This is a genomic window from Mucilaginibacter sp. AK015 (assembly GCF_014200785.1).
Classification (GTDB): domain Bacteria; phylum Bacteroidota; class Bacteroidia; order Sphingobacteriales; family Sphingobacteriaceae; genus Mucilaginibacter.
In genome coordinates this window covers 1,036,843-1,498,215 of the sequence record NZ_JACHCV010000001.1, presented here as the reverse complement: position 1 = coordinate 1,498,215, position 461,373 = coordinate 1,036,843, and the positions used below count along the sequence as shown (strand labels likewise).

The 461,373-nt window shown below is 46.5% G+C and carries 431 protein-coding genes, 2 tRNA genes and 1 pseudogene (2 of these 434 cut by a window edge); 208 read left to right on the top strand and 226 right to left on the bottom strand.

Going from position 1 to position 461,373, the window contains the following annotated elements:
- The 3 genes from HDC91_RS06600 to HDC91_RS06590 form a co-directional block, all read right to left on the bottom strand.
- Positions 1 to 487: the 5' portion of a DUF6624 domain-containing protein gene (locus HDC91_RS06600; RefSeq protein ID WP_183549576.1), read on the bottom strand. Its footprint begins 179 nt before the window's first position; 487 of the gene's 666 nt are visible here — the first part of the coding sequence; the start codon lies at positions 485 to 487; its stop codon lies off the left edge, out of view.
- A 92-nt stretch (positions 488 to 579) separates the two neighbouring features.
- The gene (gene aroB, locus HDC91_RS06595; RefSeq protein ID WP_183549573.1) at positions 580 to 1,638 is read right to left on the bottom strand and encodes a 3-dehydroquinate synthase; all 1,059 of its coding nucleotides are present in this window, start codon (positions 1,636 to 1,638) and stop codon (positions 580 to 582) included.
- Position 1,639: 1 nt separating this feature from the next.
- Positions 1,640 to 1,846, bottom strand: a complete 207-nt coding sequence (locus HDC91_RS06590) for an RNA-binding S4 domain-containing protein (RefSeq protein WP_183550968.1) — start codon at positions 1,844 to 1,846, stop codon at positions 1,640 to 1,642.
- 146 nt (positions 1,847 to 1,992) lie between these two features.
- Here HDC91_RS06590 and HDC91_RS06585 point away from each other — a divergent pair, with 146 nt between their 5' ends.
- Positions 1,993 to 3,171 carry a proline dehydrogenase family protein gene (locus HDC91_RS06585; RefSeq protein ID WP_183549570.1) on the top strand — a complete coding sequence of 393 codons (1,179 nt, stop codon included), beginning with the start codon at positions 1,993 to 1,995 and terminating at the stop codon, positions 3,169 to 3,171.
- Here HDC91_RS06585 and HDC91_RS06580 read toward each other — a convergent pair whose 3' ends face one another.
- Positions 3,172 to 3,648, bottom strand: a complete 477-nt coding sequence (locus tag HDC91_RS06580) for a DinB family protein (RefSeq protein WP_183549567.1) — start codon at positions 3,646 to 3,648, stop codon at positions 3,172 to 3,174.
- Positions 3,649 to 3,667: 19 nt separating this feature from the next.
- Positions 3,668 to 4,300, bottom strand: coding sequence for an HAD family phosphatase (locus tag HDC91_RS06575; protein WP_183549565.1), 633 nt, complete (start codon positions 4,298 to 4,300; stop codon positions 3,668 to 3,670).
- A 131-nt stretch (positions 4,301 to 4,431) separates the two neighbouring features.
- Between HDC91_RS06575 and HDC91_RS06570 the strand changes: the two genes are divergently transcribed.
- The 17 genes from HDC91_RS06570 to HDC91_RS06490 all read left to right on the top strand — a co-directional run bounded on the left by HDC91_RS06570 (position 4,432) and on the right by HDC91_RS06490 (position 31,761).
- Positions 4,432 to 6,987, top strand: a complete 2,556-nt coding sequence (locus HDC91_RS06570) for an LPXTG cell wall anchor domain-containing protein (protein WP_183549562.1) — start codon at positions 4,432 to 4,434, stop codon at positions 6,985 to 6,987.
- Between the two features lie 217 nt (positions 6,988 to 7,204).
- Positions 7,205 to 10,351, top strand: coding sequence for a TonB-dependent receptor (locus tag HDC91_RS06565; protein WP_183549559.1), 3,147 nt, complete (start codon positions 7,205 to 7,207; stop codon positions 10,349 to 10,351).
- A gap of 11 nt (positions 10,352 to 10,362) precedes the next feature.
- Positions 10,363 to 12,276: a RagB/SusD family nutrient uptake outer membrane protein gene (locus HDC91_RS06560; RefSeq protein WP_183549556.1), complete on the top strand. Its 1,914-nt coding sequence runs from the start codon at positions 10,363 to 10,365 to the stop codon at positions 12,274 to 12,276.
- A gap of 11 nt (positions 12,277 to 12,287) precedes the next feature.
- Positions 12,288 to 13,046, top strand: coding sequence for a DUF3823 domain-containing protein (locus tag HDC91_RS06555; RefSeq protein ID WP_183549553.1), 759 nt, complete (start codon positions 12,288 to 12,290; stop codon positions 13,044 to 13,046).
- Positions 13,047 to 13,103: 57 nt separating this feature from the next.
- Positions 13,104 to 15,284 (top strand): DUF4350 domain-containing protein, encoded by a 2,181-nt coding sequence (locus HDC91_RS06550; protein WP_183549550.1) that lies wholly within the window; start codon positions 13,104 to 13,106, stop codon positions 15,282 to 15,284.
- 108 nt (positions 15,285 to 15,392) lie between these two features.
- Complete coding sequence (locus tag HDC91_RS06545; RefSeq protein WP_183549547.1) at positions 15,393 to 17,669, top strand: GH92 family glycosyl hydrolase; 2,277 nt, start codon at positions 15,393 to 15,395, stop codon at positions 17,667 to 17,669.
- A gap of 13 nt (positions 17,670 to 17,682) precedes the next feature.
- Positions 17,683 to 18,810: a glycoside hydrolase family 76 protein gene (locus HDC91_RS06540; protein ID WP_183549544.1), complete on the top strand. Its 1,128-nt coding sequence runs from the start codon at positions 17,683 to 17,685 to the stop codon at positions 18,808 to 18,810.
- A 167-nt stretch (positions 18,811 to 18,977) separates the two neighbouring features.
- On the top strand, positions 18,978 to 19,442 hold the full coding sequence (locus HDC91_RS06535) for a hypothetical protein (RefSeq protein ID WP_183549541.1): 465 nt from the start codon (positions 18,978 to 18,980) through the stop codon (positions 19,440 to 19,442).
- A 118-nt stretch (positions 19,443 to 19,560) separates the two neighbouring features.
- Positions 19,561 to 22,506, top strand: coding sequence for a two-component regulator propeller domain-containing protein (locus HDC91_RS06530; protein ID WP_183549539.1), 2,946 nt, complete (start codon positions 19,561 to 19,563; stop codon positions 22,504 to 22,506).
- A 2-nt stretch (positions 22,507 to 22,508) separates the two neighbouring features.
- Positions 22,509 to 23,135, top strand: a complete 627-nt coding sequence (locus tag HDC91_RS06525) for a response regulator transcription factor (protein WP_162431647.1) — start codon at positions 22,509 to 22,511, stop codon at positions 23,133 to 23,135.
- A 170-nt stretch (positions 23,136 to 23,305) separates the two neighbouring features.
- Entirely contained in the window at positions 23,306 to 23,674 is a 369-nt protein-coding gene (locus HDC91_RS06520) for a VOC family protein (RefSeq protein ID WP_183549536.1), read from the top strand.
- Position 23,675: 1 nt separating this feature from the next.
- On the top strand, positions 23,676 to 24,536 hold the full coding sequence (locus HDC91_RS06515; RefSeq protein WP_183549533.1) for a helix-turn-helix transcriptional regulator: 861 nt from the start codon (positions 23,676 to 23,678) through the stop codon (positions 24,534 to 24,536).
- Positions 24,537 to 24,703: 167 nt separating this feature from the next.
- Positions 24,704 to 27,889: a SusC/RagA family TonB-linked outer membrane protein gene (locus HDC91_RS06510; RefSeq protein ID WP_183549530.1), complete on the top strand. Its 3,186-nt coding sequence runs from the start codon at positions 24,704 to 24,706 to the stop codon at positions 27,887 to 27,889.
- A gap of 11 nt (positions 27,890 to 27,900) precedes the next feature.
- Positions 27,901 to 29,391, top strand: coding sequence for a SusD/RagB family nutrient-binding outer membrane lipoprotein (locus tag HDC91_RS06505; RefSeq protein WP_183549527.1), 1,491 nt, complete (start codon positions 27,901 to 27,903; stop codon positions 29,389 to 29,391).
- Between the two features lie 21 nt (positions 29,392 to 29,412).
- The gene (locus tag HDC91_RS06500) at positions 29,413 to 30,075 is read left to right on the top strand and encodes a DUF5011 domain-containing protein (protein ID WP_183549524.1); all 663 of its coding nucleotides are present in this window, start codon (positions 29,413 to 29,415) and stop codon (positions 30,073 to 30,075) included.
- Between the two features lie 10 nt (positions 30,076 to 30,085).
- Positions 30,086 to 30,613 carry a lipid-binding protein gene (locus HDC91_RS06495; RefSeq protein ID WP_183549522.1) on the top strand — a complete coding sequence of 176 codons (528 nt, stop codon included), beginning with the start codon at positions 30,086 to 30,088 and terminating at the stop codon, positions 30,611 to 30,613.
- 302 nt (positions 30,614 to 30,915) lie between these two features.
- Complete coding sequence (locus HDC91_RS06490; protein WP_221262119.1) at positions 30,916 to 31,761, top strand: Crp/Fnr family transcriptional regulator; 846 nt, start codon at positions 30,916 to 30,918, stop codon at positions 31,759 to 31,761.
- Positions 31,762 to 31,773: 12 nt separating this feature from the next.
- Here the strand turns inward: HDC91_RS06490 and HDC91_RS06485 are convergent, their stop codons facing one another.
- The 9 genes from HDC91_RS06485 to HDC91_RS06445 all read right to left on the bottom strand — a co-directional run bounded on the left by HDC91_RS06485 (position 31,774) and on the right by HDC91_RS06445 (position 40,027).
- Positions 31,774 to 32,235, bottom strand: coding sequence for a heme-binding domain-containing protein (locus HDC91_RS06485; RefSeq protein WP_183549519.1), 462 nt, complete (start codon positions 32,233 to 32,235; stop codon positions 31,774 to 31,776).
- A 10-nt stretch (positions 32,236 to 32,245) separates the two neighbouring features.
- A complete protein-coding gene (locus HDC91_RS06480; RefSeq protein ID WP_183549516.1) occupies positions 32,246 to 32,947 on the bottom strand; it encodes a VIT family protein in 702 nt (233 codons plus the stop codon).
- A gap of 53 nt (positions 32,948 to 33,000) precedes the next feature.
- A complete protein-coding gene (locus tag HDC91_RS06475; RefSeq protein ID WP_183549512.1) occupies positions 33,001 to 33,414 on the bottom strand; it encodes a DUF6691 family protein in 414 nt (137 codons plus the stop codon).
- A 2-nt stretch (positions 33,415 to 33,416) separates the two neighbouring features.
- Entirely contained in the window at positions 33,417 to 33,971 is a 555-nt protein-coding gene (locus tag HDC91_RS06470) for a YeeE/YedE family protein (RefSeq protein ID WP_183549508.1), read from the bottom strand.
- Between the two features lie 18 nt (positions 33,972 to 33,989).
- Positions 33,990 to 35,408 carry a rhodanese-like domain-containing protein gene (locus HDC91_RS06465; protein ID WP_183549505.1) on the bottom strand — a complete coding sequence of 473 codons (1,419 nt, stop codon included), beginning with the start codon at positions 35,406 to 35,408 and terminating at the stop codon, positions 33,990 to 33,992.
- A gap of 65 nt (positions 35,409 to 35,473) precedes the next feature.
- On the bottom strand, positions 35,474 to 36,271 hold the full coding sequence (locus HDC91_RS06460) for a sulfite exporter TauE/SafE family protein (RefSeq protein WP_370576809.1): 798 nt from the start codon (positions 36,269 to 36,271) through the stop codon (positions 35,474 to 35,476).
- 230 nt (positions 36,272 to 36,501) lie between these two features.
- Positions 36,502 to 37,332, bottom strand: a complete 831-nt coding sequence (locus HDC91_RS06455) for an NAD(P)-dependent oxidoreductase (RefSeq protein WP_183549499.1) — start codon at positions 37,330 to 37,332, stop codon at positions 36,502 to 36,504.
- A 63-nt stretch (positions 37,333 to 37,395) separates the two neighbouring features.
- On the bottom strand, positions 37,396 to 38,238 hold the full coding sequence (locus HDC91_RS06450; RefSeq protein ID WP_183549496.1) for an AraC family transcriptional regulator: 843 nt from the start codon (positions 38,236 to 38,238) through the stop codon (positions 37,396 to 37,398).
- A gap of 43 nt (positions 38,239 to 38,281) precedes the next feature.
- The gene (locus HDC91_RS06445; RefSeq protein ID WP_183549493.1) at positions 38,282 to 40,027 is read right to left on the bottom strand and encodes an APC family permease; all 1,746 of its coding nucleotides are present in this window, start codon (positions 40,025 to 40,027) and stop codon (positions 38,282 to 38,284) included.
- 483 nt (positions 40,028 to 40,510) lie between these two features.
- Here HDC91_RS06445 and HDC91_RS06440 point away from each other — a divergent pair, with 483 nt between their 5' ends.
- The 3 genes from HDC91_RS06440 (at position 40,511) to HDC91_RS06430 (ending at position 43,783) form a co-directional block, all read left to right on the top strand.
- A complete protein-coding gene (locus tag HDC91_RS06440) occupies positions 40,511 to 41,293 on the top strand; it encodes a hypothetical protein (protein WP_183549490.1) in 783 nt (260 codons plus the stop codon).
- Positions 41,294 to 41,670: 377 nt separating this feature from the next.
- A complete protein-coding gene (locus HDC91_RS06435) occupies positions 41,671 to 43,254 on the top strand; it encodes an AAA family ATPase (RefSeq protein WP_183549488.1) in 1,584 nt (527 codons plus the stop codon).
- Positions 43,255 to 43,261: 7 nt separating this feature from the next.
- A complete protein-coding gene (locus tag HDC91_RS06430; protein ID WP_183549485.1) occupies positions 43,262 to 43,783 on the top strand; it encodes a hypothetical protein in 522 nt (173 codons plus the stop codon).
- A 341-nt stretch (positions 43,784 to 44,124) separates the two neighbouring features.
- Here the strand turns inward: HDC91_RS06430 and HDC91_RS06425 are convergent.
- Together HDC91_RS06425 and HDC91_RS06420 are read right to left on the bottom strand one after the other, a co-directional pair.
- Positions 44,125 to 44,195 (bottom strand) — tRNA-Gln (locus HDC91_RS06425).
- Between the two features lie 74 nt (positions 44,196 to 44,269).
- A complete protein-coding gene (locus HDC91_RS06420; RefSeq protein ID WP_183550963.1) occupies positions 44,270 to 44,446 on the bottom strand; it encodes a helix-turn-helix domain-containing protein in 177 nt (58 codons plus the stop codon).
- A gap of 145 nt (positions 44,447 to 44,591) precedes the next feature.
- On the opposite strand from HDC91_RS06420, the gene HDC91_RS06415 reads away from it, so the two are divergent.
- From HDC91_RS06415 to HDC91_RS06395, 5 genes are all read left to right on the top strand, one after another.
- Entirely contained in the window at positions 44,592 to 45,842 is a 1,251-nt protein-coding gene (locus HDC91_RS06415) for a YdcF family protein (RefSeq protein ID WP_183549482.1), read from the top strand.
- Positions 45,843 to 45,847: 5 nt separating this feature from the next.
- On the top strand, positions 45,848 to 46,723 hold the full coding sequence (locus tag HDC91_RS06410) for a hypothetical protein (protein WP_183549479.1): 876 nt from the start codon (positions 45,848 to 45,850) through the stop codon (positions 46,721 to 46,723).
- A gap of 296 nt (positions 46,724 to 47,019) precedes the next feature.
- A complete protein-coding gene (locus HDC91_RS06405; RefSeq protein ID WP_183549476.1) occupies positions 47,020 to 50,295 on the top strand; it encodes a TonB-dependent receptor in 3,276 nt (1,091 codons plus the stop codon).
- Positions 50,296 to 50,314: 19 nt separating this feature from the next.
- Positions 50,315 to 51,853, top strand: coding sequence for a RagB/SusD family nutrient uptake outer membrane protein (locus tag HDC91_RS06400; RefSeq protein WP_162431684.1), 1,539 nt, complete (start codon positions 50,315 to 50,317; stop codon positions 51,851 to 51,853).
- 53 nt (positions 51,854 to 51,906) lie between these two features.
- Positions 51,907 to 52,773, top strand: a complete 867-nt coding sequence (locus tag HDC91_RS06395) for a glycerophosphodiester phosphodiesterase family protein (RefSeq protein WP_183549473.1) — start codon at positions 51,907 to 51,909, stop codon at positions 52,771 to 52,773.
- A gap of 273 nt (positions 52,774 to 53,046) precedes the next feature.
- Here HDC91_RS06395 and HDC91_RS06390 read toward each other — a convergent pair whose 3' ends face one another.
- The 5 genes from HDC91_RS06390 to HDC91_RS06375 form a co-directional block, all read right to left on the bottom strand.
- Positions 53,047 to 53,967 (bottom strand): aldehyde dehydrogenase family protein, encoded by a 921-nt coding sequence (locus tag HDC91_RS06390; RefSeq protein ID WP_370576791.1) that lies wholly within the window; start codon positions 53,965 to 53,967, stop codon positions 53,047 to 53,049.
- Positions 53,948 to 54,463 (bottom strand): aldehyde dehydrogenase family protein, encoded by a 516-nt coding sequence (locus HDC91_RS19845; RefSeq protein ID WP_221262118.1) that lies wholly within the window; start codon positions 54,461 to 54,463, stop codon positions 53,948 to 53,950. The genes HDC91_RS06390 and HDC91_RS19845 overlap by 20 nt, the downstream gene beginning before the upstream one ends.
- 35 nt (positions 54,464 to 54,498) lie before the next feature.
- Positions 54,499 to 55,293, bottom strand: coding sequence for an alpha/beta fold hydrolase (locus HDC91_RS06385; protein WP_183549470.1), 795 nt, complete (start codon positions 55,291 to 55,293; stop codon positions 54,499 to 54,501).
- A 31-nt stretch (positions 55,294 to 55,324) separates the two neighbouring features.
- The gene (locus HDC91_RS06380) at positions 55,325 to 56,110 is read right to left on the bottom strand and encodes a thioredoxin family protein (RefSeq protein ID WP_183549469.1); all 786 of its coding nucleotides are present in this window, start codon (positions 56,108 to 56,110) and stop codon (positions 55,325 to 55,327) included.
- Between the two features lie 121 nt (positions 56,111 to 56,231).
- The gene (locus HDC91_RS06375; protein ID WP_183549466.1) at positions 56,232 to 56,972 is read right to left on the bottom strand and encodes an SDR family oxidoreductase; all 741 of its coding nucleotides are present in this window, start codon (positions 56,970 to 56,972) and stop codon (positions 56,232 to 56,234) included.
- Between the two features lie 73 nt (positions 56,973 to 57,045).
- Here HDC91_RS06375 and HDC91_RS06370 point away from each other — a divergent pair, with 73 nt between their 5' ends.
- The 4 genes from HDC91_RS06370 to HDC91_RS06355 all read left to right on the top strand — a co-directional run bounded on the left by HDC91_RS06370 (position 57,046) and on the right by HDC91_RS06355 (position 59,563).
- Positions 57,046 to 57,423 (top strand): helix-turn-helix domain-containing protein, encoded by a 378-nt coding sequence (locus HDC91_RS06370; RefSeq protein WP_183549462.1) that lies wholly within the window; start codon positions 57,046 to 57,048, stop codon positions 57,421 to 57,423.
- Positions 57,424 to 57,548: 125 nt separating this feature from the next.
- A complete protein-coding gene (locus HDC91_RS06365; protein WP_183549459.1) occupies positions 57,549 to 57,971 on the top strand; it encodes a DoxX family protein in 423 nt (140 codons plus the stop codon).
- Between the two features lie 41 nt (positions 57,972 to 58,012).
- Positions 58,013 to 59,065, top strand: coding sequence for an alpha/beta fold hydrolase (locus HDC91_RS06360; RefSeq protein WP_183549455.1), 1,053 nt, complete (start codon positions 58,013 to 58,015; stop codon positions 59,063 to 59,065).
- A gap of 39 nt (positions 59,066 to 59,104) precedes the next feature.
- Entirely contained in the window at positions 59,105 to 59,563 is a 459-nt protein-coding gene (locus HDC91_RS06355) for an organic hydroperoxide resistance protein (RefSeq protein WP_183549453.1), read from the top strand.
- A 54-nt stretch (positions 59,564 to 59,617) separates the two neighbouring features.
- Here the strand turns inward: HDC91_RS06355 and HDC91_RS06350 are convergent, their stop codons facing one another.
- Both HDC91_RS06350 and HDC91_RS06345 read right to left on the bottom strand, forming a co-directional pair.
- Positions 59,618 to 60,205: a TetR/AcrR family transcriptional regulator gene (locus tag HDC91_RS06350; RefSeq protein ID WP_183549450.1), complete on the bottom strand. Its 588-nt coding sequence runs from the start codon at positions 60,203 to 60,205 to the stop codon at positions 59,618 to 59,620.
- 6 nt (positions 60,206 to 60,211) lie between these two features.
- A complete protein-coding gene (locus HDC91_RS06345) occupies positions 60,212 to 61,810 on the bottom strand; it encodes an ABC-F family ATP-binding cassette domain-containing protein (protein WP_183549447.1) in 1,599 nt (532 codons plus the stop codon).
- A gap of 210 nt (positions 61,811 to 62,020) precedes the next feature.
- Here HDC91_RS06345 and HDC91_RS06340 point away from each other — a divergent pair, with 210 nt between their 5' ends.
- The 23 genes from HDC91_RS06340 to HDC91_RS06230 all read left to right on the top strand — a co-directional run bounded on the left by HDC91_RS06340 (position 62,021) and on the right by HDC91_RS06230 (position 96,010).
- Positions 62,021 to 63,040: a sensor histidine kinase gene (locus HDC91_RS06340; protein WP_183549444.1), complete on the top strand. Its 1,020-nt coding sequence runs from the start codon at positions 62,021 to 62,023 to the stop codon at positions 63,038 to 63,040.
- Positions 63,021 to 63,785, top strand: a complete 765-nt coding sequence (locus HDC91_RS06335) for a LytTR family DNA-binding domain-containing protein (protein ID WP_183549441.1) — start codon at positions 63,021 to 63,023, stop codon at positions 63,783 to 63,785. The genes HDC91_RS06340 and HDC91_RS06335 overlap by 20 nt, the downstream gene beginning before the upstream one ends.
- 352 nt (positions 63,786 to 64,137) lie before the next feature.
- Entirely contained in the window at positions 64,138 to 64,995 is an 858-nt protein-coding gene (locus HDC91_RS06330) for a hypothetical protein (RefSeq protein ID WP_183549439.1), read from the top strand.
- Positions 64,996 to 65,190: 195 nt separating this feature from the next.
- A complete protein-coding gene (locus HDC91_RS06325; RefSeq protein ID WP_183549436.1) occupies positions 65,191 to 65,760 on the top strand; it encodes a DUF4255 domain-containing protein in 570 nt (189 codons plus the stop codon).
- Positions 65,757 to 66,584 (top strand): hypothetical protein, encoded by an 828-nt coding sequence (locus HDC91_RS06320; protein WP_183549433.1) that lies wholly within the window; start codon positions 65,757 to 65,759, stop codon positions 66,582 to 66,584. Before HDC91_RS06325 ends, HDC91_RS06320 begins: the two co-directional genes overlap by 4 nt.
- A 24-nt stretch (positions 66,585 to 66,608) precedes the next feature.
- On the top strand, positions 66,609 to 68,186 hold the full coding sequence (locus HDC91_RS06315) for a phage tail sheath C-terminal domain-containing protein (protein WP_183549430.1): 1,578 nt from the start codon (positions 66,609 to 66,611) through the stop codon (positions 68,184 to 68,186).
- Between the two features lie 32 nt (positions 68,187 to 68,218).
- Positions 68,219 to 68,692 carry a phage tail protein gene (locus tag HDC91_RS06310; protein WP_162431702.1) on the top strand — a complete coding sequence of 158 codons (474 nt, stop codon included), beginning with the start codon at positions 68,219 to 68,221 and terminating at the stop codon, positions 68,690 to 68,692.
- Positions 68,655 to 69,161, top strand: a complete 507-nt coding sequence (locus HDC91_RS06305; RefSeq protein ID WP_162431703.1) for a phage tail protein — start codon at positions 68,655 to 68,657, stop codon at positions 69,159 to 69,161. Before HDC91_RS06310 ends, HDC91_RS06305 begins: the two co-directional genes overlap by 38 nt.
- Positions 69,161 to 69,328, top strand: a complete 168-nt coding sequence (locus tag HDC91_RS06300; RefSeq protein WP_183549427.1) for a DUF5908 family protein — start codon at positions 69,161 to 69,163, stop codon at positions 69,326 to 69,328. The genes HDC91_RS06305 and HDC91_RS06300 overlap by 1 nt, the downstream gene beginning before the upstream one ends.
- Positions 69,329 to 69,339: 11 nt before the next feature.
- Positions 69,340 to 70,023 (top strand): hypothetical protein, encoded by a 684-nt coding sequence (locus HDC91_RS06295; protein WP_183549424.1) that lies wholly within the window; start codon positions 69,340 to 69,342, stop codon positions 70,021 to 70,023.
- Entirely contained in the window at positions 70,007 to 71,806 is a 1,800-nt protein-coding gene (gene vgrG / locus HDC91_RS06290) for a type VI secretion system tip protein VgrG (RefSeq protein WP_183549421.1), read from the top strand. Before HDC91_RS06295 ends, vgrG begins: the two co-directional genes overlap by 17 nt.
- A gap of 5 nt (positions 71,807 to 71,811) precedes the next feature.
- Complete coding sequence (locus HDC91_RS06285) at positions 71,812 to 72,114, top strand: PAAR domain-containing protein (protein WP_162431707.1); 303 nt, start codon at positions 71,812 to 71,814, stop codon at positions 72,112 to 72,114.
- Positions 72,107 to 72,535, top strand: coding sequence for a GPW/gp25 family protein (locus HDC91_RS06280; protein WP_183549418.1), 429 nt, complete (start codon positions 72,107 to 72,109; stop codon positions 72,533 to 72,535). Before HDC91_RS06285 ends, HDC91_RS06280 begins: the two co-directional genes overlap by 8 nt.
- 1 nt (position 72,536) lies before the next feature.
- Positions 72,537 to 76,202: a hypothetical protein gene (locus tag HDC91_RS06275; RefSeq protein ID WP_183549415.1), complete on the top strand. Its 3,666-nt coding sequence runs from the start codon at positions 72,537 to 72,539 to the stop codon at positions 76,200 to 76,202.
- A complete protein-coding gene (locus HDC91_RS06270; protein WP_183549412.1) occupies positions 76,199 to 78,793 on the top strand; it encodes a hypothetical protein in 2,595 nt (864 codons plus the stop codon). The genes HDC91_RS06275 and HDC91_RS06270 overlap by 4 nt, the downstream gene beginning before the upstream one ends.
- Positions 78,780 to 82,994, top strand: a complete 4,215-nt coding sequence (locus tag HDC91_RS06265) for a contractile injection system tape measure protein (RefSeq protein WP_183549410.1) — start codon at positions 78,780 to 78,782, stop codon at positions 82,992 to 82,994. Before HDC91_RS06270 ends, HDC91_RS06265 begins: the two co-directional genes overlap by 14 nt.
- A gap of 104 nt (positions 82,995 to 83,098) precedes the next feature.
- Positions 83,099 to 85,051, top strand: a complete 1,953-nt coding sequence (locus HDC91_RS06260) for a hypothetical protein (RefSeq protein WP_183549407.1) — start codon at positions 83,099 to 83,101, stop codon at positions 85,049 to 85,051.
- The gene (locus HDC91_RS06255; RefSeq protein WP_183549404.1) at positions 85,048 to 85,863 is read left to right on the top strand and encodes a hypothetical protein; all 816 of its coding nucleotides are present in this window, start codon (positions 85,048 to 85,050) and stop codon (positions 85,861 to 85,863) included. The genes HDC91_RS06260 and HDC91_RS06255 overlap by 4 nt, the downstream gene beginning before the upstream one ends.
- Positions 85,864 to 85,918: 55 nt before the next feature.
- Positions 85,919 to 86,836 (top strand): hypothetical protein, encoded by a 918-nt coding sequence (locus tag HDC91_RS06250; protein ID WP_183549402.1) that lies wholly within the window; start codon positions 85,919 to 85,921, stop codon positions 86,834 to 86,836.
- Positions 86,826 to 88,184 (top strand): ATP-binding protein, encoded by a 1,359-nt coding sequence (locus tag HDC91_RS06245; protein ID WP_183549400.1) that lies wholly within the window; start codon positions 86,826 to 86,828, stop codon positions 88,182 to 88,184. The genes HDC91_RS06250 and HDC91_RS06245 overlap by 11 nt, the downstream gene beginning before the upstream one ends.
- A gap of 12 nt (positions 88,185 to 88,196) precedes the next feature.
- Positions 88,197 to 88,730, top strand: coding sequence for a hypothetical protein (locus tag HDC91_RS06240; RefSeq protein WP_183549399.1), 534 nt, complete (start codon positions 88,197 to 88,199; stop codon positions 88,728 to 88,730).
- An 18-nt stretch (positions 88,731 to 88,748) separates the two neighbouring features.
- Positions 88,749 to 92,633, top strand: coding sequence for a DUF4157 domain-containing protein (locus HDC91_RS06235; protein ID WP_183549397.1), 3,885 nt, complete (start codon positions 88,749 to 88,751; stop codon positions 92,631 to 92,633).
- Between the two features lie 53 nt (positions 92,634 to 92,686).
- A complete protein-coding gene (locus HDC91_RS06230) occupies positions 92,687 to 96,010 on the top strand; it encodes a hypothetical protein (RefSeq protein ID WP_183549395.1) in 3,324 nt (1,107 codons plus the stop codon).
- A 396-nt stretch (positions 96,011 to 96,406) separates the two neighbouring features.
- Here HDC91_RS06230 and HDC91_RS06225 read toward each other — a convergent pair whose 3' ends face one another.
- Positions 96,407 to 97,117 carry an SDR family NAD(P)-dependent oxidoreductase gene (locus HDC91_RS06225; RefSeq protein ID WP_183549393.1) on the bottom strand — a complete coding sequence of 237 codons (711 nt, stop codon included), beginning with the start codon at positions 97,115 to 97,117 and terminating at the stop codon, positions 96,407 to 96,409.
- 36 nt (positions 97,118 to 97,153) lie between these two features.
- On the opposite strand from HDC91_RS06225, the gene HDC91_RS06220 reads away from it, so the two are divergent.
- From HDC91_RS06220 to HDC91_RS06210, 3 genes are all read left to right on the top strand, one after another.
- Positions 97,154 to 97,528 (top strand): hypothetical protein, encoded by a 375-nt coding sequence (locus tag HDC91_RS06220; protein WP_183549391.1) that lies wholly within the window; start codon positions 97,154 to 97,156, stop codon positions 97,526 to 97,528.
- Between the two features lie 171 nt (positions 97,529 to 97,699).
- Entirely contained in the window at positions 97,700 to 98,560 is an 861-nt protein-coding gene (locus HDC91_RS06215; RefSeq protein WP_183549389.1) for an RNA polymerase sigma factor RpoD/SigA, read from the top strand.
- Positions 98,561 to 98,569: 9 nt separating this feature from the next.
- A complete protein-coding gene (locus HDC91_RS06210) occupies positions 98,570 to 99,400 on the top strand; it encodes an SDR family oxidoreductase (RefSeq protein WP_255476666.1) in 831 nt (276 codons plus the stop codon).
- A 30-nt stretch (positions 99,401 to 99,430) separates the two neighbouring features.
- Here the strand turns inward: HDC91_RS06210 and HDC91_RS06205 are convergent, their stop codons facing one another.
- Positions 99,431 to 100,009 carry a Crp/Fnr family transcriptional regulator gene (locus HDC91_RS06205; RefSeq protein WP_183549386.1) on the bottom strand — a complete coding sequence of 193 codons (579 nt, stop codon included), beginning with the start codon at positions 100,007 to 100,009 and terminating at the stop codon, positions 99,431 to 99,433.
- Positions 100,010 to 100,099: 90 nt separating this feature from the next.
- Between HDC91_RS06205 and HDC91_RS06200 the strand changes: the two genes are divergently transcribed.
- The 3 genes from HDC91_RS06200 (at position 100,100) to HDC91_RS06190 (ending at position 102,010) form a co-directional block, all read left to right on the top strand.
- Positions 100,100 to 100,504 (top strand): nuclear transport factor 2 family protein, encoded by a 405-nt coding sequence (locus HDC91_RS06200; RefSeq protein WP_183549383.1) that lies wholly within the window; start codon positions 100,100 to 100,102, stop codon positions 100,502 to 100,504.
- Positions 100,505 to 100,768: 264 nt separating this feature from the next.
- Complete coding sequence (locus tag HDC91_RS06195; RefSeq protein ID WP_183549380.1) at positions 100,769 to 101,545, top strand: AraC family transcriptional regulator; 777 nt, start codon at positions 100,769 to 100,771, stop codon at positions 101,543 to 101,545.
- Positions 101,546 to 101,611: 66 nt separating this feature from the next.
- Positions 101,612 to 102,010, top strand: coding sequence for a DUF1398 domain-containing protein (locus HDC91_RS06190; RefSeq protein WP_183549377.1), 399 nt, complete (start codon positions 101,612 to 101,614; stop codon positions 102,008 to 102,010).
- Between the two features lie 250 nt (positions 102,011 to 102,260).
- Here HDC91_RS06190 and HDC91_RS06185 read toward each other — a convergent pair whose 3' ends face one another.
- Positions 102,261 to 103,493 carry an IS110 family transposase gene (locus HDC91_RS06185; RefSeq protein WP_183549375.1) on the bottom strand — a complete coding sequence of 411 codons (1,233 nt, stop codon included), beginning with the start codon at positions 103,491 to 103,493 and terminating at the stop codon, positions 102,261 to 102,263.
- A 239-nt stretch (positions 103,494 to 103,732) separates the two neighbouring features.
- Here HDC91_RS06185 and HDC91_RS06180 point away from each other — a divergent pair, with 239 nt between their 5' ends.
- Positions 103,733 to 105,121, top strand: coding sequence for a PAS domain S-box protein (locus HDC91_RS06180; RefSeq protein WP_183549372.1), 1,389 nt, complete (start codon positions 103,733 to 103,735; stop codon positions 105,119 to 105,121).
- A gap of 140 nt (positions 105,122 to 105,261) precedes the next feature.
- Here HDC91_RS06180 and HDC91_RS06175 read toward each other — a convergent pair whose 3' ends face one another.
- From HDC91_RS06175 to HDC91_RS06155, 5 genes are all read right to left on the bottom strand, one after another.
- A complete protein-coding gene (locus tag HDC91_RS06175; protein WP_183549371.1) occupies positions 105,262 to 106,389 on the bottom strand; it encodes a serine hydrolase in 1,128 nt (375 codons plus the stop codon).
- 2 nt (positions 106,390 to 106,391) lie between these two features.
- The gene (locus HDC91_RS06170) at positions 106,392 to 107,426 is read right to left on the bottom strand and encodes a right-handed parallel beta-helix repeat-containing protein (protein ID WP_183549369.1); all 1,035 of its coding nucleotides are present in this window, start codon (positions 107,424 to 107,426) and stop codon (positions 106,392 to 106,394) included.
- A gap of 147 nt (positions 107,427 to 107,573) precedes the next feature.
- Positions 107,574 to 108,386 carry a CPBP family intramembrane glutamic endopeptidase gene (locus HDC91_RS06165; RefSeq protein ID WP_183549367.1) on the bottom strand — a complete coding sequence of 271 codons (813 nt, stop codon included), beginning with the start codon at positions 108,384 to 108,386 and terminating at the stop codon, positions 107,574 to 107,576.
- Positions 108,367 to 109,170, bottom strand: coding sequence for a CPBP family intramembrane glutamic endopeptidase (locus tag HDC91_RS06160; protein ID WP_183549366.1), 804 nt, complete (start codon positions 109,168 to 109,170; stop codon positions 108,367 to 108,369). The genes HDC91_RS06165 and HDC91_RS06160 overlap by 20 nt, the downstream gene beginning before the upstream one ends.
- Positions 109,152 to 109,385: a hypothetical protein gene (locus HDC91_RS06155; protein WP_183549365.1), complete on the bottom strand. Its 234-nt coding sequence runs from the start codon at positions 109,383 to 109,385 to the stop codon at positions 109,152 to 109,154. The genes HDC91_RS06160 and HDC91_RS06155 overlap by 19 nt, the downstream gene beginning before the upstream one ends.
- A 7-nt stretch (positions 109,386 to 109,392) precedes the next feature.
- Here HDC91_RS06155 and HDC91_RS06150 point away from each other — a divergent pair, with 7 nt between their 5' ends.
- The 3 genes from HDC91_RS06150 to HDC91_RS06140 are packed head-to-tail and all read left to right on the top strand — an operon-like array spanning position 109,393 to position 111,677.
- Positions 109,393 to 110,223 carry an ATP-binding cassette domain-containing protein gene (locus HDC91_RS06150; RefSeq protein WP_183549362.1) on the top strand — a complete coding sequence of 277 codons (831 nt, stop codon included), beginning with the start codon at positions 109,393 to 109,395 and terminating at the stop codon, positions 110,221 to 110,223.
- Positions 110,224 to 110,230: 7 nt separating this feature from the next.
- Positions 110,231 to 110,995: a hypothetical protein gene (locus tag HDC91_RS06145; RefSeq protein WP_183549360.1), complete on the top strand. Its 765-nt coding sequence runs from the start codon at positions 110,231 to 110,233 to the stop codon at positions 110,993 to 110,995.
- 4 nt (positions 110,996 to 110,999) lie between these two features.
- A complete protein-coding gene (locus HDC91_RS06140) occupies positions 111,000 to 111,677 on the top strand; it encodes a DUF2807 domain-containing protein (protein WP_183549358.1) in 678 nt (225 codons plus the stop codon).
- Positions 111,678 to 111,690: 13 nt separating this feature from the next.
- Here the strand turns inward: HDC91_RS06140 and HDC91_RS06135 are convergent, their stop codons facing one another.
- The 22 genes from HDC91_RS06135 to HDC91_RS06030 form a co-directional block, all read right to left on the bottom strand.
- Positions 111,691 to 112,395, bottom strand: a complete 705-nt coding sequence (locus tag HDC91_RS06135; RefSeq protein ID WP_183549356.1) for a LytTR family DNA-binding domain-containing protein — start codon at positions 112,393 to 112,395, stop codon at positions 111,691 to 111,693.
- On the bottom strand, positions 112,392 to 113,501 hold the full coding sequence (locus tag HDC91_RS06130) for a sensor histidine kinase (RefSeq protein ID WP_183549353.1): 1,110 nt from the start codon (positions 113,499 to 113,501) through the stop codon (positions 112,392 to 112,394). The genes HDC91_RS06135 and HDC91_RS06130 overlap by 4 nt, the downstream gene beginning before the upstream one ends.
- Before the next feature lie 394 nt (positions 113,502 to 113,895).
- Positions 113,896 to 115,818 (bottom strand): conjugal transfer protein MobC, encoded by a 1,923-nt coding sequence (mobC, locus tag HDC91_RS06125; RefSeq protein WP_183549351.1) that lies wholly within the window; start codon positions 115,816 to 115,818, stop codon positions 113,896 to 113,898.
- 2 nt (positions 115,819 to 115,820) lie between these two features.
- A complete protein-coding gene (locus HDC91_RS06120; RefSeq protein WP_183549349.1) occupies positions 115,821 to 117,029 on the bottom strand; it encodes a relaxase/mobilization nuclease domain-containing protein in 1,209 nt (402 codons plus the stop codon).
- The gene (locus tag HDC91_RS06115) at positions 116,996 to 117,406 is read right to left on the bottom strand and encodes a hypothetical protein (RefSeq protein ID WP_183549335.1); all 411 of its coding nucleotides are present in this window, start codon (positions 117,404 to 117,406) and stop codon (positions 116,996 to 116,998) included. Before HDC91_RS06115 ends, HDC91_RS06120 begins: the two co-directional genes overlap by 34 nt.
- Before the next feature lie 145 nt (positions 117,407 to 117,551).
- Complete coding sequence (locus tag HDC91_RS06110; protein WP_183549332.1) at positions 117,552 to 117,821, bottom strand: hypothetical protein; 270 nt, start codon at positions 117,819 to 117,821, stop codon at positions 117,552 to 117,554.
- A gap of 125 nt (positions 117,822 to 117,946) precedes the next feature.
- Positions 117,947 to 118,564: a ParA family protein gene (locus tag HDC91_RS06105; RefSeq protein ID WP_183549329.1), complete on the bottom strand. Its 618-nt coding sequence runs from the start codon at positions 118,562 to 118,564 to the stop codon at positions 117,947 to 117,949.
- Positions 118,565 to 118,575: 11 nt separating this feature from the next.
- Complete coding sequence (locus HDC91_RS06100) at positions 118,576 to 118,884, bottom strand: hypothetical protein (protein ID WP_183549326.1); 309 nt, start codon at positions 118,882 to 118,884, stop codon at positions 118,576 to 118,578.
- A gap of 53 nt (positions 118,885 to 118,937) precedes the next feature.
- Positions 118,938 to 119,219 carry a helix-turn-helix domain-containing protein gene (locus HDC91_RS06095; RefSeq protein ID WP_183549323.1) on the bottom strand — a complete coding sequence of 94 codons (282 nt, stop codon included), beginning with the start codon at positions 119,217 to 119,219 and terminating at the stop codon, positions 118,938 to 118,940.
- A 259-nt stretch (positions 119,220 to 119,478) separates the two neighbouring features.
- Positions 119,479 to 119,853 carry a type II toxin-antitoxin system HigA family antitoxin gene (locus HDC91_RS06090; protein WP_183549321.1) on the bottom strand — a complete coding sequence of 125 codons (375 nt, stop codon included), beginning with the start codon at positions 119,851 to 119,853 and terminating at the stop codon, positions 119,479 to 119,481.
- Between the two features lie 200 nt (positions 119,854 to 120,053).
- The gene (locus HDC91_RS06085; RefSeq protein WP_183549319.1) at positions 120,054 to 120,218 is read right to left on the bottom strand and encodes a hypothetical protein; all 165 of its coding nucleotides are present in this window, start codon (positions 120,216 to 120,218) and stop codon (positions 120,054 to 120,056) included.
- Positions 120,219 to 120,251: 33 nt separating this feature from the next.
- The gene (locus HDC91_RS06080) at positions 120,252 to 120,692 is read right to left on the bottom strand and encodes a hypothetical protein (RefSeq protein ID WP_183549317.1); all 441 of its coding nucleotides are present in this window, start codon (positions 120,690 to 120,692) and stop codon (positions 120,252 to 120,254) included.
- A complete protein-coding gene (locus HDC91_RS06075; RefSeq protein WP_183549314.1) occupies positions 120,673 to 121,062 on the bottom strand; it encodes an ORF6N domain-containing protein in 390 nt (129 codons plus the stop codon). Before HDC91_RS06075 ends, HDC91_RS06080 begins: the two co-directional genes overlap by 20 nt.
- Before the next feature lie 78 nt (positions 121,063 to 121,140).
- The gene (locus HDC91_RS06070) at positions 121,141 to 122,418 is read right to left on the bottom strand and encodes a site-specific integrase (RefSeq protein WP_183549310.1); all 1,278 of its coding nucleotides are present in this window, start codon (positions 122,416 to 122,418) and stop codon (positions 121,141 to 121,143) included.
- A 656-nt stretch (positions 122,419 to 123,074) separates the two neighbouring features.
- Positions 123,075 to 123,797: an SDR family oxidoreductase gene (locus tag HDC91_RS06065; RefSeq protein WP_183549306.1), complete on the bottom strand. Its 723-nt coding sequence runs from the start codon at positions 123,795 to 123,797 to the stop codon at positions 123,075 to 123,077.
- Between the two features lie 25 nt (positions 123,798 to 123,822).
- Positions 123,823 to 124,512, bottom strand: coding sequence for a hypothetical protein (locus HDC91_RS06060; RefSeq protein ID WP_183549303.1), 690 nt, complete (start codon positions 124,510 to 124,512; stop codon positions 123,823 to 123,825).
- Positions 124,513 to 124,572: 60 nt separating this feature from the next.
- Positions 124,573 to 125,427: an AraC family transcriptional regulator gene (locus HDC91_RS06055; protein ID WP_183549300.1), complete on the bottom strand. Its 855-nt coding sequence runs from the start codon at positions 125,425 to 125,427 to the stop codon at positions 124,573 to 124,575.
- A gap of 4 nt (positions 125,428 to 125,431) precedes the next feature.
- Positions 125,432 to 126,346, bottom strand: a complete 915-nt coding sequence (locus HDC91_RS06050) for an AraC family transcriptional regulator (RefSeq protein WP_183549297.1) — start codon at positions 126,344 to 126,346, stop codon at positions 125,432 to 125,434.
- On the bottom strand, positions 126,343 to 127,254 hold the full coding sequence (locus HDC91_RS06045) for an NAD(P)H-binding protein (protein WP_183549294.1): 912 nt from the start codon (positions 127,252 to 127,254) through the stop codon (positions 126,343 to 126,345). Before HDC91_RS06045 ends, HDC91_RS06050 begins: the two co-directional genes overlap by 4 nt.
- Positions 127,255 to 127,625: 371 nt before the next feature.
- Complete coding sequence (locus HDC91_RS06040) at positions 127,626 to 127,814, bottom strand: hypothetical protein (RefSeq protein WP_183549291.1); 189 nt, start codon at positions 127,812 to 127,814, stop codon at positions 127,626 to 127,628.
- 1 nt (position 127,815) lies between these two features.
- On the bottom strand, positions 127,816 to 128,067 hold the full coding sequence (locus HDC91_RS06035) for a hypothetical protein (protein WP_183549288.1): 252 nt from the start codon (positions 128,065 to 128,067) through the stop codon (positions 127,816 to 127,818).
- Position 128,068: 1 nt separating this feature from the next.
- Entirely contained in the window at positions 128,069 to 128,431 is a 363-nt protein-coding gene (locus tag HDC91_RS06030) for a hypothetical protein (protein ID WP_183549285.1), read from the bottom strand.
- Between HDC91_RS06030 and traM the strand changes: the two genes are divergently transcribed.
- The 3 genes from traM to HDC91_RS06015 all read left to right on the top strand — a co-directional run bounded on the left by traM (position 128,405) and on the right by HDC91_RS06015 (position 130,888).
- Positions 128,405 to 129,232, top strand: a complete 828-nt coding sequence (traM, locus tag HDC91_RS06025; RefSeq protein WP_183549282.1) for a conjugative transposon protein TraM — start codon at positions 128,405 to 128,407, stop codon at positions 129,230 to 129,232. The two genes, HDC91_RS06030 and traM, sit on opposite strands and share 27 nt — an antisense overlap.
- 15 nt (positions 129,233 to 129,247) lie before the next feature.
- Positions 129,248 to 129,988 carry a hypothetical protein gene (locus HDC91_RS06020; RefSeq protein WP_183549280.1) on the top strand — a complete coding sequence of 247 codons (741 nt, stop codon included), beginning with the start codon at positions 129,248 to 129,250 and terminating at the stop codon, positions 129,986 to 129,988.
- Positions 129,989 to 130,096: 108 nt separating this feature from the next.
- Positions 130,097 to 130,888, top strand: coding sequence for a hypothetical protein (locus tag HDC91_RS06015; RefSeq protein ID WP_221262117.1), 792 nt, complete (start codon positions 130,097 to 130,099; stop codon positions 130,886 to 130,888).
- Here the strand turns inward: HDC91_RS06015 and HDC91_RS06010 are convergent.
- Both HDC91_RS06010 and HDC91_RS06005 read right to left on the bottom strand, forming a co-directional pair.
- Positions 130,872 to 131,108 carry a hypothetical protein gene (locus HDC91_RS06010; RefSeq protein WP_183549278.1) on the bottom strand — a complete coding sequence of 79 codons (237 nt, stop codon included), beginning with the start codon at positions 131,106 to 131,108 and terminating at the stop codon, positions 130,872 to 130,874. The two genes, HDC91_RS06015 and HDC91_RS06010, sit on opposite strands and share 17 nt — an antisense overlap.
- On the bottom strand, positions 131,105 to 132,178 hold the full coding sequence (locus HDC91_RS06005) for a S1/P1 nuclease (protein ID WP_183549276.1): 1,074 nt from the start codon (positions 132,176 to 132,178) through the stop codon (positions 131,105 to 131,107). Before HDC91_RS06005 ends, HDC91_RS06010 begins: the two co-directional genes overlap by 4 nt.
- Positions 132,179 to 132,216: 38 nt before the next feature.
- On the opposite strand from HDC91_RS06005, the gene HDC91_RS06000 reads away from it, so the two are divergent.
- The 4 genes from HDC91_RS06000 to HDC91_RS19965 all read left to right on the top strand — a co-directional run bounded on the left by HDC91_RS06000 (position 132,217) and on the right by HDC91_RS19965 (position 133,717).
- Positions 132,217 to 132,471, top strand: coding sequence for a hypothetical protein (locus tag HDC91_RS06000; protein WP_183549274.1), 255 nt, complete (start codon positions 132,217 to 132,219; stop codon positions 132,469 to 132,471).
- A 37-nt stretch (positions 132,472 to 132,508) separates the two neighbouring features.
- Positions 132,509 to 132,931, top strand: a complete 423-nt coding sequence (locus HDC91_RS05995; protein ID WP_183549272.1) for a DUF1810 domain-containing protein — start codon at positions 132,509 to 132,511, stop codon at positions 132,929 to 132,931.
- Positions 132,918 to 133,298, top strand: coding sequence for a YidH family protein (locus HDC91_RS05990; RefSeq protein WP_183549271.1), 381 nt, complete (start codon positions 132,918 to 132,920; stop codon positions 133,296 to 133,298). Before HDC91_RS05995 ends, HDC91_RS05990 begins: the two co-directional genes overlap by 14 nt.
- 227 nt (positions 133,299 to 133,525) lie before the next feature.
- The gene (locus HDC91_RS19965; RefSeq protein WP_255476687.1) at positions 133,526 to 133,717 is read left to right on the top strand and encodes a DUF305 domain-containing protein; all 192 of its coding nucleotides are present in this window, start codon (positions 133,526 to 133,528) and stop codon (positions 133,715 to 133,717) included.
- A 131-nt stretch (positions 133,718 to 133,848) separates the two neighbouring features.
- Here the strand turns inward: HDC91_RS19965 and HDC91_RS05980 are convergent, their stop codons facing one another.
- The 12 genes from HDC91_RS05980 to HDC91_RS05925 all read right to left on the bottom strand — a co-directional run bounded on the left by HDC91_RS05980 (position 133,849) and on the right by HDC91_RS05925 (position 144,843).
- Positions 133,849 to 135,360 (bottom strand): TlpA disulfide reductase family protein, encoded by a 1,512-nt coding sequence (locus HDC91_RS05980; RefSeq protein ID WP_183549270.1) that lies wholly within the window; start codon positions 135,358 to 135,360, stop codon positions 133,849 to 133,851.
- Positions 135,357 to 135,683, bottom strand: coding sequence for a hypothetical protein (locus HDC91_RS05975; protein ID WP_183549269.1), 327 nt, complete (start codon positions 135,681 to 135,683; stop codon positions 135,357 to 135,359). Before HDC91_RS05975 ends, HDC91_RS05980 begins: the two co-directional genes overlap by 4 nt.
- Entirely contained in the window at positions 135,676 to 136,215 is a 540-nt protein-coding gene (locus HDC91_RS05970; RefSeq protein ID WP_183549267.1) for an RNA polymerase sigma factor, read from the bottom strand. The genes HDC91_RS05975 and HDC91_RS05970 overlap by 8 nt, the downstream gene beginning before the upstream one ends.
- An 8-nt stretch (positions 136,216 to 136,223) precedes the next feature.
- Positions 136,224 to 136,565: a DUF6249 domain-containing protein gene (locus HDC91_RS05965; RefSeq protein WP_183549265.1), complete on the bottom strand. Its 342-nt coding sequence runs from the start codon at positions 136,563 to 136,565 to the stop codon at positions 136,224 to 136,226.
- Between the two features lie 155 nt (positions 136,566 to 136,720).
- Entirely contained in the window at positions 136,721 to 138,181 is a 1,461-nt protein-coding gene (locus tag HDC91_RS05960; RefSeq protein ID WP_183549263.1) for an alpha/beta fold hydrolase, read from the bottom strand.
- Positions 138,182 to 138,242: 61 nt separating this feature from the next.
- The gene (locus HDC91_RS05955) at positions 138,243 to 139,046 is read right to left on the bottom strand and encodes an AraC family transcriptional regulator (protein ID WP_183549261.1); all 804 of its coding nucleotides are present in this window, start codon (positions 139,044 to 139,046) and stop codon (positions 138,243 to 138,245) included.
- Positions 139,047 to 139,161: 115 nt separating this feature from the next.
- On the bottom strand, positions 139,162 to 139,719 hold the full coding sequence (locus HDC91_RS05950) for a DUF1572 family protein (protein WP_183549259.1): 558 nt from the start codon (positions 139,717 to 139,719) through the stop codon (positions 139,162 to 139,164).
- Positions 139,716 to 141,164, bottom strand: coding sequence for an amino acid permease (locus HDC91_RS05945; protein ID WP_183549257.1), 1,449 nt, complete (start codon positions 141,162 to 141,164; stop codon positions 139,716 to 139,718). Before HDC91_RS05945 ends, HDC91_RS05950 begins: the two co-directional genes overlap by 4 nt.
- Positions 141,164 to 142,027: a ketopantoate reductase family protein gene (locus tag HDC91_RS05940; RefSeq protein ID WP_183549255.1), complete on the bottom strand. Its 864-nt coding sequence runs from the start codon at positions 142,025 to 142,027 to the stop codon at positions 141,164 to 141,166. The genes HDC91_RS05945 and HDC91_RS05940 overlap by 1 nt, the downstream gene beginning before the upstream one ends.
- Positions 142,024 to 142,545 carry a YbhB/YbcL family Raf kinase inhibitor-like protein gene (locus HDC91_RS05935; RefSeq protein WP_183549253.1) on the bottom strand — a complete coding sequence of 174 codons (522 nt, stop codon included), beginning with the start codon at positions 142,543 to 142,545 and terminating at the stop codon, positions 142,024 to 142,026. Before HDC91_RS05935 ends, HDC91_RS05940 begins: the two co-directional genes overlap by 4 nt.
- 47 nt (positions 142,546 to 142,592) lie before the next feature.
- Positions 142,593 to 143,429 (bottom strand): AraC family transcriptional regulator, encoded by an 837-nt coding sequence (locus HDC91_RS05930; RefSeq protein ID WP_183549251.1) that lies wholly within the window; start codon positions 143,427 to 143,429, stop codon positions 142,593 to 142,595.
- 1 nt (position 143,430) lies between these two features.
- Positions 143,431 to 144,843, bottom strand: a complete 1,413-nt coding sequence (locus HDC91_RS05925) for a PLP-dependent aminotransferase family protein (protein WP_183549249.1) — start codon at positions 144,841 to 144,843, stop codon at positions 143,431 to 143,433.
- Between the two features lie 66 nt (positions 144,844 to 144,909).
- Between HDC91_RS05925 and HDC91_RS05920 the strand changes: the two genes are divergently transcribed.
- Genes HDC91_RS05920 through HDC91_RS05905 form a run of 4 tightly spaced genes read left to right on the top strand, consistent with a single transcriptional unit; the run spans position 144,910 to position 148,163 of the window.
- On the top strand, positions 144,910 to 145,893 hold the full coding sequence (locus tag HDC91_RS05920; protein WP_183549247.1) for a GNAT family N-acetyltransferase: 984 nt from the start codon (positions 144,910 to 144,912) through the stop codon (positions 145,891 to 145,893).
- Between the two features lie 5 nt (positions 145,894 to 145,898).
- Positions 145,899 to 146,978: a branched-chain amino acid aminotransferase gene (locus tag HDC91_RS05915; protein WP_183549245.1), complete on the top strand. Its 1,080-nt coding sequence runs from the start codon at positions 145,899 to 145,901 to the stop codon at positions 146,976 to 146,978.
- Positions 146,975 to 147,706 carry an SDR family oxidoreductase gene (locus tag HDC91_RS05910; RefSeq protein WP_183549243.1) on the top strand — a complete coding sequence of 244 codons (732 nt, stop codon included), beginning with the start codon at positions 146,975 to 146,977 and terminating at the stop codon, positions 147,704 to 147,706. Before HDC91_RS05915 ends, HDC91_RS05910 begins: the two co-directional genes overlap by 4 nt.
- Before the next feature lie 10 nt (positions 147,707 to 147,716).
- Positions 147,717 to 148,163: a DinB family protein gene (locus HDC91_RS05905; protein WP_183549241.1), complete on the top strand. Its 447-nt coding sequence runs from the start codon at positions 147,717 to 147,719 to the stop codon at positions 148,161 to 148,163.
- 12 nt (positions 148,164 to 148,175) lie between these two features.
- On the opposite strand, the gene mobC (HDC91_RS05900) is transcribed toward HDC91_RS05905, so the two are convergent.
- The 12 genes from mobC (HDC91_RS05900) to HDC91_RS05845 form a co-directional block, all read right to left on the bottom strand.
- Positions 148,176 to 150,083 (bottom strand): conjugal transfer protein MobC, encoded by a 1,908-nt coding sequence (gene mobC / locus HDC91_RS05900; RefSeq protein WP_183549239.1) that lies wholly within the window; start codon positions 150,081 to 150,083, stop codon positions 148,176 to 148,178.
- 2 nt (positions 150,084 to 150,085) lie between these two features.
- Positions 150,086 to 151,291: a relaxase/mobilization nuclease domain-containing protein gene (locus HDC91_RS05895; RefSeq protein WP_183549237.1), complete on the bottom strand. Its 1,206-nt coding sequence runs from the start codon at positions 151,289 to 151,291 to the stop codon at positions 150,086 to 150,088.
- Entirely contained in the window at positions 151,258 to 151,668 is a 411-nt protein-coding gene (locus HDC91_RS05890) for a hypothetical protein (protein ID WP_183549234.1), read from the bottom strand. Before HDC91_RS05890 ends, HDC91_RS05895 begins: the two co-directional genes overlap by 34 nt.
- A 147-nt stretch (positions 151,669 to 151,815) precedes the next feature.
- On the bottom strand, positions 151,816 to 152,055 hold the full coding sequence (locus HDC91_RS05885) for a hypothetical protein (protein WP_183549233.1): 240 nt from the start codon (positions 152,053 to 152,055) through the stop codon (positions 151,816 to 151,818).
- 110 nt (positions 152,056 to 152,165) lie between these two features.
- Positions 152,166 to 152,756: a ParA family protein gene (locus HDC91_RS05880; RefSeq protein WP_183549232.1), complete on the bottom strand. Its 591-nt coding sequence runs from the start codon at positions 152,754 to 152,756 to the stop codon at positions 152,166 to 152,168.
- Positions 152,757 to 152,773: 17 nt separating this feature from the next.
- The gene (locus HDC91_RS05875) at positions 152,774 to 153,079 is read right to left on the bottom strand and encodes a hypothetical protein (RefSeq protein WP_183549230.1); all 306 of its coding nucleotides are present in this window, start codon (positions 153,077 to 153,079) and stop codon (positions 152,774 to 152,776) included.
- A 45-nt stretch (positions 153,080 to 153,124) separates the two neighbouring features.
- Positions 153,125 to 153,445, bottom strand: a complete 321-nt coding sequence (locus HDC91_RS05870) for a helix-turn-helix domain-containing protein (protein ID WP_183549228.1) — start codon at positions 153,443 to 153,445, stop codon at positions 153,125 to 153,127.
- A gap of 312 nt (positions 153,446 to 153,757) precedes the next feature.
- Entirely contained in the window at positions 153,758 to 154,144 is a 387-nt protein-coding gene (locus tag HDC91_RS05865; protein WP_183549226.1) for a type II toxin-antitoxin system HigA family antitoxin, read from the bottom strand.
- A gap of 61 nt (positions 154,145 to 154,205) precedes the next feature.
- Positions 154,206 to 154,511, bottom strand: coding sequence for a helix-turn-helix domain-containing protein (locus HDC91_RS05860; RefSeq protein ID WP_183549224.1), 306 nt, complete (start codon positions 154,509 to 154,511; stop codon positions 154,206 to 154,208).
- Positions 154,495 to 154,833, bottom strand: coding sequence for a type II toxin-antitoxin system RelE/ParE family toxin (locus HDC91_RS05855; RefSeq protein WP_183549222.1), 339 nt, complete (start codon positions 154,831 to 154,833; stop codon positions 154,495 to 154,497). The genes HDC91_RS05860 and HDC91_RS05855 overlap by 17 nt, the downstream gene beginning before the upstream one ends.
- Positions 154,834 to 154,866: 33 nt before the next feature.
- Positions 154,867 to 155,235 (bottom strand): ORF6N domain-containing protein, encoded by a 369-nt coding sequence (locus HDC91_RS05850; RefSeq protein WP_183549220.1) that lies wholly within the window; start codon positions 155,233 to 155,235, stop codon positions 154,867 to 154,869.
- A 67-nt stretch (positions 155,236 to 155,302) separates the two neighbouring features.
- The gene (locus HDC91_RS05845; RefSeq protein ID WP_183549218.1) at positions 155,303 to 156,595 is read right to left on the bottom strand and encodes a site-specific integrase; all 1,293 of its coding nucleotides are present in this window, start codon (positions 156,593 to 156,595) and stop codon (positions 155,303 to 155,305) included.
- Positions 156,596 to 157,171: 576 nt separating this feature from the next.
- On the opposite strand from HDC91_RS05845, the gene HDC91_RS05840 reads away from it, so the two are divergent.
- The gene (locus HDC91_RS05840) at positions 157,172 to 157,321 is read left to right on the top strand and encodes a hypothetical protein (protein WP_183549216.1); all 150 of its coding nucleotides are present in this window, start codon (positions 157,172 to 157,174) and stop codon (positions 157,319 to 157,321) included.
- A 124-nt stretch (positions 157,322 to 157,445) separates the two neighbouring features.
- Here the strand turns inward: HDC91_RS05840 and HDC91_RS05835 are convergent, their stop codons facing one another.
- From HDC91_RS05835 to HDC91_RS05785, 11 genes are all read right to left on the bottom strand, one after another.
- On the bottom strand, positions 157,446 to 157,595 hold the full coding sequence (locus tag HDC91_RS05835; protein WP_183549214.1) for a hypothetical protein: 150 nt from the start codon (positions 157,593 to 157,595) through the stop codon (positions 157,446 to 157,448).
- Entirely contained in the window at positions 157,592 to 157,780 is a 189-nt protein-coding gene (locus HDC91_RS05830; RefSeq protein ID WP_183549212.1) for a hypothetical protein, read from the bottom strand. Before HDC91_RS05830 ends, HDC91_RS05835 begins: the two co-directional genes overlap by 4 nt.
- Positions 157,777 to 158,586, bottom strand: coding sequence for a PRTRC system ThiF family protein (locus tag HDC91_RS05825; RefSeq protein WP_183549210.1), 810 nt, complete (start codon positions 158,584 to 158,586; stop codon positions 157,777 to 157,779). The genes HDC91_RS05830 and HDC91_RS05825 overlap by 4 nt, the downstream gene beginning before the upstream one ends.
- A 36-nt stretch (positions 158,587 to 158,622) precedes the next feature.
- Positions 158,623 to 159,402: a hypothetical protein gene (locus tag HDC91_RS05820; RefSeq protein WP_183549208.1), complete on the bottom strand. Its 780-nt coding sequence runs from the start codon at positions 159,400 to 159,402 to the stop codon at positions 158,623 to 158,625.
- A 200-nt stretch (positions 159,403 to 159,602) separates the two neighbouring features.
- A complete protein-coding gene (locus HDC91_RS05815) occupies positions 159,603 to 159,779 on the bottom strand; it encodes a hypothetical protein (RefSeq protein ID WP_183549206.1) in 177 nt (58 codons plus the stop codon).
- Between the two features lie 3 nt (positions 159,780 to 159,782).
- Positions 159,783 to 159,998: a PRTRC system protein C gene (locus HDC91_RS05810; RefSeq protein ID WP_183549204.1), complete on the bottom strand. Its 216-nt coding sequence runs from the start codon at positions 159,996 to 159,998 to the stop codon at positions 159,783 to 159,785.
- Positions 159,999 to 160,009: 11 nt separating this feature from the next.
- Positions 160,010 to 160,600, bottom strand: a complete 591-nt coding sequence (locus HDC91_RS05805; protein ID WP_183549202.1) for a PRTRC system protein E — start codon at positions 160,598 to 160,600, stop codon at positions 160,010 to 160,012.
- 4 nt (positions 160,601 to 160,604) lie between these two features.
- Positions 160,605 to 160,856: a hypothetical protein gene (locus HDC91_RS05800; protein WP_183549200.1), complete on the bottom strand. Its 252-nt coding sequence runs from the start codon at positions 160,854 to 160,856 to the stop codon at positions 160,605 to 160,607.
- Position 160,857: 1 nt separating this feature from the next.
- Positions 160,858 to 161,232, bottom strand: a complete 375-nt coding sequence (locus HDC91_RS05795) for a hypothetical protein (protein WP_183549198.1) — start codon at positions 161,230 to 161,232, stop codon at positions 160,858 to 160,860.
- Between the two features lie 4 nt (positions 161,233 to 161,236).
- Positions 161,237 to 162,310 carry a DUF932 domain-containing protein gene (locus HDC91_RS05790; RefSeq protein WP_183549196.1) on the bottom strand — a complete coding sequence of 358 codons (1,074 nt, stop codon included), beginning with the start codon at positions 162,308 to 162,310 and terminating at the stop codon, positions 161,237 to 161,239.
- 83 nt (positions 162,311 to 162,393) lie between these two features.
- On the bottom strand, positions 162,394 to 162,774 hold the full coding sequence (locus HDC91_RS05785) for a single-stranded DNA-binding protein (protein ID WP_183549194.1): 381 nt from the start codon (positions 162,772 to 162,774) through the stop codon (positions 162,394 to 162,396).
- Between the two features lie 494 nt (positions 162,775 to 163,268).
- Here HDC91_RS05785 and HDC91_RS05780 point away from each other — a divergent pair, with 494 nt between their 5' ends.
- Both HDC91_RS05780 and HDC91_RS05775 read left to right on the top strand, forming a co-directional pair.
- Positions 163,269 to 163,604, top strand: a complete 336-nt coding sequence (locus HDC91_RS05780) for a single-stranded DNA-binding protein (RefSeq protein WP_183549192.1) — start codon at positions 163,269 to 163,271, stop codon at positions 163,602 to 163,604.
- Positions 163,601 to 165,100 (top strand): YifB family Mg chelatase-like AAA ATPase, encoded by a 1,500-nt coding sequence (locus HDC91_RS05775; protein WP_183549190.1) that lies wholly within the window; start codon positions 163,601 to 163,603, stop codon positions 165,098 to 165,100. Before HDC91_RS05780 ends, HDC91_RS05775 begins: the two co-directional genes overlap by 4 nt.
- Here the strand turns inward: HDC91_RS05775 and HDC91_RS05770 are convergent.
- Positions 165,053 to 165,502 carry a DUF2116 family Zn-ribbon domain-containing protein gene (locus HDC91_RS05770; RefSeq protein ID WP_183549188.1) on the bottom strand — a complete coding sequence of 150 codons (450 nt, stop codon included), beginning with the start codon at positions 165,500 to 165,502 and terminating at the stop codon, positions 165,053 to 165,055. The two genes, HDC91_RS05775 and HDC91_RS05770, sit on opposite strands and share 48 nt — an antisense overlap.
- Before the next feature lie 75 nt (positions 165,503 to 165,577).
- On the opposite strand from HDC91_RS05770, the gene HDC91_RS05765 reads away from it, so the two are divergent.
- From HDC91_RS05765 to HDC91_RS05750, 4 genes are read left to right on the top strand one after another with little or no spacing between them, the layout of a single operon-like run.
- Entirely contained in the window at positions 165,578 to 165,829 is a 252-nt protein-coding gene (locus HDC91_RS05765; protein WP_183549187.1) for a hypothetical protein, read from the top strand.
- Positions 165,829 to 166,452, top strand: a complete 624-nt coding sequence (locus HDC91_RS05760; RefSeq protein WP_183549185.1) for a UPF0758 domain-containing protein — start codon at positions 165,829 to 165,831, stop codon at positions 166,450 to 166,452. Before HDC91_RS05765 ends, HDC91_RS05760 begins: the two co-directional genes overlap by 1 nt.
- Before the next feature lies 1 nt (position 166,453).
- Positions 166,454 to 166,915, top strand: coding sequence for a GIY-YIG nuclease family protein (locus tag HDC91_RS05755; RefSeq protein WP_183549183.1), 462 nt, complete (start codon positions 166,454 to 166,456; stop codon positions 166,913 to 166,915).
- A 33-nt stretch (positions 166,916 to 166,948) separates the two neighbouring features.
- Complete coding sequence (locus HDC91_RS05750) at positions 166,949 to 167,389, top strand: VOC family protein (RefSeq protein WP_183549181.1); 441 nt, start codon at positions 166,949 to 166,951, stop codon at positions 167,387 to 167,389.
- Positions 167,390 to 167,393: 4 nt separating this feature from the next.
- Here the strand turns inward: HDC91_RS05750 and HDC91_RS19840 are convergent, their stop codons facing one another.
- From HDC91_RS19840 to HDC91_RS05715, 8 genes are all read right to left on the bottom strand, one after another.
- A complete protein-coding gene (locus HDC91_RS19840; protein ID WP_221262116.1) occupies positions 167,394 to 167,768 on the bottom strand; it encodes a hypothetical protein in 375 nt (124 codons plus the stop codon).
- A gap of 213 nt (positions 167,769 to 167,981) precedes the next feature.
- Complete coding sequence (locus HDC91_RS19835; protein WP_221262115.1) at positions 167,982 to 168,173, bottom strand: ATP-binding protein; 192 nt, start codon at positions 168,171 to 168,173, stop codon at positions 167,982 to 167,984.
- Between the two features lie 310 nt (positions 168,174 to 168,483).
- Entirely contained in the window at positions 168,484 to 170,028 is a 1,545-nt protein-coding gene (locus HDC91_RS05740; protein ID WP_183549179.1) for an IS630 family transposase, read from the bottom strand.
- Positions 170,025 to 170,243 carry a hypothetical protein gene (locus HDC91_RS05735; protein WP_183549177.1) on the bottom strand — a complete coding sequence of 73 codons (219 nt, stop codon included), beginning with the start codon at positions 170,241 to 170,243 and terminating at the stop codon, positions 170,025 to 170,027. The genes HDC91_RS05740 and HDC91_RS05735 overlap by 4 nt, the downstream gene beginning before the upstream one ends.
- On the bottom strand, positions 170,240 to 170,827 hold the full coding sequence (locus tag HDC91_RS05730) for a hypothetical protein (RefSeq protein ID WP_183549175.1): 588 nt from the start codon (positions 170,825 to 170,827) through the stop codon (positions 170,240 to 170,242). Before HDC91_RS05730 ends, HDC91_RS05735 begins: the two co-directional genes overlap by 4 nt.
- 398 nt (positions 170,828 to 171,225) lie before the next feature.
- Positions 171,226 to 172,770 carry a RagB/SusD family nutrient uptake outer membrane protein gene (locus tag HDC91_RS05725; RefSeq protein WP_162431738.1) on the bottom strand — a complete coding sequence of 515 codons (1,545 nt, stop codon included), beginning with the start codon at positions 172,768 to 172,770 and terminating at the stop codon, positions 171,226 to 171,228.
- 23 nt (positions 172,771 to 172,793) lie between these two features.
- Positions 172,794 to 175,877: a TonB-dependent receptor gene (locus tag HDC91_RS05720; RefSeq protein WP_221262114.1), complete on the bottom strand. Its 3,084-nt coding sequence runs from the start codon at positions 175,875 to 175,877 to the stop codon at positions 172,794 to 172,796.
- A 431-nt stretch (positions 175,878 to 176,308) separates the two neighbouring features.
- Positions 176,309 to 177,196: an AraC family transcriptional regulator gene (locus HDC91_RS05715; RefSeq protein WP_183549173.1), complete on the bottom strand. Its 888-nt coding sequence runs from the start codon at positions 177,194 to 177,196 to the stop codon at positions 176,309 to 176,311.
- Between the two features lie 309 nt (positions 177,197 to 177,505).
- On the opposite strand from HDC91_RS05715, the gene HDC91_RS05710 reads away from it, so the two are divergent.
- Both HDC91_RS05710 and HDC91_RS05705 read left to right on the top strand, forming a co-directional pair.
- Positions 177,506 to 178,324: a phytanoyl-CoA dioxygenase family protein gene (locus tag HDC91_RS05710; protein ID WP_183549171.1), complete on the top strand. Its 819-nt coding sequence runs from the start codon at positions 177,506 to 177,508 to the stop codon at positions 178,322 to 178,324.
- Between the two features lie 127 nt (positions 178,325 to 178,451).
- On the top strand, positions 178,452 to 179,162 hold the full coding sequence (locus tag HDC91_RS05705) for a sugar phosphate isomerase/epimerase (RefSeq protein WP_183549169.1): 711 nt from the start codon (positions 178,452 to 178,454) through the stop codon (positions 179,160 to 179,162).
- On the opposite strand, the gene HDC91_RS05700 is transcribed toward HDC91_RS05705, so the two are convergent.
- Entirely contained in the window at positions 179,124 to 181,685 is a 2,562-nt protein-coding gene (locus HDC91_RS05700; protein WP_221262113.1) for a hypothetical protein, read from the bottom strand. The two genes, HDC91_RS05705 and HDC91_RS05700, sit on opposite strands and share 39 nt — an antisense overlap.
- Positions 181,686 to 182,093: 408 nt before the next feature.
- Here HDC91_RS05700 and HDC91_RS05690 point away from each other — a divergent pair, with 408 nt between their 5' ends.
- The 3 genes from HDC91_RS05690 (at position 182,094) to HDC91_RS05680 (ending at position 186,041) form a co-directional block, all read left to right on the top strand.
- Complete coding sequence (locus HDC91_RS05690; RefSeq protein ID WP_255476664.1) at positions 182,094 to 183,497, top strand: family 43 glycosylhydrolase; 1,404 nt, start codon at positions 182,094 to 182,096, stop codon at positions 183,495 to 183,497.
- Positions 183,498 to 183,572: 75 nt separating this feature from the next.
- Positions 183,573 to 184,472 carry an AraC family transcriptional regulator gene (locus HDC91_RS05685; protein ID WP_183549161.1) on the top strand — a complete coding sequence of 300 codons (900 nt, stop codon included), beginning with the start codon at positions 183,573 to 183,575 and terminating at the stop codon, positions 184,470 to 184,472.
- A 126-nt stretch (positions 184,473 to 184,598) separates the two neighbouring features.
- Positions 184,599 to 186,041, top strand: coding sequence for an arabinose isomerase (locus tag HDC91_RS05680; RefSeq protein WP_183549159.1), 1,443 nt, complete (start codon positions 184,599 to 184,601; stop codon positions 186,039 to 186,041).
- Between the two features lie 454 nt (positions 186,042 to 186,495).
- Here HDC91_RS05680 and HDC91_RS05675 read toward each other — a convergent pair whose 3' ends face one another.
- The gene (locus tag HDC91_RS05675; RefSeq protein WP_183549157.1) at positions 186,496 to 187,284 is read right to left on the bottom strand and encodes an FkbM family methyltransferase; all 789 of its coding nucleotides are present in this window, start codon (positions 187,282 to 187,284) and stop codon (positions 186,496 to 186,498) included.
- A 379-nt stretch (positions 187,285 to 187,663) separates the two neighbouring features.
- Here HDC91_RS05675 and HDC91_RS05670 point away from each other — a divergent pair, with 379 nt between their 5' ends.
- From HDC91_RS05670 to HDC91_RS05660, 3 genes are all read left to right on the top strand, one after another.
- Positions 187,664 to 191,671, top strand: a complete 4,008-nt coding sequence (locus tag HDC91_RS05670; protein ID WP_183549155.1) for a DUF5977 domain-containing protein — start codon at positions 187,664 to 187,666, stop codon at positions 191,669 to 191,671.
- Positions 191,672 to 191,777: 106 nt separating this feature from the next.
- The gene (locus HDC91_RS05665; protein WP_183549153.1) at positions 191,778 to 195,296 is read left to right on the top strand and encodes a DUF6443 domain-containing protein; all 3,519 of its coding nucleotides are present in this window, start codon (positions 191,778 to 191,780) and stop codon (positions 195,294 to 195,296) included.
- Positions 195,262 to 195,675 (top strand): hypothetical protein, encoded by a 414-nt coding sequence (locus HDC91_RS05660; RefSeq protein WP_183549151.1) that lies wholly within the window; start codon positions 195,262 to 195,264, stop codon positions 195,673 to 195,675. The genes HDC91_RS05665 and HDC91_RS05660 overlap by 35 nt, the downstream gene beginning before the upstream one ends.
- A gap of 77 nt (positions 195,676 to 195,752) precedes the next feature.
- Here HDC91_RS05660 and HDC91_RS05655 read toward each other — a convergent pair whose 3' ends face one another.
- A complete protein-coding gene (locus tag HDC91_RS05655; RefSeq protein WP_183549149.1) occupies positions 195,753 to 196,106 on the bottom strand; it encodes a helix-turn-helix domain-containing protein in 354 nt (117 codons plus the stop codon).
- Positions 196,107 to 196,299: 193 nt separating this feature from the next.
- On the opposite strand from HDC91_RS05655, the gene HDC91_RS05650 reads away from it, so the two are divergent.
- The 13 genes from HDC91_RS05650 to HDC91_RS05590 all read left to right on the top strand — a co-directional run bounded on the left by HDC91_RS05650 (position 196,300) and on the right by HDC91_RS05590 (position 207,689).
- Positions 196,300 to 197,001: a hypothetical protein gene (locus HDC91_RS05650; protein WP_183549147.1), complete on the top strand. Its 702-nt coding sequence runs from the start codon at positions 196,300 to 196,302 to the stop codon at positions 196,999 to 197,001.
- 155 nt (positions 197,002 to 197,156) lie between these two features.
- Positions 197,157 to 197,870: a hypothetical protein gene (locus HDC91_RS05645; RefSeq protein WP_183549145.1), complete on the top strand. Its 714-nt coding sequence runs from the start codon at positions 197,157 to 197,159 to the stop codon at positions 197,868 to 197,870.
- A gap of 3 nt (positions 197,871 to 197,873) precedes the next feature.
- The gene (locus HDC91_RS05640) at positions 197,874 to 198,770 is read left to right on the top strand and encodes a tyrosine-type recombinase/integrase (protein WP_183549143.1); all 897 of its coding nucleotides are present in this window, start codon (positions 197,874 to 197,876) and stop codon (positions 198,768 to 198,770) included.
- Complete coding sequence (locus HDC91_RS05635) at positions 198,712 to 199,716, top strand: tyrosine-type recombinase/integrase (RefSeq protein ID WP_183549135.1); 1,005 nt, start codon at positions 198,712 to 198,714, stop codon at positions 199,714 to 199,716. Before HDC91_RS05640 ends, HDC91_RS05635 begins: the two co-directional genes overlap by 59 nt.
- A 162-nt stretch (positions 199,717 to 199,878) precedes the next feature.
- Positions 199,879 to 200,715, top strand: a complete 837-nt coding sequence (locus tag HDC91_RS05630; protein ID WP_370576808.1) for an RHS repeat-associated core domain-containing protein — start codon at positions 199,879 to 199,881, stop codon at positions 200,713 to 200,715.
- A gap of 814 nt (positions 200,716 to 201,529) precedes the next feature.
- Positions 201,530 to 202,189 carry a hypothetical protein gene (locus tag HDC91_RS05625; RefSeq protein ID WP_183549127.1) on the top strand — a complete coding sequence of 220 codons (660 nt, stop codon included), beginning with the start codon at positions 201,530 to 201,532 and terminating at the stop codon, positions 202,187 to 202,189.
- A 211-nt stretch (positions 202,190 to 202,400) separates the two neighbouring features.
- The gene (locus tag HDC91_RS05620; protein ID WP_183549126.1) at positions 202,401 to 203,360 is read left to right on the top strand and encodes a hypothetical protein; all 960 of its coding nucleotides are present in this window, start codon (positions 202,401 to 202,403) and stop codon (positions 203,358 to 203,360) included.
- 2 nt (positions 203,361 to 203,362) lie between these two features.
- Positions 203,363 to 203,848 (top strand): hypothetical protein, encoded by a 486-nt coding sequence (locus tag HDC91_RS05615; protein WP_183549125.1) that lies wholly within the window; start codon positions 203,363 to 203,365, stop codon positions 203,846 to 203,848.
- On the top strand, positions 203,845 to 204,462 hold the full coding sequence (locus HDC91_RS05610) for a toxin-antitoxin system YwqK family antitoxin (protein ID WP_183549124.1): 618 nt from the start codon (positions 203,845 to 203,847) through the stop codon (positions 204,460 to 204,462). The genes HDC91_RS05615 and HDC91_RS05610 overlap by 4 nt, the downstream gene beginning before the upstream one ends.
- Entirely contained in the window at positions 204,425 to 205,720 is a 1,296-nt protein-coding gene (locus HDC91_RS05605) for a hypothetical protein (protein WP_183549123.1), read from the top strand. Before HDC91_RS05610 ends, HDC91_RS05605 begins: the two co-directional genes overlap by 38 nt.
- Positions 205,708 to 206,067, top strand: a complete 360-nt coding sequence (locus HDC91_RS05600; protein WP_183549122.1) for a hypothetical protein — start codon at positions 205,708 to 205,710, stop codon at positions 206,065 to 206,067. The genes HDC91_RS05605 and HDC91_RS05600 overlap by 13 nt, the downstream gene beginning before the upstream one ends.
- Positions 206,057 to 206,560 (top strand): type II secretion system protein J, encoded by a 504-nt coding sequence (locus HDC91_RS05595; RefSeq protein WP_183549106.1) that lies wholly within the window; start codon positions 206,057 to 206,059, stop codon positions 206,558 to 206,560. The genes HDC91_RS05600 and HDC91_RS05595 overlap by 11 nt, the downstream gene beginning before the upstream one ends.
- Positions 206,538 to 207,689 carry a type II secretion system F family protein gene (locus HDC91_RS05590; RefSeq protein ID WP_183549104.1) on the top strand — a complete coding sequence of 384 codons (1,152 nt, stop codon included), beginning with the start codon at positions 206,538 to 206,540 and terminating at the stop codon, positions 207,687 to 207,689. Before HDC91_RS05595 ends, HDC91_RS05590 begins: the two co-directional genes overlap by 23 nt.
- A 5-nt stretch (positions 207,690 to 207,694) precedes the next feature.
- Here HDC91_RS05590 and HDC91_RS05585 read toward each other — a convergent pair whose 3' ends face one another.
- The 7 genes from HDC91_RS05585 to HDC91_RS05555 form a co-directional block, all read right to left on the bottom strand.
- Positions 207,695 to 208,216, bottom strand: coding sequence for a hypothetical protein (locus tag HDC91_RS05585; RefSeq protein WP_183549103.1), 522 nt, complete (start codon positions 208,214 to 208,216; stop codon positions 207,695 to 207,697).
- Between the two features lies 1 nt (position 208,217).
- Positions 208,218 to 209,426, bottom strand: coding sequence for a hypothetical protein (locus HDC91_RS05580; protein WP_183549101.1), 1,209 nt, complete (start codon positions 209,424 to 209,426; stop codon positions 208,218 to 208,220).
- 3 nt (positions 209,427 to 209,429) lie between these two features.
- Positions 209,430 to 211,361, bottom strand: coding sequence for a type II secretion system protein GspD (locus tag HDC91_RS05575; RefSeq protein WP_183549099.1), 1,932 nt, complete (start codon positions 211,359 to 211,361; stop codon positions 209,430 to 209,432).
- 5 nt (positions 211,362 to 211,366) lie between these two features.
- On the bottom strand, positions 211,367 to 212,782 hold the full coding sequence (locus tag HDC91_RS05570) for a GspE/PulE family protein (RefSeq protein ID WP_183549097.1): 1,416 nt from the start codon (positions 212,780 to 212,782) through the stop codon (positions 211,367 to 211,369).
- Between the two features lies 1 nt (position 212,783).
- Entirely contained in the window at positions 212,784 to 213,137 is a 354-nt protein-coding gene (locus HDC91_RS05565; RefSeq protein WP_221262112.1) for a hypothetical protein, read from the bottom strand.
- A gap of 172 nt (positions 213,138 to 213,309) precedes the next feature.
- Positions 213,310 to 213,738 carry a type IV pilin protein gene (locus HDC91_RS05560; protein WP_183549093.1) on the bottom strand — a complete coding sequence of 143 codons (429 nt, stop codon included), beginning with the start codon at positions 213,736 to 213,738 and terminating at the stop codon, positions 213,310 to 213,312.
- A 263-nt stretch (positions 213,739 to 214,001) separates the two neighbouring features.
- Positions 214,002 to 214,271: a hypothetical protein gene (locus HDC91_RS05555; RefSeq protein ID WP_183549091.1), complete on the bottom strand. Its 270-nt coding sequence runs from the start codon at positions 214,269 to 214,271 to the stop codon at positions 214,002 to 214,004.
- An 8-nt stretch (positions 214,272 to 214,279) separates the two neighbouring features.
- Here HDC91_RS05555 and HDC91_RS20160 point away from each other — a divergent pair, with 8 nt between their 5' ends.
- Both HDC91_RS20160 and HDC91_RS20155 read left to right on the top strand, forming a co-directional pair.
- Positions 214,280 to 214,495 (top strand): helix-turn-helix transcriptional regulator, encoded by a 216-nt coding sequence (locus HDC91_RS20160; protein WP_221262111.1) that lies wholly within the window; start codon positions 214,280 to 214,282, stop codon positions 214,493 to 214,495.
- Between the two features lie 87 nt (positions 214,496 to 214,582).
- Positions 214,583 to 214,687 (top strand): annotated as a pseudogene (locus HDC91_RS20155) (helix-turn-helix domain-containing protein); the annotation flags it as partial.
- A 107-nt stretch (positions 214,688 to 214,794) separates the two neighbouring features.
- Here the strand turns inward: HDC91_RS20155 and HDC91_RS05540 are convergent.
- The 4 genes from HDC91_RS05540 to HDC91_RS05525 are packed head-to-tail and all read right to left on the bottom strand — an operon-like array spanning position 214,795 to position 222,665.
- Positions 214,795 to 215,244, bottom strand: a complete 450-nt coding sequence (locus HDC91_RS05540) for a hypothetical protein (protein ID WP_183549087.1) — start codon at positions 215,242 to 215,244, stop codon at positions 214,795 to 214,797.
- 5 nt (positions 215,245 to 215,249) lie between these two features.
- Complete coding sequence (locus tag HDC91_RS05535; protein ID WP_183549085.1) at positions 215,250 to 218,870, bottom strand: DUF6443 domain-containing protein; 3,621 nt, start codon at positions 218,868 to 218,870, stop codon at positions 215,250 to 215,252.
- Positions 218,870 to 221,863: a DUF5977 domain-containing protein gene (locus HDC91_RS05530; protein WP_183549083.1), complete on the bottom strand. Its 2,994-nt coding sequence runs from the start codon at positions 221,861 to 221,863 to the stop codon at positions 218,870 to 218,872. The genes HDC91_RS05535 and HDC91_RS05530 overlap by 1 nt, the downstream gene beginning before the upstream one ends.
- Before the next feature lie 22 nt (positions 221,864 to 221,885).
- A complete protein-coding gene (locus HDC91_RS05525; RefSeq protein ID WP_183549081.1) occupies positions 221,886 to 222,665 on the bottom strand; it encodes a hypothetical protein in 780 nt (259 codons plus the stop codon).
- 612 nt (positions 222,666 to 223,277) lie between these two features.
- On the opposite strand from HDC91_RS05525, the gene HDC91_RS05520 reads away from it, so the two are divergent.
- From HDC91_RS05520 to HDC91_RS05510, 3 genes are read left to right on the top strand one after another with little or no spacing between them, the layout of a single operon-like run.
- On the top strand, positions 223,278 to 227,051 hold the full coding sequence (locus HDC91_RS05520; RefSeq protein WP_183549079.1) for a DUF5977 domain-containing protein: 3,774 nt from the start codon (positions 223,278 to 223,280) through the stop codon (positions 227,049 to 227,051).
- Positions 227,052 to 227,064: 13 nt separating this feature from the next.
- Positions 227,065 to 230,742, top strand: coding sequence for a DUF6443 domain-containing protein (locus HDC91_RS05515; RefSeq protein ID WP_183549077.1), 3,678 nt, complete (start codon positions 227,065 to 227,067; stop codon positions 230,740 to 230,742).
- A gap of 1 nt (position 230,743) precedes the next feature.
- On the top strand, positions 230,744 to 231,049 hold the full coding sequence (locus tag HDC91_RS05510; RefSeq protein WP_183549075.1) for a hypothetical protein: 306 nt from the start codon (positions 230,744 to 230,746) through the stop codon (positions 231,047 to 231,049).
- A 228-nt stretch (positions 231,050 to 231,277) separates the two neighbouring features.
- Here the strand turns inward: HDC91_RS05510 and HDC91_RS05505 are convergent, their stop codons facing one another.
- Both HDC91_RS05505 and HDC91_RS05500 read right to left on the bottom strand, forming a co-directional pair.
- Entirely contained in the window at positions 231,278 to 232,033 is a 756-nt protein-coding gene (locus HDC91_RS05505; protein WP_183549073.1) for a hypothetical protein, read from the bottom strand.
- Complete coding sequence (locus tag HDC91_RS05500) at positions 232,030 to 233,298, bottom strand: hypothetical protein (RefSeq protein ID WP_183549071.1); 1,269 nt, start codon at positions 233,296 to 233,298, stop codon at positions 232,030 to 232,032. Before HDC91_RS05500 ends, HDC91_RS05505 begins: the two co-directional genes overlap by 4 nt.
- A gap of 615 nt (positions 233,299 to 233,913) precedes the next feature.
- Here HDC91_RS05500 and HDC91_RS05495 point away from each other — a divergent pair.
- The 21 genes from HDC91_RS05495 (at position 233,914) to HDC91_RS05395 (ending at position 257,743) form a co-directional block, all read left to right on the top strand.
- Positions 233,914 to 235,560: a tetratricopeptide repeat-containing sensor histidine kinase gene (locus HDC91_RS05495; RefSeq protein WP_183549069.1), complete on the top strand. Its 1,647-nt coding sequence runs from the start codon at positions 233,914 to 233,916 to the stop codon at positions 235,558 to 235,560.
- The gene (locus HDC91_RS05490; RefSeq protein ID WP_255476663.1) at positions 235,514 to 236,221 is read left to right on the top strand and encodes a response regulator; all 708 of its coding nucleotides are present in this window, start codon (positions 235,514 to 235,516) and stop codon (positions 236,219 to 236,221) included. The genes HDC91_RS05495 and HDC91_RS05490 overlap by 47 nt, the downstream gene beginning before the upstream one ends.
- A 144-nt stretch (positions 236,222 to 236,365) precedes the next feature.
- The gene (locus HDC91_RS05485) at positions 236,366 to 236,599 is read left to right on the top strand and encodes a hypothetical protein (RefSeq protein WP_183549067.1); all 234 of its coding nucleotides are present in this window, start codon (positions 236,366 to 236,368) and stop codon (positions 236,597 to 236,599) included.
- A gap of 2 nt (positions 236,600 to 236,601) precedes the next feature.
- Positions 236,602 to 236,883, top strand: a complete 282-nt coding sequence (yidD, locus tag HDC91_RS05480) for a membrane protein insertion efficiency factor YidD (protein WP_183549065.1) — start codon at positions 236,602 to 236,604, stop codon at positions 236,881 to 236,883.
- Between the two features lie 21 nt (positions 236,884 to 236,904).
- Complete coding sequence (locus HDC91_RS05475; protein WP_183549063.1) at positions 236,905 to 237,129, top strand: hypothetical protein; 225 nt, start codon at positions 236,905 to 236,907, stop codon at positions 237,127 to 237,129.
- 24 nt (positions 237,130 to 237,153) lie between these two features.
- A complete protein-coding gene (locus HDC91_RS05470; RefSeq protein ID WP_183549061.1) occupies positions 237,154 to 237,963 on the top strand; it encodes a DUF475 domain-containing protein in 810 nt (269 codons plus the stop codon).
- A 24-nt stretch (positions 237,964 to 237,987) separates the two neighbouring features.
- Positions 237,988 to 239,502 carry a hypothetical protein gene (locus tag HDC91_RS05465; RefSeq protein WP_183549058.1) on the top strand — a complete coding sequence of 505 codons (1,515 nt, stop codon included), beginning with the start codon at positions 237,988 to 237,990 and terminating at the stop codon, positions 239,500 to 239,502.
- Between the two features lie 13 nt (positions 239,503 to 239,515).
- Positions 239,516 to 239,854 (top strand): hypothetical protein, encoded by a 339-nt coding sequence (locus HDC91_RS05460; protein WP_183549056.1) that lies wholly within the window; start codon positions 239,516 to 239,518, stop codon positions 239,852 to 239,854.
- An 11-nt stretch (positions 239,855 to 239,865) separates the two neighbouring features.
- Positions 239,866 to 241,506, top strand: coding sequence for a hypothetical protein (locus HDC91_RS05455; protein WP_221262110.1), 1,641 nt, complete (start codon positions 239,866 to 239,868; stop codon positions 241,504 to 241,506).
- Between the two features lie 13 nt (positions 241,507 to 241,519).
- Positions 241,520 to 245,377, top strand: coding sequence for a hypothetical protein (locus HDC91_RS05450; protein WP_183549052.1), 3,858 nt, complete (start codon positions 241,520 to 241,522; stop codon positions 245,375 to 245,377).
- Complete coding sequence (locus HDC91_RS05445) at positions 245,378 to 246,670, top strand: hypothetical protein (RefSeq protein WP_183549050.1); 1,293 nt, start codon at positions 245,378 to 245,380, stop codon at positions 246,668 to 246,670.
- Positions 246,671 to 246,674: 4 nt separating this feature from the next.
- The gene (locus HDC91_RS05440) at positions 246,675 to 247,241 is read left to right on the top strand and encodes a TerD family protein (protein ID WP_183549048.1); all 567 of its coding nucleotides are present in this window, start codon (positions 246,675 to 246,677) and stop codon (positions 247,239 to 247,241) included.
- A gap of 45 nt (positions 247,242 to 247,286) precedes the next feature.
- On the top strand, positions 247,287 to 247,940 hold the full coding sequence (locus HDC91_RS05435; protein WP_183549046.1) for a TerD family protein: 654 nt from the start codon (positions 247,287 to 247,289) through the stop codon (positions 247,938 to 247,940).
- 11 nt (positions 247,941 to 247,951) lie between these two features.
- Complete coding sequence (locus HDC91_RS05430) at positions 247,952 to 248,584, top strand: OmpA family protein (protein WP_183549044.1); 633 nt, start codon at positions 247,952 to 247,954, stop codon at positions 248,582 to 248,584.
- Between the two features lies 1 nt (position 248,585).
- Positions 248,586 to 249,242 (top strand): potassium channel family protein, encoded by a 657-nt coding sequence (locus HDC91_RS05425; protein ID WP_183549042.1) that lies wholly within the window; start codon positions 248,586 to 248,588, stop codon positions 249,240 to 249,242.
- Between the two features lie 619 nt (positions 249,243 to 249,861).
- A complete protein-coding gene (locus HDC91_RS05420) occupies positions 249,862 to 252,189 on the top strand; it encodes a hypothetical protein (RefSeq protein WP_183549039.1) in 2,328 nt (775 codons plus the stop codon).
- Positions 252,190 to 252,201: 12 nt separating this feature from the next.
- On the top strand, positions 252,202 to 253,521 hold the full coding sequence (locus tag HDC91_RS05415) for a hypothetical protein (protein WP_183549037.1): 1,320 nt from the start codon (positions 252,202 to 252,204) through the stop codon (positions 253,519 to 253,521).
- A 1-nt stretch (position 253,522) separates the two neighbouring features.
- Positions 253,523 to 254,368 carry a hypothetical protein gene (locus HDC91_RS05410; protein WP_183549036.1) on the top strand — a complete coding sequence of 282 codons (846 nt, stop codon included), beginning with the start codon at positions 253,523 to 253,525 and terminating at the stop codon, positions 254,366 to 254,368.
- A gap of 512 nt (positions 254,369 to 254,880) precedes the next feature.
- Positions 254,881 to 255,222, top strand: coding sequence for a hypothetical protein (locus HDC91_RS05405; protein ID WP_183549034.1), 342 nt, complete (start codon positions 254,881 to 254,883; stop codon positions 255,220 to 255,222).
- Positions 255,223 to 255,654: 432 nt separating this feature from the next.
- A complete protein-coding gene (locus tag HDC91_RS05400) occupies positions 255,655 to 256,674 on the top strand; it encodes a PD-(D/E)XK nuclease family protein (protein ID WP_183549032.1) in 1,020 nt (339 codons plus the stop codon).
- Between the two features lie 4 nt (positions 256,675 to 256,678).
- The gene (locus tag HDC91_RS05395; RefSeq protein WP_183549030.1) at positions 256,679 to 257,743 is read left to right on the top strand and encodes a type I restriction endonuclease; all 1,065 of its coding nucleotides are present in this window, start codon (positions 256,679 to 256,681) and stop codon (positions 257,741 to 257,743) included.
- Positions 257,744 to 257,766: 23 nt separating this feature from the next.
- Here the strand turns inward: HDC91_RS05395 and HDC91_RS05390 are convergent, their stop codons facing one another.
- Both HDC91_RS05390 and HDC91_RS05385 read right to left on the bottom strand, forming a co-directional pair.
- The gene (locus HDC91_RS05390) at positions 257,767 to 260,250 is read right to left on the bottom strand and encodes a UvrD-helicase domain-containing protein (protein ID WP_183549028.1); all 2,484 of its coding nucleotides are present in this window, start codon (positions 260,248 to 260,250) and stop codon (positions 257,767 to 257,769) included.
- Positions 260,251 to 260,277: 27 nt separating this feature from the next.
- Entirely contained in the window at positions 260,278 to 261,387 is a 1,110-nt protein-coding gene (locus tag HDC91_RS05385; protein WP_183549026.1) for a hypothetical protein, read from the bottom strand.
- Positions 261,388 to 261,656: 269 nt separating this feature from the next.
- On the opposite strand from HDC91_RS05385, the gene HDC91_RS05380 reads away from it, so the two are divergent.
- Positions 261,657 to 262,070 (top strand): hypothetical protein, encoded by a 414-nt coding sequence (locus tag HDC91_RS05380; protein ID WP_183549025.1) that lies wholly within the window; start codon positions 261,657 to 261,659, stop codon positions 262,068 to 262,070.
- Between the two features lie 176 nt (positions 262,071 to 262,246).
- Here the strand turns inward: HDC91_RS05380 and HDC91_RS05375 are convergent, their stop codons facing one another.
- Positions 262,247 to 265,564, bottom strand: a complete 3,318-nt coding sequence (locus HDC91_RS05375; RefSeq protein WP_183549023.1) for an ABC transporter permease — start codon at positions 265,562 to 265,564, stop codon at positions 262,247 to 262,249.
- A gap of 503 nt (positions 265,565 to 266,067) precedes the next feature.
- Here HDC91_RS05375 and HDC91_RS19830 point away from each other — a divergent pair.
- Both HDC91_RS19830 and HDC91_RS05365 read left to right on the top strand, forming a co-directional pair.
- Complete coding sequence (locus tag HDC91_RS19830) at positions 266,068 to 266,307, top strand: hypothetical protein (RefSeq protein WP_221262109.1); 240 nt, start codon at positions 266,068 to 266,070, stop codon at positions 266,305 to 266,307.
- Between the two features lie 533 nt (positions 266,308 to 266,840).
- On the top strand, positions 266,841 to 270,041 hold the full coding sequence (locus HDC91_RS05365; RefSeq protein WP_255476662.1) for a glycoside hydrolase family 2 TIM barrel-domain containing protein: 3,201 nt from the start codon (positions 266,841 to 266,843) through the stop codon (positions 270,039 to 270,041).
- 375 nt (positions 270,042 to 270,416) lie between these two features.
- Here the strand turns inward: HDC91_RS05365 and HDC91_RS05360 are convergent, their stop codons facing one another.
- The 6 genes from HDC91_RS05360 to HDC91_RS05335 all read right to left on the bottom strand — a co-directional run bounded on the left by HDC91_RS05360 (position 270,417) and on the right by HDC91_RS05335 (position 278,048).
- Positions 270,417 to 270,644, bottom strand: coding sequence for a hypothetical protein (locus HDC91_RS05360; RefSeq protein ID WP_183549021.1), 228 nt, complete (start codon positions 270,642 to 270,644; stop codon positions 270,417 to 270,419).
- 639 nt (positions 270,645 to 271,283) lie between these two features.
- Positions 271,284 to 272,198 (bottom strand): glycerophosphodiester phosphodiesterase family protein, encoded by a 915-nt coding sequence (locus tag HDC91_RS05355; protein ID WP_183549019.1) that lies wholly within the window; start codon positions 272,196 to 272,198, stop codon positions 271,284 to 271,286.
- A complete protein-coding gene (locus tag HDC91_RS05350; RefSeq protein ID WP_183549017.1) occupies positions 272,188 to 273,594 on the bottom strand; it encodes a calcineurin-like phosphoesterase family protein in 1,407 nt (468 codons plus the stop codon). The genes HDC91_RS05355 and HDC91_RS05350 overlap by 11 nt, the downstream gene beginning before the upstream one ends.
- A gap of 46 nt (positions 273,595 to 273,640) precedes the next feature.
- A complete protein-coding gene (locus HDC91_RS05345; protein WP_183549015.1) occupies positions 273,641 to 275,140 on the bottom strand; it encodes a DUF5689 domain-containing protein in 1,500 nt (499 codons plus the stop codon).
- A 32-nt stretch (positions 275,141 to 275,172) separates the two neighbouring features.
- Complete coding sequence (locus HDC91_RS05340) at positions 275,173 to 276,660, bottom strand: SusD/RagB family nutrient-binding outer membrane lipoprotein (RefSeq protein ID WP_183549013.1); 1,488 nt, start codon at positions 276,658 to 276,660, stop codon at positions 275,173 to 275,175.
- An 11-nt stretch (positions 276,661 to 276,671) separates the two neighbouring features.
- Positions 276,672 to 278,048 carry a hypothetical protein gene (locus HDC91_RS05335; protein WP_370576788.1) on the bottom strand — a complete coding sequence of 459 codons (1,377 nt, stop codon included), beginning with the start codon at positions 278,046 to 278,048 and terminating at the stop codon, positions 276,672 to 276,674.
- A gap of 443 nt (positions 278,049 to 278,491) precedes the next feature.
- Between HDC91_RS05335 and HDC91_RS20090 the strand changes: the two genes are divergently transcribed.
- Positions 278,492 to 278,707: a GDCCVxC domain-containing (seleno)protein gene (locus tag HDC91_RS20090; RefSeq protein ID WP_166584882.1), complete on the top strand. Its 216-nt coding sequence runs from the start codon at positions 278,492 to 278,494 to the stop codon at positions 278,705 to 278,707.
- A gap of 1 nt (position 278,708) precedes the next feature.
- On the opposite strand, the gene HDC91_RS05330 is transcribed toward HDC91_RS20090, so the two are convergent.
- Together HDC91_RS05330 and HDC91_RS05325 are read right to left on the bottom strand one after the other, a co-directional pair.
- Complete coding sequence (locus HDC91_RS05330) at positions 278,709 to 279,122, bottom strand: VOC family protein (protein ID WP_157526367.1); 414 nt, start codon at positions 279,120 to 279,122, stop codon at positions 278,709 to 278,711.
- A 3-nt stretch (positions 279,123 to 279,125) separates the two neighbouring features.
- Positions 279,126 to 279,749 (bottom strand): ankyrin repeat domain-containing protein, encoded by a 624-nt coding sequence (locus HDC91_RS05325; RefSeq protein ID WP_157526369.1) that lies wholly within the window; start codon positions 279,747 to 279,749, stop codon positions 279,126 to 279,128.
- A gap of 85 nt (positions 279,750 to 279,834) precedes the next feature.
- On the opposite strand from HDC91_RS05325, the gene HDC91_RS05320 reads away from it, so the two are divergent.
- From HDC91_RS05320 to HDC91_RS05285, 8 genes are all read left to right on the top strand, one after another.
- Entirely contained in the window at positions 279,835 to 280,164 is a 330-nt protein-coding gene (locus HDC91_RS05320; RefSeq protein WP_157526371.1) for a helix-turn-helix transcriptional regulator, read from the top strand.
- Between the two features lie 53 nt (positions 280,165 to 280,217).
- On the top strand, positions 280,218 to 280,790 hold the full coding sequence (locus tag HDC91_RS05315; RefSeq protein WP_157526373.1) for a DUF6428 family protein: 573 nt from the start codon (positions 280,218 to 280,220) through the stop codon (positions 280,788 to 280,790).
- 10 nt (positions 280,791 to 280,800) lie between these two features.
- Positions 280,801 to 281,226, top strand: a complete 426-nt coding sequence (gene arsN2, locus HDC91_RS05310) for an arsenic resistance N-acetyltransferase ArsN2 (RefSeq protein WP_157526375.1) — start codon at positions 280,801 to 280,803, stop codon at positions 281,224 to 281,226.
- Entirely contained in the window at positions 281,223 to 281,645 is a 423-nt protein-coding gene (locus tag HDC91_RS05305; protein WP_157526377.1) for an arsenate reductase ArsC, read from the top strand. The genes arsN2 and HDC91_RS05305 overlap by 4 nt, the downstream gene beginning before the upstream one ends.
- Before the next feature lie 63 nt (positions 281,646 to 281,708).
- Positions 281,709 to 282,335: a hypothetical protein gene (locus HDC91_RS05300; protein ID WP_157526379.1), complete on the top strand. Its 627-nt coding sequence runs from the start codon at positions 281,709 to 281,711 to the stop codon at positions 282,333 to 282,335.
- Between the two features lie 43 nt (positions 282,336 to 282,378).
- Complete coding sequence (arsB, locus tag HDC91_RS05295; RefSeq protein ID WP_157526381.1) at positions 282,379 to 283,461, top strand: ACR3 family arsenite efflux transporter; 1,083 nt, start codon at positions 282,379 to 282,381, stop codon at positions 283,459 to 283,461.
- Positions 283,458 to 284,216 (top strand): metallophosphoesterase, encoded by a 759-nt coding sequence (locus tag HDC91_RS05290; protein WP_157526383.1) that lies wholly within the window; start codon positions 283,458 to 283,460, stop codon positions 284,214 to 284,216. Before arsB ends, HDC91_RS05290 begins: the two co-directional genes overlap by 4 nt.
- 1 nt (position 284,217) lies before the next feature.
- Positions 284,218 to 284,862, top strand: coding sequence for a metallophosphoesterase (locus tag HDC91_RS05285; protein ID WP_157526385.1), 645 nt, complete (start codon positions 284,218 to 284,220; stop codon positions 284,860 to 284,862).
- Between the two features lie 8 nt (positions 284,863 to 284,870).
- Here HDC91_RS05285 and HDC91_RS05280 read toward each other — a convergent pair whose 3' ends face one another.
- The 24 genes from HDC91_RS05280 to HDC91_RS05165 all read right to left on the bottom strand — a co-directional run bounded on the left by HDC91_RS05280 (position 284,871) and on the right by HDC91_RS05165 (position 310,396).
- Positions 284,871 to 286,079, bottom strand: a complete 1,209-nt coding sequence (locus HDC91_RS05280) for an efflux RND transporter periplasmic adaptor subunit (protein WP_157526387.1) — start codon at positions 286,077 to 286,079, stop codon at positions 284,871 to 284,873.
- A complete protein-coding gene (locus tag HDC91_RS05275; protein ID WP_183549011.1) occupies positions 286,072 to 287,319 on the bottom strand; it encodes an HlyD family efflux transporter periplasmic adaptor subunit in 1,248 nt (415 codons plus the stop codon). The genes HDC91_RS05280 and HDC91_RS05275 overlap by 8 nt, the downstream gene beginning before the upstream one ends.
- Positions 287,306 to 288,529 (bottom strand): TolC family protein, encoded by a 1,224-nt coding sequence (locus tag HDC91_RS05270; RefSeq protein ID WP_157526391.1) that lies wholly within the window; start codon positions 288,527 to 288,529, stop codon positions 287,306 to 287,308. Before HDC91_RS05270 ends, HDC91_RS05275 begins: the two co-directional genes overlap by 14 nt.
- Positions 288,529 to 290,421 carry an efflux RND transporter permease subunit gene (locus HDC91_RS05265; protein ID WP_157526393.1) on the bottom strand — a complete coding sequence of 631 codons (1,893 nt, stop codon included), beginning with the start codon at positions 290,419 to 290,421 and terminating at the stop codon, positions 288,529 to 288,531. The genes HDC91_RS05270 and HDC91_RS05265 overlap by 1 nt, the downstream gene beginning before the upstream one ends.
- A complete protein-coding gene (locus HDC91_RS05260) occupies positions 290,418 to 291,692 on the bottom strand; it encodes an efflux RND transporter permease subunit (protein WP_157526395.1) in 1,275 nt (424 codons plus the stop codon). The genes HDC91_RS05265 and HDC91_RS05260 overlap by 4 nt, the downstream gene beginning before the upstream one ends.
- Before the next feature lie 49 nt (positions 291,693 to 291,741).
- A complete protein-coding gene (locus tag HDC91_RS05255) occupies positions 291,742 to 291,990 on the bottom strand; it encodes a heavy metal-binding domain-containing protein (protein ID WP_157526397.1) in 249 nt (82 codons plus the stop codon).
- Between the two features lie 121 nt (positions 291,991 to 292,111).
- Positions 292,112 to 292,375 (bottom strand): hypothetical protein, encoded by a 264-nt coding sequence (locus HDC91_RS05250; RefSeq protein ID WP_166584880.1) that lies wholly within the window; start codon positions 292,373 to 292,375, stop codon positions 292,112 to 292,114.
- 445 nt (positions 292,376 to 292,820) lie between these two features.
- Positions 292,821 to 293,156, bottom strand: a complete 336-nt coding sequence (locus HDC91_RS05245; RefSeq protein WP_157526401.1) for a hypothetical protein — start codon at positions 293,154 to 293,156, stop codon at positions 292,821 to 292,823.
- A 123-nt stretch (positions 293,157 to 293,279) separates the two neighbouring features.
- A complete protein-coding gene (locus HDC91_RS05240) occupies positions 293,280 to 295,379 on the bottom strand; it encodes a heavy metal translocating P-type ATPase (RefSeq protein WP_243749165.1) in 2,100 nt (699 codons plus the stop codon).
- 12 nt (positions 295,380 to 295,391) lie between these two features.
- On the bottom strand, positions 295,392 to 298,145 hold the full coding sequence (locus tag HDC91_RS05235; protein ID WP_166584879.1) for a multicopper oxidase domain-containing protein: 2,754 nt from the start codon (positions 298,143 to 298,145) through the stop codon (positions 295,392 to 295,394).
- Between the two features lie 10 nt (positions 298,146 to 298,155).
- Positions 298,156 to 298,611: a heme-binding domain-containing protein gene (locus tag HDC91_RS05230; RefSeq protein ID WP_166584878.1), complete on the bottom strand. Its 456-nt coding sequence runs from the start codon at positions 298,609 to 298,611 to the stop codon at positions 298,156 to 298,158.
- A 6-nt stretch (positions 298,612 to 298,617) separates the two neighbouring features.
- Positions 298,618 to 299,199 carry a DUF3347 domain-containing protein gene (locus tag HDC91_RS05225; RefSeq protein WP_157526407.1) on the bottom strand — a complete coding sequence of 194 codons (582 nt, stop codon included), beginning with the start codon at positions 299,197 to 299,199 and terminating at the stop codon, positions 298,618 to 298,620.
- A gap of 72 nt (positions 299,200 to 299,271) precedes the next feature.
- Positions 299,272 to 299,772 (bottom strand): DUF3347 domain-containing protein, encoded by a 501-nt coding sequence (locus tag HDC91_RS05220; RefSeq protein WP_157526409.1) that lies wholly within the window; start codon positions 299,770 to 299,772, stop codon positions 299,272 to 299,274.
- A gap of 72 nt (positions 299,773 to 299,844) precedes the next feature.
- Complete coding sequence (locus tag HDC91_RS05215; protein WP_183549009.1) at positions 299,845 to 300,222, bottom strand: hypothetical protein; 378 nt, start codon at positions 300,220 to 300,222, stop codon at positions 299,845 to 299,847.
- A 108-nt stretch (positions 300,223 to 300,330) separates the two neighbouring features.
- The gene (locus tag HDC91_RS05210; protein WP_157526412.1) at positions 300,331 to 301,581 is read right to left on the bottom strand and encodes a hypothetical protein; all 1,251 of its coding nucleotides are present in this window, start codon (positions 301,579 to 301,581) and stop codon (positions 300,331 to 300,333) included.
- Positions 301,582 to 301,720: 139 nt separating this feature from the next.
- Positions 301,721 to 302,173 (bottom strand): DUF305 domain-containing protein, encoded by a 453-nt coding sequence (locus tag HDC91_RS05205; protein ID WP_157526414.1) that lies wholly within the window; start codon positions 302,171 to 302,173, stop codon positions 301,721 to 301,723.
- A 71-nt stretch (positions 302,174 to 302,244) separates the two neighbouring features.
- Positions 302,245 to 302,412 carry a four-helix bundle copper-binding protein gene (locus HDC91_RS19960; RefSeq protein WP_243749164.1) on the bottom strand — a complete coding sequence of 56 codons (168 nt, stop codon included), beginning with the start codon at positions 302,410 to 302,412 and terminating at the stop codon, positions 302,245 to 302,247.
- A gap of 206 nt (positions 302,413 to 302,618) precedes the next feature.
- A complete protein-coding gene (locus tag HDC91_RS05195; protein ID WP_157526418.1) occupies positions 302,619 to 303,236 on the bottom strand; it encodes a DUF305 domain-containing protein in 618 nt (205 codons plus the stop codon).
- 27 nt (positions 303,237 to 303,263) lie between these two features.
- Positions 303,264 to 303,929, bottom strand: a complete 666-nt coding sequence (locus HDC91_RS05190; RefSeq protein WP_157526420.1) for a DUF305 domain-containing protein — start codon at positions 303,927 to 303,929, stop codon at positions 303,264 to 303,266.
- Between the two features lie 36 nt (positions 303,930 to 303,965).
- On the bottom strand, positions 303,966 to 306,713 hold the full coding sequence (locus tag HDC91_RS05185; RefSeq protein ID WP_157526422.1) for a multicopper oxidase domain-containing protein: 2,748 nt from the start codon (positions 306,711 to 306,713) through the stop codon (positions 303,966 to 303,968).
- 10 nt (positions 306,714 to 306,723) lie between these two features.
- Positions 306,724 to 307,287 carry an AraC family transcriptional regulator gene (locus tag HDC91_RS05180; protein ID WP_157526424.1) on the bottom strand — a complete coding sequence of 188 codons (564 nt, stop codon included), beginning with the start codon at positions 307,285 to 307,287 and terminating at the stop codon, positions 306,724 to 306,726.
- A 69-nt stretch (positions 307,288 to 307,356) separates the two neighbouring features.
- Positions 307,357 to 307,830, bottom strand: a complete 474-nt coding sequence (locus tag HDC91_RS05175; RefSeq protein ID WP_157526426.1) for a hypothetical protein — start codon at positions 307,828 to 307,830, stop codon at positions 307,357 to 307,359.
- Positions 307,831 to 307,935: 105 nt separating this feature from the next.
- A complete protein-coding gene (locus HDC91_RS05170) occupies positions 307,936 to 308,151 on the bottom strand; it encodes a heavy-metal-associated domain-containing protein (protein ID WP_157526428.1) in 216 nt (71 codons plus the stop codon).
- A gap of 10 nt (positions 308,152 to 308,161) precedes the next feature.
- The gene (locus HDC91_RS05165) at positions 308,162 to 310,396 is read right to left on the bottom strand and encodes a cation-translocating P-type ATPase (RefSeq protein ID WP_157526430.1); all 2,235 of its coding nucleotides are present in this window, start codon (positions 310,394 to 310,396) and stop codon (positions 308,162 to 308,164) included.
- Between the two features lie 174 nt (positions 310,397 to 310,570).
- Between HDC91_RS05165 and HDC91_RS05160 the strand changes: the two genes are divergently transcribed.
- Positions 310,571 to 311,290, top strand: coding sequence for a class I SAM-dependent methyltransferase (locus tag HDC91_RS05160; RefSeq protein WP_157526432.1), 720 nt, complete (start codon positions 310,571 to 310,573; stop codon positions 311,288 to 311,290).
- A 59-nt stretch (positions 311,291 to 311,349) separates the two neighbouring features.
- On the opposite strand, the gene HDC91_RS05155 is transcribed toward HDC91_RS05160, so the two are convergent.
- From HDC91_RS05155 to HDC91_RS20150, 5 genes are all read right to left on the bottom strand, one after another.
- A complete protein-coding gene (locus HDC91_RS05155) occupies positions 311,350 to 313,386 on the bottom strand; it encodes a heavy metal translocating P-type ATPase (RefSeq protein WP_183549007.1) in 2,037 nt (678 codons plus the stop codon).
- Between the two features lie 10 nt (positions 313,387 to 313,396).
- A complete protein-coding gene (locus HDC91_RS05150; protein WP_183549005.1) occupies positions 313,397 to 313,798 on the bottom strand; it encodes an RNA polymerase sigma factor in 402 nt (133 codons plus the stop codon).
- An 81-nt stretch (positions 313,799 to 313,879) separates the two neighbouring features.
- Entirely contained in the window at positions 313,880 to 315,130 is a 1,251-nt protein-coding gene (locus HDC91_RS05145; protein WP_157526436.1) for an efflux RND transporter periplasmic adaptor subunit, read from the bottom strand.
- A complete protein-coding gene (locus tag HDC91_RS05140; RefSeq protein WP_317168547.1) occupies positions 315,127 to 319,557 on the bottom strand; it encodes a CusA/CzcA family heavy metal efflux RND transporter in 4,431 nt (1,476 codons plus the stop codon). Before HDC91_RS05140 ends, HDC91_RS05145 begins: the two co-directional genes overlap by 4 nt.
- 44 nt (positions 319,558 to 319,601) lie before the next feature.
- Positions 319,602 to 319,922: a DUF6660 family protein gene (locus HDC91_RS20150; protein WP_157526440.1), complete on the bottom strand. Its 321-nt coding sequence runs from the start codon at positions 319,920 to 319,922 to the stop codon at positions 319,602 to 319,604.
- A 396-nt stretch (positions 319,923 to 320,318) separates the two neighbouring features.
- On the opposite strand from HDC91_RS20150, the gene HDC91_RS05135 reads away from it, so the two are divergent.
- Positions 320,319 to 320,462, top strand: coding sequence for a hypothetical protein (locus HDC91_RS05135; protein ID WP_157526442.1), 144 nt, complete (start codon positions 320,319 to 320,321; stop codon positions 320,460 to 320,462).
- 11 nt (positions 320,463 to 320,473) lie between these two features.
- Positions 320,474 to 321,028 (top strand): hypothetical protein, encoded by a 555-nt coding sequence (locus HDC91_RS05130; RefSeq protein WP_157526444.1) that lies wholly within the window; start codon positions 320,474 to 320,476, stop codon positions 321,026 to 321,028.
- A 302-nt stretch (positions 321,029 to 321,330) separates the two neighbouring features.
- Here the strand turns inward: HDC91_RS05130 and HDC91_RS05125 are convergent, their stop codons facing one another.
- From HDC91_RS05125 to HDC91_RS05115, 3 genes are all read right to left on the bottom strand, one after another.
- Positions 321,331 to 322,398: a DUF932 domain-containing protein gene (locus HDC91_RS05125; RefSeq protein ID WP_157526446.1), complete on the bottom strand. Its 1,068-nt coding sequence runs from the start codon at positions 322,396 to 322,398 to the stop codon at positions 321,331 to 321,333.
- A 4-nt stretch (positions 322,399 to 322,402) separates the two neighbouring features.
- Positions 322,403 to 322,570, bottom strand: coding sequence for a hypothetical protein (locus HDC91_RS05120; protein WP_166583813.1), 168 nt, complete (start codon positions 322,568 to 322,570; stop codon positions 322,403 to 322,405).
- Between the two features lie 760 nt (positions 322,571 to 323,330).
- Positions 323,331 to 323,404: transfer RNA gene (locus tag HDC91_RS05115), tRNA-Ile, on the bottom strand.
- 254 nt (positions 323,405 to 323,658) lie between these two features.
- On the opposite strand from HDC91_RS05115, the gene HDC91_RS05110 reads away from it, so the two are divergent.
- Complete coding sequence (locus tag HDC91_RS05110) at positions 323,659 to 323,814, top strand: hypothetical protein (RefSeq protein WP_183549003.1); 156 nt, start codon at positions 323,659 to 323,661, stop codon at positions 323,812 to 323,814.
- Positions 323,801 to 325,027: a glycosyltransferase family 1 protein gene (locus tag HDC91_RS05105; protein ID WP_183549000.1), complete on the top strand. Its 1,227-nt coding sequence runs from the start codon at positions 323,801 to 323,803 to the stop codon at positions 325,025 to 325,027. Before HDC91_RS05110 ends, HDC91_RS05105 begins: the two co-directional genes overlap by 14 nt.
- A 114-nt stretch (positions 325,028 to 325,141) precedes the next feature.
- On the opposite strand, the gene HDC91_RS05100 is transcribed toward HDC91_RS05105, so the two are convergent.
- The 5 genes from HDC91_RS05100 to HDC91_RS05080 all read right to left on the bottom strand — a co-directional run bounded on the left by HDC91_RS05100 (position 325,142) and on the right by HDC91_RS05080 (position 329,590).
- Complete coding sequence (locus tag HDC91_RS05100; RefSeq protein WP_183548998.1) at positions 325,142 to 326,176, bottom strand: cytochrome d ubiquinol oxidase subunit II; 1,035 nt, start codon at positions 326,174 to 326,176, stop codon at positions 325,142 to 325,144.
- Positions 326,173 to 327,504, bottom strand: a complete 1,332-nt coding sequence (locus tag HDC91_RS05095; protein ID WP_183548996.1) for a cytochrome ubiquinol oxidase subunit I — start codon at positions 327,502 to 327,504, stop codon at positions 326,173 to 326,175. Before HDC91_RS05095 ends, HDC91_RS05100 begins: the two co-directional genes overlap by 4 nt.
- Before the next feature lie 304 nt (positions 327,505 to 327,808).
- Positions 327,809 to 328,117: a phosphoribosylpyrophosphate synthetase gene (locus HDC91_RS05090; protein ID WP_183548994.1), complete on the bottom strand. Its 309-nt coding sequence runs from the start codon at positions 328,115 to 328,117 to the stop codon at positions 327,809 to 327,811.
- A gap of 252 nt (positions 328,118 to 328,369) precedes the next feature.
- Positions 328,370 to 329,074, bottom strand: coding sequence for a Crp/Fnr family transcriptional regulator (locus HDC91_RS05085; RefSeq protein ID WP_183548992.1), 705 nt, complete (start codon positions 329,072 to 329,074; stop codon positions 328,370 to 328,372).
- 60 nt (positions 329,075 to 329,134) lie between these two features.
- Positions 329,135 to 329,590 (bottom strand): DoxX family protein, encoded by a 456-nt coding sequence (locus HDC91_RS05080; RefSeq protein ID WP_183548991.1) that lies wholly within the window; start codon positions 329,588 to 329,590, stop codon positions 329,135 to 329,137.
- 221 nt (positions 329,591 to 329,811) lie between these two features.
- Here HDC91_RS05080 and HDC91_RS05075 point away from each other — a divergent pair, with 221 nt between their 5' ends.
- The gene (locus tag HDC91_RS05075; protein ID WP_183548990.1) at positions 329,812 to 331,701 is read left to right on the top strand and encodes a chloride channel protein; all 1,890 of its coding nucleotides are present in this window, start codon (positions 329,812 to 329,814) and stop codon (positions 331,699 to 331,701) included.
- Between the two features lie 215 nt (positions 331,702 to 331,916).
- Here HDC91_RS05075 and HDC91_RS05070 read toward each other — a convergent pair whose 3' ends face one another.
- From HDC91_RS05070 to HDC91_RS05020, 11 genes are all read right to left on the bottom strand, one after another.
- A complete protein-coding gene (locus tag HDC91_RS05070) occupies positions 331,917 to 333,332 on the bottom strand; it encodes a TolC family protein (protein WP_183548989.1) in 1,416 nt (471 codons plus the stop codon).
- 168 nt (positions 333,333 to 333,500) lie between these two features.
- A complete protein-coding gene (locus HDC91_RS05065; RefSeq protein WP_183548988.1) occupies positions 333,501 to 336,701 on the bottom strand; it encodes an efflux RND transporter permease subunit in 3,201 nt (1,066 codons plus the stop codon).
- Between the two features lie 102 nt (positions 336,702 to 336,803).
- Positions 336,804 to 337,964, bottom strand: coding sequence for an efflux RND transporter periplasmic adaptor subunit (locus tag HDC91_RS05060; protein ID WP_183548987.1), 1,161 nt, complete (start codon positions 337,962 to 337,964; stop codon positions 336,804 to 336,806).
- A 320-nt stretch (positions 337,965 to 338,284) separates the two neighbouring features.
- Positions 338,285 to 338,887, bottom strand: a complete 603-nt coding sequence (locus HDC91_RS05055) for a TetR/AcrR family transcriptional regulator (RefSeq protein WP_162431894.1) — start codon at positions 338,885 to 338,887, stop codon at positions 338,285 to 338,287.
- 110 nt (positions 338,888 to 338,997) lie between these two features.
- A complete protein-coding gene (locus tag HDC91_RS05050; protein WP_162431895.1) occupies positions 338,998 to 339,474 on the bottom strand; it encodes a MarR family winged helix-turn-helix transcriptional regulator in 477 nt (158 codons plus the stop codon).
- 50 nt (positions 339,475 to 339,524) lie between these two features.
- On the bottom strand, positions 339,525 to 342,098 hold the full coding sequence (locus HDC91_RS05045) for a DUF5686 and carboxypeptidase-like regulatory domain-containing protein (protein ID WP_183548986.1): 2,574 nt from the start codon (positions 342,096 to 342,098) through the stop codon (positions 339,525 to 339,527).
- Positions 342,099 to 342,112: 14 nt separating this feature from the next.
- Positions 342,113 to 342,424 (bottom strand): hypothetical protein, encoded by a 312-nt coding sequence (locus tag HDC91_RS05040; RefSeq protein WP_183548985.1) that lies wholly within the window; start codon positions 342,422 to 342,424, stop codon positions 342,113 to 342,115.
- Positions 342,425 to 342,646: 222 nt separating this feature from the next.
- On the bottom strand, positions 342,647 to 345,214 hold the full coding sequence (locus HDC91_RS05035; protein WP_183548984.1) for a BamA/TamA family outer membrane protein: 2,568 nt from the start codon (positions 345,212 to 345,214) through the stop codon (positions 342,647 to 342,649).
- Between the two features lie 164 nt (positions 345,215 to 345,378).
- Positions 345,379 to 346,278 carry an SdiA-regulated domain-containing protein gene (locus HDC91_RS05030; RefSeq protein ID WP_255476661.1) on the bottom strand — a complete coding sequence of 300 codons (900 nt, stop codon included), beginning with the start codon at positions 346,276 to 346,278 and terminating at the stop codon, positions 345,379 to 345,381.
- The gene (gene ppk1 / locus HDC91_RS05025) at positions 346,275 to 348,320 is read right to left on the bottom strand and encodes a polyphosphate kinase 1 (protein WP_183548982.1); all 2,046 of its coding nucleotides are present in this window, start codon (positions 348,318 to 348,320) and stop codon (positions 346,275 to 346,277) included. Before ppk1 ends, HDC91_RS05030 begins: the two co-directional genes overlap by 4 nt.
- A gap of 2 nt (positions 348,321 to 348,322) precedes the next feature.
- A complete protein-coding gene (locus HDC91_RS05020; RefSeq protein WP_183548980.1) occupies positions 348,323 to 349,558 on the bottom strand; it encodes a Pycsar system effector family protein in 1,236 nt (411 codons plus the stop codon).
- A gap of 121 nt (positions 349,559 to 349,679) precedes the next feature.
- Here HDC91_RS05020 and HDC91_RS05015 point away from each other — a divergent pair, with 121 nt between their 5' ends.
- The 4 genes from HDC91_RS05015 (at position 349,680) to HDC91_RS05000 (ending at position 355,356) form a co-directional block, all read left to right on the top strand.
- Complete coding sequence (locus HDC91_RS05015; RefSeq protein WP_183548978.1) at positions 349,680 to 350,297, top strand: phosphatase PAP2 family protein; 618 nt, start codon at positions 349,680 to 349,682, stop codon at positions 350,295 to 350,297.
- Positions 350,298 to 350,436: 139 nt separating this feature from the next.
- Positions 350,437 to 352,800 (top strand): GAF domain-containing protein, encoded by a 2,364-nt coding sequence (locus HDC91_RS05010; RefSeq protein ID WP_183548976.1) that lies wholly within the window; start codon positions 350,437 to 350,439, stop codon positions 352,798 to 352,800.
- Between the two features lie 14 nt (positions 352,801 to 352,814).
- On the top strand, positions 352,815 to 353,120 hold the full coding sequence (locus HDC91_RS05005; RefSeq protein WP_183548974.1) for a hypothetical protein: 306 nt from the start codon (positions 352,815 to 352,817) through the stop codon (positions 353,118 to 353,120).
- A 61-nt stretch (positions 353,121 to 353,181) separates the two neighbouring features.
- Positions 353,182 to 355,356, top strand: a complete 2,175-nt coding sequence (locus HDC91_RS05000; protein WP_183548972.1) for a TonB-dependent receptor domain-containing protein — start codon at positions 353,182 to 353,184, stop codon at positions 355,354 to 355,356.
- 18 nt (positions 355,357 to 355,374) lie between these two features.
- Here HDC91_RS05000 and HDC91_RS04995 read toward each other — a convergent pair whose 3' ends face one another.
- On the bottom strand, positions 355,375 to 356,256 hold the full coding sequence (locus HDC91_RS04995; protein WP_183548970.1) for an alpha/beta fold hydrolase: 882 nt from the start codon (positions 356,254 to 356,256) through the stop codon (positions 355,375 to 355,377).
- A gap of 84 nt (positions 356,257 to 356,340) precedes the next feature.
- Positions 356,341 to 356,565: a hypothetical protein gene (locus HDC91_RS04990; RefSeq protein WP_183548968.1), complete on the bottom strand. Its 225-nt coding sequence runs from the start codon at positions 356,563 to 356,565 to the stop codon at positions 356,341 to 356,343.
- Positions 356,566 to 356,801: 236 nt separating this feature from the next.
- On the opposite strand from HDC91_RS04990, the gene HDC91_RS04985 reads away from it, so the two are divergent.
- From HDC91_RS04985 to HDC91_RS04975, 3 genes are all read left to right on the top strand, one after another.
- Positions 356,802 to 357,275 (top strand): DUF4920 domain-containing protein, encoded by a 474-nt coding sequence (locus tag HDC91_RS04985; protein WP_183548966.1) that lies wholly within the window; start codon positions 356,802 to 356,804, stop codon positions 357,273 to 357,275.
- A gap of 120 nt (positions 357,276 to 357,395) precedes the next feature.
- Positions 357,396 to 358,055, top strand: coding sequence for a bifunctional 4-hydroxy-2-oxoglutarate aldolase/2-dehydro-3-deoxy-phosphogluconate aldolase (locus HDC91_RS04980; protein WP_183548964.1), 660 nt, complete (start codon positions 357,396 to 357,398; stop codon positions 358,053 to 358,055).
- A gap of 22 nt (positions 358,056 to 358,077) precedes the next feature.
- Positions 358,078 to 358,302, top strand: coding sequence for a VF530 family DNA-binding protein (locus tag HDC91_RS04975; RefSeq protein WP_183548962.1), 225 nt, complete (start codon positions 358,078 to 358,080; stop codon positions 358,300 to 358,302).
- A gap of 141 nt (positions 358,303 to 358,443) precedes the next feature.
- Here HDC91_RS04975 and HDC91_RS04970 read toward each other — a convergent pair whose 3' ends face one another.
- Complete coding sequence (locus HDC91_RS04970; protein WP_221262108.1) at positions 358,444 to 359,763, bottom strand: DEAD/DEAH box helicase; 1,320 nt, start codon at positions 359,761 to 359,763, stop codon at positions 358,444 to 358,446.
- Between the two features lie 339 nt (positions 359,764 to 360,102).
- Here HDC91_RS04970 and HDC91_RS04965 point away from each other — a divergent pair, with 339 nt between their 5' ends.
- The 7 genes from HDC91_RS04965 to HDC91_RS04935 are packed head-to-tail and all read left to right on the top strand — an operon-like array spanning position 360,103 to position 367,889.
- Positions 360,103 to 362,091 (top strand): glycoside hydrolase family 97 protein, encoded by a 1,989-nt coding sequence (locus HDC91_RS04965; protein WP_183548960.1) that lies wholly within the window; start codon positions 360,103 to 360,105, stop codon positions 362,089 to 362,091.
- A gap of 47 nt (positions 362,092 to 362,138) precedes the next feature.
- Complete coding sequence (locus HDC91_RS04960; protein WP_183548958.1) at positions 362,139 to 363,302, top strand: glycoside hydrolase family 172 protein; 1,164 nt, start codon at positions 362,139 to 362,141, stop codon at positions 363,300 to 363,302.
- A 5-nt stretch (positions 363,303 to 363,307) separates the two neighbouring features.
- Positions 363,308 to 364,165: a fumarylacetoacetate hydrolase family protein gene (locus HDC91_RS04955; protein WP_183548956.1), complete on the top strand. Its 858-nt coding sequence runs from the start codon at positions 363,308 to 363,310 to the stop codon at positions 364,163 to 364,165.
- A gap of 4 nt (positions 364,166 to 364,169) precedes the next feature.
- On the top strand, positions 364,170 to 365,405 hold the full coding sequence (locus HDC91_RS04950; RefSeq protein ID WP_183548954.1) for a DUF6786 family protein: 1,236 nt from the start codon (positions 364,170 to 364,172) through the stop codon (positions 365,403 to 365,405).
- A 44-nt stretch (positions 365,406 to 365,449) separates the two neighbouring features.
- Positions 365,450 to 366,727 (top strand): L-fucose:H+ symporter permease, encoded by a 1,278-nt coding sequence (gene fucP / locus HDC91_RS04945; protein ID WP_183548952.1) that lies wholly within the window; start codon positions 365,450 to 365,452, stop codon positions 366,725 to 366,727.
- A gap of 25 nt (positions 366,728 to 366,752) precedes the next feature.
- The gene (locus HDC91_RS04940; protein WP_183548950.1) at positions 366,753 to 367,541 is read left to right on the top strand and encodes an SDR family oxidoreductase; all 789 of its coding nucleotides are present in this window, start codon (positions 366,753 to 366,755) and stop codon (positions 367,539 to 367,541) included.
- A gap of 48 nt (positions 367,542 to 367,589) precedes the next feature.
- On the top strand, positions 367,590 to 367,889 hold the full coding sequence (locus HDC91_RS04935) for a hypothetical protein (protein WP_183548948.1): 300 nt from the start codon (positions 367,590 to 367,592) through the stop codon (positions 367,887 to 367,889).
- A 227-nt stretch (positions 367,890 to 368,116) separates the two neighbouring features.
- On the opposite strand, the gene HDC91_RS04930 is transcribed toward HDC91_RS04935, so the two are convergent.
- Genes HDC91_RS04930 through HDC91_RS04920 form a run of 3 tightly spaced genes read right to left on the bottom strand, consistent with a single transcriptional unit; the run spans position 368,117 to position 372,050 of the window.
- Positions 368,117 to 368,794: an arylesterase gene (locus tag HDC91_RS04930; RefSeq protein ID WP_183548946.1), complete on the bottom strand. Its 678-nt coding sequence runs from the start codon at positions 368,792 to 368,794 to the stop codon at positions 368,117 to 368,119.
- Between the two features lie 6 nt (positions 368,795 to 368,800).
- Entirely contained in the window at positions 368,801 to 371,353 is a 2,553-nt protein-coding gene (locus HDC91_RS04925) for an ABC transporter permease (protein ID WP_221262107.1), read from the bottom strand.
- Positions 371,354 to 371,360: 7 nt separating this feature from the next.
- Positions 371,361 to 372,050, bottom strand: a complete 690-nt coding sequence (locus tag HDC91_RS04920) for an ABC transporter ATP-binding protein (protein WP_183548944.1) — start codon at positions 372,048 to 372,050, stop codon at positions 371,361 to 371,363.
- Positions 372,051 to 372,199: 149 nt separating this feature from the next.
- Here HDC91_RS04920 and HDC91_RS04915 point away from each other — a divergent pair, with 149 nt between their 5' ends.
- The 3 genes from HDC91_RS04915 to HDC91_RS04905 all read left to right on the top strand — a co-directional run bounded on the left by HDC91_RS04915 (position 372,200) and on the right by HDC91_RS04905 (position 376,724).
- Positions 372,200 to 372,904, top strand: a complete 705-nt coding sequence (locus HDC91_RS04915; RefSeq protein WP_183548942.1) for an NUDIX domain-containing protein — start codon at positions 372,200 to 372,202, stop codon at positions 372,902 to 372,904.
- A gap of 100 nt (positions 372,905 to 373,004) precedes the next feature.
- A complete protein-coding gene (locus tag HDC91_RS04910; protein WP_183548940.1) occupies positions 373,005 to 375,710 on the top strand; it encodes a gliding motility-associated C-terminal domain-containing protein in 2,706 nt (901 codons plus the stop codon).
- Complete coding sequence (locus HDC91_RS04905) at positions 375,711 to 376,724, top strand: type IX secretion system membrane protein PorP/SprF (RefSeq protein WP_183548938.1); 1,014 nt, start codon at positions 375,711 to 375,713, stop codon at positions 376,722 to 376,724. It begins immediately after the preceding gene.
- Positions 376,725 to 376,881: 157 nt separating this feature from the next.
- On the opposite strand, the gene rpoN is transcribed toward HDC91_RS04905, so the two are convergent.
- Positions 376,882 to 378,357 (bottom strand): RNA polymerase factor sigma-54, encoded by a 1,476-nt coding sequence (gene rpoN, locus HDC91_RS04900; RefSeq protein ID WP_162431920.1) that lies wholly within the window; start codon positions 378,355 to 378,357, stop codon positions 376,882 to 376,884.
- 151 nt (positions 378,358 to 378,508) lie between these two features.
- On the opposite strand from rpoN, the gene mscL reads away from it, so the two are divergent.
- Both mscL and HDC91_RS04890 read left to right on the top strand, forming a co-directional pair.
- Positions 378,509 to 378,898, top strand: a complete 390-nt coding sequence (mscL, locus tag HDC91_RS04895) for a large-conductance mechanosensitive channel protein MscL (protein ID WP_183548936.1) — start codon at positions 378,509 to 378,511, stop codon at positions 378,896 to 378,898.
- Complete coding sequence (locus HDC91_RS04890; RefSeq protein ID WP_183548934.1) at positions 378,898 to 379,239, top strand: MmcQ/YjbR family DNA-binding protein; 342 nt, start codon at positions 378,898 to 378,900, stop codon at positions 379,237 to 379,239. Before mscL ends, HDC91_RS04890 begins: the two co-directional genes overlap by 1 nt.
- Positions 379,240 to 379,304: 65 nt before the next feature.
- Here the strand turns inward: HDC91_RS04890 and HDC91_RS04885 are convergent, their stop codons facing one another.
- Complete coding sequence (locus HDC91_RS04885) at positions 379,305 to 380,183, bottom strand: ChaN family lipoprotein (RefSeq protein WP_183548932.1); 879 nt, start codon at positions 380,181 to 380,183, stop codon at positions 379,305 to 379,307.
- A gap of 138 nt (positions 380,184 to 380,321) precedes the next feature.
- Here HDC91_RS04885 and rpmH point away from each other — a divergent pair, with 138 nt between their 5' ends.
- From rpmH to tsaB, 4 genes are all read left to right on the top strand, one after another.
- Positions 380,322 to 380,480, top strand: coding sequence for a 50S ribosomal protein L34 (gene rpmH / locus HDC91_RS04880; RefSeq protein ID WP_162431924.1), 159 nt, complete (start codon positions 380,322 to 380,324; stop codon positions 380,478 to 380,480).
- Between the two features lie 74 nt (positions 380,481 to 380,554).
- Entirely contained in the window at positions 380,555 to 380,938 is a 384-nt protein-coding gene (locus tag HDC91_RS04875; protein ID WP_162431925.1) for a ribonuclease P protein component, read from the top strand.
- On the top strand, positions 380,935 to 381,180 hold the full coding sequence (yidD, locus tag HDC91_RS04870) for a membrane protein insertion efficiency factor YidD (protein WP_183548930.1): 246 nt from the start codon (positions 380,935 to 380,937) through the stop codon (positions 381,178 to 381,180). Before HDC91_RS04875 ends, yidD (HDC91_RS04870) begins: the two co-directional genes overlap by 4 nt.
- Positions 381,181 to 381,270: 90 nt before the next feature.
- Positions 381,271 to 381,954 carry a tRNA (adenosine(37)-N6)-threonylcarbamoyltransferase complex dimerization subunit type 1 TsaB gene (tsaB, locus tag HDC91_RS04865; RefSeq protein ID WP_183548928.1) on the top strand — a complete coding sequence of 228 codons (684 nt, stop codon included), beginning with the start codon at positions 381,271 to 381,273 and terminating at the stop codon, positions 381,952 to 381,954.
- On the opposite strand, the gene HDC91_RS04860 is transcribed toward tsaB, so the two are convergent.
- Entirely contained in the window at positions 381,955 to 383,445 is a 1,491-nt protein-coding gene (locus HDC91_RS04860) for a DUF5723 family protein (RefSeq protein ID WP_183548926.1), read from the bottom strand.
- Positions 383,446 to 383,498: 53 nt separating this feature from the next.
- Positions 383,499 to 385,097, bottom strand: a complete 1,599-nt coding sequence (locus HDC91_RS04855) for a hypothetical protein (protein WP_183548924.1) — start codon at positions 385,095 to 385,097, stop codon at positions 383,499 to 383,501.
- A gap of 99 nt (positions 385,098 to 385,196) precedes the next feature.
- Here HDC91_RS04855 and HDC91_RS04850 point away from each other — a divergent pair, with 99 nt between their 5' ends.
- The 8 genes from HDC91_RS04850 (at position 385,197) to HDC91_RS04815 (ending at position 393,784) form a co-directional block, all read left to right on the top strand.
- The gene (locus tag HDC91_RS04850; protein WP_183548922.1) at positions 385,197 to 385,583 is read left to right on the top strand and encodes a DUF423 domain-containing protein; all 387 of its coding nucleotides are present in this window, start codon (positions 385,197 to 385,199) and stop codon (positions 385,581 to 385,583) included.
- A gap of 4 nt (positions 385,584 to 385,587) precedes the next feature.
- The gene (gene priA / locus HDC91_RS04845; RefSeq protein WP_183548920.1) at positions 385,588 to 388,077 is read left to right on the top strand and encodes a primosomal protein N'; all 2,490 of its coding nucleotides are present in this window, start codon (positions 385,588 to 385,590) and stop codon (positions 388,075 to 388,077) included.
- 615 nt (positions 388,078 to 388,692) lie between these two features.
- Positions 388,693 to 390,045 carry a hypothetical protein gene (locus HDC91_RS04840; protein ID WP_183548918.1) on the top strand — a complete coding sequence of 451 codons (1,353 nt, stop codon included), beginning with the start codon at positions 388,693 to 388,695 and terminating at the stop codon, positions 390,043 to 390,045.
- A 19-nt stretch (positions 390,046 to 390,064) separates the two neighbouring features.
- A complete protein-coding gene (locus HDC91_RS04835) occupies positions 390,065 to 390,583 on the top strand; it encodes a hypothetical protein (protein ID WP_221262106.1) in 519 nt (172 codons plus the stop codon).
- Positions 390,584 to 390,594: 11 nt separating this feature from the next.
- On the top strand, positions 390,595 to 391,077 hold the full coding sequence (locus HDC91_RS04830; protein WP_183548914.1) for a hypothetical protein: 483 nt from the start codon (positions 390,595 to 390,597) through the stop codon (positions 391,075 to 391,077).
- A gap of 16 nt (positions 391,078 to 391,093) precedes the next feature.
- Complete coding sequence (locus HDC91_RS04825) at positions 391,094 to 392,053, top strand: DUF6175 family protein (protein ID WP_183548912.1); 960 nt, start codon at positions 391,094 to 391,096, stop codon at positions 392,051 to 392,053.
- Positions 392,054 to 392,065: 12 nt separating this feature from the next.
- Positions 392,066 to 393,016, top strand: coding sequence for a hypothetical protein (locus HDC91_RS04820; protein WP_183548910.1), 951 nt, complete (start codon positions 392,066 to 392,068; stop codon positions 393,014 to 393,016).
- 111 nt (positions 393,017 to 393,127) lie between these two features.
- Positions 393,128 to 393,784: a protein-L-isoaspartate(D-aspartate) O-methyltransferase gene (locus HDC91_RS04815; protein WP_183548908.1), complete on the top strand. Its 657-nt coding sequence runs from the start codon at positions 393,128 to 393,130 to the stop codon at positions 393,782 to 393,784.
- A gap of 78 nt (positions 393,785 to 393,862) precedes the next feature.
- Here the strand turns inward: HDC91_RS04815 and smpB are convergent, their stop codons facing one another.
- Genes smpB through HDC91_RS04800 form a run of 3 tightly spaced genes read right to left on the bottom strand, consistent with a single transcriptional unit; the run spans position 393,863 to position 396,873 of the window.
- On the bottom strand, positions 393,863 to 394,312 hold the full coding sequence (gene smpB / locus HDC91_RS04810) for an SsrA-binding protein SmpB (protein WP_183548906.1): 450 nt from the start codon (positions 394,310 to 394,312) through the stop codon (positions 393,863 to 393,865).
- An 18-nt stretch (positions 394,313 to 394,330) separates the two neighbouring features.
- On the bottom strand, positions 394,331 to 396,226 hold the full coding sequence (locus tag HDC91_RS04805; RefSeq protein WP_183548904.1) for an Nramp family divalent metal transporter: 1,896 nt from the start codon (positions 396,224 to 396,226) through the stop codon (positions 394,331 to 394,333).
- Positions 396,223 to 396,873 (bottom strand): metal-dependent transcriptional regulator, encoded by a 651-nt coding sequence (locus HDC91_RS04800; RefSeq protein ID WP_183548901.1) that lies wholly within the window; start codon positions 396,871 to 396,873, stop codon positions 396,223 to 396,225. The genes HDC91_RS04805 and HDC91_RS04800 overlap by 4 nt, the downstream gene beginning before the upstream one ends.
- A gap of 129 nt (positions 396,874 to 397,002) precedes the next feature.
- Between HDC91_RS04800 and HDC91_RS04795 the strand changes: the two genes are divergently transcribed.
- Entirely contained in the window at positions 397,003 to 397,473 is a 471-nt protein-coding gene (locus tag HDC91_RS04795) for an Lrp/AsnC family transcriptional regulator (protein WP_162431940.1), read from the top strand.
- Positions 397,474 to 397,595: 122 nt separating this feature from the next.
- Here the strand turns inward: HDC91_RS04795 and ung are convergent, their stop codons facing one another.
- On the bottom strand, positions 397,596 to 398,276 hold the full coding sequence (ung, locus tag HDC91_RS04790; RefSeq protein ID WP_183548899.1) for a uracil-DNA glycosylase: 681 nt from the start codon (positions 398,274 to 398,276) through the stop codon (positions 397,596 to 397,598).
- Between the two features lie 74 nt (positions 398,277 to 398,350).
- Between ung and HDC91_RS04785 the strand changes: the two genes are divergently transcribed.
- Positions 398,351 to 398,905 (top strand): DUF2892 domain-containing protein, encoded by a 555-nt coding sequence (locus HDC91_RS04785; protein ID WP_183548897.1) that lies wholly within the window; start codon positions 398,351 to 398,353, stop codon positions 398,903 to 398,905.
- A 4-nt stretch (positions 398,906 to 398,909) separates the two neighbouring features.
- Here HDC91_RS04785 and HDC91_RS04780 read toward each other — a convergent pair whose 3' ends face one another.
- Both HDC91_RS04780 and lysS read right to left on the bottom strand, forming a co-directional pair.
- Positions 398,910 to 399,140: a hypothetical protein gene (locus HDC91_RS04780; protein WP_183548895.1), complete on the bottom strand. Its 231-nt coding sequence runs from the start codon at positions 399,138 to 399,140 to the stop codon at positions 398,910 to 398,912.
- A gap of 315 nt (positions 399,141 to 399,455) precedes the next feature.
- Positions 399,456 to 401,177, bottom strand: coding sequence for a lysine--tRNA ligase (gene lysS, locus HDC91_RS04775; protein ID WP_183548893.1), 1,722 nt, complete (start codon positions 401,175 to 401,177; stop codon positions 399,456 to 399,458).
- A gap of 164 nt (positions 401,178 to 401,341) precedes the next feature.
- Here lysS and HDC91_RS04770 point away from each other — a divergent pair, with 164 nt between their 5' ends.
- The 3 genes from HDC91_RS04770 (at position 401,342) to HDC91_RS04760 (ending at position 403,821) form a co-directional block, all read left to right on the top strand.
- Complete coding sequence (locus tag HDC91_RS04770; RefSeq protein WP_183548890.1) at positions 401,342 to 402,025, top strand: HAD family hydrolase; 684 nt, start codon at positions 401,342 to 401,344, stop codon at positions 402,023 to 402,025.
- A 1-nt stretch (position 402,026) separates the two neighbouring features.
- Positions 402,027 to 402,665 carry a chloramphenicol acetyltransferase gene (locus tag HDC91_RS04765; RefSeq protein ID WP_183548888.1) on the top strand — a complete coding sequence of 213 codons (639 nt, stop codon included), beginning with the start codon at positions 402,027 to 402,029 and terminating at the stop codon, positions 402,663 to 402,665.
- Positions 402,666 to 402,807: 142 nt separating this feature from the next.
- Complete coding sequence (locus HDC91_RS04760) at positions 402,808 to 403,821, top strand: hypothetical protein (protein WP_221262105.1); 1,014 nt, start codon at positions 402,808 to 402,810, stop codon at positions 403,819 to 403,821.
- 1 nt (position 403,822) lies between these two features.
- On the opposite strand, the gene HDC91_RS04755 is transcribed toward HDC91_RS04760, so the two are convergent.
- From HDC91_RS04755 to HDC91_RS04735, 5 genes are all read right to left on the bottom strand, one after another.
- A complete protein-coding gene (locus HDC91_RS04755; protein WP_183548884.1) occupies positions 403,823 to 404,545 on the bottom strand; it encodes a type II CAAX prenyl endopeptidase Rce1 family protein in 723 nt (240 codons plus the stop codon).
- A gap of 18 nt (positions 404,546 to 404,563) precedes the next feature.
- Positions 404,564 to 406,477 (bottom strand): long-chain fatty acid--CoA ligase, encoded by a 1,914-nt coding sequence (locus HDC91_RS04750; protein ID WP_183548882.1) that lies wholly within the window; start codon positions 406,475 to 406,477, stop codon positions 404,564 to 404,566.
- Between the two features lie 578 nt (positions 406,478 to 407,055).
- Positions 407,056 to 407,382, bottom strand: coding sequence for an iron-sulfur cluster assembly accessory protein (locus HDC91_RS04745; protein WP_162431951.1), 327 nt, complete (start codon positions 407,380 to 407,382; stop codon positions 407,056 to 407,058).
- 124 nt (positions 407,383 to 407,506) lie between these two features.
- Positions 407,507 to 407,920 (bottom strand): Fe-S cluster assembly scaffold IscU, encoded by a 414-nt coding sequence (gene iscU, locus HDC91_RS04740; RefSeq protein ID WP_067059246.1) that lies wholly within the window; start codon positions 407,918 to 407,920, stop codon positions 407,507 to 407,509.
- Between the two features lie 118 nt (positions 407,921 to 408,038).
- Complete coding sequence (locus HDC91_RS04735) at positions 408,039 to 409,250, bottom strand: IscS subfamily cysteine desulfurase (protein ID WP_162431952.1); 1,212 nt, start codon at positions 409,248 to 409,250, stop codon at positions 408,039 to 408,041.
- 100 nt (positions 409,251 to 409,350) lie between these two features.
- Here HDC91_RS04735 and mce point away from each other — a divergent pair, with 100 nt between their 5' ends.
- From mce to prmA, 6 genes are all read left to right on the top strand, one after another.
- Entirely contained in the window at positions 409,351 to 409,782 is a 432-nt protein-coding gene (gene mce, locus HDC91_RS04730) for a methylmalonyl-CoA epimerase (protein ID WP_183548880.1), read from the top strand.
- A 200-nt stretch (positions 409,783 to 409,982) separates the two neighbouring features.
- Complete coding sequence (locus HDC91_RS04725) at positions 409,983 to 411,362, top strand: right-handed parallel beta-helix repeat-containing protein (RefSeq protein WP_183548878.1); 1,380 nt, start codon at positions 409,983 to 409,985, stop codon at positions 411,360 to 411,362.
- A 163-nt stretch (positions 411,363 to 411,525) separates the two neighbouring features.
- Positions 411,526 to 411,774, top strand: a complete 249-nt coding sequence (locus HDC91_RS04720) for a type B 50S ribosomal protein L31 (protein ID WP_096351682.1) — start codon at positions 411,526 to 411,528, stop codon at positions 411,772 to 411,774.
- A 64-nt stretch (positions 411,775 to 411,838) separates the two neighbouring features.
- Complete coding sequence (locus HDC91_RS04715) at positions 411,839 to 413,020, top strand: GlmU family protein (protein ID WP_183548876.1); 1,182 nt, start codon at positions 411,839 to 411,841, stop codon at positions 413,018 to 413,020.
- Between the two features lie 100 nt (positions 413,021 to 413,120).
- A complete protein-coding gene (tpiA, locus tag HDC91_RS04710) occupies positions 413,121 to 413,885 on the top strand; it encodes a triose-phosphate isomerase (protein ID WP_183548874.1) in 765 nt (254 codons plus the stop codon).
- A 94-nt stretch (positions 413,886 to 413,979) separates the two neighbouring features.
- Positions 413,980 to 414,816, top strand: coding sequence for a 50S ribosomal protein L11 methyltransferase (gene prmA / locus HDC91_RS04705; protein WP_183548872.1), 837 nt, complete (start codon positions 413,980 to 413,982; stop codon positions 414,814 to 414,816).
- Positions 414,817 to 414,895: 79 nt separating this feature from the next.
- On the opposite strand, the gene HDC91_RS04700 is transcribed toward prmA, so the two are convergent.
- Together HDC91_RS04700 and HDC91_RS04695 are read right to left on the bottom strand one after the other, a co-directional pair.
- A complete protein-coding gene (locus tag HDC91_RS04700) occupies positions 414,896 to 415,534 on the bottom strand; it encodes an NAD(P)-dependent oxidoreductase (protein ID WP_183548870.1) in 639 nt (212 codons plus the stop codon).
- A gap of 51 nt (positions 415,535 to 415,585) precedes the next feature.
- Entirely contained in the window at positions 415,586 to 415,990 is a 405-nt protein-coding gene (locus tag HDC91_RS04695) for an Rrf2 family transcriptional regulator (protein ID WP_183548868.1), read from the bottom strand.
- Between the two features lie 163 nt (positions 415,991 to 416,153).
- Here HDC91_RS04695 and HDC91_RS04690 point away from each other — a divergent pair, with 163 nt between their 5' ends.
- The 3 genes from HDC91_RS04690 (at position 416,154) to HDC91_RS04680 (ending at position 418,869) form a co-directional block, all read left to right on the top strand.
- Positions 416,154 to 417,002, top strand: coding sequence for a universal stress protein (locus tag HDC91_RS04690; RefSeq protein ID WP_183548866.1), 849 nt, complete (start codon positions 416,154 to 416,156; stop codon positions 417,000 to 417,002).
- An 84-nt stretch (positions 417,003 to 417,086) separates the two neighbouring features.
- Complete coding sequence (murC, locus tag HDC91_RS04685) at positions 417,087 to 418,442, top strand: UDP-N-acetylmuramate--L-alanine ligase (protein ID WP_183548864.1); 1,356 nt, start codon at positions 417,087 to 417,089, stop codon at positions 418,440 to 418,442.
- A gap of 82 nt (positions 418,443 to 418,524) precedes the next feature.
- The gene (locus tag HDC91_RS04680) at positions 418,525 to 418,869 is read left to right on the top strand and encodes a helix-turn-helix domain-containing protein (RefSeq protein WP_162431961.1); all 345 of its coding nucleotides are present in this window, start codon (positions 418,525 to 418,527) and stop codon (positions 418,867 to 418,869) included.
- A 13-nt stretch (positions 418,870 to 418,882) separates the two neighbouring features.
- Here the strand turns inward: HDC91_RS04680 and HDC91_RS04675 are convergent, their stop codons facing one another.
- From HDC91_RS04675 to HDC91_RS04655, 5 genes are all read right to left on the bottom strand, one after another.
- Positions 418,883 to 420,013 (bottom strand): GNAT family N-acetyltransferase, encoded by a 1,131-nt coding sequence (locus HDC91_RS04675; protein WP_183548862.1) that lies wholly within the window; start codon positions 420,011 to 420,013, stop codon positions 418,883 to 418,885.
- An 84-nt stretch (positions 420,014 to 420,097) separates the two neighbouring features.
- The gene (locus HDC91_RS04670; protein WP_183548861.1) at positions 420,098 to 420,301 is read right to left on the bottom strand and encodes a hypothetical protein; all 204 of its coding nucleotides are present in this window, start codon (positions 420,299 to 420,301) and stop codon (positions 420,098 to 420,100) included.
- A 131-nt stretch (positions 420,302 to 420,432) separates the two neighbouring features.
- Complete coding sequence (gene scpB, locus HDC91_RS04665) at positions 420,433 to 420,993, bottom strand: SMC-Scp complex subunit ScpB (RefSeq protein ID WP_183548859.1); 561 nt, start codon at positions 420,991 to 420,993, stop codon at positions 420,433 to 420,435.
- Positions 420,994 to 421,182: 189 nt separating this feature from the next.
- Positions 421,183 to 422,307, bottom strand: a complete 1,125-nt coding sequence (gene mqnC / locus HDC91_RS04660) for a cyclic dehypoxanthinyl futalosine synthase (protein WP_183548857.1) — start codon at positions 422,305 to 422,307, stop codon at positions 421,183 to 421,185.
- An 87-nt stretch (positions 422,308 to 422,394) separates the two neighbouring features.
- Complete coding sequence (locus tag HDC91_RS04655; protein ID WP_183548855.1) at positions 422,395 to 423,903, bottom strand: ATP-binding cassette domain-containing protein; 1,509 nt, start codon at positions 423,901 to 423,903, stop codon at positions 422,395 to 422,397.
- A 421-nt stretch (positions 423,904 to 424,324) separates the two neighbouring features.
- On the opposite strand from HDC91_RS04655, the gene HDC91_RS04650 reads away from it, so the two are divergent.
- The gene (locus tag HDC91_RS04650; protein ID WP_162431967.1) at positions 424,325 to 424,492 is read left to right on the top strand and encodes a phosphatidate cytidylyltransferase; all 168 of its coding nucleotides are present in this window, start codon (positions 424,325 to 424,327) and stop codon (positions 424,490 to 424,492) included.
- Positions 424,493 to 424,693: 201 nt separating this feature from the next.
- Here HDC91_RS04650 and HDC91_RS04645 read toward each other — a convergent pair whose 3' ends face one another.
- The 5 genes from HDC91_RS04645 to HDC91_RS04625 all read right to left on the bottom strand — a co-directional run bounded on the left by HDC91_RS04645 (position 424,694) and on the right by HDC91_RS04625 (position 426,483).
- A complete protein-coding gene (locus tag HDC91_RS04645) occupies positions 424,694 to 425,131 on the bottom strand; it encodes a hypothetical protein (protein ID WP_162431968.1) in 438 nt (145 codons plus the stop codon).
- A gap of 111 nt (positions 425,132 to 425,242) precedes the next feature.
- Entirely contained in the window at positions 425,243 to 425,452 is a 210-nt protein-coding gene (locus HDC91_RS04640) for a hypothetical protein (RefSeq protein WP_183548854.1), read from the bottom strand.
- Between the two features lie 164 nt (positions 425,453 to 425,616).
- Positions 425,617 to 425,826, bottom strand: a complete 210-nt coding sequence (locus tag HDC91_RS04635; RefSeq protein ID WP_162431970.1) for a hypothetical protein — start codon at positions 425,824 to 425,826, stop codon at positions 425,617 to 425,619.
- 86 nt (positions 425,827 to 425,912) lie between these two features.
- Positions 425,913 to 426,110: a hypothetical protein gene (locus HDC91_RS04630; protein WP_183548852.1), complete on the bottom strand. Its 198-nt coding sequence runs from the start codon at positions 426,108 to 426,110 to the stop codon at positions 425,913 to 425,915.
- A 118-nt stretch (positions 426,111 to 426,228) separates the two neighbouring features.
- Positions 426,229 to 426,483 (bottom strand): hypothetical protein, encoded by a 255-nt coding sequence (locus tag HDC91_RS04625; protein ID WP_183548850.1) that lies wholly within the window; start codon positions 426,481 to 426,483, stop codon positions 426,229 to 426,231.
- Between the two features lie 168 nt (positions 426,484 to 426,651).
- On the opposite strand from HDC91_RS04625, the gene HDC91_RS04620 reads away from it, so the two are divergent.
- The gene (locus tag HDC91_RS04620) at positions 426,652 to 427,218 is read left to right on the top strand and encodes a sigma-70 family RNA polymerase sigma factor (protein ID WP_183548848.1); all 567 of its coding nucleotides are present in this window, start codon (positions 426,652 to 426,654) and stop codon (positions 427,216 to 427,218) included.
- A gap of 20 nt (positions 427,219 to 427,238) precedes the next feature.
- A complete protein-coding gene (locus HDC91_RS04615) occupies positions 427,239 to 428,339 on the top strand; it encodes a S1C family serine protease (protein ID WP_183548846.1) in 1,101 nt (366 codons plus the stop codon).
- Positions 428,340 to 428,580: 241 nt separating this feature from the next.
- On the opposite strand, the gene HDC91_RS04610 is transcribed toward HDC91_RS04615, so the two are convergent.
- From HDC91_RS04610 to pdxH, 3 genes are all read right to left on the bottom strand, one after another.
- Positions 428,581 to 429,780 carry an NADH-quinone oxidoreductase subunit D gene (locus HDC91_RS04610; RefSeq protein ID WP_370576807.1) on the bottom strand — a complete coding sequence of 400 codons (1,200 nt, stop codon included), beginning with the start codon at positions 429,778 to 429,780 and terminating at the stop codon, positions 428,581 to 428,583.
- Between the two features lie 141 nt (positions 429,781 to 429,921).
- Positions 429,922 to 430,419 (bottom strand): NADH-quinone oxidoreductase subunit C, encoded by a 498-nt coding sequence (locus HDC91_RS04605; protein WP_183548843.1) that lies wholly within the window; start codon positions 430,417 to 430,419, stop codon positions 429,922 to 429,924.
- The gene (pdxH, locus tag HDC91_RS04600; RefSeq protein WP_183548841.1) at positions 430,416 to 431,063 is read right to left on the bottom strand and encodes a pyridoxamine 5'-phosphate oxidase; all 648 of its coding nucleotides are present in this window, start codon (positions 431,061 to 431,063) and stop codon (positions 430,416 to 430,418) included. The genes HDC91_RS04605 and pdxH overlap by 4 nt, the downstream gene beginning before the upstream one ends.
- A 110-nt stretch (positions 431,064 to 431,173) precedes the next feature.
- Here pdxH and HDC91_RS04595 point away from each other — a divergent pair, with 110 nt between their 5' ends.
- Positions 431,174 to 431,737 (top strand): YqgE/AlgH family protein, encoded by a 564-nt coding sequence (locus HDC91_RS04595; protein WP_183548839.1) that lies wholly within the window; start codon positions 431,174 to 431,176, stop codon positions 431,735 to 431,737.
- A 195-nt stretch (positions 431,738 to 431,932) separates the two neighbouring features.
- Here HDC91_RS04595 and purE read toward each other — a convergent pair whose 3' ends face one another.
- Positions 431,933 to 432,424, bottom strand: a complete 492-nt coding sequence (gene purE, locus HDC91_RS04590; RefSeq protein ID WP_183548837.1) for a 5-(carboxyamino)imidazole ribonucleotide mutase — start codon at positions 432,422 to 432,424, stop codon at positions 431,933 to 431,935.
- Between the two features lie 139 nt (positions 432,425 to 432,563).
- Positions 432,564 to 433,703 carry a 5-(carboxyamino)imidazole ribonucleotide synthase gene (locus HDC91_RS04585; RefSeq protein ID WP_183548835.1) on the bottom strand — a complete coding sequence of 380 codons (1,140 nt, stop codon included), beginning with the start codon at positions 433,701 to 433,703 and terminating at the stop codon, positions 432,564 to 432,566.
- A 194-nt stretch (positions 433,704 to 433,897) separates the two neighbouring features.
- On the opposite strand from HDC91_RS04585, the gene HDC91_RS04580 reads away from it, so the two are divergent.
- The gene (locus tag HDC91_RS04580) at positions 433,898 to 435,355 is read left to right on the top strand and encodes an NADP-dependent isocitrate dehydrogenase (protein ID WP_183548833.1); all 1,458 of its coding nucleotides are present in this window, start codon (positions 433,898 to 433,900) and stop codon (positions 435,353 to 435,355) included.
- A 139-nt stretch (positions 435,356 to 435,494) separates the two neighbouring features.
- On the opposite strand, the gene HDC91_RS04575 is transcribed toward HDC91_RS04580, so the two are convergent.
- The 5 genes from HDC91_RS04575 to HDC91_RS04555 all read right to left on the bottom strand — a co-directional run bounded on the left by HDC91_RS04575 (position 435,495) and on the right by HDC91_RS04555 (position 438,673).
- Positions 435,495 to 436,583, bottom strand: a complete 1,089-nt coding sequence (locus HDC91_RS04575) for an AI-2E family transporter (protein WP_183548832.1) — start codon at positions 436,581 to 436,583, stop codon at positions 435,495 to 435,497.
- 57 nt (positions 436,584 to 436,640) lie between these two features.
- On the bottom strand, positions 436,641 to 437,273 hold the full coding sequence (locus HDC91_RS04570; RefSeq protein WP_183548831.1) for a hypothetical protein: 633 nt from the start codon (positions 437,271 to 437,273) through the stop codon (positions 436,641 to 436,643).
- Between the two features lie 76 nt (positions 437,274 to 437,349).
- Positions 437,350 to 438,000, bottom strand: coding sequence for a hypothetical protein (locus tag HDC91_RS04565; protein ID WP_183548830.1), 651 nt, complete (start codon positions 437,998 to 438,000; stop codon positions 437,350 to 437,352).
- A 3-nt stretch (positions 438,001 to 438,003) separates the two neighbouring features.
- Positions 438,004 to 438,321 carry a hypothetical protein gene (locus HDC91_RS04560; protein WP_183548829.1) on the bottom strand — a complete coding sequence of 106 codons (318 nt, stop codon included), beginning with the start codon at positions 438,319 to 438,321 and terminating at the stop codon, positions 438,004 to 438,006.
- Between the two features lie 130 nt (positions 438,322 to 438,451).
- Positions 438,452 to 438,673, bottom strand: a complete 222-nt coding sequence (locus HDC91_RS04555; protein WP_183548828.1) for a hypothetical protein — start codon at positions 438,671 to 438,673, stop codon at positions 438,452 to 438,454.
- A 42-nt stretch (positions 438,674 to 438,715) separates the two neighbouring features.
- On the opposite strand from HDC91_RS04555, the gene HDC91_RS04550 reads away from it, so the two are divergent.
- Both HDC91_RS04550 and HDC91_RS04545 read left to right on the top strand, forming a co-directional pair.
- On the top strand, positions 438,716 to 439,729 hold the full coding sequence (locus HDC91_RS04550; protein ID WP_183548827.1) for a low specificity L-threonine aldolase: 1,014 nt from the start codon (positions 438,716 to 438,718) through the stop codon (positions 439,727 to 439,729).
- A gap of 91 nt (positions 439,730 to 439,820) precedes the next feature.
- The gene (locus tag HDC91_RS04545; protein ID WP_183548825.1) at positions 439,821 to 440,906 is read left to right on the top strand and encodes a DNA topoisomerase IB; all 1,086 of its coding nucleotides are present in this window, start codon (positions 439,821 to 439,823) and stop codon (positions 440,904 to 440,906) included.
- 195 nt (positions 440,907 to 441,101) lie between these two features.
- On the opposite strand, the gene HDC91_RS04540 is transcribed toward HDC91_RS04545, so the two are convergent.
- Together HDC91_RS04540 and HDC91_RS04535 are read right to left on the bottom strand one after the other, a co-directional pair.
- Positions 441,102 to 442,988 (bottom strand): M56 family metallopeptidase, encoded by a 1,887-nt coding sequence (locus HDC91_RS04540; RefSeq protein WP_183548823.1) that lies wholly within the window; start codon positions 442,986 to 442,988, stop codon positions 441,102 to 441,104.
- A 4-nt stretch (positions 442,989 to 442,992) separates the two neighbouring features.
- Positions 442,993 to 443,355: a BlaI/MecI/CopY family transcriptional regulator gene (locus HDC91_RS04535; RefSeq protein WP_183548821.1), complete on the bottom strand. Its 363-nt coding sequence runs from the start codon at positions 443,353 to 443,355 to the stop codon at positions 442,993 to 442,995.
- A 208-nt stretch (positions 443,356 to 443,563) separates the two neighbouring features.
- On the opposite strand from HDC91_RS04535, the gene HDC91_RS04530 reads away from it, so the two are divergent.
- Positions 443,564 to 444,409 carry an SDR family oxidoreductase gene (locus HDC91_RS04530; RefSeq protein ID WP_183548819.1) on the top strand — a complete coding sequence of 282 codons (846 nt, stop codon included), beginning with the start codon at positions 443,564 to 443,566 and terminating at the stop codon, positions 444,407 to 444,409.
- A gap of 92 nt (positions 444,410 to 444,501) precedes the next feature.
- Positions 444,502 to 445,002, top strand: a complete 501-nt coding sequence (locus HDC91_RS04525; RefSeq protein ID WP_183548817.1) for a c-type cytochrome — start codon at positions 444,502 to 444,504, stop codon at positions 445,000 to 445,002.
- A gap of 300 nt (positions 445,003 to 445,302) precedes the next feature.
- Here the strand turns inward: HDC91_RS04525 and HDC91_RS04520 are convergent, their stop codons facing one another.
- The gene (locus HDC91_RS04520; protein WP_183548815.1) at positions 445,303 to 446,517 is read right to left on the bottom strand and encodes an NAD(P)/FAD-dependent oxidoreductase; all 1,215 of its coding nucleotides are present in this window, start codon (positions 446,515 to 446,517) and stop codon (positions 445,303 to 445,305) included.
- Between HDC91_RS04520 and HDC91_RS04515 the strand changes: the two genes are divergently transcribed.
- From HDC91_RS04515 to accC, 3 genes are all read left to right on the top strand, one after another.
- Positions 446,516 to 447,136 (top strand): NADH-quinone oxidoreductase subunit A, encoded by a 621-nt coding sequence (locus HDC91_RS04515; protein ID WP_183548813.1) that lies wholly within the window; start codon positions 446,516 to 446,518, stop codon positions 447,134 to 447,136. The two genes, HDC91_RS04520 and HDC91_RS04515, sit on opposite strands and share 2 nt — an antisense overlap.
- On the top strand, positions 447,126 to 447,617 hold the full coding sequence (locus tag HDC91_RS04510) for an NADH-quinone oxidoreductase subunit B (protein WP_183548811.1): 492 nt from the start codon (positions 447,126 to 447,128) through the stop codon (positions 447,615 to 447,617). Before HDC91_RS04515 ends, HDC91_RS04510 begins: the two co-directional genes overlap by 11 nt.
- A gap of 213 nt (positions 447,618 to 447,830) precedes the next feature.
- A complete protein-coding gene (gene accC, locus HDC91_RS04505) occupies positions 447,831 to 449,306 on the top strand; it encodes an acetyl-CoA carboxylase biotin carboxylase subunit (RefSeq protein ID WP_183548809.1) in 1,476 nt (491 codons plus the stop codon).
- A gap of 381 nt (positions 449,307 to 449,687) precedes the next feature.
- Here accC and HDC91_RS04500 read toward each other — a convergent pair whose 3' ends face one another.
- A complete protein-coding gene (locus tag HDC91_RS04500) occupies positions 449,688 to 450,143 on the bottom strand; it encodes an NUDIX domain-containing protein (RefSeq protein WP_183548807.1) in 456 nt (151 codons plus the stop codon).
- A gap of 81 nt (positions 450,144 to 450,224) precedes the next feature.
- Between HDC91_RS04500 and HDC91_RS04495 the strand changes: the two genes are divergently transcribed.
- From HDC91_RS04495 to HDC91_RS04485, 3 genes are all read left to right on the top strand, one after another.
- Positions 450,225 to 450,722 (top strand): SRPBCC domain-containing protein, encoded by a 498-nt coding sequence (locus HDC91_RS04495; protein ID WP_183548805.1) that lies wholly within the window; start codon positions 450,225 to 450,227, stop codon positions 450,720 to 450,722.
- 422 nt (positions 450,723 to 451,144) lie between these two features.
- A complete protein-coding gene (locus HDC91_RS04490; protein ID WP_183548803.1) occupies positions 451,145 to 451,888 on the top strand; it encodes a hypothetical protein in 744 nt (247 codons plus the stop codon).
- Between the two features lie 103 nt (positions 451,889 to 451,991).
- The gene (locus HDC91_RS04485; protein WP_183548801.1) at positions 451,992 to 452,576 is read left to right on the top strand and encodes a riboflavin synthase; all 585 of its coding nucleotides are present in this window, start codon (positions 451,992 to 451,994) and stop codon (positions 452,574 to 452,576) included.
- 151 nt (positions 452,577 to 452,727) lie between these two features.
- Here HDC91_RS04485 and HDC91_RS04480 read toward each other — a convergent pair whose 3' ends face one another.
- Positions 452,728 to 453,870: a lipopolysaccharide assembly protein LapB gene (locus HDC91_RS04480; RefSeq protein ID WP_183548799.1), complete on the bottom strand. Its 1,143-nt coding sequence runs from the start codon at positions 453,868 to 453,870 to the stop codon at positions 452,728 to 452,730.
- A gap of 88 nt (positions 453,871 to 453,958) precedes the next feature.
- On the opposite strand from HDC91_RS04480, the gene HDC91_RS04475 reads away from it, so the two are divergent.
- Positions 453,959 to 454,249 (top strand): hypothetical protein, encoded by a 291-nt coding sequence (locus HDC91_RS04475; RefSeq protein WP_162431999.1) that lies wholly within the window; start codon positions 453,959 to 453,961, stop codon positions 454,247 to 454,249.
- Between the two features lie 158 nt (positions 454,250 to 454,407).
- Here HDC91_RS04475 and HDC91_RS04470 read toward each other — a convergent pair whose 3' ends face one another.
- The 3 genes from HDC91_RS04470 to hscA form a co-directional block, all read right to left on the bottom strand.
- Positions 454,408 to 455,427: an alpha/beta fold hydrolase gene (locus tag HDC91_RS04470; RefSeq protein WP_183548797.1), complete on the bottom strand. Its 1,020-nt coding sequence runs from the start codon at positions 455,425 to 455,427 to the stop codon at positions 454,408 to 454,410.
- 65 nt (positions 455,428 to 455,492) lie between these two features.
- Positions 455,493 to 456,074: a Crp/Fnr family transcriptional regulator gene (locus HDC91_RS04465; protein WP_183548795.1), complete on the bottom strand. Its 582-nt coding sequence runs from the start codon at positions 456,072 to 456,074 to the stop codon at positions 455,493 to 455,495.
- 124 nt (positions 456,075 to 456,198) lie between these two features.
- Positions 456,199 to 458,055, bottom strand: a complete 1,857-nt coding sequence (gene hscA / locus HDC91_RS04460) for a Fe-S protein assembly chaperone HscA (RefSeq protein WP_183548793.1) — start codon at positions 458,053 to 458,055, stop codon at positions 456,199 to 456,201.
- A 118-nt stretch (positions 458,056 to 458,173) separates the two neighbouring features.
- Here hscA and HDC91_RS04455 point away from each other — a divergent pair, with 118 nt between their 5' ends.
- Entirely contained in the window at positions 458,174 to 460,984 is a 2,811-nt protein-coding gene (locus tag HDC91_RS04455; RefSeq protein ID WP_183548791.1) for a hypothetical protein, read from the top strand.
- A 120-nt stretch (positions 460,985 to 461,104) separates the two neighbouring features.
- Here the strand turns inward: HDC91_RS04455 and HDC91_RS04450 are convergent, their stop codons facing one another.
- Positions 461,105 to 461,373: the end of a copper homeostasis protein CutC gene (locus tag HDC91_RS04450; RefSeq protein WP_183548789.1), read on the bottom strand. 496 nt of this gene lie beyond the right edge of the window; only the last 269 of its 765 coding nucleotides appear in the window; its start codon lies off the right edge, out of view — the gene reads right to left on this strand; it ends in the stop codon at positions 461,105 to 461,107.

The following is a 461,373-nucleotide window of genomic DNA, read 5'->3' as shown; positions in this document are numbered from 1 at the left end:
GCGGTATTGCCTGGCATAACTTGGTATTATAGGTCATTTGTGTGCCGTAAACCTGCTTTTTGCCTGTGTTCAGGTTCACCCTGTCTGTTAAATAAGCGAAATTTTTGGCGTCAGCATTCTTTTTAAGCACCTCGGGCTTCATAGCCTCCAGCACCTGTTGTTGAAAAGCAGGCCATTTATCGCAGTGCTGTACCATGAGCCAAAAGTTGTTCGATCCTGTTTTTCCCACCTGATCAAAGCCTGGGTACCCATACTTTTTAAAAATAGTTTCTAATAGTTGCTGGTGACTGGCAAATACGCTGTCTTTAAACTTGTCCCATTTTTCGCGTGGCCATTCTTTGTAAACACCTTCGGGTACTTTGGCTGCAATTTGGTCTACCACTACCCATTTGGCAAGGCTATCAGCCAGCGGTTGGTTAAATTGTTTTTGCTGGGCAAAGCTTGCCAGCGTAATGCACATCAGTAATAAGGTTAATTTACTTTTCATGTATAGGCAAGATAAGAATAATATCCTGGTTTAATAAAACGCAGACAAACTTCGCTGTGTTGTATAATACTGCCTTCTAAAACAGTGGTATTTTAAACCGTGGCGTAATACCTTAAACTTTCGTAAAGCTCATCTGCTGTGCAAACGTTATCAATGCTGTACCGGCCAATATGCTTTAGCAGGGTGCAATTGATCTGGCCGTTTTGGTTCTTCTTATCCTTTAGCATGTGTTCCAACAGGGTAGGGAAAATGCTTTCGTCAATTTTGTATTTTGGATACAGACTGTTCAGTACTTGTGTTATTTCGGTCAGTTCATTATCGGGTAAGCCGATCTTTTTATTTGATAACCAGGCCTCGCAGATCATGCCTATGGCAATAGCTTCGCCGTGAGATAGCGGGTCTTCATCGTTCATCAGCGACCAGGTTTCAACTGCGTGGCCAACGGTATGGCCAAAATTCAGCGCCTTGCGGATGCCTTTCTCATGCGGGTCTTCAATTACCACCTCGTTTTTGATCTCGACGGAGCGGTGAACCAGTTGCGCCGATGGCTGGCTGAGGTCGCTGGTTTTTAGTTGATCCCAATATGCCGCATCTACAATAAGTCCATGCTTCAGCATTTCGGCAAGGCCCGATAATATCTGGCGGGCAGGAAGGGTTTTCAGGAAATCCGCATGCATAAACACCGCCTTAGGCTGCGTAAATGTGCCGATGATATTTTTTACGCCATCCAGATCAACCCCGGTTTTGCCTCCAACCGAGGCATCAACCTGCGATAGCAGGGTAGTGGGTACCTGCACAAAATCTATCCCCCTTTTATAAGTAGATGCAACAAAACCGCCCATATCGGTAATAACGCCGCCACCCAGGTTTATCATGAGGGCTTTGCGGTCGGCCCCAAAGTCGATCAGCATTTTCCAAATGCCCACGCAAAAATCAATGTTCTTGCTTTCTTCGCCGGCATTTACTTCAATAATATCAAAGTTATCAAACGCATCAAGCTGTTGCTTTACGATGGGGAGGCAATGTTCGCCGGTATTTTCATCGGTAAGGATAAACACACGCGAATAATTACCCTCCGTTACAAAATTTACTAATTGGGTTATGCTGTTATCAAAAAATATACGGTAACTGTCGCTTTGGATGGTTTGCATGTTATATAGCCTTTATCTTTTGGCCTCTGAATTCAACAATATCGCCTTGTTTTACTTTAAGGCGTTTGCGGTAATCAACCTCGCCATTATATATCACCTCGCCGTGCTCTACAACTATCTGTGCTTCGCCGCCGGTTTGCACAAGGCCGGCTGCCTTAAGCAGCTGTATCATTGGGATATAGTCGCCTTCTACCTTAAATTCTGTCATGTGTGGCAAAAATAAACTATTCATGGAATAATGAGTTATCATTTTATAATTTTGCACAATACTTTAAGGGGTTGATAGTTATTAGTTCATGGTTCATAGCAACACATGATGGCTACTATGAACTGTGATCCATGAACTGAAAACAAATGAGTCCAAACGATAAATTATCCTTCGAAAATACCGAGATCGCTTTCCGTCATTCATCAAACACCGACCTTAACCGTGCCTACTGGCTGTTCAAGGTCATCAATGTTAATTTTTTGGTTAAGATAGGCCCGCCGATAACCAATTTTGCCGTAAAGATAGGGCTGCCCATTAAAGGGCTGATAAAGGCCACTATATTTAAGCACTTTTGCGGCGGTGAAACCATTGAAGAATGCGCTAAAACCACGCAAAACCTGGCCGATGGCGGCGTGGGGACCATATTGGACTACTCGGTTGAGGGTGAGGACGACGAGAAGGTGTTTGATGCCACCCGCGACGAGATCATTCGCACCATTATCACCGCGTCAAAAAGTAAAAATATACCACTTACTGTTTTCAAGGTTACGGGTGTAGGCCGCTTTGGGTTGCTGGAAAAGCTGGACGAAGGTTTAAAGCTAAGTGTTGACGAACAATTAGAATGGCAAACCGTACAGGATAGGGTGCTGGCGATATGCGAAATGGCACACTCCGAAGGTGTGCCGGTAATGATAGATGCCGAAGAAAGCTGGATACAAAAAACCATTGATAACCTGGCGTTGAATATGATGCGTTTTTTTAATAAGGAGAAGGGCATTGTGTATAATACTTACCAGTTGTACCGCCACGATAAGCTGGCATCGCTGGTGGGCGACCACACCGTAGCCGAAAGCGAGGGCTTTATTTTAGGCGCCAAGATAGTGCGCGGCGCTTACATGGAAAAAGAGCGCAAACGTGCCGAAGAAAGGGGTTATCCATCACCTATACAACCTGATAAGGCCGCTACCGACCGCGATTACAACGACGCGCTGATCTATTGCGTGGATAACGTTGCCAATGTTGCGTTTGTGGCCGGTACCCATAACGAAGACAGCTGCCGCCTGCTGGCCGACATGTTGAACGAGAAAAAGATAGACCATAAGAACCCGCATGTGTATTTTTCGCAGCTGCTTGGTATGAGCGATAACCTGAGTTTCAACCTGGCCAATGCCAATTATAATGTGGCTAAATATGTGCCTTATGGACCTATCAAAGCGGTGTTGCCTTATCTTTTCCGTCGCGCGCAGGAAAACACTGCCATTGCCGGTCAGATGAGCAGGGAACTAAGCCTGATTGTAAAAGAGAAGAAGAGAAGGAACGCTTGATCATTCTCTTATAATGTCGGTATCTACAGGTGTATAACCAAGTTGCCGGCTCATGTTTATCACCTGTCCTTTATGGTGAAATTCGTGCGTAATAACGTGCGTAAATACTTCAAAAGGCGAACGGGTAAGGGTGTTCCCGTCCGGGCGGGTAATAAGCATCTGCTGCTCCGGCGAGTCTTTAAAAGCTTGCAAAAAATCGTTCGTTATCAGGTCTACCTGTTGGTAAGCGTTACGTACCGCCCTTAGGTCACGGTGTTCCTCTTCACCAAAATAAGGCCGCTGTTGCTTCATTACACTTTTAGCCAGCCAAAACAGGTAACAATCGGCCACATGCGTCAGTTGCGAGACCATGCTCTCATTATTAAATGATGGAAGTGGCGTTAGCAGATGCGCCGGTTTAATGGTTTCGCAATAATCAAATAACGCCCCTCGGGCCGATATAACTAACTGGTATTGACGAAGCAGCGTTATGTACATACTCTATTTCACACATTAATTAAACCAAACGCTCGCGCTCGGCAAACGCGGCCAGCGTATCAGGCGCGGTCATTAAAAAAGTTTGTATGCCCAGGGTTTTGGCGGCCTCTAAATGCTGCGGGCTATCGTCAATAAATAGCGTTTCTTTTGCGTTTAAGTTGTTTTCGGCAAGTACCTGCTCAAAAAAATCTATTTGAGGTTTACGCTTGCCCACCAGGTGCGAATAATATGTTTTTTCGAACAGGTGCTCATTATCCTCAAAACCAAAATCCGTTTTAAGGTAATTCATGATATAAGTATAATGGATATCGTTAATGTTGCTTAGCAAAAAGGTGCGGTATTTTTCTTTGAACTTCAGCAGCAGGTCGTGATTGCCGGGAGCTATACCCAGTAAAAGACTGTTCCACGCGTCGGTAATTTGCTGATCGGTTACAGCGGGGTTGCCCGTTTTAGTTTTAATATAAGCACGAAACTCATCTGCCGATACCTCGCCGCGGTCAAACCGGTCAAATATCTCGTCCTGCTGGCGGTGACCAAAAAACGCCTCGGCATCGCTGATTCCCAACGCCTTAAAAGCCTGCTGCGCCCGCCTGAAATCAATGCTGAATATTACATTCCCGTAATCAAATATGATGTTTTTGATGTTATCCATTTGCTAATTTAAAGCCTAAATATAGGCTTAGCATATAAGTAAGCAGTATAATTTTTGCAAAACCCCTTTTTAATGGCGAAAAACATAATTTTGTCGCATTGTTTTTACTACCTACATTCACCCATTTTATAATGAAAGTATATAACAGGATTTTATTGCTGCCGCAAACGGTGTATAAAATTATATGTACCTTAATTATTTTACTTAGCACACTGCAAGGCAATGCGCAGGGTTTGCAGTTTAACTCTAACGACAGCCTGCTAAGCCGGCGCACATCCTATATGGTGTTTGCAGGCGATAAGCCCACCTTTCATGATAAGTTATCTATAAAGTTTGATCTTTCGTTATGGGATAACGATCACCTGGGCTATGTATTTAACATTACCGATACCAAAAGCAACTCCTATAGCCTTACTTACATTTATAATCACAACGGGTCGCCTACGCTGAATTTCAATATTGATAGCAAAAGCAATAAAATAGAGATACCGCTCAACCTGGCACAACTTAAAAAGCGTAACTGGATAAAGGTTAGGGCCGACATTAACCTGAAAGCCAATACCGTAAGCTTTTTGGTTAACGGCAAATGGTACAAAGCTACGGGCTTTGGTTTTGATGGCGAAATGACACCCGAGATAACCTTCGGTAAAAATAAGCATTACTCTGATGTTCCTAATATGGCTGTTAAAGACCTTGCCATTTCTGACGGTAGCGAAGATTATTATTTCCCGCTCAACGAATGGAAGGGCAACAGCGTGCATACGGATAGGGGTGATGCCCTCGGGTACGTTGATCACCCCGCCTGGCTGATCAACGAATCATATTTCTGGACACCTAAGTTCAGGCGGACCTTTAACGAGGTAGCAGGCCTGAATTTTGACGCGGACAGGCAGCAGCTGTTCATGTTTAAAAAGGATTCGCTGATATCCTTCAACGTTCAGGAGGATAATATAACAAGCCGGCCCTACCAAAATAAGCTTCCGCTTACCCTTTTACTCGGTAAAAGCGTAATTAATACAAGGGAGGGTAAGTGCTATGTGTACGAAGTGCAGCCCCCCGATTCGTTACACAGCATAGCCGCGCTTGACCTGAATACGCTGAAGTGGGAGGCAACAGGCAAGGCTTTAATAAAAGAACAGCGCCACCATCACAACGTATTTTTTGATAAGGATCAGAATAACTTTTACCTTTTTGGCGGCTATGGCTCTTTTTCGTACCATAAAGATTTTTTCAAATACCTTCCAGATAAAGATGCATGGGAGAAGGTTACGTTTAAGGGCGACACTATTTCGCCGCGCTTTTTTTCGGGAAGCAGCCAGGCCGACGAGAATAACAATGTTTATATATTCGGGGGATATGGCAACCAGTCGGGCAATCAAATAGTTGGGGGCAAACATTTTTATGACCTGTATAGGGTAAATTTAACTACCCGTACCATTAAAAAATGCTGGGAAATAAGCCCGGAAGAGGAGCCGTTTGTATCGGCCAATAACCTCATTATCTCTAAAGACAAAAAGTATTTCTACGCCTTGTGTTACCCGCACGAAAAACCAAAGACCAACCTGCGGCTTTATAAATTTTCTATCAGGGACGGGTCGTACGAAATTGTAAGCGGTATCATACCCGTTACTTCCGAGCGGATAGAAAGCGACTTTAACTTGTTTTTCAACCCCCAACAAGGCGAGTTTTATTGCACCGCCCAGGAGTTTGTATCCCCGGCACAGTCAACCGTACGCATCTATTCCCTCACCGCGCCACCGGTGAGTCAGCAGGCTTACTTAAACTCGCAGCGGCCGGCCACAAATAAGTTCAACAGCTTATACATTTACCTTACCGGCCTTATAATAATAGGCGGCGCTGCATGGTATTTTATACGTAAACGCAGAAAATCGCAGGGCGGGATATATACCGGCGAAGAAATAACCCCTGAATTTTACACCCGCAAAAAAGAGGCCGATAAAAAACCAAATGCCGTTTATCTGTTGGGCGAATTTGTGGTGTTTAACAAGCACAGCAGGGACATTACCTATATGTTCAGCCCCAAAATAAAACAATTATTCATTCTTATTTTACTGAACAGCAAGGACGGACAAGGGGTTGTTTCAAAAAAAATATCAGCTACTTTATGGCCCGACAAAGACATCACCCGTACAAAAAACATCAAAGGGGTAACAATTAATCACCTGCGTAATATCATAGCCGATCTGGAAGGTATAGAACTTACTTTCCTGAATGATACTTACAGCTTTCAATTAAGCGAAAATTTTTTCTGCGATTATTTTGTCATCATTGATGCGCTGCACCAGATACAAGAGCACAATTTATCGGCAAGCCGGTTTGTAACTGATAACTGTGAGCTTTTTGCACGCGGCGGCTTGCTGCAATACCTGCCCGAGACCTGGCTGGACGATATAAAACTGAGCTTTGAAGAGTCGCTTATGCTGGTGATACTGCCTGAGGTGAAAAAGATCTATGAAAGCGGCGATCATAAAAAAGCGTTCGAAATATCCCGCGTAGTGCTCAACATTGATCCGTTTAACGATATCGCTTTAAAATACAAACTTAAATCAGTCCGCAGAATAAAGGGCATCGATCATGCCAAACGTTTATACGACGAGTTTATCAACGAATATCAAAAATCACTGGGTAGCGAATACCCTGTTCACTTCGATAAGATCTGCAAATAAAATCGATTCCTGGTTCAAAATACTTCACCGATAGTCAGGGATATTTCTTAAAAAAGGGGTTAATAATTCGCGGTTAACAAAATTTTAACTCTATTAACCCCTTTTTTAACCCTGCTTTTAATACATCCCCCTTTATACTTGTGTGCCGGCTGTACTGGGTTTACCCCTGCAACAGCGTTACCGGCGCAGTTATAAACCAGTTAAAACCAATTTACCTATGGATGAAATTTTTACCAATTATGGTGAATGCCGTGGCATTCATTATGGTGTAAAGATCAAAAGGACGGTACGCCATTGTATCACGTTTCTTTTGTTTTTACTGATGGGCAGCGCGGCGTTCGCGCAAAGCAGAACTATTACCGGTGTAGTATCTGATAATGCAGGGCCTTTACCAGGTGTATCGGTAACCATTAAAGGCACCACAGCCGGCACGGTTACAGATGTTAACGGCAGATACTCCCTTAACGTATCCCCGGGCCAAACGCTCTTGTTTTCTTTTTTAGGGTATGCACCGCAGGAGGTTGCGGTTAATACGCAATCAACAGTAAGCATTACGCTGGCGCAAAACTCATCTACCTTAAACGAGGTGGTGGTAGTAGGTTACGGCACGCAAAAGAAAGCTACGGTAACAGGCTCGGTCGCCAGCGTTTCGGGCAGCGAAATCACCACTACAAAAAACGAGAACGTTATTAACTCGTTAACCGGTAAGGTGGCGGGTTTGCGGGTAACGCAAAATTCTGCCGAGCCCGGAACGTTCAACAGTTCGTTCAGCATTCGCGGCTTTGGAGACCCGCTCGTGATCATTGACGGTGTGCCGCGGGATAACATAACCCGCCTCGACCCGAACGATATCGAGAGCGTATCGGTCTTAAAAGACGCATCGGCAGCCATATACGGTGTACGTGCCGCAAACGGCGTTATTTTGGTGACTACCAAAAAGGGTAAAAAGGGGTCGCTTGAATTAAATTACTCTGGCAGCTACGGTGTGCAGGTGCCCTCGGGATTACCAAAGGCGGTTGGCGCTATAGATTTTATGACGCTGGTTAACGAGCAATTACTGCATAACGTTAACGGCGGCCAGGTTAAATATTCGGAATCCGATTTTGACGCCTTCCGTACTGGTACCCGTACAAGTACAGACTGGTACACGCCTGTTATTAAAAACAGCGTGCCGCAGCAGCAGCACAATTTAAACGCCATGGGCGGTAACGATAACACCACCTATTTTGTGAGTATGGGCATCACCCAGCAGGATGGCTTTTTGCGGAGCGATGACCTAAATTACAAACGCTACAACCTGCGTTCGAACCTGAGTACCCACATCACCAAAAATTTAACGGTTGATGTAAACATAAACGGTACGTTAGATCAAAAGGACCAGCCTTACCAGGATGCCTGGTGGATCATCCGGTCGTTTTGGAGGCAGGTACCAACCCAACCTATTTATGCCAATAACAACCCCGCGTACTTTAACATTGGCGAAGTTGATGGCACCAACCCGCTTGCATTGGCCGATGCTGATGTAAACGGTTACAGAAAATACACAAACCGCTGGCTGCAATCGCAGGTGTCGGCAACCTGGCAGCTGCCATTTGTACCCGGGTTAAGCGCTAAAGGCTTGTATGCATATGATTATTATCATTCAAATAATAAGATCTACCAAAAATCATACAACCAATACAACTACGACGCAAACAGCGATACTTACAGGCCAACAGCTTATCAATCGCCTGCTACTATCCGCAACGAATCGTTTGAGCGGCCGGGCAGCTTAATGCAGCTTTCGCTAAACTACGACCACAATTTTGGCGACCATAGTTTCACAGGCCTGTTATTGTATGAAGAAAACCACCGCCAGCAGGATAACTTTTACGCGCAGCGCGAACTTTCTTTACCGGTAGACCAGATATTTGCCGGTAACGCGCAAAATCAGATCGGATCGGCCAACGTGGGCGACATTTACGACTATGTGAACAAATCAGTTGTAGGGCGTATCAATTACAACTATAAATCCAAATACCTTGCCGAGTTTAGTTTCAGGGAAGATGGTTCGTCAAGGTTCCCTAACTCAAAAAAATGGGGCTTCTTCCCCGCAGGGTCGGTAGGATGGCGCGTATCACAGGAGGGTTTCTGGAAAGATTCTCATGCCCTGTCGTTCATCAACGATTTTAAATTGAGGGCATCGTACGGCAGGGTTGGAGCCGACAATTCGCTTTTCTACCAATTCCTTACCGGTTATGATTACCCCGCCGGCGGGTCAAACAACCAGCTGCCGGGTGGCTCAGTATTCGACGGTACATTTGTAAACGCCATTGCCAGCCGTGGTATTGCTAACGCCAACCTTACGTGGTATAATGCCGAAACCTATAACCTTGGGTTTGATGCAGAAGCATGGAACGGTTTGCTTGGAGCCACCTTTAACGTGTTCAGGCGCGATGGCAGTGGCCTGCTGGCGACCAGGGCGCAAAGCTTGCCCAGTGTTTTGGGAGCGAGACAACCACAGGAAAACTTAAACAGCGACCGGACACAGGGTTTCGAGGTGGAGCTAACGCACCGCAGCCACATAGGCGCATTCAATTATAACATAAAGGGTAATGTAGCCTTTGCACGCACCAAAAACAGGTATGTAGAGCACTCACCTTATGGAAACTCGCAATTAAACTGGCACAATAACCAAAACGACCGCTGGAACAACATTTACTGGGGATATGGAGCCGACGGGCAGTTTACCAGTTACCAGGATATACTGAACAGCCAGCAGTTTGTATCGCGTAACGCCGTGGTAGGCGATTATCAGTACCAGGACTGGAACGGCGATGGCCAGATAACCGGCGACGATGTGCACCCCATTGCATACAACAGCGCGCCGTTAACCAACTTTGGTTTAACACTGGGCGGCTCATACAAAGGCTTTGATTTTAATATGTTATGGCAGGGCGCCACAAATGTTACCGTATCATACATCGAGCAGCTGAACATACCGCTTTGGGGTGGCGGCAGCGCGCTGGAGATGTTTATGGACAGGTATCACCCGGCCGACCCCAACGCCGATCCGTACAACCCCAACACCGTTTGGATTCCTGGTAAGTATGCTTTAACAGGCACTACTGCCGATGTAAACTCTATGTTCAACATCCAGGATGCTTCTTACGTAAGGCTAAAATCGGCAGAGTTAGGCTACAGCCTTTCGCCCAACGCGGCTAAAAAGATAGGTATAAAGGGTGCACGGATATTTGTTACCGGTTATAACATATTAACTTTTACCGGTGTAAAATATCTCGACCCCGAGCACCCTTCGGCCACGTACGGTTACCTGTACCCGCTTAATAAAACATTCTCATTAGGCGTAAATGTTAAGCTTTAAACATTAAGATCATGAAAAAAACGATATATATATTGATATGCTTTTTTGTGTGCTGGACATCGGCCTGCAGAAAGATGGATATACCACCTATAAATATTATCCAGGATAAGGATGCGTTAAGCAACGCTGGTGGCGTACAGGCCTACATGGCCCGTTTATACTCGCAGTTACCCATCGAAGATTTTAGGTACTCGCCGCAGCGCGGTCTTAATTTCTTTTGGATCATCAGTCCGTTCCCCGCCGTTACCGGCGAGGCATTAAGCCGCGACCAGCGCGGCGCTATGCAGGAAAACGTAGACGAATCGCCCTGGGCCGAGTGTTACTCGCTGATAAGGGATGCCAACTATTTTATAGAGAATCTGCCGAAATATTCAAGCAGTTTTACCGAGGCGCAGGTAAACTCCTGGCTGGGCGAGGCCCGGTTTGTTAGGGCGGCAACTTATTTTGCTTTGGTAAAACGTTACGGCGGCGTGCCTTTGATAGACAAGGTTTTAGAATATCCCACACCTGATCTGGAAAGTTTAAACATCCCCCGTTCGTCAGAGGAGGCTATCTATGATTTCATCGCCACAGACCTTGATTACGCTTACCAGAACATCAGCGAAAACAACCAGGTGGGCCGGGCCAACAAATATGTTGCAGCGGGTTTTAAATCGCGGGCAATGTTATATGCAGGTTCAATAGCCAAATACAATAACATTACTTTGGTTGATGCAGCGGGTAACCGGGTTTGTGGTATACCATCCGCAAAAGCAGTTACTTATTTCAAGGCGTCGTATGATGCCGCCGTATTGTTAGAAAACAAGTACAGCCTTTACAAAAAAGCATGGGCCGCCGGCGATAAGACAGCGCAGTATCAAAACTTTGTGAATATGTTTTTCGACGCTACCAGCCCCGAAAATGTATTTGTGCGGCAGTACCATTACCCCGAATCTGTCCATGGTTATGATGCCTACAATGTGCCCCGCCAGTTAATGGGTGCAAACGGTTACTCGGCCGAGGTTAACCCTACGCTCGACTATGTGGAACTGTTTGACGGCCTGCCCAAGAACGCTGATGGTACGATCAAAACCATGACAGCCGGAAAATATGATCTGTACAATACCACCATGGACCTTTTTGCCAACGCCGAACCCAGACTAAGGGCAACCGTTATACTTCCCGGCGATGAGTTTAAAGGACAAAGTATCGAAATTCGCCGTGGTATCTACACCGGCAGTTCGGCCGGGGGCATTAGTCCGCTGCTGCCTGCAGGCTCAACCGCAAATTATCCTACCACTAATATTGTACAATCATCAAACGCCTCGCAAACACCGTATACCCTGCCTGATGGCAGCACCATGAATCCTGCGGGTTTAAGCGGTATTTTCACCGGTGATGGTACCTGCGCTATATCAGGCTTTTCGGTTCGTAAGTGGCTGGTGCCCGATAAACCTACCTCAGAAGTGTTGGAAAACCGGTCTGACCAAACCTGGATAGAGATGCGTTACGCCGAAGTTTTACTGAACCGTGCCGAGGCCGCTTATGAGCTTAATACGCTTGGGCAAAACGACAAGAACTACCTGCAGGATGCCTTTACGATCATCAATCAGATACGTGAGCGCGCCGGTGCCGATCTTTTGGCCAGTGCCGCCAACCTGAACGATATAGATATCATCCGCAACGAGCGCAGGAAGGAACTCGGTTTCGAAAATAAGATATGGTGGGATATGAGGAGATGGAGAACTGCTGATAAAGAGCAAAACTCAACTATTTACCGCGTATTGATGCCTTTTTATTCGGCTAACGATAAAAAGTACTTCTTTGATGCCCGTACCGACGAGCGCAATATACGCTACACCTTTGATGTGCGCTGGTATTACGAACAGATACCAAACGGCGAGATTCAAAAGAGCCAGAAATTAATACAAAACCCAGGTTATTAATTATTACAGAAATGAAAAAGATATTATATATGATAGCTGTATGCGCGATAGCCTTAGCAGGCAGCTCGTGCAGCAAATTAGACGATTACGACGCACCGGCTGAAACCTTAAACGGCAGTGTGACAGACGCCGGCACGGGTAAAACCCTGCAAACAGAAATTGGCGGCGGCGGTACGCGTATAAAGCTGCTTGAAATAAGCTGGAGCGATAACCCTACGCCTTTCTACATCAGTTCGATGCAGGACGGTACCTTTAATTACACCAAACTGTTCCCCGGTAAAAATAAAATAAGCGCCGAAGGGGCCTTCGTTCCGCTGGTGCAAACAGATGCCACCGGGGCAACTACGGTAGATAAAAGCCAGACGGTTGATATCAAGGGTACAACAACCGTAAACTTTTCGGTCGATCCGTTTTTAAGGATAGAGTGGCAGGGCGAACCGGTGCTAAACGCCGACGGTACTATCTCTGTAACGTTTAAGATCACCCGCGGTACCAATGATACCAACTTTCAGCAAGATATAACCGATGTGAGGTTGTTTGTTAACTCCAACAAGTTTACAGGCAACAACAATTTCGACGACCGCTATTCTACTCAGATAAACTACAACGGGTCTGATGCTAACGCGCAGTTAGGGCAGTCGATAACCATCACTACCAAGGGCGGCCCGCTGCCTACCGGCAGAGATTATTTTTTAAGGATTGGTGCGCGCACTAATTACGGCTTAAAGTATTACAACTATACAGATGTTAAAACTGTAAGTGTTCCATAATTGCTATTCTACCCTGCTTAAGAATGTTAAATTCTTAAGCAGGTTTATACAAAATCTATGAAAAAACTTCTATTTTTTTGCTGCCTGTCTGCGCTGTCTGCCCGCGTAAACGCGCAGGCAACCAAACCGTCTCCGTTAAAAGAAAAAACCGCGTTTCAAACCAGCAGCCCCTGGATGCCCGAGATCGATGTGCGGTCTGACATCGCCATTGTTTACGGGGTTAACGACCGCAAAGATATGACCTTTGAGCAGCGCGTACAATCATGGCGCGACCATGGCTATCAAACCAACTTTATGACCGGCATAGCCTGGGGCGATTACAAAGATTACTTTTTAGGCAAGTGGGATGGCATAAACCACCTTGGGGTAGGCCAGGTAACCGCAAAGGGCGATACCATATTTCATGGTAAGGATATGCCTTACGTGGTGCCGGTAAAATCGTTTATCGAGTATATGAAAACAGCCGTGATCAAAAGGGTGATCGACGTTGGCATAACCAACATTTTTTTAGAAGAGCCCGAGTTTTGGGCAAGGGCAGGTTACAGCGCGCCGTTTAAGGACGAGTGGCAAAAATATTACGGCTTCCCCTGGAAACCTCAGCACGAATCGGCAGAGAATACTTATCTGTCGAACAAGCTGAAATACCACCTCTACTACGAAGCCATAAAAGAGGTATCGAGCTATGCCAAAGCTTACGGTAAAAGTAAGGGTAAAAGCATAAAAGTGTTTATCGCTACACACTCGCTGGTTAACTATTCATCGTGGCAAATTGTTAGTCCCGAGGCCAGCCTGGCATCCTTGCCGGGGATAGATGGCTATATAGCACAGGTATGGACAGGTACTTCTCGGGAACCTACTTATTTCGATGGGCAGAAAAAGGAAAGGGTGTTCGAGAATGCGTTCCTGGAATATGGCTCAATGGTATCGATGACGGCGCCAACCGGCCGCAAAATGTTTTTCCTGACAGACCCCATTGAGGATTGGCCGCGCGACTGGGCTGATTATAAAAAGAATTACCAGGCAACTTTTACGGCCAAGCTTTTATACCCCATGGTAGCCGACTACGAGGTAATGCCATGGCCCGAGCGTATCTACACACGCCCGTATAAGGTAGCCAACAGCAACGAGAAGGTGCTGATACCGCAATACTATTCAACCCAGATGCAGGTGATGGTAAACGCGCTGAACAGCATGCCCCGGTCTGCCAATAAGGTAACAGGAGTGAACAGCATAGGCGTGCTAATGAGCAACTCGCTGATGTTTCAGCGGTTCCCAACGCATAATGGGTTTGAAGATCCGCAGTTCTCCAATTTTTACGGCCAAACACTGCCTTTGTTAAAGCGTGGTGTGCCGGTGCAAACCGTGCATATGGAGAACCTGAGCTACGCCGCCACTTTAAAAAATATCAAAGTTTTGGTGGTCAGCTATTCAAATATGAAGCCGGTATCGGCCCAAATACACACGGCATTAGCTGCCTGGGTTAAACAGGGCGGGGTATTGATATACGCCGGCCGCGATGACGACCCGTACCAAACCGTAATGGATTGGTGGGATACAAAAGGCATGAACTTTAAAGCGCCATCACAACACTTGTTTAAGCTGCTGGGCATTACCCCCTCTGCCGAAAAAGAGAAATACACCGTAGGCAAAGGCGCAGTTTATATCATCAGGCAAAACCCTAAAGAGTTTGTTTTAGAAACTGATGCCGATACCAAATTTATAAGCCTGGTTAAGCAGGGCTTTGAAACCGATGCGAAGGCAGGCAAGCTTGTATTCAAAAACAGCCTGTACCTGCAGCGGGGCCCGTATGATGTGATATCGGTTATGGACGAAAACCCCGATACCAAGCCCTATACCATCAAGGGCCCGGTTATCGACCTGTTCGACCCGCAACTGCCGGTATTAGCCCAAAAGGTAGTTAACCCCGGCGAGCAGGCTTTGCTATACAATTTAAACAGGGCGGTCAATAAAAACAGGCCGCAGGTTTTAGCCGCCGCCGCGCGCGCCTACCAGGAAAAGGTTGCAGGCAAAAATTATTCATTTGTTGTTAAAAGCCCTATAAAAACGCTTAACAGCATGCGGGTATTACTGCCGGCAAAACCCAGGGTAACTAAAGTTACCAATAGCAAAGGGCAGCAAATTACAGATGTGAAGACCTCCTGGGATGCATCGTCAAACACCGTGTACCTGGGTTTCGCGAACGACCCTGCCGGGATAAAAGTGGATTTAAGTTGGTAAACATGGGGTTGGTTTAAGAACAGTTACTACTACCATACATGGGCTTGTACCGTGTATGTGTAGTGTGGCTGGATTGCCGCGTCCGGTTTATCATATCAAAATATTAAAATGAAAAAATTATTCTTAGTTGCCCTTTCCTTTTTACCGCTGATGGCTTTGGCGCAGGTTGATAAGGCAAACCTTGCCGACCTTGTAAACCCGCTGATGGGCACCGACTCCAAGCCGTCGCTCTCAAACGGTAACACCTATCCCGCGATAGCGGTGCCATGGGGCATGAACTTCTGGACACCGCAGACCGGCAAAATGGGCAGCGGCTGGCAATACACCTACAATTCAGATAAATTGGTTGGCTTTAAGCAAACGCACCAGCCATCGCCCTGGATGAACGATTACGGCCAGTTTTCCATCTTCCCGGAAACAGGGAAGATAAAGGTTGACGAAACAGAGCGCGCCAGCTGGTTCTCGCACAAGGCCGAAATAGCCAAACCCTATTATTACAGCGTTTACCTGGCCGATTACGACGTGACAACCGAAATAGCGCCAACCGAACGCGCGGCAAGTTTTAAATTTACCTTCCCCAGGAGCGACAGCGCGCACATTGTGATAGATGCTTTCGACAAAGGGTCGTACGTGAAGATCATCCCCGGTCAAAACAAGATAATTGGCTATAGTACGCGCAACAGCGGCGCAGTGCCTGCCAACTTTAAAAACTACTTTGTTATTTATGTAGATAAGCCGTTTAAAAACGCATCTGCCTGGCATGGTAAAGATATTGACGATGGTAAGCTGGAATACACCGGCGACCATGCCGGCGCGGTGATCAGCTTTAACACTACAAAAGGTGAGGTAGTGAACCTGCGTGTAGCATCGTCTTTCATCAGCATTGAACAGGCCGAACTTAACCTGCAAAGGGAAGTGGGTAAAGATGATTTCGAACTCACCAAGCAAAAGGCAAAAACCACCTGGAATACTACCTTAAGCAAACTGGTTGCTGAAGGCGGCTCGGTCGATCAAACACGTACCTTTTACTCTTGCCTGTACCGCATGCTGTTCTTCCCAAACAAGTTGTACGAGCTGGATGCCAATAAAAATATCGTGCATTACAGTCCGTATACCGGCAAGGTACTGACGGGCTATATGTTTGCCGGTACAGGCTTTTGGGATACCTTCAGGGCGTTATATCCGTTCCTGAACCTGGTTTACCCTTCTATCAACAAAGAGATGCAGCAGGGCCTGATAAACGATTACAAGGAAGGCGGCTGGCTGCCCGAGTGGAGCAGCCCCGGCTATGCTGATGTAATGGTAGGCAACAACTCGGCGTCGGTGGTATCCGAAGCTTATTTAAAAGGCGGCCGCGGTTATGATATCAATACGCTGTACAAGGCACTGCTGCACGGCGCCAATAACGAAGGCCCAAACGCCACAGGCAGGCGTGGAGTAGATTTTTATAACGCCTTAGGTTATGTGCCATATGATGTGAAGATAAACGAGAATGCCGCCCGCACCTTGGAATATGCCTATGACGATTTTGCCATATACAAGCTGGGCAAGGCCTTGGGCCGCCCGGCATCCGAAACGGAGATATACCGCAAGCGCAGCATGAATTACAAAAACCTTTTTGACCCGCAAACGGGTTTAATGCGCGGTAAGAACAAGGATGGCAAGTTTCAAAGTCCGTTCAACCCCTTTAAATGGGGCGATGCCTTTACTGAGGGTAATAGCTGGCACTATACCTGGAGCGTTTTTCATGATGTGCAGGGATTGATAAACCTGATGGGTGGCAACCAGAAGTTTGTGAACAAGCTGGATTCAGTGTTTATCCTTCCGCCGGTTTTTGACGATAGCTATTACCACAGCGTTATCCACGAGATCCGCGAAATGCAGATAGCCGGCATGGGCCAGTACGCGCATGGTAACCAGCCCATCCAGCACATGACCTACCTGTACAACTACGCGGGCCAGCCCTGGAAAACCCAGCTGCACGTGCGCGACGTAATGAACAAAATGTATAAGCCCACCCCGGATGGCTACTGCGGCGACGAGGATAACGGCCAAACATCGGCCTGGTATGTGTTTTCGGCAATGGGCTTTTACCCGGTAACCCCTGCCAGCGACCAATACGCCTTAGGCGCCCCGCTGTTCAAAAAAATAACAGTGAAGCTACAGAATGGAAAAACCATTACTATCAATGCCGCAAACAATGGCCCGGCAAACCGTTATGTGAACAGTTTAACCATTAACGGTAAACCATATACCCATAACTGGCTTAGTCACTCGGCTTTGCTGAAAGGCGCTGTACTGAACTTTAACATGTCGCCGCGGCCTAATAAGCAAAAGGGTACCCGGGCGGCGGATGCACCCTATTCATTATCTACCGAAAAATAATTACCATCTACCTATGAAAAAACTAATTTATGTACTGCTGGCAAGCTTGTTTATTACGGCCATAAGCTGCAGCAAAGGCACAGAGAGCAAGCCGCCGGTTGTAAAGCCTGATGACGGCCAGCCGGCCGACCCTGAATTTACCGCGGCAGATGCCACCGCCGCATACACGGCATTTAACAAATACTATTACAATCCATCAAAAAAGCTTTATTACAGCACCACCAGTCAGGACGGCCTCGCCGCCATATGGACCCAGGCTATTTACTGGGATATGGCGATGAACGTTTATGAGCGCACCAAAGGCCCTGCGCAGCTTGCCATGGTTAACGATATGTACCAAGGTGGCTTTAACCAGTACGACGGCTACAACTGGGACAATACCACCACCTGGTTTATTTACGATGACATGATGTGGTGGGTTATGGCGCTTGCCCGCGCTAACCAGTTAACAGGCAAGCCCGAATACCTGCAAAAGGCCATAGCGGGTTTCAACCGCGTGTGGAACAGATCGTACGATAGCGTAAAGGGCGGCATGTTCTGGGATTTTCAGCACAGCGGCAAAAATGCCTGTATCAATTATCCTACGGTCATTGCAGCCATGCGCCTGTATAAGATCACCGGCGACGCAAGCTACCTGGATAAGGCAAAGTCGATTTACGGATGGGCTAAGGCCAATTTATTTGATGTTAACAGCGGCCGAGTTGCCGATCATAAAATAGGTGATAACCCGCCCGGATATGAGGATTATACTTACAATCAGGGGACAGCGATAGGGGCCGCCGTAGCGCTTTATAATGAAACAAAAGATAACGCCTACCTGGACGATGCCAAACTGGCCGCCGATTACACCAAAACCAAAATGGGTGCGAATGGTATTTTACCCGCCGAAGGCGATTTTAACGAGCAGGGTGTATTAAAGGCCATATTTGCCCAGTACATTACCCAGCTGATAACCGACGGTAAACAAACCCAATACCTTGATTGGGTTAAGACCAACATTAACACCGGTTGGAAAAACCGCGATAAGGCGCGCGACCTTACCTGGCGAAATTACGCCCTGCCTGCACCGAGAGGGGTAATGCAATCATACGAGAGCAGCAGCATAGTAACCTTTATGCAGCTGTACCTTACAGCCAAATAGTCCAGATTATATCAGCAATTAAATTAAGCCCCGCCTAAAAGCGGGGTTTTTTGTTTTATATCAATAGGTTATGGCTTTTGCGTTTGGTGTGTTTAGCATATCGTTTGGTGTATTTAGCATATCCGGTGGTTTTTCTTTGACCGACTTTTATTAAAAAAACAGAAGTCATGAAAAGGAAGATATTAATAGCCTGTTTAGCATGGGTATTAGGGGCCGCGGTGGTGTATGCTACCCCACCAAGAGAGGCCCGGTTATATGATAAGGTGATACAAACCTTTATTGAAAGCCACATGACATCGGCTTACCAGAAACTTAATTCGATTTTGGCCGACGACGCCGTTTTTAAGCTTTCGCGGGGCGAACAGGTGCTGGTTCAAAATAAGGGTGCGTTAGTCGACCAGATGAAGCAGCAAAAGGCCGTAACCCAAAATTGCGATTATGCATATAATATTTTGGCCGAAAGCGATGCCATTGTTATTGCCAAAGTGAGCTTTTTTTATCCCGACGGTGTACAGGAGAATTATCTGATGCTTGAACGTGATGCACAAAAGCAATGGAAAATAGCCAATGTATATAAAATGTTCCCAGTTAGCGGGAACCTAACCCCCACGCCGGCGCTGGTAAGTAAATAACCGTAACCTAAATTATAAACCACCTTTAAAATGCAATATCACCCTTTTAGGGGGATATTGCATTTTGCTGTTAACAAAGTTTGATGTTTTGCATCTTATAGTATATAAGCTTAAATTGATGAATTGGGAAAAGGGTAAAATTTTTAAAAGAATTTTAATTGCAATATTATTTCCCCCGTTATTTTCTTTTGGTCAAAAATTCACTTTTTCACATCTCGATATCGAGGATGGACTCATCCAGTCGCAGGTAACACATTTTGCTCAGGATAGTAAACACCGTTTATGGATCGCCACCTTTGGTGGTGCATGCCGGTTTGATGGTAAGGACTATCTTAAGATATCCAAATCAAAGGGGTTAAGCAGCAATTTTGTTTACACCGTTTTTGTTGATAAGCACGACAGGTTATGGATAGGTACAGATGATGGCTTGCTTTGCACCGCCAATGGTAAAAACCTGCGCTTTGCGGTGTCGCCGGGCCATAAAAACAATACTACTACGGCCATTGCCGCCGGTAAGGATGGTACCATATATTGCCTGGTTAACAACAAGCTTTACCGGGTACGCGATAAAAGCCTGGTGGCCATGCAAATAACCGGTAGCGATGAGTTGCTTACCTGTTTTAACATCAGCGACGCCGGGGTAATCTATGCCGCTGTGTATAATAAAGGGGTGTACAGTTTTGATCATAACAAATGGACGTTGCAGGCATCGTCAGCTTTTAAAGGCCAAACGGCGGTTATCGGAAAAATCCTTTTCGATAAATTTAAAAAAGGGAATATTTTACTTTGTTCCACTAACAACGTATTTCAGCTTGCGGGAGGCGAGCTAAAACCTTATGCCGATAATTTACTGGCCGGCGCTGCAAAGCCCTTTAGCTGCATTGAACAGGATGCCGATGGCAATTTATGGATAGGCAGCGTTAAAGGGGCATATTGCATCAAATCAAACAAGATCATTGGGTTTAACTCGCAAAACGGCTTTACCGACAACCCGGTGATTGATATTTATAACGATGTTGACAACAATTTGTGGCTGGGCACATCGGGCAGCGGCGCTTATAAGTACGAGGGCGACGGTTATTTAACGGCAAACCCAAAAGTACAAACCAATAACAGCCAGATCATTATCGGCCTTGCCAAAACAAAAAACGGCGAGGTGCTGGCCAATGTGAGCGGTACCGGCATCATGAAATACGAGCAGGGCGTTTTGTCGCCCTACTTGTTGCCAACCAATAACCTGAACACATCGCTGGTAAGCTGCCTTTTTACCGACAGGCAGCAAAATATATGGATAGGTACCAATTTTGGCGGATTGTGGCGATCTGATGGTGCCGGGCTTAAAATGTTCCCCTGGACCACCAGCAGCATCATCAATGTCATCAGCCAGGCTGCTGACGGCGCAATTTGGTTTGGTACATCGTTAGGATGTTACCGTATAGCCAAAAATGGTGTACAAGCCATTACCCGTGCCCCCACTTTTGTTTCTACGTTGTTACCCCTCGGGGCCGATTCGGTGCTTATAGGTACGCATAACGGGGTGCAGTTGGCTGTAGGTAATAAAATAGTGCTCGAGCCCGCTTTGTCGTTCTTAGATCGGTCATCAGTTTACAGTATGCTGCGTGTTGGTAACGCTATTTTATTTGGTACCGATGATAAAGGCGTATTTGTATGGCAGGTAAACACCAACAAGTATGTAAACATTGATGTTGCCGAAGGGCTTAAGTCAAGCAGCATATATTGTATGGCTGCGGATAATAACGGGCAAATATGGGTTGGTACGGGCAAGGGTGTTAATCGCTTAAAAAAATCGTCGGGCCGGCTGATGTTTAAGGTTTTAAACAACAGCTATCCAAAAAGCGAGATAGCCGAAGCCAACCAGGGCTCGTTGTTGCTTAGCGGCGATGAAATGCTGTTAGGTACCACCAAAGGCTTAAAAATATATAAAACTGCGCAGGTAAACCCGCGCGCAACCCCACCGCAAACCGTGTTGAACGAGGTGAGGATATATGGTAAGAATGGGAAATACCGCTCGCTGATGGACGATTCGGCTGCCGCCCCGTTAAAGCTCAGTCACGATCAGAACCATATAGCCATATCGTTTTTGGGTATTCATTTAAAAGATCCCGAGAGCGTTACTTACCAGTACCGTTTAACCGGCTTGAATGATAAATTTAGCCAGCCCGTTAAGAATCCTTTCGTTGAGTATTTTTCGCTGCCTCCCGGCAAATATTGCTTCGAAATAATATCTATCGACGGAAATGGGAGGCAGTCGGGCAACTCGGTACTGGCCCGGTTCGAGATCGTGCCCGCGTTTTACCAGGGTACCATATTCAAAATAATTGTGCTGCTTGCTTTTTTAATATGCGGCATTATTATACAAACCTTATGGCATCAAAAGAAAAAGCGGCGCAAAATGCTTTTAGAATCGATAAAAAAAGAAGAGGTGGTGAAGATACGCCAGCAAACCGCCGAAGATTTTCACGATGACCTGGGCAACAAATTAACACGCATATCTATCCTGTCAGAAATATTGCAGTCGCGTATGGGCGAGGGTAAAGAGGAAGAAAGAAAGCTGGTAGAGCAGATAAAATCGAACACGCTGTCGCTTTATAACGGTACCAAAGATATCCTTTGGGCGCTCAACCCCAGGAACGATAATTTATACGAGATACTTAGGCATATCAAAGAAATTGGCATTGAGCAGTTTGCAGACACGGCGATAAGTTTTGAGATGACCGGCTTACACACCGACCTGAAGCAATACCGGTTAAATATGGAACATAGCCGCAATTTGCTGATGATATTTAAAGAGCTGATCAATAACGTGCTTAAACATGCCCATGCAACAAGTGTGCGCATAATTGCCAGCCGGCAGGACAACGAAAAGCTGTTATTAGCCATCAGGGACGATGGGGTAGGCTTTGAGCCTGACATGCTTGCCACCGGCTATGGCATGAATAATATAAAGGCCCGCGCAAAACGCATTAACGCCCAGCTGAGTGTTGAAAGCAGCAAGGGCGCCGGAACCATAACCAAACTTATCATAAACCTGAAACAGGTATAACCATGGGTGCACCAACAAAAATAGTGATCATAGAGGATGATGATACCATCAGGAACGGCTACGAATTTCTGATAAACGCAAATAACGGCTATAAGGTTGTAAACACCTATCCTTCATTTGATATTGCTCAACATACTATTGGTACTGACCGGCCCGATGTTATTTTGCTTGATATACAGCTGCCGGGCACCGGCGGTATTGCCGCGCTGCCAAAACTAAAAAAGATGCTGCCCAACGTTTTGATACTTATCATTACGGTTTACGAATCGGAGCAGGTAATATTCGACGCGCTGATGAACGGCGCGTCGGGGTACCTTACCAAAAGCACCCCCTCGGTAAAGATCATCGAGGCTATACGCGAAGTATGCGAGGGCGGAGGGCCCATGAGTGTAAATATTGCACGCATGGTTATCTCGTCTTTCAGGCGTAACCAGGACTCGCCACTCTCAAAACGCGAAACTCAAATATTAGAAATGATAGCCAGCGGTAAAAGCCGGAGCATGGTTGCCAAAGAACTTTTCATCGACCTGGAAACCGTTAGGAGCCATATCAAAAAAATTTACATCAAGCTTGATGTAAACTCGCGCTCAGAGGCAATAACGGCCGCGAAAAAGAACAAATTTATTTGAATTTACCGGCAAAAAACTCAGGAAAATTCTAAAAATCACCCCGACTGGGGGATACGCCGCGCTAAACCACAGCTTAAATTTGATTAACAATTAAAAAGGCAGCTTTTGTTATTGGTAACCACTGTGTTCCAAATAATTAAGCTTCTGTTTTAATATTAACAACTACGGCTATGGAGATAAAATATGTCACACTATTTGCAGCTGATATAAACGAGCAGACGGCATTTTGCCAGGATAAACTGGGGTGCAAAATTAAAAAGGAAACCAGCTTTTTTGACGGGCAGCCCTGCACCATTTTAAATGGCCAGCAATTTAATATAAACCTGGTGGTAATCAAGAGCAATGATGGGGCGAAGCATAGCAGTACAGTTATCCTTAACTCAAAGGATTTCCTGAAAGATCATTACGAATTAAAGCAAAAAGGAATCCAGTTTCAGTCCGCGCCCGAGTACACTGCCGGTGGCCTGGCCGCCGCTTTTACCGACCCCGCCGCTAACCGCTGGCTGCTTTTAGAAGAACGGGAATATAACGAAGAATAAGATGGACTACCTAAAGGTATTAAAGAATAATAACAAGATAATCAGTAAAACAACCTACTGTAAAGAGGACGTTCAAACCGCTGCCGACCTTACCCTGCGCTGTGTTTTTTCGGGTAACGAACGGTGCAGCATTGGTCGCCGGGAGCTTTTGATATATGCCGATTCGTTTATTATGCTGAATAAGGGTACACAATACAATACCTGTATCAGTTCTGAAACGCCCGTGCAATCTTTCGCTGTTACCTTTGATAAAGATTTTGTAAACGATTTTTATAGCAGCTATACGTTATCGAACTGTAAGTTATTAAACGGCATAACAGATACCGCCGAAAACAAGCTTAACGAAACTTTATACCCCTTTAACGGCGACATCAAATTTAATTTATCGCACCTTAAGGCCAATTTAGACAGCGGCCTGAACGACGAATTATTGATAAACGAGTACCTGCATCACTGCCTGATAACCTACAATTCGGTTTATAACAAAGAAATATTTGAAAAAGCCCGTTTGCTATCTATACAAAATGCAGGTACGCGCCTGGAAATATTGCGCAGGCTAAACCTTGCCAAAGAGTACCTATACAGCAATTACGATAAAAATATAAACCTGAATGAACTCGCCGCTTACGCTTGCCTGTCGGTAAATCATTTGCTGCGCACATTTAAGCAGGCCTTTGGCCGCTCGCCACACCAGTTTTTGACTGATATTCGCTTAAAAAGGGCGCAGCAACTGTTGCGCAAAAGCAATTATTCGGTTAACGAGGTGGTAACCCTTATCGGTTTTGAGTGCCCCAGCTCGTTCATACGTCTTTTCAAACAGCGGTTCGAAACAACACCGCTTATCTACCGCCAGTCGGCGTAGTGCACATTGTTCCTGACGTGTTACACCTGCCTCAAAACAGGTGCATCCCGTTACGAATGGTGATTCTCGCACATCCTTACTGTTCCGCATCGGCTATTATTGCTTACATAAATGCATACCTGTGCACAGGGGTGTTTTAACTGATTTCATATACTAAAAACAACTAAATGAAAAAAATTTTACTGATCTGCATGTGTTTTTTACTGCTCTTCAAAACACAACTGTTTGCGCAGGAGCGCACCGTTAGCGGTACGGTTACTGCAAAAGAAGATGGGCAGCCCATCCCCGGGGTAACCGTGAAAATTAAGGGAACAACAATTGGTATGCAAACCGGCACCGATGGTAAATATGCTATAAAAGCGGCTAATGGCGCTGTTTTAACGTTTTCGTTTCTGGGCTATAACGAACAGCAGTTAACGGTAAACAAGGATATTATCAATGTTGTGCTTACGGTTAACAGCCGCCAGCTTGGCGAGGTGGTAGTAACCGGCCTGGGTATAAACAAGGCCAAAAAAACACTTGGCTACGCGCAAACTTCGGTTAAAAATGAAGAGATAAACAAGTCGGCGCCTATCAACCTGCTGGGTGGCCTGCAGGGTAAAATATCCGGCGTAAATATCTCTAACGTATCAGGTGCGGCGGGTGGTTCTACCAAGGTAATATTAAGGGGTTATACTTCCATAGGGGGTACCAATCAGCCCTTATATGTGGTAGATGGTGTTCCATTGAACAATTCCAGGAGCGGGTCTGACGATAATTTCGACTTTGGTAACAACGCAAACGATATCGACCCTAACCTGATTGATAACATCAGCTTTTTGAAAGGTTCGGCGGCCAGTGCTATCTACGGCTCGCGCGGATCAAACGGGGTAATTGTTATTACCACCAAAAAGGGTAAGACCGGTAAGCCCACTGTCGATTTTTCTTCGGCGGCAACGCTTACCAATGTAGCCTACGTTTACAAACCGCAGGAAATTTTTGGCCAGGGCTGGGACGGGCATTTTGTACCCGGCGAAAACGGTAACTGGGGCCCTAAATACGATGGTCAGCTTAGGCCATGGGGCGCTGTGGTAAACAACACGCAACTTATAAAGCCATTTTCGTTCATTAAAAATAACATAAGAGATACCTACGATAACGGCCTTGATTTTAACAACAACATTACCATAAGCGGTGGTACCGACGCCTCTAACTACTTATTATCTTACAATAATATTCACAGCGATGGGGTGTTACCAGGCAATGTTGATGGCTTTTCGAGAAATAACTTTACATTAAAGGGTGGTACCAATTACAAAAACTTTTCGGCCGACGCTACGCTGAACTATGTGGCCAAGAACGGAAGCTTTGTGGCCACCGGTCAGGGCCCAACGGGGGTAGCCAACACGTTTTACGAAAGTGTTTTGCAAATACCTGGCGATATCCCTATTAAAGACCTGAGGGATTACAAAAATCTGTATTTCAATACGGATAACTACTATACTCCGTTTGCCGAAAACCCGTATTATACCTTATACGAAAACGGCAGCCGAACTAAAACCGACAGGCTTTACGGTAATATTAACCTGAACTACAAACTGGCACCATGGGTTACCCTGCAATTACAGCAAGGGGCTGACGTAAGCAACGCAGGTACAAAAATTTGGTACAACAGCAATTCGCCTACACCGGGCAGCTGGGTTGGCGGCGGCAATACCGAAGGCCAGTCAAGGGCGCCGGATGATGGCGGTGTTGAAGAAGATAACTACCAGAATTACGAGTACGATACCAAATTGCAGGCTTTGTTTGTTAACAAGATTGGAGCTGATTTTGATATAAACGCAGTAGCCGGTGTAAACTATAACGACAGGGGCAGCCGCAGCGTGGCAACATCCATCCAGGGCTTAGCTATCCCGGGGTTCTTCAACCTGTCTAATAGCGTAAACAAACCGTCAAGCGCCGAATCTGAAAGCCATCGCCGCCTGGTAGGTTTTTACGGGCAGGCTACCGTGGGTTATAAAAACTATTTATACCTAACCGTTACCGGCCGTAACGATATAACCTCAACGCTGGCAACGGGTAACAATAGCTATTTTTACCCTGCCGCAAACGCGTCTTACATACTGTCGCAAGCGCTTGATCTGAAAAGTTCGGTGGTTAGTTATATAAAATTGAGAGGCAGCTACGGTGAAACCGGTAGCGATACCGACCCTTACAATATCAACAACGTGCTGTCGTCTACCAGCGTTGGGCTTGGGTTTGGCAGCATCAGGTTCCCGTTACAAGGAGTGCCGGGCTTTACCATCAACAACACGCTGCTTAATACTAACTTAAGGCCCGAGCGTGTAAAAGAATACGAATTTGGCGGCGAGTTCAGGTTTTTGAACGACCGGTTAGGGATAGACCTTACCTACTACCAACGGACCCGCCAGGACCAGATCTTAGCTGTACCGATCGCTCCAAGCGGTGGTTACTCGTTCGAGCTGGTGAACTTTGGCGCGGTACGCAACCGTGGTATCGAACTGGCGTTTAGCGCAACTCCGGTAAAAACATCGCTGGTTAACTGGGATATCAACTACACTTTCTCGAAGAGCAGGAGTGTTGTTACCGCGCTGCCCGACGGCTTAGATAAAGTAATACTACAGCAAGACGGTTACGGCGGCGAGTTTGTAGCCATAAAAGATCAGCCCCTTGGTATTTTACAGGCACCTGTGCCTGCTTACGACCCGCAAGGCCACATTGTTGTAGATAGCCAGGGTTTCCCGATAGCCGCATCGGCTAACGGCAGCTATGGTAACTTCCAGCACGATTTTGTAATGGGCTTTAACAGCAATATAAGGGTACAGAACTTTACACTGGGCTTTACTGCCGAGTGGGATAAAGGCGGTAAGTTCTACTCGGGCACGGCTGACCTGTTTAACTTTGTTGGTGCCGATCCCCGCACCACTTATAACGATCGCAACCCATTTATTGTGCCTAACTCGGTACAGCAGGTTAAAGATGCAAACGGCAATGTTACAGGCTATATTGAAAACACTACCCCGATAAGCGAAAGCGATAACGACGATTATTATTATACCACATCTAACAAAGCGCTGGCATGGTCAAGAGATATCCTTGACAGGAGCTTTGTTAAGCTTCGCGAGGTTATTGTTAATTACAATCTGCCCAAAAGCTTAACCAATAAATTGGGTGTATCCAAGGCATCGATAGGGGTGTATGGCCGTAACTTGTATACCTGGCTTCCGGCAGGTAATAAGGTAGTTGACCCCGAAGTATCAAACTACGGAACAGACCTGGCCAGCGAATACGGCGAATTCCGTACAGCGCCGCCATTGCGTTATTTCGGCGCCGCACTAAAAGTTACATTTTAACATTCTGATTCATGAAAAGTAGAAACAACCATATAAAAATTCTTTTTACTGCCGCCGTTGCATGCTTAACGCTGGGCTGCAGTAAGATCAATGAAATTAACGTAAGCCCCAACAACCCCTCGATAGATAAGGCTACCCCGCAGGTGCTGTTCCCGTCGGGGGTAATATCTACCGCGGCAATGACAGGCGGCGAGCTAAATATTATTGGCGGCATCTGGTCGCAGTACTGGACTCAGTCGCCGGCGGCTAATCAGTTCAAAACCATCGACTCGTATAACTTGCAAAGGCAGGACTTTAACCGTGGTTATAACGAACTATTCTCGGGCGCGCTGGCCGACTACCAGCTGGCTATTGACAAGGCGAAAGCGAATAACCAAAACCAGTTTTTACTGATGTGTACGGTAATGAAAGCTTATACCTATGAGGTACTTGTAGACTTATACGATAAAGTGCCTTACACCGAAGCTTTTCAGGGTGCCAAAAACCTTCAGCCAAAGTTTGATGATGGTTATGATGTTTACAAGGCATTAATTGCCGAGATAGACGCTGCCCTGGCTACTGACTATGATGTAGACCTTTCGGCAGCCGATTCAAAGGTGGACCTGTTGTTTGGCGGCGACGGCACTGCAACCCCTGCCGATCAAATGGCTAACTGGCGTAAATTTGCCAACACGCTTAAACTGAAAATGTACCTGCGCATGGTAAATACACATGCGGCCGAAGCGGAAGCGGGTGTACGCGCCCTTTATGCTGCAAACGCCGAGTTTTTAGACAGAAGCGCGGTAGTAGATGTGTTTAAAGACGAAACAGATCAGCGGAACCCCATATATGAGTATACGGTGAAGAACCTGGGTGCTAACGATCTGCGCGCAAGTAAAACATTTACCAGCTGGCTGGTTGCTAACGATGATGCACGCATTAAAGAATACTTTGGCACCGCTGCCCCAACACCTATCGATCAGGGTAACTTTAATGCCCCGCAAACGGCACAGCCGGGCTATTATATTGCAACAGCGCCTGCTTTTGGCCCAAGCGACCCTGTTTATTTTTTAACCGAGGCCGAATCGTATTTTTTACAGGCCGAGGCTGCGGCGCGCTATAATGTGGGCAACGCTTCGTCGCTTTATACCGATGGCGTAAACGCGGCTTTTGCGCAGTACGACCTGCCGGCACCTACAACCGGGGTGTACGCTTACCCTAACAGTGGTAATTTCCAAACCAATTTGCGGGCTATCATTTATCAAAAATGGGCGTCGTACCCAAATTCGCACGCGCTTGAAGGATTTTTTGACCAGGAACGTACCGGCTACCCCGAGATCAGCCCGGTATACTCGCTGGATCCTGCTTACAAGCCGGGCGAATGGGTGTACTCTAAAAACGGAGTTACCGGCGGTAAGTTCCCTAAAAGGCTGGTATATCCGGATGTGGAAAGAAGCCGTAACAGCAATACACCACCCGAAGTGCCTATTACTACCCCTGTATGGTGGGGATTGCCAAATTAATTAACAGCAAAAAAAGATATTATGAAAAGATATATAAGTTACATCGCCCTAATGTTAACAGGGGTAATACTTGTTTCGTGCCACAAGGATAATTTTAATTACAAGCCAGGTTATGTGGGCCGCTCTAAAATAACCATATACCCCATTATCACGGTTAAGGGGGATGATTATGTGCTGGTTAAAAAAGGGGATACCTATAACGACCCGGGTGCTACAGCCAAAGCCGGTACCGAGGATGTTGAAATAACCAGCACCGCTATAAACACAAATGCCTCGGGCGTGTATACCCAAACATATACCGCCACCAACGCAGATGGTTTTTCGGCGACGGCTACACGCCACGTGGTAGTTTACGATACCGATGCAAGTGCCGCCTCAAACGATTTTTCGGGTAATTATGCCCGGAGTACAAACGGCTCTGTGGCCGAAGTAACAAAGCTCGCGCCGGGCGTTTACTCGGTTTTTAACCCCGGCGGCGCACCCGGGACCAACCTTACCGTAATAGCGTTTAATGATACCGGCAATGATTTTTACATCCCGCAGCAAAATGCCAGCGATGGGTCGCCCACCAGTTCGTCGCAAGAGTCATCGGTAAGCGCACCCGGCGGCAAACTCGCGGGTTTTAAATGGGCAATTGTAAACCCAACTTACGGGCCGGCGGTAAGGATATTCAATAAAATATAATTAAGCAACCATGAAAAAAATAATCAATATAAAAAATTTATTGCTAACCGCGCTGGTTGCGGCTACATTTACCTCGTGCCAAAAGGATGAAGTTATTGGCGGTACTGCCGTACAGAACCTGTCAGGCGAGTTTTGGGTGAAGCTTGACAATGGCGCCGACCCGACGGGTACTTTTGACGATAGCTATTACACCCTATCAACCTACAACACCGCATCAAACAAGGCAGACAGCTTGTGGATAGACGATGACTACGACAGCCCCGCAGGAAAGCCCTTCTGGGCCATTAAGGGCAAAATTGGCGCCGATGTTAAAAACCTTGCATTTTCGGGCAAAGATGCAGCCAACCAGATATACGAGAGCAAGTTTACCATAAGCAACGGTAAAATATTAAGAGGGGCAGCCACAGCGCCGGGCACCAAACTAAAAACAGATTCGATATACTTCGAGGTGCAGTTTGATGACGATCCTGTTCCGGGCACGGTTCACAAAGTGAGCGGCTATGCCCGCACCCGCTTTGATGCTGACGATCATTATTAATTAACTAATCGACCATAACGGGTAGCCGGGGCTTAAAAACCCCGGCTTTTTTAGAATAGTGATTTTCACCTATTGGTAATTTTAAACATTATCTAAGTTTGAAATACTGACCGTGATGTTAATAATATGGTCGGTTAATAGTTATTGAAAAGTCAGTCACGCGAGGTGGGTGACTTTTTTTATTATACAAGGCGCTAAACGCTGTTCGTTTCGCCCGCGGCACAAAAAAATATTGAATTGGGAGTGGTTACAGAGGCCGCATTACCAAAAGTTTATGTGGATATAGAAAAAACTGCGGGGTAATGGTGAACTTTCTTTCTAACACTTTGCGTTACAGCCCGGAAAAATCAAGGATCATTATTTACACCCGGGCGCAGGGTGATGAAGTTATCTTTTCGGTAAAAGACCAAGGGAATGGGATAGACTATATCAAACGGTTGCAGTCACCTGCAGTTGCAATAAGTTTAGGTATATTTGTTAACCGCTTTAACAGTAATATCCATATGGCCTACTACTCACAACCAACCGTGGCGCTCGACAGCTTGTTCCCGCAATTTGAGCCTGCATTGAAAGCATTTCTTCAGGAAAATGCGCATTTGGTACGGGTTGCTGCCGGAGAGCAGATCATGCGTACGGGACAATACATCCGCGCAACGGTTATGGTACTCGAGGGTCGCGTAAAACTGTATCGGGAGGGGGAGGAGGGCGGCGAATTTTTTATGTACTATCTGGAACCGGGCGATGCCTGCGCGCTCTCGATGATCTGCGCAACCAAACAGCAAACCAGCCAGGTAACGGCCAAAGCCGTTGAAGATACACTATTGCTTAGCATACCGATAATGTTAATGGACGAAATGATGAAGCAGTTTAAAACATGGTATTATTTTGTATTGGAAACTTATCGCGCGCGTTACGAAGAGTTGTTGGTGGTTATTGACCATATCGCGTTCAAAAGCATGGATGAACGCCTGTATTTCTACCTGTCCGGTCAGTATAAAAAGCTGGCTAAACGCGAATTGCGCATAACCCATCAAGAAATAGCGGCCGACCTGAATTCCTCGCGCGAGGTGATCTCCCGTTTACTCAAGAAAATGGAACAACGCGGCGACCTGCGGCTGCATCGAAGCGCTATAGAATGGCTTAAATAGCCGGCACCCCCGTTAACGTACGCTGAAGGAACGGCTAAGGCTATCCGCCCAGCCAATCAACCTTTGCTTTTCTGCTGCTGAAAGCACCGCATCGCGATGGATCATCGTATAGATGCCCAATGGCATTTCGTCTTCCTTGATCTCGTCTACCAGGTCGCTCAATTTGTGCTGTTTCCTGTTGGTGCTGTATGTATTAAATTCATCAAAGTTGAGGTGCTCCTTACCCTCGTTTACATCGTGTGCCAGCAGCCACGCCACGGGTTGTATGGTATTATACCACGGATAGTACGTATTATTGGAATGGCAGTCATAACAGCTGCGTTTTAGCACGGTACGCACATCCGCCGGAACGTTGTAAAATTTTTCAATTCCGTTTACGGATGGCCCGGACGATATGTTTTTTGAAGGCCTTATCAGTTGTATAGCTATAAACAGCGCCAACACGCCCAAAAGTATTTTCTTTAAAATTGTCATCGATAGCAGCTTAAATTTTTATTCCAAATAAATAACCAACCAGCGCGGATAAGCCCATGGCAAGCGTTCCCCAGATGGTGATCCGGATGATCGCTTTTTTAACGTCGGAGCCTCCGGCACGTGCCGCGATGGCGCCCAGAATGCTCAGGAACAAGATGGTGAAAGCATACAGGTAATATTCCATTTGCCTGACGGGCGCGAACAAGATAACCATAAGCGGCAGCACCCCGCCCGTGGTGAAAGATGCACCCGATGCCAGCGCCGCCTGTATTGGATTTGCCTGGCTGATCTCGTTAATGCCCAACTCGTCGCGCACATGCGCGCCTAAGGCATCTGCCGCCATCAGTTCAGTAGCTACCTGCCTGGCCGTTTCTTTTTTTAGTCCACGCCGCTCATATATTTCTGCCAATATATTTAGCTCCGCCTCGGGCATATCCTTTAATTCTTGCGCTTCCCGGGTGATATCGGCTTGCTCCGTATCGGTTTGCGAGCTAACCGACACATATTCGCCCGCCGCCATCGATAATGCGCCCGCCACCAGCCCGGCAACCGTTGCCAAAACAATCGGCTCCCTGGTATTGCTTGCTGCGGCTACGCCGATGGCGAGGCTTGAAATGGATATGATACCGTCATTAGCCCCCAGAACGGCTGCCCTGAGCCAGTTGCTGCGTTTGATGTAATGACTGTCCAGATAATTATCTATAGTTAGCATAGTAAAACCTGATTAAGCGGCAAGTTAATAAAAGCGACCGTATTTTGATAGTGTCAATGAGGCAGCTGTTCTTTGACGCGGCCGTACAGAAATGTTCCCGCAAGCGCGCCTAAAACAACAATGGTCATGGCCAGATAACCATAGCCAATGTTCACAAACATTGGCCCGGGGCAGGCGCCTGTAAGCGCCCAGCCCAAACCGAATATCAGGCCGCCCGCGGCATACTTTACCCATTGTTTATCTTTTGCAGCAAGCCTGATCTGAACGCCTTGCGCATCGCGCAGTTTAAACTTTTTGATCAGGAAAACCGAGATCATTCCAAAAAATACCGCCGTGCCAATGATGCCATACATATGGAAGGATTGAAAACGGAACATTTCCTGAATCCGATACCAGCTTACCGCTTCTGATTTCACCATTACGATGCCGAAAACGATGCCGGCTAAAATAAACTTAAGTCCTTTCATGATTAAAATATCAGCGGAAATAATAAGTGGGTCATGATCAGACCGCCCGCAAAAAAGCCGATCACAGCTACTAACGACGGCAACTGCAGGTTAGACAGGCCACTGATGGCATGCCCCGACGTACAGCCTCCCGCATAGCGCGAGCCAAAGCCGATCAGCAGGCCGCCTGCAAGCATCAGACCGATATTCTGTAACGACAATGCCTGCAGCCCGAATAGCTGTTCGGGTTCTAATTGTCCGTCAAAATGTATACCCAGCGCACTCAGGTCGGTAATAGTTGCTGCAGATAATTGCAGGGGCTGTTGGCTTTGCAACCAGGTACGGGCAATTAAACCACCCAGAACAGAACCCAGCAGGAACAGCAGGTTCCATTTTTGAGTTTTCCAGTCGAAATCAAAAAAAGACGTTTTTTTGCCCGCGCCGGCCAGGGTGCAAAGCGTTCGCAGATTAGAGGAAAAACCAAAGGATTTGCCAAAAAACAATAAAGTTACCATGATAGCCGCAATAACGGCCCCCGAGGTGTACCAGGGCCAGGGTTGCTTAAGTAATTCGATCATATTCAAAAATAATACTATTTATACAACGGAGGTTGGGCAAACATAATCTGTTATTTTAAACCGGCCTGATGCTTTCATCGCGTTAAAACCCCCTTTAATATCAATAAGGTTATCATATCCCCGCGCGCGCAGCATCGAATTAAAGATCATGGAACGGTACCCGCCGGCACAATGCACAAAGTACTTTTCGTTTTTGGCAAGTTTAGCTATCTCTTCATTGATCGTATCTAAGGGAAGTGTTTCTGCACCTTTAACATGCTCTGACAGGTATTCCGGATATTTTCTGACGTCCAGCAGCCTTACCCGTTCGCCCGATGCCTCCAGGTCGGCAACTTCCTCCGGCGTCAGCGAAACGATATGGTCGGTTTCTTTTCCTGCAATTGTCCACGCGGGCATGCCGCCTTTCAGGTATCCAATAGCATGATCAAAGCCCACCCGCGCTAAACGGGTCACTACCTCCTCCTCACGGCCCGCTTCGGTAATCAGCAGTATCGGCTGCTCAATATCGGGTATCAGGGCGCCAACCCATGGGGCAAAGTTACCATCGATTCCGATGTTCACCGCATTCGGGATGAATTGCCGGGCAAAATCCTGTGCGTCGCGGGTATCCAGGATCAGGGCGCCCGTTTCATTAGCTGTGGCTTCAAATTCTTCTGCCGAAAGTGGCTTCGTGCCATGACTGATCACCTCATCGATATTTTCGTAACCCTCCTTATTCATTTTTACATTTTTTGGAAAATATGCAGGCGGCGCGGTAAGGCCCCGGGTCACTTCTGTGATAAATTCCTGCCGTGTCATGTTAGCGCGCAGCGCGTAGTTGTATTTTTTTTGGTTCCCCAACGTATCGGTAGTTTCCTGGCTCATGTTTTTGCCGCAGGCGGAGCCGGCCCCGTGAGCAGGGTAAACAATAATGTTGTTTGCCAAAGGCATGATCTTGTTTCGCAACGAGTCGTAAAGCGTTCCGGCTAACTGTTCCATGGTCATACCGGCTGCTTTTTGCGCCAGGTCCGGACGGCCCACATCGCCGATAAATAGCGTGTCACCTGAAAATAGTGCCGTTTCTTTACCGTTTTCATCGGTCAGCAAATAACAGGTGGACTCCAGGGTATGGCCGGGTGTGTGTATCACACGCAGTTTTACTTTGCCCAGCGCCAGTTCGTCGCCGTCTTTAGCTACATGGGCAGCAAAAGCAGGGGCCGCTGTAGGGCCGTATACAATTTCCGCTCCGGTTTTATTAGCCAGGTCGATATGCCCGGATACGAAATCAGCGTGAAAGTGGGTTTCTAACACGTACTTCACCGTTGCGCCGCCACGTTTGGCCCGTTCAATATACGGTGAAACTTCGCGTAACGGATCGATGATCGCGGCTTCGTTTTCTGATTGGATGTAGTAGGCGCCCTGCGCCAGGCATCCGGTGTAGATCTGTTCAATGATCATAGCTAAATAATTTAAATTCAAATTTCTGTAAATGATTTATTGATTTCGGTGACCATGGTCACACTTCATGAGCTCAGCACAAGTTCTTTAATAACGATGTAGCTACCCATGGCCAGCACAAACCAGCCGAAGCCCTTTTTGAGCTTGCTGCCATCTATTTTTTTGTTAAGCATGCCGCCAAAAAAAATTCCGGCAACGGCGATGGCCGTAATTTTCAATAGAAAAAACCAGTTAATGGTGAAATGACCCAGGTCGCCGGTAAACCCGATCAGCGAATTAAGGGCGATGATCAACAATGACGTGCCTACAGCTTCTTTGATATGTAAGCCTACCAACAGCACCAGGGCAGGTATCAGCAGGAAGCCGCCGCCGGCACCAAGGATGCCCGTTGCCAGGCCGATAGCTATCCCGTAACCAAAAAGCTTAGGCAGGTTTAATGACCTTGAACCTGCTGTAAGTTCACGATCATTTGCATTGCCGGTACGGATCATGGCGCTTGCGGCCAGGACCATCAGTATCGCGAAAAGGATCATAGTTAGCCGGTTTGCTGTTATTTCAAATGAGCCGACCTGGCCGATATGTTTTGGAATAGCCGGAATAAGGAACCTTCTGGTAAGAAAAACGGTGGTGATTGAGCTAAACCCAAACAGCAGCGCAGCTTTAATATTGACCAGGTTTTGCCGGTAACTGTTGATGGCGCCTACCAGACTGGTAGACCCGACGATGAACAAAGAGTACGATGTGGCAAGCAGTGGGTTGATGCCGAACAGGTAAACCAGAACAGGCACGGTTATGATGGACCCCCCACCGCCGATCAAACCAAGCGAAATACCAATAAAAGCAGCTGCAAAATAAGCGATCATCTCCATGACCGCAAAAATCTGCATATCCAAACTTAAGTACGGTGACTCTGGTCACATTTGATCTTGTAACGCCAAAAAAGACCAGCCTCCTTTTTGCTATAATAATCAAAGTGCCCGGATCTTCGGTAGCACAGCAGTTCTATCAAGCGGAAGGTCTGGTCTTTGTTAGCTTGTGGATGTAACACTATGGGTGTAAAATGAGTGGCTGGTTTACCGGAGTATACTACCCATCATAAAATATCCAGGTCTCGCGCTACGTAATAGCTGGGTACCAGCGGCCGGTAGCCGATCTTTCTGAGTTTGGAGATGTCCATGATACCTTCGAAGGGGTCAGTTAAGGGGCCTTGTTCGGCGTCAAAGGTCTCCGTTGCTTTTCCGAAGGCATCTGCAAGTTCGTAAAGGCTGATGGGAGCATCGTCGGCAATGTTATAGATCTGGCCATTGAGGCCGTCTGTTTGCAGCAGTATTTGTATGCCCTGGGCCACATCTAAATGATGTACCATTTGCATGCGCCAGCCGGAATGACGGTTCCATTTTTTTAACAGCGGCAAGATCTCTTCGATGTGTGGGTCTTTGTCGCCATAGACAAAGGCTAAGCGGAGGATGCGGACATCCAGTTCCTTGTTCAGGAGCTCTTCTTCGGCGGCGATCTTACTGGAAGAATAAGCCCTGGGGTCATTGCTGTTCAATACCTCGTCTTCTTTGGCCGGGTGGCCATAACCCGAACTATAAACATTGCTGGTGCTGGTAAATACAAATCTTTTTACGCCTGCAGCTATAGCGGCATCGGCCAGCGCGATGGCACCGTCGTGGTTGGTTTTGACAATGCTGTCATTATCAGTGGTACGGAACAGGGCGGCGAGGTGCACCACTGCGTCTATGCCCGATACTGCGGGAACCAGGGTAGCTGCATCGAACAAGTCACCAACGATGACTTCGGTGTTTGCCGGGGCTTTAGCGGCATCACGCACCAATACACGGACAGTATAGCCTTTAGCTATTAAACGGGGAACTAATCTGCTGCCAACCTTACCGGTGGCACCGGTTACTAATATTTTCATAACCCAAAGGTCGGTCGATACGGAAAGGTCCGCAAACAAAAATCAAACCAATAAGTATGATAATCAAACCTGCCGGAACGACTTTGGCGTAGTCCCCGTTATTCTTTTAAAGTAATTATTAAAGTAAGTCGGGTATTCAAAACCCAGGGCATAGGCAATATCTGCAACGCTCCAATCGGTATGCTTCAACAAGGCTTTCGCTTCGGCAGCTATGCGTTCAGTAATATGTACCGAAGTGGGTTTGCCCGTCGCTTCTTTAACGGCGCGGTTAAGATAATTGACGTGTATTGCGAGTTTGGCTGCAAAATCCTGCGGCGTTCGCAGTTTCAACGGCGCTGCGGTATGTTCGATGGGAAATTGCCTTTCCAGCAAATCTATAAACGAGTGTGTGATGCGGGCGGCACCGTTTTGCAGGCTGCGGGCCGGCGGCTGTATGGCCAGTGCCTCATGAACGATCAGTTCAATGCAATTCTTGATCACATCACGCTTATAGCTATAATCGCTGTGATGAACAGCCAGCATCTTTTGAAAGATACCCGTCATAAAAGCGGCCTGTTCTATGTTCAGGGGTATCATTGGGTTTTCGCTGGCGTTCCAAAGCGGCGACTTTTTGACGATCGCCGGCATGAATGCTTCGGTAAAGATACAGGCGTAGCCGGTCGTATTCACCGAGCGCCGGACGACAGAACGCGACACCCTGGGGTTAACAAAGAACAGCACCGTCCCACTCAGCTCCAGCACCTCGCCGCCATATCCAACGGTCATTTCACCCGTCACCAGGCCCATCTTATAAAAATCGCGCCGCCCGTGCACTGCCGGTACCTCGACTATAGCAGGCAACTCATGGATCTTAAAACCTTGCAGCTTTAGTTCCAACATGTTTACGCCCGGTATCTCATTCACCATAGCGCAAAATTAATAAAATCAAACCTGATTATAGGGTTGGTAATTACATTATCAATCTTACCCCGCCAAGTTCTGAAACATGATAAGGAAATTTGTTACCGGGTGAACCGATGAACATGAAATTTTTTGGAATGTTCCATTCCTTCGATAGCTGGTCTATCATTTCCGGGCCGAACCGTCCCTCGATCTCTACAAAATCAATGTCAATATCCGGATACGCCCGGTCAAGCACCTCGATATCTTTTTTTAAATGGTCGTTGTTACTGTCCTCGTTGGCGATATGAACGATCTTCAGACGTTTCGTGGCTTCGTTCTCTTCTACGTAGATCATTACCCGGTTCAAAACGGCGACATTGTCACCACGGGTAAAAAAAACCAGTTCCTGCGAATTAAGCTTGATCAAAGCACGGTAGGGCCGTATCGTTCTTTTCACCAGCCGCTGTAAAGGTTGGCCTGCGTAACTAACCGCATAGATGAGCCATCTGGTGACCCGTGCGCGGTTCAGCATTACCAGGATGAACAATACAGTTGGGATGAGATATTGAATAAAAACGTAGAACGATGGCAGGTTAAGCCGCATGTTGCCCAAGAAGGCCGCAACGATGAAGCCGATGGCTACGATGACGGAAATTACCGTGGCGCGTTCAGGGCGGGGCAGCTTTTCACGCTTCGCCTTCAAGAGCAGATTTCCTACCCCGAACAGGGCCATCACCAACAGGAAAGAAAAAGTATACACACCCGCCAGGCTGGGCAGGTCAGCCTTGGTCACTAACAATATAGACACGCATAAAAGGAAGAAGCCGATAACGATCCTGTAGTTTACGCCCCTGCGGTTTTGGGCCAGAAAGAAGTTTGGCAATATCCTGTCCAGCGTGATCCGCTCGGCAAGGCCCGTTACGCCAACATAGGAGGTTAAAACAGCGCCGCTCAATACCAGCACCGCGTCGATTACAATGAAATGGCTGAGCCAGCTGCCACCGGCCTTTTCTCCCATGAACGAAAGCAGCGATTCCTGGTGACCGCCGATGTCTGCCATGGGCAGGACGGCCAGCGCAAGCAGCGCAATAACGGGGTTAAAGAAACTTACCACGCCCCACATGTTGCGCAGCGTTTTCGGAAATACCCCCGGTTTTTGTTCTTCAACAAAGTTGGCCGAGCTCTCGAATCCGGAGATGCCGAGCATAGCTGCCGAAAAACCCAGGAATAACGCAGTGAAGACGCCGCCCGAAGTGACCGGGAGATGCCAGTTAGACAAGAAAATGCCTGTTCCATGCTGAATGACAAACCAGCAGGCCGCCAGCACGAGCAATACGAGCGAAACGATATGGGTGATAAAGATGATGACGGCTATAAATGCGGACTCGCCGATACCAATGATCGTGAGCATCATGAAGATAACCAGGACCATGATCGTTGCGGGGATCAACGGAAGATCGTGAACGATGTCATGAAAATAGAACATGGCCTCGTAAGCCGAGATCACCGCGGTAGCCATGTAAGATAAAATGGTGAGGCAGGCGGCAAATGAAGCAGTACGCTTGGAGGCGGTATTCAGTAAAACGTTGTAGGCGCCACCATTCAATGGCAGGGCCCCGACCACTTCCCCATAGATCTTCCGGAACAGGAAAAGCACCAAGGCCACTACCAGCAGTGATATCCAGGCATACTGCCCTGCATAGGCAATGGTCAATGCAGAAACATACAAACAGGAAGAACTGATATCGTTACCCGAGATGGCAGTTGCCTGCAGTTCGTTAAGTTTATGCAGTGTAATGTTTTTTGTACTCATAGACGGGCGTTAAATCCTGCGTTATCAATAGAATACGCATTTTGAAGCGTTTTTGTTTGGATGGCGATAGGGCAGAGAGCCGCGCGCAATTTGGATTCATAGTTTAATTTTCAGTGTATCAGGACTACCTCAGAAGGGAATTGCATCATGCACTTATTGAAGTGGCCGATGCAAGGGAGAAGCCGGAGGATTGAGGGCGGGGGTTAAGGTAATTACATCAACCACCGTATCAAAAGATGGTTAACATGGTTAACATAATTAGCGCTTAATTTAAGTTAAACTATTGATTATCAATATTTTAATTTTAAATCGTGTTAACCATGATTTACCTGCTTTTCCTCGTTTCGTTTTTGGCCTGTATTACAATTGGGTTAGCGTGAGGTGGGGAGTGTACCTTTCGCCGGTTTAAGCGTGGACGCTTTGATGGGCCGGGGGATATCCACTTGAGTATATTAACAATTTAAAGAACGATTAAGAATAAATATGGCACCATCGCCCCAGGTACAGGATTTTCCATTATTGCCCGAAGTATTTCGGGAAGGGCTTACGCTTGGCTTAATTTCGAGGGAGGAGGTTGTTTTGTGGGCCGATCGCATTATTGCGGAAACCGATGAACCCGACTATTTTTTTATCGAGGTATCGCTTAGCCACGATGTAAACGGCCTTATTGAAGTATTAAACAAGTATGTTAAGCCGACTTACAACCCGATATGCGACAGGGTGCTTTTGGGGCTTGTATACCACCGGCAGCCGATAGATGACGTGGAAGAAGTGGAGAAGGTAGCAACCATGATAGGTTTCATGTCATCATGGGATAGGTTAACCTCTTTTGAGGATAACACAATCTACGAATTTGGAGATTATTACTTATTCTATTATCCTGATTTAAAACTATTACAGGCAGAACTGCGTAATTTTCTGGCTATTTACAAAGCATTCACCCTTGAAAATTACACACAGTGGGTTGATATCAACTTACAGGTATTGCAGTTGCTGAAGGAAGAAGAGATACGGGTTAATGCAGTTAACGCATCGTTTAGGAAGGCATGTGCGAAAAAGGAAAAGAAGCGGAAACTAAAACTTTACCTCAAAAAGGCAGGTGTCCTCGTGCTTTTGCTTGCTTTTTTTATTCTAATGATCGCTTTGTTTGATGATGGTGCTACGAAGCATTTTACGTGGTACTTCATCTTAGGATATTTTTGTGTCAGAGCGGGATATGAGTGGTGGAAGCGAAGAAAGAAAATAATGAAGTACGTGCGTTGGTAAGCCAAGCATAGCGAGTATGGTGGATGCGAGCAGAAGCCGGAGATTGATCTTTAGAAAAGGAAAGTCAGAGGTGCTGTATCAGGGTATCCCAGCTTTGCCTCCAAGCCGCTGCTAGGAGCGGGAAATTGTATGTAATCAATTTTAGGTGTGACACTAATTAAAAATATATTTTCCTGATTGTTATCAACTAAGCAAAAACAATATTATCTTTAGTTGACCAACCTAGACACTATGCAACTTTCTAAACCCTCCATTAGGCTCCCCAGCATTTATCATCAAGAGAATTTCAATATTTACCTTTTTATTGATGTAACTTTTCTCAAACGGCTACGGAAAATCTATGCATTCTGATTTAATAAATTAATTAAAATTATATCATGCTTTCGAAATTGACAGTAGGACATTATAAAGCATTTGAAAATGCATCAATTAATTTACGCCCAATAACAATATTATTGGGCGCGAATAGTGTTGGAAAAAGTTCGATAATTCAACTGTTCCTAATGCTTCAGCAAACGGGAAGAGCTGGGTTTAAATCATATAAGTCAGCACTAAAACTATATGGTGGTTACGTAAATCTTGGAGATCCCCAAAATTTATTTCGGCGGAGAGATACAAGCAAAACGATTGATTTCACATTCGAAGTTCAAAGCGCAGTCATAAAAGAATTTTTAAAAAACGATTATTTCGAATCATTCAGAAGATCATATGTTGATTTACCTTTGTATATTCCTATTAAGGGCTTGGCAGAAATCAGGAAAAAACCTATCGATAACCGTGAAGATTTTTCAAAGTTTTTAGATACAATATCATCAGTACTTAATAAATCAACTATACAAGAAACATTCAGAAGGGATATACATTGGTTTTTACGCCAAAGGTATTCTCATTCATTGCCTAATTTCAGTAAGGAGGGTAAGAAGGAACTTCTGTTAATGTATGATTTTCTGAATGAACTTGCAAAAGGTATTAAATCTGACTTGTTTTTGATGGTGTATAAACTTAAAATTAATGAGGTGAATACTCTTGAAATAGCCCATTTTGAAATCAAAAACGCCGATGCAACAATACTTTCTATATCAAATTCCGATACTTTTTCTGTGGCATCTAATTTTATTAATATAAACCAGGATATTATTGAGCAAATAAAAAAGTTTTTTCAGCCAAGTAATACGATATTTACTTCATTTGAAAATGTTGTCAACGAAGACGGATACGCAGATACTTTGCCCTTGGCAAGTTGCATTCTCTATTTTTTTTCTTATTTTCAAAATGAACTTCAAAAAGAATTTGCAGAAAATAATATAAATTATGTCAGTCCTTTACGAGCGCATCCAAAACGCTATTACATGCTGGATAAAGCCAAGCTTAATTTAACACTGGACACTCTTGATGGTGATGCAATAACCGAAGTATTAAAAGACAATATACAGGTAACGAAAAATGTTAACATGTGGCTTAAAAATTTTGGCGTGCAGGTTGACGTGCAAGGCTTCAAAGAAGTTATTCACCATTTAGTTGTAAAGCAGAATAATATTGATTTAGACATTACAGATGTTGGTTTTGGTATATCTCAAATTTTACCGGTAATAATCCAGGGTTTTTTATCTGGGAAAAACTCCACTACAATTATAGAGCAGCCTGAAATACATCTACATCCCAAGATGCAAGCGGATTTAGCAGATCTTTTTATCGATATTGTTAAAGCCACTAACGGTAAAAAGCTCATTATAGAAACACATAGTGAATATTTATTAAAACGATTAAGACGGCGAATCTCTGAAGGGACAATTTCTGCCGACGACGTTTCAATATGTTTTTTTACACCTCAGTCGAAAGATAATGGCGCAGTGATTGAAAACCTTAAAATTGAAAACAAAGGATTTTTTGAATGGCCACTCGATTTTTATGGCGGTGAAATTTTGAAGGATACAACTGAATATTTAAAAAATCAAGATTAGAGTTTAAATGGGAATATTTACTATTTCACCAGATTTATTAAGAAGTATCGCGAAGGACGAAGGGATTTATTTTACGGAAATATTATTTGTGTTTGCTCAAAGGGGCAACACAAATAAAGTTTCAAAAGATAAAAAAGGGGACATAATCAGACATTATTCAAGTATAGATTCTAATTTAGAAATTATAAAAATGTGGTTAGATCTTATGTCATTTAAACCTTCGCCTTTTGAAGTAATTGATGTCGATTTAGAAAACATTAACTGTGAGGAAACGAAATTTTTAACATTATGCAAAGCATCGATTGATCCTAAAAAAATGATTGTATATTCTAAAGCTAATTTAAAAAAACATCAATGTTATAACGGGTGGGTAGGCTTTGAAAATGAAACGCTGAAAATTTTAGATCGAGATGAAGCAATTATTGAACTGGCGGTACAACAAGCAAATTCTGGAGATACCTATATAAACTCGCAAATTGCAAAAAATTCCTCTACGATAAATAAATCAAATAACAATGGAAATAAATAAAATTACTAACTCTCAAGTCGCGGATAGACAAAGTTCGATATCTGGCTCACAGAACGCAAATCAAATTTCAATGAAAAGGGTTCGTTCTGAAGCAGCTATTATCAGTTTAGTGGTCGGGATATTATCATCCGTAATTGCAACGTATATATATGAACATTTTTTAAAGTAAGATAATTACACCACCCGCTCACACTAGCTGACTTTCTACCTTAAACACATTGGGTTTTATTAATGCAATCCTATTTACAGATTTTTCTGTAAATAAATCATACCTTCCCTTACCCGCTTGTGTGCAGAACCATTCACTCAATCCCATGGCGATCACTCCTTAAAAATCCATGTTTTCCTGAATGGATTCGAACCACTACTACCCGGACCAAAACCAGGCGTGCTGCCATTGCACCACAGCAAAATACATTGTAGAACGTAAAGGACTTGAACCTTTAGCCATCACCGTATCTGTATTTAATTTTTTGGGTAGCGATGTTACCTCGCAAAAGAACGCCTGAAATCCAAAGGCGACACAGTGGTTTTGAGCTTGAAAAATTTGCTAAAAGACTGGGGATGTTCGAAACCTAATTGATAGGCAATTTCGCTTATCGAGGCCGGGCTGACTGATAACTGTTCCTTTGCTTTTTCGACCGGGTGGTTATGAATGTGCATGGCACGAGGGCGACCCGAACTGGGCGGATGCGGCACGTATGTTTAGGGAAGGTAAGTATGGTGCGTCGTAATCATAACATTTTTGTAATCCCAATATAATGTGTACTTAACAAGTGTTCGGCTAATTTGCGTCTTCAAATACCGCATGAAAAAGATCTTAGTATTTTCCATATTCTTCTTATTTTCTTTTGGTGTATCTGCACAATATTCAGGCGCATTGCCCGGGTACAAAATTGTATCGGGTAATAACTGGGTTAAAGCAAAGAACTATTACCTGCTTACCTTACTTGAGCAGGACAAACAGGTACAATCCCTTTTAAAAGCCGACGCCCAGTTAAGTAAACTTTCGCAAGAAAAGTATAATGCCTTGCAAGCCGCGATAAAAAATTGCAAGGATGGGCTTTGCTTGCCGGCAGCTTTGAAGTTTACCTCTGCGGATATTGAGCTGGTAAGTAACCGCTTAGCGGCTTTATACAAGCCCGGTAACGCGTTAGACAAGTTGGTTAAAACACAGCTCATTCCGTCTGGATGTTATATTTTGTATAAAGATGAAACGCCCGCTAACCTTTTAATAAAAGCCTGGCAACAGGATGCCGCGGCGGTAAATTTTGCCATCGGTGTTTATGGCGAAGGCCGAAAGCCCAACTATCCTGTTATTGATTCTATCAGCTTTGATGTTCACAAGAAAAACTACCTTATATTAATGTATGATTGTGCAGCCGGTGTTGCCGATGTAACCAGATCAAACAGCCTTTTCTTTGCCATACCTCTCCAATCAGCGCTTACTTTTCTTGAAATAAATGAACGCAATAATGCGGGCGACTTTGAACCGATGGCAGCAACCGAAAATAAGCTCGCCGTAACCAAAATAAAAACCATTAATTGGGCGGGGTATCCATACAGCCATATACTGGTGCCGGGAGCAGGTCCGGATAATCTGACCACACCATTAAGCGGAGAGGGAATGTTGCGCTGCCGCACCGCGGCAAGGGCATACTTTGCAGGTAAAGCGCCGTTTGTAGTGGTATCTGGCGGGGCGGTGCATCCTTACAAAACCCGGAATAACGAGGCGATTGAAATGCGAAAGTATATGATCAAGACCCTGCATGTACCCGGTTACGCGGTAATAATTGACCCGCATGCCCGCCACACTACAACTAACATCCGTAATGATGTCAGGATAGTTTTTAGGTATGGTATGCCGTTTGCCAAACCCGGACTTATCGTTACGGATAAATACCAGAATGATTTTATAGAAAATATGGAGAAGCGATGCCTTAACGAATTAAAGTATGTACCGTACAAGCTGGGCAAGCGATTATCTGAAACCGAACTTGAATTTTATCCGGTTATTACCTCGCTGCAGATAGATGCTGATGAGCCAATGGATCCATAAAAACAATGAAAACTACACTGTCTGTCATCTCGTTATTATTAGCCGCCTGGCTTACCCCATTTGTTCAAAAGAACATCGATACCACCATTGTGCGCGAAACCACTGTAGATTCGCTTGGTGCCTGCCAGGGAGCATCTTACCAGAAAGGCCGCATATTTTTATACGGCGATAGGGAGGTGGGCATGATACGCGAGTACAAGTGGCAAAAGGATAGCCTGGTTTACATCAACAAAGAATATAAACTTACCCAAAACGGACAAGACGTGATAGGCCACCCAACCGGCATTGCCTACAATGGCGGCGACAAGGTGTTCATCGGTAATTCCATCCGTCTAAATAAAGAGGGTACGCAGTGGAAGGCGGTTATATACCAAATTAACTGGCCGGGATTGCAAAATACAGGCACGCTTGATGGCAACATCATCAGTACTATTGACGATGAGGCCTGCATACAGGGCACCCGACCCGAATATGTAAAGTATAACAACAAATGGTACCTTGCCACTGCCGATTATGGCAACAAAGGAAACGAAGTGAGGTTGTACGACCCGGAAAAGCTGGCGCATTGCAAAAAAACGTCGGAACCGGGAGTGCTTTACAAAAAGTTTACCTGTACACCTTGGGTGCAAAACCTGCATTGGGTATCTGATAAGGGCATCCTTATCCTGATACAAAATCAGATTGAAGGCCGTAAATGGCGTTTAACTTATGTAGACCTGAAGAAGTCTGTAGATGCCGGCGGTATGCAGGTGATCAAGCAGGTTGATATAGACAGCCGACAGGATGAACTGGAAGGCTTTACCTTCATTAACGGGCATACGGGCATAGCCGTTACCTCCTCACGTAAAAACAACGTTAACTATACCAGCACTACCTGGTAAAATATTTTTTCCACTTAACAGAATGTTAACCTTTATACGCTGTTTTGTTAAGACATCTGTGATAGCTTTGTTGCCATTATAGTAAAGTACCCAACTGTAATTTACTTTTAATTTAATAAAGTAATTAACTTATTTAAAAATCGTTAAAATTTCCGCCTATGTAGCACCATTTCCTATCTGACAGAAAACAGGCATAAAACACAAAAACCGGAGCTGCGCTAACATCTTCCGGTTTAAGTGATCGCTTGTTTATAAACTCATACCAATAAGTCTTTCAACAATTAACTTTTAAATGTATGCAAAAAAAGATTACCGCCAATCTTTTAAAGCAAGCATGTAACAGTATTACTTTTGTTTTACTGTTAATGTTTGCTACCACGGCTTTTGCCGCCAAACCCGCTGCAAGTGCAGCAACTTTCGACAACATTACAGGTACCGTAATAGACGAGACCGACCAGCCACTGCCCGGTGTAACCGTAAGCGTAAAAAATACATCTGTTGCAGTTAGTACCGATGCCAGGGGCCACTTTTCTATTAATGCCGATAGGGGTGCTACCCTGGTGTTTAGTTTTATTGGCTACATGAGCCAGGAAATTACTTACACTGGCAGCCCGATAAATATAAAACTTAAACCGCAGGCCAACATGCTTAACGAAGTGGTGGCTATTGGCTATCAAACCATGCGTAAAAGCGATGTAACCGGCGCCATTTCAAGTGTTAAAGCAAGCGAGCTTAACCTGGCCGCGCCAACCCTTGGGCAGGCTTTAGCCGGTAAAATTGCCGGTGTGCAGGTGTCGCAAACCAGTGGCGCACCTTACCAGAGCACCAAAATACGCGTAAGGGGTGTCGGTTCGTTCAACGCCAGTTCCGATCCGCTTTATGTTATTGATGGTTACCCTGCTAATAACGACGTGTATATTAACCCTGAAGATGTAGAATCTATAGACATTTTAAAAGATGCTGCATCTGCTGCTATATATGGTTCAAGGGCATCAGGTGGTGTGGTTTTGATCACAACCAAGCGCGGTAAAGAGGGTAAAGGCAAATTTGAATACGATGTTCAGATAGGTAGCGACCAACTGGCCCATAAAGTAAAGCTGCTTAACTCTGATGACTTTGCTCAGTTAGTTATTGATGGCCGTAACAACGCCTACCATGACCTTTGGGTGAACACCGGCCACACATGGAATGATGCCATGTACGGCGACCCAAATGCAACCCGGGTTACCAACGTAGGTAACGCAGGTAGTGTGCAGATCCCCGATTACCTGTATGACTTTTCGACTCAATCGTTGAAACACCAAACGGTAAACACCGACTGGCAGGACGAGCTCTACCGCAAAACGTTGTACCAAAAGCATACCCTTTCGTTTTCGGGCGGTTCAAACGGCACGCGTTATTATTTCAGCGGCGCTTACCAGAACCAGCCGGGTATCATTGTATCATCAGGCCAGGAGCGTTATAACTTTCGTTCGAACGTAGAGTCCGACATCAGCAAAAAACTACACGTGGGCGCTAATGTCTCTTATACCCAAAACTACAACCGCGAGACGCAGGAGGGCAGGTTTGATCACGGCCCTATTTTGGGTGCATTAATTTATATGCCATTCTTCCCGGCCTATAATGCAGATGGTTCCCTGGCTACCAATACAGCGGCTGCGCAGTCATCGGCCTACGGTTTCCAAAGCATTGAAAACCCTGTTGCGCTGGCAACCCGTACAAAAATTAGCAGGAAAGGTTACCGTACCAACGTTAATGCCGTGGCCAGCTATAAAATAATTGATCCGTTAACCTTTAAAGTCAACGTTGGTACTAATACATATAATGAGAAGTATGATTACTATTTGCCAACTACTTTAAGTAGCGGTGCTAACCCTCCGGGGTCGGCACAGTCAATTGCCGCCGCAAATGCCGTAGCCCAAACCAATACCGTTAATGATCAATTAGCCGAGTTTACACTTAATTACAACAAGCAATTCGGTAAACATCGTATCGACGCGTTGGGCGGTTATACCATTCAGCGTACAACCGGCGACCTTTTGTCGGTTACGGCAAAGGGTTTCCAGAATGATAACGTTACCGAAGTAACAGGTAAGGGTGCCGATGCAGCCTTTTTTACACTAAACAACAATACAGGTAAATCAACTACTACGCTACTATCTTATTTTAGTCGGGTTGCCTATAACTACGCTGGCAAATACTACCTAACGGGTTCATTCCGTGCAGATGGTTCTTCTCGTTTTGGCCCTAAAAACAAGTACGGTTATTTTCCATCGGTAGCTGCCGGCTGGACATTATCTGAAGAGCCTTTTTACAACAGCCTGCTTGGCGAACAATCAACCGTTAAATTGCGGGCAAGCTGGGGCTTAAGTGGTAATTACAACATTCCTAATTACGGCTATCTGCAAACACTCTCTAACCCAACCGGTGTGGTATTTGGTAACGGCCAGGTTGCCTCTGCAACCTATCCTAACGGTTTAAAAGACCCTAATCTTAGCTGGGAATCTACCTCTCAGTATAACTTTGGTGCCGAGTTTGGTTTACTTAAAGACCGTTTATCGTTAATTGCCAATTACTACATAAGTAAATCTTATAATTTGCTGTACAACCAGCCTATATCGGCCATTTCGGGTGCTACAACAATCCTTACCAATCTGCGTAACTCCGAGATCCGCAACACCGGTTTTGATTTCCAACTGGATGGCCGTGCAGTTCAAAGTAAAGATTTTAATCTTAGTATAAGCGGTAACATCTCTATCAACCGCAATAAGGTTACCAAACTTAGCGGGAACAATACCATTATTATTAACGGTGCCGAGCGTTCTTACTTAACTAACATTACCGAACAGGGGCAACCTGTAGGTATGTTCTACGGCTTCAAAGTAGCGGGCATGGTAACTGAAGAGAACATTGGCAAAGTTGCACCGTCATCGGCACAATCAAACCCATTACATGTTGGCGATCTTTATTTCGAGGACACTAACCGTGATGGCATCGTGAATGATGCTGACAAAACCGTTATCGGTAACCCATACCCCGATTTCACTTATGGCTTTGCTATGAACCTTAACTATAAAAAGGTCGACTTCAGCGCATCTTTTAACGGCTCGCAAGGCAATGAAGTGTTAGACGGGCAGGATTATTACCTGTACAATATGGAAGGATCGGGCAACCAGTATGCAAACGTGGCCGACCGCTATCGTAACGCTGCAAACCCGGGAAATGGCACCGTTTATCGTGCATCACGCGCAGGTACACAAAGCAACAGTACCCGCTTATCAACTTTCTATCTGCAAGATGGTTCGTTTCTGCGGTGTAATAACATCACCCTGGGTTACACTTTGCCAAAATCGGCTGTTACAGCAATTGGCATGAGTAACCTGCGTATTTACGCCTCGGTGGTAAACGCGTTTACCATTACCAAATACAAAGGGTACAATCCCGAGGTTGACTATAACTTCAGCAGCGGTGCTTCAAACAACACCCAACCGTCTAACCTTGCCCCCGGAATCGACTATGGTGTGTATCCTTTGGTGCGCTCCTTTAACTTAGGCTTACGTGCTACATTCTAAACATTAAATGATAAAAGAGATGAAGAAGAATATTATTATAACCGTGAGTGCAGCCGCTTTGCTCGCAGTATCAATGCCCTCATGTAAAAAAGATTTTCTGGATCAGAAAAATCCTAACGCAATTGACTTAAGCGAAAGTTTTCGTACACCGTCAGACGTTTTAACAGCCGTGAATGGTATTTACCAATCGTTACGCAGCAGCAACAATATTGGCGAAAACAGCGGTTTATGGACGGATGAGCGGTCTGACGATACGGGCCGCAATGACAATCAGTCTAACGCCGGCGAGCCGTTTCAGTTCGGCAATTTTTCTATACTGCCAAGCAACACTTATTTAAAAAGCCATTGGGTATCATTGTATGGTACTATCTCTCGTGCTAATGTGGTGTTATCAAACATTGATAAAGTAACCTTTAGCGATCCTGCCCAAAAGCAGCAATATATTGCCGAAGCCGAATTTTTACGTGCGGTAATGTATTTCCAGTTGGTACGCACCTGGGGCGACGTACCCCTGGTAACTAAACAACTTACTTATGGTGAACTGACCGACGCTACTGCCCGCGAAAAACAGGCCGTTGTTTACGCGCAAATAGTAGCTGACCTTAAAGATGCGTTAAACAGTAACCTTCCCGATCTGCAAAGCGGCGCAAACCTGGGCCGTACATCAAAAGCAGCCATAAATGCTACATTGGGCCAGGTTTATTTAACCATGGCAACCACGCAAGACCAGGCCGCCCGTACAGAGAATCTCAACAACGCCAAAACTTACCTGCTTGCCGCGTACAATATGCGTAAATTTGGTAGCTTAAGCAGTATCCCGTATGCTGATGTTTTCGACGTAGCTAAGAAAGCTTCCAACCAGGAGGTCATCTGGCAGATCGTAAACAAACAGGGCGACCCTACCTACAGCTCTTCTATAGCTGCCAATAACCAGGCAAAAGGCGAAAACATCAATTCACTCGCGCCACAGTCTGGTGTGGGCGGTAACGTAACGCCCGATCTAATCAAGGAATATGAAGCAGGCGACCCGCGCATGGCGTTCTCGGTAAAATTTGCTAACGACCCTATTGTTAAGGATTACTTTATCACTAAATTCAGGGACACCAGCCCTACGGCGTCAAACCTGGGTTATGGCGGTAACGACTGGATACTGATCCGCTACGCCGATGTTATATTGATGCTGGCCGAAGTAAGCAATTACCTTGGCGATAAAGGCGGCGCAATTACCTACCTGGATATGGTACGTACAAGGGCAGGTATGCCAACCTACGCGGCATCGTTAACCAACCCGGCTTATGCCGACAAATACACCGACCTGCGTATGGCTATCCTGCACGAACGCCGTGTTGAGCTGGCGTTTGAGCACCACCGCTGGTTCGATCTGTTGCGCACTTTTAATGCCGAGGACCTTGTTATTTATTTTAGAGCTAAAAGTCAGGCGGATTTTGGTATACCTAAACTTAGTAACTTCACCACAAAAGACATATACTTCCCGATCCCGTTTGATGAGTACAAACTGAATCCGGAGAAAATGTACCAAAACCCGGGCTATAATTAATAATGATAATAATAATAAAAGGGGAGTAACATCCCCTTTTTAATTTGCTTAAGATGAGAACAAAACTGATCGTAACTGTACTGCTGTTAGCCGCCGGCATCCTAAAAGCCCAGAATAAAGTATTGGTAGCCGCGCACCGTGGAGACTGGCGGAATGCGCCGGAGAATTCGTTACGTGCTTTTGAGTATGCCGCCGCTATGGGTGTAGATATTGTCGAGCTGGACTTAAACAAAACTAAAGATGGCGTGCTTATTATTATGCACGACCAAACTATCGACCGAACCACCAATGGCAAAGGTAAACCGTCTGATTACACGCTGGAAGAGATCCGCAAGTTTGGTTTGAAGAATGGGTTAGGCCGCGTAACCCGCAACCCTATTCCAACCTTTAAAGAGGTGATGCAGGCACTTAAAGGAAAACCCGTTATGGTAAACCTGGACAAGAGCTACCCATATTACCGCGAAGCCTATCAGGCGCTTAATGAAACCGGCACATTGAAACAAGCCATATTTAAGGCGGACGTAACTTACCCGGCACTGGAAAAACGCTATGGAAGCCTGATAGACAGCATAACCTACATGCCTGTTGTTAATTTGGATAAGCCGGACGCGCGGTTGATAATTAACGAGTACCTGCAACACATGAAGCCCTGGGCTTTTGAGCTGAACTTTAAAACGGATACCTCATCTATTCTTACCGATAATAAATTTATTACCCGGACTGGTGCTAAAGTTTGGTTCAACTCACTTTGGGCATCCCTCAACGCTGGGCACGACGACGACCTTGCTGTAGAAGAAGGCAACAAAAAAGATAGCTGGGACTGGCTGCTGGCTCATGGTGCGATGGTTTTACAAACAGACAGGCCAAGAGAACTGCTGGCGTATTTAAGATTCAGATACCTTCGCAGCCAAAAGGACTAAAAAAAGAGAAGTAGCTATGTCTCAATAGTTTTTTTTATTCAGAAAAGTATTAAATTCATATCTTACTGATCACGAAATGTACACACAGGCTATATCATCTTTTACCTTGTCCGTTTTTACGGTGAAGCGTACACCAAATGACTGTGATGTTCTCATCTTTTAACAGTTTTAAATGAGTAAAACGATTAATAAATCCCCCGAACCTTCGATTTCGGGGTTTTTTAAGATGAAAAAAGGTGCGGATTTCTGATCTTTCACGGTATTTTTGAGTCCTTATTTGATTATGGTTTTTGGTTCCAGATATTCTTCCAGACCTGTTATTCCGTTTTCCCGGCCGATCCCTGAACTTTTGAAACCTCCGAAAGGTGCCATGGGATCATGTTTTAAGGTATTGATCAATACCCGGCCTGCTTTAAGTTGATCAGCAACGTTTTGAGCGCGCTCTTCTTCGCCCGAGCTTACGTAGGCCATTAAACCGTACTCAGAATCGTTAGCTATTTTAATTGCTTCATCTTCGGTGCGATAGGAAAGAACAGACAACACCGGACCAAAGATCTCTTCTCTGGCGATCCTCATGTCATTCCGCACCCCAATAAAAATGGTTGGCTTTACGTAAAAGCCTTTTTCCAACCCTTCCGGCTTTCCTACGCCGCCGACAAGCAGTTCGGCACCTTCGTTAATTCCGCTTTGAATATACTGCTGGATACGTTCATACTGTTTGTGGCTGGCCAGCGGGCCGATCTTAACATCGGCGACAGACGGATCGCCCACTACGAATTGAGCGGCTTCCCGGGTCAATAGCCGTTTCACCTCGTCGATTTTAGCTTCGGGTACTAATAATCGGGTACCCGCGATACATGCCTGCCCATTGTTCATAAAAGCTGCTTGCAGTGCCATGGGTATAGCTTGGTTTAAATCAGCGTCATCGAGTATTATGTTGGCTGATTTCCCGCCTAATTCCAGCGTTACCCGCTTCATTGTATCGACCGCTTGTCTGGCCAGTAGTTTGCCTATTACGGTGGAACCGGTAAATGATATTTTGGTTACCTGATCATTTTTCATGATTGGCTTGGTGATCACTGCACCGTCTCCGTTAACCATGTTGACCACACCCGCAGGCAGGCCGGCTGCGGCAATACACTCCATGATAATTTGTGCCTGCCATGCGCCGAATTCACTTGGCTTGAGTATCACGGTACAGCCCGCGGCTATGGCAGCAGCAACTTTGATAGCTATTGATCCGGGCTACCGCGTTCCAGGGGGTAAATAAAGCGGCAATGCCGATAGGTTCCATTACTACGGTAGATTCATTCACCTGCTTTGTAAAAGCATAATCTTCCAATAATTTTGCCTGATTGGCAAAAGTGGTAGCGGCAATCAGGTTGGCCCATTGCGCCCGCTCATTGGGAGCGCCGTATTCCAAAATTGTGGCGTTGATCAAATCATCTATGCGTGATTCAATTTCGACACTTATTCTGTTTAAATAAGCAATCCGTTCGGCTTTTGTACTGGCGGCAAATGCCGGCAAAGCAGCTTCAGCCGCTTCAATAGCCAATAAGGTATCTTGCTCATCCGCATAGGTTATCTGTGCTATTTCTTCTCCATCTAAAGGAGACATTATTTTTACCACTTGTGTGCCATGTGGTTTTCTGAACTGTCCGTTCACAAAAACGCTTTCTATTGTTTTCATATCAAAATATTTCAAAGGATTAATGATGATGTCTTTTATTGCAATTCATTTGCGGCTTTAATAATTACTTCTGCTACGGCCTCGGCCTGAGAAATGAATATTACATGGCTGCCATTAATTACTGTGATCTTAGCTTTTGCGCGTTCGTACATCGCACGTTCGGTCGAAGGGTTCAAAGCTTTATCGAGCGTTGCGATGATACCATAGCTTGGCTTGCTTTTCCATGCTATATTATGCGCGGGTTCTTCAAAGCAAGTGCCCATAATTGGCACTTGCGACGCATTCATAAAGTCGCTTTGTGCCGTGCTTAAATCACCGGCAAAGCCGCCATGAAATTTAGCCGGATCGAAGTAAACATAACCAAACTGGTCCGGCGCAGTGAAGCCAGCTTCGGGCGAAGCAGGTGCCGCAGCAACCCATTTTCCTGTAGTTTCGCCTTTATCCGGCATAAAAGCTGCAACGTACACCAATGCGGCCACTTTTTCATTAACACCAGCCTCGGTGATAACAGTCCCTCCCCACGAGTGGCCTACTAAAATCACCTTTCCGTCCTGCCGGTTAATCACACTGTTGGTGGCATCAACATCCGCTTTCAGCGATGTTAAAGGATTTTGTACGATACTGACGTGATATCCTTTTTTTACCAGTATATCGTAAACCGGCTTCCAACCAGAGCCGTCGGCAAAAGCGCCGTGAACTAATACAATGTTTTTTACTCCCTTGGGTTGAGCATGAGCTACATCCGTTCCTAAGTTAATAAGTGCTGCTATAAACAGGATAGTAAAAATTAAAAAGTGAAGGTTATCTGAAGATTTGAATGATGTTTTCATGATTCTATATGGATTAATGTTTAATGAAAGCTTAAAGATTTGATGAAACAGTGGTCTTTCCGGCGGCTGATATTTCGCCGGTCCCGGTGTTTTGTACAAAGCCGATCATCTCCCAATTTTCTGAATCAAATCCCGCCGGTAACGCTATCGTTTGGCTGCCTTGGCCATCCGTTGCCAGGGGGAACGTACTGAACTGCCGCACGATCTGCGCATGCTGGAGGATTCGGCCTTCGTTCTCACCGGCTTTTACCTGGCTTACGCCGTGCTTTTGTACTAAAGCGATTACCAGTTGACCTTGTAAAGGCTGACCTGTTAATTTATAGTGCACTGTAATGCTGTTCGTCTTTTGCAGACCCTGTAAGGCTAATGTAGCTGTCGCTTTTTCATTCAGGGCAGATGTCAAATTTTTTCTGATCGCTCCCTCATCTGAGCCCACAAACTCCGTTTTACCATTAACGATAAGTTGTGGCGTATATACTTCGCTCGTAAACTTGCTATTATACCAGTACTGCCTTTTAGAAAATTCAGGGCTGCTAAATACATCTTTCCAACCCAGGCGGTTCCAATAATCTACATGGTAAGCTAATATATAAACAGGTTTGTCTCCCGCTTCTTTTTGAATGCGTTCCAGTAGCGCTTCGGCAGGCGGGCAGCTCGAGCAGCCCTCAGAAGTGAATAACTCTAATACGGCGAAACCGTTACCTGAATCGAAATTCATAGGTTTGCGTTTATTTAAATGCTGACGGTCGACATACGCAGCCGATGTTGATAAGAGTACAACGGCAGCGCAAATGGCGGATAATTTTAACATTTTCATAGTTCTGATCTTTTGATTTGATTCAAAACTATTGGTAGAACTGCACAGCCTGGAATAAAAAAGGGCTGAAGCGGACACAACTGCCCGTCAACCCTGAAGTTTTAACGATGAAACTGCGGTATTATAAACTCATGCCGCCGTCCATAATGATCTCTGCTCCGGTAATAAAGCTGGCAGCATCTCCGCAGAAATAGGCTACCATCTTAGCCACATCGTCAGCTGTACCGATCTTCTTTAATGGGATCTGCCCGATCATCCAGTCGTCCAATCCTTTCCGTGCGGTCTGATCCAGCCCAAGCTTGTTTAGTATCTCCGTTTGCGTTGGGCCCGGACTGACTGCATTTACCCGGATCTTGCGCGGAGCGAGTTCCAAAGCAGCGATGCGCATAACGGCATTTAGTGCAGCTTTAGTTGACGAGTATATCGACGAATTCGTACCGTTCATACTGGCGGTGTTAGAGGACAGAAAAACAACTGAGGCGCCGTCAGGTAAAAGGGGAAGGAAACGACTTAATGTAAAATAAGCGCCCTTATAGTTGATATTCACGACCTGATCGAACGTTTCTTCAGTGGCCTTTTCTATGGAAGCTCCGCCCACGATGCCTGCATTGATAAACAGGATATCCACTTGACCGAATTTTTCTTTCACGGTTTCTGCCAATTGCTCGATGTCTGATACGCTGCCCTGGTCGGCCAGCAGTCCGGTTATACCTAATTCGTCGGCTGCCGCGTCTATCGCTTCTTTTCTTCTGCCGGTAATAATCACTTCAGCACCTTGCGCTTTTAATTCTTTGGCAGTCGCATAGCCTATTCCGCTGTTGCCACCGGTTACTAATGCTATTTTTCCTTTTAAATTTTCCATTTGAATAAATTTTAGGCAAACCTATGCCATTATTGGTATAACTTTGTTACCAGTATCATGGAGTATACCAATAATGAATCAAAAAGAGCGAAATAAACTGGCTGAAGAAGTGCTTTCCAATCCGCGAAATCAGCGGGAAGAAGTACAAGCCCTGCAGGACACCATTTATGTTATAGGCGGCAAGTGGAAATTGCCTATTATCAACTCTATCTGCAATGGCAACCGGCGGTTCCGGGAAATAGAACGTAGTATTCCCGGTATTACGGCCCGCATGCTTTCGCGTGAGCTGAAAGATATGGAAGCGAACAAGTTGTTAAAACGGACCGTCATCCCTACAAGCCCTGTAACGGTAGAGTACTCGCCAACAGATTACTGTTATTCTTTCGGTGATATCATCCTGCACATGATCAAGTGGGGAAAAGAGCATCGCGAAAAGCTTAAAAAAAGCTGAACTGGAATTATCCAGCACGGTTAATGTCTAACTCGTGCCCAGATCTGTCCGCCTGAGCCATTATCTGCTCATTCCGGGGTTTGTTTTAGCACAACTTTGTGTCAACAATCAAAACAAACAACGTCATGAACTTAAAAACATCAAAAACAATTTACTGGTCAGGTGCCATCTTTATCTCACTTTGGTTTGGCGCAAGCGGTTTCTTCGAACTTACTAAAAACCCTGTGGTTTGGGACATTACCGTAAAACTGGGTTACCCACCGCACTTTATTTACATTCTCGGCGTAGCTAAACTTTTAGGCGTAGCCGTATTGTTAACTCCCAATCGCTTTCTTCGACTAAAAGAATGGGTATTTGCGGGCATCTTTTTCGATATCACTTTTGCTTTCTTCTCTAAACTAGCCGTGCTTGGTTTTGCCCCGACTGTTGATGCCATTATTGCTTTCATCGCAATTTCAATTACCTACATCATGTTCAGAAAACTGTACCCGGCCACTTACACCAAAGCCGGTGCAGAACAAGTAGTCAATAACTTCGAAAGAGTATAATCCACAAATCGTCAATCGCAACACTATAAATATCAATTGCTATGAAAGAAATTACAACTGCCGGCCGTCGCATCTTAATAATTGCAGCCGCCGTAACGATAGTTATCATATTGCTAAGCAGTTCAGATCTGTTACGAGCACAGCCAGTGCTTAATCAAAGTACCGCTCAGCAAACAAGTCCTTCCGACACCGCTTTCACAAAAATTAAGCAAACCAAAGCTGGTGTGCTCAACGTAGGTTATGCCGAAGTTGGGCCGGTAAACGGTAAACCGGTTATCCTACTGCATGGCTGGCCATATGACATCAACAGCTATGCGCAGGTTGCACCAATACTGGCAGCACAGGGATATCTCGTTATAATACCCTACCTCAGGGGGTATGGCAGCACCACTTTCCTTTCCGCGAAAACAATGCGAAACGGACAGCAGGCAGCGCTGGCGGTAGACGTAATTGCCTTGATGGATGCCCTTCATATTCCAAAAGCAACCCTGGGCGGCTTTGACTGGGGTGCCCGTACGGCCGATATCGTTGCCGCGTTATGGCCCGAGCGCGTAAAAGCTTTGGTATCAGTAAGCGGTTACCTGATCGGTAGCCAGGCAGCTAATAAAGCTCCACTGCCTCCAAAGGCAGAGCAAGCATGGTGGTACCAGTACTACTTCGCTACCGAGCGTGGCCGGTTAGGTTACGAGACCAACAGAAAGGATTTCGATAAACTGATATGGCAAACTGCCTCTCCTGAGTGGAAGTTCAGCGATGCGGATTACAACCGCTCAGCTTCGGCCTTTAATAACCCCGATCATGTGGCCATCGTCATACACAATTACCGCTGGAGGTTAGGCCTTGCCACAGGTGAACCACAATATGATGAGTTGGAAAAGAAACTGGCAACCGGTCCTGCAATAACTGTACCTACGGTAACCTTAGAGGGAGATGCTAACGGAGCACCACATCCGGCCCCTGCCCAGTACGCAGCGAAATTCAAAGGCAAGTACGTGCATCACACCTTAACAGGCGGTATTGGCCATAATTTACCGCAAGAAGCGCCGCAAGCATTTGCCAACGCTATTAAAGAGGCTGACGCGCTTGCACAATAATTGAATAGTTAAATATTAGTAAACGATAACCTTGATCAAATGGAAAATCAAAATGTGATCAGCAGCGCCAATACGGCAAATGCTGAAATAAGCAAAGTATTATACACCGGCAAAGTTCATATCACCGGCGGCCGTGAAGGTAAGGCAACCAGCAGCGATGGCCGTTTAAATATCAGCCTTTCTACACCCGGCGGCCCCGGTACCGGCACTAACCCCGAGCAATTGTTTGCTGCCGGCTGGTCCGCCTGCTTTATCGGCGCGATGAAGCATAATGCTTCCGGCTTAAAAATAGCCTTACCTGCAAATCTGGCTGTCGACGCCGAAGTCGCCTTAGGTAACGGCGACGGCGGTTTTCAATTACAGGCCCGCCTTAAAATCAGCCTGCCCGGACTGACTGCAGAACAAGCCAAAACAGTAGTAGAGGCCGCGCACCAAACTTGTCCTTACTCAAAAGCAACACGTGGCAATATTAACGTGGAGATCAATGTAGCAGTTTAACGGCTATTGTGTTTGATTGAAGCGGAAGCGGGCTTGAAAACTGCTTCCGCTTTTTTATTTAAACATCATCCGGTAGATCAGTTCCCTGCGCTCAGCAATTAGTTGATCAAATTCCTGATGGTTCATCTTAAAGAACTGGCGGTAAATTGGCGACATGATAACCGGATAAGAAAGCAAAGAGAAAAGGTTGATCAGAAAATGCTTAGGATTCATCTTTCCAATCGTTCCCAACTGCATTTCCTTTTCAATTTCAGTTAGAAAAAAAGATACGGGGCCCTCATCAATTTTAGTCACCAGGCCATGACCGACAGTATTCATCTCCGTGACCAGGAAGACTTCCTGATAAGGGTATTCTCTCATTTCCGTCGCAAACGCATCGATCAACATCTCTATTTTTTTTCTGAAAGGCATCTTAGCCGACATGATGTTTCCTAAGCGCAGGCTTAAGGCCTGCATGGATTCTTTAAAAACTTCGGCAACAAGCTGATCTCTGGTTCTGAAATAATAGTGCAGTGCGGCGCGGTTTACGCCGGCGGCAGTAGCAATGTCCTGCGTAGTGGCATGTAGTTTTCCCTCCGCAAAGAAAATGCGTTTGGCCGTGGCTTTGATTAATTGTTCGGTTCCGTTGTCTTTGGCTGGCATATGTTTTTAAAGAATTCTTTTTATCTCAATAGTTTGGTCAAGACCTATCTCTTCCGTAAAGTAGCGGTCATGGGATATCACCAGCAACGTTCCATTAAAATCCTTAATCGTTGAAGTAAGTACTTCCAGGCTTTTCACATCCAGGTTGTTGGTCGGTTCATCCAAAATCAGTATATCCGGCGTGTGATTACTTACCGATAGGCAGCATAGCGAAAGTTTCATTTTTTCACCGCCGCTTAACACCCCGCAATTTTTGTCCCAGGCCTGGCGTTCAAACTGTGCATAGATCAATAGCGATTTGAGCTCGTGTTCCTGCAAGTTTCGGCTATTGTAATGCTGCAGCTGCTCATAAACCGTCCTATCAGGATTAATAATCCTGTACTCTTGATCGAGGTACAGGTAAGTGAAGTCTGCCCGTCTGATGCTTCCGAGACTCGCTGTCAGCATTCCGGTAATTAATTTAAGTAAAGTAGTTTTACCCGCGCCGTTATTGCCTTTGATATGTACCCTGCCTCCTGATCGAATCTGAAAGATAAGCGGTTGCCACAGCGGACCGTTACCAAAATCGTAAGTCAGATCAGTCGCATCCACCAGCACTTTGCCCTGGTGAAGATCAGACGGTCCAATGTCAATTTTAAGTACCTGGTATTGCTGTATCTGCCCACGGATATTCCTGATATTGTCACTGATGGCCGAAAGCTTTTCATCCTGGACATCCAATGCTTTAGCCGTACTGCCTTCGGCTTTACTTTTTAAACCACCTGCAATAATCCTTGGCAAAGACCCTGATTTCCCTTTAGCTTGTCCGCGCGATTCTATCTTTTGCCGTTTTTCTGTCACATCGCGTGCTTTTTGCCGGGTTTGCTTTAACGTTTTTGATTGCTCGTGCAGGTCGTTTTCTAAAGCATTCAGTTTGCCTTCTTTTTGTTCCCGGTAGAAATCAAAATTGCCACCGTATACTTCAATACCGAATGGGCTTAGTTCAAATGTTTCGGCAAGCAGGTTAAGCAAAGTACGGTCATGACTTACCGCCAGTAGTGTTGCCTTGATATTACTAATCAATTCATATAGTTGCTCGCGGCTACGAACATCGAGGTGGTTGGAAGGTTCATCAAGCAGAATTATTTCAGGGGCATGAATATCAATCCCTGCAAGGAATACTTTTGTCTTTTCACCCCCGCTAAGGTCTGCCATTTGTTGTTTAGGCAATAGATGACCAAGTTGCCATTTGCTTAAAGCTTCACGTACCTTATCTTCAATTTCCCAATCATCTTCCAGGTTGTTAAAGTGTTGCTCGTCAATGCTACCTTCTGTAATTGCTTTTATAGCTGCTAACTTATGATCAACCTTTAGGGCTGCTGCAATTGTTAAGCTATTATATTGACCTAAGTGCTGTGGTACATACCAGGGTGCCGATGATGTGAAAATATTACCTGTCGATGGCTGCGATATTCCTGCTATGAGTTGCAACAATGTAGATTTTCCGGCTCCATTATTACCTACCAACGCAGCTTTCTCGCCCTTATTTATCGTAAAACTAATTTGTTCAAATAACCGCTCCTTATTAGGGTGACGGTAAGATAAGGTACTTATCGTTATACTCATTCCGGTTCAAAAATAGTATTTAATCTTTTTTGTTTAACAAAAATGTTAAAATCTATGTATTAAGTCCTTACTTTTAAGGGCGTATGTTGTCCATTTGGGGAAAGGAAATGTCTGCTTCACGCTCATAAGCTGGGTTAAAGGAACATCTAACGCGTACTTTTACGAAATTGATAGCTTTGTTAAACAATGTTATCTTCAAGGGTTGTATAAATGAAAAACTCCAGGCTTAAAATATCACACGCCACTATTTGGATCAGTTCTGTCATACTGGGCTTGTTGTCATCAGTACCGCAACTAGCTTCGCACCAATTCAATCCGCTTGAAGCGGCGGTAAATGCGGGGCTAACCGGCTCTTTTGCCGTATTGATGTGGTATTTCAACATTTATATGTTATCGCGCAAGCCAGGTAACAGGCGCCGGCAAAGTATCTCGTATAGCAAATTGTTCAGCTCTTTATTATTCGGCCTAATCGTGATGTTTGCTTTGGCCTGGGTGCAGCAACTGATTCTTTCTCACATCAATTTCGGCCCTACCATGCTGATGGTCGAAGTGCGCGGTATACTCATTAACCTGGTCTTTTACATGTTCTTAAATCTGCTGCAACAGAACTATGAAAACCAGCACGTGAGCATGGAACTGGAACGCATCAAAAGCGACAACCTGGCAGCGCAGTACGAATTGCTGAAGCAGCAGATCAATCCGCATTTTTTGTTCAATAGCCTAAACACCTTAAAGGCGATGGTAGAATCCGGCGACGAGGAATCAGTGAATTTTATTCTCAAACTGTCCAACTTCTACCGCTTTACTTTAGAGAGCCGAAAACTGGACCTGATCTGTTTAAGCGAGGAAATGGAGATTGTGAACGCCTATCTTTTTCTGCAACGGGCGCGTTTCGATGGTGGATTTACATTCACCAGTAAGCTAACCGATCGGACGTTAAAAACCCTGGTTCCTCCTTTTACACTGCAATTACTAATTGAAAATTGCATTAAGCATAACGTCGTATCGTTACAGCGCCCGTTGCATATTAGTATTTACGAAGATAGCGAGTACATAGTAGTAGAAAATAAACTGCAGGTAAAAAAAGGCGAGGTGAGATCCACAGGTGTGGGCTTGAAAAATATTGGGTTACGTTACAGCCATCTGCTGGAAAAGGATATTGAAATTATTAATGACGACAAAACTTTTAAGGTAAAACTTCCGCTTATATATGAACATTCTCATTATTGAAGACGAACGACGGACGGCTAAGTCGCTCGAAACCATTATTAAAGATCTCAAACCCAACGCACGGATAACCGGACAATACCAAAGTGTAGAAGAATCGGTAGCAGCATTGAGCAATGCAGCAGCACAACCGGATCTGATCTTTATGGATATTCAGTTGGCTGATGGCTTATCGTTTGAAATATTCAAATCTGTAAAAATCACCTGTCCGGTTGTATTCTGTACCGCTTTTGATGAGTACTCGCTGGAGGCATTTAAAAGCAATGGTGTTGATTATGTACTAAAGCCGTTCTCTAAAGACGACATCAAAGAAGCATTACGAAAGGTGGATGAGCTAAAAAACTTTTTTCAACAAAAAACTTCGCCCGATTTAGAAAGCCTGCTCTTAAGGCTTAACCCCTCTAGCGGGAAAACCAGTTTTCTGGTTTTTAAAAATCAGAAATATACGACCGTGCAAACAGATCATATTGCGTTCTTCTACATCAGAAATGATTCCACCTCGATAATGTGTTTCGACGGGCAGGAGTATGCGCTTAACCAATCACTTGATACTATTGCTGCTTCTGTTTCGGCTAGACAATTCTTCAGGATTAACCGGCAGTATCTGGTCAACTTCAGGGCGATTAAGGAGGTAGAGCACTATTTTCTGCGGAAGTTATATGTTAAACTGATTATCGAAACACCGGAAAAACTGCTGATCAATAAAGAGAAATCGCACAGCTTTCTGAACTGGATGGAAGAGCGGTAAAATTCTTGCTCAAGTGATTAGTCTGATTTTTTCATTTCCTGGTTAGCTCAATCTTCCATACACAGGTAACACCTGTGCGTTTAACCCTTTGCAGGCCTTCCGGTAGATCGGTTGGGCGGCGCGCCACGTTAAATGCCCAAGTTTCAAAAGTAAAAAAAGCTGATTTTGCCCTTTGTTATTTTAAAAACCTGTCTTATCTTTAATTTCTGCTTGCTTAATGGTTAAAATTAGCAAGATAGTTAATACCTAAACCCGTCCTGATGAAAGCCCCTTACATTATAACCTTTTCCCGGGTGCATGTAACGTATAATATCCGCGGGATTGCTGTACCTGACCTGCATACTGAAAAAGGATGATGGCAGAGAAATCAATAGTAATAGGTTGTGATGATACCGACCGGCTGACCTTATTGTTGAGTGCTTTTAAAGAAACCTGCATGTTTAAATTCCGGATAACATCCGTTACCCGGGGTGTCGATCTGTTCAAGATCACCAAGGCGGTTGAACCGGATATTATCGTACTGAGCTTTTGGAACAACCAATTGGTTATCGATACCTGTTTCCAGGTTTCAGCAAATAAAACGCCCATGTTGTGTGTGACCAGGGGCATCGAGATAGAGCGGCTGTGCTGGTCAGCACAGCACATTATGTTTACTTACTCCATCGAGCACATTAAAATAAAAAATCACCTGTGCTCGTGTATAAATTCTATCTTTCTTCTGCAGCACGAATCACCCGCCGCGGTGCCGCTTGCGGCAGTTGGAATGCCGGGGGTCGATCCGGCCGCGGTCGCCAGCCTTAGCCGCTATATTATGGAGCTCGACCAAAAGTCAGTGCTCTTAACTAAAGTGAAAAACCGGATCGCCGACATTCACGAAAAAGCGGATAATTCATTAAGAAGCGAACTAAGTTCCATTGTTAACGCAATTAAAATTGCGCAAAACGATAAACACTTATGGATAGACTTTAAACTGCATTTTGAGCAGGCAAACCCTAACTTTTTTGGGTTTTTAGCGGCCAGGTACCCCTATCTCACTCCAATCGACCTTAAGTACTGCTGCTACCTCAAAATGGACATGTCTTACGACGACATCAGGAACCTTTTAGGCATAAACCAGGAGAGTGTGCGCACGCATACCTACCGCCTAAAAAAGAAACTTTCCCTTACCCGGAGCGAAGACCTCAGAAAGTTCCTACGGTCAGCGTGCTGATCATCAGCCTTTATTCTTCCGCGATATACAAACCAGGCGGCGCTTTACCGTCGCCGTTTTTTGGTGTCTATGTTTTGTCTATCCGGATATTATTTTGCTTCGCGATGTTCATGATTGGTATACGCCGGGTTTTAGTGCAACTGTTTTGAAGGTCGTAATTTTACTTTATCCGTTAGGGTAACATAAACAGCTACTATGATAAACGAGGCACTACAGTTTATAGTTCAGGCTTTGAACCAGGCGCTTAAAAACAATTTTCTGTCGGATGAAGACCTTGTTGTTATGAACAACGTAATTCAGGCGGATGGCACGATACCCTTTATCAATCAAAATAAGGTGGTGCTCTCGCTTATTAATATCGAAAAGGAGACCAATAAGCCGTTTAATACCTATAAGCGGCCGTTAGAAGATAATAATTATGCTGCGGGCAGTCCTTCCGAATATTATAACCTTGATATTCTTTTCAGTTCGAATTTTGATGACTATAGCGAATCGTTAAAAATGCTGAGCGCAGTTATTGCCTATTTCCAGAGCCACACTTCGCTTACCCCTGCCGATTCATCTGCAATACCCGCCGGTATAAAAAAGCTTGATGTTGATGTAGAAAGGCTGGCTTTTCATCAAATGCATAGTTTATGGACAGCCATGGGTGCAAAATATCAACCCTCTATCCTCTATAAGGTAAGGTTACTAAATATACAATCGGGCCAGGTGAAGGGAACGGTTGCGGCTGTTACAAAAACAGAAAAAATGGTTACGCAATGAAAGTTAACTGCAACATATTTTTTGAACTGATGACCAGGCACGCATACTACGAATCGGGTTGGTGCGAGTGTTTTAGTTTTATTGCAGACGAAGGTACAGCACGTTTATTTAAGCGCTACCAAATAGGTATTGCAGCAGTCGCAGGAGGCTTTAAACTTTACACGTTTGGCAGGGGCTTAACAAACCTGGTAGATAGTTTGAATGCAGCAGGCCCCGGGTTTTTCCAGATAAATATCAATTGCAGCGACCCCACGTTTTATAACTTCACCGAACTGCCTACTAATTGGATAGGGAGTATGGAATATAACACGGCATATACATCTGCAGCAACCGCAAATGCTGCAAAGCTTTATGCGAAGCTGCTGCCTGATGCGCAGCCCGGCTACGCTGGTAAAATCATCATAAATTTTAATGATCTTACATCATTGAACGGGCGGCCGTCATTTTACATTGAATTTTCGCCGCGGGCTACGCAATGGCAGTATTATGTTATTAACCAAAGTGCGGTATACCTTTCGTCGCCGGTTATAGAAGATAAGCAGCACCAAACCAGCTTTGAGGGGCCGCAACAGGTAACAACGGTGATGGGGCAGCCGGCACTGTTCTTCTCATCTGGCCAGCGCCTGCTGCCGCTGAGCAACTGGCCTAAATATAAATTTAACCTTTTAGACCGCCTGCCGCCCAAAAGCCAGGGCACGGCTGCCGCTGCAACCACGGCCAAAATGGTATTTAAGGGTTTGCCGAACCCCGATCCGGGATATGTTAGCCCGGTTTTGGTTAATAACCGGCAGCAGCTTTCGTCACCGATGTACGTATACTTATAGTTAGCAATTTTTAAAACATACTTTATGAACCTTTCAACAATCGCGTCTCCCGGAGTTTACATCAACGAACAGAATGCATTCTCTAACTCGGTGGTCCCTGTGGCTACCGCCGTACCCGCCTTTATAGGCTATACGCCCCAGGCCGTATATGAGGGTAAATCTTATACCAATGTTGCGTTTAAGATAACGTCATTTGCAGATTTTCAAGCAATTTATTGCTATCCGTCGCCGCCGGCACCGGCTCCCGCCGCCAAGCAGTACAACCCGCAGTATTACCTGGTAGCGCAAAAAAGCCAGCCGGCAACAGGTAATTACATGCTTATTAACGGTACCTATTACTCGTATGTACCAGATCCGAACTCTATATACTACCTTTATAACAGTATCATGATGTTTTACCAGAACGGTGGTGCCGATGCCTACATCGTTTCGGTAGGCTCTTACGGTGCAACCTCGGGTAAGCCTGCAAACCCGGGCGACCAGATCGTAAACTCGAATGTGCAGTTAAATGACCTGCTCGGCGGCCTAAGCATCCTGCAGAACGAGGACGAACCAACCATGTACATCTGCCCCGAAGCCACCCTGCTATCGCTGGCGGATAATGGCAACCTGATGCAGGAAATGCTTTTGCAAAGCTCAACAATGGGTACAACAATAAGTGTATTTGACATTATAGGGGGTAAAGCACCCGACCCGATACTTTACACCAACGACATTACGAATTTCAGAAGCAGCACCGGCTCTAACGGGCTTAGTTACGGTACTGCTTACTACCCGTTTATCGGCACCAGTATCATGCAGCCCGGAGATATAGATTATACCAACCTGTTTGGTGGCGATACCAAACAGCTTGCACCCATAATCAATCCCGCCTCGGCGCCCGATCCTACAACGGCATCAATTTTAAGCACCATACAGTCGGGTACTTCTACCATGACGGTTCAACAGTTAAATAACGCGCTTATAATAGCCAATCCTGTGTATAAAACTATCATTAACAGCATCCTGCTCGACTTGAACATACTGCCGCCAAGCGGAGGTATGGCCGGTGTAATGACCACTATTGACCAGGCAGCCGGTGTTTGGGAAGCGCCCGCGAATACATCAATAGTAGGTGTATCATCGCTTCCTATCAAGCTTTCCGAAACGCAGCAGGCCAACCTGAACGTTGATGCATTATCGGGTAAATCTGTTAACGCCATACGCTCATTCAATGGTATAGGCATATTGGTTTGGGGTGCGCGCACGCTGGATGGTAACAGCAACGACTGGCGCTACCTGCCGGTCAGGCGTACCATGATCATGCTTGAACAATCTTGTAAGCTGGCGGCACAGGCCTATGTATTTCAGCCAAACGTTAAAAACACCTGGGAGGCTGTAAAATCCATGATCGGCAGCTTCTTAAACTCTATATGGAAACAGGGCGGGCTAATGGGCGCCAGCGCGTCTGATGCATACAGTGTTGATTGCGGATTGGGATCGACAATGACCGCCGACGATATACTTGCGGGCTTTATGAACGTAACCGTAAAAGTATCGCTAGTACATCCTGCGGAATTTATCGTGATCACCTTCCAACAGGAGATGGCAGTATCAAGCTAACCAATTGTATTACAACTTAAAAATATAAGATAATGGCAACAGACAACGGAAGTGCAGAAGGCTCAACATGGCCGATGCCGAAATTCAGATTTGAGGTAGACCTTGGATCGACCATGCAGAAGATAGCCTTTCAGGAAGTATCGGGCATGGATGTAGAACACCAGATAATTGAATACAGAAACAGCAACAGCCCGCTTTTTTCAACCGAAAAAATGCCCGGTATAGTTAAATATGGCAATGTGACCATGAAACGCGGCGTGTTTGTGAACGACAACACGTTTTGGAACTGGCGCTCGCAAATTGCTATGAACACCGTTGCCAGGCAAACGGTGGTAATAAAACTGCTTGACGAAAACGGCGATATAACCATGCAATGGCAGTTGTTGAACGCATGGCCAACCAAAATTACCAGTACAGACCTTAAATCCGACGGAAACGAAGTAGCGGTAGACACCATAGAAATTGCACATGAGCAACTCATCATTACCAACGGTAAGTCCTCATAATGATTACCCGGTAAACTTTTACTTCCAGGTAGGGTACAATAACGAGAACATCGCGTTCCGGGAAGTATCGGGCATATCGCAGGAAATGGCTATTGAAGAAGTAGCCTGTGGCGGGGAAAACCGGTTTAAGTACCGGTTACCCGTTATTGCAAGTACCAAAAACCTGGTGTTGAAAAGCGCGGTTTTGCCGCAATCGTCAACCTTTAACACCTGGTGTTTAAATACGTTATCGGGCGGGTTTAGCCAGTCTATAACTACTTGCAATTTACTGGTTGATCTGTTGAACCCTGCCGGGCAGGTTTGTTTGGCCTGGACGTTTAACGCTGCCTACCCGGTAAAATATTCGGTGTCAGATCTTAACTCGCAGGATGGCAGCATCATTATTCAATCGGTAGAGCTGGCTTATACGTTCTTCCAGGTGACTACTAATAGCATTGTTTACCCAACACCATCATCAAATAACTCATAATGGCTATAGAGATCAGAGAACTGGTAATAAAAACACAAATAGTGTCGGGGCAATCGCGGCAACAGGCAATAAGCGACCGCGAAATACAGGCGCTGAAGCGAAGCGTGATAGAAACCTGCCGTGAAATGATCAGGGAGAGTAAAAACAGGTACCGCAACAATCGTTAAACATCACAAAAATGCCATTAGAACCTTTGCAGATATCCGGTTTCTCTGATGAGAACTATCAGAGCTCAGTAGGCGACCCATACGAGGTGATGATAAACCCCGAATCGGTAAAGCTGCAACGAAGCATCGACTATAACGAGCAGCAGCCACCCGATTCAAGTTCATCTGCGCAAAAGTATAAACACACCGCAAGCGATAAGCTGAGCTTTGATATTGTTATTGATTGCACAGGTATTGTAGACAGCACCCGCGTTAATATGGCGCAGGAAATAAGCACCCTGGAGAACATTGTATTTATTTACCAGGGAAAAATTCACCGGCCAAACTACGTGCAGATAATATGGGGGAAGAATACCATGTTTCAGGGGGTGCTTAACACAATGGATATATCGTATACGCTCTTCCGGCCGGACGGGAGCCCGCTGCGGGCAAAGGTATCCCTTACCTTTAGCCAGTACCTTTCGCCGGTCGTGATCAGCAAGCAAGACGCAGACGAGTCGCCCGATCTTACGCATTTAGTTACCGTAACAGATGGGCTTACCCTGCCGCAAATGTGCAACCGGGTATGGAACAACGAAAACTATTACATACAGGTAGCCAAATTCAACGGCCTTAATAAGTTCAGGGACCTAAGGGGAATAGGAACCCTGGCGTTTCCACCAATAATCCCATCGCAACATGTCGCAGGCAACTAATATAACAAGCGGCGGGCTGGTATCTTTCAGCGTTACGGCGGGGGGGGCACCCGTGCCCGATACGGTACGTATACTATCCGTCAGGGTAGAAAAACGCGTGAACAGGGTGGCATCTGCACGCATCATCATTCTTGATGGTGAGGCGGATACCGGTACGTTTGATGTAAGCTCGTCGGCCACGTTCGTCCCTGGGGCGGTTATAGCAGTACAGGCCGGATATGATAACGCCGAGCAGGTGATTTTCCAGGGTATAGTCACCGGGCAGCGCATAGTTATAAACGACTTAGTTGGTTCGACCCTGGAGATAGAATGCCGCGATCAGGCCATAAAAATGACCGCGGGGCGCAAGTGCCTTACCTTTTCTCAGCGAGCTGACAGTGATATTATTACAACAATAATAGGCACGTACGATGGCCTGAGCGCTGACGTCACATCAACGAGCACGCAATGGCCCGAACAGATACAATACTACACAACCGACTGGGATTTTATGCTTGCAAGGGCGGAGGCAAATGGCTTGATAGTTACTACCATAAACAATAAGGTAACCGTGGCACAGCCAGATGCCGGTACAAGCCCGGTACTAACCATTGCCTATGGCAATAACCTGCTTGAATTTGATGCCGACCTAAACGCCTTAACGCAGCTGCCCGGCGTAAACGCTACCAGCTGGGATTATAAAAACCAGGCGGTAGGCACTTCATCTGCCCAAAACCAGATACCGGGGCCCGGCAACCTGAGCTCATCAGAGCTGGCAGGCATGGTCGGGATAAACCAATACCAGCTGCAAACAACCGCGCCTTTGGAAACCACCGACCTCACCGGCTGGTGCAACGCGCAGGTAATTAAAGGCGAATATGCCAAAATACAGGGGCGCGTACTGTACCAGGGTTCGGCATTGGCAGATATTGCCACCTATATCACCTTGCAAGGTGTAGGGGACCGTTTTACGGGCAACCATTTCGTATCGGGCATAACACATGACCTCTCCGACGGAAACTGGACAACCGAAGCGTCACTAGGCCTTTCCCCAGCATGGTTTACAGAGGAGCCCGACGTAATGGCGCCTCCGGCATCTGGCCTGCTGCCCGGCGCGCGCGGTTTGCTCAACGGAACCGTAAAACAAATAAACGACGACCCCGACAACCAATACCGTATACTGGTGAACATACCCTTGTTTGACCAGAACGGCGCAGGTATATGGGCGCGGTTATCCAACTTTTACTCCACCTCAAACGCGGGCGCCTTTTTTTTACCCGAAGTAGGCGACGAAGTGGTGCTGGGTTTTCTTAACGAGGACCCGCGTTACCCGGTTATACTGGGCAGTATGTACAGCAGCGCCTCGCTCAAACCATACAATACGCTGCAGCCAAATCAAAATAATACCCTTAAATCTATTGTGTCAAAATCGGGGCTGTATGTGCAGTTTGATGATGAGAACGTTGTGCTGACGATAAACACCCCCGATAAAAACACGATGATATTCAGCGATAAGGATAAGCAGATAACCATCCAGGACGAGAACAACAACAGCATCGTAATGTCGGCCGACGGTATCACTATAAAAAGCGAAAAGAACATAAATATCCAGGCCGATCAAAAGGTTAACATTACCGGCAGCCAGGGAATAACCCTAACCGCAGATGGGGGCGACGTAGAGATAAGCGGGGTTAACATAAAAGAAACAGCCGATAGCCAGTACTCGGCAATGGGCAGCGAAACCGCACAGATAAACAGCGGCATGGAGCTAACCCTGAAGAGTGCAATGATCATGATAAACTAAAGCATATGCCACCAGCAGCCAGATTAACCGATTTTCATGAGTGCCCGATGGAAACACCGGCGGTACCGGCGCCTATACCGCATGTCGGCGGCCCGGTTGTTGGGCCAGGCGAGCCAACGGTACTTATTGGTGGCCTGCCGGCGGCCCGGGTAGGCGATATGTTAACCTGCGTTGGCCCGCCCGATTCTATCGTAAAGGGGTCGGCAACGGTTTTAATAGGAAATATGCCGGCGGCAAGGATAGGCGATACAACGGCTCATGGCGGGTCGATATTATTAGGTGATTTTACAGTTGAAATAGGTGGATAGTCATAAGATCGTAAAGGAAAAGAATTTTTTGGGATCGGGGTGGTCGTTCCCAGTAAGTTTCTCTGCCGAAACGTGCCAGGTAAGCATCACGGCATACGAGGAAAACATCAGCGAGTCGATAAGATTGATCCTGTTCACCGCTACCGGCGAAAGGAATATGGAGCCGCAATTTGGCTCTGGGCTGCAGAAATATTTTTTTAAGAAACCGAGCGAAACACTAAAAGGCGAGCTGATTAATACAATTAAAATGTCGTTACTCATCAACGAACCCAGAATAAATGTAACCGGTGTTGATGTGGAGTTTACCGACATCTTAAACGGGATGCTGGAAATAACGATAAATTACATATACATACAAACCAATACAAGGCATAATCACACCTTTCCATTTTCATTAATGGAGGGTACCAATTTAAAGTGAGATGATAAGCGGGACAGATCAAAACAGTGCATACAGTTCGTTAAAGGACTCCCTTATCCCTTCTGCTAATTTAATAGATGGCAGGAGCGAGGAAGATATGCTTTGTTTCCTTTCCAAATTCGCTTCTGTTATTAATTTTTATAACCAGGATAATCTCGTGCAGGGAAATTGGGCCCCACTTATCTTAAAAGATCCTGTTTTCCTGACCGCCATGATCAGCAGGATACAAAGCAAGGAATTATACGCCCGGTTTGGCCATAACTGCCATACCCTTAAAACATTGCTTAATGCCGATGGTACAAATAGCGATAACAGTGCTTTTATCTCCTTTACATTTAACACATTATTTGATCAGATAGCAGAGGTATACGGTTATTTCAGAGACTGGATATACTACATGGAACGATCGCATACCCGCTACGAATTTAAAAGGTTTGTTACCACCAATATCCGCGATATTTACAGCCAATACTTTTGGGCGCTGATTGCCCTGAAAGAAGCAATGCATAAAACCCGCATTGTACGCGCTATAACCGCCCCCCCTAACCTTGCAGACGAAAGCTACAGCTATACCGAGCAAATTATATGGCAAACCGGGATGGGCAAGGCACCGTACTGGGAAGTGCTTGATATGGGGCATCGCATTACATTTAAAACGCAGCCCCAAACCTTGCTGGATGTTTTGCAAAAAACAGGCGAAATAGTTTTTGATTTTCTGGACAAGTGCGTTAGCTATGCCGCTACGGAGTACACCTATCTGAAACAAAAGAAAAGCAGTTACCCCGATACCCTGTTGCTGCGCGGATTTGTCGACCTTCTAAAAATTCACCAAAGCCAGCTTAACGATATTTCAAAAAAACACCTTGATTTTTATTACCGGGATATTTTGTTGCAAAGGCCGTTACCCGGCGCTACGGATAGTGCTTACTTGTGCACAACGCTTAGTAAGCCCGGGATGCTGTTTACATTGCCTGCCAATACCTTATTTAGTGCCGGCACAGATAGCTGGAAAAAACCGGTATTGTTCTCAAACCCGCAACCTGTAACGCTCAATTCCGGCGTGGTTACCGATCTTAAAACGCTTTCAATTTCGCCGCTAAACGGCGGGCAGGGTATATATTTGAACACGGTGTCCGCTCCGGGCACGGTAAAAACCGATCAGCAAGGCAGCATCATAGGGTTCGATACCTTCGGTAATACGAACAATCAGGGTACGCAGGCAACCGGCGGAATAGCCTTTGCATCGCCCATGTTCTTACTGAAGGAAGGCATCCGCACCATTACCATGACCATGACCTGCACTAATGAAGTTGATAGCTCGATATTTGACAGCGCCGAATTTTACTTTAGTACGGCTGCCAGTTGGCTGGCTGTAAATGCCGTGCCGCTGCCGACACCGCCCGGGCCTGCAAAAGTAGTGGTTCTGCGGGTTCAATTGGATGCAACGCAACCACCTGTCGAGCCGTTCAGGAAAAATCCGGATCTATTAGATACACAATGGCCGCTTTTTAAAATACAGTTTCAGCAGGTTCCCGATCTGGCTAACCCGCCGGTGATCAAAAAAATAGAAATTGATGTTTTAGTGAACGGCATTAAAAGCCTGCAGCTTTATAACGACTACGGAACGCTGAGTACAAAAGCACCCTTTCAGTTTATGGGCCCGGCACCCATGCCCGGCAGCAATTTTATTGTTGGCAGCAGCGAAATATTCAGCAAGCCGGTAAAAAGCTTTTCACTTGAAATAGACTGGAACGGCCTCCCGGCAGACTTTAAAACTTATTACCTGCAATACAACCAATACCTGGAAGGGGATATGAACCTGCCGCCTGCACCAAAGCCATGCTGGTTAATAAAGTTGAAAGACAGCATTACCGGGAAAAAGCCGGAAATAACAGACCAAAAACAGCCGAACGCGGTTTTTGATAACTGCTGTTTTACGGTGGCGTTTCAGCTGCTGCAAAACCGGGTATGGACAGATTTAGACCTGCGTAACAGCGGCGCCTGCATTATCGATGCCGGCGCAAGCGACATTAATGTACCCCCGGCACCAACAACCCTGTTCGCTACAACAAATAACGTATTGGATACAACGTCCACCTTTTGTTATATTGCCACAGGGGATGCAATAGTACCTGATGCCACCCTGCAGGGCGCATCTTTAAAGTATACAGGGCAAAACGCATCCGGTTTTTTGAAGATGACACTTAACGGCCCCGGTCATGGCTTCGGCTCGTTGTTGTACCCGGCTATTGTTTTCCAAATAACGTTGGATAACGCCCAGCAGATAGCTGATAAAAAGGCGGCCACTTTTACCGCCCTGACGCCAAAGCCTTTTATCCCAAAGGTGACGGCGGTGTCGGCCACCTACAGCGCAAATACTACCGTAAATTTTTCGACGCCGGATAGCACTAACCCGTTGCAATGTTTTATTTACACGCCTTTTCAAAATTACAAGGTATTTGATGCTGCATCAGGCGTTACGCAGTACAACTATACGTATAGCGATGATAATAAAGTTGATGACACCGGTATACCTATGTTCGCACCGCTAAGCAGCGCCGGTTATCTTTTTACAGGGCTCGATAAGCTTGTTGCGCCCGGTCCGATCAACCTTTACTTTGAACTGGCCCGTGTATACGCCATAACCGGAGGGGTTACCGCTATTTCTTATTCTTACCTGAGCACCACGGGGTGGAAAAAGTTGGAGATACTCGCCGACGGTACAAATAACTTTAGTTGTTCGGGCATTATTAAAGCCGATATACCGCCGGATATTGATTATAACGGCCTGCCGGACAACCAGGGCAAGTGCTGGTTAGCCATATCGGTATCTGCCCAGCCGCAAGCATACGCGCAAACCGTTTTTTGCGCTACAAATGGTTTTATCGCGCGCCGTACCCAACTGCAACAGGGTGCAGCCGTAACGCATATCCCGGCGGCCACCATCTCCAAAACCTCAACTGCCGTTCCGCAGTTGGGCGTTATTCAGCAACCGTTTGCATCTTTTGGCGGCAAGGTTAAGGAAACAGATGTGCTGATGAACCTGCGTGTTAGCAATCGCATTAAAACCAAGGACAGGGCAGCCGCTGCCGACGATTTTTTCCGGATCATCGTGCAGTCTTTTCCTGATATTTTTTACGCCAAAACTGTTTTCAACAAGAGCACCAATGTCAACCAGGTATACCTGGTTAGAGCTTTCGCAGGGCCCGAAATTACGGGCGCCTTTACGCCCCTTGTTACCGCCTGCGCCGAAAAGCAGATACGGGAATTGCTGGTCGCAAAGTCGTCATGCTTTGTGAGCATAGGTGTAGCTAACTTTAATTTTCAATTTGTAAAAGTAACAGTCGACCTGGTTGCAAAACCGGCGAACGGTACTAACGAAATAGCGGCGCAGGTAGGGCAGCAGCTCGATTTGTTCCTGTCGCCATGGATCTCCTCAACAGGCCAGCAGGTTACTATAGATGCAGCCATAACTACGGCACAGGTAGCCGCCTTTGTTGCCGGCCTGCGCGGTGTTCAAAAAGTAAACAACGTGCGTTTGCAAACCTGGACAAACCCCGCAACTGAAATCGCAACGGTAGCTTTTACAAGCAGTGTTAAGCCCTTTGATCCGTCAATGCTGCTGGTATCCAATCTCGGTCATAATATTAATTGCAAAATATCATGAAACAGCAGTTATTTATAATCGATAAGCCGCTACCGGAAACGCAGGATTTTCAGGCGCTAAAATCGGCAGGGCTTGCGTTTCTTAAGGAACACAGCGGCGGCGAGTGGACAAATTTTAACGCCAGCGACCCGGGCGTGACCATATTGGATCAGGTGTGTTTCGCGCTGACCGAACTGGGGTATTGCAACGATTTTCCGATAGAAGATATCTTGACAGATGCTAACGGCCGTATCGTTACCAACGATCAGTTCTATTTACCGCAAGCCATCCTTACAACCAGTCCGTTTACTACCGATGATTACCGCAGGTATTTGATAGACAGCAATAAAGCCATTAAAAACGCTATAATCATTGTATATCCGTCAATACCGCCTTTTATGAGGTATATATATCAATCCTACCTTTTGCTTGATGAGCGCCTGACCGAGACCGAAAAGAACGATGTTTGTACCGAAGCGTATTACTATCTTAATAAAAGCCGCAATGCGGGAGAGCTGTTTTTTACTCCCCGGCCGTTTCAAAACTTGCTGTTCAGCATAAGCGGTAATATTGAAATAAACAGTACCGCCCGTGTTAATCAAATACTTACCGAGATAAACAGCGCCATACAGCAATATATTTTCCCGGCCGCTGTACAGCACGGATTTGAACAATTACGGCAGCAGGGATACAATACCCAGGACATATTAGACGGGCCCGTGCTTAATAATGGCTGGTTTACCAACCAAACCCTGGGTACACCAAAGGCAAAGCTTAACACGATGGAACTGATGGAAGTTATCAGTAAAGTAAAGGGCGTCAGTGAAGTAGGGCAGCTGAGTATATATGTGTGCGGCCAGATGATGGAACAGATAATATTATCGCCCAGCCAACTGCCTGTGTTAGACGGTTCGGCGTCGCTCTCAAGCGGCCTGCGTATTACTTATAAGGGCGCTGTTATCCCCGCCGACTACAAATTTACAGGACCTGTAAAGCCCCGCGGTATAAGTACAGGTAACGTTTACCTTGATATGGGCAACGAAAACAGCCAGGTAAAACCGGGTGTATACCGCGATATTGAAAGTTATTACTCTATCCAGAATACATTTCCCGCCATATTTTCTATTGGCGGCGATGTAGCCGACGGCAATACCACAAAATACTCGGCAGCACAGTCGCGGCAGTTAAAAGCATACCTCACCCTGTTCGACCAGGTGCTTGCAAATCAATTTGCGCAGCTGGCCGGTACCGGCCGCTTGTTTTCGTTTCGCAACTCGCTTACCGCCGATACGTTGGATGAGGTATCCTACTACAGTACCTTAAACGCCGAGCAGCGCCTGTTCTCCGAATATCCGGCTCCTTATGTTTGCTTTTCACCAACGTATTATTACCGCTCGCTTTACGACGTGCCAAACATAAGGCCGCTGTTAAAAGATAATGATGTAAAGCGCTTTTACACCGGTCAGCAAACGCAAAAAGAACTCGATTACGATAGCTGGGAAGCTTTTAAACACGATCCGTATAACGCTTACATCCATGGCTTATCAGCGTTTATGGAAGATGAGAATACCGGCATTACCCGCCGCAACGCAATGCTCGATCATTTGCTGGCCAGGCATGGCGAATCGCCCTTAACCATCAACGAAATGCTCAAAGGATCGGTATACAGCGGTAACGGCGCTAAAGACCTGGTTATATTTAAAAGCCTGTATCTTCAAAACCTGGGCCTTTTATCTTATTTCAGGTACAAAGGGTATAATATGCTGGCCGCAAAAAAAATAGCCGGGCTACCCAAGGCAGTTCCGACGGATTTTGAACACCGGATATTAAACGGCAACGACCGCGACTTTATTTTTGATGCCACCAAAATAGACGAGCTTGAAAAACTTACCGTAACCGATTTTGATAACTACTCGGCAATAGAGTTAAAAATGTGCCTGTTTTTTGGCCTGCGGATGCTTTACCTCAACTTTATACTCTGTAATTTCGATAAGGGTGCAGAAGGTACCGACCTGCGGCATGCCCTATGGATGATAACCGAGCGTAAAGGCTTAATATTTATCGAAAACTGCCTGCTGCAAAGGAGTATATCTTATCAGATTGTGATTACCAGGGAGGCGGCTTACGGACCATATCTGCAGGTGGCCGGGGAACTGGATTATAACCAGGCATGGGAGGTAGTGCAGGCGCTTACCGATAATAAACAACATCTTGATGATTATGAGTATAACGGACTGGATGTAAATGGGATACACTACAGGTTTTTAACCGCATCAGGCGAACAGCAACGAAATAAATACTTTAAGCAAATCCCGCACTCTGCTTATTACTTCACGGTAAAAATAGACGGTAAAAAGGAGATCGAAAAATTTGATGAGTTCCCGGTTTTTAAAAGCGACGTCGAATTTATATTCCCTGATTTTATTCTACCAACCGATAAGCCCGCCTTTGAAAAACGGATACAATACTTTTTACAACAAAGCCTGCCTGTGCACCTAACGTACGATGTTCACTTTTTAGGCACCGAACAGCTTGACGCTTTTATACCGGCCTTTGTTTACTGGCATAACCAATTGATTTTTAAACCAAAGCATTATCATGAGGCAGCGTGAAGGGCATATCGTATCAACGTTGAGCTGGGACACCACGTTTGACAACAGGGCGCTGGGTTTCGACCTCCAGAACCGCTTGAGCCAGTGGAGCAGGTTTGTTATGCCCGGTGAACTCGATTACGTTTTTAAGGCGGTTTGCCCGGAGGGGATGTCCCTATCTATTCATTCGCTGGAAATAGATTTAGGAGAGATTGAAGTTAACGAACTTGAAGCACAGCTTAAGAGAAGACTGGAAGCAACCCTCAGAGAGAAACTCGCCGACATGCTGAGTTATCCGGTGCCGGGACAAAACCTTAAGCTTGTTAAGCAGACCCTTGCATCGATAGAAAGCCTGCGACACTTTCTGATTAACGGCACGATGCCCTGGAACTATAGCGGGGGTGATATTAACGCGCTTGTAGGCGTCCTATTTAAGGAGCAGCCACACCAAACAATTGAGTTACTGCGCGAAACCGGCACGGTGTACACGGCCACCAGAAAACGCATGGCCTGGCAGTTTAACGAAGCTAATTACAACGCCACGATTCGCGGCTTTGAGCCCGTGAGTTACGACCAGATCAACTGTCTGTCGGCTGAAATGGTGCGCTTGCAGCATAAAGAGCAGTTTGTGCGCAGCAGCGTTGCCGATTTAGAAAAGGAAATAAGGCTATGGATACTGAATTACCTGCTGAGCGACAGGGGGACGATATTTAACAACCTTGCGTTCATGAAAGATATTCTTGTGCAAATGGCCCATCGCCATAACATTGCCTATTGCGATCTGCTGCTGCTGATAGAAAACGCCATTGTAAAACCAAACCTCGCGTTTAATGTAAAGGGCGATTTCATGACGGTGATCAATATGTTGTCGGAGCAGCAACGACATACCGCGGTTAGCCTGCCTGATAACAATTTAAACTTGCCCGATAGCACTGCTGCCCGCCGGAAGCAAGTGCGCGCCGGAAACCCGTCCCCGGCACAATTTGCCGCATATATTGTAAACGCCGGGTATCCTGACAGCCATTCATCGTTGCAGGCTTTACCGGTCGATGTTAAATACTGGCTTAAGAACGCAACAGGCCTGGATGATCATTTTATGGCTGTATTTTTTAATGCCTGCCAATACACCTTACCCTGCGCCGTGGTGAAGCTGGTGCAGCTGTTTACGAAACTTCCCGGCGGAATACCGCCACTTGCAGGCCGGTATAAAACGAGGGCAATATGCGTAGCATACCTGCTAAAGTACAGGCAACAGATAACTATAAAAACATTTTTGAGCTATTTGCTGCAACAGTGTGCCAACATTTCCGGCACTACTACTACCCAAGTATATAATACGCTGTGCCGGGTAATAATGGCCTCGCGCTTTCAGGGGCTATCTATGGCCGACTTTGCCCATCTGGCAGCTGTACCGGCTGGGATGAACTATATAAAAAACGATAAGGCGCCATTTGCGGCTATTGTTTATAACCTTAATACTTATACCCTGCAAAATGCAGGCGACCGTACCGGTCGCGATTTTTTAAGGTTGCTTCGCGCCGATCTGAAAGCGCTTATCCGGCTGGACGAGCACAGGGTGCTGCAGTTACTAAGGGCATATAAAAACAAGGCGTTTTTGTTCGGCCCGTTACGCCTGCTAACTGACAACTGGTCGATTGACAGGCTACTCCGGGCGGGTAAAGGCGCAAATTTTGGGGTGGTAACGCAATTTATCAAGATCACAGGCAGCGATAGCGTTTTGGCGGGCAGCAAAGATGTTGCGTGGCTGCAAAGAAATGTGCTGACACTGGCTTTAAAGTCGCTGATACTGCAACCCGGGCTTTCCGCAAAATTGCTTGCTATGCAGCTGGCAGAACTGGCGGAACGATCTGGCCGGTTTACACCGGAATTTGTTACATGGCTGAGGGACCAACTAAGCCTCGAACCATTACCGGCAGAACGCCGCCGGCAGCGCCGGCCAACCGCAGCACGAAGCGGGAGTAACACCGAAACGATTGAATTGGTAAATACCCTTCTGCTGGATGAGAATACGGCTCCTGATGCTGTTCAGGAAATACTGCAGCAATATCATTTTAACCACCCGGTTATACAGGCCATCAAACAAAACACCCATTTGTACCGGTTACTATTGAACAGGCTTTTTAGCAATGGTACACAACAGGTAACCCGTTTAGTCAGCACCGTCCTTGCCCGTATTTGCAGGACAACACCGAATGTGAATAAAGTATCGGTGCAAAGGACGTTAACTGATCTGTTTTGGCAGTGCATTTTAGCGACTGGCTGGTACAGGCTTGGGTTTAGGGGTTTTAAAAAGAACTTTGAAGCGGCTGTACGCTATCATTACCCGGGTATCGTAACAGGTTCCGATTGGGTACGAGTCCGTGGTCAAATTTACGGTGCCCGGCATAATTTTGCAGGTTTGGCAAATATAAGCCATGCAGCACTGGCAAAATCCCTTAAAACAGCCATTGCTGCCGGTGCCGACACACTCGCAGGTGGCCATCAAAGCATAACTTTTACAGATGTATTGTTCCAAATAATGACCGGCGAGGGCGATCCCCTGAAATTTTCCGCAGGTCTTGCTTTGTCAGATCAGGAGATCCTCCGATTTATGCAAAAAGTCGACCTGGAGCAGGTCCTATACCGTTTAAACATCAGCAAACCGTCTTTATCTCAACGCATAGGCGATCTCGCCTTTATCATCCTGCTGCTTGATGCATCCGGAGGGGGCGTTGATAATGAGGCTGCCATGATGAATGTTTATAGACAGGCATTATTGTTCAGCAGCGGGCAGGGAAGCTGGCAGCCCGCGCTGGATAAACTGCTCAAGCAAACCGTCGCGCTGTTAAAAACAAACGCTGCTTTGAGCAACAAAACCGCCGTAAAATTTAACGCCGCAGGGTTTGGCATATCATCAAATATGCGACGGAGCTTTATTTCACGCGCATCTGCATCACAGCAAAAGTTCATTGCCAAGTTAAATGAAGCCGGCTTAAAAGTGCTAAAAGCATCAGGCACTGAACTGCCGTTAACTACCGCCGGTAACCTGTCGCCGCAGGCTGTAAAAACATTAAGCAAAGATGTACTTCGCGCGCACCAAACTAACGTTACGGAACAGCTGCTATACATGGTTGTTACCGGGCAGGATGTCCCCACCTGGTTTGCCCCGCGGCCACTATATAGCGCCGCAATGCTTGCTGAAGAAATTGTGGCGCGACATCCCCTTACGTTGCTTAATATCTTAAAAAGCGAACGCTTAACAGGGCAAGAATATGAGCAGTTAGCCGCTGTACTGCCCTTTCAACAGCTTCAGTATGTGTTGTTGGTTACTAATTGCGGCAGGTCAGTTATATATGAGTTGGAACGCGTGTACAACGCACTGGGAGAAATGGCTTTTGGCGCTGTAACAGGCCGGCATATACAAATGCTGCTGTACCGCAAACTATTGCTCGTGATCAAATCGGGCAACCGGTCATTAATATCGGCCGGTCGCATATGGCAGGAGCTTATCTGGGATATGCAGGTTAACTTCAACATACCGAAAAGTGATTTTATAAGACTGGCGGCAAAAAAAGCGAACCTGCTTCCCCCGGGTTACCGGGCAGCACTGGGGTTAATTATCGCAGCCGGCGAAGCAAAAGCTTTAAAGGACAAATTTATTAACACCAAACCCCTCACCGAAATGCCAATTATCCAAAAGCCCGCCGGCGTCACAACAGAGCCGGTTCCCGTAAAAAATGCCGGCATGGTGTTACTTAGCGAATACATCCCCGCGCTATTCAGGCATATGAGGATGTTAAATGGGCAAGTGTTTGTTAATTCGGAGGCCAGGTTAGCGGCTGCGCATGTGCTTCAATATGCCGTTACGGGCCTAACGCATACGTCAGAACAATATCTTCCGCTTAACAAGGTGTTTTGCGGGCTGCCGCTGGCTGAGCCCGTGCCGGAGGGTATAACGCTTACTGCCGGGCAAAAAGAGCTTATTTCAGGTATGATACGTAATATGGTAAGCCAGTGGCCGGTAATTGGCAAAACAAGCGTAGAGGGTTTCAGGGGTAACTGGCTGGTACGCGACGGGCTGCTACGTGAAACGGAAGAAAGGTGGGAACTGGCTGTAGAACCAAGGCCCTACGATATATTGATCAATCAGTTCCCTTTCTCTTTTTCAATTATAAAATATCAGTGGATGGATAAGCCCCTTCACGTAAAATGGAAAATATAAAAACGAAATTTATGAAACCTGATAGCTTAAAAATGGACAGCAGCTAACCCATGTAACTGCAAAGCGTAACTAACAAAATTAAATGATCACAAAACAATAAAATTATGAACTCTTACAACGACAACTTGCATTCCAGTGTGGTTAATACGCTGCAAACGCTTGAGCTGGCCGAAAAAAGTCTCAAGTCGAACCTGGATGCTTCTATTTTCAGCCTCTATTATGCGGAAGGCGCAATTATTACCGCAAGTGAAAACCTAAATTTGGCAAATCTTAAATACAAAAGCCAGCAGAATATAAGTTCACAGGCGGTTAAAAACGCGAATATTGCCACTAACCTGGCGGCCGCTGCAACGCAGCAAAAAAATTATACGGCACAATCTGTTACCAATACCGCGGTTAGTGCGTCGAACATCCAGATAGCCTCAAACGCGGTAGTTAGGTTGGCCAGTGATATGGGCAGTATCTTCAGCATACTTAAAGCTGCCGATGCCGAAGGTGAGCTTTACCTCCAGGGCGAAACGGCTTACGGCTTAATAAATGCGACGGCTTACGATGCGGAAAAGTTGTCGCAAACCGCTATGGAGGCCTCTACCTATACCGCCGAAGTATCATCTAGCACGGTGGCTGATGAAGCGGCTGTTACAAATACCGCTATTGCCAACCTGCTGGCCGTTACCAACGCGGATTTCAGCGCTACTGCAGCAACTGTAACTGCGGACCATGCCGCATTGGCTGCCGCGGGCGCCACCGAAAAAGTGGCGGAAGGTACCCTTGAATCAAGCAACGCCGAATATTTTTCGGTAAGGTCCGCTTATCGTCTCAATAATCGGGAGCTTAATCTTAACCTTACAGTGGCCAACAAAACCAGCATATCTTACGACGTGTACTTTAATTATTATAATGCGCCGTTCAAGCCGGACAAAAACCATTCGGCATCTGAAAAAAACGAAACAACTGTTGACAGCTACCCCGTGCAGCATTACTATATCATGCTGGTAAAGGATAGCAAGAAGCAGGTGTTTACGATATCAAATGCGGAGAATTTGGTATTGAACCATAAACAAAGGAAATTAGTTACGTTGCCAGCAACACCTGCCAAACGACTGATTCAAACGACCATTTCTATAGATGATTTATTAGATTCTGACGGACAGCCGATGCAGCTTGGTGCTAAATACGCGGTTTTTGTATTTGCCCAGCTCAAAGAAGATTATAAAAAACTCATCAATAATTTTGATGATTATCTGTCGGCACCTTCAGAGTCCTTCGCGTTAACGGTCGACCTGGTGAGTCCCGGGCCTAAAGCCATAGGCTACAAGGATGGAGAAGTTACGTTTACGGTAGTTGAACCAAGCGGTGTACCTGTGCAACACCGGGTAATATATTTACCCGATAACAAAGGGCTTATTAACGGATTGCTATCGGTAGAAGGGCTGCGAAGTATTGAGAAGGAAGTATTAAAGCTGGAAATGATAGCCGATAAATACGATCCGCTTATATCAAACCTCGAAGCACAATTACTAACGCTTCAGGCGGATATGAGCGCCACATCTGAACGGCTTGACGCCACAAACGAAGGGACAGCGGCGCCAACTGCTGATAAGGCGGGTGCCAAACCCGGCTCGTCCGACCAAAAGGCGTTAAGCAATACCAAAGCGGAATATACCCGCCTTAGGCATGAACTGACAAAAGCCCGTAAAGAAAGGGATAACGAGATGAAAGCCATTACGCCTGCCAAACAGGAACACCCGGGCTTTTTCTTCAATACCAAAATAGCCGAACAGGTATCATTTGCAAATTATACCGTAGTTCATCCTTCCAAAGACAAGGAAGAAGTGAAAAACGGCGTTTTTCATGTGAAGATCGATTCGACGGTTACCGATAATTTTGGCGATCCGCTTATACCGGGATATCATTACATACCGGTGGTGCTAACGGTGCCCAACGTGCCTGAAGAGGATATGGTGCAGTACAAGAACGCGCTGTCGGAATACGCCAAAACAAAACCTTTTAAATATGAAATAAGTTCATCAAACCCTAAATCTGAAACCATATGAGCACTTTATTAATGCCCCCTGCTAAAAGGTACGGGGTCACCGAAAAGAAAAAATCTGAGCTTGATGCTTTGACCCTACAGGTAACCGACGCGCAGTATAGTGTGCAGCAGTTGCAGGCTATTGTAGATTCGCTTACCGTTAAGGCGGCAAATTTCCAGGCGTATCTTGTTACGAACGATAATAACAGGGTGCAGGCGCTCAATAATAAAAACCTGGTAACGCAAATAGTTCAATCGGCCACAACCTTGCAGCAAAATTCAGAAACGGCATTCAACGCCATCGTAATTGCCGACGCGAAAACCCGGGACGTAGCCGTTGGGGTGAAAGCACTGATAGATAAGTTGATCTACGCAGCGGAGGTGATCAATAAGCTGTCGAATCTTATTATCAGGAAAAAAGCGCTCAACCCTTTGATCAATGATGACCTGGTCACCCGTGTCAGCACTGCGGGTGCCGATGCCAATAATGCGGTCGCCTTAACACTGGTGGCGTTGCAGTCGGCTTATGCTGCGCAGGCATCAAACTTGCAGTCGGAAGCGGCATCGGCGCTGCAATATACGCAGGCCATGAAGCTGTTTGACGTTTTAACGGTTAACGGTGCAGATTCGAAGGATACATCGAAATCTATCGCTACGCTGCTGGACGAGACTTACGAGAATGCCAAAAAAGCTTACGATCAGTCGCTTAAAGCGTCAAATGCTACTAACCAGCAACTGAGCGAGGCAACGGCAAATCTTGTTCAGGCACAAATCAAGCTTCGGTCGTACCAGCTTGGCCTTGCTGCTGCCAACGCAGCCGCTTTAGCTTCTTAAGTACCGTCATCATTCGCTCCCCGCACCGGGGAGCGAATTTTAACACATCCAGTATATGAACGATCTTTTCCATAAATTCTATAGGAGCTTTTATTTGAAAACCGGTGGATATGTCCCCGCCAAGCCTTTGAGCCAGCCACTTTACCCCGGCGATTTTTTTCAGATACGGAATGGTGAAATGGTAGTGCTTGGGAATATTTTTTTTAGCCATATCATCGGGCCGGAGGATGTAAACATCAGCTACGACGAGCACCTGAACGGCGCCGAGTGGAAGTTTGAAGACGGTGTAAGCCGGCCGTACTCGGGCAGGAGCAGCGGGCATGGAGCTGGCCCCGGCGAATTCGAGTTTAGCAAGCAGGTACTTGCCTTCGCCGGTTATGGCAGCTTTGTATTCTCATCCGCTGACCGTAAACTGGTGAGGATCGCCAACTGGAGCGACCTGCAGGATCAACTGATCATCAAGCTTACGCAGGTTTACTATTCCTTCAGGGAGGTATTTGTTATAACAGAAAGCGCAAGCACGGCGCATTGGAGCCTGGCCGTTGGCGGCAGCCAGGATGCGGAACTTGAAATAGCGACCGCCACGGAAAATTTTGGCCTTGTGGATATTTTTGGTCACCCCGATGTGCGCACTATCCAGTCTAAAAACGTGGAGTATTACCACATGGAAAAGCAACGACGGCCGGCATTTTTCCGCGCTAAAAAACTGGTGGTACAGGACGAAAAGATCGGCGTGTTTATCAACGAGTTAATACTCTACCGCCGAAAGCACCAGGAGTGGGCGCTGGGATTTTATGAACAGTTCGACACGGATTCGGTGTATATACACGCCCTAAGCGGTAATCCCGGATACAGTTTGCTCGATTCGCTGCGCGCTAATGAGCTGAACGCCAATACCGCGCTGCTGTATTTTAAATGGGCCGATATGAACCTTGATGACGTGGAGGCATTATTCCCCAGGTATGGAAACTGAACCTTTTTTAAAAGATATACAAACCGAACTTGCATGGCTGCAGGAAGTTATTCAGCAGGCCATAGGGTTTTACCTCTTACACGAGGGTTATGATAAGAACTGGACCGCGTTACCCGTGCCGGACCTTGCCGGTTCGGGATCGCCGTATGCAGATACCGTAAACGGATGGAACCTTACCGCATGTCAAAGAATTGCCCTGGCCCTGGCCATGGCGCCACATATACGCCCGGAGATACTGGACGTATTTTATGGTCGTAACCAGTTAACCGACAGGCCCTTTACCGAGTTTGGCGGGTGCCCGGAAAAAGGCCACCCGGGTTTTATTCCTTCGGGGCAAACGCTTAGCTTTTTATTAACCGCCAACGATGTGCTAAAATCAGCCGAGTTGAGCAGGGTGCTGTCGGACGAAAGCGTACTGATAAAAGAGAAAGTTATAAGCCTGGCCGAGCCGGACGAAGGGCTGCCCGCGCTTGACGGGCACCTTATCATGAGTAAAGAGTGGGTGCGATATTTTATTACCGGCGAAAAGACGGCCCCGTCGTACGACCCGGCATTCCCGGCGCAAAAAATATCAACCCCGATGGAATGGAGTGATGTGGTGCTTGACCACGTCACGCTAGCCCAGGTAAATGAAATAACCACCTGGCTAACGCACGGTGAAATACTGATGAAGGACTGGGGGCTTATCAATAAGATAAAACCCGGCTACCGCGTGCTTTTTTACGGTCCGCCCGGCACGGGTAAAACGCTTACCGCCACACTTATCGGCAAGCAAACCGGGCGCGATGTTTACCGGATAGATGTTTCGCTGGTGGTTGACAAGTACATCGGCGAGACGGAAAAAAACCTTTCGCGGATATTTGATATAGCAACGGATAAGGATTGGATACTGTTTTTTGATGAGGCTGATGCGCTTTTTGGCAAACGTACCGCCGCAAGTTCATCAAACGACCGGCATGCCAACCAGCAAACTGCATACCTGCTTCAACGGGTAGAAGATTATCCCGGCGTTGTGATACTGGCTACCAACCTTAAGGCCAACATGGATGATGCCTTTACGCGCAGGTTCCAGGGGATGATACACTTTGCCATGCCTGATGTGGATGAGCGCTACACATTATGGCAAAATGCTTTTTCGGGAAAATGCCGGTTGCGTCCCGATATTGATGTATACCGCATAGCCGAAGAGTTTGAACTATCAGGCGGAGCAATTATAAACGTTTTAAGGTATTGCGCTATGTCGGCCGTATCCCGGAACGATCATCTGGTAACACAGTCAGAATTACTGGCGGGGATACGCCGGGAATATAAAAAGGACAACAAAACATTTACGGTGAATATTTTGTGATCATAACGCCTTATGGCAAAACGGGCCTCTATACAACAAGTAAATAAAGCTGCGGACGGACCGCGCGGTGCAGGCAGTATTACGTTAAAATTTACCCTTATTTATCCCGTTTACAGCAGGCGCGACGTGGAATATAAGGTGCTTATTGCGGGGATGCTGAACGAATTGGTGCATAAGGGGCAGCTGGTAATTTACGGCTACCTTATAACGGCAACTGAGCTATATCTGGTGCCGGCTTGCGAAAAAAAAGATATCGGTGCCATACAAAAATTGGTTGCAGACGCTCTGCGAAAAATAATACGGCGTGATAAGGGTGCAGGCACGGCCATAACGAAGGTGATCGACTTATATCCGGCAGACCTGCGTGCCACCATGATGGAAGACGCCCAGGTAACGTCCCTTTTAACCGGCGGAAAGCTTAAATCTCCTTATAACAATTACTACTATGTTAAACTGCAGAAACAGGTGCAAACCGAGGAGTTTTCATCGGCGATTGAGTATATCGGCGGTGTTGGCCCGGTTGTAACGATATGTAAACCCAATTAAAAACCGCAGCCGCTCGTTATGGAAAGAAAAGCACCCCCTCAGCACCAAAACAGTAATAAGGATACCGTAGTTGTGCCGCACAATAAAGCCGGGCATACAGGCGCGAGCCATTTTTACTTGCAGGACCATCGCCTCAACCAGGTATTGCAAAAAAAGCAAAGCGGCGATCCTGCCGCTTCCCGGCCTGTATCGGGTAACTTCGGAAACGCTAAGGGTGCGGGGCTTCCCGGTCAATTGAAAGCAGGTATTGAGGGGCTTTCGGGTTTATCAATGGATGATGTAAAAGTGCATTATAACTCTGATAAGCCGGCAAAGCTAAATGCGCTGGCTTATGCTCAGGGTACAGTTATACATCTTGCCCCGGGACACGAAAAACACCTTCCCCACGAAGCCTGGCATGTGGCCCAACAAAAACAAGGGAGGGTAAAGCCAACCCTGCAAATGAAGGGTATACCAAACGTTAATGACGATAAAGGTTTAGAGCGGGAAGCAGATGTAATGGGTGCAAAGGCACTTCAGCGCATCGCTGGTTCACCTGCAGGTAACGCTTCATTAAGCGATCTTTCGCATTCAAATGTCACCCCCGGTATTATCCAGTATGTAATTGGGCCCGGCGGCATGCTTCATGCGGGCCGCCGGGTTAAAGGGCCGGGCAATGTTATCTATCGCATAATAGGGCCCGAGCAGTTTTTGGGTAAACTGAATTACCGGTTAAAGGACGATGATGGTAACGAAATCATAAGGCCGTTTGACGACGCCGCATTTAATTTAGTGCCTTTTGGCGGACCGATTAGCCTCCCACCATCATCCGATAAGCGTGATAAAGCATTGCACAGTGAAGATGAAGGTGGTTACGACAGTAGTGACGAAGAGAGCAGCAGTGAGTCATCCACAGGCGGTTATTCCTCTGATGAGGAAGAGGAAGAGGCTGGATCTCATGATGATGAGGAGGAAGTATTTGATGATGACGAGGAACAATTGCCTGACGTTGTGTCTGATGAGGAAATAGAGGTTGAAGAACCATATACGCCCAAGTCCTGGACGCTTGAGGAAATTTACAAAAGGCTGGCCGAAAGTACCATAGATAAGCCCTTGCACCGGGCGGAAATAGAAGATATAGAAAAGGCGGTGGAAGATAAAACGCACACGAGCCGCGATAAAAAACTAAGCCGCGACGACACCAGGAAATTAGGCGTAGCCATAGGCAAAGCCAAAAAGGACCTGCAGGATCACGCGGAGATGGATTATGTGCCTGATGTAAACAAAAAGAAACGCACAAGGACAAAAAAAAGCGATAAGATACCACCGTCGACTTTTAGCAACGAAGTCGACTCGGAGTCGAGCGATGAAGAATATGATCCGGATGTCCGCTTACGAAATTATGCGCTCTCCATGACTGCGGTTTCTAACCGGTCGCATGTACCTGGTTTAGACGAGATCGACCGACCGTTCAGAAACTTGGTTACCGGCTTGCCCCACGCCGACACCTATTTGGGATTATTTAAAGGCGGGCAGCTTGTGCCACGTAATGTTAACGGCGTGAGTAATGCCACCGGCATGAGAAAAAGAATGCGGGATGTTGAAGCTAAAATTAAACCCGAACTGAAAGAGAGGGACAAATTAATGCTTGAACTGGATGCATTAGGTAAGGGCAAAAAGCGTAAAGCAAAGAAAACCCGCAAAGAGCAAGAGAAAATTGATGAAATAAGGGCCTACCTGGCCGAAAAGATAAGGCCCCATGTAGAAGGCATATTATTTGGAAGCAGCATTAGGCCGGTGGAGGAAGATTATGCCGAAGCACGTAAACTGGTCAATCCCAGAAAAAAAATCAAAAAGGACCTCAGGCTTGAGGTTAATCCTTCTGCCGCGTCGCAAGTGCTAACCCGACGTCCGCCAACCAAACTCTCATCCGGAAAGGATTCACACACGCATGCCGAACAGGCATTGATCAGCACCCGCACCTGGATCAGTTTATTTAACAAACTGGTAAAGCAAATAGGTAGTAATAAAGATCAGCCCGAAAAGCTGATTAAGCTGTCGTTCAACACGCTGCAGTTGGTTTTAAACCGCTCTACCTGCGTTGGCTGCGCCCGCGAGTTAACCGTAGAGCTTATACGCTTTTGGCAAACCATAGCGCAGCTTACAGCTAAAAATACAGATTGGCGTGCAGCGAAGCAGCGGTACGAAGGTTACGTGAATTTTTTACTTGATTTTCCGGCTATCTACGAAATTGACGATGAGGAGGGTAGCGATTACGTAAACTTACAACGCATCATACTGGGCCTGCGGGATGCGGGCTGGACAGTCAGGATAACTACGGGGATAAAAGGCGGCAAAAAGAGCAATAAGAAAAATGCCCGGATTCGGGAGTTTGCGGAAAGTGTCTCCACAACCCCGATGTTTCACGCACAGGGCTGGAACCCCACAATAGTTTGTTTTGTACCTCCGAAGAATTTAAAAGGGCTTAAAGTTGTGCTGGTTAACGGCATCGCATATACGCTTACAAAAGACGGCAAATATTTAGCTGTTAACGGCGAGGCTGCTAAGCCATCAAATGTTGATGGCTATAAATTTGTGCCAACGGGCCTGCCTAATGTTTTAAAGAGCAAAAAACGGATCGGCGGCGGCGGGCCGCCGGGCGATCCCTCAGACGCATCATCATCTTCCGATCATTCATCATCCGAACATTCTTCTGATGACGAAGAAGAATCATCTTCGGGTAGCAGCAGCGAATTTGAGGAAGAGGAAGAGGAGTATTCTTCTGACCCCGAAAGTGATAGGTTTGATACCGGCCGGATAATGCACGAACAGAACACGTGCTACCTATCTGCATTGATACACCTGTTTGCCAGCCACGCGCGGCTGTCAGATCTGTTCAGGCCAACGCGTGTGATACCGCTCGAAGCCGGCCCTGATGCCAACTTGCTGATACGGCAGGCCGATCGCGAAAAAGGGGAGGCTATACAAATGGCAAGCCGGGTAGGCGAAGCGATACTTACACTGCGTGATCCGCGCGGCGTGGTCACCAAAAAAACCATGGCCGATATTATGACATTCCTAGGCCTTATCGGGGGCATAATTGATGCAAGCGCGCCGGTTGTTAAAACCAAAACGCCACAACCGAAAGAACTTGCCGGTAAAGCGACCGTGATGTCTGAAGAGATGATGGAAAAAGACAAAAAGGCCAGGACAGAAAAATCTATAGAAATTGCCAGGAGCCTCAGGCGGGACAAGATGACGTTTACAAAAAGATCCCGCCCCGCATCATGGGGCGTTCAACAGGATGCCGCCGAAGTCCTGGTCAAGATGTTATCGTACCTGCAACCCGGCAACGATCTGAAGTTACATTTGCAAAGCAGGCTCGGCCCTAATGCTGATGCCGGTTTTGCAGGAGGCACCACTAACATACAAGAATCTACACTTCAATTGCCTATAGGACGCGATACCAAGACCATACAGGATGCCTTAACTAAATTCTCGGCTGTTGAGCAGGTCAACGACTTTAAGCATGGGGGAGGCGACATCACGGTTGCCAAGCAAGTTAAGTTTACAAGCATGCCAACGATACTAACCATTGTTTTAAAACGGTTTAGTTTTAATGCTTATGGGGTAGGCCAAAAAATAACAAAGCGGGTAAAGGCGCCAACATTATTAACTATACCAGCCGTTTGTTTAGCAGGCGATCTGGAGGGGCAAGTTATACGGTACAGGCTGGTTCACTTTGTAGAGCATTCGGGCGGCTACGGGGGCGGGCATTACCTTTCGCACGTTAAAAACATGAGTGATGAATGGCACAAACATGATGATATGGGAGGTAAGAGGACCATGCATACTCAGGAAACATATAAGCAGGCCAAAAATCAATCATATATATACGTCTACGAAAAAGTGAACCGCTTTTGAAGCTAACTACGACGTTACACAACTACACAGTAGTTGAATAGATATTGCAAACTATGTATAAACAACCAACCAACAAGCCCGATCGTAAACCTCGTACTGTTCCCGGCGGGCAGCAAGGTACCGGCCGCGGCGTACTGCTGGTTGATAAACGTGACACTGTTGTTGACGCGTCGAAGCGAACTGTGCTCATACCCAAGACAACGGTTGGGTCGGGTAAAGGACCGGGTACTGTTGTTGATAACCGCCCCAAAACTGTCGTTGAGCAAACATTACAGCGAGGTACGGCAAGAGCTTTACCGTTAAAAGGCGTATCGAAAACGTTAACAAAACCCGTCATACCAGTACAAACCGGGGTGGTAAAGCCATCGGAGAAAAGTGAATCGGCAAAGGAACCGGAACGCTTGTTTGAAGGCGAATCAAAACCCGTTACAGCCGATAAAAGCGAGGTGGTTACAAAAAAACATGGTCCCGCAACCGAAGATCCCGGGTTGGTAAACTTTGTACACGAACTGCATGCTTATTTAGAATCCATGGGGCCGTTTACAGAAGATGACCGCGCGGGCATAGAAGCCCTGCTGGGCAGGATATTGGAAGGTTACCCTACGCTCTCGAAAATAAAACCCACCCTGACGGCTAATATACTTGGCGGAATAATATTTTACGGCGCGGATGATATTGCCGATCCACCCTCGCAGGAAGAACAGCTTGCCCAAAAGCACCTGCAGCCTATGAATACGCTTGGCGATGGTAACTGCTCTATACATGCCCTTTTAGGGGAGGACAAGGACGGCACGCTGATATGCGATGCCGCGCAGCAAACCAGGGAAACGCTTGCAGACCACTATCAGGCAGGTACGCTCCACCCTCATGCTATGGCTAAAATGGACCTGGCCCGCCAAATTACCATCAGGAAGTTTGCCAATAACTTGCTGACAGATCATACAGAGGGTATGCCCAGCATCGCCGCTACAGAGGACGATCCAAAAGAAGAAGAAGGTTCAAACGAGAAAAAAATAAGTGATAAACAGCTTAAAGAAAACTTGCTCAAAGCTATACATCAGGTAAACGCAGGGCATTATGCGCAATCGGTTACAAAAAAAGTGCAGGATACAACTTTTAATGATATGATCAACGGGGTGACGGGCGATGAAGTATTAGGTATTTTAAAGGCCGGCGGGATACTTAGTGAAGATGATACGGTAGCGGCACCTGACTTAAGCCCCCAAAGTGTTGAGGCAATACTGCCCGCCAACATGAAACACAAAGCCGAATCGATATATTGGCTGCTTAAGCCTTATATAAAAGGAAAAATAAACAGCAACGCGTTTGTTGAGCGCGCCCTGCAAAACGATGCCGTTAAACAAGCCTACATAGCGCTGCTCAGGAGCCAGCACCATTGGCTGAATGCCGAGCAATTACAGGCGCTTGCCATACAGCATGGAAAAAGCATCCAGCTATTTGAGAACGACCTGATGGGCGGCCTGCAGGAAACCGATCCTTTTAATGTAGCCGACGACAGGCCGCTTATAAAAATATATTCCAGCGGCAGCCATTTCGAAAGGTTGGGCCCGCTGCAAGCAGATGCTGTACCTGCAAGGGAGAGAGAAACCACAGATGATGAGGCGTCGGCAGCGCCTGCAGAAGCCGACCCGTTCCAGAATGAAATGTATAACCGTGCCCGCACGCAATACCATAAGGAGTTTAGAGGACAAAAGAGAATCACAACCGAAAATTACCGTGCGCGGAAAGATCATGGTTTAGGGCACGGCATACGCGTGGCCGCCAGTGTATTGAGGCTCGTAAATGTCATCTCGCAAAAACATAAATTTAAATTTCCGCTTGATACGCAGCACCTGAAAGCGCTCTCGATGGCAGCACTATGGCATGACGCTGCAAATAATTCTGAAGATGATAAGCTTGCCGAGAACAAGCAGGGGGATTTATTTGTGGAGCAGCTACAAAAAGATGGTAAAGGTAAACTTCATAATAAACCGGTACCGCCTGCTTACCAGTGGGCGGCGGATTGCCTGAAATTAAAGGGGAAGATATCGGTAAGTAAAAAGCCCTGGGACCAGCTTACTGCGGAAGAGCAGGGAGCAGCGATTATAGCGGGAGCGGATTCGTATGAATATATACGCACCTATCAGGAGATGAAGAAAAAATACAGCTCTGGCAGAAACGTATTGGTAAATACCAACGCCATGGGCAAAGAGGAAGACGAAGCTCATTTAGAAGCGGTAATAGGTTTAATACAGGGTACCGGCGGTAATACAAGGGGAGGTGCCCCCAAGGGTACAAATCCCGAAGACCTGGCTGTTCCGTTTGAGTATCACGGAATACAATCGCTAATGGATCCGGAGAACCCTATAACTAAGGCTTTTGCACGTTTTGCGGGTAAAGGCCCTAAAGGACCGGCAAATATCCTGGGGCTCCTGCATAGCTTTAGCGCCGATATGCCGCTTAAAAGGCCTTCCACGCCTGTTGTAAAGCAGCCTGTAAAAACCGGTACCGTTAACCCCGATGAAACTGCTGATAAAAAGGTTGAAGTGGAGGTTGTTCGCAAAACAAGCAGCCCAGCTTTAAAGCCCGTTATCAATTTTACCCCTCGCGATGACAAGCGCACGCGCATACCGGCCTCCCAAAACAGCGATGGCTCTTATAACCAGGGCATAGCCCCGCTATTTAAAGCCGGGCGCGGAACAGCCCCGGCTCCTGTTGATGTTGGTAAAACACTTGCCCTAGTGCACGGTATAAGCACTCAACATATACCCGGCGCGTTCAAAAACGGGTTTCTGTCAAGCGCCTACACCCGCGAAGGCCCTCATGGTAATTACAGCCGCGATGCAGACAAAAACGGCGGGGGCGGCTTAGCTGTTTACACCAGGGCTGTAGGCACAAAGCATACTTCATGGCCTGCGTTTGGCCAGGGCGTTGGCAGCAGCATCAGTAAGGCGCAAATAGTTTTACGCCCCAAAATACTTATCGACATCCCGGCGTGGCGGCATAGTTCTACCGACCTGAAAGGTAAAGCCCCAGGGGTCACAGATAAAATGATAGGCGACAAAACACTCGATTCTTTTGATCTGTGGGAACAGCAGTCTGAAAGCGGAAGGAATAGTGCTTTCAATAGTACTGTGAATAACCCAGGCGGATTGGCAAATAACGAGCAGATCTTTTGGCACCAGATACCGTTGGCAGGTAATGTGATAGCTATTATCTGTAAGACTGAACAACATAAAAAGGATATCATTGAAAGCATCGGCGGTAGCCTCGAGGAGGGGTGCATCTTCCACAAGGGCGAAAAAATTCCGGTGGTTGTAGCCAGTGACGGAGCAACATTGGCGAAAACGCTGCCTAAAAAGACGGGTGCTAAATGAGGAGTACCGCCAGGCCGCTGTTTGTCCGGTTGACCGGTATGGTAGCTGCGGCTTCTACTTTGCATCGGTCAGGCGGGTAGCAGCTCCGGTCTTTGAGCTGACCTGGTATGCTCGTGAATGTCACAACTTCTTAAACTTCCACAACAGGCGGAGGGAAACAGGAGGGCGGATTGAACGAAGGAGATTTACGCGTTGTAAGCACAGCATATAAAACTGACAAACAGTTAAAGAAACCCCGGTATCATATAACGAACAGGATGCAATAGTACATTGGTAGTAACGAATTGACAATATTAGTTGGATTAAGCCTGAAACATTCGCCAGCGGCACCCTTACCAAGCAATTTACCGTTTATGGGATGGTATCTTAAGCGAGGTGAATAATTTGATCAGCTCTTTAAATTGAAATACCGGTCAGCCGGGCATATTCCGCCAGCAGGCGGTCCTGAGCAGCCAAACTATCCGCCGCCGGATTATAACGAGCAGTCTTTTTGTGGTGAAAGTATTGCCCGCTAACTAACGCGCCCGCATCATTGCTAACGGCCAGCCAAACCTGCGTTTGGTAACCTCGTTCCAGATCATCCGGCGCGCCCGCGCCGCCCATTTTGGTGGGTACCCAGCCCGGATCGACCGCGTTGGCATACACCTCCGGCCATTTTCTCGCCAGCGCTTTAGCTAACATCAGGATATGCAGTTTGGTATCGGAATAAGTTGGCCATTCCGTCCATTCCGCCCTGCCTGATAAATGCATTCCGGAACTCAGATAGATCAGCCGTTCAGGCTTGTGCATTAAAGCAGTTAATATATATGGCGCCAGTGTATTGACATGCAGCAATTGCTGTGCACTTGTTTGATAAACGCCGGCGTTATGGATTACCGCATCAAATGTACCTAACGCATTAGCCTTAGATGCCAACGACTTGGTGGCTTCCATATCGGCTAAGTCTGCAATGAGCACATCCTTCGCGCCGGGTACTTGTCTCAACGCATCTTTGCCACGTACTTCGTTACGGGCATGCAGCACCACTTCATGTCCCCGTTTGACTAATTCCTTAGCCGCCAGCTGGCCTAAGCCATCCACGGAACCGGTGATAAATATCTTTGCCATAGTATTTTATAACAACGCTAATTTATCTTTGTTGTAATGAAAAAGCCCATGCCTTTTGATTTTCTGCTGGATTACCTGCCTGCTAACGTGGTGATTAAGCCCGCTATCGGGATGTATTATATTTATTTTGAAGGCAAGATCGTCTTGATATCTAGATCGGTCCAGAAAAACCCGCAGCACAATGGCATCTGGATTGCCACCCAGCGGAACGACCATGCCAGCCTGAAAGCGGCAATTCCCGCGCTTAATGATTTTGAATTTGAAGACCACCTGACAGAAACCAATTGGCTTTTACTGCAAGCCGGACACGAAGATTTTGAGGAAGCCGCTATAGCTGTTTGCGAACTGGTAAGTAACCGGGATAAAAGGATCGGCAAGACCACCCCAAAAGCGGTCCAGCTTACTTCCTGACATCCAGATAACACTGTTTTTTATATTCGTGCTTATCTTTGTATGTTAAAGATCTAAAGCACCTTTATCCCGCAAGCACCAGTATTCACTGCGATCTCTCTGAGAACCTTTCTGCTCATCGCGTATGTTAAGGCATCGAATCTTTAACATTCACATTTAATATTCATATACATGAGGCAAATAAAAATAAGTGAGTCGATCACCAATCGGGAAAGCGCATCGTTGAATCAATATTTGTCTGATATCGCAAAGATTCCGATGGTAACTCCGCAGGAGGAGGTGATCTTAACGCAAAAGATCCGTGAAGGCGACCAGGCCGCATTAGAGCGGCTGACCACGGCAAACCTGAGGTTCGTGGTTTCGGTAGCCAAGCAATATCAAAGTTCGGGATTAACGTTGGGCGATCTGATCAATGAGGGCAATGTGGGGCTGGTTAAAGCCGCTAAGCGCTTTGACGAAACCAAAGGTTTTAAATTTATATCCTACGCCGTATGGTGGATCCGCCAATCCATCCTGTCGGCCATTAATGAGCAATCACGTATGATCCGCTTGCCATTAAACAAAGTTGGCGACCTGTCCAAAATTGCCAAAGCCGCATCCGCTTTGGAACAGCAATTTGAACGGCAGCCAACTCCCGAAGAGCTGGCAGAAAGCCTGGAGGTCACCGCTGAAAAAGTAAGCGATGTATTGGGGCATTCCGGCCGGCATATTTCCTATGATACGCCATTTTCGAGTGAAGATGATAATACTTTACTGGATGTGCTGCAAAGCCCCGAGCCTGGAACCGATAAAGCGCTGATGGCCGAATCCTTGTCTACCGAGGTGGGGGAAAGCATGCGCATACTGGCTGACAAAGAAAGGGATGTGCTTACCTTATTTTTTGGTTTAGGCGACGGGCAACCGCGTAGTTTGGAAGAGATCGGGGATAAATATGACCTCACCCGCGAACGTGTCCGGCAGATCAAAGACAAAGCGCTGGCCAGACTTCGGGCCAGTTCCCGCAGCTGGGTATTGAAAGGGTACCTGGATTAAGGGAAATACTTGATATTTATCAATGCCATTTCTTATTCGACATCAATGGTCAGCCCGGCGCAATGGTGCAATTTTGTGATATCAAAAAAAGAAATCATGAAATTAACAAATAGAACAATCCTGGTTACTGGTGGTAACTCAGGTATCGGTTATGAAACAGCCAAACTTTTGATCAAACAAGGTAACAAGGTGATCATCACCGGCCGCGATGTAGCTAAACTGGAAAAAGCCGGTGCCGCATTGGGTGCCGACATCATCCCGGTGGATGTGACCAAAGCAGAAGACGTGGCAAGCCTGGTCGCTATAATCGAGGCATCTTATAGTGAGCTAAGCGTACTAATCAATAATGCCGGTGGCGGCAAGGTTTACCGCTTAGGGGAGGTGGACCAGACACTGAAGATCGCCAGAGAAGAATTCGATACCAACTATTTCGGTACCATCCGTTTGACCGAAAGCCTGTTGCCGTTATTGAAAAAACAGCCCGAAGCCGCCATCGTTAACTTAGGTTCCAATGTCGCTTTCCATCCCCTGGTCGTATTGCCGACCTATTCGGATTCTAAAGCCGCATTGCATTCATATACTATCGCGCTGAGACTAACTTTGGCCAATACCAGCAACATCAAATTATTTGAGGTATTCCCATCACTGATCGATACTGAAGGCACCAGGGCATTGGGACTGAATGACGGACTGCCCGCAAGTGTCGCTGCGGAGAATATTGCGGAAGGGATTGAGCAAGATCATTACGAAATATTTGTGGGGGAAGCTGGCAAACAACGCACAGCCTTCCTGGCCGACCCTGAAGCCGCTATCCTAAGCTTTAATAAAGGCTTGATCTAAAACGCAAAGCCGTTCCTTCGGGGGGCGGCTTTACTTTTTAACCAGCTGTTTCCTGATCCGGCTTAGGGTTTCCGCCGTGATACCCAGATAAGAAGCGATCATGTTTTGCGGTACGCGCATCACCAGGTGCGGGAATTTCTCCAGGAAGCTTAGGTATTTTTCTTCGGCGCTGGCACTGATAAAAGTATGAATGCGGCTCTGGGCCACGCGGAAACTTTTTTCCAGGATCGCACTGACCATGTTGTGGAACGCCGGTATTTCCCGGTATAACTGGTCGTACTTTTCCCGGCTGATCAGCGCCACTTCTGAATCTTCCAGTGCGTCAATATTGTATTCCGATGGCTTACCGGTCTGCAAACTTTCCCGGTCTCCCGTCCACCAGTTTTCCACCGCGAAGCTCAGAATGTGTTCGATACCTTTCAAATCAACCGAATAAGTGCGTAAACAACCTTTGGTCACGAAGGCATTATATTTCCAGACGTCGCCCTCCTGTAACAGGTACTGCCTTTTACGCACTTTTTTAATCGCGGCGGCAGCGGTAATGGTATCGAGTTCGGTTTCTGTAAAATTTCCTTTTTCCTGTAAATAGTTTCTAAAGACGGCTATCACGCTTTAAAGATAAAAATTCTTGATCTATGTCAAATGCTTTCTTATCCTATATCAATGTACCGGCCGTAAACGACGGCGGATATTTGTTCTATGAAAACAGCCAAAGAATTATTATTAGCCTATTTAGAAAACATCGGCAACCCTGATCTTCAGATCGAACTGTTCGCTGACGATGCCGTATTCGAACTGCCTTACCTGGCCAGCCTGGGCATACCGGCCCGCTGGGAAGGACGGGAAGTGTTATATGACTTCCTGAGCAACCTGCCCAAAACTTTCCCGGGATTTAAATTCAAAAACATCCGGATCCACATCGATACTCCTGACCAGGCTTTCGGCGAATATGAGGCCACCGCTACGATCGCTTCCAACGGCAAGGCTTACGCGCAACACTATATGGGCCGGGTGGTGGCCGAGAACGGCAAGGTCAAACTCATCCGCGAAGCGCTGAATATGGTGCCGGTGATACGGGATATCAAGGATATTGCGATAACCTAAAGGCGGTGGCGGAGAAACTGGCGAAGCTTCGGAATTAGAAAAGAGCAAAAGAAAGATCATATCAACCGCAGCCAGCAGACGCAGGGCTAAATTGAGCGTACGATTTGTAAATTTGCGATACTAATGACTGGCGATCCTGCCGGTCAATTGTGATAAGGTTCCTCTAAAAATAGATCGTTGCAAGGCCAAATTGCTTTGCAACGATAGCTTCTCGAAATATCGCCAACTCGACATCTAAAGTAAGAATCTGTATATTTAACAGACATGAGCTATCAGATTTGGCAACCCGTCGAGACCCTTAGGCCGTATGTGCGACATTTGGCAATTTCACGTGCGGAAAGCCCGGATACTTATACCGTATTGCCGGATACTTCGTTAGTCGTTGGGTTTCAGTTCAGTGGCCGGATCAGTCATCTTGCAGAAAATATCGAACGATCACTTGATGTAAGTGGCATCACGGGTCTGTTGGACCAGTACCGCATTTTTAAAAATACAGGTGGTACGAGTAGCATTTTGATCGTTTTTACTGAGACGGGTGCTGCTGCCTTTCTGGCAACACCGTTGCATGAACTCTTTGGGCAAAGTCTCTCCCTGGAGCATTTTTTTACCCGTGCTGATATAAACGAAACCCGCGAGAAGCTGGAAGCTGCCCGAACCGACAATGAGCGCCTCAGGATCGTGGAAGCTTTCTTGCTGCGGCAACTAAAAGAGCTGAAAGCAGACCAGATGGTCGCGGTAGCGCTTCATTATATTTATCAGTCAAAAGGCACCATCCGTATAACAAAATTGGCTGAATTGCTGCATTCCAGCCAAAGTCCCTTAGAAAAGCGCTTTCGTGCGCTGGTAGGTGCCTCACCTAAGAAGTTTGCCGGAATAGTACGGGCGCGATACGTGCTGGATGCGCTAAACAAAAACGACCAGGACACTGCGGAATACCTCTCGGCTTTTTATGATCAGGCGCACTTTATCAAAGACTTCAAAAAATTCAGTTCAATGACACCAGAACAGTACCTCAGAATGCTCCGTCAAGGGAAGAAATAAACGATTTTTTACAATACCCGCCGCCTTACTCCAGCTAATTTTGATTAATTAAAAAAGGAGAATATTATGTTTACATTACAGCAAATGAAGGCAGCTCATGCCAAAGTAAAAACGGGCGCTGACTTCCCGTGCTATGTTCAAGAGATCAAAGCACTGGGATTAAAACGATACACTTATAGCGTCACTGACGGCACAACCACCTACTACGGTGAAAACGGGTACCAGGTACCTGGGCCAGCTATTTATGAGCCTAAAGTCATAAATCCAGTTGCTTCTCCGGAAAAGTTACGTTATTTTATTGAGATACACCAGCAAGGCCAAACAGATTTTCTTACACTCTGCGGGCAAGTGGCTACAGCAGGTGTAAGACAGTGGGTGGTTGATACCGAACGTATGCTTTGTCTATATGAAGATGCTGATGGTAGAGAAATGGTAGTGGAACCTATACCGGACACTGGTTACTGATCGAAGCGACTTTAAAGGCTCAATTTCAGCTTCACATACAGCCGCGACAATGCATCACACTTCAATGTGCCATGACGTTGCGGCTGTTCTTTACCAAAAGTTTAGGCCCACTAATGCCTGAATATTATAAAATAAGTTTCCTCTGCGTTCTCATGGAACAAGCCTGGATGCTATCTATATAGTTGGGCAACTTAGGTTACAGACTATTATTTCTAAAACCTTATCCGTCCTTTTAATATCAGATGAATCATCATTCAGTCGATGGCCATTGCTGCTTCATTCGGTGATACATTGCTGCTTTTGCCTGTAAGTCCATAAAATGGGCAATTCCTTTTTCTTGATAGTGCGTTAACGTATCCAGTGTTTTGTAAACGACTTTGAGCATTCTCCTTGCTATAGCTACAATGGCCTTCTGTACCCTCATCCGTTTGCGCAAGCGTTCAAACAATGCACGCCAATAAGAATCCTTTACTCGAACTGCTGCCCAGGCCGCAGTAATAATGGCGGTTTTCAAATAGGGATTACCTTTCTTTACAGACGTTTCGCGGCGTTTGCCTGCACTTTCGTGATTCCCCGGTGCCAACCCGCACCATGCCGTCAGGTGATCTGCGGTGTTGAACCGGCTCATGTCGCTGCCAGCTTCGCTTAAAATGATCTGTGCTGATTTGCCTGCGATACCAGTTATGCTGTCTAAGCATTCATATGCGACTGAGTAATGTGCCTGTGTCATTTCAACGATCATTGTTTCTAACGTTTCCAACTGTTTTGCCACATGATCCAAATCCTGCAAAAGCATTTGCAACTGTACAAGATGGTGCGGTGCCAGGGTTCCATCGAGCGCTTTGCTCAATCCTTCTTTTTTTAGTTTTACACGTCCGAGAGCGCAGGCAATTAACTGTTGTTTGTCAGTCACTCCGGTAGCTAACAATCGTATCATGCTCATGGCCGACTTTGTTTTGATACTACTGATGACAGAGCGCAACTTGATATTGTTGCTCTCTAATATCTTGAGTAAACGGTTCTGCGTTTTGTTCTGTTGCCGCATATAAAACAAACGGCTGCGACAATGATCACGCAATATCCTTTGCTCTGCTGTTGGCATAAAACTGGGCCGTACTAATCCATTTAACAACAATGTGCAAAGCCATTTGGCATCCTTGCGGTCAGTCTTACGCTTAGGCACCTGTTTAATATGTGTAGGATTAGCCACGGTAACGCTAATTCCTGCTTCGGTAAGTATGGCATACAAACTCATCCAATAAATACCAGTGCTTTCCATTAGGCAATGTTCGACATGATGGCCTTGCAACCATGCTTTAATCTCTTTCAGTTCACAGGTGAACGTGCCAAACTCTTTGAGTTCCTGCCCACTGCCGTCCTTGCAGGAAATAAAGCCAATGATCTTGTCTTTGTGCATATCCAAGCCACATGCTTTATCCAGTTGCGGAATGATGTTTACATCTGCGCCGTTCTGTTCTTTCATAAAATGTCCTCCTTCTTTTATAGAGAAGACATTTTTATAAGCCTGGGTGTTTCTTGAATCATATCACTTAGGTTGAAAGTCCCCGGCAGCGAGTGTTTGGGGACTTTTATTCTCGATACAATGCCCGTTCACAAGATATCTTTTAAACGACAAGGGTCTAAATTTATAACTTGCGGGAATGCCAAGGAAAAATTCTAACTTGCATCATGTTCCCAGGATAAACCGCTAATCTTACCGCTATGGAGATCGCTGTTATTGCGTTGGCTTTGATAATCATCGTTGGTCTGGTGCTTTATATCCGGTTAAGGAAACAGCGGCAAAACCAGGAAGACAGTGCAGATGACTACAAACGCCTGTTTGATGGGATCCCTACCCCGATGTATATCTACGACGCTGAAACTTTTCGTTTCCTGGCGGTAAACGATGCCGCTATTGAACAATACGGCTACACGCGGGAAGAGTTTCTTAACCTGAAGCTCACCGATATCCGTCCTCCGGAAGAAATCCCGGCTTTGCTCAAATTCCATGAAAGCCTGCCGGAAGGCCACGTGAACGCGGGTCGGATGCTGCATTGGAACAAGGCCAGGCAACGTTTCTATGTCAGCGTTTATACCCATGCCACCATTTTTGAAGGTAAAGGTGCACGTCAGGTGCTGATCGTTAATATTGACGAAAAGATGCGGGCCGAGCAGATCCTGCTAGAGAAATCCGCAGAAATAGAAAATATGCTCGACAGTATTACGGACGGCTTCTATGCGCTGAATAAGAACTGGGAAGTGACTTTTATGAATAAAGCCGCCGAACAGGCGCTAAGCTGTACCAGGGAGGAAGTAATGGGCAAAAACCTCTGGGACTTTTTCCCGCGGTCCCGGGAAGGGCGCTTCTATGAAGAATACGAGCGCGCCATGAACGAACGGGTCAGCGTACATTTTGAAGAACTTTACGCTCCGTTGGGCGTTTGGGGGGCTTTGAATGTTTACCCGACCAAAGACGGTATCGCCGTCTATTTTGTGGATATCACCGAACAAAAGAAAATCCAGGAAAAGATCTATATAGACGGGCAGAACCTCCGCGCAATCATTAACAATACCCGCGACCTGATCTGGTCGGTAGATCGTCAATCTAATATTATTACCGGCAACCAGGCGTTTTGGGACCGCGTAAAGCAGTTGACCGGGAAAAACGAAGGTGAAGTGACCAATGCCGACTTTGTTCAGGAAAGGGTGAAGGTTTTTTTCGATAGCTACGAACGGGCTTTCGCGGGCGAAGCCTTTAGTATCGTGCGGCAGCGGGAGTTCAACGGGCAGCAGGTTTATGAAGAACTGAGCTTTAATCCGATCCGTGACCTGCACGATCAGGTCATCGGTGTGAATTGCTTTTTGCGGGACATCACCGTAGCACAAGAACACCTGCATAAAATTGAAGACCAGAATAAACGCCTGCGGGAGATCGCCTGGATACAGTCGCACCGCGTCCGGGCGCCGCTAGCCAGCATCCTGGGACTTATCCAGCTTTGCGACCTGAATGATTCTCCCAATGCCGAGATTATCCCATTGTTGAAAAAATCAGCCCAGGACCTGGACCATGTAATTATGGACATCACCAAGTTAACGGATGACCTGATCTGACCGGTATTTTTCATAGCGGATCGTTTATTTTTAACTTTCAAATTCTTCACGATGGCTGCCGTAGACTTTATTAGCAGTTGTGAAAGAAAAAAAAGCTTTTACAAAAAGGGCGCCCAGGAAGAAGGTCGATTGCGGACTGGTTATTCCGCCAGTACGGCAATTAATGCCTTTTCCAGGTCATTCCGGTTAGCCAGGCTGTTGGTCAGGATCACCAAACCGGAGTTCAACTGCGGGAAACAATCCAATGAACTGCGGGAACCGCCTGTACCGCCGCCGTGTTCCAATATACGATATCCTTTAGGGCTGCTGTGAATGAACCAATTCAGGGCCATACCCTCCTGGTCAGTACCGAAAGTTCGCTGATGGGAAAGCTTAATGGCCGGGTCGGTCTCGGCATTGTTGGCCTTGATATAATTGACAAGATCAGCGGTTGTGGATCTTAAAGCGCCCATTGCCGGTACTTCTCCCAGATCCCATAGCGGCACCGGTTGTCTTTGCGCATTGTGCGGCCACGCGACCCGGCTTGGCTGAAGTGATGTGATGTCGATACGTGTATCCCTCATCTGGTAAGGCTTCAGGATATTTTTTGATACCAGCGAAAAGTAATTCTGCCCGTAAGCGTCTTCCAGTATGGTACCCAGTAAAGCAACCGCCATATTTGAGTAGGAGTAAATTTTGCCGGGAAGTGTATCCATCTTCATTTGATGAAGACCTTCGTACAGAAGCGCCCGGGTATAATCATGTAGCGGATTAAGCGAATCGTAGGTAGGCCTTTCCCACATATTCGGAAATATCCGTGTAATTCTTGAGGTGTGATTAGCCAAGTCTTTAATGCGTATAGGCGTACCCTTATAACTTAAGTTGGGAAAAGATCCCTTCAGATATTTCCGGATATCATCTTCCAGATTGATCTTCTTATCCAATACCGCCCGGGCCAGAATGATCCCGGTAAAGGATTTGGTCATCGACCCGATCTCATAAATGGTCCTGTTATCGGGACGCTGCCCGTTGCCGGCCTTGGTCTCCCCGTAATTGTAAAAATGCGGCTTGCCGTTCTGTACCAGGGCTATGGAAAGCCCGACCGCTCTTTTATCCTGAAAATATCGCTGAACCTGCTTGTCGACCAGCGAATCCAGGCGCGAACGAAGCGGGTTATCTGATGATACCGGCCGGTTCTGCCCGGAACAAATCAGACTGATCAGGCAAAAGGCCGGAACCAAGAATATAAAACTGAAATGTTTACTGATACGCAGTGTTGGTGTTCTCATCGTTACATGGCTTTTTTATTAATGAATATTCCCGCATCGATCTGCCTGCCCGCAGAGGTGCCCGAAAGATTTAAATAATCATGCGGAACGCCCTCTGCTGTGATCTCTCTTAAGACCACCTTTCCCGATTTATCGATATTTTTTTCAGTTGGTTTATTGACCTGGTCGTGCACAATGGTATCACCGTTGATGCCTAAATAGTTCGCGTTTCCGGAAATAACCGAATTCCTGAACAGGTAATTTTTATGAATTCCTTTGGCACCTACCCAGAAGTAATTGCAATTGGCGACAATGTTATCACGAAAGGTGAACGGCAGGTCTGCGTCTGGTCCGTAGCCTAGCCATATGGCTGCTTCGTAAGCGCCGTATATAATAGAATGCGTAATGGAAAAATCCTTTACATTGATGAATGACAACACTGCATTCTTGCAGTTATAAAATATACAGTGATCGATATGGATACCTTCGCCCTGGGCAAAGATTCCCCCTTGTATGGGCGCCGAATTTTTTTCACCGATAAAATAGCACTGTGAAATTACAAGATCTTTCAAAGCACTGTTCCTTCGCTCTATGGCGTAAAAATAAACCGATGAAGGGTTAGGGTTCCCTAAAAATTTCAATCCTTTTAAGGCCACATTGTTCCGTTCGGCCTGGAAGGCGATACTTGCATGGGAAAGCTTACCTACCCGGTTGGAATCTGTCGTTACCTGGATAACCGGCATTTTCGCTGGTGTCCAGTCAACATCATCAGGCATTACCATCGCCTCAATAGTGAATTTTCCTGAAACAGCCTGCGAATTGGATTCAATTTTTAACGATTGCCTGATCAGATATAAACCTGGGGCAAGCTTGATATTGATGTTATCATTTCCAGCGAAATCTTTTGCAAGGTTTACCGCTTTATCCAGGCTGGCCAGTGGCTCCGCTAATGTGCCTTTTGCCTGATCATTCCCTTTTACCGGGTCTACGTACAGGGATTGTGCCTTCGAGGAGCAGATCGAAAAAATGAATAGTACCGCAATGAAATAATTATGCACTATTTTCTTGTAATGTGTTTAAAGTAAGCTATATACATGGGATAACTTTGTTAGGGGAATATCGGGTTATTTTTTGCATGTTTTTCTCTTGAATGTATTTGAACGCATGATTGGCCCGAAATCCGTATGGAAATCTGTGTCATGTTTTTAGTTTTTTAGTGATGTTCTTAAAGGATACAGATAAAAAGCTGCTATTGCCAGCCCAACAACGATCAGGTAGCAAATCATAGTTAGTTGTTGGTTCTTTTCTTCAAACCCTTCAACGGGCAAAACGTGCCAGATCCCAGGCATATTTTTAAACCCGAAACTCCATTGTCCGAAATTCCAGGCGGCATGAAGTCCGACGGGCAGCGCTATGCCTTTGGTGCGCAGCGCTGCTATGCCAAAAAGTACGGCACCTACACCGGAACCCAAAAAGGCCTGCTGCCAGGTGAAACCTCCGGCCATGTGTTCCAGCGCGAAAATGAAAGCAATAATGAGCTGCGCTTTCCAGTGGCCGACCTTATAGGACAGGCTGCGAAGCGCATAACCGCGAAATGCGATTTCCTCCCTGGCTGCCAAAGTCAAATAGAGGAGGAAATAAAACATGACCAGGTGAAATGAAGGGTTTGCACTGGTCACACTGATATGCCCAAAAATCAGCACTAAAGAAAAATGGAGACCAGCGATAAGAAGCCCGATCAAAAAACCTGTGCCTACTTTGCTAAAGGTCGCCTTGCCCGGAACGATGCCAAGTTGCCCAAGTGATAACTTCTCCCATTTCGCAAACGGAATGGAGAGAAGAAATGATGCCACAGTAGCAAAGGCGCCGAGTGAAAGGTCTGCCAGGGGACTTTGCCAGCTTTTAAGTACGGCAGAACCCACAACCAATAGGAGTGCACATAACATGCAAAAAAGCATGACCCGCCATAAAGTATTTATTTTGCCGGCGGCGATCCTGTTATAGCCTGTTTGTTTCATGAAGTATATTCGACCGCCAGATAAAAAACAGCATAATTGCAGTAACGCCTATGTAGGGCAGCAGCACATGTAAAGGGTAATAATGTCCGCCATCCTGCACAAGGGTAAAAAGCATGGTCTTGCTTTCCTCAGGTGAGCGCGGAACAAGCGCCTGGGCCAGGTTCCAACCCATATGCAGGCCGATGGACAACACCAGTTTCCCGGTTTTCAGGTAACAAAGCCCATACAGCAAAGAACCCAGTCCCGTGGTGAGCCAGGTCATGAAGAATTGTTGCCAGGTTAAGCCGGCGTTTAGTTTCAAATGCATGACGGCAAATGGCAGGGTGACCGCCAGCTGAGCGATCCAGGGCCCATATGATTGCAACAGACGTTGAAAGGGATAGCCTCTGTAGGTAAATTCCTGAACAAAAGACGACCAGAGATGGATAAAAACGAGTATTAGTAAGAATACCGGATCAGCATGACCGGTAAATACCAGCCGGCCGCCGTTCAACCAGATCGTAAGCCCCGCACTTGTCAATAAGGCGATTATGCCCCAGGCCAACCCGCGGAAGAAGTTTTTCCAATCGACAGCGCTGGCAGGTACAAAGCCCAGGCTGGTTAGTGGTTTACCTTCTGCTTTAAGGAACAAAAAGCTTAATAGCAGCGCGATACCGAAATAAAAGAAGATGCTGTCGAGCACCGGGACGACTCCGGCGATATAAGCGGCTACGATAATAACTATAAAATAAATGCTTACCCTTAGCCAAACGGGCGGCAGGTTAATCAATTTTTTCTTTTCCATTTTTTATCCTGATTGCTCACAAAAGGACAATATTCAGTTGAAGCCGGAAAATAAAATCGACGAACCCATCGAAAATGGCAACCAAACTGCCCGGACTGCCGATACGTTGCTGCCGGGCGCTCCGGCAACGTTCGGTTGTTTGCTGATCGCTGCCTGTTGGAAATATAGCCAGGTTCGTCGAATAAAGTTGACCAGATGGTAGATTGTTCTTCCATTTGTAGCATGATTGTTATCAAAGATTTGACTTATAGCTATCATTCCCGGAACACCCTGTTCCAGGAATTGAACCTGACGCTGCTGCCGGGGAAGGTTTATGGTTTACTGGGTAAGAACGGCGCCGGGAAATCCAGCCTGATCAAAAACATGGCCGGGCTGATCTTCCCGCAAAAGGGAAGCTGCACGATCAATGGACTGGAGGCACGGCATCGCCGGCCGGAGTTTTTAGCGCAACTGTTCTTTATTCCCGAAGAGTGTGAGCTTCCGCCGGTCACGATCGCTGTTTTCCTGCAGATCTACAGTGTATTTTACCGGTCTTTTGACGAGGCTTGCTTTTATGAATACCTGAGAATTTTCAATGTGCCGGAAAAAGGCCAGCTGCATAAACTCTCCTTTGGTCAAAAGAAAAAGATTCATATCGCTTTCGCTTTGGCGGCCAATACCGATGTCCTGATCATGGACGAGCCGACCAACGGGCTGGATATCCCCTCCAAGATCGAATTCAGGGAAATCATTACCCGGACAAGACGGAATGATAAGATCACGATCATGTCTACCCACCAGGTCAAAGACCTGGATGGCCTGATCGACAGCGTGATCATCATTGACAAAGGGCAGGTAATACTTTCCGCCGATAAAGAAGAGATCGGGCAAAAGCTTTGTTTCGGCGCGAAGCGGGCCGGCGAGGATACCATCTATGGCATGGATACGCCGGGGGGCCATATCTCAGTCAGCAGGAACAACGGGGCTAAGGAATCCCCACTCGATCTGGAACTGCTTTTTAACGCAGCCATTTATAACCCGGCGGGCATCCGGGCTGTTTTTCAAACCCAATAAAATTGACATGAACGATATCGCAAAAATGATCGCCCTGAACCGGCGCCAGTACTTAGAGCACCGGCAGGTTTATGGCTTATTGGCAACGGCTATCGCCTGCTTATTATTTCTGCTCTTTTTTATTACCTGGCATTGGCGCGAAAGCTTTTCCGGCGGTGTGGGTAACGGTATCTTCCTGATCGGGCTGTTCGGCGGGGGCGCGGCATTTTCTGCGTTCTTATACCAGGAACTCCGCCATCCGGCGAAAACGATCTGGCTGCTGGGCATTATTGCATCCGCCGGACAGAAGATCATGTTGTGGATACTGTACGCGGTTTTCCTATACGGCGCGGCTTACACCGTGATCTTTTACCTGGTCGAAACATTATTTTTCAGCATTGCAACCGGCCCTCAGTCCGCCATGATGAAAGCAAATGTGTTCAGTAATGGCTTTTATAGCTTTTACCTGGTCTTTGTCAATTTCCAGTTATGGCTACTGGTCGGCAGCCTGGCTTTCCGGAAAGGCGCACTGATCAAAACGCTTTTACTAATGGTACTGTATTTTATTGTCGCTGCCACGGGGAACGTCGTACTCATGAAAGTGATGACCGGTGAAAACAGCATTACCAGCAGTTTGCCGTTTAATTATTTCCAGTTCATTCATGAGGGCGAAAATATTTATGTCTATCTGCCAGCGAACATCCAGGCACTGATCAATGTCAGCTATAATTTTCTGCTGCCGCTGTTCTTAAGCTACATCGCCTGCCTCAAGTTTACCGAAAAAGAAATTTAACCTCATGATGATCAAAAAAAGCAACCGGTTGTTAACGGCGTTCGCTGTTTTCTTTGTAGCAGCCCTTTTTGCTGCGGATCGCGAACTGGCCCTGCAATACCGCCGGATCGACCTGAAAGATCCTTTTAAGAATTTCGGAATGGTACCGGTCCGGCCTTACCAGGTTTTACATATCAGCGGGGGTAATTCTTATACGGTCAGGATCGTGCGGGGAACTGATTATACCATCCGGCTGATGAATTCCAGGAAGCAATTTTTCCGGATGGAACAGCGTCTGGATACTTTGGCGATCAATTTTACGGTTTCCAACCAGCAATACCAGTTACCGGACCAATGCAGCACCGGACTGATCCTGACCGTTCCCGCGCTGGCGACGATCAATACCTCCGGCATTAATTGTGAACTGAGCGGATTGGAACAGGATTCACTGTTGATCACGCAGGAACATCAGGCTATCCTCAGAATGAAAGACCTCCGGCTCGGCAATCTGGTCATCAACGGCAGACATTCATCGACCGCAACTTTCAGGGAAAGTAACCGGACGGACACCTTGCGCCTCACGCTGGACGAGGGCAGTTCCGTAGATCTGGGACCGCTTAAAGCCGGAAAAATCTTCACCAAACTGAATGGAAATGCCCGGTTGGTCATCACCGCTGCCAATTTAAATAACTTCGTTAAATGACAAGAGGTGCCATTCAGAGCTGCAATCTTTGAAACAGTTCTTCCCGGTTGCTTGTTCCAATGGGTACCTCGGCATTTTCGAGTTCGATCATGTTGCCCTTGATCGCGCGGATTGCTTTAAGGTTGACGATATAGGACCGGTGCACCCGGAGAAACTGCCCGGGCGGCAAAATATCTTCGAATAGCTTCAGGTGCATTCCTGCAAATAACCTGGTTTCCTTTAAATAAACCGAGCTGAAATCTCTTTCCGCCTGTAGATACAGAATTTGGTCATGCGCCACACGCACCAGCCTGTTATCCTGGCGGATGAACAGGTAGTCCGGCTGATGCGCTGCCTCTGGCAACGGGATCTGTTTGATCGCCATTCTTTCGCTTACTTTTTGCACGGCCTGGTAAAACCGTTCAAAAGTGATCGGCTTTAAGAGGTAATCAACGGAATTGAGCTCAAATCCTTCAACCGCATAGCTGGAATAAGCCGTGGTAAAAACCACCAGAGGCGACTTACGCAGCGAGCGAACGAATTCTGTACCGGTAATGACCGGCATCTGAATGTCGAGGAAAATAAGGTCCACCTGCTGGCTGTAAAGTCCCTCGTAAGCTTCTGTGGCATTGCGACAGCTTTTAACGAGTTCCAGCTCGGGAACACGCTGAATATAAGTTTGCAAGATATCCCGCGCGATCGGCTCATCATCAACGATCATGCAATTGATCTTTTTCATAGGTTCAGGGCTAAATTCACCAAATAATTAATTCCGTTGTTGCTGATCTCATAACGATAGCGGCCAGGATAATATAATTCGAGCCGCTTTCGCAGATTGCCCAGGCCGATGCCGCCGGACAGGCCATCCGGCCTGGTGGGGTCGACGCTATTCTCTATTTTAAAATTAATCGAATCAGGCGTTACAGTTAATACAATATCGATAAAAGCACCGGGTTCGTCCGGGGTGAATTTAAACGCGTTTTCGATCAGCGGAATCAGCAGTAATGGGGCGATTCCGATGTCGGCCAAAATGGTTGGCGGATTAAACGTCACCCTGGTAAAATTCAGCCTTACTTTTTCCAGTTCAATATAATCGGACATTAGCTTTATTTCTTTACTGAGTGGCATCGTTTCCGCTTCGGATTCATAAAGCATATAGCGCAACAATTCAGACAGGCGGGAGACCAGACCAGCTGACCGCTCCTTATCGCCCCCGATGATCAGTCCATAAATATTGTTCATGGAATTAAATAAAAAATGAGGGTTGAGCTGCGCTCTGAGAAAATTAAGTTCCAGTTCGAGTTTTTCTTTCGCCAGAGTTACACTCCTCATATTGCTGCGGTAGGCATTCAGGGCGGTTTTAATACTGATCGGAATAGTCAAAGTGAGCAGCAGGAAAAATGGCGTACCAAAAGTAGCCAGGCGAACGAGAACGATATTGCTCAAATCGGATTTCATAAGTTGGAAGTAGCCCTGTTCCGTCTTAGCTAACCTTGCCATACAAGGTGCGCAACTGCTAATCAGAAATTTCTCGGCAATAGCATCAGAGATCGTATAAATCACTAAAAGGAATAAGATCAGCAATACACCTTTAATGTATTGATGGCTGATGAAATACTTTGGCCAGAGGTAGTAAACCAGGGTATAATAAAATAAGACGATAACGCCGGTGCTGCAGGTGTTGAGTAACAGCATACTGCTTACAGGAAAACCGCCATAGACGTTAAAGGAGATATTGGTGAGATAAAAGCGTAATCCGAGCAGCAGCAGCCAGAACGAAACATGCTGCAACCAGCGCAAGCCCCTGCCAGGGTAAATGAAAAATTGGGATTGGAACAATGACATACCTAAAGTTGCCCTTTTTAGGCCGTGTTATCAATATAAAACGACCAACGCGAAAAAAAAGCTAACCAACAGGGTTCTTTTTCCAACGACAAATTCATTTCAAACACTGTTAATGTGGCTGGGAAGGTAAGAAAAAACAGATGACGGTTCTTAATTTAATCAATGTTTTTGCCACTATTGCCGTGCCGTTTCCCTGGCCTGAGTGTGTTTTTTTTACGGACCATAAAAATCAAACATAAATTGATCAAGATCTATTTCCGCAGGAGGTAGTCATAATAGGTAGCAGTTATTTTAGGGTTCCGCCATAGGCTGATATACGTTCAAAGACCTGCTTTATTTGTTAGACGGCAGCATTTCGGTAACTCTGTAGCGCATATCGGCTCGACATTTACGGTCAGGTTAAAGTGGTAACTACATTTTCGACCAGGCACCGGATATCTTCTTTGATCCGTTGATAAGTCATAATAATTTCCGACTGGCTGATGCTCCTTACTGCCGGAATTTCCAGGTAGGCCAATTCTTCCTGTTGAATGGTTTGGTGATCATTCTGAATTTGGCAATGGAAGGTTTTCAGATCGATCTTATTAGTCGGATCATCTGCGACCATACCGACAAACTCTCCGGAGGAAAGTCCGGCTATTTTTGAGGCCGGTATGGCATAATCCAGTTGGGTAGATCTGCTCACCGAGGTATCGGTAGCGTTGACGGAGACGCTTTCCTTGACCTGATTGATCTTGCCGAATCGTTCCGATAATTGTTTGGCGGTATCGCCGGTGACCTGGCCACAAATAATATTACCCACGATATTCATGATGACCTCCGCCTGCTCGCGGCCATAATCCTTTTTCAACTGGCTGTAATCCTGCACGGCCAGTGTTACGGCTACCTTGTTGGAACGGGCGGTCGCGATCAGGTTATCGATGCCATTAAAGTAGATGGTCGGGAATTCGTCAAAGATCAGGCTGCATTTCTGCTGGTGCTTGCGGTTGACCAGCTTATTGATACGATTAATATATAACGACAACACCGCTCCATAAACCTGCGACTTTTGCGGGTTGTTAGCCAGGCAAACGACCTTTGGTTCGTCAGGATTATTGATATCCAGCGAGAAGTCATTACCGCTTAATACATAATAAAGCTGCGGTGAACTTAACCGGGCCAAACTGATCTTGGCGCTGGCGATCTGGCCTTCCAGTTGTTCGAAGGCCTCATTCTTCCAGGCAGAAATAAAGGGATTGATCAGTACTTCGATCTCCGGCTCACTGCTTAACACGGCAAACAAATCTTTGTAATCAACCAATGAAAGTTCAATGACATGCGGCAAAGTGCAGTAGCGCCCGCCTTCATATTTCTTCAAAAACCAGATCAGTGCCGTGACAAAATTGATCGGCGATTCCACAAAAAAGTCACCCTGCTTTTTGATCCATTCCCGGTTCAAGCCCATCATGATGGTGCGTGCCGATTCCATCGCATCGGTGATATCCAGCATCGTATCGGGCTCCAAAGGATTGCAGCGGTGCATGATCTTTTCAAAGTTAATGACGTAGAATGAACGGCCACCGTGTTCCCTGAGCGCATTGTAAGCAATGCGGGAAAGGTCATCATATTTAAAATCATAGATCAGCATGCTGAACCCTTTGCGGATATGCTGGGTAATGATATGCCGGATCACGAAATAGGATTTACCGGCACCTGGGCTGCCGCCGACCAATATTCCCCTAAAAGGGTTAATGACATTTATCCAGCTATCTCTTTCTTTGCCCTTCAGTTGATATTTGGCAGGCAGGTTAATGGAGTATTCATTTTCCAACAGCCGCTCTTCCTGCGGAAAGGTTTCATTTTCCTTGTTAAAGATATCGCTGCCTAACTTGAGTTTTAACATGCGGAACAACAGCCCGCCACCCGTCATAAATAAGAGATAGCCAAAGGCCGTGATGGCTATATAAAGCGCCGCCACCGTTTTAACGGCCAGTGGCAAGGCTAAAAAGAAACCGCTGATGAAATAAAGTAAAAGGCCGGTCAGGCAGTAAGTAATGATCGTTTTCGGCCGGATCTTTTCATCCCGCTTGCCTTTGCTGCCGACCAACGATACGATCAACAACAGCAATGCACTTATTTTAGCGATCAGCACCGTTTTGAAAGCTGCCATTTTAGATAGCGGCAATAGGATATGGTCAACAATCTTGTGCGTTAATTTCAGCTCCCGGAACGCCGGGTAACAGCATAAATAGAAGTGAATAAGCAGTATCGCAATGCTCAATAGCCTGGTAAAATCAATGATCTTCCGCAGCGCTTGTTCGTTTTCTCCGGTTTGCATAATTATAGATTTAGTCCTTTACATTTCTTCTTTTTGAATTTGTTCAGCGCGGCCAGGTCTTCGCGTTCGGCAGCGAACAACACATCAAATAGCCCGTCGCCTGAGGTTGCCTGACCAAATTCGTGACCTTGGAGTGCATCTTGAATTCCCGGTTTGGATTTTACCGGGTCTGGTAATAATTGCGCGCTGAGCTGGTTAGCGCTATAAGCTTTACCCAGATCGCTGCCATTAAATACCGCCTTATTTTTTTGGTCGATAAAGGTCACGCCATAGATGCGCCCTTCGTCATTTTGGCGCAGGATACATTGAATGTCCTTTTCATGCAATGCTTTTTGAAAGTCCCGTTTGGTTAGCGGCCTGATTAATATGCCATCCAATATTTTTATAAGCTGATCTTTAAACGGCTTACGCAGTTGCACATTCAGCTGGAATTTTTCCTCCAGTGTTCTTAGTGTAGGTTTACCATAGATCGTGCTGGCTTTGATCGGCACACCGATCTTATTTCCATGTTTATCCAATATCCAGTAAACCAGCCCTTCGCGGGCATACATGCGCGAATCTTTGGAACCCCGGTCAGCCTGGATATGATATTGGCCGAGAACGGCGTTCAATTCCGGCACGCTGGTGAATTTATAGGCCCGCAAAACATAACCTAAGATATTGGTAATAGCGCGTTTGGTTTCGGCCTTACCGTATTCGGCTGCCGAAACGTAGGCTTTCAAATCCGGCTTTTGTTGGGCTTGTTCCTCCGCTTTAACGAGACCATACTTGATCTCAATAGCCTTTCGGGTTTTTTCTGATTCGCTTTGCCCCAGGTAGTGCAGGCTGATGCGCTGGCCATCCCGTTTGATATTAGTGGTCACGATATGGCAATGCGGGTGCCCGGCATCCTCGTGGCGGTAAACTAAATAAGGCTGGGTAGCAAAGCCGACACCCACCAAGTAATCTTTCACAATTGCGTTTAGCTTTTCATTGGCCAGATCTTCGCCGTTCGGAAAATTCAGCGAAATATGTACTGTGTTGGTTTTAGCACGCTGGTTCATCGAAGCCAGATCAGTCAGCCGGAACAGCTTATCATTGAAAGACAATTGCTCTTTGTCTTTTGGATATTTTGCAGCTGCTATCAATACTGCTTTTCCCTGCTTTACTTTATTCTCGTTGTAATTGAGCGCGCCGATCAGGCTTTTGCCGCTCTTAATTTTTGCGACCATATGTCCGCGTATTGGTTCATCCGTTCTTTAATTTGATTGATGGCGGGTTCGAGTTTGGTGTTAATTACACCCAGCAAATTCATCCATAACCGGGTATCGGCATTACCGTGAGCACTGTTGATACCGCGCATCGCCTGGTTGAGGTTATTGCCGATGGCATTTAATTCCTGCCGCAGCAGGATCATTTCCTCCAGCACATCATCCATCGCTTTATCGCGATAAAAGACGGTTACCGGCTTTTCCAGCAGGACGCTGCGCATGTATTCACTTAACTTGCGAAAGGGTGTCTTTTTGAACCGATTTTCGAGCAATTGATATTCCTCCGGTTTAAAGCGGAGGTTCTTCCATTGTATCCGTTTATCTTCCTGTGTAGCCATTGTTATTATCTTTAAAAATCCGACTCCGGAGGATTTTTACCTGGACCCGCAGCCGCCCGGGCGCGGAGGGCAAGATTCAATTGTGACACAATTGTACATCTTGCTAACTGCTGCGAAGCGGGCAGTTTAATCCTGCTATTAGTGTTTAATCGGCCTTTTTTGTTGTTTGTTGTCTGCTTTGCAGATAGAGTTCAAGTGCCTGGATATTGATGTCCTTCAAAGATTCATCATACTCCAGTCCGAATGTTTTGAGGCGCTTTAAAAGGCCCTTGGGTATCCGGTTGTTGAACTGTACTTCGGGCTCGTTTGGAACAGGTGCTGCCTTAACAGGGATCACTTCTTGAATGGGGGTAGCGGGCCTTTCCTGTTTGAGTTTGTCTGCCAACCCACCCAGCTTTTTTTTATAATCTTCCATTTGCTATTTTGATAGTTTGTTAGCAGTCATTGCTAGTTTGATAGTTTCCTATCATGCGGCGCTAGTTTGATAACTTGCTACGATTGTAGTTTGCGATTTTGCTAGCTTCCTATAGAAATAAAAAGCTAGCGGGATACCTCGGCGCTAATTCGTTCCACGACTTCTTCGGTCAACGCCATGAGCTCTTCTTTGGCTTTTTTATCCGGACCTTTTAGGATGCCTCCGGTGATCGATGAGCGGGCAATGCTCACCCGGTCATGCACCTTGGTTTTTAGTAATGGCGTATCCATGCTTTTGATCAGATCGGCAACATCCTCTGTCAGGCCGGTCCGCGGCTTGACCATATTCATTACGATGCCGGCTTTAAGCTGGGGCGCTTTAGCCTGTGCCTCTTTGATCAGTGCCAGCGTAGAACGGATGGCCATCACATCGAAGAAACCAGCTTTGGTCGGTATTAGGATAAAATCCGAATGTAGAAATAGTTCCGGCAGTTTACTGGACAAATACGGCGGGGTATCGACGATGATGAGATCATAGTCCAATTTTTCAATGTCTGTTATTTTATCAGCGCCAATGACAGCCAGTTCCGGGAAGTCTTCCCGGATATGATATAGACTCCCTTGTAAGTCAGTGTCCACAAGGGCTACTGACAGTTGATCCTGGAAACATAGCGCCAGGTTGATCGCTAAGGTGCTTTTGCCTACGCCACCCTTTTGGTGGGCGATGGTGATAATCTTTGCCATAATTTTGAAGGTTAATAAATTAAATTTTCCCGCTGCCTTTTGCGGAGCTTCTGTTCCTGTTCGTAGTTGAAGATCCATTCCCCGGCGAGTAACTTCCAGTTCCGGTAGGGAGTTCCTTTAGGACTGCTCCAATTCGCTTTTTCATAGTATTTGTAGAATACATCTGCTTGCGCGGTCATATTTTTTTGATCAAAGTATATTTCGACCAGGCGTTTTTGCGGCGGCATCTCTGTGCCGAACCCTTTTTGCAGAATCAATTCGGGTTTCCTGCGCTCGACAGGCACCCGTTTGGCTTTACGTTTGGGTGTTTGAAATAACATAGGATTTAGAAAAAATGGCCGGACGCTGGCTGACAGGCCCGGCCGGTTCAACATCAGGCGCTTTTGTTGGTAGACATCATAAAGGTGATGTCTTCGTAATCGTAATAGATAGAGCCGCCAATTTTAGTAAAAGGCAATACGCCGCTGTCCCGAAGGGATTGCAGGAAGCCATGTGAAATGCCCAGCAGCTTTTTGACTTCAGCTGATTTCAACCATTTTTTACCAGGCATGCCGCTGGCACATTCTTTAATGATGCGTTTAACTTCCTGGAGCATATCATTTTTGAAGTCCTCCAGGTCACCGAGGGTTAATATCTGGTTCCGCGTCGGGACCATGCCCATTCTAGATCGTTGTTCCAATGTCTTGTCCATAACTTTAATTTTTAAGGACTTCAAAATTCGGAACCCTGTAAATCAGAAAATGACAACTTTGGGATAGGTGGCGTTATTTTGAGGTGGAAAAGGAATGAGATAAACTGAAATAAACCCAAAAATAAATTCCGAGATAGTGTCGCGGAATTTATTAGGTTAATTGCTATGATGCTATAATGATACTTTGCTATCATACTAACTTGATAGCAATTTGAGGCCGGTGTTATTTTGGGAATAGCGGATAATATCTGTTAAAAGCCTCCTGGCGGACTTTAAAGTGGTCGGCCAATTTCCGGATCACTTCTTTGGACAATCCTTTTTTATAATTTAAAATATCGGAAACGTAACCTTTGCTTACGCCCAGTAATTCCACCAGGTGGTGTTGTTTTAAATGGTGATCGGACATAAAGGAACGGAGCAAAATGATAGGATCGCTATCGGCAAAAGTATCATGGGAAGCGTCATAGCTCTCAATCAACAGGGTTAACAGGTCGATCTCATCCTGCACCGCCGCATCAACCTTTAAAGCTAAGAGCTGTTCAAGGCTTTCGCAATATTGGATATACTGTCCTTCGTCTTTGATTACCTTGTATTTCATTTACCAAAAATAACAAAAGTTCACTAAATGAGAACATTCCGTAATCATTGAAAAGTTATTTAAATGTGCGTGGTGGTATCAACGGATCTATCACCGTCCCCGGCACAGTCTGCGCGATAAGAGCAGGGAACATTTTTATTTGGGCATTATAAAAAAAAGGCTGGAAAAACTCCAGCCTCTTCTATATACTTTATCGACCATTATTTCTTGTCGCTTTCAGGTAAAGTTAACTTACTTACGATCGCTTTGGCTTGCGCTGCTTTTTTTACAAAAAAAGGATCATTGGCATGGCTCTTCATGTTTTTTACGACAGTAGCCCCGCCGCTGTAGCTGGTATTGGTATCTGTTTTATTAACTGCTGACATAATTACTCCTTACTTATATTCAATAATAACATTTTATTTTCTCTTAACCAAAAAAGCATCATAGTTAATGTTCTTCTGAAACTGATAAGAGTTATTCCCGATAATGCCATAGATATTAAAATCTATGCTAATTTCATCAAGCAACCTGTTGATACCCATTTGATATAATCTCGTTCTTGCAGGTGTACTACCCGTAGCTATAATGAATTGATTCCCATAATGTTTACAAAAGTCAATAACGGTGTTCGCCACCGTCGCCAAAACAATGTCCCTGTCATCGTTATTCGTTGTTATAGAATCAATGATATCGCCAGTTTCCGGGTCCTGGTCTCCAAATGCAAGATTATAAATAACAGGTGATTCCTGTATTTTTTGAAACCTGACTATCTTTTTTATCACGCCTTTCGGTCCATCACTAAAGAACTCATATTCCCTAAAATCAGTGGTCGTTGTATTATAATGTGGTAAATTCATCGCTATCAATGATTTTTTTATAAGAAAATAGCGACTCTATAATCAGCACACTGACTTGTGCTGCTCGCGGCCCTTTTAAAACGCTGGACAGCATAAACAGCCCGCCATTGGTAAAAGCTAATGGCGGCAGTAGTTTGGTAGCGGAAAGGCCGGGGGATATTTGTTCCGCGATCGGCTTCCATTCATCAGGTGTCAGCCAAAACATAAAATCGTCCGGAAAACGCCTGGAATGTTTGGTTACCGCTTTATGTAAAACAGCGATATTCACTTCATATATTGCGGCCGCATCAAAGTCGAATACCACGGTTTGGTTACGAACTTTGAATACTTTGCCGGTTAACAGTTCTATTAATTTATCTGGTGTTGCCATGATATTTGTTTAATTAATTATTGTTTAAATAGCATTGCCCAACATTGCGCAAACAGTGTCTGCGCAATTCAAATGGGATCAACTTACTCGCTTTAAAACCGGTTTTCTTGACGCTTTGCGCTTAGGTGCTTCCGGTTCGAGTTTTTCCCGCAATACGTGCATATCCTCACTGATCTTTTTAAGTAATACCCTGGCATAGATTTGTGTGGTGGCGATCTTGGTATGGCCCATCATTTTACTCACCGTTTCGATGGGCACGTTATTGGCCAGCGTGATGGTGGTTGCGAACGTATGCCGGGCAACGCCAAAGGTTAACTTCTTTTTAATGCCTACGATCTTGGCGATCTCTTTTAAATAAACATTAACCTTTTGATTGGTGATGGTCGGGAATATTTTATTTAAAGTGACTGATCTTGGATTATCCTTGTATTTATTCATGATCGTCAGGGCCGGGCTGAGCAGCGGGAGGTTAGTCGCCTCGTTGCTTTTTTGCCGGAACAATTTGAGCCACTTTTCACCGTCCTCACCGCGGACAACATTGTTTTCACTTAAGTTCATCAAGTCGACAAATGACAGGCCGGTATAACAGGCGAACAGGAAATAGTCGCGGATCGCACTAAGCGTTTCAGAAGCAATATCATAGTTTTCCAGGGCCTTCAATTCGTTTGCAGACAAAAAGGCGGTCTCTACTTTTTTATAGCGGAATTTGTAATTTTTAAAGGGGTCTTTACTGATCCATTGTAACTTGAATGCCAGCGTGGTCATTTTACGAAGACGAATCAGGTGCTTCATCACACCGTTGTTATTCAACGGTTGAAAATGATCTGCGGGCTTGTGGTTACGCAGGAAAGTTTCGAAGTCAACAATGAATTTGTAGTCGATATCCTTGATGCGGTAATCGGTGGTCTTGTACCTGGCTTTTAAGAATTTTTCCAGGTAGCGGCGGGTCACGGCATAATGTTTAAGGGTGCTCCAGGTCAAGGCTGCCGAAGCGGTCTCCTGGTGGTAATCCATCAGGGTACTTAAATTGTACGTCTCTTCGGTATCTTCTCCGAGGAAACAAGCTTTGAGCAGCTGCGGGGTGATCTCTTTGCCATCCAGTTGCAATTGCTGATAGTAACTGGTGATGGTGAATTTAACCTGCTCTAAATAGCTGTTGGTTTCTTTAGCTTCGGGAACTTTCACTTTAAGGCCGCCGTGGCCTTTGTCCCATTGTTCGATGTTCACCTTTTTCTTCAGGGCGAAGATCACTTTCTCTTTGTTAATGGTAATAACTGCGTATACGCAGGCTATGCCATCTTTCACTTTGTCTTTTTTTACGGTGAAGTGCACACCAAATGACTGCGATGTTCTCATCTTTTAACAGTTTTTTAAGTGAGTAAAACGATTAATAAATCCCCCGAACCTTCGGTTTAGGGGTTTTTTAAGATGAAAAAAGGTGCAGATTTCTGATCTTTTTGAGTATTTTTAAGTCCTTAATTAACGGACTTAAAATCCTGTAAAACAGCCAATTAACTCTTAAAAAACCCCCAAACCTAAAAATTAAATTTGGGGTGGCGTTTTGGTGTCAGAAATGGTGTATTTTAAAGGACTGAAAAGGATTTGAATAAAATAAAAAACCCCGTAAATCATTGATTTACAGGGTTATCTCGATTTGAAAGTTTGGATAAAACTCTCGTTTCGTGCGCCCACCTGGGCTAATCCTATATGTTTATTAGTCGTTGACTATCAATACTTTGCGAGGTAAAACTACAGCGTTGTCCGCCGTTTTGTCCGTTTAGCTCTCCAGCTACACAAATATACCCAAATGGATCTGAAAATACTAAAAATCAGACAAAAAATCACCCCCATTTTTAGTGGGTTCCAGGTTCGAGCCCGACAAGGCGCATGCGCAAATATGCTTTGGTTAATTTTAATATAGTCAAGCGTCCGTGACCTTCAAGTTCCAGGCCTGGTGAAACCGGGGCATTACTTAGCTGAAGTCCGGAAATGTAGCAAACGACAGAAGATTGTTACCACGGCACTTCACCGTCGTCATTAAAAAACTTAGCGGTCACGCGTTCGTCCGTCTCATTCGCCAGCTTAACGATGGGCCAGGCGCCTTGCTCAGGTGTCTTGGCACCCTGGAACTGGTTCAGATCGGTTGCCGTATAGCCGGGCGTAACGCTGTTAACGCGGATGCCGTCGGACCGGAGTTCGTTGGCCAGCATCACGGTGAAGGCGTTAACCGCTGTCTTGGAAGCCCCATAAGCATTGTACTTATCGCGGTTCAGGTTCCTGCCGGATGCCGTGCGCAGCGTAATAGAGCCGACCTCGCTGGAGACATTGATGATATGCGCTGCTTCCGATCTTCTCAGCAAGGGCAAAAACTCGCGTGTGGTCTGTACCGTACCGAAAAAGTTGGTGTCAAAGATGAGACGAAGGTTCTTTACCGAGCCATTGACAAAATCCTGCGGCATGTCGCCAGCGATACCCGCGTTGTTGATCAGCACGTCCAGCGCCTCAATGCGCTGCTCCAATTGCTCCCGTGCCTGTTTTACTGCATTACTGTCGGCAATATCGATGACCAGTGATTCCACGCTGTTATGACCTTGCGCTCGTAATTTGGCGACAGCCTCATCCCCGTTAGTTTTATTCCGGCTGCCAATAAAAATGCGGTGTCCTTGCCCCGCCAGTTGTCTGGCAGTCTCCAGGCCGATGCCTTTATTAGCACCGGTAATCAGTATGTTTTTCATATTGTCGATTTACGTTGTTATTACCTTATTCCCAAAAGCCTTTTACCCTGATTTGCCTAAAACCATTGGCGCGCAGTTCCTGCCGCAGGCTGGAAACCAAACTATTCCCGCCCGTGATATAGAACCTGGAATGTTGCTCGCAAAAAGGTTGTTTTGCCAGCCATTCCACAAGCTGCTGTTGATCACGAAGGTTGGCCAACTGCACACCAAAATAATCCCGCAGCAATTCTGCCTGCGCCGGATTATTCAGGATGAGCGCGCCGTCAAAGCGACTCTGCGGCAAGGTCAACTGCCGCAGGGCCAGCAGGTGTGCCAGACTACTGCTGTCGCCGATGCCTACAACGAGGTCGGTCGGGTGCGGGCTTTGACGGGTAAAGTCTATCTTTAAATACTGCACCGTATCCTGCACCATCAATTGTTTGGCCCAATCACTGCCTGCTCCATGATGCCCGGTGTCAATCAGTAGCGAGCAGGTCGATGTATCAGCGTCCCAGCCAAAAGGGGTATAATCGCGGTAGGTAAACGGCCCAACCCGGAATTTGATATAGGGTACATCCTGCCATTGGCGCATATCAGCCTCAGGGAGATGCAGGTCGATCTCGGTCATGCCTGCTCCGGCCCAGTGCCGCACATCCAGCACGCTGCCGCTGTGCAACAGCCGGTCGCTCAGTAAGCTTGCGGCCTTTTTGAAAGGGTTGAATGTCGTTGTTTCCATACCACAAAGGAACGGTGACCTACGTTGATTATCAAGACAGCCATCGGGGCATTGATTGGACTATTCGCGGTAAGCCGCCCGGAAAGCCAATGGCGTTTGCCCAACTTGTTCTTTGAACAGGCGCGAAAAATAGGTATGGTCCGCATAACCAAGCTCGAATGCGATCTCCTTGACCGTGCTGTTGGTATAGTATAATAATCGTTTAGCCTCCAGCATCAACTCCTGGATGATCCAGTGGCTGACGGGCAGGCCGGTAGTTGCCTTCAGCGCCTCGTTCAAATAAGCTGTAGAAACATTCAGCAATCCGGCATAGGCCGAAGGACTTTTCAGCGTTTTGTGTTTTTCGGTCAGCAGCGCCTTGAACGCCTGGGTAAGCTGGGTTTTACGGTTCGGGGCGATGCCGGTACTTTCCGCACGCTGGTACAGGGCCGCCACCATACCGGTAAACACCTGTATAAAGCTGTACAGGATGGGGTGATAGAAAGGCTCCGCTGCCTGTTCCTGGTAATGCCGGTAGAGCGGTTCCAGCACTTGTTGGAAGCGCTGCTGTTCGGTCTCATTGAGACTAACCGGCTGTTGTAGCGCCAGCCGCTCTTCGAAGACCTGTCGCTGTGCAGCACTAAGCAGGCTGGTATCTATTGCCAGGTACCAGCCATAGGCCATTTCGGCATTAATGCGATGGTGCACCTGTCCCGGTAAGATAAAATAGATCTCACCGGGGGTTAAGGGTACGACATGGAAGTCGATCATCAGCTCCGCGTTACCGGATTCGACCAGGAAAAAGATGTAATGGTCATCCCGGTGCGCCCCCAGCGGTTCATCTTCTTCGTAGCTGTCGCCCGGCTCGAAATGGTCGATCTCTACGCCGGAATCGGCGCGATCATACAGTTGGTGCCAGGGAATATCGTTCATCATCAGATCAGTTAAATGCCCGCCGGAATGCCAAAGGTGACGATTGGGTCTCACGTTTGAAAAACTTACTGAAAGATTGCGGATGGCCGAATCCCAGGCCATAGGCGATCTCGGCTATAGACAATTCCGGCTTGCTAAGTTGTACTTTAGCCCTTTCGATCACCTGTTGATGGATATGTTGCTGCGCGCTTAATCCCGTAACACTGCGCAACAGACTGCTCAGGTACTTAGGAGAAAGATGCAATTGTTCAGCCAGGTACCCAACCGTCGGCAGGCCTTTATGAATGAGGTCGTCCTGGTTAAAATATTCAGTAAGCAACCGCTCCAGTTTTTCCAGTACCTGATGACTGGTTTTCTTCCGGGTCAGGAATTGGCGGTTATAAAAACGCTCGCAGTAATTCAGCAAGGTTTCGATCTGCGAAATGATGATCTGCTGGCTGTAAGCGTCCAGGTTGCCCTGGTATTCTGAACGGATATTTTCCAGGATAGCTTCCAGTGTCTGTTCCTCTTTTTGCGAAACAAATAAGGCTTCATTAATGGCATACTCAAAATACCCGTAACGTTTAATAGCATTTGCCAAAGCCGTATTCCAGAAAAAATCAGGATGGATCAGCAACATCCAGCCTGACCTTTCCAGTAGCGGGTTGGGTTCACGATCGATACGAAAGACCTGACCGGGGCCGATAAAGAACATTACGCCTTCATCGAAATCATACGATTGCTGCCCGTATTTGATCTTTCCACACAGGTTTCTTTTAAGGGAAATGAAATAAAAGTCAAAGCGCCAGCTCCGCTCGCGCAGTTCCGGTAAGATATCCACTTTGGCATAATCGACCACGCTGATCAAGGGATGCGCAGGTGGTTCCAGCCGCCGTGTGCGGTGAAATTCACTGAGTGTCCTGATGTGTTCGATCTTGTTCATCCTTGTTCCGAACGGTAAACTTCGGCAAATTCTTTGGCAAAATCCGCTAATTTTACTTTTCCGAGCACAGGGCGGTGCGCTGCATAGTCCTCGTAAAGGTTGCCGCTGCCCTGGCTGGCTTGCAGTTCTACGAAACCACGGGCGACCTGGGGATTGAAACCTATCTTCAGCCAGTTATTCAATAGCTCTTCATCAGGTATCACGGTCCATTGCAGGTCCGGTTGACCGATCGCGTGGCCCAGCGCGGCGGCCACTTCATTAGGCGATACTTCATCGCTGGCCACATAGCGCACGGCCCGGCCGTTAAAAGGCAGGTCTACTTCCTCCGCGATCACCTCAGCAATGTCCACCGGTGACACCCAGGGTTCTTTCTGGTCGCCGCCATAATTGGAAATGATCTTACCGTGTTTTTTGATCGAAGGGATAAACGAAAAGAGATTGAGGTAAAAACCGACCGGACGGATAAACTTGATGGCGATATCCGCTGGTAATTGCCGCAAGAGCTGCTCCACCTCGTAGTGAAACAACAGGATGCCATTACCCTTATCCATATGCGCGCCGATGCTGCTTAAATGAATGACCTTCTTCACGCCGCTAAGCTGCACGGCCGTTTGATAGTTCCGGCCGATGGCCGTGATGCCGGCAATAAAGTCAACATCGGGGTCGAACATATCGCCCACCGATTCCATCGTCTCCATCAGATAGACCAGGTCGGCTCCTTTAAAAGTTTCAGTCAAAAAATTAACATCCTGCATCTTGCCGATCGCTGCTTGGGCACCCATAGCTTCAATGTCAGAACGGCGTTCAGGATTACTGCTGATGATGGTCAGCTCATGTCCACGTGCAATAAGCTGCGGCGCAAGTAGTTTTCCAATGTTGCCTAAAGAACCTGTTAAGATAATTTTCATAGTTGTTCAATTTTGTTGATGCAAAAATGAGTAGGATGGCTTTTTAAAAATTAGCCGAATAACAGGAACACGTAGCCCAAAGGACGAAATGCAGATACCTTAATGACGCAGTTAGTCCTCTCGGAGATCCTTTCCAGGGTGTTCAGGAATTTCCGAGCTTCGCAGCAACACTGGATTCCGGCCGCTGATGCCAAGTTATTATGTCGCCTGTGATCTTGATAATTTGTAACGATAGCCAATTAAAAGACGCTTCAACTAATTCCGTCAGCAGAGATGCCGAATATTCCTTCCGGCAATTACTGACAAAAGCGCGCCCTGTTTTCCCAACAGGGCGCGAAAATGGGCTACGCAAAGCGTAGCCGCCGGTCAATTTAGGATTGCGCCCGAAGCTGGAGCAGCTTTTGGTAAATATCTTCCCAATAGGCTCGGCGCTGTTTGGCCAAGTCGATCAGGTCAGGGTTAAAGTGTTCAAAATGCCGGTAATCATCAGCTTGCATGATGGCCAATTGCAGATCATCTACCTCCAACTCAACCCCATTCAAATCGGTTATTTTCATCATGTTAAAATTTAAGATGGTCAAACCCTGCGATAGCGAGTAAAAACAAGCCTGCTAAACCGCAGAGGTTGGCAATAATCAATAAAAGTGTTTCTCCGAAAGTGGTGGCTACCGCCTTGCGGTAGGTGCTGAAATGTTGCAGTCCACCAATTCCCCTGCGGTTAAACCTGCGTTTACCCACCCAGTAGCGGATAAACAGGCAGATAGCGAGTAAGCCTATTCCGCAGGGGATGATATCATTTTGGTGCGCTTTCATTTTAACCGAAGAACAGGTCAACAGCGGGTTTGAATTTCGGGTCGGTGTTTCGCCCCAAGGCGACATATTGCGTTAAAGCGTGTGCGGTAAAGATGGCTACATAACCACCGAATAATTGGTCGGAAAAAACCGCCGAACTTTTGTACAGGTCTTTGGAATATTTGGCCATCACCCGCTGTACTTCCCCGGCCAGTTCAAACCAAAAATCCACCCCGAACATTTGGCCTTTTGGGCCATTGGCGGTGGCAAGCCCGACAATCAGCAATTCGCTGATAACCGCGGTTTGGACACCGACCTGCCGGAAGCGCAATTTAAGGACAAAGAAAAAATGGATAAAATGGCTGTTTACCAGGCGGCGCAGCATGATTCTACCCAGGACGGCGTAAGCCCGGCGTTCCTGAGGTCCATGGGCCTTGGCAAAGATTCCGTAGCTACGCCGGACGACCAATCCCAAAAGATACAAGCCAAACTGGCGCAGTTAAACAGGCAGCTCAACCAACCGCAGGAGACACGGCAGCCGGTAACTTATGACGAGCCCGATCCGCAACAGGTTAAACAGCTGAAAAAAATGATGCGCAATATGAATGCTGGCGCAAACCAGCCCGACCCGGAAATGCAGCAGCTAAATAAGATGCTAGATAAGATACAGGCCATTCAAAATCCCGGGTCGGTACAACCTAAAACAGAAACAACCGAACCTGCCAAACCGTTCCGCGCCATCCCGGCCATTATCGACGGCAAGCAAAAAGTGAAGGATGGCGGCGCGGTCAAGTTAAAACTGACCGATACCGTAACGCTAAAAAATCAATTGCTGGCTAAAGGGCAGGAACTCTACGGCGTCTGTCAGGTCACCAACCAACGTTTATTGTTGACCATCCAGAACATCCGGCTCGCCAACCAGATCATCCCCGTCAGCCTCACGGTATTCAGTTTAGATGGCATGCCCGGCATCCCGGCGCCCGAAGCGGAACTGAGCGGTGCAGCCGGCAGTGGCGCCGACAATGCCCTGCAAAGCATGCAGTTCCTCAGCATGGACCAAAGCCTCGGCGCGCAAGCCGCAGCCGGCGGGATCAATGCGGCCAAAGGGCTGTTCAGCAAGAAGATCAAAAAGATCAAAGTGAAATTACAGAACGAGTACCCCGTACTCTTAAAGATCAATCGTTAAATAAAAACAAGTCGTATGAACACACAAAATTTAAGTTACCTGCAAAAACAGTTGCTGAACCTGGGGTTCGGTGAAGGGATGAACGCGGACCTGGAAAAAAAGCTTCAGGCAGCACCGAAAGAATTTACGCTGCAAACCACCCAGGAGTACAACAAACAGCCTGTTGATTATACCCTGCATTACAAAGCCGGTGACAAGGACGAAATGTATTTCTTCAACAAGTATGACGCCAGCCTGCAAGGGAAGGACATGGCCCAAACTTTTTACCTCAATAAAGGCAGCGGCATCACCGCCAAAGAAGCTTACAATTTGATGGAAGGGCGTGCGGTGCACAAACAGTTAGAAAACCTCGAAGGGGAAAAGTATAACGCCTGGATCGTGATCGATAAGGAAAACAAGGCCGAGAACGGCAACTTCAAACTGCGCCCCTTTACCGATGGCTGGAACTACAAACCTGAGCGCGCCATCGATAAACTGGACATTGTTGGCATCAACGAAGCAGGTGCGCGTGAAAAGCTGATGAAGTCTTTAGAAAAAGGCAACCGCCACCAAGTTACCGCCATGAAGGATGGCAAAGAAGTTAAGCTGTTCCTGGAAGCCAACCCGGCCGAACACCGCGTGAATTTAACCAATTGGAAGGGCGAAGCCCAGCAACTGGAACACTACAAAAAGCCCGAAGTTAAACAGCAAAATGCGCAGCAACAGGAGGATGCGCCGGCAAAAAAGCAGCGCAAAGGCGCTAAAATGAAAGTATAATTGATTAAATTTACCGCAAACGCGGGCATCGCCCGCATTGTGATAAGGTTTAGGTTGAAAGTCCCCGGCAGCGAGTGTTTTGGGGACTTTTATTATTTTTGCCGGCCTATGAACGACCTGAAAGCCCAAATCAAACGACTGCATACTCAAGGGGTGGCCTTGCTGAACGCCATGCGTGACGAACAGTTCCCGGCTCAGATGGAAACCCATTTTACGCAGGTCCTGAAAAAGGATTACCAGGAATTCAAGAAAAGTTTACCGCAATTCAAGGCAGCTTACCAGCCTTGGTATAGTGAAGCTTTAGCGGTCGTGAAAGTGCTATTACCCTTACGGTATACAGACTTTGTGCGTTTGTATGAGAAACCCAAAAATCGTAAAGAGATCACTAAAGACAATTATGTGATCGAAGACTACCTGAACGATACGGTCATCACCACCGGTTTTGACAAAAAGGTCGTTGCCGGCCCGGACGCTGCTATTCCCGCCTTTGAGCAGCAATTCCAGCTCCTGTGTGCGATCCTGCAGACCCTGGACAGCTCATTGCTGGACATTCGCCGGGAGATCCAGTCTACACTGCTCGATGCCGAACTTGAAAAAGCTGCGCTGCTGGCGAAGCATAAACATTACCGTGCCGCCGGTGCCATTGCCGGGCTGACACTCGAAAAGCACCTGGAACAAGTTTGCGCACGGCACCAGCTAAAGATCAGCCGCCGGGGCATCGCCGACCTGAACGATGCGCTCAAGAAACAGGAGCTGATCGACTTTCCCGCTTATCGCCATATCGGTCTGCTCGGTGAACTGTACCAGCTTTGCGTGACGGGCAAGAAACGGGAACCCGAGCCCGCCGAAGTAGCGGATCTGATCAACGGGGTGGACAAGGTCATTAAGACCGTGTTCTAGCCAAGGCTTCCAGCTTCTCAGCGATCGTCCTTAATAAACCAGCATCTGCGTCGCCGCTGCCCAATACACGGTATCGGCCTTCTTCATCCGGCTCGAACACGTAAGGCACATCAGCAATGGATACGGCGATCCGGTACGTGTAACCATAACGCTGGAAAGCCGCCGGGAACGCCAGCGGCTTATTTTGATAGGTGATCTCCAGGATAAACGGTTCGTTCATGGTACTTTCAGTTGGTCTAAACTGGTTACAATGATCTCCGGCTTCCCTTTATAATCGATCACTTGACCGCTAATGGAAATGGTCTTGCCTTCCAGGGCGGCAGCTGCTGCCTTCGCTTCACCTTTGAAGGCCAGTGTCAGGAGCTGGTTGGGATAAGGGGCTCCCATATTAGCCAGCACCATGCTACCAATGTCTTTCACACTATAGATCTTACCTTGTACCGTAACGTTCTTGCCGATCGCATTCCCGACGTCTTCCAGTTTGACCAGGCTACCGCCAGCCGAAGGTACCGTCATTACCGGCGCGGTTTCGTTACCCAACAGCTTATTCAATTCACCCGCTAAACGAATACCCGCCTGATCGATCCGCTTCCGGATCACCGGAATATATTTTTGGTAATAAGCCTCGTCGATCTTTTGACCCGGTTTAATACCCGCATATAATTCACTACTGATCTGATAACTTTCCCAGATCCATTCCAAGGGGCTGTCACTTTGCCACTTTTTGATCTCTGCAGCTGTAGCCAAATCGTAATCCTTCGCCATATCCGCGCTGCTTTCATGGTCGATCAGCTTACTATCCCATAAGCTATGCAGGTTCGTTCCCTTATCATCAAAACGCAGCTGGATCGTATTACCGCCTTTGTCTGCCTTACGGCTGATATGCATCGGCTGATGCGCATCACCCACCAGATGGATCAGGTATTTCAGCGCTTCCTTTTTTTGCTCGGCGCTTAAGCTTTTGTCCTTCAGCTGCGCCTCAGCTTTTAAAATTGCCGTATAGACATTCCCGTCGCTCTGCGAAACAAGCTGCACGAACTGCTCATGGTTCAAACCCAAGGGCAGGTTCAAAAAATGCCAGGGTGCCGTCCGCGGGTTCCGGTTTTCATCTGCCCAAGTACTCACCTCGGCCATACTTTCCCCACCCAAATAAGCCGAAACCACATAAGCGGTATTACTCATCAAATGCTTTTGGGCAATGGTCGCCACTGCCCGGTGGCCTTTAAAACCCCAGGAAATCAAACATAAAGCACCGCTCAGGGCCAGCGCACTCATTAAGTATTTTTTCATTGATTAAATCTGATCTGTGCCAGGTAAGGCACCAATAAATGATTGGAAGTAAACGCCCGGAAGTCCGAGATCTTATTCGTCAAAGGATCATAAAAGACCTCTACATAAAAGCTGCCGAGCGAATACAGCTGTATCCGCAAACCGGCATCCTCGCGGTCGGCGAGAAACGTACCGTGCCAGACAGCTTCCGCCTTTTGGGTCTCGTTGAGTACATGGAACTCGTACAGCGTCATCCGCCAAAAATAAGCATTACCAGCGTAGGAAAACCGCTTGCCGAAAACTACCCGGCGTAAAAAATGTTAACTTCTTATTAAAGAGAGCTATGCGTGTATGGGATTAGAAAGATTTAGAGAAGCTCAGGAGCGGGACTTTGAGACCGCTTATCAGGAAATTCAAAGCGGACGAAAGCGCAGCCACTGGATGTGGTATATTTTCCCGCAGCTCGCCGGGCTCGGCATGACGGAAACGTCGCGCCACTATGCGATCAAGGATATACAAGAAGCGACCGCTTACCTGTTGGACCAGACGCTTGGCAGCCGCCTGGTGAAGATCTGCGAAGAACTGCTGAAGCTGGAAACTAGTAACGCGAATGAAGTTTTCGGCTCGCCGGACGACCTGAAGCTCAGGTCCTCCATGACCCTGTTCGACGCGGTTCCGGCGACCTTTCCGGTTTTCAGCCGGGTGTTGGATAAATTTTACCAGGGCAAAAGAGATGAACGGACACTAAGCCTTTTAAAAGATGGAAGAGCATAAACCAAAAGCCGGGGCCAGCGATCATCTGGCCAATGAGCGGACCTTCCTGGCCTGGATCAGGACAAGTATCGCCCTGATGGGCTTTGGCTTTGTGGTCGTCAAGTTCTCCTTGTTTGTCCGCCAGCTTTCCCTGGCGGTAGGCGCTAAAGTGATCACACCGGCTCATGGCTTTTCGGGGATTATCGGTATGGCGCTTGTCGCCGTTGGCGCGCTGACCGCGATGATCGGTTATTTACGGTATAAGCGTATCGAAAAGCAATTGCTGGACCAGGCCTTTTACCCGCAGTCCCGCTTGCTGCTTGTGCTGACCGCCGGCGTCATCGGCGCCAGCCTGCTTTTGTTGTATTATTTGTTACCCAATTTGTAGTCCTATGAAAGACCCGAAAAATTATCAAAAGCTGGGTATAACCCTTGTGCTATCCTTTATCCTGATGTACGCGATCATGTTCCTGAATGTCAACGAGCCGGATCATGTCTATATCAATATGACGCGGGCTTATATGACCCTGCTGATGATCTGCGCGATGGCGGTTTTGATGATCCTGCGTATGCCTATGATGTACGACAACAATGACGATCATCGCAGTGAGTATTATGCTCTTTGCCGGCGCTTTCATCGGTGTGCACCGGCAGGTTGGCATCAGCGATGTGCAGTATATGAAAGGTATGATTCCGCACCATTCGATCGCGATCATGACGAGCGAGAACGCCCACATCACTGATCCCCGCGTACGTAAGCTGGCCGATGGTATCATCGCTGCCCAGGAAAGGAGATCAAAGAAATGAAGGCGCTGATCGATAGTTTACAGCAAAAATAATGAACTGAGGGCGAGGACTTTCATTCTATTATTTCAACAAAATGCATTCGGCTCGCCGCTAATACTTTTGTTGCGAATGTTGATCTCTGACAACGGGCCTTACCGTAAGGCTTCCGTCAGTTGCTGATATAAACCGTCGCCTTCTCCGGGGCGTTCCGCCGATTTCACCACGATCTTACCCGACCGGTCAGCGATCAGGTAATGCGGATAGGCCCAGTCTTTTTCGGCGATACCCAAAGCGTTCCACAACATGCCGATCTCATCTGCGCTTTTGCGTACGTGCTCACCAACCACATTGTTCACAAAGATAAAGTCGCGCCATTTTTCATCATCCCGGTCCTCATCCTGTGCCACATATAAAAACACCACATCTTTACCTTCCAGCCGCTTTTTAAGCGACGGTTCATAGGCCATATCCTCGATACAATGCGGGCACCAGGTACCCCATAGATCAATAAATACCACTTTGCCTTTATAGGGCGCCAACAGCGACTCCACCGAGTTTACCTGCCGATAATCCGGCCGGATCCGGATATTTAAATTGGCGGCATACTTGTCCCGCGCTTTTTTCAGCGGTGCATACATCGCTACCGCCTGCGCCACCAAGTTACTGTCCCTGGTGTTCCGCTGAATGAATTGCAGCAGCCAGCCGCTGTCCTGCAGCCGGCCCGACATCGAAGCACCAAACAGCGCATTGTTCAGCCACTTTTCCCAGGCATAGCCCGGCAGCAATGCTTTCAGACGGGTGCTAAACACCAGCATTTCGTTACCTTTTTCGATAACCTCCTTTTTGAGCGCTTCGAAGCGAAGTCCTGTCGCCTTAAAAAATACGCTGTCTGCATGCCGCTTATCCGGATCGCTTTGGTAAGTATAAATCAACTTCCATACACGCAGCCGGAACAGCCGCTCCAGGTAAAGGTTGGCCGCCGGGCTTAAGGCCAGCTCAGCAGCGGAAGGTACCGGAAAATGAGCCTGCAAGGTGTCAATAAAGCGCAGGTGGAAGTCCCTGCGGTTCTTTCCCTGGTTGAGCCAGTAGACCAGATCGCCCGTCATGCCGCAGGCATAATAGCAGTTGACCTCTGATAAGATCGTTTGCGTAACGGTTTTCGGTAAGCCGGCATGCCTAACAACCTTGCGTGTAGAATCCAGGCTTTTTAAGATCAAGGGAAGCTTGTATCGTAAGAACGAATCGACCGAAGCAGTCGCATAAGAGGGCTGATGCGCCAGTTCCTTGACAAAAGTCAAATGCTGCACACTTTCCAATCCCAGCTTAGCGATCAATTGATTCTCTCTAGCAGCCGTGCCGGAGAACGATATATCGCCTTGCCTCAAACTTAATTGCAGCGGTCTCCCCGGGCTCAACAAGACCCATTTCCGATTGGCTTCGTCGCCGATCCAAACCCATTTCGGTGAGGTACCTATGAGGTACTTTTTAAAATGTCCGGCACCATCTGCCTGAAGCAAAACGGCCTGCTTTTTCCAGTAATTGCCATCGTAAGTTTCGTTCAGTTCAACAGTGGTGCCTCTTTTAGTGGTGCCGGTCAGGGTCAAGCGCTGCGCGAAAACCGTTTGCGCGAACAGGCAACCCATCAATGGGATAAGTATTCTCATAAGGAAGATTTTAGTAGCCGCAACGGCGGGCCAGATAGTAAATAATTCAGCGCGATCAGCAAAAACGCCACGTAAATGAGACGGGATGCGAGCAGCAGCGCTTCATTGCTAAAGCCCGGTAAGGCACCGATAAGAACCGTCGCCATCCCACCTAATACGGCACCCAGCACAAAGAAGAGCCAGGATGTTTTCCGGTAACGTTCTGCCGCCCGCTTAACCTGTTGCTCTTGCTGAACACGCAGCATCATGCGTTCTTCGAAGTCGCTGAACGGCAATTGAAGCCTGCTCAGGGCCATCAGCTCTTTTAACTTTTGTTCATTCATGTTTCATCATTTTATTGATCACGCCCAGCATGTTCTTGCTGGCGCGATGAAGGATCACTTTAATATTGGCTTCGGTCCAACCCGTAATTTCGCTGACCGATCTGATGGACTCCTCTTCCAGGTAGAATAGCCGCAGCACCACCGCCTCCCGGTCGGGCAGTCGTTTAAGCGCTTCGTTGATTAGCAAGGTCTTTTCCTCCAATGATTTGGAATCCAGCAAATCCTCGTCCGCGAGCTCCTCGTCATAATCCCTGCAGAACTCCAGAAAGTCCTTTTGCTGCCGCTTCCTTCGCAAAAAAGCTTCGTTGAGCACAATGCGGTAGAACCAGGTCTTAAAACTCGAGTGATTGGAGAAAGACGCCAGTGCGCCAAAGGACTTCATAAAAGCATCCTGAACCGCCTCTTCGGCGGCAAACTCGTCTTTTAAGACAGACATGGCCAGGGAAAAAGCCATATCCTGGTATTTCCGCAGGAAATAGCGGAAAGCTTCCGTGTCACCTTCCAGTATTTTGCCTATGTAGACCTCGTCCATTTAACGGTTCAGTCTTTGTTTTGCGTTAATCGGTTTGCCAGGATCAGCCCCGCGCCACCGCAAAGCCCCAGGATGCTTGTCGGGATCGCATTCGAGCGGCCAAGGGCATTGAACTGCACCAGGATACCGATGATGGCCACGCCAGCGCTTAGCCCGATCACCACGATGCCCAGCTTGAGCAGCGCCTTCTGCATGCCCGATTCGCCGCGGCTATGCGCGTCCGGGTCCATGCCTTTTTCGATCATCAGCAGGCGTTCCTTGTGCCGCGCCTTGTGCGAGAAATACCAGGCCAGGAAGATGAATAAACAGCAGGCCAGCGCCAGCAGCCCGAAGATTTGGATATTTTCCATGTCGTTTAATGTGCTTTCTGCCTATTGGATTACCACCTGAAAGGAAAGGTTACAAATACTTTTAATTAGAAGCTGGTCAAAGGTTAAAACCAACCAATAGGAATAGCGCAGTTTGGAAACCCTGCGCTACTTTAATCAAGAATAAAACCGTTTGCCTATTCGATCACCACACCACTGCCCGAAGCCTTAATTGGCTGCATTGGCGCGTTCATAAAGCTATCTGAATAGTTCACGCCGCCGGCCGAATAACCCGCGCCATGCCCTCTATCATGCAGGATCAGCAGCTGCGCATTCGGCAAAACCCGTTTGATCAGCCGGTTATAGGAGGGACGGCACCAGGGATCCACGTCACCCGCCGAGATCAGCGCGGGCACAGCGGAACGTCCCGGTAAGTGTATGGCCTCCGGTACCGGACGGACCTTCCAGCAGTCGCAGATCGGATGGTCCACGTTGTTGAAGACATAACCGGCCAGCCAGGGAAAACGTTTCTCCTGCGCGGCAATGACTGATATATCCGCAAAGGCGATCTGCCCGCTGCAATACACCGAATAACGCATCCCGAGGCTCACGGAAGGGTTCCCGGCGAAATAGCCGTCCAAAACTTCGCGCACATAGGGTCCACCTTTTCCGGCAATGATTTCTGAAATAACAAAAGGCACCGATTTTACTTGCGCCGTATTCAGCCGGTTAATGATCGCGTCCAGTAATTCCTGTTTGCCGTACCGAACAGTGAGGCTGTCCATGCCTTTCTTTTCCTGGTACCTGATAAGAAACCGCCGGCTGCCGAGGTCGGTAAAGTAACGTTGAAAGCGGTTCTTCAGATTCGTGTACGCCGCAGACGAATCCGCCGCGCAATTGGCGAACACCTGGTCCAGCGCCTCGTTGATATTGTTCAGTGCGCTTTCTTCATAAGTCACAAAGGCCGGCAAGGGTGAATTCAGCAGCAGCAAGCGAACTGTCTCCGGATGGAGCTGCGCTACCGACAGCATCAGGCCACCGCTGTAGGATATGCCCACCAGGTTCAGGGAGTCCAGACCCAGCGCCAGCCGCAGGTCGTTGATGTCTTCCACGCTTTCTGCGGTATTATAAGCCGAAAGATCAATGCCCTGGGCGATCAGCTTGTCGCGTGACCGCTTTACCGCCAGCAGCACCAGGCTATCTTTGTCGGCATTTTCCCGATAGCTTTGCTTGATCGCGTCATAGACCTCATCCGCTTCCAGGTTGGGTATCGCCCGTTTGGTACCCCGCTGGTCAAAGGCGATAAAGCCGCCATAGCGCAGGAAGCCTGAGTTATAACTAATACTGTCTATGCCAGCCGTCGTACTGTAACCCGGACCGCCGGTCATGTATAAGGAAACATTTTTGTGCGCATCCTGATCGGGACGACGAACAAAGAAAAATGGCAGTTTGACCTTACGACCGTTGGGTTTGCTTCTGTTTTCAGGTACCACCAGGTAGCCCGTTTTTAAGATCAGCTTTGGGTCCGCTTTGACGAGTTTGGGATAAGGTTCGATACGGACAGTATATTTTTGGGCAAATAACGTTTGAGCCCCTGGTCCAAGCCAGCCGGCTAACCATAAAAAGAAAAATATGAAGGAAAATCTGTTGCGTTTCATAGCTACAAAATAACCGGGATACTATAACCCCATAAAGTAAAAATCGGACAATCGGCAGCCGTCAGAACACCTGGCTGATCTTCCGCCCGGTGAATTTGAAAACGTCCTTGTAAAAATGCGCCGGATCATAATAGCCATAGGTCCAGGGCCGGAAATTATTCCTGTCAGCAACCATGGCGGTCAGTGCAGTTCTCGCCCGCAGTACCGAGAAGTAGCTTTTCGGCGCAATGCCGACCACCCGGTTGAAATAACGATTGATACTTTTAGAAGTAATGAAGAGTCGTTCAGCGACCTCGGAAGTATTCAACTGCATACCGGAAGCCGTATATTCACCGATAGCATCCCTGACCATGGATGCATAATGATCCGCTGTCGTACGCTGCATTGACCCTAGCAAAAAGGTTTCCATGGCAGCAACACGTTCCCTGAAGGAGGAGGCCCTTTTGATCCGACTTAGCAATTCGCGGGGCAAGATGCGGTCAAGGCTGATGACCCGGTCTGCCATCCACACCTGGTTGAGACCCAATACCGCTTCTAACCCTCCCGGGTAGAATTTAACGGTAAAGATGCGGTCTTCCGGCCGGTTATGCCGCCTCACCAGGCCGTTGCGGAGGATCAGGATATCCTGTTCGTTTTTAATGGTATAACGGTGATCACCCACATCGATCAGGTAGCCGCCGGTGAGGTTGATATAAAATGTCGGCGTCCAGCTTTCAAACATGGTCACGCTCGCATGTCCCTGATCAAAGTATTGTTCACATTTGTCCGCCGACGATTCCGAAAAGAACTCCACATATGGCAGCAATTCACCGCAGGGAGCGGTGAAATCATAGATCTCCCGGATGTTCTGAAATATTTCGATCATAGCGAGGCGCAATATCGATAAGACGACTATTAAATGAAATGGTTACGAAAAATTGATAGGCGGAAAGCAAATTTATTATATATATGCTTACAGTGAAGCATGCATGTTCTTAGCTTTAATCGTTTTTTAGTATTTCATCGGTAAAATGCGCCCGATGTTTATCCTGCCCGAATTTTTCCCTGTTATAATCATCCGACTGGCCCCGCGGAATGGACAGCGATCGCCAATCGACAGCAACCATTTTTCCAATATAAACGATTTGACCGATATGGTAGGGATAATGCGCCAGTTGCCGGTTGATGGCTTCCAGCACGGTATGCCCTTGGTTCCGGATATAGATGATCTTGCCAAGATCAGCTTCTGTCAGCGACCGTAAAGTGTCTAACAATGTTTTCCAACCGGTTTCCCAAAGTTGGAGCATGGCTTCCCTGGACACCATGTCGTTATCAAATTCGGCTTCCCGGTCGCGGCTTTCCTTTTCGCCATCGCTCGTCAGGAAATCGGTCCAGCGGCTAAGCATATTGCCGGCGAGATGCTTGACGATGGTGGCAATGCTGTTGCTGTCGGCATTGTACTGCCAGCATAACTGCTCATCCGAGACCTGCGCAAAGGTTCGTTCGCCCAATAATTTATAGTATTCAACTTGTTTGATGACGCTGTCCAGGTAGTTCATAAGCCGCTGTTCTTTCGTCCGTAACTAAAATAAATAACCAGTCCGATAGCCAACCAGATCAAGAGACGCAGCCAGTTGGCCCAACCCAATCCGTAGATCATGGCGCCGCAAAAGGCCATACCTAGGATCGGTACCACCGGCACCCAAGGCGCACGGAACTGCCGTTCCAGGTCAGGTTGCTTTTTGCGCAGGATGATCACGGACACATTGACCAGGATAAAGGCGAACAACGTGCCGATGCTGCTCATGTGACCGACCACGCCGCCGGGTACAAAAGCCGCGAACAAGCCGACCAGCACCATGATCACCAGGTTGGCTTTGTAAGGGGTTTTGAAACGCGGATGCAGTTGTGCAAAGGCGGAAGGTAATAAGCCATCTTTGCCCATCGCGTAAAATACCCTGGATTGCCCCAGCAGCATGGCCAGGATCACCGATGAGAAACCGGCAAGTAAAGCCACCGTCACCAGTTGGGCCAGCCAGCCGTAACCCGGCATAGCCTGGTGGATGGCAAAAGCAACGGAGGCTTCCCGCCCACGGCTTCTGAAATCATCGACGGAAGCCAGGCCGGATAAGACATGGCCGAACAGGATATAAAGCACGGTGCAACAGGCCAGCGTACCTAAGATACCGATGGGTAAGGTGCGTTTCGGGTTGATCGTTTCCTGTGCCGTGGTGCTCACGGCATCAAAGCCGATAAAGGCAAAGAAGACAGTGCCTGCCGCAGCTAAAATACCGCCCAGGCCTCCAAAGGCGTGGGACAGTCCTTGTTCGTCCACATAGGTACCCGCAGCTGGTATATAGGGGGTATGGTTCCTGCTTTGCATGAAGCCCCAGCCGGTGGTGATGATCAGGATAACGATACTGACCTTGACGATCACTATAGTATTGTTGACCCAGGCCGATTCGCGGGTGCCTTTGATCAGCAGCAAGCTCATGAGCGCAATGATGACCAGGGCCGGCACGTTCAGTATGCCCTGTTCACCTGCCGCCGAGACCTGAAAGGGCGAATGTGACCACGCAAAAGATACCGTCCGCCAGTGCAGGATATTGCCCAGCAAATGATTGAGGTACTGGCTCCAGGAGATGGCGACGGTGGCGGCACCTACGGCATATTCCAGGATCAGGTCCCAGCCGATGATCCAGGCGAGTAGTTCGCCCATCGTGGCGTACGTATAGGTATAGGCGCTGCCGGAAACCGGAATGGCCGACGCAAGCTCGGCATAGCAAAACCCGCTGAGCGCACAACCCAGCGCTGCGATCACAAAAGCAATGGTTACCGACGCACCGGCGTCGTCGGCAATAGCCGTTGCGGTGCTGACAAACAGGCCTGACCCGATGACTGCGCCGATGCCCAGGCCGATCAGTGACCAGACGGTCAGTGTTCGCGGCAGACCTTCGCCGTTTTTAAGCAGGCTTTCAATAGATTTCTTTTTCCAGATGGACATCAGGTGGTGAGGTTTAGTTTTGATTTTATAGCGGTCAGTTCACCAAGCAGGCGTGTTTCGCTTACCGGCAGCTTACCGGCCAGGCGCACGATCTCGGCATTCAGGGTGTCGATCTCCGTAGGTCTGCCTTCACGGATATCCTGTAAGGTGGAGATGAATTGTCCATCGGACAGGCGACTGATATGTAATAGACTGTCTTCGATCTCCTGAACGGTTAAGCTAAAACCCTGTGCGGCTGCGACCGCGGCACATTCATCAATCATACGGCGGGCGATGGCCAATGCCTGCGCATTGCGGTGAAAGATCCCGTTATCCGTTTCCAGCAAGGGGCAGACTGAATTGAACACACAATTGACGATGGCTTTTTTCCAGACCAAGGGATGAATATCGCTGACCGCTTCGAAACGGAACCAAGGGTTATCCAATGTTTTTACAAGTTCATCCAGCTGGTTGCCCCGTATGGTTCCAACCGGACAGGCGCTTACCGGCTTGAACCGGACAACGCCCTCACCGTCAAACTGGCTGGTAACCAGCAGCACACAGCGGTAAAGTGACTGGTTGGAAAAAGGCGCCTCGATCCCAAGTCCGTTTTGCAGCAGCACCACCGGCGCTTTTACATCCCTTAATTTGACAGCGATCGCCGCGTTGGCAAAAGATTTCGCGGTGATCAGTACCGGCCCATGACCGATGTCGGCAAGCGTGCCAACAAGTATGTTGGCCTCCAGGTTTTCAGCTGGCAGCTGTACGGTAATGGGCAGGCTCCGCGCCGGGGTCCTGCGAATAAGCATCACCTCTTTTCCGGCATAATGGAGCATCACGGCCAGCGCCTGGCCGATCGCACCGGCACCAATAATATAGATCATGATCTTTTACTGTAAACGATGAGCGATGCTTTGGCTATGGCCGCCTTGTTCAGTAGAAAGCCGGTCAGGGCGGCTGTTGCCTTTGCCGTCGTACCTAATTTTTCCGTGTTCAGGGCATAAACGGTAATGATATAACGATGCGGTGCATCACCTTCGGGCGGACAAGGGCCCTGATAACCCGGGGCGCCTGTATCGTTGGCGCTGGTTAAACTGCCGGGCGGGATCATTCCGCGTTTGAGCTGAGAGGCCGTTACCGGAATATCCACGACCACCCAGTGCCAGAAACCACTGCCGGTAGGTGCGTCGGGATCATACATGGTCACCGCGAAACTTTTGGTCCCGTCAGGTGCATTCGTCCAGTGCAGTTCAGGAGACTGGTTATTACCGCTGCAACCCATATTAGCGGCGATAAAGGTCTGAGTAAATTGTCCGCCGAGATCGTCGCTCTTTACAGTGAACGTTTGCGCGGATACCCGCATACTCCATAATATAAACGTAAGAAACAGGATCTTTTTCATGCTCCAAAGTTGAAGCACAGGGCCGCCTTCGTGTTATTGCGAAAAGTTCAACCTTTATTGCGGGAAGCCCAATCTGTGGGTGAGTGACCGAACTGGCGTTTAAAGGCGGTGTTGAAATTGGACAAGTGCTGGTAGCCATAGTCCAGGTACAGCTCACTTGCCGGTCTTCCTTTGACCAGTTCGCTGGCAGCGATCTCCAGGCGACGCTGCCGGATATATCTCTGCGGCGATAGCTGGTAGGCTTTTTCAAAATCCCGTTTGAAAGATGACAAGCTGCGGTTGGCGAGGAACGCCAGTTCATCCAGCGTTAATGGCGTGAGCAAATGCTGCTCGACCAGTGCTTTTAAGGAGTTATTTCCTGGGCCACCAAATATGCCAGCAATCACGTCCGGTTGCTTTTCGTACAGCGCGGTCAATAGTTCCTGCACTTTCAGTTCAGCCATACTTGCGGACAGGGTTTGCTGCTTCCTGATCAGGGTACGCAGGTGCTGTACATAATCATTTATGTAATCGCTGACTTCAAAATGCAGATAAGGGGCGGTACTTTTAAGTCTCCGATCCGGTTGATGGGCGATGAAGTCGTGTCCGATCTTTTCCGGAAAAAAAACGATAAAGCTGTGGTATAGTTCATTGGTATTGCTATGCTCCGCAATGATGGAATGGCCTTGGGGGATCAGCATGCCGTGACCCGGGCGCAGTATCGTATTACCGCCCGCCCGGTAGATCTGCTTTTGTCCCTGCTGAACCAGGCTGATCGCGTAGCGGTCGAACAGGACCCGGTTACGGAAAGGCCCGCCACGGTCACTGTAATCAACAAAAGCGATCTCGCCTGTCGTGATCTGCGGTTGTTGCCTGGTGGCTTCGGGTACGCGTACAATTTCCATATCACATAATTAATTTACCTAAGCGGCGTAAAGCGTCCTCGAGTTTTTCGTTCCAGGGCATCCCGTAACTCAGGCGCATACAATTGCGGTACTGGTCCTGCAGGGAAAACATATTACCTGGCGCGATGCTGATGTTTTGGCGCATGGCGCGTTCATACAACGCCACCGAATCGATCTGTTCAGCCAGTTCCAGCCAAAGCATAAAGCCCCCCTGTGGCTGGCTCACCTTCGTACCCTCAGGAAAATATTCAGCGATCGCGCGGGTGTAGCGCAACGCGTTGGCTTGCAGGGTATGCCGCAGGCCGCGCAGATGATGTGCATAACGACCGGTCTCCAAAAAACCGGCGATCACTTCCTGGGTAATGGTCGTTCCCGCAATACTGTGATATAACTTGCGTCGCAATACTTCCTCCTTGAACTTGCCTGGCGCTACCCAGCCCACCCGGTAACCCGGTGCCAGGGTCTTGGACACCGAACTGCACCACAGGACCAGCCCGCTGTCATCGAACGAGCGGCAGGAACGCGGTCGCTCCGAGCTGAAGTAGACCTCCCCATAGAGATCATCTTCGATCAACGGCACACCATAGTGCTGGATCAGGCGTACCACTTCCTGTTTATGTTCATCAGGCATCAGGCTGCCTAAAGGATTATTAAAATTGCTTACCAGTAAACAAGCCTGCACCTGACCCTTTGTTAATACTTCTTTCAAAGCGTCCACTTCCACACCGGTCTGCGGGTGGGTCGGTAATTCGATCACCCGCAAACCCAGGCTTTGCGCCAGTTGCAGGATGCCGAAATACACCGGGCTCTCCACGGCGATGGCATCGCCGCGCTGCGTAACCGCCATCAAGGACATCGCCAGGGCGTCCATGCAACCCGAAGTGATTACCAGGTCTTCTTCTGTTAAAGTTTGCCGCTCATTGCTGTAAAAGCGCGCCACCTGCCGCCGCAAATCCGCATTGCCCTGTACCTGTTCATATTCCAGGCCGCTGCCGGCCAGCGAACGCATCGCGCGCAATAATCCTTTATTCAGCTTCGCTACCGGCAGGAGTTCCAAAGCCGGGACACCCAGTGACAATGGGATCGCTCCATTCCGGCCCATATCCTGATAAACCCGGCTGATCACTTCATGCAAAGCGCCGCCCGTTGTCTGCCCGGGCGCGCTGACGCCCGGTAAAGGCAGGTGCTTTTTAGGTGATCGGTGTACAAAATAGCCGGAACGCGGTCTTGACTCGATCAATGATCTCGCCTCCAACTGGTAGTAGGCCTGCAAAGCAGTGCTCTGGCTCACGTCGTACCGCTCACAGATGATGCGCAGTGAGGGCAAGCGATCGCCGATGCGCAACACGCCCTGTGTGATCTGTTGTTCGATCTCCGAGGCAATACGGTCATATAAAAAAGTGTTGGCCTTCATCTGCTATGGTCAAAAATACAATTTCTGCATCTGTACAGGTAGAAATTTTTCTAACAATTTTGTGTCATGACCAAAAAAGACATCACCGGCCTGCATCAGGTCCATCCCTGGCACGAGCGCTATATCCGCCGGACGGACGAACTGCCACCTGCCGCCGTATTAGAAAAACACCGACAACTGTTTACGCCCAACGAGCTGAACCAACTGGAACAGCTGGGCGACCAGCGCTATGCCCCCGGTAAATGGACCGCGCGGGAGATCCTGCAGCATTTGATTGACACCGAACGCATCCTGGGTTACCGGGCCTTGTGCATTGCGCGCGGTGAACAAGCCCATTTACCTAATTACGACGAAGCGGCCTATGGTCAGTTCGTCGAAGTCACCGCACGCAGCATCGGTGAATTGCTCTCGGAGTTCGACCTGTTACGTCAAACGAACTTATTGCTGTTTAAAAGTTTTAATGAGGCCATGCTGCGACGCGTCGGCATCGCTGCGGATAAGCGGGTGTCGGTTCTTGCGCTAGCCTATATTCTGGGCGGGCACCCGTTGCATCATGTAGCTATCATCCGCGAAAGGTACTTTCCGTTGCTTCAACCGGTTACCGTCGTGGCGAATGTGCCGGAATACCTGCCTTATTTTGAAAGGCTGAACAAAGCCTGGATTGTCAAGGACTTTGTCCTGGAACATGAAGATGTTTATGTCCTGGAACATGCGAAGGAGGCGGTCATCGACCGGGGCGGGGTCATCTTATATGCGTTAGACGCAGGACAAGTCGTCGGCACCGTAGCCATCCAGCCGCATGGTGAGGAATGGGAAATGATCAAAATGGCGGTAGCGGAAGATCACCGCAAACGAGGTATCGGTCAGTTACTGATCCGCTCGGCGATCGCACACGCAAAGACCATGGGGATCGGTCGCCTGACGCTCCATTCCAATAGCAGTTCGAATGCGAAAGCGGTCGCCCTGTACCGAAAGCTCGGCTTTCAGGAAATTCCGCTTGGAAATGTCCCTTATGAACGCGCCAACATCAAAATGGAAATTAAAATTTAATACATATGCAGATACCTGTAACACAAAACGAAAACAGCCAGCTGGCTGCTTATGACTTTAACAACATCCGGTTCGGCACCAATCCGACGGATCATTTATTCAGCGCGGACTACCAGGACGGCCAGTGGCGGAACGCAGAAGTAAAACCTTTTGCTGAGTTTTCTATCAGCCCGCTGGCGCTATGCCTGCACTATGGGCAGACCGTCTTTGAAGGCATGAAAGCGTTCCGGCTGGCCGACGGCAGGGTCAGTATTTTTCGCCGGGATAAGCACCTCATCCGCCTAAACCGCTCACTGGCGCGCATGTGTATGCCCGAGGTTCCGAAAGCGCTGTTCTATGCTGCATTAGACGCGTTGGTTGCTACAGACGAAGGTTGGGTATCGGACTTGCCCGGCACTTCGCTTTACCTGCGCCCGATGGTCATTGCCAGCGAAGCCCGCTTAGGCGTGCTGGAATCTGCGGACTACAAGTTCATGATCGTTGCGCTGCCCATGGCCAATTATTATGAGGGGACCGTTAAAGTGAAGGTGGAGACCGAATACACGCGTGCGGCTAAAGGGGGTGCCGGATTCGCTAAATGCGGCGGTAATTACGGAGGCGCATTCCTGCCCACCCGCCTGGCCCGTGCTGCAGGTTTCGATCAGGTGCTCTGGACCGACGGCGAGACGCATAGCTATATTGAAGAATCCGGCACGATGAATGTGATGTTCGCTATTGACGGTACCCTGATCACCCCACCGCTGACCGGCACCATCCTCGATGGGGTGAACCGCGACTCTATTTTGACGCTGGCACGTGAACGGGGTATAATGACTGAAGAACGGCCCATCAGCTACCAGGAACTGCAGGCGGCCTTTGAACGAAACGCGAAAATCGAAGCTTTTGGCGTCGGCACCGCCGCCGTACTTACCCAGATTCGGGAGATCGACATTTTGGGCAAAAACTATTTCCCGGCTACGCCGAACGATGGTATGGCCGCCACTTTACGCGATGAGCTCAACGCCATCCGTACTGGTTGCCTCCCGGATCGTCTCGGCTGGAACCATGTTGTAGCTTTGCGTGAAAAAGCGGAACTTGCAGGATGAGTAAAACGCTGATCATTACCGGCGCCGGTCGAGGTATTGGCGCCGCTACAGCAAAACTGGCCGCACAGTACGGCTACGCCGTGGCTGTCAATTACCATCGCAACCAGGCCGCCGCCTATGCCGTCGTCGAACGCATCAGGAAAGACGGCGGCACTGCTGAAGCGATACAGGCTGATGTCAGTACGGAAGCCGGCGTCCTGCAGCTTTTTGCAGAAGCCGACCGCCTGCTACCCTCGCTGGCCGCCCTGGTGAACAACGCCGGCATATTGGAGCCGCAAACGACGGTAGAGCATATCACAGTTGATCGCCTCCAGCGCCTCCTGGCCGCCAATACTATCGGCCCCTTCCTGTGTTGCCGTGAAGCGATCAAACGAATGAGCCCCGGCAGTGCGATTGTCAACGTTTCCTCCCTGGCAGCCAGGACCGGCGCGCCTAATGAATACGTCGATTACGCGGCCAGTAAGGCGGCGTTGGAGGCGCTGACGATCGGGCTGTCCAAAGAGGTCGCCCACCGGGGGATACGTGTCAACGGCGTTCGTCCCGCCTTCATCTACACCGATATTCATGCCGATGGCGGCGAAGCGAACCGCGTTGACCGCATTAAGGCTAGCATTCCGCTGCAACGGGGCGGGCAGCCCGAAGAAGTCGCCGAAGCTATACTTTGGCTGCTGTCCGGTAAAGCTTCTTACGCTACCGGTACCTTTATCGACCTCGCCGGCGGCAAATAGACTATTGACTATGTTAACAGAGATTCTGACTAAACTATACCGAAGGGACCTGCTTAAGCTCCGGCAGGAGCTTAACGCCTATAGAACCGAAGCCAACATCTGGCGGACGGAAGGCCAGATTGCAAATTCAGCCGGCAACCTGACCCTTCACCTGATCGGTAACCTGAACCACTATATCGGGGCCGTCCTGGGAAAGTCCGGCTATGTGCGTGACCGACCGGCAGAGTTCGCCTTGAAAGATATTCCGCGCGATCAGCTCGTGCACCGAATTGACGAAACCATAGCGGTCATCGAAAAAACAATGGGCTCATTAACTAACGACGATTTGACCGCCGAGTTTCCGGAAGCTATAGCAGAGGGCCGCGTATCAACGGGTTATTTCCTGGTTCATCTGGCTACACATCTCGGCTATCACCTCGGGCAGGTCAATTATCACCGCCGGTTGCTGGATTCATGAAGCAGGATGCAGCTACTCTTCACAATTGCCGCTATCATGACCAACTTCTACTAATAATTTGACATCTTCTTTGATTCGCTGGTAATTCATCAAAATTTCGCTATGATGGACAGTCCTGGGATTGGGTATATCCTGGTAGGCCAATTCTTCTCGCCGAATCGCGTCATGGTCATTTTGTATCTGGCAATGAAAGGTTTTAAGCTCGATCTTATTGGTCGGGTCATCGGCAACCATACCCACAAATTCACCGGAGGAAAGCCCTGCGATTTTGGAGGCTGGAATCGCATAGTCTAAGTGCGTTGAACGGCTGATAGAGGTATCATTACTATTGATCGAGACGCTTTCTTTCTGTTGATTGATCTTACCAAATCGCTCAGACAGTTGTTTGGCGGTATCACCGGTCACCTGACCGCAAATGATATTGCCCACAATGTTCATAATGACTTCGGCCTGTTCACGGCCGTAATCTTTCTTTAGTTGAGAATAATCTTGCACGGCCAGCGTGACCGCCACTTTGTTAGAGCGGGCGGTGGCGATCAGATGATCGATACCATTAAAATAAATGGTGGGAAATTCATCAAAGATCAAACTGCATTTCTGTTGCTGTTTGCGGTTGACCAGCTTATTGATGCGGTTAACATATAGCGAAAGTACCGCGCCATAAACTTGTGACTTCTGTGGGTTATTGGCCAAACAAACGACCTTTGGGTCTGTCGGGTTATTGATATCCAAGGAAAAATCATTGCCGCTGAGCACATAATAAAGCTGTGGTGAGGAAAGCCGGGCCAAACTGATCTTGGCGCTGGCGATCTGACCTTCCAATTGCTCGAACGCTTCGTTACGCCAAGCCGAGATAAAGGGGTTGATCAATACCTCGATCTCCGGTTCGCTGGTCAAAACCGCGAACAATTCCTTATAGTCCACCAGTGATAATTCAATCACATGCGGCAGCGTGCAATACTTACCGCCTTCATATTTCTTCAGGAACCAGATCAGTGCGGTCACAAAATTGATCGGCGATTCCACAAAGAAGTCGCCTTGCTTTTTGATCCATTCCCGGTTCAGGCCCAGCATAATGGTACGCGCGGCTTCCATTGCATCGGTAATGTCCAGCATGGTTTCCGGTTCCAGCGGATTGCTGCGGTGCATGATAATTTCAAAGTTGATCACATAGAATGACCGGCCACCGTGTAGCCGCAGCGCATTGTAGGCGATCTTACTCAGGTCATCATACTTGAAATCATAGATCAGCATGCTGAACCCCTTGGCGATATGCTGGGTGATGAGGTGCCTAATCACGAAATAAGACTTACCCGCACCGGGACTTCCGCCGACTAACGTCCCGCGAAAGGGATTGATGACATTGATCCAGCTATCCCGCTCTTTGCTTTTCAATTGATACTTAGCCGGTAAGTTGATAGAGTATTCGTTCTCCAACAGCCGTTCTTCCTGGGGAAAGGTCTCGTTTTCCTTGTTGAAGATATCCCTGCCCAATTTCAGTTTCAGCATCCGGAACAAAAGACCACCGCCTGTCATGAATAACAAATAACCCACACTAGTCGCCACGATATAAATGATCGCCTGATGGATATAGCTGCTGCCGAAATACACAAGCAGGCCGACGCTGCAATAAGTAATGATCGTCCTAGGCCTGATCTTTTCGTCCTTTTTGCCCTTGCTACCGATCAAAGAAACGATAAGCAGGGTAAGCGCGCTAAGTTTGGCCCACAGCATGGTTTTGAATACCGCCATTTTGGACAGCGGTAATAAAACATGGTCGACGACATTGTGTGTCAGGTGCCATCGCTGAAAGGTGGTATAACAGATGAGGTAAAAGTGAATAATCAGTATGGCGATGCTGAGCAGTCGCGTGAAGTCGATGATCTTGCGCAGGGCTTGTTCGTTCTCTCCGGTTTGCATAATTACAGATTTTGTCCTTTACGTTTCTTTTTCTTGAATTTGTTAAGCGCCGCCAAGTCGTCTTGCTCAAGGGCAAATAGCACATCCAGTAACTCGTCGCCGCTTTGACGTGATGTGGAATGCGGCTCGTAGACTTGTTGTTGGGTACTGACCATAGGTTTAGGATCAGGTAATAATTGACTGGCCAGTTGATTGGCGCTGTAAGCTTTGCCAAGATCACTGCCGTTGAAAACCGCTTTGTTCTTTTGATCGATAAAGGTCACGCCATAGAGGCGGCCTTCCTCATTTCGGCGGAGAATGACCTGTACGTCTTTTTCACGCAGTTTGTTTTGGAGATCGCGTTGTGTGACCGGTTTCGTTAATATGCTTTCGAGGGTCGCAATGAGGTCTGCTTTATAAGGCTTGCGCAATTGCTCATTGAGCTTAAATTTTTCTTCCAGCGTTTTTAGTATTGGTTTGCCATAGATCGTGCTGGCCTTGATCGGTACGCCGATCTTATGGCCTTGCTTATCCAGCATCCAATAGACCAACCCTGCCCGCGCATACATCCGCGACTCTTTAGAGCCACGGTCAGCCTCGATACGATACTGCCTCAACACCGCATTCAACTCGGGAACGCTGGTATATTTATATGCCCTCACTACATAGCCCAGAATATTGGTGACGGTGCGTTTCGCTTCCGACTGGCCATAATCCGCTGGTATGACTTCAGCCTTCAGGTCCGGCTTTTGTTTCTGCTGCTCTTCGGCCTTGACCAGACCGTGGTTGATCTCAATGGTTTTACGCGCTTTCTCCGATTCATTTTGCCCCAGGTAATGCAGGCTGATCCGGTAACCGTCCCGCTTGATGTTCGTGGTCACGATATGAATGTGGGGATGCCCGGCATCGAAATGACGGTAGACCAAATAGGGCTGGTTTTCAAAGCCGATGCCTTTCATATAGTCATTACTGATGACCTGCAACTTTTCATCCGGCAAATGCTCGCCATTGGCAAAGTTCAGGGAGATATGTACGGTGTTCGTTTTCGTCCGCTCATTCCGCGCAGCCAGGTCGGTCAAACGCAAAAGCTTATCCTGAAAACTGAGTTGCGCGGGATCTTTGGGATAACCCGGTGCGACGATCAGTTTGGCTTTACCTTGTTTCACTTTGTTCTCGTTATAGTTGAGCGCGCCGATCAGGCTTTTCCCGCTTTTAATTTTTGCGACCATATATCCGCGTATTGGTTCATCCGTTCCTTGATCTGGTTGATGGACGGCTCCAGTTTGATGTTTAATACGGTCAGTAAATTGCTCCACAAGCGGGTATCCGCATTACCATGCGCGCTATTAATGCTGCGCATCGCTTGGTTCAAATTGTTGCCGATAGCGTTCAGTTCCTGTCGGAGAAGGATCATTTCTTCCAGCACATCGTCCATCGCTTTGTCCCGGTAAGTGACCGTCACAGGCTTTTCCAATAACAGGCTCCGCATGTATTCGCTCAGCTTCCGGAACTGTGTTTTTTTGAACCGACCGTCCAATAATTTGTATTCTTCGGGTTTCAGCCGGATGTTATACCAGCGTGTTCTGTTGTCTTCCTGTACATCCATTTTTAGGGCTTTAAAGATCCGACTTTGGAGGAGCTTGCCTGGACCCGCAGCCGCCTCGGCGCGGAGGGCAAGATTCGATTGTGACACAATCGTACATCTTGCTGATTGCTGCGAAGCGGGCAAACTGATCCTGCTATCAGGTTTTTCTTATTGACTGAGGTAAAGTTCCAATGCTTTGATGTTGATGTCCTGAAGGGATAACTCATGTTCCAGTCCGTAAGCTTTGACCCGTTTTAACAGGGTCTTGGGTATGCGGTTATTGAACTGTACTTCGGGCTCTTTCACCGCTACCGTTTTGACGGGCGACACTTGTTGTATCGGCGTTTTGGGCGTGTCCTCTTTTAGCTTATCGGCCAAGCCGCCGAGCTTCTTTTTGTAATCTTCCATTATGCTATCTTGCTAGTTTGCTAACTTGAACTGCTAGCAGGCTAGTTTGCTATCATAGCACAATAGCTTCCTAGCTTGCGATTTTGCTAGCTTGTTAGGTAAATAAAAAACTAGTTAGCTAGCCGTTCGACGATCTCTTCAGCCAGGGCCATTAGCTCGGCTTTCGCCTTCGGGTCATGACCATTTAAAATACCACCGGTGATGGACGATCGGGCGATGCTCACCCGGTCGTGGACCTTCGTTTGGAGCAAGGGCGTGCCCATATTTTCCAGCAGTTCGGTGACGTCCTGGGTGAGACCAGACCTTGGCTTGACCATGTTCAGAACAATGCCTGCTTTAACCTGCGCCTCTTGGATCAGCGCCAGCGTAGAGCGGATAGCCATAACATCGAAAAAGCCGGCCTTGGTCGGCACCAGGATAAAGTCGGAATGCTTAAATAGCTCAGGTAGCCTGTTGGATAGGTATGGCGGCGTATCTACGATGACCAGGTCGTAAGCCAATTGCTGTATTTCTTTTAATTGATCGGAGCCGATGAGGGTCAGCGCAGGAAATTCTTCCCGTAAGTGATATAAACTGCCTTGCAGGTCGGTATCGACCAGCGCAACGGATAACTGATCCTGAAAGGTCAGTGCTAAATTGATCGCCAGCGTGCTTTTGCCGACGCCACCTTTTTGGTGGGCTAAGGTGATGATCTTTGCCATGATGTTTATAGTTGATTTTAAATGACGTTTTCCCGCTGGCGTTTCCTCAGTTTTTGGTCTTGCTCAAAGTTGAATATCCAATCACCGGCCAGCAGCTTCCAGTTGCGATAGGGCGTGCCTTTCGGACTGCACCAATTCGCTTTGTCGTAAAAGGCATAGAATAGTTCTGCTTGACTACTTAAATTTTTCTGATCGAAATAGATCTCCACCAGCCGCTTTTGCGGTGGCATCTCCGTCCCAAAACCTTTTTGGACGATGACCTCAGGCTTAGGGGTCGACCTGCGTTCGGCAGGCACGCGCTTCGCTTTTCTTTTAAATAACATAGGTCTGAATTTAAGCCATGCCTGGTGCGGCACGGCTAGTAAGCATTAGGCACTCTTGTTGGTCGACATCATGAAGGTGATGTCCTCATAATCATAATAGATGGAGCCGCCGATCTTGGTAAACGGCAATACGCCGCTATCGCGTAAGGATTGCAGGAAACCGTGGGATATGCCCAGCAGCTTTTTAACCTCCGCTGATTTCAGCCATTTCTTGCCGGGTGCCCCAGTAAAGTTCTCTTTGATGATGCGTTTAACTTCTTGCAACATATCGTCTTTGAAATCCTGAAGGTCACCCAAAGTCAGAATTTGGTTCCTGGTCGGCACGGTCCCGGCCGCTCTTGTTCTTTGTTCAAATGTTTTGTCCATAACCTTGAATTTTTAATGGGCTTCAAAATTCAGCAGGTAAAAGATCACAAAATCACAACTTTGGAAAGTGTGGGGAGCTTTTTGGATGAGGAGAGATCCGAATGAATTGAAATGTATCCGAAAGAAGTTGCTGCACTTTTCACACTCCGGGAACAATTGCGTAATTGTTTAGATAACCGAATCAGTGATTCGGAATTCCGAGACAGTGTCGCGGAATTTAGGTGCATTTGAAATTGCTATCATGATAAAGTTATAGTTTGCTATCATGATAGCAATTACTGAGCTACCGGATCAAGTCTCCATTAGGCTTGATCAGCCAACCAATGGATAGGGCCGGTTAAAAGCTTCTTGCCGCATTTTGAAATGGGCCGATAATTTCCGGATCACTTCTTTCGATAATCCTTTTTTATAGGCCAATATATCTGAGATATAGCCTTTACTCACGCCAAGCAAATCGACCAAGTGCTGCGCTTTTAGATGATGGTCGGTCATTAATGATCTTAATAAGGCAATAGGATCAAGTTCGGTAAATGAGTTATGTTCCTCATCATAGGTTTCGATCAATAAAGTAAGCAGGTCGATCTCATCTTGCATGTCCGAATTGATCTTTGCGCTTAACAGTTCTTCTAATGCACAACAATATGATCGATATTGATCTTTGTCTTTAATGACCTTATACTTGAGAACAGTCGCTTCCATAGTGCCAAAAATGCAAAAAGTTCACAAAAAGGGAACTTTTTGCAGGTGTAGACAATTTGTATTATAAGAGGACAGATAATTTTAAATGCCCGTTCAAACCGTTTTCAACAATGTTTTGAAGGGTTGAAACACGCACATCTTTCAGGTTGTTCTCGACCTTTGAAATATACGCTTTGGTCGTTCCACATTTTTTTGCCAGTTGCTCTTGTGTCATTCCTTTGGATAGCCTGGCCTCTTTTAACATTACTCCAAGAATAAAATCTTCTGCTTCCCTTTCATATTCGTTTCGAGAAGGAGTTCCCAACGCTCCATATTCACGGTCTTTCAATTCATCGAATGTGGTTACATCCTCACTTATTGTTTTCATACTGTTTTTTAATTTTTAATGCTTTTTCAATTTCTTTAGCCGGCGTTTTCATTGTTTTCTTTTGGAAGCCATTCATCAGAACTACTAGTTTTCCGCTGTCGAAAAAACAAAAGATCCTAAAAATATCACTTCCTGCCTGAACCCGGATTTCATATAATCCTTCAGTTCCTTCAATATGCTTTAAATACTGCTCAGGTATTTGAAAACAAGTTTCAATTAGATCTAATGTCCAATTAATTTTCTTCCTGACCTTTGGTTTTTGAGCTTCATAAAAATCAAGAAAATACCGCCCATGAAAAATTACTTTTCTAATTTTTTCCATACAAATTTAATTATAGTTGCCCAATAAGGCAACTTATGAAATGATTTTTTTATAAGAGAATAAGGATGCTATGATGAGTACGCTGACCTCTGCGGCACGTGGACCTCTTAATACACTCGATAACATGAACAGGCCGGCATTAGTGAAGGCCAACGGTGGTAGCGGTTTGACCCTTGAAAGGCCAGGTGATATTTGCTCCGCGATCTCTTTCCATTCATCGGCCGTCAGCCAAAACATGAAATCGGATGGAAAACGCTTTGCGTGTTTAGTTACAGTCCTGTGGAGGACAGCGATATTCACCTCATACAAGGCAGCGGCATCAAAGTCGAACACAACGGTTTGGTTCCGAATTTTAAAAACTTTGCCGGTCAATAATGCTATTAATTTATCTGGTGTTGCCATGATCGTTTATTTGGATAAATACGTGATCATTTCGCAGATACTGTCTGCGAAATGCTGGTAAAGTCTGTTAGCTTACTCGTTTCAAATGGGTTTTTGGATGAACTTTTCTGCCAGCCTTACGCTTTGGTGGTTCCGGTTCCAATTTTTCCCGCAGGACGCTCATGTCTTCGCTGATCTTTTTAAGCAGTACGCGGGCATAGATCTGTGTGGTGGCGATCTTGGTGTGGCCCATCATTTTGCTTACCGTTTCGATAGGGACGTTGTTAGCCAGGGTAATAGTTGTAGCGAAGGTATGTCGGGCCACGCCGAAGGTCAATGTTTTCTTGACACCGATGATCTTGGCTACTTCTTTGAGGTGCATGTTGACCTTTTGGTTGGTAATAGTTGGAAAGATCGTGCCCTGGGTCACTGAACGCGGATTGTCTTTATATTTTTTAATGATGGTCAGCGCAGTTGTAAGCAAGGGCACATTCATTGCCTCGTTGCTTTTCTGTCTGAACAACTTCAGCCATTTTCCGCCGTCCTCACCATTGACCACATTATTCTCTTGTAAATTCATGAGGTCGACAAAAGATAGGCCGGTGTAGCAGGCAAATAAAAAGTAGTCGCGGATAGTGCTAAGTGATTCCGAAGCGAACTCGTGTTTTTCGATAGCCTTTAATTCGGCGCTGGATAGGAACGCGGTTTCGACTTTCTTATAACGGAACTTATAATTCTTAAAGGGGTCTTTGTTGATCCATTGCAGTTTGAACGCCAACGTGGTCATTTTACGCAGCCGGATCAAATGTTTCATCACCCCATTATTATTCAGGGGCTGATAATGGTCTGCTGGCTTATGGTTCCGAAGATAGGTCTCAAAATCGATGATGAATTTGTAATCTATCTCATGGACACGGATATCGGTAGTTTTCTTTTTTTCTTTCAGGAATTTTTCGAGGTACCGGCGGGTCACCGCGTAGTGCTTGAGTGTACTCCAGGTCAGGGCGGCTGATGCCACTTCATGATGGTAATCCATCAATCGGCTCAGCGAATAGGTTTCCTCGGTTACTTCGCCAAGAAAACACGCTTTCAATAATTGTGGCGTGATCTCTTTTCCGGCGATCTGTAATTGCTGATAGTGGGTGGTGATCGTAAATTTGACTTGCTCCAGGTAAGCGTTCGCTTCCTTTGCTTCGAGCAGTTTTGCCTTGACGCAACCGTGCCCTTTATCCCAGGATTCAAAGTGCACGAAGAACGGCAGCGCAATGATCACTTTCTCTTTGTTGATGGTAATAGAGGCGTAAACCTTAGTTTGACCATCTTCTTTTTCTCTTCCTTTTTTGATGCTGAAATGGACACCAAATGACTGTGATGTTTTCATCTTTTGAGTGTTTGTGTATGAATAAATGATTAATTACATCCTGAAATCGTCATGTTCAGGCCGCTTTTGTCCGCCGGATTGCGATTTTAGACTAGTCTTTCTGAGTACATATGAGTACTTATTTAAAGAACTTAACTAACTGAAAAGCAATACGTTAAATCATAAAAGCGGACAAATCTAAAAAACGATTTTTGTCCGCCGGAGTGTCCACCAAAACGGTGTATTCGAAAGGATTGAGAAGGATTTGAATAAAATAAAAAACCCTGTAAATCAACGATTTACAGGGTTAAAAGAAGTATGAAAACTTCAATTTGTGCGCCCACCTGGGCTATTGAGATGCTTTTGTAATCAAATGATTATCAGTCGCTTACAGCATAAACCACAATACCCCGAGAGGCATTTTACTCGTTTACCGCTTTCGCTTACTCAAAAATACTAAAAAATATTAATTCCTACTAAAAATTTTTTAGTGGGTTCCAGGTTCGAGCCCAACCATGCGCATGCCAAAACATTGGTGTTTGTGGATTGTTGATTATAAACCATTTACCGCTTTTTTACACATTAAAAAGAGTAGTTATGATCAGGAAATTAAAGTCAGGGCAATACCGCATTTACTCTCGGAAAGTTGACCCGGAAACGCATAAACGCAGGAACCTGGGCACATTCGATTCAAAGGAAGCTGCCCAGAAACATGAAAAGGAAATCCAGTATTTCAAGCATCATTAATCGGTATTATAACAGCAGTTTTCGGCCATAAACGCCCCGCATTTTTACCTAATGAAAAGGTCACCAAGCAAAAATTCGGGGCGAAAAACGGGGCTCCGCGAATGCGGAGCCCGCCGGGCAATTGCTAAAGTTCGACAACGATACCGTCCTGACAGTCGGCAGCTTCTTCCTCGGCTGCTGTACGGTTGTCAAATACTTTATTCTGGCCGTTTTCATCGGTAACTATGCTGGCATATTCCGCACCACCAAAAGTTTCAATCACGATATAGTTCATAGCTGTAATAGTTTATGATAAATGTCGTTCCAATAGGCTTTGAGCTTTTCATCGGCTTGTTGGTATTGCGGGTCATGATGTTCGTAATGCCGGTAATCATCTGCCTGCATAATGGCTAATTGTAGGTTGTCAATTTCCAACTCAGAGCCATTCAGGTCGGTTATTTTTAAGGGTTGATTTTTCATGCTATCTTCAATGGCTGTGTCCTGAAATCTTGGAGGTTCAGAAAGAAACCCCTGTTAAATAATATGCCCTCCCTGAATAATTGCCATAATAAGGACGCCCCGCAGTTAGCCAGTGCAGAATTGATAAATAAATCCTGTTTGGTCAGGGCTTCGGCAAGCGAACAGCTTGGGGTATGATCGGCCTGTTCCGATGCGCTCAATAAGTCCTTAAATTCATCGGTCACTAAGGGCAAAGTTTCTACAGGCCGGTATAGTTCTGAATCGGGTTGCTTAATTTTTTCTAAGGTAGAGAGGATAACCTGACCGCTTGAACGGCTGTTGCCGAAATCCATCCAGTACTGGACACGGTTACGCCCACCGTATTGATCGGCTAAGTGTTTCAATATCTCCGCTATCTCATAGCGGGCATCCACGGTATCAACGCAGGATATGGTAATGGTGGCACTTGCCAAATCTCTGTCCTTTATAGATGCTTTATCGTAGCGAATAGTTTCCGCACGCCAGTTCGTGCCGAAAAAGCGGTTGATACGGTTTATCAAAGCCACAGATTTACTTTTTAGGTAGCCGCTTTTGGTTTCCTGTGCGGTTTGTAATAAATCGCTTAATACGGAAACTTCCTTGTCATTCAAGGGATGCGCATTGATGGGTTTGCCGTTCCTGCCAATATCATAACTCTCGACGTATATCTCGGTACGTTTTTCGTCCCTTTGGAACTGGCTAATTTCTTCGGCTTTATCATAGCGGTAAATCAGCAGGGCTTTGAAAGGCTCAAAACCGCTGTTAAACTGTTGGGTGATGTTTTTCATGTTATTATTGTTTTTTCAACGGCATTCAAGAGGGTTTCACCGTTCTTCATGGTCGTAATCGTTTAATAAATCCCGTAGCCGTTCAATCAAGCCGAACAGGCGTGTTTCAAAATCAAAGTCTTTTCTATTTGGGTCGGGCAGGGTATCAAACTCATACACGGCGTTGGGTTCATCCATGACAGGTCTTTCCTGAAAGGAACAATTGACCATTTCCAGTAACTCATGCTTAAAACAATCCTTATCGCTCCAATAGAAACTGGTGTATTCTTCTACCCTGATACGTTCTTCCTCATCAGGGTAAACCAAATCTTCGTGGATGCTATCGGCTAAAGAACGTTTGGGGTACTGTCGGTAAAGCTGTAGAAATTCAATCGCCAATAGTTCCCATTCCAGTTCATGTTTGTCCCTGTGGTGATAATCGGTAATAACCTTTTCTATCTTATCGAGCCATTCGGGATTTTTGATAATGGGCATGATATGACCGCCTGCCCGTCTTAGTTCATAGAGGGTATCTTCCTGCTGTTGTCGCCAGGCTTTATCTTCCTCGTCATTGTTGTCCTCGGTTTCGCTTACCCATTGTTCTAATGTATCGTACTGGTAATCCATAAAAGTGCCGCTCTCGGCATAAAACGGAATCTCCACCACTTGATGCAGGTAAGCGAAGATGACGGTGACCAGTTCGCTAATGGCCGTGTGTTCACGATTTTGCGACCATTGCCAGTAAGCCCTCACCGGGATATAAAACAGGCAGTGGCTCAAATCAAAGGTTTTGACCACCGCTAACACCGCCTCTTTTCCCTTATCCTGCAAAATCATGCAATGATTTTCTGGGTCGATAGCCCTTACCTGTTTTTCCACCTCCTGCCAACTGCAATAAATATTTTGAGGGAAAGGTAAATCTGTTTTTGGTGTAGCTAAACCATAATGTTTACACAGATTGGCAAGGGAGTGAAAATACTCCCTTGCTATCTTTTCCCTGTTGCCTGAAAAAGCCCAAAAAGGCAGGAAACTGTGATTTAGAAAACCATTTCCGTCAGCCCTGCGGGTGCGCTTCTTAGCGGGTTGCGCCTGACTTCGTCCGCATCGGGCAGGCGGTTTAACCGCTCTGCCAGTTCGCCGAATAATTGCTGTAGTTTCCATGTCTCGCCTTTCCTGTTAATTTTGATAATCCTATTCACTGATTTATTTTTCATCGCTTATCCTTTCGTTCCCATCGTGCTTTCAAACTTATACTGCGCTTCATCGTCCTTGATTTCAGGGCCGCTAATCTTGGCGTTGGTCAGTATCGGGTAAGTGCCTGCATAGAAATTTTTCACTTCTGCAATCGTAAACGTTCCGTTGGGGTCGGTCAAGCGGATTTCCTGCCCGTTCTCCCGGTGCAGGAATATCCTCGGTAATATCATTGCTTTCATGGTTACGGGGATTAATCGTTAAAACTTGCGGTTAATTTATCATAGGCATCTTTGCCTGCCTGCAAGGTTCTGCGTTTGGCTTCGATAGCTTCTGCCTTGTCAGGGTAATCTGCCACATCAGGCAGGTTGGCAAGGGCTTCGGCATACTTGGTATTTTGCGCCAATTGCTTTACTTTTTCCATCGCTTCGTCATACAGCCGTTTCTTTTCAGCTTTGGCCTCTTTGTCGTCCTCCGGTGGGGTGAACAAATTGTTCTCGTCGTCATTATCGTCCTCGTCGGAATCGGTTTCAGCAGGTTTGCCTGCTTTTCCTTTGTCGGGCTTGGCGTTCTTTTTCGCTTTATCTAATTCTTTCTGATAAGTTTCGATATTGCTTATCAAACCTGCTGTTTGTTTTACGGGTTCGGTCAGTTTGGCAAAAAAGCCCTCGTCCAGTTCCTCGGCGGTGGCTTTAAAAAGCATTGGTGGCAATCCGTCTACAGCTTTGTCCCTTTTGAGTGCCACCGAAACGGTTTGCACCCCTTTTTCGTCCTGATGAATATTGAGCAGGAAATTGCCATTAAAGCCCAAACCTGCTATCTGCTGAAAAAAATTCGTTTTCATACTGTTAAAATTTAAAGTGATTAATGCCTGCAAGGGCAAGTAAAAGCAACCCTGCTAATCCGCACAGGTTGCCCATAAATAATACCAGCCGTTCAAAAAAACTGGTGGCAAACGCTCTGTGGTAACTACTGAATTGCTGTAAACCACCAATTCCCCTGCGGTTGAACCTGCGCCTGCCTATCTGATACCGGATTAATAAGCAGATGCAAATTAATAGCAAACCGCAGGGAATGGTGTAATTGTGATGCGCTTTCATGTTAGCTGAATAAAAGTTCAACGGCGGGTTTGAATTTCGCATCTTGGTATTTGGCGAGTGCTACGTATTGCGTTAAGGCGTGTACCGTAAATATGGCGGTGTAACCGTCAAATAACTGGTCAGCAAAAACGCTGGCACTTTTACACAAATCTTTGGGATATTTCGCCATCACCATTTGTACCTGCCCGGCCAGTTCGAACCAAAAATCAACCCCGAATAGTTGGTCTTTCCATTCGGATTTGATGCGTTCCTGGTCATTTAAAATCGTTTCGGTCAGTGAATGGAGATACCCTAAAAAGTCGGGTATCTCGTGAATTAATAAACTGTGCAATAGCCTTGCTTTTTGCACATTCGTGAGCATTTTTAATGGTTGCATCGCTTTAGTTTTTTAGGAGGTTCAAAGCATCCGCACCATGACGGGCGAAGTTTCCGCAAAGGTCAAAGGCCACCTGCGCCCTTTGCTTGGCCGTGCCGTCCATAATGGATTTGAATTTGGCATCGCCGTCCTTGAAGTTGCGGACGTTCTGGTAATAGCCTGTGATGGCATTGTATGCGCCAAACAATGTCCCTGCCGTGGTTTCCATTTGCTGGGTCTGGTTGCCCATCGCATAGGCGTAGGCGTTATCTACGATGTTGGTATAAGTGGTCGATAGCTTATCCACCAAACCCAATTCCAAATTGCGCATAACTTCCCTGTTCGGTGCCATCGCCACTTGTATCAGTTTTTTAACTTGGTTATCCGTAATACGCACCCTTGTCCAATGATTAAAGAGTTCCTCTAATTCTTCGGCCAGTACGTGGGAAATCCCCATTAAAGTATGCGCCTGTTTCAGGCGGTCATTAGCCGAAGCAGTATGCCGTATTTTGATACCGTTGGAATGGTTGCGCATGGCGGCATTTAAAGTATTGTTGCAAACGATACGGGTCGGCGTAAAAGCGGCGGTAATACTGCCAAATCCATCGTGCGAAGTGGTCAGAAACAAATACTGCTCAATTAAATCCTGTTTGCCGACCTTGATATAATCGGGCAGCTTGGCGGTGATGAATATACGTTCGCCTTTGCCCAAAGCGCCTGCTGTTTCATATTTAATACCACTTCCTGCGCCGACAATAGCGTCAAAGAACTGGAACGCATCCGCATTCTGTACCACTTCGTAGTCTTTACCAACTACGCCTAAAACCGCATTATTATCATTGCGGACGGTTGCGAAGAAATTGGGTACTTCGGTTTTAGGAAAGACAATGCCCGTATCTACATCCGATAGATCGTTGGCTAATGTATTGGTAAATAAAGGGCGCTTTTCTACCGTGTAGTCTAAACCCGCATAGCGGATAGCTTCCGCACTTGTGGGGTAATCCTCTACGATTTGCCCTAAGCCGTGCCATGCTTTTTCCTTAACACTAAAGAAACTGTGCTTCTCTGTCTGCCCGTTATAAAAAAGATTGTGTGCCATGATATTCGTTTTTTAATGTTCAAAATTGATTGCGTTCGGTCGTTTAATTGATGTTTTAGCCGTGTAGAAACGGCTCTATCCGTTTAGTTAAATGCCTTGCTTGGCTTTAATACTTTATTCTTATCGCCTGCCTGTGTGGGCTTGTCTTCATTCTTTTTGCCCGAACCTGTCAACATATTGATCTCATCGGTGCGGAATTTCAGACTTGCCATCGGTTCACCGTCACGGCTCACCCACGGTTCGGCGGTCATAAAGCCATGCAGTTGCACCAACATCCCTTTGGTTAAATAAGGGGCTATGGCATCCGTGCGCCAATAGGTACAGTCCACAAAGGCGGTTTCCTGTTTCTGTTCCCCCTGCGATTTGTAATTGCGGTTAACCGCTACCCTAAATCCTGTTACATTTTTCTCTGCGTTTACCGCTCTTACGGTAGCATCTGCTACCAATCTTCCTGTCAGTTCCATGACCTTTTAATTTTTAAGTGAATAAATCTGTTCGTTATTCCCTTTTCGCCCCCCATGCTTTGCGACCCTGCCCGGGTAGTTTTTTTCAAAGAAAAAAGAGAAAAAAAGAAAGCATCAGGTGCCGGAATGGTAAGGGACGGGAGAACTATAAACCCCGAAGGGTGGCCGCAGCGCAGCGGAGGTCATTATGCGTTCGTACGGACCGGGCATTCCGAGCATCGCGTTCTTTTTTACTCTTGTTTCTGAGAATAAAGGTTTGTTATCATTTTTCCTGTTCCAACGCGGCACTTGGGAGTGCGGCATTACGCCGGGGCTTTTGCAGCGCAGCGAAAATGCCGGGAGGCGGCGGTAGGGATCGTAAGGATTTAGTGCATCGCACCGTAGCGGAGCGTAGTCCGGCAGAGCCCGGGCGGTGGGCACCGCACAAACGTTTAGAAACGTTTCTATACGGCTAAATGGATGATTTTTAGATGCGCGTCCGCCAATTTTGCTTCATGAATAATTTAAGTAATAGCGTGCGATTGACCGGGAGGTTGGGCGCGGCACCGGAAATGAAAAGTATTGATGAGGAACGAAAAGTGGCCAAGATCAGTTTGGCGACCAATTATTATCGGAAAAACGGCAAGGGTGAAACGGTGCAGGAAACGCATTGGCACCAGTTGGTGTTGTGGAACCGTCAAGCGGAGATCGCGGAAAAGTATTTACACAAAGGCAGTCAAATCGCTATTGAAGGGCGCTTGGCAAACCGGTTTTATACCGATAAAGATGGTGCTAAACACTATGTGACGGAGGTTGTGGTGAGCGAAATGATGTTATTAGGAAAGCCATGACGGTAAGTGTGCTGAGCGCGGCGTTGGCAGGGATCGATGCCGTGCTTATTACCGTAGAGACGAGGATCTGTGCCGGAGTGAGTTATTTTATTGTGGGCTTGCCTGGAGAAGCGGTTAAAGAGAGTTTGTTTCGGGTAGAGAGCGCATTGACTTCGGGTGGATTTGAGATGCCGCGTCAGAAGATTCTGATAAGTTTGGCACCGGCGGGTATCCGTAAGGAAGGTGCGGTATTTGACCTGCCTATTGCTTTGAGTGTTTTGGCAGCGTCCGGCCAGTTAGCGCCGGAACAAATGAACGATTTTTTATTTACGGGTGAGTTGTCGTTAACCGGAAAGTTGCGGCCTATTAAGGGGACGTTGTCGGTAGCGGTCGAAGCTCGCAAAGCGGGTATTAAGCATTTGATCGTCCCTAAAGAAAATGCTAATGAAGCCGCTATGGTCAGTGACCTGGCGGTTTTTGGTTTTGAAAGCCTGAGCGAGGTTGTCAATTTCCTTCATCAGCCTGATAGTGTGAAGCCAACTGTTGTCCGGCAAAATGACGCCAGGAAAGCAGAACAATTATATCAGGCGGATTTTTCGGAGGTGCGCGGGCAGGAAAAGGTGAAACGGGCGTTGGAGGTAATGGCGGCGGGCGGGCATAATGGTTTACTGATCGGGCCGCCAGGCACCGGTAAGACCATGCTGGCGACACGCTTGCCGGGCATCCTGCCGCCGCTGGGTTTGCAGGAATCTTTGGAAACAACCCGTATTTATTCGGTTGCGGGACAACTGGATAGCACCGGATTAATTACGGAGCGGCCATTCCGGTCGGTTCATCATACTGCAAGTGATATCGCTTTAGTGGGCGGCGGGCCGGTGGCGATGCCGGGGGAAATATCCCTGGCGCATAATGGTGTCTTATTTATGGATGAACTGCCGGAGTTCAAGCGGCGGGTGCTGGAAGTGTTGCGCCAGCCTTTGGAGGAACGGCAGATCGCGATCTCGCGGGCGAGTTATGTGGTGAACTTCCCGGCGAATTTTGTTTTGCTGGCTGCGATGAATTCATGCCCCTGTGGTTTTCATGGGCACCCCGACCGGAAATGCAGCTGCACGTTGCAGGCGATCCGTTTATACCGGGCTAAGTTGTCGGGGCCTTTGCTGGACCGCATCGACCTGCATATTGGAGTTCCGCCGGCTGATCTGAAGGAACAGCCCGCTGAAAGCAGTGCAGCCATCCGCCGGCGGGTGGTCGCTGCCCGGAACAGGCAACTGGAACGGGCGGGTGTTTGTAATGCGCTGATGAGTAACGAAGCATTGCGCAGGTATTGTATTTTGGGGAAGAGCGAGCAAGAAGTGCTGAACCAAGCCATGGTGCAGCATCAATTCTCCGCACGGTCTTATGAACGCATTTTAAAGATGGCGCGGACCGTCGCCGATCTGGCTGGCAGCGCATCTATTACTTTACCCCATTTAGCCGAGGCGATCGGCTTCCGCAGCCTGGAAAGCGGGGCCCGTTAAACGGACCATCTGTTCGTTCTGTACGATGACCACTTTTTGCTCATCGTTTATCGTTACGAATTTGTAGCCCATATCGTAGCAGAAATAATAAACGTCATCGTTGTATTCGTTGAGGCGCTCACTGGTGAAATATTTGAAATTGAAGCCGCGGCCGCTCAGGTCACGGACGCGCATGCGGCAGGTGTCTTTCGTGCCGAGGCAGTCTTTCAGCACTTTCCAGTTGGCCGTAAGGATTTGGTTGATCTCGCCGATGAATGGCGGGACACGCGTTTCCGCTACCGGCGTTTTTTGTTCTTTCTGGCGGTTGTTGTACTCGGTCTTGCAGGGCTCGCTGCAATATTTTTTGTCGCGCCGGCCGGGGCCAACCGGCTCACCGCAATTCAAACATGTTTTTTCTTCCATGGACCTAAACGTTTAGAAACGGCTTTACACGGATAAAACAATGTGATAACGATTTGGTTGGCAGAATTTTGTGTTATGAAAAACATGATTCAAAAACGACGCCTCGACTCGGAGAGTTTCGGCGAAGAAGGACGGCTTTATTTTGTCGACCTGATGCAGGCGAAAAATAAGGAGCCTTATTTACAGATCACGCGGGCAGACTATAAAGCCGATGAGAAATATGAGCGGACATCTATTATCCTGTTTGAGCGGGATTTTGAATTCCTGATCGAAGCATTGTCCATGGTGCTGACGCGCTATACGCATGGTGAAGGGAGGCCGGCCTAATGGAAAATATCAAAACACTTCCGCAGATGGAACGGCCGCGGGAAAAGCTGCAATTATTGGGCCCGCAGGCGCTGAGCGACGCGGAACTGCTGGCCATTTTGTTCGGGAAAGGCAACCGGAATTTACCCGTGTCCAGAATTTGTAATGACCTACTTGCGCAGATCAGTTTGAAAGAGCTGCCTGAATCAGACCTCAAACAATTGTGTGAGACCAAGGGCATTGGTGAAGCCAAAGCGCTGACCCTGCTGGCCGTGGTGGAGATCGCCAAAAGACTCACAAGCGTTCCGCTCTTACGGCTACCCGACCATCAGGCCGTCGCCGCCCATGTCCGGCCCATCCTGCAAAACAGCGATGGCCTGAGCTACCTGTTATTAGTGATGACCGCCGACCGGGAGCTGCTGGCGATCTGCGAGCTCGGCAGCGTACTGCCCGACCTGCCGCGCGTTTTACGCTTAGCCACTGAATCCGGCGCCAAACGGGTACAACTGGTGCGCAACGGCTGGCTGCAATTTAGCCGCACGGAATATCAGTTCATGCGCAACCTGGAACTGGCCTGCGGCGCGCTGGGGATCATTACCTATGAAATGCTGGCTATTACTGAGGATGAATTTAAAATGATGTAAGATGAACATTGCAACCTTTATGCTGGCTTATGCGAAATTAAGCCCGTCCGGCAGGGATTATGTTTGCGCCTGTCCGTTTCATGAAACTGTCGGTCAATCGATGAAATTAATGCCGTCTGCGGATTGGTTCGAGTGTACGGAATGTGACCGAGAGGGCAATTTAGCCGACCTGCGGCAATTAATGTGGGAACATACGCCGGTCGGCCGGTTTTGTGTCTATGTACTGCTGTTAAAGAACGCGCATTTTTATGTGGGTATTACCGATAATCTACAGCGCCGTATTGCTGAACATTTCGCCGGTAAAGGCGCGGAATACACCAAAAGGTACCAGCCGCTGGAAGTGCTGGAGGTCTTCCCGAACGCAACTTATTTATTAGAAACCAAAGTGACGCGCGATTATATGAATAAGTACGGTAAGGACCGGGTGCGTGGCGGCATCTATTGCGGTTTTAAATACCGTTAACGAACAATCCGCCTATGGTGCTGTTTTAAACCTATGAGCAATTTAATCAGCATGAATAACGTGGGCATCGTGGTGGAATCCCTCGATCAGGTCATTGCATTTTTTGAGGAGATCGGGCTGAGGCTGGAGGGCCGCGCCCATGTGGCAGGCGAATGGGCCGGGCGCGTGACCGGGTTGGGTGATCAGAACGTGGAGATCGCGATGATGGTGACTCCGGACGGGCATAGCCGGCTGGAACTTTCCCGGTTTATCAAACCTGGCACGATCGCCGATCACAGGCGAGCCCCGGTCAATGCGCTGGGCTACCTGCGCGTGATGTTCCAGGTCGAAGGCATCGACGAACTGGTTGAGCGGCTATTAAAGCAGGGCGCAGAACTGGTTGGTGAAGTTATGCAATATGAAAACACGTACCGGCTATGTTATATCCGTGGAACGGAGGGTATCCTTGTCGGACTGGCTGAACAACTTGGGTGATCACTTAATCATTTGGTCCTTCTTTTCGGAAATCAACCGACAGCTGTGGCGGATATTTTTGGACGAAAAGGTCCATTCCGGGGATATCATCATAGCGTTTATTGAGTTTTTGTCTTAGACCGAACAATCTTCTTTCAGCTGTATCAACTAACTGGCCAAAAGTGGTAATACGGACTTTACCCACCTCAACATTATTTTCATTTACAACGGTAGATATTGGCGTTATTTTTTCTGAAAAGGTATCACCGACCACGAAAGCTTCCACATAAGGAGAGCCGATGAGCGAGCCGCAATTCACAAAATCCTCTACATAGCCATGTGCCTGGTTTCGTTCATCACGAGTGAGTTTAAAAGCACCTCTTTTAAGTTCTATAATCAATACCTTATTGACCGTCGCTAGGTTGGAATCATTGTCAAAAAACTCGGTCCCGGTAATGGACGCAGTTGAGTTATTTTAAATGACGATTTAAAGTAGTAACCACAAACTTTGATGCCTTGCCTTCGTGATTAGTTATTACCGCGTACCCATTACCAAAATAAGGTAAACCATGCCTGCCCACGCCATTTCGGCCGTAAGCCAGGCGCTTGCCGGTTATCCCTGGCAGAACAAAACATTTTTGCCCTGATGTTTCAGGCGATTATAATCCAGCTTCATCGACCGCTGCTCAAACTGATCCTTCGAAAGACCACTGCCATTATCTGACGCAATTAACTTTTTGTGATAGTCTTCCGGAATCAGGATTTTTACTTGAGTTGCGCCGGCATCCCAGGCATTAGCTACCAATTAAGTTAATGCTATATCTGCATGATGCACCAACGCGCCCATAGTCTAACCAAATATCCTTCTTCGAATAACGATCCGAAAGATAGCGTGCTTTCTACTAATTCTTTTAGTTTGACTCTTTGTTATTTTAATCATTTATATAAAGTCCATTTGTTAATTACTTCCATATGTTGGCACTTATATGAACTAATAAAGTTCAACATAGAAATTCATTTTGTTATTGATATGTGCGGTCAATTTTTGTAAGCATATCCGCTGAACGGGTGTAGATCAATGATTAGCGGGTCACAAAAAGCCTTGGTTATCATTCTTACGGCCGGGCGCCGCGCATGGCGTTGCGGTTGCGGGTGTGGTGGGTTTCGCTGAAGTGGGCTTTGACTTGTTCTTTACCCCAGATCTTTCGGCCGGCTTGCTGAGGATTGGCCTGGAAGTGTTGGTTGCGGGTGGCGAAGTGGAGGTCGATGGCGGCTTTGCAGGCGTCGGTGCTGGGGTAATCGCTGTTGTGGATAACGGCTTTGGCGAGGCCGCAGAAGACGGATTCGATGACGTTGAGGAATTGGGTACAGGAGGGTAAGGGGGCGAGTTTGATCTCGGGCGTTTTTGCTTTGTTGTGGTCTTCGATATAGGTTTTGAGTATTTTGGAGTTATGCCAGCTGACGGCGTCCCAGCAGAGGTAGAGTCTTGCCTGGTCAGCGTACTGCGCAACCAAAACATCCAGCAGTTTGATCATTTCGAAGGTGTTCTTTTTAAGCGAATAAAAGTGGGTGACCTGGTTGGTGGAGAGTTCCAGCGCGGCGGTGCAGATGATAAAGCCTTTGCATTTTTGTTTTTCGGGGACGATATCGGGTGACGCCGTAGTGTGTTTGAGGGTGCGGCCGCCTTTGATGCGGATGCCGACCGGGCCGTACTCGTCGATGGAAAAGAATTTTTCTTTGGGGCCGAGATGTTGGAGGATCTGCTGGATATGATTGATCTTTTCGCGAAACCTGGGGTCCTGGCTGGTGAGCATATCCCGGGATTTCTTATAGCTGTAGCCTAAAGCTTTTAAGGAATGCGAGAGCTGCATATAGCTTACTTTGACCGGATAAATGCGGTTATAGACTTCCGTTAGGGCCAGGATCGTCCAGCTGGTGCGGTTGATGCCGTAGAGCTTGGGCGTTTCGTGGAGAAGCTTGACGAGGTTTTCTTTGCGTTCGGTGATGCGCTTTACGACACCGATATTGGTTTTGCGCGGGGCCAAATCGAATCCTTTCAGGCCTTTTGTGCGGTAAGTGTTCAGCCAGTCATTGGCCGACTTGCGTTCGCAGTCGGCTTTTTCCATGATCCGGGCAACGTTCGCGCCGGCTAAGGCGGCACGTAGGGTAGTGGCTATCTGCCAGCGTCTGTGGTCGTTGCCATGCCGCCATATGCTTAACACTTTCAAATCTGCTTGAGGGATATGGTCAATGAGTTTGGGTGGTTCAAACCGGGGGTTTTCAGCCAGCCACTTGTAATAAAAATCTTTAAACGGGAAGTAACTGTAACCATCGGGAAACAGTACATGGTATTTTTCCCAGACCGGTTTGGCTTTGGTGCCGGGTTTTTCGGCACGGATCAGATCCGGCAGCACCTGCATTAGCTCTACATACAAAGGTGTTGCGCGGTGCGGCCTGGGCGGCTCCGGCATGTAAAAATCCATATCCTTCAGCCTTTCGGGATAATGCTCCCGGATCCGTTCGAACTCCTTCCCGTAACGCCAGGTCGTGATCGTAGACAGCTTTAGCTCCTTGGCCAGGCGGTGCGAACAGTATTTCCCCCGGATAAACTCCAGCCGGAGCCGGTTCATGGTCACCTGCGGGATCTGATGGCGTCTCATAGACCATAAGGTATTAAATGCGAGCGGGCGTTAAAGCCCTTGATATGGACTATCTCACTCTTACGGAGGTCATATAAAATCTCCGCATAAAAATCGCCCACCCGGTAAAGTAAAGCATGGTGCCCACCTTCCTCACGCGCCGCCAGGCACTCGCCCTGCCAGACCAAAGCGGCCTGCTGGTCAACTTCCAGGCCAAGAAAGTGAAAAAGCGTCATCTGAACGTTTCGAGTAAGGCGGTCTTTACGCTGGCCATATCGCCGGCCAGCATTTTATAAATATCGTCATATTGCGCGCATAAATCAAACAGGCCCAAGTGATACTTACCCAATAACCGTTCCTTCTCTTCCCCGTCCGCTTTACCGATCCGCTCCGCGGTATCGAGCAACCCCAGGTACAAGGCATGCGAGCGCGTATTTGCTGCAATTACCCGGTCATAGGATAAGGTCACGTCAAAATACAAACTGATCAAATTCTGCTTCCAGTTCTCTGCCTGCAGCTTTTCCATATAGGCATCCAAGCGCTTCATCTCTCCGTTAAAAAACGCCACGCTCGCCTCGCTCCGCTGCTTATTCTTATCCTTCCAGTATTCCACGCTTTTTCGCAGCACACTCATTGTTTCCCCGGTCATGAAATAAAACTGCTCGGCCACTTCCACTTGCTTCGCCCGGTACAAGTTCGCTCGTTCCAAATTGGCCTTCCGCTTATCGGTATAATAACCAAACAAGCCGGTCAATAATTGCGTCAACAAAGCACCCGCCAAACCCGCAAAAGCGGTCAGCACCACTAAAGTTTGATTCATCAAATGCATAGGCGAATATAATCAAAGCACGTGAAATACTAAAAATATTAGTAATATTAAATTGAAACTTTTCCATATCATAGATAGACCTTATCCGATTTATGCAAAAATCTCGTTATCTCACGAAGTCGCGCTTTAAAACAGGCTTAGAATGTTCCACCAATTGTTTTACACCCAAAAACCCGGCTACGTCGAACAGCATTCTGTTTTCTGGATTAAGGCGCGCGCAACCCGTATGGTAAAGCAAAAGCCCTTTGATTGATCAATCAAAGGGCTTTTGCTTTTTTAGGTTAATAGCGGAGATTTATAGATTATGAACCATTTAGTTCAACAGCAAATCATTTAACCTTCGCTATTTCTTGTTGCCCGATATATACGATTTTAAGTTTTGCCATCGATCAATAGCCGGGATTTTGAGTCAGTTTGTTATTGATCTGCAATTCCCTGAAAGGAATAGCGTAAATCAGCCGGTCTTGTGTAATATTAAATGTACCCGGGAGCAACCAACCGTTCATGACTTTAAGGCGCTGGCCTTTTGCTGTTAACGCATCTATGGCCATGCCGTTCCGGATGAGGTCGGTCCACCTATGATTTTCAAATGCCAGTTCGTGCCGCATTTCATCTGCAACATTATTTTTGGTGGCAACAGCCAAAGCGGGCAGGCCAGCCCTTATCCTTACCTGGTTCAGGTAGGGAAGTGCCTCGCCTGCCTTGCCTTCGGCAACCAGGCATTCCGCCAGCAAGAGTAACGCTCCGGAGTATCGGTATACCGGAAAGTTATCGTCAGTGTTCCATTCAACCTGATAGGGTGGGTGGAGATATTTTTTAACGAAATAGAAGTAGGGTACACCAGTTGTTGGCGTATAACCAACCGGACTTTTTACTGCGGTAGGTGTCAGGATTTCGCTTGCAAGCGTACCTTCTACAACGCCTATTGATGCAGGCAACCGCTTGTCCCCGTTTTCATAAGAGTCAACCAGTTCCTGGGTGGGGACGTTCCAGCCGCCGCTATGAAGACCGCCGCCGCCATTGCTCACATCGATCCCGATCAGCATCTGTGCGCTACTGCTCTTTGGGATAAATCGCCAGGAGAAATCGCTTTGCTGCCCGTCATTTCCCATTTTATATTGCACCTCGAAAATAGACTCCTGGCTATTTTTATTGCCCGGGTTAAAAACACTGGCATAATCAGGCAACAGGGAGTAGTTCATTTTTGTAATATCAATAAGGGCCGCCTCTGCTTTTTGATACTCACGTGTGGGCTCTGCCATATAGGCGTAAGCCAGCAGCATTTTTGCCGCCCCCTGCGTTGCGCGCCCGGTTTGAGGAAATGTTTTGGCTATAGGCAAATTAGGCACAGCGGCGGTCAGGTCTGTGATGATCTGTTTATATACCTCATCGGTGGTATTTCGCGGCAGGAAAGCGCCATCAACATCTGTTACCTGTTCCAGTTGCAGGGGAACGCCACCATAATGGGTCACAAGGTCATAGTAATAGAATGCGCGTAAAAACAGCGCTTCCCCGGAAATCTGGTTTTTATCTGCTTCCGACAAAGAAGATTTTTCCAGTTGGGTAAGAATGGTGTTAACAGCAGCTATGCCGGAGTAAGCGTTCCCATAACGGTTTCCCGGCGAGTTAAGTTCCTGGCTCGTGGTACTGTTATCAATAAAAGTGGCAAAGGCCTCCGTACTGGCTCCTGTCCCCCTGTCGGCAGAATAAAAGGTAAAAAAAGTATTATCGGAGCGCATCTCATCCATATAGATACCCATGGTTGCTACCCCTCTTAAATAGGTATATGCTCCGGTAAGTGCCTGGTTGAACTGCGCGGCATCTTTGTAGAAGGAGCCCGAGCTTAACTGCGTTTGCGGCACGAGATTAAGGGTATCCTTCTTGCAGGATGCCATTGCCAGTATCAATAGTGTAGTGTATATCGTCTTTTTCATTATCTGATTGTTTAAATTCGTTATTAAAATCCGGCGTTGAAACCTACCGAAACCGTACGCGGCACAGGATAACTGGTCCAATCCCTTCCCTGGTTAAGGCCATTCAATCCGGCGTAACCGGCTTCAGGGTTTATACCGGGGTATTTTGTGAATATGAATGCATTTTGAGCACTGAGATAAGCCCGGAAGCTTTTGAAATATTTGTTGGCTTTTACCGGAATGTTGTAGCCAAAGGTGATGTTCTTAATAGCAAGGAAAGTGCCGCTGAAAACCTGCCTGCTCGTAAAGTTCCGGAAGTCTGCGGTGGTACCTGTCCGGGTTCTGGGATAAATGCCGTCCCCGGGGTTCTCCTCTGATCGCCAACGGCCGGATACACCTTTCAATACGTTGAAAACGCCGTCGAGATTTTCAGTCGACTGGATGGCATCGTCTGCGATATCATTGCCTACCGTACCGGCAGCCGTAATGCTCAGGTCAAAGGCCTTATAATTGAATGTATTTGTTAATCCGTAGATAAAGGTAGGGTTCGGGTTACCTATCCAGGTCCGGTCATAGCTGTCTATTTTCCCATCCGGCGCGCCGTCTGGTCCGCTCACGTCTTTGAAACGGGCGGTTCCTACCATTGATGTGGCACCGTGTGGCTGCGTGTCGAATTCCTGCTGCGTCATATAAACACCGGTATTGATGTAGCCGTAGAACATACCGATAGGTTGGCCGACCGCCGTCCGGTTATCGTCCCAATATTCATTATAACCACCGATTGGTGCATCGTTGGTTCCAAGTTTTCTTACAATGTTCCTGTCAAATGAGATATTGAAGTTCGTGCTCCATTTGAAGGCGCCGGTTAAATTTCTTGATGAGATGGTCAACTCATGGCCCCAAAAGTCAAAGCGACCGATATTAGAAGTAATGGAATTATAGCCGGACTGTACGGGGATATCGATTGCGTAAAGCAATCCATCCGTTTTTTTCCAGTAATAGTCATAAGTGAACGACAAGCGGCTGTTGAACATGGACAGGTCCAGGCCGATATCATAGCTGGTGCTGGTTTCCCATGTCAGGTTGTTATTACCGATACCGCTTAGCAATTTACCGGGCGTTACGGCATTCCCGAAAACATAATTGCCGGTATTTATTGACGCCAGGTAAGTATAGTTACCTATATTATTATTGCCTACCTTGCCATAGCTTGCGCGCAGTTTTAAGAAGTTGATGGGTTTCACATCCTTCAAAAATTCTTCATCAGACACCACCCAGCCGGCCGAAACAGACGGGAAATTACCATACTTGTTGTTGGTCCCGAACCGCGATGAACCATCTCTGCTAAACGCTGCCTCAAACAGATATTTTTCGTTGTAGTTGTAATTCAGGCGTCCGACAAAACGCAGCAGCGACCATTGACCCGCGCCTACATCGCCCAACCGCGTGGTCGCGGCCGAGACCCAGGAAATGTTATCATCCGGAAACTGGCTACCATTGATCACGCTGTTCTCCGATGAGAATTTTTGAATCGTATAGCCAGCAAGCGCTTCAAGGTTATGTTTGCCGAATGACCGCTTATAATTGATCGTATTTTCGTTCAGCCATGACACAAAATTACTTGTGGAATAACTGCCGGATGCGGGTCTTGGTGGGGCCGCGCCCAGGCCGCCCTGGGCAGTAGATGGTGTAAACTGCCGGTTCTTAGTGTTGTCGGTATTTACGTTAAAGGTAGATTTTATTTTTAGGCCAGGCAGCGGTGAAACTTCTACAAAACTATTGGCCAACACCCGTGCCGCAGCGGTTTTGTTTATTCTCTGGGTGACTACCAGGTAATAGTTTGGATTGGGGAACATGCCGGGTTGGTTGAATGAGATCGGGTAGGTTCCGTCCGGGTTTTTGTAATTCAGCGTCGGGTCCATCAGGTAAGCGTTCGCGATAATGTTTCGGCCGTTATCGAGGCCCGGAACAACCTGGTTATTACCATAAGACAGTTCTACGTTGGCACCAAGGGTGAATTTGTCAGACGGTGTATAGGTATTGTTCGACCGCACCGTGTACCGCTCATCAGCAGAATTTAATACTACACCTTCCTGCCGGCTGTAACTTGCGTTAACTACGGCTTTATACTCCTTTGTGCCGTTGGCGAAGTTAACGTTATAAGTTTGCGTAGGCGCGTTGCGCAATAATACACCGTACCAGTCGGTTCCATTTTGTCCCGCATACTGGGCCGGGTTTGCATAAACCTCGGGAACACCGCCGGTGTAACCTTCATACCTGGCAGCGTCTTCGTAATACTCTTTTTTATACTGCGCAAATTCTTGCGCATTCATCAAATCCGGCCGGCCGCGCTGGGGGACGGACTGGATACCATAGTAACCGCTAAAAGTGAGGCTCTTTTGGCCGACCTTTGCCTGCTTGGTGGTTACCAGGATAACGCCGTTGGCGGCTCTTGAACCATAAAGTGCCGAGGCGGATGCATCCTTCAAAACAGAGATGTTCTCTATCTCTTCCGGGCTCAGCGCCTGCAGGCCGCTTTGTGAAGGGAACCCGTCAATGACAATTAGCGGGTTATTCCCCGCGTTAATTGAAGCAGAGCCGCGAATCCGGAAGCTCATTTCCGCGCCAGGTGTACCGGAGTTGTTATTGATCTGTACCCCGGCTAATTTACCTTGCAGCCGCTGTCCGATATTGGGTACCGGCATATCTTTCAGCTCGGATGCTTTAACCTGTCCGATAGAACCGGTCACTTCGCGCTTGCTTTGCGTTCCGTAGCTTACAACAACTACTTCTTTAATGCTTTGCGATGAGATTGCTAAACGGATATCCAGCGAGGTATTATCCCTGACCACACGCTCGCTTGTTTTATAACCGATAAAGGAAAATACCAGGGTGCTGCCATTGGCTGCGGAAATGGTAAATCTGCCGTTGGCATCCGTCTGGGTACCATTTGTGGTCCCTTTCACTACCACGGATACGCCGGCCATCGTCGAAGAATCGGTGGAGTCCCGTACGATCCCGCGGATCCCGGTCTGTGCGTAGAGGTCATGGGACATAAAAGCGGTCAGCGCTACTAAAAGACACAGGCCGCATCTCCAGATTTTTAATAGTAAAGGTTTTCGTTTCATAATAAAAGGGTTAATTGGTTTTAAAGGGGAAGTCTGACTTTTATCAGTACTCATCACTAACTGCCGCTGCAGTAGTGTTTTCATAGCGGCGGAGGGTGCATTAGCCTTTTCAGCCGCTTTCCAAATGCGAAAGCGCATGCTTGGCTGCTTCCGCGCCGCTACAAAGAGCGTCATTGCTGAAGGCATTACACAGCATATTTGAGTATCCTGCAAAAGGTTTCATCTTGCTGTTGGGTTATGTATTTGACAAACTATCGAGCCCATCGGGCTTCGGGTTATAATGGTTAAATCAAAGTTATCCTGTGAGGTACTACTATGGAATGCCCGATTTGGACAATTATTTGCGCTTTTTGATAAATTTCACCAAAGGGGGTAGCAACAGGAACGAATAGTTAAAGACAGCAAAGAAATAATATGGACGGAAGCCCGGTCTATCGTTTCAGTTCGATAGTGTTTCGGTAATGAAGCGGGGAGACGCCAATTTTTTTCTTAAACAGTTTTGAAAAATAAAATACAGATTCAAATCCGGTTTGATCTGCTATCTCGGATACGTTAAGAATTGTGGTGGTTAGCAAATTTTTTGCGCGCTCCAGGCGTAAATTCAGGTGATACTGATTGGGTGATTGACCTGTTATCCGCTTGAAAGCCTTTCTGAACATGGAATAACCCATGGGCAATTGTGCGGCAACAGCTGCCATATCCAGCGGGCCATCCAGGTCCTCCTGCATAAAAAATTTAGCTTTGGAAATTAACTTAGCGACCGGATCATCAGTAGCCGCGTCATGCAATAACGTCGAGTGCACAAGCCCTAATATCTGCATCGTTGTACCGGCTATATGTTGAGGGTAACCTATCAATGAGGCCTGTATACACTCGATCATTGTTCGGAAAAGAATGAGCAGATCTTTGTTTAACCCCAAATGGACAAAGGGTGATTGAGCGTTTAAGAAATTGCTTTCAATTAATTGTTTAGCAAAAAAGCCATTAAAGCCCACCCAGTATTCCTCCCAGCCTTCATTAAGGTCGGGTTTATACCTGTGTAATACACCGGGGTGTAAAAAGAAACAGGTCCCTTCGCTTATTTTAGTTGGTTCGATAAGCGATGAACCATAAATACCTTTCCCCTTTGAAATAAAGACGATATAATAGTCGTTCAGTATCCGCCCTCTGTTCCAGGTCAGATGATGACTTTCAGGATGTTCCTGGTTCGGGTAATTATCAAAGGGTTCCACCTTTGAGTAACCTGCAGCAGTAACATAAATTCCCCACCTCTCTTCAACCGGAGTTATGTTAAGATATTTAAAAAAGTTCTTCTTCAATATATGATGTGTAAATTTTACGATACCGCTTTAAACAGGATAAATGCAATTCGCTCATCTGCTCCTGGGGAAAAAAATATTATCTAAAATAACCATCCGATCCATAGCTGGCATTTCCACCTTTAACTTTTTTTTACCTTTTTTGATATTTCCGGCAAAAACTACGCTATATAAGTTGGCGCTTATGAAAGCGGCATAAACAAATGCAGGTTTATATCAAAAGATACAAAAGATTGCTGTTTTTTGAAAAAGGAGCGCTAACCTTCAATGGCTATGTTTGCCATAACTGTCAAAAAACCTTTCAAAGTTATGAATACCTCAGTTAGCCAGTCACAGATTGATTATTACCAGGAAAACGGATTTGTTGTTATTGAAGATTTTCTTTCACCGGATGAGCTCATTTACTGGAGAGAGACCGTCATGAACGCTATTGCTAACCGGGCGGGCCAAAAAATACCCGGCAAAGCCGGCAAAGTGGGTGAAGATGACGGGATCAATAACGATGCTGACTATTTTAGTAAGGTTTTTGATCAGCTGATCAACCTTTGGCAAACCGACGAAAAGGTAAAAGAATTAATGTGTGACCCGCGGCTTGGGGAAATGGCAGCGAAACTGGCCGGTGTAGATGGTATAAAAATATGGCATGATCAGGCTTTGTTTAAGAAACCCTGGGCAAATCCGACGTCATGGCATTTGGACACGCCATTCTGGTCTTTCTCAGACAGAAGAGCTTTATCTATCTGGATCGCCCTTGACGACGCCACACTCGAAAATGGCTGCCTATTTTTTATCCCCGGATCTCATAAAAAAACCGGTTTTGAAAATCCGGGTATTGGCAAAAACATGGATTCTATTTTTGAGTATTACCCGGGTATTAAGCAAATTCCATCGGTGGCTGCCCCTATGAAAGCCGGGAGCTGCTCGTTTCACAACGGGTTGACCATACATGGCGCCAATGCGAATATGACCTCCGGGTCCCGCCGTGCGATGACCTGTGCTTACATGCCGGAGGGTAATACTTATAACGGTATACAAAATATCCTGACCGATGCGCAGGTAAGTAAGCTTAACGTCGGTGACTTGCTCAATGATGAGCGCCAGAACCCGCTGATCTACCTAAAAAAATAATTTTCGGGTGGAACTTAAAATATTATGTCCGCTTTGGGGGCAAGGGCACTTGCCGATCTTCTCGTTTCTCGAGAAGGTCAGATCTGCCGGTTTCGACGGATTTGATACCTGGATCCCCGAGGATAAAGTGGAACGGCAAATCCTGTATGACTATCTTCAGCAATTTGAAATGCCGCTGGTTGCCCATCAGTACCAGGCGCACGGGGCAACCTTCCGCCAATTCAAAGCGTCGTTTATAAAGCGCCTAACAGAATGTGCGGTGGCGCAACCGGTGCTTATCAATTCGCACACAGGGCGCGACTGGTTTACCGTGCAGGAAAATATTGAGCTGATCGACATCGCACACGATTTCTCTATTAAGACCGGTATCCCTGTGGTACACGAAACGCACCGGGGGCGTTTGGGGTATGCTCCCCAGTCTGCCGCAGAAATGTTTCAGCTTTGCGAACAATACCTGTTAACGGCAGATTTTTCGCATTGGACCTGCGTTACAGAAAGTATGTTGGAGAACTTTGAACACACGATGAATGAGGCTATCAAACGCACACGGCATGTGCACGCGAGAATAGGTCATGAAAACGGCCCCCAGGTGCCCGACCCCAGGGCTTCAGAATGGAGCTATGCTTCTGAAAAATTTCTTACCTGGTGGGAACGTATTGTGCTGGAGAACAAACGCGCGGGGCGCCTGGTCCTTACCTTTACAACCGAGTTCGGTCCGCCGCCCTATATGCCCACATTGCCATTCAGTAATGCTCCTGTCGCTGATCCGTTCGAAATTAACTGCTTTATGAAAGATGTACTAAAAAGCCGTTATACTGATCTTGCAGGCGCTCGCTGAAGGTTTTTCGGTAAACGCGATACTTCCTTTGCTGTCACTCTTCACCCTGCGTACTTTCCCGTTAATCGCTAAGCTATACATTGTGGATGGTTTAAGTTCTTTGACGTGGAAAGTCAACGGCTGTGTTTTCCCGTTTAAAAAATTAACAACCCATGTTTTTTGCTTATTGGTCCATGAATTGATGGTCAACTTATACCGGCAGCTACCTGTAACCTGCATGGCCAGGTTTTCGCTATCTCCGTTGAAGTAATTGAGTTGGTTACCTGATGAGGAAAACCCAAATTTTGACGCGGCGCGCACTTCAATTCTGCCGTCGGAAATCCCGTAGTCACCCGGGCTCAGTTTGATTTTCAGATCCTGGTCGTGATAACGGTACCTAAGAACAGTGCGGGACAATTCAGATGTTAAATGCGGATCAAGGTACAGCCGGTTATACAACGGATTGACACCGTAGATGGACTGATAAAGTCCGACGATGGCCAGGCTGTTACCGGCCAGGATGTCGTCACCCTGCCCGGATTGATCTTTTCGGCTGTAGCGCTGGAAAGCCAATCCGTCCTTTCCATATTGTTGAAGGACATTTTTTACATACTTTAAAGCAATTTGCGGCTGGTATCTGGAATATGCGGCAACGCCCACGGCGCCCCAGGAAAGGAAAAGGTCCCCGTTTTCATAATTCGGGAACGGAAGCTGATCTTTACGTAACTCTCCCGGTTCGTAAGAGGACATGGTTAGGGGCCAGAAAAACAATTTTTCCTGCTGCATTTGCTGCTCAATACTATTCAGTATCTGATTTGCCCGTTCCTGCCGGTCGCAAATGCCGTAAGCTATCGCCATGAAATTTACCGGCGTTACCATATTGCGGCCATGGATGGTGCCGTTCTTATCGCGCCAGTGTACATAGCAGTTATTTTTTTCATCCCAAAATCCACCCCGGCTGGTCGGCTTGTTAAAACGCTCTTTAAGCTTTGCGGCAAACGCCGCATAATATTCCGCTTTAGCAGGGTTACCCAGTAATTTTTCAATTTTTACCCATTTGGTCAGCGCGTAATACAGTTTGGCATTTACAAATGCATTTTCATAAGATGCCCATACAATATCTATCCAGTCGCTGCTTTTTTGCTCGTGCTGGTTGTCATTCATCATTTCCACCAGTCCATTATGATTTTCATCGCGGTTGAGTATCCAGTCGAGCGTCTTTTCACAAGCCTTCTGCTGCCCCCTTATCCAGGTGTTGTCTCCTGTCAGGTCAAAAAGATCCGAAACATTGCTGACGTAATCCGGATTAGAATCCATCAGGGTGCCCCATTGCGCTTCATAAAAGCCATACTTGTTAAACTGGCCTGGCGCCGCGTCTTCATTCGAATAAGCCCAGCGAGCGTAAACCCGGCCATCCGCTTTAATCGCGTGGTCACGGTAAAAGTCCAGGCAGGCCTGGTATCCTTTCAGGTATGCGGGGTCATTTATCCCCAAACCCAACTGCGCGATATATTGCTCATGCAGGCAGATGGGGCCGTAAGGCGTTGCCCAACTGTTGCCGCCGTAATGCAGGGAATCGATCACGCCAATGCGGGCAATGGTATTTAACACGGCACTCACCTGGTCGCCATTCACACCAACTAAATGTCCCCTGTCATAACGCGCATTATTGTCGGCATACTTAAACATGACCGACAGGTTTGATTGGCTTACACCCGGCAGCGGCGCCCACAAATTTCCCTCGCCCCTGATAAATAATCTCCTGTGCGTATCTTTGTCCATAAGCGGCTTAATACCCTGTGGCGAGCTAACGATGCTATACGACAACCTGTCCTCAGCAGTGTACTTGTACGTCATTGCTACCTGGTTTCCGGCAGCACTGACCGATACGTCTAACCCGTCGGGGTTGCGGCTGTTCCAGAAACGGGACGTTTGCGAATGTATCCCGTAACTGGAAGGCTTGTTTGTAAAAAGGTAGAACCAGGCTAACCCTCCGTAACCCTGGAAAGCGCCGTCCCAGATTTTTATGCTTTTAAAATTGATAACGGGCGTTGAAGTAGCGGTGAGCGGAACAATTTTGGAGAATTTACGGGCAATTTGCCAAACAAGCTGTTCGCGTTTTTTTAAAAAGGTCCAGGTCTCCTTTACAGATAGTTCATCATCGCCATAGTTGATATTATCGATCACGGTGCGGTCTTTTCCTGGTACAACCAGGGCTTGGCCAAGAAGATGAAGCGAAGTATAAGTCTTATCCCGAAAGCTCAGGGAGGTGAACATACCGTCGTGGGCGTCAATTACTTTTCTGCCGTTAAGCGCCATGGAAACCACGCTGGCTCCGCTGCCGAAATTAAGCACAAGCTTGATTTTACCATTTTCAATAACATATGTCTTTCCCGATCTCTGTAATTGGTTTGCAGCAGCAAATGCAGGTATGTTGTTGGTTATAACCATAAAAAATAATAACCAAGCCAGCTTACCGAAAAAGCTATTGAAAACCATTGGTTTCGGGCAAAATTTACCGGGTTTAAGTAAATAATGAAGCATTACGAAGAATTTTATATTGAGATCAATCAAAAGTATTAGAAAACGGTCGTACCACAATTGGAACTAATGGACTAATTTTTAACCTTTTTGACATTTAGTGCTACATAAATACCGGATACGTTCAGTTCGTTGCGGATCCATGCGTATCCCGGTGGCGTTTTATAAAATATCAAAAAGGATAAACATTAAGCCATAGAGGTCGAGCGCAAGCCTTCTTTAATCTTTAAATTTGACTGATTGAGTGATTCCGGTTTTATGGGCACTTTACCAATATAAGCTCTTTTGCACATGACCAATATACGTTTACACATTGTAACGATCACCTTATTAATATGCCTTTCGGCTCGCAGCGCGTTGTGCCAAATAAGGAACTTCGACCAAGATGGACGCCAAATCACGCGCCTCAGTATGGCGGGGGATGCCATAGATGCCCATGATGGAGAAATAGCACAATTCAACGGAACTTACTATCTGTATGGTACCAGTTACGATTGTGGGTTTGAATGGGGAAATAAAGGTGCCCCCTTCTGCGGTTTTAAGGTTTATTCCTCTAACGATCTGGTGAACTGGGCGGATAAAGGGTATTTGTTTGATGCTCAAACGCCTGTTTGGCAAAGCCGCTGCGATGGCAAAACTTATGGTTGTTTTCGTCCGCATGTGGTTTATAACAAGCTCAATAACAATTACGTTCTGTGGATAAATGTTTATGATAATGTTATCGGCTACCGGGTGTTCAGCAGCAATTCACCTACAGGGCCTTTCAAAGAAGTAGCCGAGCCAAAACTTACCGTTAATGCCGATAAACCCCGGGCCGGGCTTAACAACGGGGACCACGATATTTTTATTGATGGCGACGGCCAGGGATATATCGCTTTTACCGACTGGAGAACCAAGGGTACCATCGTTATCGAAAAACTAAGCGCCGATTATTTAACGGGTACGGGAGAATGTGTAAAAATGGTTACGCCCGGATCAACGGAAGCCCCGGCGCTTTTTAAACGAACAAACCTTTATTACCTTACTTATTCAGATCCCAACTGCGGTTATTGCCCGGGGACGGGCACATCGTACCGCACTGCGGCTGATCCCTTAGGCCCTTGGAGCGAAGGGATTTCCATCAGCGATAACTCCTGCGGCGGCCAGCCGTCGTTCGTATCCACCGTAAAGATCAACGACGACGAGATATGTCTCTATGGCAGCGATCTGTGGAACAACGCAGCCAAAAATGAGGCCCTTGCAAATTACTATTGGGCTCCTTTAGCGTTCAACACCGATGGCAGCATCAAACCACTCCTGTGTGCGGAGGAGTACCGGAAAACCAAAGTCTTATCCCGTAAAAAGCCGGTAGCCCCGGCGCCAAGACAAGACTATTTTACTGTCGGAGCCAGGGTCGATAAGGAAACGCAATGGGGGCAGACATTTGTTGCCGATCGGAACGGTCTGGTGGCGAAACTGGAAATGTCGGTTTTTAAAAATCATCACCCCGAGAAGGACCTGGAGATTTACATTTGCGCCGTATTGAACAGCAAACTCCAAATGTCTGCTCCGCTATTCAAAAAGGTTGTGTCTGTGGCAGGTATCGGCTGGTCGGCAAAAAGATTGGTGATCTCGCCCGGTTTAAAAGTAAAAAAGGGGGCCAGATATGCAATTATTATGCATACCGGTTCTCCTGTGGGTTATTTTGGCTTTTTAGCACATAAGGAGGGCGCTGATGCGGGTGCTTATCTGATCAACAGTAAGGATGGTGGCAACACCTTTACTAAAACGCCGGGCGAAGTAATGCGACTAAAAATTAAGATAAAAGCGTTGTAAAAGGGGATGTGGTACTATGCAAATCCAAAAGATAATATTGGGTTTTTATAAATTACTGCTTACATAGCTGTTCATATGAATAACTACTACAAATATTTGCCAATAAGTGATGAGGATGCGCGGTGGGGGCTATCGGTCGTCAATGCGGGTTGTACGCGCGTAAAGCCCGACAGTTGTTACCCGGTGCCAGATCATCCGGGGCACCATAATTTCAATTGGAAAAAGGGGAGGGTATTGAATGAATACCAAATTATTTATATAACGGCGGGGAAAGGTGTTTTTGAGTCCGACAGTGCAGGTATTGTAGATATCCGGGCCGGAACGATCATCATTCTTTACCCGGGTGACAGGCACCGTTATAAGCCGAGCGCTCATACCGGCTGGGATGAATACTGGATTGGTTTAAAAGGAGAGATCATGGACAGGTTGGTATCTAATGGCTTTTTTAAACAGGAATACCCTTGCTTGTTTATTGGTTTTAATGAAAAGGTATTCAACAACCTCCACTATATAATCGAGCAAACCAAGACCGAGAACCCCGGTTATCAGCCCGATGTTTCGGGGGCTGCGTTATCATTGTTGGGTAGTTGCCATGCCATAGTAAGGCAGGGGGCGGTTGCGTTTGATATCAACCCGGTTATCCACAAAGCGCTTTTACTTTTCCGTTCGAATATCAATGAGGATTTTTCGCCCGAAACTGCCGCCGATCAGCTTCAGGTCGGCTATTCGTGGTTTCGGAAAGTTTTTAAGGCTCATACAGGTCTTTCTCCGGGGCAGTATTTTATACAATTAAAAATCGAAAGAGCGAAAAATCTGTTGAGCGATCCGTCATTGTCGACCAAATGGGTAGCAAACGACCTGCGCTTTGCGTCATATTTCTATTTCTGCAGGCTTTTTAAGAGCAGAACGGGCATGACGCCATTAGAGTACCGTAAGCGGATAAATAAAGGTTCGGGTTTTCAAAGCGACAGATAAGCTGTGATTTACCCTGTCGCGTTCAATGGTCTCAATGTCTCACTTAGCGCGTAACAATGGAGGCTTTGCAGGCCATTTATAACTAACTTTTAAATAACCTTCCGTTTAGGTTTAAACGGCTGTCCTATGGAAAACCTTGAATCAAAAAAAAATGCGTTTAAAATTGGCTTGTTTGGAATCGGCTTAAATACATACTGGGATCAGTTTCCGGGCTTGAAAGACCGTTTGCTGGGGTACATTCAAACCGTGAGTGAACGTCTCGGGGGTTTTCAGGCGGAAGTTTTGAATGTCGGCCTTATCGACGATGTACAAATGGCTTTTCAGGCCGGCACCGATTTTCGCCGGGCTGATGTGGAAATGATCTTTCTTTATGCCACCACCTATGCACTCTCGTCAACGGTTTTGCCGGTGGTCAGGAAGTTAAAGGTGCCTGTTGTTATGCTCAACCTTAGCCCGGGGGCTGCGATAGACTACAGCACTTTCAACCGGCTTCCAGACCGTTCCAGCATGACAGCAGAATGGCTGGCCCATTGTGGCAGTTGCCCTGTGCCTGAAGTCGTAAGCGTGCTTAAAAGCGCCGGAGTTCCATTTTATCAAATAACCGGCACACTGGATGATGAGCAGGTTTGGAAAAAAGCCGGCGAATGGATAGAAGCGGCAAGGGTAGCTCATGTAATGTCGCGCAATGTGCTGGGTTTGATGGGCAATTATTACCCGGGCATGCTGGATATATATTCAAACCTGCGGCTGCATTGCGCCACTTTTGGTGGTCATATAGAAATTATTGAGGTGGACGAGCTATCGAAAATAAGAGAATTTGTTACAGATGCTGATGTAAAGGCAAAAATGGCCGGGTTCGAAACTGCATTTGATATTAAGCCGGATTGCCCGGCTGCCGAGCTTACCCGGGCTGCTGCCACGGCGGTAGCGTTGGATAGGTTGGTTGAAAAGTACGGATTGGGATCGCTCGCTTACTACCATAAGGGGTTAGGGGTCCCCGCGAACGAAAACACCATGAGTTCCATCATTTTGGGAACTTCAATGTTGACGGCGAACGGTGTTCCGGTTGCAGGAGAATATGAAGTAAAGAATGTTCAGGCAATGAAGATCATGGATGTTTTTGGCGCCGGAGGATCATTCACAGAGTATTACGCCGTGGATTTTAACGATAACGTGGTAATTATGGGCCATGATGGCCCGTGTCATCCTAAGATAGCAGAGGGGAAGGTAAAGGTAAAACCGCTGGATATCTACCACGGCAAAGTTGGCCGGGGCCTTTCGGTGGAAATGTCTGTAGCGCACGGGAAAGTGACATTGCTTTCCGTAGTAGAAACGCCGGAGAACAAGCTCTTGTTCCTTGTGGCGGAAGCAGAAAGCGTGCCGGGGCCAATTCTCGAAATAGGCAATACGAACAGCCGTTACCGTTTTCCGGTTGATGCTGGCCTTTTTATGGAAAAATGGAACGAGCAAGGCCCGGCACATCACTGTGCGATAGGCAGGGGTCATATAGCTTCAAAAATTCAGAAGCTCGGTAATCTGTTGGGTATAAAAACTGTTGTTATCTGCTAAGATAATTCCCCGGACCGGCCAGGCTAATGGAGAAAGTTGTGGCATTTTGACTGGCCTCAGTTCGATGCAAAGCCGACAGCGTAGAAATTTGATCAGCAAGCTGGACAACGATCCCTGCCCGTGCCTGCAAATTTTATGAGCGCGACCATATTTCCAAGGCATTCCAGTAAACGTCAGGCTAGTTAAATTATATTCCCTTCCGGGTACACGCCATTTCCAATACGCAATTGCGTTATTCAAGCAACATAAGCAGCGGTATGGTTTATCAGGTCAAAAGTTTTTGGAATATCGAGACAGAATGTAAGGCAATAATACTTCGTTTATCTTTAATATTACCAGGTAAAAGCGTAGCAGAAAGGATACGTGATTAATTTGTTTACGCAATATTGATTGGTTTGGATTTAAAGTAAGGTGGCCCTTGTCAGCCAAAGGTTGGATTCAGGCATTGGGTCACCTAATGAAATGGAACTCCAGTCACCGTGAAAATTTCATAACCAAAGCTTTTTATGTAATTAATACACTCCTTTTCAGATAAACCGCTACGAATAACCAAGTCACTAAACTCCATAATTATATTTTCAGGCATTATCGCTGAAGGGTGGCCAAAAAGACCTTTGAATACGTTTATTTCATAACCTTCCACATCTATTTTGAGCAAATCAATCTTTTTAATATTGAAGTGCTTAATTAGGCTGATCATGGTTGTTAGTTGTATAAGATATGAATGATGACCTGCCAGGGGTAAATCAACAACCTTTGTAGTTCCGGTGTTTTTAGGCGTTAAATTGACTATATATCCAAAACTATCTTCGTTTGACAAGCCTACATGAATTGTATGAATGTTTTCAGCATGATTCAATTGAACGTTTTTGAGCAGACTTAAAAAATTTTGCGCGGATGGCTCAAGAGCATAAATTTCTAAATTAGGAATTTTACTTAAGTATAGACTAAACAATCCCATACTGGCACCTACGTCGAATAAGATACCGCCTTTATGTAATAAACTCTCGCATTTTTTAAAAGTTAGCGGCTCATATTCCCCAACAAAAGCAAGTTGATGCCCGGTATATTCCCCGGTTGAAAGATAGTGCTTAGAGCCGTTGGCACTTTCAAATATCACTTGTTTGCCGAAAAAGAAGTTATTTATCCAATTTACGATCCTTATTTTAAATGGATGATTGGGGGTTTTCCTTACGTACAGCAAAAAAAGCTTATCAACAAATCTGCTTCCTTGATATTTCATAGATCGAATATATTACATTCCCTTTTATTTATAGCCCGTCATGTGAAATACACCAATCTTCGACTTTGTGAACTAATAAGGTATTGAACTGGCAAGCAAATATTAGCCTGTTGATTCGCCAACGGCTGCTTATCCCACATTCTCCCACAATCGAAGGTAGTATCGATAAATTAAGCGCTTTCGCGGCATAAATTCTCCTTGAATTGTATTAAGTAGAACAAATCGTAGTTTTTATCTACTTTCCTTGTTTTGGTATAACGAGAAGGGTGTGTTTTTAAATATATTTTATTATTATTGCGTGTACTTATTCCTTATTATCACAATGTGTAAATCATTTATTCCGCTGGGCGTTCCGCGTCCATATCATTTCATTTATTTTTTGTCATTTTCTGGACCCGTGTTAAAGGGGTCATTATTTGTATGCTTTATGTTTTTTTGCGGCATACAGGCCATGGCACAGAAGATTGAGGTGAACTCCTCTAATGCAGTTCCGGGTGGTGGTGACGGTGTAGATCCTACCTATACAATACGAACCGACCTGATCCCGGCCTCGCCGAACGCCTCCTCGCTTGGAAAATACGGCGAACTGCCGCTGAATCTTTCGACAGGTGCTGCCAGTTTGAATATCCCGGTCTTTACGGTAACGGGCCATGACCTGAGCCTGCCTATCACCCTGAATTATAACTATACCGGTTTAAGGCCTACCGAACAGGTTGGCTTCGTGGGCCTGGGCTGGACGCTCAATGCGGGTGGCGTGATCACCAGGACGATCAGGGGCAGGAAGGATAACACCGGAGGACCGAATCAGGACTTCGAGGATCAGTATGTGGTCGATAAGATAAATACCGTTACTAAGGACAATGATTTTCTGAACGGCGTTTTCATTGGCAATTATGATACCGAACCCGATATCTATAGCTTTAATTTTGGTAACTATTCGGGCAAGTTCATCAAGTATCGGAACAAGTTTTACTGTTTCCCATATCAAAAGATCAAGATATCGGGCGGAGAGACGGGCTTTACGATCATTACGGAAGACGGGACCTCGTATGTTTTTAATGAGGTCGAGACGATCAGTCCCAAAGGAACTTTTGGCGTTTATAATATACCTTCTGGCACGACCTCATCATGGTACCTGACGAAGATCACCAATGCCGCAGGGACGGACCACATTTATTTGCAATATACAAGCGAGGGCAGCGTGCCGCGCCTGGGCGCGCTGAGCCAAACCCTTAAGAAATTCTTATCTGCCGACGCACACTCGAAGGACTATCACGATAACCTAATGGCTGTCACCCGCTCTTATCCGACCTGGACCGATTCGAAACGTCTTTCCAGCATCACGTCCGAAAAATACACAGTCAGTTTTATTGCCGGGCAACTCAGGGGGGATATGCTACAGGAATCAGCCAGTGTCCGGGCCCTGGACAAGATCAGCATTCAAAATTCGGCAGGTCAAAATGTGAAGTACCTTAACTTAAAACATAATAATACGGCTGATGGTTCGGTGCTTCGACTGGACTCGCTGCTTGAATATAAACGAGTGATGCTGGGGGATGATATCATTCAAATAGACTCTACACAATCACAAAAATATGTTTTTCACTATCTTGAGACGGATGCGACGATCAATAACCCGGTGACCAGAGCCGATGCAAATGTCGATCACTACGGGTACTACCGCGGAAGTTCGTTTGTCGGCACGATCATACCAAACACGCTTTATGCAAACGGCGTTGACCGTTCGCCCAATGAGAACGTCAGGCAAGGCGCTATGTTCATGGTCAAATATCCAACCGGCGGGTATTCTACATTCGAGTATGAACCGAACAGGGCATTCGACGGGAATAAATACAAAAATATTCCCCACACCAAAAACGTCCAGGTTACCCGGGGGGGATCCGGTGACCCCAATGCGGTTATTGGAGGTGGTTTCGAAAATTTCACCCTGAACTTTGACCAAACGGTCAATATAACGGTTGTACGTGTTCCGAAAACGGTTAGTGCAGATAGCATGGTCCACCAATATTACAAGGATTTTATCATTAATAAAACGGTTGGCGGGGTTCGCACAGTGGTAGCAGAGGATGGTGTTGTAAGTGAGTCAGATAACGGAAACGCCAACTTTTCGATTTTTCTTACGGCGGGAGATTATGACATCAACGCCTATTGCGACGTTAAAGAAAACGCGATGTCCGCGACCATAAATTATAAGGAGCAATCGAATATTCCGGAAGACGGAGCGATCGCAGGGGGTATCAGGGTGAAGCGTATTACCAGTAACCCGGTCATCGGCGCCCCGGTCACCAAAGAATACGTTTATACGAACACCCTCGGTTTTTCTTCGGGGGTATCTATGAATGGCAGTTATGAGCAGCGGCCTTTTAATGAAAAGGGTAGCGAACTCAATAATCCTCTTGATTCCTGGAATGTAAATTACATGATGATCAACTCAACTATTGCTGAAAACTATTACATGGGGGTGCCGCATTACTACACCAGCGTACTCGAATCGGTCTCCAACGGCGCTGAAAAGCTCAGCACCCGCACTTCCTTTAATTCTTACAGCGATTACCTGTTGGGAGTCGAACCGGTCTCCACAACGCAATATAAGATGGTCAGCGGCGCGCTGCTGCCGTTGCAGCGAACAGACTATAACTATGAAATAAAAGTGGACACTGTATTTCGCGGGATGAAACCGATCAAGATCCAGGAAGGGCCGGGAACAGAACCGTATGACTATGACCGGGAATGGTATCAATATCCTTCTGCCTGGAAATACCTGGTCTCTACCAAAACCAGCTACTATACAGCTACTGATACACTGGAAACCATAACCTATAATGACAATGATGTAAATGGTACGCGTAATTTGGTGGGCACGTCCGTTAAGGGGTCTGACGGAAAAGAAACGATAACACGCTTTAAATATCCGGAAAACTACACAGCTTCAATAGCATCCGGTTTTACCGTTAAACATGTGCTGGACCCGGTGCTGGAGAAGCAGGTCTGGACCAAGCGAAGTGCTACAGATTCCGGCCTGGTAGCCTCTGTGATCACTAAGTATGACAGCGTGTTTTTTAAACCAGCAAAGGTCTATTCGACCACAGCTCCAAATATTGCCGTACTCAATAATGAAAGCAAGGACGGTACCGGGCGCTATAGTTACTTGCTGAGCGACAGCCGGAATGAGGAACGGATAAATTTCGCATATGATAGCTACGGTAACCTGACAGACCAGCGATTGAAAGGCGGTGTGCCGGTATCCTATAAGTGGGGTTATGCGGCCATTAATTATCTTTATGCGCCACCGACGTCTAATAAGATCCAGGTTATCGCTGAATGCAAAAATGCGACAAGTGCAGAATTCTTCTATGAGAATTTTGAAGAGATTACTTCAGGCCTGGCGACCGGCGCCCATACGGGCCTGCACGCCGTTTCTGCTTACGCGGCGAACTGGACGCCGCCTAACGGCCGTGCTTATATCATTTCCTATTGGTACAGGACGGCGGGCGCTTGGAAATATAAGAAGGACAATTATACGGGCGGGTCGTCTTCATACGCCTGTACCGGAGGTGACGCTTATGATGATGTTTGCATTTACCCTGTAGATGCGCAGATCTCTACCTACACGTATGATCCGGGACTTGGGGTCAACAGCATAACTGATGCCAGGGGAGAGACCACTACGTTTGAATATGACAGTTTCCACCGCTTAGTGAATGTTCGTGATCGGGATCAAAATATCCTGAAGAATACGGAGTACCACTATATCGAACCGGTTTATTGGAACGACGAAAAGCACGGAACGTTCACCAGGGAGTGTGCAGGAACGGGAAGCCCGGTGGTTTATTCGGTTCCTGCCGATACCTATAAAGCAGTTACGCTTGCAATGGCAAACGCGCAGGCACAGGCGGACGTCGACGCGAACGGGCAGGCTTATGCCAACTTAAAGGGCATATGTCAGCAAACGCCCTTTGTGAAAATGGTGCGCGAATCCGGGTTTATTGGCGGCCCGGAAGGTCATGCTTATGGCAATTATTCGTTCAGCCTTTGGCAGGACCAGGCGGGGACGATTCCTTTGACGGCTAATTTACCTGTGACTATCAAATACCAGTTAACCAGTTCGTCGTCCGGCGGCACGCAAAACACGACAGTTACGGCTACGGTAACGACGGGAAACAGCGCGGTTTATGTACAGGTAGACGAAAATACTTGTGGTATAATGCCCGTGAATTTAACGTCGCAGCAAAGTAACCAACAATCGGCTAGTTCCGCCGCGACTACGAACACCCTTCCGGGAGGGGGGGGCGATCCGGCGCCTTGTACCAGTACTTATGTTACGCTTTTATCAGGTTCGGCCTATTTCCTCGTAACTATAAACTAACAGGCAAATGAAGAACTATATATATAAACGTTTAAGTATTTCGTTTGCTGCGACGCTGTTGTTTTCTATTTCGGCCTTCGGCCAGTCCTCGGACCAGAACTATGTAATGACGCGGGTACCGCGGCGGGAGATCAGTGCGGATGGGAAGCTGGATACGCTGACGGGGAACAAGGACAGTGTGATGCGAACGGTCGCGTATTTTGACGGTTTGGGGCGTCCGCTGCAGACGATACAGTACCAGGCCACGAGCAGTTCGAACGACATTGTACAGCCATTCGCGTATGACGCTTTTGGTAGGGAAGCGTATAAGTTCCTGCCGTTTGCCTATTCGGGGACGGGTACAGGCGCCTACCGGAGCGATGCGCTGGTCAAGCAGGCGGCGTATTATGATCCCACGCCGGGCAACACGAACCCGCAGCAGACCAACGGGGTGGTGCGGACGGCGTACCCGTACGCGGTAACGGGCTTTGAGCCCTCGCCGCAGAACCGGGTGGTGGAGCAGGGGGCCGCGGGCGCGTCCTGGCAGCTGCCGGGCGCGGGGGATGGAGGCAGCGCCGGGCATACACAGCGCATGGTTTACAGCACCAATGACCAGTCGGCATTCAGTTCCGCGGTATCCCCTTCGAACATGGGGAGCCATAAGGTAGCGCTGTACACGGCCGCAGTGAATGCGGACGGGGGCCGGACGCTGGCCAGGACGGGGAATACGGCGACCTACAATAGCGGGGAGCTGTACCTGACCATCACGCGGGACGAGAACTGGCAGCCGGCGGACGGGTGCCTGGGCACCACGGAAGAATATAAGGATAAAGGGGGGCATGTGGTGCTCAAGCGGACGTATAACAAGATCAAAAGCGGGGGCAGCTATGTGCTGGAGATGCTCTCGACGTATTATGTGTATGATGATATGGGGCAGCTGGCCTTTGTATTGCCACCGGCCTCGAAGGCGGATAATACCACCGCTATCAGCGTAAGCAACCTGGCGGCCTATGTTTATCAGTACCGCTACGATGAACGCGGCCGGCTGATGCAAAAGAAGCTGCCGGCCAAAGGCTTGGAGTATATGGTGTATAACAAGCTGGACCAGGTGGTGGCCACCCAGGATTCGATACAGCGGATGAAAGCGCCGCAGGAATGGGCGGTGAGCAAATACGATGCGATGGGCAGGGTGGTGATTACGGGTATCTACCAGCACCCGGGGAGCGTGGCCGGGGCCGACAACCGCGTTGCCCTGCAGGCCCTGGTGAATGCGCAGGACACCCTTTGGGAAAGACCTGCCGCCACCGGTAACGGCTACACCAACGCGGCATGGCCTGCCACGCTTGCGGCAACGCTCAGCATCAATTACTACGACGGTTACAATAACATACCCGGTCTGCCCGCTCCGTACGACCAGCAGAGCAATACGGCATACAGCCAGCAGACCACCGGGCTGCTGACCGCCGGTAAGGTCAGCGTACTGGGGAGCACGAATATGCTGTGGACGGTGAACTATTACGATGAGGAAGGGCGGCCCGTACGCAGCTTCAGCCAGCATTACCTGGGCGGAACGGCAAACGCTTACAACTACGACGATATCACCACGGTATATAACTTTAATGATCAGCCGACGTCGGTTACGCGCAGGCATTACCGTAAGAACACGGCCGGTACGGCAGCAACGCTTGCCGTTACCGTTTACGACAGCTATACTTACGACCATATGGGCCGTAAGGTACGCAGCTATAACCAGCTGCGTCACGAGTCGCTGACGGCGCAGCCAAAAGTGGTGTTGAACCGTTTCTTTTATAATGGTATCGGGCAGGTGATCCAGAAGGGGCTGCACTCGCTTACGCCTTACACATCCTACCTGCAAAGCGTGTACTACCGCTATAACGAGCGGGGGTGGCTGACGAGCATCAACAACAGTACGCTGAGCGATGACGGCGGGTACACTAATGGCGCAGCCAATGCCGCCTTCGGGATGGAGATCGCCTACCAGGGCACCAGCACAGGCAGGCCGCAGTACAACGGCAACATCTCGACGGTCAAATGGAAGCAGGGACGCACGGACCTGTCGCTTCCGCTGCCCGGACAGCAAAGCTACGATTACGATTACGACCGGCTGAACCGGCTGACGGCAGCAGTATCGACGACCGCTGCTGCCAAGGACGGGTTTTATAACGAAGCGCTCACCTATGACCAGATGGGCAACATCACGGCGCTTGGGCGTAACGAAAAGGTCAGCGGGGTCAAGACGCAGATCGATACACTGAGCTATTCCTACAACGGGAACCGGCTGACGCGCGTTGACGATGCCTCGGCCTATAGTGGTCCGGCGGGGTTCACGGACGGTGTGCAGGTGGCCAGCGAGTATACCTATGACGGGAATGCCAACATCCGGAAGGACCTCAATAAGGGGATCACCAGCATTAACTACAATCTGCTGAACCTGCCGGAAAGCATCACGGTCAACGGCAATACGGTCACCTATACCTATGACGCTGCGGGCAGGAAGCTAAAGAAGGTGTTTACGGCGGGCAGCAATATCACCACGACGGAATACATCGGCGGGATCCAGTACACGAACGGGGCGATAGACTTCATCCAGAACGAAGAGGGCAGGGCCAGGTTATCGGGGACGGTGTACAAATATGAGTACGACCTCAAGGACCATCTGGGCAACACGCGCACGACGGTGACCTGGGATAATGCGGACGCCACGCAGCTGACGCCGAAGATCCTGCAGCAGAACGACTACTACGCCTTCGGCTTATCGATAAAATCGCTGGAGCCCACGGTACCGAGCCCAAAAAATCAGTACCTTTACAATGGCAAGGAACTGCAGGACGAAACCGGCCTGTATGATTACGGTGCACGTTTCTATGACCCTGTAATTGGACGGTGGACGAGTGTTGATCCGCTTGCAGACAAGTATCAATCGTGGTCGCCCTATAATTATGGATTGAATAATCCTATACGGATTTTCGATGTAGGGGGAATGGCTCCGGCTGATATTCATATAACAATCAGCGATAAGCCAGTTGGATCTACTCAAATTCGAGTGATCGGCAGCGAGACTGTTAAACAGCCTTATGGTTTCACTATGTCAGTTCCAACATACCAAATGACTATTACAGATGATGCAACCGACAAGGTTTCAACATATACAGTTACAAGAGATGCTCCTATATTAAACTTTGGCGACAAAGGCTCTGAAGGAAGTTACAATGTAAATAACACTGCCTTTGAGCCTAAAACATCTGAAGGTTCATATAATGGCATTATGGTTAATGATTATCCAAAGGACACAGGCTTTCCGGCAATTGTGTTAACAAATAAGGATGGCTCAAGAGGACTTGCAGCAGAACCAATGCCCGGCGCATTAAGAACAAAGCCAGATGTAGCGAAAGGTGTATCTATACATGTAGGTGGAAACTACACAAACTTAAGCGGTGAAGGTAGAACAACTGGCTCCGAAGGGTGTTTTACATGTGTAGCAGGTAATAAAACCATTAATGCGGTCGGCGCAGATATAAATCAAAGACTAGATGCCAATAAAAAGGCAGGTACAGGAACAAATATTGATATTACAGTTCAGAAAAGAGAAGATGTTAAAAAGAAGCTTACAGCGACAGGGCAATAAATTGCTTTTCATTCCCCTGTTAGTTATGATCTGTTTTATAAGCAGTTCATTCCAACATAAAAAGCAGAGTATACACAAGACTTATAAAAAGCTTATCATTGGAAAATGGGTTTATAAAAGCAAGGAAGTTGGCGATGTTATGATGGTTTTTAATGGAGATGGTTCTGGTTTAAGGCGAATAGATTCAACTCAAACAACGTTCAAGTTCAAATATTGTATTGTAAAAGACTCTATCCTTAAAATTGTAGTTGGAACACACAAGCCTGAGTTGCATGTGATAAAAAACTTAACTGCTGCTACTCTAAGTATCAGAGAATATCCTTTTAAAAAAATCAGAGAGAGTATCAGTTTCTTTGATACAGACTACAAAAAAGAGTAGATTACGGCCTTATTATCAGTTATGTATAAAACGACAAAAGCCTCTGCTGCAAAGGGGCTTTTGTCGTTTTATAGCTTTTACTTAGCCAGTTCCTGAATATGTCTTTTTGTGAGAAAAGCATCAATAAAGGTCTTCACCAGATGCTTATCCTCGGCATTCAATAGTTCCACTTCTTTAAACTGTTTAAGCAGTTCGCGGTCGGTCAATTGCGCAGTTACTGCTGAATCATTCACATCATCATTTACCAGGTAATCAGTAGTTGTTTCCAGCGCTTTGGCCAGCTTGGAAAGCATATCTGCTGCAGGTTTGGCCTTGCCTATCTCATATCGGCCAATCTGCACATAAGAGTTCAGGCCGACGATCTCGGCAAGCTCTGCCTGTTTCAATCTTTTTTGCGTACGTAACTCCTTGATCCGGGTTCCTAAACTCATTATTCCTTGTTCCTATCACATCAAAAATACTAAGAATGATACATAAAGTACGTGGTAAAATACAAATGGGTATCATTTGCGTTTATGCAAGCACCATACTTATTATTGCAAAATAAAAAAGTAGTATACAACATCATTTCCAATGAATATAGTACCTAAGCTTATTGTAGAAAATCCTGAACTATTGTTATACATGGATGGCAAACTGCACATTACCGTATTGGGCGGCATTAAACTGACCGGCTTCGACCGCTTAAAAGTAACATTGAAGATAGTCTGCGGTGGCAACACCAACAGAGCCTTTCGTCACAACCTCGACCTGTACAACAGCGTTCACACCGAGCAGCTGATAGAGAAAGCCGGTGATGCGCTGGATGTGGCTACCGCTGAACTGGCCGGGGTGATCAGCCGCCTGACTGCTGCCCTGGAAGATTACCGGACCGAGCGGCTGGAAGCCATGAAGCCAAAACAGGCAGAAAAGAAGCAGCTCACCGAGGCCGAACGTAAGACTGCCCTGCAATACCTCAAAGCGCCCGGCCTGCTCGGACGGACACGGCAGGCGATCTCGGCCAGCGGCATTGTCGGCGAGGAAGTGAACAGCCTGATCGCCTACCTGATCTATACCTCCAGAAAGCGGAATACACCGCTACACCTGATGTGCCTGGGGCCTTCCGGCACCGGCAAGACCTGGTTACAGGAAAGGGTCAGCGAGCTGATCCCGGAAGAAGATAAGCTGGAGATCACCATGCTGTCCATGAATGCTTTTTACTACTTCGGCAAGGATGAGCTTAAAAATAAGCTGCTGCTTATCGAGGATATGGACGGCGCGGATAACGTGCTGTACCCACTCCGGAACTGCAAAGCAAGCGCCGGATCAGCAAGACCGTCACCCTAAAAGACAGTAAGGGTAACCTGAAAACGGTTACACTGAATGTCGAAGGCCCGGTATGTGTAAGCGGGTGTACCACCCGCGAACAGCTTTATGAGGATAATGCCAACCGCTGTATCCTGCTGTACACGGACGATAGCCCTGAGCAGGATAAAAAGATCATGGACTACCAGCGTAAACAAAGCGCAGGGCTGTTGGATCACCAGGCCGAGCGCAACGTGCGCGAACAGCTGAAGAACGTGCAGCGCTTGCTACAGCCGGTCAGCGTTAAAAATCCGTTCGCTACCTACCTGCAACTGCCGGAGGCCATCTTCAAACCCAGGCGCACCATGCTGCTGCTTTTGTTATTCACCGAAACGATAACGTTCTACCACCAGTATCAGCGGGAACTGCAAACCGATACCACTACCGGTGAGCAGTACGTGGAAACAACGATTGAAGATATTGAGGTGGCCTTTTCGCTGCTGGAAACAACCCTGCTTAAAAAGAGCGATGAGCTGAATGATGCCTGCCGTTCTTTCTTTGAAAAGCTGAAAGCCTGGTTACGGCAAAATGATAGTGAAACCTTTTACAGCAAGGAAGTACGCCCGGTCTTTCGGCTCAGCCCAAGCAGTCTGGCCCGTTACCTGTATGAACTGGAACGCATGGGTTATATCAAGATTGCGCGCGGCAGCCGCTATAAAGGCTTTGAATACAAGGTGCAAAGCTGGGATGATCTGGAAACGCTGACCAATGATGCCCATGAAATGATGGAAAATATCCTTGTTGAGATACGCAAGGTAAATCATAGTGTCCCAGGTGTAGCCCAAAGCCCCGATGGGTTACATAACGTGCAGAAAACCAGTAAAAAAACGGCAGTGTCCCAACAACAATAGAAAATGCAAGGCACCTTAAAAAATCCGCTGTATATCAGGCTGCATGCAGGCTTTACCCAATGGCTCCGGATACTCAACTTTGAACCTACCAGTCCCCGCGATATGCCCAAAATGCTGACTGAGTTCCTTCTTTACTTAGAAACGCAAAACTGCGACCATCCACATGATATTCAGCCAGATCACTTAAAAAAATACCTGGAATATCTGCACGAAAGACCAAGCCAGACCGCAGCCGGTGCGATCAGCCTCAACTATATCCGGAAACACTTACAGGTGATCCGTAAGTTCAGCCGTTACCTGATGGAGAGCGGCCAGCCCAGCTTTACCGTGAAGCTGCGCATCAAAGGCAAAAGCACTAATATCAAAAGCATCCTGACCCTGGCCGAGATCAGCAAGCTTTATGATGTGGTTAAAGATGATATATACGGGTTAAGGGACAGGGCGATGCTTGCCATGTATTACGGCTGTGGCCTGCGGAAAAACGAGGCGGTTAACGTTAATGTCCGGGATATTCTGCCGGATAAAGAACTGGTTTACGTCCGTAAAGGCAAGGGTTATAAAGAGCGTTACGTACCACTGGCGGGTACCGCTAAAACAGATCTGGAGAACTATATCCTGTATGCCCGCCCGCACTTCGCCGGTGACAAAAAAGAGGATGCCTTATTGCTTAATGTCAATGGCGCAAGGCTTACCGGCCAAACCTGTTATGATCGTTTACAGACCTTAAAAAAGGCTGCGGCCATTCCTAAACCCGTCGGGTTACATACCCTGCGGCACAGTATTGCCAGCCACCTGCTGCATTCCGGTATGCAGTTAGAACAGATACAACGCTTTTTAGGGCATGGCAGCATGGAAAGTACGCAGATCTATACCCATCTTCAGCATGAACAAAAAATATGAGTTCGCCCCGGCTACGCTGGCCGCTTTAGAACCTTTCCGGGCTTACCTGAAACAAGAGCAGTTCAGCCACAGCTATATCCATCAAACCATCAACTATACAGCCACATTCCACGAATGGCTAACCGGCCAAAGCCTGGCATTAACGCAGATCACACACGCGGATGTAATGGAGTTCGCCGACCAGCTCAGGCAGAAAGGCTTTAGTATCAAGCTGATCAATCAGATCATGCGGACTTTACGGTATTACTTCTCGCACCTCCAACAGGAACAGGAAATCAACATCAATCCGGCAGCAGGTATCATACTCAAAGGCACGGTCAGAAATCTCCCGCACGACCTGTTGACCATGCCTGAAATGGAGGCGCTTTATGAAAGTTACCAGGTTACTGACAATCGTACCTATCGCAATAAGGTCATTATAGGATTACTTGTTTATCAGGCAATTACAAGAGATGAACTGAGCCATCTGCGCCCTGAGCACCTGAAACTGAGGGAGGGTAAAATACATATTCCTGCTACCGGCAGGCAACTGGGCCGGTTACTTCCATTACAGCCTCATCAAATCCTCGAACTGCATGAATACCTGTTAGTGATCCGTCCGAAAATACTGGCTGAGCGCCTGGCCGAACGACCGGGGCGCAAGCCGGATCGTTACAAAGATGAACAGGATATCGAGCGTTTGTTTATCAGCATCAACACATTAGAGGACATCAAAAACAGTCTTTTACACCTCAACTATGCGCTTAGGAAACTCAATCCTAAATACAAACACGCCAAGCAGATCAGGCAAAGTGTGATCACAGAATGGCTCAAAGAAAAGAACCTGCGCACCGTTCAATATATGGCCGGACACCGTTATGTCAGTTCAACTGAAAGGTATAAAACCACCAATCTCGAAGACCTGAAAGAGGCCCTTAACAAGCATCATCCACTGACTCTATCTTAAAAAATCGCGACTCTTATCCAATAAAATCCTCGAAAAACAACCAACCCAGCGGCGGCCTGTGGTAAAAATCAACCAACCATCAGGGCTTGTATGGAAAAAAATATCTGTTAACTTTACGAGCCTAAACGTTCTTTATAGCACCGAAAAAGTGCAGGTTAAAAAATCCGGGAAAATCTTAAAACTTGTAAGGGGCAATACGATTACGGTGCGCGGATGTATGACCCGGTCATTGGACGTTTCAATACGATAGACCCGCTTGCTGAAAAAACTCATGATATAGGTTCATACACTTATGTACTGAACAATCCAATAAAGATGGTTGATAATGATGGAAGGTATGCGGTTTCAGTTCATTATAATATCACTTACAAAGCTTTATTGGCATTAGGTTATTCAAAGAAGGATGCCGATGTGATGGCTCATTATTCAAGTACTTATGCTGACCATCCTTCTTTCAAAGTGCTTTATATGGATTGGTGGGTACATACAACAAATACAAGTTTTAATGGATATAGGGCTGGAATTGACTACAGTAAAACTGCTGAATCTCAAGATGAGAAGAACAGTATGTGGCACGCAATGATGAGTGATGCTGAAGCGGATGCTGGAATGACCGAAGAGCAAGCCACTTCAAGAGGATTGAAATTTGGTTGGGATAATGTTTTTGCTTCTAATGGTGGCAAAGATTTAGGTAAATTAGGACAAGGCATCCATGCCTTACAGGACGCAACAGCACACATGGGGGTTAAGACTAATGACCATTTAGGATTTAACTTGTCATCAGCTGGTAAAATGCTAAATGATTTGTGGGGGTCTACTAAGACGGCATCAAATCTTACCCGTTCTGCAGGTATTATAACACGTTTGATGGCGGGTAAAAAAGTAGAGTTTAAAAAAGATGAAGAACTGAATCTTCAAGGCATGTCAAAAGACCAATTCAATCAGTCAATAAAGTTACTGATGGGTGCAGGGTTTCAAGGGACGATTAAAATGAATTAGTATGGGTTTAATAATTAAAATTATTAGAGTAATTACTTTTGTATTGTTAGGTATAACAATATTCATGTGGGTTGTATATCATGCAAGTGGGCATAAAATACCTATAAGAACCGACATATCATTTGGCTTAACTATAGGAGGATTAACCTGTATAGTTTTTCTGATGAGGTTTTTAGCGTATAAGATTAGGAGTAGATGATTTAGTTGGTGCTGTCCATATAAATAAACAAGAGCCGTTCATAAAGCTTTTTGTTTTCCTCGATCACCTCCATGAATTTGTCCAGGGGGTTAAAGTTGAGCGTACAATTGTTATTAATAGAACCTGCGTTGCCTGGGTGCCTCAGGCACTGGCAAGACCTGGCTACAGGAAAAAGTCAGCGAACTGATGCCGGAAGAAGATAAGCTGGAGATCACCACGCTATCCATGAACGCCTTGTCAAGCAACGATGCGTTCGAAGGCGAAGCTCTTATGGATATATTAGAAACACTAACATCCTGCCGTTAATGGTAAGCTAACCAAGGATACAGTTAGGGAAATTCTACGATATTGTAAAAGCTAGTTATAAAGAAAGCCCGACTTATGGTTAGGTTTTCTTTTGCTTAAACCAAGTTAACGGCGTTTACAAGTGATTCCTTCAGACGTTTCTTAGACACCAGACCAACAAGTATCGTAAAAAAAGCGGACTTTTCCTTTTCCTCTAATTGATCGATAAGCGCCATTTTCTCAATGACTGATTATCATATCCGCAAGGCCCTCATTATAGTGCGGGATCATCAGGGCAAAAATAACCTCAACATCATACCTATAAATAATATGAAAGTAAAACGATTTGAAAAGATTCTAGAAAGTTTTGATGAAATCAATTCTTGGTCTATCGGCGTAAAAAATACTTATACGGATTTACACCATATTGACAAAGCGCAGATCGTTGAATTTATATTACAGGGAACACATGGCGATGCAGATAAAGTAGATGAGATTTTTAGACGCCTGGAAAATGTATTCAAACAGGTCTTACATTTTTTTGATAAATCAAATTACATATTTAAAGTTGATTATAAATCAAAACCCGTTAGCCTCATCAGGAGTTATAAAGGGCTGTTTAATCATTTTCCAGACAGTCAGTATAAGGAGTATGAGCTCCTAACTGAAAATGGAAATTCCATTATTGCCGGAATAAGTAGATTAACGAATGATAATTTCGGATTACTTTATAATTTTTTATATGATAATTCGTGCTGTTTTGCAATTTCAACATCTGAAAACATACTCAATGTGTCTTTTGTAATAGATATGTTAACACGATTTGTCCAAAAAGATGGCTACAACCGAATAAACTATTTAAAACTGTATAACGAGCGGGTATTAAATAATGATATCGTCTATCGTATCGCTGGGGATGGCGGAGATCAGGAAATAATTTTACAGGTATTTGCGCCTGCGAATATGCAAATGCCATTAGTGAACATGTAATTTTCCCTGTGTAAACTTTCATTTTCTTCGAAAACCTGCAATTACGACCAGGTTGCCGACAGAGGTGTAGACAGCAGGAGAACAAAGAACGACTTTAGTAACGAGCAACTCCCATGTAACTAGAAGGGCAGCATCGCGCATTTTCTTACACGTTTAAAAGAACGAATAAAGGAAAGATTTGCCTTGGACGTTTTTTTTGCCTAAATTCGGTATGATGAAACGACCTGCCTTTATCGCGCTTTTCCTTTTATTTTTTACCTCGCTGGTAGCTGTTTCCTGCAAGGAATTCATTGAACCGTCGATTGAGAATAAAAAAGTTTATTTACAGGCGCCTTCCGACGGTTTTCAAAGCAAACTGTATAAGGTAAGCTTTTGGTGGGACGAGGTGGAGGATGCCCTCGGTTACCGGCTGCAGGTGGTATCGCCTGGCTTTGCAGCCCCGGACCGGCTGGTGCTCGATACGCTGGTGAGCGGCAACAAGTTCAGCGTGAACCTTGACCCGGGCAAATACGAGTGGCATTTGCGGGCCGAGAACGGAAGTACGGTAACGGCTTACAGCGGGGCGAGGTCGTTTGAAGTATTACAGTCATCGATCAAGCAACAGGCCGTCGAATTGAACGCGCCTGCTGACCAGGCGCTGATCAGTAACGCCCAGGTGAACTTGCGCTGGGGGACGCTTTACGACGCCACCCGCTACCGCCTCCAGATCGATACCAACAATTTCATCCATGAAAGCTCGGTCGTTTATAACGAGGCATTGCCGGGGAACGAGCTGGCGCTCGCCCTGCCTAAAGACCAGTCTTACCAGTGGCGCGTGCAGGCGGAAAACGATACCGCGCAATCGCGATGGTCTGTTGTGAATCATTTCACGCTGGACCGCTTACCCCCGGGGAGGGTAAAGGCTGTGGAGCCGGGGGATAACCAAACGGTCAGCAAGCCGGTCCACCTGCGATGGGAAAATGTGGCTTCCGCTGTGCGCTACCGGCTGTATCTGCTCAAAACCGATTCCGTAACGAACTACAGTAAAAATTTCCCCGTTATTGTTAACGGAAACACGTATGACTTTCAATCCGGCAGCGGTGGGGAAAGGATCTATTGGAAGGTAGCAGCCATCGATGCGGCGGGGAACGCGGGCACAGCCAGCGCGGCCAGGAGCTTTATCATACCGTAGCGATGAAGAAGAAGAGAACCAACCTTCTGCTGGGCATAGCGGTAATCATCATATGGGCCGGGGCGGGCTATCGTGTGCTTTCCGCGCTTGGTGATCAGGAGGAACTGCCGGTAGCGGCGCCATCAATGGTCAAAAGCCCGGCCGATGATTTCGCGGCGGTGACGGACACCGTGCAGCTGCGCGCGAATTACCGCGACCCGTTTGGTGTAACTCCCCCCAGCGTGAAACCCGATACCCTGAGCCATAAGCGGGTCGACAGGCGTATGCCTGCTCAACGGCCGCAGGCCGATATGGGTTTTGTCAAATATGCGGGCTATATCGCCAACCCGGTTTCAAAGCGAACCCTGAGCATGTTGCTGATCAACGGCAAGACCATGATGCTCAACGAAGGGGAGAGTGCAGAAGGCATTAAGGTGCTGAAAAATATGCGCGACTCCGTCAAGGTCGCTTACCAGGGTCGGGTCAGATTTATTGTGAAATCATCATGAGAAAAATATTGTTTTTTATATCCGTTTGTTTGGCTTTCCTGGGGCATACCTCCGCCCGCGGGCAGCGTATTCCGGACGGCGGGATGCACAAGGTGCATATCGACCAGCCCGGGCTAACCGCCGATGCGGAAATCTTACCGGTAAAAAAACCAGCCAAGGTTGACGCCGGCCGCTGGTATTCCTGGTTCAGCAGCGGGAGGGTCTACCAGACGCAGGGCGGCTTTGGCGGGCACCTGCTTCACGGGGCATTCCACTCTTTTTATGACAGCGGAGCCATGATGGAAAGCGGAAGCTTCGCCGCAGGTCTGAAGACCGGGACCTGGCGTTCCTGGAATTCCGACGGTACGCTTAAGCAAACGGTCAGTTACCAGGAGGGCCTGCGCTCCGGCCCTTTTGCCGTTTACGACGCCGAGGGAAAGGTCCGTCAGGAGGGAAGATACCGCGATGACCTGCTGGAAGGGGCGGTAAAATATTATACGCGAAGTGATTCATCTTCCGTGACCTGGTACCATCGTGGCCGCGTGACCCGCCATCAGCCTTTATTAAAGCGATTGAACCCTTTCAAAAAACGCAACCGTGCCGACACCACAGCCATTGCCACGCCACAGCAGTAGACCGGGCAGGTTAACCGCCGCGTCGCTTTACATCGTTATCGTTGTCGCGCTGGTGATCGCTTTACTTTGCGAAGCGCTGATCGCAGGCGCTTTTTATTACCGTGCTTACCATGCGCAGCGGAACCGGCTTGACCGGTTGGATAACCGGGTAAGCTCCGGTCTGAACCTGATCCTGTCGGACGGGCGCCGTGCCGATTACCGAAACGAACTGGTGGACTTGTTTGAGCGGGGTGCGGACACGGTCAGGCTGAGCAGGTATTTTTGGGGTGGTTTCGATATCGGCGTAAGCCGGGCCGGCAGCGGGAGAGATTCCGCGTTTTCTGCTATCCTGATCGGTAACGAGCTGGATTCGCTCTCGCGTTTTGCCATATGGCTTGCAGACGAAGACCGGCCTTTATCGGTTAGCGGCAGGACGGCTGTCGTTGGAGACGTTTACCTGCCGAAGGCGGGTGTCAGGTCAGCTTATGTCAACAGCCACAGCTACGAAGGTGAGCCCGGGTTTATCGCTGAGGTGCACCGGTTCAGCAAGCGGGAACTTCCCGAGCCGGATATTTTGCGCCTGGCGCGGATCGATCAGTCCTTCAGCGCTGGGCAGGCGGAGGAGCGGTTTATACCAGACACGCTTACCGCAAGCTTCGGGCTGCCGACCCGCGAGTACCGGCTTAAAGCGCCCTTTACGCTGAAAGCGCTCAGCTTACAGGGCAATATTATTATTCGCTGTGATTCGCTGCTGACCATCGATAGCACCGCCGCGCTGGAACAAGTGATGATCTTTGCACCGGCAATCGTTGTCCGGCCAGGGTTTCGGGGCCGCTGCCAGCTGTTCGCCCGTGATTCGATCAGTATCGGCGACCGTGCGACGTTCGCCTACCCGTCCGTAGCCGCTGTGCTACGGACGCGCGCTGAGGAGGCCGGGAAGCAAGGCTTCATCCGATTTGGCCGCAGCTGCAGTTTTTCCGGCGGGCTGCTTGCCTGGGAAAAGACGCCCGGGGTCTTCCCGCCGGCAGTTTACTTAGGGCCTAAAGGCACCTACCAGGGACAGATCTATACGGGACTTTTGGGCCTTGGCGATAGCACAGCCATCGCAGGCAGTGTGACCTGCCGCCGGTTTTTTTACCGGTCCGGCTTTTCCAATTTTGAAAATTACCTGATCGGGGCGCGTATAGATGCGCATGCCCTTTCGCCATTTTACCTTAGCCCGGCGGTGTTCCCCGGACAGGGGGCATCAACAAAAAAGATCGTACAATGGCTAAAGTAGCGAAGGTCGGGCGGCTGAAAGCGGACAGCTTACTGGAAGTGGTCATTGCGGCGGTATTGATCATCGTTGTTTTCAGTATGGCCATGATGGTCTATGCCAACGTGTTGCATACTTCACGCCCGGTTAAGCAAGTCCGCGCGGCTGCTTTTTTGAGACAGGCTGCCCGCCGGATAGAACAGTTGCAGGATACGGCGGTATCGGAGACCGGTTTTGACGGTCCGCTGATACGGCGTTCGGTAACCGCGGCAGGCGGCCCGGGGACCGCGCACCTGCGGTTAATTGCCCTGGGGGCGCATAATGACACCCTGGCCGTTCTTGACAAAATTATTGTATGGCATGGGAAATAAACATCTGAAGGCATTTACCCTTACGGAAATGATCATGGTGATGCTGCTGACGGCCATTGTCGTGGCAATGGCCTACGAAGTTCTCCGGATCGTTTACAAAACACACGCGGCCTTTGCGGCAAAAAATGAGCGGGTCAATGACGTGGAACGGTTGGAACACTGGTTGCGGCGCGACTTTCAAAAGGCGGAGGTCATCCTTGGCGACGACCATTCCGTCCGCCTTTTAAGCACCGGCGATACGGTGTCTTATGTTTTTGCGGATAACCTTGTTATTCGCCGGGCGGTGCGGGTGGATTCCTTCCGCATTGCGACCAGCGATCTGGTAACAGCCTTTAGGGCTCAGCCGGTGCAGGCCGCTGGTGAGCAGGTGCCCATAGATGAATTGACATTTAGTATTTTGCTCGAAAAACAGCAGTTCCCGGAGAATTTCTTCAAATGGTACAGTGCAGAACAACTTATCAACCTGACAAATGGCATCGATCGACATCAGTAACCTGAAAAAAACAAAGAAAAAGCCGGCCGGAACACCGGAAAGTGTGACCAGTCAAATCGCCGCGCTCTTTGAAAAGGACTTCTCGTTCGGCGGCAGCGGTCTGTCTGATGAAAAAAAGGAATACCTGTATCTGGAACTGGGCGCGCTGCTGCGCGCGGGCGTGGATTTCAAAAGCGCGTTTGAACTGGTCGCCTCGGGGCAAAAAAAGCCGCAGGATGCGGCCCTTTTTAACCGTATACTGCAGGATGTTGTTGAGGGAGCGTCCTTCTCTATGGCATTGAAGGGATCAGGTAAATTTACGCTTTACGAAATTTACAGCATCGAGATCGGGGAGGAATCGGGCCAGCTGCAACAGGTACTGGCCGACCTGGCTTATTTTTACAAGACGAAGATCACCCAGCGGAGGACGATCATCTCGGCGCTGACGTACCCGGCTATCGTGCTGTCGGCTTCCGTGGGCGCGCTGGCCTTTATGATGCGCTTTGTCGTACCGATGTTCAGCGATATCTTTCGGCGCTCGGGAGGCGAGCTGCCCTGGATCACGCAAAAAATGATCGCCATTTCGGACGGCTTCGGCCTTTACGGAGGCACCGCTGCGCTGGCTGTGATCGTCCTTATCGCGGTGGCCTTTTATTACCGCAATACGCTTTGGTTCCGGGACTACGCCTCGCGTATCGTCCTGCGCACCCCGCTGGCCGGGCCCCTGACGCAAAAGATCTATCTTGCGCGGCTGAGCAACGCCATGCGCCTGTTGATCAATGCCCGCCTGCCGCTGTTGCGCGCAATCATGCTTTGCCGGCAGATGATCGGTTTTTTTCCGCTTGAAAAAGCCCTGGCAGTTATCGAGCGCGATATTTTAAGCGGTGTGCAGCTGCATATGAGCATGCAGCAGTTCGCGGTCTTTCCGCCCAAAATGATCCAGCTGATCAAGGTGGGCGAACGGACCAATCAACTGGACGCTTTTTTTGAATGGATCGGCAGCCAGTATGTCGCCGAAGCGGAGCTGCAAACGGCTTCACTGAGCCGCATTATGCAACCGGTCATCATCATTATTCTGGGTATCGTCGTTGGCGTGATCGTTATCGCGATCTACCTGCCGCTTTTCCAGATCAGCAGTAACATACAGTAAACCCGCTACTTTTTGATCGCCTGCAGGTAAACGCTCATTTCAAGGGTTTGCCCTGCCTGCCGGCCGCCCTTGCGGGGCAGATAAAACTTCACTGAGCGCACCATCCCGATGCCGCCGGCGCGCTCGATATCCTGCAGCGCCCGCAGCAGGTCCGCATAACCACCGGCAAAATTGACCCGTTCAACAGCCGTCCTGCTGGTCTGCAAGGCAGCCGCCTCTTCCGGTATTTCTTTGACGGTAATATTCCGTTGCCCGGCGATCAGGGCTGTCCTGGTGATCACCGCTGAACGGAACCCCACACTATCCAGGCTGTAGCGATCGGCGATCAGCTGCAGGTTTTTTTGTTTGCGGAGCATAAAACCGGGTTGTGCGCCGGCCCCGGCACCTGCGGTAAGTTCGGTTTTGAACTGTTGGTTGAGCCGCCAGGCCAGTAGCGTCTTCCGGAAGGCAGCCTGGTAGCAAATGCAGCAGAATAACACGACCGCTGCAGGAAAAGCATATTTGTTTTTAAAAAGTTTTATAAGCATATCAGAAATTGATGATGATCGTGAATCCCCCGTTTGCGGTGTCGTTGGCCAGGCCGTAATCCCTGAGTTCGGCACGCGTTACCCACTTGAGCGATCTGATCCTCGCCAGCCACTCGTTAACCGGTAGTATCGAATTACAGGTGCCAGAGATGATCAGCACGTTGCCGGCAAACAATGCCGCTGACGGGTTGTCTGAATGCCTGACGATCAGCGGGTTGAGCTCAACTGCTGACAGTGATATTTCGGCGGGCATCAGTGCGGCAACATTATCGATCATCACGGCCTTTTCCGGTGCCTTGCTGTAGCCGATGGACTTGACAAGTTCCTCGGTCTTCGCCGTTTTATCTGCTAATGCGGTAACGTCGGACGCTTGTGTGGAATGCAGGCTGAGCTCCTCCATTAAACGTCCGTTCTCGCTGTTTAAATGGGTGAATAGTAAGGTATTGGCGAAAAGCAATACGAAGGCGGCTATGAGCACTATAGCAGTCTTTCGCTTAAGGGCACCTGCCTGGCGCAGGGTATCCATTTGCTCGCTTATTCTGGCAACTTTCGCTTCGGCAGGCTCTACCTGATCATATAAAATCACCTGGAAGGCAGCGGCATACGGGAGGAGCAGTTGTTCATCGATCTGGTCAACGCCCAGTTTGATAGCGAAACGGCTGGCGCTCCCTTCGCGGTAACGATATCCCGTCCAGTCCTTGCTCTCGCTGAAGGTGATCTCATGCCCGTCAAAGGTGAGCTCCTCCCCGTATTGGTTTAACTGCTCCAGCACCCCTTTGACCGGAAAGGGACCGAAGGAAAGCATGACCACGCGAAAACCTGCATTGGTCAGGCGGTCGATAAAAGGATCGATATCGCCTTTCCGGCCAAGGGACAGGAAAGCTTTGCTCGCGGAGCGAAACTGCTGAAGATGAAAATCGCCGGGGCCGGCACCCGGCATGAGTTGCGTAAACAGGTCATTGCCACCCGGCAGGGGGGTATCGGCTGCCTTATGCAATATCCCTTTGCCCGTAAAATTAAGGGACACCACAGCCCCTGCGGGGAGTGCTGCCATGACGGTCTCCAGGTCCGGCTGATCTTTTAACGCGGTGCCGAGGTCAAGCCGGCTGCCGTTCCTGGAAACGCTCAGCGCCGAGACGCGTATGCCATTACCGGTAAGGCGTATGCTGATACCGGTACAGGCGTTGATCTGGGTTAATGACTTTAACATTGCCTAACGGATAATGGTTGATTTGATCAGCAGTAAAGTGACCACCTTGTCATTGGTCTTGGTCCGGCTGCTGAACAGCCATTTCAGGACCGGTATACGGGACAGTAACGGTACGCCGGAAGCGCTTTCATTGTCCTCGGTACGCTCGATCCCGCCCAGCAGTATCGTGTCTTCCGATTTTACCCGGAGGTTGGTCTCATACTTGCTGACGGATTGCGGCGGGGGGGAACCGTCCGTTGGAATGCTGAGAAAGTCCGAGATATTGATCTTTATACTGAGCGTCACCTGGTCGTTGTCCGATACGACCGGGTTGATGTTGACCGACAGGTCGGCATTGACTTCTTTATAGATATTGGTGAAATATGATGTCGGGTTGTTGAGGGAAGGGATGACACTTTGGGTGACGTCCTTATAATACGCTTTTTTACCGACGCTGAAGCTGGCCTGGTGGCCGTTAAGCGATGACAGTTTTGGCACCGAACGGACCTCCACGTTGCCCTGGCTTTCCAGCGCACTGATCGAGGCGTAGAAGTTCGGCGTGACGTGCCCAAGGTTAAGGGAAGTGAATTTGGTCATACTGTTAAGAAAGCTGTTGATCGATTTTGAACCGAAAGTGTATTGGATACCCGGCAGAACGGTGCCGCCGGTCTTCACGCTGTCGGAGACGCCGGCGCTGATCCCGGTCGCCACCGTCCGGTTTTTATGCACATCGATCATCGTCAGTTCAATAAGGACGACGGGTACCAATTCGTCCAGCTGACGAATGACCGATTCTACGGCGGCCACACGCATGGCCGAGCCGGAGAGCAGGATGGAGTTCAGTTCGCGGAACGGCTGTACCTGCAGGCCGCTGGTCAGTTCGGCAGGAAGGGAACGCATCAGGGTCGAATCCACGGCACGTCTTTTGAGCTTGACCATTTTAAAGGTACCCACACCGGTCACCTTCCGGTCGCCGATCAGGTAAATGCCTTCGTCCTGGCGATAACTGTATTCCGTATTTTTGAGCAGCATGCTGAGAAAGCTTTCGTAGGAGACGTCCGAAACATGGATGCTGATATTGCCCTTCAGCTCGGTATACAACACAAAGTTCTTGTTCATTTCCGCAGATGCCCGGCGGATCATATCGTCAATCGGCGCGTTGTTGGCATCAGCTGACAACAACTTCTTATCACCAACCTTCCTGGCGAATACCCCGGAAGACTGCGAGGGCCCCTGTGCCGGGCGTAGCATCCTCCGCGTCGAGGTGTTCCGGTCACCGTTGACATACGTTTCTTCGTTTTCATCAAGGCCCTGGAAAACGTAAAAGCCGTCCGGCGTCCGCGTGATCTTGATGTTGTTGATATAGGCCAGTTTTTCCAGGGCGGCATCGAAGGGCGCGGCTGCGATAAAGCCCGACACGGTTTTGCCCTGCAGGGCGACCGGGACGATCACATTCCGCCCGGAAACTGCCGTAATGCGGCGCGCAACGGCGCCCAGGCTGTCGTTATTCAGTTCGAGCGACAGGGAACCTGTCGAACCATCAAAAGCCGCGTTAACGACCTTTGGCACCGCGGGCAAGGTATTGATCGGCGGATGAAAGGGCGATATCAGGATAATGGAGCCGGTGATGTTGACCTCCAGGGTGTATTTATAGGCGAGGAAAGCGATGATCTCCGCGGCGGTAACCCCGTTAAAGGTGTCGTAGACCGGGCCGGTCAGGGAAGGGTCTGCGCTGATATTGATGTTGGTAGCCCGCGCCAGCGCGTTCAGGTAATCGCGCATCGGCAGTCCCGTCACCAGGAGTTGCACCTTTTGCTTCAGGCCGGGAGCCTGTTGCGATAAAGCGGAGAGCTGGCTTTCGATCACCTTGATGCGGTCCTGGTCCTGCGCACATACGGGGCGGCAGAAGCAGATCAGCAGTATAACGCCATAAAAACAGGTAAAAATCTTTCGCATAAAATCTAAAAGTTAAACAACAGGGGGTATATTTCTTCAGCCGAGGTGGCGCCGTCACAGAACAGGGTAAAGGCATTTTCGGCAAGCGTTCCGATGCCGCGGGCTTTCAGCAGGTCCGTTACCTGCTGATTGCCTTTTTTTATCTCCCCGGATAGTTCCGCATCTATGGGGATCACTTCGTAAATGGCTTTGCGGCCCTTGTAACCGGTATAAAAACATTCGCTGCACCCTGCGGCCTTGTAGCAGGCGCTGATGGCGCGGGGCAATTTGAAATGCGCGGGAAAGACCGCAGGATCGAATGTGACCTGCTTTTTACAGGCCGGGCAAAGCAGCCGGACCAGCCGCTGCGCCACAGAGGTGTTCAGGGTACCCGACAGCATAAAGGCCGGCACGCCCATATCGATCAGGCGGTTGACGGTACCCCAGGCTGAATTGGTGTGAATGGTGGATAACACGAGGTGGCCGGTCATGGCTGCCCGGATAGCCATATTTGCTGTATCCTGGTCCCGTATCTCGCCGACCATGATCACGTCGGGGTCCTGCCGCAGAAAAGTGCGCAGTGCGGCACCGAAGGTTAGCCCGATGGATTCCTTGAGTTGCGTCTGGTTGATCCCCTCGAGGGTATATTCGATCGGGTCCTCGATGGTGAGCACGTTCCGCGTCTCCTGGTTGAGCAGCTTCAGCGTCGCGTACAGGGTGGTGGTCTTGCCCGATCCGGTCGGGCCGCTGATCAGCAGCAAACCGTTCGGCCGTTTGACCCCCTGCAAGTAACGCTCCAGGTCACGTCCGGAAAAGCCGAGCCGGTCCAGGCTGATATCGGCCGCATCGTTATTCAGCAAGCGCAGCACGACTTTTTCGCCATGAAGGGTGGGCAGGACCGAGACCCTGATGTCAAATTTGGCTTCCGGACTTTCGAAGCTCATCCGCCCGTCCTGCGGCAGGCGCTTTTCGGCGATGTCCAGGTTGGCTTCCACTTTGATGATATTGACAAGCGAAGGGTAATCTGCCTGGGCGACGAGGTGGCGCTCGACGAGCAGCCCGTCAATACGCATGCGCACCCGGCACTTGTTCTCATAGGTTTCGATATGGATATCACTGCTCCTGAGCCTGCGTGCTTCGGCGATCAGCTTACGGAGAAAGTTATCCGACTTTGCGCCTGTTTCGCCGGGCTGCCCGTTGCCGGCACGCTGGTAGTAGGTGCCGAGCAGCCGCTCGATATGTGCTTTGGGCAGTGGAAAAAGCCGTACAGCGCTTCCCAAAACAACGCTGATCTCTTCCTCAAAAGTCTCCGGATCAATATCCGGTCCGCAATATAATTCAAAAACATCCGCTTTGCGCTCTTTGGGAAGAATGCCGTAATGCCAGGCCGTTTCCGCCTTCAGCTTGTGCAGTTCGTCGGTGCTGATGATGATCTCTTCCATGTCAGCGAATCAGAAAAGTGAATAACTCGTCATTATAAATGTCATAACAGCCAAGCGCCCAGTCGCCGGCTAAAAGCAAAAGCAACAGCAGCGCCTGTAAGCCCGCCAGCGGGATGTGATTGCCGCCCGCTTTCCGGATCCGCGCGTACAGTAGCCAGCCGACAAGGATCAGCAATAGCGAAACCATATAAAATAATATAAAAGTGAGTACCGGCAACATAAAGGCGGTGCATGCCATGAACGCTATGTCTCCCCAGCCGATCAGGCTGTCCGCAAGCACCACTTTTTTACCCCGTTTCAAAGTGAAGTACAGCTTCACCAGGGCAAATTGCACCACCAGGAACAGCAGGCTCACGGATACCGGCATTAGCACTTCCGAAGGAGGATAGCCGGGGCCCCACTGTAGACCTAAACCACAAAGTGCGAGCAGCGGGAATACGGGCCAGGATACGGACCGCGTTCTCATGTCCTGTGCCCATACGGTTATTAAAAGCGCGGCCGCCGCCGTTTTTAGCAAGAACAGCACTTTAATCGGGGGTAACTTCTTTGATCGCCTTGTCCTGGTTGATCTCCCAGACGTTAAATTTTCCGTCGCCGTTAAAATCGGTCACCGAAGTGGCCCGGGCCACGAAGCCGGTGTTGTCGGCCTTGATGATCTCGATGCGGTAATTCGCGGTGCCGGTCTTGTCGTCGGTGACCAACTTACGCTGGATAAAGCCGATCTCGGTCATATCCTGCGTGTAACGGGAATGTTCAAAGAAATAACTTTCCTCCAAGGTCTGCAGGTAGGCGAGCTGTGTTTTTGCTTCCGTGCTTTTTGTCTTGGTGATCAGCGGCATAAAGGTAGGCAGGGCCAAAAAGATCAATATACCGATGATGACCAGCACAACGAGCACTTCGGTTAACGTAAACGCTTTGACCCTTGGGATCTTGAGCTGCGGTTTAGGTAATTTCATAATCAGGAATTAACCACTAATTTACCGTTTTTTCTCAAAAACAAAGTTTTTTTCTCCGATTTAATCATTAGCCAAGACATCATCGATTTGTTGGGTCCTATTTTTTAAACGGGATGAAACGGGCAACGAGCCCTCTTTTTACCGGGTTAAAGCTCCTTTACGAAGGCGTCACTGCGACTCGCGGGACGTTTATTGCGGAGTGTGAATTTCGGATAGGCTATCCGGGTTTTCTATCAACGATTAAACAATTATTTGACCGGTATTTAACGTGGCGTGATTCTAAGGTAGCAGTCATCATGTTTGTCGGAAATAGCGATCTTACAGGCGTTCTCAAACAATACAAGAACTAAATCAAAAATCCCCATATCATAAGGCACCGAAAGGGCAAACAAGCGACAGAACATTTCGTTTAAAACAAGAACCCGACAAAGAAGTGGCGGTTGAGGTAATGGCGTTTCATTTTCTTGTGAAATGATTAAAATCATCCTAGGATGATAATCACAACTGCATACATGCGTCCACTTTTCTTCCATATTGCAAGGTGCTAAAAAAACCGCCTTCAAAGGACATTCCAGTTAATCCACAGACGCTTGGAGAACGTATCCGAAAGGCTCGCATAGAACGGGGACTGCTGCAAAGGGAGGTCGCAAAAATAATTGGCGTTTGTGAAGATACGATTGTTGGGTGGGAAAGCAAAAGGTCACATCCTCAACTGAGATTTCACGGAATAATTAATACGTTCATTGACTTCAATTAATGATAACAAAGCCTGCACATGCGGGCTTTTATGTGCTATGTTAAAATGGTTGTCGGTGATGAGTTTGCTTGAAGACAAAGTGAACTCGCTTTGAAAATAGGTGTGCATCCTAATGTTTTGGGGGGATATGAAATGGATGAGGCTCTACCATCTATAGAAATTGCATCTAATATTGCTATAGCCTTCAATTAGCTCACTTGAAGGGAACATATTTAAGTCGAACACCAAAGGAGGTGGCCACTTAGTCTACAAAGAAGGCTTGCTATCCTGCGACCTTTATATATAGTGGCTGTTGTTAACTAAACTTTCCTGTAAAGCTCAGGGTGTTTGGTTTTCCAATAATTTTCAAAATCTGCCATATTCGATTCATATTTATTGTCATTAAAAAAATCATTTATAGAGTTATAATTCTCATATATTACTGATGATATATACGATAATTGCTTTTTATAACATTTTTCAATGTCTTTTTCTTCCTTAAAATAGTTAGATTTAGGGACTTGCGCACCGTCTCGTTTTAGATAATCCAGTAAATTAAAAAGGTTTATTTCACTGTCGGGCTTATTCAACTTATAAAGAGTTGGATAAAATTCTCGAAAGTATTGTTCAATTTTAATTAAAAAAGACGTTGAACTAAATTCAATCATGAATGAATTCTTTTCATTCACTTCTTGTGTTATTTGAAAATCATATACTTTAAAAAGTTTTGCAAAATACTCCAAGATATATTGTTTTAAAGTTTGTTCCATATCGTTTATTGTTTAATCATTTTTGAATAATCATCCGCCCATTCATAGCCGTGCCTTCGTAAATACCTAATTTCTTGTCCAAGAACGGATTTGGGGTCAATTTTCGCGGGATTAAATTTCCCAGAAAAAATAACATCATCACCCCTCTCTACGACCCCTTGCAAAAACTTAACATTTTTGCGCATGGTCCATGCTTCATCAGTTACATCAAGGAAATTTGCACCAATTCTTTTCGCAAATTCTCTGTAAGTCGCTCGAGGCCCAATTACACTCGCTCCTTTAAAAGCATATTGAACACCTTTAAATACCCAATCAAATGCCGCTTCCCCCGTGTAATATAAAATTATAGTTTCGGCGCCTTCTTTCCCTAGCTTAGCAAGATATTTTGCTGTAAAGGCCATTGCTCTATCACCCGACGTATACTCCGCATTATCGTTGTTTCCTGTCTTTATAAGTTGTTGCAACTCATAGTATGCCTTTGCTGGAAGCCAGCTGTGTAATTGCCCACTATATATATTCCCCTTCTTATCACTTTCACCTTCTTTAGGGTCACTCAGACTTTCACTTTTGCTCTTGCTTTTATGATTTTTCTTGTCTCCTCCATTAAAACCTTCCATCGCCTCCCCGGCTTTTGCTTGATCATTAAATCTCTGATTAGCAATAAAAGTTGCAATTTCTGTGGGATCTGTGATAACAGTCCACCATACAAAGGCAGTAGTAGCAGCCATGCCATCCGGATCAATATTCCTGATTGGATTATTTTCGACATAATTGTAAGGTGACCACCTTCTATTTATTTCCGAAAGGGGGTCAATCGAATTCCATCGTGCAATAACCGGGTCATAAAATCTTGCGCCATAATCGTACTCCATTAAATCGTCTTGAAACTCCTTTCCATTGTATTTGTATTTATTGTCAGGTGAAGGTGCGATATTTTGTGAATAGTTTATTTCCCGGCCAAAAGCATAATTATCCGTTACTTGCAAAATTTCATCCGTGGTCAATATTCCATTATTGTTCTTATCACTAAACATAGCCCTTACATTACCAAGATGGTCTGTCACGTTATATTCATAGATATATGTTCCTGTTGATGTCAAAGCCCTTCCCTCGGGTGTATGAATAAAGTCTATAGAATTATTAACATATTCGATACCGTCAACATAATTGCGGTCCTCATTGACTATCCCGTTGTTCTTTATAATACGTTCTAACTTTGCTCCGGTCGCATCATAAATATAATCAATAGTTTTATTATCAGTGGCAATGGTTACCGTTGATGGTAAATTCAGTTCATTATATTTTATATGGGTAATCGTCTTTTTGGTATCTTCCGTTATGCTTCCGTTCGCGTTATAGACATAAGTTGTTGCCTGGCTTTCACTTCCAATACCGTTATCAGAAATGCTTTTTAGCCTATTGCTTCGCACCGTTGCGTCGACATAGCTATACAGCATATCATTGAGCATACTACCAGCTTTTTTCCTGGTTAGATTTAGGATATTTCCTAATTCGTCATAACTTAGTGCCTCGTCGTATAATCCATCTCCTGAAAAGGAGGCCTTGCTTGCCGCGTAAGTAAGTCGGTTAAGTGGGTCGTAGGTAAATATATATCCTTTGATTTCCTGTGGCAATGTAATCAGCGATGGGTTTTTGGTTTGCCATCTTATCGCGCTTATATTTCCATTATACTGTGGTATATTGGAATATCCGTTTGTAGCCCTGTCATAATCGAGCTGCTCCGCAAAAACGTCAAACGCAGCCGGATATTCAGAATCTGTAAGGTTGTCCGGGTCATTTATAGTTGTTAGCCAGCCACGCGAATTATATTTATAATTAATATGTTGTAAAAAGGTGTTGCTTGCAGGGATTGCTGCTGCGTTAGTGCTATGAAGATGCTTTACACTGACTTGCCCTATTTCGTTATAATCTATTTTTGACAAGGTTGTTATAGCGCCTGTATTGGAAGGAGACACAAATTGCAATTTGGTTAATGTCAGACGATTCATATGGTCATATGCGCTCCAACTATTAATGGTTAGTTGCGGGGATCCGGATGTCGGCAAATAGTGTTTACGAGTACTTTGTAAAGACAATCCTTGAAAACTGTATATGCTCTCTTGACTATCATATTTATTATACGCTGCCGAACCTCCTTGGTAATGCTGACTGATCGTTTTTATAGCTTTACCATCTTTATCATAATGTATTAAAGAGAACAAATAGGTTGTAGTGCCTAACACATTCGTAAGAGATGCCACAGGCGACCCTTTCGGCTCTTTATCAAGCGAGTCGATAAATGGGTCAGGCGCGGTGAATATTGACGAATTTGGGTTTATTGCTGAATTAGTAATAACATCATAATTGTCAAAATAAGTAACAGCAAGTACTTTGTTATTTATTCCTGTACTGATATCCGGCCAGCTTACATGTGTATAACCGTAAAATGCATTGGTGTTGGTAAAGCTTTCAAATAGGTTAGTTGTATAGCTATCCGCTATAGTTTGCAGGCTAGCGCGCGTAGCAGTCGTGTTGTAATACTCTCCCGTGATCACCTCCCTGCCAAGCGCATCATACTTAGTTACCATCCATATATTGCTTAATCTCTGGTTACCATCCTGACTTAATATCAATTGATCACGGTTGTTGTAAACTCTGTATTGCCAAGCTTGCCCAGGTATTTTCTTTTCAGTCTGACGGTTTAATCCGTCGTAATGATAGGCATAAAAAAAGTTTAAAAAAGTGGCATCTGCTTCTGTAAAGCTTGACGGGACAGCGACTGCTGGATTACTACCCGAGGCGGTGGGCAACGGAGGAATGACATAGCACAGGCGACCGAGATCATCATAAATATAATCGGTAGTCAGATAAATACCGACCCCGTTTTGTACCTTTCGGCTTATGACATGCCCCTCGTTATCCTTGAGTTCTATGACCGCATTGTGATTTTCATCGAGCGCTTTTGTTTTGGTTAATGTGCCCTCTGCATAGGTGGTTGAATACGATGCGCCGCCAGAAGCATTTACCTGCCACATTTTAACCGCATCTGAAGCAAGGTTTACACCGTAAGACATTATTGCCGTATGTGCGCCGCCAATTTTCCAATTCAGGCCAGGTGCACCTTGTTCGATCGGCCGGTTCAATGGCGACGCTTCAAATTTTGTGTCGGCATAGGCAATTTCTGTAGCGCTGGGTATAACTACTACTCCCGCTGGTGGCGTATTATAGAAGGCCTGTTGTAAGGAATTAGTGCTCGAACGATAAGCGCCAAGTGTCCCTGTCGTTGGAACGAATGGCAGGTATTTCCTTACTTCGCGCCCGTAAGAATCATATACTCGTGCTTGCAGAACGTCATAACTGAGTGGTGAACCAGCCTTTTGAATGATTTGTACTGGCCTGCCCAATCCGTCATAGTATTCTATCGTCGTTTGTACTTTTTTCACGTCCGTGGCCGCCGTTCTTAGTGCGGCATCAGTCGTAATCCCACTTACCCGCAATGTTTTGGTAACTACATAATTATGATTGTTGCTCTGAGCGAATGCGAATTGAGTAACACAAACGATTATGGACGTAAGAACTGTTCTTATAACCATTGCCATAAATGGCTTTTCATATATCGTTCCCATTAGTAAATTGTTAAAGTTAAGTCCGAGCTACCGGGGGTGATATTCACATTGTTAAATGTCGCGGTGTGACCGGTAATAACCGGGCGACTGCCAAGCTGGAAATGTTTTACTTGTGTTCCGACAGCGCTTATCTGCAAGGTATAATTATCGTTGGCTGGCACTTGGCCTGTAGAGGTACCGCTGGGCATATTAAAATAAAGCGTTGTAGGCCCTGAAAGCTTTGCCTGATAGGTGCCGAGGCCGGTTTGATCCTTCATGGTAAAGGTTACATACTGAATCGGGCAGCCGCAAATCGCCGGGTCGTTGGCTTTGGACTGACCATTGGTTTGCAGGTCATACTGTGCCAGCGCATTGGCCGAAGTTTTTGATACGGAATAGTAGACATTCGCAGCAACGGAATAGGTGGTTGTGCCGGGGACTGTAAACGGCGGACAATTATTTCGGGTAAAAGTAGTGGTCGCAATGGCATCATTACCAATCGTCATGTTGTAATTATGATACTCCTGGTTTTTTACAATGTTATACTTCCAGTCTTTCGTGTTTTTTAAACGCTGGGCGGGGTCGTATTCAAACCTGCTGATTTGTTCCTTTTCGTCAGTCATTGCGATTAACCCATCAGTATCGAATGTATAGGTCGTCATTTGCGCATCTGTAGGGTAAGTCTTAAGTTCATCAATCATAGCTGAACCAGATATGTATAAACTTTGGACAGACGGGAAGGCTGGTATAGCATGTTTATATAACGTCCACCCATTTATGGCCTTTAGTGCAGTACCCGCGTAATTAGAGCCACCTATGTACACCGACGCAGCGCCATTATTGCTCCAATAGGTCAGCGTATGCGGCTTTGTGAAGTCGCCGTCTGACAGACGGACCGATCCACTCGAAAGCGGCAATACCTTATGGCCGTTAGGAGCGGATTGTTCCAGAACCGGCACACCGGTAACCGTCCAGTTGCCGTTACCCTCTGCTTCAAAGCTTGAATAGGCACTGTTGCGGTTTCCCAAAATTGTCGACGTAATGGCGTTTTTGATCTGCGCCACCGGATAGGTATTATTATATTCCCAAATGATAGAAGTAGGGCCACCTGTTCTTGGGGTATATTGAAGCAGGCTATTGTCGTTATAATTATACTTGTCAAATTTCACCATTTTAACATACCGGGTATCGGCATTAATGTTGCCTGAAACAATTGATGCGGGAATAAAGTCGGTTAAGGGAGTGGAAACATTGAGTTTTCTGATCTCATCCGGTAACACAGCCTGATTGCCGAGTTGAAATAAGTTCAATTGCGCTCCGACTATTGCATTAACACTAGTTGCGACATTTTTTACACTGTCCCACTTTTCGATAGTTTCCGCTTGCATATTGCTGGCAAGCATCGCGTCCAAAACGCTGTTGTTTGTTGACGTCGCACCGCCTGCCAAATAATCGGCAGGATATTTATTAACGGTGACTTTCGTATTTCCCTTGCTGTCGGTTGCACGTATGCGCGATACCTGCAGGTGTTTAAAATTATCGTATTTATACTCTACGGTCGATGCCTGGAACTTTGTCGTATCATTTTGATCGTAAATCTTTGTGGTGGTAGAAATGGGGTAGCTATCTCCCGATACGATATTATAGCCCGCAAACGGCAAGGCGTTTTGCTCACTGCCAAAAGTGACATCCTGATACAGAATTGGCGTTCCGTTTGAATAGGATTGCCATCGTTGCCCGACAATCATACCCACATCGTTGTACATAGTATCCCGGCCATCTAAAAACGCGCCGTAATTGTGCAGTTCCTCTTTGACTATCTGATACGTTCCATTCGACTTACGAAGGTAATCGGCCTTTCGCTCTAACTGCCCGCGCTTAAAATACCTGTCTAAGATGACCGGTCGGAGGGTATAGCCTGATGCCCCCGAGTAGGTGTCCTTGGTAAACCGAAACTTGTATTCGGATTTTCCAATGTTGGATGTAGGGTCACCGATATATTCCGTTACAGAAGTGTATGTGACCGGATTGCCTTCAGTTGGAGTTAAACTGCTCGATGATTCCGAGTAGTACATCCGGACACGTTTACTTCTGTGTTGAGGAGCGGCATAATAGTCAATCGCCAACGTGCTGTTTACAAAAAAACCGTAATTAATATATCCTGTGGTCGTATCAGTTATAAAATTTGGACGCGCTGTATTGTACTGATATGTTTTCCGTACAGGTGTCGCGGTTGCATCGGTATAGTTCTCAACCGCTTTCAAGCGAAGGCCGCCGGTAAAATGTGTTATTGAATGGTCATCAGTATAACGGTTCGTTTCGTAGGTAAAATTCGTATACCCACCTGTCGGATAATCGATCCTTGTTAAAACGCCCGCTTGCATTTTGACGGTATCGGGATCACGGCTCGTAAAATCGTTACTGCCTATATAGCGCAGATACGGCACATTATTGGGTGGTACAGCTGTCGATAACTGCACACTGATCTGGGTTTTGGGAATTAAGGTGTAAGGCGTTATTCCCGGCGCATCCATCTTGCCGTTGTAATACCCCCAAAAATCCTTTGAATACGAGGTGTAAAGTGGTAATGGTGTTGTATTATAGGTAAAGTTGTATTCCTGAACGATACTGCCAGCCTTGTCCAAAATTTGGATCCCGTCAAGCTTCAACCGCCCTTGAGTCCCGCTCATTACTGGAAAGTAGCTTTTTTTGAACACGATACTCTTTTGTGGGCGACTTTCATATTGCTTTGTATTAAAATCGTACGCAAATATTTGTATGGTATCCAACGGATACGATTGAATGCCGCTGAGGTCTGTACGGGCTATTGATGATACTTTAAACACGACTTTTCCTGTTTTAAAAAAGATTTCCTTAGGATCCTGTTCGTCAACAGTCGACGAGGTATTGCTGGGATAGGCGGTCCAATCGTTATTTAAATGCGTGGCCCCGGAACCAGCGTCATCCATATCTTCAACAGGATAGGACTGGCCCGTTTGATCCGGCAGGTTCATACTCTGTTTCCGATAGGTGAAGCTAATAGTATCGTGTTTGTTTTGAGATAACCATCCGTTCAAGCATCCAGGATGTTGTTGCGTCCTGGCTTGGGCGACTTGAGGTACTCGTTGTATGGGATGCCTCCCGGTATGTATTGCCTAAGATATAGCTGTTGCCATGGTCATCAAGCACTGCAAATTTTGCCGTGTCGAGATCCGGTCTTACCGCCGTATTCTTAATTAGCAATGGTGACCAGGGAATCATTTCAATTTTATAACCTGTTAATGGTGTGCCATTCATCCCATTGAAAAAGAATTTACCATTATATCCAGGGATATTGTAATTATAAATATCTGGGCGATCATCGTTGCTTCTATTGACTGCCGTACCATAAAGATATTGTAAGTCACTCCATTGGGTTACATTTATCGAGATAGGTTTCCGGTAATACCGAAAATAGCCGCCTGAAGCATCATCATCAGGTAGGCCAAACACCGTTCTGGAAATGCTGCCGCCGGAACTTAACGACCATCCTAAGCCAACCCATGTAGCCGCCTGCTCCACCTTTACGCCTGAGGCGTGATACGATAAGCTTATCGGAACTTGTAATCCGCCGGATTCGACTGTATATAGGGGTATAGAAATATCCGGCAAGCCACTGGAAAGGTTGGCCGGGTAGTCTCCGTACTTCGTAAAAGAAGCGGCTGAAGGGGATTTGCTGAACACGTTAGGAATAAAATTCTCATTGGATTGAGCCATGAGATTCAGAGAAAGCAAACAGGGTAGTATTAATATACTAATGCGGTTCAGGTACATCATGATTTAGGTTTGGCGTAATTGGAATTAGGACGACAATATTAATTTAGGCGTTTATGCTCGTGCGAGCTCAGTCGTCTTATTGAAAAGGATAAAAGGCCGATTTTTTGTGCGGAATTCATTTTTATGTGTTATGGTTTGTAGGTCTTTAAAGATATACATTTTGCGGATTAACTTAACAAGCAATTTAAAAAATTTTAATAAGCTTTTATACGCATGAACTGAGAGGATTTTGAGAGGCTACCTTAACGATTGTTGGCGACACCGCAAGGGGCGACATCATTGACTGCTATATGCAAAGTATGCAGTAAACGTTCCTTGATGGCGACAGGACTGTGTCAGTACAGGTATTCTCTGATATAAGATTACCAGCGAGGGAAGCCCCGCAAAGAGAAACGGACTAAATGGACGCATGTTGAGGTTGCGGGTTTATTGCCCGATTGCGTATATCAAGGTTGTCGAGGCTTAAGCCGTTACGATGTTCAATGGCGGACTTTTGATCATGACATTATGGTTTCAAAAAAATAACCTCCAGTGGTTTGGTTTTTAAAAAAAAAAAAATTATTTTAGGGATGCCGTATTCGTATGAATACGTGACCAACCAACCCTATCACAATGACACTTTTAACAAAGCAACGCGTTGTCGTTTCTGTCCGCACTTTCACATCCTTACCGGGATATTCAAAGGCGCTCCTTTTCGTTATCAGATTATTCAATTTGCATGCTAACAGCTGCCTGCGGGGACTGCGGCCCTTATCTGTACTGCTGCTTATTTTCTTCCGGGCAGCATGCGCCTGCGGGCAGAATGCGACAGTCAATGTGAATTCCGTTGCTTCGCCGTCCGCAAATGCAGCTTCAGCGTTAAACAGCTCCCAGAATTATAAGGTAAATCTGTACAGCGGCCAGCTGCAGTACGAAGCTGCAATTACTAAATTGAAGTTTGCCGGCATAGACATTCCGATCAGCGTTTCTTATAAAGCGTCGGGCGTTAAGGTGCAGGAGCTGCGGAGCATAACGGGCACTTCCTGGAAACTAAACGCAGGCGGGCTTATCGGACGCTATGTCCAGGGCCTGCCGGACGAACATGCCAACGGCTATTGCGGGGCCAACCGGATCGGCGGGAACAACTATGTGGCAGCTACCACGACCTATGCCGTAAATGCCGTAAATAACGACAATACAAAGACCACCTGGGACACCGAGCCTGATCAGTTCTTTTTTAGTTTTTTGAACTTCTCGGGGATCTTTATGCTTGATCCCGATGGCCTGCCCGTTTTGAAATCATCCTACGGTTTAAAGATTATCTACAGCCCCTTTGACCGGACCACAGGCAGGGCAGCGGGCGGACAGGAACAATGGATTATAAAGGACCGTCAGGGGAACAGCTATTATTTTGGCAGCGGCGCAACGGAAACAAGTGTAGTGACCAATAAGGGGCAAAATGCCGTTAATGCATTCACTAAAACGTTCATATCCGGGTGGTATCTGAGCAAGATTATAACTGCAGACAATCAGATCATTAATTTTTCCTATCAAAGCACTTCCGGGCAGTCCTATACCAATTACCTGAATGTAGTGATGTATTATGTCGAAAACAACCAGACGAAATCAAAAGCCTATAATGAGGATAGCGATGTCAGCATCAGCGCCCCGTTATCGCTGAAGAGTATCACTTATTCCATCTTTGAAGTCAATTTCAATTTTGACAATTCGCCTGCTTTATATGAGATCGAGCTCAAACAGAAAGGTAAAACGGAATATATTTACCACTTCAACTATACCGGCTTTTTCCCTTCCTACAGGCTGCTGCTCTCTTCCATTGAAAGACAGGACATTGTCACAACCGAACGGCATTACATGTACGGGTTCACTTACAACTCGCAGGTAAGTCTGCCCGAGAGGAATTCAATTCAAACCGACTACTGGGGCTATTACAATTCAAATCCGGGAACTTCCAACGTAGAAGGTTATGGCGGGAGCAACAAATCTCCTGACCCGGTGCGAACGCAAGCAAACATCCTGTTATCGGCAACGAATGAGTTCGGCGGTACTGACAAGTTTACCTATGAGCAAAATGTGGTCGGCCAAAGCCAGGTAGTCGGCGGCGTGAGGATAAAGAATGTCACCAGCTATGGTGAGAATAACGCTGTGGTAAGCAGTCAGACCTATGATTATACGGACCCGTCCACCGGGTACTCCAGCGGCCAGTCCTTCAACGGTTCTGGCCTGGAATGGTTCTACGCGGCGCCCGCTATGTACTATTTCTCCGAGTCGATCACCGCCGTTGCCGACCTGGCAGGGCTAAGCGTGGGCTATTCATGGGTTAAGGTGACCAATGCCGACGGCAGCGCCAGCAGATACCACTATACCAACTATTCGGATTATCCCGATGTAGGAAACGAAACGAGGTACAACATCAACGATCACTCCAGCACCACGATCGATCCCACTTCCGACATCTATTCACCAAACTTTCCCAAAACCTCTTTCTCATTCGCGCGGGGTCAGATCTTGTCAAAAGAGGAAATCAATGCAGATCAAAAAACGGTATCGGAGGTTACCAACACCTATTCGATGTCCGCCGCTACGGGTGATGTCGTATGGAAAAAGGTGTACCCCTGGTCCGGTATTCCATTTTTGCCATCGGTCCAGTTATACGCCATCCACAGGTCGGATTTTCAGCAGCAGGACTTATTATTAACCTCCCAAACGCAGACCAACAACTTTTTTATCAACCAGACCGCCAATGGCTCTTCAACCACCGGTATAACCTACACCTATACCTCGTATAACGGTGAAAGCTTTATTTCGTCAGAGACGAAAACCCTGAGCAACGGGAATGTTGAAAAGACCGTTTACCGCTATCCTTTCAGCGTACTGACGACTATACCTTCGGTTGCGGTAACAACGAGTTCGCCTTTATCCTTTATGGTACAAAACAATCGCATCGGCGATATTGTGGAAACAACGAAGACGATAACAAAAGCCGGCATTGAATACCTGACCGCTGCGGTGTTAAACCGTTATACCGCCGCCGGGCCGGGCGTCAAACTAACAGCCACTTACCGGCTCAGGAACCAGGGGATATTGAAGAGCAACTATATTTTTTATACCGTCACCCCGGGCGGCGGCAGTGAGACCGAAACAATTGACAACACCAATCTGGAACCGGTCCAAGTTATCGATTACGATGCCTGGGGGAACCCGCTCAGTACCAAAAATACTTTTTCCAATATCCAGACCTCTAATTTATACGGATATGATAAAAATTATACAGTTGCCAAAGTCGTGAACGCCAAGCCAAATGAGATCTTCTATGACGGCATGGAAGAAGCCGGTTCATGGGCAGGGGTGACCTATGACAACACGTTTAGCCACAGTGGCCAATATGCTGCGAAGATCGTCAACACCGGTAGCAATGAAATCTATCAGCATAGCAACGTCACCCTGAGCGTGGCGCTGGCGGCACCTAAAAAATTCAAATATTCAGGATGGGTTTACAGCACGCAGCCTTCAGCCGAAATCTTTTTGTTTATGAAACGTGCGGGTGAGACAGGTTACTATTCTTATGTTGACAATGTGATTACCACAGTGACCAACAAATGGGTGTACCTTGAAAAGACATTCCTGGTTCCGGCCGATGTTACCCAGCTGAATCTCCGGGTCGACAACAACGGTGCCCCCGGTGGGGGAACGGTTTGGTTCGATGATTTGCGTCTTTATCCTGCCGATGCGCTGATGAGTACCTATAATTACGAACCGCTGGTCGGGCTTACCGGGTCGGGCGATGAAAAAGGACAGACGGTAAGTTATGCGTACGACAATTTCAGACGGTTGATCGTGGAGCGTGACCTGAACGGATTTATTACGAAAACCTATACGTACCATAAAAGGATTTTCAGTAATGCAGCCATCAGCCAGACCTATGAAAAACAAGGCTGCCCGGTTAACACTATCCCTTCACAAATCCCTTACAATGTAGCGGCCAATGCTTATACTTCGACACTTTCCCAGCAGGACGCGGATGACAAGGCGGCCGCTGATCAGAAATCTAATGGACAAAACAACGCTAATGTTAACGGCACATGTACGCCGGTAAGTGTGCCCGTTTCCTTTAACCTGGTGAATCATACCGGTCTGAGCGGGTACGTGGTAACGTTTTCGGGTCCCGGCTATACAAGCTTTAGTTTCAATACCAATAGTACAATGAAAACGGTCAGCGTTAATTCAGGCACTTACAGCGTTTCGGTTGCTCCGGTAGGCAGTTACACCCTCCAGCGGGTGTTCGACCTGACGGGCAAGGCGGCGCAGTACGGCCCGGGGACGACCTTTACCAATGTCATCATCAGTCCAGGTAACATTCTTACGCTTAGCATATCCCCTTATTAAACCACATTTGACCATGAATACGCTTATAATCCGCAATCATTTACTACCCAGAATTGCCTCCGTATTACTGCTGCTGCAGTGGTTTACCGCTAAGGCGCAGGAGGAGAACTACCTCAGAACGCGCATACCGCTATCCCCGGTAGCTACCGTTGCAGGTGTAGATGCCAATGCGTCAAACCCCTCACTGGTGCAAACCGACTTTGTCTATTACGATCTATTCGGTCGTACGAAACAAACGGTGGGGTGCCAGCAATCATTTACCGGAAAAGATGTAATCCATGCCGTGGAATATGATCTGATGGGCAGGGAGGCCAAACAATGGCTTCCGTATACCTTTGCCAACCCGACGCCGGGCGCTTACCGCCCTGCCGGAACTACCGAAACAGCGAGCTTCTACGCACCGGGGACCGCCGTGCCGGCGATCGCAACCACGAACGTGCCTTTCTCTATAACGACATACGACGGTTCTCCGCTTGCCAGGGTTACGGAACAAAGCTACGCCGGAGAGACCTGGCAAACCGGCTCGGGCCATACGGTAAAGACCTCATACGGGACAAACGCGGCCAACGAAGTGCGAAAATGGACCGTCAGCGGTACGGGAGCTTCCTATGCGATGTATCCCGCCGGCAAGCTTTTGGGCACCACCATCACGAATGAAAACGGCTACAGCGTCACACAGTACAAAGACCTGAGCGGAAATATGGTTTGTAAAAAGGTCCAGGCCGGGGCGGCGCTATATCTATACACTGATTACCTCTATGATGATTTTAATAATCTCCGTTACGTGGTGCCGCCATTGCCTACGCTGCCTGCTGCCGTTCCGCTCCCTTCTTCATTTTCGGAGAGCGACCCACTTTTTGCAAATTTTTTATACGGTTACCATTATGACGGCCGCGGCCGGATGACCGAGAAGAAAATCCCGGGTAAAGGATGGGAGTATTTCGTGTATAACAAAGCGGACCAGGTCGTGCTAAGCCAGACCCCATCGCAACTGGCCCTGGGCGTATGGGCTTTTTTTAAATTCGATGCCCAGGGGCACACGGTCATGACCGGTACACTGACAAGCGCAAGCAACCGGACGGCGTTGCAGGCGACAGCAGAGTCATTTGCGGGGCCCGCTTTTGAGGCTTTCACCAATACACCTGTCAATTACGGCTATTCAGATAATAGTTATCCTGACAACACCTTAAGCGCCGCAAAGGAAATTTGGTCCGTATCCTACTACGATGGGTATGATTTTCTTTCGAATGCAGCTATCAATCCCAATACCAGCGTATTCACAGCACCTGCTGCAGACAATCTTTACAGGGCGCCGTCGGGACTTGCAACCGGCACCCTGTACAAAGTCATCGGTGCACCTACGTCCACTTATTTGCTCAGCATCAGCCATTATGACCTTTACGGGCGAAACGTGAAAACCATCACGCAGTCCTTCAAGCAGGGGAGCACCAATGCGGGCAATTATGATGTGGCCGAGCAGGAATATAATTTCAGCGGCCAGGTCACTAAGAGTACCCGGCTGCATTATGTGTCGTCGGTACAACAGTTGAATGTGGTCAGCTGGAACAATTACAATGCCGGCGGCCAGAAAACTTCGGTGCAGCAAAAGATCAATACCGGGGCTGTTTATACGCCGGTAGCATTTGAGTATAATGAACTTGGCCGCCTGAAGACAAAACATCTTCACAGCGCCAGTTCCAGCGCAACTCCGCCGCTTTCCGGTTTTTTTCAACATGTTGACTACCGCTATAATAACCGGGGCTGGCTGACGAGTATCAATGACCCGGGCAACCTAAGCGACCCGGTATATGGGGGCCAGGACCTGTTTGCAGAGCAAATTGACTATGAGAGCCCCAGTAGCCTTTATACCCCTGCGACGCCGCAATATAACGGGAATATTAGTTCCATAAGCTGGCAGTCGCTCGCTAAATCCCCAATGGTGCAGGAACGGCGGGGGTACGTGTATTCTTATGATGCCATGAACAGGCTTACCGGCGCCGGTTACCGATCGCCGTCCGGCAATGACAAGTTTAGTGAGGCCATCACTTACGACGAATTGGGAAACATCCTCACCCTGAACAGGAATATAACCAACAGCACGACATTTGCAAACAAACTCAGCTACAACTATGGTGCAGGTTCGCAGCGCAGCAACGCCCTGAAGTCGGTTAGTGATTTAGGGACAGAAGGCTATAATGCAACCTTTGCCTATCATTCCAGCGGTAACGAAGCAAGTGACAGCAAATTGATCTCCAGCATCCAGTATAACGCCATAAATCTTCCGTCGCTGATTACCCTGGTGTCCGGGAAAACGATCAAGTTCTGTTATACCCCTACTGGCACAAAGCTGGAAAAGGTTACCGCCAATGCAGGCGGAGGAATTATCGAGGACCGGAGCTACATTTCGGGTATCGAATACAATGCGAATACGCTCGAAAGTTTTTATAATGAGGAGGGGCGGGTGATCAAAAACGGTACCTTATACAAACCGGAATATTCCATTACCGATCATTTGGGCAGCCCCAGGGCGGTGTTTGGAGATGATGGTAACGGGGTTTTCTCTGCCAATGATATCTTACAGATCACAGATTATTATGCCTTTGGAAAGCAGATCGCTTATCTGGACGATACCGGCCCGGTCTACCCCTATAAATTCAGTAACAAGGAGTATTCGGCAGACATCAACGGCTATGATTTCGGCGCCAGGCTTTATAACCAAAGTTTATCCCGCTGGAATAACGTGGATAACGAGGCAGAAAGCAGCCGCAGATGGAGCCCTTACAGTTACACCTATAACAACCCGGTCCGCAACGTTGATCCTGACGGTCAATCGGTATTTGATGTGATTCCCAGTGTCGATGAATTTGCACGTTACCTGATCTACCGGGACTGGACAGTAGCAAAAAGTGATATGTGGAAACCGACGACGAGCGCATGGGATCAGGGGCTGAACAATTTTTATGGTTTCATGGTCCATTTGACGCCCTTTGGCGGCATCGTTGATTTTACGAACGCAGCCCGGAAAGGAGATGTAGGCGGCGCGATGCTTGGTCTGGCGACTACGGCGAGTTTTTTTGTCAGTGATTTTATCCTGCCGGAAAATCCCGCAACTTATGTCACGGAAGAAGGATTCGCCAACTGGAATACGATCGATCCGGTGCTGGGGGCCATGGCCAAACAGGAGGGGACTGCCAGCTTCGAGGCCGCAAGGTTTGAAAAGTATTTGAGCGACCCGACCGATATGGCCGGTAAAATGAGGCAGTGGAAGGTAAATCAGGAGAATTCGACCGCTATGCTGGATAACACGCAGACGTGGATCAATAACAATTATGGTGAGGGGACCACTACGTTATACAGAAACTTCGGGCCGAACGAATATAAATCGATAAGAGAAAGCGGGGGGTTTTCCATTTCGGAAAATAATTATGCGGGCAAACAATTCTGGATTGGCGAATCCGGGCTTGACTTTTGGATGCAAACGCAATTTCAGAAGCAGTTCACGGTCAAGTTAACGATACCTACCTCTTTTGTGACGCCTGGTAATCCAAACTATCTGTTTTCTGAATACGGTCATGACCTGATCAACAATGTACCCCATGTGGACGGTTATCCGGGTGGAACGATCAGCAATAGCACAAATCTTTCTATCTTTAATTCTGCGATGACAATAAACTGGTTTCAATATAGGTAATATGGATGGTCTTGTTGAATTACGTGTAAAATTGATATTTTTTGAACAGGCGCAGCAATGTTTTCGTTTCCCTGTTCAAAATACGATCAGGGTATCGGTCTGGTTCAAAGACCAGCGTCCTTCTTTGCCGGCTGAAGTTGTTGTCGAGCATGAGCCGCTGCAGCTTAATACGGAAAGGTTTTTAAAATTGCGTGTAGTGAGAAATGAATTGTTAATGAAAAATTTTTTGGTGGACAACAAGCTTTTTTTAGGCCCGCACTACGAGGCGATTGGAGAGGCGACTATTTTACAAATTATTAAACAGTAACTTCCGGGACCTTATGGTAAAGCACTGACGGCATGACACAGGCAACGAATCCAAATCAGGGGTAAAAAAGGAAATTGGAGCTGGTCAGGGAATATTCAGGCACTGCGGGAAGTTTTGTAGACTTTTTGAATCATACGTGCCGTAAAGCGGGAAAACAAACAGGTAAAAAGCGATGCCGGCAGGAATACTGCGCCTTTTATTCTTTCAAAAGATCGCTGACCTTAACGGCTACAACTGCTTGCCGGTGCCCTTGCAAGTTCTGCAGGTGTTCAGCGTAACCACTTGCCCTTTACCATGGCACACCCGGCATTCGGTTTTGCCTTTTCCGCGGCAGCTCTGACATGGGGCAGAACTATTTCCTAACCCGGAAGCGATCGCATCTATCCCGCTGCCATTGCAACTCTGGCATTTCCTTCCGCCTTTCCCGGCGCATTCCGTGCAAGTTAAATAGGCTTTTATCGTACCTGATCCGCCGCAGGTATTACAGGCCTTGGGCTCGACCAGTTGCCTGAGCTCGGTGCCGTCGATCAACCGGCTTACGGCTATGGCAAAAACCTGGGAGGTATTGATATTGATGATCTTAAGCCGGAGCTTAAACCGGTTACCGAAGTTGGTGATCTTACCCTCCACCCAGCCGTCTATTTTAAAAAACGCCACTGCTTTTTTCACGGTCGACTCGTCAATGATTCCCTGGGAAACCAAATGGTTTTCGCCAAGTAAGGCCCGGATATGGTCCCTGTCCATGACTTCCAGGCCGTCGGCATTGATCAGGTTCATCTCGACCTGTTCCTGGATGTAACGGACCGTCGCGTCACGCTTGCCCTCCTCATTTGTAAAGTCCAGTAAACCCAGCCGGATAACATGCTTTCTTAGCGTTTTTAAAGCCAGGTCGTCGGTTACCGCTTTGAGATCATGGTCCAGGCTTTGTGCGTAGCTGAGTGTACTATTGATCAGCAGTAAGCATAATGCGGCGATATTCCTCATAATATTGGGTTTAAGTGGTTGGTTTGATAATCGGTCAGTAACTTCTCGATAGCGCCTGCTTCGGCGTGTTCCTTGTCATCATAGGCATTCGCTACGCTGATCCTGAAGGCATCTGTTACAGATCGCGTAACGCACGATATAATGGTTATTTTTAACTTGGCCCTGCTGACATACCGGGTAAATTCGCCGGATTCGAATGCGTTGCTGTAACGGCCGATAATGATATACTTGACACGAGAGGGCAGTTCTAGTTTATTCAATATGGTAGTATTGGCACTCTCTACCCCTTTCAGGTAGACGGAATGGCTGAAGCGATCCGTGAAAAGAGAAGTTGTTGTGCTCAGCTTTAAAGAACCGTAAAGGTTGGCGACCATTGAAGATAAACTGTTCTCTATGTCGTTGTGATCGTTAATGACCAGCAAAGCGATATCAAAGTTACCGCCGCCATCGTTTAAAAGCCGGCCGTCGGCGGGCAGTTCGCTGCGCTCAGGCGGTGGCGGTGAATGTGGTGGTTTTGTTTGCGTTTGCAGCGCTGTCGTATCAGGGGACCGGCCGGCTGGTAAGGCGGCCGGTTTGACATACTTATCGATGATGTATTTTGTTATCGGCTTTAACCTTTTCCTGGTCTCTAGAGGATGAAAACCGTAAGCTGTATAAAATTCTATGCTGTTATTTATTTTGATATACCACACCCTGCCGATAGCGCCGTAGGTGATGGTGTCCGGACGGGTGATCTTTTTCAACGCGGCTTTTTCTTTGTCAAAAGCAATGATGGCGGTGTCGCTTTTTTTGATATCGCAGGAACATTTTTCGTACTGCACCCCGGCCCAGTACATGCACTGCCCCGGCCAAAATATGGATATGCCCCCGATGGCAGTAATGATTACGAAAGCGATCAGCCAAATAAGCGGTAATTTAAAAGGAATAGGCGGGGAGACCCGCTTTTTTGGCAGTAACCAGGCAAGCATATGATAGTGTTTGTCAGCTGGGTTTTCGACTCTTCCTTTTAACAGGTATTCCAGCGGCCTGAATTTGTCGATATCTACGGTCTCGATAATATGCCTGTAACCGTCTTCCGCGCCGGGGCTTTCGAAAAACAACCGGAGCGTATCATCGTCTTTAGGTTCCCCTTTTTCTTTATAAACGATCAGGCACTCATCCCGTAATTTTCCCGGGCTCGGATGGGCTAAATTCTTTGAAAGTTCATTTGCTGCTTTGCGATCGTGATAAGTCCTGAGGATATTATTTTTCTCTTCTTCGGTCATTGTGAATAGGTTATCAGGTGAAAATAACCGGAATTTTCGGAAACTGCAAACGGTAAACCGGAAATAGCGGAATACAGGCGGAAATAGCGGAAATCATTAGTTTTTAGGCATTTAGGGCCTATATATTTGTCCCAGCGATCAGCCCTGATCCCGGCAAGCTACCGGGAAGAATTTACAGGACAGGTTGCAAAGGGAGCATAGGACGCGGTCGCCGGCAGCCGGTTTGGGAAGCAGTTACCAGCTTCCGCGTCCAACGCTCCACCCACTTCCCAAAAATTTAAGAAGCGTTTCTTAAAAAGCCAGTTGTAGCGCTCCCCGCGATCGGTTTCGCGGGGAACTACAGTTTATTCATTCTTTAAATTTTTGAAAAAATGTTCAATTTATTTTTGGCACTTTTCCTGGCATTCTCATGCCCGGGGCCTAAGCATACCAGTAATTCAGGTACCGTTATAACCACCTTGGATACCGGGGGAGAATCCGGGCACGTTCCGCCTAACCCACCTCCGCCACCTCCGCCGCCGCAAGGTTAGGCCGTTCGTAAGGCAGGGGCCCGGCCCCTGCCTTACTTTTTGCCCATGATGTGATTTCATTGTTTTTTTATATTTTAGAAAAACAATGTTGAAAAGACTGCTTGTCCTGTTACCGGTTTTGCTGCTCGGCCTGTTTTCCTGCCGCAGGGAGCGCACGTCCGGACAGGTGGTCAAGGACGCCGATTACAAAAAGGCTGAAGCACTGATCTATACGCGTAGCGACTCGGCGTTTTATTATTTTAACCGGTACATTGCCGGATCAAAGGACAGCCTGCAGATCGCGATGGCCTATAACCGGATGGCGATGATCCAGTCGGAGGCGGGCGATTATTTCGGCAGCCATGAAACCTTGCTGACCTCCCTGAGGTACCTTCATGAAAACCGCCGGCGGGACTGGAGCTGCCTTTCTTCAGATTACAATGAACTTGGCGTAAGCAACGTCAACCTGAAAAATTATGATGCAGCGCTCGGTTATTACGACCAGGCGATCAAATATGCCGAAGCCAAAGAATACCGCCTGATCTTTTTGAATAACAAAGCGCTGGTTTACCAGAAAAAGAAAGCGTACGCGCAGGCGCTCGCCATTTACCGCACGGTCCTTCCACAAACGGCCCCCAACAGTATAGAATACGCCAGGGTATTATCCAATATGGCCCGGACGGAATGGCTTCAAAACCCGGCTTATCCGGCCTTGCCTGCGCTGATGAAAGCGCTGCAGATCCGCCGGGCCCGGCAGGACCTCTGGGGACAGAATGCGAGCTTTGCCCACTTGTCGGATTTCTACGGCAGGACCAACCCTGACTCGGCATTTCGGTACGCGGCAGCAATGTACGCGGTCGCCAGCCGTTTGAACAGCCCGGATGACCGGCTGGAGGCCCTGGAGAAACAGATCCGTATGGCGCCGGCAGGTACGGCCAAATCCTATTTCAACCGGTACCGCTCGCTGGCCGACAGTTTACAGGATGCGCGCGCTGCGGCAAAGAACCAGTTTGCGCTGATCCGGTACGATGCGGAGAGGAACAAGACGGACAATCTGCGCCTTCAAAAAGAAAACAGCGAAAAAAAATACCAGATCGTCAAACAATATATTTTATTGGGCGCGGTCTTGTTGCTGCTGGTCGGCGCGGTGCTATGGTACCGGAACGCAATGAGGGCCAGCCAGCTGAGGACTTCAAAAAAAGTGCATGATGTGGTGGCCAACGGGCTGTACCGCATGATGTCGGCCGTGGAGAACAGGCTGCAGGTGGACCGGGAGGAATTGCTTGATCAGATGGAAGTGCTTTACGAGCAGTCACGCGATATATCATATGACCTGCCGCGGCCGGCGGCGGGGGAGATGGACCGCCGGATCGAACAGTTGCTGTTGTCTTTCGGGACAAGCGGCACGAAAGTGGCCATTGTGGGTAACGACGCCTCTTTTTGGAAGAACGTCGGCGCAAAGGCCTGCGGGGAGCTGGAACAGGTCTTGCAGGAACTGATGGTGAATATGAAAAAGCACAGCGGGGCAAAAGCGGTTGTCATCCGGTTCGAAATCCGGGGCAGTATGCGCTGCATTGATTACCGTGACGATGGTATGGGCTGTCGTGAAGACCTCTCCTGGGGTAACGGTTTGACGAATACGGGAAACCGTATGAAAGCGATAAAAGGCACATTTATCTTTGAGGCCAAACCCGCCGGGGGGCTGCATGTGCAGCTGCTTTTCCCGGTTACAAACCAGATCAGCAATGTTTAAAAGCGTACTAATCGTAGAAGACCATGAAAGCGCAAACATTTCCGTGCAAAAAACGGTAACCGACCTGGGTATCAGCCGTAAGCTGTATGCTTATTATTGTGACGACGCGCTGATGCAGATCAGGAAAGCCGAACAGGCGGGCGACCCTTTCGAACTGATGATCACCGATCTTTCTTTTGAGGAGGACAAGGACCGGAAACAACAGTTGCCGGACGGGCGGGCGCTCATCCGGGCGGTCCGGGACATACAACCTGCGCTGAAGGTGCTGGTGTTCTCCGCCGAGAGCCGGCCCGCCGTCGTAAGTGACCTGTTTACCCGGTATGGCATCGACGGCTATGTACGCAAAGCCAGGCGCGACGCGCAGGAGCTCAGGCTGGCGATCGAAGACCTTTTTAAACATAAACAACATATCCCCGCGGAGTTCCGCCAGGAATTACGCCAGCATAACGCGCATGCGTTCAGTGCCTACGATGTAACGATCCTCCGGCAGCTCTCCGGCGGAAAGCTGCAAAAAGAAATACCGGCCTACCTCCAGGCGAACGGCATTACCCCCTCCGGGCTGAGCAGTATCGAAAAGCGGCTGAACCTGATCAAGGAGGCTCTTGGCTTTTCGAAGAATGAGCAGCTGATCGCTTACTGCAAAGATAAAGGGATCATATAGGATACGCTACTCTTGCTATGCTGTTTGGCATAGTAATCATTCATTTTTATATGAATAGCCCGCTTTACGGTTTCCCGTAAAAAATCCTTCTGCTTACGGCATAGCTTTGAATTATTGAATCACCTAAACCTTATCACAAATAAAATGGAATATAAAGTTGTGCCGTTTACGGCGACATTAAACCAGCAGAAAGAAACGGCTGCGGCAGTAGCCACGCAATTGGGTAACCTCATCAGCAAACATGCGGTCGATGGGTGGGCATACGTCAGGCTGGAAAGCGTCTCGACGTTTGTCGAGCCGGATAACGGCTGCTTCGGTATCGGGGCTAAACCGGGTTATATGAGCGCGTTCCAAATGGCGGTTTTCGCAAAGGGATAACCATGAGATGGATTTTGCTCGCGGCCATCAGGCTTTACTGGGCGGTCATACCGGAACGGAAAAGAAGGAAATGCCTGTTCAGAACGACGTGTTCGCAATATGTGTACCGCCAGACAAGGGACAGGGGGCTTTACCGCGGCCTTGTAGCCCTGGCGTTCAGATGGTCGAACTGCAGGGCCGGGTATCAGGTTTTTGAGCATCCGGGGGAAGGAGTGAAGCGCATGATGCTGCCGGGCGGACGGATCATTGACGAACCCGAGATCGCGGAAAGACTGCTTTTGTAAAGGGTTGAAAAATCAAGATGAATGAAAACGGCTTTACTTTTTCTTTTCCTGATCAATACGGGCTGCAAGGGTGGCGTCGCTGTTACCGCGGATAAGATGGTGTATGTCTGTGACAGTAAGGGTGCCAAAAGATATCATTTCCGGGAACATTGCCGGGGCCTGAGCAATTGCTCGGTACGGGTGCTGAAGATCACCTTAGAAAAGGCAAAGGAAGAGGGTAAAACACTTTGTAAATGGGAAGACTGAAACGGAATCAATAAATTTTTTTCTATGGATTTTTTACACAAGCTGCTGGGCGAGGACCTGCAGGCGGGTTTACTGGTTATATTGAACCTTATCGTAATTGAAAGCCTGTTATCGGTCGATAACGCGGCGGTACTGGCTACTATGGTTATTGATCTGCCCAGGAAGCAAAGAAGCCGCGCGCTCCGCTACGGGATCATCGGCGCGTACGTCATGCGGGGCATCTGCCTGTTCCTGGCCGCCTGGCTGGTGCGGATTTGGTGGTTAAAGCCATTAGGGGGCCTTTACCTGATCTACCTTGCTTTTAATTACTTTAAACCCAAAGCGGCTAATAACGAAAAAGAGCCGGACGGAATAGATAAAAAAAAGAGTTGGATTTACCGCGCCACGGTAGGAGCGATGGGAGCTTTCTGGGCGACGGTAGCGTTGGTAGAAATCATGGACCTGGCTTTCTCGATCGACAACGTTTTCGCGGTCGTGGCTTTTACCGATCACCTCTACCTGATCTACATCGGTGTTTTTGTGGGGATACTGGCTATGCGTTTCGTAGCCCAGGGTTTTGTCAAATTAATAGAGAGATTTCCATTCCTTGAGCAGGTGGCCTTTATCGTAATCGCCCTGCTTGGGCTAAAACTTTTCGCCTCACTGCTTACGCACTTTTACCCGTCATCCGCTGTCGCCGTTATCCTCGAAAGTAAGACTACAGATATATTCGTCTCCGTTTTTACCGTCGGTGTTTTTTTGCTGCCGGTGCTCAGTGCCCTTGCTTTCAATTTCCCCAAGCGAGCGTCACAGCCCTCCACGCTGACGGAACATGCAGCAGATATTCTGGATTGACAAACGATAAATCAATTTTACGATATGAATCATCTTTACAAATTTTTCGCAGGGCTGTGCCTGATCATCTGCTCCAGTAGATGTACGACCGAAAAGGACCCGTTTTCCCAACAAGGCGTGGACCTTTACGGCAAGGACCTGCCGGTTACGCTGAACGCCTACAACGATCTGAAGACCGGTACGGACAGCCGGCAGGCGCAGGGAGCGCCATCCATGTACGTGGATTTTTCAGCGGGTATGTACACCGCTTTTGGTACACCGGTGATCAGGCAGCTGATGTCGGAGTGTTTCAATACCGTTCTTGACCGCCAGTTCGCTGTTTATAAACTCGTACAGGGGCAGGTAAGTCCTATAGCAGTACATAATCCGACCGAACTTGGCCAGATCGTGAATGATCCGAAACAATACCTGGACCGCCGCGCGCCTATACAAGCCGCAGTGGAAAAGATCGTCGGCGAAAAAAGTGACGCCCTGCTTATAACCGATTTCGAGGAGTGGCAGGATAACAGGGAAGTTACGTCGACAGCTTATTTAAAGATCGCTTTCTCGAAATGGCTGCAGGAAGGTAATTCCATTTCTTTTTTTATTGCCGATTACCGGGAGGGAACTATTGACAAACACATCTATTTCACCATATTCACCTACGGCCATCCGGCAGCGAATAGCCTGGTCACCAGGCTGCGGCCGAAAATGGCGGTCCTGCCGGCAAAGTTTGACCTGGCGACTGATGCCTATCGCCTGACGACCGAATACCCGGGAGCGAAGACCGGCGGGATTTTCTATGACACCGGTGGGAAGACTGACCAGGAGCGGAACGTACTCGACCTGCAGCCGGGTTACATCAATGGAATGGTTGAAAACAAGCCTTTTGAGTATTACCCGCTTGGAGTCAACTGGGAAACGATCGCGCAGACCCGAAAAGATTACGCGGACCAGGGGCAGTTTCGTGACCTTTTCCGCAGGTTATTTATCGACCTGAGTAATACCGACAGCTACCGTTATCAGCAGTTGGAAGTAAAGACCTTCGATGCCACCGCGGATTATGAGCGTTATGCCCGGTCTCTGGAAGTGAAAAAGCACAAGCCCAAACTGACCAAAGGAAGTGACGGCCAGGATCAGATCTCAGATAAAGAAACCGATGCGATCGCGCTGGCCTGCTATAATCCGGATGGAACAGTCAAAGCGGCGTACCGGTACGAACCACAGGAAGCGCAGCCGCTCACGGATGTGTTCGTGCTGAACCAAACGCTCTTTGGCAATACGTTCCGGACTGATAAAGCAAAAACGGAGATCGGCATCGCTTTTGCACCGGCATTCGCCCTATCTAAGATACCTGATCCTAAGGCTTTGATCCGGGTGATGGTCAGTCTGAGCAGCGTAACCGTTAATAGCACCAACCCGGTCCTGGAAAAGTTCAAATGGATGAACGCCGCCGGTACGGCCAACACCGCTCTTTACGGGTCGGTTATAAGCACTATCGAAGAACTGAAACCCACTAACAAGCCAATTTACACTTACTATATCAAAACAACTGAATAATCATATCAACACCATGGAATCAATTACCGCTTATGTTATCTCGGGTATTACGACCCTTGTGCTTTTACTCGTTGCAGCCGTGATCGCTACCACGATCAACTTTGAAAGAGGCAGCCGTCCAAAAGACGCGGCCAAAAGAAAGACCTGGTTCTGGGTGATCGGAGCACTGAACCCCGCCCTGATTTTTTTGCTGGGTTACTTCATTTTCAAACCCGATGCCAACGTGATGATCGTCAAACGATTTATCCACTCGCTGAGCATCGGTGCAGCCTGCGGGTTCGCCGGATACCTCCTGCTGGGATTCGTACTGAGTAAGATATATAAAAATGGCAAAATAGGCCACTGGTTTTAAGATTTAAGATGATGGATAAATTATTTGTAATAGCAGTTGGCGGAACCGGCATGCGCTGCCTGGAATCCTTTGTACACCTGTGCGCGATCGGGATGTTTGACAGCAGGGAGATCGAAATCCTGACCCTTGACACAGATCAGACGAATGGGAACAAAGGGAAGGTAGAAGAGCTGATCCGGTTGTATAACCGGGTAAAATCATCAGACACCCAGGAAGGAGGAACGCCAAATGCGAATACCTTTTTCTCGACCAAGCTGAACTTATACCGCTTCTTTACCAACTATTCGGAAAGGGGGAGAGAGAATTATAAAAACCTGTCCCGGCTTTCCACTGGCTCACCGGAACAGCAGCGGGACAATAAATTATTGTCAGACCTTTTTTTGGATACCCAGTCCGTACAGGAGTTCAACCTTGCTCACGGTTACCGCGCGCAGACCCATCTGGGTTCCTTGCTGATGTACCACGGTATTGCCGAGGCTGCCAGGCATGTCGCCGAAGGCGGGCAGGTGCAGATCCAGGAACGGGAACTGGAACAATTCATCGCCAAACTGGAGCGGGCCGGCGAAGCTGCCAGGGTGTTTGTATTCGGTTCTGTCTTTGGCGGTACCGGCGCTTCGTCTATTCCGATCCTGCCGCAGGCGCTTCAGGACTTTGTCAGGATCCGCTCGGCGGGGGCTTCCAGTATCGATCTTGGAAAGGCCAAATTCGGCGCCACGCTGCTGACGGAATATTTCACCTTCCGTAAACCTGACGATAAACAACGATCAGTAAGGGAAGACAGCGTGATCGCAGATGCGTCCTTTTTCCCCTTAAACAGCCAGGCTGCACTGCAGTTTTACCAGAGCGATCCCACTGTTCAACGTTCCTACAAGCTGCTTTACCATATAGGCTGGCCGGTAGAGAGCAAAAAAGCGGATGGCGGGCGGGACAGCGGCAAAACGGTCACCGGCGGAGCGGATCAGAAAAACGCGTGCCATATCACCGAATTGCTGGCGGCTTGCGCTGCCTATGATTTTTTTACCCGCAATTCGTTATTGGATGGCCCTAAGGCGACCTATTTGTATAAAGCGGCAACGTTCAGCAATAGCGCCTTTAGTTTTACGGCCGAGGACCTGGTCGGCAACTCGGAACGCACCGGGGAAATCTTCGCCAACAAACTGGGCGCTTTCTTTTCACTTGCCCATATCTCGCTGACTGCGAACGGCGGTGCACGGGGCGACCTGGGTATCAAGGCTTTTATTAATCTGCTTCAGAAACAAAAAATAAATCAATATGACAGCATCGACGAAACGCAATGCAAGGACATGAACGATTATTTCAAACACTTCGCTTATACGTTCGACAATGACAAATTCCTGCCGGGATGGCTATACCAGCTACGTAGTTCGATTGCGCCGGGGAGCTTTATCTTCAGCAGCAGGGCCTTCCCCGATAACGAGGCCGAGTTGAACAGGCTGGATGTAGGGGCCCTTTTTTCGGATGAAAAATATCACTGGCCAAAAAGCCTGATCAGCAGCAGGTACAGCACCTTTGTGTCCAAACTGATCGAAACCGGCCCCGGTGAACAGCAGAAGGCGAATACCATCAAAGAAAAGTTCCTCGCTCACCTTTACAACGCGCTATCCAATTCACAGGGCTTCCGGCTCAACTAAAGCAATATCCGTCATGCCAAACCAGATTAAAGCACTTGTCATCAAGGTCAAATCTTCCACAGAGCCCCAGGGCGTGGCCTTTGCCTGGGATAAGCTTCCGCAACTTGAAGTTTTTACCAGGAATATCCTCATCCCGGAGATCGCTGTCGACCAGCAGGGGAACTCCGCTGTTAACATCGGCTCCATCGTTTCGGGGATGCCTACCGTTTTTGCGCGCGCTGCCCTGTTTGACAACGCGTTGAACAACGTACAGGACAAAAATGCAGAAGCTGCGGGGCTCATGCTGTTCTATAAATCCCTGATCAGCGAATGGAAGGGTTTTATCAGCTGCCTTGCGCTGAATTACAAAGATATCAGTATCCAACGGGTGCCGCTGGCTTATACCGATGGCCTGCCTATCGGGGAGACGGGTAATATTTATGAACCTAAAGGCGCTTTTGGTAACGCTTTGTTCGGGCGCAGGCCGCTGTGGTGCGACCAGGCGCTTGCCGAAAATGCGGAAAAGGTCCCTTTTATCGACATTATCTCTTATAAAGGACAGGTACTGGGCGGCACCTCGCCGGATTGCCTGCTCTTCACGTCTGTAGCTTACCGGCTGGACGACCGCCTGCCTTTTGTCAGTCTGCAGAATGGCCGGCTGACCGACCCGCTGACATCGGACCTGCGCCCCGACGAGCTTTACAAACTGTATGGCTATGCCAAACATATCCTGAACAATATGGAGGGTTTCCGCCGCCAATTCGACGGGCTGGAAGCGTCTATACGGCCTGATTACAGCGCGGTATCCGCGGCATTAAACGCCTGGATGATGGACATGGTCAGCTATCAGCAAAGTAAAAACTTTGCCAGGCTGGAGCAGCAGACCCCTCCGGAGGTAGGCGCGCTTTTTCAACAGCCGTTCGCCAAACTGTTTAACTATTCGACCATTCTGTATGGTTCGGAAGGGGTCATCTCCACGGATGCCACTTCGGATTCCAGTATTGCTTTCGACCCCAAGGATTTGCTGCTCCCCGATTCTACGGAGATCGTTCAGTTCGATTTCGGGAAACAAGGGGTGATGACGCGTAACTATCTGAACGATAAGCCTATTCTTTTACTGAGTGCGGAGACCAGGGGCCAGGCCAGCCACTTTGCTTATTTTTCCCTGCCGCTTACCCCGCTGGCACTAAACGTCTTCGGCGCTAACCTGGATGCGTTGGCGGGGCTCAACGAGACCGCGAACGTAACCTCCCGGATCACAGCAGTCTATGACCCGGGCCAGCAGGGCGGTGAAAAACTGATCGTTCAGCTGAAGCTGATCACCGATACGGGCAACGAGATCATCAAGCAGGTGGTGTACAACGTCATCCGCGAAACGATCATGAACCGGGACGTGCTGATGTGGCCAAACTTTATCTCCAAGCAGTGGGGTCGGTACTTTTTATACTCCGAGATACCCCACAACGATGCCCGGTTCCAGGCCACGCCTTTTATCGGTAACGTGAACGACGACTTTTTCAGGATCGCCCTGGACGCTGCGGGGAACCCGCTTTACCTGGCGGCTAAAGGGCGCACCGCCGATCTCCCCAAAGAGCAGGGGGTAGCCGCCAAACTGCATATCGCCTCAAATAATGCTGTGGCAGATAATAAATACAAATATGAGATCTATGAGAGCAACCAGCCTTTTAAAGGCCTGCGGTTTGCCCATGCAGGCGTTCCCTGCGGTTTCGGGGTGATCCGCTACACCGGGATGACCGGCAGTAAGACGCTGCCGGTTAACATGCTCAGCGCTTTCCGGAACCTCTCACCTGCCTTTTTAGGGGTTGATTTTGGTAGCACCAATACCTCCGTGGCCTACTGGTCGGATGCCCAGAACAAAGTTTGCGATCAGGTGCGACTCAGCAATAAACGCGTGTCCCTGCTGGGAAACGACAATAAGAATAATGATGAACGCCCTGCAGTGGAAGATGAGATATTCTTTTTCCAGAATGACGAGATCCTGACCAATGCGATCAAGTCGGTACTGACCTTGCACGATACCCGCAGGGTCGTGAACGAGAACGGGCTACAACAGGATTCTCTTTTATCACAGGCTGTCAAAGGCGGTTTTCCCTGTTTTGAAAAGAACCTGCCGATCGATTCGGCGACGGACAGCCGTTACATCCTGAATTATAACCGGGTGGGCAGCGCTGAACTCGTCTATAACATGAAGTGGTCGACGCAGTCCCTTGACAAGAGCTATAAGACCGCCTACCTGGGTTCGCTGCTGCTGCATATCTATGCGCAGTTATTCGTCGAAGGTCATGAACCGCACACCCTGAAGTGGTCGTACCCCTCCTCCATGGGCAAGGCTATGCTCAACGAGTACCGTGCGATCTGGGATTCGCTGGTCGCCGTCAACCCGCTCAACAGTACGGTCAAGCTGAAGACCTACCGGCCTTCGGACCTTTCCAGCCTTGGTGATACGGCCGGTGAGAGTACCTGGGCGGCGGCGGGCAGTACACCGTCATGGGGAAATGCGCAAGGCAGCAGTGCCTGGTCAGCGGCCCCACCGGCATCGCCCGCGTCCCCGGGCTGGGGGGCGACCTCCGCGCCGGAGGCCACACCGGTAGAGATCCCCTCGGATAAAGGGCCGGTACGTTTCGATTTTGAGGAACTGAACGATAATGAATCTTTATCGGAAGCCTGCGCTGTTGCCAATTATATGCTGCGGCCGGGCGGTTATGCGGTAAGCCAGGGGGAAATGCTGCTTTGTTTTGACATCGGCGGGAGTACAACAGATATTACCGTGCTCTCCGACCTGGGAACCGGCAAGGCCATGATCAAACAAAATTCGATACGTTTTGCCGCTGAGCGCCTGGCGCAGGCGACGAAGTGTTCTCCTAACTTCAAACGTGTTCTGTTGAAGGTGTGCGAGCAAAAAAAGATCTTCATCCAGGGTTTGAACAAGGGGGAAGACAAGTTTTCGGCTGCTACCGCGCCGTATTATTTCGAGCAGGTGGTCGACCGGTTGGAAGCGGCGGATTTTGAAAGCTTTTACCGGCTCATCGCCGCTGAATGTAAGGAAATGATGAGCGTAAACCTGTATATCACGGGGCTGATTATGTTCTATTCCGGGCAGCTGGTAGGCAAGCTTCGCGAGGAGGTTGTCCGTTCGCAGGACGCTACGGAGCTGGTTAAAAGAACGCAGCCCCGGGTCCGCATTGCTTTTGCGGGTAAGGGCGCGCGGATATTCGACTGGTTTAGCGCAGTGGATGAAAAAGCGGCTGATGACTACTACACGCAAATGTTTCTGCGCGGTATCGGCGGTGAAGCGGTAGCCCGCACGACCATTGTCCCGTTTTCGCTCAGCCCGCTGAAGATCATCGATATCAATTCGCAACGCGGGAAAGATAACGCCGACATCAAATATGAAGTATCCAAAGGCCTGGCCATCCCAACCAACAGGACAAAGATCCTGGTGCCCAAAAATAAGCAGGCGATCGAAATCCTTGGCGAAGACAACTTCTGCATCGTAAAGCCAGGCGGCCAGGTGGAATACCTGGAATCAACCAATTCGGTCATCCCCGAAATGCTGGAGCACCTTGGTACGCATTTTCTTTACCGGGTGAAACCGGGTAAACCACCCTGTCCGCGCTTCATGGACTTCGCCGATCTGTTCTACCGGGTGAGCTCCGCCATGTTCGGGCTGAAAATGACGCCTGCGGATTTTATGGAAGGGTTCCTGGACATGAATATCGAAAACTACATCCGGTCGATCCCGGAATTTACCGAGGCGCAGAGCCGCAACAATAATGAACAAAAGAAATTTGACTATGTCGCCCCGGTGATTATTCTCGAGGGGATGAAATTTTTTGAAAGCCACCTGTTGAAGGGTATCCAGACCAGCTAAATGAACTACAGTGTCGTTGTAAAAGTTTCCAGGCGGTCGGTCGCCTTTTGGTACCAGGCCGGCGGCAAGCGGTACAGCCCGCTCCTGATGAAGGGCGTCAGCGAAGTGCCGCTATACTTTTACGTGCGGGATAACCAGTTTGAATTCGGGATTTCGGCCCGTGACCGTTTTTACCGGCACGATCCCGACGCTTTTGGGGATTATTTTGAACTGATCGGCGACCCGGTCCGGCATTTTATGCTGCACGACAGCCCCAAGCGGGTGAAGCAGCTGCTTTACTATGGGATCGAACAATACCTGTCGCACTTCCTGCTTACGGTCATGTACAAAAATGACGCGATCGAAGCTTACCGGGGTGCGTTTCCCTTGAAATTTATCTTCGGACCGGATCTGGAAGAACCTGAACGGGCCCTGGTGGCGGAGATGTTCCGGGAAGCGGGCTACCGCACGGTCTCCGTGCTCAGTTATTCGAACCTGTTGATCGAGCATCTCCGTAGTGCCGGTATCGTGGGTGGCCAAAAGGCAGTACTGGTACTGACCGGTCTGGATGGCACCTTGTATGCGGAACTTTATAAGAACGGAGCGGAGGGGCCCCTGACCAGCATCGCCCTCCCCAATCAGGGTGCCGACCCGCGGATCAGGATACTGGCGGGCATGATCCTTACCTATATCACCGACCAGTGTCCGTACCTCGATCTGGACACTGGTCGTGAACTCAACACATTAATACCTTATTGCGCGAACTTATTGCAGGATCCGCCGGTGATCCTGACCGGCGAAGCCGAGTTGAGCACGGGCGATAAGTACTGGTTCAGGATCAACATGACGAAAGTGGAGGAAAGCCTACAGTATTACAGCGGTGATCTTGCCGCCAATACCGCCATCACGGACTTGTTGAGGCGGGTTGGTGTCCTGCCGGAGGATGTGGTGGTGCTTTTAGCGACAGGCGCGATCCAGACACCTTATTTTTCCCGGCGCCTCCTGAAGCAATATCCGCGGGTACTTCCTATTGAACCTGTCCATACGGATGGGGCTATGCAGCTGGTCTTCCGTAAGGCGGGGCCCCGGCCGATTACGCCGCCACCGGAAATTAACAGCGTTCCGGCAATCCCTGGGCCGGTCACCCCGGAACGGCCAAAAATGCCGCCCGCGAGACCGCCTGTACCGGCGGCCCTGCAGCGGGGAAAGCATGAGGCGGCGGACAAGCGGCCTCCGCTGCCGGCAGCTACACCAAAAACAAGCCCGGTGGTACCGCCGCCATTGCCGCCTGTGAAGAAAAAAACAAACCCATAAATAGATGGCTATACAACTACAAAAAAAAGAGACTGTTTCGCTGACGAAAGTGGACAGTGGCCTGCAGCGGATCGTCGCCGGTCTGGGCTGGGATCCGGCAACAGTAAACGGGCACCCGGTAGACCTCGACCTGTCTGTGTTCATGATGGGCGCAGGCGGCAAACTGGTCAGTGATGAATTTTTTGTTTTTTACAATAATCCGTCCAGCCCCGACGGGGCCGCATTCTATCCCGTCGACAGCAGTGCGGGAGAAGGTGATGGTGACGATGAAGTGATCCGGGTGGACCTGCTCCGCGCGGATCCCCGCGTGGAGTTCCTCTATTTTGCGGTCACCATCGACCGGTCTGAAGAGAGAGCCCACCATTTCGGACACGTACAGAACGCCTGCATCCGCATCCTGAACGCGGACACTAACCAGGTGTTGTGCGAGTACCGGCTGAACGAACATTTTTCAGGCGAAGACTCTCTGCTCATCGCTACCATGGCCCGAAACGAGGGTGCCTGGGACCTGGAGGCGGTCGGGCAGGCTTTTATGGGCGGCCTGGGCACGCTGGCCGAGATGTATCAATAACGTGGCGACTGAACCATGGTACAAAATCAATAAATCAACAAAGATATGGCAAGTTTTAATTTAAACAAGGGAGAGCGCTTCTCGCTCTCCAAAGCAGCGCCGGGGCTTTCCCTGGTGAAGATCGGTATGGGCTGGGACCCGAACGATCAGCCCGGCGGGCCGGAATTTGACCTGGATGTTTCGGCGTTCGCGATCGGTTCCGATTTTAAGATCCCGTCCGATTCCTACTTCGTCTTTTACGGCCAGGTGAATATGGGCAATAAGATCGAGGATGCCGTGGAAAAGGGGCTGTACCGGCCGTATACGGAAGATGGCTCGATCACGGGCGCGATCGATGACCCGGATGGCAGGCGCAGCGACGGGGATGATGATGAAGATATGCTGATCGACCTGAACAAGGTAAGCCCCCGCGTGGAGCAGATCATCATTTGCTGCACGATCTGTAAGTACCCGAACGACAACAAAAAGGACAGGCGGACGCTGGACCTGAACTTCGGGCAGGTGGAGGATTGTTATATCCGGATCGTTGACCAGAACTCGGGTGAGGAGATTACGCGTTACGACCTGAAAGACAAGTACACCAATGAGGACGCGGTCGAGTTCGGCCGTTTGTTCCGCGTGGGCAGCACCTGGGAGTTCGAGGCGATGGGGCGCGCCCACACCGGCAGTTTGCAGACTTTAGTAGATATGTACACCTAAATTTTAAGACAATGTCATTCAACCTGAACAAAAATGAGGGGGCCTCGAGGCCTTACAAGAAAACGAATTTCGATCTGTCCAAGAGCGATAACGACACGATCAGCGCAGCACCCAAAAGGCCTGCCTACTGGTTGTTCGCGCTTGTGGCGCTGCTGGTCACCGGCGGCGCGGCCTGGTACCTGACCGGCCGGAACACGTCTGCAAAGCTGCCGGAAGGGGATACGACGCTGGCTACGCGAGCGGCAACCTCCGCGGTTGTCAAAGATTCGGCTGGTTTAAAGAGCGAACCTGTCGGGGCTGATGTGGGCGTTGCGGCTTCAAAACCGATAACGGCGGCCTCGTTCAAGGCGGGTTCGGTTAAGCCGGGTGTAGCGGCAGGCGTGCTGGCGGGTATACAGGAGAAAATAAAAGCCGGGGGTGATAGGAAGGTCAGCGTATTTGGTTATGCCAGCAGTGAGGGGAGCCAGGAGTTGAATCAAAGGATCTCGCAGGGTCGGGCGGATGCCTATAAACGGTTGCTGGTGAAGGCAGGAGTCGCTGAAGGGCGGATCACCGCGCTGGGCAGGGGGGTGAATAATCCTGTTGCGCCGAATGATACGGAGGCCGGCAGAAGGAAGAACAGAAGGGTAGAGATACTTTATTGACATGAGGGCGGAAGAGACCGGCGAGCGGCAAATGGGCCTGCTGAACCTGATCGTACTGGTGCTGTCCATCTATGTCTTAGGTGCTTTGCTCGTTGATACGCTGGTGAAATTGCCACCGGAAACGTCCGTGCTGCTGAGGTATATCGACCACGGGATCTGCGTGTTTTTCTTTATCGAATTTTGCGTGCGGTTTTTTCATGCCCAAAACAAACTGGCCTTTATGCGCTGGGGATGGATCGACCTGGTCTCGAGCATTCCCGCAGTCAACTTTCTGCGCGCCGGGCGATTGCTCCGGCTGATCCGTTTATTACGGCTGATCCGCGCTTTCCGTTCCACGCAAACATTTGTCAGGCACGTGTTCAAAAACAAAGCGAAAGGCGCATTCACATCCGTTGCGATCCTGGCGGTGCTGCTCATTATCTTCTGCTCGATCGGTATCCTGCAGGTGGAGAAAGACCCGGCCAGTAACATCCGGACCGCGGAAGACGCGATCTGGTGGGCCTATGTCACGATCACCACCGTAGGTTATGGGGATAAATTTCCCGTCACCACGGAAGGCAGGATCATCGCGTCGATCCTTATGACGGCGGGCGTGGGGCTGTTTGGGACATTTACGGCTTATGTAGCAAGCTGGTTTGTAGAGTCCGGGAATGCGTAGTTGATTTGAGTTCGGCGCTTATGGTTTCCCGTAAGGTCGCCCGACAGCAATCGTATAACTTCACATTATAAACTATTATAAAATCAATAAAAACACAATATGGAACAAATTAGAGCAATTAAACCAGGACCAAAGCCTAAAAGGGAGGACGGAGAATTGGATGAAAGAAGACGGGTCACACCCGAGAAAAAACCCGAATATCCTCCTTTAAAGCCGCATATACATAAGCCCGGTGAAAAGCGTTGATTAGTAAGGATAATGCATCGTTGATAAATCGGCGATGCTTTATCAGTTAGGTAGAATAACTTGTAAATTTTTTGTTTGGATTTCGCTGAAAAATGCCATTAAAGCTCGGGATGCAAGTGCCTTGTAATTATTGCACTTTAATGCGTCTTTAAAGATCGTACCGTGCCGGGGTTTGTATGTAAGTTACATTTGTTTTTATGCAAAGCGTTCATTATTATTGTAATACCTAAAAATAACCTTATCATGACATACACAAACCGCCACGCAAGGCGCCTTCTTCGCCCTAATGCTGGGCAGAACCACAACTAGTTGACATTTTTGAACTGCCGGTCGAGTGCCCGCGGTCATGCATTGTATAATTTGATTTTATTTTATGGAAGAAAAGGAACCAACGGGCACTGAAAACAACAGTGGAGTGAGCAATGAAGAAAATGCGCCGCCGGCCATACCGCAAGCGCCGGCAGATGATCATAACCCGATCCGGCTTTCTTCACTTAAACCCAACGATGAACTGATCAAAAAACGCGGTTTCCTGCTGACGCTTGACCGCTCCGCCACGTCACAAGACCTGCTGGATACCGAACTGACAAACATCAGGGAGCGTTATGCTGCCTTGTTAAGAAATTATGAAATGCTCCAGGCCCACCGACTTGCGGCTATGCAGGAACAGGCTGTTCACCGCCGAGAGGAGGGAACTTTTTTAATAGATAAACAGCAGGCGTATCAGACCTACCTTTCCACCCTAAAGGATGAACGGGTGGAACTTGACGCGCATCTGGCAGACCTTTATACGCAACTGCGGCAAATACTGGCCGGTCTGGGTGCCGCCAAGGAAGGTATTGTGACCTCCGCGCTTAAACAGTTGGAAGGGGAAGTGTTGCAACTGATGAAACTAAGCCAGTCTCTGCAGGATGACCAAAACAAGGCGTTAGAGGAGCGTTTCGTTAAGGAACAGGACGCTTTCCGGGCCAAAGCCGATTTCTGGCGCCGTTTGCTTGACGAGCACCGGGGCCGTTACGAACAAGTGACCAAACGGCTGAAGGTACTCGCCGGAGACGGCGTGGACCCGCAGACGGCGAAATTGTTGCTTTACCTGGGTGGTGTAGGCGCGCTCGTCAGCGGCTGGTGGTTTGCAATATGGTCCGGGCCTTTACCGCTGCAGGATGAACGCAATAATATCGCTGGTAACAGCAACCTGCGGTTTTTTTTCCTGGACCATATCGGCAAATACCTTGGTCAGTTCAGCCCTCCGGTCATGGTACTAATCATCCTCGCCTATTTGGTCTTGACTGGCTTGCTGAGTTGGGGCTGTCATCACCTTCTTATCCGTTACGGGCTGATCGCGGACCGCCGCAAACTCAGGAAGCATCCTAGACGCGATCCGAAGGAAAATGATAATTTTAATTTTGATGTGGAAGAGATGGAAAAGCTGTTGGAAACGCGCATCAGATCAACCGCCTGGTGGGGCTTTTGGCTAAAGCTGATGCCGGTCATCTTAGCACTCCTGCCATTGCTTGGCGTCATCGCGCACCAGTTGACCGTAGACGCTGCGGCGATAGAAAAGACCAATAAAGGCCTTGTCGCACAGGGTCGTACGCCTTTGGACGCACCTACTTTTCAAAGCCTTTTTGATTCCATGGTGAATGAATTCATCGGGACCTCTATTGCGATCATGTTCTCGGTGTTTATGATCCTGTACCTGAGCCGGGTTTCCGAGAACCGGTATCACCGGCAGGAGGAATCGGCAAGGGGCAGCCGCAGTTGGTTCCTTTACGTCGGATTCGTCGCTTTTGGGCTGATGATCATGGCGATGATCCTGTACCATTATAACCTGCCGCCTTTTGACGAATTGCGCCGGGTCGCTATTTTCGGTTTCGTAGTAAGTTGCTTGGCTACGGCCAGCAGCCTGTCCTATGGCTATATATTCAACGGCCTGCGTTACAATGCCGATGTGCTTTTGTATGCCATCGAGGGGATGAATAACGTCGTGCAGTATTACTCCAGGCCTATACGCGTGAATTACACCAGTTACCAGCAGATAAGGGATCGTATCGGGCTGCTGCAGCAAAAGATGTTTGACCTGATCGAGGGGCGCGCAATCCTAGCCTCGGCAATCGCATCTGGTAAAGCGGTTTCACATTCCGAAGTGAAGCCTTTTCTCGTAATGTCGCATACAACTGAAGACGAGCAGCCGGCGGCACAGCCGGAAAAGTCCAGAAAGGAGAAAAGGCAATTGCGGGAACGCGTTTCCGAAACCGCAAAACAAGCTTATCGCAGCGTGGTGAGCGTATTCCATAAACCGCAGCCTTTGCGCAGCGATCACACCAGCGAAGAGTTTCTGGACGAATTGAAAGTTAGCTCAGCTGACCTGCGCTATTTTCCCGAAACCGCCACCGCACTCAAAGAGTTGCACCAGCGTATTCGGGAATTCTGTGACCGAAAGACAACTATTACGCAGGAAGAGCATAACTACTGGCATAACCAGGGTACTTGGCATTCCATTACGGACCAGATACGGAACAACCGTGCCGACGTCTTACGCTTGGAACGACAAATAGAGGCTATCCATGAGCAGGGAATGACCGAAAGCGAGAACCTTAAGCGCCTGCAACTACGAGAGGAAACGATGCTCAAAGAAGGTTATTACACCGGGATCTGGTTCAGAGACACCGACCCAGCCCAGCAATTGACCATCAATTAAACTTATTGAATTATGAGACCATTGATCCCCTCACGGACATCCATCCTGCAACGCTTACGAAGCTTCCGGCGTTCAAAAGATAATAACAAGTCTGTTGAACCGGCGGAAGCCGAAAAAACGGAGGACGCTCTACACGAGGAACTCCGGCAGAAACTAAATAACATTATGGCCATCGGCGGTTCAGAGAACGAACTGATCGAGAATGTACAGGCCCATATACTTGGGTCGGGCGAATATTACCAATCCATAGGCAAAATGCATGGTCGCATCGGCGCACGGGATTTCCAGATGCTGAAAACGGCGCGCACCTATGCTAACCTTATTACCGAACGCGTCGTATCCAGCCTGAAAGGCCGTATCGCTGCCCTGAACCTTCTGATCAGCGATAAGGGGACGGAACTACAGAAGCTTCGCGAGCAGGAAGCCGGTTGTCTGGAGAAACTATCCGAACTAACCGACCTGCGCCACCATGACCACAAGCAGTTCAACAGGTTCAATGCGAGGGTATATCTGACCGCGGCCCTGCTGATGATCCTGGCAGATATTGCCGTGTCTGTTAACTTGGTCGCCTTTTTTGGCATCGGTCATCAAGCCCCGGACGCGAGTTTCAAACAAAAACTGGGAGACCCTGAACTGATGCTGTTTTCTTTTGGTATCGCATTGTGTACCGTTTTTGTCAAAATATTTTACGACGAATACATCAATAGTAAACTGGGACATATGCAGCAGCATGTCCGCGAGATGGCGGCCGAAAAGGCGAATATAGGTTTACTCGTCGCGGAACTGGCCCTGAAATTCTTGGTCAAGGCCTGTATACTGATCGCCCTGCTTTGGCTGTTGTATAATTTAGCGGAATACCGAACTTATTTCACCCTTTACAGTTCGCTGAAAACAAAGGTAGCAAAAATGGCACTTGACCCACGTACCCGTGATGTGGCCGATGTACTGCTCAAAAGCTTTGTGGGAATCACGGTGATCGTTCCGGTGATCAGTGGCATCGCACTTTCCGTGGCGCTTAAGATCATCGCCAATCGCCGCGCGCTCATCAACTCGGAAAAAGCTGCTGCTGCGGCGTCCAATAATTGCCTTCTGACCCAGGAGATGCTTCAGGAAAAAACATATTTATTAAAGAAACTGGAGCAGTACCTCGAGGAATGGGAAAACAAAAAAGAGAAGATCGATCTGCAGTCCGCTTATTTCGTACAGGTGTATGAACAGGGTTTCCGTATCAGTTATCGAGCCCATCACGGGCACGATCTCTACAAACTTATTGAAGAGTATCGAAATGAGGTTGTAAATCAAACCTTTAACCGCCGACTAAATTCAAATTAATATGAAAGCGAAATATTGGTTATTTATTGTCCCTTTGTTGTGCTTAATGGCCGCCTGTGGCTGTGGGTCTGGTAACCGAGCGACGACGGAGACCCTGGATAAAGTTACAGAAACGCCGGGCGCTGCAAATGTTGTGGTCTTGTGTGATGTTTCTGGAAGTGTCAGTCTTCTCGGTACCCGTGATACCGCCGGTCTTGTACAGCGTACCGCTGCAATGCTGAAGGGATGCTCTGAACTCATCAGGCATTATCCGCCCGGGTCTATGATACGCTTCTACCTGATCGGCTCTAACGCATTTGAGCACCCTTTTATGGAATTGCAGCAGCCCGAAGTATATCAGCTCAACCAGGACGAGATCATCGAATCGTTTGAACAAGCAGACAAGCGAATAAAGCACGTAATTGATTCGGCGCTTCGTTCGGCTGAAAACAATACCTGTATCCTGACCTCGGTTGAGAATGCCTATAGGTCTTTCCGGCAAATGAGCCGGGAAGCCCCACTGGCACAAAACGAACTGATCATTTTCTCAGATATGGTCGAGCAATGTGAGGATTCACCGGCGGGTCATGTGATGATGGACCAGCGGCCAGGGCGACCGCTTTTGAACACGAAGGATAGCAGTTTGCTGGCCACCTACCAGGGAGATGAATCAGTTCAAAAAACTATCATCAATATTCGCATTTGTATGACCACACCTTATATGCCTGTCAGCGTCGCCCATAATATACAAAAAGCCTGGACCGGCATATTTAGCCGTATGGGCTCCAAGCAGGCGGCGTCCGGTGACCTAATCTTTGAGTCCACCGCCGCGTTCAACCCTTATAAGAACTATGTGGTAAAGGAATAATTATTATAATAGCATTCCTACCTAAAGTATTTTAGAAAGTTATGCCTAGCGAAATTAAGATTCAATACCTTGCTTTTTCGGAATTAATATGGTTACTTTTATTTATAAACCTTAACACATCATGAAGAAATCATTGCTCATTTTATTCCTGGCTGCAGGTTCGCTTGTAAGCGCCCATAACTCAACCCCAACCCACGCTAAACGCGCTGTCGCAACTTGCGTCGGCGACAATCCTTGTAAAGCTTGTAAGAATTGTAAATACTGTAAGCGTTGTGCCAAGGACGGTAAGACTTGTGGTGTATGTAAAAAATAGGCAGAAGGTCATTAGTTTCGGAGCCGTCTTGCGATTATTAAGTATAATCTCCTTCAGGAGCGAACTTGCTCACCTGCACGGCGAATTATCGCATAAAATCCATAGCTTATAACCTGACTAGCATAAATTACTGATTAATTCAAAACTTAAAACAGCTTTGAATTACAATTCCCCAAAATAAAGAGTAAAAGCACAAAGAATGAAAAATAGGCTCTACATGATATTAATGATATTGGCGATGGCGTTAATTCAGGCATTTTTTTTTAATGATACTAAACCAGTAGATTCCAACCCCGATAGTAAATTTGAAAGTAATTGGCATTCGGCAACAGGAGAGGTATACATTGATATTGGTCGCATTTTAGTGAAAAATAACATACCATGTTCCGATATGCTAATACGGGAGTCAGTCGCTAATCGTAACGAATATATAGTTGGTTGCCGTATTGATACCGAACCTTGGAACGGTTATCATATTTGGACATCGTCTGGCGATATACTGTCTTTCAACGACCCTAAAATCATTATGCCTCCCAAATAATGATTAGGGTAAGCTTGTATATGATTGCCAACGTAAGGCGTTGCTTTTGGCTAATCAAAAGGCGGAGAAACTTGCCGCTAAAAGCGCCCTTAAAAGATTGGTGGTCGGGTAAAGAACTTATTGTACACGAAGTGGCCTCAATTAATAAGCAAGATATTGTACCTTCTCGCAAGTTTAATTTTTTGGACCTTGTTTTTTTGCTTCATCAAGGTGTTATCCTCTTTATCGGAAGACTTATAAATGATATCATTCTTTATAATTCATTTGCGTGATAGCCCCTGCCTTTATTTGATTAACGTATAGAGTCAGGCACATCTGCTGACCTATTCACAAGGCGCGATTCATCATTTTACGGTTTCCCGTAGTGTATTGATTTCTAAGCGCGGTAGTTTCGAGCGTTGTTGACTTTTATTATTATTAATAAGTGAAGATGTGAATATCTACAGCAGGTTGCTCAAGCTTTACGGTACAAATGGGGTTAAGACGCCATTGGAGGACTTTTGCACGGAGATCCTGGCCGGGATATTCATAAATGACCCGGCAATCGGGGACGCATTTGTAAACGAGCTGTTACAAATTGAAGGCACTGGTTTTACTTTTCGTACACAGGAACACTTTCATTCGACCAATCCCCTGCATTCCGACTGCAGGGTGGACCTTGTTATTCGTTCTGAGGATACCATCTGTTTTGTGGAACACAAAGTGGAATCACGCGAGGGTTATATCCAACTGGAACGCTATGCTGCTGTTTTAGCCGCTTTTAGGCCAGAACTAAATACCCACCTGAAGTATTGTACAAAATACTATGACCAGAAAAGTATCAGCACTCACAATTTTGAACAATTCCGCTGGGCAGACGTGTGCCGGTTCCTTAACCGCTGGAAGTCTTCAGGCATGGTGCACCAATTTTTAGATTTTTTAAATGAACACGATATGAGTGATAACATGGAGTTTACGTTGGGCGACCTTACCGCCCTGCAGGGCATCTCGCCGGTGATCAAAAAGATGGACCGATACCTGGAAAAAATAAGGGCCGTTTTCAGGCTTTACTTTGATGACCGCCTGGTTAAAGACAGTGAAAACCTACACCAGATCAAGACGCATTCCAGGTACATTTTTCATTTGGCTTATGTTTTTGGCGATACCGACTACAGCGAACTAGGCGCCGGGTTTGATTTTGTAGAAGCTGAAGCTCCGCAGTTAAAGGTTTGGTTATGGACGAATGATAAAAATGGAAAAGCAAAAGAATTCAAAGCAGCAATCCAGGGGCATAAGTTTCTGACTAATGGCGAAAACTGGTTAGGTTTAATTAAACCCATGTCGGATTTCATGAGTTCATCAGACATGGAAAAGGATATCGAGAAGTGGTTTGCCAGCGCTTTTGAAAGCCTGCTGACATTCGCACAAAATCACCCGGAACTGGACTGGCATATTTTAAAGAAAGAGATATAATCACATGGACTTTAAAGATCAAATATTACAATTAGCGGCACGGGTTGAAAAATTGCTGCCGCAGCTCAAAACGGAAGAAGCGACCAAGAACGCGCTTATCATGCCTTTCATACAAGTATTGGGCTATGACGTATTCAACCCTTTTGAGGTAAACCCGGAATTTATCGCCGATATCGGCATCAAGAAAGGAGAGAAGGTGGATTACGCGATCATGAAGGACGGGGAGCCGACCATCCTGATCGAATGCAAGCACCACCTCGAAAAGCTGGACCCGCACAATTCGCAGTTGTTCCGGTATTTTCACACGACCAAAGCGAAATTCGGTTTGCTGACCAACGGGCTGAACTATCGTTTCTATACGGACCTGGATGAGCAGAACAAGATGGACACTACCCCGTTTTTTGAGTTTAACATCACGGAAATCAAGGAGGCGGAGATCGCGGAACTGAAGAAGTTCCACAAGTCTTATTTCGATGTGGAGAGCATCACCAATACGGCCAGCGAATTAAAATATCTGAACGAATTAAAAACATTCCTGAATAAAGAACTGATCACGCCCTCAGACGCATTTATCTCATTTTTTACCCGGCAGGTTTACGCGGGCGTGCTGACCGCGAAAGTAAAAGAGCAGTTCGGGCCGATCATCAAGCGGTCGTTCAACTTGCTGATCAGCGATGCCATCAACGAACGGCTAAAATCCGCACTCAACCAGGAAAAACAGCTGGAGGCGGCTGAAGCGGAAACAATAGCTGGTGAACCCGCGCCGAATATCGTGACAACGGAGGAAGAACTGGAGGGGTTTTATATCGTTAAATCCCTGCTGCGACAAAACGTGGATGCCAAACGCATCACCTACCGGGATGCCCAGTCTTACTTTGCGATTTTGCTGGATGACAATAACCGCAAAACGATTTGCAGGCTTTACCTGGGTAGTTCGAAGCAATACCTGGTGGTGCTGGATGAGAATAAGAAAGAGCTGAAGTACGAGATAAAGACCCTGGATGAAATCTATGGATATGCAGAGACGCTATTGGAAGCGGTTGGGAAGTTGGAAAAGGGAAAGAAATGATATTGGAAACGCTTTAGCCCAAGTTATTGATCAATTGCAAGTTTACCTTCGCAGTCAGGATAGTTTGAACATCCGTAAAAATCGTTAAACGGACCTTTCCTTAACACCATGCTGCCCTGGCATTCGGGGCAGTAGACGATACCTTGCGTGGTTACCCCTAACATTTCCTTCAATTCAGTTACGAACTTGCTGGGATGATTGGCATCTGCCAGCAGGTAGTTTCGGTGGCGCGCCCGGGTGATGGCCACGTAAAATAGCCGGCGTTCTTCAGCGTTTTCAAATGCATCGCTTTCGTTAAGCAGGTGATTTAATAACGGGTCGTCTGCCATCTCGGATGGAAATCCTAATACGGCTGAATTGAGATCGAGGAGAACGGCATAATCACAGGTCATGCCTTTTACTTTGTGTGCGGTGTGATACGCTAACACAAGGCCTTTGTACCGGTACTTTATTTCCCGTAATTTTTGGGGTTCATTATGATGATATCGCCCGATAAAAAAGACGGTTGCATCAGCTTGCAATACACTGATCTCTTCTAATATGCTGATGATATCCGTACCGGCCGGGCTTGAATTTTTGAAAATAAAACTTTCCAAATGCGCCGGGTGCCTGGCCGTTAAATTTTTTCGAAGCTGTTTGGGGTTTCTTTGAATAAAATCGGTTGAGATCTTCAATATCTGTTCATTGAACCGATAGGTCTGTGTTATGGTAGTCTGACTGGTAAAGCCAAAGTGCTTTTCAAAGTCTGTGATGATTGATATATCACTGCCGGTAAAACGAAAAATGGATTGCCAGTCATCACCGACAGCATAAAGCCTGGCTGCCGGATTTTGTGCCTTAATACTTTTCAACAAATCATATCGGCCAAGTGACATGTCCTGAAACTCATCGACCAAAATGTATTTGTAGCTGCTTTTGAAATTACCTTTCCTGATATGAGATGCTGCGTCATTGATCATGTCATTAAAGTCGATCTCTGATGCTTTATTTAACCGCGCCTGGTACGCTTGATAGAGCGGTTCAAATATTCCCATAAAAACTGCTAGGCGCTTATCCTTCGATTTGGTTTTAACTTCTGCAGGCGTCATCCTGTTAGCTTTCATCAGACCAAGAAAAGTAAAAATTAAATCAAGAAAGTCCTGGTAATGCGGTGAATCCCTGACCATTTCGAGTATATCTTCCGGTTTTCTCGGGGTCAGTGGAATATTCAAATCGGTCAACTGCTTTTTCAAGCTGGCTAACAAGCGCCCTTCCCGGCTTTCATAGGAAAAGGTCTTGATGAGTTTGGTGCCATACTTAGTATGGATATGCTCTTTCCACTTCATCAATGCGTGATAGTAATCTTTAGCTGTTGTAAAGCCCGGCCTGGTACCAAAACGCTTCGGTACATTGCCAGCTTTGTCGATGCCGTAATGCTCATGCCAAATGTCATGTGCGGTTAAATAGAAATCCGGGTAGTAGGCGGCGTTATTCGCGGATCGGTCTTCCGCCTGAAGCGGGTAATGTTTTTCGTACGCATAGGCAATACTATTTAAACAAAAGAAATTGGCGATCTGTAATTCCTCTTTGCTTTTTACTTCAACACCGTCCAAGGCAATATTCTTGAAACTTTTTTCGTGTTTCAAAAAATCGTTCGTCGTCTCAAACTCAAATTCATCCCGTTCGGGACGATTAAAGAAAGAAATAAAATTGACCGCTTTTTTTTGAAACCCGCTATCTACTAGAAACAAACGGTCAAAAGTTTCTTGCAGGAAAGTTTTAACAGCGCTTTCATCGCCCCTGAAGGCAATATGTATTTCGTGATCAACACAATGACGGTTTACAAAGTAGCCAAACCCATTAAAGGTCCGGATTTCTAATAAATGAACATCCGCAATACCCTTGCAAAAGCGCTTGCATCTTTCCGTCATTTCTGCAACAGCGTTTTTTGTAAAAGAGATGATCAGAAGTTCCTCCGGCCCGGCCAGTTTTTTCTCCAGCAAATAGGCGACCTTACCGGCGATCGTGGTCGTTTTCCCGGTACCTGCCCCGGCTAAAACCAGGTTATTGTCCTCATCGCGGACTATAGCTTTGATCTGCTCTTGTGAAAGCGGGTAATCTTCCAGGCTGCTAAAGAAGCCCGCGTATGTTTTTGCCTCCCGCTCTTCAAATTCTTTATTATATTCGTGCCGAAGTGCAGAGATCTGATCGAATACATTGGCAAAACGATCAACGATCGCAAAAAGATCTGCTGGTAAATTTAGTTTTGATACATCAGCGGGGACCAGGTGACGAAGCTTTTGATACTTTTGACGAAATATCTGCTCATCATAAAAAGCAAAATATCGATCGTAAGACAGTAGCCCGTCAGCTTTTTGTAACGCTTCCTCAAATGCCTGGCGATACTTCGGTAACTCCCTACGGGCTGTTCTCCGTGCCTGCCATTCTTTATAAACATACCAGATGCCGATGATCGAAATGCAAAACACAACGACATTTAATGTTCGCAGCAGGCTTTTAAGTGGCATAATGGGATAGCTGCATTGGAAATATTTTTAAAGACTGGAAAGCAAGCCGATCTTTAAGTAGGGGATGACAGAACTGCCCGTTCCCGATATGATCCGTGCATCCGCAGTATTAATGATCATGTTAAGCCCCGCCTTGATGGCCGTTTTTTTATTGTCATCCATAAAAAACACGCCGGTAACATCCATTTGAGGGTACCCATAGATATTTTTTTTGGTGTTAAAGAAATTCTTCACCTTATCATTTTCTGTAAGGGTAAACAAGATGTTATAGTAAAATGATACCTGCATTTTCGCATCGAAAAAAGCCCCCGTCACGCCCAATTTGGGGTGAAAAACAAACGGCGTAAAATCGTTTGTCTTCCTGGTTGCCGTATCTAAAAATCCAACTTTTTTTAATAGGAAATTCAGGTCTACACCTGCCGCGAAGGCTGCCACTTTATCGCTTCCCCCGGTTGCTCCCGACAGCCAGGTCAAATTAAAATTCATCCCGAACAGGCTGGTTTGGGGAAGCAGCATTTTCGCCCCGACGCGATCACGAAGGCTGTCCAAACCGAAACTATTGGCCCAGATCATACTGCCGAATGCGTACCGGCCGCTTTTTGACAGCTGGCTTGCGGATATGGTCGGCGTAGGAACAATATTGAAACCATTGCTGCCCAGGCTTGGCAGTGTGAATTCCGCCAGGCCTTCCAGATCGGTTTCGGTCCCCGACAACCCCTGATCAATCATCCCTTGGGTGGCGAATTCCGGGTCCGGTGTAAAGCTGGAAGAGCCGGTGGCTGGGGAAAAGGATACCGTTCCCGTCGTAGTTTTGAGCAATATCGGTTTACTCAGGTCCGGTAATCTCTCGAGGGTAATTTCCCGGGCCGCAGGCACGCCGACGACCTTGAGCGTATCGCTTCCCTGCGTTATCAGTTTTATCTTATGGAGGTTTTCGCCGGTCATGGTGAATTTTTGACCGGTCAAGTTCAAACTTGTAATAACGGTAATGTCATTGGGTAGTTTCCCTTTTGCTTGAGAAATTACCGAGCCGCTGCTTAATTTTCTTAAGATCGACTCCCGCTGCGCAGATGCGGTGTTATTGAAAAACAGGGGCAGGCAAGCCGCCAATAGTGTTATTTTGTGTAAGGTTTTCATGCAGGTCAGGTTAAGACTGCTTAAATTTATGTATTTAATTTTTAGAAATCATTTTTTTTGTCCGTAATTGAGGGCCGTCCAAAGCAATCAACGTTACGGCATAGCCATTTAAAACCCCATGTCATTTTGGCGATTTCATTAAATTCAGGCAATATCCTCATAAACCCCCCAAGAACACTACAAAGCGAAGTAAACGTGAAATATTTCTGGCGCTTATTACTGGAATGTCTTATTTTTCGGCAAGTGAATTTTGACTATTTTAAACTTACATGGAAGAATTTGAAGCATACATCGAAATATTGCGGTATGGGAGTAAATTAGAGACTGTCGATCCCCAAACCTTAATCGAATATTTAAACGAAAGGGAAATATACGTTAACCCCGGTCAACCAAACGCTATTCATTTTGCAAAGTTCAGAAATATTTTCTCCTTAGCATTCCAGGACAGCCAGGGAAACCGGCCGAATTTGAATAACACTGGTAATGCTTATCATCTGAAATTGGAAGCATTAGGCCAACTGTATAATTACGAAGCGCTTGAGCAAGCAAAAGCTGATTCACAAAAAGCGCGAGACGAAGCCCGCCAGGCAATTAAGATTGCTAACAGGTCTTTTTATCTAGCAATGGTTGTCGGTATAGTGCAGATAATCCTGGCTATTGTTGCGTTTACTAATAAGAATTAAATTGCTTTAACCTCAGACGGCAAATAACACATGTGATGACCTGATGTCCATCCCGGTGCGCCAGGTTTATACCAGCCGGGTTCGACAAAGATCAACAAACGGCCCGGAACTACCCGGGCCGCATGAGCAGTCTTTCGACTAAAACCATTATGCCCCGCGCAAATTGGAAACAACGATCACTCGCTCCGTAAGCTTTTTACCGGATTGGCCAGGGCCACTTTAATGATCTGAAAGCTGACGGTCATCAGCGCGATCAGAATGATCGCACCTGCAGAAAAGGCAAACATCCACCAGGACAGCGGTGCACGATAGGCAAAACCTTGCAGAAAGCCGTTCGTGGCATACCAGGCCAGTGGCGTGGCGACGGCGATGGCGATAACGATCAGCACGATAAACTCGCGTGATAAAAGGATAAACAAGTTGTTGACACCCGCGCCAAGCACCTTGCGGATACCGATCTCCTTAAACCTTTGTTCAGTAGTGAACATGACCAGGCCCAATAACCCGAGGCTGGATATAAAGATGGCCAGGATTGTGAACGTGTCCGCCAAACTATTGATGACCTGGTCATTTTGGTATAAACGCGCATATTCCTGGTCGGTAAAATAAATGACCGGCGGGAAAGCCGGGTTCAATTGTTTGCTGAATTGCTGAATTGCCGCCAGCGCAGTTGATGTCATACCCGGTTGCGTCCTGATCAATATCACGCCGCCGTGCTGGTCCTCGCCGGCCGCCAACACCATCGGGCCAACGGTTTCATGCAGGGAATGAAAATGAAAATCCTTGACAACACCCACGATCATGCGCTTTTTGCCCAGCCAGGTAAAGGGCTTTCCAACCGGGTCTTTATAGCCGATTAGCTTGACAGCCGTTTCGTTGAGAATATATCCCGAAGTATCCGCCGGGTGATCAGCTCGAAACTCATGGCCCGCCAGTAGTGTCAATTTCATCGTTTTGAAGTAATCATAACCAATCGTCGCGTGGGTAAACAGCGTGTTCATCTTTGGATCATGACCGGTCCAGTCCACGGCGGCGCTGCTGCCGTAAATATCGACCGGCGGCATATTGATACGGCTGACCGCCTGTATACCAGGCTGGTTTAACAGTCCGGCCTTAAAGACCGCGTATTTGGCGTCCAGTTCGCCCTCGGCAGGGAGGTAGACCACGTTCTCGCGACTGTAACCGAGGTCCTTGGATTCCATATAGCGCATTTGACGGGAAACGATGACCGTGCCGGTCATCAGCAGGACAGCCAGTATAAACTGGAACACGACCAGCCCTTTACGAAGCAGTAAAGTACCGGTATCCAGTTTAATGGTACTTTTTAACACCCTCACGGGCTTAAAACCGGAAAGAAATAAAGCCGGGTAAAGACCGGAAATCAATCCGGTAATCACGGTGATACCCAATAACTGTAACCAGAAGAGCGGGTTCCCGAATGGCAGGCCGACCTGTTTTTGTACCAATCCGTTGAACCAGGGCCGCGCCAGCCATAGCAGGGGCAAAGCGAGCGACACGGCCAGCGCGGTTACGATCAGCGCTTCCCAGATAAACTGGCTGATCAGCGCCGGTCGCAATGCCCCTATAGCCTTGCGTACGCCGACTTCTTTGGCCCTTTTCACCGACCGTGCCGTCATCAGGTTCATGAAATTGACACAGGCGATCAGCAGGATAAAAATACCGGTGATGCTGAACAAATGCACATACCTGATGCGGCCGCCCTCAGGTTTCCCGCTTTGAATGTTATTGTTTAAATAGGCATCGGCATAGGGTTGCAGGGCCAGGTCGGTGTAAGCGAGGGCCGTTTTACGGTCGATATGCCAGTACAGGTCAAAAAAGCGGGCGATCTTGTTGTTAACGGCTGCGGCGCTTGCTTGCGGTCGCAGCATTACATAGGCATGAGGCCCATTATTGCCCATTTCCTTTGCCCAGGCGTTATTTTCAAGGAAGGCGTCCCAGTTGAGTAAGAAGTCAAAACTTTGGGAGGAATTAGCCGGCAGGTCATCAAAAACGGCGCTCACTTTAAAATCTTTCCGGTTCTGGTAGCGGATCGTTTGCCCTAAGGCCTGTTCGGGGCTGCCGTAAAATATCCCGGCCATTTTTCTGGAAATGGCAATGGAAGAGGGTGAATTAAGTGCGTTTTGCGCGGTACCGGCCAGCAAGCGGTAACTGAACATATTAAAGAAATCCGCGCCGGCTGAATTACCCATCATCTTAACGATTTTATCGCCGGCCTGAAAAGTGCTGGTTTCTCCGAAACCCATATTGGTCGCATACTGTATATCCGGATACCTTCTTTTTAATTCGTCCGCCAGGATGCCGGGCATTTCATAGCTACCGGTTTCCGTCTGGTTGTAAAAATCGCTTTTATACACTTTGAACAAGCGTTCGCTGCCTGTAAAGAAAGCATCAGTGCTGTACTCGTTTTGTACCCATAACAGGATCAAAAGACCACAGGCCAGGCCGACAGCAAGCCCTGAAATATTGATGATGCTTTGCGACTTATTCCGCAGCAAACCGCGCCAGGCGGTCTTGATATAATTTCTGATCATAAAATTGCGTTTGACTACTGAACGCAATGATAAGGGCTGCGGGCTTTGCTGGAGGCCCGCATTATAACTTGGGCGCTGTTTGTCCAGTTCGCTTTTGTATTCAGCGGCGCTTTTCCCGGTCAGTTCCCGGAAAACCCTGTTAAAGGTCGTCTTGGAATTGAAACCTGATTCGTAGGCGATCCCGAGCAGGGTAAGCTGCTCATAAGCGGGCTGACGCATTTTCCGGGATACTTCCTGTACCCTCAGTTCATTGATAAAGTCGTTGAAGTTCTTTTTGAGCCCCAGGTTGATGATGCGCGATAATTCGTGCACCGGAACGGACAGCTTCGCTGCCAGCGATGGCAGGGTCAGGCCGGGATCTTCGTAAAGCCGTCTTTCCTTTACCGTTTGCTTCAGCCACCTGCTTTTTTCCCGCAGGTCGCCGGCGATCATTTTCGGCTGCGCTATGGCGCTAAAAACAGCCGGCTTCAGGATCACCTGCGCGGCCATAATGACAAGTACCGCGGCGGTAACCAGCGTGAAAGCATCGCTGAACCATCCTAATAAAAAGCTAACGGCCAGCACATATAAAAACGTCTCCAGTTGCCGGAATGCCAAACGGGGCTTGTCCATCCATACGGGTGGCAGTTCATCGTAAAATCGCCTGATCATCCGTTGGGACAGGTACAGGTAAACCAGAATAAAAATGGATGCCATCCAGCCCGGCACCAGCGGGCAGATCAACGCCACACCGCAATGCGCCCAATCCAGGCGGCGGAAAGGCTGCTCCGGCCGCACGGTTTTGCGGGTGAAGAAATAGACCAAAGGGCCCAGCGCCAGCGAAAAATCGAGGGGGAGCTGCGCCAAATGCAGGGAGAATACCAACAGTGCCGGGCTTAACCACCGGGCAGCAGCCGGCGACTGCTTCCTGGCGAATACTAATAATAGGGCCAGTGTAAGCATACTGACTATAGCCGCCAGGTGAAGCAGGTCATCAACGCCGATATGAAATATGAAGGATTGCAAGTGGCTATTTCGGTCAATTTTCGTTCCAAACCTATAATTAATTGAGCAATAACGAATTAACTCAAGGCGAATAATAGACTGTAACAGAAGCGGACGCCGGTATGTACGGTTTGAGTCATTCGCGTCAGTTGCCAAAACAGAAAGCTGGTCATCGTTGATCCTGCAAATGGCTACCTGTTTGGTATTTTCTGTCTGATACCAGCATGGCTTGTAGTAATCTATTACTAGTACATAGATTATATTACATCCTACATGGCCACCGCACATTCATAAGCCGCGAGAGAAGAAGTAAGTTAATATTAGTGGATTCTTGATCAGGGTTGAAACTGCGGCATAGGGCTGGAGCGGTTAAACGGTAAGATCTTTTTTCGCATTATGCCTTTGTCCCGAAAGTGCCGCGAGATTTCCTGGGGTAGCGTGGTAACGTTATTCCGGCCATTATGTTCATCGTAATAAATTTTGATGGATTTGCAGTTCTCATGTTCAAAGATCATGTTCAACATGGTGCGGTCGGACAAGCCGTAGCTATATCCGAGAATGAGGACCTGATATCCGCCGCTGTCGATGAACCGGATGAGGTCTTGGTAGTTGGATGTTTTAAAATACCAGAAAGATTTAATGTACTCAAAATAGCCGGCGATTTGCTCATGATTTCATTTGGATATTCTTTAGGAGGGTAAAGACTTTGCCGAAAAGTATGCAAAGAAGACGGCTGCCATTATTGAACCGGAAACCTGTTGTAGGTTCAGTCAGTGGTGATAGAAGAAGCCGGGTTGATCCGCCATCCCGTATTAATTGCAGACTTGATATTCTCCAGTTGGGGGACATCGACATGCGCGAGTTGCAATATTAACGACTTAACAAATCGTCGTTTCGGGTCCAGGCTTTAAGTTTCGAACGGTAATTTTCAACGAGCCGAAGAGGCCTATCCTGTTACGAACAAGCTCACTGTCAGAACTGATCGTCCGTCGTCTCGCATTACACCGTAAAAAATTATTGCGCTTTGGAACGGATTAAGCCATCTTTCGGTTTTATTTACTTTTAGACAATAGCAATATGCTTAATTAAAAAATTATAACGCTATTGGTTATTGCAATAATATATTTGTTCCTCTGGAATTGGCAGGCAATATTGCCTTATGTATTGACATAAATCAGATAATCAAAGTTCGGGTAACCGGGAATAAATTTCGGCATATCATTGAAAAACTAAAATGAAGATTTTTAAACAAACCTATTTTTCCGGCATGTCAAAAACTATCGCTGTTATAGTATTCTTTTTCGCCGTTTATACAGGCAGCGCTTTAGCCCAGAACCTTTCAGTTAACCATCTTTTCTCAAAATCTGATACGGCTTTCGTTCCAAAAGAGATAGAGGACCCGGAGTGTTTGGGCATTAACAAAGAAGCCCATCATGCTACGCTAATGCCTTATGGCTCTTTAAAAGAGGCGCTTATCGCAAACAGGCATGCCTCATCCTACGCCAAGACACTAAACGGCAACTGGAAGTTCTCGTGGGTAGACTGGCCTCAAAAACGGCCCGTTAACTTCTACAAAAAAGATTATGATGTATCCGGCTGGAAAGACATCAAAGTACCCTCAAACTGGCAGGTCGAGGGTTACGGCACACCCTATTACAGTAACTATAACTATATCTTTCAAAAAGATTTCCCCCGCGTTATGAGTGCGCCGCCCTTAAATTTCACCGCTTACCAGGAGCGTAACCCGGTAGGCAGTTACCGCCGCAACTTCGAGTTGCCGGCAAACTGGAAAGACCGCCGCATTTTTGTGACATTTGACGGCGTTGACGCGGGGTTTTTCTTGTGGGTAAACGGTGAGAAGGTAGGATACAGCGTTAATAGCCGTAATGCGGCCGAGTTTGATATTACCAAGTATGTGAAACCCGGTAACAATATAATTGCTGTTGAAGTTTACCGCTTTACTACCGGCAGCTACCTGGAGGACCAGGATATGTTCAGGCTAAGCGGTATCTTCCGGAATGTAACATTGTGGAGCTCGCCGCCTGAACATATCCGAGATTACTTTATAAAAACAACTTTCGACCCGCAGTACCACAACGCTGTTTTGCAGGTTAGCACAAAGGTCAAAAATTACGGAACCGTAGCCACGCCCCCGCGAAAACTTGAGATAAAGCTTTATAACGGCAGCCAGCCGGTGGCAGGTGCAATGACCGGGCAGCAGGTGCCAGTTTTGAAACCCGGCGAAGAGATCACCATTAAGGCGGACATCCCGGTAACGTCGCCAGAAAAATGGACCGCAGAAACCCCCAAATTATACACAACGGTACTTTCCTTGTATGATGGATCAACAGCCATTGAACATATATCATCAAAAACGGGCTTCAGGAAAATCGAGATAAAGGGAAGGATTTTTATGGTAAATGGTGTGCCGGTAAAACTTAAAGGCGTAAACCGCCACGAAAACTGGCCCGATGACGGGCACGCAGTTACCGAAGCGCAAATGATACGCGATATTAAGCTTATCAAGCAGGCAAACTGCAACCATGTTCGCACCTGTCATTACGCTGACGACCCGCGCTGGTACGAGCTATGCGATGAATACGGCATTTATCTTGTCGCAGAAGCTAACCTGGAATCTCACGGCGCATGGGATGAGTTTAACGAAGATCCGCGTATCAAGGCGGCGATTATCGATCGCAATGTGGCCAATGTAGAAAACTTTAAAAATCATCCCTCGGTATTGATCTGGTCGCTGGGTAACGAGTGCGGCTCGGGCGGTTCTAATTTCAGAGCTGCCTTAAGTACCATCAAAGCGATTGATCCGACACGTCCCGCGCATTACGAGGGATTTGGAACAGGACCGGATAATCCTGCGGACATTGACAGCAGGATGTACACATCGATAGAAGAAGTTGAAAAAAACGCTAAAAGTAATACACTTACGAAGCCTTTTTACCTTTGTGAATATGCCCATGCTATGTTCAATTCCATGGGCTCAGTCGACTTATATAACGACCTTTTTGATCAATATCCCACCCTGCTTGGCGGCGCAATTTGGGAATGGCAGGACCAGGGTATTTATAATAACCGCGATCCGAATCATCGCGTTACTGCCTACGGCGGTGGGTTTGGCGAGTACCCGAACGACAAATATTTTATTCATAAAGGAGTTGTTTTCTCAGACCGTACTTTAAAGCCGCATTACCCCGAATTAAAACACGCCTACCAATGGGTTACCATTAAAGCTATTGACGCCCGTAAGGGGATTTTCCTATTTAAAAACCGTTACCAGTTCACCAACTTAAATAGCTTTGCAGGGGTTTGGAGCTTAATTGAGAACGGCGACAAAGTCGCCAGTGGTTTATTCAACACAGGAAATCTGGCACCCGGATCGGAAAAAGAAATACGTATCCCTTACGGGTATAAAATAAAACCTGGCAGCGAATATTTCATAAGGCTCTCGCTTGATTTAACCACCGACGAGAAATGGGCTCCAAAAGGCTACGAAATTGCGTCCCAACAATTGGCAGTTTCAAATTCAATTGTTACGGCCAGGAAAAAAGACGTTAAAAGCACCTTGAATTTATCTAGCGAAGGGTCACTGATAACTGTTAAAGGAGCAGATTTTACCTCCATATTTGATAAATCGCAGGGGACATTCACGGCTATTACTAAGAACGGGGTTGATATACTTACCCGAGAAGGCGGGCCCCGTTTACATCTATGGCGCGCACCCCATCAGATAGATGATATGTGGGCTTACCGTGACTGGGAAAGAAAAGGCATAACCGAGTTGAAATGGAAAGTGAATGCAGTAAGCTATAAGCAATTAACCAACGGAAACATTCAGATTGCCGCTGAACTTACCGGCTATGGGCACCAGAATTTCAGAGTTGATCATAAGGCGGTATATACCATCAATACAAGCGGACAGATACTTGCACAAAACGAAGTTACTGCCAGCGATTCGACAGTAGCACTTGCCCGTATGGGCGTTCGGTTAATACTCAATAACGATTTAAACCAGTTTGATTACTACGGCCGGGGGCCGTTTGAAAACTACGCCGATCGTAAACGTGGCTCAGACATAGGTCATTATACCAGCACTGTAGCGGAACAGCTTACACCTTATGAAAAACCAATGGAATGCGGCAACCATGAGGATGTAAGATGGATTAATTTAAGATCGGCAGGCGGACTAAAACTGAATGTGAGCGCTCAAAGCGCTTTAATGCAGGTTTCGGCATTGCCATATACAGATGAAGAGATGGCACCAGTAGAATACAAAATTGACCTGCCAAAAAGCAATCATACTGTATTAACCATAAGCCATCAAACCTTAGGTGTAGGCTCCAATGGTTGCGGACCAAAACCGTTGGAACAGTACCGTGTTTACGGCAAAAAAACAAACTTCGCTTACGAGATTAACCTGTAAATGCTATTTATTAACATTTGGTTGATTTTTGAGTAATGACCGAAGAATGCTCTTGTAAATTGTTTCCAGGTAAGCCGCCTGAAAAAGGCGGTTATAAGTGATTATGTTTTCCCGCTATCCTAACGTTATGATTAGCGCAATAAGCACCCCCCCTTTGCCTTTTTCAAAATGATCACCTTTAGTGTTTAAGTTCAATACAGCAAAAGAGAGGATAATCCACTCATCCTCACCAGAGACATAGCGGAAGGGCATTACGGATTCGGCCTTGTAAAGACTGTTGACAGTATCGGGATCCGCTATGGACACGGTGGCGATTTAGACGGGTACGCAAGCGGTTATGTCTTTTTGGCCCAAAAACCTATTGGCGTTATACTGTTAACTTCCAGCGGCGGACGATGGCTGGCAAGACTTGAAAAACAGCTTATAACCGAATTGAAGAATGCGGAAAAGCGGTAGCATCAAACTGATAATAAGGATCATGACACTTCCGTCAAAATTGAAATTTTTGGCACGCATGGCGCCGTGTTTTCGGAAACGGTTTACAATGAGGATAAAGAATTTCCCGATGACGGCAGCAGCAATACCGTAAATCTTGTACCGCATGATTCTCACAGAGAATATATATTGAAGTCTGAATGCATTTTCGGCCGGAGAAGATCACGATATATCCAAATGGTCATGACGAATGGATATTCGTTCCAACACTGGTGATGCGCTTCCCGGACGGGACCTCGCTTTCTTTTACCGCTAACTCGGCCTTGGACATCGACGAGGATGATCGTGTTGGTTATGTAAACTACGGGGGATACTCCCATCCTTAAAACTGTCATTTGCAATATTCGTGGAATTAAATCCTATATAATGCTAGTTTCTCTTTAGATAAGAAATTAAATAAAAGGACGTTCGGAACGTTATAACAATCTTTTGTTATCTAAAGCGGTGGAAAAGAAAGCGGGTGCGGTGCAGATTTAATCCAGGCCTTTGATTCGAATCCAAATGGGATAAAGTAGCCCGTAGGTGATTAAAAGTGTTTATTGTTTTTAAGGGTTTGTGATTCACTGAGCCTTAAGAGTTAAAATTTAAGTTTAAACGACGTTTTTTGAATTTAAGCTATAACAATCCTTTATTATTTATTGTAAAATTGAAAATCATCTTATTTTGGCTTTAAATCGACACAACTTTTATGATTCACAATGAACCGAATGTTAACAGATGTTATTTGAAATCAGAGTATAATCGTACCTATTCTATAAGGGACGTAAGCAGTTCCGGATAATCGGATATGATACCATCTACTTTAAAGCCTTTCAATGCTTCAATATCTTCTTTGGTATTAACCGTCCACGGTAAAACCTTTACATTTTTATTGTGACACTGCTTTACCATATCGGCATTCACCAATTTAAACGCAGGGCTGTAAATAAAAGGGAAATAACCAAGATCGCTCATGTTTTCCTCAAAAGTTTTATTGTTATCTACCAGGTACGAGGTAAGTACCGCCGGATATTTTTTATGGATTATTTGCAGTGTACGTTTATCAAACGACTGGATAACTACATATTGCAGAATACCTTTACTTTTAATTACATCCATTAGAAGGCTCACAAACTCATCAGGCCTGGGGTTATATAAACCGTCGCCTTCCGGCGAGCATTTGGTTTCGATATTATAAAACACTTGTTTTTGATGCTTAACTTTTAGATAGGTTTGAACCGAATCGATAAGTTCTGACAACAGCGGCATGTATGTTTTTACTTTTTTCTGCTGCGGAAATTTGCTGTAAAACTTAGAGCCAACATCGTATTTTTTCAATTCCGAATAACTCATTTTATACAGTATGAGTTTTTTTGCGTCTACCTTAGCTATCTCTTTACCATCAGGGTCGAGTGTAAATAAAGGGTTTATATACTCATCATGCGATAACACCACCATATTATCCGCGGTGATGTGCGTATCCATTTCCAAGCCGGTTACACCTAAATCTACAGCATTTTTCATGGCAGCGATAGTGTTTTCGGGCATTAAAGCCCTGCCGCCGCGGTGGGCTTCGGTATCAAATGCCGGATAGTTGGGGGGCTGGAAAATTGCCGAAATGGTTAAGCCTGATATAACTATCAGGCTTAACCAAACAATAAAATTGAACGTTTTACTTTGCATCTAATTCAGTTGAATATTTATTACCAAATCTGTCTGTAGCTACAACCCTTACCTTTTTTACCGCCGGGTTAAAATGAGCCATAAACAGGTGGTCGGTTTCGTTAGGTTCTACAAAATGCCTGCCCGTCGGCATGTCCTCTCCCTTATACAACGAAACTGAAAGCGGATCGAAACCGGTTTGCTGTTGAAGTTGCCCCATTGGCTTATCATCTAAGAAGTACTCTACTTTCCATTCCGGGTCATAGTTCCATACATTTGCCAATAACCGCATTTGGTCGGTTAATTTCTCAACGTAAACGCTTATCTGGTTTTCGGCAGGTAAGCCTGTTGATTTGTAGTACCATTTAAGCTCGGCACCTTTTACTTCGTAAACCCCATAACCGCGCGGGGTACCATCCACACAAATGGGGCCGGTCCACCAGGCGCCGCAAACCGTACCGTGGTTATGCTCAAATACACCGTTCGTAATATTGTTTGCGTGAAAGTGTGTGTGGCCCGACATGATATGCACGTTTGTAAACCCGTTCAGCACAGCATAAAAATCCGTATTGTTTTTTACGTGGTTATAAACCGGGATATGCAGGTTGATGATAAGCAATTGGTCTTTTTGGACATGCTGCAGATCTTTTTTTAACCAGGCTAATTGATCTTCGGTAATGTATCCGTCATACTCCCGCTCTGTGCCCAGGTAGCGCACGTCGTCTAAAACAACGTAATGTGCTTTGCCCCGGTTAAAAGAGTAATAAGTGGGCCCGTAAAATTGCTTAAAGGTAACGTCAGAAGTATCGTCGCCGCCCATACGGTAATCCATATCATGGTTGCCCAACACCTGAAAAAAAGGTATTCCTATTTTGGCAATAGCGTCATTATAAACAGGGAACAGATCGTGGTTATCCCACACCAGATCGCCCACACAAATACCGTGTACAAGTGCGTCCTTTCCAAGCGCCTTTATGGTTGCTATAGTATCCGGCACCGATGTATCCATCATCTGTTTAACATCCTTTTGGTTTTTAACCTGCGGGTCGGCCCATATAATAAAATGGTGATTGGTATCATCCTGCTTTAAGGGTTCCAGCTTAAAGTCGAAATGTTTATCGTCGAGCTTTTGATATTGTTTCGCAACATTGTAGTCGGTTTTAAAAACATACCCGGCAGGCGTACTCATAAAAATACATTTTGCTTTAGGATGTGGGGTAATTTCGTAGTTACCATCGGTGTCGGTAAGTACAACGGTGTACCCGTCAGACATTACTACATCTTTTATCCCTTTTTTCCCATCGGTAACCCGGCCTTTTACCGTTGCCGCAACCAAATCAAACGCTTCGCTATTGAGTGCTATAAAAGCACTACCGGTTATTAACCCAATTTGCTGAATAAAATTTCTTCTGTTCATTTTATGTGTGATAAGGCCGGCGTTACCGGCCTTTTATGTTTTTAATTTAATTTTGAATGGTTGTGAACCCGTCGCCCACCTCTATAGTACTCAATGAAGATGTAATAGTTAAAGGCACGCTGGTAACGGTACGGCCGGTTGTCCAGCGGCCGGTAAGCGCATCATAAACACCACCAAGCTTACTAAAATTACTGGTGGCAGGCAAAGGTAATTTTGCGGTATTGGTGCCTCCGCCGTAAAAGGCCTGTGCCTCGCGTGTTAACGAGTTTATGGTGCTGTAATAATCGGTATTGGTAATGCGGTAGCCAATTTCCGGCGGACCGGCCGAGTATACGTTACCATTACCGCCGTACATAATAACGTCTAACGGTACCGACGAGGCATCCACAGTAATGCCCTGAAAAACAGCTATACCTGCTACGTTACCGCTATTGGCCAGCAAATTAGATGTTGGGTTGCCAAAATCGGCACCCGGCTCGTCGGCATATAAAGTGCTGTTTATCCAGTTGGCATCGCTTATATCGGTTGAATTGCCGCCATATATCTTTTTATTGCCCCCCACATAAAAGAAATGTCCTTTTTGCACTTTACCCTGTGTAAGATTAAATTTATAAGTACGTGCAAGCCCTTGCGACCAGCCAAGCGGCGACGGAGGGTTGGTACCGGCATTATTACAAGTAACTACCGAATAGTTTGTTACCGAAAAATCGATATCTTTTGTTGCCATCAACTGTATGTATTCGTAATTAGCATCGCCCCCGGTTGGGTCGGTAAGGTAGCCGGTTATTACAATAGGCGCGGGCTTTGTTGCTGCCAACGCAAATATATCACCGGCGTTACGCGGCCATATTTGTATCGTGGTATCTGCGGCGATAGACACCACCGGTATGCCTGTAAAATTTGCACTGAACGGCAATTCGTTACCTGCATAACTGGCGCTAGCTTCGGTATGCAGGGTAAGTATACCAAAACCATCGTTTATTTGCTTATCGCCGGTATACGTTTCGCCGGTTTGTGGCTCGGGAACGGTAATGGCCTTACTTACGGTAACGAGCGTACTTTCATAAACATCAGGATTTGCAAGCAGCGTACCAGAGGGTACGGACTGCACTTTAATAGCCTGATCTGCCGCAACCTTTGTTATAGCTGCCTCCGTAATCCCTATTAAGCGTGTGCTGCCATTAACTTTGGTTAAGGTAGCGCCGTCAACCTGCACCACAACTGAATCGCCGGGCACGTAGTTTGATGCGGCATCGCCAATCGCAAGAGCGATACCCCGCAAAGCGTTTCGCCTGTAATTTTGTACAATTAATAGGCCTTTGGGTGTATTACCCTCGGTAGCATCAGAAATTACAACCCCTACAATTTGTTTTGCCCCGTTAAGTTTATCCGTGTTTAATACTACATCCGCACCCTTGTACAGATCCTTAAGATCCACAAGGGCAATAATCGGGCTTAGGGTACCCTCGGCGTAATTGTTCTTTTTGCAGGAGAACAACCCGAGGGCGGCAAAAAGTACAGGGATTATTAAATATATCTTTTTCATTTTTTTGATCCTTAGAATGTGAAACTGAATAATTAAGGTTTTTGCCACCATACCTGTGTGCTTATATCATCAGCACCCTGCGCTGCTACGGCAGCCTTGTAGTTATCGGGATTTGAAGATTGCACGTAAACCGGATAATTTAACCTGGCTGGCATAACACCATTGTTTCTTAAACCGTTGCCTTTAGGCAAAATAGGGTGCCCTGTACGGCGATACTCAAACCATTGTTCAAAATCGGTATAAAACAATGAGTAATACTTTTGCAGATGTATCATTTCCATCTTGCTATCAAGCGATGATGCGTCATTCCAGGTGATGTCGGCATTAGCGAGATAAGTATCTATGGGCGTATCAAAAGTGGGTATCCAAAACGTAATGCCTGACAGCACGCCGTTATTGTAATAGGTTTTTGCATCGCCGCTTATCCAGCCTTTGGCTGCGGCTTCGGCAAGTATAAACTGCAGTTCAGAGTAGTTCATGATGTTACCGGTTAACGGGTCGTTCATCAAAGTTTTTGGCGAAGTGGTTGATAAGAAATAAGATTTTATACCAATACTTTCGCCGGGCGCGTACCCGCTTGGAATGCCCGCAATACCGCCCTGATAGGTTGATATCGACCAACGGTTTGTTGTCAAACGAGGGTCGGCCCAACGGGATAGGTTGTCAATAAAAAACTCTCCTAAGCCAACCGATCGCCAATCCTGCTCGCGTACACCGCCAATAAAAGGCGACGTAAGGGCGCCAACACCTGTCCAACGGAGTACGGCAGCATCATCATTACTGGTCATAACCGGGTAATCGTCTGGGTTGGTATCCACAATTTGCTTTATTTTAGCTATACACGCTTCAGAAACCTCGGCCTTGCCCGATAACCTGAGCAACAAACGCAAGTAAAGCGAGTTGCCGAACTTGCGCCATTTTAAGGCATTGCCGTTAAAAACCGGGTCGCTGGCATCGGTTACATTTGCCGCCCCATTAAGCAGGGTGTCGGCTGCTTCCAGATTTTTAAAGATATCCTGGTAAATATCCTTTTGCCTGTCAAATTTTGGTGTAAAGTTACCGTCCCTGCCTTGATTTGACTCAAAATAAGGTATGTCACCGTAAGTGTCGGTTAGTAACGAATACGTCCACGATTGACATATAAGGGCAATACCCATGTACGTTTTATTATAGGTTAGTTCTTCGCTTGATATTTTGTATATATCCTTAAAATTAGTTAGCTGTTTATACCAACCGTTCCAGGTATAGTCTGCCAGCGTGCGCCTTATATCATACCTAAACACCTTACCTTCGCCGTCGCCCGGGTCAACGGTTACTTGCATCAATTCGTTGTTAAAATTACGGCTGCGTATTAAATTGTACGATACCATATTAACAAGAGCGGGTGCAAGCAATTGCTTAGGTAACGCGTTTGGCGTTCCGTTAGGGTCGGTATTGATCTCCTCGAACCCTTTTTTGCATGATGTTACGATGAATACGCACAACATCATCATCCATATAACTTTTAAATTATTTTTCATCTCATCATTTATTAAATACCTATAACTAAGTTAAATCCAAATGTGCGGGTAGAAGGGAATTGCGCTATTTCGAAACCCTGCACTATATCGTTGCCCGATAGCGTACCAAACTCCGGGTCGAAGATGGGCCAGGCTGTCCATATAAAAAGGTCGCGGCCGTATACACCAACTGTGGCACGGCGCATACCAAGCTTTTTAGTTAATTTGGCACTAAGCGTATAATCAAATCTGGCCTCGCGGAATTTTATAAAATCGGTTGAGAAGGTGTTACCTTCGGCATTATCAATACCATAATGCGAGCGGTAATACCCGTCGATATCTGATGCGATAACATCGTTAGGACGATAGCTTCCATCGGAGTTCTGTATAACACCTTTACCAATTATACCGTTGTACCTTCCGGGCAGGGTAATGGTTGTTTTACCTTGCTCGGTAAGTTTATAGTTTGATAAGGAATAAGCAACGGCACCAACCTGTGCATCAAACAAAACATGCAGGCCAAACTGTTTGTATTTAAAGTCCTGCCCCAGGCTGGCCCTCCATTTTGGTGTGGTGTTGCCCAGGTATACCAAGTCTTCGGCCAATCGCGCAAAGCCTGTAGCAGCATCGTAAACAATTTGTCCGTCTGGCGAGCGCATATACCCGCGACCATAAACATCGCCCATGCTGCCGCCAACTTTAGCTACGATCTGGCCGCCGCCCGTAGGCCCGTTACGTAATACCACCGCGCTATCGGCCAATTGCTCAATGGTGTTTTTATTAGCCGAGAAAGTGGTGTTTATCGTCCAGTTGAAACCACCCGAAGTGCGCACCGGCGTACCGTTTAATGCAACCTCTATTCCCTTGTTATTTACACGGCCTACATTTATAACTGCCTGGCTAAAGCCGGATGCCTGGTCTACCGTACGGTTAAGTATCTGGTTTTTGGTGTTGCCGGTGTACACAGCAACATCAAACCCTAAACGGTTATGAAAAAAGCGCATTTCGGTACCCAGTTCAAGCGTGGTAGTACGCAAGGGCTGCAAATCGGGATTGGCCAGCCTTGATGGGTTTTGCAACCCGCCCGCATAGGTGCTGCCGGCAGATACATAATTAAAGGTGGTTTGATAAGGATTGGTAGTACCGCTGCCGACACCCGCAAGCGACACCCTGAACTTGGCATAATCGATAGCACGCGGAAGTTTAAATGCTTCTGAAGCAAGTAAACTTAAACTTGCCGAAGGGTAAAAGAAACCCACTTTATCCGTACGGGTTGCGGTTGCAAGCGTACTCACCCAATCCTGCCGCGCGGTTATATCCATATACAGGTAATCCTTAAAGCTGGTTGATAATAACCCGTAAAAACTATTTATGGCATACCTGGTGGAGGTTCCGCTGAAATTGACCACCTGATTCCGATTTAAAGTGACCACCCATTCCGGATTCAAAGTGAGCAGGGTATTCCGGATCAAACTGACCACCCCGTTTTTGTAACTACGCTTTAGATACTGCTTGTGCTGTTTAGAAGCGTGATATGGCGACCCGATGAAAAAGTTAATCGGGAGCCTGATCGCGTAAGGGAAATGGTCCTGTAAAGCCGCTATTAAAGCGATGGACGATGATTACCGAAAGAGATATGCGGTAACTACCCAGGTGTTTCAAGCTTCTAAGAAAAAGCATGAGCGCCACCAGACCAATTGGGAAAAGGTAAATAAGCTATCTTTGTTTTATGCTGCTAAAGCATCTGCTGCATTTCTTTGCCAGCAAAATAGGTGGTCAGTTTGCCACGGAATAGGGTGTAACATATCTCCGAAACACCCAATCAGCCAACGCTCATCAAAAACAATTAAATATGGCTGCTACCATCCAACTCAATTCGGTAATTATGTGTCCTAACTGTGGCTTTCAAAAAGAAGAAGAAATGCCGACAGATGCCTGTCAGTATTTTTACGAATGTGAAAGCTGTAAAGCCCGACTAAAGCCGCTGGCTGGTGATTGCTGTGTTTTTTGCAGCTATGGAACCGTAAAATGCCCGCCTATACAGCAAGGTACTTCCTGCTGCGGCTAAGTTAGTTTACGATCTCAAAAAAAGTGATCAGGTTACCATGCAGGTCAAGTGTGGGAAAATCACGGTTGCCCCAGGGCTGATCTTCTACTACTGTTTCGGCGTTATAGATTACGCCACTGGCTTTCATCTCCTCGTAAAGTTCATCGATCCCGGTTACTTCTATTCGGCAACTAGCAGTGCCTGCCAAAAAACTTTCCGCACCGGTACTGACGGGCCGTAAAACGAGCCAGAACTTATATCGCCAATCGTGGTCGCAAGCCGCCCAAAGGTGTATATCTAAACCATCACGCGTTAAAATAGCAAAGCGATCTTCTTGATGCCGCGCTTTAAAACCCATTTTACCTTCATAGAAAGCTACAGCTTCGGGAATGTTTACCACAGGTAAAGCCGGGATGCTTCCTTTTAATTTTGTCATCGTTTAAACCGCCGCTAAAGTATTAACATAAGCTATTGTATCCGCATCCAGTTTTGTTTTATCCGCACCCGCTTTCAACAGCAGTTGAATGCAATTGATCTGATGGTACTGGTTACCATTGTCACCGGAAGTTAATGTGTGTACTGCCCAGCCTATCGGTGTGGAGTTGAAGGTGATATCGGGTTGATCAATATTTGCTCCTTTTGCAATTAATACTTCAACTAATTGATCCCTTCCGCAAAAAGCCGCCCAATGCAAGGCCGTGGCCCCGTCATGATCGGTGTAAGAAAAATCCGCACCCTGCTCAATGTAGAATATTCCTAATTTCTCCGCGTGGAGGCTTGCTGCCGCGAGCAATGGGGTGTTGTTATCGCCTTTTGATTGATAACCATTAATGTCAGCATTAAACTCAAGTAAGATTTTTGCTATTTCAATAGCTTTTTCTTCAGTAATGATCTTAGCAAAAACCAAATCACATAGCCGATGCAAAGGATGGCCTTTCATCTCCGGCTGAGCATCGCTGCACGGAATACCCCCATTAGCCAGGCTTGGGTCGCCCTCAAGTACCGTTCTCAACGACACAAGATCCACCTGGTTAACTAATTTATATAATTCGCTGGCTTGCATTTTATATCATTATCCCAAAGCTAATTAAATTTTGATAATTTGTTTCTTGCTATTGAATATTAATCGTAATATTGCAATATAAACAATGGGCTTAACAAAAACAGAAATATTCACCGACGAACAAAACAGGTTAGCTGTGATGCTGAAAGCCATTGCGCATCCTGCACGTATCGCTATTTTACAGGAGATCATTAAATCGAATACCTGTATCTGCGGCGACCTGGTGGATGAACTGGGTTTAGCGCAGCCGACCATTTCACAGCATTTAAAAGAACTGAAGAACGCCGGTTTGATACAAGGCACCATTGAAGGCGTTAGCGTTTGTTACTGTATTAATCCACCGGTTTGGAACGAGCTAAAAGAACAGATGGGCAGTTTTTTTTCCGCCTTTGATGTGAAAGCGACCTGCTGTTAAAAAAATTTGAATACATCCATCGTAATATTACAATATTAAATAAATAGAAAGCCATGAATAAAGCAGAAGCGATTAACTGGAAAACCTTTAAAGATACCTTATTACAGCATCCTGATCTTGACCTGCAATTTCAATACGCAGAAGGCAAATTAGTTGATGCGGCCTACCATATCACCGAAATTAAGCAAGCGCCGATTACATCCGTTGACTGTGGTGGTGTAATGAATGCCTGGACAGAGATCATCGTCCAGCTATGGGTTCCTGAAGGCGAGCAACAGCTACGCTCCATGAAAGTTGCTAAGGCCTTATCAATCGTTGATATTGTTGAAAAAATGCTGCCGCTTAATCCGAACGGTACGGTGAAGATTGAATTCGGCAATTCCGAATTTGATACCCGCCAGATGTTTCCTAATGAAATGATCATTGATGGCAACGCTTTAACAGTTGACCTGCGCCCAGATGCAGTACAATGCAAAGCAATAAGCCGTGGTGGCAGTTGTGGTACGAACGATAACGGTGAAGAATGCTGTGCACCTGCCGTTGCCGAAAAACCGAAAATACAATTAGTGAACCTCGCTGCTGCTCCTGCTGAAGCTTGCTGCACACCAGGTGGCGGCTGCTGCTAATAAATTAAAGATGATACTCGACGAGGCCCAACCCTATAAAGATAAAGTGATCGAACTGCTGGCAGCTGAAAATCTGCCAGTAGCAGATCTGCCAAAAACACTCGACAACTTTATCGTAGCCATTCAAGATGGTTCAGTCGTAGGAGTTGGTGGCGTTGAAGTTTACGGGAAGTTCGGCTTGCTTCGGTCTTTAGCCACCCAATCAGACTATCGCGGAACAGGGATAGCAGCCAAAGTGCTGGCACGGCTGGATAAAGTGAGTAAACTTAAAGGCTTATCGGCTTTGTACCTCTTAACGGAAACCGCGCCTGATTACTTTGAACGGAAAGGCTTTGTTCGAATAACGAGGGTCGAAGTGCCCCAAGAAATACAGCAATCAACTGAATTTAGCCATGTTTGTCCGGTGTCGGCAATAGTGATGAAAAAAACATTATGAGCAAGAAAAATATATTAGTGCTTTGCACCGGTAACAGCTGCCGCAGTCAGTTAGCTGAAGGTTACCTTCGTTACTTTGCAGGCGATAAAGCCAACGTTTACAGTGCGGGTATCGAAACACATGGTGTCAATCCCAAAGCTGTGCAAGTAATGGCTGAGGATCATATCGATATTTCCGGGCATACCTCTAATCACGTGGATGAGTATCAGGCTATCTCATTCGATCAGGTGATCACCGTTTGTGATAATGCGAACGAAGCTTGTCCGTTCTTTCCCGGCAAGGTAGAACGTTTCCATGAGAATTTTCCTGATCCGGCCAAAGCAACCGGCACACCCGAACAAGTAATAAATGAGTTTCGCCGTGTGAGGGATATGATCAAAGTTTATGCTGCTGACTTTGTAAATGAACACGTTAACTAACTGTTTTTTTAACCAATTCTATCGTTAAATAGCAATAAACCAATTAATCTTAAAAACTAAATCATGAAACAATTTTCCTTTGTATTTTTAGCGGCTTTACTGGTAGTAAGTTCCGCTTTCGCCCCTGTGGGTGAACCTGTTTTTCCAGAACTGGCACAGTCATTCAAACTGCTCAAAAAGAGTAACGCTGTCACTTATGATCGTCAGGATGTACTTGGTGGCATACAACAGTTGGGAATAACGACCAGGGCCCGGAAACAGCCGGTGATCGTGGAATTTTTGGGCGATGACGGTTTTAGTGCGCCTGTAGCGATGGCGGTATTAAAAGCAGCACTGGCTTCTTACGGTATAAACGATGTTAAGATTGTCTTGGCAGGTTCGGCAACCTCTGCGAAAGTTGCACCCGCATTGGCAAAACTTGGCTTTAAAGTAAACGGCAATGAAATCAAATACAACGACCAGGGCGGTTCGGTAACATTAGAAACTACAGCATCTAATCCGCAAGTTATTCACGTACTGGCGCAGGAAAGTTCGGCATCGCTGCTGGCCAGCAAAGATAAGTTTGCGGTGAAATTACAATATGCGCCATTGGCTGCGGATGCAACTGATGAACAATACGAGGCACAGGCTAAATTGGTGACCGCAGAAATGCTTTTTGCCGCTTCTAAATTCAAAGAAAACTGGAAATAATTAATATTCAATTCACATTAAAACCCGATATACGCAATCAATTATGTCAGCAAACAATTGTGCCCCGGTGGCCGAACGTAAAAAACTAAGTTTCCTCGATAGCTATCTAACGCTTTGGATATTCCTGGCCATGGCCATTGGGGTAGCCGTAGGTTATTTCATTCCCTCGTCGTCCACTTTCATCAATTCGTTTTCCAGCGGAACGACCAATATTCCTTTGGCTATTGGTCTCATCCTGATGATGTATCCGCCACTGGCAAAAGTGAAATACGAGAACATGGGCGAAGTGTTTAAAGACACCAAAGTATTGAGCGCATCACTTATCCTCAACTGGATCATTGGGCCGGTTCTTATGTTTGTTCTGGCTATCACTTTGCTGCGCGACCATCCTGCCTATATGGTTGGGTTGATCCTGATCGGCCTTGCCCGCTGTATTGCGATGGTGGTGGTTTGGAATGAACTAGCCGAAGGTAACCGTGAATATGCTGCTGGCCTTATCGCTTTAAACAGTATCTTCCAGGTGCTATTGTATAGCGTTTATGCGTACTTGTTTATTACGGTATTACCGCCATTGTTCGGCCTGAAAGGTTTGGCTGTGAATATTACAATTGGGGAGATCGCCAAAAGCGTCGGTATCTACCTGGGCATCCCTTTCGCTGCGGGTGTCATCAGCCGTTATACGCTGATCAAACTAAAAGGTGAAGAATGGTTCCAAACCAAATATGTGCCTTTTATCTCACCGATCACCCTGATTGCTTTGCTGTTCACCATCGTTGTGATGTTCAGTTTGAAAGGTAACCTGATCGTGCAGATCCCTTTTGATGTGCTTCGTATAGCATTACCGCTCGTGATCTACTTTACGATTATGTTCGTGCTGAGCTTTTTTATTGGCAAGTCGTTCGGTGCGGATTACTCGCGTTCTACATCTATCGCCTTTACGGCAACCGGCAATAACTTTGAACTGGCTATTGCCGTAGCCATCGGCGTGTTCGGTATCAATTCAGGTGAAGCTTTTGCTGGCGTGATCGGCCCGCTCGTTGAAGTACCTGCCCTGATCGCTTTAGTGAACCTGGCCTTTTACTTCCGTAAGAAATATTATAACAAACCATTATCTGTAGCTAAATGAAAATAGCCCTTTTCTCTGATATACACGCCAACCTGCCTGCGCTGGAGGCGTTCTTTGCCGACGTAGAAAAACAACAACCTGATGCCATTTATTGCCTCGGTGATTTGGTAGGTTATAATATCTGGCCAAACGAAGTGATCGATGAAATACGTAAGCGTAATATTCCGTGCATAACCGGTAATTACGACTTTGGTATCGGCAGACATAGCGATGATTGTGGCTGCGCCTATAAAACAGACGAGGAGAAGGCTTTAGGTAAAGTATCAATCGCTTATACCAACGAAGTTATAAAAGATGAACAGCGCGCTTATTTGCGTACACTGCCAGCACATATCAGGTTAGAATACCAACTGAATGGCGACAAGCTTAATGTAATGTTCGTACATGGCAGTCCCCGTAAAGTGAACGAGTACTTGTTTGAAGACCGGGACGAAAAGAGCATGCTGCGCATTATGGAAACTGCGGATGCGGACGTGCTATGCTTTGGCCATACCCATCAGCCATACCACCGAATACTGACAGCGAATGACCAGTTTTATCACGCTATCAATATCGGTTCCGTAGGTAAGCCGAAAGATAAAGACCCGCGTGGCGGTTATGTGTTATTGCATATCAACGAGCATAGTTCTAAAACAACTAAGGATAGCATCCAGGTTGAGTTTATCCGCTTTGATTATGATATTGAAAAAGCAGCGAAAGCGGTTGAGGATAGCCCCCTACCTAACGAGTACGCAGACATGTTAAAGAACGGTTAAGATGAGGATTGCACTTTTTTCAGATATACACGCCAACCTACCGGCATTTGAAGCGTTTTTGACCGACCTGGGTAGCCGTAAAGTTGATGCGGTTTATTGCTTAGGCGATATGATTGGTTATAACATCTGGCCGAATGAAGTCATTGCGCAAATACGTAATCGTGGTATCGCTACTTTAGCAGGCAATCACGACCAAAAAATAAAAGGGCATGCCTATGAATTGGTGTCGTCTGATAACCGCGCTTACCTAAATACGTTACCGGCTCATATCAGGCTCGAATATTCAAACGTGAATATTGTACTGGCACACGGTAGCATTCGTAGCATTAATGAATACGTACTCGAAGACCTGGATGAAAGCTATGTGCTGGGGATGATGAGTGAAGCAAAAGCCGATGTGCTTTGCGTAGGCCATTCGCACTTACCATACCACCGGATCATTGGCGAAAAACATGTCGTTAATATCGGCTCGGTCGGCAAACCCAAAGATGGCAACCCCGACGGTTGTTACGTGCTATTAACTATAGAAGACAGTATCAAGGTTGAATTTATCAGATTTGCGTACGATATAGAAAGAGCCGCTAACGCTGTTGAAGCAAGCCCCTTACCGGACGAGTTGGCGGACAGGTTACGAAAAGCTTATTAGAGATCGACTTACATTTTCATGCCAGCCATGTTATCATTCCCGTTCTTGAAGGTCGCTTCGCTGTTCAATAAATAGGCTCCATTGGTAACGACAATGGCACCTGCATCTAAGCCGGATAGCACTTGCACATAGTTTTGATTGGCTTGGCCAGGTTTAATCATCCTTGGTGAAAAGCTGCCTTCTGCATTTTTTACCCATACCTTACTGCCTTTGCCGTCACTTAATACCGCAGATGTCGGAACAGCTAACGAACGTGCACCATTACCACCAAGTGAAATATAAGCCAGCATACCCGGCCGGATCAGCCCCTGTGGATTAGGAATGCTGACGCGGATCAGATCAACTTTGGACGCATCCGATAATTCAGGGTTAATGAACGCTACCTTGCCATTGATTACTTGTCCATTCAGATCAGGAAAGGAGACGCTTACCCGATCATTTAATTTATAGCTCCCGGCCTCACCGGCGTATAACTGGGCTTCCACCCATAAGCTGTTCAATGCCTGAGTTTTCAATACCATCATCCCCTCAGTCACATAATCTCCCTCGTGCACCGCTATTTCGCTTACAGTTCCACTGACTTGACTTAATACGGTGGTTGTAGCAGCTACTTTGTTTGAAGCGGCCAGCTTATTGATCTGTGCGGCGGTTAAACCCCATAATTTGAGTTTATTTTCAGCGGCGCTGATCAGTTGTAGGTAGTCTACATCAGGATTATGTAAAAGCTTTTGCTGCTGTTTAGCCAACAGGTATTCCTTTTCCGCTTCCTGCAAATCCTCGCTATATAAAGCATACACGGGTTGCCCGACGTCGACTTTTTCTCCAACGGTTCTTACGAATAGCTGCTGTACCCGGCCCGCTATTCTTGCACTCAATTCGGCAGCTGTGTTTTCATTAGTGGTTACTGTGCCAGTGAGCGTTTTTTCATTACCTGTATTTTGTTCGCGCACGGTATCGGTTCGGATTCCGGCCAATTCAATCTGCGTTGCTGTCAGGGTGAGTTTATCTGATGCGGTGTTACCTGAGCCGGTAAGTTCCACTTTGATCAGTTTCATGCCGCAAACCGGGCAATTACCAGGATGATCCTCATGTATCTGGGGGTGCATGGAACAGGTATAATAAGCTTTGGTTTGCTGCTGAACTACTTGCTGCGGTTTTTGCTTGCACGCAGTCGCTACTAAAATTAAGAGCAGCAATAAAATTTTCAATTTAGTCATGACTTTCCGTTTTAATAAAGCTTTCGCTGTCGGTTAAATATTGGGCGTTTGCTGCCAAGGTATCAGTAGCAGTTAAACCTTTTGTCACTTGTATTTGATTGTTAGTTATCGCACCGGTGCTTACCTGAATTGCCTGATATGCTGCTCCTTGTTTCAGCCATACGATCTGTGTCCGGCCCAGATCAATAACAGCAGAACGCGGTATCCACAAGCCGTTAGTCCGCCCGGTTTGGATTTCGGCTTTAAGTAGGCTGTTTACTTTTAGATTGTGATCCATGTTGTCGAGGTAAACCCTGATGCTTGTCGTCTTATCTCCATTCTGTAGAACAGGTTCAATGAAGTTCACCTTGCAGCTGATCTTTTTGCCCGGCAGATCGGGTAACGTGATCTTAACCGGCTGGTTCAATTTTAAAGCCGCCATATCCGAAGGGTCAATTTTGATGATCGCCCATAACTGATGCGGGTTAACCACATTGAACAAGGTTTGCCCCTTTTGGACATACATGCCCTCCTTGATGGCTAAAGGCAGGTTATTAGCAAACTCCGTTACTGGGCGCGTATCTGCCGTGCTGCCCATCTGGCCATGCGGCATATCATGTACATGGCCTTCATAAGGACTGTAAACCGGCAGGCTGTAATACGGCTTACCGCTTTTTATGACCTGCTTCACCTGTTCATAGGTCATGCCCTGTAACAATAGCTTTTGTTTGGCTGCATTCAGCAAGGCTGTTTCCGCAGGTGAATTTTTGCTGAGGTAGAGCAGGTCTTGTTGAGCCGTTACCATTTCCGGGCTGTAAATGTCGAAAATGCGCTGACCTTGGTGGATTTCCTGAAAGGCATATTTGATGTAAAGCTTTTCAATGCGCCCTGAAAAGCGAGAGGCGATATTATTGAACGTCCGCGTATCAAAATCAAGGTAACCGTCCGCCGAAATTGTGGTTGGTACTTCTTTTTGCTCGGGTGTAATCGTCTTAACCGAAGAAACGACCGTAGAATTGACCGGTTGAAGCACGGTATTTAAACTAATGCCGGCACCTTCACTGGCCTGTCCAGATTTTTTAACCAGCGTCATGCCGCAGATCGGGCAACTACCGGGATGATCTTCGAGTACCTGCGGGTGCATCGGGCAGGTGTATTTGACTTCGCTTTTTGCCTGGTTCGCGACAGCAGTCGTTTTTGGATTCGTGCAGGCGCTCATGACGGCCACAAAAGCGATCAGGAGGATTTTAATTGCTTTCATATTCCCTTTCATAAGCTACCTGTAACGTTAACAATTCCTGTAATCGGTCTAAAGCCTCCATGCGTACGGTTTGCAGGCTTTTGATACCATCTAAAACCGACGGGAGATCGCCTGTATTTTGGTCATAGGCCAGCAGTGCCGTTTTATAGCTATTTTGCAAAGCGGGTATGATGTTCTGTTCATAGTTTTTCAACTGCCTTTTTTTGCTGCCCATATCCGTTCTTAATGCCGCGAGTTGACCTTGTGCCTGGTTGAGGATATCCAGTTTTTTCTGTTGCAGTTCCTCCACCTCATAGCGGATACCTTTAAGGTTCGCTTTGTATTCCTTAGCTGCCCAGGGCACAATTGGAATGGTTACGGTACCCATTAAAATATATTGATTCGCAAACCCGCCGTAACTTTGCATATGTCCCGCCTGAATGCCAAAATCGGGTTTGCGTTTGGCATACTCCATTTTTGCATTTAATTGTTGCAGGTCAATATTGCGGTTGATCCCTTTAATATCGCTCCGGCCGGCAGCAAGGCGGGCGGTGTCCGTTATGATGGTTTCGTAATCTTTTAAAATGATAGTAGTGTCCACCGAAAAAGCGGCTTGTTTATCCCGGTTCATCAAGGTATTGAGCATGATATTCTTCTGGCTGATATCGTTGGTCAACTGCTCACGGACGTTGTCCAGTTGAAAAAGCTCTGCCTTGGCCTTATAGATGTTCGGCAGCTTCTCCTTGCTATAGGTTAGCCGGATATTGGCATCTTTGAGCATATAATCCAGTAATTCTTTGGTGTGCTGTAACAGGGCCAGTTTCTTTTCCAAAACCACGCGTTCATAATAGTATTGTTTGGCCTGGGAAATGAGTTGATTTTTGAGAAAGCCCTTATCGGCTGCCGTTACCTGGGACTGGCCTTTCATATAATCTTCTTTGGCTTTTAGCTTGGCCGGGTTGGTAAACATTTGCTCTGCCTGTACCATAAATGAGCCGCCGCTGGGGTTCAGCTGGTAAGGCACCTGGTACTGGCCTGCGCTGATCTTAGGGGCATCCAAACTCCTTGCCCCCGTAGCATAAGCATTCTGTGCGCTGCCTTTGGCATCATAAGCCTGCAAGGCCGGGTTGGTGCTTACACGGGCGGTCACGCTGTCTAAAGGGAAGCGCTGTGCTTGTGCAAAGCCGGCCAGACCTAACAACGCCGTTAATATAATATAATACTTTTTCATTATTCCTTTACCTCCAATACTTCCAGTTTGCCATATTTCTTCAACTCATATTCCTTTACCATCAAAAAGATAAGCGGTGTGACGAGCAAGATATGTGTGGAAGAAGTTAATACCCCGCCGATCATCGGCAATACGATGGGTAACATGACATCGCTGCCTGTCCCGGTTGCCCACAGCACCGGTACTAAACCAAATAACGCCACGCAAACGGTCATCAATTTTGGCCGCAGGCGTTTTACTGCGCCGTTCATCACATATTCCCTTAAATCAGATTTAGTGATCGTTTCTTTACTGTTGCCCTTCAGGGCGACCATTTGTTGCATGGCATCGTTCAGGTATATGACCATCACGATGCCCGTTTCTACAGCGATGCCAAACAAGGCGATAAAGCCAACCGCAACTGCGACAGATAAATGCACGCCGAAGAAGTAAACCATATAAGCCCCGCCAATGAGGGCAAAAGGAATGGAGATCAGGCTAAAAAATGCTTCCCGGATAGAATGGAAAGCAAAGTACAGGCAGGCAAAAATGATAAGGAGGACAATCGGCAGTATCAGCTTCAAGGTATGCTCTGCCCGGATCAAATTCTCATACTGGCCGCTCCATTCGATATAATAGCCCTTTGGTAAAGTTTTAACCATCGCATTCAACCTGTCCTGGGCTTCTTTGACGGTACTGCCCAGGTCACGGTCACGTACGTTAAACAATACGGTGCCCCGTAATAAAGCATTTTCCGATTGGATCATGGCCGGGCCATTGCTGATCCTGATATCCGCCACGGATGATAGTGGTATGGGGCCATAGCCGGACGTTTGTACGAGCGTGCGTTTGATAGCATCCAGGTTGTTGCGGTAATCCTGCGCAAAGCGGACATTGACGCTAAATCGCTGCCTGCCTTCAATTGTCCTGGTCAGGTTCATGCCGCCTATGGCGCTTTCCACGACTTCATTGACATCATCCGCGCTTAAACCGTAACGACCGATTGCTTCTTTATTGACCTGGATATCCAGGTATTTGCCGCCGGTTATCGGGTCAACATAGAGGTCTTTGACGCCGTTCAAGCCGTTCAAAGCCTGCTTCATCTGATTTGCAAGTGTGTTGATGGTGTCCAGGTTCTGGCCGTAAACTTTTAGCCCCACATCCGTGCGGATACCCGTAGACAACATATTGATACGGTTGATGATAGGCTGTGTCCAGCCGTTCACCACACCGGGAATTTGCAGTTTGGCATTCAGCTCATTAATAATATCTTCCTTCTTAATCCCTTTTCGCCATGCTTCCCTTGGTTTCAACAGGATAATGGTTTCTGTCATGCTGATCGGTGAATTATCGGTAGCGGTATTCGCCCGCCCGGCTTTGCCCAAAACGTTAGCAACTTCAGGTACGCTTTTAATGATCTTGTCCTGTACCTGTAAAACCTGTTTGGCCTGGGCATTGGAGACGTCCGGCTGGGTAACCGGCATAAAGAGGATCGTTCCCTCATCCAGTGGCGGCATAAACTCGCTGCCTAAAGAAAGCAATAAGGGTATGCTAATTACTAAAGCAATGATATTGATACCTATGGTTGTTTTACGCCAGGTCACGCACCAATCCAGTACCGGGCGATAAACCCTTTCCAGGCCACGGTTCAGCGGGTTATGGTCGTCCGTCCTTAACTTCCCTTTCAGAAAGAAAGAGATGAGAACAGGCGCTAATGTCACTGCAAGTATGGCGTCAATGGCCAGTATAAATGTTTTTGTCCAGGCTAAAGGGCCGAACAATTTGCCTTCCTGTCCCTCCAGTAAAAAAACCGGCAGGAAGGACGCGACGATGATGAGCGTAGAGAAAAACACGCCACGGCCAACCTGCTTGCAGGAGGCTTCAATGATCTTTATTCTTTCTGCTGTGGTCATGATTTTTCTTGTTGTTGGGCGATGGATAAATTCCGGTGCGAGTTTTCGACCATGACGATGCCATTATCCACGATAACCCCGATAGCTAAAGCGATACCTGTTAAGGACATAATATTAGAACTGATACCAAAGAAGTTTAACAAAATGAAGCTGGCAGCAATGGTAATGGGTATCTGAATAATGATACTTAAAGCGCTTCGCCAGCTAAATAGGAACAGGATGACAATAATGGATACGGTGACCATTTCTTCTATCAGCGTATGTTTCACTGAATTAACCGCGCTTTCAATGAGTTCGCTGCGGTCATAAGCGATCTTGAACGTTACACCCGCAGGCAAGCCTTTTTGAATATCGGCCATCTTATCCTTAACGGCATGGATAACTTTGTCGGCATTTTCACCATAGCGCATCACGACGATACCACCTACGGCTTCTCCGTCGCCATTCCGGTCAAAGATACCCAGACGTTCATCGCCGCCCATTTGAACGGTGGCCACATCTTTGATCTTAACTGGTATAGCATTGATCACACCGATAGGCATGTTCTCGACATCCGCTAAGCTTTTAATATAGCCCAGGCCGCGAACGATATAGCCGGTGCCGTTCATTTCAAACTTACGCCCGCCCACATCATTGTTATTGCTTTTAACCGCTTTAAGCACCTGCGCTAAGGATATGTTGTAATAATTCAGCTTGTGCGGATCGATGCTGACCTGGTATTGCTTTTCAAAGCCGCCAAAAGAGGCCACTTCGCTTACACCGGATACGGTTTGCAGGCCTAATTTCACATACCAGTCCTGTAGGGCGCGCTGTTCGCCCAGATCCATGCCTTTGGCGTCGAGCGTGTACCAAAGCACATGGCCGACGCCTGTGCCATCCGGCCCCAATGTGGGTGTAATGCCTTCCGGCAATAAACGCTGTGCGTAGTTTAGTCTTTCCAATACCCGGCTACGCGCCCAGTACACATCGGCTTTATCCTCAAAAACGATGTACACAAAGCTCATCCCGAACATAGAGGTCGCACGAATGGCTTTTACTTTTGGGATACCTTGCAGGTTACTAACCAACGGATAGGTTACCTGGTCTTCCATGATCTGCGGGCTGCGCCCTTGCCATTCGGTAAAAACGATCACCTGGTTGTCCGACAGGTCGGGTATGGCGTCAATCGGATTTTGTTTGACCGCATAAGCCCCCCACGCAAACAGGGCAATGGCGATCAGCAGTACGATATACCTGTTTTTTAAGGACAGGCTGATCAATTGGTTTATCATCTTAATTGCTTTAATCAACCCTCCGCCAAACAGCGGAGGGTTGAATGAATTACATTTTCATTTTTTCTGCCGGTTTCTTTTTATCGGTCTTTTTAACCAGGGTCATACCACATTTCGGGCATTTGCCGGGTTTATCACTCAGCACTTCCGGGTGCATGGTGCAGGTGTACTGCACTTTTGGGGCAGGCTTTACCTTTTTAGTTTTAGTCGTGTCTGAAACAGCATTGGTGCCATTGGAAGCAAAAACGGTCGTGGCAGAAAACAGGATGGCAACAGCCATCAGCATTACTTTTTTCATGTGTTAAAAAATTGAAAATGAATAAATAGCACAGGCAAAGCCAATGCGTTAATTATGAATTAAGATGGATTCTAATTGAATTATAGCCGGTACAGGATTGTATGGCTATGAAAAGTACAGGTCAAATCCTGTAGGCGCAGTTGAGGGTATAGATGGGTATATCAGGGTCTCCCGGAGGAGCGTTCGCCTGGTAACCGGTACGAATGGCTGATTCCGAAAGGATGTTAACTGCAATCCCGTAAGCAGGCTCCGGCAATATAGCCGGTGTGATTGGGTTTAGCACCGTGGCGTTCACCGACACATGGCTATCCTTTATTTTAAAACTTTTGCTTTCATGTTTGCAGCAGTTATCCTTATCTGAATGATCGGCTGAAGCAAGGGTCAATGTTATGCCAGCAAGTTTACCGCAGCAATAAAAACGACTTATTCCGATACCCACAAGGGATAAAAGATAAATCGCCGTTAAAAATATGAGTGCGGTACGTTTCACAAATCGAAATTACAATTTTTTATTTAATTAAAGGCAGGTAACAAGAGCCGCCCGGCTAAGGGGCGGCTCTTGGTTTAGTTACACTTTACATTTAGTCTTGCATTCCCCGGAATCCTTACAGGTTTTACTGCAATAATCCTTGCAGTTTGGCCCGCAGCCTTTTGCGCATTTAGAACAGGTGAATTTGCTGTTGCAGCAAGGAGTATTGGCATAAGTAATCGATATAACAGATAATAGCATCACCATCGTGATGAAAAGAAACTTTTTCATGATTTGAATATTTAAGATTAATAATTAAACGATTTGTCAATCTAAGATTAACAGGGTTCGGATTTAACTATTAAACTTTCGGCGGGTTCCAGTCGTTGTCCTGGTAATCCGATAATTCACCTAAAGCAAAAAACCGGGTAGTCTGATCGTGCAAATCAATGATTGCTGGTGAAAGGGAAACAGATTGAATAATCCTAAACCCGCAGGCACTGCAAGATAGCATTGCATTACAGGTACCTTTGGAACAACTGTTATCTGAAGCCTGCTTTTGATGCTTACCGCAAGCCTTGTACGCACTTTTTTTGTAGCAGGACGCATGTACCTGAGTATGCAAAGTATTTGCCATCCGCGACATTGGGGATACCAACAAGATACATACGGTGAGGAAAACAGCGATCGCTTTCATTATGTGTTAAACTTTTATTTTTTAAAGATAGTGCAATAAATTTCACGTTATTACTGCGACAAGGTAAGGAAGTACGCTTTTATTATTTTATACTATTCGGACAAAAATTTATATCGTATTGTACTAAGTCTTTACTTTTAACAAGCTGGCATTAATAGCCACAACAACCGTGCTGACCGTCATTAATACGGCTCCCACTGCCGGGCTCAAAACAATCCCCTGATTATACAGCACGCCTGCCGCCAGCGGCAATGCGACCACATTATAACCCGTAGCCCAGGCCAGGTTTTGAATCATTTTACGATAAGTCGCTTTTCCGAATAATATCAGGCTAACAATATCCTTTGGATTACTGTTAACCAAAACAATACCTGCAGTTTCCGCTGCAATGTCACTGCCGGAGCCTACGGCTATCCCAATATCTGCCTGCGCCAGCGCGGGGGCGTCATTTACGCCATCGCCCGTCATGGCAACAAACTCACCTTTTTGCTGCAATTCTTTGATTTTATCCAGCTTCTGATGTGGCAGAACTTCAGCAAAAAAACCATCCATTTTTAACTGGTTGCTCACGCTTTCCGCCACCATTTGGTTATCTCCTGTTAACAGCAATGATTTAATGCCATTGTTATGCAGCGTCTGTATGGCGTCAGCTGATTCCGGGCGAATGGTATCCGATAATGCGATATAACCATATAATATCTCATTGATGATGACAAAGACAACTGTTTCGTTACCGTTAGCGACAAAGTCTTCAGGTTCGGAAAATTCGTGTTCTTTTAAATAGCCGGGGCTGACGACTTTGAGTTGCTTGCCTTCTACCAACGCCTCAATACCCTGACCGGTGATCGCCTTAAAATCTTTTACTTCGGGAATGCTTAATGAACGTTTTTTTATTTCGGCGAGGATTCCGGTGGCAATCGGGTGTTCTGAATTTTGTTCCAGCGCTGCTACGGTTCGCAACAGTTCGTTTTCATTTTGCTTTTTGTCATTACTTTGATGATCTATAACAACCACCCGGGCTACCTCGAATTTTCCAACGGTCAGCGTACCTGTTTTATCAAAAACAATGGTGCTGATCTTGCGGGAGTTTTCAAATGCTGTACGGTTTTTGATCAACAACCCGTGCTGGGCAGAAAGCGAAGTAGACTTGGCTACCACAAGCGGCACGGCGAGACCCAGAGCATGTGGACAACAGATCACGATCACTGTTACCATTCTTTCCATAGCAAAAGCCAGATCTTTGCCATCCGCAAGCCAAAAAGCAAAGGTACTAAGCCCCGCAATAAGGGCGATGACGGTTAGCCATTTGGCGGCCTTATCAGCCAGCAGTTGGGTGTTTGATTTGGCGTCCTGTGCATTTTTGACCAGGGTTATTACTTTGGACAGATATGAATCTGCGCCGCTATGCGTGACTTTAACCTTTAAAGAGCCGTTGCCATTGACCGACCCGGCAATCACGTCCTGTCCTTTAGTTTTCTGTACGGGTGTAGCCTCACCGGTAAGCATGGATTCATTCAGATAGCTTTCGCCATCCTCGATAATCCCGTCGGCGGGAATTTTTTCACCTGGCTTGATCAGGATCAGGTCTCCTGTCTTTAAGGTTTCTGTTTTAATCTCGGTCGTGTCTTTGCCTTTAATTAAGTGCGCCTCTGCCGGCATGAGTTGCACTAAAAGCTCCAATTCCCTGGAAGCTCCCGCTACCGACCGCATCTCGATCCAGTGCCCGAGCAGCATGATCAGGATCAGCGTGGTAAGTTCCCAAAAGAAGTCCATTCCTTTCAATCCGAAAACCGTTGCCGCGCTGTAAATGTAGGCTACTGTTATGGCAAAGCCGATCAGGGTCATCATGCCGGGGTTTTTAGCCTTTAATTCATTAAACCACCCACTCAAAAATGGCCAGCCGCCGTAAAGGAAAACGATGCTTGACAAGCCAAAAAGCAGGTAGCCTGAGCCGCCGAACCGAAAATCCAAATGCAGCCATTGCTGAATTTGCATAGACAGTAACATCACCGGAACCGTCAATACCAGTACCACATAAAAACGCTTTCTAAAATCAGCGATCATCATCGCATGATGATCATGACCAGCCATTCCCATATTTGGACCATGACCTTTAAGCATTTTACCATGATCCATTGATCCAGCTTCAGCGTTATAATTTGCCTGTGTACGGGCAGGTTGTTGGTGCCCTGTCATGGCGTGATGATCGTGTTGATTTTCCATTCCTCTAATGTTTTAATAAGTTAACGTCAAACCCCCGCCGAGACCCATATCACTGTCATAGTGCGTGGATAATGAAAAGTATTTAGTTAGAATATACCGAAATCCTGCTGAATACTCTTTATCCGTGTTGATCATTAATGACATACGCAGCCGTTGCGCAACCGGAATGTCTTCACGTCCTAACTGGAAACGCAGTTTGCCGTTCCCGTCAATCCGCATGTCCGCCACAAATAACATGGGCAAGGTATAGGCAACACCCGCGACTACCGTGTGGCGGTTTTCCTTGTTGCTCACCTGACCGAACAGGTTCTTATAATCGCTGCCAAAAATATTTTTTTCATCTGGGTTAAACTTCTTGTAGTGATAATCAAAACCAACATATGGAAAAAGCCATTGGTTCCGTCCGATATAACGGCCCACCGTCGTTTCACTTTCGTAACCCATCATGGCATCCGTGCCAAGATGCCACATGGTCATCGCTTTCCAGCGTGTACTGCCCAGCATTACCTGTCCGTCTGTTCCGTTGCTTTCCAATCCGACTTTTCCCATTAGGTGTGGCATCTGGTCGTCCCAAAAGAGCTTGCGCTGCGCCAGCTTCGGATCAGGCACATCAGGATTCGGCGGGGAGTTCTCATAGCTGAATACGCGTCCCATGCCGCTCATCATGTGGTAAAGGATATGGCAGTGGAAGAACCAGTCACCACCAGGCTCATTGGCCGCAAATTCTATCGTGTCCCTCTCCATCGGCATAATGTCAAGGACATTCTTCATAGGAGCATTCTCGCCCTGCCCGTTGAGCACCCTGAAGTCATGTCCGTGCAGGTGCATCGGGTGCCGCATCATGCTATTATTGTAGAGGATGATCCGCAGGTTCTCGCCTTTTTTGATCAGGATCTTATCAGACTCGGATACCGTCTTATTATCCAGTGTCCAGACATAACGGTTCATATTTCCTGTCAGGTCAAACTTTAGCTCCCGCCACGGCCCCGCAGGCAAGCTGGTCTTTCCAGGGTCGCGAAGCATGTTATAATTCAATGTTACGATGTCCGGGTTTTCAGCGGCCATATTCATGCCTGACATGCTTTGGTCATTTGCCATTTGCATTCCAGCCATGGTAGCTTTTGTTTTTTTAGCGGCTGGTTTTTCCTCGCCGGTAATCTCCGGGTACATGACGGTGTTCATATCCATGATCTGGTTTTGCATGGTCATGCCATCCATCTGTACCATATTACCATTCATGTCCATCATATCATTCATCATTTTCATACCGGCAAAGTATTTCAGCTTTGGCATTTTACCGGCATAAACTTTATCGCCTTTGCCCAGCCAAAGTGACGCGGACTTCGTACGGTCTTCGGGGGTGACCAGGAATTCATAGCTTTTATTTTCCGGTATGGTCACCACCACATCGTAGGTTTCGGAAACTGCAACGATCAGCCGGTCGACTTCAACAGGCGCTACGTCATTGCCATCCGTTGCAACCACGGTCATTTTACCACCTGCATACTTCAACCAAAAATAAGAGGAAGCACCACCGTTGGCGATGCGCAATCTCACTTTATCACCGGCTTTGAATTGTGGTTGTTCATTTTGATTTTTTCCATTGATGAGAAAATTATCATAGTATACATCGCTCACATCCATGGCGGTCATACGCTTCCATTCATTGGCAACCTTCGTTTTGAAGTTGCCTGATCTTATCGCTTCGAGGTAGCTTTGCGTTGTTCCCTTTTTGATGGCGAACCAATCCGTAGCGGCATGAAGGCTCCGCTGAACCTCCTTGGGATTCATATTCGTCCAGTCACTTAATACCAGCGGAATGGTCGGAATGTCCCATTCCTGGCGTTTATTCATGATAAATGCACCGTACATGCCGATCTGTTCCTGTAAACCGGTATGACTGTGATACCAATGGGTGCCATGTTGTTTGATGGGAAACTTATATAAATGCGTTTCACCCGGCTTGATCGGCATCTGGGTCATGTTAGGCACTCCGTCGTAACGGTTGGGTAGAAACAGTCCGTGCCAGTGCAGCGAGGTTTCTTCTTTCAGTTTGTTGTGAACATAGATTTCCGCAGTATCGCCTTCCGTAAATGTCAATGTCGGCATGGGAATACTGCCGTTTACGGCAATGGCACGCTTTGGTTTTCCACCATAGGTAACGGTAGTGTCGGCTATAAAAAGGTCATACCGAACCGTACGGGGCGGATATTTAGCGCTAATGGTTTTGATAGACCCTAAATGGTCTTTTGCAGCTTGAATATCGGCCGGTCCGCTGCTCATTTTCATACCATCCATCTTCATACCCTCCATTTTTCCACCTGTTTTCGCACTGTCCGTTGCGGGCATGTTCAGTCCAGACATATTCATAGCTTTTGGTTGCTCTTTGACCAGTTTCATCCCGCACTTGGGGCAGTTGCCTGGTTGGGCCGAATGAATATCAGGATGCATCGGGCATGTATAACTGACAGCACTTGCCGCAGGCGCTTTTTCCATCGGCTTGTTATCCGCCTTCAGGTTTTTTCCCTTTAGTGTCATGTTTTTAGCGGCTGTCTTTGGGGCAACTGCCTTTGGTTTTTCTTTAACCAGCTTCATGCCGCATTTGGGGCAATTACCAGGTTTTGCGTCATGGATTTCCGGATGCATAGGGCAGGTATAAGTGACCTGCTGCTGTTTCTGCATTCCCGGCATACCCTGCATATCGGTTTGAGCCTTCGCTATCTGCCCGAATAAAAGTATCAGCACCATAAGTGTTATATTTTTCATCTTTTAACTTTTACGGCAGTGTGCTGCTGGTCTCTTTAGCCCAATTCAGCAACGTTGCCTTATCTTCTTTTGTAAGTATTGCATCACGGTGTATCATTGTATAGGAACCCAAGGGCATAGCGCCTTCCTCCAGGCTTTCGCCGATTGCCCTTATGCGGCTTCGCTGCCGCCTGGCAGCGTAATCACCGAATTCGTCAAAATTCAGTTCATCTTTGCCGCGCCTGATATGACCATCCAGTATATATCGGACTGGCTGCAGTTGCGCGTACCAGGGATAGTTGGTATGATCGCTATGACAATCATAACATGACCGTTTCAATATGACCTGAGCGTTTGATGGAACCTGGATAACCTCTGCCATCGTTTTACCGGCAGGAGCTTTTCCTTGGTTATGGTCGCGCGGGAAAAATTGCATAGCAGCAAGCAGCAGCGCCCCTGATCCGATGATCTTAACCGTCCTGTTCATGGTCATTTATTTTAATTCTTCCTTCACATTTCCGCAGGTTGACATGCCTGAACCCATATAGGGGTTTTTGATCTCTTTACTTTCACTTAGCCAGATCGCCCCTTTTTTATCATTATACATGGGGCAATGATCGACGAATAATGACCGTCCCGCACCGAAAAGCTTGACCAGATCATACATATCTTTGCTCAGCATATCAAAGTGTTCACGCTGATGCGGCAGTTTTCCCGCGCTTTCGCCAATGTGCTCGGCCATTTCATGCGCGTCGTCGGCAATGTCCTCGAAAGATTTTTTCTGGGTGGCTGAAAGTGCGGACTTATCAAACTTTCCAAAACCATCAGCGAGGGCTTTACCAGCCGTTGCAGCGTCCTTACTGTTGTCTTGCGCCAGCGCATTTTTCAATTCCAAATAACTGCCAACGAGGCCATTTACCGCTGTAGCAGGCTTTGAAGAAGTAGCGGATTGTCCTGGCGTATTTGCCGTTTTGGTTGAATCAGTAGCCGTGGAGGTTGATGTGGATTTATTGTTATTGCAAGCTGTGAATGAAACTGCGGTGATGGCTAAGCTAACTATGATTAAATTTTTCATGATGTCTAAATTTTGTAATGAGCAATGACCGGCAAATGATCAACATTTGCCGGTTAAGCTTTATGGATAAACTTATTTATTAAGGGTTTCGGTAACCTTGCCACAGGTGAGCATTTGGTTTCCGTAGTATGGGTTCTTGATCGCAGCTTCAGCAGAAAGCCAATAGCTTTTCTTCATCGGGCAATAAGCATAATAAACCGGCTTATCCGATAATTTTACTGCTTTTGCCAGTTTGAAGAAGTTCAACGAGAAATTGGCAAAGTGTTCCCGCTGATGGGCGATATCCTTGCTCTCCGAAATATGCCGCGCATCAAAGGCAAGCTTTTCCTGTAAAAGCATAAAAGTGTCCATCTCCGGCTTGTCCAGCGTCTTCATATCGACCCCATTGATCGCTTTCAGGAACTCGGTAGCATGAGTGGCTGCGTCCGGGCTGTTTGAGGTGACAAGCGCGTCTTTGACGCCGTAATAAGAGGACAATAAAGAAGAAAGGGATGATGTTTTCGCATCCTGGGCAAAAAGTTGTTGTGTAAACGCAGTTGCAATGAAGGCAACCAGTAAAAATGTCTTTTTCATGATCTGAGAATTAAAATAAAGTATAAAATTCGGGCATGGCTACGCCATGTAACGGTTTAAACTTAATCGTAATCAGATCAACAGGCTGCGATGAATGATATAAATATTTCTTGTCGGGGGACGCTGTCGCTCGTCAATAACGATACGGGGTATAATAATAACGCCAGGATCAGGCACCAACGAAAATATGAGGTTGTCGCTGGTATATAACAGTGGCGCTTTTAAGACCAGGTGGTCGGTCGACGGGACAAGCTTGGCCAATGAAATAAAGTTATTTACCGCGCTTTGGCAGCAAGGTTCATCAGTGCCTATCGTAGTTTGTCCGGGAAGCAGTTGACGATGCGTGTGTTTAACGGCAGCATGATGGTGTTCATGACTTTCGACAGCTTCGTGATGGTTATCGTGGGACATATGTAAAGCGCAGCTAAACCCGGCAACGGTATTCAGCATAAATATAAAGAGTAACAAAAGCGCTTTACTTTTCATCCTATACAAAACTAAAAAACCATTAGCAATAACATTTATATAATTCCGTCAATATTTTATAGGCTACGAACATTACACTGCTTCCTTTGCAATCTTCTGCATAATGGAATGATCGTCGCCAAATTTGCACAGCGCGTCACAATGCTGCCGAAGGTCAGAAAAGCAAATGTATTTCATTTCCATATTCCCTTGCCGGATCGATGGCCTGGTAAGCTGCATAACAACATCTTTTTCGCGTTGGTCAGGCACCACGAGATATAATACTTCCTCCTTGCTATTCAGGCTGCAACTCAGATCGGTCAGCCGCAGTATCCCGGAATAGATACTTGTGCTTTTCTCCACTTCAAACGCGGCGATGACTTTAGGGGTGCCTTTTTGGAACCAAAGAACGTCGATCAACTTAACGGTGTTCAGTACCTCTTTGTCCAAAACTAACGGGGGGAAGTTGGCCAGCGAAATAAAGGTGAACTTATTTCCGTTCCACTCTTTAGAGCGGTCGTTAGAGGCGGCGATCACATCGTAGCCGAGTGCATGCCCGATCTTTAGCAGATGGAACTGCATTTCATTGTGAAGATGTTCATCGGCAGTTTCCGCACGCTTTTCTTTATGACGTTTTTCAATGAGTTTTTCCAACCGGTTACGCTCGGTCTCTGAAAGGTATTCATCTTTTCCTAAAAGCAGTTTTTGGGTGCCGATCTCAAATAGCAATCCAGAGAACGCACCGGTGTCAAGCGATAATTCATTGCAATGTTGGCGGTTCATGTCCATAATGACCTCCCTGATCTTCAGGTATTCGCCCCAACTGCCTAATTTTTTTTTGTCCTTAAAAAGGTAATTGAACCCATTGATGATCGCGGTATTGAACGGCGGTATCCAGGTGGGGTGCAGGAAATACAGGATACTCGCTACCGCAGGCCCCAGGCCTTTGATCTTAAGCGCATCCAATTTTTCAATCTCTTTAACCACCTGCTCTTCATTTTTTGCATGGATGCAATTTTCCAGGAATTGCCCGAAAGCGATCTTATTCGACTGATTTTCGTAGATATCAGGAATTCTCAATTTGGGCTTCCAGTAAAAGGGATGCGAAGCGCCCTCGAAAACCTGCTTTTGTTCCGTAATGCAGGACAGCACAAATTCCAGGGAACTGCCTTTAAAATCGTTCCCGAAACGCTTGCTTTTGATGTCTTCGATCACTTGCAATACACCCCGCCGGATCGAGCGGAAGGCTTTTAAGCGTTCTTCATTATTGATAAACCAGGTATTGTAAACTGATTCCTGATCATTTTTATACTGATGAATTATAGATAATAAGTGATCGCTCATGTATTAAAAAAAACTAATATACTATAAAAGCGAGAAGATGTTATCTACAGCATTTTTTTACGAAAAGCACTTTAAAAAGCCAGACCAATGTTTTCTTCACTCGACTCATATTCCTATTGATAATTTCCTTTGCGGATATTTATTTTTCCATTCTACTTAGAATCTGCTTCATTTCAGCAATCTCCTTTTCCTGTGCATCAATAATGTCACGGGATAGTTTTTTCACTTCCGGATCTTTGATGTTGGCATGTTTACTGGTCATAATGGCAATGGAATGGTGCGGGATCATCCCTTTCATGTATTGTACGTCACCAATACCGGCCTGTGTACGAACGCCTGTCAGTGCTAACCCAAAAACAGCGACGCTGGAAATAACAATGATCGCATTGAGCTTTTTATTCTGGTACATCATCCGCATCATGGCAAGCATGATGAGAGCCATCGCGCTGATCATGATGAGCGTCATATAAAACCGCGTCATATTAAGATAAATATGGTCAATTTGGTCATCGTCCAGGTACATGATGGCGTACATGACGATGTAGGATGCCAACAGCATCAAGACGAATTTTTTATAATTTCCTTTTTCCATTTTTTGGTAAATTTTGATTAAAGAATTAAATAGCCATTGCCCCGAAACGGGGCAATGGCTGAATTTGTTGATTAAGCGGCAGTTGCCATCTCCTCACAAGCTTCGGCGCATTTGCGGCAAGCTTCCGCACAAGCCTGACAATGCTCCATATCGTGCTTGGCGCATTCATCTCCGCACGCTTTACAAACATCTGCACAGACCCTGCACAAGTGTGCACTGAACCCGCTTCCCAAACTCATGACCTCTGCTGCAGCCCGGCATATTGCCGCGCATTCTAAATCCAATTGGATACAACGGGACATCATCTTAATATCCTCTTCCTGAAGGCATGAAGTTGCACAATGGCTGCAAGCCACTGCACAGGCAACACACTCATCGATACAATCCTGAAATTTTTGATGTGACATAATCATTTGTTTTATAGTTATAAACTTAGTGAATTACATTATTTATTGCCCCTGGCCAATAGCCAGTCCTGGAACTGATCTATTTCCTTCATTTGTGCATCGATAATATTGGTAGCCATCGTTTTCATACGCTGTTCCTGCCCATGCAGAAGTTCGAGACGAGCGTTTTCAATTGCACTTTGATGGTGGCCGATCATTAGAATAGCAAAGTCGTGGTCGATGTCCCCGTTTATGATCTGCAAATCCGCCTGTTTTCCTGCTTTTTTCATGTTATCCATCTGCATGGTATCAAAATCAGGATCGTTGGTATGAGGTGGATGTGAGGCGAGAAAGGCGGTAAGCTGCGTTATTTCTGCTTGTTGGCTGGTCATAATAGATTGGGCCATTTGTTTCATTGTTGCATCGCTGCCACTTTTCAGTTCGAGATTGGCCATATCAATTGCGCCCTGATGGTGCATGCGCATCATCATAGCAAAATCGTTGTCGGGATCTTTCGTCATCTTCATGGTATCCATTTTCGACATCATTTGATGCATAATGCTCATCATCTGATCCTGATCGTGATTCTGAATTTTGATTTCATTGTTGTCTTTCGTACAGGCAGCAAAAAAGCCTGCGATAACCAGTAGCCAGGTCAATTTTATTACGTTTTTCATGGTTTCAGTTTTTAGTTATCCCCTTATTTATTTATGTGATTGCATCCAATGTTCCATTTTACTGATATCACTGGTTTGTTCAGGAATGGATTTTTGAGCCATCGATCGGAGCTTGCCATTTTTTGCATTTGCTAAGATGCTTTTCGCCATTATCAACCCGTCTTTGTGGTGCTTGGTCATCATATCTGCAAATTCATGATCTATGGAAGACATGGACATGTTCCCAGTTTTCATCATCGCCATCATATTGTCACTCATAGCCTTACCCGCACCTGAATTTTTATTGGCCGGATCATAATTTTTATTTCCGCTTTGTAGGGTAGGGATTAATTGATCAAGCTCTGTAACCTCCTTAGTTTGCGCGTCCACTATTTTTTGTGCCAAACTTTTCATTACGGCATCTTTACCCTGCTGCACTTCCACCTTGGCCATGTCAATTGCGCCCATGTGGTGAATTCTGAGCATAGTTGCAAAATCAAGGTCGATATTACCCTTCATCTGCTGAGCATGCATCTCCTTCATCATTTTATTCATTGCTTCCATAAGCGGGTCGCCTTGCATTTGAGCTAACATTGATACATCCGTCGTTGGATAGTAGTGGCTGCTCATTAATCGGCCGTTCATTGCCATTTCGGCGTTCATTCCTGTTGCGCCTAGCGCAAAAAGTGGAATCATTACAATTGATGTTTTCATAGATATTATTGATTATTAAAATTTAATGCGTTTGAATTAGTAAATGACAGTAAGGCCCCCTCCAAAGCCGTACTGGTTATCGTAACTGAGTGATAACGCAAAATATTTGGTGAGCACATACCGCGTATCCATTTGGAATTCCTTGTCAGTATTATAAGACGCACCAAGATAAAGCCTGCTGGAAAGCGGGATGTCTTCCCTGCTCAAAGCAAATCGGAACTTTCCTTTTGAGCTGACGCGTGCATCCGTTTGTATAAATAGCGGCAACAAGTATCTTAAGCCTACAACTGCACTATTTTCACTATACTGTGTGAACCGGCCACCCTTCGTGTTTTTTTCAAAGCTTCCACCGATATAAGCCGCAAGGTATTGCGGGTTATCCAGGTAACGTTCCGCGCGCGGTTCAAATTCGTATCTTCCATCGTAGCTCGCACGGTAGTTTGCATTGAACTCATAACGGGTATTGGAGACAAAGATGCTTCCGGTGTTGGTCTGAGAATGAAAGGACAGCTGCGCCCAGGTGTAAAACTGCCGGTCATCATTAATTACCGGGTTGTTCGGCTGATATTTCGCTACATCAGGGTTACTTGGCGAATCTTCATAACGTACCACCCTTGCCATACCTGACATCATGTGATAAAGTGTGTGGCAATGGAAAAACCAGTCGTGTGCTTCGTCGGCCAGATACTCTATCGTTTGTACCTTCATCGGTTCAATACTCACCGTATGTTTAAGTGGTGCGGAATCGCCTTTAGCATTCAGTACACGAAAAAAATGTCCGTGCAGGTGCATCGGGTGTTCCATCATCGTCGTATTATGAAACACAAAGCGGACAATTTCTCCTTTCCTGATTAGTAACCTGTCTGCTTCTGATAGCGGTTTATTATTGATAAACCAGGTGTAACGTAGCATGCTGCCAGTAAGATATAAATGATAGGTTCGAACAGTGTGTTTTCCTTCAATGGCTGTAGTAGAATTAGCCTCCAGCATATCATAGCTTAGAATTTTTCCTTTCCCGCCTAAACCCAGCAGCATGGATTGGCCGGGCCCCATAGGCGTTCCTTTCCCATCATCTTTCATTTTCATAGCCATCCCACCCATGTTCATATCGTCCATTCCCGGCTGCATGGCCATACCCGGCGTTTTTTCCTTATCTTGCTTTCCATTCTTTGAACTATCGGAGGCCATTCCGGACATTTGATCCATCTTCATTCCGGGCATGTTCATTTTCTGCATATTTTGACGACTGGGATCTTGTCCATTCATCTTCATATTTCCCATCTTCATCATCCCATCACTTTTTGAAAACTCGAGACCGTCGTTTTTTACTTTGGAATTCGGAACGGAGTTCATGGGCATATTCATCATGCCCATCATTTGATTGAAAGTATGGGTAAACCGGTAATAGGGCACTTTTGGAATGTCCGTGGTTTTAAATTCTTTGCCGCTACCAAACCATGCCGAAACTTTTCCGGTAATATCCTGCGCCGTGGCCCGGAATTCATATTTACCGGAGGCAGGTATCTTAATGAGCACGTCATAAGTCTCAGCTGTTCCAATTAAAATTTTATCGACCTGAACTGGCTTTACAGCTAAGCCATCCGCAGCTATCACGGTCATTGACCCGCCTGCATAATTAAGCCAGAAGTAACTGGACGCTGAACCATTAATGATGCGCATCTTCACGGTTTCCCCAGCCTTGAACCGTGTAAAATCCTGATTGCCTTGCCCGTTGGCCAGAAAACGGTCATATTTTACATCCACAAGGTCCATCGCTGGCATACGCATCCAGTCCAGCTTCAATTTGTCGCTCAGGTAACCCTTTTCTATAGCTCCGCCATAGCTCAGTACGCTGCCCCGCTGGATAGAGAACCAGTCGCTGCCCCGCTTAAGCATTCTTAAAACCTCTTTTGGCCGGTAATCGGTCCAATCGGACAACATAAAGACCTGTTCCGGGTAATTATCTTTGCGAACCTGCGGCTGTATCACAATAGGGCCGTATAGGCCAGCCTGCTCGTCTAACTCGGTGTGAGTATGATACCAGTAGGTACCGGTCTGACGGATGGGTATGACGTTCGTAAACGTCGTGCCTGGTTCTATGGGCACGGTACTGATGTAAGGTACGCCATCGTATTTATTGGGTACGAGCAAGCCGTGCCAGTGGATAGATGTTGTAGTTTTTCGGTGGTTATGGATACGGATATAAGCCGTGTCACCTTCCGTAAATCTTAAAACAGGGCCTGGTATCTGGCCGTTAATAGCCAGGGCTTTGACGCGCTTACCGGTGTAGTTAACTATGGTATCGCCGATATTAAGATCATAATATACCCGTTTGCCTGCATGAATAAGGTGATCATTTAGTGTGGATGACGTACTTTTAATGGTATCGCCTGGATTCGCCGGCTGTGCGGTCATCTTCATGCCCGGCATGCTGCCTGTTCCCATACTCATTCCATGTGCTGGCTCAGACATGTCCATATTTTGCATGCTATTTGCAGCGGACTTTTCCGGCATTTTTCTTCCGGGCATTATACCACTATCGGAATGGTTCATTTTCATTCCAATCATGCTACCCACACCTTTCCTGTTCGCCGTTCTTTTCCTCGATCGCTTTTGCGCCGTACTCGCTTTCGTTTTCGGGTTTGTTTGCGAAATTTTTGATTTTTCAGGCTGATTTTTCTGCGATGAATTCATGTTCATACCGGGCATTTCATGTTGTTGGGCATGGGCAACCAAAGTCACGCAGAGATAACTTATTAGGAGTACTGTCTTCAGGTTTTTCATAACAAATGCTTTATACCTTATCTAATGATTTTCTGGGCAGCTGATCGGAGGATTTATACTGGCTCGGCGTTAACCCGGTTATGGTTTTGAACTGTGTGGACAAATGGGCGCTGCTGCTGTAGCCCATTTTCCAGGCGATCTCATTCATGTTGAGTTCACCGTACTCCAGCAGTTCTTTCACTTTTTCGATCTTTTGCTGAATAATGAATTTTTCTATGGTGGTATCCTCGGATTCCGAGAACATCCGGCTGAGGTAGGTATAATCCTTATGAACCTGATCGGACAGGTAATCTGAAAAACTAAGGCGATTGTCGGCAAGGTCGCTGTGATGGACCTTTTCAATGATCAGGTCTTTGATGCGCTGCACAACGCGGTCTTTTTCATTGTCAATCAGTTCGAAGCCAAGCAGCTTCAGAGCGGAGGAAACAGCACTTAATTGAACGGCATCCGGCTCAGGCTGTACATCCGCGCTGCCTAGAGCAATTGCAGTGACGCGGAAACCTAAATTTTCCAGTTGTTGTTTAACGACCATAATGCAGCGGTCGCAAACCATATTTTTAATATATAATGTCATGTTTTAATTCAAGCTAAAGAAAGTGAAGGCAATACTACTTCAGGCCGCAGAAATGCGGCAATGCTTGAATCAGATCAGAAGAGAACGGTATTTAAGAAATAAAGGCTGTACAGCCGACCGCGGCGGCCCCGTGGCGTTTAACCAGGATACTTTAGCCTCATAAATGCCCCGAACAGGCGCTGCTGAATCATAAGGTAAAAAAATCACGGCGACCTGTAATGCGCTCAGTTGAAATTCCAGCGAAGCGGAAGAGTTTTCTTTGATCACATAATTGCCGTGCTGGTTACAGCAACTGCAATCTTTACCTTCACCACAAGATTTTTTGTGTCCATGTTCTTTGTCCTCATGATGGTCGCTATCATGTCCGGCAAGAGATTCTTCATCGTGGCCATCGCCCATATGGTCATCAAGCGCAAGCGCCGTTAATTCGTGGCCCGACTTTTCCAATAAAAATTCGGCACCGCAGTGAACCAGGCATACGAACATACCCGTTGTCAGCAACAGGTAAAACGCAGCCAAGCCGAAGGCACCGAATTTTCTCATTATATTAGATACACAAAAAAGTTACATTTGTTTAAAAGCTACCGTTTTTTCTTAATAGTCAAAGCGCTATTCCTGCCTTTCAGTGCGGCTCTTACAAATATCGGTTTATTTGATGACTTCTGCCTGAAAGCCTTTGGCCTTCAATGCGCTAATCACTTCATTAGGATTCAAACCTTTATTTGTATCTACAGTCAGTACCTTATCAGGGTTAGCCGTATCGACCTCCCATTTTTGTACGCCGTCCAAATTATTAAGTACCGGGGTTACCGTTGCTATGCAGCCACCACATTTGATGGTGGTCTTGAATTTTAGAGTTTCCATTGTTTTTATGCTATATGTTAATTTTTGAATATTTAAGCCGAAGGCTGTTGCTGACCACCGATACAGAACTAAGGGCCATAGCTGCACCCGCGATCATGGGATTAAGCAGGAAGCCGTTGAACGGATACAATATGCCGGCAGCCAGCGGAATGCCGATGAGGTTATAGATAAATGCCCAGAACAGATTTTGCCGAATTGTACGAACAGTGAGCCGGGACAGTTTAAGTGCTTTGGGTATCTGTAAGAGATCGGAAGAGACGAGCGTGATCTTAGCTACATCCATGGCGATGTCCGAACCATGGCCCATTGCTATAGAAAGGTTAGCCTGTGCCAGCGCCTGGCTGTCATTGATGCCATCACCTACCATCGCGACTATTTTGCCCTGGCTTTGCAAGGTCTTCACAAACTCCGCTTTGTCGGCCGGTAAAGCACCTGCAATAATTTCAGTGATACCGGCCTCTTTACCGATATGTGCAGCAGTAACCGCGTGGTCACCGGTGAGCATATAGACCGTGATACCACTGCCTTGTAATTCGGCAATCGCTTGGGCAGAAGTAATTTTCACCCGGTCTTGCAGGGCAACAATCGCCAGTACAGAAAGATGTGAAGCGAAATAGATGACCGTTTTACCCCAACCAGATAGTGCTTCTGCCGCAACACGAAGTTCATCAGGCAAGTTGGTTTTACAGGAATCTACGAGTTTCAGGTTACCGGCATAGAACGGCTGTCCGTCGAACATGCCTTCAATTCCCTGACCGGTGAGACTGTGAAAATAGTTCGACGCTACAGTTCCCGTGTTTTGCTCCTTTAAGTAGGCTACAACTGCTGTCGCAAGTGGATGTTCCGATTGCTGTTCGAGTGATAACAGTATTGCAGCTAAGGGATTTTCTTTACCAGCCGCCTGATTCGCCCAGATCAGGTCTGTTACTACTGGTTTGCCTTCCGTGATCGTCCCTGTCTTATCCAGCACGACTGCATTCACCTGATAACCGATTTCAAGTGCTTCCGCGTCTTTGATCAGGATGCCATTTTCAGCGCCCTTGCCAATACCGACCATTACAGCGGTGGGCGTAGCCAGGCCAAGCGCACAAGGACAGGCGATCACCAGCACCGTCACCATTGCCAAAAGCCCTTGCGTTAAGGCTTGCTGACCGCCGAATAGCAGCCAGGCACCTAATGTTATCAGCGCGATCAGCATTACGACCGGCACGAATATACCTGCAATTTTATCGACCAGTTTTTGAACCGGCGCTTTAGAGCCCTGCGCCTCCTGTACAAGGTTAATGATCTGTCCGAGGAGCGTTTCACTGCCGACTTTTTCAGCACGGAACTGAAAACTGCCTTTTTGATTGATCGTGCCCGCGAAAACCGGGTCGCCGCTTTGCTTTGCTACAGCGACAGGTTCGCCACTGATCATGCTTTCATCGACATAGGAATGACCCTCCTGTACCGTACCATCGACGGGGATCTTTTCACCAGGGCGTACCAGCAACAAGTCACCAACCCTGACTTCTTCTACCGGCATAACCTTTTCACCTGCCGGAGTGATCAGTAAAACAGTCTTTGGCTGGAGTCCGATTAGCTTTTTGATAGCGGAAGACGTGTTGGATTTTGCCCGTTCTTCGAGCAATTTTCCCAGCATGATAAAGACAATGACAACCGAGGCCGCCTCGTAATATACATGCGGGTGCAAGGCCTGCCTGTGCCAGAAATCCGGGTAAACGGTATTGAAGACGCTGAAAAGGAAAGCAATGCCCGTACTCATAGCTACCAGCGTATCCATATTGGCGCGTCCATGCTTTGCCTGTTTCCAGGCCCCGATAAAAAAGTTACGTCCTGCAACAAAAAGCACGGGCGCGGTCAGCAATAACATGATGTAATTGGCATAAGGCATGTCCATATAGAACATACCGATGATCACTACGGGTAAGGTAAGGGCACCAGCCCATAGGATATTTCTCTTTAATGCACGGTAGTGAGTTTCCCGGATTTGTTCCTGCTGTTCTTTACCGTTAGCTGTATCTATGAGCAGGTCGTAACCTACCGACTGTAATGAACGTTTTAACACTTCTGGTGCAACGATTTCAGGGTGAAATTCGACCTTTACGGTTTGCGTTGCAAAGTTCACAGCCGCTTGCTCAACACCGTTTTGTGCGCCGAGCATTGATTCAACGCTTGATGCGCAGCCTGCACAGGTCATGCCGGTAACGGGAAAAGTAATTGTGGTGATCGATTGCGCTGCCATTATTCTTTATTTATGGTACAAAATTACGGGGCCACCGAAAATTTGCGTTACAGGATTATGCGGAAATTTTACAGAATACCGTTTAAGTTTCAGCGTTTGCCACAATTTTACTATTATTGAATATTGGTTGATAGTTTAAACTATTGTCTAAACACCTTGTAAACTTATAACCTCATGGACAATTACTTCCTGGTCAAACAGCCGTATGCCGTAAATGAATTGAAACGGTCAGCGTTGGTAGATTTCGTTAACAAAGGACTGCGGTTCATGCGTACCGGTTACCAGGTTAAACAATTGGATACCAATGTAGATATGAATACGCCTGAACAGCGCATCAATTATTATCACTTATTAGATTCCGTGATCTTCAACGGAGTTGCGGGTGATGTTGTAGAGTTAGGTTGCTTCACAGGTCAATGCGCGCTTATTTTTGAAAAAGTGATTGAATTAAACGCTTCTTCAAAACAGCTTCATTTGTACGACAGCTTTTTCGCCACCTTCACTGTTAAAGGAAGTGTTGAGGAACAACTGAAAGCCAATTTTGAAAAGGCCAAACTGAAGCAGCCCATTGTTCATAAGGGTGATTTTAAAACCACGTTACCGAACGAGTTACCTGCGGAGATCGCGTTTGTTCATATTGATTGCGGTTTTGGTGGCGACAAGTTGGAACACAAAGCGGTGATGCTCCATTGTTTCGAAAGCATTTATCCACGCATGAGCAAGAATGCTATTTGTATCCTGATGGATTATTATGATGCCGAAGCAGGTGCTGAAGGCCTTGATATCAATCCCGGTGTTAAATTGGCCTATGATGAATTTTTTGCGGACAAGCCGGAAAAGATCGTTTGCCTCTGGGGTAACCAATATAACCATGCCTATTTCCGAAAGGCTTAAAGAAAGAACTTTAAGCGAACGCCAATAGCGCTGTGAAACTTTGCTTTGTTCGCCTGCATTCACTCATGCAACGTCATCCGCTGAATCCGCACCGCATTTAAAATGGCCAGCAAAGCGACACCTACATCTGCGATCACTGCTTCCCACAGATTAGCGACACCACCAGCACCAAGAACCAAAACGATGACCTTTACCACCATGGCAATGGTTATGTTTTGCCATACGATCCGTTTAGTAATCCTGCCGATCTCAATCGCGGAGGTAAGTTTAGAAGGCTGATCGTTCTGAATTACAATATCCGCTGTCTCTATCGTCGCATCACTGCCTAAGCCGCCCATCGCAATGCCGGCATCAGCAAGCGCAACTACCGGCGCATCATTCACTCCATCACCGACAAAAGCGATACGACTGCCCGCATTTTTGAACCCTTGTACTTTTTCCACTTTTCCGTCTGGTAACAGATCACCAAAAGCTTTATCGATGCCAAGTGCCTTAGCAACTTTATCTACTACCGCCTGTTTGTCCCCTGATAACATGACGGTCTGCAATTTTAAAGCATGCATTCGCTCAATTGCCTCTTTTGCATCTTCCTTAATTTCGTCAGCAATCGTGATATAACCCGCATATTTATCATCAACGGCCAGTACCACAACGGTGTCAACCAAATTATCTACGTCAGCAGGATAACTTATATTAAACTTTTTGAGCAGCTTGGCATTCCCGGCAAGTACCGTTTTGCCGTTAACTGTTCCCTTCAAACCATGACCTGATATTTCTTCGACGTTTTCTGCCTTTAATTGACCTTCCTGCTGACCTGCATATTCAACGACGGCTTTGGCAATAGGGTGTGTAGAATTGGCTTCGATAGCAGCGGCGGTTCTGATCAGTTCATTCTTATCAAAATTCTCGGTAACAACTTCCTGTACTTTAAACACGCCTTTAGTAAGTGTGCCGGTCTTGTCCATAATGACGGTGTTGATCTTGGTCATTACGTCCAGGAAGTTCGAGCCTTTGAATAAAATACCATTTCTTGAAGCCAGCCCAATGCCTCCAAAATAGCCCAATGGGATGGAAACCACCAGCGCACAAGGGCAGCTGATCACTAAAAACACCAATGCCCGATAAAACCATTGATGAAAGTTATAAGGGTCTGTAAAAAAGTAGGGTGCAAAGCATACCAACAAGGCCAGTGCAAAGACTATCGGTGTATAAATTTTAGCAAAGCGGCTGATAAAAAGCTGCGTTTGAGATTTACGGGCGGTCGCATCCTGCACCATTTCCAGTATCTGGCTGAGCTTACTGTCTTTAAACAGCGCCTTGACCTGTACCTCGCTCACTTTGTCCAAATTGATCATACCCGCAAGTACCTTTTCGCCCTTACGTTTAGTATCCGGTTTACTCTCACCGGTCAAGGCTGCGGTGTTGAAACTGGCGGCATCTGAATAAAGTTCACCATCCAGCGCAACTTTTTCACCTGCTTTCACTTGAATGACCTCATCCACCTTAACAGTTTTCGGGTCTGTTTCAGTTGGCTTACCGCCACGCATAACAGTTACCTTATCCGGCCTGATATCCAACAACGCCTTAATGCTTTTCTTTGCTTTATTCACGGCAGCATCCTGAAACCATTCGCCTATGGAATAGAAAACCATTACGGCAACGCCCTCACTGTAGGAACCAATGCTGAAAGCACCGATGGTCGCTACGCTCATTAAGAAAAACTCATTGAAAAAATCAAAATGCTTTGCCTTGCGCCAGGCCATAGCCAAAACATTGTAGCCAGCCAACCCGAATGCAATCAAAAAAATGATCAGATTGACGGGAAATGGCGGTTGGTACTTAAACCCATATTCGAGCGTCAGCATGACGATCAAAATAAGCAGCGCGGTAAGCAGCGGCCAATGGCTCAGCCAGGTTTCTTCCTCTGCCGGTGCTTTCGTAAGATCTAAAGATTCATCTTCGTCATCATGATCGTGTTCAGACGCGGCATGTTGGTCAGCCTCATGGGCCTCTTTTTCAGCGCCCGAGGTATTGGCTAAATGTTCATCCGATTTGAATTGTTCTTGCCGTACCTGGTTTTCTTGTTCTTCTTTCATGATATGGTAGTTAAGCGTTTTGCACCGCTGTTTGTTTCGACAGGAACGTATGATAAGCGTACTTGACCTCTTTTAGCGGTAATTCGAGCCTGAATGCGATGTTCTTAAAACTGAAACCTTTTTGTTTCAGGTGAGCGGTCATTGTTGGGAGCCATTCTTCCAGGGGCTTCAATTTAAAATACTTCTTACAGGCTTCCGCTGCGAACCCGTAGATGATCCAGTCGAGTTCATCCAATAGTTTTAATGCACTAACGTTTCTATAGATCGTCAGAAATACGTCCTGTGTGACCTCGTCAGTATCCTCGTGATCCAGGCCCTGGTGACGGATAAAGAAGTAAATCTGCTGCTGATATTTAGCGAGCAACTGGCCGAAAGCCTTCCGGCGTGTTTTCTCGTTTACTAAATCCTTCAATATGACATCATCTGCAATTACAATCGTTTCCATGATCTTTTCCTTCGTGCAGACTAATTGCCTGCGTTTTTAAGTTCAATTCTATTCTTCGTCTTCCCCTGTGGCGCTTTCTGATGAAAGGATATAAAAGGCACCCTTTGTTACGATCTTCACATCTTTTGGCAGCGACGTCACCAGCCTGACTTCGGTATAGCCCAGGTCCGTTACGCCCGTCACGACCTCTGCTTTTTCAAACACATACTTTCTTCCCGGCTTTGGCTTATCGTCTTTATCCTTTGCGGTTTCGTCTTTATCTTTCTCCATTACCTTGACTAAGTAATAGATATATTCCTTACCACCGGTTTTTATGACGGCTTCAGTTGGAACGGCAGTCGCCAATTGCTGGCCAACGTCAATTAAGGCGGAGACATACATTCCCTGGATAAGATTACTTTTGGCAGCCTGTTCGATCACTGCATGGGCGATGATCGCCTTGCTTTCATTTTCGAAAGATTGGTTCACCCCGTAGATCTTTCCTGTGATCTCCCTGTTATTCTGGTTGGTCAAGGTGAAATAAACATGCTGACCAGCCTTAACCTTAAACAGGTCTTTTTCATACACGACCAAATCGCAATGCACTTTTGAGTTATCAATGATGTTCATCAGCGGTCTTGCAGGTTCGGCATAAGAGCCGGTCTGAATAACGATCTTCCCGATAGTACCGCTGATCGGCGCGTATACCGGAATCTGTGTGATAAAACGGCCATGTGATGCACTCTCAGGACTTACGCCTACCTGCCGAAGCTGACGGCTTAATGCAGCTACCTTAGCTTGTTCGGTCTGTAACGCGCTTTGTGATTGCTGATACACCTTTCCCGTACCGGCGTTTGCCTCATTCAGTTCTTTTTGCCGTTCATATTCTTTGGTAGCATACATCAGACTGCTTTGTGCAGCCATATAATCCTGCTGTAATTGGATCAGTTGGTTATTTTCTATAGCAGCCAATTTTTGACCTTTGTTGACATGCTGTCCTTCCAGAACGAACACCTGATTGACAACGCCGCCCATCAGCAAGGTAACTTCTGCTTTATTCTGTGGTGGCACCTCCAACTGGCCGCTGGCCTTAACGACCGACTTTAAATTCTTTTGCTCCAAATAGCCTAATTGAATACCAACGGCATCCAACTGGCTTCGAGAAATGGTTATACCGACAGTTTTGTTTTTAGGTTTTTCCTTCTCCGCTGCTTCTTTTTCTTCTGTCTTGGGTTGCTGTGTGCAGGACGCCAAAATGATAGTTGCGACAAGTGTCAGCGCGAACGCTGTTTTATATTTTTTTAAACGGAATAGTCTCATTTTGATTTCGATGTTGTAGTGAGGTAAGTAAGTTCAATAACCGCCTGGTTGTAATCACGAAGTGCTGAAAGATAGGACAGGCGGATGTTCATGGCCTGTGTCATATTCTGAATAAATTCGACATAGCCGATCTCACCCTTGCTATAAGCAAACTGGGCGATCCGTATTTGCTCGGCTGCCTGCTTTAAACCACCTTCGTCGTAATAGCGGACTGCCGCCTCATATTTAGCGAGTTGCTGCAGTGCCTGATTATATTGCTTGTTGAGTAAAAGGCTGGCGTTCTGCTGTTCAGCCTGAGCGATCTGCTGTCCCACCTGGGCGGCTTTAACCCTGCTCTTTTGAGCACCGAAAAATAATGGCACCGAAACACCGACTTCAAAACCACCAACCCTGGTGCCGGGAAAATAGTTGCGGCTGATATTGGCAGGATTAAACGCGCCGACTAAAAGTTGTTGGCGATAACCAATGGTCAGGTCAGGGAAATAACGGCTTTTTTCCGCTTTCAGTTGTGCATCAGCTAAAGCATTTCGTTGTTCATAATAAGCTACTTGTGGGTGATTGCTGGTCACAATACTATCGGCAGCAATAAAAGAAAGCTTTTCTAAAGGCCCATCAGTTATTGCAGGCAAATAGTTAATGCTCAATAACTGCTGTAATTCCTGCCTGCCGATCAGTACATCCGCTTCCGCCTGTCGCCTGGAAACGCTGATCTCTTTGTAAGCGTTCGTAGCCGAAAGCTGTTCAAGGTAGGAGGTTTCACCTGTTTTATAGCGCAAAGCCGCCCGCTCTGAAAAGCGTTTATATAAGCTATCCTGGCTGGTAAGCTGCCGTAACTTATTCTGCGCATATTGAACCTCGTAATAGGCTGCTGTGACCTGTTTGACGACTTCGTTTTCGGTAATAGCTTTTGAGCGTTCGCTCAATGCGGTCTGTGCTTTGAGTACTTTTGCCTGAGCGCTGTAAACGGTCGGAAAAGCAAAGCTTTGGGTGATCCCCAAACTATTATCGATATTCCCACCGGATGTAGGGTCTTGTGTAAGGGTGATGTCGGTTTTGGCGGGGTCGAATGCCGTACCTTGTAAAGTTCGGTTCTGACCGATCTCCAGCGTTGCTCTGCGCAATTGCGGATTATTTCGGATTGCGGTCTCAATGCTCTCTGATAAGGTAAGCGGTTTATCACTCTGCGCGTTGACCGACGAAGCAATTAAGCTGCCTGTAAGAAACAATAAGATAGCTCCGATCTTGGGTGATAATGGCATTGTCTTGTCTGTTTTTGGCGGATGATTTTTGGTAAAAAGAATATAAAGCACCGGAAGAACCAGTAAGGTAAGCAAGGTCGCTGATATTAGCCCGCCGATCACAACCGTTGCCAAGGGCCTTTGCACTTCGGCACCAGCGGTAGACGATATAGCCATCGGCAGGAAACCTAACGAAGCTACAGAGGCCGTCATCAACACGGGCCTTAACCTGACCTGCGTTCCTTTCTTTACACGCTCGATGATATCGGTAATGCCTTCAGCTTGAAGCTGGTTGAAATAACCGATCAGAACGATCCCGTTCAAAACGGCAACACCAAAAAGGGCGATAAAACCGACGCCTGCGCTGATACTAAAAGGCATTCCTCGTAAGTACAAGGCAGCAACACCACCAATTGCTGATAGCGGTACGGCAGAAAAGATCAGGAGGGTCTCTCTAACGGAACGGAAGGTAAAATACAGCAACACGAGGATCAGCAGCAGTGCTACCGGCACAGCTATAGCTAAACGGCCTTTGGCTTCCTGCAAATTTTGGAACTGTCCGCCATAGGTCGTGTAATAACCGGCAGGCATTTTTAATTTTTGATTTAAGAGCTCCTGTATCTCCTTAACCGTACTTTCCACATCACGGCCGCGGACGTTAAAGCCAACGTAGATCCGGCGTTTACCATCCTCACGGCTGATCTGTGAGGGTGCATCCTCGGTTCTGATCGATGCCACCTGGCTTAACGGAACCTTGCTGCCGCTTGGAAGCGGGATATAAAGGTTTTCGATGTTCACTATATCGGAACGCAGTTCACGGCTTAGGCGCAAAACGATCTCAAAACGTTTCTCACCCTCGAACACCGCACCAGCCACCCGACCGGCAAAAGCGGTACTTAACGCCGTGTTGACATCTTCAATGTTCAAACCATATTGGGCGATCTTATGGCGGTCATAAACAACCGCTACCTGGGGCAAGCCGCTTACCTTTTCTACCATTGGTTCACTTACCCCCTTAACGCCGCTGATCAGTTTTGCAGTTTGATACGCCTGGGAAGCCAATACGTCCAGATCATCGCCAAAAATTTTAATGGCAACATCCTGCCGTATACCTGTCATCAGCTCATTGAATCGCATCTGCATAGGTTGGGTAACTTCTACATTAATGCCGGGAATATCTTTTAGTGTTTCTTCGATCTTCTCCATTATTTCAGCGCGATCACCGGCAGAAGTCCATTCATCTTTCGGTTTCATAGATAGCATCATATCACCACGCTCGAACGGCATCGGGTCTGTAGGCACTTCCGCGCTTCCTATACGGGTTACTGCCTGCTTGATCTCCGGGAACTTCTGCTTTAAGAGCTTCTCTGCTTTTCCAAAGGTCTGCACTACCTGCGATAGTGAGGTGCCTTGCATCATGGCAATTTCAACCGTCAGATCACCTTCTTCTAAAGTCGGGATGAACTCACCGCCCATTTTAGCAAAAGCCCACAGGGCGATGGCTAATAAAACGACAGACAAAAAAACGGTAAACTTTTTAGCCTTCAGCACGGCGTTTAACGCCGGCGTATAAATGCGGTGCATGGCATCAACCAGCCGGTCAGAAATATTCCGCTTATGGTGGGTTTTCTTACTTAAAAATAAGGCACTTGCCATAGGCACATAGGTCAGCGAAAGGATAAAAGCACCCAGGATGGCGAAAGCTACCGTTTCTGCCATTGGCCGGAACATCTTTCCTTCGATACCTACCAGTGCGAAAAGCGGCAGATAAACGATAAGGATGATGATCTCGCCAAAAGCGGCGCTGTCCCTGATCTTGGATGCTGCTTCGTAAACTTCGCCATCCATTTCAGATTGATCAAGTGTTTCTTTGCCTGCGAAGCGGTTGCTTTCTGTGATCCGGTGAACGATGGCTTCGACAATAATAACCGCCCCATCCACGATCAGTCCAAAGTCAATTGCACCCAGGCTCATCAAATTTCCGGATACCCCAAAGAGATACATCAGCGTTACGGCGAACAGCATGGCCAGGGGAATAACGGAAGCAACTACTAAACCTGCACGCCAGTTACCCAACAGCAGGACCAATACAAAAACGACGATAAGGCCGCCTTCTATAAGGTTCCGTTCTACCGTACCCATAGCCCTGCCAACAAGTTCCGTACGGTCAATGAACGGCTCAATGACCACACCCTCGGGCAATGACTTTTGTACCTGGGCCATGCGTTCCTTAACGCGCTCGATAACATCACTGAAATTCTCACCTTTTAGCATCAGGGCGACACCGGCAACGACTTCGCCTTGTCCGTTACGGGTAACTGCGCCATAGCGGTTAGCACTGCCATATTGCACCTTGGCAATATCACCGATAACCACAGGTGCATCTTCACGGTTCTTAACCACGATATGTTCAATATCATCCAGTGTTTTAACCTGACCCAGCCCCCTGATAAAATAGGCGTTACTTCGCTGTTCAATGTACGATCCACCTGTGTTTTGGTTATTCTTTTCAAGTGCAGTATAAATATCGCTGATCGTAATATTAAGGCTGTTCAGCCTTTCGTTGTCAATAGCGATCTCGTATTGCTTCACATAGCCGCCCCAACCGCTGATTTCGGCAATTCCAGGGGTTCCGGCCAGTTGTCTGCGGACGATCCAATCCTGCATGGTACGCAGGTCTGTAGCGGAATATTTGTTTTCATAGCCGGGTTTTGTATGTATGACATACTGGTAGATCTCCCCGAGGCCGGTCGTGATAGGTGCCAACATAGGTTCGCCGGTGTCTTTGGGAATCTGACTTTCAGCTTCCTTTAAACCTTCGCTGATCTGCTGCCTCGCCCAATAGATATCTGCATTGTCCTCAAATACTACCGTTATCACCGACAGTCCGGAACGGGAAATTGACCGTTTTTCAATTACTTTAGGCACGTTGGCAATCGCCAGTTCTATCGGCGCGGTAATATATTGCTCCACTTCCTGAGCGCCCAAAGTAGGTGCCTGGGTAATAATTTGAACCTGGTTATTGGTAATGTCAGGCTGTGCATCAATTGGCAGGCGTGTAAGCGAAAAAATACCGGCCGCTACTAATAATATTATAAATGCCCCTACGACCAGCTTATTGCTGATCGAGAACGCAATGATCTTATCAAACATGGATTTATGGTTAATACGTAAACGTGCTTGTGGCATAGCGCAGACGCTATCCCATCACGAACAAAATTGAAGCGAATGTATTAACCGATCTGAGGCGGCTGCCAGATAGAAATGGATTGTTCAAGAAGCGCCGGAACTGTCGGCTCACCGAAAGTTTTTTTAACTTCTTGTATGAAAACGCTCCCCACGTGATGGTAGGGTGTTAGCGTCCGAACAGTAGAACAGCAGGAACAGGTGCAGAACGGCGTGCAGGTTTCTTTGCCTGCTTTTTCGTCACCTGAATGGCTTTTAGTAAAAGTAGTATAAGATTTCACCATATCCCCAAAGTCGTCACTGTCCCTGCATGGCAACACTGCCAGTAAGGTCATGTAAACGCTGAATATGATTCCTACATACTTCATTTGATACAAACATATGATTTACAGGTCAATTATTACAAAATTAAACTTCATAGAAATGTTAATTTATGTTAAACCTGTTAAGGGGCATAGAACACCAAGAGAAGTGTGGTCAGGTTAAAACAAAAAAAGTACAGCAAAGCTTTACCCGCAATTCGTAGAATTCATATATCCGCAAAAGACTACGGCATAACGAGCCGCCTTCTTAGCGCGGCGCGCTCGCCCTACGGGACTTATTCCGTTTCCATTTGCCTTATTGCGGGTAATTTATTATGCTTTCTTTTTTTCCTTTTTCTTTTAAACCGTTATACAACATATTGTTTAGTATCTTCAATCATGTATATAGACCAAATATATTTTCAAAAATTGCACCTCCAGTTTGGTGATCTGATTTATCTAATGATCGAAACAGGCGAAGGATTTACTGGCTCGTTTCAGGATGGCTTCGATGGCTCGGCGTTTTTGTTCACTAACTTTTCCAATGGTAAGACACAAAAGGTAGCGCTAAATAACTTACAACAACTGGAAAAGATTAAGCAGTAGTAAATCGAACGATGACTGAGGAGTTAATACAGAAATATAACAACCATCGCCAGAAAGCGGACGGTTATAATGTCGATACGATTAGCGGATTGTATGATAAATATTCGACAACCTATACCGGATATAACATGCTGTATAATGAAGTCCCGGCTTCACTTGCAAAGCAAAATGTTAAATTAAGGGCTAAAGACGATGACAATCATAAAGCAACTGATCTTGTAGCACAGTATTTAGGGGAAGAAAATATTTACAACCAATTTTTGGAATGGGGTAATGAAAAAGATATTCATTCTTTAATATGGATCATTGAAGAAGGTTATTTTAACATCGTGCTTGACCGGGCTGGAAATTCTAAATCAGAACGAGATAAAGAACTGCTTCTCGGGTTAAAATCCGAATCTTCAGACGTTAAAATAATGGCAATCCTAAAAATCATATATGCAGTCAGAAACAATATGGTTCATGGTAATAAAGACATTCAAGAATACCAGCGCTTTTTGTTAGAGCCCCTTCTCAGCCTCCTGCAAACACTATGTTCGCAATTATTTGAAAAACTTGGAGCCTAAGTTTGAATGATTCATCAAAAAATGCGGTTTATAACAAAAGTCCCTTAACACTCGCTGCAAGGGACTTTCAACCTAAACCTTATCACAAGGCAAGCAAGGATGCCTGCCATTAAGGGTGGCAATCTACAATTTTTGATGGAAAATAAATGAATGATATTTCAGGTCGGTTTATGGTAAATCAAGGCGCACCCTGTTTTCACCGAAAATCATTTAACACTATGAAAACAGGGGGCGTTCTTCGGGCGGGCGATAGCCCGCCGCCGGGCAATTTTAGAAACAAGGGGGATTGCTCCCCCTAACAATTAATTATAAATCAATGCTTCGCTTCCCTGTGTCGCAAAATCCCGACACAGATTAAAGGCGGTTTGTGCCCGTTGTTTCGCTGTACCGTCCATGATGGATTTAAATTTGGCTTCATCACTTTTAAAACCGCGCACATTTTGGAAATAACCCGTAACGCTGTTATATGCACCAAAAACAGTTCCTGCGGTCGTTTCCATTTGCTGGGTCTGACTTCCTAAAGCATATTCATAAACATTATCTACAATGTTAGTGTAGTGTGTAGATAGCAGGTCTAATTTGCCCCCGGCTAAGTTTTCCAAAACCTCTTTGTTAGGTGCCATTGCAATCTGTATCAATTTTTTCACCTCGGCATCTGTGATACGTACTTTAGCCCATTGATTAAATAAGCCCTCCATTTCGCCGCCTAAAGATTTACTAATGCCCATTAAAGTATGTGCCTGTTTTAGCCGTTCGGTAGCAGAGGCGGTATGACGGATTTTAATCGCCCCTGAATGATTATTCATCGCTGCGTTTAGCGTATTGTTGCAAACTATCCTAACAGGCGTAAAAGCTGCGGTAATGCTTCCTAAACCATCGTGAGTAGTGGTTAAAAACAAATACTGTTCTATCCAGTCCTTTACACCTACCCGAATATAATCAGGCAATTTAGCAGTTATAAAAACCCGCTCGCCGTTACCCAATGCCCCCGCCGTTTCGTATAAAATACCATCGCCACCGCCTACGATCGCATCAAAGAACGAAAACGCATCACGGTTTTGTACCACTTCATAATCGTTACCGACAACCCCTAAAACCTGTTCGGTATCGGCCCGAACCGTAGCAAAAAAATTAGGAACCTCTATTTCGGGAATAATAATATCGTTGTCGGGATCGCCTAAATGGTTTTCGGTATCATAAGTAAACAAAGGGCGTTTTTCTACAATATAATCTAAACCTGCGTGCTGTATGGCTTCGCTACTAGTTGGGTAACGGTCTATGATTTGCCCTAACCCGTGCCAGGCTTTTTCCTTAACACTCATAAAGCTGTTTTTGCCTGTTTTCTGATTGAAATTTATTTGATGTGCCATGATGTTATTTTTTAGTGTTCAGTTCAATAATTTTTGTTTGTAATACTTCCACGTTCGGCGTACTGCTTACCTGCAAAACCGTTTTGGTTTGCAGTTCCTGTATTGCATCGTGAATGCTCGTATGCGCGGTTTTAATGGTGACTTTCACCAGTAAAAAGATCTTATCCTCCATCGCTTTAAAATTGGTATATATTCATAAAATCGCTTAATTCTAATTGAAACCGTGCGGGGTTTTCCTGCGCTAAAGTGGGTGTTTCGGAGATATGTTACACCCTATTCCGTGGCAAACTGACCACCTATTTTGCTGGCAAAGAAATGCAGCAGATGCTTTAGCAGCATAAAACAAAGATAGCTTATTTACCTTTTCCCAATTGGTCTGGTGGCGCTCATGCTTTTTCTTAGAAGCTTGAAACACCTGGGTAGTTACCGCATATCTCTTTCGGTAATCATCGTCCATCGCTTTAATAGCGGCTTTACAGGACCATTTCCCTTACGCGATCAGGCTCCCGATTAACTTTTTCATCGGGTCGCCATATCACGCTTCTAAACAGCACAAGCAGTATCTAAAGCGTAGTTACAAAAACGGGGTGGTCAGTTTGATCCGGAATACCCTGCTCACTTTGAATCCGGAATGGGTGGTCACTTTAAATCGGAATCAGGTGGTCAATTTCAGCGGAACCTCCATTAGGTAACACAACAGGTAACACAAACACAATATAAATTGACTAAAATAATCAACTTTTAACGCGTAATAAACTGTATTTCAATTCATTGAAGCGGTTTGTGTTACCTAAGTTAAAAATTAAAAACAGGTAGTCGGATAGGTAACGAGAACCTTGGCTTTACAAAGGGTTGGTAAGGGTATAATTAATGAAAAAACCCCTTAAATCAGCGATTTAAGGGGTTTGTAGGTGTAGAGATTGTCTACTCAGTGCGCCCACCTGGGCTCGAACCAGGGACCAAAAGATTATGAGTCTTCTACTCTAACCAACTGAGCTATAGGCGCTGAAAATAGTTGTTATTTTCGAGGTTGCAAATATGTAAAAATGTAGCCGTAAATACAAAAATCATTTCATTTTTTGCCACTTGCGCATAACAAGCTGTTTTAAAGGCAATTTATTTGCAATTGGATGGGTGCTGCTATCCCCGGCATTTAACATTAAAATACCATAACGTTGTTTTAACGATAACCCACGCTTGACATTCCAGTAAAACACTGGCAGCACTTTTACTGTATATAATAATATAAAAAATATGGAAATGGGATATTCATCACTTGACATTGCCATGCTGCTGATAGCTGCATTGGTGATATTAGCCGCTTCGCGCGTACCGGTAAAAACTAACGGCAATTTAAAAAAGAATAGTAAGCCCGGATTTAAGCGCGGGAGAAAAACAACCCATGCCATATCTTAATGTATCGCGCTATCTCTCGGAGCCGGCCAAGAAGGGTATTAAAAAGATCAAGGTGGCGTTTTTCGCTGATATACTCACCGTGGATTTTGATGGTGCAGTGCGCACTATGTATCAGCTTATACACCGTATCGATGCCGCCCGGTTCGATTACCTGTTTATTTATGGCGAGGGGCCCGAAAGCATATTAAATTTCAGGAGCTTTCAGATACCCGCGCTATCCTTACCTGTAAACACAAATTATTCGATTGCCATACCCTTATTGGCAAAAGGCAGGTTAATAAAAAAGTTACAGGCATTTAATCCTGATGTGGTTCACATTGCCACCCCTTCTTTTTTAGGGTCATTCGGGTTAGATTATGCTTGTCGCGCCGGTTTACCGGTTATCAGCATATATCACACTCACTTTATATCGTATGTAGATTATTATTTTAAGCGGGCTCCGTTGCTTATCAAGCATATTAAGCAGCAGCTAACCAAAGCTCATAAAAGCTTTTATAACCGTTGCGATAAAGTTTACGTACCATCTGAAAGCATCAGGAATGAACTGACGGAAATGGGTATTTATCCTGATAGCATGAAAATATGGAAGCGGGGCGTAGACACCGCTTTATTCTCGCCATATAAAAAAGATAAGAGGCGGATACAAAAACTGGTGGGGAACAAAAATCCAACCGTAATATTTGCCAGCCGCCTGGTATGGGAAAAGAACCTGGAAACCCTTTTTAATATATACAATAAGCTGCAAGCCCTTAAAACGCCTGTAAATCTTTTGATAGTTGGTAATGGTACGGCCCGACAGGCATGTGAAGTTAAAATGCCCAATGCTGTCTTTACCAACGATATCGATCATGAATATTTATCGGTACTTTATGCTTCAGCGGATGTTTTCCTGTTTCCGTCGGTGTCCGAAACGTACGGCAATGTGGTAATAGAGGCCATGGCGTCTGGCCTGCCATGTGTGATTGCCGATGGGGGTGGCTCAAAAGATTTTATTGACCAGGGTGTTAACGGCTTTAAATGCAGCCCATACAATGCTGATGAATACGTAGAAAAGATAGAATTATTATTACATAACCGGCAGCTTAGCGCCAGCTTTGCGGCCAACGGGTTACAATACTGTAAGCACTTGAGTTGGGACGAACTGGCAGGTGTATACTTTAACGATATCAGTAACCTTGCATTTGCATGCCGGATGCAGTTAGTATCGGCTTAATTATACGGATTTGACCATTGGTTGCCGGGCCCCACGGAAATTTGAGGCGCTGTTGATGAGCACCTGGCCTTCGGTCTCGGGATGGTTAAAGTTTTTGTCTTCCTTTTGGTCGATCTATTGCTCATCACCGCCCTCATGCCCTGTTTTTTCGGGTTTGTACTGAAAGCTCCATACCAGGTAAAACAAGGCCGGTAATATAAAAACACTGCCTATAAGCAATGCCGCCCCCAACATTTGGATGGCTTTTTCGGCGCCCTGGTGTTGGATGAGCGATAAATGCCCGCCGTTTTTTAGAATAATGATGTTTGGGTAATGCTTATAGGTGGTGGTTATCAGTATCATGGTAACCTGAAAGCCTGCCAGCACACGGATAATAAAGCGTTTGCCATTCGCTATCAAATACCAAAGCGCTATCAGCGAAATAGTGGCCGCGCTTACTGCAACTACGCCTATGATGCTGCCAAAAACCCATTGCACTAACGGAATGCCCTCTTTAACCGAAGCGACAAAAACAACCGCGCCGGCAACTACCGCGGCAATGTTCATCAATTTTGCTTTGCGGATGAATCGCTTTCGTTCATCTTCGTCTTCGGTTTCGCCAATAAGGTAAATGGCTGCCAGAAAACCGCACAGCGCCACCGTAAAGAAACCAATAGCCACCGAGAACCAGTTTAGCCAGCTGTAAATATACGCGTCCATAAAATTGGTTGCCAGCGGATCAACCCGGCCTGATACGGTGCTGCCGGCTATAATGCCGAGGAATAACGGTGTGATAAAACTGGAATACACAAATATCTTATTATAAACCTTCTGCATATTATCGTGCACTGCATCATAATTGCGGAAGGTGAGGGCCGTACCGCGCGCGATGATGCCCATCAGCATGATTACTAATGGGATATGCAGGTATGTAGACATGGTTGCATATATCACCGGGAAACCCACAAACAGTATTACAATGGCAATGATAAGCCACATATGATTGGCCTCCCAGATAGGGCCAATGGCGTTATACATGATTTTGCGCGTGCGTGATTTGTTCTTGTTTGATGTAAACATTTCAATAATACCCGCCCCAAAATCGGCGCCGCCCATAACCAGGTACAACAGCAGGGCTACCCACAAAAAAATAATGACCACGTATATCATGCGCTTACAGGTATAGGTGTATCCTTGTCGTAAATTACCGGTACCATTTTTATTTGCCTGTACAGCAAAAATATGACTACTATACTTAAGGTAAAGTACACAGCCGTAAACAGGTAAAAAGAGTAAGCCACCCCCGGCATAGGGGTAACGGCGTCGGCAGTACGCATAACTCCCTGTATTATCCAGGGCTGGCGGCCAACCTCGGTAACCGTCCAACCGGCCTCAACGGCAATAAAACCAACAGGAGTAGCCGCTATAAATAGTTTCAGGAACCAGCGCTTGTCGAACCAGGAGCGTTTTTTTAACAGGGCTACCAGGTACAGCAGCCCTAAGGCCATCATCAGCATACCCAGTGCCACCATTAATTGAAAAGCATAATGGGTGACGGCCACAGGCGGCTGGTTTTTTTCAGGGATCTTATCAAGGCCGGTTACCGGTGTTTTAAAATCATCGTGCACCATAAAGCTTAATAAGCCGGGCAGTTCAATAGCGTAATCAACTTTTTTATTCTTTACATCGGGCACACCGCCAATAATAAGCGGGGTGTTGGGCCTGGTAATAAAATGAGCTTCCATTGCGGCAAGCTTGGCGGGTTGTGTTTTGGCCACCATTTTTGCCGATACATCGCCGCTAAGGGGCTGTAATATACTGGCTGTAACCCCAAAAATTGCGGCTATCTTAAACGCTTTTGCATGAAAGCCTACATTTTGTTTCCGCATGATCATGAGCGCATGCACGCCCGCCACAGCGAAACCGGTAGCCGCAAATGCAGCTATAGACATGTGCAACGCCTGCGAGAACCAGGCTGGGTTAAACATCGCCTTGATAGGGTCAATGTTAATGTATTTGCCATTTACCACATCAAAACCGGCAGGGGTGTTCATCCAGGCATTGGCAGCTACCACCAGTACGCCTGATAACAGCCCGCTTATGCCCACCACAATGCCTGTAAACCAATGAAACCATCGGTTAAACCTGCTCCACCCGTAAAGGAAAAAGCCGAGCGCAATAGCTTCAATAAAAAAGGCCGTTCCCTCTAATGAAAAGGGCATGCCAAATATGGGCCCGGCGTGTTTCATAAAGGTTGGCCAAAGCAGGCCCAGCTCAAAAGATAGTACCGTGCCTGATACAGCACCAGTTGCGAAGAAGATGGCCACGCCCTTGCTCCAGGCTTTGGTTACATTGCGGTACACCGGGTTACCGGTGCGTAACCATAAAAAATGTGATACTGCCATAAAAAAGGGCATTACCATACCTATGCATGAAAATATGATGTGGAAGCCCAGGGACAACGCCATTTGCGACCGCGCGGCCATAAAATTATCCATAGTGCAAGTTTAAGTACTCTATAAACGTTTACTTATATAAATTGCACATTTTTAGCAATTTAGAACGAATAATAATTAGATAAAAAGCCGCAGCATTGTTGGATTTTTGGTGATTATTGAGTATCGGAAGGCCCTTAAAATACTCTTTACAGCCGCCTAAAAGGGTATTTTATCAACTAATTGATTATCAATTACTTGCAGATTATTATAATTCAAGTACTTGATTATCAGGTGTTCATGTTTGTTCACGGTGTTCACGTGCTCCGAAAATGAACACCTGCGAACAATGACGTAAATAGGAGTATTACAAATGCCTGTTCAGTTTCTGTACCAGCGCGGCCGATGCGTCGTCGTTTGAAACCCCGTAACCGTTTACCAGTACCCCTTTTGCATCGCTTTTAGTAGAAGATATTGCGTAAAGCACAGCTTCGTCGTCCGGGTCGGATTCTCCTTCAAAACGGAAAACACCGTCTATTTCAAATTCATCCGGAGATAGCTGGGTATTCGTGTTATGGCAGATAAGACAATCTTTTTGAACATTAAAATCGAGCGTGTAGCCCTCTGCTTTAAGACCGTTTATAGTTTGCGATAGCGTTCCGTAATCTGTTTTCATAACGATAAATGTTTGATGCTAATTTAGATAATTTTGATCATCTCATCGCCCTTAAAATCCCACGTGCCCCGCATCTGCTTTAAACTTGATCTGCCGAAATTTTTATGACAGCACGAGCAGCAATTTGTGCTAACGTTACCTGTTTGCGACAAGCCAGGTGTTTGCTGCTGTATAGACACCGCTTATGCCTATCCAATGCGCGGTTGGCGCGGCAGGGCACCCCGTTGTTAGTGGTAGTAAGGGCTTAGTTGCCTATTCAAATCCTTCGTTGGCGTTGTCCACCAGGTTTTGAAGCGCCGGTTCATTTAAAAGTACGATGCTTTTGCCGTTTACCGCTATCAGCCCGTCCTGGATGAAATCCTGCGTTACCTTAAACCAGGTTTCGTATGATACCGCCGCGTAGCTGGACAGATCCTGCCGGGTTAGCTCGATGTTTATCGCGCCGGCTGCATCGGTGCCGAACAGATTTTTGAGGTTGAGCATAGCAAGCGCAATGCGTTCTTTAACGGGCATGTGTACCAGGTTACGCATGCGTTTTTCTGATTTTTGCAGCTCATCCGCAAAAAACTTCATTAAGGCGTAAGTGAACTTATGATTTACATTAAGTGTTGATTCAAAAAAGGAGAGGTCGATATAGCACAGTGTGGTTTGTTCTAAAGCTGTTGTGGCTACCGGATAAACCGGGTTATTACCCAGGCCCATATGCCCCAATATATCGCCCGGTTTAGCAAAACGAATAATAAGCTCCTTATCGTTGTTCCAGCGTTTGTGTACTTTTACTTTGCCTGTATAAACAAAGTAAACACCCTTAACGGGATCGCCTTCCTTAAAAATACTCTCGCCCTTTTTTACTATGAAGTTTGTTTTATGGGCGCCGATAGCGGGTAACCAATCTTTGACACTGTTAGTGCATAAAAAGCAATTATTTAAATTGCATACATCTTTACTTTCTTTCATTTAACATTAAGATTGCGGTTGCAATATCACTAAAAGCAGGTGATATTTAGCCGGAGGGGGTTACTGTGCGGCGTTATTTTCGTCTTTTGAAGTCAGAAGGTTGTTTAGCGATAGTGGCCCCGAGCCTATGACGGCAAAAATTATAAGCAGCGCACAGGCAAAAATAGATAACCATAGATCATTGTTCGGTTCAGATTTGAATATGTTGATGACGAATAAAGCCGATATGACTATAGGTAATTGTAAAAGTGATGATAAACGGGTAAGCAATCCCAGCGCAATCAACACGCCGCCTGTCATGTGTACAAAAATTACGTAATACATAACAGCCTTTAAAAACACCGGTGAAAGGTTTATAACCTGCTGGTCTTCAATGATCCAACGTAAATAATTGATATTCTGCATAAAGGTGAGCCCCTTTAAAAACAGGAATATCCCCAGTAAAATGCGCAGTATATCCAGGATGGCAGGGTGATGTTTGTCGCCCCAGGTCTCAACTTTGTTAATAACATTCATGTCTGCAGGTTTAAAATTCTTTAATATTAAACGGTTAGCGCCGGCATTTTATTGGAAATACACGGCACGGCTAACTAATCTTAATCATATATTGCTTTAGCAATGTTTTAAATTATAAATTTACTTATATATTTGTAAATACATTGTTAAAACAATAAAATTGTCTGATTAAGTTGTTATTTATCGTAAATAACTATGGCTTACAGTATGTGCATTAATTTATGAAAAAAAGTAATCTAAAAAACGGCATTCCCATTTCGCCTCTATTAAACCAACTTGATAACGCTATAGACCCTGTCAACAAATCAACCTTTTTGAAAGCACGGCTTTTACGTATATCTGTGTACGCGGTAGTTGTTGCGGTGGCAATAAGCTTTATTGCTAAAGTGCTGGTATCGCTTATCAACCTGGTAACTAATATATCTTTTTATGGTAGCCTAAGCGTAGCTTTCCATAGTCCGGCGGCCAACGGCCTGGGTTTATGGGTTATTGCCATACCTGCCATCGGCGGTATTATTGTTGGCTTCATGGCGCTATACGGTTCAAAGGCCATACGTGGCCATGGCATACCAGAGGCTATGGAGCAGATATTGGTTAACGAGAGTAATATCAAGCCTTCTATAACCTTTTTAAAGCCGGTATCATCAGCAATTGCCATCGGAACGGGCGGGCCCTTTGGCGCTGAAGGGCCTATTATTGCCACCGGCGGGGCTTTGGGCTCAACCCTGGGGCAATTATTTAAAGTTACCGCCAACGAGCGAAAAATTATTTTGGCAGCAGGGGCAACAGCAGGCATGTCGGCCATATTCGGCACCCCCATTGCTGCTGTGTTTCTGGCGATAGAGCTTTTATTGTTTGAGTTTTCACCAAAATCAATATTGCCGGTGGCGCTGGCCTGTATTACGGGCGCGGCAGGGCACCATTTGCTGTTCGAATCGGGGCCGGTATTCCCAATGCCGGAGATGGCCATACCATCAAACCTGGCGTTAGGTATATACAGCTTTATCGGCCTTTTGATCGGTCTTCTATCATTGAGCATCACCAAAATTGTTTACTTTATTGAGGATGTATTTGAAGAATTCCCGATACACTGGATGTGGTGGCCGGCCATTGGCGGCCTGGCGGTTGGTGTTATAGGCTATTTTTCGCCTCATACCCTGGGTGTAGGGTATGATAATATCACCGGCATTTTATCAGGTACCTGGCCACTAACACTTATAATCAGCCTGTGCCTGTTCAAATTTTTATCGTGGGCCATTGCCCTGGGCAGCGGAACATCCGGCGGTACGCTTGCACCATTGTTAACTATTGGCGGCGCCTCGGGGTCAATTATCGGTGCTATCATTATCAAATACTTTCCTGAAGCCGGTATCACACTGCCGATGGCGGCCTTAATAGGCATGTCGGCTATGTTTGCGGGTGCGTCAAGGGCGTTTATTACCAGTATCGTCTTCGCGCTCGAGGCAACCATGCAATCGCACGCGCTGTTGCCCTTGCTGGGTGCCTGTACAGCGGCATATATCGTGTCGTTCTTTTTGATGGAGAACACCATCATGACAGAAAAGATCGCCCGTCGCGGGATCGCGACCCCCGACTCGTTTGAGCCGGATATTCTGCAGAAAATGTACGTAGCCGATGTAATAGATGATAATGCCATCGTACTGAGCGCCGAAAATACCATTACTGAGGTGAAAAGCTGGTTGAATAAAAACAAGGTAGATAACAACTATTTTGTATTGATAGATGAAGAAAAAAATTACGGCGGTACCTTAAAGATCACTGATTTGTATAATGCCGATGCCAACACTGCCACGAGTTTGAACGACCTGGTAAAACCCGGCCCGGGCCCGGTGATAAAAAGCACCGATACACTACACCAGGCGGTAGAGATCATGTCGAAAAACAATGCCGAGGTACTTCCTATTTTATCTGCCGGGGGCGATGGTAAGGTAATAGGGGTGTTGTCGTATAAGGATATTATCAAGGCCTACCAGACCAATATCCGCAAAAATGAGAACCTGCATGTAAAAATATCATTGAGGCGCCAGCGTATGAAAATGGTGATACGTGGTAAAAAGCTTATTAACTTAAGTAACGATGGCGGCGCTTAGCAATTAATTAAGTAAAAAGCCGCCCTTCGAAATATCGAAGGAGCGGCTTCACTCATCACTCATCCTTTTCTCTTAGTATCTAAATAATTCCCTCCTCGGGAGGGTTGTGCTGGCCTTGTAGTGGAGGGAGGGGTTTCGCCTGTGCAAATACCCGTACCGCATTAACCCCTCCCTGCACCCTCCCGTTGGGAGGGAATCGCACAGGCCCATTGCTCTTATTTCCAGCCGCCACCCAACGAGCGGTAAAGATCTGATATGGCGCTAAGCTGCGCACGTTTAATAGATGCCAGTTCAAGCTCGCTTTGCAGCACGTTGCCCTGGGCGGTTATAACCTCAAGGTAGGTAGCCATACCGTTTCTGAACAACAGGTTGGCGTTCCCGGTAGCCTGCTGCAGGGTTGCAACCCTTGTTGCTGCTATGCTTTGCTCGGCCTTCAGCTTTTCGATCTTAACCAGTGCGTCAGATACTTCGCCAACAGCATTTAACACCGACTGGCGGAACTGCAGCACGGTTCTTTCGCGGTCAACTTTAGCCACCTCATATTGTGTTTTTAAACTTTTGCGGTTAAACAGGGGCTGGGTAATACCGCCCGCCACTGTACCGAACAATGACGCCGGAATATTAAACCAGTTGCTTGCCTTAAAAGAGTTTACGCCGCCCGCTGCGGTAATATTTAACGATGGATACATGCTTGCTTTGGCAATACCCACTTGCGCGTTGGCAATATTAAGGGCCAGTTCGGCGGTTCTTACATCGGGCCGGCGGCTAACAATTGCCGATGGCAGGCCAGACGGCAGGTTGTCGTTCACCGGGATATTGGCAAGCGTGTTGCTGCGTTCTATCCTGTCGGGAAGTGAACCGGTAAGTATTCGCAGGGCATTCTCTTGTATGGTTATGTTTTGCTCAAATTGCGGTACCAACTGTACTGCTGCAAGGCGTTGTGCCTCGGCCTGTTGTACAGCCAACGAGGTTACCTGCCCTGCATCAAATTGCAAACGGATAATGCGCAGTGTGCTATCATTTAGTTTAACGTTCTTTTGAGCGATATTAAGCTGCTCATCAAGCATCAGCAGGTTATAATAACCTTGCGATACACTTGCCACTATATTGGTTTGGATAGCCTTTTTTGCTTCGGTAGTTTGCAGGTATTGAGCCAAAGCCGTTTTGCTCTGGTTACGGATCTTGCCCCAGATATCGGCCTCCCACGATAGCGCCAGGTTAGCGGAATAATCTTCGACATGTTTGGTTTTGATATCATATTGATCAAGGCTTAAACCGTTTAAGCTATTATCAGACGGGCGACTGGTGCTTGCAGTTACGTTCAGGTTTACCTGGGGGGTGTAATTCCATTTAACCTGTTTAAACAGCAGCTGCGATGCCTCGATATTTTTAACCGCTATCTGCATGTCATAATTGTTGGTTATGGCGCTGTCGATCAGTTTTTGCAGGGTTGGTTCCGTAAAAAAGTTTCTCCATTGTATATCGGCTATACTGGCCGTATCTGCTGTTGTTGCCGCGTTCCTGAACGTGGCGGGCAACTCAGGTTTAGGCGTGTCGATATCCTTTGAAACCTTACATGCGCTTAATGCCAGCAGCAGCATAAAGGCGAATGTGTTTATATATTTTTTCATTGTTTTTGTATTTGGCCCTCACCCCAACCTCTCTCCAAGGGAGAGGGGCTAAGAAGTAAGGGGGTGTTTTATATTGTCATATTGTTTGGCCTCACCCCAACTCCTCTCCAAAGGAGAGGGGCTGAAGCATTTTTGAACCCTCTCCTTTGGAGAGGGGAGGGTGAGGCGTTAATGTGCTTCTAATGTTTCAACAGGCTTGGCATCCGGGTTGTAATTCTTATCAAGGTGCCTTGATAGTGGCACGCCTGTAACTTTTTCCTGCAAATGCTGAAAGATCACAAACAATACCGGGATGATGAATAAACCTAATATTACCCCCGATACCATACCGCCTGCTGCACCAATACTGATGGAGTGGTTACCTTGTGCAGAGGGGCCTGTGGCAATGCTCATCGGAAATAAGCCGAACACGAACGCCAGGGATGTCATCACAATGGGACGTATCCGCAGCCGTGCTGCCTCAATAGCCGCATTAACCAGGCTTAATCCCTGCCTGCGTTTCTGCACCGCGAACTCCACAATAAGGATAGCGTTCTTCGCCAGCAGACCGATGAGCATGATTAGCGCTACCTGTACGTAGATGTTGTTTTCGATACCGGTTAAGCCCAGCACCACAAACACACCCAAAATGCCAGTAGGGATAGACAGGATAACCGCCAGTGGCAGGATATAACTTTCGTACTGCGCAGATAGCAGGAAGTACACGAACACCAAACACAAAGCAAAGATGACAGCCGACTGCCCGCCCGATGATATCTCTTCGCGGGTTTGGCCCGAAAACTCGTAGGCAAAACCTTGCGGCAATTCCTCTTTTGCAGTTTCTTCGATGGCCTTGATGGCGTCGCCCGAGCTGTAACCGGGTTTTGGAATAGCATTCACTTCGATGGAGTTGAACAGGTTATAACGCGATGCTGTTTCTGAGCCATACACGCGGGTTAGTTTAACCAGCGTATTTATAGGCACCGTTTCGCCTGCTTTGTTTTTCACAAACACACGGTCGATAGTGGTTGGGTCGGTGCGGTCGGCAACATCAGCCTGTACCACTACACGATAGTATTTACCAAAACGGTTAAAGTCCGAAGCCTGGGCGGTACCGAAGTATGCTTGCATGGTAGACAGGATATCCTTAACGTTTACACCCAACTGGTTAGCCTTTTCGTCGTTAATCTCTAACTGTAATTGCGGGTAATCGGCTTTGTATGATGTAAAGGCGTAAGCAACAGCCGGTTTCTGCATTAGCTTGGCTATAAAGTTATTGGCAATACCGCTAAACTTATCCAGTTTGCCGTTGGTTTTATCCTGCAGCATTACATCCAGCGCTTCTACATTACTAAAGCCGGGAACAGTAGGGAAACTGAACACGAAGAACGTACCACCGGGTACCGCGCCTAATTTCCCCCTGACGATATTTTGTATCTCATCGATGTTTTTCACCTCGCCGCGTTCATCGGTAGGTTTCAGCAGCAGGAATATTACCCCCGCCGACGGGCTGCTTGACTGTGTTAAGAAGTTAAAGCCGGACAGCGCCGTAACAAACCTTGCTGATGGCAGCGTTTTCAACTGATCTTCGGCTTGTTTAAATATCTTGTTGGTGCCGCTCAGCGAAGTGCCGGATGGGGTTGAAACCGCTATGGCCACAAAGCCCTGGTCTTCGGTAGGGATGAAGCCGGTTTTGGTCCGGTTCACCAGGAATACGGTAACCACGATAACTAACGCCAGGCCGGCCATGCTTATCCATTTATTTTTGATAAGCAATTTTATACCGCCGACATACCGGTTGGTGATATAGTTAAAACTACCGTTAAAGCCCGCGTAAAATTTTTCGGCAAAACCTTTTTTAGGGGCTGCCTGCCCATCGGCAGTATGCTTGTTTTTTAAGAATAAGGCCGCCAGGGCAGGGCTTAACGTTAATGCGTTAACAGCCGATATAATAATGGCTATAGCCATGGTTAACGCAAACTGTTTGTAAAATATACCTGTAGAACCTGTCATGAAGCTTACCGGCAGGAACACCGCCGCCATAACCAGGGTAATAGATATAATAGCGCCGGTTATTTCGTGCATGGCTTCGGTTGTTGCCTTTTTTGGCGTAAGGGTAGGGTCGTGCTCCATTTTGGCGTGCACTGCCTCCACAACGACAATCGCATCATCCACCACAATACCGATGGCGAGCACAAGCGCGAAGAGGGTTAACAAATTAATGGAGAAACCAAATACACTCATGAAAAAGAACGTACCAATAATAGCCACCGGAACAGCTATGGCCGGGATAAGGGTAGACCTAAAATCCTGCAGGAAGATGAATACAACGATGAACACCAGCACAAAAGCCTCTATCAGCGTATGCTCAACCTGGCTGATCGATTCATCAAGGTCTGTTTTGGTGCGATAGAACTGGTTATATTTAATACCTACGGGAAAATCTTTTGATACCTTTGCCATCAGCTTATCAATTTCAATCTGGATCTGGTTAGCATTTGATCCTGATAACTGTATGATACCGATGATAACACCATCTTTTCCGTTAAGGTTACTGTAGCTATTGTATGAGTAGGCACCCAATTCAACACGTGCCACGTCCTTTAAATGCAGTACCGAACCGTCGGCGTTAGAGCGGATAGCGATGTTCTGGTATTCTTCGGGTTTGGTAAGTTTACCTTTGTATTTTATCACATACTCAAACGCGTTATCGCTGCGTTCGCCAAAGCGGCCGGGTGCCGCCTCAAGGTTTTTATCCTGTATGGCTGCCATCACCTCTGCCGGGGTAACTTTGTAGGTCGCCATTTGAGCAGGATTTAACCACACGCGCATGCTGTAATCTTTGACGCCGCCAAACACACTGGCCGAACCAACGCCCGGGATACGTTTTATCTCGGGTACAATGTTGATCTGCGCATAGTTGGCAATAAAAGTTGCATCGTATTTTTTGGGGTCATCAGTATAAATGGCCATCGCCCCTATAAAGCTGTTTTGCTGCTTGGTGGTTGTTATACCATATTGCACAACCTCGGCCGGCAACTGGCTTGTGGCCTGCGAAACACGGTTTTGCACGTTCACAGCAGCCTGGTCGGGGTCGGTGCCTTGCTTAAAGTAAACCGTGATACCCAGGGTACCGTCGTTACTGGCGGTCGAGGTCATGTAGGTCATGTTCTCTACACCGTTAATTGCTTCTTCCAGAGAAGGTGTTACCGAACGCAAAATAGTTTCGGCGTTAGCGCCCGGATAAACAGCGGATACCAATACTGCCGGCGGGGCAATATTAGGGAAACGCTCTAAGGGCAGTTTGGTAAGGCCCAGTATCCCTACTATCACCAACAGTATGGAGATAACGGTTGACAGCACCGGCCTTTCTATGAATTTTTTAAACATTGTAGTAATTTTTGAGTGAAAATCAAGACATAAGAGTCAAGAGCCAAGACGAAAATATCGCCTTCGGTATGTCCTTCTGCCTTAAGTCCTGGTTCTTGATTCTTAAATCTTGTGTCTTTTTGTCGAGTTAGTTTTTGCTACGGCTGCGGCTTTGTCAACCGTTTTTTGCGGAGCGATAACGGTGCCTTCCTGCAATTTGTCCATACCGCTTAGTACAATCTGGTCGCCTGCTTTAACGCCATCTTTAACCAGGTAATTTTCGCCGCTGGTACCGATGATCGTTATCGGCTGCTTTTTTACCTTATTGCTATCGGCAAGCGCATAAACAAACACTTTATCCTGCATTTCTACAGTGGCCGACTGCGGCACAATCAGAGCGTTTGGATGCGGCAGGCTTAAACGTACCTTGCCTGTATTACCCGAGCGTAATAAGCCTTGCGGATTGGCAAAGCTTGCCCGTACGGTGATAGCGCCTGTGGTTTTATCAAATTGCCCGTCAATTACGTCTATCTTGCCTTGTTTAGCGTACTCACTGCCGTCGGCTAATAGTAAAGTAACCGGGGGTAAGCTTTTTAACTTGTCTTTGATGGTATTACCGGCGTATTGGTCTTTAAAGTCTACAAAATCCTTTTCGCCAAGGGCAAAGTAAACATGCACGTCGTGCACGTCAGAAAGCTGGGTTAAAGCTTCCGCATCCTGCGGCGAAACCAAACTGCCCTGTTTTTTCAACAGGCGGCCAATGTAACCGCTAACCGGCGCTTTGATAAGCGTATAACCCAGGTTGATCTTTGCCGTAGCAACGTTGGCCTTTGCCGATTCGATATTGGCTTTGGCAACCTGCAATGTCGCCTTGGCGGTTTTTAACTGGTAGTCTGATACTACTTTATTGGCAACCAGCGGGGTTAACTTGTCAATCTCTATCTGGGCGTTGCCCTGGGCCGCTTCGGCGGCGTGCAGGCTTGCTAAGGCGTTGTTTAACGCGGCGCGGTACGGCTGATCGTTTATTTTAAATATAGGCTGGCCTGCGTTTACAAAAGCGCCTTCGTCAACAAATACCTTATCCAAACTGCCGCTAACCTGCGGGCGAACTTCGACGTTAACGGTGCCCTCAACGGATGCAGGATATTCCTGGTAAGTTGTTTGGTTGCCTGATTCAACTGCCGCTACAGGTAATGCCGGTGGGGGCGGTGCCTGCTGCGCCTGCTGCTTTGGCTCGCAACTGAATAATGATATAGCGATAATAGCTGCTAAGATGATTTTCATGATGATTAATTTTGATGGTGAGTTAATGGGTGTTAATGCAGCCCTGAGGCTGTTAATATATATGGTGTCTGTCGTTTTTGTGGTATGGTGCATTTTTATAAGTATTGTTTTGTTCGATAATATATGTGCTAAGCTGAGCGGATATATCACTATGCTAATGGCGAACTGAAAAACTTATTAACATTGGTAGATAATTTAACAGCGTTAAGCGTTGTGGCAAATGGGCTGATATTGTTTTCATAAGCTGTGAGTTTTAAAGTGAACGAATTATATTTAACACCGTTAAATAAACTAACAATGTTTAAACATCTATAAAAAAATTATGGCGTTATCGACCGGATAATGCCTGTAATGGCATCCCTCAACACCTGCCTGTTTATTTTATCCGAGTCGCCGCGGTCTAACAAGTTAATAGAAACCAAGCCATGCACTACCGACCAAAAGGTATAGTACTTGGTACAGATCACGTCCGATTCCATATCCTCTATCCCCATCAGTTCGCCAATGGATGCCGAAATGATGTCCCACGGCAATTCGGCCTCGGGTAGTTCGTTCACCATTTTACAGGCGCAACTGGTAGTTATCCCGAACATACCCTGGTAAAGCTCTTTATTGGCAAAGGCGAAATTCCAGTAGGCCAGCCACATCTCTTCCAGCTGGAGAGCCGGCGAGGTATGCTTATCCTTAGCTTCCTGCAGTTGCTTCGCCAATTTTAAATAACCCTGGCGTGTTAGTTCTAATAATATTGCCTCTTTGTTGGCAAAGTATTCGTAAATAATAGGGGCTGTATATTCAATTACATCGGCAATCTTCCGCATGCTCAGCGCCTGCCATCCTTCTTCTTTTACAATTTGCAGAGCGGCCTCCAGGATGTTAACCCGTGTTTCCTCTTTCAATCGTAATATTCTTTCCTTGCTGCCCATGGCGTTTTTTTTACTCCTATTAGATTATTTAACAGTGTTAAGCAAATGTATAACAGATTTTAACGGACCGTTTCATCTCAATGTCATTTGCTTTATAAACTTAGATTATTTTACGCTTTATCTTCGATGCAGTTAGTTTCTTCGTGAAACTTTACCAGCTTCAGCATCACCTCAATGGCAATTTCGTAGTTTTTATTACCTACCACCTTTTTGTACTGGTTCTCAAGTTCCATTACCTGGTTTTTAAGGTTGTAATAAAAGGCTTCGCCCTCGGTAGTAAAATAAAGCATTACTACCCGTGCGTCGTCGGGGCTTTTTTCACTCCGCACCATATTGATGGCTTCCAGCTCTTTCACCATTTTGCTGGTAGCTTGTTTGCTCACGTTCATTTTGGCAGCAAGTTCGTTATTAGAAATGCCGGTTTTACCGATACTCATAAACAAGGGCAGGTGCGCGCTGTTAAAGCCGGGCTGATCTATACGGCAGAGCTTTTTACCCATCCACTCATCCAAAAGGCGCTTAAGCAGGTACACCAGCTTTGGGGCAACCTTTTTGGTTTCTTCCGTCATTACACAAGTTTCTGCCATGATAGTTTAAATGATAACAATTAAATGTCAACCAGGTTTACGAATATAAATTAAAAATCAAATTTCACAAAAAACCGTATGCCGTACTCTGGTGCGCCCGGGTGGTCCAAATAGGTAAAGCGCTTAACAAAGTCTACACGCAGCAACTTAAATATGTTGCCTATACCTATACTGCCTTCTACATACGGCGTATTGACCAATGCATAGGTACCTGCCGCGCCGCCATTTAAACTGCCCGGAAATTGTAATAATGACGAGTTATTAGCCGGGTTATTCTCGCTGCGTACGCCACCCCAAAGGCTTTTAACGTCGATGATCTCGCGCAGCTTCAGCTTTTTAAGCAGTGGTATGCGGTTAAATAAAAAGCCGTTAAAGTTATGATCGATAGCTATGCTGGCGTAATGGTCGCTTACAAACTCCTGAAAGTTCATCAGGTTGTACGACTGCAGCTGGAAAGCATAGGTCTGGTTGGCGTGGTGTATATCCAGCAACGGGAACGGCACACTGCCAAACAGGTAGCCACCCTCGGTAGTCACATCGGTAAAGCCCAGTTGCGACAGGTAAAAGCGTTTGCTGATGTTACCCACCACGTTTTGGTAGTTGTACTCGCCGCCAAATAAGCCTTTAACGCCCTGGGTATAGTTAAGGGTAAAAATAGGGTACTTATCAGGTATAGGCGTGCGGTAAAGCTTTCCCTGGTAGAATTTTTCGTGCGGCGCCCAGCGCAGTTGTGCCGAAAGTTCGGTAGTTTGAATAAGGTTAACGTTATTGATTACGCCGTTAGGCAGCACGCTTTGGTAAAGCAACGCGCCTGCAGGTGTTTGGTTCCATTTTTTGAAACCTAACGAATACGACAGGTGGTTGGTAAACTCGTGCACATAATCTAACCTGAATATATCATTGTAAAGCCATACATCGTTTGCACCGCGCTTAAACGATAGCAGGAAGTTGCTTTCTTGCACAAACTGCAGTTCCTGGCCCGGGATCTTGGTATCGTGCTGAAAACTTGCCCGTATGTAATTTTGCGGGAAAGAATAGATAGATTTGTTGTTAAGCGAATACGTGCTGCTTAAAAAATATTTGAATTTTTGGTCCCTGGCGCCATAAGCTCCATAGGTTTCAAAATAGTACCGCTTGCTTAACTGCGGGGTAGTGCGGCCGCCCAATCGTACCCGGAAACCTTCTACCGGGTTAAAGCTGTAAAAGGTATTGGCAGGGCCAACCTCAAACGCGCCATAGTTTTTGTAACCGGCCAAAACCAGTGTGGCAATGTCCATGGTTTTTTTAAACGATGGGATGGTTTGCAGGCTATCGATGTTTTTATAGATACTTGCCGATGCCGCGTCAAGCGTATCTGGGCGGGTCATCTGCCAAAAGGTATCGTCCTTATCTTCGGCATTTAGCGCAATAACCTGCGCGGGACCCTTATAAGTATCGTCGGTACGGGCGTTGTTTATTACAAAGTTATTGATGGTAACCAAACGCTCGCCGTACACACCGCCACCCTTGTTCTTGTTGATGCCGAACTCAATTTTCAAGTCGCTTTGGCTTAGGTGATAGCGGCCATCATTGTTCTTTTCAAATGATAACGCGGCCTGCATCTGGCGCACAAAATTAAGGTTGATGTTTTTATTAACGGTTAAAAGTGCGTTTTGTACGGCGTAGTTCCCGTCCATGGTGATGTATATTTTACCTTCAAATAAAAGGTTGTTGGTGTTGCGCGGGGTAAAACTCAGCTCGATAAGGTTTGGTTGTACATCCTTAAGGGTATCGGTAATAAAAAATTTATAGAAATCGGGCGAGCTGTTGGCAATAGGGCTAAGTAACTGGTTGCTTAATAACGACACATTGTTATCATAGATATTGATATCCTGATACATGCGGTTAAAGTAGGCGGTAAGGCCCTGGTTATCTACAAAGTTCTCATCATATTTTACCTGTTTGCTGGCCGTGATGATCTGCTTTTTAGCATACGGCGCTTTACGGAAGTAATTATCAGATGTTTTTTCTTCCTGGTACATGGGCAGCAGGGTTTTACCACCGATAGCGGTCGAATCCTGCTCGCGGAATAAGAACTGGTAATTTTTAAAGATCTTTTTATTACGGAATTTATCGCTCAGGTTACTTAGCGAAACATTCATACGTTCGTACTGCCTGTACTCCGCGTAATTATAATTTTCTACCTGGTTTTGTGCTTTGTGGGCAATCACCTGGCGGATAAGGTCTACGGCGGGGTTGTTCTTGTTGCTGTATTTTTTCTTTTTGCCCGATTTTACCACTACCTCGTTCAACGAGTGGTTATCTTCGGTTAATGCGATATTAATGGTTTGGTCTTGCCCGGGGGTAATGTTGCGCACAGCTGTACGGTACCCTACAAACGATACTTTTATTTGCGATACGGTATTATCAGTAGTTGATATTGCATACCGGCCCTGGCCGTTGGTGCCCGAGCCTTGAGTGGTACCGGCAAACGTTACCGTAACATACGACATGGGTTGTTTTGTTTTTGCATCGGTAACTACACCGCGCACCACGGTTTGGGCATGCAGGCTTGCAGTTAAGCTAAGCAGTACAAGTATCAGTAAAATGCTTGCACTATAAATGGGGGTGAGTAAACGTTTCATTATAAGATTATGGATTAGATAGAGGTTGGGTTAATATGGTGTTGTTTCGCGGCGGGTTTAACCACCAGTTTACGCAGCGCCTTCGCGGTTGATGTTGCATAGCTGCGTACGGTTAGGGTTAAAAACTCCATGTTGATATCAGCGCCTAAAAAATTTTGCTTAAACCCTTCGCCCAAAACATTGATGATATACTCGCCGGCCGAAACGACATGCTTTTGATATGCCTGACCGGTAGTTGTAGTAGTTGTGTTTTCAGACACACCCGTACCGGAGCCTCTTTTGAATAAAGAGCTGATGTTTGAATGGGGTATTGTAAGCGTTTTCATTGCAATGATAAATAACACTGCAAATGTAAACCAAGTTGACTAATATAGTCAACCAAATTTACTATTTAACTTTTTCATGACAAAAGTCAGGTACGCTGAATACTTTAAAACTGCTGAGCGCTTTCGTACTTATATTTATAGCTGAATGCTTCGTGAAATTATATAGTGTAAAATATACACTTCAGTTAACTTTATTTTGCGAAATAACGATTATTCAAATACTCATATCCTGAAGTTGAGTGATACATAAGGATACCATCCTTCGTCAGAATGTCCTGCTAAAACCTGTAATACGGTAAGGCCGGCAGGCGAAAAGTACAACCCGCCGCCAACGCCGTGGTGCCATTTACCAGACTTTTCTTCGTCGGCCCAAACACGCCCGGTATCATAAAAGCCGCTTAATCCCAATTGCCCGGGTATAATATAGCTCGCTATGTTGAAAAGCTTAACCCGGCCTTGCAGGTTATTATATATCATGTGCTTGCCTGCAAAGCGATATTGCAGGTAGCCAAGCAAATTTCCTTGCCCGCCTAAAAACATCGATTGATAAAAGGCCGGCTTACCTAAGCTTATGCCGCCGCCAATACGGTCTGATAATACCACCGTACCGTTATCTGTAAGTTTCTGGTAAAAGGAAAACTCGGGCCGCAACTGTATAAAGCTTTTGGAATAATTATTTAGCCCTTTGTAACCCTGTAAATCAATATTAATGTAATAGCCGCCGGTTGGTAAAACGCCGCCAATACGGTTGTTGCTGTTAAAGTTAATAGCAAATCCCAGGTGCGCTTTTTCTTTATTAGCGGTAAGGCTATCGTACGATCCGATAAGCGAACTGTTGCTGATAAGCCTGCCAGCGTTATCGCTTATGTCCATACGATAATACTGGAACGAAGGACCAATGCTAATGGTGCTATTGGTATCGGTATGCCAGCGTAGGGCAGGGTCAACCTGGTAGGTATCAAACCGGGTGCGGTAAAACCTGCGGTAATTTGGCTGTTGCTTGTTTAACGTTGTATTGTTGCCCACGCCAAAAAAGTTTACCGTGTTATCAGGCGCCTGTGCATTAACCTGCAGCGTAAAGTCTGCCTTGCCAATGGCTTCTATCCATTCCCCTTTGTAATTAATGCGAAAGGCGTCGGTAGCAAAAGCGTGTGTAAGCATAAGCTGCTGCGAACTGGTGTACGGAAGTTTACGGAAACCATTGTTTTTGGTGTATTTAAAACCCAGCCCAAGCAAAAAGCCATCGTCGGAGTTTAAAGCGGCCGTAGCCAGCGGCATCCATATATTATAAGGGTTGGTTCGCACAAAATGGGTGTTACTGGTGTCCGAGCTTAAGTGCTTGCTTAACCGATCGGTCATGCCTTCAAACTTTGCGGTTTTGGTGTCGTACAGACGTATTTTATTTATCGACCGCGTTACGGTGTAAACTTTATCGCCGCTGCTGCCAATAAGGCGTAAATCTATAGGCGAAGTACTGTTGTTGACAATTATACGGTCATCGCCGGCGGATGTATAAAGCCTTATTTCTTTGGTGTATTCCGGACTGTAAACCACCGACATGATGGTATCTTTCACTTCACCATTTTTATTTATTTTATTCACTTGTATCCAAAGGCTGCTGTCGGGAAGGCCGGTTATTACTATTTTCTCGTTCTTATCGCTCAGGCGTACATCGGCAATGCGGTAAATAAACCGGTAGTACTTATCCATGGTTGCCGGTATGGCGGCCCGGCGGGCCTTTAGTTTAGCCAGCAAAACATCGTGACCCATTTTATAGGTATCACCGGGCAAGCGGCGCAAACCTTCTTCCAGTACGGCATCGGTTTCCGCGGCTACAAATTCGTTAGCAATACGCATCCAGTTCGCGTGGCTCATCTGCGCGTTGGGATAGGGGTTTATAAATCGGGTTTTATAAATCCCGTATTTATAGTTCGGCTTTTCAGTAAAATCACCTAATGCCGGGTTTATATATGGCAAAGCCGCAATATCCGGGAACAAGCCCTGTTCCAGGTGAAACACCTGGTCGCGGTCGCGCGGAACGGCTAAATAGGCCTTTCCTTTGTCGTTTTTTGTTTCGGCCCAGCGCCACTGGTCCTCGTGGCGGTCCCAATCGCCCAATAACAAGTCGAGCATACGGGCACGCAGGAATGCTTCGCCATCAAAAGTGTTATCATTGTCCTTCACCAGGTTCTCTAACATTTTGATGGAGTTGTCCGATTCGCCTATCGGTTCGCGCTCTTCCAGCAGGCATACCAGGTTGGCGAACGTTTTTCTGTATTCGCCAAGGGTAGGATCGTCGGCTACGATCCCGATAACCGGGTTGGCATGCGGTACGCCTGCTGCGGCAGCTAACGGCGGTACAACCAGCGCCGAGAACGGGTGCTGACCACTCAAGGCATCATCCAGCCAATCTACCGCGAAGGTTTGACGCAAAGCCGGCGGCAAAAGCTTGTCTGGTGTTTTTTCAACGCTTCGCAGTACCCACTCTTTGCCGCTCTTATCTTTTAACCGTAACGATTTAGACTGCATACCCCCGCCTGCTTTTTCGGGGGTAAGGCCGCCATAGATCTCAGAAATGCGTATCAACGGCAATTTTACCGGTGTAGCCCATTCTTTACGGTAATTTTTGCCAAAAAACCAGCGGTGGATGCCACTTACCTTATCATATTTGGGATGCACGCTAACCACCATACTATCGCGAAAAACAGCCTTAGGGGCAGCAACCTGTGCGTTCGAACTTAGTACCGCCACCGGCAATATTATGATTATGATAAGTAGTTTTTTAAGCATCTTCTTGAAATTCTAAATCCTAAACCCTAAATGTCAAAAAAAGCGTTCAGTTCCCTCCCTTCGGGAGGGCTGCGGCTGGCATGTGTGCAAAGGCAGGGAGGGGTCAGTCCGCTTTAATAAACCCCTCCTGCACCCTCCAATCACTTTTTCTTTCGTCTTTTACCTTACCTTTCGCCTTTTTTGTATTTAAACAGCAACACATTGCCATTTGTAATTTTATCTCCCTCGTTCGAAATATAAAGGTTGCCCTGTTTATCAAAGGCCATGCCTTCGGGTTGTAAAAATGTTTTGCCGCTTAGCGGATAAGCTTGCAGGGCGTTCCATTGGCTATCGAGCACTACCAGTAATTTATTTACCGACGACAGCACATACCACTGCTTGGTTACGGGGCTTTTCGCTAACGCTGACGGGTGGAATTTCAATTTCATTTTACCAATCAGCGCGGCAATTTTCTGCACATCAATGGTGAAACTGCCGCTTTGGGATATGTTGCCATCGCCAGCTAAATTTAATATATAACCGTTGCATTCTTTATTATGATCCGTACCTGGGCATTGTTTACAAAGCGCGTATAACTTGCCCCCATCCGCGTGTAAACCTTCGTATTCGCCTTTAGGCAGTAGCTTTTTAAATTCCTTTACGCTTTTTACCTCCCCGGCTTTTACATCTGATAGCGGAAAACTGAACAGGCTGCCGTCGCTGCGCAATAGCACCTCATGGTTGTTTAATATGGCTACATCCTCATAATCGCCGGCTTTACCGAATTTTACCTGGTTAACTTTATCATCGCCGGGGCGGAAGTAAAATATGCTGCCATCCTCGTCCTGTTCGGCGTACAGGGCGCTGTTGTCGCCATTGTCAAAGGCAATGCCCGATATTTCCAGCAAATCTGCAGGCATCGTGTATTTAACAGGGTTGGAAAGATCATAACCGGCAGGGCCTGTGCCACCTGCAGCGCTTTTGCTATGCGGGTTATTACCAGCCGTATTTTTTTTACCTCCCTGGCTGCATGAAGCCCCCGCAATGCCGATACACAATAAAGTAATGATGATAGCTGTTTTCATATTGCGGCATTATGGATTAGGTATTGATAAATAGCCCGTTGCGATTGCACAAGCGGGCTGTTTGTATGGGGCTTTACCTGATCCAGGTGCCCATTTATCTCTACCGCCTGTACATTGTCATTTAACTGAAGATCAACCAGGTTAATAATTTGCTGTTTTATAGCTTCGTCGTAAACAGGGAAGCAAACTTCGATGCGGTGGTATATATTGCGGTTCATCCAATCGGCCGAGCCCATGAAAACTTCCGGACTGCCGTTATTGTTAAAAATGAATACCCGGCCGTGTTCCAGGTAGCGGTCTACAATACGCTTAATGGTAATGTTGCTGCTGATGCCTTGAATGCCGGGTATCAAACAGCAAATGCCACGGATGATAAGCTGTATCTTCACCCCGGCCTCTGATGCTTCGTAAAGCTTGTTGATCATCACCTTCTCTTCCAGGTTATTTATTTTGATGGTAATATTAGCAGGCAGCCCTTGTTTTGCAAGTTCGATTTCGCGGTCTATCAAGGCAATAAAACCGTTTTGCAGGTTAAAGCCGGCAACCAGTAAGTGGTTGAATTTGATCTGGTTATCCGCCGACGGTTTTTCGCGCCTGGCCAGGAAAATGAACAGTAATTCCACCTCGCGAAGTATATCCGGGTTGGTGGTAAGCAAAATATGATCGGTGTAAAACCTGGCTGTGCCCTCATTAAAGTTCCCGGTAGCCAACAAGCCGGAATAGGTTATGCGGTCGCCTTTGCGGGTTTTTACAAGAGCGATTTTTGCGTGTACCTTTAAAGCAGTAACGCTGTAAATGATCTGCACGCCTGCATTTTTCATTTTTTTGGCCCATTTAAGGTTGTTGGCTTCATCAAACCGGGCCTTTAGCTCAACAACCACCCTTACCCGCTTGCCGTTTTTGGCCGCGCTGATTAGGGCGTTCACAATTTTTGAATCGCTGGCCACGCGGTAAAGCGTAATGTTAATCTCCTCTACATCAGGATTAATGGCTGCCTCGTTAAAAAAACGCAGTATAGTGTTGTAGGATTGATATGGGGTATTTACCAGCAAGTCTCCATTGTCTATTGCCGATACCAGGGGCTCGTTATCAGGTATTGCTAGGCTAATGGGCGACCATTCGTCATATAGCAGGGCAGGGGCGTTTATGGGTATGCTGTACAGATCTTTGAGGTTATGATATCGCCCGCCTTCAACCGTACTTGCAATTTGCAGTCCCAACTGCTGCGTTACCTGCTGCAATATGCGCAGGGGCATATCTGCCTGGTAAAGCAACCGGGTCGCCAGGCCGTTATCCCTTTTTTGCAATTGTTTTTCTATCTGTTCAGATAATTCTCCCGAATATTCATCCTTTAGGTCAAGTTCGGCATCGCGGGTTATTTTGATGCTGAAACACCCGAAAATTCTTGAATTTTTTAAAGTTTTTTCCAGGTTAAACCGGACAACGTCATCCAAAAAAACGATGAATTGTTCGCCACCCCGGTGGGTAGTAAAAAACCTTGGCAGCTCATCCGAGGGGATATTCAGCAATACCAGTTTTTCGGCATCATCCGCATCGCGAAGCTGAATAATAAAATACAGTTTATTGTTTTCGGGGAAGAAGGAGGTATCCTCATCTAAAACCACCGGCTGCAAAAATGCCAGCACCTGCGACATGAAATAATCCGACAGGTCATTCTTCAAATCCGCGGGTAAATCCGTGTTGTATAGCAGCGTAATATTGTTGGCTTTTAGCTCGGGTATAATTTGGGTGGTTAACAGCTTGCCATAACGCACCTGCTGCTGCAGTATCATGTTGCCAACCTGCTGCAAAATGTTTTCGTGCTCGTCGGCATCTATTTCATCGCTTTTTTCGCCAATGTTTTTTAAGGCCCGCAGTACCGGGAACCTCACCCTGTAAAACTCATCGAGGTTGGAAGAATAGATAGCCAGGAACCTGATACGCTCTACCAGCGGAACTGCGGGCGATGCGGCCTCTTCCAGTACGCGGCGGTTAAAGGTAAGCCAGCTGATATCCCTGTTAAAGTATTTGGCGTTTACCATGCTTAATGATGCCCGTTACTGTTATACACGGCCGATGCGATGATGAACGCGATAACCGCGGCAATAAGCCCGAACATAAAAATGTTATAAGCCACACGCAGTAAACGGTATTTTTTACCTAATACTACTCCTTGCGCGTAAACATCTTTGATCAGGCTGCCGTATAAAAAATCTTTGTCGTCCATCATTTTTACCATGCCATAGGTATAATCTTCCAACGGCATTTTATAAAAGTTTCCAAAAAACAGCAGGTTTACGCGCTTTTCGTCAACATCGGCGCGTTGAAAAATACCCGGGGGGATTGAGGGCCGCGTAGCCAGTATTGAGAACGTCATGGCCAGCAGGCTAATGGATAATAATATAAACGTTGGGATAATAAGGTATTCATATTCGGTAAGTTTGCGCAGCAGCAAACTAATAATAGCCGATAGGATAATGGAGTTAACCGTAATCATGATGTGCGCTTTGTTATCAGCCATATCGCTCAAGCGCTGGTGGTTTCCGCTGCTTATTCTGAACATGGTCTCGATACCTTTATCCGGGCGGTCCGCTTTTTTTTTCTTTTCCTCATTAGCAGCAACGGTTGGCGTTGAGGTTGCTCCTTGCATCGTTTCGGCAGGCTTTTGGGCTTCTTTTTCTTCCGCGGCTGCTATTTTACTTTTCAGCGCCTGTATATTGGCCTGTTTGCCACTGCTAAGCAATACCTGGCAGTAATCGGTATGATAGCGGTGATCCTCTAAAAACTTAAGGCTTTTACGGCGCCACTCTGTTTTACTTATATCTTTATGGTACAACGCCCTTATTTCCTTTAAAAGGCGCTTATCGGTCTTGAAAAAATCATCTGTACCTAAATGGAAAAGATCGGCATCACAAACAATTTTATCTAACAACGTAACGGGGTTTTGCGGCATTTGCGTAGCCAGTATGCAGTTTTTTATCTGTTCAATATCCGCCTCATCGGCATCGTGTTTCCGCAAAAAATTTTCGGCAAGCACTGCGCTCTGGGCCTCGTGGTGCGCAATATCTACCATGTACCCCAGATCGTGAAACCAGGCTGCTGCCTGCACAATAAAAAAGTCGCGGTCGGTTAGCTGGTAGTGGTTGCCAATTTGCGCGGCTGCAGCAACCATACCTTCGGTGTGGGCTTTATCGTGGTATACCAGTTTGGCATCAGCGTGGGTTTTGTAGTACGCTAATGCATATTCCCTTATCTGGCGCAGTAGTTCGGGGTATTTCATGATGTGTGTTTAGATGAGCGGAAAACGGCCGCTGGCTTTTATTACCAGTTACTGACCTTTACAACCGTAAATATTATTTACTTTGGTATAAAAGTAAAATTAAATATTTACCGGCGTATTCATGAAACTTGGCTTTAATAAATACTTTGTGGCTTTTTTTGCTGCAATACAGCTTTTTACGGCCGTGCCGTTTGCTGTAAAGGTGGCGGCCCAATCGCAAATTCAACAGTTTGATGACAGAGTAATGATAAGCCTTGCCGCGCACCGCACGCCCGAACAAACGGGCGTAATGCTGTTTTTATCCAATACATCCAAATATGTTAACGTAGGTGTGCCCGTTGCCCTGCTGGCAGGCGGTATCATCAGCAACGATAAGCAAATGCGCCAAAATTCGGCTTACGTAGCAAGCAGCACCGCCATTTCAGTGGGAGTAATGCTATTGTTAAAGCACTTGATAAAGCGGCCACGGCCGTTTGTGCAAAACATAAATATTGTACCGGTTTACATGGCCGGCGGCACGTCGTTCCCTTCGGGGCATACTTCTACCGCTTTTTCTACTGCAATGTCTTTATCAAACGCATACCCTAAATGGTATGTTATCGCGCCATCATTTTTGTGGGCCGGTTCGGTTGGTTACTCGCGCATGTATCTGGGGGTGCATTATCCTACCGACGTTGCCGCCGGTGCAGCGCTGGGTACAGGCACAGCATTACTGCTACAGCCGGTAAAACGCTGGTAGGTTAAAAAAGTAATTGCGGCACTTTCTTGCCAAAGTCATAAATAATGCAGTATGCATCAATAATTAATATAATAATTAAATTTGAAGCCTTACTCAATTCCTCCCCTTTTGACGAGGAAGCAGGTGAGGCCATTACACGATGAATCTTAAACCCTTTGCCGATAGTCCGTTCCAGATACGCATCTCGTTTCATTTACTGATAGCGAAACTGGAAGAGCAAGCCGCTTTAAACAACGGTATGCGGTCGGCCATGGCACAGGAAATACTGCATGAAATAGAACCCTATCCCGAGTTGAGGGAAGGTATCACCGATACCGACCAGCTGGTTAAGCATGCTGCTATCATTAAACGCCTAACCGCCGATATTTTCCCCGAAGCACTTACGCTTAACGAGATCAAGGCCATAACGGTGCCTTTTCAGGATGTGCTTTTTAACCAAACACAACGGCTGCAAAACATACTTGCCGCGGCGGGTTCGGCATTTGATATCAACATACGCGATTTTACCGAACACCAGGTATACGTTAGCACCTGCTGCATTATATTGAATGAGTTTTACGGTACCAGTTTCAATTTTTCCAGGCCGTGGTTTTATGATATCCCGGATGCCCGGGGGATAATGAAACATTACCGCATTTTATATAACGCGGATTTTATGGACCTGATACCCGCACCGGGGGCACCTGAAATTACCGCCGCAGATATAGAGCTGCTGCGCGATAATTACCACGACCCTGACCTTTGGAAGAAATACTTCCCTAAAAACAGCTGGATATTAAAAGGCTTTGCCATCGTGAGCCTTTTTGATGCCACGGTAGAGAATGCAGTATCGGCGCTAAAGGGTACGCTGCTGTGTGCAACTTATAGCAATAATTTAAAGGATAATATCCTTGATGTCTTCCGGTCGATATACAAAATACCCGATATGGATATCGGGTTTACGTCTTTCAACGATGCTGAAAACACCTTCAGTATTGCCACGTTTAACCCCAACCTTAAAAGTTACCTGCTGCCTGATAATGTAGAAGAGGAGTGCTTCGACGCCTTTTGCGTAAACTCGCTGGTTAAGGTGGTGGAGGAAAAAGCTTACTTCGCGGTATCAGATGTTTCCGCGTTTTTGCTGGAGAGCCCCGGCAATATAATGGCGCAGCGCTTTCTGGCGCAGGGTATTAATAGTTTGATATTGGCCCCCGTGATAAAGAACGGGCACTTACTGGGTATAATTGAACTGGTATCATTCCGCGTTGGTGAGTTAAACAGTATTAACGCCAACCAGCTGGAAATAGTAATGCCTTACATTACCGACACTATAGACAGGCAGTACAGTTATATGCAAAACCAGATACAGGCGCTTATACAAAACGAGTATACTACCATACACCCAAGCGTTTACTGGAAGTTTAAAAAAGAAGCGGTAAAATTTATCAAATACCGCGGGCTTAAAAAAGATTATGCTTTAAAGGAAGTAACCTTTCAGGGTGTGTACCCGCTTTACGGGCAAATTGATATCAAAGGCTCGTCAGAAACCCGTAATTATAGCGTACAGCTTGATCTTAAAGACCAGTTAACGGCGCTCATACCGCTTGTTGAGCAGTTGCGCGCTACAAGTAACGACCCCGGCCTGGAACAAAATATACGGAATTTGCAGGAACTGGTGATGGATGTTCAAACCTCGCTGCGTGCCGATACCGAGCAGTTTATTCAAAACTACCTGGAAATGCAGCTACACCCGCTTTTGAGAGACGCCGGGACTGATAACGCCGCGATAGCCCGGTACTTTGAACAGGCGGACAAGAATGGCGATTTTCATCAGCACCGCCGCAAATACGAAACAACCGTCGCACTCATCAACGAAAAGATGGCGCTGCTGCTGGATAGGGCCCAGGCGGAGGCGCAGGCCGTATTCCCGCATTATTACGAGCGTTTTAAAACCGATGGTATTGAGCATAACCTGTATATAGGCGCTGCAATTGCCCCGTCTAAAAAATTTGATATCAGTTATTTATATAATCTGCGTTTATGGCAGTTACAGGTACTGTGCGAGATGGAACTGGAACACCATTTTCTGAAAAGCAGCCTGCCGTACCCGCTTGATGTTACCTCGCTGATCCTGGCGTTTAGCCTTCCAATGTCTATCCGCTTTAGGATGGACGAAAAACGTTTTGATGTAGACGGCACCTACAACGCACGGTTCGAGATCGTAAAAAAACGCATTGACAAAGCCTTTGTAAAAGGAACAACCGACCGGCTGACCGCCGTAGGGAAGATCACGATCGTTTATTCGAACCATGAGGAAGAGGCCGAGTACCGCAACTATATCCGCTTTTTGCAGGCCAAGCACCTGTTTGACGAAGAGGTAGAAATGCTAAGTATAGAGGACCTGCAGGGTGTATCGGGGCTTAAAGCCGTGCGCGTTAAAATATTGTACAATAACAGCTTACCCCTTCGTAAATTTTACAGCTATGCCGAAATGCAGCAGGCTGCCAAAAACACGGTTTTTTAATTACTTTTGCGGTGATGAAACTACTTTGCATCCTGTTCGCATTTGTTGTTGTGTACCTGGCGGTAAAGCCTTGCTGCACAGATAGCGATTGCGATGCTATTGCAAAAACAGAACAGGCAGCTAAAAGCAACGCTAAAAGTTGTGCGGGTTGTTCACCGTTTTTTAGTTGCGGCACTTGCGCAGGCTTTACCGTTACAAAGCCGGTTTCAGCAACGCTCCTGTTTTTCGCAGCCAGGGCAGCGCAGGTTTATACGCCTTATCAGCAGCCGGAGGTAAAAGAGATATCGTCATCTATCTGGCAGCCGCCTAAATTAGGATAATACGCTACACGTCCCCCATATGGGGTCATTCACAGGTATTATTTTAACTACAACATTTTCAATGAAAAAACTATTCGTGCTTTTTGCGGCGGTGCTTTATACTGCCGCGGCATTTTCACAAAATACATTTACTGCCATCCTTAAGGACGCTCAAACCAAACAGCCGCTTATTGGCGCCACAGCATCGGTACCGGGTACAACAATAGGTGCAACTACCGATACCACAGGTTTAGTAACACTTATCAAAATAGCTGATGGCAAGCAGCTTATCAGGTTTAACTATATCGGATATATAACACGCCAGGATACTATCCTTTTCCCCCTGAACCAAACACAGCCTTTAGAAATAATGCTCCATCCCCGGGAGAATGAACTTAACGAAGTGGTAGTATCCACCACGCGCAGCAGCCGCACCATTGCCAATATCCCAACCCGTGTGGAGGTAATATCGGGCGAGGAACTTGACGAAAAAAGCAACATGAAACCCGGCGATATACGCATGGTGCTGGCCGAAAGCACGGGCATACAAACCCAGCAAACATCGGCCACAAGCGGTAATTCCAGTATCCGCATCCAGGGGCTCGACGGTAAATACACGCAGATCATCCGCGACGGGTTCCCGCTATACTCCGGTTTTTCGGGCGGTTTGGGGTTGTTGCAAGTGGCCCCGCTCGACCTGAGACAGGTGGAAGTGATCAAAGGTTCATCGTCTACCTTGTATGGCGGCGGCGCTATAGCCGGGCTGGTAAACCTGGTATCAAAAACGCCGGCGGACGAAAGGCAGCTGAATGTACTGCTAAACGGCACTTCGGCACGCGGGCTTGATGCCAGCATCTTTTACGCGCAAAAGTTCAACAAAATAGGCTCAACAATATATGCAGCCTATAACCATGGCAGCGCATATGATCCTTCGGATATTGACCTCACGGCTATTCCAAAATTCAACAGGTTTACACTCAATCCTAAGCTGTTTTTTTATTTCAATGATAACACTACCCTTACTGCAGGTATTAACGCTACCGTGGAGAACAGGATAGGGGGCGACCTGCACTATATTGAAGGCGATGGCGATGCCCTGCATTCGTATTTTGAAGAAAACAAAACAGGCCGCTACAGCACACAGGCCGAACTAGTGCATAAATTGGGTAGCAGCGCCAAACTGATAATGAAGAACAGCCTGAGTTATTATGACCGGACCATTAACCTGCCTGACTACCGTTTTTCGGGCGGGCAAACATCAACCTATACCGAAGCCAATTATACGCGCAGTACCGGCAAAGTTGACTGGGTAGCGGGCCTTAACTTCCTGACGGACGATTTTAACGAGAACAGGTACAGCCCCTTTCCGCTGCGGAGTTACACCAATAATACCATCGGCGCGTTTATTCAAAATACCTGGGATATAAGCGCGGCCTTTACTTTAGAAAGTGGCCTGCGGGGCGACTATCATAACCGGTACGGCTTTATGCTTTTGCCGCGCATATCAGGCTTATGGAAAATAACCCCGCGGTTGTCAACGCGTTTGGGTGGCGGCCTGGGCTATAAAGGGCCAAATGTATTTACCGAGGATGCCGAGCGGATACAGTTCAGGAACGTTTTACCGCTGGATGTAGCTAACACGCGGGCCGAGCGTTCATATGGCGCTAATTACGATATCAACTACCGCACGCCCATATTTAACGACCAGGGCAGCTTTAGCATAAACCAGCTGTTTTTTTATACGCGGATAGAGCGCCCGATATTACTTACACAGCTGGCAAACGGTAACCTGCAGTACATGCAACCGCCAGGCGATTTGAACACCAGGGGTCTGGAAACGAATATTAAGCTTACCTATGGCGATCTTAAACTGTTTGTGGGCTACACACTGGCAGATGTAAGCCAGCATACCGGTAATAACATAAGCCCATACGCATTGGTATCAAAACACAGGTTGAACAACGTGTTGATGTACGAAATAGCCGAGAGGTGGAAAATAGGGGCGGAGGCCTATTATTTTAGCAGGCAAAAACTAAATGACGGTACCACAGGCAAAGCCTACTGGACTACCGGTATAATGGCCGAACGGATCTGGGAGCGTTTTTCGCTGTTTATTAATTTCGAAAACCTGACAGATACCCGCCAAACCCGTTTCGACAGTATCTACACCGGCAGTATCAGCAGTCCCGTTTTCAGGGATATTTACGCGCCGCTTGACGGGTTTGTAGTAAATGGGGGCATTAAATTTAAGCTGTAAGCGCCTTAATTGCTAAAGCTATAGCTGCTTAATATCAGCTATAGCTTTGGCTAATTGCAGGTTAAATTCCTGCGGTTTTTCAACCATCGGGAAGTGCCCGGTGGCGTGCACCTCGTACAATTTATAAGGGATCTTTTTGGCAACTAACCCGGTGGTGTCTGTAGGCTGATAGTCGCTGTTTACCAGGTAAAGTTTCTTTTTGGCCTTTAATAGGGCGTCGGTATCATTAAAACTATCCCATTCCTGGGTAGCAATAGCAATATTTTGGTCGGCATGGGCAACGTCGTTCAATATCCTGTCCCTAATGGCCTTAGTGGTGGTTTTGTAAAACAATTCTTTATTAAACCACTCAAACGCCACGGCTTTAAAGTCCTTCCTTAAAGCGGCTAATACCTTGCCGTATTCCTGTTTATACTTAACGCTGTCAACCGGTGCTTGCCCTACTGACTTAAAGTTATCGACCCCAACCAGCGCTATCACATTTTCGGGCGCATCTACGGCGCCTTGTAAAACAATGTTGCCGGCCATGGAGTGCCCTACCAGCACCACGTTTTTAAGCCCGAGCTGATCTATTACATTTTTAATATCCTGACCATACGCGGCAGTATTCCATTTCGTGCGGTTCCTGCCCGATTTGCCAAACCCCGGCAGGTCGATGGTTACCACGCGGTACTTTTTACCAAAATAGGCCACCTGGTCGGCCCAGTAACTTTTGTTTATGCACCAGCCATGCACAAATAGGAGGGTTGTATCGCCGTTGCCGGTATCGGTATAATCAATGCGTACGCCGTTACTTACCAAACTAACGGGTGCCGTATTTTTACTTTTTTGGGATGGGCCGCTGCAGCCAAACATTATTAAACACAAAGCCGGTAGCAACAGTAAACATTTACGTTTCATGAAGTAAGGGATAAGATTAAACAACATTAAGGCAAAAAAGTCATATGCGGTAATTTATGGCTGTCGTTTAACGTTTATTAACAATTAATCCCACACAATGTACCACTTGCCCTCGTCGTTTTTAGCGTAGCTGAGGCCGTCGCTCATCTGGTAAACATCGCGGCCTTCGGTGGTGTTGTAATAGTTCTTACGCTCGTAAATTCTTAATCCGCCGTTTTCCCGTTGAAGAAAAACAAGTAACGCGTTCATAGATGGGCCGATCTCGTGCAGCCACTGGTTTTCACCTTCTTTTACAAATGCTGAGCTCATGATGATATCTTGTTTTAAAAGGTATAACATTTTTTATGCCGAACATATAAACATAGTTATGATGGCATTTAACTTAAACGAAATATACATTTTAATTATTTTATAATCAGATATTAATAGGGTTTATATAAACAAAAAATTAATGTAAATAACGAATTTATCGGGTATTAACGGCTATTACCGGTAAATAAAAATAAAGTGTTAATTTTGTTGTAGAATAATCTAAAACCCTTGATATGAAGAAATTAATTTTATTTGCGATATGTGCAACTTTAAGCACCGTTACCTTTGCGCAAAGCACTATTAAACCTGCGGAAGCAGGCGTTACTTACGGCAAAACCGTTACGGCAGATAACGCTGTTAACACCGACGCTTTAAATAAGACCTTAAGTACGGATAGTGTTTACAACGGCAAAATTACGGGTACCGTTGTTGAAGTTTGTACCAAAAAAGGCTGCTTTATGAAATTGCAGCAGGCTAACGGTGCGCCCATAATGGTTCAGTTTACTGATTACGCTTATTTTATGCCGCAAAACATTGTTGGCAAAACCGTTGTGGTTGAAGGCAAGGCCAAAATAAAGGAAACCTCGGTTGAGCGTTTAAAGCACTACGCGGCTGATGCAGGTAAAAGCAAGGAAGAAATAGCCATGATAAACCAACCAAAGAAAGATATTTCTATTATAGCGGATGGTGTGCTGGTGGTTAAATAAGCTTAGCGCACAATTTCGATATTATCTAAAGCCCGTAGAAAATTACGGGCTTTTTTGTTGTTACTTTGTAAGGTATACCGCATTGATTTGGTTATACACCCATCTGCCAAAGTCTGAGTGATGAATAAAATAGAGACCGTACTTGACGCCATTCTATCACAGGGGATGCTGCCCTTGTTCTTTTACGAGGATGCCGAAGTTAGCCTGGAGGTAATTCGTACTATGTACAGTGCGGGTGTCAGGGTGGTAGAATACACCAACCGTGGCAAGGAAGCGCTGAGTAATTTTTACAGGCTAAAACAGGCATTAACAACAGATATGCCCGATATGTACCTGGGTGCAGGTACCATAAAAACCGGCCTGGAGGCCGAGGCGTTTGTTGATGCAGGCGCCGATTTCATTGTATCGCCGGTGGTGGATACCGAGGTAGCCCTGGTTGCCGGTAATTACCACAAGCTTTGGATCCCAGGCTGTATGACCCCTACCGAGATACACGTAGCCCAGCATTACAAAGCAAGGCTGATAAAGATATTTCCGGCAAATATACTTGGCCCGGCGTTCATCGCGTCTATCAGGGAGTTATTCCCCGGGCAGTTGTTTATTCCTACCGGCGGGGTGGAGATTGAGGCCGGTAACATTGCCGAATGGTTCCGCTCAGGCGTGTGCGCTGTGGGCATGGGCAGCAAGCTTATTAACCGTAATATACTCGATGAACGCCTGTACACGCAATTATATAATGATACCCTGAAAGCGCTTGAACTGGTACAGCTAAGCAAGTAAAAAGAAACGCTACTTTTGCAGTATGGAGCAAACATCAAAAGACCCGCTGCACGGCAAAACCTTAGAAGCCATTCTTAACGCCTTAGTGGCTCACCTGGGCTGGGCCGAAATGGGCTACCGCATCCGTATCAATTGTTTTTTGGATAACCCCAGCATCAACTCCAGCCTTAAGTTCCTGCGCAAAACCCCCTGGGCCCGCAAAAAAGTGGAAGACCTGTATATTGAGTGCTGTAAGGAGATGGGATAATAGCACCGAAGCTGTGGCTGGTGCGATTCCCTCCCAACGGGAGGGTGCAGGGAGGGGCTCCTTAATGTATGGCTTTCAACCCCTCCCTGCCACTACACAAACAGCCGCACCCCTCCCGTTGGGAGGGAATGTGGTGGACGTTTATCCGTGCTTTTTCTTCATGTTCATTTTAGCTTTGGTGCCCGAGCTATAGTTGTAGGTTTTTGAGTTCTCCGGCTTTTTTTGATGGAAGGCTTCGCCCGGAACATATTGGTTAGGGTCGGCTTTAGCGGGTTTCTTTTTCTGCTCCTTGTCGGTTTCCTTTAGTTTTCGGTCTTTGTCTATTACCAGGTCTTCGGGGAGGTCGGCCTTTTGCATTTTTTGACCGGTTGCCTGTTCAATGCGGCGTACCTGGTCAAGTTCAAGATCGGTAGCAAAGGTTAAAGCTAAAGTTTCATCATCTGCATCAACTTCATGATCTTCAACATGTTTAATGTAAACTTCCTGCTCAGCAGGCAGGTCGACATGAATAATGAACGGGATCCCCGTAACATCTATATCACCGGTGCCCTCATTGGCTACAACCAGCACCCGAAGGTTGTTATTGGCTTTAAATTCGCTGACATCATTAACCTTATTATACTCGAATGATAATGGGTTTATCATGGCAACCGCTTTGCGCAGGCGATTAGTAAGGTTTTTATATATGGTTTCGGCAGTAAGGCGGGTATTGGCAAAAACTATCACTTTGGTAAATAGTTCCTCGTCGTACAAAAACAAATTAAGCAGGTTTAGTTTTGTACCGAAATTAGGAACATGATATAGCATTTGCTGATGTACGGGCAACTGGGCCTCGGGCGTTTCCTCTACCTCAATAGTAGCTGGCAATTCCATAAAGGGCGCTATCATCTTGTTGAGCCTGTCGTGCATTACTTCGGTAAATACCAGGTGCTGGGCTTTACCTATACTGTTAGCCAGTTCAACAACAGGTAATTGCAGGCCTTTCTTAACTATAAGCTGCGCATCGTCAACGGCAAAAAAATCAACCTTATTAAGATTTAAACCAAGTTTCAGATAAATGGCGCGGGCCCTTTCGGGCGTGGCTACTACAATGTCAGCGCCATCGGCAAGGTCGTCCATGTTCTGTTCGGTAGTTTGTCCGGGATGCAAACTTACTATGCGGATAGACTTGTTCCGGTTCAGGCGGTCGAACTGGGCAAGTATCTCAAATACCTTTTCCTGGTCGGGGGCCAATATCAACGCCTTGGGTACGCCATCGGCGCTATGCTTAAAACGGTTCAGGGTAGCCAGTACCAAAACTGTGGTTTTGCCGCATCCGCCGGGGCCAATGGCAACAACATCCTGTCCGCCAATAATGCGGTTAAGTGTTTTTAGCTGTATTTCTTTCGGGGTATCAAACCCTGCCTCGGTAACCGACCGTACCAGCTGTTTGTTCAGCTTAAATTTCTCTGCCCACACCATTTTTAATTATTAAAGAGGCGCAAAGATACCAAAACCATCCCGCTTTTGCGGTACTGTAGCAGGTATGGGTTAAATGGGATAAATAGTAATGCGTTTGGGGTACGGGTGACTCACCCCGCGACACTGCGTGCGCGACCCTCTCTGCTGCGCAAAGAGGGTGTAGAAGACGTTTACCCTCTTTGCGCTTGCGCCGAGAGGGTGATCGGGCGACGCAACGACCGGGTGAGTAAGCAGTTCATCGCTATCATGCTAAACCATATCTTTTAACGCGTTTAAATTTTATATTTTTAATTTAGTTTACCCGTGGCCGCCGCAGGGTTTGTAACCAATTAACATTGTATGCTTAGATCGTTCCTCGTGTTATTCATTACCGTTGCGGCTGCAAACTGCTATGCCGCCGCAATGCAGCAACAGTTGTACTCGCCCGATAAAAATATCAGTTTGGATATCAATACTGTAAAAGGGCTTACCTACACAGTTTATGCAGATGGTAGACGTATCATTTTACCATCGGTAATTGATATGGAACTGCTAACCGGGCAAAAGCTATCGCAGGGCTTACGGGTTAAAAGCATGAGCCGCCGCCGGGTTAACGAGGTGATAACAGCGCCCGTACCCGATAAGCGTAAACAGATACCCGATATTTATAACGAGGTGACTATACAGTTTAAAAATGGTTTTGGGGTCATCTTCAGGGTTTATAATGATGGGGTAGCCTACCGCATAACAACCGGTTTTAAAAACGTGATAACGGTGAAGGACGAAACAGCAAAATTCAGTTTCGCCGCCGGGGCACATGCTTATGCCCCCGTCATCCACAAGCGGGAGGGGCAGGACGTGTATCATACCAGTTTTGAAGAGCAGTACCCCTACAAAGCGCTTGATAGCCTTTCGGCAGATAGCTTCATGTACTCGCCGGTACTGGTAGCTGTTAATGATCATTTGAAGATAGGCCTTACCGAATCTGATCTTGATGATTACCCGGGTATGTTCCTGCGTGGGGTTAATAGTTCGGCGCTTACGGCCACTTTTGCACCATACCCGCTAAAAGAGCGAGTACAACCCGGCGATTACCCGCAAAAAGTTGTTGCCGAACGGGCAAATTATCTTTCAAAAACAAATGGTTCGCGCAACTTCCCGTGGCGGGTAATGATCATAGCGCGGCAGGATAAAGAGCTGCCTGGTAACGACCTGGTTTACCGCCTGGCATCCCCATCAAAAATTAAGGATACATCCTGGATCCACCCCGGCCAAAGCACCGATGAATGGATCATAGATATCAACCTGTTCAATGTGCCGTTCAAGGCCGGGCTAAACACAGCATCGTACAAATACTATATTGATTTTGCCAAACGCTTTGGTTTCGAGCGGATAATGATGGATGCCGGGTGGAGCGATAACAACGACCTGTTTAAAATAAACCCGGCCATCAACATGGATACGCTTGCCGCCTACGCCAAAAAGCAAGGTATTAAGTTAAGCATGTGGACACTATCCATGACGCTTGACCGCCAGTTGGACAGTGCCTTAAAACAGTTTCAAAAATGGGGTGTGGATTTTATCATGACCGATTTTATCGACCGCGACGACCAGCCGGTAGTTAATTTTTATAAACGCATTACACAGGCCTGTGCCGATAAGCATATCATGATCATGTTTCATGGCGCTTACCCGCCGAAGGGTTTTAACCGCACTTATCCGAACAATATTACCCGCGAGGGCGTGCTGGGCAGTGAGTATAATATCTGGTCGGACAAGCCCACGCCGGCGCATAATTTAACGCTCCCCTTTACCCGCATGCTTGCCGGGCCGATGGATTACGAACCCGGGTTGCTCAACAATGCCGCTCAGGGCCGGTTTATACAACAAAAAGGCAACCCTATGAGCCAGGGCACACGAAGCAATCAGCTGGCCATGTTTGTGGTGTACGATAACCCGCTTCAAATATTTTCAGGTAACCCGTCGCAGGGATACCTGGAGCCAAAATTTATGGAGCTGCTGGGCAGCCTGCCAACCGTTTGGGACGAAACCGTCATCCTTGATGCAAAAGTAGCCAGCTACATTGTAACAGCCCGTAAAAAGGGCAACCAATGGTTTATAGCCGGTATGACTGTTGAAGCCAGGGATATCATTGTTGATCTGGATTTGCTGGACAGCGCAACTTACGATGCTGTTATCTGTACAGACGGTGTCAATGCCGATCATTACGGATCAGATTATGGTATCGATACCCAACACCTCACTAAAAAAGATAAATTGCCCATACACATGGCGCCGGGCGGGGGCTTTTTAATAAAACTAACATCTAAAGAGCGCGATACTTATTAATACAGTAAAAAAGATATTTACTACTTTTAACCGTTAAACCTACAATTATGAAGAAGACTTTCTTATTAGCAGGGTTGCTCAGCATCCTTTGCATCGCTGCGCGCGCGCAGCAAAAGTTTAATGGATTAGATGCTAACCTGGGTAACATTTACCGCACATCCGATGCGGTGAGCCGCTCTATAAGCCCCGAAAATTTTAACGGTGAAAAGGGCAAAGGCGGCATGGCTACTAGGGGGACAGGCGCCGCGGCCTCGCGCGACCTGGGCCCAACCTGGAAAGTGAGCCCAAGCGTTATCATAAAAAAACACACCACTTATACCGTTGCCGAAATTAATGGCGAAGGTGCTATACAGCATATCTGGATGACACCTACCGGCAACTGGCGCAATTCTATCATCCGTTTTTACTGGGACGATGAAACCACGCCGTCGGTGGAGTCGCCCGTTGGCGATTTCTTTTGCATGGGCTGGGGCAAATACGCGCCGGTAACCTCGTTGGCTGTGGTGGTAAACCCCGGTAGCGCCTTTAACTGTTACTGGCCAATGCCGTTCCGTAAAAAATGCCGTATCACCATGGAAAATATCGACGACCAGGATATGGTACTATACTACCAGGTTGATTATACGCTGACCAAAGTACCCGATGATGCAGGCTATTTCCACGCCCAGTTCAGGCGTATAAACCCGTTGCCATATAAAAAGGATTATGTATTGGTGGATAGCATTCAAGGCAAAGGCCAGTACGTGGGTACGTATATGGCGTACGGTTCAAATAAAAATGGCTGGTGGGGCGAAGGCGAGATCAAATTTTTTATGGATGGGGATACCAAATATCCAACTATTATTGGCACCGGTACCGAAGACTACTTCTGCGGATCTTATGATTTTGATACGCATAAAAAACGCGCTGACGGCAGCGAAGGAACAGAATATACAGAGTTTACCGGCCCTTACACCGGCTTACCGCAGGTTATCCGCGGCGACGGGCATTATAACATAGCCCAGCGCTTTGGTATGTACCGCTGGCATATTACCGACCCCATACGGTTCGAGAAGAACCTGAAGGTGACCATACAGGCCCTGGGATGGCGCAGCGGCGGCAGGTATATGCCTTTACAGGACGATATCGCCTCGGTGGTTTTCTGGTACCAGACCGGGCCGCACGGGCCGTTCCCTAAGCTGCCATCGAAAGACGAACTGGAGATAAACTGAGATATATGAAATTATACAAAACCATCAATGGCATCCTGCTGGAGCACGAAGGCGGTTTTTTTGTAATAGATTCTCAATGGGATGCCCTTGTTAACCGCGACCGGCTGGAAACCCACCTGAAAAGCCTTGCAGGCACCGCAAAAAAATTAACCGCCGAAGATAGCCGACTATTGCTAAGTGCTGGCAGTATTTTGCCGCCAATTGGCGGCCAGGAAGTTTGGGCCGCGGGGGTTACCTATCTGCAAAGCCGCGACGCACGGATGGAAGAATCTGAAACCGCGGCCAGCCTGTACGATTTGGTTTATGATGCCATACGGCCCGAGCTGTTTTTTAAATCGGTGGCATCAAGGGTATCGGGGCATTTAAAAAAAGTTTATATCCGCAAGGATTCAACATGGGATGTGCCCGAGCCGGAACTTACCCTGTTTGTAAACGCAAACGGCAATATCCAGGGTTATACAATAGGTAATGATATGAGCTCGCGCAGCATCGAAGGAGAAAATGCCCTGTATCTGCCGCAGGCAAAGATCTACGAAAAAAGCGCCGCGCTTGGCCCTTGCCTGTATGTAAGTGAAACGCCTATCCCCGCAGAATCAGCTATAAAAATGACCATCAGCAGGAACGGCCAGGCGGCCTTCAGCGACATGACCACCGTATCGCGCATCAAACGCTCATTTACCGAATTAACCGGGTTTTTATTTGCCGAGATAAATTTTTCGCAGGGATGCTATTTAATGACAGGCACTTGCCTGGTACCGCCGCAAACCTTTACACTGCAGGAGGGCGACGTGGTAGAAATAACCATTGATCATATTGGCACCATGGTAAACACTGTTGCCATCAACCCGAAACATAAAAAGTAAACCTATGACGCATTTCCGCAATTTGTTGTTTGCGTTGCCAATATTGGCTGTATCATGCTCGCAAAACGCTAAAAAGGAGCAGGCCAATACCGCAGGCACCGCACTATTGGCCAACGGTACGTTTGGTTACGACCTTAGCTTTCTGCAAAAGCACGACAGCGTTATTGTATTAAAAAGCAGCGATAGTATGGCGCAGATCATCGTATCGCCAAAATACCAGGCAAAGGTGTTTACATCTACCGCTAATGGTGCCGGTGGCCGCAGCTTTGGCTGGGTGAACTACAAAACTTTTGGTGCCAAACCCGATGAACACATGAATGCCTTTGGCGGCGAAGACCGCTTGTGGCTTGGTCCCGAGGGCGGCAAATTCTCGCTTTACTTTAAGCCCGGTACCAAAATGGAATTTGCCAACTGGCACACACCGCCGGCTATTGATAACGAAAGCTGGCAACTGGTATCAAAAAGCAATAACGAGGTTGCCATGAGTAAAACCACCGAATTGCTTAACTATGCTAACACGCTGCTAAAAATAAAGATGGACCGTACAGTGAAATTGTGCAGTACGGATGATATCCAAAAAATGCTGGGTATCAACGCGCAACATAAAGTAAAAGCAGTGGGCTTCAGCACAACTAATACCATTACCAATAACGGCGGTAAAGCCTGGGATAAAACTACCGGTGCGCCATGCCTTTGGAACCTGGATATGTTTTCGCCGTCCGAAAAAACGGTGATCGTGGTGCCCTGCAATGAAAATACCACAGGTAAAGTAGCCACCACCGATTATTTTGGCCAGATACCACCCGACAGGGTTAAATACGATAAAGGCATATTGCTTTTTAAGGCCGATGGTAAAAGCAGGGGCAAGTTGGGCATGCCGCCAAACCGGGCCAAAAACATGGCTGGCAGCTATGACCCGCAAAACAAAGTGCTAACCATTACTATGTATGATGTAGACAGCAAAGGCACTTACCTTAACCAGGAATGGACACCCGATAAGCCCCCGTTTGTTGGCGATGCGGTAAACGCCTATAACGATGGTCCGCTGGCAGCAGGCGGGCAAATGGGGCCGTTTTATGAAATAGAAAGCGTATCGCCGGCGGCATTTTTAAAGCCCGGCGAAAAGCTGACACATAACCACAACGTTTTTCATTTTACCGGGGATGAAGCGCAATTGAACCAGATCGCTCTAAAAACGCTCGGAATTTCATTAAAGGATATACAAGCTGCCTTTAAATAATTTATCTTGAGCCACCAAATTCCTGAATTTTAAAACCTGTATAAATGTCAAAAGACAAAAGCTTAGCTGCCGTAGCGCTTATTACCTCCCTGTTTTTTATCTGGGGCTTCGCACTAAACCTTAATCCCATATTAATTCCTCACCTAAAAAAGGCCTGCCAGCTTACCGATTTCCAATCGTCGCTGATAGACTCTGCATCGTACATAGCTTACTTTTTGCTGCCCATCCCTGCGGCGCAGTTTATGAAAAAGTACGGCTATAAAGGCGGCATTATATTAGGACTGCTGCTGTTCTCGGTAGGGGCTATGCTGTTTTACCCGGCTGCAGCGGTACGCAACTACGCGTTTTTTTTAGGCGCATTGTTCGTGGTTTTCTCGGGAATGGCATTTTTAGAAACAGCTGCAAACCCGTTGATCACACTTATCGGCGACCCCAGGGGCTCTGCCATCCGCATTAACCTTGCACAGTCGTTTAATGGTTTCGCGGCGGTATCGGCAACTACTTTTGGGGGCATGTTCATCCTTTCGGGGAAAACCTTGAGCCCGGCCGAGGAAAAAGCCATGTCGCCCGAACAATTGAACCAGTATTTAAATCATGAAGCATCTGCCGTGCAGGTGCCATTTGTGATCATAAGCATCGTGGTTTTTTTGGTAGCAATAATGGTTTGGCGCACTGCTTTCCCCAAAATAAAAGAAGAAAGCAGCGTTGAGCTGGCAGAAGAACGCAGGCCTTTAGGTGCACGCATACTTGAGCTTACCAAAGATAAGCACCTGATGTCGGGCGTATTGGCCGAGTTCTTTTATGTGGGCGCGCAGGCCTGTGTAAGCAGTTTCTTCATCCGTTTCAGCGAGCGGGTAGCCGGCTTTGCAGAAAAACCTGCTTCGGTTAATCTGGCCATAGCCTTTGGCATGTTTATGGCCGGCAGGTTTATAGGTACTTTATTGATGAAGTTTTTCAACCCGGTTAAGCTGCTGGTCACTTATGCAATCATCAACATTATATTAATTGGCGCGGCGGTTAGTTTAAAGGGCCCGGCCGCTGTTTATACGCTAATGGGCGTTTGGTTCTTTATGTCTATCATGTTCCCAACCATATTCTCGTTGAGCATTCATGACCTGGGGTCTAAAACCAAGCTCGGATCCTCGTTAGTGATCATGGGCATTGTAGGCGGCGCAGTGTTGCCGCCAATAATGGGCAGGATATCTGACGCGTCGAACATACAGCTTTCGTACCTTGTGCCGGGCGTTTGTTTTGTTGGGATTTTAAGGTTCGCCTTAAAGAACCTGAAAGTAAAAAAGGTAGAGATTGTAGCCGGACACTGAGGCCAGGCTCTTAAGATAATATACTATGGATCTGAATTTAAAGGATAAAGTAATAGTAGTAACCGGAGGTGCAAGGGGCATTGGCGAAGGCATTGTTCGCGGTCTTGCCGCAGAAGGTGCCATCCCCGTGATCATCGGCCGCAGCGAAGCAGACAACCTGGTAGTTGTAAATGACATAACCGCGAAAGGCGGCCGCGCAGGCCAGTTTGTTGCCGAGCTAACCCGCCCTGAAGAATGCGAGCAGGCCGTGAAGGCCATAGCCGGAAAATACGGCCGCATAGATGGCCTGGTGAACAATGCCGGCATAAACGATAGCGTTAGCTTAGAGCATGGAAATTATGTTGATTTTATGGCATCGCTCCATAAAAACATGGTGCATTACTACCTGGTAGCGCATTATGCTTTGCCTTTGCTAAAGAAATCAAAGGGCGCTATCCTCAACATATCTTCTAAAGTTGCGGATACAGGCCAGGGTAATACGTCGGGCTATGCCGCTGCAAATGGCGGCCGTAATGCGCTTACCCGCGAATGGGCGGTTGAGTTGCTGAAATATGGCATACGGGTTAACGCGGTTGTGGTTGCCGAGTGCTGGACGTCGCTTTACGAAAATTGGATAAATACCTTGCCCGACCCTTTAGCCAAGCGGAAAGAGATAGAAGCCACTATACCTTTGGGGCAGCGCATGACTACCACCCAGGAAATTGCTAATACCGTTATATTCCTGTTATCAGACCGATCCAGCCATACCACCGGGCAAATTGTGTATGTGGATGGCGGTTATGTACATTTGGACAGGGCGCTGGCAGGTGCGTAGATGAATGTTAGCCCGCTCATTACCGCGGAGGCTACTTGTTTTTCGCTGTTGTTTGTTTTTTTTAAGGTGCTCAAGAGGGCTTCGCCGTTTTGTCTTGAAACAAAAGAAGCAAAAATTCAAGTCAGAAAAAAGGTTTCTTTGCCGCACAAAGCCTTTAACCCGCAAACCGGGCAGAACCACGGGCTGCAAAATCTTGCCACAACTTCATTCGCTCATCCCTATGCTTCAGGCAAGTATTGCTATGCCCTTGCCCCGCTCAAGGCCACCATCGTTCTGCCTGCTTTCGCCCGAAGCTGTTTTGCTGACACATCATCACAACTCCTCACCGACACGTGCTTGCGAGCGTAGCGCGGCAATCCTCGAGCGAAAAGCCCCAACTGCCTTAACGTTACCGCCAACTGCGGCATTGACCTGTTCGGATAGCACAACACTGATAAAGCACACCCTTTCACAGAACAGGACGCAGGCGCGACTTTTTTTTGGTACTTTTTCTTTTGAGAGAAAAGAAAAAGTACATCTACTGACGGTCATATACCACAACCCATTATTGACGAAGATGATAGATGAAGTTTAGTCTACAATACCCCTTTTAACACCTCCCAAACATTAGCCGCTAATATTTTAGCGCCTTCGGCAGTGGGGTGGATGCCGTCTTGCTGATTAAGCGCCCGCACGCCGCCAACCCCTTGTAAAAGAAAAGGCACCAGCGCCATATTATTTTTGGCAGCCAGTTGCGGGAACATATTTTTAAAATCCCTTACGTATGCAGGGCCCATATTGGGCGGTACCTGCATACCCAGCATTACCAGTTTTGCCTGCGGATATTTGGCTTTCACCTTATCAATAATGGTTTGCAGATTTCTGGTAGTCTCTTTTACCGGGATGCCGCGCAGCCCATCGTTTGCGCCGAGTTCTAACACAAATACATCAACAGGTTGCTTCAGCAGCCAGTCTATCCGGTTTTTACCGCCTGCCGATGTTTCGCCGCTAAGTCCTCCGTTTACAATAGTGTATGGCAGTTTCGCCGAATCTATCTTGGTTTGCAAAACACCCGCGTATGATTCAGAGGGATCATCCAGCCCGTAGCCCGCGGTTAGGCTGTCGCCAAAAACTAAAATGTTTTTGGTTGATGCCGTAACTGTTGTCTGAACGCTGTCCCTTGCAAGGGTATCTGTTTTGGCTGATTTGCTGCCGCAGCCCGCAACTGTAATGGTTAGCGCTATGGCTAAAATTATCCTGAATTTATGACGCATGATTTTTTATGAGTTTGACCGCAGTATCTCAAGCGGTGGTTTGTTTAATACACCCCTGCTGTTTAACAGGCCTATTATAACGGTTAGCGATGTAATAACAATAAAGATAATACCTACCGGTAAAAAATTAACGGCGTACGGTATGTCAAAAGTATATCTGGCGAGCAACCAACTGCTGGCAACCGCGATAACTATACCCGTAAGGGACGATAGTACCCCCAGGAACAAATACTCTAACGCGGTAATGGCAAATATCTGTTTGCGGCTGCCGCCCAGGGTACGCAGCAAAACACTTTCCTGTATGCGCTGGTATTTGCTGATGCGAACGGATGAGATCAATACTATTATACCTGTAATAATGCTAAAGCCGCTCATGAATTTGATCACATAACCTATTTTACCAAGCAGTTCATCCAGTACGTTCAGTATCAGGCCCAGGTCGATCATTGAAACATTGGGGAATTGCTTTACCACGGCTTGCTGATACCTTGCCGATACCGCGTTTGATGGCACATGCGTAAGCAATACATGAAACTGCGGCGCATCCTCTAAAACCCCCGTGGGGAACACCACCTGGAAATTGGTTGAAACCCTGTTCCAGTTTACCTTACGGATACTGCTGATGTAAGTATTCATTGGTACACCCTGTACATTAAAAACCAGCTTATCGCCTACTTTGGCATTAATGCGGCCGGCAAAGCGCTCTTCGGCCGATATAGGGATGTCTTTACCGGGCCTGGCCGCGCCTTGCCAGGTGCCGGAGGTTACTTTTTCGGACTCGGTTAACGCATCCCGATAGGTAACCCGGTACTCGTAGTTAAAGGCGCGCTCAGACATATGCAGCGTCGAATCTTTTTTGGCATCGGCGGCAGTTTTACCGTTTACTTTTTCTAAACGCATGGTGATGATAGGCACCTCGGATAGCACCGGCAGCCCTTGTTTGCGGGTAAGGTCGGCTACGGCTTTTTGCTGGCCGGACTGAATATCAAACAATATCATGTTGGATTGATTATCGCCTGTTGACAGCGTTACCTGGGAAATAAGCAGCTGCTGTATCAAAAATAGCGTGCAAATAAACGCGGTGCTTAAGCCGATAGAAACCGTTAAGATAATGGTTTGATTATTTGGCCGGTATAAATTAGCAAAACCCTGGCGCCAGGTATAACTCCACGATGCTTTTATCAGCAGGCCTACAAAACGGATAAGCAGCCAGGCAATTGCCGTTAATATTAAAAAGGCTACGCCCATACCCATGGTAAAGAATATTGCGCCGGCCCAGTCGCCTATTTGCAGGTAAGCAAAGCAGGTGATAAATACCAGCACAAGTATATAAACCGCCCATCTTAACGGGTCGCGCAGGCTTGTGGTATTGTCGACAGATAGCCTTAAGGTGTTTAACGGTGAAATATTGCGGATAGAGATGAGCGGCAGCAAAGCGAACAATATGGAAACGATAAGCCCTAATACAATGCCTTGCCATATAGCCATCCACGATATGGTAACGGATATGGTTATGGGCAAAAAATCTTTTAACACCAGCGGCAATAAATGCTGTACGCCCGTACCCAATACCGCTCCGGCTACCGAACCTATTAGGCCGATGCCGGTTATTTGTATAAGATAGATCAGAAAGGCTTCGGACGCCTTTACGCCCAGGCAACGCATAATAGCTATGGATTGTATCTTCTCGCGGATGTAAATATTGATGGCACTTGCTACGCCCACACAACCCAGCAGCAGGGCAATAAAACCCACCAGCGATAAGAACTTCGACAGATCGGCAAAAGAGCGGCTGGTGCCTTCCTTTTTTCCTTCTACGGTATCATACCCAAACCCTGCCTTGTCAAGTGTAGGGTCCAGTTTCTTTACCAGCTTTTCTACATCGGTATTGCTGTTGTATTTGTAGTAATAGCTATAGTTGATGCGGCTGCCTGTGGTTATCAATCCTGTTTTATCAAGGTATTGCATCGGGATATAAACCACCGGGGCAATACCCGATGAAATGCCCGTTTGACCAGGCGCCTTGTTTAGAATGCCCGCAATCAAAAAGGTTTCGTTACCAACTTTTATCGAGTCGTTTACCTTAGCGTTAAATTGCAGCATCAGTGTTTTATCAACCAGCGCGTTCTTTCCTTTTTTGAAAGATATACCTGCCTGTGCGGGCGTGGTTTCCAAAGAGCCATAATATGGGAAACCGCCTTGCAGGGCCTTTACCTGCACTAACCTGGTGTTTTGGCTTTTGGTGAACAGCACCATAGATGGAAAACTGCGTTCCTGCGAGCGGTCGTCGCCCAGACTATCCAGCAGCTTTTGCAGTTTGGCGTCTGGCTCTTTATTGCCGCTGATGGAAAGATCGGCGCCTATAAGGGTGGCAGCCTGGTTGTTAACATCGTTGCGAATGTTATACCTGAACGAGTAGATAGCCACCAGGGCGCCTATGCCGAACACTATCGATGAGATAAAAAGCAGCAGCCTGCCGCGGTTGCGCCGGCTATCGCGCAGCGCCATTTTAAACAGCCACGATAAAGTTATTTTTCTATTAAAAGTCAAATTATCCATGGGTGCGTTATACATTACCGGTTTTGTCGTCGGCAACTAATTTGCCACCCTTTATTTTAATAATTCGTTGTGTTTTTGCTGCCAGTTCAAGATCATGGGTTACCAACACCAGGGTAGTGCCAGCTTCGCGGTTAAGGTCGAAAATGAGTTTTACCACTTTTTCGCTGGTTTCGGCATCAAGGTTACCGGTAGGTTCATCGGCAAACAATATTTTAGGCGAATTGGAGAAAGCCCTTGCAAGTGATACCCGTTGCTGCTCGCCACCCGATAGCTGGGCAGGGTAGTGGTGCCCACGGTCGGCCAGGCCCACTTTGTCAAGCAGGTCCAGCGCGCGCGCCTTAATGTTCTTTTCGCCGCGCAGCTCTAACGGCACCATCACATTCTCTAAAGCAGTTAGCGTTGGCAGCAGCTGAAAATTTTGGAATATAAAGCCCACATACTGGTTGCGTACCTGCGCCCGCCTGTCTTCGCTTAAACTGCCCAGGTTTATGCCGTTTAATTCAACGGTACCGGCGCTTGCGCTATCCAGCCCGGCGCAAAGGCCAAGCAGGGTAGTTTTGCCGCTGCCCGACGGGCCAACTATTGCGTTTGTAGAACCCGCGTTGATGCTGAAATTTATATCGTCTAAAATTGTAAGTTGCCGGCCGGCACTTTTATAAGTTTTGTTTAGGTTTGATATGTTTAAGATGTTTTCCAAAGTCGGTATTTGTTTTTGCTGTAATAAGTAAATATCAAATATTTATTAATAAGGGGCAGGTTTAATATTTTTAGTTACAAAAGCATTACACTGCACTACTGTTTTTAAAATGCCGATTATTTCTTTACACTTGTAAATAAACGTACACAATGCAAGAATATCCCGGGCAGCAACGAATGTTGGCTGCAGTAGATTGTATCATATTTGGTTTTGATGGCTGGAACATCAAATTGTTACTGGTAGAGCGTAATTTGGAACCCGAAATTGGCAAATGGAGCTTAATGGGTGGATTTATAAACCCTTCAGAAAGTCCGGAGGATGCGGCTAACCGGGTGCTTGAAGAACGTACGGGCTTGAAAAATGTATACATGGAGCAATTCCGGGTGTTTGGCAAGCCCGACCGCGATCCGGTAGAGCGTACACTGTCTATTGCTTACTTTGCGCTTATTGATATTCAGAAATACGAAAAGCAGCTTACCAGCGAAAACCACCCTGAGTGGTTCCTGCTTGATGAAATGCCCGACCTGGTTTTTGACCATAGCGAAATGGTAAAGCTGGCAAAAAAACAACTGCGCTATAAAGCTGCGCTACACCCTATACTGTTCCAGTTGCTGCCCGAAAGGTTTACCATACCCCAGTTGCAGGCTTTGTATGAGGGTGTTTATCAAACCCAGTTTGACGACCGCAACTTTAGCCGCAAACTGCTATCCACGGGTTTACTGGTAAAGCTGGCCGAAAAAGATAAGCAGTCGTCAAAAAAAGGGGCCTTTTATTATCGCCTTGATCCATCGCATTACGAAGAGAAGTTTGAAAAGTTCCTGAACCTGGTGCCTAACCCCGATAAGTTCTTCTAAAGAACTGCCATAACAGGCAATGGTAACACTAACTGCTGTGTTGCTGTTCATCATTACAATAAATCTGCTTACATTTAAGCGATTATAAACGTTTGTTAAGGTGAATAGGGTAAAGGCGTTACGTGTTTTAATAACATTCATATTTGTTTGCTGCAGTTTTTCGGCCTTTGCGCAGGGCAATACTACCAACCAGGGCAAAGAGTTCTGGACGGCTTACATGCTGCATATTGAAGATAACGGGCCAAGCGAAATGGCGCTTTACATCACCGGCGATCAAAATACCACAGGGAAGGTTGAGATAGCCGATGGTAGTTTTCAACCAATTACATTTAACGTTACAGCTAACCAGGTTACTATTGTTTCGGTTCCTAAAACGTCGTTTTTGGCAAACCAGGGCAAGTTTTTAAAGGGCCTGCACATTACTGCCGAAAAACGAGTTGCTGTTTACGCTCATATTTACGCGTCAAGCGTATCAGGCGCTACCCTTTTGTTGCCTGTCGCGGTTTTAGGCAAAGATTATTATTCCATAAATTATAAGCAGGAATCTAACGGCGCTGAAGGGGCCGCATATTCTACCTTTATGATCATTGCAACCGAAGATAACACCCAGGTTGAAGTAACGCTATCGCAAACGTTGATAGACGGAACACCCGCCGGAACGGTTTTGTCGATCAGCTTAAATAAAGGCGAAGTTTACCAGGGCCTTTCGGCAACCGACCTAACCAACACTAAAATACGCAGTGTGGGACAGTGTAAAAAAATCGCGGTTTTTTCGGGCAGTTCAAAAATCGGCATCGGATGCCACGATAACAATTTTACATCTGATAATCTTTTTCAACAGGTTTACCCAACCGCATCCTGGGGCAAAAACTACATAACGGTACCATTAAAAGGGCGGCATTATGATATTTTCCGCGTTTTTTTAAGCGATCCTGGCACTATGCTTACAGTTAACGGGGAAGCTATAACCGCCGCTGCTATACAAAGCAATAATGTGTACGAGTTTTCATCAAACGAGCCAAACACCATTACAGCCAATAAGCCCATACAGGTAGTACAGTACGCGGTATCGCAGGGCAAAACAACGCCCAACAGCTGCGATTTTGACCTGCGGGACAGGGGAGACCCGGAGATGATATACCTGAACCCCATTGAGCAAACGCTTGACCATGTGACGCTTTATTCATCAGGCTATTATGCAATAAACAAACATTACGTTAATGTGGTGATTAAAGCTAATAAGGCATCAAGCTTTAAAATTGACGGTGCACCTTATACTAATTTTACAGCGATATTAAATGGCGGCGGTTATGCTTATGCACAGATACCCGTACAGGAAGGCACACATTACATCAGCGCCGATGATGGATTTAATGCTATAGCCTATGGGTTTGGCGACCATGAATCGTACGGGTACTCGGCCGGGACAAACCTGAGGAACCTGGATGAATACATAACGTTTGTAGACCCGCAAACCAATACTACCCAGGTAAATGGCTGCAGCGGTATTGAGTATAAACTACAACTGGTGCTGCCCTACCAAACACCGCAGATAAAATGGAACTTTAACGACGGCTCGCCGGTGCAGGTTTTTAACAGCCCCATTGCAGTGCCTTTTCAGCGTGATGGAAAGACACTTTACCGGTATGATTACCCCGGTTATGTTAAATATCCAAGAGGTAATTACAGTTACACGGCCACGGTTGTAGCCTTAACTGATGAGTGCGGGTCTAACAGGGATATAGATTTTGATTTCTCGATCGCTGATTATGCTGCCGCCGATTTTTCGTATGCGCCAAGTTTATGCAGCGCGGCCGATGTGATTATTCACGACAGATCTGTTGCAGAGCCGGGTAGTATTACCAAAGTGAAGATATGGTTTGATTTTATAAACCATCCCGAAAGCTTTGAGATATTCAATAAGAACGAGATCCCGGCAGATAGCAATTATCACCACAGGTACCCGCCGTTGGCTACTGATGCAAAGTACACCGTAAAAATGATGGTTTACACAGGGGAGGATGGGCTTTGCGACAATGGGGCCGAACACGAGATAACGGTTAAGGGCAACCCGATAGTTTCGCTTGCCGCTGTCAGCCCGATATGCGAGGGAGATGGGCCTGTGCAGCTTGTAGCTGATAATAAGGACTTTATTGGGGATGGTATTTACACCGGCACAGGCATTACTTCAACAGGTTTGTTTGATCCGGCGATTTCAGGCCCCGGCACATTTACCATAACTTATACTTTTATAAGACAAAACGGATGTCAGGCTACTGCTACGCAAGACCTTGTTGTAGCGCCTTTACCAACTGTTGATGCCGGAAACGACCTGACATTGCTGGAGGGCGAAAGCGTGGTTTTACCGGCTAAGGCAAGCGGCAGCGGCTTAACCTATAAATGGGAACCTGCTATAGGGCTCGACGATGCAAATGTACTTAACCCGGTTTGTTCCGCTATTGATAACCAGAGATATAAACTTACTGTTACCACAGACGCCGGTTGCGCGTCAAGCGACGAAATAATTGTTACAGTGCTTAAAAAACCGGTAATTGTAAATGCCTTTACACCTAACGGCGATGGGGTAAACGATACCTGGACAATAAAATATTTAGAAACTTACCCAGGAAATACGGTTGACATATACAACAGACAGGGAGAAAAAGTATATTCGTCTGTTGGTTATGCAATCCCCTGGGATGGCAGGTACAACGGTAGTATACTACCTACGGGTACATATTATTATATTATAAACCCTAAAAACGGCCGGAAGGTAATTTCGGGCAGTGTTACTATTATTAAATAAATGTTGAAGAGAGCTTTACTTTTTACGGTTGTATGTTTTTGTTTAACAAGCGCCTACGCGCAGCAAAAACCGCAGTACACGCAATATATATTTAATAATTACCTGCTTAACCCGGCAGTTGCCGGTATAGAGAACTATACCGACGTAAAGCTGGGCTACCGCAGCCAGTGGACAGGACTTGAAGGGGCGCCCGTTACGGCTTACTTTAGCATAAACGCGCCCTTAGGTACCAATTTTACGCAAGGCGACGCTACTTCCTTCCCATCGGGTGATGATAACCCGTATAGCAGGATGTATTCGCGGGACTACCGGGCTGCCGAGCCACACCATGGCATAGGCTTTATGCTGGTAACAGATAAAGCCGGCCCTATCGATCAAACCAATCTGGCCGTTACTTATGCCTATCACCTGGGTATCACGGATAAGCTTAACCTTGCGGTGGGTGTATCAGCTGGTGCCAATCAGTTGCATTTAAATACGTCGTTGATAACCTTAGAGAACCAGAACGACCCCTTATTGAATAATATCAATAATAATCAGTGGCGGCCCGACGCGAGCGTGGGCCTTTGGGCGTACTCGTCAAATTACTTTTTCGGGTTATCTGCACAACAAATTTTACCTCAAAACCAATATATAACCACCGGCAACAATTCAAACCTAAGTAAAACCGTACCGCATTATTTTATTACAGGCGGCTATAAGGTTTATTTAACCGACGATGTATCCCTGCTGCCTTCGGCGTTGATAAAATTCATAAAACCCGCCCCAACAACATTCGATATCAATGCGAAGCTTTCCTTTCGCGACAGGTTCTGGTTTGGCGGTTCGTACCGTAAGGACGATTCGTTTGGTATACTGGCAGGGTTTAACCTAAGCTCATTCATTAATGTGAGCTACTCGTACGACGCCACAACTTCGGCCCTGCGCACCGTAAGCAATGGTTCTCACGAAATTGTAGTAGGTATTATGCTAAACAACCGGTACAGGCTAACCAGCCCGCAGCATGGGTGGTGAGCCCCCCGGCCCCCTGAAGGGGGAGTGTAAAAAATATTGAACACCCAATAATGAATGTCAAATCGCGAAAGTCAAGTTATTTCGTGTTTCTGCATTTATTATTAGACGTTAAGCGTTATGCTTTTCAAGAACTCCCCCTTCAGGGGGCAGGGGGGGATTACAGTTCCTTCCTCAACCTCGCTACCGGGATATTCATTTGTTCGCGGTATTTCGCTACGGTACGGCGGGCGATATTGTAGCCGGCGTCTTTTAATATTTCGGTAAGTTTTTCGTCGGCCAGCGGGTGGCGTTTGTCTTCCTTGCCAATGTGCTCTTCAAGTATCTTTTTAACTTCCTTATTTGATACTTCCTCGCCGCTTTCGGTTTGGATAGCCTCGCTAAAGAACGATTTTAAAAGGAAGGTGCCATGTTCTGTTTGCACGTATTTAGAGTTTGCCACACGTGATACAGTGGAGATATCCATACCTATTCTGTCCGCAATATCCTTCAGGATCATCGGTTTCAGGTTCTTATCGTCGCCGGTTAAAAAGAAATCATACTGATACTGCATTATGGCGTTCATGGTTTTCAGCAGTGTTTGCTGGCGCTGCTTTATAGCATCGATAAACCATTTAGCTGAATCGAGCTTTTGCTTTACAAACTGTACCGCTTCCTTTAGTTTTTTATCCTTTTGCGATGCCTTATCGTAATGCTGAAACATCTCCTGGTAGGAGCGGCTTACCTTCAGTTCGGGGGCGTTTTTTGAGTTAAGGGTGAGTATCAGTACGCCATCATTGTTCTTGATATGAAAATCAGGTATCACCTGCATTTGCTTGGTGCTTACCTCGTTGCTATCCCCGGGTTTAGGGTTAAGCTTTAAAATTTCATTCACCACGCCACGCAGCTCGGACGAATTCATGTTTAATGATTTTTCCAGCTTATCGTAATGTTTGCGGGTAAACTCTTCGAGGTAGTTCTCAACCACCAATATAGCCTTCTTGATGATCGGGTCATTCGCGTCCTTGCGGCGTAGCTGTATCAGCAGGCATTCCTGCAGGCTGCGCGCGCCAACGCCCGGCGGGTCAAAACCCTGTATCACCTTCAGCATGTCTTCCACCTCTTCATCATCGGCCATTACGTTTTGCGAAAAGGCCAGGTCGTCCGTAAGCGACATAATGGGCCTGCGCAGGTATCCGTCATCGTCAAGGCTACCTATAATTTGTTTGCCTATGCTAAAGTCCTTGTCTGACAGGGGTAGCAGGTCTAACTGCGCCTGCAGGCTCTCAAAAAACGAGCTCTGCACGGCAATGGGTATTTCTTTACGGTCGTCGTCATCATCACCATTTTGGTCATAACGGCTGCCGTAATCGTTCACGTTATCGTCCTGCAGGTAATCGTCAATATTAAACTCATCCATCGGCCCCTGGTCGTCGTCGCTGTTGTAAGTGTCTTCGTCGGGGTCGCGGTCCGGGTATTGTTCTTCGGGTTCGTTCAGATTGGTTAAACTCAGATCTTCAAGCGCGGGGTTTTCTTCCAGTTCTTCTTTTATGCGGGTATCAAGCGATACGGTTGGCACCTGCAGCAATTTGATGAATTGTATTTGCTGGGGCGATAATTTTTGTAAAAGTTTCTGTTGAAGATTTTGTTTAAGCATAATTATAGACGAGCACAAAAATACACCAATTACCTTGAAGTTTAAAATTACTTGCGCACGTGCATTTAAGTTGTTTAAATGCTTTTACACTTGTTTTGTTTGGAGGAGCCACACATTTATTGCTAACTTTAATTATACAAAACACATCACTATGGGATTTATTAAAGAGTTTAAAGAATTTGCTGTTAAAGGCAATGTATTAGATCTGGCGGTTGCGGTTGTTATTGGTGGTGCCTTCGGTAAAATAGTAAGCTCACTGGTTGAGGATATCATTACTCCGGCTGTGCTAACACCTGCTTTAGAAGCAGCCAATCTTAAAAACCTAAGTGAATTAGTGGTGCCCGGCACGGCCATTAAATATGGTAACTTTTTATCGCAGGTTATCTCGTTCATTATTATAGCCTTGTCGATGTTCATTATAATATCGGCTATTAACCGCTTCAAGAAAAAAGAAGAGACCGCCCCGTCGGCGCCGCCTGCACCGTCAAAAGAAGAAGTATTGCTAACCGAAATACGCGATATTTTAGCTAAGAAAGCTTAATGGCTGACGCTGGAAAGGTAAGGCAAATTGCCCTTTCATTACCTCAGGATACCGAAGAGCCTCATTTTGATAAAACTTCGTATCGTGTAAATAAAAAGATATTTGCTACCATGGTATCTGAACACAGCAGGGCTACGGTTAAACTTTCCCCTGCCGATCAGGATATCTTTAGCACGTTTGATAGTTCGGTAATATACCCAGTGCCCAACAAATGGGGCAAACAAGGGTGGACGCACATCAACCTATCCACCGTAAAAGAAGAAATGCTTACCGAAATATTAAAGGCAGCCTATTGCGAAGTAGCGCCCAAACATTTAGCTGCGTTGGTGACTTTCGAGTGATAGTAAACAAAAAAGGCACTGGCTGCATTCTCGCTAATCTCTAATCCCTAATCTCTAACCTTTAATTAAAACGTCTTAGGCAGCTTAGGGTTGGTCAGTATAATATAGTCGCCCATTTTAGCGAATTTTGTCCAGTCAGGGTTGTCAAAGCTGTCGTCGGCATATGCGGCGATGTTCATGATGCGCACCTTTGGCAGGTACTTTTTTAACTGGGCCGCGGTACCCATCTTTTCTTCGCTATGAAACCCGCCATTCACCTGGAATACTTTGTAGCCTTTATGCGCTTTCAGGAATTGTGCAATGTTCCAGCCCATGGTGGCATCCCAAACGTTTTGCGATTGGTATATCTTTAAGTTGCCCATTGCGCTGTGCCCGCCCATAATAGCCACAAATTTTTCGTAGTAAGGGCCTGTAGCTGTATCAATAGGCAGGGGGGCCAGCCATGCTTTGGCAGCAGGGCTAAGCTGATCAAGACTGTTTAAGCCGTTCCGGGTAACCATATTGGTATAACGGGTAGGGGCATTGGCCGCTACCACGGGTATATGCGCTGCTTTGGCAGTCTCTATCATGGGGCGGTAATCCTTATAGTTTTTCCAGGCTCGGCCTTCTGTTATCAGATTTTTCTCGCGTATCATATCTGCCAGGTACTCGTTCAGCACCGTCTGGCAATCCGTTTGGAACATTTCCATCGATAAGGCTGCTTTGCCGGCATATTTATCCGCTATTTTTTTAAAAAGCAGGCTTTCCAGGTAATGGCCGGTGCTGTCGTTATGTTCTTCGCCAAAAAACAGCACGTCGGCTTTATCAAGATCGTTTATGATCTCGTCGATTGTTGCCGGGCGCTGTTTTGCCGTATTGTATATTTTGTAGTTTTGTGCCATAGGGTCCTGGCAAAAGGCAATGGCAGGTAATAATAATAGTAGAAAGCTGGTCAAAAACTTCATATTGTGCTTAGGTATGTTAATAAGTTAATAAATATACGCTATTAAATAACAACATTTGTATTTGAAAAGTACTAAAAAAAGGCTACATTTGCGCTCTTGTTTTTAAAAACGACGATAGCATAACAGAATAAATATATCATGAAAAGAACATTTCAGCCCTCACAAAGGAAAAGAAGAAATAAGCACGGTTTCCGTGAGCGTATGGCAACTGCTAACGGCAGAAGGATACTTGCGGCAAGAAGAGCAAAAGGCAGAAAAAGATTAACTGTATCTGACGAGCGCAGCCACAAAGCATAATTACGGTTGTTTACTCCTTTTATAAGGAGCCGAACCGGCTGTGTAAACATTTTTTCGGTTCAGCAACAACAACTATGTACACTTTTAAAAAAGAAGAACGGTTATGTAACAAAAAGCTTATCGAAAGCCTTTTTCATAACGGTTCTTCTTTTTTATGTTATCCCTTTAAAGCTTCGTGGATGCCTGCCGATAGCGGGCAGCTGTTCCCTGTACAGATAGTATTTTCTGTAGCCAAGAAGCGTTACAAACGCGCTGTCGACCGTAACCTGGTTAAACGCCGCATGCGCGAAGCCTACCGGCTAAATAAGCAGGTACAGTTATACGATGTGCTTAACGGCGCCGGTAAAAAGCTGGTGCTTTCTGTAAGCTACATTGGTAAAGAAATATCCCCTTATGATTTTTTTGAAAAAAAAATGCTTAAGCTTTTAAAACAGCTTGCAGGGGAGGCTATTAAATGAAATTTTTGTGGGGTATAATCAAAAACATTACAGGGGCTTTTTTTTTGCTGCTGATAAAAATATACCAATACCTTATATCGCCTATATTGCCTAACGCATGCAGGTATACACCCACCTGCTCTCAGTACGGCATCGAAGCAATAAAGAAGCACGGGGCGTTTAAAGGCGGTTGGCTAACCATAAAGCGTATAGCCCGCTGCAACCCCTGGGGCGGCCATGGGCACGACCCGGTACCTGATTAAGTCCATAGTCTTGAGCCGAAAGTCAAAAGTCATATATTTGAACTTTTAAACCATAACTTAAGACTTAAGACTTAGAACTTACGACTTAGAATGATACTACAAATAGAGACAGCAACCACATCATGTTCGGTGGCTTTAGCGCAAAACGGCCAGGTATTGGCTTTTAAAGAGATAAACGCCCGTAATATGCATGCACAGGTTATTACTGTTTATATTGATGAGCTGATGGCGCAAACAGGCGGCACCTATGCATCGCTTGATGCCATTGCAGTGAGTTGCGGGCCCGGATCGTACACGGGGCTGCGCATTGGTGTATCAACCGCAAAAGGGCTGTGCTATGCGCTGGATAAACCCCTGATAGCTGTTGAAACTTTAGCTGCTATGGCAGGCGGGGCAACTGCCGAAAACGCCATTGATAGCAACACCTTACTTTGCCCTATGATAGATGCCCGCCGTATGGAGGTTTATACTGCCCTGTTTACTGCCACCGGCGAAATGATAAAACCAACAGCGGCCGAGATCATAGATGCGAATAGTTTTAGCGATATACTTGCTGCCCGCCAGGTACTATTTTTTGGGGATGGGGCAGATAAATGTATAGATACCCTGGGCCATAATCCCAATGCCCGTTTCCTGCAAAACTTTGTAAACTCGGCAACCCACCTTACCGGCCTTGCGTTAGAAAAGTTCACCCGTGGCGAGTTTGAAGATGTTGCGTACTTTGAACCGTATTACCTTAAAGATTTTATTGCCGGCAAAAAGGCCGGGGCATAATTAATCCTTATGGAACACGCTGTTCCACATGCGCTTCAGAAAACCCGGCCTGTCGCCAAGGGGCACATGGCTTGCATTTAATGGGTGTTCAATCATATCGCCAAATTTTATCGAAAAGCCCAAATAGAAATCGGCGCCCGTGAACCCGGCGTTTTTATTGATCTGCGAATTGCTTTTGCGTGCAGCCCGCAGCAAACTTACCGACTGCATTACCCTATCGCTGCCAATATAAAACTCAATATTCGGCGATTTTACCATAAACTGCAGCCCTGCGCTAAATATGCCGTAATTATTGTACGATGTGGTCAGGGTGCCCACAAGGTTATTGTATTGCACCGGGTTAACCAGCGCGGCTGTATAACCATCATAAAAAATCTCTTTTTGTAATACAGCGGTTGGCGAGTATTTAAAACGTTTTTCATAATCCAGCCAAAACGATCTGTTGGCGCTTAGTTCTATTTTTCCGTTAGTGGGGCTGGTAAACGCCTTTTCAACGTCGGCCGAGTGTACAATATCGTAAACGCTGCCATACAAATTATCCTCGCGGCGATTACTGCTAATGGCCGGTGCAGTGCGGGTAGTGTTAAACTCACCCACATTAGATTGTGCGCTCCAGTGTATAAAACCTACATCTTTTACATTAAACTGGATGTTGTAATTATCGCGTGTTTTAAAAATAGTACCAATACTTATTGAAGCCCCCGGGTTTTTAAAAGATGGGATAAGATCGTGCTTACTAAAACCGCCCGGTAAATAATTGTTGCGGTTGCGCCCCTGCAAGGTGATGATGGCGGCATCATTGGCCCTGTCAAACGTAATATGCGACCTGTCTATTTGTAATTGCTGATATTGTATACCAAGCAGTGCGCTTAACTTTACACCAAAAGCAAAACTTTTGCTTATTTTTTCGCGATAACTGGCGCTTATCTGGTGATAACTTTGATAGGTATAATTACTGTTAAATATGTTCGAATAATCGTCCCTCTCGAAATTTTGGCTGCCGGCAAGTAACAACAGTGTTTCGTCGGTAACCAGCCCACGGCCTTCACCACGGGTTTGGGTAGCAAAGCCTATTTCCTGGTTTCCGTCTAAACTGCTGAAAACCTTAAACATTATAGAGTATATGTTCGCGTTTGCGTTGGCCCTGTTAAATCGACCTTCTTCTATAGTTAAGCCGGTGTTGATGTATCTTCCGTCGAAAACCCGGTTTTTTAGCGGCACCTGTGCGTTGCCTGTAAGATATAAATTGCTGTTAAAATTTGGGATAAAGAGGTTGAAAGCTATTTTATTGCTTGTATCGGGGATAAAGGCGGCCTGGGCCGGGTTCTCGAACGAATCGTATAGCGTGCCTGTATTGTACTGAGAAAATTGCTGGCCAAAAGTTTCAACAGAGATGAATAGAAAACAAATTACCAGTAAAAAATTCTTCATACACGTTCCCGATGCCTGTTGCTTTATGGATGCCGGGGCAGCCTTGTAAAAACTTTTCAAATATTTTAAGCTTTAACGTATTTGTTGTATTTAGGTTGTGTGATCAGGTGTTTTTAATCGCTTTTTTTATTAACAACAGTATCCGGCTGATTTTGTAGTAAGCAAAAATTTGTATAAAAATTCTTGTCGGTTGCGGCAAACTGATACGATGCGGCGTAAAAATTCTTCCAGGATAACGGGTTGTTTTTATAGGCAGAATAATAATCGTCTGTTAACCCGTTCTTTAATATTTGCTGCGCGTTTTTGAAGTTCATAAAAAAGGCGACATTACTCCGCTCGGCCTGCAGATTGTCAAATTTTACATACTGCTGGGTTTTGTTCAAAAACTTACGGTTAAAATAAGTGTCGTTGTAACTATCCAGCTCTTTTATGCTGTTGGCCAATATCAGGTAATTATCGATAACCCTGAAATATGGTTTTTTAAAAGCGCTGAATACATCACCCAATAAAAAGTAAGGTACTTTCGAATAATTGAACTGCCCGCCATCATCAGTTATCATCCGGCTGATGTTGTTTACAAAGGGCTTGAGTTTTGAGCCGTTCTTTACCGATATAATGGCTATTCTTTCCTGGTAGCGGGTGGTTACAACGGCAAACTCGTTACCAAGCAAATTGGCAAACTCGCGTTGCAGGCTCAGGCCTGTTTCTGTTTTAATTTTAGTGAACAAAGCATCCTTTTCAGCATGCAGGCCGGCGTTGGTATAAAACTCAGACAGATCGGCGGAGAATTTAACAGGATCGGATACCGCCAGGTTTACGGCATAAGCCGTTGTAGCCGGGTAAAGGTCTTTTAACTGGTTGGTTACCGGTTGTTGTTTAGCAAAAATGTTTAAGTAAGTGCCGGGCTTATTGGTTTGTATATTGCTATAACCGCTAAACATAATGGCATCATTTTTAAAATTAAGGTTTAGCGCCGCTAACGCGGGCAGCAGCCTGAAGGGTTTAAAAATATCGGTATTGCTGTTTTTAAACAATTGCGAAAAAAGCGGCCCCAACCGTTGGTAATTGATATACAAATTGGCCAGCGAGTTTGAATTTTGCTGATCGGGCAGCAGCATAAACGCTTGTTTGTCGCGGTCGGCTTTGTAGTTGGCGTACAGGGTTATCAGCTCTTTTGAAAAGCTGCCCGAAAATATATTAGCATCAATGTTGATGATATAAAACCGTTTTTTTAACGAGTTAAAATAAATATTATAGCCCCGCTTTTCGCCGATTTTTAAAGGGGTTATCAGCATGCCCGCTTTTTGCTTTGCAGCCAGATTATCAAAACGGGCAATGTCAAAATCCTTAGCCGCCGATGTGGTGAGCAGCAGGTCTGGCTGGTTGGTAGTTAAAGGGTGTACCGATATAAAAACATTGCGTCCGTTGAACGATGTGCCAAGCTCGGTGCTCCCGAACAAGACCTTACGCACGGTATCAAGCTCGCTTATTTTTTGACCGCCTATGAGGTTTTTGAGCAGATCATTGCCATTATAAATATCATAAAAACTTTTTTCGTTGGTAAATTCAAATACAACCGCCGCGTTATCCGGAATGGTGCGTATAATGTTACCGGCGTGCATACCAGAGGTATTTAAGTTTTTAAAATACTTAAAGGTTATAAATGCCGTTGCGGCAAGTAAAAATAGAGTAATAACTATTAATCGTTTCATTACGTATTTACGTGTGCAATTTATGAGTAATTATTGATTGAACGATTGAAAATCGCTCACCTTTCACCTCATTTGGTTAACTTAGCCTTTTATATCTGCATGAACAAACAAATCATCATTACAGCATCGCTGCTTGGCGCCCTGGCCGTTATTGCGGGTGCTTTTGGCGCGCACGCGTTAAAGGCCTCGTTATCTCCGTACCAGCTCGAAGTTTGGCATACAGCTGTGCAATACCAGTTTTACCATGTATTTGCCCTGCTGTTCCTGTCAACCTTTACACGTTTTAAAAACAAGGTTATTGTAAGCGCGTATTACCTTTTTACCTTTGGCATCATATTGTTCTCAGGCTCGCTTTACCTGTTGGCCTGCCGCAATGTTTTAGGAATGCCTGGTTTATCGGCATTAGGCCCCGTAACACCAATAGGTGGTTTGCTATTTATTATAGGATGGGCGTTTTTAGCTTTCGCTGCTTTCAGAAACAAATAAACCAATGTTAGAATTTGCCGATGGCTTGCAGCCTACACGTAAAACACTTTTTGTTGAAGTGATTTTGCCCTTAGCTATAAGCCGTAATTATACTTACCGCGTGCCTTTTGAACTTAACAGCGCCATAGCTGCAGGTAAAAGGGTGGTGGTGCAGTTTGGCAAAAGCAAACTTTATACAGCCATAGTATTAAATATAACTGAGCTTGCGCCCCAAAAGTACGAGGCCAAATACATTATTGATATTTTAGATGAACAGCCGGTAGTTACCCCCCGGCAACTGCAGTTTTGGCATTGGCTTGCCGATTATTATATGTGCAACACAGGCGAGGTAATGAACGCCGCGCTTCCATCGGCGCTGAAACTAGCCAGCGAAACCAGGATCATACTGAATAAAGACTTTGAATACGACAAGTCGGCACTAAATGATAAAGAATTCCTGATAGCCGAAGCGCTGGATATACAGCCCGACCTTACCATAAGCGATATTGCGAAGCTGTTAGGGCAAAAAACGGTGATGCCTATCCTTAAATCGCTGTTCGAAAAAAACATCATCAATATATCCGAAGAAGTAAACGAACGTTATAAACCCCGCAAACGCACCTATATAACACTTAACCCGGCCTATCACAATCAGGACAACCTGCGCGAGCTGTTTGTCATTCTTGAAAAACGTGCCCCTAAACAGGCTGATGCCGTGCTGGCGTTCATCAAATTATCGCGTGGGCAAAAAGCGGTGTCGAAAAGTGAACTGATAGAGGAAAGTGGTAGCGGCGACGCGAGCATCAGATCGCTGATAGAAAAAGAGGTTTTTTTTGCTGAGGATAAAACCATTAGCCGGCTTGGCTACCATGAAGATGAGGACCAGTTAAGCAATTTTGTATTAAGCCCGGCACAGCAAACGGCACTCGAAGAAACAAAAGAGCAGTTTTTGCAAAAAGATGTGGTGCTGCTGCATGGTGTTACCTCATCGGGCAAAACGCAGATATATATAAAGCTGATAGAAGATATGATAGCAACCGGCAGGCAAGTGCTTTACCTGCTGCCCGAGATCGCTTTAACTACGCATATCATAGAGCGGCTACGGATATATTTTGGCGGTGCCATTGGCGTTTATCATTCGCGGTTCAACGATAATGAACGGGTAGAGGTTTGGCAAAAAGTGCTGAATAACGAATATAAAGTTGTGCTTGGCGCCCGTTCATCGGTGTTTTTGCCCTTTAGCGATCTGGGGCTGATAATTGTTGATGAAGAGCACGAAACATCGTATAAACAGTTTGACCCGGCACCGCGCTACAACGCCCGCGATGCGGCCATTTACCTGGCCAACATGTATAAAGGCAAGGTGTTATTGGGTTCGGCGACGCCATCATTCGAAACGTATTTTAACGCTCGGGGGCATAAGTACGGTTTAGTTGAATTAACCGAGCGCTACGGTGGCGTGCAGTTGCCCTTAATAGAGGTGGTAAGCATATCCGAAGAAACCAAACGCAAAACCATGCAATCGCATTTTAGCAGTGTGCTGATGCAGGATATACAGCTTGCGCTTGATCATAAAGAGCAGGTGATCCTGTTTCAGAACCGCCGCGGCTACGCGCCCGTGCTGATGTGTAAAGTTTGCGCCTACACCCCAAAGTGCATCAATTGCGATGTGAGCCTAACATACCATAAACATACCCACAAGCTGCATTGCCATTACTGCGGTTACAAAGAAGATAACCCAACCGTTTGCCCTGCCTGCGGATCAACCAATTTAGAGTATAAGGGGTTTGGCACAGAGAAAGTAGAAGACGAGCTGTCTGTACTGATGCCGGATGTTCGGCTGGCACGTATGGATCTTGATACCACACGGTCGCGTAACTCACTGCAAAATATCCTGAACAATCTGGAAGAAAAAAAGATAGATATACTGGTGGGCACCCAGATGGTTGCCAAAGGACTGGATTTTGCAGATGTAACGGTTATTGGTATCATTAATGCCGACAGCTTGCTGAAGTACCCCGATTACCGGGCCAACGAACGAAGCTACCAGATGCTGGCGCAGGTTAGCGGCAGGGCTGGGCGCCGCGGGAAACAGGGCAAGGTGGTTATTCAAACCTACGACCCTAATCACCGGGTGATAAAACAAGTGATCGAAAATAATTACAGCGACCTGTATTTTACCGAGATGGAGGAACGCAAAAGTTTTAAATATCCTCCTTATTTCCGCATCATTAGCCTGGATATCAAACACAAAAATGCCGAGATATTGTACAACCAGGCCGAGTACCTGGCCGGTGAATTGCGCAGCCATTTTGGCGACCGCGTTATTGGCCCCGAGGCACCGCTTATCAATCGTATCCGCAATTATTACATTAAATCTATTATGCTCAAGTTCGAGCGTGATACCATTTCCATTGTTAAGGCAAAAGCCATTATCAGGGATGTTATTACAAATTTCCAAACCACCAAACTAAGCAAAGGCAGTATAATACAGCCTGATGTAGACCCTTACTAAATTTTCTTCCGAATCTTTCAATTTCCTTCAATTTCTTTCAATTTCTTTCAATTTTTTCCGATAAAAACCGGTTAAGTATCATTAATTATTAGTGATACTTATGAAATATATTATTCATAAAATCATGTCGGGTAATTAAAGGTTTATAAATTGTTTTATATGGCAAGTCTATTTTCTTGAAGGCCTGTTTACATACCCAGTATTGGGTATTTTTGCTTGTTAACGCCAAATCCTATTGTCGTTGATGGGTAATACGTATATATTTATCCAAGCTTAAATCCTTAATTATGAAACTATTGATACAAAACATCACCCTCATGTCATCGTTCCCCAAAGGTGTCTCATTGCTGCCCGATCAAAATTGCAAGGCAAATAACAGATCATTGTTAAAGTGATATTGTCGGCATTATCAAATAGGGTTGGGTAAAATATCATACCGGCGGTATAACAAATATTGTTTGCATAATAATATTATGCGTGGGTGAAAACACCCTAAATATATGTGATTATAACTCGGCCTGCCAACACATATTGAACCTACTTTTAATCCTGAAAATCCACCCTGTTAACCGGGTAATTTTAAAGCTAAAATGATACTTAAACACTTACACCATCATGAAACAAACTAACAAATTAACTATTGTACTAAACTTGTTTTTAGGGCTGAGCTTTGGTGCGAATGCGCAGGCGCCTGCCGATAAACAAGCAGAGCTGAAATACCGTCGCAGCTCGTTACACCTTATCCTGCTGGAATCAGAAGACTTTCCGCGCAAGGAAGTAGTAATGAAGGCCTATCACGAGGCCCCGTTCCCGGATAAATATAATAACCATGCAATTGACGTAAATAGTGTGGACCCAACCCCATATGCGCTTACAGACGCTGAGAAAATTACAGCCGGCACCAAAAAAACCGGCATGGCTGCTTTTGGGGCTAACATGTTAGCGGGCGCAACTGCGGGTATTGTTGATAAAGACGCGGCTGACATGCCGGTTATAACCGATAAGATCATTAAAGACAAAAAGATAGCCAACAAGTTAGTTGCCAAGTGGTTTAACCGCCAGGCCGATGGCTCTTTTGACATGAAGCTTGTTGGCGAGCGCGGATCGTATGACGCTACCGAAATGCAGGCAAACATTGCCAAGGGCAGCGCAAGGGGCACAGCCTCCTTATCAGACGCAGGTGAAGAGTTAATAGGCAACACCTTTGTTGTATTAACACGCCTTAAATTTATAAGTAACGAACCTATTGCCGCTGCCATACGCGAGGTAGCCAAACTAAAAGCTAATAATTTACCTGCCATGTTCCAGCCGGCTGCATATAAGCTGCTGGATGTGGCCTATAACAAGGCTAAAGAAGGCTACTCGGTCTGGACCACATCTTACCTGTACCGCCTGAAGTGGAACGACTCGATCGCAGCCGTTTTTTACAATGATATGTGGATGGAAAAAGGAAAGATTGATGCGAAGAAGAAAGCGGCTTTTGATAACAGCAACCTTTTTCAGATGGAGTATATCGGCAGCGAAAAGTCAAGCAGCCTGGTTACTTTTTCGCTAAAGCAAACCCGTACCGAAGATCAGATCGTTGAGCTGGCAACCGTGCGTAACGTTGAGCATGTTTTTGCCAAGCTGCAAAAAGCATACGAAGTGTTTAAACCCAAAACCCCTATATACTCCGGCGAACCCGTTACCGCTAAAATTGGTATGAAGGAGGGGCTTGAGGGCGGTGAAAAATTTGAGGTGCTTGAACAAACTGTAGACCCTAAGACCGGCCTTACCACTTATGTAAAACGAGGGACTGTTACAGTAGATAAGAAAAAGATATGGGATAACAGGTTTAACGCTGGCGAAGAAGTTTCGGAAAAGGACGAAAAAGACAAAAAGGATAAAAACCAGCCCGAACTTGACAGGACATACTTTAAAGGCGGTGGTAAATTTTATGCCGGTATGCTTTTAAGACAGATAAAATAAAACCAAATTAAACATGACAATGAAGAAATATACCATAATATGGATGCTGCTGCTGCTGTTAACCGGCTTTTCGTCGGCGGTTAACGCTCAAACAAATAAAAAGGCAAATGCCGATACCGAGGCATGGCGCTACGAACTGGAAGTAGCAGGCACTGGCGTACAGGGCACTTATCTTTTAAAAGTATGGTCGTATTCAAAAAAACCGAACGTGGCTATTGAGCAAGCTAAAAAGAACGCTGTGCACGGTATCATATTCAAAGGTTTTGCAGGCGACCAGGGTATACTGGGCAAACCGCCGCTTACCACCAACTCCAACCTGGAGCAGGAGAAAGATGAATGGTTTAAAGAGTTTTTTGCCGATGGGGGTAAATACCAAAAGTTTGTTTCGCTGGCAAGCGATGGTGCCGTAGCTGCCGAAGACCGGATGAAAGTTGGTAAGCAATACAAAATTGGTGTGCTGGTTTCTGTTAACGTAGCCCTGCTGCGCAAGGACCTGGAAGATGCAGGTATTATTAAATCATTAAGCGCAGGGTTTTAAAGTTTACTATTATGAAGAAAAATTTACTGTACTTAAGCCTGGCCGGGCTGTTGGCGTTTACCGGCTGCGCCGAGCAAAAGCAGCTAAACAGCAGTTATACCTATAAAACACAATGCCTGGGTGTTGAGTTTGATGGGTCGCAGAACGTGATATCGTTTTCAGATAAGCGTAACAAAGAGGATGCTATGGAGGATGCCAAAAGGGCCGCTATACGCGACATACTGTTTAGCGGATTAACGGAAGGTAAACCCGAATGCGAGGTAAAACCTGTGGTGACCGAAGCAAACGCCTACGCTAACCACGAAGCATATTTTACACGGTTTTTTGCCAATGATTACCGCCCGTTTGCAACCTTTAAAGAAGAACGCGCAGGTCAAAAGGCAAAAAACCAGAAAGTGAAGAACGTGGCGCAGAGCACCGGTTACGTATTTAGTATAAACAGGCAGGGGCTAAAGCAAAAGATGATCTCTGACGGCATAATTCCTAATCAATAATTTTCAACACTAATAAATGAAACAACAGATAATGAATATTGCCCTTGTAGCATTATTGCTGCTGGGTGTGGTAACTTCCGGATTTTCGCAGGCCAAAAAACCCACGCTGATGGTTGTGCCAAGTGACGTGTGGTGTAATACAAATGGATATATGCAGGTTTACGATGACCAGGGCACCAAAGTTAAGATCCCCGATTATAAAAGAGCGTTCCAGGAAAACAGCGACCTGCTGGCGGTGATCAGCAAAATAAACGGTATGATGGCCGAACGCGGTTTCACGGTAAAAAACATGGAGTCGGTTGTTAAAACGCTGGAGTCGGAACGTGCCGAAGACGCCGTGCTTACCTCAAAGAGCGGCGCCGGCGTATCCGAAAGCCCCATGGATAAATTAAAGAAAGTAGCCAAGGCCGATATCATCATTCAATTAACGTGGGATGTGCTCAGAACAGGCCCAAAAAAATCGGTACGTTTTACCCTGCAGGGGCTTGATGCTTATACCGATAAAGAGGTGGCTACCGCCGGCGGTACGGGTAACCCGTCGTTTTCGGCAGAAACAGCCGTGTTATTAGAAGAAGCTGTTGCTGATAAGATAGACAACTTTAACGCGGGCCTTCAAAGGCATTTTGACGATATGTTTGCCAATGGCCGCGAAATTATCATCCGTATCAAAAAATTCGATTCGTGGAAGAACGACCTGGAAACCGAGTACGGCGGTAAAGAATTGAATGTGATCATTGAAGATTGGGTGCGTGCCAATTCTGTGAAGGGTAGGTTTAGCAACAGCGATGCTACCGAAAACATGATGTTGTTTGAACAGGTGCGCATTCCGTTATACGATGCAAACGGTAACGCCATCGATGCGCGCGGGTTTACACGCGGCCTGCAAAAAATGCTTGCCGCCGCCCCATATTCTATTGTAAATAAATTAACGGCCAAGGGCCTTGGCCAGGCTGTAATAGTACTTGGTGAAAAATAATTAAGATATAACATGAAAAAACTGATCATAAGCTGCCTGTCGCTCCTGATGTTTGCAGGCGCCTACGCGCAGAAAGCCCCTGCTCGCTCAAACGACCGGGGTAGGGTTACCCTTGCGGCTTACATACCCGACCAAGTAGACGAACTGCCCGATGCGGCCCGCAATATGCTGGCCAATAAGCTAAACCAGATCATCAGCCAGAATGGTTTTGGCGGCGAGGAAGGCGAACGTTTTATCATAACCGCCAACGTGGTGGTAGTAACAAAGAACATGCTGTCGACAGCGCCGCCAATGACAGCGCTTACGCTTGATGTTAACTTGTACATTGGCGACGGCTACGAGGGCACCAAGTTTGCCAGCACATCAGTGCCTGTAAAAGGCGTCGGCGAAAACCTGGCAAAGGCCTATATCAATGCGTTTAAAAATATTAACCTTAACGACCCTAACCTGCAGGCATTTGTAGATAAAGGCAAGGCCAAAATTATAAGTTACTATAATACCCATTGCGATGTGATCATTAAACAGGCGCAAACGCTGGCAAGTACCGGCCGTGGCGACGAGGCCATTTACAACCTTACATCGGTACCAAAAGCTTGTGTTAACTGCTATGGCCGCGCTATGGCGGCTGTACCGGCTATCTACAAAAAACAGATAGAAAAGGATTGCTCAACCAAACTTAACCAGGCCAAAAACCTTTGGGCGGCCAACCAGGACGTGAACGGTGCCAACGCCGCAAGCGAGGTGCTGTCGCAGATAGACCCGCAGGCAAGCTGCTATAAGGACGTAAAGGTTTTTGTTGCGCAGATGGCAAAACGCGTTAAAGAAATTGATAACCGCGAATGGAACTTCAAGCTGCAGGAACAAAAGAATGATGTGAGCATTATAAACGCCGCGCGCGATGTGGCCGTGGCCTACGCCGCGCAACCCCGAACTACCGTATACAACGTGCACGGCTGGTGGTAAAATATTGCGGCAGCTATGTTAAAAATATTAGTAGTTAACAACCAAAGCCTTATTGTAAAGCCATGACAGAAGCCGGCAATTTGCCGGCTTTTTGTATAACTTTGTTGTGTAATGGCGTACAAGTTTATTGATAATTACCGCGAGCAGGGCGCACGTAAAAGGCTGGTTGAACTATTAAGAAAGAAGGGTATCGAGGATGAAAAAGTATTAGCTGCCATTGGTAAAGTGCCCCGGCATTACTTTTTCGACGAAACGTTCTGGAACCAGGCCTATAAGGACATCGCTTTCCCGATAGGGGCCGGGCAAACTATTTCCCAGCCTTATACGGTTGCTTATCAAACCGAGTTATTACACATCCAAAAGGGCGATAAGGTATTGGAGATAGGTACGGGCTGCGGCTATCAAACCTGCATACTGATGGAACTGGGCGCAAAGGTGTTTACCATTGAGCGGCAGGAAAAACTATACGAGCGAACCATACAGGTATTACCTTATATGGGTTATAAACCCAAATTCTTTTTAGGGGATGGATCTATTGGCATAGCATCCGATGCACCGTATGATAAGATCATTGTTACTGCAGGTGCCCCAACCGTACCCGAGGTGTTATTGAAACAATTAAAAATAGGGGGTATTATTGTTATCCCGGTAGGCGACGAGCAATCCCAGAAAATGGTAACCGTTTTGAAAACCGCCGAAAATGATTACGAACGCCACGTGCTGGACACCTTCAGGTTTGTGCCGCTGGTAGGTGATAGGGCTTGGTGACTCAGTTCGCAGTTGTTAGTTGGCAGTATGCTATTACTGGCATTGTGAAATGTGCAAACTGCATGCGGCCCACTGCAACTACCGCTTCATCGCCCTGTCCATCTCGATCTTTGTGTCGCGCTCTTTTAGGGTTTCGCGTTTGTCGAAGGTTTTTTTACCCTGGGCAAGGCCTATCTCCAGTTTGGCAAAACCCCTGTCGCTGATAAAAAGTGCGAGGGGTACAATGGTAAGGCCCTTTTCCTCGCCGCGGGTATGCAGTTTTTTAAGTTCTTTTTTGTGGAGTAGAAGCACCCGGTCGCGCTTGGCTTCGTGGTTGTAGAACGAACCCATCGAATATTCGGATATGTGCAGGTTACGCACGTACAATTGATTATCAATAAAGGTGCAGAAAGCATCGTTTAAATTGGCTTTACCCTCGCGTATCGATTTGATTTCGGTGCCCAGTAGCTTTATACCGGCGGTGTATTTATCCAGTATATGATACTCAAAGTACGCCTTTTTATTCTTGATATATATGTTCTGCTCCATTACGCTGCAAATATGCAATTATTTTTTTCTTTGCGGTTTAACAACCAGCACGGGGATGTTTACCTTATGCCTCACCGCGTCAACCGTTGTGCCAAAAATAAGGTCTTTTAAAACTTTATGCCCATGCGACCCCATCACCAGGAAGTCTGTTTTGGTATCCTTAACAATTTGGGCTATTGAGGCAGCCGGACTGCCAAACCCGATATTAGCTTCGGCTTTATAGCCAAGCTTAATTAATACAGCCACATATTTATCCAGGTTGTCGGCATCGCTTTGGGTCTCGTTATCCATTACCTGCTTGCCATAATAGCGCGCGCCGGCGGTTTCAACAACGTGAATAAGGGTGTAATGGGCCTTTTTGCCACCCTGCATCAATGCATGCCGGATACAATCCTGGTCGTTGCGAGAAAAATCGATAGTAATACCTATCTGTTTATAGCTTACGGCGTCAAGGTTATCCAATGCCGCCGCGATACCATGCGGTACATAAATTGGCTGATCGGCATGTTTATATAGCAACGGCCGAAGAAATACATATAATAGCAGTAGTCCTATAGCCACTGCAACAGGGGTTATAACATAGTTAACCAGAGTAGCCGAGCCCGGGCTCGCGGCAGCCCACGTTTCTATTTCCTGTATCACCAACCTTACATTTAGCCCTACTATCAGGGTAGCAAAAGTCCAGGCCAATACTTTAAGCGGAAGGCTGGTTGCGAACTTACCCATGCGTTTTTTGTCGGATGTGAAATGTATCAGCGGGATAATGGCAAAACCCAGCTGAAGGCTCAGTACCACCTGGCTTAAAATCAGTAATTTACCTAAGCCTTCGTCGCCGGCATGTAAAACGGTAAAAAAGGCCGGTACAATAGCCAGCAGCCTCGTTAACAAACGCCGTAGCCAAGGCGCAATACGCAGGTTCAGGTGCCCTTCCATAATGATCTGGCCGGCAAGTGTACCGGTAACCGTCGAGCTTTGCCCGGCAGCTATCAGTGCTATGGCAAACAGCGCCGGGGCAAGCTTCCCGAAAATGCTGGTGAGCAGTTTATGCGCGTCCTGTATTTCGGCAACCTCGTGGTAACCGCGGCCAAAAAACGCGCTGGCAGCCAGGATCAATATTGCCGCATTTACAAAGAAGGCCAGGTTAAGTGCAATGGTGGTATCCCAAAAATTATAACGTATTGCATTTTTTACGCCTGCTTCGCTGCGGTCTATCTTGCGCGTTTGCACCAGCGACGAGTGCAGGTACAGGTTATGAGGCATTACCGTAGCGCCAATAATGCCTATAGCGATGTAAAGTGCCTGGTTATTCAACGTGGTGGGGATAAATCCCCTGGCAATATCTACCACATCGGGCTTTACAATAAACATTTGAGCCAAAAATGCTATACCTACCACAAATATCAGCGATATGATAAAGCCTTCCAGTTTTCGCATGCCCTTATTTAACAGGAAAAGTAGCAACAAGGTGTCAAGCAAGGTTATGGATACGCCCCAGATCAACGGCAGGCCAAACAGCAGGTTTAAGCCGATGGCCATACCAATGATCTCGGCCAGGTCGCAAGCGATGATAGCTATCTGGGCCAATATGTAAAGGCAAAAATTAATAAAGCGCGGATAGGTATGTTTTGATGCCTGTGCAAGATCCAGCCCCCTGACGATACCCAGCCTAACCGCCAGGTTTTGTAAAAGCAGCGCAATCATGTTTGACAACAGCAAAACCCAGATTAATTTATATCCAAACTGGCTGCCCGCGGCCAGGTCGGTTGCCCAATTACCCGGGTCCATGTAACCAACGCTTACCAGGTAGGCAGGGCCTAAAAACGAGAGTAGTTTGCGCCAGCCGGTCTTGTTTTCGGTTGTTACGGTATTATGAACATTCCCTAACGAATGGTTATCGTGTGTTGTTGTTGTCATAAAGCTATCAGCAGGTTGTTTGCCACATCGCGGCTAATTTGTATTTCCTTGTTATCTATATCCAGTATCACGGCGTTATCGTACTTTATTATTTCTTTTACGGTAACCTTTTTGCCGATGGTAAGCCCTTGTTTCTCCAGATATTGTAAAAATGCCGAAGAATGCTCCCTAACGCCCGATATTGTGCCACTGGCATTAACATCAATTGCAGAAATGGGTTTCAGATCGTTCTTTTTAAAGTTGCCGTTACTATCGGGTATGGGGTCGCCATGCGGGTCGCGGGTGGGGAAGCCCATAAAGGCATCGAGGCGGTCAATTAACTCGTTCGAGGAAATGTGTTCCATTTCTTCGGCCATTTCATGCACCTCATCCCATTTGAAGTTTAGCTTTTCAACCAAAAAGTATTCCCATAGCCGGTGCCGCCGGATGATGTTTACCGCAACCTTTTCGCCGGTTTTGGTTAACGTAACCCCCTGGTACCGGGTGTAATTGATCAGTAGCTTTTCGGCAAGCTTCCTCAGCATATCGGTTACCGACGATGCTTTAGTAGCCAGCTCGGCCGCTATTTGATTAGTGCTTACACTTTCGGCTATCATTGATAGCTTATAAATAGCTTTCAGGTAGTTTTCTTCTGCTAAAGTATACATTTATACAAATCTAATAATTTTTTTAGTTGTGTCTAAAAATACAAATTAAAATCAAATAAGTTTTGCATAAATAGTTTTAAAAAAAATTATATTTTGTGAGATGCATAATGCTTTATATTTGCACGTACCATGGCTCAAGAATTAGATAAAATAGACCTTCAGATACTAAAAATTTTACAGGAGAACGGCCGCATAACAAACTTGCAGCTTTCAAATGAAATAGGCTTATCGCCCGCGCCCACTTTAGAAAGGGTGCGTAAACTGGAAAACGCCGCGTTTATAAAAAGCTATCATGCCCTGGTAGATGAAGAAAAACTTGGGCTGGGTATTAAAACCTTTATACAGATATCCCTGGATTTTCATCAAAAAAATACTATTCAAACTTTTTTAGATGAAATACAAACCATTAAAGAAATAACAGAGTGTCATCATGTTACTGGCCAGTGCGACTTTTTACTGAAGGTGTATGTACGGGACATTAAATCGTACGAACAACTGATCATGGAAAAGATAAGCCGTATTACAGTGGTTAAAACTTTCCAAACCATGATGATCATGAGCACCAGCAAAAAAGAACCGATAGTGCCGCTTGAATATTAGTTTTGAATGTGCAGATATGCAGATTTTAGATGTGCAGGTGAACTCAAAACTCGCCTGCACATTTTTAGTTTTATAGCTCTTAACCCCGCATCCGCATATTTGCACATTTGAAATCAGCACATCTACAATTGCCAATCAATCGGCTTTTTGCCCTGTTTTACCAGGAAATCATTTGTTTTTGAGAATGGTTTTGAACCAAAGAACCCGCCGTGACTAACCGCTAATGGCGATGGGTGCGTGGATTTAATGATCAGGTGGTTGTTGTTAGGGTTGATGAGTGCGGTTTTTGATTGCGCATAAGCTCCCCAAAGTATAAATACTATACCTTTCTTCTCATCGGATAAGGTTTTGATGGCTGCGTCGGTAAACTTTTCCCAACCCTTTTTTTGGTGCGAGCCGGCCGTTGCAGCCCTCACGGTTAATGTGGCATTTAGTAACAAAACGCCTTGCTCGGCCCATTTGGTGAGGTCGCCGGTTTGGGGGATATGGAAACCCGGAATATCGGTTGATAGCTCCTTATATATATTTTTTAACGACGGCGGCACGGCCACTCCCTGTTGTACCGAAAACGACAAGCCGTGTGCCTGGTGCGGGCCGTGATAGGGATCCTGGCCCAATATCACAACCTTAACATCGTCAAAAGGTGTAATGTTAAAGGCGTTAAAAATGTCGGCATTTTTGGGGTAAATAATGTGGCCGTTCTCTTTCTCAGTTTTAAGGAAAGCTTTAAGGGCATGCATGTACGGCTTTTCAAACTCAGCGCTTAAATGTTCCTTCCACGAAGGGTGTAATTCTCCTGCCATAAATATTAATACTGGTGTTTTATTTAGCTTACAAATAACGATATTTGCACACTGTTTTTATACTAATACAAATTATGTCGAATATAGTTAGGTTAATTGTTGCTTGTGTTATAATGGGTGCCGGGGTTACATTCTGCGCCTTTGGTTTTTGGGGGTGGGGGATACTGATATTTTTATTAGGCGGTATTACGCTGCTTACCTTCTTTTTTAACGAGAATATGCTGCTTGCCCAATTTTACCTGCGCCGCGAAAACTCAGAAAAGGCAGAAGCAGCCCTGCTTAAAATAACCGACTATGAAAAACAACTTTACAAAAGCCAGCATGGTTATTACAACCTGTTAATTGGTTTAATAGAATCGCGCAAGGCTCCGTTAAAATCAGAGAAATACTTCAAGAAAGCCCTTCAACTGGGCATGAGCATGTCGCACAATATTGCGCTGGCCAAATTAAGCCTTGCCGGTATATCAATGGCAAAACGCAACAAACGCGAGGCCGAGATGTACTTAAAAGAGGCAGCAAAGGATGACAAGAACAAGCTACTTGCCGACCAGATAAAAATGATGAAAGGCCAGATGGCGCAAATGGATAAGCAGCAGGTAGTGCGCGGCGGGTTCCGTCAAAAATTCTAAACGATTATTTTTCGTTCAGGTGGCTGAAGTAATCAGGTTCTGATGAGCTGGTTTTAGATGGCTCGATGTGCCTGTCGGTGATATGGCTGTAATAACCATGATCTGCATCTGGTTCGGCAGGCTTCGATACCTCAACTATTTTTAGCAGGCTGCGAATAAACGACAGGTCGAAATTGCTCCTGTTCAGTTTTATCAGGTATTCGTTTTCAGTTATTTCAAGGATAGAATTAGTCATGACATTCAATTATAGTGTGTACGGTATAAATTTCAATAACTACTATTAATTGAAAGTTGTGGTTGCTTTACCTTTTTGTTAAGAAATTTGGAAAATTTGGGGAGTTCATAGTTGATGGTTCATAGTTCATAGCCAAATAGCGTCATTGCTGTGGAGCGATAGCGACGTGGCAATCTTCGACGTGCATCTCGCCGATTTTTCTATCGAAGATTGCTATGCACGCGACGACGCGCGGAGAGTTAAAACAAAAAAAGTGCGCTGTTCAGCGCACTTTTTTTGTTTTATAAAGTTCTTACGATGAATCATGAACTAATCTTATTCAAACCACTTCATTACCACATCTTTGGTAGGCATGCCTATGTCAAGCTTTAATTTCTTGCGCATCCCGCCAAGATCATTGAACACCTTGTTAGGGTTACCAGCCTTGAGTTCTTCAACGGTGTTAAAGCCCATTTTATTAAGCACAGGCACCCACTCGGCTTGTACGCCGGCATTTATGAAATCATCGGCGGTAGCTACCTTAACTTTTTTCTCGGGGCGCATCTGCGGGAAGAACAATACTTCCTGTATGGTGCTTTGGTTGGTCATCAGCATTACCAAACGATCGATACCAATGCCCAGGCCCGACGTAGGCGGCATGCCGTACTCCAGGGCGCGTAAAAAGTCGTCGTCCATTGCCATAGCCTCGTCGTCGCCGCGGCCGGCCAGTACCAGTTGTTCTTCTAAACGCTCGCGCTGGTCGATCGGGTCATTTAATTCCGAGTACGCATTAGCTATCTCTTTACCGTTCACAAACAGCTCAAAACGCTCTACCAAACCGTCTTTTGTACGGTGCTTTTTAGCCAGCGGCGTCATCTCGATAGGGTAGTCGGTAATATAAGTAGGCTGTATCAGGTTATGCTCAACCTTAGCGCTGAAGATCTCGTCTATCAGTTTGCCTTTGCCCATGCTGGCATCCACCTCGATGGCCAAATCAGCGCATACTTTACGAAGGCCTGTTTCGTCCATGGCAGATACATCTATACCGGTATATTTCAAGATAGAATCGTACATCGACAGCTTTTCGTACGGGCCGGCAAAGTTTATCTCGTTTTGGCCTACCTGTACCACCGGCACGCCGTGCACAGCTTTAGCAACGGTTTCTAAACATTCTTCAACCATGGCCATCATCCATACATAATCTTTGTAAGCTACGTATATCTCCATGGCGGTAAACTCGGGGTTGTGGGTGCGGTCCATACCCTCGTTACGGAACATTTTGCCAAATTCATATACCCCATCAAAACCGGCCACAATAAGGCGTTTCAGGTAAAGCTCGTTGGCTATGCGTAAAAACAGCGGCATATCCAGCGTGTTGTGATGCGTGGCAAAAGGCCGCGCTGCAGCACCGCCGTGCAAAGGCTGTAGTATGGGCGTTTCAACCTCCATCCAGCCCTGCGCGTTAAAATAGTTGCGCATGCTGCTGATCACCTTTGAGCGGTTGATAAAGATATTTTTATATTCAGGATTAACGGTTAAATCTACATAACGCTGGCGGTAACGCATCTCGGGGTCGGTAAAGCCGTCGTGTATGGTGCCGTCGTCTTCGCGTTTTACAACCGGCAGCGGCTTCAACGACTTAGATAGTACAGTAAGCTCTTCTGTATGTACCGATATTTCGCCGGTTTGCGTTAAAAAAACAAATCCTTTAACGCCTACATAATCGCCTATATCCAAAAGCTTTTTAAATACTGTATTATAAAGCGTTTTATCTTCGCCGGGGCAAATATCATCTCGTTTAATATAGATCTGAACGCGGCCGGTACTGTCCTGCAATTCAAAAAAGGAGGCACTGCCCATAATGCGGCGAGTCATGATACGGCCTGCAATTACAACCTGTTTATACTTATCCGGTGCGGCTTCAAAATTCTCTTTAATATCCTGTGCCCATGCGGTCACATCAAAAGCTTCGGCAGGATAGGGATTTATGCCCAGTTCGTGCAGTTTTTGTAACGATTCGCGACGTATGATCTCCTGTTCGGATAGTGCAATACTCATATTATAAACGGGTAGTTATTAAGGCTGCAAAAATAGGATTTTTAAGCGAGATATGTATGGATTTGAGATGGTAGATACGAGAATACAGACAATGAATGGAGGAACCCGACCTTAAAATCACTAAATAACTAATCTTTAAATCACTAATTAATATCTTCGCACCTATGAATATTAAAGTGATCGCTTTTGATGCCGATGATACACTTTGGGTTAACGAACCTTATTTCAGGCAAACTGAGGAGCAATTTTGCACGCTGTTATCATCGTATGCGTCGCAGCACGAACTGGAGCGCGAATTGCTGAAGATAGAAATAGTCAACCTGTCGCTTTATGGATATGGCATAAAGGGTTTTGTGCTGTCGATGATTGAAGCGGCCATGAAGATCACGCAAAATACGTTAAGCATTGAAGTGGTGGGAGAGATCATAGAACTGGGAAGGCAAATGCTTAATCAGCCCATAGAACTGCTTGACGGGGTAGAAGAAGTGCTTGAAACGTTGAAAAGTAAGTACCGGCTGGTAGTAGCCACTAAAGGCGACCTGCTCGACCAGGAACGAAAACTCAAAAAATCGGGGCTTAATCCATACTTTCATCATATAGAAATTATGAGCGAAAAGGATGGTGCCAACTTTCTTAAACTGATAAAACACCTGGATATTAAACCCGACGAACTATTAATGGTGGGCAACTCTCTAAAAAGCGATGTTATGCCGGTGCTCAATATTGGTGGCCACGCGGTGCACGTGCCTTATCATATCACCTGGGCCCATGAGCAAATTGAGCATAGTATAGATAACGAGCGTTTTAAAAGTGCTGTTACTATTAAGGATATCTTAGCGTACCTGTAACATGAAGACAAAAATTGACCTGGAAACCTGGTCCCGCAAACACCATTTCGCATTTTTTAACGCTTTTGACGAACCCTTGTTCGGCGCTACTGTAAACATTGATGTCACCGTTGCCTACCAAACGGCTAAGCAACGCGGCATATCATTCTTTTTGTATTATCTGCACTGTATTTTAACAGCGGCCAACCAGGTGAAAGAGTTTAAGTATCGTGTGGAAGATGGCGACGTATATTTATATGATGTGGTGAATACATCAACAACCATCAGCAGGCCCGATACCACCTTTGGATTTTCGTATATAGATCATCAGCCCGACCTGGACCAATTTATTATTGGCGCGCAAGCCGAAATCAAGCGTGTAAAAAGCACCGTAGGCCTTGAACTGCGGCCTGTATATAATGTTTTACATGTGTCGGCCATACCATGGGTGAATTTCACAGCCTTAACACATGCCCGTAACTTCGCGTTTAAGGACAGCATGCCCAAGATATCTTTAGGTAAAATAACCGAACTGAACGGCAAAAAGACTATGCCTGTTTCGGTTACCGTACATCACGGCTTGATGGACGGACGCCACGTAGGCGAGTTTATTGATACTTTCCAGGAATTGCTTAACAGGCAGTACCAGGTGCGCAGGTGATAATGTGCGGATAAGGATAATCATCCAATGGCTTAATAATTTTAATAAGCAACCGAACCGCATAAAGCCGCGTAATACCTTCACAGGTGCAATATGGATTGTGAAATGTAAATGATATATTTACGTATCCGCACCAGTCCACATGATACTTAAAAGAACTTTTGCTATAATTTTAAGTGCATTAACACTATGTTCCTGTAAAAAGGATGTGGTTTTTGTGCCCAATTCCGAAAACGGGTTGCCCGGCTTGTGGGAGCAATTAAACGATTTTGACGGGGTAGGCCGGGTGCGCTCTTTCGGGTTTACTATAGGTAGCAAGGGGTATGTAATTGGTGGCAATGCCGCCAGCGGTTTTAACTCAGAATTGATCAATGATTTTTGGGAATATAACCCTGCCAATGACAAATGGAAACGCAGGGCGGATTATCCCGGCCAGGCAGGCGAATACATAAAGGGTTTTAGCATTAATGGTAAGGGGTATGTAGGTACCGGCTTTGGCAGGCGTTTAGCTATACCCGGAGACGATAAACCACAAAACAACGATTTTTGGGAATATAACCCCGCAACCAATAAGTGGACCCGGAAAGCCGATTTTGCCGGGGGCGAACGGGAAAATGTAATAGCTTTTGAAATAAATGGTAAGGGATACATGGGTTTAGGCACTGATAACGACTATAACGCCAGCTTTAAAGATATGTGGAGCTATGATGCTGTAGCGGATAAGTGGACCCGCGTTGCCGATTACCCGGGAAGCGGAAGCTTTGGCGTAGCAGCGTTTGCCTGTAACGGCAAAGGCTATGCAGGTACAGGCGGGGCATACCCTAACATAGCTGCAAAGGATTTCTGGCAATACGACCCCGTTGGCGACAAGTGGATGAAGATGGCCGATTTCCCGGGGAAAGGGAGGGCTTTTAGCGGCCAGTTTGTGATAGGCGAAAAAGGCTATGTAGGGTTCGGATCTACCCTGACCGAAACCGCTGGCGATTGGTATATGTATGACACGGGCAAAAACAGCTGGCAGAAGATCACTAATTTTACCGGACCTATCCGTTACGATATGGTTAGCTTCGCGATAAACGGTGTGGGTTATATCGGTACAGGCAACCCCGGCCTGCTAACGGATTTTTGGAAATACACTCCCCGCAAAACAGATTAGCTTAATGCCTGAAAGCTGTGTATATCAGCATGGATACGCTGTTAATCAGGGCATGCAGGGCTATGCCCCAGAAAAAGCCGTTTTTGAAACGGATATAGGTTAAAAGCCAACCCATAAATAGTTGGGGAATCACAAAGAATGGATATAGGTAGATGATATTCCATTGCAGCGGCACGTAGTTGAAAATGTGCATAAGCCCAAAACAAAGGATGGATATGATTATTAGCCGGCTTTGCAGCTTTTCGCCGGGCGACTGAATCCGAGGTAAAACCCGGTTAAAAATTAAATAACCCACAACAAATAGTATCGCCCTTGCCACCAGGTTTACTGCAAGGCTTTGTTGCTGAAGGCCGGGCAGGATTTTTGCTGCCAGCACCAGTGCAAAACCAAGCGACAAAGCAATATGCTGCCTTTTAAAAGATAGCGGCAAACGGAAGATGCTTTCCTCAATTACAGGCGCGGCGATGCAGATATATAATACTGCCTTGAAGTACCCAAATTTTTCAAAAAACCTTAGCATCGAAATATGATACTGTTTGGTTATGCTTTTAAAATGCAGCACGTGGGTTGCAAAAAAGTCGACCGCGAAAGCTATTGGCGCTGTTAACAGGTTAAACAAAAATATAATGCCATAAATTTGCAGCAGCAATACCAGCTTTTGTTGAAAACGGCGCTCTGTACCTAATGTAGGATAAGCCCAAATAGCGAAGAATTCTTTTAACATGTGATGATAACCCCGGCACTATTCGGTGTCATCTTCCCAATTATACAGGTCGTCAATTGCATCGGCATATTTCTTTTCTATTACTTTGCGTTTGGCTTTAAGCGTTGGGGTAATTTCACCGGCCTCCATGCTGAACGGGGTGCGCTTTACCTTAAAGTTTTTAATACGCTCAAACTTGGCCAGCTCGTTTGATAAACGCTTCACGTCCTGAGCTATCCAGTCAACAATTTCTTTTTCCTCGATAAAAAGCTCAGGTTTTTCAAAAAAGTCGTCCCCCATTTTAAAGGCATCCTGCAAGGTTTCGCGGCCCGGCACCAATATGGCGGTAATGTATTCGCGTTTATCGCCAATTAAAAATACCTGTTCAATTTTTGGGCTTTTTAAATAAGTGTTCTCTACCGGGGTGGGGTAAACATTTTTGCCATAGGCGTTTACAAGCATATTTTTTAACCTGTCGGTAATCTGCAGGTTTCCGCGGTGAAAACGACCAATGTCGCCAGTATGAAACCACCCCTCGGTGTCAATAACGGAGGCGGTCTCTTCAGGCTTTTTCCAGTATCCTTTCATTACGCAATGCCCCCGCACAATGATCTCGCCCTCTTCTGATTCAAAATTTGGGTTAAAGCTTTCGTGGGTTTGTATGGTGTATATTTTTTTGGTATCCACGTTTTGTATGCCTACCTCAATGCCTGGTATAATGCGGCCAACGGTGCCGTATATAATGCGGTCATTCTCTGTAACCGCCATAACGGGAGAGGTCTCTGTAAGGCCGAAACCTTCCAGTAGTTTTATACCGATATCACCAAAAAACTCGCCGATGTTTTTGGGCAGCGCGCCGCCGCCCGACAACAGCACTTTTAAACGGCCGCCTGTTTTTTCTTTTATTTTACTGAATACCAGCTTGTCCGCCAATTTCTGCTGTGCGCTGAGTATAATGCCGGGCTTTTTACCGGCCTCTTGTTCCAAACGGTATTGGCGCCCAATTTTAAGGGCCCAGGTAAATATTTTTGTTTTAACACCGCCGGCCTCAAGGCCGTTCTTCATGGCCTTATCATGTATACGCTCAAGCAGCCGCGGCACACAACACATAACGGTTGGCTTAACCTCGGCCATGTTACGGGCCAGCAATTCAAGGCTTTGGGCAAAAGCGATGGCGCAGCCCTTATTCATGCAGATGTAGTAGGTAGCCATACGTTCAAACACATGCGAAAGCGGCAGGAAAGACAGAAACATATCCGTCTTTTCAATTATCGGTATCTGAATTAAACTTGTACGACAGTTTTCTGTAAGGTTGTAATGGGTAAGCATTACACCTTTTGGCGTACCCGTAGTGCCCGACGTATAGATGAGGCAGGAAAGATCAGACGGCAGGATTGCCTCGCGGGCAGCATTTATGGCCGTGCGGTATTCATCTACAATAGCTAAACCTTCCTCTATTACCTTTTTAAAGCCCACAACGCCGGCATTTAGCTGCAGGCCTTCAGTAAACTTTTCGAAGCCCTCAAAAGCCGGGATAATGCGGATAAGCGAGGGGCAATTATTAGCAATTTTTAAAACCTTGCGGCATAAAAATGGATTGCCCGTGATGATGGTGCGCGATTCTGAATCGTTAAGTATGTATTCTATTTCGTTTTCAGAAAGGGTGGGGTATATCGATGTATTTACCGCGCCTATTTGCTGTAACGCCTGGTCGTAATAAATATAATCGGGGCCGTTCTCGATGATCAGGGCGAGGCGGTCGCCTTTTTTAATGCCTATATTCAGGAACCAGGCCGATAAGGCATCGATCTTCTCAAGCGCTTGTTTATAGGATATCTCAACCCAGGTATCCTTTACCTTATGGATCAGGAAAGTCTGGTCTTCGGGGTGTATGTTAGCAACAATATTACGGATCAGTTCCGGTATAGTTGATTGCTCAGCTACAATGTTCATTAAGTTTATATCAGGTTATATACTAACAAAGCTAATTATTTTGCCTTTAATTAAAAACGCCCAAATAACCAACCGCTACAGATATGCCAACCGGGTTAATCAGCTACACTAAAGTGTTCACGTTCAACACACGTGAACACCGTGAACATTCATGAACACTTGATAATCAGATAATAAAGAGCTTCGTCCGCTTTTTCCTGATTTGCCGGCAATATAGTTACCGGGTTTTTAGCTGTTTTAACCAGTTGTTTTAGAATAGTTTGCCCGCTTTTATCTGCTGTGAGAATATTTATTGAGCGCGTTGCCGTTTGGGCAGATGAAATACATATGCTTATAATTAAACATACTACCGTGCTAAAAACTGACCTTAGATTCATTAGATTTTTGTTAGACGCTAATTTAGATTTTAGTTGCGAAATAATTTATCTCGGTTTGTGTCGACGTTTGCGTGTTCTCGGTCAGGTAGTTCTTTTACGCTTACTGCACAGCATTGTTATCAGGCTGTCTCTATGTTTACTAAACAAAAAAGGCTGATTATGTTTATAATCAGCCTTTGATAATGTCGTTAAATAAAATTTTTACACAGAGAAGCTTTCACCACAGCCGCAGGTGCGGGTGGCGTTGGGATTGTGGAAATTAAAGCCCTTGCCGTTCAGTCCGTCGCTAAAATCAAGCTCGGTACCGGCCAGGTATAAAAACGATTTCATATCCAGGGCAAAGCGTACGCCGCGGTCTTCAAAAAACTGGTCGCCCTTTTTTTCCTCGTTATCAAAATCGAGGTTGTAAGATAAACCGGAACAGCCGCCGCCCTGTACAGATACACGCAAAAAGTACGAGCTATCCAGCCCGCTATCGCGCATTAATGCATCTATTTTAGCTTTTGCTTTATCAGTTACAGTTACCATTGTTTTTGATTTGAGATCTGAGATATTAGATTTGAGACAAGCTCGAAACATTATACCTCAAACATTAATAATTTACCAGATGCAAGTATCTCAAATCTCACATCTAATATCTTACATCTCTAAATTAGTGATGTGATTTTTCCAGTGCTATGGGCTCCATGCCGTTTTTTACGCGGAAATCGTTGATAGCTGCTTTTATAGCATCTTCTGCCAAAACCGAGCAGTGGATCTTTACCGGTGGCAAAGCCAGTTCTTCAACGATATCCATGTTATCTATCTTCATGGCATCGTCAACGCTTTTACCCTTTAACCACTCGGTAGCTAAAGATGAAGAAGCGATTGCCGAACCGCAGCCGAAGGTTTTAAATTTAGCATCGGTGATGATGTTGTTATCGTCAACCTGTATCTGCAAGCGCATAACGTCGCCGCACTCTGGCGCACCAACAAGGCCGGTACCAACCTTGTGGCTGCTTTTATCTAACGTACCCACATTGCGGGGGTTAGTATAATGGTCAATTACTTTATCTGAATAAGCCATTTTCTTAATTTTTTAATTTGAAAATTTAAAGATTTGAAAATGTTTCAAATCCATTTATAATTTGTTGAATGATGCAGGTAATATTCAAATCTTCAAATTACCACATCTTCAAATTAATTTAGTGTTCTGCCCACTCTATCGAGTCAAGGTCAATGCCTTCTTTAAACATTTCCCAAAGCGGTGAAAGTTCGCGCAGGTGGGTAACCGCTTTTTTGGTTACTTCAACAGCGTAATCAACTTCTTCTTCGGTTGTAAAGCGGCCCAGACCAAAACGTATAGACGAGTGTGCCAGATCATCAGATAATCCTAAGCTTTTTAAAACGTAAGATGGCTCCAACGATGCCGATGTACAAGCCGAACCCGACGATACTGCCAGGTCTTTCATGGCCATCATCAAACCTTCGCCTTCAACATATTTAAATGATATATTGGCAACATGTGGCAAGCGGTGTTCTACATTACCATTCACGTAGCTTTCTTCCAATACGGTTAAAGCACTTTCCAGCTTATCGCGTAGGGCCGAAAGGCGTTTGGCTTCGCTTTCCATTTCTAAACCGGCAATTTCGCAGGCTTTGCCCAGGCCAACAATGCCCGGTACGTTTAACGTACCCGAACGCATGCCGCGTTCGTGGCCGCCGCCATCCATTTGCGCGGTAACCTTAACACGCGGGCCTTTACGGCGTACGTATAAAGCGCCAACCCCTTTGGGGCCGTACATTTTGTGTGCCGACAGGGCCAGCAGATCAATACCATCAGCGATAACGTTAACCGGTATTTTACCAACAGCCTGGGTCGCATCTGTCATGAACAAGGCACCATATTTATGTGCTATAGCGGCAATTTCTTTAATAGGTTGTATAACGCCAATTTCATTATTACCGTACATGATGGATACCAGGATGGTTTCGCTGGTCATGGCTGCTTCAAGGGTGGCAAGGTCAACCAGGCCGTCCGGTTTAACCGGCAGGTAAGTAACCCGTCCGCCAAGCTTTTCAACGTGCTTGCAGGCATCTAAAACAGCCTTATGCTCGGTAACGGCAGTAATTATATGGTTGCCTTTTTCTTTATACATTTCAAATACACCCTTAATAGCAAGGTTGTCAGATTCGGTAGCGCCAGATGTAAAGATGATCTCTTTTTCAGAAGCGCCGATAAGTTTTGCAACCTGCTCGCGTGCATAATCAACGCCTTCTTCGGCTACCCAGCCAAACGGGTGGTTACGGCTTGCAGCATTACCAAACTTTTGGGTAAAGTAAGGCAGCATAGCATCAAGCACCCTTGGGTCCATAGGGGTAGTGGCGTTATTATCTAAATAAATTGGGATGTTCATGGTAAAAAATTAACGTTACAAATATACGTAAACTTTTACTTTAATAGCTTTGGTTAGCTATAAATTGCATTTACATGCCAATAATTTACAATATTTGGACATGAATAAGATAGAGCACATAGGCATTGCGGTTAACAGTGTTAAACAGGCGGGCGATATCTACCAAAAATTGCTTAACACAACTGTTTATAAAACAGAAGATGTGGCCACCGAGGGGGTTAAAACCGCGTTTTTGCAGGCCGGGCCAAATAAGATAGAACTGCTGGAAGCCACCAATACGGATAGTCCTATTGCTAAATTTATTGAAAAACGCGGCGAAGGCATCCACCATATAGCCTTTGATGTAACTGATATTGCAGCCGAAATGGCCCGCCTTAAAGCAGAAGGCTTTGTTTTATTGAATGATGTACCAAAACGAGGCGCCGATAATAAGCTGGTTTGCTTTGTTCACCCAAAAGGAATGAATGGGGTTTTGGTGGAGTTGTGCCAGGAGGATACCCCGAAGCGCCCCGAAGTAGGGACAGGAGTTTGAAATTATATCAATTAGTTTGCTATTGATAATCACATAAAGGCGAGTAAGCAGTGTTATAATTAGTGGCTTTATATGAGGGGCGGACAATATGCCGTTGAAGGATGTTTGCATCCCATTCTAACAGCCATCCCAAAAAAATTGTTAAACAACCAATAAACCATAAACAACGTATAAAGGTCGTTACATTTTATTAACCCTTAATGACAAGTTATCTGTTACGCGGCATAGCAGCTATGCTGGTGGTGTCATCCTTTGCGATGTGCACAAAAAAAACAATTATTCAGCCTAAGAACGACCCGCCGGCGAGTGATACCCTATCTGTAAAGGAATCTGATAGCGCCGGCGCGGGGTTTACATATACTGTACAGCCCTCCGAATGGTTTGTTGATGGCACTAATATCCCTCCGGGCGCTGTTGTATACGTGCCGGCCGGAATGCGGGGCTCTTTGCTGTTAAAAAATTTCAAGGGCACTGCCGCAAATCCAATCATCATCACTAATAAAGGCGGTAAAGTAACTTTCTCTGCACCAACCGCGGCTTCATACGGCTTTAAAACCCAAAACTGTCAATTCTTTAAAATATCGGGTAACGGACAGGCTGGTGTTAAATACGGATTTGATGTGAACGGCGGAAACATTGGCATGACGATGGACGACCTAAGCTCGGATTTTGAGATCACAAATGTTGAGGTACGCAACAGCGGCTTTGCCGGTATTATGGCAAAAACCGACCCTTCATGCGATATAGCAACCCAGCGCGGCCACTTTACCATGAAGAACATCAAAATTCACAGGAACTATATTCATAAAACAGGCGGTGAGGGCGTATACGTGGGCAACTCCTTTTATGCCGAAGGTGTTTCGCTTGCGTGCGGCACAGTACTGCCGCACGATATAAAAGCGGTTTATATATATAGCAACGTCGTGGACTCTACCGGTTGCGAAGGTATACAGGTTGGCAGCGCGGTTTCGGGCTGTAAGGTGTATAATAATACCATAACATCACCCGGGTTATCGCCTTTTGCCAGCGGACAGAACAATGGCATACAAATAGGCGAGGGCACAGGCGGTACTTGTTACAACAACCTGATAAAAAATGCGCCGGGCAACGGCATTATTGTTTTGGGGCTTGGGGATAACCTTGTTTATAATAACTATATCATTAACGCGGGCAATAACGGTATTTTTGCAGATTCGCGGTACACGCCGGGCCCAAATTTTCAGTTTATAAACAATACTATCATCTCGCCCGGAGACGACGGGATAAAGTTAAATTCGGTATTTATACCCATGAATACGGTTATCAATAACGTGATCATCAACCCCGGCACGGGCGTAGCCATCCACCGTATGAATGGCGATGTGAAGCTTACCACGGCAAATAATTATTTCAATACTGATGTTAATGACTGTGGCTTTGTAAACTTTAACAGCGGTAACTATCGTTTAAAAGCATCGTCGCCGCTTATTAATGCCGGCAGCAATGTTTCGGCGTATGGTATAAATACCGATTATTACGGCGGCGTGCGCCCTTCCGGGAGTGGTTTTGATATTGGTGCAGCCGAATTTCAAGAGCCTTGATACGTATTATATTCAACCAATCATCGGAGACGTGAAGTATAAAATACTAACCAAACAAAACCTCTCAACACCCTGTTAAAAACTTTTTACGTTAAGCTTTTTACTTTAAACTTTTATTGTTACATTTGCACCTCTTTTATAAGAAAGAAAGTATACAATAGCAATGAAAAAAGATCTGCATCCATCAAACTATAGGTTAGTTGTTTTCAAGGATATGTCAAACGACTATTCTTTCATAACCAAATCATGCATCGATAGCCGCGAAACCGTAAAATGGGAAGATGGCAACGAGTATCCATTGATCAAATTAGAAATTTCGCACACTTCGCACCCGTTTTACACAGGTAAGATGAAGTTAGTTGATACAGCCGGGCGTATTGATAAATTCCGTACCCGTTACAACAAAAAATAAGTGTTTTTTAATAAAATATTGATGAGTTCCCCGCAAAACGGGGGACTTTTTTTATTTTTGGCCCATGGCAATCATTCTTTTTGACGACGATGCTCGTAACACCCTTCTGCCGTTAACATACACCCGCCCGGTTGCCGATCTGCGAATAGGGATATTAACCATAGCCGAAAAATGGGCTGAATATTTAAAATCAACGTTCTCTTTTTGTACCGAAGCATATCTGCAAGTTAAGTTTCCGCTCGCTATTCACGACGATAATATATTTATCAATGGTTCGGTTTGTCCGGATGAGGCGGTTGTAGAAGCCATCAAGAGTTTAAGCAGCGGGCAAGCACTGCGCTGCGGGGATATTTTGGTGGCAGTGAAGCTTAATGATGTTTACGCTGCAGCTTTTAACCCACTTGCCACTTATACAAACGAAATAGTTTACAACAACGAGTTGGTGATGATTCGCCACCCTGAAGATATTTTTCGTAAAAACGACACCGAACTTCGCAAGGATTTTAAATTGCTTACCAAAGGCCGCAAAAGCGCCAATATCAGCAGTACCAATACGATAATAGGTGATGATTTTTTTGCTGAAGAGGGTGCGCAAGCCGAGTGTTGCAGCTTCAGCACATTGAACGGGCCGATTTACCTGGCAGCCAATAGCGAAGTTTGGGAAGGTACCAATATACGCGGGCCGTTTGCTTTGTGCGAGCACTCGCAGATAAAAATGGGCACCAAGATATACGGCGCTACTACTGTTGGCCCGTATTGCCGCGTGGGCGGCGAGGTAAACAACGCGGTTATCTGGGGCTATTCTAACAAAGGCCACGAAGGTTACCTGGGTAATGCCGTGGTAGGCGAGTGGTGTAACATCGGCGCCGACAGCAATAACTCGAACCTGAAAAATAACTATGGCGAGGTGAAACTTTGGGATTACCCGACGAAAAGCATGCGCCCAACCGGTTTGCAATTTTGTGGCTTAATTATGGCCGACCACGCCAAATGTGGTATAAATACTATGTTTAATACGGGCACGGTTGTTGGCGTAAGCGCTAATGTTTTTGGTGGGGGATACCCGCCCAATTATATCCCCGACTTTTCGTGGGGCGGCGCTAATGGCTTTGAAGAATATGCTTTTGACAAAATGATAGATACCGCTGCTAAGGCAGTGGCCCGGCGCCCGCACCGCAAATTTGATGATGCTGAAAAAGCTATTTTGACGGCAGCCTATGAGCTTACAAAGGGAGTTAAAAAATAAGCAGGTGCCGAAATGGCTGGCAGCTATGCATGAAATACAAATAGAATATTAATTAATACTATGGACTATTGACTATGGCCCATGGACTAAACAAACTGAGATGAGAAAAAAAATTGTAGCCGGAAACTGGAAAATGAACCTTGATTATACGGAAGGCCTTGGCCTTTTTACTGAAGTGATAAACATGGTAAAAGACGAAGCAACCGGCAACCAGGAAGTGGTGGTTTGCAGTCCGTTCATTCATCTGCATAGCCTGGCGCAACTTGCCAAAGGATATCATAAAGTAGCGGTTGGCGCGCAAAATGCCCACCAGGCCGAAAGCGGCGCTTATACAGGCGAGGTATCTGCAAGGCAGATCAAATCTGTTGGTGCCGAATATGTTATTTTAGGCCACTCGGAGCGCCGCCAGTACTTTGGGGAAAGCAACGAACTTTTAGCTAAAAAAACTGATACGGCTTTGGCCAACGGTTTAAAACCTATCTTCTGCATCGGCGAAACCTTACAGGAGCGCGAAGCAGGTCAGCATTTTGATGTAATAAAAAGGCAGTTGGCCGAAGGCATTTTTCACCTGTATGCCGAAAAATTTGGGCAACTGGTATTGGCTTACGAGCCGGTTTGGGCTATTGGTACCGGCGTAACCGCAACGTCAGACCAGGCGCAGGAGATCCACGCGTTTATCCGTAAGGAAATTGCCGCAAAATATAATCAGCAGGTTGCAGATGATACAACGATACTTTACGGCGGCAGCTGCAACCCTAAAAACGCGGCCGAGCTTTTTGCCTGCGCGGATATCGACGGCGGCCTTATCGGCGGTGCATCCCTGAAATCGCGCGACTTTACGGATATTGTTAAGGCGTTTAATTAGTCTTTTAGATTTGAGATGTTAGATATGAGATTTGAGACAAGCTACACAGGTTGTTGAGTCTCATATCTCACATCTCAATACTCAAATCTACACCATGAACTACTACGAACTGCTTTTTACAACCATTACCACCGAAGATTATCAGCAGGACCTGCTGATAGGCGCTTTGGGCGAGATCGGTTTTGATACCTTTGAAGAGGTTGACCTGGGTTTTAAAGCTTATATCCCCGTGGACGATTTTAACCGACAGTTATTGGATGATACGCTCGCTGCTTACCGCGACATGTTCACTTTTAGTTATGACATCACCCTTATACCTCAAAAAAACTGGAATGAGGTGTGGGAGAGCAACTTTGAGCCCATACAAATAAGCGACCAGGTATTTGTTCGTGCAACGTTTCATGAGCCGAAGCCGGGGTTTCCTTACGAGATCGTCATCGACCCAAAAATGGCTTTCGGGACCGGCCATCACCAAACCACGGCCATGATGATGGGCCTGATGCTGGAAAATGATTTTGCGGGCAAAAAGGTACTGGATATGGGCTGCGGAACAGGTATATTGGCCATCCTCGCGGCCAAACTTGGCGCTGAAGATGTTACGGCTATTGATTACGACGTGGTATGCTACGAAAGCACTATTGAAAATTCAGCGCTGAATAATATCGGAAACATCAAAGCGCTGTGCGGTTCAAAAGAAGTTATTCCTGATGAGCAATATGATATTATCCTGGCTAATATCAACCGTAATATCCTGACAGACCAGATGGAGCGCTACGGCGAAACGCTTAAGCCTGGCGGTGAGATCTATTTTAGCGGGTTTTATGAATCGCCTGACCTTGATATCATTACCGAAGAAGCACGCAAATACAACCTAAAGTACATTACCCACAAAAAAGATAAAGAGTGGGTAGCGGCTAAGTTTGTTTTATAGGATTACACCGGTTTTTAAAATGATTACACCGGTTCATCGAGACTGGTGTAATCATTCTTAAACATTTGGAATTACAAAATCAATAACCCAATGTAAACCTTGCTTTAACAAACTGATTATTTTCCAGTTCGTTAAATATTGCAACGGCCAGGTCAGTGGTGCTTATCTCGCTTTTACCTTCCGTATTAAACACCGGGTTCTCGGTACCTAAACGGAATTTCGCCGTCCTTTCACCGGGATGCAGGTTTATCGCAGGGCTTACAAAGGTCCAATCCAAATCCGTTTCCTTACGAAGTTCGTTCAAATAATCGCGTGCTGACGACGCACCAGGGTAATATTCTTTCGGGAATTGCGGCGAATCAACCAACTGCTTACCGTCGATAAATAAACTGCCGGCGCCGCCAATGGTTATAAAACGTTTTACACCAGCTTTCTTTACTGCTTGCTGAATGCTTTTCGATCCGTTCAGGAAATCGTTGTAAAGGTTGGGGTTTGTCCAGCCTGCATTAAACGAACTGATCACCGCATCGTGCCCGCTTAACGCCGATGCCAAAGCTTCCACATCATTTACATCGGCTGCCACAGGTGTTATGCCTGCCGCTTTTTCTACTTTATCAGTATTCCGTGCAATCGCGGTTATCTCATAACCACGGGATAAACCCTCTTTTACCAAGGCGGGGCCTACAAATCCTGTAGCGCCTATTATCGCAATTTTCATAATGTTATTTGTTATATGTAATTAAATTTGTTACAGTTTAGTGTAAATTTTTTAATTGAACTTTTTGCAAAACTCAGCCAGGTTCGTGGTACCCAACTTATTCATCATGGTTTGTTCAATTTCGTTATCCAGGCCATTTAAATGTTCGTTGATCTGTTTACCAACCGGGCAGGCGGGGTTGGGCTCGTTTTTAGCCTGCCCCAATATTTGATTTGGCTTAACCGCCTTGTAAATACTCGCAAGGCTAATTTCGCGGGCGGGTTTACTTAAACTGTAACCTCCGTTTTTGCCCTCGCGGCTTGTTACCAGTTGATGTTTATTTAGGTTGCTCAGTTCTTTACGTACCAATGCCGGGTTAACATTTATACTGCCCGCCATGTAGTCAGATGATAACAAACTGTCAGCTTTACAAAGCAGGGTCATGATGTGCATCGCAATAGGGAACCGGCCGTTCATAATTAATTGTAATGTTTTTTATTACAGTACAAACATGGGTACGTTTTCACTCAAATGCAATTATTCTACTTTAATATGAAGGATATTTGACAATTAAAACTTCAACATTGTTAAATTTATGGAGCTATCTGTTTCAGATGGATTAAATAGCCAATTCGCAAATATGAAAACCTATCTCGTACCCATCGATTTTTCTGAAGCCGCATTGAATGCCGCTCATTTTGCTGCCAGTTTAAGTCATCAAAGCGATGTAACAACCATCATCCTTATGAATGCTTATTACATATCGCCATACGAGACAATGTTCCCTGATACAAATATGGTAATGCTTCGCCAGGAGGAGATAGAAGAGGAAGCAAGGGACCGCTTGGAGGGATTAAAAAAACTACGCGACAAACTTAGCAAGCAGGTTAAGGAAGGCGTTAAGATAAACATACGCTTAAACCGATCGCACTTGTTGCGCGCGGTGGTTGATGTGATTGCCCAGGATAACGCCGACCTGGTGATATTAGGCAGTATCGGTAACAGTACCGTACGCGAAGGAAGCGCCGGTATCGGCGATCATGTTATCAAAATTTCAAAGGCGAGTGCGGTGCCGGTTATTGTAGTACCGCCTGATTACCGGTATCACTTAATTAACGAAGCTGTTTTAGCGTGCGATTTTAAGAAGGTTAAAGAAAACATACCAATGGATGTTTTGCACAAGCTATTAGGCAAACAGATGGTTAAGTTATTGGTGGTGAATATAAATCCTTCGGGCAAGGATGCCGATACTGAACAATTGGCGCAGCAAACGTCTGTGCATGGCATGTTAAAAAGTTTCCGGCCTAAGTATTTTTACGTAAATAGCCCCGATGTTATTACCGGGATACTGAATTTTGCCGCCGAACAAAATGCCCAGATGGTTATCGCTCTGCCACACACCTATAGTTTCCTGCAATCCATATTACATAACAGCATATCACAGCAGTTAGCAAAAAACTCCACCATACCCGTTTTGTTGCTTAAATGATAATTTATTGGGTTATAGTTTGCGAAATTGTTGTTCCGACAGGTATTTTTTGCGTTAATTTGCTGCGCAATTGCCAATATACTTATGAACGTACATTTTATTGCAATAGGCGGTAGTGCTATGCATAACCTTGCTATTGCCCTTCATAAAAAAGGATTTAACGTAACAGGTTCTGATGATGTACTGTTTGAGCCTTCGGCTTCCAGGTTAGCCAAATATGGCATATTGCCGGCAGAGGTGGGATGGTTCCCCGAAAAGATAACAACCAGCCTTGATGCTGTTATATTAGGCATGCATGCCCGGATAGATAATCCTGAATTGCTTAAAGCGCAGGATCTCGGTGTTAAGATATATTCGTATCCCGATTATATTTACGAGCAATCTAAAGATAAATTGCGTGTGGTTATAGGCGGCAGCCATGGCAAAACCACCATTACCAGCATGATTTTGCACGTATTGCAGCAGGCTGGTAAAAAGTTTGATTACCTGGTAGGCGCACAGCTCGAGGGCTTTGAAACCATGGTTGGCCTTACGCGTGATGCACCGGTGATGATCATTGAAGGAGACGAATATCTGGCCTCGCCTATAGACAGGCGCCCGAAATTTCATATTTATAAAGCGGATATCGGTGTAATAAGCGGCATAGCCTGGGACCATATCAACGTATTCCCCACATTTGATAATTATATAGATCAGTTTAAGATATTTGCCGAAACCATACAACCCAACGGGAGGCTTATTTACAGCCAAACCGATGAGGTATTGAACAAGATGGTTGCAAACCTAAATATAGCTATCGAAAAAATACCCTATGATCTGCCCGAATATACCATTGATAACGGTATAACCAGCATTATCGCCGATGGTGAAAAGTACGTGCTCGAAGTATTTGGGCAGCATAATTTATTGAACATGCAGGCCGCCCGGTTAGTATGCGAGGCGCTGGACATCGGCAGCGCTGATTTTTATACATATATCACCACATTTAAAGGTGCGGCACGCAGACTGGAAGTGGTTGGAAAAAATGATAACGCTACTATATTTAAAGATTTTGCCCACTCGCCATCGAAGCTTACAGCAACTATCCGTGCAGTTAAGGCGCAGTTTCCTGACAGGCAGCTGATCGCGTGTATCGAGCTGCATACTTTTAGCAGTTTAAATAAGGATTTTTTGAACGAGTATGCCGGAACTATGGATCAGGCTGATAGCGCGATCGTGTTTATCGACAAAAAAACATTTGAACAGAAAAAGATCGATCCGTATGCGGCTGAGGCTGTAAAAGAAGCCTTTGCAAACAAAAAACTATTGTTTTTTAATGACCCGGCGGGGTTATTGAAACACCTTGAAAACCTGAATATTAACCATACTAACCTGCTGATGATGAGTTCGGGCAATTTCGGGGGCATTAATTTAATAGAATTAAAAAATATTTTGCTATAAAATTTATTGATTATTAGTTTGTTGATAAAAAAAGTTGTAACTTTATTAACTATTGAGAAACCTTACCTAATTAACGTGATATATGAAGACACTTGGAAAAAAGATCCGGTTATTGCGCCATCAAAAAGGATGGAGCCAGGAAGAAGTTGCTAAACGCTTAGACATTTCTATCCCTGCTTTTTCTAAAATTGAAACCGGTATTACCGATATCAACCTTTCGCGCCTTGAGCAAATAGCGGTTTTATTTGAAATGTCGGTAGTTCAGCTGCTTACCTATAACGAGGTTGAGCAAGATCAGAAGATAGCCACCGAGCTTGAAAATGTGAACAAGAAGCTGATGGACCGCGAAACTGAAGTTATTGACCTGCAGAAGAAGGTTATTGAGCTCTTTGAAGAGCTACGTCATAAAAAAATAGCCAACGCGTAATTAACGGCCCGATTTATTCGGGCTTTTTAAATATATACCGCATTGTTAAATGCTTTTTGCCAAACACCGCGCCAACGGCAGCATGTATGGCGAGCATTTTATCGTTAAAATCGCCCACCCACGATAGTTCTAACTCATCGTATTGCTTTAGTGGCAATACATATTCTTTTAATTTAATGAACAGGCACGACTCTAACCCGTGCTTTTGAAACTTTTGTTTGGTGCCCATTACAATAGCGCGCATACGTGATACGCCCCGCCATTTGCGGTATAAAAAAATCAATTTACCCCATAGGTTAAGTTTGCCATTAAGCGGCTTTATCATTTGGTTTGCATCGGGCAATATCACCAGGAACGACGCCGGTTCGTTATCTACATATGCAAACCATATCAATTTCTCGTCCATAATGGCCTTCATCTTTTCGAAGCTTTCCAATATAGTGGCATGGGTTATGGGCGCAAAGTTATCAAAGCCCTGCCAGGCATCATTATAGATCTCAATAAAATCAGCAGCAAATTTATTTATTTCAGACGCATTAAAATGCGCAAAGGCATAGCCCGGTTTTTGCATAACCCAATTGGCTATCCTGGTAAACCGTTCTGAAAAAGGCTTGTGCACATCTAAGTGATTGGTTATTTGCTCATACAGTGTTGTAAAACCATATTCTGAAAACAGCTTTTGGTAATAAGGTGGGTTGTAATTCATCCCGTAGGAAGGGGGTGTAAAGCCTTCAACAAGCAAACCCCAGAAATTGTCGTTCTCGCCGAAATTTATAGGGCCGTCCATTGCCTGCATGCCATTTTGCCCAAGCCAGCTTTTAGCCGTATCAAATAACAGGAACGCGGCCTGCTTATCATCAATACATTCAAAAAAGCCGCAGCCGCCGGTAGGCTGCGGGTATTGGTAAGCTTTTTTATGATTAATAAACGCGGCTATGCGGCCTATTAGCTGGCCTTTATCATTTTTTAATACCCAGCGGGTAGCCCTCCCATGATCATGAAAGTTATTCTTTGCGGGATCAAAAACGGCTTCGATAGCGTTATCCAGCGGACAAATCCAATTTCGGTCATTTTTGTAGATAATACGCGCGACATCTAAAAACGCTTTTTTATCAGCCTTGCTAGTAACTTCGGTAGGTATCATAGGTAAATTTGGGTTTAACAGCTACAAAAAAAGCATCCAGCTTGTTACTGAATGCTTTGCATGTATATTTTATACCGTCAGGTATTAATCGTCATCGTCGTCGTCATACGGGTCGTACGAGTCGAAGCCGGCAACACCCAAATCATCATCCAGGGGGATGTCCTCATCAAAATCGTCATCATCGTCCACCACTTTCCTGCCCGGTTTCGGGTCGTCATCAAAATCATCATCCTCCTCATCGCTGATCTTCTTGGTAGAGGTGTTCAAAGGTTTTTTTGGAGCTGCCATTTTAATAAATGTTTGTTAAAACTTATATCAGATAAACCTGCCTGTTTTATTATTCGTTTGCTGCGCTATAATCAGCATTATTTATCAGTAAAAATAATTAAAATCATTTTCAATTAAAATCATTTTTAAATTTATTCAGATTGCTCGCCAATTGCCGAACTATTGTCGGTAATCTCCTTTAACTGTGGAAGTTCGGCAATGCTGTTTATGCCGAAATAATCCATAAAAAGGCTGCTGGTGCCGTATAATATCGGCTTACCAACACTTTCCGACTTCCCTGTTATAGCTATCAGTTCCTTTTCCAGCAGTTTTTGTATCGAGTAATCGCAGTTTACACCGCGTATTTGCTCCACATCGGTTTTGGTAACAGGCTGTTTATAGGCAATAATAGCCAGTGTTTCCAGCGCGGCCTGGCTTAGTTTCTTTTTTGAACGTTGTAATTGCAGCAGGCTGATAGCTGCATGGTATTTTTTTTTTGTAAGAAATTGATAACCGTTATTGATCTTTACTACTTCAATCGCGAAAGCATCATCAAGGTACTTTTGGGTGATGGTGTTTACGTGTTCCGTAACCTCATCAACGGTGTAGTCATGCTCGAATGATGCTTGCAGGCAATAAATAATTTCCTCGGTACGGATGCCCTGTTCAGATGCAAAAATAAGCGCCTCGATGTATTGCTCGATGTTTTCCATAATAGTCCGAAGTCGGGAAAGTCCGTGAGGTCCGAAAGTAATAAAAATGTCCGAAAGTCGGAAAGTCAGTAAAGTCCGGAAGTAGTAAAATGTACGGAAGTAGGGATTTTGGAAGACAGATTTATAATGAGGAGGAAAATTGTAAAGCCGGTTCGTCTTTCGGACTTACCGACTAAAAAACTTACTGACTTAATAGTCTATCACCTGTTCTTCTATCTCGGCCGGTATATCGCGCCAGTCGTATTTTTGGGTGCGCAACTGGGGCTCGAAACCAGCTTCTTTGATAGAATCCTGTATGCCCTTCGCGGTGAAGCGGTGAGGCGCGCCGGCGGCAGATACCACGTTCTCCTCGATCATGATAGACCCGAAATCGTTAGCGCCCGCATGCAGGCAAAGCTGGGCTACCTGTTTGCCCACAGTTAACCACGATGCCTGGATATTTTTAATATTAGGCAGCATAATGCGGCTCAGGGCAATCATGCGTATATACTCGTCGCCTGTTACGTTGTTGGTGATGCCTCGAACTTTTCTTAACAAGGTGCCATCATCCTGGAATGGCCATGGTATAAAGGCCACGAAGCCATAATGGCCTTCAGGTTTTCCTGATTGCACATCGCGGATCCAAACCAGGTGTTCAAAGCGTTCTTCAATGGTTTCGATGTGGCCAAACATCATGGTGGCCGATGTGGGCAGGTTTAGCTGGTGCGCCGCGCGCATCACATCGAGCCATTCCCGGCCGCCGCATTTACCTTTTGATATCAGGCGGCGTACCCGGTCGTTCAAAATTTCAGCGCCTGCACCTGGCAGCGAGTCCAGTCCCGCTTCTTTCATAGCCTTGAGCACGTCGTAATGGCTCATGCTTTCCAATTTAGATACGTGGGCTATCTCCGGCGGGCCTAACGAGTGCAGCTTTAATTTTGGATATAACTGCTTCAACTCGCGGAAAAGATCGGTATAGAACTGCAGGCCAAGCTCAGGGTGGTGGCCGCCTTGTAACAAAAGCTGATCGCCGCCATACTTAAAGGTTTCCTCTATCTTCTTTTTATAGGTCTCGATATCGGTAATATAAGCATCCTCGTGCCCCGGGCGACGAAAGAAGTTACAGAATTTACAGTTGGCAATACAAACGTTGGTAGTGTTTACGTTCCGGTCTATCTGCCACGTAACCTTGCCATGCGGCACCTGTATCTTACGCAGTTCGTTCGCTACGTACATTAGGTCCGCCGTTGATGCATTGTTGTAAAGGTAAACCCCCTCATCAATGCTCAAAAAATCAAAAGCTAAAGCACGCTGCAACAGTTCGGCTGTATTCATACACAAATATACGTTGTTGTGGCTTAAAGGTGAAAGGGTAGAGGTGAAAGGTGTTGTTGGGTTGACAAATGTGCTAACTGCACACCGTTAACTGCCAACTACCAAGCCTTTATCCAACCTTAAAACTCTATCCACGCTATCAGGTATTTCGTGCTGGTAATGGGTAACATATATCAACGTTACCTTGCTAATGCTGCAAATGGCGTCAACCACGGCTTTAAAGTGCTGCTGCTGGTGATCATCCAGTCCCTGGCAGGGTTCGTCAAATATGAGCAGGGCAGGGGCTTTGATCAGCGCGCGGGCCAGCAGGCAAAGGCGCTGCGCGCTGGCCGGGATATTTTTCAATAGCTGCCGCGCATATTGTTCTATCTCTAACGCTTTCATCCAGTTCAACGCCAGGTGGGCTTTGGTTTGGCTGCTGGGTCTAAAAAGGCCCAGTGTATCATAAAAGCCACTCTCAATAACCTGCAGGCACGAGTTATCGGTAGGGAAATACTGGTAAAGCTCGGGCGATACAAAACCTATTTTACTTTTAATGTCCCAGATGCTTTCGCCGGTGCCGCGCTTTTTATCAAATAGTGTAATGTTATTGGCATAGGCTTGTGGGTTGTCGCCGTTTATCAAACTCAGCAGGGTTGATTTACCCGCACCGTTGGGGCCAAGCAGCGCCCAGCGTTCGCCGGGGTTTATTTGCCAGTTTATTTTATTCAGGATAACCTTGTCGCCGTACTTAACTAAAACATCCGTCATGCTTACAATTTTATCGTAGCTATGCGTTACTGCCGGGCTGTTAAGCAATTGCCCTAATACCCCGGCGTCGACAAATGCTTTCGGCGCGGTAAAGTGTTCACTTGCTTCATATTCCTGTTTGCTCAGGCTTTGGCTCACGCAGCCATTATCTAAAATGGCCACATCGGTAATACAATCCGGAATTTCAAAAGCAGATGTTGCCATAATGATACTGATACCCGAGGCTGATACCTCGCTTAGCAGATCGTTAAAGGCTTTGCGGGTTGCTGTATCCAGGCCCGTTAGCGGATTATCTAATAATAATATAATCGGATTTTTTAGCAAAGCGGCTGCTATCATCAGGCGTTTGGTTTCGCCGTTTGATAGTTTAATGGTTTGCTTATCACATAGTGCGGTTAAATTTAGGGATGCTACAGTTTTATCAAACGTCCAGTATGGAGGTCGATGGTTGTTGACCTTAACGGATTGCAGGTATTGGCGTACGGTAAAACTATCTTCAGCGTCGGACGAATTATACCGTTGCTGGTAATAAAATTCGGTAGTATTTGATAATGTTTTAAAATGGTGCTTAGCGCCTGCAAAAGCAATAAAGCGATGAAATGTGAGCAAATCATTTGTAAGGGGCAATTGCTGATACACCTCATCCATAAAGCCGTAGGTAATGTTACCACCGCTTATGGCCATGTTACCTGCGATAACCTGCAGCAGCACGCTTTTACCCGAGCCGCTTTTACCTGTAAGCGCCCAGTTTTGGCCGGGATGCAGCACAAAATTCAAATTAGCGGATAGGAATTTTTCCGGGAGTTTTATCGATGCGTTATGGATGGTGATCAGAGGCGGTGTCATAAGGCGGTGAATTTACACATCGGCTGCAGATTATTGCGTTTTAACTTACATTTTGTGCCCCAAACTTAACTTTTATACACTTGTAACTTTTTTATTAACTTATTAACATTTCTTGGTTTTTTCAGAAAACAATATTTAGCTTTAAGCAACCCGAATGAAAAATACCAATTTGAGCTAAGGCAAGAATTAACCAGTTTTAATTATTACCCCCCAATAATTTAAGTATGGAACTATTGTTAGTTGCTGTTGAAGCCCTTGTACCCATGAGCCTGTTAGCAATCTTTATTGTATTGATTGCTGTACAATTTTTACCAAACGAGAATACAGAAACGGAAGAATCTGATTCAAATTTATTACTGTAATAATCAAGGTCTGATTATTGTACTAAGATTTACAATCATAAATCTTACAATGATCTACCATGAAAAAAATTAACTTATTTTTGATCGCATTGGCAATGGTTGCCTTTAGCGGATGTTCTGTTATCGGCGGTATTTTTAAAGCCGGGGCAGCTGTAGGCGTTATAGCCGTAATTGTAGTGATCCTATTGGTCATCTGGATAATATCTGCGTTCAGAGGAAGATCATAAGCCGTACTTATTATATCATAACGTACTGAAAATTAACTAAAGCAATATTTTTTTGTCGTTTTATTGCCCGCGGGACTGTTTAGGGAAGCTTATGCAGGCAGGCATGCTCGCAGAACTAATCTTGATGCAGGCGTTATCCTATGGTTACAGCATAAAATAATAACCTAAGCCGCGGGCAAAAACGTAACGGCATTAGTCGCGTTAGCGGTTTATACGCATATCAACAACGTTCCAGCTCTTTTTATCGGCCCAGTCGCCCCCCTTATACGATAGGCTTACCCGCCAAGTGGTTTTAACTATTTTTCCGGCGCTGTCTGCCGCGTCAACATACGATGATATGTTGTAGGTGTTGCGGGCGGTATCAATATCAGATTCGAACCTGCTTTTTGGGAAGCTGGCCGTACCGGGCTGACGCAGTTTATCGTTGATAAATACCTTGGCTATAGCAAACGCTTCTTTAGCATTTGGTTTCCGGTTTACATGTACGCGCCGGTTTTGCAGCACACGGAGCATTACCACAAAAAACAGGAGCGCAAACAGGAAGGTGAATATTGTAGCGATCCTGATACGGGGGTGATGTCGCCAGTGGGTGTTCTTCTTGTCTTCGTCGCTAAGGTTTTTCCATTCAGAATATTTCATGTGCACGCTTTTCCATCAATAAACAAACTTCCACTCGAATGTTTTCACGTAAATAAAAGGCAAAAAAAAACGCCCCTGAAAACCAGGGGCGTTTTTAACCAAAAAAAGTTATTACATTTTTTTAGCAGCAGTATCAGTTGCAGCAGAATCCATTTTAGTTGAATCTGTCATAGTAGAAGTTGAATCCATTTTAGCCGAATCCATTTTAGCTGAGTCCATAGCAGCTGAATCAGTAGCAGATGATGAACCAGAACCTTTACAAGCAGCAGCTGAAACAGCGATAGCTAAGGCTAAAAAGCCAATTTTGAATGCATTTTTCATTGTTTGTTTTTTTTAAGTGATTTAATAGTTTTTCGTTAGTTAATACCCAAAACCAAAAAAGGTAACCCACTTTTTTAAAAAAAATGCAGGTTACCTCTTTAAAAAATTAAAAAACTTAAAAAATTAACAATGTAATTTTTTAGTATTTAACGGGTTACGTTAAATTATTTTTTAGTTGAATCAGCTTTAGCTGAATCAGCTGGAGCAGCAGTAGAGTCAACTTTAACAGTAGAATCAACTTTAACAGTTGAGTCAACTTTAACAGTAGTATCAGCAGCAGAATCAGCTGAAGATGCAGAACCAGAACCTTTACAAGCAGCAGCTGAAACAGCGATAGCTAAAGCTAAAAATGCGATTTTGAATGAATTTTTCATTTTTTGTTGTTTGATGATTTGTAAGTTATTTTATTCTTATCGGTTGTTAATACGCCGATCTGAAAAAGGTAACCCACTAATTGAAATTATTTTTTTACGCTGTCTTTTTTTGTTGAATCAACAGGCGCGGTGGTCGAATCGACTTTAACGGTTGAGTCAACTTTTACGGTTGAATCTACTTTTACAGTACTGTCTACCCCGTTTGTAGCTTTTTGACTTTCGCAAGATGCGGCGGTAAAGGCGATCGCTAAAGCTAAGAATGTGATTTTAATTGGATTTTTCATTGTTTTTAGTTTTTGCTTTGTTTGAATGTTTGTGAACTTAATAGCAAAATCTTAAAAAGGTGACCCAAAAAAAAATGCCCCGGGGATACGGGGCTTTTTTTTGGTAATAATGCCGGTATTAATGGTCAAATTCTTTTCGCTTTTCATTTTGTTTTACGCTATCAGTACCGCCCGATCCGGATTTATCCATCCCGCTGTCGATAGCAGATGGCGCGCCGTTGGCTTCGGCGCCGCCGGCATCAGGAGCATTCTTGTTTACCGGGGTATCTACCCGCGTGCTATCCGGAACGTGCGTAGAATTGTTTCCGCTGCACGCGGCAAATGTTGTAGCGATAAAAAACGCTAAAAAACTTGTCTTTATTAAATTTTTCATACTAAGCTGTTTATGTTATGCCATACCTAACTCAAATTTAATGCCGCTCTGTGCTAATAAATATTTACCGATATTGCGGCAAGATGCGGAATGCAGCATGCTATTAACATAGACCGAAAAAATAAAAAATATAATTGGGTTACAATTGAGTATAAAAAGTATTAAGTAGTGAATAATCAGTTAAATGTGGAAGCACCATCGGATAGGGAAGTGATCATTGGGATACTTAATAACTCTGATAGTGTTTTAAAAAAATTATACCTGGCTTATTTTCCAATGGTTTTACAACTCGTTATCAGTAACAATGGCGACGAGGATGAGGCTAAGGATATTTACCAGGAAGCGATAATAGTTCTTTACAATAAGGTTAAGCGGGGCGATTTTGAGCTGAGCAGCAAATTAAAAACGTACATATATTCGATATGCAGGCGTTTATGGTTGAAGCGGCTTAAGCAACTGAACAGGTACGGCGGCGATATAAAAGATTTTCAGGAATACCTGCCGGTTGAGGATGAGGTGGAGATGCACGAGGAACGCGATACGCAGCTTAACAAAATGGGCGACGCGCTAAAGTTACTCGGCGAACCCTGCAAAACTATTATGGAAGATTTTTACATGCATAACAGATCGATGCAGGATATCTGCGAACGGTTTGGCTACACCAATGCTGATAACGCGAAGACACAGAAGTACAAGTGCTTGCAAAGGCTGAAGAAATTATTTTTTCAGCAGTAATATAAGGAAGGGGCGACGAAATGAAAGATAACCAACTTTTAGAAATGATAGAGAGCTACCTGAGCGGCGAAATGCCCGAGGGTGAACGCGCTCAGTTTGAGGCATTGCGCAAAAAGGATGCGACCATTGATGCAAAAATAACAGAGCACAAACATTTTACAGACCTGTTAAAACAATATAACGACCGCTTGAGCATGCAGGCCCGTTTAGACGAGATACACGAGGAGATTGATGTGCATACTCTAAAGGACGACCTGATGGCGCATCCATCGTGGGTGGTACAAATGTGGCGTAACCACCACTCAAAAATATCCGTAGCCGCATCGGTTGCTATATTTGCGGTTTTGCTTATACTTTACGCCACCGGCGACCTAAGCAACAAGGATCCCCGTTTCCAGCAATTGAGCAGGGAGGTTAAACTGGTTAAAGACCAGCAGCGCCAGTTGGGGCAGCAGCAGGATAATATTATTAAAAGCACTAAAACCGGTCCCAGCATTTCTGCAAGGTTCAGAGGCACAGGTTTCGCCCTTACCGGTAATGGCTACATTGTTACCAATTATCATGTGATAAACGGTGGCGACAGCGTATATGTTCAAAATGCTGCCGGCGAATCGTACCACACCAAAGTGGTTTATACCGATCCGGCGTATGATGTAGCCATTTTACAGATCAACGATACGTTGTTCAAAAATATCGGCCCGGTGCCGTATACATTTAAAAAATCGAAAAGCGATTTAGGTGAAGTAGTATATACATTGGGTTACCCCGGCGATGACATCAAGTTTGGCCCCGGCGCCCTAACCGCCAGCACCGGTTTCCGCGGCGATACCACCGAATATGAAGTATTTATACCCGTTAACCCCGGCAACAGCGGTGGCCCCTTACTTGATGATAAGGGCAATATTATTGGTGTGATAAACGGTAAGCAAACCCAAACAACCGGGGCGGCTTTCGCGGTAAAATCAAACTACCTGCTAAAGGCCATCCAAAACATCCCTGCCGATTCGTTAAGCAAATCGCTTACACTTAACACCAAAAATACCCTGGCCGGCCTTAGCCGTACCCAGCAAATAAAAAAGCTGCGTAACTATGTGTTTATGGTGAAGGTTTACAACCAGTAAAAAATCAACAATTTATATAGCGAAGAGGGATGCGGGAAACTGCCTCCCTTTTTTTGGCTCACTTCATCAACGCGTCATTGCAAGGAGCGATAGCGACAAGGCAATCTCTTTGAGCCATTCGTTGATGTAAGGTGTCGAATTGTCCTAAAGAGATTGCTTCGTACCTCGCAGTGACGCATGCCTTATTTAGTCAAAACTGAAGCAGCCCAATCTATCATCACGAACCTTACTCTCTAAAATCCTACCTATCCACTTCGCCCAATACAAAATCCAGCGAGCCGATAATTGCTACCAGGTCGGCTATCATGATGTTTTTGCCTATTTCGGGCAGTACAGATAGGTTGTTAAAGCTTGGGCCACGTACTTTAGCACGGAATGGAATTTCGGAACGTTCGTTATTATGTACAAAATAAAAGCCCAGTTCGCCTTTAGCGCCTTCGCATCGGGCGTAATAATCCTGCACTTTTGGAGTTAGTTTGCGGGGCATTTTGGCGCGGGGATCAAAATCGGGGGTGCGTTTTAATTCGTTTTGCAGACGGTTAAGGCACTGCTCAACAATATGCAGCGATTGTTGAATCTCGTCAACGCGCACTTTGTACCTGTCCCAGCAATCGCCGGTGGTGCCCATTTCGCCTTTACCTACCGGGATGTCAAATTCCAGTTCGGGGTAAACCGAGTAATTATCAATACGGCGAAGATCGTATTTAAGCCCCGAGCCACGCAGCACGGGGCCGCTGCAGCCGCAGTTAATGGCCACATCCATAGGCAACACCCCAACATTGGCGGTGCGGCTTATAAATATCTGGTTATCGGTTAAAAGCTGGTTAAGCTCAACCATTTTTGGTTTAAAGTAATCTACAAACTCGCGGCAGCGCTCTTCAAACCCGACGGGTAAATCGTAAAATAAACCACCCACCCAAATATAGTTATACAACATGCGCGAACCCGAGGCCCATTCCAGCATGCCCATAATATGTTCGCGGTCGCGGAAGCACCACAGGAAGGGGGTAAAGGCGCCAATATCAATACCGTAGGTACCAATGGCGATCAGGTGCGATGCAATGCGGTTAAGTTCGCATACCAGTACGCGGATATATTCTATACGTTTTGGGATATCCTGATCAATGCCCAGCATTTTCTCTACGCCCATTACCCAGGCATGGCTGTTGTTCATTGATGCAAGGTAGTCCAGCCTGTCGGTAAAAGGGATGGTTTGCTGATAGGTGAGCGATTCGGCATGTTTTTCGAAACAACGGTGCAGGTACCCTACATGGGGGATCACTTCCTTCACTATCTCGCCGTCGGTTATCAGCTCCAGCCGCAAAACCCCATGCGTAGAAGGATGCTGCGGACCCATGTTAAGCACCATATCCTCTACGGCAGCATCCGCTATCTTCTTGTGATAGCGATCGAGGGCTTGGTTATATTTCGAATTTCGAATGTTCAATTTCTTATTTTCTTAGCGTCATTGCGGGCGTAGCGTGGCAATCTTCGATGGGTATGCTGCCCACTGTTTTGTCGAAGATTGCCACGTCGCTATCGCTCCTCGCAATGACGTACTTTACTGTTATTTTTTACCAAATCAGTCTACTTTTATCCCCTTGTAATATTCCGCTGCTTTGTAATCCTTCCTTAACGGATAACCTTCCCAATCCTCAGGCAGTAAAATTCTCCTCAGATCAGGGTGGCCTTCAAAAAATATCCCTACCAGGTCAAAAGCTTCGCGCTCGTGCCAGTCTGCAGTGCGGTAAACCGAGGTGATGCTCGGGAACGATGGCAAATTATCCCCCGTGCGGTCATTCTCCTTACTTATCTTAAGTGTAAGCTGTAAATGGTAGGGGATAGACGACAGGTGATAAACCACACCAAACCGGCCGGCTTCTGTACCGTAGTCGATTCCTGTTAAGCACGAAAGAAAATCGAAATAAGTTTTTGGGTTATTGCGCAGCTCCAAACAAACACCGGCAATATGGTCAGGGTTTATTAGCAGGGCGGGCTGCAGTCCGGCGCGTTCTTCGCCGATAATTACAGTTTCGCCAAACTTTTGGATAAGCAATAATTTGATATCATCAAAACTCATGGTGCCAGCCGAACAATTTTCCAGTTTTTATTATCCGTTTTTTTATAAACTATCCTGTCGTGCAGGCGGCTGCGGCGACCCTGCCAAAATTCTATCAGGCGGGGCTTTAAAATGTAACCGCCCCAGTAAGATGGCTTTGGCACTTCGCTATCAGCGTATTCAGTTTCTAACGCTGCCATTTTTTGTTCAAGCTCTTCGCGGCTGTCAATTTCCCTGCTTTGCGGCGATGCTGCCGCCCCGATCTGGCTAAGCTTTGGGCGCGAGTGGAAATACTTTTCAGAATAAGCTTTATCCAGTTTTTCAATGGTGCCTTCAATACGTATCTGGCGTTCCATATCCCCCCAAAAGAATACAAGGGCGCCTAAGGGGTTTTTACTTAGTTCTTTACCCTTTCGGCTAAGGTAATTGGTGTAAAATTTAAATCCATCATCGCTAAAGCCTTTAAGCAGCACTATCCTTGCCGAGGGTCGGCCATCCTGTGTTGCGGTGGCCAATGTCATGGCGTTGGGTTCGTGTATCTTAAAATTAATAGCTTCGTTAAACCACTTGTCAAACTGGCGTATGGGGTTGGCGTCAACGTCGGTTTCGTTCAGCGAAGCCGCACTATAGTCCTGGCGTAAGTTTTCTATATCTTTCTGGTCCATCAGCGCAAACTTACAAATTAATTATACCGTACATATCTACAGACGGTTCATTTTGACGATTAATGAACATTTTTTTAAATTTATTGTTAATGATATATAAATATAAACCTATGCTAAGTCAAATATCGGCGGCTGCGGGCCGTTTGCTTATATCAGAACCCTTTATGCCCGACCCAAATTTTAAACGGTCGGTTATATTGCTTACCGAATATTCAGAAGCAGGGGCTATGGGCTTTATCCTTAACCACCAAACAGAATATTTGCTTGGCGATATTCTGCCTGATATTTCATACTCAGAAATACCTGTTTACATGGGCGGCCCGGTAGCGGCCAATACCTTGCATTATATACACCGCTGCCCCCACAAAATTGACAATGGTATTGAAATATGGGATGGTATTTACTGGGGCGGCGAGTTTGAACAAATAAAGGAGCTGATAACCAGTTACCAGTTAAAAGAAGACGAAGTGAAGTTTTTTATGGGTTACTCGGGCTGGACACCCGGCCAGCTTGACGATGAACTGCGCGAGGACGCGTGGATAGTAGCCAATAAATTTGAAGCCGACAATATATTTAGCAATAACGAACATAACCTTTGGAAAGAGGTAGTGATTGGCCTTGGCCAGCGCTACGCCCACATTGCCAATTTTCCCGAAAACCCTATGTTGAATTAGTACGTGTCGCTGAAGCTGTCAGAAACCTGTACGCCTTGCTATTGGTCGACCAATACAGGATGACATTTAATGAGGACTGTCATCCCGAATTTATTTCAGGATCTCACGGACGAGTAACAAACATGAGAGGTGCTGAAACAAGTTCAGCATGACAAGGGCTTAACTTTCAGGACTTACCGACTAAAGACTTTCGACTTACCTCTCCATTTCAGCAGCCGACGCTTCAACCGCCTGCTTTAATTTTTCTTTAAAGGCGATAAGGTTTTGAACCAGATATTCATCACCGGTCGATAGGATCTGTGCTGCCAGGATGCCTGCATTTTTAGCCGCGTTTAAAGCTACGGTTGCCACAGGGATACCGTTTGGCATTTGCAGGATAGACAGGATAGAGTCCCAGCCATCAATTGAGTTGCTTGATTTTACGGGTACGCCAATAACCGGTAAATGCGTTAACGAGGCCACCATGCCCGGTAAATGGGCTGCGCCGCCGGCACCTGCTATAATAACCTTTATACCGCGGTCGGCAGCGGCACGGGCGTAGCTAAACATCCTGTCGGGAGTGCGGTGTGCCGATACCACGGTTATCTCGTATGCAACACCCAGTTCTTTTAAAACATCCGCGGCATCCTGCATAACGTTCAGGTCCGATTTGCTGCCCATTATAATGGCTATTTTTGATTGGTTCATGGTGGTATTGTTTATTTCAAGCCGTCATTGCGAGGTACGAAGCAATCTCTTTGAGCAAATCCTTTATACAGGGTGTCTAATTGTCCTAAAGAGATTGCTTCGTACCTCGCAATGACGTGGGTTTAATTTTTGTTTACTTCTATGCAATCACTTTTAGCGTCTGCTGCACATACCGTGCCTTTTCTATGGCTCTTTCTCTGTCATTATCTATAATGGTAACATGGCCCATTTTACGGAAAGGCTTAGTTAGCGCTTTACCGTACAAGTGCACGTAAACACCATCACATTTTAATATTTTTTCGATGCCCTGGTAAATGGCTGGGCCTTCGTAACCTGCTTCGCCTAAAATATTTACCATAATGGCGTTGCTCAGGCAGGCGGTATCGCCAAGGGGCTGGTTAAATATGGCACGTAAATGCTGCTCAAACTGCGATACCACGTTACCTTCAATGCTTTGATGGCCGCTGTTGTGCGGGCGTGGGGCCAACTCGTTCACCAGTATCTTACCATCTTTGGTCAGGAACATTTCTACTGCCAGTATGCCAATAATGTTCAGCGTTTCGGCTATACGTTTAGCAATATTTTCGGCCTCCATCTGCACCTCAAAAGGGAAAGTAGAGGGGGTGATCAAAAACTCTACGAGGTTAGCTTCGGGGTTAAACTCCATCTCAACCAGCGGAAAGGTCCTTACCTCGCCACTTTCGTTACGGGCTACAATTACGCCAATCTCTTTCTCAAAATCAACCATCCTTTCAATAATGCTCGGCTCCGTAAAGGCGCTGGGCAGATAGCTTTCATCGTTTACGCGGTAAACGCCTTTGCCGTCGTAACCATCGCGGCGCAACTTTTGAATGTAGGGAAAGGGGATATGACTTTGCGCCAGTTGCTCGGGCGATGCTATCACCTGGAACTCGGCGGTTGGTATGTCGTTCTCTTTAAAAAACTGTTTTTGCAGGCCTTTGTCCTGTATCAGCCTGATAATACGTGACTGCGGGTAAACCAGCACCCCTTCTTTCTCCAGTTGCTCCAGCGCGTCAACGTTTACCTTTTCTATCTCGATGGTTAGCAGGTCAACCTTTTTACCAAAGTTGTAAACCGTTTCGTAGTCCCCCAGCGATCCCACAACAAACTCGTTGCAAAGCTTGCGGCAGGGCGCCTCGCGGTCGGGGTCGAGTACCTTAACGGTAACGTTATAGTTTATTGCCTGCTGTATAAGCATGCGGCCCAACTGGCCGCCGCCTAAAATCCCTAATTTTAAATCGCCGTAAAATGCTTTCATTGTAGGATGCAAATTTACCTAAATCTTTTAAATAGCGGTTGAAGAATTATTGCTTGTAAAAATATCTCCTCAAACTATCTGCAAACAAAGCTGTTTTAATTGTCACAAATTGAGTGCAATAGGTAGGCTGTTGGCTAAAAATACCCTTAAAAAGCCTATATTTGCGCTGTTTTTACTTACCTCTATACAACTTCATGAAAACCAAAATAGCAGTAGCAAAAGGTGACGGCATAGGCCCCGAAATTATGGCAGCCGTTCTCCGCATATTTGAAGCCGCCAATGTACAGCTCGATTACGAGTTTGTAGAAATGGGCAAATCTTATTTTGATGCAGGCCACTCTACCGGCATGACCGCCCTGGCTAAAGAAACTATTGAGCGCTTAGGCCTGCTTTTTAAAGGCCCTATGGAAACCCCTAAGGGCAAAGGCGTAAAAAGTATTAACGTAACCGCCCGCAAGGTGTGGAACACTTATGCCAACCAACGCGATTTTAGATCTTTAAATGGTGTTGACACTGTTTTTTCAAAAGCAGGTATCCCCATTAACCTGACCATAGTACGCGAAAATATTGAAGACACCTACGGCGGTATAGAGCATTTGCTAACCAACGATGTGGCTGTTGGCCGCCGTATCATTACCCGCCCGGGTTCGGCGCAGGTAATACGGTATGCTTTTGAAATGGCTCGCCGTAAGGGTTATACCAAACTGGCCTGCGGCCACAAGGCCAATATCATGAAACTTACCGATGGCATGTTCCTGGAAACATTTTATGAGATAGCACGTGAATACCCGGATATCGAATCATCAGATATTATTGTGGATGATTTGTGTATGAAGCTGGTTTCAAGGCCGGAGATGTTCCAATCTATCGTGTTAACCAATTTACAGGGCGATATCGTATCTGACCTGTGCGCAGGTTTGGTTGGCGGCCTTGGCTTTGCCCCATCTGCCAACATTGGCGATAACATATCCATCTTCGAGGCCGTACACGGTACCGCGCCTGATATTGCCGGTCGTGGTATTGCCAACCCTACGGCTTTACTGCTATCGGGTATATCCATGCTGCGCTATCTTGGTTTTACTACCGCTGCCGCTACTATCGAAAACTCGCTGCTTTACACCCTTGAACAAGGGGTACATACCGGTGATTTTGGCGACAAAGCAATCCCATCGGTTAATACCGAAGCGTTTGCCGACGCGGTGATAAGTAACCTGGGAAAAACCCCTGCAAAGGGCGCCGTGGTAGGGCAGCCGGATATGGAAGTGAAAGCCAACCACGATCATCCTTCAAAAAACAAGCTTACCGTTACCAACGCCAACACAAAAGAAGAGATGATAGGGGTAGATGTGTTTGTACAATCTAACAAGCAGCCAAACGAACTTGCCGAAATAGCCCAGCGTAAACTGATAGATAACTTTCATTTAGTGATGATATCAAACAGGGGTACGCAGGTATGGCCAACCGGTTCCATTTTTACCGAGCTGGTGAACGAGTATCGTATGCGTTTTGAAAAGAAGGAAGGCACCGATATTACTCAAAAAGAGATACTGCATATCGCTGCCGACTTGTCGGAAGATTTTAAAGTATGCTCGGTAGAGTTCCTGATGAAATTTGATGGTAAAATAGGATACACACTGGCGCAAGGGCAATAGTTAAATCTAAAGTCTTAAGTTAAAAGTTAAAAGTCAAAATTAAAAAGGCCTGTCCGTTAGTTAACGGACAGGCCTTTACTTTTTCCGGATATTGCCAATTGCCAATTGCCAACCGCCAACTGTCCGCTGTCCAACTGCTTCAATCGCTGTCGACGGTACGTTTACCAACCTTGTTATCGTTGGCTTCTTCGGGATTAATCTTTTTGATATACAGCTCGTCTACCAGGATTATACAGATCGAAAGCAGCGGTACCGCTAATATAATACCCAACACGCCCGATAATACCCCCATAATAACCTGGCTGATAATGGTTAAAGCAGGGGGTATGTTGATCATCTTTTTTTGAATGAGGGGTGTAACAATATTACTCACGATGGTTTGCGACACCATGTAGAGCAACGCGGTAATAATAGCAGTATTAACGTCCTTTGTTAATGCCAGCAGTACGCCGGGTATCATTGCGGCCAATGAGCCAAAGTTGGGTATCAATTTTAGCAGGCCGGTTAAAAGCGCCAGCACCAGGGCCACGGGTATGCCAATGATGTATAAACCAATGCTTATCATGATAAATATCAGCACCATCGAAAGCATGGTGCCTTTAAGCCAGCCTTTTAATGCCTGGCTGGTACGGTCTATTACCTGCCGCGCCATAGGCTTATTCTGAACCGGAAAGAGTTTAATGATGCCATCTTTATACAACGAGGGGTGTGTAGTGAAGAATATCCCCAGAAACAGTATGATGTAAATATTGCCCAGCACACCAAAGCTGGTGCTAAAAAAGCTGCGCGCGGTAGAGAATACCTTATCGCTGTTATCATCATTGAAATATTTGAGCACCTTGGCGCCGAGGGGACTTTCGCCAAGCTTTAACTTTAAATTGCTGATGGTTTGGGGCAGGCTTTCGCTAAGGATGGCAATTTGCCCCTGTATGGTAGTGCCCATAAACCAAAACAATGCGCCCAAAAGTAAAAATGACCCGCCAACAGATATGGTCATGCACCATTTGCGGTTCCACTTGGTGCGGCGTTCAATAATATCGCCAAGGCCATGAAAGTATACCGCTATTAACGATCCGGCAAGTATCATCAGCAGCACATTAAAGGCTACGCGCGCTATCAAAATGGCCACCACCAGCAAGGCTACTATGGCTACTGTGTGCCATACCTTTTCTATATAGGTAAGCTCTTTTTTGGGCTGTTTCGGCGCTTCTGGATGTTTTTCGGGCATAAGGCTGCAATATTATGTACTAACGACACACAGCACACCTAAAAAGTTTTAAGAATTTTACCTGTGCGAGGCCTTTACTTTATAAAAGTACGCTATCAGCTTTTCTATGCTGCCCAGGCTAAAGCGGTTGTTGCGTATCTGCTCAACCACTTCGGGTTCATCAGCCATTACCTCGCTCATGATATCGTTAAAGTTTTCGCTGGTGAGGTGCTGCATATTAGCCGTGTTGCTGCCATAGTAATAGCTTAGCCTGGTATTGTTGCTGCCGCCCTCGCCGCCACCTATGCTTATACCTAAACCGCCGCCGTACGATGCGCCGTAAGTGCCCGCGCCAACGCCCATTGATGGTGCTACCCGCACCTTTTTGCCGCCGCTGCCACCGCTGCCTGCGCCGCGGGTAGCATAAATTTTCATTTCCTCGTTAACGGCTACGCGTACAAAATCAAAGTCCTTTTTGGCCCAGGTTTCGTTGCCGGGCGCGTGCGCCACCACAAAGCTATCCTTACCTGCTACAAACGACTGCAGGTCGCTGGTGCTCAAAAAATAGGGGGTGGATTTTTCCTCGTCCTTAAACTCAATAAAGCCTTCGTTTTTTATCGGCCCCTTACCGCCGGGGTTAGGGTGGATGAAGCCTTCGGTTTTTACGCCTTTTATATCGATAAAAAAGCCCGGCAGCCATTTTTGTGCCATAACCCTGCTACTTGTTATCAGTATAAATAACAAGGCAAGTGCGGCTTTAAAAATATGTTTAACGGGAAGTATATAATTAATAATCATATGATCTTTTTGGCATTTGCCCTGTTTTATAATAGGTCAGCAGGTCTTCCATATCACCATAACGAAATGTTTTATCTTTAATTTTGGCCACCACGTCGGGCTTGTCGGCCATAATATTGCTCATCACCTCAATAAACTGTTTCTTCTCCAGTTTGGCAACATTATCCTTATTGGTGCCATAATAATAAGTAGTGCGGGTGCCGCCGCCAACAGTGGTAGCTATGCCCACGCCTACGCCAAAATTGCCGCCGCCGCCACCGGTGTTGAGTATCAGCGGGAAGCCGTTCTTAGCTGTTTTAAGCGTAAAAAGTTTAGTAGGGTTATCAAGCGATACGATCATGAACGGGTTGTTTTTAAACAGCACGTTGTGCGATACCACAAAGCTATCGGCACCCATTACAAACGATTTTATTTTATAATAGGGGATAGGGAATACCTCTGAGTGCTCGTTGGCGGTGTATAGTATCTGGTCGCCATCGGCGTACTCGCCTTTGTGGGGCGGTTGCCATGATATCAGCCCGTCGAATATCTCGCCGCTGGTGTGGTAAACCGTACCCTCGAACCATTTGCGTTGTGGGCCCTGGCCATTGGCAGTAAGCCAGCCGGCAAGGATGAAAAGTATCAGTGTTATTTTGCGCATGGTTTAATTATTTGAACCGCTGAATGGATCAGGGGCCTGTGCCGGAGGCATAATACCGTATTTGTAAAAGTACAGCAGATCATCCATATCCCCTAAACGCAATTTCTTGCTTTTTATGCGCTCAACAGTTTCGGGTTTATCGGCCATCATTGCGCTCATTACTTCTATAAAATGTTTCTTGTCCAACTTAACAACATTATCAGGCGTTTTTCCATAATAATACGACTTTTTGTTGTAACTAAAGCTCGCACCTACGGACAGTGCTGCCGCCCCGATACTGCCCACACCCATGCCAACACCGGCAGCAGGACGTTTCTCCATAGAACAATATAATTTTAGGGTGTCGTTGGTATTCACTAAGACGTGTAAGAAAGGTTTCCAGCTAAATATTTTATTTTGCGATACCACAAAGCTGTCTGTACCGACGATAAAAGATCTTAGTTCGGTGGATTTAATCTTTGAGTTGTCGGCTTTTTTTTTCAGGCTTATAATAAATTTTGTCGCCGTCACCTGCGAAAAGCGATTTTTCGGGGGCCGCCCATGAAATAAGCCCTGTGTGTTTGACGCCGTCAAGATCATAGTAAGCCCCTTCGTCGTAATGTTTGCCAAATAATTGCGCCTTCGCCGAAAATGTAATACTTAAAATACAAAGCAGGAGTAAAATTTTTTTCATAAATGGTTTAGATTTGAAACCAAATATAATGGAATTTTTGACATGATAACAGTTGATCTGCGCAGCGATACCGTAACTAAACCGACCCCGGGAATGCTTGAGGCCATGTGGAGCGCCAAGGTGGGCGATGATGTGTTTGGCGAGGACGAAACCGTTAACGCGCTTGAGCAAAAGGCGGCGGGCATGTTTGGCATGGAAGACGCGATCTACTGCCCATCGGGTACCATGACCAACCAGATAGCCATTAAATGTTTTACCCACCCGCTTGACGAACTGATTGCCGACCAAACCGCGCATGTTTACCGTTACGAAGGTGGGGGCATCGCCTTTAACTCAGGGGTATCAACGCGCTTGCTTAATGGTTACCGGGGCATCCTTACCGCCGAAATGATAGCGCCCGAAATAAACGCCGAAAACATACACTACCCACATACCAGTTTGGTAGTGCTGGAAAATACGGTGAACAAGGGCGGCGGGAGCTGCTATACGTTAGAACATATAAGGCCCATTGCCGAACTGTGCCAACAGCAAAACTTAAAGCTGCATTTGGATGGCGCGCGTATCTTTAACGCGCTTGCGCACACGGGCGACAGCGCTTCAGATTACGGCAAATACTTCGATGGTATTTCGGTATGCCTATCAAAAGGCCTGGGTGCGCCGGTAGGCTCTGTTTTGCTGGCGGATAAGGCTACCATAAAATATGCCCGCCGCATACGCAAGGTATTGGGCGGCGGTATGCGCCAGGCGGGTTTCCTGGCCGCGGCAGGTATTTACGCCCTCGACCATCACGTAGAAAGGCTAAAGATAGACCACGCCCACGCGCGCATCTTAGGCGAAGAACTGGCCCAATGCCCATGGGTAACCAACGTAGTGCCCGTTGAAACCAACATCGTTTTATTTGACACCACCGAGCCTGCCGATGCCATATTGGATAAACTGGCCGAAAAGGGCATAAAGGCTAACAGCACCGATACCCACCGCATACGTTTTGTAACGCATTTGGATGTACACCCGGAGCAGGTAGAGTATGTGGTGGAAGTGCTGAAAAGTCTTTAGTCTAAAGCTCTAAGTCTTAAGTGAATTGTAATTTTCTACTTGGGCCTTCCGACTTAAAACTTTCGACTTAAACGCATGTTGTATCATACACATGAACCGCCTGTTAAAAAAACTCGAAAAAATTGGCCGCGACCCCAAGATAACCGCAAAAGCGGTTGGGCTGCGCTATGTATCAGACTCGGTACCCGGCTATACACGCAAAAAGGCTGGTAAGGGCTGGCGTTATATCGATGCCGACGGTAATACGGTTAAAGATAAAGAGCTTATCTCGCGTTTCAACAAACTGGTAATACCGCCTGCGTATACCAATGTCTGGATATCGCCGTACGAGAACGGCCACCTGCAGTTTACGGGTACTGACGCGGCGGGGCGCAAGCAATACCGTTATCACACTTATTGGAACCAGATACGCAATCAATCCAAATATCACCGGCTGCAAACCTTCGCGGCACATTTGCCCGCCATACGTCAGCGGGTCGATCAGGACCTTGCCCGTAAGAAACTCGATCACGAAAAGGTAGTAGCGCTTGTGGTGCGGCTGATGGAACTGACCAGCATACGTGTTGGTAACGAGTCGTATAAAAAACTTTACGGCTCGTTCGGCTTAACCACTTTGATGGATAAACATGTAAAAATTGAAGGCAGTAAGCTTAATTTTCAGTTTAAGGGAAAAAAAGGCGTAATGCATAAAATTGCCCTGCAAAGTAAAAAGCTGGCCTGGCTGGTTAAGCAATGCAGGGATATACCGGGCAAAGAACTGTTTCAGTATTATAACGAAGATGGCAGCAGGTGCACCATAGGCTCTGGCGATATAAACGCTTACTTAAAAGAAATTACCGGCGAAGATTTTACCGCTAAGGATTTTCGTACCTGGGCAGGCAGCGTAAGCGCATTGTACGCTTTTAAAGACCAGGGCAGCTTTGACACCATAGCCGAATGTAAAAGGAAGATAGTAAGCGTGCTTGACGAGGTAGCTATAAACCTTGGCAATACCCGCACGGTATGCAAAAAATACTATGTGCATCCTACCGTTATAAAAAGCTACGAAGAACGCACCATATTTAAGTACATCGAGGCGCTTGATGAAGATAAGGATATTAAGGCCGCCGAACTTAATAAAGCCGAAAAAGCACTGCTGGAGATCTTAGAGAACGAGAAGCTGGCGGCAGCGAGTTAGTGCAGGACTTGTGCGATTCCCTTCCGGCGGGAGGGTGCAGGGAGGGGTGTATGCGACATACTTAGCGTATAAACCCCTCCCCGCCACTACACATTCCATCGCACCCTCCCACGGGAGGGAGTTGTATTTCTCAACCAAAAAAGGTCGATCGGGCTTGTCCCAATCAACCTGATGGTTAACTATTAACTGATCTGATTATTTTCCTTTTTTGGTGTAGATATAAACCACACCATATTTAGCCTTCTCGCCATACTTTTTCAGGGTATCCGCATCGTTATCCCTGCTCACGCTCATCCTGTCGATATCAAAGGCTGATAACTTTTTCATTTCTTTTTCGCTGGCAACCTTACCATCAATAACGATCAGCTTATCTGATATCCTGTCGATAGTACTGCTGCGCTTTAAGTTTATTGCTGACGGATAATATACTGAACCTGTTGTCACTGTATAACGTTTTGAAGGTACGCCGGTTACATAAACTTCTTTGCCAGCAACTTTTGAAGGATAGCCTTTAACTACCACGGCGGTATCGTTTGTTAAAATGTTTGTACCATAGCCCTGTACCACAACTTCGTTTAGTTTGTCGGTAGTTTGGGCCGGGCTGCCGTTAATTACAACTACATCGTTCAGTGTGCCCTTTAGGCCAGGTAACGAATTTACCAACGCTGTTTCCTTTAAGGTTAGGTGGTTGCGGTCTTTTGTTACACCGTTTATCCTGATGTTGGTTATCTGGCGGTTTACGCCCAGTTTTTCGGCAAGTTCTTTTCCTTCTTTCGAATCTTTTGTGGTAACAAAAATAACCTGGTCGTTATTGTCGAAGGTGTAATTTGGATTGGCATCCAGCAGGCTTTTTATTTTGCTGGCGCTAACAATGTTAACACTCGATATTGTTTCAGGGTCAATTTCCGAGAATTTTCCGTTAGTTATCTTTTTGCCGTTTAATACCACGTTCATCGAATCGATATTATTTGTTGTAGATGTCCTGATGTATAACTTCCGTTTTTTGCCGGTATCGGCTTTTGTAACCGTAAATACCTGGTTTATGGTTACTTTTTCATTGTCGTTTTGTATAACCGGCGCTGATTTTGCCTTTTTAACCGGCACGGTATCGGTTAAAGTAATGGTCATGGCGGTCTCAGCCGCTTCTTTTATAGCTGAGGTAACCGGTTTTATAGCAACAGCTATTTTATGGGTGATTGGTTTGGCAACATCAGCTTTTGACAGTGTAAATACCAGCAGTAATGCAATAACAGCAGGCACCACAAACGCATACCGCGTAAGTGTAAACCTCGAAGATCTTTTAGCGTTCATCATAATTATGCGTTTTTTAATGGTTGAAATATTAAAATGGTTTACAATGCCGGGGGTAGTGGCGTTAAAACTCACGTTTACCAGGCTGTATTGGTAGGCTTTACTATCAATACCATTGTTTAAAATTTTTCTGTCGGTTATAAACTCAATGTTTTCGCGCACGGCCTTTTTCATCAGCCAAATGCCGGGGTTAAACCAGTAAAAAATACTACTTAGTTCGGCCAGTAAAATATCAATGGTATGCCAGCCGTTAACGTGCACCTGTTCGTGCAGTAAAATAGCTTTCAGGTCGGCAGGGGTGTGGTTTGCCGGGTTTACATAGATGCTCCGCCAGAAAGAGAATGGCGCGGCTTCGCCCTCAATAACCCTTACATCATGATCAAGGATTCGCGCCGGCCGCGACCTGCGGTACAATTGGAACAGCGAAAACAGTTGCATCATTAGCCTAAAAGCCAAAAAAACGGCCCCTATCCAGAATATCACCGCGGCCCATTGCCAATAGTTAGGTTGGGTTAAGGGTTTAATAAAAGTTTGGGCGGGTGCCTGCCAGTTTAATACCACCGTTTGCACCGGCCTGGTCAATGTTTCGTGGCGCAATGCAAAATCGCTCAGGTCTATTTTTGGGTAAAGGGTTGCAAACATTATGGCAACCATTAAATAAGCCCTGTTAAGCGTATAAAACGTAAGGTGGCGTAGCACCAGGTAGTAGCCTGCGCAAAACAGCAGCAGTGCAATATTTACTTTAAATAAAAAGACAAATAAGGCTGGCATTTTATTATGATTTAGGTTTTTCTATCAGGTTAAGGATCTCTTTTAACTCGGTAGCGCTTATCTTTTTTTCGTTGGCGAAAAAGGTAACAAGGTCTTTGTACGAGTTTTTAAAATAGTCGCTTACAAAACCGCTCATAAAGCGTTTTTTATACTCTTCTTCAGCAATGGACGGCGTGTAGCGGTACGAGTTGCCCAGTTTTTCGCCCTTTACAAAACCTTTGCGTTCAAGATTTTTTATGGTGGATGCAAGGGTGGTATAGGGCGGTTTCGGTTCGGTCATCTGGTCAAGAAAATCTTTAATAAAACCGGTACCCGCAAGCCAAACTGCCTGCATTGCTTCTTCTTCCTGTTGTGATAATTTCTCCATGCTTCTACGATTATTTCGTAAACATACGACTATTTCGTAACAGTGCAAACTGTTTAACAAAATTTAACAAATATTTTTTACTGTTAATTCTGAGTAAGCTTAACAGATTTATAGATATATATCGTTTTATAAATCAGTTAATTGGCTTAATACACGTTTGCCTTTTGGCCAAATTGTTTTAGTTTTACAAACCTTAATTGATTAAGTTATGCCTATCACAACTACAGTTATAACAGGGGCAACATCCGGTATAGGAAAAGAGACCGCAATTGCCCTGGCCAAAAAAGACCATGCGCTTTACTTGCTGGTGCGCGATACCGTACGAGGCGAGGAACTTAAGCAGGATATTATAGCCATCACAAAAAACAAAAGTGTTTACGTGGTGCATTGCGACCTTGCCGACCTGGAAAGCGTCAGGAACGCCGCTGGTATGTTAAAAAGCAGTTTGTTGGCTATTAACGTATTGATAAACAATGCGGGCGGCATTTTTAACCAACGAAGCGAAAGTAAGGACGGTTTTGAAATGACCTTTGCAGTAAATCACCTTGGGCACTTCTTACTGGTACAAAACCTTTTGCCATTGTTAGAGAAAGGCCAGGCCCGGATTATTAATGTAAGCTCGGAAGCGCACCGCATGGCTAAACCAAACTTCAACGACCTGCAATGGACAAAGCGGCCTTACGCTGCATGGAAGGCCTATGGCACGGCCAAGTTATTTAATATTTATTTTACACGGTCGCTGGCGTTAAAATATGGCCCTAAAGGAATAAGTGCATTTGCGGTGCACCCGGGATTGGTTAACACCCGCTTTGGTACCGGGCTTACCGGTATTGGTAAAACATTAATGTGGCTGGCACGGCCGTTTATGATATCGGCCGAAACAGGTGCCCAAACCAGTATTTACCTGGCATCGGCCCCCCGAATTGATGCTAAAAGCGGCAAGTATTTTAAAAACAGGCACCCGGCAAATACTTCGGCGGCGGCAACCAACGAAGTAGGCCGCGACAGGTTGTGGGAGTTGAGCATGGAACTTGTGGCACCTTACCTGGGCTGATTTTTCCAAAAAGAACCATAGCGGGATTGCTATTATTAATAATTTGTTTTAGTTTAGAAGTTTAAACACACAACCTGAATATTTGTATGACAATGAATAAAAAATTACTGGCCACAATAGGGCTGCTATCAGCAGTAGTATTTATGGCCATGTCGCCGGCAGCGGTACCGGCTGATGGCGACAAGTTTGCAAACCTTAAGGTTTTGCCAAAAGATATATCAGATAAAGAGCTGCATAAGGTAATGGAGGAGTGGGAGCATGCTTTAGGCGCGCGTTGCAGCTTTTGCCATGTACGCAACGAGGATACCAAAAAAATGGATTGGGCCAACGATGCCAAGCCTGAAAAAGAAATGGCCCGCAACATGTATAAAATGACCCAGGCTATTAACAAAAAGTATTTTCACTCCAAAAAAGATAGCACCAATATGGTGGTAGAGAGTAATGTTAATTGTTATACCTGCCACCGTGGTGTTCAACACCCTGAGGTAGTAAGGGCATCTGAGCTGCCGCGCCCGCCGCGTAATGGACAGGCACCGGGCGGTAACAAACCAGCCGAAGGCCAGCAACAGCCTGCTCCAGAAACTAAGCCGTAACATTTACTCAGATAAAAATAAAAAGGCCGCAAATATACTTTGCGGCCTTTTTTATAAACATTATGTCAATTCGAGCCAGCTGGTGCGGGGCGGTGAAATGGGACGACGAGAAATCTTATACGCCTTGCATGTTACAACATATCAATCGTATAAGATTTCTCCTCATACTTCGTTCGAAATGACAATCAGTTATTAGTTCTGTCGTCGCAGTACTTCACATTTTGAGCCATACGAACTTTGCGCGCGGTCGTGAATTGTCTCATCTGCACATCTGCACATCTGCACATTTGCATATCCGCACTACAAATTCTGCGCTATTACAAAACCGCTTGCCCATGCCCACTGAAAGTTGTAGCCGCCAAGCCAGCCGGTAACATCCACACACTCGCCGCCGAAAAAAAGGCCGGGAATTTTTTTGCTTTCAAGGGTTTTTGAGGATAGCTCGTTGGTATCTACGCCGCCTGTCATTACTTCGGCCTTATCATAACCTTTGGTGCCGGCGGGTTTCACCTTAAACTGGTGGAGCAGCGTACTAAGGGCTTCCAGTTCTGTTTTTGTTAACGAGGCCAGGTTTTTATCGGCAGGAATATGGTCTATCAACGCTTCGGCAAACTTGCGGGTGAAAAGGTTAGACAGATAAGCGGGCAGCATTTTCTTGCCATTTTGCTCGCGCTCCTGCAGTATCAGTTCAATAATATCCTTACCCGGCAGCAGGTCTATGTAAATATATTCCCCCGGTTTCCAGTACGACGAGATCTGCAGGATAGCAGGTCCGCTGAGTCCCCAGTGGGTAAAAAGAATATTTTCCTCGAAGCTTGCCCTGTCGTTCCAAACCCGGCAAAAAATACTGTTACCCGATAATTGTTCGTACCAGGGCTGGTCTTTACCCGTAATGGTAAGCGGCACCAGGGCGGGGGAGGTTTCGGTAACCCCAATATCAAACTTACGGGCTACACGCAGGCCAAAATCGGTAGCGCCCATTTTAGGTATAGGCAGCCCGCCGCTGGCTACAACCAGTTTGGGCGAGAACAATTGTTGCTGGCTACCATTTTTATTAATGCCGATATTGAAACCATTTTCAACCTTTTCAACATTTATAACCTCTGTATCGCACCAAATTTCCTGTTCAAGATCGGTGCAAAGGCTTGTAAACGCGTTTACTACATCCTTAGCCTTATCCGTTATCGGGAACAGCTGGCCCAGGATTTTTTCCTTGCCTTCAATCCCATGGGTTTCAAAAAAACTGATAGTATCCTCCACCGTCCATTGCGCCAGGGCCGAGCGGCTAAAGTGCTCGTTCTGCGAAATGAATTGTTTATGAGTGGTGTACAGGTTGGTATAGTTGCACCTGCCGCCGCCGCTGATCAGTATCTTGGCGCCAACCCTATCGTTCTTCTCCAATACCAAAGTGCGCTTGCCCAAAAAGCCGGCTTGTACCGCGCACATTAATCCGCAGGCGCCGCCGCCGATAATTATAGCGTCAAAGTTTGATTGTTTTGTTAAATTTGCTGTCATGGATGGTGTGGCGCAAATATCAGAATTTGGAAAGATACTTATCTTTTTAATTACGGGCATTGTGGCAATAGGCGGATTATTTTTTACCAACCGTCTTTTATCGCCCCGCAACCCAACCCCCGAAAAGCTTACCACCTACGAATGCGGCGAAGAGCCTACAGGCAGCGCCTGGCTGCCGTTCAATTCGCGCTTTTATGTTATAGCCCTGGTGTTTTTGTTGTTTGATGTGGAGATGGTGTTTGTTTTTCCGTGGGCAACTGTTTTCGGTAACCGCGAAATTATAGCAACAGATGCACGCTGGGGGTGGATCGCGCTTACGGAAATGTTTATCTTTTTAGGGATACTGATACTGGGCCTGGCCTATGTATGGCGCAAGGGCGACCTGAACTGGATAAAGCCGAATGTTACACTGCCGCAAACAGATGCGCGCATCCCGCGATCGTTATATGACGACCTGAACGCTAAACAGGGCGACTTTAAGGTAAAGCAATTTAGTTTGGAAGTAGCAGAGCCTGCAATCGCGGTAACCCCAACATCTCCAAGCATTAAAGCACCTGCAACCGAACCACGCAAGCCCATGTTTAAACCAGCATTTAAAAAACCAGCTAATGACGCCTGACCTGACCAACGAAAACGGTGGCATTGTTGTCACCAAGATGGACGACCTGCTTAACTGGGCAAGGCTGTCATCTTTATGGCCGTTAAGCTTTGGCATAGCCTGCTGCGCGATAGAGATGATGGGCGCTATGGCGTCGACGTACGATCTGGACAGGTTTGGCGTTTTCCCGCGGCCATCTGCACGGCAGGCCGATGTGATCATCATCGCCGGCACGGTTACCTTTAAAATGGCCGAGCGCATTAAACGCCTGTACGAGCAAATGCCCGACCCTAAATACGTTATCTCGATGGGATCGTGCAGCAACTGCGGCGGCCCGTACTGGCAGCATGGTTACCATGTTGTAAAAGGGGTTGACAGGGTTATCCCGGTTGATGTGTATGTGCAGGGCTGCCCGCCACGCCCCGAGGCTTTGATAGGCTCGATCTTAGAACTGCAAAAGAAGATTGAGAAGGAGCATATCGTTGCGGGTGAGCAAGCCTAATTCAAATTTTTGAAAACCCATAGCGTTTATTAATGTTTAGTTAATAAATTAAACTAAATATTATGTTATTACCATTCGCATTTGTAGGTATCGCCATATTTGTGGTGCTTGCATTATTTCTTGTCATCAGAAAAAGCAGCGGCAAAAAAGAAAAACGTTAATACCCCGCGCCGATATTTCAGCCTTTCGATAGAATAATTACATTTGTTACCTATGCAAAAAATATTGGTAGCAAACCGGGGCGAGATAGCTTTACGTGTAATGCGCTCGGCCCGCGAAATGGGCATAAAAACTGTAGCTGTTTATTCTGAAGCCGACCGCAACGCGCTTCACGTACGTTATGCTGACGAAGCAGTGTTCATCGGCGAAGCGCCGTCAAGTCAATCATACCTTGTAGGGGATAAAATAATTGCCGCCTGTAAACAAACCGGTGCAGAAGCTATTCATCCGGGTTACGGGTTTTTGAGCGAAAATGCCGCGTTTGCCCGCCTGGTTCGCGAGGCAGGACTGATCCTTATAGGCCCCTCGCCCGAGGCGATGGAAGTGATGGGTAACAAGCTTTCTGCCAAGGCGGCCGCTTTAAAATACAATATACCTATGGTGCCGGGCACCGAAGAGGCCATTACCGATGTTGCCGAGGCTAAGCTGCGGGCCATTGAGGTGGGTTTCCCGATATTGATCAAAGCCGCTGCCGGCGGTGGCGGTAAGGGTATGCGCATAGTAGACACGCCTGAAGATTTTGAAGAACAAATGAGCCTGGCCGTATCCGAAGCTATATCAGCCTTTGGCGATGGTTCGGTATTTATAGAGCGTTATGTTTCGTCGCCGCGGCATATTGAGATACAGGTTTTAGGAGACACACATGGCAATATCGTGCACCTGTTCGAGCGCGATTGCTCGGTACAGCGCCGGCACCAAAAGGTGGTGGAAGAAGCCCCCTCATCTGTACTAACGCCGCAAATACGCGAAGCAATGGGCAAATGCGCCGTAGATGTAGCACGCTCAGTTGATTATACCGGCGCGGGTACCGTAGAGTTTATCATGGACGAAAAGCTGGACTTCTTTTTCCTGGAGATGAACACCCGCCTGCAGGTGGAGCACCCGGTTACCGAACTGATAACAGGCATAGATCTGGTAAAAGAACAGATTAAAATAGCACGCGGCGAAGCCATCAGTTTTAAACAAACAGATCTGGAGATACAGGGACACGCTATGGAACTGCGTGTTTATGCCGAAGACCCCGATAATAACTTTTTACCTGATATTGGCACCCTGCAAACCTATGTTACCCCCAAAGGCCCCGGCGTTAGGGTTGACGATGGCTTTGAACAGGGAATGGAGATCCCCATCTATTACGACCCCATGATAGCCAAACTGATAACCTATGGTAAAGACCGTACTGAAGCCATTGAGCGAATGATCCGCGCTATCGACGAGTATATGATCACCGGCATTACGACCACACTGCCTTTTGGCAAATTTGTAATGCAGCATGAGGCGTTCACATCAGGTAATTTTGATACGCACTTTGTGAAAAAATATTTCACCCCCGAATCGCTGCAAACAGGTAACGAAACCGAAGCCCTTATAGCTACATTGATAATGGAAAAGCTATTGAGCGCTAAGAAGATCGCCTTTACCGAAACTGCCGCTGTGGATGAGAGTAATTGGGTAAGGAACAGGAGATAGGAAAAATCTACGTGGTTCTCCATTAGGAATGGAAGTGAGTGGTGATTGCCAGTGGATGTCACTTTCTTTTTTCTCAAAAGAAAGTGACCAAAGAAAAGTCGAGGCTGCGCCCTGTTCTGTGAAGCGCCGGGCATGTGCGGCGAAGCGTGATGCAAAAGATTCCAGCCGTGGTTCTGCCCGGTTTGCAGGGTAAAGGCTTGTGCGGGAAAGAAGCCTTTTTGCTGACTTTATTTTTGGTTACTTTGTATCAAGACAAAGTAACAGCCCTCCGCGGCAATTGAGCGGACTGCCGTTAATGAAACATAAACCTATCAAAATATGGCTGCCGGTAAAATTTGGCTAACAATATATCTTAAATCGCTTCGTAAAAGATGGCTTGATTTACACCAACCTCTCCAATTCCTCTATCAACCCAACCTGTGCCGGTATAATTTTTACCCGGGCTTCGTCAATGGTAAACCATTCGGCACGGTCAACTTCGGGGAAGGTGGCTTTTTTGCCGGAGCGGGGTGGCCATTCTATTTCGAAAACGTTGCTTACAATCTTTTCGTGATCAATATCGCCTTCAACAGCCCAGGCATGTACCGTTTTGCCGCTTTTTTGCTTTACAGGCTGCAGCTTTATAAAATTTCCGTTAATGATTTGCCCGGTCTCTTCTTCAAATTCCCGTTTGGCAGCGGTAAGCGGTTCTTCCCCGTCAATGTACTCGCCTTTGGGTACCGACCACGAACCGTTATCCTTATTACGGAAGAACGGGCCGCCGGGATGTACCAGGAAAACCTGCAGTAAACCATTCGCCCGCCTGTACAGCAATATTCCCGCGCTTTGTTTTGGCATAAATTGTTTTGGTGGCAAATTACAAAACACAAAGTATTATGGTTAATTTTATATGCACACATTTTTATTAACCTGGTAGCTATGGAAGATACCCGCTGGAAAAAATTTAAATTATGCGGCGATTATAACGCTGATATGCGCAGCCTTTACCTGGCCTGGACAACCCCCGGCGGGCTCGAAAAATGGTTTCTGCGCAAAGCCGATTTTTATACCGTACCGCAGCGGCTGCGTGCGAATGACGAGCAAATTGCCAAGGAGGATACCTATGTATGGTACTGGCACGGACACCACAACAATGTGTTTGAAAAAGGGAGGATACTTGAAGCAAACGGCCACGACTTACTGCGGTTCACCTTTACGGGCGGTACTACCGTAAGGGTGTCTTTTTCCACCCGTAACGGGTTAACCATCATCGAACTTGAACAAACAGATATACCGCAGGAGAGCGACCCGGAAAAAAATTTACTGGTGCAATGCCAGATAGGGTGGACTTTTTACCTGGCCAATTTAAAATCTGTTATAGAAGGCGGTAAGGACCTGCGTAACAAAAGGGTTGATCTGAATACTTGTTTTAAATAAATAAAACTGATGGACAATGCAGGTAACAGCTATTTGGCAAGTGTAAAAAAGCTATTGGCTTATTTTGCTGGGCGATGCAGAGATATCCCGCCTGGATAATGAACAGTTGAACCAGCCATACAATGCGGCTTCAAACAGCGTCGCCATCGAATGTATATAACGCCGCCAAGTTTTCTTCGGATAAACATGATGCTTTTTTTACAGATAACCCTCAAATCAGGGGATAAGCCTTTATTACATTTTTTGTGTATTAATGGTTAATTAAACTTTTATATTTAATCAAAGGGCAAACATAACGGTAATTTTTTCGCATTTCTTAAATTGAAATTTTGTTTCAGTAAAGTGAAAATTTTTTGTGTAAACGATTATAAATGAAGTACTTTTGGGGTATATAAGTAACTTTATTACTATTTATTATGATAATGAAATTTAAACCCATAGCTGTAATAGCTTTATTAGCCACAGCTGTATTGTCGTACTCATCCTGCCAAAAAGATAATTCATCTAAATCAACAAAAGACGATAGCGCTACAATCGCTAAAACTATAGCGGTAAACTTATATCATTCGTTTGGCAGTACCATTGCCAGCAAAAACGCCCTTACAGGCCTGCCTGTTATAAACAGTGTGCGTAATGGCAAAAAGGTTAACGACCTTACCTGTGGTGAATATATAGAGCAGCCTTACAATAATATTTACACCAAAGGCGATTCGGTTAAAGATGTAATGAACGGAACTAATAAGTATGTGATCAGCTGCGATGCAAACAACAATCCTAATGGCTATACTTACAGCGGCAGCTATGTTAATACCGGCTTTAACCCTTTCAGTACCTACGATATAACTGTAAAAGAATTTTATACACTGAAAGCCTTAGCACCCGAATATGCAAGGATGCAGGTTGACGGTAACCAGGTTTCAGTTTATAAAACAGTAACCAAAAAAGATGGCGAGTATATGGTGCAGAATAACGCTTACACTTTAACCGGGTTGGTAGTAGACTCTACCACACAGCCTTTTGATATTACTGCCGGTACCGCAACTTTTGTCTCAAACGGCACCAACGCAGGCAAAGATTTCAGTTACTCGGGTACTATCCAGTTTTTGGGCGGCCACAAAGCTAAAGTAACCTTTGGCGGCAAAACTTATGATGTTGAAATATTATAGCAATTAGTTCTACCTGACACAAAAGCGGTTAACGAAGGTTAACCGCTTTTTTTATGATGTTTCTGTAACGCATGGCAAGCTTAAAAATCTGTACTTTTGCCGCATGTTTACAGGAATTATTGAAACTTTAGGTAAAGTGACCGACTTGCGCCGCGAACAGGGTAACTTGCACATTACGGTAGCATCGGCCATAGCCCACGAGCTTAAAATAGATCAGTCGGTAGCGCACAATGGTGTTTGCTTAACGGTTATTGCCCTTGGCGATGGCATACATACCGTTACTGCGATTGATGAGACCCTTAATAAAACTAACCTGGGCCGGCTTAAGGTAGGCGAACCCATTAACCTGGAACGCTGTATGCAAATGAACGCCCGCCTGGATGGCCATATTGTTCAGGGGCATGTTGACCAAACTGCTACTTGTACAAGGTTTACAGCGTTGGATGGCAGCTGGGAGTACACTTTTAGTTATGATGCTTCGCAAGGCAATGTAACGGTCGAAAAAGGTTCGATATGTGTTAATGGCATCAGTCTTACAGTTGTAAACTCCGGTCCGGATCATTTCTCTGTCGCTATAATACCTTATACTTACGAGCATACCAACCTGCACAATGTGCGCGAAGGCAGCGTAGTAAACCTGGAGTTTGATATTATTGGTAAGTATGTTGCAAGATTGATGAACAGGTAATTCAACTGTCAGCCTGAGCTTGTCGAAGACCCGTACGCGCTAATAATGGTTCGACAGGCTCACCATGACATCTTACAAATAACCTTATTCTTTCGAACAAAATTTCTCCTCGCTATCGCTCATTCCAAATCACAGCGTGTTTTTATATAAATTAACGGCTCAACACCGCTATCCGGCTTTTTGTATACTCAATAAAGCTCTTCTGCTTATCAACCGGTGGCTTACTTGCCAGGTACTTTTTATAGTATTTAACAGCGCTTTTTTTATCTTTCAAATTGGTGTCATAAACGTTTGCAAGCGAGTAATATACCATCGGGGTTTCATTAAATTGAAGGCTTTTTTGATAGGCAGCCAGCGCGTTTTTATAATGGCGCAGTTTTTCGTTGCTATCGGCCATTTCGCCGTAATAGGCTGCAGTGTTTGGCGATATGCCTTCGGTAATGGCTTTATCCAGATAAACTATAGCCATCCGTTGATCTTTAAGCGCTTTGTAGGCAAGCGCGGTATAGTAATAGCTGGTTTCGCTACGGCCCTGTTCATCAATATCCATAAAGGCAGCCAAGCTGCATTCGTAACTTTTGATGTTATAATAGGCAACCCCCAATTTAGTTAATACCAATCCCGATTGACTGCCCGCATTTACCAGTTTAAGGCAGGTGCTGATGGTTTCGGGCCATTTCTTTTGGGCATATTGTAACTTCATCAGGCTGTTCAACAAAACAATATTTTCTTTATCGTTGGCAATGGCCTGGTTTAATACCTTTTCGGCCTGCGTGTTGAGCTTCATGTTTACATATATATCGCTCAGGTCGGCTGCAACATCCGGTTCGGCTGGGTTTAGCAAGTTGGCCTTTTGCAGGTAAACAATATAGGATGTGATATCATTTTTATCGCGACTGATGCTCGCAAGCTGCTTGTAAACCATAAAGTTGGTGGTATCACGAGCTGTTATCTTTTTATAATAACCTTCGGCCTTTGTAATATTGCCCCTGCGCATATTAAGCCCCCCAAGGCTGATCAATACCTTAATGTTAGTCGAATCGATATTGTAAATACGCTGGTAATAATCTTCGGCAAATGCCAGCCTGCCGGCCAGGCTATTGGTATAAGCCAGCTGTCCTAAAGCTTTTATATCTGTTACAGGTTCGGGGTAGGAGCTTTTAAGATAGTCGGCAGCTTCGGCAAAACGCTGATTTTGGTAGTAGTCTAATAACAGGGCGTCGTCTACTTTCGACTGTGCAAAACTTACAACGCAATAAAGGCAAAAAAGGGCAGATGTAACGATGAATTTCATATAACTAAATTATTAGTTATAAATCATATATCCAAATATTAAACAAATTGGCACTTTAATGGTTGTACCTGTATATAAACCAGATACTATGGATAAGATAAGGAAATTTGAATTGATGGAAAAAATCGTCCATGAATTAGAAGATTTAAAGAATAGTCAACAGGCTATAGTGCAAAAGCTAACCAAGATAGAGGTAGATAATATTGACCTGGGAAACAAACGCCTGGAGAAGGACCTGCCGGATATGCACCAGCGCGTTAGCGATAACCTGGATACGATAGCGAGCATCCTCGAAGACTTTGCATCGCAAACCAGCGAGTTCAACAGCAAAAATAATATCTCCGGTTTGAAAGAGCAGGAAGAAATAAGCAAACTGTAATAATTTGCTTAAAATAAAAAACTACCGTTTGTTAACGGAGGTTTTTTTAAACGTCATTGCGAGGCACTAAGCAATCTCCCGATAGGCGGTAATAGCCTGACAAGATCGATAATTATAGTTCTGAGATTGCTTCGTAGCTCGCAATGACGATTATTTTATTACTTTAAACTTTCCTTAAAAAACTTCGCCGCCATATTGCCAACCCGTTCGTGAACGGCGGACCTGCTTACAGCCGGGTCATCATTAAAAATGATACCGCCTGTTTTCTTCACTTCAGGTATTGCTTCATTAAGAAATACGTAATGCCCTGCTTTGCCCGGCACAACATACAGTTTTGACTTTGGCATAAGCCGAAGGTAATGTGCCGCGTTGGTTTTAACGGGTGCAATGCTATCGCTTTGCGCGCTGATAATATACATTGGTATATCTACGTCTTTAAACTGCGCCGGGCTTACAAACCCCTGGCCCACGGCCGGGCTCATGGCCAATACGGCTTTAATACGTTTATCTTTTAAGGGCGGGCTTTTTGCAAACAAAGCCGCCAGTTCTTTTTCATCCACCTTATTGATCAGGTCCGGAAATTCGGGAATGGTTATTTCCCTGATACCCTGCGGTGTTTTGTTGAAGGCATCCATAGCATCTAAGCTCACCTTGGCCCCTGCCAAAGCAATCACTGTAAAGCCGCCGATAGAAAAGCCTGCCGCGCCAATGCGCTGCCTGTCTATTACTTTATCCAGAGCGGTATCATTCAATAATTGCGTTAACACAAAGCTGATATCCTGGGCGCGCTGCCAGGGCGTTAAAAAATCAATGGCTATTTTGTTATCGTAAGTGTTACCCCAATGGTCAACCGCTGCCACAATAAAGCCTTGTTTTACAAGCGCGTCGGCAAGCCACTCCATGGTTAAGCGCCCCCCGCCGGTGCCGTGTGATATCATGATGAGCGGATGCTTTTCTGCCGGGAGTGTGGCATTACGTATAGTGGGTTCAACTATAAAGGGGAAATTCTCTTTAAGTGCGGGGGTTTTGCGGTCAGTTGTAGGATACCATACTTCGGTAACTAACGGGCGTTTGCGTGCCGTATCGTTATATCTATAGGTTTGCTCACCAATAGCGGTTTGTGCCAGGGCATAGGCCGGTAAAAACAGTGATATCAGTATAAGGTGTTTTAGTTTCATGAGTATAAATTAATACACAAAACAAGGTATTTACAAATTGCCGGGTATTGACAAATGTCAATAATTTACTTTTTTGATTTAAGGCGGCTAAGGGTTTCCTGCGATATGCCCAGGTAGTCGGCAATGATCTTCGAGGGCAGCCTTTGTATCAGGGCGGGGCTGGTTTGCATCAGCAGTTGGTAACGCTGCCTGGCGTCCATGGTGATCAAACTTTCGATACGCTTTATGGAAGCGATGTAATCTTTTTCTAAACCTATCCGGTAGGTGTGTTCCCATCCCGGGAAATTAGCCAGCAGGTCGTTAAAGTCGTGGTGACTAATATAAAGTATTTCGCCGGCCTCTATGCTTTGTATAGCAGCTAACGAAGGTTCCTGTAAATTAAAACTGGGGAACGCCGTACCAAACCTGCCCTCGGTAATCAGGAAACGGGTAGATTCTTTGCCATTTACATCCAGCATATAAACCCGCAGGCAGCCCGAGTTTACAAAGTAGATGTAAGGGCAAACCTCATCAACGCGCAGCAGTACTTCGTTACGTTTAACCGTTTTATGCCTGAATTTTTTGCAAAACGCTTCTGCCTGTTGTTCATCAACCTGCATATTGTTGTTGATGTATTGTTTAAGCTGGTGGTAGGGCGTGGAAGGCATTTATTAAAGATACGTCATTGCGAGGTACGAAGCAATCTCTTTAGCTATTCACGCATGCACGGTGTATACTTGTCCTAAAGAGATTGCCGCGCTATCGCTCGCAATGACGTGGTTTTTATGAGGTTTACTCTATACTTTTTCCCTTCATCGCGGTAGCTATGGCTACATCCATTACCCGCTCGGCAAAGGGGCGGGTAAAGTCGTTCAGTTCATCTATTTTGGCGTGGATAAGGTCTTTATCACCGGTGCTTAGCGCGGCTTTAAGAGCCTCCAACCGGATATTGGTTTCGGTTACCTCGTCGGCATTTAATAGCTGACCATTCTTTTTAAGGAAACCCTCAACCGTGTAAACCATTTGTTCGGCCTCGGTTTTCGCTTCAATCAGCATGCGCGCGCTTACATCATCTTTAGCGTGGGTAATGCTGTCCATCAGCATTTGCTCAACAAGGTCGTCGGTAATGCCGTAGGCGGGTTTTACCTCTACTTCCTGCTTAACGCCGCTGCGCAGTTCAATAGCCTGTATCTTTAAAATACCATCTGCATTCAGTATAAAGTTAATATCAACCTTAGGGAAGCCGGCCGGCATGGCAGGTATGCCTTTCAGTTCAAACTCGGCCAGTTTGCGGTTCTCGCTGATCAGGTCGCGTTCGCCCTGGTAAACGGCTATCTTCATATTCACCTGGCCGTCTTTGCTGGTAGTATATTGCCTGCCCGCTTTGGTTGGGATCTTGGAATTACGGGGGATAATGGTGTCCATTAAACCGCCCATGGTTTCGATACCCAAAGACAGCGGGGTAACATCAAGCAGTAAAATGTCGCTGCGGTTACCGGCCAGCACATCGGCCTGGATAGCCGCGCCAAGGGCAACCACTTCATCGGGGTTCAGATCGTCGTGCACCGGGCGGCCAAAAAACTCCGACACCATCTTTTTAACCAGGGCTGTGCGGGTACTGCCGCCAACCATCACTACCTCATCAATATCGGATATGTTCAGCTTAGCGTCTTTAAGCGCGTTTTGGCAGGCGGTTATGGTTTGCTGTACTTTTGGGAGGATAAGCTCTTCAAAAGTATTGCGATCAATAGTGCACCATATATCGCCAATTTGCTCGTTAAAAAGGCTTTGGTGGGCCAGCGCCTTTTTAGCTTCTTCGGCCTTTAATCGCAGCTGCTGGGTAAGTTCGCGGTTATCAGCCAGGGTAGTCTTATCAATATTGTTTTTATCTATCCAGTAATCGGCAATGGCGCGGTCAAAATCATCGCCACCTAAAAAAGTATCGCCATTGGTAGATAACACTTCGAAAATGCCGTTTTGTATCTGCAGAACGGAAACATCAAACGTACCGCCTCCAAGGTCATAAACAGCAATGGTTTTTGTTTCTTCGGGGTTCAGGCCAATGCCGTAGGCAAGGCTTGCTGCAGTAGGCTCGTTCACAATCCGTAAAACATCCAATCCGGCAAGTTTGCCTGCATCGCGGGTTGCCTGGCGCTGCGAGTCGTTAAAATACGCGGGTACGGTTATCACCGCACGGTTAACGGGCGTTTTCAGGGCGTGCTCGGCGCGTTCTTTCAGTTCTTTTAATATCAGTCCCGACAGTTCAATAGGGTTATAAAATTTATCGCCAACCTTAATTTTTACCAGGTTTTCGCTGTCGTCGTCGATGATCTTGTACGAGAAAAAGTTTTGGTAGTTGGCTACATCCGCGTACGAGCGTCCAAGTAAGCGCTTTACCGAAAATACGGTGTTCTGCGGGTCGGTTATTAAATATTCTTTAGCATCGTTACCCACGGTGATATCGCCCGTTTGTCCAAAATGCACCACCGAAGGTACCAGCACACCTTTGCCCGCATCATTAATCACCCGAGGTTCTTTTTCGGGATTTATAAAAGCGACAAGCGAGTTGGTGGTGCCCAGATCGATGCCTACAATAATATCTTCTTTTTGTATTGAACCTGTTGCCAGGTTGATGGAAACTTTAGCCATGGTATATAGTAACAAAGCGCAAATGTACTTAGTTTTAAGGCAAGGAGTGTCATGTGGATTTCGGATTTACGATTTTAGGTTTCGGATTTGATTGTTTGATTTATTACTTTCATCCCCAATGAAACGACTGCCACTGCTGCTGCTACTTTTTACCGCCACGCTGGTACGGGCGCAGCAGTTTGGCGGCAACCCGCCGTCTGTTAGCTGGAAACAAGTGAATACGCCTGCTGCCCGTGTTATATTTTCGCAGGGAATGGACTCGGTTGCATTGCGGGTAGCCCAAACCATAGCGGCTATGAACCCGCTTATACAGCCTACTATTGGTTTCAAGCAACAACAGGTTAGCATTGTGCTGCAAAATCAGACAACTATATCAAACGCCTACGTGGGTTTGGCACCGTTTCGCAGCGAGTTTTATTTAACGGCGGGGCAAAACAGCCTTGATATTGGCAGCCTGCCCTGGCCCCTACAACTGGCCATTCACGAATTCAGGCATGTACAGCAGTACAACAATTTTAATGTGGGCCTATCGCACGGGCTGCGCATATTGTTTGGCGAAGGCGGGCAGGCGCTGGGTAACGCGCTATCGGTGCCCGATTGGTTTTTTGAAGGCGATGCGGTTTACAACGAAACATTGGTAAGCCGGCAGGGCAGGGGAAGACTGCCCTATTTTTTTAACGGTTTCCGTGCGTTATGGGCTGCCGGGAAAGATTATAGCTGGATGAAGCTTCGCAACGGTTCGTACGTGGATTATACGCCAAACCATTACCCGCTGGGCTACATGATGGTAGCCTATGGGCGCGAAAAATATGGCAATGCGTTTTGGAAGGGCGTTACACATGATGCCGCCGCTTTTAATACAGGTTTGTACCCGTTGCAGGGCGCTATTAAAAGGCATGCGGGTATTGGTTATAAAGACTTTAGCAGCGCTGCCCTTGATCACTTTAAGGAGGTGTTTAAAGCCGATGCTAAAGATCCCGATGCCAAATACCAGCACTTTATAGCCGATGAAGAGTACCCGGCTTTTGTGAATGATAGTACGCTTATCTACCTGCGCTCAACCTATAATGATATTCCCCGGTTTGTTATTAAATCAGGAAATGAGGAAAAGGCGGTCGCTGCGCAGGGTGTTACCACCGATAATTATTTCAGTTATCGCGATGGCAAAGTAGTTTACGCATCCTACCGGCCAGATGTACGCTGGGGGTACCGTAATTACAACGAACTGGTAGTACTTGATGTAAATACCGGTAAAGAGCGCCGCATTACCCGCAAAACCAAATACTTTGCGCCTGCTTTTAGCGGTGATGGCAAAACCATTGTGGCCGTACAGGTTGCATCAACAGGCAAAAGCGAACTGCATTTACTAAATGCCGATGATGGCAGGCTGTTATCAGCGTTACCTAACACCGCCGGGTTGTTTTATACCTACCCTAAGTTTTATGGCGACGATAAGCTGATAACAGCCGTTCGTAATTTTAAGGGCGAAATGTCGCTGGCTTTAATTGATATATCTTCGGGAGCAGCAAAGTATTTGATGCCCTTTAGCTTTGAGCCTATAGCTTTCCCGCAAGTGCAGGGCGATAGCGTTTACTTTACCAAAACATCGGGTTTAAACGATAAACTCTTTGTTTTGGATATCGGTTCCAATCAACTGAATGAGGTAACTATAGCGGGGCAGAACGGCGCGATAGGGCAGTACCAGCCGGCAATAGGTAATAACAAAATAGCCTGGACAGGTTTTACCGCGTCGGGCTATCGTTTGCAGCAATATAACCATGCTGATATGACGCTCGCGGCGGTAAATAACGATCAGGCTCCGGCCTTGCCGGACATGAATATAAGCGCGCTGAGTAACGATAGCGCGTCAAATATATCAGCAAGCGTAATGCCTGCTCCGTTGCCGATAACTGATTACAGTAAACAATACCGCCTGTTTAACTTCCACAGCATTTTTCCATCGTTGGATGACCCCAATTACTCGCTGCAACTGGTTGGCGAAAACGTATTGAACACCTTGCAGTCGCAGCTTACTTTTACCTACAACCGCGATGAAGGTTATAAAGAGATAGGTTACGAGGCGGCCTACGGTGCGCTTTTTCCCTACATTTTAGCCGGCGCCGATTACACTTTTGACCGACGCGTATTTTATAAGGGCAACAGCGTTTATTTTAACGAAACGGCTATACATGGTGGTTTGCAGGTGCCGCTTAATTTATCGGTTGGTAAAAGGCTTACTTCATTATCGGCAAGCAGTATTTTTTATTATGGCCGTACCACCATTCAGCAGGCCTACCGCAGTTTGTTTGCAGATAGTTATTATACTTATATAAGCAATACCCTGAGCTTCAGGAACCAAACGCAACAGGCCCGGCAGCATATAAACCCGCATTTTGCGCAAAGCATCAGCCTTAATTATAAAAAATCCGTTTCGGGCAGGCAAGGCAGCCAGTTTTTAAGCACGGGCACATTTTATTTTCCCGGGCTATCGGCCAATCATAGCCTTGTTATAAGTGGCGCATACCAATATCGCCCGCAAAATAACGGCATCAGCTTCTCAAACGATTTTCCTTTCTCACATGGCTACACGGCGGTAAGTCTTAACAACATGAATAAGTTCGCGGCAAGCTATCACTTCCCCATCGCTTACCCCGATGCCGGCTTTGCCAACCTGCTGTATGTGATGCGCCTGCGCGGTAACTTATTTTACGATCAGACACACGGTGCCGAAAATGATTTTTATGCGGATAAGTCGGCGTTAAATTCCAATTTTCGTTCGGCAGGCGCCGCGATATTTTTTGATACCAAATGGTTTAACCAAGCACCCATATCGTTCGGGATACGCTACAGCCGTTTGTTGGATGAGGATATTTTTGGCGGCACCGGCCGTAACCGGATAGAGCTGGTTTTGCCTGTGGCGATATTTTAGGATAGACAAGTACCCACCGTCATTGCGAACGTAGTGTGGTAATCTTATACAAAAAGTCGGCGATATTTATAACGAAGATTGCCACGTCGCTATCGCTCCTCGCAATGACGCTTTTTCGAATTACACGTTGGCCGCCGTCAATATTGCTTTTACCCGCTCGGCGCTGGTTACATCAAGGCTATATTCATCGGCAATGCTATTGGTCATCAATAAGATGTGATCGTTTTTATAAGCCATGCCACCATTAACACTTACACGGGCCGATGAGTGCACTTCGGTAGCGCCGGTATAATGCACCAGGTCGGCTACGTTATTTTCGGTTATGCCGCTGCCGGGCATAATAGCGATGCGGCCTGCGGCCTTTTCTATCAAGTGGGCAATTACGTTAG

Coding starts and splice junctions, on each gene's coding strand:
- aroB (WP_183549573.1), bottom strand. CDS start 1,638: ATGCAAACCATCCAAAGCGACAGTTACCGTATATTTTTTGATAACAGC.
- HDC91_RS06590 (WP_183550968.1), bottom strand. CDS start 1,846: ATGACAGAATTTAAGGTAGAAGGCGACTATATCCCAATGATACAGCTG.
- HDC91_RS06585 (WP_183549570.1), top strand. CDS start 1,993: ATGAGTCCAAACGATAAATTATCCTTCGAAAATACCGAGATCGCTTTC.
- HDC91_RS06580 (WP_183549567.1), bottom strand. CDS start 3,648: ATGTACATAACGCTGCTTCGTCAATACCAGTTAGTTATATCGGCCCGA.
- HDC91_RS06575 (WP_183549565.1), bottom strand. CDS start 4,300: ATGGATAACATCAAAAACATCATATTTGATTACGGGAATGTAATATTC.
- HDC91_RS06570 (WP_183549562.1), top strand. CDS start 4,432: ATGAAAGTATATAACAGGATTTTATTGCTGCCGCAAACGGTGTATAAA.
- HDC91_RS06565 (WP_183549559.1), top strand. CDS start 7,205: ATGGATGAAATTTTTACCAATTATGGTGAATGCCGTGGCATTCATTAT.
- HDC91_RS06560 (WP_183549556.1), top strand. CDS start 10,363: ATGAAAAAAACGATATATATATTGATATGCTTTTTTGTGTGCTGGACA.
- HDC91_RS06555 (WP_183549553.1), top strand. CDS start 12,288: ATGAAAAAGATATTATATATGATAGCTGTATGCGCGATAGCCTTAGCA.
- HDC91_RS06550 (WP_183549550.1), top strand. CDS start 13,104: ATGAAAAAACTTCTATTTTTTTGCTGCCTGTCTGCGCTGTCTGCCCGC.
- HDC91_RS06545 (WP_183549547.1), top strand. CDS start 15,393: ATGAAAAAATTATTCTTAGTTGCCCTTTCCTTTTTACCGCTGATGGCT.
- HDC91_RS06540 (WP_183549544.1), top strand. CDS start 17,683: ATGAAAAAACTAATTTATGTACTGCTGGCAAGCTTGTTTATTACGGCC.
- HDC91_RS06535 (WP_183549541.1), top strand. CDS start 18,978: ATGAAAAGGAAGATATTAATAGCCTGTTTAGCATGGGTATTAGGGGCC.
- HDC91_RS06530 (WP_183549539.1), top strand. CDS start 19,561: ATGAATTGGGAAAAGGGTAAAATTTTTAAAAGAATTTTAATTGCAATA.
- HDC91_RS06525 (WP_162431647.1), top strand. CDS start 22,509: ATGGGTGCACCAACAAAAATAGTGATCATAGAGGATGATGATACCATC.
- HDC91_RS06520 (WP_183549536.1), top strand. CDS start 23,306: ATGGAGATAAAATATGTCACACTATTTGCAGCTGATATAAACGAGCAG.
- HDC91_RS06515 (WP_183549533.1), top strand. CDS start 23,676: ATGGACTACCTAAAGGTATTAAAGAATAATAACAAGATAATCAGTAAA.
- HDC91_RS06510 (WP_183549530.1), top strand. CDS start 24,704: ATGAAAAAAATTTTACTGATCTGCATGTGTTTTTTACTGCTCTTCAAA.
- HDC91_RS06505 (WP_183549527.1), top strand. CDS start 27,901: ATGAAAAGTAGAAACAACCATATAAAAATTCTTTTTACTGCCGCCGTT.
- HDC91_RS06500 (WP_183549524.1), top strand. CDS start 29,413: ATGAAAAGATATATAAGTTACATCGCCCTAATGTTAACAGGGGTAATA.
- HDC91_RS06495 (WP_183549522.1), top strand. CDS start 30,086: ATGAAAAAAATAATCAATATAAAAAATTTATTGCTAACCGCGCTGGTT.
- HDC91_RS06490 (WP_221262119.1), top strand. CDS start 30,916: ATGGTGAACTTTCTTTCTAACACTTTGCGTTACAGCCCGGAAAAATCA.
- HDC91_RS06485 (WP_183549519.1), bottom strand. CDS start 32,235: ATGACAATTTTAAAGAAAATACTTTTGGGCGTGTTGGCGCTGTTTATA.
- HDC91_RS06480 (WP_183549516.1), bottom strand. CDS start 32,947: ATGCTAACTATAGATAATTATCTGGACAGTCATTACATCAAACGCAGC.
- HDC91_RS06475 (WP_183549512.1), bottom strand. CDS start 33,414: ATGAAAGGACTTAAGTTTATTTTAGCCGGCATCGTTTTCGGCATCGTA.
- HDC91_RS06470 (WP_183549508.1), bottom strand. CDS start 33,971: ATGATCGAATTACTTAAGCAACCCTGGCCCTGGTACACCTCGGGGGCC.
- HDC91_RS06465 (WP_183549505.1), bottom strand. CDS start 35,408: ATGATCATTGAACAGATCTACACCGGATGCCTGGCGCAGGGCGCCTAC.
- HDC91_RS06460 (WP_370576809.1), bottom strand. CDS start 36,271: ATGATCGCTTATTTTGCAGCTGCTTTTATTGGTATTTCGCTTGGTTTG.
- HDC91_RS06455 (WP_183549499.1), bottom strand. CDS start 37,332: ATGAAAATATTAGTAACCGGTGCCACCGGTAAGGTTGGCAGCAGATTA.
- HDC91_RS06450 (WP_183549496.1), bottom strand. CDS start 38,238: ATGGTGAATGAGATACCGGGCGTAAACATGTTGGAACTAAAGCTGCAA.
- HDC91_RS06445 (WP_183549493.1), bottom strand. CDS start 40,027: ATGAGTACAAAAAACATTACACTGCATAAACTTAACGAACTGCAGGCA.
- HDC91_RS06440 (WP_183549490.1), top strand. CDS start 40,511: ATGGCACCATCGCCCCAGGTACAGGATTTTCCATTATTGCCCGAAGTA.
- HDC91_RS06435 (WP_183549488.1), top strand. CDS start 41,671: ATGCTTTCGAAATTGACAGTAGGACATTATAAAGCATTTGAAAATGCA.
- HDC91_RS06430 (WP_183549485.1), top strand. CDS start 43,262: ATGGGAATATTTACTATTTCACCAGATTTATTAAGAAGTATCGCGAAG.
- HDC91_RS06420 (WP_183550963.1), bottom strand. CDS start 44,446: ATGCACATTCATAACCACCCGGTCGAAAAAGCAAAGGAACAGTTATCA.
- HDC91_RS06415 (WP_183549482.1), top strand. CDS start 44,592: ATGAAAAAGATCTTAGTATTTTCCATATTCTTCTTATTTTCTTTTGGT.
- HDC91_RS06410 (WP_183549479.1), top strand. CDS start 45,848: ATGAAAACTACACTGTCTGTCATCTCGTTATTATTAGCCGCCTGGCTT.
- HDC91_RS06405 (WP_183549476.1), top strand. CDS start 47,020: ATGCAAAAAAAGATTACCGCCAATCTTTTAAAGCAAGCATGTAACAGT.
- HDC91_RS06400 (WP_162431684.1), top strand. CDS start 50,315: ATGAAGAAGAATATTATTATAACCGTGAGTGCAGCCGCTTTGCTCGCA.
- HDC91_RS06395 (WP_183549473.1), top strand. CDS start 51,907: ATGAGAACAAAACTGATCGTAACTGTACTGCTGTTAGCCGCCGGCATC.
- HDC91_RS19845 (WP_221262118.1), bottom strand. CDS start 54,463: ATGAAAACAATAGAAAGCGTTTTTGTGAACGGACAGTTCAGAAAACCA.
- HDC91_RS06385 (WP_183549470.1), bottom strand. CDS start 55,293: ATGAAAACATCATTCAAATCTTCAGATAACCTTCACTTTTTAATTTTT.
- HDC91_RS06380 (WP_183549469.1), bottom strand. CDS start 56,110: ATGAAAATGTTAAAATTATCCGCCATTTGCGCTGCCGTTGTACTCTTA.
- HDC91_RS06375 (WP_183549466.1), bottom strand. CDS start 56,972: ATGGAAAATTTAAAAGGAAAAATAGCATTAGTAACCGGTGGCAACAGC.
- HDC91_RS06370 (WP_183549462.1), top strand. CDS start 57,046: ATGAATCAAAAAGAGCGAAATAAACTGGCTGAAGAAGTGCTTTCCAAT.
- HDC91_RS06365 (WP_183549459.1), top strand. CDS start 57,549: ATGAACTTAAAAACATCAAAAACAATTTACTGGTCAGGTGCCATCTTT.
- HDC91_RS06360 (WP_183549455.1), top strand. CDS start 58,013: ATGAAAGAAATTACAACTGCCGGCCGTCGCATCTTAATAATTGCAGCC.
- HDC91_RS06355 (WP_183549453.1), top strand. CDS start 59,105: ATGGAAAATCAAAATGTGATCAGCAGCGCCAATACGGCAAATGCTGAA.
- HDC91_RS06350 (WP_183549450.1), bottom strand. CDS start 60,205: ATGCCAGCCAAAGACAACGGAACCGAACAATTAATCAAAGCCACGGCC.
- HDC91_RS06345 (WP_183549447.1), bottom strand. CDS start 61,810: ATGAGTATAACGATAAGTACCTTATCTTACCGTCACCCTAATAAGGAG.
- HDC91_RS06340 (WP_183549444.1), top strand. CDS start 62,021: ATGAAAAACTCCAGGCTTAAAATATCACACGCCACTATTTGGATCAGT.
- HDC91_RS06335 (WP_183549441.1), top strand. CDS start 63,021: ATGAACATTCTCATTATTGAAGACGAACGACGGACGGCTAAGTCGCTC.
- HDC91_RS06330 (WP_183549439.1), top strand. CDS start 64,138: ATGATGGCAGAGAAATCAATAGTAATAGGTTGTGATGATACCGACCGG.
- HDC91_RS06325 (WP_183549436.1), top strand. CDS start 65,191: ATGATAAACGAGGCACTACAGTTTATAGTTCAGGCTTTGAACCAGGCG.
- HDC91_RS06320 (WP_183549433.1), top strand. CDS start 65,757: ATGAAAGTTAACTGCAACATATTTTTTGAACTGATGACCAGGCACGCA.
- HDC91_RS06315 (WP_183549430.1), top strand. CDS start 66,609: ATGAACCTTTCAACAATCGCGTCTCCCGGAGTTTACATCAACGAACAG.
- HDC91_RS06310 (WP_162431702.1), top strand. CDS start 68,219: ATGGCAACAGACAACGGAAGTGCAGAAGGCTCAACATGGCCGATGCCG.
- HDC91_RS06305 (WP_162431703.1), top strand. CDS start 68,655: ATGAGCAACTCATCATTACCAACGGTAAGTCCTCATAATGATTACCCG.
- HDC91_RS06300 (WP_183549427.1), top strand. CDS start 69,161: ATGGCTATAGAGATCAGAGAACTGGTAATAAAAACACAAATAGTGTCG.
- HDC91_RS06295 (WP_183549424.1), top strand. CDS start 69,340: ATGCCATTAGAACCTTTGCAGATATCCGGTTTCTCTGATGAGAACTAT.
- vgrG (WP_183549421.1), top strand. CDS start 70,007: ATGTCGCAGGCAACTAATATAACAAGCGGCGGGCTGGTATCTTTCAGC.
- HDC91_RS06285 (WP_162431707.1), top strand. CDS start 71,812: ATGCCACCAGCAGCCAGATTAACCGATTTTCATGAGTGCCCGATGGAA.
- HDC91_RS06275 (WP_183549415.1), top strand. CDS start 72,537: ATGATAAGCGGGACAGATCAAAACAGTGCATACAGTTCGTTAAAGGAC.
- HDC91_RS06270 (WP_183549412.1), top strand. CDS start 76,199: ATGAAACAGCAGTTATTTATAATCGATAAGCCGCTACCGGAAACGCAG.
- HDC91_RS06265 (WP_183549410.1), top strand. CDS start 78,780: ATGAGGCAGCGTGAAGGGCATATCGTATCAACGTTGAGCTGGGACACC.
- HDC91_RS06260 (WP_183549407.1), top strand. CDS start 83,099: ATGAACTCTTACAACGACAACTTGCATTCCAGTGTGGTTAATACGCTG.
- HDC91_RS06255 (WP_183549404.1), top strand. CDS start 85,048: ATGAGCACTTTATTAATGCCCCCTGCTAAAAGGTACGGGGTCACCGAA.
- HDC91_RS06250 (WP_183549402.1), top strand. CDS start 85,919: ATGAACGATCTTTTCCATAAATTCTATAGGAGCTTTTATTTGAAAACC.
- HDC91_RS06245 (WP_183549400.1), top strand. CDS start 86,826: ATGGAAACTGAACCTTTTTTAAAAGATATACAAACCGAACTTGCATGG.
- HDC91_RS06240 (WP_183549399.1), top strand. CDS start 88,197: ATGGCAAAACGGGCCTCTATACAACAAGTAAATAAAGCTGCGGACGGA.
- HDC91_RS06235 (WP_183549397.1), top strand. CDS start 88,749: ATGGAAAGAAAAGCACCCCCTCAGCACCAAAACAGTAATAAGGATACC.
- HDC91_RS06230 (WP_183549395.1), top strand. CDS start 92,687: ATGTATAAACAACCAACCAACAAGCCCGATCGTAAACCTCGTACTGTT.
- HDC91_RS06225 (WP_183549393.1), bottom strand. CDS start 97,117: ATGGCAAAGATATTTATCACCGGTTCCGTGGATGGCTTAGGCCAGCTG.
- HDC91_RS06220 (WP_183549391.1), top strand. CDS start 97,154: ATGAAAAAGCCCATGCCTTTTGATTTTCTGCTGGATTACCTGCCTGCT.
- HDC91_RS06215 (WP_183549389.1), top strand. CDS start 97,700: ATGAGGCAAATAAAAATAAGTGAGTCGATCACCAATCGGGAAAGCGCA.
- HDC91_RS06200 (WP_183549383.1), top strand. CDS start 100,100: ATGAAAACAGCCAAAGAATTATTATTAGCCTATTTAGAAAACATCGGC.
- HDC91_RS06195 (WP_183549380.1), top strand. CDS start 100,769: ATGAGCTATCAGATTTGGCAACCCGTCGAGACCCTTAGGCCGTATGTG.
- HDC91_RS06190 (WP_183549377.1), top strand. CDS start 101,612: ATGTTTACATTACAGCAAATGAAGGCAGCTCATGCCAAAGTAAAAACG.
- HDC91_RS06185 (WP_183549375.1), bottom strand. CDS start 103,493: ATGAAAGAACAGAACGGCGCAGATGTAAACATCATTCCGCAACTGGAT.
- HDC91_RS06180 (WP_183549372.1), top strand. CDS start 103,733: ATGGAGATCGCTGTTATTGCGTTGGCTTTGATAATCATCGTTGGTCTG.
- HDC91_RS06175 (WP_183549371.1), bottom strand. CDS start 106,389: ATGAGAACACCAACACTGCGTATCAGTAAACATTTCAGTTTTATATTC.
- HDC91_RS06165 (WP_183549367.1), bottom strand. CDS start 108,386: ATGAAACAAACAGGCTATAACAGGATCGCCGCCGGCAAAATAAATACT.
- HDC91_RS06160 (WP_183549366.1), bottom strand. CDS start 109,170: ATGGAAAAGAAAAAATTGATTAACCTGCCGCCCGTTTGGCTAAGGGTA.
- HDC91_RS06155 (WP_183549365.1), bottom strand. CDS start 109,385: ATGGAAGAACAATCTACCATCTGGTCAACTTTATTCGACGAACCTGGC.
- HDC91_RS06150 (WP_183549362.1), top strand. CDS start 109,393: ATGATTGTTATCAAAGATTTGACTTATAGCTATCATTCCCGGAACACC.
- HDC91_RS06145 (WP_183549360.1), top strand. CDS start 110,231: ATGAACGATATCGCAAAAATGATCGCCCTGAACCGGCGCCAGTACTTA.
- HDC91_RS06140 (WP_183549358.1), top strand. CDS start 111,000: ATGATGATCAAAAAAAGCAACCGGTTGTTAACGGCGTTCGCTGTTTTC.
- HDC91_RS06135 (WP_183549356.1), bottom strand. CDS start 112,395: ATGAAAAAGATCAATTGCATGATCGTTGATGATGAGCCGATCGCGCGG.
- HDC91_RS06130 (WP_183549353.1), bottom strand. CDS start 113,501: ATGTCATTGTTCCAATCCCAATTTTTCATTTACCCTGGCAGGGGCTTG.
- mobC (WP_183549351.1), bottom strand. CDS start 115,818: ATGCAAACCGGAGAAAACGAACAAGCGCTGCGGAAGATCATTGATTTT.
- HDC91_RS06120 (WP_183549349.1), bottom strand. CDS start 117,029: ATGGTCGCAAAAATTAAGAGCGGCAAAAGCCTGATCGGCGCGCTCAAT.
- HDC91_RS06115 (WP_183549335.1), bottom strand. CDS start 117,406: ATGGCTACACAGGAAGATAAACGGATACAATGGAAGAACCTCCGCTTT.
- HDC91_RS06110 (WP_183549332.1), bottom strand. CDS start 117,821: ATGGAAGATTATAAAAAAAAGCTGGGTGGGTTGGCAGACAAACTCAAA.
- HDC91_RS06105 (WP_183549329.1), bottom strand. CDS start 118,564: ATGGCAAAGATTATCACCATCGCCCACCAAAAGGGTGGCGTAGGCAAA.
- HDC91_RS06100 (WP_183549326.1), bottom strand. CDS start 118,884: ATGTTATTTCAAACACCCAAACGTAAAGCCAAACGGGTGCCTGTCGAG.
- HDC91_RS06095 (WP_183549323.1), bottom strand. CDS start 119,219: ATGGTCCCGACGCGGAACCAGATATTAACCCTCGGTGACCTGGAGGAC.
- HDC91_RS06090 (WP_183549321.1), bottom strand. CDS start 119,853: ATGAAATACAAGGTAATCAAAGACGAAGGACAGTATATCCAATATTGC.
- HDC91_RS06085 (WP_183549319.1), bottom strand. CDS start 120,218: ATGTCAGCAGTTAATAAAACAGATACCAATACCAGCTACAGCGGCGGG.
- HDC91_RS06080 (WP_183549317.1), bottom strand. CDS start 120,692: ATGAATTTACCACATTATAATACAACGACCACTGATTTTAGGGAATAT.
- HDC91_RS06075 (WP_183549314.1), bottom strand. CDS start 121,062: ATGGCAACACCAGATAAATTAATAGAACTGTTAACCGGCAAAGTATTC.
- HDC91_RS06070 (WP_183549310.1), bottom strand. CDS start 122,418: ATGAGAACATCGCAGTCATTTGGTGTGCACTTCACCGTAAAAAAAGAC.
- HDC91_RS06065 (WP_183549306.1), bottom strand. CDS start 123,797: ATGAAAAACATACTGATTACCGGTGCTAATAAAGGCATCGGCCTGGAG.
- HDC91_RS06060 (WP_183549303.1), bottom strand. CDS start 124,512: ATGGAAACAACGACATTCAACCCTTTCAAAAAGGCCGCAAGCTTACTG.
- HDC91_RS06055 (WP_183549300.1), bottom strand. CDS start 125,427: ATGATGAACGATATTCCCTGGCACCAACTGTATGATCGCGCCGATTCC.
- HDC91_RS06050 (WP_183549297.1), bottom strand. CDS start 126,346: ATGAACAAGATCGAACACATCAGGACACTCAGTGAATTTCACCGCACA.
- HDC91_RS06045 (WP_183549294.1), bottom strand. CDS start 127,254: ATGAAAATTATCTTAACAGGTTCTTTAGGCAACATTGGAAAACTACTT.
- HDC91_RS06040 (WP_183549291.1), bottom strand. CDS start 127,814: ATGATGAAAATAACCGATTTGAATGGGGTTGAGTTGGAGGTAGATGAT.
- HDC91_RS06035 (WP_183549288.1), bottom strand. CDS start 128,067: ATGAAAGCGCACCAAAATGATATCATCCCCTGCGGAATAGGCTTACTC.
- traM (WP_183549282.1), top strand. CDS start 128,405: ATGGCTGTTTACCAGGCGGCGCAGCATGATTCTACCCAGGACGGCGTA.
- HDC91_RS06030 (WP_183549285.1), bottom strand. CDS start 128,431: ATGCTGCGCCGCCTGGTAAACAGCCATTTTATCCATTTTTTCTTTGTC.
- HDC91_RS06020 (WP_183549280.1), top strand. CDS start 129,248: ATGAACACACAAAATTTAAGTTACCTGCAAAAACAGTTGCTGAACCTG.
- HDC91_RS06015 (WP_221262117.1), top strand. CDS start 130,097: ATGAACGACCTGAAAGCCCAAATCAAACGACTGCATACTCAAGGGGTG.
- HDC91_RS06010 (WP_183549278.1), bottom strand. CDS start 131,108: ATGAACGAACCGTTTATCCTGGAGATCACCTATCAAAATAAGCCGCTG.
- HDC91_RS06005 (WP_183549276.1), bottom strand. CDS start 132,178: ATGAAAAAATACTTAATGAGTGCGCTGGCCCTGAGCGGTGCTTTATGT.
- HDC91_RS06000 (WP_183549274.1), top strand. CDS start 132,217: ATGATTGGAAGTAAACGCCCGGAAGTCCGAGATCTTATTCGTCAAAGG.
- HDC91_RS05995 (WP_183549272.1), top strand. CDS start 132,509: ATGGGATTAGAAAGATTTAGAGAAGCTCAGGAGCGGGACTTTGAGACC.
- HDC91_RS05990 (WP_183549271.1), top strand. CDS start 132,918: ATGGAAGAGCATAAACCAAAAGCCGGGGCCAGCGATCATCTGGCCAAT.
- HDC91_RS19965 (WP_255476687.1), top strand. CDS start 133,526: ATGCTCTTTGCCGGCGCTTTCATCGGTGTGCACCGGCAGGTTGGCATC.
- HDC91_RS05980 (WP_183549270.1), bottom strand. CDS start 135,360: ATGAGAATACTTATCCCATTGATGGGTTGCCTGTTCGCGCAAACGGTT.
- HDC91_RS05975 (WP_183549269.1), bottom strand. CDS start 135,683: ATGAATGAACAAAAGTTAAAAGAGCTGATGGCCCTGAGCAGGCTTCAA.
- HDC91_RS05970 (WP_183549267.1), bottom strand. CDS start 136,215: ATGGACGAGGTCTACATAGGCAAAATACTGGAAGGTGACACGGAAGCT.
- HDC91_RS05965 (WP_183549265.1), bottom strand. CDS start 136,565: ATGGAAAATATCCAAATCTTCGGGCTGCTGGCGCTGGCCTGCTGTTTA.
- HDC91_RS05960 (WP_183549263.1), bottom strand. CDS start 138,181: ATGAAACGCAACAGATTTTCCTTCATATTTTTCTTTTTATGGTTAGCC.
- HDC91_RS05955 (WP_183549261.1), bottom strand. CDS start 139,046: ATGATCGAAATATTTCAGAACATCCGGGAGATCTATGATTTCACCGCT.
- HDC91_RS05950 (WP_183549259.1), bottom strand. CDS start 139,719: ATGAACTACCTGGACAGCGTCATCAAACAAGTTGAATACTATAAATTA.
- HDC91_RS05945 (WP_183549257.1), bottom strand. CDS start 141,164: ATGTCCATCTGGAAAAAGAAATCTATTGAAAGCCTGCTTAAAAACGGC.
- HDC91_RS05940 (WP_183549255.1), bottom strand. CDS start 142,027: ATGATCTATATTATTGGTGCCGGTGCGATCGGCCAGGCGCTGGCCGTG.
- HDC91_RS05935 (WP_183549253.1), bottom strand. CDS start 142,545: ATGAAAAAGATCCTGTTTCTTACGTTTATATTATGGAGTATGCGGGTA.
- HDC91_RS05930 (WP_183549251.1), bottom strand. CDS start 143,429: ATGGAAATTGTACGCGTACCCGAAGCCACCAGGCAACAACCGCAGATC.
- HDC91_RS05925 (WP_183549249.1), bottom strand. CDS start 144,843: ATGAAGGCCAACACTTTTTTATATGACCGTATTGCCTCGGAGATCGAA.
- HDC91_RS05920 (WP_183549247.1), top strand. CDS start 144,910: ATGACCAAAAAAGACATCACCGGCCTGCATCAGGTCCATCCCTGGCAC.
- HDC91_RS05915 (WP_183549245.1), top strand. CDS start 145,899: ATGCAGATACCTGTAACACAAAACGAAAACAGCCAGCTGGCTGCTTAT.
- HDC91_RS05910 (WP_183549243.1), top strand. CDS start 146,975: ATGAGTAAAACGCTGATCATTACCGGCGCCGGTCGAGGTATTGGCGCC.
- HDC91_RS05905 (WP_183549241.1), top strand. CDS start 147,717: ATGTTAACAGAGATTCTGACTAAACTATACCGAAGGGACCTGCTTAAG.
- mobC (WP_183549239.1), bottom strand. CDS start 150,083: ATGCAAACCGGAGAGAACGAACAAGCCCTGCGCAAGATCATCGACTTC.
- HDC91_RS05895 (WP_183549237.1), bottom strand. CDS start 151,291: ATGGTCGCAAAAATTAAAAGCGGGAAAAGCCTGATCGGCGCGCTCAAC.
- HDC91_RS05890 (WP_183549234.1), bottom strand. CDS start 151,668: ATGGATGTACAGGAAGACAACAGAACACGCTGGTATAACATCCGGCTG.
- HDC91_RS05885 (WP_183549233.1), bottom strand. CDS start 152,055: ATGGAAGATTACAAAAAGAAGCTCGGCGGCTTGGCCGATAAGCTAAAA.
- HDC91_RS05880 (WP_183549232.1), bottom strand. CDS start 152,756: ATGGCAAAGATCATCACCTTAGCCCACCAAAAAGGTGGCGTCGGCAAA.
- HDC91_RS05875 (WP_183549230.1), bottom strand. CDS start 153,079: ATGTTATTTAAAAGAAAAGCGAAGCGCGTGCCTGCCGAACGCAGGTCG.
- HDC91_RS05870 (WP_183549228.1), bottom strand. CDS start 153,445: ATGGACAAAACATTTGAACAAAGAACAAGAGCGGCCGGGACCGTGCCG.
- HDC91_RS05865 (WP_183549226.1), bottom strand. CDS start 154,144: ATGGAAGCGACTGTTCTCAAGTATAAGGTCATTAAAGACAAAGATCAA.
- HDC91_RS05860 (WP_183549224.1), bottom strand. CDS start 154,511: ATGAAAACAATAAGTGAGGATGTAACCACATTCGATGAATTGAAAGAC.
- HDC91_RS05855 (WP_183549222.1), bottom strand. CDS start 154,833: ATGGAAAAAATTAGAAAAGTAATTTTTCATGGGCGGTATTTTCTTGAT.
- HDC91_RS05850 (WP_183549220.1), bottom strand. CDS start 155,235: ATGGCAACACCAGATAAATTAATAGCATTATTGACCGGCAAAGTTTTT.
- HDC91_RS05845 (WP_183549218.1), bottom strand. CDS start 156,595: ATGAAAACATCACAGTCATTTGGTGTCCATTTCAGCATCAAAAAAGGA.
- HDC91_RS05840 (WP_183549216.1), top strand. CDS start 157,172: ATGATCAGGAAATTAAAGTCAGGGCAATACCGCATTTACTCTCGGAAA.
- HDC91_RS05835 (WP_183549214.1), bottom strand. CDS start 157,595: ATGAACTATATCGTGATTGAAACTTTTGGTGGTGCGGAATATGCCAGC.
- HDC91_RS05830 (WP_183549212.1), bottom strand. CDS start 157,780: ATGAAAAATCAACCCTTAAAAATAACCGACCTGAATGGCTCTGAGTTG.
- HDC91_RS05825 (WP_183549210.1), bottom strand. CDS start 158,586: ATGAAAAACATCACCCAACAGTTTAACAGCGGTTTTGAGCCTTTCAAA.
- HDC91_RS05820 (WP_183549208.1), bottom strand. CDS start 159,402: ATGATTTTGCAGGATAAGGGAAAAGAGGCGGTGTTAGCGGTGGTCAAA.
- HDC91_RS05815 (WP_183549206.1), bottom strand. CDS start 159,779: ATGAAAAATAAATCAGTGAATAGGATTATCAAAATTAACAGGAAAGGC.
- HDC91_RS05810 (WP_183549204.1), bottom strand. CDS start 159,998: ATGAAAGCAATGATATTACCGAGGATATTCCTGCACCGGGAGAACGGG.
- HDC91_RS05805 (WP_183549202.1), bottom strand. CDS start 160,600: ATGAAAACGAATTTTTTTCAGCAGATAGCAGGTTTGGGCTTTAATGGC.
- HDC91_RS05800 (WP_183549200.1), bottom strand. CDS start 160,856: ATGAAAGCGCATCACAATTACACCATTCCCTGCGGTTTGCTATTAATT.
- HDC91_RS05795 (WP_183549198.1), bottom strand. CDS start 161,232: ATGCAACCATTAAAAATGCTCACGAATGTGCAAAAAGCAAGGCTATTG.
- HDC91_RS05790 (WP_183549196.1), bottom strand. CDS start 162,310: ATGGCACACAATCTTTTTTATAACGGGCAGACAGAGAAGCACAGTTTC.
- HDC91_RS05785 (WP_183549194.1), bottom strand. CDS start 162,774: ATGGAACTGACAGGAAGATTGGTAGCAGATGCTACCGTAAGAGCGGTA.
- HDC91_RS05780 (WP_183549192.1), top strand. CDS start 163,269: ATGAATAATTTAAGTAATAGCGTGCGATTGACCGGGAGGTTGGGCGCG.
- HDC91_RS05775 (WP_183549190.1), top strand. CDS start 163,601: ATGACGGTAAGTGTGCTGAGCGCGGCGTTGGCAGGGATCGATGCCGTG.
- HDC91_RS05770 (WP_183549188.1), bottom strand. CDS start 165,502: ATGGAAGAAAAAACATGTTTGAATTGCGGTGAGCCGGTTGGCCCCGGC.
- HDC91_RS05765 (WP_183549187.1), top strand. CDS start 165,578: ATGAAAAACATGATTCAAAAACGACGCCTCGACTCGGAGAGTTTCGGC.
- HDC91_RS05760 (WP_183549185.1), top strand. CDS start 165,829: ATGGAAAATATCAAAACACTTCCGCAGATGGAACGGCCGCGGGAAAAG.
- HDC91_RS05755 (WP_183549183.1), top strand. CDS start 166,454: ATGAACATTGCAACCTTTATGCTGGCTTATGCGAAATTAAGCCCGTCC.
- HDC91_RS05750 (WP_183549181.1), top strand. CDS start 166,949: ATGAGCAATTTAATCAGCATGAATAACGTGGGCATCGTGGTGGAATCC.
- HDC91_RS05740 (WP_183549179.1), bottom strand. CDS start 170,028: ATGAGACGCCATCAGATCCCGCAGGTGACCATGAACCGGCTCCGGCTG.
- HDC91_RS05735 (WP_183549177.1), bottom strand. CDS start 170,243: ATGACGCTTTTTCACTTTCTTGGCCTGGAAGTTGACCAGCAGGCCGCT.
- HDC91_RS05730 (WP_183549175.1), bottom strand. CDS start 170,827: ATGAATCAAACTTTAGTGGTGCTGACCGCTTTTGCGGGTTTGGCGGGT.
- HDC91_RS05725 (WP_162431738.1), bottom strand. CDS start 172,770: ATGAAAAAGACGATATACACTACACTATTGATACTGGCAATGGCATCC.
- HDC91_RS05720 (WP_221262114.1), bottom strand. CDS start 175,877: ATGAAACGAAAACCTTTACTATTAAAAATCTGGAGATGCGGCCTGTGT.
- HDC91_RS05710 (WP_183549171.1), top strand. CDS start 177,506: ATGAATACCTCAGTTAGCCAGTCACAGATTGATTATTACCAGGAAAAC.
- HDC91_RS05700 (WP_221262113.1), bottom strand. CDS start 181,685: ATGCTTCATTATTTACTTAAACCCGGTAAATTTTGCCCGAAACCAATG.
- HDC91_RS05690 (WP_255476664.1), top strand. CDS start 182,094: ATGGCGGGGGATGCCATAGATGCCCATGATGGAGAAATAGCACAATTC.
- HDC91_RS05685 (WP_183549161.1), top strand. CDS start 183,573: ATGAATAACTACTACAAATATTTGCCAATAAGTGATGAGGATGCGCGG.
- HDC91_RS05680 (WP_183549159.1), top strand. CDS start 184,599: ATGGAAAACCTTGAATCAAAAAAAAATGCGTTTAAAATTGGCTTGTTT.
- HDC91_RS05675 (WP_183549157.1), bottom strand. CDS start 187,284: ATGAAATATCAAGGAAGCAGATTTGTTGATAAGCTTTTTTTGCTGTAC.
- HDC91_RS05665 (WP_183549153.1), top strand. CDS start 191,778: ATGACGCGGGTACCGCGGCGGGAGATCAGTGCGGATGGGAAGCTGGAT.
- HDC91_RS05660 (WP_183549151.1), top strand. CDS start 195,262: ATGTTAAAAAGAAGCTTACAGCGACAGGGCAATAAATTGCTTTTCATT.
- HDC91_RS05655 (WP_183549149.1), bottom strand. CDS start 196,106: ATGAGTTTAGGAACCCGGATCAAGGAGTTACGTACGCAAAAAAGATTG.
- HDC91_RS05650 (WP_183549147.1), top strand. CDS start 196,300: ATGGATGGCAAACTGCACATTACCGTATTGGGCGGCATTAAACTGACC.
- HDC91_RS05645 (WP_183549145.1), top strand. CDS start 197,157: ATGGACTACCAGCGTAAACAAAGCGCAGGGCTGTTGGATCACCAGGCC.
- HDC91_RS05640 (WP_183549143.1), top strand. CDS start 197,874: ATGCAAGGCACCTTAAAAAATCCGCTGTATATCAGGCTGCATGCAGGC.
- HDC91_RS05635 (WP_183549135.1), top strand. CDS start 198,712: ATGGCAGCATGGAAAGTACGCAGATCTATACCCATCTTCAGCATGAAC.
- HDC91_RS05625 (WP_183549127.1), top strand. CDS start 201,530: ATGAAAGTAAAACGATTTGAAAAGATTCTAGAAAGTTTTGATGAAATC.
- HDC91_RS05620 (WP_183549126.1), top strand. CDS start 202,401: ATGATGAAACGACCTGCCTTTATCGCGCTTTTCCTTTTATTTTTTACC.
- HDC91_RS05615 (WP_183549125.1), top strand. CDS start 203,363: ATGAAGAAGAAGAGAACCAACCTTCTGCTGGGCATAGCGGTAATCATC.
- HDC91_RS05610 (WP_183549124.1), top strand. CDS start 203,845: ATGAGAAAAATATTGTTTTTTATATCCGTTTGTTTGGCTTTCCTGGGG.
- HDC91_RS05600 (WP_183549122.1), top strand. CDS start 205,708: ATGGCTAAAGTAGCGAAGGTCGGGCGGCTGAAAGCGGACAGCTTACTG.
- HDC91_RS05595 (WP_183549106.1), top strand. CDS start 206,057: ATGGGAAATAAACATCTGAAGGCATTTACCCTTACGGAAATGATCATG.
- HDC91_RS05590 (WP_183549104.1), top strand. CDS start 206,538: ATGGCATCGATCGACATCAGTAACCTGAAAAAAACAAAGAAAAAGCCG.
- HDC91_RS05585 (WP_183549103.1), bottom strand. CDS start 208,216: ATGCTTATAAAACTTTTTAAAAACAAATATGCTTTTCCTGCAGCGGTC.
- HDC91_RS05580 (WP_183549101.1), bottom strand. CDS start 209,426: ATGTTAAAGTCATTAACCCAGATCAACGCCTGTACCGGTATCAGCATA.
- HDC91_RS05575 (WP_183549099.1), bottom strand. CDS start 211,361: ATGCGAAAGATTTTTACCTGTTTTTATGGCGTTATACTGCTGATCTGC.
- HDC91_RS05570 (WP_183549097.1), bottom strand. CDS start 212,782: ATGGAAGAGATCATCATCAGCACCGACGAACTGCACAAGCTGAAGGCG.
- HDC91_RS05560 (WP_183549093.1), bottom strand. CDS start 213,738: ATGAAATTACCTAAACCGCAGCTCAAGATCCCAAGGGTCAAAGCGTTT.
- HDC91_RS05555 (WP_183549091.1), bottom strand. CDS start 214,271: ATGGAAGAAAAGTGGACGCATGTATGCAGTTGTGATTATCATCCTAGG.
- HDC91_RS05540 (WP_183549087.1), bottom strand. CDS start 215,244: ATGGAACAAACTTTAAAACAATATATCTTGGAGTATTTTGCAAAACTT.
- HDC91_RS05535 (WP_183549085.1), bottom strand. CDS start 218,870: ATGGGAACGATATATGAAAAGCCATTTATGGCAATGGTTATAAGAACA.
- HDC91_RS05530 (WP_183549083.1), bottom strand. CDS start 221,863: ATGAACCTGCCGGATCAAACGGGCCAGTCCTATCCTGTTGAAGATATG.
- HDC91_RS05525 (WP_183549081.1), bottom strand. CDS start 222,665: ATGATGTACCTGAACCGCATTAGTATATTAATACTACCCTGTTTGCTT.
- HDC91_RS05520 (WP_183549079.1), top strand. CDS start 223,278: ATGACACTTTTAACAAAGCAACGCGTTGTCGTTTCTGTCCGCACTTTC.
- HDC91_RS05515 (WP_183549077.1), top strand. CDS start 227,065: ATGAATACGCTTATAATCCGCAATCATTTACTACCCAGAATTGCCTCC.
- HDC91_RS05510 (WP_183549075.1), top strand. CDS start 230,744: ATGGATGGTCTTGTTGAATTACGTGTAAAATTGATATTTTTTGAACAG.
- HDC91_RS05505 (WP_183549073.1), bottom strand. CDS start 232,033: ATGAGGAATATCGCCGCATTATGCTTACTGCTGATCAATAGTACACTC.
- HDC91_RS05500 (WP_183549071.1), bottom strand. CDS start 233,298: ATGACCGAAGAAGAGAAAAATAATATCCTCAGGACTTATCACGATCGC.
- HDC91_RS05495 (WP_183549069.1), top strand. CDS start 233,914: ATGTTGAAAAGACTGCTTGTCCTGTTACCGGTTTTGCTGCTCGGCCTG.
- HDC91_RS05490 (WP_255476663.1), top strand. CDS start 235,514: ATGTGCAGCTGCTTTTCCCGGTTACAAACCAGATCAGCAATGTTTAAA.
- HDC91_RS05485 (WP_183549067.1), top strand. CDS start 236,366: ATGGAATATAAAGTTGTGCCGTTTACGGCGACATTAAACCAGCAGAAA.
- yidD (WP_183549065.1), top strand. CDS start 236,602: ATGAGATGGATTTTGCTCGCGGCCATCAGGCTTTACTGGGCGGTCATA.
- HDC91_RS05475 (WP_183549063.1), top strand. CDS start 236,905: ATGAAAACGGCTTTACTTTTTCTTTTCCTGATCAATACGGGCTGCAAG.
- HDC91_RS05470 (WP_183549061.1), top strand. CDS start 237,154: ATGGATTTTTTACACAAGCTGCTGGGCGAGGACCTGCAGGCGGGTTTA.
- HDC91_RS05465 (WP_183549058.1), top strand. CDS start 237,988: ATGAATCATCTTTACAAATTTTTCGCAGGGCTGTGCCTGATCATCTGC.
- HDC91_RS05460 (WP_183549056.1), top strand. CDS start 239,516: ATGGAATCAATTACCGCTTATGTTATCTCGGGTATTACGACCCTTGTG.
- HDC91_RS05455 (WP_221262110.1), top strand. CDS start 239,866: ATGGATAAATTATTTGTAATAGCAGTTGGCGGAACCGGCATGCGCTGC.
- HDC91_RS05450 (WP_183549052.1), top strand. CDS start 241,520: ATGCCAAACCAGATTAAAGCACTTGTCATCAAGGTCAAATCTTCCACA.
- HDC91_RS05445 (WP_183549050.1), top strand. CDS start 245,378: ATGAACTACAGTGTCGTTGTAAAAGTTTCCAGGCGGTCGGTCGCCTTT.
- HDC91_RS05440 (WP_183549048.1), top strand. CDS start 246,675: ATGGCTATACAACTACAAAAAAAAGAGACTGTTTCGCTGACGAAAGTG.
- HDC91_RS05435 (WP_183549046.1), top strand. CDS start 247,287: ATGGCAAGTTTTAATTTAAACAAGGGAGAGCGCTTCTCGCTCTCCAAA.
- HDC91_RS05430 (WP_183549044.1), top strand. CDS start 247,952: ATGTCATTCAACCTGAACAAAAATGAGGGGGCCTCGAGGCCTTACAAG.
- HDC91_RS05425 (WP_183549042.1), top strand. CDS start 248,586: ATGAGGGCGGAAGAGACCGGCGAGCGGCAAATGGGCCTGCTGAACCTG.
- HDC91_RS05420 (WP_183549039.1), top strand. CDS start 249,862: ATGGAAGAAAAGGAACCAACGGGCACTGAAAACAACAGTGGAGTGAGC.
- HDC91_RS05415 (WP_183549037.1), top strand. CDS start 252,202: ATGAGACCATTGATCCCCTCACGGACATCCATCCTGCAACGCTTACGA.
- HDC91_RS05410 (WP_183549036.1), top strand. CDS start 253,523: ATGAAAGCGAAATATTGGTTATTTATTGTCCCTTTGTTGTGCTTAATG.
- HDC91_RS05405 (WP_183549034.1), top strand. CDS start 254,881: ATGAAAAATAGGCTCTACATGATATTAATGATATTGGCGATGGCGTTA.
- HDC91_RS05395 (WP_183549030.1), top strand. CDS start 256,679: ATGGACTTTAAAGATCAAATATTACAATTAGCGGCACGGGTTGAAAAA.
- HDC91_RS05390 (WP_183549028.1), bottom strand. CDS start 260,250: ATGCCACTTAAAAGCCTGCTGCGAACATTAAATGTCGTTGTGTTTTGC.
- HDC91_RS05385 (WP_183549026.1), bottom strand. CDS start 261,387: ATGAAAACCTTACACAAAATAACACTATTGGCGGCTTGCCTGCCCCTG.
- HDC91_RS05380 (WP_183549025.1), top strand. CDS start 261,657: ATGGAAGAATTTGAAGCATACATCGAAATATTGCGGTATGGGAGTAAA.
- HDC91_RS05375 (WP_183549023.1), bottom strand. CDS start 265,564: ATGCTTACACTGGCCCTATTATTAGTATTCGCCAGGAAGCAGTCGCCG.
- HDC91_RS19830 (WP_221262109.1), top strand. CDS start 266,068: ATGTTCATCGTAATAAATTTTGATGGATTTGCAGTTCTCATGTTCAAA.
- HDC91_RS05365 (WP_255476662.1), top strand. CDS start 266,841: ATGAAGATTTTTAAACAAACCTATTTTTCCGGCATGTCAAAAACTATC.
- HDC91_RS05360 (WP_183549021.1), bottom strand. CDS start 270,644: ATGCGGTACAAGATTTACGGTATTGCTGCTGCCGTCATCGGGAAATTC.
- HDC91_RS05355 (WP_183549019.1), bottom strand. CDS start 272,198: ATGCAAAGTAAAACGTTCAATTTTATTGTTTGGTTAAGCCTGATAGTT.
- HDC91_RS05350 (WP_183549017.1), bottom strand. CDS start 273,594: ATGAACAGAAGAAATTTTATTCAGCAAATTGGGTTAATAACCGGTAGT.
- HDC91_RS05345 (WP_183549015.1), bottom strand. CDS start 275,140: ATGAAAAAGATATATTTAATAATCCCTGTACTTTTTGCCGCCCTCGGG.
- HDC91_RS05340 (WP_183549013.1), bottom strand. CDS start 276,660: ATGAAAAATAATTTAAAAGTTATATGGATGATGATGTTGTGCGTATTC.
- HDC91_RS20090 (WP_166584882.1), top strand. CDS start 278,492: ATGGCTGCTACCATCCAACTCAATTCGGTAATTATGTGTCCTAACTGT.
- HDC91_RS05330 (WP_157526367.1), bottom strand. CDS start 279,122: ATGACAAAATTAAAAGGAAGCATCCCGGCTTTACCTGTGGTAAACATT.
- HDC91_RS05325 (WP_157526369.1), bottom strand. CDS start 279,749: ATGCAAGCCAGCGAATTATATAAATTAGTTAACCAGGTGGATCTTGTG.
- HDC91_RS05320 (WP_157526371.1), top strand. CDS start 279,835: ATGGGCTTAACAAAAACAGAAATATTCACCGACGAACAAAACAGGTTA.
- HDC91_RS05315 (WP_157526373.1), top strand. CDS start 280,218: ATGAATAAAGCAGAAGCGATTAACTGGAAAACCTTTAAAGATACCTTA.
- arsN2 (WP_157526375.1), top strand. CDS start 280,801: ATGATACTCGACGAGGCCCAACCCTATAAAGATAAAGTGATCGAACTG.
- HDC91_RS05305 (WP_157526377.1), top strand. CDS start 281,223: ATGAGCAAGAAAAATATATTAGTGCTTTGCACCGGTAACAGCTGCCGC.
- HDC91_RS05300 (WP_157526379.1), top strand. CDS start 281,709: ATGAAACAATTTTCCTTTGTATTTTTAGCGGCTTTACTGGTAGTAAGT.
- arsB (WP_157526381.1), top strand. CDS start 282,379: ATGTCAGCAAACAATTGTGCCCCGGTGGCCGAACGTAAAAAACTAAGT.
- HDC91_RS05290 (WP_157526383.1), top strand. CDS start 283,458: ATGAAAATAGCCCTTTTCTCTGATATACACGCCAACCTGCCTGCGCTG.
- HDC91_RS05285 (WP_157526385.1), top strand. CDS start 284,218: ATGAGGATTGCACTTTTTTCAGATATACACGCCAACCTACCGGCATTT.
- HDC91_RS05280 (WP_157526387.1), bottom strand. CDS start 286,079: ATGACTAAATTGAAAATTTTATTGCTGCTCTTAATTTTAGTAGCGACT.
- HDC91_RS05275 (WP_183549011.1), bottom strand. CDS start 287,319: ATGAAAGCAATTAAAATCCTCCTGATCGCTTTTGTGGCCGTCATGAGC.
- HDC91_RS05270 (WP_157526391.1), bottom strand. CDS start 288,529: ATGAAAAAGTATTATATTATATTAACGGCGTTGTTAGGTCTGGCCGGC.
- HDC91_RS05265 (WP_157526393.1), bottom strand. CDS start 290,421: ATGACCACAGCAGAAAGAATAAAGATCATTGAAGCCTCCTGCAAGCAG.
- HDC91_RS05260 (WP_157526395.1), bottom strand. CDS start 291,692: ATGATAAACCAATTGATCAGCCTGTCCTTAAAAAACAGGTATATCGTA.
- HDC91_RS05255 (WP_157526397.1), bottom strand. CDS start 291,990: ATGAAAAAAGTAATGCTGATGGCTGTTGCCATCCTGTTTTCTGCCACG.
- HDC91_RS05245 (WP_157526401.1), bottom strand. CDS start 293,156: ATGAAAGCGATCGCTGTTTTCCTCACCGTATGTATCTTGTTGGTATCC.
- HDC91_RS05240 (WP_243749165.1), bottom strand. CDS start 295,379: ATGGAAAATCAACACGATCATCACGCCATGACAGGGCACCAACAACCT.
- HDC91_RS05235 (WP_166584879.1), bottom strand. CDS start 298,145: ATGAAAAATATAACACTTATGGTGCTGATACTTTTATTCGGGCAGATA.
- HDC91_RS05230 (WP_166584878.1), bottom strand. CDS start 298,611: ATGAACAGGACGGTTAAGATCATCGGATCAGGGGCGCTGCTGCTTGCT.
- HDC91_RS05225 (WP_157526407.1), bottom strand. CDS start 299,199: ATGAAAAATTTAATCATAGTTAGCTTAGCCATCACCGCAGTTTCATTC.
- HDC91_RS05220 (WP_157526409.1), bottom strand. CDS start 299,772: ATGAAAAAGACATTTTTACTGGTTGCCTTCATTGCAACTGCGTTTACA.
- HDC91_RS05215 (WP_183549009.1), bottom strand. CDS start 300,222: ATGCTGAATACCGTTGCCGGGTTTAGCTGCGCTTTACATATGTCCCAC.
- HDC91_RS05210 (WP_157526412.1), bottom strand. CDS start 301,581: ATGAGCGATCACTTATTATCTATAATTCATCAGTATAAAAATGATCAG.
- HDC91_RS05205 (WP_157526414.1), bottom strand. CDS start 302,173: ATGGAAAAAGGAAATTATAAAAAATTCGTCTTGATGCTGTTGGCATCC.
- HDC91_RS19960 (WP_243749164.1), bottom strand. CDS start 302,412: ATGAGTTTGGGAAGCGGGTTCAGTGCACACTTGTGCAGGGTCTGTGCA.
- HDC91_RS05195 (WP_157526418.1), bottom strand. CDS start 303,236: ATGAAAAACGTAATAAAATTGACCTGGCTACTGGTTATCGCAGGCTTT.
- HDC91_RS05190 (WP_157526420.1), bottom strand. CDS start 303,929: ATGAAAACATCAATTGTAATGATTCCACTTTTTGCGCTAGGCGCAACA.
- HDC91_RS05185 (WP_157526422.1), bottom strand. CDS start 306,713: ATGAAAAACCTGAAGACAGTACTCCTAATAAGTTATCTCTGCGTGACT.
- HDC91_RS05180 (WP_157526424.1), bottom strand. CDS start 307,287: ATGACATTATATATTAAAAATATGGTTTGCGACCGCTGCATTATGGTC.
- HDC91_RS05175 (WP_157526426.1), bottom strand. CDS start 307,830: ATGAGAAAATTCGGTGCCTTCGGCTTGGCTGCGTTTTACCTGTTGCTG.
- HDC91_RS05170 (WP_157526428.1), bottom strand. CDS start 308,151: ATGGAAACTCTAAAATTCAAGACCACCATCAAATGTGGTGGCTGCATA.
- HDC91_RS05165 (WP_157526430.1), bottom strand. CDS start 310,396: ATGGCAGCGCAATCGATCACCACAATTACTTTTCCCGTTACCGGCATG.
- HDC91_RS05160 (WP_157526432.1), top strand. CDS start 310,571: ATGGACAATTACTTCCTGGTCAAACAGCCGTATGCCGTAAATGAATTG.
- HDC91_RS05155 (WP_183549007.1), bottom strand. CDS start 313,386: ATGAAAGAAGAACAAGAAAACCAGGTACGGCAAGAACAATTCAAATCG.
- HDC91_RS05145 (WP_157526436.1), bottom strand. CDS start 315,130: ATGAGACTATTCCGTTTAAAAAAATATAAAACAGCGTTCGCGCTGACA.
- HDC91_RS05140 (WP_317168547.1), bottom strand. CDS start 319,557: ATGCCACAAGCACGTTTACGTATTAACCATAAATCCATGTTTGATAAG.
- HDC91_RS20150 (WP_157526440.1), bottom strand. CDS start 319,922: ATGAAGTATGTAGGAATCATATTCAGCGTTTACATGACCTTACTGGCA.
- HDC91_RS05135 (WP_157526442.1), top strand. CDS start 320,319: ATGATCGAAACAGGCGAAGGATTTACTGGCTCGTTTCAGGATGGCTTC.
- HDC91_RS05130 (WP_157526444.1), top strand. CDS start 320,474: ATGACTGAGGAGTTAATACAGAAATATAACAACCATCGCCAGAAAGCG.
- HDC91_RS05125 (WP_157526446.1), bottom strand. CDS start 322,398: ATGGCACATCAAATAAATTTCAATCAGAAAACAGGCAAAAACAGCTTT.
- HDC91_RS05120 (WP_166583813.1), bottom strand. CDS start 322,570: ATGGAGGATAAGATCTTTTTACTGGTGAAAGTCACCATTAAAACCGCG.
- HDC91_RS05110 (WP_183549003.1), top strand. CDS start 323,659: ATGGGATATTCATCACTTGACATTGCCATGCTGCTGATAGCTGCATTG.
- HDC91_RS05105 (WP_183549000.1), top strand. CDS start 323,801: ATGCCATATCTTAATGTATCGCGCTATCTCTCGGAGCCGGCCAAGAAG.
- HDC91_RS05100 (WP_183548998.1), bottom strand. CDS start 326,176: ATGATATACGTGGTCATTATTTTTTTGTGGGTAGCCCTGCTGTTGTAC.
- HDC91_RS05095 (WP_183548996.1), bottom strand. CDS start 327,504: ATGGATAATTTTATGGCCGCGCGGTCGCAAATGGCGTTGTCCCTGGGC.
- HDC91_RS05090 (WP_183548994.1), bottom strand. CDS start 328,117: ATGAAAACAGATTACGGAACGCTATCGCAAACTATAAACGGTCTTAAA.
- HDC91_RS05085 (WP_183548992.1), bottom strand. CDS start 329,074: ATGAAAGAAAGTAAAGATGTATGCAATTTAAATAATTGCTTTTTATGC.
- HDC91_RS05080 (WP_183548991.1), bottom strand. CDS start 329,590: ATGAATGTTATTAACAAAGTTGAGACCTGGGGCGACAAACATCACCCT.
- HDC91_RS05075 (WP_183548990.1), top strand. CDS start 329,812: ATGAAAAAAAGTAATCTAAAAAACGGCATTCCCATTTCGCCTCTATTA.
- HDC91_RS05070 (WP_183548989.1), bottom strand. CDS start 333,332: ATGAAAAAATATATAAACACATTCGCCTTTATGCTGCTGCTGGCATTA.
- HDC91_RS05065 (WP_183548988.1), bottom strand. CDS start 336,701: ATGTTTAAAAAATTCATAGAAAGGCCGGTGCTGTCAACCGTTATCTCC.
- HDC91_RS05060 (WP_183548987.1), bottom strand. CDS start 337,964: ATGAAAATCATCTTAGCAGCTATTATCGCTATATCATTATTCAGTTGC.
- HDC91_RS05055 (WP_162431894.1), bottom strand. CDS start 338,887: ATGGGCAGCAAGGAAAGAATATTACGATTGAAAGAGGAAACACGGGTT.
- HDC91_RS05050 (WP_162431895.1), bottom strand. CDS start 339,474: ATGGCAGAAACTTGTGTAATGACGGAAGAAACCAAAAAGGTTGCCCCA.
- HDC91_RS05045 (WP_183548986.1), bottom strand. CDS start 342,098: ATGAAACGTTTACTCACCCCCATTTATAGTGCAAGCATTTTACTGATA.
- HDC91_RS05040 (WP_183548985.1), bottom strand. CDS start 342,424: ATGAAAACGCTTACAATACCCCATTCAAACATCAGCTCTTTATTCAAA.
- HDC91_RS05035 (WP_183548984.1), bottom strand. CDS start 345,214: ATGCTTAAAAAACTACTTATCATAATCATAATATTGCCGGTGGCGGTA.
- HDC91_RS05030 (WP_255476661.1), bottom strand. CDS start 346,278: ATGAAAACAGCTATCATCATTACTTTATTGTGTATCGGCATTGCGGGG.
- ppk1 (WP_183548982.1), bottom strand. CDS start 348,320: ATGGTAAACGCCAAATACTTTAACAGGGATATCAGCTGGCTTACCTTT.
- HDC91_RS05020 (WP_183548980.1), bottom strand. CDS start 349,558: ATGAAATACCCCGAACTACTGCGCCAGATAAGGGAATATGCATTAGCG.
- HDC91_RS05015 (WP_183548978.1), top strand. CDS start 349,680: ATGAAACTTGGCTTTAATAAATACTTTGTGGCTTTTTTTGCTGCAATA.
- HDC91_RS05010 (WP_183548976.1), top strand. CDS start 350,437: ATGAATCTTAAACCCTTTGCCGATAGTCCGTTCCAGATACGCATCTCG.
- HDC91_RS05005 (WP_183548974.1), top strand. CDS start 352,815: ATGAAACTACTTTGCATCCTGTTCGCATTTGTTGTTGTGTACCTGGCG.
- HDC91_RS05000 (WP_183548972.1), top strand. CDS start 353,182: ATGAAAAAACTATTCGTGCTTTTTGCGGCGGTGCTTTATACTGCCGCG.
- HDC91_RS04995 (WP_183548970.1), bottom strand. CDS start 356,256: ATGAAACGTAAATGTTTACTGTTGCTACCGGCTTTGTGTTTAATAATG.
- HDC91_RS04990 (WP_183548968.1), bottom strand. CDS start 356,565: ATGAGCTCAGCATTTGTAAAAGAAGGTGAAAACCAGTGGCTGCACGAG.
- HDC91_RS04985 (WP_183548966.1), top strand. CDS start 356,802: ATGAAGAAATTAATTTTATTTGCGATATGTGCAACTTTAAGCACCGTT.
- HDC91_RS04980 (WP_183548964.1), top strand. CDS start 357,396: ATGAATAAAATAGAGACCGTACTTGACGCCATTCTATCACAGGGGATG.
- HDC91_RS04975 (WP_183548962.1), top strand. CDS start 358,078: ATGGAGCAAACATCAAAAGACCCGCTGCACGGCAAAACCTTAGAAGCC.
- HDC91_RS04970 (WP_221262108.1), bottom strand. CDS start 359,763: ATGGTGTGGGCAGAGAAATTTAAGCTGAACAAACAGCTGGTACGGTCG.
- HDC91_RS04965 (WP_183548960.1), top strand. CDS start 360,103: ATGCTTAGATCGTTCCTCGTGTTATTCATTACCGTTGCGGCTGCAAAC.
- HDC91_RS04960 (WP_183548958.1), top strand. CDS start 362,139: ATGAAGAAGACTTTCTTATTAGCAGGGTTGCTCAGCATCCTTTGCATC.
- HDC91_RS04955 (WP_183548956.1), top strand. CDS start 363,308: ATGAAATTATACAAAACCATCAATGGCATCCTGCTGGAGCACGAAGGC.
- HDC91_RS04950 (WP_183548954.1), top strand. CDS start 364,170: ATGACGCATTTCCGCAATTTGTTGTTTGCGTTGCCAATATTGGCTGTA.
- fucP (WP_183548952.1), top strand. CDS start 365,450: ATGTCAAAAGACAAAAGCTTAGCTGCCGTAGCGCTTATTACCTCCCTG.
- HDC91_RS04940 (WP_183548950.1), top strand. CDS start 366,753: ATGGATCTGAATTTAAAGGATAAAGTAATAGTAGTAACCGGAGGTGCA.
- HDC91_RS04930 (WP_183548946.1), bottom strand. CDS start 368,794: ATGCGTCATAAATTCAGGATAATTTTAGCCATAGCGCTAACCATTACA.
- HDC91_RS04925 (WP_221262107.1), bottom strand. CDS start 371,353: ATGGATAATTTGACTTTTAATAGAAAAATAACTTTATCGTGGCTGTTT.
- HDC91_RS04915 (WP_183548942.1), top strand. CDS start 372,200: ATGCAAGAATATCCCGGGCAGCAACGAATGTTGGCTGCAGTAGATTGT.
- HDC91_RS04905 (WP_183548938.1), top strand. CDS start 375,711: ATGTTGAAGAGAGCTTTACTTTTTACGGTTGTATGTTTTTGTTTAACA.
- rpoN (WP_162431920.1), bottom strand. CDS start 378,357: ATGCTTAAACAAAATCTTCAACAGAAACTTTTACAAAAATTATCGCCC.
- mscL (WP_183548936.1), top strand. CDS start 378,509: ATGGGATTTATTAAAGAGTTTAAAGAATTTGCTGTTAAAGGCAATGTA.
- HDC91_RS04890 (WP_183548934.1), top strand. CDS start 378,898: ATGGCTGACGCTGGAAAGGTAAGGCAAATTGCCCTTTCATTACCTCAG.
- HDC91_RS04885 (WP_183548932.1), bottom strand. CDS start 380,183: ATGAAGTTTTTGACCAGCTTTCTACTATTATTATTACCTGCCATTGCC.
- rpmH (WP_162431924.1), top strand. CDS start 380,322: ATGAAAAGAACATTTCAGCCCTCACAAAGGAAAAGAAGAAATAAGCAC.
- HDC91_RS04875 (WP_162431925.1), top strand. CDS start 380,555: ATGTACACTTTTAAAAAAGAAGAACGGTTATGTAACAAAAAGCTTATC.
- yidD (WP_183548930.1), top strand. CDS start 380,935: ATGAAATTTTTGTGGGGTATAATCAAAAACATTACAGGGGCTTTTTTT.
- tsaB (WP_183548928.1), top strand. CDS start 381,271: ATGATACTACAAATAGAGACAGCAACCACATCATGTTCGGTGGCTTTA.
- HDC91_RS04855 (WP_183548924.1), bottom strand. CDS start 385,097: ATGAAACGATTAATAGTTATTACTCTATTTTTACTTGCCGCAACGGCA.
- HDC91_RS04850 (WP_183548922.1), top strand. CDS start 385,197: ATGAACAAACAAATCATCATTACAGCATCGCTGCTTGGCGCCCTGGCC.
- priA (WP_183548920.1), top strand. CDS start 385,588: ATGTTAGAATTTGCCGATGGCTTGCAGCCTACACGTAAAACACTTTTT.
- HDC91_RS04840 (WP_183548918.1), top strand. CDS start 388,693: ATGAAACAAACTAACAAATTAACTATTGTACTAAACTTGTTTTTAGGG.
- HDC91_RS04835 (WP_221262106.1), top strand. CDS start 390,065: ATGAAGAAATATACCATAATATGGATGCTGCTGCTGCTGTTAACCGGC.
- HDC91_RS04830 (WP_183548914.1), top strand. CDS start 390,595: ATGAAGAAAAATTTACTGTACTTAAGCCTGGCCGGGCTGTTGGCGTTT.
- HDC91_RS04825 (WP_183548912.1), top strand. CDS start 391,094: ATGAAACAACAGATAATGAATATTGCCCTTGTAGCATTATTGCTGCTG.
- HDC91_RS04820 (WP_183548910.1), top strand. CDS start 392,066: ATGAAAAAACTGATCATAAGCTGCCTGTCGCTCCTGATGTTTGCAGGC.
- HDC91_RS04815 (WP_183548908.1), top strand. CDS start 393,128: ATGGCGTACAAGTTTATTGATAATTACCGCGAGCAGGGCGCACGTAAA.
- smpB (WP_183548906.1), bottom strand. CDS start 394,312: ATGGAGCAGAACATATATATCAAGAATAAAAAGGCGTACTTTGAGTAT.
- HDC91_RS04805 (WP_183548904.1), bottom strand. CDS start 396,226: ATGACAACAACAACACACGATAACCATTCGTTAGGGAATGTTCATAAT.
- HDC91_RS04800 (WP_183548901.1), bottom strand. CDS start 396,873: ATGTATACTTTAGCAGAAGAAAACTACCTGAAAGCTATTTATAAGCTA.
- HDC91_RS04795 (WP_162431940.1), top strand. CDS start 397,003: ATGGCTCAAGAATTAGATAAAATAGACCTTCAGATACTAAAAATTTTA.
- ung (WP_183548899.1), bottom strand. CDS start 398,276: ATGGCAGGAGAATTACACCCTTCGTGGAAGGAACATTTAAGCGCTGAG.
- HDC91_RS04785 (WP_183548897.1), top strand. CDS start 398,351: ATGTCGAATATAGTTAGGTTAATTGTTGCTTGTGTTATAATGGGTGCC.
- HDC91_RS04780 (WP_183548895.1), bottom strand. CDS start 399,140: ATGACTAATTCTATCCTTGAAATAACTGAAAACGAATACCTGATAAAA.
- lysS (WP_183548893.1), bottom strand. CDS start 401,177: ATGAGTATTGCACTATCCGAACAGGAGATCATACGTCGCGAATCGTTA.
- HDC91_RS04770 (WP_183548890.1), top strand. CDS start 401,342: ATGAATATTAAAGTGATCGCTTTTGATGCCGATGATACACTTTGGGTT.
- HDC91_RS04765 (WP_183548888.1), top strand. CDS start 402,027: ATGAAGACAAAAATTGACCTGGAAACCTGGTCCCGCAAACACCATTTC.
- HDC91_RS04760 (WP_221262105.1), top strand. CDS start 402,808: ATGATACTTAAAAGAACTTTTGCTATAATTTTAAGTGCATTAACACTA.
- HDC91_RS04755 (WP_183548884.1), bottom strand. CDS start 404,545: ATGTTAAAAGAATTCTTCGCTATTTGGGCTTATCCTACATTAGGTACA.
- HDC91_RS04750 (WP_183548882.1), bottom strand. CDS start 406,477: ATGAACATTGTAGCTGAGCAATCAACTATACCGGAACTGATCCGTAAT.
- HDC91_RS04745 (WP_162431951.1), bottom strand. CDS start 407,382: ATGGTAACTGTAACTGATAAAGCAAAAGCTAAAATAGATGCATTAATG.
- iscU (WP_067059246.1), bottom strand. CDS start 407,920: ATGGCTTATTCAGATAAAGTAATTGACCATTATACTAACCCCCGCAAT.
- HDC91_RS04735 (WP_162431952.1), bottom strand. CDS start 409,250: ATGAACATCCCAATTTATTTAGATAATAACGCCACTACCCCTATGGAC.
- mce (WP_183548880.1), top strand. CDS start 409,351: ATGAATAAGATAGAGCACATAGGCATTGCGGTTAACAGTGTTAAACAG.
- HDC91_RS04725 (WP_183548878.1), top strand. CDS start 409,983: ATGACAAGTTATCTGTTACGCGGCATAGCAGCTATGCTGGTGGTGTCA.
- HDC91_RS04720 (WP_096351682.1), top strand. CDS start 411,526: ATGAAAAAAGATCTGCATCCATCAAACTATAGGTTAGTTGTTTTCAAG.
- HDC91_RS04715 (WP_183548876.1), top strand. CDS start 411,839: ATGGCAATCATTCTTTTTGACGACGATGCTCGTAACACCCTTCTGCCG.
- tpiA (WP_183548874.1), top strand. CDS start 413,121: ATGAGAAAAAAAATTGTAGCCGGAAACTGGAAAATGAACCTTGATTAT.
- prmA (WP_183548872.1), top strand. CDS start 413,980: ATGAACTACTACGAACTGCTTTTTACAACCATTACCACCGAAGATTAT.
- HDC91_RS04700 (WP_183548870.1), bottom strand. CDS start 415,534: ATGAAAATTGCGATAATAGGCGCTACAGGATTTGTAGGCCCCGCCTTG.
- HDC91_RS04695 (WP_183548868.1), bottom strand. CDS start 415,990: ATGAACGGCCGGTTCCCTATTGCGATGCACATCATGACCCTGCTTTGT.
- HDC91_RS04690 (WP_183548866.1), top strand. CDS start 416,154: ATGAAAACCTATCTCGTACCCATCGATTTTTCTGAAGCCGCATTGAAT.
- murC (WP_183548864.1), top strand. CDS start 417,087: ATGAACGTACATTTTATTGCAATAGGCGGTAGTGCTATGCATAACCTT.
- HDC91_RS04680 (WP_162431961.1), top strand. CDS start 418,525: ATGAAGACACTTGGAAAAAAGATCCGGTTATTGCGCCATCAAAAAGGA.
- HDC91_RS04675 (WP_183548862.1), bottom strand. CDS start 420,013: ATGATACCTACCGAAGTTACTAGCAAGGCTGATAAAAAAGCGTTTTTA.
- HDC91_RS04670 (WP_183548861.1), bottom strand. CDS start 420,301: ATGGCAGCTCCAAAAAAACCTTTGAACACCTCTACCAAGAAGATCAGC.
- scpB (WP_183548859.1), bottom strand. CDS start 420,993: ATGGAAAACATCGAGCAATACATCGAGGCGCTTATTTTTGCATCTGAA.
- mqnC (WP_183548857.1), bottom strand. CDS start 422,307: ATGAATACAGCCGAACTGTTGCAGCGTGCTTTAGCTTTTGATTTTTTG.
- HDC91_RS04655 (WP_183548855.1), bottom strand. CDS start 423,903: ATGACACCGCCTCTGATCACCATCCATAACGCATCGATAAAACTCCCG.
- HDC91_RS04650 (WP_162431967.1), top strand. CDS start 424,325: ATGAAAAAAATTAACTTATTTTTGATCGCATTGGCAATGGTTGCCTTT.
- HDC91_RS04645 (WP_162431968.1), bottom strand. CDS start 425,131: ATGAAATATTCTGAATGGAAAAACCTTAGCGACGAAGACAAGAAGAAC.
- HDC91_RS04640 (WP_183548854.1), bottom strand. CDS start 425,452: ATGAAAAATGCATTCAAAATTGGCTTTTTAGCCTTAGCTATCGCTGTT.
- HDC91_RS04635 (WP_162431970.1), bottom strand. CDS start 425,826: ATGAAAAATTCATTCAAAATCGCATTTTTAGCTTTAGCTATCGCTGTT.
- HDC91_RS04630 (WP_183548852.1), bottom strand. CDS start 426,110: ATGAAAAATCCAATTAAAATCACATTCTTAGCTTTAGCGATCGCCTTT.
- HDC91_RS04625 (WP_183548850.1), bottom strand. CDS start 426,483: ATGAAAAATTTAATAAAGACAAGTTTTTTAGCGTTTTTTATCGCTACA.
- HDC91_RS04615 (WP_183548846.1), top strand. CDS start 427,239: ATGAAAGATAACCAACTTTTAGAAATGATAGAGAGCTACCTGAGCGGC.
- HDC91_RS04605 (WP_183548843.1), bottom strand. CDS start 430,419: ATGAGTTTTGATGATATCAAATTATTGCTTATCCAAAAGTTTGGCGAA.
- pdxH (WP_183548841.1), bottom strand. CDS start 431,063: ATGGACCAGAAAGATATAGAAAACTTACGCCAGGACTATAGTGCGGCT.
- HDC91_RS04595 (WP_183548839.1), top strand. CDS start 431,174: ATGCTAAGTCAAATATCGGCGGCTGCGGGCCGTTTGCTTATATCAGAA.
- purE (WP_183548837.1), bottom strand. CDS start 432,424: ATGAACCAATCAAAAATAGCCATTATAATGGGCAGCAAATCGGACCTG.
- HDC91_RS04585 (WP_183548835.1), bottom strand. CDS start 433,703: ATGAAAGCATTTTACGGCGATTTAAAATTAGGGATTTTAGGCGGCGGC.
- HDC91_RS04580 (WP_183548833.1), top strand. CDS start 433,898: ATGAAAACCAAAATAGCAGTAGCAAAAGGTGACGGCATAGGCCCCGAA.
- HDC91_RS04575 (WP_183548832.1), bottom strand. CDS start 436,583: ATGCCCGAAAAACATCCAGAAGCGCCGAAACAGCCCAAAAAAGAGCTT.
- HDC91_RS04570 (WP_183548831.1), bottom strand. CDS start 437,273: ATGGCACAAAAATGGCTGCCGGGCTTTTTTATCGATATAAAAGGCGTA.
- HDC91_RS04565 (WP_183548830.1), bottom strand. CDS start 438,000: ATGCGCAAAATAACACTGATACTTTTCATCCTTGCCGGCTGGCTTACT.
- HDC91_RS04560 (WP_183548829.1), bottom strand. CDS start 438,321: ATGGAGAAACGTCCTGCTGCCGGTGTTGGCATGGGTGTGGGCAGTATC.
- HDC91_RS04555 (WP_183548828.1), bottom strand. CDS start 438,673: ATGAAAAAAATTTTACTCCTGCTTTGTATTTTAAGTATTACATTTTCG.
- HDC91_RS04550 (WP_183548827.1), top strand. CDS start 438,716: ATGATAACAGTTGATCTGCGCAGCGATACCGTAACTAAACCGACCCCG.
- HDC91_RS04545 (WP_183548825.1), top strand. CDS start 439,821: ATGAACCGCCTGTTAAAAAAACTCGAAAAAATTGGCCGCGACCCCAAG.
- HDC91_RS04540 (WP_183548823.1), bottom strand. CDS start 442,988: ATGCCAGCCTTATTTGTCTTTTTATTTAAAGTAAATATTGCACTGCTG.
- HDC91_RS04535 (WP_183548821.1), bottom strand. CDS start 443,355: ATGGAGAAATTATCACAACAGGAAGAAGAAGCAATGCAGGCAGTTTGG.
- HDC91_RS04530 (WP_183548819.1), top strand. CDS start 443,564: ATGCCTATCACAACTACAGTTATAACAGGGGCAACATCCGGTATAGGA.
- HDC91_RS04525 (WP_183548817.1), top strand. CDS start 444,502: ATGAATAAAAAATTACTGGCCACAATAGGGCTGCTATCAGCAGTAGTA.
- HDC91_RS04515 (WP_183548813.1), top strand. CDS start 446,516: ATGGATGGTGTGGCGCAAATATCAGAATTTGGAAAGATACTTATCTTT.
- HDC91_RS04520 (WP_183548815.1), bottom strand. CDS start 446,517: ATGACAGCAAATTTAACAAAACAATCAAACTTTGACGCTATAATTATC.
- HDC91_RS04510 (WP_183548811.1), top strand. CDS start 447,126: ATGACGCCTGACCTGACCAACGAAAACGGTGGCATTGTTGTCACCAAG.
- accC (WP_183548809.1), top strand. CDS start 447,831: ATGCAAAAAATATTGGTAGCAAACCGGGGCGAGATAGCTTTACGTGTA.
- HDC91_RS04500 (WP_183548807.1), bottom strand. CDS start 450,143: ATGCCAAAACAAAGCGCGGGAATATTGCTGTACAGGCGGGCGAATGGT.
- HDC91_RS04495 (WP_183548805.1), top strand. CDS start 450,225: ATGGAAGATACCCGCTGGAAAAAATTTAAATTATGCGGCGATTATAAC.
- HDC91_RS04490 (WP_183548803.1), top strand. CDS start 451,145: ATGAAATTTAAACCCATAGCTGTAATAGCTTTATTAGCCACAGCTGTA.
- HDC91_RS04485 (WP_183548801.1), top strand. CDS start 451,992: ATGTTTACAGGAATTATTGAAACTTTAGGTAAAGTGACCGACTTGCGC.
- HDC91_RS04480 (WP_183548799.1), bottom strand. CDS start 453,870: ATGAAATTCATCGTTACATCTGCCCTTTTTTGCCTTTATTGCGTTGTA.
- HDC91_RS04475 (WP_162431999.1), top strand. CDS start 453,959: ATGGATAAGATAAGGAAATTTGAATTGATGGAAAAAATCGTCCATGAA.
- HDC91_RS04470 (WP_183548797.1), bottom strand. CDS start 455,427: ATGAAACTAAAACACCTTATACTGATATCACTGTTTTTACCGGCCTAT.
- HDC91_RS04465 (WP_183548795.1), bottom strand. CDS start 456,074: ATGCCTTCCACGCCCTACCACCAGCTTAAACAATACATCAACAACAAT.
- hscA (WP_183548793.1), bottom strand. CDS start 458,055: ATGGCTAAAGTTTCCATCAACCTGGCAACAGGTTCAATACAAAAAGAA.
- HDC91_RS04455 (WP_183548791.1), top strand. CDS start 458,174: ATGAAACGACTGCCACTGCTGCTGCTACTTTTTACCGCCACGCTGGTA.